General features: G+C 67.5%; 431 protein-coding genes, 4 tRNA genes and 10 pseudogenes (2 of these 445 only partly in view). 190 read left to right on the top strand and 255 right to left on the bottom strand.

Features of this window, described 5'->3' with window-relative positions:
* From M3M54_RS13625 to M3M54_RS13605, 5 genes are all read right to left on the bottom strand, one after another.
* Nucleotides 1–303, bottom strand: the 5' portion of a protein-coding gene (locus tag M3M54_RS13625) for an IS1380 family transposase (RefSeq protein WP_249019586.1). It extends 1068 nt beyond the left edge of the window; the window shows 303 of its 1371 coding nt (coding positions 1–303); its start codon is at nt 301–303; its stop codon lies beyond the left edge, outside the window.
* A 100-nt stretch (nt 304–403) separates the two neighbouring features.
* Complete coding sequence (locus M3M54_RS13620) at nt 404–721, bottom strand: M55 family metallopeptidase (protein ID WP_249019585.1); 318 nt, start codon at nt 719–721, stop codon at nt 404–406.
* 45 nt (nt 722–766) lie between these two features.
* Nucleotides 767–1699 carry an isoaspartyl peptidase/L-asparaginase family protein gene (locus M3M54_RS13615; protein WP_371878678.1) on the bottom strand — a complete coding sequence of 311 codons (933 nt, stop codon included), beginning with the start codon at nt 1697–1699 and terminating at the stop codon, nt 767–769.
* Between the two features lie 246 nt (nt 1700–1945).
* Entirely contained in the window at nt 1946–2752 is an 807-nt protein-coding gene (locus tag M3M54_RS13610; RefSeq protein WP_249019583.1) for a reverse transcriptase domain-containing protein, read from the bottom strand.
* Between the two features lie 29 nt (nt 2753–2781).
* Nucleotides 2782–3051 carry a hypothetical protein gene (locus M3M54_RS13605; protein WP_249019582.1) on the bottom strand — a complete coding sequence of 90 codons (270 nt, stop codon included), beginning with the start codon at nt 3049–3051 and terminating at the stop codon, nt 2782–2784.
* A 161-nt stretch (nt 3052–3212) separates the two neighbouring features.
* Here M3M54_RS13605 and M3M54_RS13600 point away from each other — a divergent pair, with 161 nt between their 5' ends.
* The 4 genes from M3M54_RS13600 to M3M54_RS13585 all read left to right on the top strand — a co-directional run bounded on the left by M3M54_RS13600 (nt 3213) and on the right by M3M54_RS13585 (nt 8065).
* Nucleotides 3213–3470 carry a hypothetical protein gene (locus M3M54_RS13600; RefSeq protein WP_249019581.1) on the top strand — a complete coding sequence of 86 codons (258 nt, stop codon included), beginning with the start codon at nt 3213–3215 and terminating at the stop codon, nt 3468–3470.
* Nucleotides 3467–5698 carry a recombinase family protein gene (locus M3M54_RS13595; protein WP_249019580.1) on the top strand — a complete coding sequence of 744 codons (2232 nt, stop codon included), beginning with the start codon at nt 3467–3469 and terminating at the stop codon, nt 5696–5698. Before M3M54_RS13600 ends, M3M54_RS13595 begins: the two co-directional genes overlap by 4 nt.
* Nucleotides 5699–7309: 1611 nt before the next feature.
* Nucleotides 7310–7723 carry a 3-keto-5-aminohexanoate cleavage protein gene (locus M3M54_RS13590; protein WP_249019579.1) on the top strand — a complete coding sequence of 138 codons (414 nt, stop codon included), beginning with the start codon at nt 7310–7312 and terminating at the stop codon, nt 7721–7723.
* A 36-nt stretch (nt 7724–7759) separates the two neighbouring features.
* A complete protein-coding gene (locus tag M3M54_RS13585) occupies nt 7760–8065 on the top strand; it encodes a 3-keto-5-aminohexanoate cleavage protein (protein ID WP_249019578.1) in 306 nt (101 codons plus the stop codon).
* Nucleotides 8066–8118: 53 nt separating this feature from the next.
* Here the strand turns inward: M3M54_RS13585 and M3M54_RS13580 are convergent, their stop codons facing one another.
* Entirely contained in the window at nt 8119–8736 is a 618-nt protein-coding gene (locus M3M54_RS13580) for a hypothetical protein (protein ID WP_249019577.1), read from the bottom strand.
* A gap of 341 nt (nt 8737–9077) precedes the next feature.
* On the opposite strand from M3M54_RS13580, the gene M3M54_RS13575 reads away from it, so the two are divergent.
* From M3M54_RS13575 to M3M54_RS13545, 7 genes are all read left to right on the top strand, one after another.
* A complete protein-coding gene (locus M3M54_RS13575; protein ID WP_249019576.1) occupies nt 9078–9875 on the top strand; it encodes a molybdopterin-dependent oxidoreductase in 798 nt (265 codons plus the stop codon).
* 4 nt (nt 9876–9879) lie between these two features.
* On the top strand, nt 9880–10563 hold the full coding sequence (locus M3M54_RS13570; protein WP_249019575.1) for a cytochrome b/b6 domain-containing protein: 684 nt from the start codon (nt 9880–9882) through the stop codon (nt 10561–10563).
* Between the two features lie 110 nt (nt 10564–10673).
* Entirely contained in the window at nt 10674–11660 is a 987-nt protein-coding gene (locus M3M54_RS13565; RefSeq protein ID WP_249019574.1) for a transposase, read from the top strand.
* Nucleotides 11661–11702: 42 nt separating this feature from the next.
* Nucleotides 11703–14723 carry an AAA family ATPase gene (locus M3M54_RS13560; protein WP_249019573.1) on the top strand — a complete coding sequence of 1007 codons (3021 nt, stop codon included), beginning with the start codon at nt 11703–11705 and terminating at the stop codon, nt 14721–14723.
* A gap of 159 nt (nt 14724–14882) precedes the next feature.
* Nucleotides 14883–16601, top strand: a complete 1719-nt coding sequence (locus M3M54_RS16815) for a choice-of-anchor D domain-containing protein (RefSeq protein ID WP_305883083.1) — start codon at nt 14883–14885, stop codon at nt 16599–16601.
* A 129-nt stretch (nt 16602–16730) separates the two neighbouring features.
* Nucleotides 16731–18140, top strand: coding sequence for an MFS transporter (locus tag M3M54_RS13550; RefSeq protein ID WP_249019572.1), 1410 nt, complete (start codon nt 16731–16733; stop codon nt 18138–18140).
* Nucleotides 18141–18156: 16 nt separating this feature from the next.
* Nucleotides 18157–19077, top strand: a complete 921-nt coding sequence (locus tag M3M54_RS13545) for a 2-hydroxyacid dehydrogenase (protein ID WP_371878677.1) — start codon at nt 18157–18159, stop codon at nt 19075–19077.
* On the opposite strand, the gene M3M54_RS13540 is transcribed toward M3M54_RS13545, so the two are convergent.
* A complete protein-coding gene (locus tag M3M54_RS13540) occupies nt 19078–19509 on the bottom strand; it encodes a thioesterase family protein (protein ID WP_249019570.1) in 432 nt (143 codons plus the stop codon).
* A gap of 33 nt (nt 19510–19542) precedes the next feature.
* Here M3M54_RS13540 and M3M54_RS13535 point away from each other — a divergent pair, with 33 nt between their 5' ends.
* Together M3M54_RS13535 and M3M54_RS13530 are read left to right on the top strand one after the other, a co-directional pair.
* A complete protein-coding gene (locus M3M54_RS13535; RefSeq protein WP_249019569.1) occupies nt 19543–20325 on the top strand; it encodes an acyl-ACP thioesterase domain-containing protein in 783 nt (260 codons plus the stop codon).
* 92 nt (nt 20326–20417) lie between these two features.
* The gene (locus tag M3M54_RS13530; RefSeq protein ID WP_249019568.1) at nt 20418–20714 is read left to right on the top strand and encodes a hypothetical protein; all 297 of its coding nucleotides are present in this window, start codon (nt 20418–20420) and stop codon (nt 20712–20714) included.
* Between the two features lie 42 nt (nt 20715–20756).
* Here the strand turns inward: M3M54_RS13530 and M3M54_RS13525 are convergent, their stop codons facing one another.
* A complete protein-coding gene (locus M3M54_RS13525) occupies nt 20757–21695 on the bottom strand; it encodes an aldo/keto reductase (RefSeq protein WP_371878595.1) in 939 nt (312 codons plus the stop codon).
* Between the two features lie 207 nt (nt 21696–21902).
* Between M3M54_RS13525 and M3M54_RS13520 the strand changes: the two genes are divergently transcribed.
* A complete protein-coding gene (locus tag M3M54_RS13520; RefSeq protein ID WP_249019566.1) occupies nt 21903–22481 on the top strand; it encodes a GtrA family protein in 579 nt (192 codons plus the stop codon).
* Nucleotides 22482–22491: 10 nt separating this feature from the next.
* Here M3M54_RS13520 and M3M54_RS13515 read toward each other — a convergent pair whose 3' ends face one another.
* Nucleotides 22492–23319 (bottom strand): glycosyltransferase family 2 protein, encoded by an 828-nt coding sequence (locus M3M54_RS13515; protein WP_249019565.1) that lies wholly within the window; start codon nt 23317–23319, stop codon nt 22492–22494.
* A 277-nt stretch (nt 23320–23596) separates the two neighbouring features.
* Between M3M54_RS13515 and M3M54_RS13510 the strand changes: the two genes are divergently transcribed.
* The 3 genes from M3M54_RS13510 to M3M54_RS13500 all read left to right on the top strand — a co-directional run bounded on the left by M3M54_RS13510 (nt 23597) and on the right by M3M54_RS13500 (nt 27511).
* On the top strand, nt 23597–25174 hold the full coding sequence (locus M3M54_RS13510) for a methylenetetrahydrofolate reductase C-terminal domain-containing protein (RefSeq protein ID WP_249019564.1): 1578 nt from the start codon (nt 23597–23599) through the stop codon (nt 25172–25174).
* Between the two features lie 2 nt (nt 25175–25176).
* On the top strand, nt 25177–26034 hold the full coding sequence (purU, locus tag M3M54_RS13505) for a formyltetrahydrofolate deformylase (protein ID WP_249019563.1): 858 nt from the start codon (nt 25177–25179) through the stop codon (nt 26032–26034).
* A gap of 73 nt (nt 26035–26107) precedes the next feature.
* Nucleotides 26108–27511: a hypothetical protein gene (locus tag M3M54_RS13500; RefSeq protein WP_249019562.1), complete on the top strand. Its 1404-nt coding sequence runs from the start codon at nt 26108–26110 to the stop codon at nt 27509–27511.
* 219 nt (nt 27512–27730) lie between these two features.
* Here M3M54_RS13500 and M3M54_RS13495 read toward each other — a convergent pair whose 3' ends face one another.
* Genes M3M54_RS13495 through M3M54_RS13475 form a run of 5 tightly spaced genes read right to left on the bottom strand, consistent with a single transcriptional unit; the run spans nt 27731 to nt 32614 of the window.
* Complete coding sequence (locus M3M54_RS13495) at nt 27731–28330, bottom strand: DUF1638 domain-containing protein (RefSeq protein WP_249019561.1); 600 nt, start codon at nt 28328–28330, stop codon at nt 27731–27733.
* Complete coding sequence (locus tag M3M54_RS13490; protein WP_249019560.1) at nt 28327–30240, bottom strand: ASKHA domain-containing protein; 1914 nt, start codon at nt 30238–30240, stop codon at nt 28327–28329. Before M3M54_RS13490 ends, M3M54_RS13495 begins: the two co-directional genes overlap by 4 nt.
* Nucleotides 30237–31103: a dihydropteroate synthase gene (locus M3M54_RS13485; RefSeq protein ID WP_249019559.1), complete on the bottom strand. Its 867-nt coding sequence runs from the start codon at nt 31101–31103 to the stop codon at nt 30237–30239. Before M3M54_RS13485 ends, M3M54_RS13490 begins: the two co-directional genes overlap by 4 nt.
* A complete protein-coding gene (locus tag M3M54_RS13480) occupies nt 31104–31769 on the bottom strand; it encodes a corrinoid protein (RefSeq protein ID WP_249019558.1) in 666 nt (221 codons plus the stop codon).
* Nucleotides 31766–32614 (bottom strand): IclR family transcriptional regulator, encoded by an 849-nt coding sequence (locus tag M3M54_RS13475; protein WP_249019557.1) that lies wholly within the window; start codon nt 32612–32614, stop codon nt 31766–31768. Before M3M54_RS13475 ends, M3M54_RS13480 begins: the two co-directional genes overlap by 4 nt.
* 24 nt (nt 32615–32638) lie before the next feature.
* On the opposite strand from M3M54_RS13475, the gene M3M54_RS13470 reads away from it, so the two are divergent.
* Nucleotides 32639–34081, top strand: a complete 1443-nt coding sequence (locus M3M54_RS13470; RefSeq protein ID WP_249019556.1) for a trimethylamine methyltransferase family protein — start codon at nt 32639–32641, stop codon at nt 34079–34081.
* Here M3M54_RS13470 and M3M54_RS13465 read toward each other — a convergent pair.
* Both M3M54_RS13465 and M3M54_RS13460 read right to left on the bottom strand, forming a co-directional pair.
* Nucleotides 34078–34800, bottom strand: coding sequence for a hypothetical protein (locus M3M54_RS13465; RefSeq protein WP_249019555.1), 723 nt, complete (start codon nt 34798–34800; stop codon nt 34078–34080). The two genes, M3M54_RS13470 and M3M54_RS13465, sit on opposite strands and share 4 nt — an antisense overlap.
* Nucleotides 34791–35465, bottom strand: coding sequence for a hypothetical protein (locus M3M54_RS13460; RefSeq protein WP_249019554.1), 675 nt, complete (start codon nt 35463–35465; stop codon nt 34791–34793). Before M3M54_RS13460 ends, M3M54_RS13465 begins: the two co-directional genes overlap by 10 nt.
* A 141-nt stretch (nt 35466–35606) precedes the next feature.
* Here M3M54_RS13460 and M3M54_RS13455 point away from each other — a divergent pair, with 141 nt between their 5' ends.
* Nucleotides 35607–36602: an aldo/keto reductase gene (locus tag M3M54_RS13455; protein WP_249019553.1), complete on the top strand. Its 996-nt coding sequence runs from the start codon at nt 35607–35609 to the stop codon at nt 36600–36602.
* 375 nt (nt 36603–36977) lie between these two features.
* Here the strand turns inward: M3M54_RS13455 and M3M54_RS13450 are convergent, their stop codons facing one another.
* The 4 genes from M3M54_RS13450 to M3M54_RS13435 form a co-directional block, all read right to left on the bottom strand.
* On the bottom strand, nt 36978–38198 hold the full coding sequence (locus tag M3M54_RS13450) for a glycoside hydrolase family 3 N-terminal domain-containing protein (protein WP_249019552.1): 1221 nt from the start codon (nt 38196–38198) through the stop codon (nt 36978–36980).
* A gap of 170 nt (nt 38199–38368) precedes the next feature.
* Entirely contained in the window at nt 38369–39877 is a 1509-nt protein-coding gene (locus M3M54_RS13445) for an ISKra4 family transposase (protein ID WP_249019551.1), read from the bottom strand.
* Between the two features lie 1039 nt (nt 39878–40916).
* Complete coding sequence (locus M3M54_RS13440) at nt 40917–41360, bottom strand: VOC family protein (protein ID WP_249019550.1); 444 nt, start codon at nt 41358–41360, stop codon at nt 40917–40919.
* Nucleotides 41361–41412: 52 nt separating this feature from the next.
* A complete protein-coding gene (locus M3M54_RS13435; RefSeq protein ID WP_249019549.1) occupies nt 41413–41817 on the bottom strand; it encodes a helix-turn-helix domain-containing protein in 405 nt (134 codons plus the stop codon).
* Between the two features lie 202 nt (nt 41818–42019).
* Here M3M54_RS13435 and M3M54_RS17060 point away from each other — a divergent pair, with 202 nt between their 5' ends.
* Nucleotides 42020–42268: a type II toxin-antitoxin system Phd/YefM family antitoxin gene (locus tag M3M54_RS17060; protein WP_371878676.1), complete on the top strand. Its 249-nt coding sequence runs from the start codon at nt 42020–42022 to the stop codon at nt 42266–42268.
* A complete protein-coding gene (locus M3M54_RS17055; protein ID WP_371878594.1) occupies nt 42256–42657 on the top strand; it encodes a PIN domain-containing protein in 402 nt (133 codons plus the stop codon). The genes M3M54_RS17060 and M3M54_RS17055 overlap by 13 nt, the downstream gene beginning before the upstream one ends.
* A 121-nt stretch (nt 42658–42778) precedes the next feature.
* On the opposite strand, the gene pyrE is transcribed toward M3M54_RS17055, so the two are convergent.
* The 3 genes from pyrE to M3M54_RS13420 form a co-directional block, all read right to left on the bottom strand.
* On the bottom strand, nt 42779–43648 hold the full coding sequence (gene pyrE, locus M3M54_RS13425) for an orotate phosphoribosyltransferase (RefSeq protein ID WP_249019547.1): 870 nt from the start codon (nt 43646–43648) through the stop codon (nt 42779–42781).
* Between the two features lie 189 nt (nt 43649–43837).
* Nucleotides 43838–44179 carry a type II toxin-antitoxin system PemK/MazF family toxin gene (locus M3M54_RS17050; RefSeq protein WP_371878593.1) on the bottom strand — a complete coding sequence of 114 codons (342 nt, stop codon included), beginning with the start codon at nt 44177–44179 and terminating at the stop codon, nt 43838–43840.
* A complete protein-coding gene (locus M3M54_RS13420) occupies nt 44176–44403 on the bottom strand; it encodes an antitoxin MazE family protein (RefSeq protein ID WP_256465784.1) in 228 nt (75 codons plus the stop codon). Before M3M54_RS13420 ends, M3M54_RS17050 begins: the two co-directional genes overlap by 4 nt.
* Nucleotides 44404–44552: 149 nt before the next feature.
* On the opposite strand from M3M54_RS13420, the gene M3M54_RS13415 reads away from it, so the two are divergent.
* Together M3M54_RS13415 and M3M54_RS13410 are read left to right on the top strand one after the other, a co-directional pair.
* The gene (locus M3M54_RS13415; protein WP_249019318.1) at nt 44553–44741 is read left to right on the top strand and encodes a hypothetical protein; all 189 of its coding nucleotides are present in this window, start codon (nt 44553–44555) and stop codon (nt 44739–44741) included.
* Between the two features lie 57 nt (nt 44742–44798).
* On the top strand, nt 44799–45098 hold the full coding sequence (locus M3M54_RS13410; protein WP_249019317.1) for a hypothetical protein: 300 nt from the start codon (nt 44799–44801) through the stop codon (nt 45096–45098).
* Nucleotides 45099–45442: 344 nt separating this feature from the next.
* Here the strand turns inward: M3M54_RS13410 and M3M54_RS16735 are convergent, their stop codons facing one another.
* Both M3M54_RS16735 and M3M54_RS16730 read right to left on the bottom strand, forming a co-directional pair.
* A complete protein-coding gene (locus M3M54_RS16735) occupies nt 45443–45769 on the bottom strand; it encodes a group II intron maturase-specific domain-containing protein (protein WP_256465853.1) in 327 nt (108 codons plus the stop codon).
* 60 nt (nt 45770–45829) lie between these two features.
* Nucleotides 45830–46393: pseudogene (locus M3M54_RS16730) on the bottom strand (reverse transcriptase domain-containing protein); the annotation flags it as partial.
* 89 nt (nt 46394–46482) lie between these two features.
* Between M3M54_RS16730 and M3M54_RS13400 the strand changes: the two are divergent.
* The gene (locus tag M3M54_RS13400) at nt 46483–47808 is read left to right on the top strand and encodes an IS701 family transposase (RefSeq protein WP_249019544.1); all 1326 of its coding nucleotides are present in this window, start codon (nt 46483–46485) and stop codon (nt 47806–47808) included.
* Between the two features lie 61 nt (nt 47809–47869).
* Here the strand turns inward: M3M54_RS13400 and M3M54_RS17045 are convergent.
* The 3 genes and pseudogenes from M3M54_RS17045 to M3M54_RS13390 form a co-directional block, all read right to left on the bottom strand.
* Nucleotides 47870–48163: pseudogene (locus M3M54_RS17045) on the bottom strand (group II intron reverse transcriptase/maturase); the annotation flags it as partial.
* 1016 nt (nt 48164–49179) lie between these two features.
* The gene (locus tag M3M54_RS13395; protein WP_249019543.1) at nt 49180–49749 is read right to left on the bottom strand and encodes a helix-turn-helix domain-containing protein; all 570 of its coding nucleotides are present in this window, start codon (nt 49747–49749) and stop codon (nt 49180–49182) included.
* 98 nt (nt 49750–49847) lie between these two features.
* A complete protein-coding gene (locus M3M54_RS13390) occupies nt 49848–50000 on the bottom strand; it encodes a hypothetical protein (protein WP_249019542.1) in 153 nt (50 codons plus the stop codon).
* Nucleotides 50001–50006: 6 nt separating this feature from the next.
* Here M3M54_RS13390 and M3M54_RS13385 point away from each other — a divergent pair, with 6 nt between their 5' ends.
* Both M3M54_RS13385 and M3M54_RS13380 read left to right on the top strand, forming a co-directional pair.
* On the top strand, nt 50007–51257 hold the full coding sequence (locus M3M54_RS13385) for an IS4 family transposase (RefSeq protein ID WP_371878675.1): 1251 nt from the start codon (nt 50007–50009) through the stop codon (nt 51255–51257).
* Nucleotides 51258–51595: 338 nt separating this feature from the next.
* Nucleotides 51596–53377: a DUF4277 domain-containing protein gene (locus M3M54_RS13380; RefSeq protein WP_249019540.1), complete on the top strand. Its 1782-nt coding sequence runs from the start codon at nt 51596–51598 to the stop codon at nt 53375–53377.
* Between the two features lie 9 nt (nt 53378–53386).
* Here M3M54_RS13380 and M3M54_RS13375 read toward each other — a convergent pair whose 3' ends face one another.
* The 3 genes from M3M54_RS13375 to M3M54_RS13365 all read right to left on the bottom strand — a co-directional run bounded on the left by M3M54_RS13375 (nt 53387) and on the right by M3M54_RS13365 (nt 54879).
* The gene (locus tag M3M54_RS13375; protein ID WP_249019539.1) at nt 53387–53929 is read right to left on the bottom strand and encodes a cupin domain-containing protein; all 543 of its coding nucleotides are present in this window, start codon (nt 53927–53929) and stop codon (nt 53387–53389) included.
* A gap of 333 nt (nt 53930–54262) precedes the next feature.
* Entirely contained in the window at nt 54263–54673 is a 411-nt protein-coding gene (locus M3M54_RS13370) for a type II toxin-antitoxin system VapC family toxin (RefSeq protein ID WP_249019538.1), read from the bottom strand.
* Nucleotides 54664–54879 (bottom strand): hypothetical protein, encoded by a 216-nt coding sequence (locus tag M3M54_RS13365; RefSeq protein ID WP_249019537.1) that lies wholly within the window; start codon nt 54877–54879, stop codon nt 54664–54666. The genes M3M54_RS13370 and M3M54_RS13365 overlap by 10 nt, the downstream gene beginning before the upstream one ends.
* A 173-nt stretch (nt 54880–55052) precedes the next feature.
* Between M3M54_RS13365 and M3M54_RS13360 the strand changes: the two genes are divergently transcribed.
* The 4 genes from M3M54_RS13360 to M3M54_RS13345 all read left to right on the top strand — a co-directional run bounded on the left by M3M54_RS13360 (nt 55053) and on the right by M3M54_RS13345 (nt 56788).
* On the top strand, nt 55053–55247 hold the full coding sequence (locus M3M54_RS13360; protein WP_249019536.1) for a hypothetical protein: 195 nt from the start codon (nt 55053–55055) through the stop codon (nt 55245–55247).
* Complete coding sequence (locus M3M54_RS13355) at nt 55238–55651, top strand: PIN domain-containing protein (protein WP_249019535.1); 414 nt, start codon at nt 55238–55240, stop codon at nt 55649–55651. The genes M3M54_RS13360 and M3M54_RS13355 overlap by 10 nt, the downstream gene beginning before the upstream one ends.
* 121 nt (nt 55652–55772) lie before the next feature.
* Nucleotides 55773–56222, top strand: a complete 450-nt coding sequence (locus M3M54_RS13350; RefSeq protein WP_371878592.1) for an N-acetyltransferase family protein — start codon at nt 55773–55775, stop codon at nt 56220–56222.
* Nucleotides 56219–56788: a histidine phosphatase family protein gene (locus M3M54_RS13345; RefSeq protein WP_371878591.1), complete on the top strand. Its 570-nt coding sequence runs from the start codon at nt 56219–56221 to the stop codon at nt 56786–56788. Before M3M54_RS13350 ends, M3M54_RS13345 begins: the two co-directional genes overlap by 4 nt.
* Nucleotides 56789–56950: 162 nt before the next feature.
* Here the strand turns inward: M3M54_RS13345 and M3M54_RS13340 are convergent, their stop codons facing one another.
* Nucleotides 56951–57505, bottom strand: coding sequence for a nuclease-related domain-containing protein (locus M3M54_RS13340; protein ID WP_249019532.1), 555 nt, complete (start codon nt 57503–57505; stop codon nt 56951–56953).
* Nucleotides 57506–58037: 532 nt separating this feature from the next.
* Entirely contained in the window at nt 58038–58277 is a 240-nt protein-coding gene (locus tag M3M54_RS13335) for a type II toxin-antitoxin system Phd/YefM family antitoxin (RefSeq protein WP_249019531.1), read from the bottom strand.
* A gap of 273 nt (nt 58278–58550) precedes the next feature.
* On the opposite strand from M3M54_RS13335, the pseudogene M3M54_RS17040 reads away from it, so the two are divergent.
* A pseudogene (locus M3M54_RS17040) lies at nt 58551–58973 on the top strand (GNAT family N-acetyltransferase); the annotation flags it as partial.
* A 152-nt stretch (nt 58974–59125) separates the two neighbouring features.
* Here M3M54_RS17040 and M3M54_RS13325 read toward each other — a convergent pair.
* Nucleotides 59126–59485, bottom strand: a complete 360-nt coding sequence (locus tag M3M54_RS13325; protein WP_249019529.1) for a cupin domain-containing protein — start codon at nt 59483–59485, stop codon at nt 59126–59128.
* A gap of 116 nt (nt 59486–59601) precedes the next feature.
* Here M3M54_RS13325 and M3M54_RS13320 point away from each other — a divergent pair, with 116 nt between their 5' ends.
* From M3M54_RS13320 to M3M54_RS13305, 4 genes are all read left to right on the top strand, one after another.
* Nucleotides 59602–60285: a GntR family transcriptional regulator gene (locus M3M54_RS13320; RefSeq protein ID WP_249019528.1), complete on the top strand. Its 684-nt coding sequence runs from the start codon at nt 59602–59604 to the stop codon at nt 60283–60285.
* Nucleotides 60286–60290: 5 nt separating this feature from the next.
* A complete protein-coding gene (gene betA, locus M3M54_RS13315) occupies nt 60291–61994 on the top strand; it encodes a choline dehydrogenase (protein WP_371878674.1) in 1704 nt (567 codons plus the stop codon).
* Nucleotides 61995–62210: 216 nt separating this feature from the next.
* Nucleotides 62211–63602, top strand: a complete 1392-nt coding sequence (locus M3M54_RS13310) for an FAD/NAD(P)-binding oxidoreductase (RefSeq protein WP_249019526.1) — start codon at nt 62211–62213, stop codon at nt 63600–63602.
* A gap of 72 nt (nt 63603–63674) precedes the next feature.
* A complete protein-coding gene (locus M3M54_RS13305) occupies nt 63675–64166 on the top strand; it encodes a hypothetical protein (RefSeq protein ID WP_249019525.1) in 492 nt (163 codons plus the stop codon).
* Here M3M54_RS13305 and M3M54_RS13300 read toward each other — a convergent pair.
* Together M3M54_RS13300 and M3M54_RS13295 are read right to left on the bottom strand one after the other, a co-directional pair.
* Nucleotides 64149–64730 carry a hypothetical protein gene (locus M3M54_RS13300; protein WP_249019524.1) on the bottom strand — a complete coding sequence of 194 codons (582 nt, stop codon included), beginning with the start codon at nt 64728–64730 and terminating at the stop codon, nt 64149–64151. The two genes, M3M54_RS13305 and M3M54_RS13300, sit on opposite strands and share 18 nt — an antisense overlap.
* Nucleotides 64727–65410, bottom strand: coding sequence for a metalloregulator ArsR/SmtB family transcription factor (locus tag M3M54_RS13295; RefSeq protein WP_249019523.1), 684 nt, complete (start codon nt 65408–65410; stop codon nt 64727–64729). Before M3M54_RS13295 ends, M3M54_RS13300 begins: the two co-directional genes overlap by 4 nt.
* An 87-nt stretch (nt 65411–65497) precedes the next feature.
* On the opposite strand from M3M54_RS13295, the gene M3M54_RS13290 reads away from it, so the two are divergent.
* Nucleotides 65498–65761 carry a ferredoxin family protein gene (locus tag M3M54_RS13290; protein WP_249019522.1) on the top strand — a complete coding sequence of 88 codons (264 nt, stop codon included), beginning with the start codon at nt 65498–65500 and terminating at the stop codon, nt 65759–65761.
* A gap of 26 nt (nt 65762–65787) precedes the next feature.
* The gene (locus M3M54_RS13285; RefSeq protein WP_249019521.1) at nt 65788–66249 is read left to right on the top strand and encodes a DUF2269 family protein; all 462 of its coding nucleotides are present in this window, start codon (nt 65788–65790) and stop codon (nt 66247–66249) included.
* A 25-nt stretch (nt 66250–66274) separates the two neighbouring features.
* Here the strand turns inward: M3M54_RS13285 and M3M54_RS13280 are convergent, their stop codons facing one another.
* From M3M54_RS13280 to M3M54_RS13270, 3 genes are read right to left on the bottom strand one after another with little or no spacing between them, the layout of a single operon-like run.
* A complete protein-coding gene (locus tag M3M54_RS13280) occupies nt 66275–66712 on the bottom strand; it encodes a GNAT family N-acetyltransferase (protein WP_249019520.1) in 438 nt (145 codons plus the stop codon).
* A gap of 29 nt (nt 66713–66741) precedes the next feature.
* A complete protein-coding gene (locus tag M3M54_RS13275; protein ID WP_249019519.1) occupies nt 66742–67083 on the bottom strand; it encodes a type II toxin-antitoxin system PemK/MazF family toxin in 342 nt (113 codons plus the stop codon).
* Nucleotides 67080–67328: a hypothetical protein gene (locus M3M54_RS13270; protein ID WP_249019518.1), complete on the bottom strand. Its 249-nt coding sequence runs from the start codon at nt 67326–67328 to the stop codon at nt 67080–67082. The genes M3M54_RS13275 and M3M54_RS13270 overlap by 4 nt, the downstream gene beginning before the upstream one ends.
* An 82-nt stretch (nt 67329–67410) precedes the next feature.
* On the opposite strand from M3M54_RS13270, the gene M3M54_RS13265 reads away from it, so the two are divergent.
* From M3M54_RS13265 to M3M54_RS13255, 3 genes are all read left to right on the top strand, one after another.
* Complete coding sequence (locus M3M54_RS13265; protein ID WP_249019517.1) at nt 67411–67761, top strand: GntR family transcriptional regulator; 351 nt, start codon at nt 67411–67413, stop codon at nt 67759–67761.
* An 11-nt stretch (nt 67762–67772) separates the two neighbouring features.
* Nucleotides 67773–68639, top strand: a complete 867-nt coding sequence (locus tag M3M54_RS13260; protein ID WP_249019516.1) for an N-acetylmuramoyl-L-alanine amidase — start codon at nt 67773–67775, stop codon at nt 68637–68639.
* Nucleotides 68640–69218: 579 nt separating this feature from the next.
* Complete coding sequence (locus M3M54_RS13255; protein WP_249019515.1) at nt 69219–69641, top strand: cupin domain-containing protein; 423 nt, start codon at nt 69219–69221, stop codon at nt 69639–69641.
* A gap of 44 nt (nt 69642–69685) precedes the next feature.
* On the opposite strand, the gene M3M54_RS13250 is transcribed toward M3M54_RS13255, so the two are convergent.
* Nucleotides 69686–71119: an aldehyde dehydrogenase gene (locus tag M3M54_RS13250; RefSeq protein ID WP_249019514.1), complete on the bottom strand. Its 1434-nt coding sequence runs from the start codon at nt 71117–71119 to the stop codon at nt 69686–69688.
* Nucleotides 71120–71253: 134 nt separating this feature from the next.
* Here M3M54_RS13250 and M3M54_RS13245 point away from each other — a divergent pair, with 134 nt between their 5' ends.
* The 5 genes from M3M54_RS13245 (at nt 71254) to M3M54_RS13225 (ending at nt 77342) form a co-directional block, all read left to right on the top strand.
* The gene (locus M3M54_RS13245) at nt 71254–72003 is read left to right on the top strand and encodes a nucleotidyltransferase family protein (protein ID WP_249019513.1); all 750 of its coding nucleotides are present in this window, start codon (nt 71254–71256) and stop codon (nt 72001–72003) included.
* 16 nt (nt 72004–72019) lie between these two features.
* Nucleotides 72020–72961 carry a metallophosphoesterase gene (locus tag M3M54_RS13240; protein WP_249019512.1) on the top strand — a complete coding sequence of 314 codons (942 nt, stop codon included), beginning with the start codon at nt 72020–72022 and terminating at the stop codon, nt 72959–72961.
* Between the two features lie 13 nt (nt 72962–72974).
* Complete coding sequence (locus M3M54_RS13235) at nt 72975–74597, top strand: APC family permease (RefSeq protein WP_249019511.1); 1623 nt, start codon at nt 72975–72977, stop codon at nt 74595–74597.
* Between the two features lie 85 nt (nt 74598–74682).
* Complete coding sequence (locus tag M3M54_RS13230; RefSeq protein ID WP_249019510.1) at nt 74683–76047, top strand: L-serine ammonia-lyase; 1365 nt, start codon at nt 74683–74685, stop codon at nt 76045–76047.
* Nucleotides 76041–77342, top strand: coding sequence for a hypothetical protein (locus tag M3M54_RS13225; protein ID WP_249019509.1), 1302 nt, complete (start codon nt 76041–76043; stop codon nt 77340–77342). Before M3M54_RS13230 ends, M3M54_RS13225 begins: the two co-directional genes overlap by 7 nt.
* A 29-nt stretch (nt 77343–77371) precedes the next feature.
* On the opposite strand, the gene M3M54_RS13220 is transcribed toward M3M54_RS13225, so the two are convergent.
* The 4 genes from M3M54_RS13220 to M3M54_RS13205 form a co-directional block, all read right to left on the bottom strand.
* Nucleotides 77372–77572, bottom strand: coding sequence for a hypothetical protein (locus M3M54_RS13220; RefSeq protein ID WP_249019508.1), 201 nt, complete (start codon nt 77570–77572; stop codon nt 77372–77374).
* A 334-nt stretch (nt 77573–77906) separates the two neighbouring features.
* On the bottom strand, nt 77907–78197 hold the full coding sequence (locus M3M54_RS13215) for a zf-HC2 domain-containing protein (RefSeq protein ID WP_249019507.1): 291 nt from the start codon (nt 78195–78197) through the stop codon (nt 77907–77909).
* Nucleotides 78191–78832: an RNA polymerase sigma factor gene (locus tag M3M54_RS13210; protein ID WP_249019506.1), complete on the bottom strand. Its 642-nt coding sequence runs from the start codon at nt 78830–78832 to the stop codon at nt 78191–78193. The genes M3M54_RS13215 and M3M54_RS13210 overlap by 7 nt, the downstream gene beginning before the upstream one ends.
* 69 nt (nt 78833–78901) lie before the next feature.
* A complete protein-coding gene (locus M3M54_RS13205; RefSeq protein ID WP_249019505.1) occupies nt 78902–80050 on the bottom strand; it encodes a beta-propeller fold lactonase family protein in 1149 nt (382 codons plus the stop codon).
* 142 nt (nt 80051–80192) lie between these two features.
* Between M3M54_RS13205 and M3M54_RS13200 the strand changes: the two genes are divergently transcribed.
* The 4 genes and pseudogenes from M3M54_RS13200 to M3M54_RS13185 all read left to right on the top strand — a co-directional run.
* Nucleotides 80193–82721 carry an FAD-dependent oxidoreductase gene (locus M3M54_RS13200; protein ID WP_249019504.1) on the top strand — a complete coding sequence of 843 codons (2529 nt, stop codon included), beginning with the start codon at nt 80193–80195 and terminating at the stop codon, nt 82719–82721.
* A gap of 6 nt (nt 82722–82727) precedes the next feature.
* Nucleotides 82728–83483 (top strand): electron transfer flavoprotein subunit beta/FixA family protein, encoded by a 756-nt coding sequence (locus M3M54_RS13195; RefSeq protein WP_249019503.1) that lies wholly within the window; start codon nt 82728–82730, stop codon nt 83481–83483.
* Complete coding sequence (locus M3M54_RS13190) at nt 83484–84362, top strand: electron transfer flavoprotein subunit alpha/FixB family protein (protein WP_249019502.1); 879 nt, start codon at nt 83484–83486, stop codon at nt 84360–84362.
* A 203-nt stretch (nt 84363–84565) separates the two neighbouring features.
* Nucleotides 84566–86179: pseudogene (locus M3M54_RS13185) on the top strand ((Fe-S)-binding protein); the annotation flags it as partial.
* Nucleotides 86180–86217: 38 nt separating this feature from the next.
* Here the strand turns inward: M3M54_RS13185 and M3M54_RS13180 are convergent.
* Nucleotides 86218–87084 carry an aminoglycoside phosphotransferase family protein gene (locus M3M54_RS13180; protein ID WP_249019501.1) on the bottom strand — a complete coding sequence of 289 codons (867 nt, stop codon included), beginning with the start codon at nt 87082–87084 and terminating at the stop codon, nt 86218–86220.
* Nucleotides 87085–87273: 189 nt separating this feature from the next.
* On the opposite strand from M3M54_RS13180, the gene M3M54_RS16810 reads away from it, so the two are divergent.
* Nucleotides 87274–87951: a Clp protease N-terminal domain-containing protein gene (locus tag M3M54_RS16810; RefSeq protein WP_305883082.1), complete on the top strand. Its 678-nt coding sequence runs from the start codon at nt 87274–87276 to the stop codon at nt 87949–87951.
* Here the strand turns inward: M3M54_RS16810 and M3M54_RS13170 are convergent.
* Together M3M54_RS13170 and M3M54_RS13165 are read right to left on the bottom strand one after the other, a co-directional pair.
* Complete coding sequence (locus M3M54_RS13170; RefSeq protein WP_249019500.1) at nt 87937–89196, bottom strand: D-alanyl-D-alanine carboxypeptidase family protein; 1260 nt, start codon at nt 89194–89196, stop codon at nt 87937–87939. The two genes, M3M54_RS16810 and M3M54_RS13170, sit on opposite strands and share 15 nt — an antisense overlap.
* A gap of 113 nt (nt 89197–89309) precedes the next feature.
* On the bottom strand, nt 89310–90083 hold the full coding sequence (locus M3M54_RS13165) for a hypothetical protein (RefSeq protein WP_249019499.1): 774 nt from the start codon (nt 90081–90083) through the stop codon (nt 89310–89312).
* An 86-nt stretch (nt 90084–90169) separates the two neighbouring features.
* On the opposite strand from M3M54_RS13165, the gene M3M54_RS13160 reads away from it, so the two are divergent.
* Nucleotides 90170–90664 carry an O-methyltransferase gene (locus tag M3M54_RS13160; RefSeq protein ID WP_249019498.1) on the top strand — a complete coding sequence of 165 codons (495 nt, stop codon included), beginning with the start codon at nt 90170–90172 and terminating at the stop codon, nt 90662–90664.
* A 246-nt stretch (nt 90665–90910) separates the two neighbouring features.
* Here M3M54_RS13160 and M3M54_RS13155 read toward each other — a convergent pair whose 3' ends face one another.
* Both M3M54_RS13155 and M3M54_RS13150 read right to left on the bottom strand, forming a co-directional pair.
* A complete protein-coding gene (locus M3M54_RS13155; RefSeq protein WP_249019497.1) occupies nt 90911–93328 on the bottom strand; it encodes a plasma-membrane proton-efflux P-type ATPase in 2418 nt (805 codons plus the stop codon).
* A gap of 597 nt (nt 93329–93925) precedes the next feature.
* Nucleotides 93926–93998 (bottom strand) — tRNA-Ala (locus M3M54_RS13150).
* A 216-nt stretch (nt 93999–94214) separates the two neighbouring features.
* On the opposite strand from M3M54_RS13150, the gene M3M54_RS13145 reads away from it, so the two are divergent.
* Nucleotides 94215–95159, top strand: a complete 945-nt coding sequence (locus M3M54_RS13145) for a hypothetical protein (RefSeq protein WP_249019496.1) — start codon at nt 94215–94217, stop codon at nt 95157–95159.
* A 66-nt stretch (nt 95160–95225) separates the two neighbouring features.
* A tRNA-Ala gene (locus tag M3M54_RS13140) sits at nt 95226–95298 on the top strand.
* Nucleotides 95299–95760: 462 nt separating this feature from the next.
* On the opposite strand, the gene M3M54_RS13135 is transcribed toward M3M54_RS13140, so the two are convergent.
* Complete coding sequence (locus tag M3M54_RS13135) at nt 95761–95940, bottom strand: hypothetical protein (RefSeq protein ID WP_249019495.1); 180 nt, start codon at nt 95938–95940, stop codon at nt 95761–95763.
* A 204-nt stretch (nt 95941–96144) separates the two neighbouring features.
* Here M3M54_RS13135 and M3M54_RS13130 point away from each other — a divergent pair, with 204 nt between their 5' ends.
* A complete protein-coding gene (locus tag M3M54_RS13130; protein WP_249019494.1) occupies nt 96145–96381 on the top strand; it encodes a hypothetical protein in 237 nt (78 codons plus the stop codon).
* Here M3M54_RS13130 and M3M54_RS13125 read toward each other — a convergent pair whose 3' ends face one another.
* Together M3M54_RS13125 and M3M54_RS17035 are read right to left on the bottom strand one after the other, a co-directional pair.
* A complete protein-coding gene (locus M3M54_RS13125) occupies nt 96382–96978 on the bottom strand; it encodes an Arm DNA-binding domain-containing protein (RefSeq protein ID WP_249019493.1) in 597 nt (198 codons plus the stop codon).
* Entirely contained in the window at nt 96978–97241 is a 264-nt protein-coding gene (locus tag M3M54_RS17035) for a helix-turn-helix domain-containing protein (protein WP_371878673.1), read from the bottom strand. Before M3M54_RS17035 ends, M3M54_RS13125 begins: the two co-directional genes overlap by 1 nt.
* A 70-nt stretch (nt 97242–97311) precedes the next feature.
* On the opposite strand from M3M54_RS17035, the gene M3M54_RS13120 reads away from it, so the two are divergent.
* Entirely contained in the window at nt 97312–97533 is a 222-nt protein-coding gene (locus M3M54_RS13120; protein WP_249019492.1) for a hypothetical protein, read from the top strand.
* 300 nt (nt 97534–97833) lie between these two features.
* Here M3M54_RS13120 and M3M54_RS13115 read toward each other — a convergent pair whose 3' ends face one another.
* A complete protein-coding gene (locus M3M54_RS13115) occupies nt 97834–100593 on the bottom strand; it encodes an ATP-dependent DNA helicase (RefSeq protein ID WP_249019491.1) in 2760 nt (919 codons plus the stop codon).
* A 72-nt stretch (nt 100594–100665) separates the two neighbouring features.
* On the opposite strand from M3M54_RS13115, the gene M3M54_RS13110 reads away from it, so the two are divergent.
* Both M3M54_RS13110 and M3M54_RS13105 read left to right on the top strand, forming a co-directional pair.
* Nucleotides 100666–102498 carry a site-specific DNA-methyltransferase gene (locus M3M54_RS13110; protein ID WP_249019490.1) on the top strand — a complete coding sequence of 611 codons (1833 nt, stop codon included), beginning with the start codon at nt 100666–100668 and terminating at the stop codon, nt 102496–102498.
* Nucleotides 102498–103085, top strand: coding sequence for a DEAD/DEAH box helicase family protein (locus M3M54_RS13105; RefSeq protein WP_249019489.1), 588 nt, complete (start codon nt 102498–102500; stop codon nt 103083–103085). Before M3M54_RS13110 ends, M3M54_RS13105 begins: the two co-directional genes overlap by 1 nt.
* On the opposite strand, the gene M3M54_RS13100 is transcribed toward M3M54_RS13105, so the two are convergent.
* A complete protein-coding gene (locus M3M54_RS13100) occupies nt 103007–104356 on the bottom strand; it encodes a transposase (protein ID WP_249019411.1) in 1350 nt (449 codons plus the stop codon). The genes M3M54_RS13105 and M3M54_RS13100 overlap by 79 nt on opposite strands.
* A 193-nt stretch (nt 104357–104549) precedes the next feature.
* On the opposite strand from M3M54_RS13100, the gene M3M54_RS13095 reads away from it, so the two are divergent.
* Entirely contained in the window at nt 104550–106823 is a 2274-nt protein-coding gene (locus M3M54_RS13095; RefSeq protein WP_249019488.1) for a hypothetical protein, read from the top strand.
* Here M3M54_RS13095 and M3M54_RS13090 read toward each other — a convergent pair.
* From M3M54_RS13090 to M3M54_RS13075, 4 genes are all read right to left on the bottom strand, one after another.
* Nucleotides 106766–108052 carry a DNA adenine methylase gene (locus tag M3M54_RS13090; protein WP_249019487.1) on the bottom strand — a complete coding sequence of 429 codons (1287 nt, stop codon included), beginning with the start codon at nt 108050–108052 and terminating at the stop codon, nt 106766–106768. The two genes, M3M54_RS13095 and M3M54_RS13090, sit on opposite strands and share 58 nt — an antisense overlap.
* Nucleotides 108049–109464 (bottom strand): hypothetical protein, encoded by a 1416-nt coding sequence (locus M3M54_RS13085; RefSeq protein ID WP_249019486.1) that lies wholly within the window; start codon nt 109462–109464, stop codon nt 108049–108051. Before M3M54_RS13085 ends, M3M54_RS13090 begins: the two co-directional genes overlap by 4 nt.
* Before the next feature lie 4 nt (nt 109465–109468).
* Nucleotides 109469–111472 carry an ATP-binding protein gene (locus M3M54_RS13080; RefSeq protein WP_249019485.1) on the bottom strand — a complete coding sequence of 668 codons (2004 nt, stop codon included), beginning with the start codon at nt 111470–111472 and terminating at the stop codon, nt 109469–109471.
* A gap of 253 nt (nt 111473–111725) precedes the next feature.
* Entirely contained in the window at nt 111726–113123 is a 1398-nt protein-coding gene (locus M3M54_RS13075; protein ID WP_249019484.1) for a transposase, read from the bottom strand.
* Nucleotides 113124–113627: 504 nt separating this feature from the next.
* On the opposite strand from M3M54_RS13075, the gene M3M54_RS13070 reads away from it, so the two are divergent.
* A complete protein-coding gene (locus M3M54_RS13070; protein ID WP_249019483.1) occupies nt 113628–114002 on the top strand; it encodes a class I SAM-dependent methyltransferase in 375 nt (124 codons plus the stop codon).
* 38 nt (nt 114003–114040) lie between these two features.
* Here the strand turns inward: M3M54_RS13070 and M3M54_RS17030 are convergent, their stop codons facing one another.
* From M3M54_RS17030 to M3M54_RS13035, 7 genes are all read right to left on the bottom strand, one after another.
* Nucleotides 114041–114307, bottom strand: coding sequence for a GrpB family protein (locus tag M3M54_RS17030; protein ID WP_371878590.1), 267 nt, complete (start codon nt 114305–114307; stop codon nt 114041–114043).
* Between the two features lie 364 nt (nt 114308–114671).
* Nucleotides 114672–115658, bottom strand: coding sequence for a transposase (locus tag M3M54_RS13060; protein WP_249019306.1), 987 nt, complete (start codon nt 115656–115658; stop codon nt 114672–114674).
* A 102-nt stretch (nt 115659–115760) separates the two neighbouring features.
* Nucleotides 115761–115967, bottom strand: a complete 207-nt coding sequence (locus tag M3M54_RS13055; RefSeq protein WP_249021781.1) for a GrpB family protein — start codon at nt 115965–115967, stop codon at nt 115761–115763.
* A complete protein-coding gene (locus tag M3M54_RS13050; RefSeq protein ID WP_249019481.1) occupies nt 115964–116398 on the bottom strand; it encodes a hypothetical protein in 435 nt (144 codons plus the stop codon). Before M3M54_RS13050 ends, M3M54_RS13055 begins: the two co-directional genes overlap by 4 nt.
* 18 nt (nt 116399–116416) lie before the next feature.
* Entirely contained in the window at nt 116417–116581 is a 165-nt protein-coding gene (locus tag M3M54_RS13045) for a zeta toxin family protein (protein WP_249019480.1), read from the bottom strand.
* 80 nt (nt 116582–116661) lie between these two features.
* On the bottom strand, nt 116662–117561 hold the full coding sequence (locus M3M54_RS13040; RefSeq protein WP_371878589.1) for an IS1595 family transposase: 900 nt from the start codon (nt 117559–117561) through the stop codon (nt 116662–116664).
* Nucleotides 117562–118269: 708 nt separating this feature from the next.
* Nucleotides 118270–118812, bottom strand: coding sequence for a GNAT family N-acetyltransferase (locus tag M3M54_RS13035; RefSeq protein ID WP_249019478.1), 543 nt, complete (start codon nt 118810–118812; stop codon nt 118270–118272).
* A gap of 338 nt (nt 118813–119150) precedes the next feature.
* On the opposite strand from M3M54_RS13035, the gene M3M54_RS13030 reads away from it, so the two are divergent.
* Together M3M54_RS13030 and M3M54_RS13025 are read left to right on the top strand one after the other, a co-directional pair.
* Nucleotides 119151–119420, top strand: coding sequence for a hypothetical protein (locus tag M3M54_RS13030; RefSeq protein WP_249019477.1), 270 nt, complete (start codon nt 119151–119153; stop codon nt 119418–119420).
* 235 nt (nt 119421–119655) lie between these two features.
* Nucleotides 119656–120090: an MmcQ/YjbR family DNA-binding protein gene (locus M3M54_RS13025; protein WP_249019476.1), complete on the top strand. Its 435-nt coding sequence runs from the start codon at nt 119656–119658 to the stop codon at nt 120088–120090.
* Nucleotides 120091–120637: 547 nt separating this feature from the next.
* On the opposite strand, the gene M3M54_RS13020 is transcribed toward M3M54_RS13025, so the two are convergent.
* The gene (locus M3M54_RS13020) at nt 120638–121543 is read right to left on the bottom strand and encodes a helix-turn-helix domain-containing protein (protein WP_249019475.1); all 906 of its coding nucleotides are present in this window, start codon (nt 121541–121543) and stop codon (nt 120638–120640) included.
* A gap of 244 nt (nt 121544–121787) precedes the next feature.
* Between M3M54_RS13020 and M3M54_RS13015 the strand changes: the two genes are divergently transcribed.
* Both M3M54_RS13015 and M3M54_RS13010 read left to right on the top strand, forming a co-directional pair.
* Nucleotides 121788–121934: a helix-turn-helix domain-containing protein gene (locus M3M54_RS13015; RefSeq protein WP_249019474.1), complete on the top strand. Its 147-nt coding sequence runs from the start codon at nt 121788–121790 to the stop codon at nt 121932–121934.
* A gap of 110 nt (nt 121935–122044) precedes the next feature.
* Nucleotides 122045–123598 (top strand): type IV secretory system conjugative DNA transfer family protein, encoded by a 1554-nt coding sequence (locus tag M3M54_RS13010; RefSeq protein WP_249019473.1) that lies wholly within the window; start codon nt 122045–122047, stop codon nt 123596–123598.
* A gap of 361 nt (nt 123599–123959) precedes the next feature.
* Here the strand turns inward: M3M54_RS13010 and ltrA (M3M54_RS13005) are convergent, their stop codons facing one another.
* From ltrA (M3M54_RS13005) to M3M54_RS12995, 3 genes are all read right to left on the bottom strand, one after another.
* Nucleotides 123960–125204, bottom strand: a complete 1245-nt coding sequence (gene ltrA, locus M3M54_RS13005) for a group II intron reverse transcriptase/maturase (RefSeq protein WP_249019472.1) — start codon at nt 125202–125204, stop codon at nt 123960–123962.
* Between the two features lie 499 nt (nt 125205–125703).
* Entirely contained in the window at nt 125704–126273 is a 570-nt protein-coding gene (locus M3M54_RS13000) for a helix-turn-helix domain-containing protein (protein ID WP_249019471.1), read from the bottom strand.
* A gap of 98 nt (nt 126274–126371) precedes the next feature.
* Nucleotides 126372–126527 (bottom strand): hypothetical protein, encoded by a 156-nt coding sequence (locus tag M3M54_RS12995; protein ID WP_249019470.1) that lies wholly within the window; start codon nt 126525–126527, stop codon nt 126372–126374.
* A 631-nt stretch (nt 126528–127158) separates the two neighbouring features.
* Here M3M54_RS12995 and mobF point away from each other — a divergent pair.
* The 3 genes from mobF to M3M54_RS12980 all read left to right on the top strand — a co-directional run bounded on the left by mobF (nt 127159) and on the right by M3M54_RS12980 (nt 131421).
* Nucleotides 127159–130146 (top strand): MobF family relaxase, encoded by a 2988-nt coding sequence (mobF, locus tag M3M54_RS12990; RefSeq protein ID WP_249019469.1) that lies wholly within the window; start codon nt 127159–127161, stop codon nt 130144–130146.
* Nucleotides 130147–130342: 196 nt separating this feature from the next.
* On the top strand, nt 130343–130903 hold the full coding sequence (locus M3M54_RS12985; protein WP_249019468.1) for a hypothetical protein: 561 nt from the start codon (nt 130343–130345) through the stop codon (nt 130901–130903).
* Between the two features lie 110 nt (nt 130904–131013).
* The gene (locus tag M3M54_RS12980) at nt 131014–131421 is read left to right on the top strand and encodes a helix-turn-helix domain-containing protein (RefSeq protein ID WP_249019467.1); all 408 of its coding nucleotides are present in this window, start codon (nt 131014–131016) and stop codon (nt 131419–131421) included.
* 131 nt (nt 131422–131552) lie between these two features.
* Here the strand turns inward: M3M54_RS12980 and M3M54_RS12975 are convergent, their stop codons facing one another.
* Together M3M54_RS12975 and M3M54_RS16725 are read right to left on the bottom strand one after the other, a co-directional pair.
* Entirely contained in the window at nt 131553–132122 is a 570-nt protein-coding gene (locus M3M54_RS12975) for a helix-turn-helix domain-containing protein (RefSeq protein WP_249019466.1), read from the bottom strand.
* 98 nt (nt 132123–132220) lie between these two features.
* Complete coding sequence (locus tag M3M54_RS16725; protein ID WP_256465781.1) at nt 132221–132343, bottom strand: hypothetical protein; 123 nt, start codon at nt 132341–132343, stop codon at nt 132221–132223.
* A gap of 384 nt (nt 132344–132727) precedes the next feature.
* Between M3M54_RS16725 and M3M54_RS12970 the strand changes: the two genes are divergently transcribed.
* Entirely contained in the window at nt 132728–133174 is a 447-nt protein-coding gene (locus M3M54_RS12970) for a helix-turn-helix domain-containing protein (protein ID WP_249019465.1), read from the top strand.
* Nucleotides 133175–134136: 962 nt separating this feature from the next.
* Nucleotides 134137–134844, top strand: a complete 708-nt coding sequence (locus M3M54_RS12965) for a hypothetical protein (RefSeq protein ID WP_249019464.1) — start codon at nt 134137–134139, stop codon at nt 134842–134844.
* Here M3M54_RS12965 and M3M54_RS12960 read toward each other — a convergent pair.
* The 11 genes and pseudogenes from M3M54_RS12960 to M3M54_RS12915 form a co-directional block, all read right to left on the bottom strand.
* Nucleotides 134800–135624 carry an IclR family transcriptional regulator gene (locus M3M54_RS12960; RefSeq protein ID WP_249019463.1) on the bottom strand — a complete coding sequence of 275 codons (825 nt, stop codon included), beginning with the start codon at nt 135622–135624 and terminating at the stop codon, nt 134800–134802. The two genes, M3M54_RS12965 and M3M54_RS12960, sit on opposite strands and share 45 nt — an antisense overlap.
* A gap of 273 nt (nt 135625–135897) precedes the next feature.
* Nucleotides 135898–137334 carry an MmgE/PrpD family protein gene (locus M3M54_RS12955; RefSeq protein WP_249019462.1) on the bottom strand — a complete coding sequence of 479 codons (1437 nt, stop codon included), beginning with the start codon at nt 137332–137334 and terminating at the stop codon, nt 135898–135900.
* 356 nt (nt 137335–137690) lie between these two features.
* The gene (locus tag M3M54_RS12950) at nt 137691–138407 is read right to left on the bottom strand and encodes an ABC transporter ATP-binding protein (RefSeq protein ID WP_249019461.1); all 717 of its coding nucleotides are present in this window, start codon (nt 138405–138407) and stop codon (nt 137691–137693) included.
* On the bottom strand, nt 138404–139117 hold the full coding sequence (locus M3M54_RS12945; RefSeq protein WP_249021780.1) for an ABC transporter ATP-binding protein: 714 nt from the start codon (nt 139115–139117) through the stop codon (nt 138404–138406). The genes M3M54_RS12950 and M3M54_RS12945 overlap by 4 nt, the downstream gene beginning before the upstream one ends.
* Nucleotides 139118–139169: 52 nt before the next feature.
* Nucleotides 139170–140084, bottom strand: coding sequence for a branched-chain amino acid ABC transporter permease (locus M3M54_RS12940; protein ID WP_249019460.1), 915 nt, complete (start codon nt 140082–140084; stop codon nt 139170–139172).
* A 6-nt stretch (nt 140085–140090) separates the two neighbouring features.
* Complete coding sequence (locus M3M54_RS12935; RefSeq protein WP_249019459.1) at nt 140091–140957, bottom strand: branched-chain amino acid ABC transporter permease; 867 nt, start codon at nt 140955–140957, stop codon at nt 140091–140093.
* Nucleotides 140958–141051: 94 nt separating this feature from the next.
* Nucleotides 141052–142098 (bottom strand): LLM class flavin-dependent oxidoreductase, encoded by a 1047-nt coding sequence (locus tag M3M54_RS12930; RefSeq protein WP_249019458.1) that lies wholly within the window; start codon nt 142096–142098, stop codon nt 141052–141054.
* Nucleotides 142099–142269: 171 nt separating this feature from the next.
* Nucleotides 142270–143499 carry an ABC transporter substrate-binding protein gene (locus M3M54_RS12925; protein ID WP_249019457.1) on the bottom strand — a complete coding sequence of 410 codons (1230 nt, stop codon included), beginning with the start codon at nt 143497–143499 and terminating at the stop codon, nt 142270–142272.
* 243 nt (nt 143500–143742) lie between these two features.
* Nucleotides 143743–144315: an IclR family transcriptional regulator gene (locus tag M3M54_RS12920; protein ID WP_249019456.1), complete on the bottom strand. Its 573-nt coding sequence runs from the start codon at nt 144313–144315 to the stop codon at nt 143743–143745.
* Nucleotides 144316–144399: 84 nt separating this feature from the next.
* Nucleotides 144400–144600, bottom strand: a pseudogene (locus M3M54_RS17025) (helix-turn-helix domain-containing protein); the annotation flags it as partial.
* A 1-nt stretch (nt 144601) separates the two neighbouring features.
* The gene (locus M3M54_RS12915; protein ID WP_256465851.1) at nt 144602–145951 is read right to left on the bottom strand and encodes an MmgE/PrpD family protein; all 1350 of its coding nucleotides are present in this window, start codon (nt 145949–145951) and stop codon (nt 144602–144604) included.
* Nucleotides 145952–146513: 562 nt separating this feature from the next.
* Here M3M54_RS12915 and M3M54_RS12910 point away from each other — a divergent pair.
* From M3M54_RS12910 to M3M54_RS12880, 7 genes are all read left to right on the top strand, one after another.
* On the top strand, nt 146514–147419 hold the full coding sequence (locus M3M54_RS12910) for a hydroxymethylglutaryl-CoA lyase (protein WP_249019455.1): 906 nt from the start codon (nt 146514–146516) through the stop codon (nt 147417–147419).
* Nucleotides 147416–148654 carry a CaiB/BaiF CoA-transferase family protein gene (locus tag M3M54_RS12905; RefSeq protein WP_249019454.1) on the top strand — a complete coding sequence of 413 codons (1239 nt, stop codon included), beginning with the start codon at nt 147416–147418 and terminating at the stop codon, nt 148652–148654. Before M3M54_RS12910 ends, M3M54_RS12905 begins: the two co-directional genes overlap by 4 nt.
* Nucleotides 148651–149439, top strand: a complete 789-nt coding sequence (locus M3M54_RS12900) for an enoyl-CoA hydratase/isomerase family protein (RefSeq protein WP_249019453.1) — start codon at nt 148651–148653, stop codon at nt 149437–149439. The genes M3M54_RS12905 and M3M54_RS12900 overlap by 4 nt, the downstream gene beginning before the upstream one ends.
* Nucleotides 149440–149441: 2 nt before the next feature.
* Entirely contained in the window at nt 149442–150233 is a 792-nt protein-coding gene (locus M3M54_RS12895) for an enoyl-CoA hydratase/isomerase family protein (protein ID WP_249019452.1), read from the top strand.
* Between the two features lie 113 nt (nt 150234–150346).
* A complete protein-coding gene (locus tag M3M54_RS12890; protein WP_249019451.1) occupies nt 150347–152374 on the top strand; it encodes an acetate--CoA ligase family protein in 2028 nt (675 codons plus the stop codon).
* Nucleotides 152361–153113 (top strand): enoyl-CoA hydratase/isomerase family protein, encoded by a 753-nt coding sequence (locus tag M3M54_RS12885; protein ID WP_249019450.1) that lies wholly within the window; start codon nt 152361–152363, stop codon nt 153111–153113. Before M3M54_RS12890 ends, M3M54_RS12885 begins: the two co-directional genes overlap by 14 nt.
* Nucleotides 153114–153115: 2 nt before the next feature.
* Nucleotides 153116–153562 (top strand): PaaI family thioesterase, encoded by a 447-nt coding sequence (locus tag M3M54_RS12880; protein WP_249019449.1) that lies wholly within the window; start codon nt 153116–153118, stop codon nt 153560–153562.
* Nucleotides 153563–153934: 372 nt separating this feature from the next.
* Here the strand turns inward: M3M54_RS12880 and M3M54_RS12875 are convergent, their stop codons facing one another.
* Nucleotides 153935–155221: a site-specific integrase gene (locus tag M3M54_RS12875; RefSeq protein WP_249019448.1), complete on the bottom strand. Its 1287-nt coding sequence runs from the start codon at nt 155219–155221 to the stop codon at nt 153935–153937.
* A 673-nt stretch (nt 155222–155894) separates the two neighbouring features.
* Between M3M54_RS12875 and M3M54_RS12870 the strand changes: the two genes are divergently transcribed.
* The 3 genes from M3M54_RS12870 (at nt 155895) to M3M54_RS12860 (ending at nt 159512) form a co-directional block, all read left to right on the top strand.
* Entirely contained in the window at nt 155895–157136 is a 1242-nt protein-coding gene (locus M3M54_RS12870; protein ID WP_249019447.1) for a Fic family protein, read from the top strand.
* Nucleotides 157137–157465: 329 nt separating this feature from the next.
* Nucleotides 157466–158728 (top strand): M20 family metallopeptidase, encoded by a 1263-nt coding sequence (locus M3M54_RS12865; RefSeq protein ID WP_249019446.1) that lies wholly within the window; start codon nt 157466–157468, stop codon nt 158726–158728.
* Nucleotides 158729–158744: 16 nt separating this feature from the next.
* Nucleotides 158745–159512: a trimeric intracellular cation channel family protein gene (locus M3M54_RS12860; protein WP_249019445.1), complete on the top strand. Its 768-nt coding sequence runs from the start codon at nt 158745–158747 to the stop codon at nt 159510–159512.
* Between the two features lie 516 nt (nt 159513–160028).
* On the opposite strand, the gene M3M54_RS12855 is transcribed toward M3M54_RS12860, so the two are convergent.
* The 7 genes and pseudogenes from M3M54_RS12855 to M3M54_RS12825 all read right to left on the bottom strand — a co-directional run bounded on the left by M3M54_RS12855 (nt 160029) and on the right by M3M54_RS12825 (nt 167374).
* Complete coding sequence (locus M3M54_RS12855) at nt 160029–160412, bottom strand: PIN domain-containing protein (protein ID WP_249019444.1); 384 nt, start codon at nt 160410–160412, stop codon at nt 160029–160031.
* Between the two features lie 73 nt (nt 160413–160485).
* A pseudogene (locus M3M54_RS12850) lies at nt 160486–161632 on the bottom strand (IS256 family transposase).
* A 466-nt stretch (nt 161633–162098) separates the two neighbouring features.
* Nucleotides 162099–162602, bottom strand: a complete 504-nt coding sequence (locus M3M54_RS12845; protein WP_249019443.1) for a helix-turn-helix domain-containing protein — start codon at nt 162600–162602, stop codon at nt 162099–162101.
* A gap of 75 nt (nt 162603–162677) precedes the next feature.
* Complete coding sequence (locus tag M3M54_RS12840; RefSeq protein ID WP_371878588.1) at nt 162678–163826, bottom strand: glycerate kinase; 1149 nt, start codon at nt 163824–163826, stop codon at nt 162678–162680.
* Nucleotides 163826–165592, bottom strand: coding sequence for a glyoxylate carboligase (gene gcl / locus M3M54_RS12835; protein ID WP_249019441.1), 1767 nt, complete (start codon nt 165590–165592; stop codon nt 163826–163828). The genes M3M54_RS12840 and gcl overlap by 1 nt, the downstream gene beginning before the upstream one ends.
* 58 nt (nt 165593–165650) lie before the next feature.
* Entirely contained in the window at nt 165651–166535 is an 885-nt protein-coding gene (locus M3M54_RS12830) for a 2-hydroxy-3-oxopropionate reductase (protein ID WP_249019440.1), read from the bottom strand.
* Complete coding sequence (locus tag M3M54_RS12825) at nt 166532–167374, bottom strand: hydroxypyruvate isomerase family protein (protein ID WP_249019439.1); 843 nt, start codon at nt 167372–167374, stop codon at nt 166532–166534. The genes M3M54_RS12830 and M3M54_RS12825 overlap by 4 nt, the downstream gene beginning before the upstream one ends.
* A 326-nt stretch (nt 167375–167700) precedes the next feature.
* Between M3M54_RS12825 and M3M54_RS12820 the strand changes: the two genes are divergently transcribed.
* Genes M3M54_RS12820 through M3M54_RS12810 form a run of 3 tightly spaced genes read left to right on the top strand, consistent with a single transcriptional unit; the run spans nt 167701 to nt 172042 of the window.
* Entirely contained in the window at nt 167701–169101 is a 1401-nt protein-coding gene (locus M3M54_RS12820; protein WP_371878672.1) for an NAD-dependent malic enzyme, read from the top strand.
* Nucleotides 169098–170669 carry a malate synthase A gene (gene aceB, locus M3M54_RS12815; protein ID WP_249019437.1) on the top strand — a complete coding sequence of 524 codons (1572 nt, stop codon included), beginning with the start codon at nt 169098–169100 and terminating at the stop codon, nt 170667–170669. The genes M3M54_RS12820 and aceB overlap by 4 nt, the downstream gene beginning before the upstream one ends.
* Nucleotides 170666–172042: an amidohydrolase family protein gene (locus M3M54_RS12810; protein ID WP_249019436.1), complete on the top strand. Its 1377-nt coding sequence runs from the start codon at nt 170666–170668 to the stop codon at nt 172040–172042. The genes aceB and M3M54_RS12810 overlap by 4 nt, the downstream gene beginning before the upstream one ends.
* Here the strand turns inward: M3M54_RS12810 and M3M54_RS12805 are convergent.
* The 5 genes from M3M54_RS12805 to M3M54_RS12785 all read right to left on the bottom strand — a co-directional run bounded on the left by M3M54_RS12805 (nt 172039) and on the right by M3M54_RS12785 (nt 178076).
* The gene (locus M3M54_RS12805) at nt 172039–173163 is read right to left on the bottom strand and encodes an MFS transporter (RefSeq protein ID WP_249019435.1); all 1125 of its coding nucleotides are present in this window, start codon (nt 173161–173163) and stop codon (nt 172039–172041) included. The genes M3M54_RS12810 and M3M54_RS12805 overlap by 4 nt on opposite strands.
* 159 nt (nt 173164–173322) lie before the next feature.
* Nucleotides 173323–174780 carry a nucleobase:cation symporter-2 family protein gene (locus M3M54_RS12800; protein ID WP_249019434.1) on the bottom strand — a complete coding sequence of 486 codons (1458 nt, stop codon included), beginning with the start codon at nt 174778–174780 and terminating at the stop codon, nt 173323–173325.
* 66 nt (nt 174781–174846) lie between these two features.
* On the bottom strand, nt 174847–175953 hold the full coding sequence (locus M3M54_RS12795; RefSeq protein WP_249019433.1) for a ring-opening amidohydrolase: 1107 nt from the start codon (nt 175951–175953) through the stop codon (nt 174847–174849).
* Nucleotides 175954–175965: 12 nt separating this feature from the next.
* Nucleotides 175966–176898 carry a fumarylacetoacetate hydrolase family protein gene (locus M3M54_RS12790; protein WP_249019432.1) on the bottom strand — a complete coding sequence of 311 codons (933 nt, stop codon included), beginning with the start codon at nt 176896–176898 and terminating at the stop codon, nt 175966–175968.
* Nucleotides 176895–178076: an aspartate/glutamate racemase family protein gene (locus M3M54_RS12785; RefSeq protein WP_249019431.1), complete on the bottom strand. Its 1182-nt coding sequence runs from the start codon at nt 178074–178076 to the stop codon at nt 176895–176897. The genes M3M54_RS12790 and M3M54_RS12785 overlap by 4 nt, the downstream gene beginning before the upstream one ends.
* Nucleotides 178077–178234: 158 nt before the next feature.
* Here M3M54_RS12785 and M3M54_RS12780 point away from each other — a divergent pair, with 158 nt between their 5' ends.
* Nucleotides 178235–179011, top strand: a complete 777-nt coding sequence (locus tag M3M54_RS12780; RefSeq protein ID WP_249019430.1) for a FadR/GntR family transcriptional regulator — start codon at nt 178235–178237, stop codon at nt 179009–179011.
* Nucleotides 179012–179333: 322 nt separating this feature from the next.
* Here the strand turns inward: M3M54_RS12780 and M3M54_RS12775 are convergent, their stop codons facing one another.
* Nucleotides 179334–180161: an IclR family transcriptional regulator gene (locus M3M54_RS12775; protein WP_249019429.1), complete on the bottom strand. Its 828-nt coding sequence runs from the start codon at nt 180159–180161 to the stop codon at nt 179334–179336.
* Nucleotides 180162–181321: 1160 nt separating this feature from the next.
* Here M3M54_RS12775 and M3M54_RS17020 point away from each other — a divergent pair.
* Nucleotides 181322–181474, top strand: a pseudogene (locus tag M3M54_RS17020) (IS1380 family transposase); the annotation flags it as partial.
* Nucleotides 181475–181724: 250 nt separating this feature from the next.
* Here M3M54_RS17020 and M3M54_RS12770 read toward each other — a convergent pair.
* The 3 genes from M3M54_RS12770 to M3M54_RS12760 form a co-directional block, all read right to left on the bottom strand.
* The gene (locus M3M54_RS12770) at nt 181725–182174 is read right to left on the bottom strand and encodes a hypothetical protein (RefSeq protein WP_249019428.1); all 450 of its coding nucleotides are present in this window, start codon (nt 182172–182174) and stop codon (nt 181725–181727) included.
* Between the two features lie 314 nt (nt 182175–182488).
* Entirely contained in the window at nt 182489–183838 is a 1350-nt protein-coding gene (locus M3M54_RS12765; protein ID WP_249019411.1) for a transposase, read from the bottom strand.
* 984 nt (nt 183839–184822) lie between these two features.
* The gene (locus tag M3M54_RS12760) at nt 184823–185491 is read right to left on the bottom strand and encodes a YfjI family protein (protein WP_249019427.1); all 669 of its coding nucleotides are present in this window, start codon (nt 185489–185491) and stop codon (nt 184823–184825) included.
* 177 nt (nt 185492–185668) lie between these two features.
* On the opposite strand from M3M54_RS12760, the gene M3M54_RS12755 reads away from it, so the two are divergent.
* Both M3M54_RS12755 and M3M54_RS17015 read left to right on the top strand, forming a co-directional pair.
* Nucleotides 185669–186907: a tyrosine-type recombinase/integrase gene (locus tag M3M54_RS12755; protein ID WP_249019426.1), complete on the top strand. Its 1239-nt coding sequence runs from the start codon at nt 185669–185671 to the stop codon at nt 186905–186907.
* 60 nt (nt 186908–186967) lie between these two features.
* Nucleotides 186968–187216 (top strand): annotated as a pseudogene (locus M3M54_RS17015) (IS21 family transposase); the annotation flags it as partial.
* 206 nt (nt 187217–187422) lie between these two features.
* Here M3M54_RS17015 and M3M54_RS12750 read toward each other — a convergent pair.
* Both M3M54_RS12750 and M3M54_RS12745 read right to left on the bottom strand, forming a co-directional pair.
* Nucleotides 187423–188457 (bottom strand): integrase core domain-containing protein, encoded by a 1035-nt coding sequence (locus M3M54_RS12750; RefSeq protein ID WP_249019327.1) that lies wholly within the window; start codon nt 188455–188457, stop codon nt 187423–187425.
* Entirely contained in the window at nt 188454–188831 is a 378-nt protein-coding gene (locus M3M54_RS12745) for a hypothetical protein (protein ID WP_249019328.1), read from the bottom strand. Before M3M54_RS12745 ends, M3M54_RS12750 begins: the two co-directional genes overlap by 4 nt.
* On the opposite strand from M3M54_RS12745, the gene istA reads away from it, so the two are divergent.
* The 4 genes from istA (at nt 188782) to M3M54_RS12725 (ending at nt 192595) form a co-directional block, all read left to right on the top strand.
* Nucleotides 188782–190176: an IS21 family transposase gene (gene istA / locus M3M54_RS12740; protein WP_256465780.1), complete on the top strand. Its 1395-nt coding sequence runs from the start codon at nt 188782–188784 to the stop codon at nt 190174–190176. The genes M3M54_RS12745 and istA overlap by 50 nt on opposite strands.
* The gene (locus M3M54_RS12735; RefSeq protein WP_249019424.1) at nt 190173–190418 is read left to right on the top strand and encodes a hypothetical protein; all 246 of its coding nucleotides are present in this window, start codon (nt 190173–190175) and stop codon (nt 190416–190418) included. The genes istA and M3M54_RS12735 overlap by 4 nt, the downstream gene beginning before the upstream one ends.
* Nucleotides 190415–191200 (top strand): IS21-like element helper ATPase IstB, encoded by a 786-nt coding sequence (gene istB / locus M3M54_RS12730; RefSeq protein ID WP_249019423.1) that lies wholly within the window; start codon nt 190415–190417, stop codon nt 191198–191200. Before M3M54_RS12735 ends, istB begins: the two co-directional genes overlap by 4 nt.
* Nucleotides 191201–191599: 399 nt before the next feature.
* On the top strand, nt 191600–192595 hold the full coding sequence (locus M3M54_RS12725) for an IS30 family transposase (protein ID WP_249019422.1): 996 nt from the start codon (nt 191600–191602) through the stop codon (nt 192593–192595).
* A 549-nt stretch (nt 192596–193144) separates the two neighbouring features.
* On the opposite strand, the gene ltrA (M3M54_RS12720) is transcribed toward M3M54_RS12725, so the two are convergent.
* On the bottom strand, nt 193145–194641 hold the full coding sequence (ltrA, locus tag M3M54_RS12720) for a group II intron reverse transcriptase/maturase (RefSeq protein WP_371878587.1): 1497 nt from the start codon (nt 194639–194641) through the stop codon (nt 193145–193147).
* Nucleotides 194642–195120: 479 nt separating this feature from the next.
* On the opposite strand from ltrA (M3M54_RS12720), the gene M3M54_RS12715 reads away from it, so the two are divergent.
* Both M3M54_RS12715 and M3M54_RS12710 read left to right on the top strand, forming a co-directional pair.
* Nucleotides 195121–196050, top strand: coding sequence for a tyrosine-type recombinase/integrase (locus M3M54_RS12715; RefSeq protein ID WP_249019421.1), 930 nt, complete (start codon nt 195121–195123; stop codon nt 196048–196050).
* Nucleotides 196047–197063, top strand: a complete 1017-nt coding sequence (locus M3M54_RS12710; protein ID WP_249019420.1) for a tyrosine-type recombinase/integrase — start codon at nt 196047–196049, stop codon at nt 197061–197063. The genes M3M54_RS12715 and M3M54_RS12710 overlap by 4 nt, the downstream gene beginning before the upstream one ends.
* Nucleotides 197064–197103: 40 nt before the next feature.
* On the opposite strand, the gene M3M54_RS12705 is transcribed toward M3M54_RS12710, so the two are convergent.
* The 8 genes from M3M54_RS12705 to M3M54_RS12670 form a co-directional block, all read right to left on the bottom strand.
* Nucleotides 197104–197757 carry a hypothetical protein gene (locus M3M54_RS12705; RefSeq protein ID WP_249019419.1) on the bottom strand — a complete coding sequence of 218 codons (654 nt, stop codon included), beginning with the start codon at nt 197755–197757 and terminating at the stop codon, nt 197104–197106.
* Nucleotides 197754–198527, bottom strand: a complete 774-nt coding sequence (locus tag M3M54_RS12700; protein WP_371878671.1) for an ExeA family protein — start codon at nt 198525–198527, stop codon at nt 197754–197756. The genes M3M54_RS12705 and M3M54_RS12700 overlap by 4 nt, the downstream gene beginning before the upstream one ends.
* Nucleotides 198528–198565: 38 nt before the next feature.
* Nucleotides 198566–199933, bottom strand: coding sequence for a DDE-type integrase/transposase/recombinase (locus M3M54_RS12695; protein WP_249019417.1), 1368 nt, complete (start codon nt 199931–199933; stop codon nt 198566–198568).
* A 493-nt stretch (nt 199934–200426) separates the two neighbouring features.
* Nucleotides 200427–201698: a YfjI family protein gene (locus tag M3M54_RS12690; RefSeq protein ID WP_249019416.1), complete on the bottom strand. Its 1272-nt coding sequence runs from the start codon at nt 201696–201698 to the stop codon at nt 200427–200429.
* Complete coding sequence (locus tag M3M54_RS12685; protein WP_249019415.1) at nt 201695–202510, bottom strand: ExeA family protein; 816 nt, start codon at nt 202508–202510, stop codon at nt 201695–201697. The genes M3M54_RS12690 and M3M54_RS12685 overlap by 4 nt, the downstream gene beginning before the upstream one ends.
* A gap of 3 nt (nt 202511–202513) precedes the next feature.
* Nucleotides 202514–203887 (bottom strand): DDE-type integrase/transposase/recombinase, encoded by a 1374-nt coding sequence (locus tag M3M54_RS12680; protein ID WP_249019414.1) that lies wholly within the window; start codon nt 203885–203887, stop codon nt 202514–202516.
* Nucleotides 203888–203938: 51 nt separating this feature from the next.
* Nucleotides 203939–204334: a helix-turn-helix domain-containing protein gene (locus M3M54_RS12675; protein ID WP_371878586.1), complete on the bottom strand. Its 396-nt coding sequence runs from the start codon at nt 204332–204334 to the stop codon at nt 203939–203941.
* Between the two features lie 352 nt (nt 204335–204686).
* Nucleotides 204687–204953 carry a helix-turn-helix domain-containing protein gene (locus M3M54_RS12670; protein WP_249019412.1) on the bottom strand — a complete coding sequence of 89 codons (267 nt, stop codon included), beginning with the start codon at nt 204951–204953 and terminating at the stop codon, nt 204687–204689.
* A 1055-nt stretch (nt 204954–206008) separates the two neighbouring features.
* On the opposite strand from M3M54_RS12670, the gene M3M54_RS12665 reads away from it, so the two are divergent.
* Nucleotides 206009–207358, top strand: coding sequence for a transposase (locus tag M3M54_RS12665; RefSeq protein WP_249019411.1), 1350 nt, complete (start codon nt 206009–206011; stop codon nt 207356–207358).
* Between the two features lie 48 nt (nt 207359–207406).
* Here M3M54_RS12665 and M3M54_RS12660 read toward each other — a convergent pair whose 3' ends face one another.
* The 5 genes from M3M54_RS12660 to M3M54_RS12640 form a co-directional block, all read right to left on the bottom strand.
* Nucleotides 207407–208810: an IS66 family transposase gene (locus M3M54_RS12660; RefSeq protein ID WP_256465850.1), complete on the bottom strand. Its 1404-nt coding sequence runs from the start codon at nt 208808–208810 to the stop codon at nt 207407–207409.
* A 116-nt stretch (nt 208811–208926) separates the two neighbouring features.
* A tRNA-Lys gene (locus M3M54_RS12655) sits at nt 208927–208999 on the bottom strand.
* A 33-nt stretch (nt 209000–209032) separates the two neighbouring features.
* Nucleotides 209033–209713 carry a hypothetical protein gene (locus M3M54_RS12650; protein ID WP_249019409.1) on the bottom strand — a complete coding sequence of 227 codons (681 nt, stop codon included), beginning with the start codon at nt 209711–209713 and terminating at the stop codon, nt 209033–209035.
* Nucleotides 209714–209746: 33 nt separating this feature from the next.
* Nucleotides 209747–210769 (bottom strand): twin-arginine translocase subunit TatC, encoded by a 1023-nt coding sequence (gene tatC, locus M3M54_RS12645; RefSeq protein WP_249019408.1) that lies wholly within the window; start codon nt 210767–210769, stop codon nt 209747–209749.
* Between the two features lie 44 nt (nt 210770–210813).
* A complete protein-coding gene (locus tag M3M54_RS12640; RefSeq protein WP_249019407.1) occupies nt 210814–211086 on the bottom strand; it encodes a twin-arginine translocase TatA/TatE family subunit in 273 nt (90 codons plus the stop codon).
* A gap of 272 nt (nt 211087–211358) precedes the next feature.
* Between M3M54_RS12640 and M3M54_RS12635 the strand changes: the two genes are divergently transcribed.
* A complete protein-coding gene (locus M3M54_RS12635; protein WP_249019406.1) occupies nt 211359–211775 on the top strand; it encodes a hypothetical protein in 417 nt (138 codons plus the stop codon).
* A 28-nt stretch (nt 211776–211803) separates the two neighbouring features.
* On the opposite strand, the gene M3M54_RS12630 is transcribed toward M3M54_RS12635, so the two are convergent.
* The 9 genes from M3M54_RS12630 to hemB all read right to left on the bottom strand — a co-directional run bounded on the left by M3M54_RS12630 (nt 211804) and on the right by hemB (nt 219583).
* Nucleotides 211804–212784, bottom strand: a complete 981-nt coding sequence (locus M3M54_RS12630; RefSeq protein WP_249019405.1) for a polyprenyl synthetase family protein — start codon at nt 212782–212784, stop codon at nt 211804–211806.
* Complete coding sequence (gene ubiE, locus M3M54_RS12625) at nt 212781–213527, bottom strand: bifunctional demethylmenaquinone methyltransferase/2-methoxy-6-polyprenyl-1,4-benzoquinol methylase UbiE (RefSeq protein WP_249019404.1); 747 nt, start codon at nt 213525–213527, stop codon at nt 212781–212783. Before ubiE ends, M3M54_RS12630 begins: the two co-directional genes overlap by 4 nt.
* A gap of 72 nt (nt 213528–213599) precedes the next feature.
* The gene (locus M3M54_RS12620; RefSeq protein ID WP_249019403.1) at nt 213600–214361 is read right to left on the bottom strand and encodes a cytochrome B; all 762 of its coding nucleotides are present in this window, start codon (nt 214359–214361) and stop codon (nt 213600–213602) included.
* A 7-nt stretch (nt 214362–214368) separates the two neighbouring features.
* The gene (locus tag M3M54_RS12615) at nt 214369–215121 is read right to left on the bottom strand and encodes a cytochrome b N-terminal domain-containing protein (protein WP_249019402.1); all 753 of its coding nucleotides are present in this window, start codon (nt 215119–215121) and stop codon (nt 214369–214371) included.
* Nucleotides 215122–215159: 38 nt separating this feature from the next.
* The gene (locus M3M54_RS12610) at nt 215160–215837 is read right to left on the bottom strand and encodes a Rieske 2Fe-2S domain-containing protein (RefSeq protein ID WP_249019401.1); all 678 of its coding nucleotides are present in this window, start codon (nt 215835–215837) and stop codon (nt 215160–215162) included.
* Between the two features lie 108 nt (nt 215838–215945).
* Nucleotides 215946–216248, bottom strand: coding sequence for a hypothetical protein (locus M3M54_RS12605; RefSeq protein WP_249019400.1), 303 nt, complete (start codon nt 216246–216248; stop codon nt 215946–215948).
* Nucleotides 216245–217546, bottom strand: coding sequence for a glutamate-1-semialdehyde 2,1-aminomutase (hemL, locus tag M3M54_RS12600; RefSeq protein ID WP_249019399.1), 1302 nt, complete (start codon nt 217544–217546; stop codon nt 216245–216247). The genes M3M54_RS12605 and hemL overlap by 4 nt, the downstream gene beginning before the upstream one ends.
* Nucleotides 217506–218600 (bottom strand): AsnC family transcriptional regulator, encoded by a 1095-nt coding sequence (locus M3M54_RS12595; RefSeq protein WP_249019398.1) that lies wholly within the window; start codon nt 218598–218600, stop codon nt 217506–217508. The genes hemL and M3M54_RS12595 overlap by 41 nt, the downstream gene beginning before the upstream one ends.
* Nucleotides 218588–219583: a porphobilinogen synthase gene (gene hemB, locus M3M54_RS12590; protein WP_249019397.1), complete on the bottom strand. Its 996-nt coding sequence runs from the start codon at nt 219581–219583 to the stop codon at nt 218588–218590. Before hemB ends, M3M54_RS12595 begins: the two co-directional genes overlap by 13 nt.
* 70 nt (nt 219584–219653) lie before the next feature.
* Between hemB and M3M54_RS12585 the strand changes: the two genes are divergently transcribed.
* Complete coding sequence (locus tag M3M54_RS12585) at nt 219654–219872, top strand: hypothetical protein (RefSeq protein ID WP_249019396.1); 219 nt, start codon at nt 219654–219656, stop codon at nt 219870–219872.
* Between the two features lie 15 nt (nt 219873–219887).
* A complete protein-coding gene (locus M3M54_RS12580; protein WP_371878670.1) occupies nt 219888–220679 on the top strand; it encodes a sulfite exporter TauE/SafE family protein in 792 nt (263 codons plus the stop codon).
* A 13-nt stretch (nt 220680–220692) separates the two neighbouring features.
* Here M3M54_RS12580 and M3M54_RS12575 read toward each other — a convergent pair whose 3' ends face one another.
* Complete coding sequence (locus M3M54_RS12575) at nt 220693–221919, bottom strand: AI-2E family transporter (RefSeq protein WP_249019394.1); 1227 nt, start codon at nt 221917–221919, stop codon at nt 220693–220695.
* A gap of 24 nt (nt 221920–221943) precedes the next feature.
* On the opposite strand from M3M54_RS12575, the gene M3M54_RS12570 reads away from it, so the two are divergent.
* The 3 genes from M3M54_RS12570 to glmS all read left to right on the top strand — a co-directional run bounded on the left by M3M54_RS12570 (nt 221944) and on the right by glmS (nt 224910).
* On the top strand, nt 221944–222738 hold the full coding sequence (locus M3M54_RS12570) for a TIGR00282 family metallophosphoesterase (protein ID WP_249019393.1): 795 nt from the start codon (nt 221944–221946) through the stop codon (nt 222736–222738).
* Nucleotides 222739–222815: 77 nt separating this feature from the next.
* A complete protein-coding gene (locus M3M54_RS12565) occupies nt 222816–223082 on the top strand; it encodes a hypothetical protein (RefSeq protein WP_371878585.1) in 267 nt (88 codons plus the stop codon).
* 13 nt (nt 223083–223095) lie between these two features.
* Nucleotides 223096–224910 carry a glutamine--fructose-6-phosphate transaminase (isomerizing) gene (gene glmS, locus M3M54_RS12560; RefSeq protein ID WP_249019391.1) on the top strand — a complete coding sequence of 605 codons (1815 nt, stop codon included), beginning with the start codon at nt 223096–223098 and terminating at the stop codon, nt 224908–224910.
* 30 nt (nt 224911–224940) lie between these two features.
* Here glmS and M3M54_RS12555 read toward each other — a convergent pair whose 3' ends face one another.
* The 4 genes from M3M54_RS12555 to M3M54_RS12540 all read right to left on the bottom strand — a co-directional run bounded on the left by M3M54_RS12555 (nt 224941) and on the right by M3M54_RS12540 (nt 229361).
* Entirely contained in the window at nt 224941–226656 is a 1716-nt protein-coding gene (locus M3M54_RS12555) for a hypothetical protein (RefSeq protein ID WP_249019390.1), read from the bottom strand.
* A 77-nt stretch (nt 226657–226733) separates the two neighbouring features.
* Nucleotides 226734–227216, bottom strand: a complete 483-nt coding sequence (locus M3M54_RS12550) for a GtrA family protein (RefSeq protein WP_249019389.1) — start codon at nt 227214–227216, stop codon at nt 226734–226736.
* 34 nt (nt 227217–227250) lie between these two features.
* Nucleotides 227251–228732 (bottom strand): alkaline phosphatase family protein, encoded by a 1482-nt coding sequence (locus M3M54_RS12545; protein WP_249019388.1) that lies wholly within the window; start codon nt 228730–228732, stop codon nt 227251–227253.
* 35 nt (nt 228733–228767) lie between these two features.
* Nucleotides 228768–229361 carry a DUF4126 family protein gene (locus M3M54_RS12540; RefSeq protein ID WP_249019387.1) on the bottom strand — a complete coding sequence of 198 codons (594 nt, stop codon included), beginning with the start codon at nt 229359–229361 and terminating at the stop codon, nt 228768–228770.
* Between the two features lie 23 nt (nt 229362–229384).
* Here M3M54_RS12540 and M3M54_RS12535 point away from each other — a divergent pair, with 23 nt between their 5' ends.
* Nucleotides 229385–230701, top strand: a complete 1317-nt coding sequence (locus M3M54_RS12535) for a PLP-dependent aminotransferase family protein (RefSeq protein WP_249019386.1) — start codon at nt 229385–229387, stop codon at nt 230699–230701.
* Nucleotides 230698–231633, top strand: coding sequence for a D-alanine--D-alanine ligase (locus tag M3M54_RS12530; protein ID WP_249019385.1), 936 nt, complete (start codon nt 230698–230700; stop codon nt 231631–231633). The genes M3M54_RS12535 and M3M54_RS12530 overlap by 4 nt, the downstream gene beginning before the upstream one ends.
* Before the next feature lie 19 nt (nt 231634–231652).
* Here M3M54_RS12530 and M3M54_RS12525 read toward each other — a convergent pair whose 3' ends face one another.
* Nucleotides 231653–232132, bottom strand: a complete 480-nt coding sequence (locus M3M54_RS12525) for a bifunctional nuclease family protein (RefSeq protein ID WP_249021778.1) — start codon at nt 232130–232132, stop codon at nt 231653–231655.
* 124 nt (nt 232133–232256) lie between these two features.
* Here M3M54_RS12525 and M3M54_RS12520 point away from each other — a divergent pair, with 124 nt between their 5' ends.
* Both M3M54_RS12520 and M3M54_RS12515 read left to right on the top strand, forming a co-directional pair.
* Nucleotides 232257–233654, top strand: a complete 1398-nt coding sequence (locus M3M54_RS12520; RefSeq protein ID WP_249019384.1) for an FAD-dependent oxidoreductase — start codon at nt 232257–232259, stop codon at nt 233652–233654.
* Nucleotides 233651–234910, top strand: a complete 1260-nt coding sequence (locus M3M54_RS12515) for an MFS transporter (RefSeq protein ID WP_249019383.1) — start codon at nt 233651–233653, stop codon at nt 234908–234910. Before M3M54_RS12520 ends, M3M54_RS12515 begins: the two co-directional genes overlap by 4 nt.
* Nucleotides 234911–234913: 3 nt before the next feature.
* Here the strand turns inward: M3M54_RS12515 and M3M54_RS12510 are convergent, their stop codons facing one another.
* From M3M54_RS12510 to M3M54_RS12485, 6 genes are all read right to left on the bottom strand, one after another.
* On the bottom strand, nt 234914–235534 hold the full coding sequence (locus M3M54_RS12510) for a J domain-containing protein (protein ID WP_249019382.1): 621 nt from the start codon (nt 235532–235534) through the stop codon (nt 234914–234916).
* 137 nt (nt 235535–235671) lie between these two features.
* Entirely contained in the window at nt 235672–237156 is a 1485-nt protein-coding gene (locus tag M3M54_RS12505; protein WP_249019381.1) for a GH1 family beta-glucosidase, read from the bottom strand.
* A 120-nt stretch (nt 237157–237276) separates the two neighbouring features.
* Complete coding sequence (locus tag M3M54_RS12500; protein WP_249019380.1) at nt 237277–238977, bottom strand: ABC transporter substrate-binding protein; 1701 nt, start codon at nt 238975–238977, stop codon at nt 237277–237279.
* Between the two features lie 146 nt (nt 238978–239123).
* Entirely contained in the window at nt 239124–241124 is a 2001-nt protein-coding gene (locus tag M3M54_RS12495; RefSeq protein WP_249019379.1) for an ABC transporter ATP-binding protein, read from the bottom strand.
* Complete coding sequence (locus tag M3M54_RS12490) at nt 241121–242119, bottom strand: ABC transporter permease (RefSeq protein WP_249019378.1); 999 nt, start codon at nt 242117–242119, stop codon at nt 241121–241123. Before M3M54_RS12490 ends, M3M54_RS12495 begins: the two co-directional genes overlap by 4 nt.
* Nucleotides 242119–243102 carry an ABC transporter permease gene (locus M3M54_RS12485; protein ID WP_371878669.1) on the bottom strand — a complete coding sequence of 328 codons (984 nt, stop codon included), beginning with the start codon at nt 243100–243102 and terminating at the stop codon, nt 242119–242121. Before M3M54_RS12485 ends, M3M54_RS12490 begins: the two co-directional genes overlap by 1 nt.
* A 100-nt stretch (nt 243103–243202) precedes the next feature.
* On the opposite strand from M3M54_RS12485, the gene M3M54_RS12480 reads away from it, so the two are divergent.
* Nucleotides 243203–244240, top strand: coding sequence for a LacI family DNA-binding transcriptional regulator (locus M3M54_RS12480; RefSeq protein ID WP_249019376.1), 1038 nt, complete (start codon nt 243203–243205; stop codon nt 244238–244240).
* Nucleotides 244241–244394: 154 nt separating this feature from the next.
* On the opposite strand, the gene M3M54_RS12475 is transcribed toward M3M54_RS12480, so the two are convergent.
* The 11 genes from M3M54_RS12475 to M3M54_RS12425 form a co-directional block, all read right to left on the bottom strand.
* Complete coding sequence (locus M3M54_RS12475) at nt 244395–245084, bottom strand: response regulator transcription factor (protein ID WP_249019375.1); 690 nt, start codon at nt 245082–245084, stop codon at nt 244395–244397.
* Nucleotides 245081–246355 carry a sensor histidine kinase gene (locus M3M54_RS12470; RefSeq protein WP_249019374.1) on the bottom strand — a complete coding sequence of 425 codons (1275 nt, stop codon included), beginning with the start codon at nt 246353–246355 and terminating at the stop codon, nt 245081–245083. The genes M3M54_RS12475 and M3M54_RS12470 overlap by 4 nt, the downstream gene beginning before the upstream one ends.
* A gap of 12 nt (nt 246356–246367) precedes the next feature.
* The gene (pcaC, locus tag M3M54_RS12465) at nt 246368–246766 is read right to left on the bottom strand and encodes a 4-carboxymuconolactone decarboxylase (RefSeq protein WP_249019373.1); all 399 of its coding nucleotides are present in this window, start codon (nt 246764–246766) and stop codon (nt 246368–246370) included.
* Between the two features lie 24 nt (nt 246767–246790).
* Nucleotides 246791–247552, bottom strand: a complete 762-nt coding sequence (gene pcaD, locus M3M54_RS12460) for a 3-oxoadipate enol-lactonase (RefSeq protein WP_249019372.1) — start codon at nt 247550–247552, stop codon at nt 246791–246793.
* Nucleotides 247549–248703, bottom strand: coding sequence for a lyase family protein (locus M3M54_RS12455; protein ID WP_249019371.1), 1155 nt, complete (start codon nt 248701–248703; stop codon nt 247549–247551). The genes pcaD and M3M54_RS12455 overlap by 4 nt, the downstream gene beginning before the upstream one ends.
* The gene (gene pcaG, locus M3M54_RS12450) at nt 248693–249259 is read right to left on the bottom strand and encodes a protocatechuate 3,4-dioxygenase subunit alpha (RefSeq protein ID WP_249019370.1); all 567 of its coding nucleotides are present in this window, start codon (nt 249257–249259) and stop codon (nt 248693–248695) included. Before pcaG ends, M3M54_RS12455 begins: the two co-directional genes overlap by 11 nt.
* Before the next feature lie 14 nt (nt 249260–249273).
* Nucleotides 249274–250053: a protocatechuate 3,4-dioxygenase subunit beta gene (pcaH, locus tag M3M54_RS12445; RefSeq protein ID WP_249019369.1), complete on the bottom strand. Its 780-nt coding sequence runs from the start codon at nt 250051–250053 to the stop codon at nt 249274–249276.
* Complete coding sequence (locus M3M54_RS12440) at nt 250050–250748, bottom strand: CoA-transferase subunit beta (protein ID WP_249019368.1); 699 nt, start codon at nt 250746–250748, stop codon at nt 250050–250052. Before M3M54_RS12440 ends, pcaH begins: the two co-directional genes overlap by 4 nt.
* 4 nt (nt 250749–250752) lie before the next feature.
* Nucleotides 250753–251556, bottom strand: coding sequence for a CoA transferase subunit A (locus M3M54_RS12435; protein ID WP_371878584.1), 804 nt, complete (start codon nt 251554–251556; stop codon nt 250753–250755).
* A 135-nt stretch (nt 251557–251691) separates the two neighbouring features.
* The gene (locus tag M3M54_RS12430; protein ID WP_249019366.1) at nt 251692–251991 is read right to left on the bottom strand and encodes an antibiotic biosynthesis monooxygenase; all 300 of its coding nucleotides are present in this window, start codon (nt 251989–251991) and stop codon (nt 251692–251694) included.
* A gap of 9 nt (nt 251992–252000) precedes the next feature.
* Entirely contained in the window at nt 252001–252864 is an 864-nt protein-coding gene (locus M3M54_RS12425; RefSeq protein ID WP_249019365.1) for an NAD(P)-dependent oxidoreductase, read from the bottom strand.
* Between the two features lie 99 nt (nt 252865–252963).
* Here M3M54_RS12425 and M3M54_RS12420 point away from each other — a divergent pair, with 99 nt between their 5' ends.
* The 3 genes from M3M54_RS12420 to M3M54_RS12410 all read left to right on the top strand — a co-directional run bounded on the left by M3M54_RS12420 (nt 252964) and on the right by M3M54_RS12410 (nt 255454).
* The gene (locus M3M54_RS12420; protein ID WP_249019364.1) at nt 252964–253275 is read left to right on the top strand and encodes an antibiotic biosynthesis monooxygenase; all 312 of its coding nucleotides are present in this window, start codon (nt 252964–252966) and stop codon (nt 253273–253275) included.
* 46 nt (nt 253276–253321) lie between these two features.
* On the top strand, nt 253322–254233 hold the full coding sequence (locus tag M3M54_RS12415; protein WP_249019363.1) for an alpha/beta hydrolase: 912 nt from the start codon (nt 253322–253324) through the stop codon (nt 254231–254233).
* A 132-nt stretch (nt 254234–254365) separates the two neighbouring features.
* Nucleotides 254366–255454, top strand: a complete 1089-nt coding sequence (locus M3M54_RS12410) for a LacI family DNA-binding transcriptional regulator (protein WP_249019362.1) — start codon at nt 254366–254368, stop codon at nt 255452–255454.
* A gap of 27 nt (nt 255455–255481) precedes the next feature.
* Here the strand turns inward: M3M54_RS12410 and M3M54_RS12405 are convergent, their stop codons facing one another.
* The 24 genes from M3M54_RS12405 to M3M54_RS12290 all read right to left on the bottom strand — a co-directional run bounded on the left by M3M54_RS12405 (nt 255482) and on the right by M3M54_RS12290 (nt 286312).
* Complete coding sequence (locus M3M54_RS12405; RefSeq protein ID WP_249019361.1) at nt 255482–256714, bottom strand: dihydrolipoamide acetyltransferase family protein; 1233 nt, start codon at nt 256712–256714, stop codon at nt 255482–255484.
* Between the two features lie 15 nt (nt 256715–256729).
* Nucleotides 256730–257707, bottom strand: a complete 978-nt coding sequence (locus tag M3M54_RS12400) for an alpha-ketoacid dehydrogenase subunit beta (protein ID WP_249019360.1) — start codon at nt 257705–257707, stop codon at nt 256730–256732.
* Nucleotides 257704–258693 (bottom strand): thiamine pyrophosphate-dependent dehydrogenase E1 component subunit alpha, encoded by a 990-nt coding sequence (locus tag M3M54_RS12395; protein WP_249019359.1) that lies wholly within the window; start codon nt 258691–258693, stop codon nt 257704–257706. Before M3M54_RS12395 ends, M3M54_RS12400 begins: the two co-directional genes overlap by 4 nt.
* A 25-nt stretch (nt 258694–258718) precedes the next feature.
* Nucleotides 258719–259474: an SDR family NAD(P)-dependent oxidoreductase gene (locus M3M54_RS12390; protein WP_249019358.1), complete on the bottom strand. Its 756-nt coding sequence runs from the start codon at nt 259472–259474 to the stop codon at nt 258719–258721.
* Complete coding sequence (locus tag M3M54_RS12385; protein ID WP_249019357.1) at nt 259471–260613, bottom strand: mandelate racemase/muconate lactonizing enzyme family protein; 1143 nt, start codon at nt 260611–260613, stop codon at nt 259471–259473. The genes M3M54_RS12390 and M3M54_RS12385 overlap by 4 nt, the downstream gene beginning before the upstream one ends.
* An 18-nt stretch (nt 260614–260631) precedes the next feature.
* Nucleotides 260632–261507 (bottom strand): amidohydrolase, encoded by an 876-nt coding sequence (locus M3M54_RS12380; RefSeq protein ID WP_249019356.1) that lies wholly within the window; start codon nt 261505–261507, stop codon nt 260632–260634.
* Nucleotides 261507–262598 carry a Gfo/Idh/MocA family protein gene (locus tag M3M54_RS12375; RefSeq protein WP_249019355.1) on the bottom strand — a complete coding sequence of 364 codons (1092 nt, stop codon included), beginning with the start codon at nt 262596–262598 and terminating at the stop codon, nt 261507–261509. Before M3M54_RS12375 ends, M3M54_RS12380 begins: the two co-directional genes overlap by 1 nt.
* Complete coding sequence (locus M3M54_RS12370) at nt 262591–262905, bottom strand: L-rhamnose mutarotase (RefSeq protein WP_249019354.1); 315 nt, start codon at nt 262903–262905, stop codon at nt 262591–262593. Before M3M54_RS12370 ends, M3M54_RS12375 begins: the two co-directional genes overlap by 8 nt.
* Nucleotides 262906–262959: 54 nt before the next feature.
* A complete protein-coding gene (locus M3M54_RS12365; protein WP_249019353.1) occupies nt 262960–264003 on the bottom strand; it encodes a substrate-binding domain-containing protein in 1044 nt (347 codons plus the stop codon).
* Nucleotides 264004–264130: 127 nt separating this feature from the next.
* Nucleotides 264131–265129: an ABC transporter permease gene (locus M3M54_RS12360; protein WP_249019352.1), complete on the bottom strand. Its 999-nt coding sequence runs from the start codon at nt 265127–265129 to the stop codon at nt 264131–264133.
* Nucleotides 265126–266211 (bottom strand): ABC transporter permease, encoded by a 1086-nt coding sequence (locus M3M54_RS12355; protein ID WP_249019351.1) that lies wholly within the window; start codon nt 266209–266211, stop codon nt 265126–265128. The genes M3M54_RS12360 and M3M54_RS12355 overlap by 4 nt, the downstream gene beginning before the upstream one ends.
* Complete coding sequence (locus tag M3M54_RS12350; RefSeq protein WP_249019350.1) at nt 266208–267761, bottom strand: sugar ABC transporter ATP-binding protein; 1554 nt, start codon at nt 267759–267761, stop codon at nt 266208–266210. Before M3M54_RS12350 ends, M3M54_RS12355 begins: the two co-directional genes overlap by 4 nt.
* A gap of 95 nt (nt 267762–267856) precedes the next feature.
* Nucleotides 267857–268984: an isocitrate/isopropylmalate dehydrogenase family protein gene (locus tag M3M54_RS12345; RefSeq protein ID WP_249019349.1), complete on the bottom strand. Its 1128-nt coding sequence runs from the start codon at nt 268982–268984 to the stop codon at nt 267857–267859.
* Complete coding sequence (locus tag M3M54_RS12340) at nt 268981–270099, bottom strand: MmgE/PrpD family protein (protein ID WP_249019348.1); 1119 nt, start codon at nt 270097–270099, stop codon at nt 268981–268983. The genes M3M54_RS12345 and M3M54_RS12340 overlap by 4 nt, the downstream gene beginning before the upstream one ends.
* Nucleotides 270090–271220, bottom strand: coding sequence for a mandelate racemase/muconate lactonizing enzyme family protein (locus M3M54_RS12335; RefSeq protein WP_249019347.1), 1131 nt, complete (start codon nt 271218–271220; stop codon nt 270090–270092). Before M3M54_RS12335 ends, M3M54_RS12340 begins: the two co-directional genes overlap by 10 nt.
* A gap of 108 nt (nt 271221–271328) precedes the next feature.
* Nucleotides 271329–272705 (bottom strand): chloride channel protein, encoded by a 1377-nt coding sequence (locus M3M54_RS12330; RefSeq protein ID WP_249019346.1) that lies wholly within the window; start codon nt 272703–272705, stop codon nt 271329–271331.
* 16 nt (nt 272706–272721) lie between these two features.
* Entirely contained in the window at nt 272722–273225 is a 504-nt protein-coding gene (locus tag M3M54_RS12325; RefSeq protein WP_249019345.1) for a MarR family winged helix-turn-helix transcriptional regulator, read from the bottom strand.
* 54 nt (nt 273226–273279) lie between these two features.
* Nucleotides 273280–275298, bottom strand: a complete 2019-nt coding sequence (locus M3M54_RS12320) for a malto-oligosyltrehalose synthase (protein WP_249019344.1) — start codon at nt 275296–275298, stop codon at nt 273280–273282.
* The gene (glgX, locus tag M3M54_RS12315; RefSeq protein WP_371878668.1) at nt 275295–277412 is read right to left on the bottom strand and encodes a glycogen debranching protein GlgX; all 2118 of its coding nucleotides are present in this window, start codon (nt 277410–277412) and stop codon (nt 275295–275297) included. Before glgX ends, M3M54_RS12320 begins: the two co-directional genes overlap by 4 nt.
* Nucleotides 277406–279166, bottom strand: a complete 1761-nt coding sequence (gene treZ, locus M3M54_RS12310) for a malto-oligosyltrehalose trehalohydrolase (RefSeq protein ID WP_249019342.1) — start codon at nt 279164–279166, stop codon at nt 277406–277408. The genes glgX and treZ overlap by 7 nt, the downstream gene beginning before the upstream one ends.
* A 7-nt stretch (nt 279167–279173) precedes the next feature.
* Nucleotides 279174–281378: a 1,4-alpha-glucan branching protein GlgB gene (glgB, locus tag M3M54_RS12305; RefSeq protein WP_249019341.1), complete on the bottom strand. Its 2205-nt coding sequence runs from the start codon at nt 281376–281378 to the stop codon at nt 279174–279176.
* Nucleotides 281375–282691 (bottom strand): phosphotransferase, encoded by a 1317-nt coding sequence (locus M3M54_RS12300; RefSeq protein ID WP_249019340.1) that lies wholly within the window; start codon nt 282689–282691, stop codon nt 281375–281377. Before M3M54_RS12300 ends, glgB begins: the two co-directional genes overlap by 4 nt.
* Nucleotides 282684–284393 (bottom strand): maltose alpha-D-glucosyltransferase, encoded by a 1710-nt coding sequence (gene treS, locus M3M54_RS12295; protein WP_249019339.1) that lies wholly within the window; start codon nt 284391–284393, stop codon nt 282684–282686. Before treS ends, M3M54_RS12300 begins: the two co-directional genes overlap by 8 nt.
* Complete coding sequence (locus tag M3M54_RS12290; RefSeq protein ID WP_249019338.1) at nt 284393–286312, bottom strand: alpha-1,4-glucan--maltose-1-phosphate maltosyltransferase; 1920 nt, start codon at nt 286310–286312, stop codon at nt 284393–284395. The genes treS and M3M54_RS12290 overlap by 1 nt, the downstream gene beginning before the upstream one ends.
* Before the next feature lie 48 nt (nt 286313–286360).
* Here M3M54_RS12290 and M3M54_RS12285 point away from each other — a divergent pair, with 48 nt between their 5' ends.
* Nucleotides 286361–287605, top strand: a complete 1245-nt coding sequence (locus tag M3M54_RS12285; RefSeq protein WP_249019337.1) for a 4-alpha-glucanotransferase — start codon at nt 286361–286363, stop codon at nt 287603–287605.
* A gap of 45 nt (nt 287606–287650) precedes the next feature.
* Here M3M54_RS12285 and M3M54_RS12280 read toward each other — a convergent pair whose 3' ends face one another.
* Entirely contained in the window at nt 287651–288391 is a 741-nt protein-coding gene (locus M3M54_RS12280) for a GDSL-type esterase/lipase family protein (RefSeq protein ID WP_249019336.1), read from the bottom strand.
* A gap of 48 nt (nt 288392–288439) precedes the next feature.
* Between M3M54_RS12280 and M3M54_RS12275 the strand changes: the two genes are divergently transcribed.
* A complete protein-coding gene (locus M3M54_RS12275; protein ID WP_249019335.1) occupies nt 288440–289366 on the top strand; it encodes a LysR family transcriptional regulator in 927 nt (308 codons plus the stop codon).
* A 77-nt stretch (nt 289367–289443) separates the two neighbouring features.
* Nucleotides 289444–289761: a hypothetical protein gene (locus M3M54_RS12270; RefSeq protein ID WP_249019334.1), complete on the top strand. Its 318-nt coding sequence runs from the start codon at nt 289444–289446 to the stop codon at nt 289759–289761.
* A 28-nt stretch (nt 289762–289789) separates the two neighbouring features.
* Here the strand turns inward: M3M54_RS12270 and M3M54_RS12265 are convergent, their stop codons facing one another.
* The 4 genes from M3M54_RS12265 to M3M54_RS12250 are packed head-to-tail and all read right to left on the bottom strand — an operon-like array spanning nt 289790 to nt 296031.
* A complete protein-coding gene (locus M3M54_RS12265) occupies nt 289790–291241 on the bottom strand; it encodes a chloride channel protein (RefSeq protein ID WP_249019333.1) in 1452 nt (483 codons plus the stop codon).
* 10 nt (nt 291242–291251) lie between these two features.
* Nucleotides 291252–291455 (bottom strand): hypothetical protein, encoded by a 204-nt coding sequence (locus M3M54_RS12260; RefSeq protein WP_249019332.1) that lies wholly within the window; start codon nt 291453–291455, stop codon nt 291252–291254.
* Nucleotides 291456–291465: 10 nt separating this feature from the next.
* The gene (locus tag M3M54_RS12255) at nt 291466–294483 is read right to left on the bottom strand and encodes a molybdopterin-dependent oxidoreductase (protein WP_249019331.1); all 3018 of its coding nucleotides are present in this window, start codon (nt 294481–294483) and stop codon (nt 291466–291468) included.
* A gap of 15 nt (nt 294484–294498) precedes the next feature.
* Nucleotides 294499–296031, bottom strand: coding sequence for a 4Fe-4S dicluster domain-containing protein (locus M3M54_RS12250; protein WP_249019330.1), 1533 nt, complete (start codon nt 296029–296031; stop codon nt 294499–294501).
* A gap of 329 nt (nt 296032–296360) precedes the next feature.
* Between M3M54_RS12250 and M3M54_RS12245 the strand changes: the two genes are divergently transcribed.
* Nucleotides 296361–297350: an amidohydrolase family protein gene (locus tag M3M54_RS12245; protein ID WP_249019329.1), complete on the top strand. Its 990-nt coding sequence runs from the start codon at nt 296361–296363 to the stop codon at nt 297348–297350.
* Nucleotides 297351–298302: 952 nt separating this feature from the next.
* Here M3M54_RS12245 and M3M54_RS16720 read toward each other — a convergent pair.
* Nucleotides 298303–298437 carry a hypothetical protein gene (locus M3M54_RS16720; RefSeq protein ID WP_256465779.1) on the bottom strand — a complete coding sequence of 45 codons (135 nt, stop codon included), beginning with the start codon at nt 298435–298437 and terminating at the stop codon, nt 298303–298305.
* A 76-nt stretch (nt 298438–298513) separates the two neighbouring features.
* On the opposite strand from M3M54_RS16720, the gene M3M54_RS12240 reads away from it, so the two are divergent.
* Both M3M54_RS12240 and M3M54_RS12235 read left to right on the top strand, forming a co-directional pair.
* The gene (locus tag M3M54_RS12240; protein ID WP_249019328.1) at nt 298514–298891 is read left to right on the top strand and encodes a hypothetical protein; all 378 of its coding nucleotides are present in this window, start codon (nt 298514–298516) and stop codon (nt 298889–298891) included.
* The gene (locus M3M54_RS12235; RefSeq protein ID WP_249019327.1) at nt 298888–299922 is read left to right on the top strand and encodes an integrase core domain-containing protein; all 1035 of its coding nucleotides are present in this window, start codon (nt 298888–298890) and stop codon (nt 299920–299922) included. The genes M3M54_RS12240 and M3M54_RS12235 overlap by 4 nt, the downstream gene beginning before the upstream one ends.
* A 573-nt stretch (nt 299923–300495) precedes the next feature.
* On the opposite strand, the gene M3M54_RS12230 is transcribed toward M3M54_RS12235, so the two are convergent.
* Nucleotides 300496–302238, bottom strand: coding sequence for an IS1634 family transposase (locus tag M3M54_RS12230; protein ID WP_249019326.1), 1743 nt, complete (start codon nt 302236–302238; stop codon nt 300496–300498).
* A gap of 292 nt (nt 302239–302530) precedes the next feature.
* Nucleotides 302531–303025 (bottom strand): GbsR/MarR family transcriptional regulator, encoded by a 495-nt coding sequence (locus M3M54_RS12225; RefSeq protein WP_249019325.1) that lies wholly within the window; start codon nt 303023–303025, stop codon nt 302531–302533.
* Between the two features lie 94 nt (nt 303026–303119).
* Here M3M54_RS12225 and M3M54_RS12220 point away from each other — a divergent pair, with 94 nt between their 5' ends.
* The 3 genes from M3M54_RS12220 to M3M54_RS12210 all read left to right on the top strand — a co-directional run bounded on the left by M3M54_RS12220 (nt 303120) and on the right by M3M54_RS12210 (nt 305320).
* The gene (locus tag M3M54_RS12220; RefSeq protein ID WP_249019324.1) at nt 303120–304019 is read left to right on the top strand and encodes an ABC transporter ATP-binding protein; all 900 of its coding nucleotides are present in this window, start codon (nt 303120–303122) and stop codon (nt 304017–304019) included.
* Nucleotides 304016–304798, top strand: a complete 783-nt coding sequence (locus M3M54_RS12215) for an ABC transporter permease subunit (protein ID WP_249019323.1) — start codon at nt 304016–304018, stop codon at nt 304796–304798. The genes M3M54_RS12220 and M3M54_RS12215 overlap by 4 nt, the downstream gene beginning before the upstream one ends.
* Before the next feature lie 261 nt (nt 304799–305059).
* A complete protein-coding gene (locus tag M3M54_RS12210; protein ID WP_249019322.1) occupies nt 305060–305320 on the top strand; it encodes a hypothetical protein in 261 nt (86 codons plus the stop codon).
* Nucleotides 305321–305573: 253 nt separating this feature from the next.
* Here the strand turns inward: M3M54_RS12210 and M3M54_RS12205 are convergent, their stop codons facing one another.
* From M3M54_RS12205 to M3M54_RS12195, 3 genes are read right to left on the bottom strand one after another with little or no spacing between them, the layout of a single operon-like run.
* Nucleotides 305574–305921 (bottom strand): hypothetical protein, encoded by a 348-nt coding sequence (locus M3M54_RS12205; protein ID WP_249019321.1) that lies wholly within the window; start codon nt 305919–305921, stop codon nt 305574–305576.
* 2 nt (nt 305922–305923) lie between these two features.
* On the bottom strand, nt 305924–306649 hold the full coding sequence (locus tag M3M54_RS12200; protein WP_249019320.1) for a hypothetical protein: 726 nt from the start codon (nt 306647–306649) through the stop codon (nt 305924–305926).
* Nucleotides 306646–306969, bottom strand: a complete 324-nt coding sequence (locus tag M3M54_RS12195) for a PadR family transcriptional regulator (RefSeq protein ID WP_371878667.1) — start codon at nt 306967–306969, stop codon at nt 306646–306648. Before M3M54_RS12195 ends, M3M54_RS12200 begins: the two co-directional genes overlap by 4 nt.
* Nucleotides 306970–307282: 313 nt before the next feature.
* Here M3M54_RS12195 and M3M54_RS12190 point away from each other — a divergent pair, with 313 nt between their 5' ends.
* From M3M54_RS12190 to M3M54_RS12165, 6 genes are all read left to right on the top strand, one after another.
* Nucleotides 307283–307471 carry a hypothetical protein gene (locus M3M54_RS12190; protein WP_249019318.1) on the top strand — a complete coding sequence of 63 codons (189 nt, stop codon included), beginning with the start codon at nt 307283–307285 and terminating at the stop codon, nt 307469–307471.
* 57 nt (nt 307472–307528) lie between these two features.
* Nucleotides 307529–307828, top strand: a complete 300-nt coding sequence (locus M3M54_RS12185) for a hypothetical protein (RefSeq protein ID WP_249019317.1) — start codon at nt 307529–307531, stop codon at nt 307826–307828.
* A gap of 184 nt (nt 307829–308012) precedes the next feature.
* Nucleotides 308013–308261: a type II toxin-antitoxin system Phd/YefM family antitoxin gene (locus M3M54_RS12180; protein ID WP_256465778.1), complete on the top strand. Its 249-nt coding sequence runs from the start codon at nt 308013–308015 to the stop codon at nt 308259–308261.
* Nucleotides 308258–308518 (top strand): Txe/YoeB family addiction module toxin, encoded by a 261-nt coding sequence (locus M3M54_RS12175; RefSeq protein ID WP_249019316.1) that lies wholly within the window; start codon nt 308258–308260, stop codon nt 308516–308518. Before M3M54_RS12180 ends, M3M54_RS12175 begins: the two co-directional genes overlap by 4 nt.
* 54 nt (nt 308519–308572) lie before the next feature.
* Nucleotides 308573–309055 carry a GNAT family N-acetyltransferase gene (locus M3M54_RS12170; protein WP_249019315.1) on the top strand — a complete coding sequence of 161 codons (483 nt, stop codon included), beginning with the start codon at nt 308573–308575 and terminating at the stop codon, nt 309053–309055.
* A gap of 208 nt (nt 309056–309263) precedes the next feature.
* Nucleotides 309264–310013 carry a methyltransferase domain-containing protein gene (locus tag M3M54_RS12165; protein ID WP_249019314.1) on the top strand — a complete coding sequence of 250 codons (750 nt, stop codon included), beginning with the start codon at nt 309264–309266 and terminating at the stop codon, nt 310011–310013.
* Nucleotides 310014–310323: 310 nt separating this feature from the next.
* On the opposite strand, the gene M3M54_RS12160 is transcribed toward M3M54_RS12165, so the two are convergent.
* Nucleotides 310324–311511 carry a LanC-like protein gene (locus M3M54_RS12160; RefSeq protein ID WP_249019313.1) on the bottom strand — a complete coding sequence of 396 codons (1188 nt, stop codon included), beginning with the start codon at nt 311509–311511 and terminating at the stop codon, nt 310324–310326.
* A gap of 224 nt (nt 311512–311735) precedes the next feature.
* On the opposite strand from M3M54_RS12160, the gene M3M54_RS12155 reads away from it, so the two are divergent.
* Together M3M54_RS12155 and M3M54_RS12150 are read left to right on the top strand one after the other, a co-directional pair.
* Nucleotides 311736–311960: a CopG family ribbon-helix-helix protein gene (locus M3M54_RS12155; protein ID WP_249019312.1), complete on the top strand. Its 225-nt coding sequence runs from the start codon at nt 311736–311738 to the stop codon at nt 311958–311960.
* Entirely contained in the window at nt 311957–312358 is a 402-nt protein-coding gene (locus M3M54_RS12150; protein WP_249019311.1) for a PIN domain-containing protein, read from the top strand. Before M3M54_RS12155 ends, M3M54_RS12150 begins: the two co-directional genes overlap by 4 nt.
* A gap of 106 nt (nt 312359–312464) precedes the next feature.
* On the opposite strand, the gene M3M54_RS12145 is transcribed toward M3M54_RS12150, so the two are convergent.
* Nucleotides 312465–312743: a hypothetical protein gene (locus M3M54_RS12145; RefSeq protein WP_249019310.1), complete on the bottom strand. Its 279-nt coding sequence runs from the start codon at nt 312741–312743 to the stop codon at nt 312465–312467.
* A complete protein-coding gene (locus M3M54_RS12140) occupies nt 312730–313074 on the bottom strand; it encodes a hypothetical protein (RefSeq protein WP_249019309.1) in 345 nt (114 codons plus the stop codon). Before M3M54_RS12140 ends, M3M54_RS12145 begins: the two co-directional genes overlap by 14 nt.
* A 291-nt stretch (nt 313075–313365) precedes the next feature.
* On the opposite strand from M3M54_RS12140, the gene M3M54_RS12135 reads away from it, so the two are divergent.
* The 3 genes from M3M54_RS12135 to M3M54_RS12125 all read left to right on the top strand — a co-directional run bounded on the left by M3M54_RS12135 (nt 313366) and on the right by M3M54_RS12125 (nt 315415).
* Nucleotides 313366–313614 (top strand): type II toxin-antitoxin system Phd/YefM family antitoxin, encoded by a 249-nt coding sequence (locus M3M54_RS12135; RefSeq protein ID WP_249019308.1) that lies wholly within the window; start codon nt 313366–313368, stop codon nt 313612–313614.
* A complete protein-coding gene (locus tag M3M54_RS12130) occupies nt 313611–313871 on the top strand; it encodes a type II toxin-antitoxin system RelE/ParE family toxin (RefSeq protein WP_249019307.1) in 261 nt (86 codons plus the stop codon). The genes M3M54_RS12135 and M3M54_RS12130 overlap by 4 nt, the downstream gene beginning before the upstream one ends.
* Before the next feature lie 557 nt (nt 313872–314428).
* Nucleotides 314429–315415 (top strand): transposase, encoded by a 987-nt coding sequence (locus M3M54_RS12125; RefSeq protein WP_249019306.1) that lies wholly within the window; start codon nt 314429–314431, stop codon nt 315413–315415.
* A gap of 346 nt (nt 315416–315761) precedes the next feature.
* Here the strand turns inward: M3M54_RS12125 and M3M54_RS12120 are convergent, their stop codons facing one another.
* A complete protein-coding gene (locus M3M54_RS12120; RefSeq protein WP_249019305.1) occupies nt 315762–316214 on the bottom strand; it encodes a hypothetical protein in 453 nt (150 codons plus the stop codon).
* Between the two features lie 129 nt (nt 316215–316343).
* Between M3M54_RS12120 and M3M54_RS17010 the strand changes: the two are divergent.
* Nucleotides 316344–316982: pseudogene (locus M3M54_RS17010) on the top strand (tyrosine-type recombinase/integrase); the annotation flags it as partial.
* Nucleotides 316983–317231: 249 nt separating this feature from the next.
* Here M3M54_RS17010 and M3M54_RS12110 read toward each other — a convergent pair.
* Complete coding sequence (locus tag M3M54_RS12110; protein WP_249019303.1) at nt 317232–317558, bottom strand: DUF1330 domain-containing protein; 327 nt, start codon at nt 317556–317558, stop codon at nt 317232–317234.
* Between the two features lie 107 nt (nt 317559–317665).
* On the opposite strand from M3M54_RS12110, the gene M3M54_RS12105 reads away from it, so the two are divergent.
* Both M3M54_RS12105 and M3M54_RS17005 read left to right on the top strand, forming a co-directional pair.
* On the top strand, nt 317666–317887 hold the full coding sequence (locus tag M3M54_RS12105; RefSeq protein WP_249019302.1) for a type II toxin-antitoxin system CcdA family antitoxin: 222 nt from the start codon (nt 317666–317668) through the stop codon (nt 317885–317887).
* Entirely contained in the window at nt 317880–318269 is a 390-nt protein-coding gene (locus tag M3M54_RS17005; protein WP_371878583.1) for a type II toxin-antitoxin system VapC family toxin, read from the top strand. Before M3M54_RS12105 ends, M3M54_RS17005 begins: the two co-directional genes overlap by 8 nt.
* Nucleotides 318270–318600: 331 nt before the next feature.
* On the opposite strand, the gene M3M54_RS12100 is transcribed toward M3M54_RS17005, so the two are convergent.
* The 15 genes from M3M54_RS12100 to rpmH form a co-directional block, all read right to left on the bottom strand.
* On the bottom strand, nt 318601–319623 hold the full coding sequence (locus M3M54_RS12100; RefSeq protein WP_249019301.1) for an IS110 family transposase: 1023 nt from the start codon (nt 319621–319623) through the stop codon (nt 318601–318603).
* A 274-nt stretch (nt 319624–319897) separates the two neighbouring features.
* Nucleotides 319898–320116 (bottom strand): toxin, encoded by a 219-nt coding sequence (locus M3M54_RS17000; protein ID WP_371878666.1) that lies wholly within the window; start codon nt 320114–320116, stop codon nt 319898–319900.
* A 20-nt stretch (nt 320117–320136) separates the two neighbouring features.
* Nucleotides 320137–320388, bottom strand: coding sequence for a ribbon-helix-helix domain-containing protein (locus M3M54_RS12095; RefSeq protein WP_249021777.1), 252 nt, complete (start codon nt 320386–320388; stop codon nt 320137–320139).
* A 406-nt stretch (nt 320389–320794) separates the two neighbouring features.
* Nucleotides 320795–320868 (bottom strand) — tRNA-Ile (locus M3M54_RS12090).
* Nucleotides 320869–320979: 111 nt separating this feature from the next.
* Complete coding sequence (locus tag M3M54_RS12085) at nt 320980–321594, bottom strand: hypothetical protein (protein ID WP_371878582.1); 615 nt, start codon at nt 321592–321594, stop codon at nt 320980–320982.
* A gap of 40 nt (nt 321595–321634) precedes the next feature.
* Nucleotides 321635–322144 (bottom strand): nitroreductase, encoded by a 510-nt coding sequence (locus tag M3M54_RS12080; protein WP_249019300.1) that lies wholly within the window; start codon nt 322142–322144, stop codon nt 321635–321637.
* A 119-nt stretch (nt 322145–322263) separates the two neighbouring features.
* The gene (locus tag M3M54_RS12075; RefSeq protein WP_249019299.1) at nt 322264–323142 is read right to left on the bottom strand and encodes a ParB/RepB/Spo0J family partition protein; all 879 of its coding nucleotides are present in this window, start codon (nt 323140–323142) and stop codon (nt 322264–322266) included.
* A complete protein-coding gene (locus tag M3M54_RS12070; protein ID WP_249019298.1) occupies nt 323135–323893 on the bottom strand; it encodes a ParA family protein in 759 nt (252 codons plus the stop codon). The genes M3M54_RS12075 and M3M54_RS12070 overlap by 8 nt, the downstream gene beginning before the upstream one ends.
* Nucleotides 323894–323998: 105 nt before the next feature.
* The gene (gene rsmG, locus M3M54_RS12065; protein ID WP_249019297.1) at nt 323999–324724 is read right to left on the bottom strand and encodes a 16S rRNA (guanine(527)-N(7))-methyltransferase RsmG; all 726 of its coding nucleotides are present in this window, start codon (nt 324722–324724) and stop codon (nt 323999–324001) included.
* A 10-nt stretch (nt 324725–324734) separates the two neighbouring features.
* On the bottom strand, nt 324735–325109 hold the full coding sequence (locus M3M54_RS12060; RefSeq protein ID WP_249019296.1) for a hypothetical protein: 375 nt from the start codon (nt 325107–325109) through the stop codon (nt 324735–324737).
* A gap of 100 nt (nt 325110–325209) precedes the next feature.
* Nucleotides 325210–325677, bottom strand: a complete 468-nt coding sequence (locus M3M54_RS12055) for a R3H domain-containing nucleic acid-binding protein (RefSeq protein WP_249019295.1) — start codon at nt 325675–325677, stop codon at nt 325210–325212.
* Between the two features lie 6 nt (nt 325678–325683).
* Nucleotides 325684–326736 carry a YidC/Oxa1 family membrane protein insertase gene (locus M3M54_RS12050; protein ID WP_249019294.1) on the bottom strand — a complete coding sequence of 351 codons (1053 nt, stop codon included), beginning with the start codon at nt 326734–326736 and terminating at the stop codon, nt 325684–325686.
* Between the two features lie 4 nt (nt 326737–326740).
* Nucleotides 326741–326980 (bottom strand): membrane protein insertion efficiency factor YidD, encoded by a 240-nt coding sequence (gene yidD / locus M3M54_RS12045; protein WP_256465776.1) that lies wholly within the window; start codon nt 326978–326980, stop codon nt 326741–326743.
* A gap of 44 nt (nt 326981–327024) precedes the next feature.
* The gene (gene rnpA, locus M3M54_RS12040; RefSeq protein ID WP_256465775.1) at nt 327025–327501 is read right to left on the bottom strand and encodes a ribonuclease P protein component; all 477 of its coding nucleotides are present in this window, start codon (nt 327499–327501) and stop codon (nt 327025–327027) included.
* A gap of 7 nt (nt 327502–327508) precedes the next feature.
* Nucleotides 327509–327643: a 50S ribosomal protein L34 gene (gene rpmH / locus M3M54_RS12035; RefSeq protein WP_249019291.1), complete on the bottom strand. Its 135-nt coding sequence runs from the start codon at nt 327641–327643 to the stop codon at nt 327509–327511.
* A gap of 252 nt (nt 327644–327895) precedes the next feature.
* On the opposite strand from rpmH, the gene dnaA reads away from it, so the two are divergent.
* The 6 genes from dnaA (at nt 327896) to gyrA (ending at nt 337087) form a co-directional block, all read left to right on the top strand.
* Complete coding sequence (gene dnaA, locus M3M54_RS12030; RefSeq protein WP_249019290.1) at nt 327896–329290, top strand: chromosomal replication initiator protein DnaA; 1395 nt, start codon at nt 327896–327898, stop codon at nt 329288–329290.
* Between the two features lie 112 nt (nt 329291–329402).
* The gene (gene dnaN, locus M3M54_RS12025) at nt 329403–330512 is read left to right on the top strand and encodes a DNA polymerase III subunit beta (protein WP_249019289.1); all 1110 of its coding nucleotides are present in this window, start codon (nt 329403–329405) and stop codon (nt 330510–330512) included.
* Nucleotides 330513–330533: 21 nt separating this feature from the next.
* Entirely contained in the window at nt 330534–331649 is a 1116-nt protein-coding gene (locus M3M54_RS12020; protein WP_249019288.1) for a DNA replication/repair protein RecF, read from the top strand.
* Entirely contained in the window at nt 331646–332026 is a 381-nt protein-coding gene (locus M3M54_RS16995) for a DUF721 domain-containing protein (RefSeq protein WP_371878581.1), read from the top strand. Before M3M54_RS12020 ends, M3M54_RS16995 begins: the two co-directional genes overlap by 4 nt.
* A 111-nt stretch (nt 332027–332137) precedes the next feature.
* Nucleotides 332138–334564: a DNA topoisomerase (ATP-hydrolyzing) subunit B gene (gene gyrB / locus M3M54_RS12015; RefSeq protein WP_249019287.1), complete on the top strand. Its 2427-nt coding sequence runs from the start codon at nt 332138–332140 to the stop codon at nt 334562–334564.
* 27 nt (nt 334565–334591) lie between these two features.
* Nucleotides 334592–337087 carry a DNA gyrase subunit A gene (gene gyrA / locus M3M54_RS12010; protein WP_249019286.1) on the top strand — a complete coding sequence of 832 codons (2496 nt, stop codon included), beginning with the start codon at nt 334592–334594 and terminating at the stop codon, nt 337085–337087.
* A gap of 11 nt (nt 337088–337098) precedes the next feature.
* On the opposite strand, the gene M3M54_RS12005 is transcribed toward gyrA, so the two are convergent.
* Together M3M54_RS12005 and M3M54_RS12000 are read right to left on the bottom strand one after the other, a co-directional pair.
* Nucleotides 337099–337257, bottom strand: coding sequence for a hypothetical protein (locus tag M3M54_RS12005; protein WP_249019285.1), 159 nt, complete (start codon nt 337255–337257; stop codon nt 337099–337101).
* Nucleotides 337258–337618: 361 nt separating this feature from the next.
* On the bottom strand, nt 337619–338122 hold the full coding sequence (locus M3M54_RS12000) for an HNH endonuclease (protein ID WP_249019284.1): 504 nt from the start codon (nt 338120–338122) through the stop codon (nt 337619–337621).
* Nucleotides 338123–338414: 292 nt separating this feature from the next.
* On the opposite strand from M3M54_RS12000, the gene M3M54_RS11995 reads away from it, so the two are divergent.
* On the top strand, nt 338415–340292 hold the full coding sequence (locus M3M54_RS11995; RefSeq protein WP_249019283.1) for a bifunctional diguanylate cyclase/phosphodiesterase: 1878 nt from the start codon (nt 338415–338417) through the stop codon (nt 340290–340292).
* Here M3M54_RS11995 and pheA read toward each other — a convergent pair.
* From pheA to M3M54_RS11980, 3 genes are all read right to left on the bottom strand, one after another.
* On the bottom strand, nt 340252–341115 hold the full coding sequence (gene pheA / locus M3M54_RS11990; protein WP_249019282.1) for a prephenate dehydratase: 864 nt from the start codon (nt 341113–341115) through the stop codon (nt 340252–340254). The genes M3M54_RS11995 and pheA overlap by 41 nt on opposite strands.
* Entirely contained in the window at nt 341116–341649 is a 534-nt protein-coding gene (locus M3M54_RS11985; RefSeq protein WP_249019281.1) for a DUF4446 family protein, read from the bottom strand.
* A gap of 77 nt (nt 341650–341726) precedes the next feature.
* Complete coding sequence (locus tag M3M54_RS11980; protein ID WP_249019280.1) at nt 341727–342698, bottom strand: hypothetical protein; 972 nt, start codon at nt 342696–342698, stop codon at nt 341727–341729.
* 385 nt (nt 342699–343083) lie between these two features.
* Between M3M54_RS11980 and M3M54_RS11975 the strand changes: the two genes are divergently transcribed.
* From M3M54_RS11975 to M3M54_RS11940, 8 genes are read left to right on the top strand one after another with little or no spacing between them, the layout of a single operon-like run.
* Entirely contained in the window at nt 343084–344754 is a 1671-nt protein-coding gene (locus M3M54_RS11975; RefSeq protein WP_249019279.1) for a serine/threonine-protein kinase, read from the top strand.
* 59 nt (nt 344755–344813) lie between these two features.
* Nucleotides 344814–345593, top strand: a complete 780-nt coding sequence (locus M3M54_RS11970) for a DUF3662 and FHA domain-containing protein (protein WP_249019278.1) — start codon at nt 344814–344816, stop codon at nt 345591–345593.
* A 24-nt stretch (nt 345594–345617) separates the two neighbouring features.
* Nucleotides 345618–346106, top strand: a complete 489-nt coding sequence (locus M3M54_RS11965) for an FHA domain-containing protein (RefSeq protein ID WP_249019277.1) — start codon at nt 345618–345620, stop codon at nt 346104–346106.
* A gap of 15 nt (nt 346107–346121) precedes the next feature.
* Entirely contained in the window at nt 346122–347369 is a 1248-nt protein-coding gene (locus M3M54_RS11960; protein ID WP_249019276.1) for a Stp1/IreP family PP2C-type Ser/Thr phosphatase, read from the top strand.
* A complete protein-coding gene (locus tag M3M54_RS11955) occupies nt 347366–348676 on the top strand; it encodes an FtsW/RodA/SpoVE family cell cycle protein (protein WP_249019275.1) in 1311 nt (436 codons plus the stop codon). Before M3M54_RS11960 ends, M3M54_RS11955 begins: the two co-directional genes overlap by 4 nt.
* 18 nt (nt 348677–348694) lie before the next feature.
* Nucleotides 348695–350167 carry a penicillin-binding protein 2 gene (locus tag M3M54_RS11950; RefSeq protein WP_249019274.1) on the top strand — a complete coding sequence of 491 codons (1473 nt, stop codon included), beginning with the start codon at nt 348695–348697 and terminating at the stop codon, nt 350165–350167.
* Complete coding sequence (gene pknB, locus M3M54_RS11945; protein ID WP_249019273.1) at nt 350164–352137, top strand: Stk1 family PASTA domain-containing Ser/Thr kinase; 1974 nt, start codon at nt 350164–350166, stop codon at nt 352135–352137. The genes M3M54_RS11950 and pknB overlap by 4 nt, the downstream gene beginning before the upstream one ends.
* The gene (locus M3M54_RS11940; RefSeq protein ID WP_249019272.1) at nt 352134–353138 is read left to right on the top strand and encodes a D-alanine--D-alanine ligase family protein; all 1005 of its coding nucleotides are present in this window, start codon (nt 352134–352136) and stop codon (nt 353136–353138) included. The genes pknB and M3M54_RS11940 overlap by 4 nt, the downstream gene beginning before the upstream one ends.
* A 6-nt stretch (nt 353139–353144) precedes the next feature.
* Here M3M54_RS11940 and M3M54_RS11935 read toward each other — a convergent pair whose 3' ends face one another.
* Genes M3M54_RS11935 through M3M54_RS11920 form a run of 4 tightly spaced genes read right to left on the bottom strand, consistent with a single transcriptional unit; the run spans nt 353145 to nt 357300 of the window.
* Nucleotides 353145–354632 (bottom strand): protein kinase, encoded by a 1488-nt coding sequence (locus M3M54_RS11935; protein WP_249019271.1) that lies wholly within the window; start codon nt 354630–354632, stop codon nt 353145–353147.
* Between the two features lie 53 nt (nt 354633–354685).
* Complete coding sequence (purM, locus tag M3M54_RS11930) at nt 354686–355780, bottom strand: phosphoribosylformylglycinamidine cyclo-ligase (protein ID WP_249019270.1); 1095 nt, start codon at nt 355778–355780, stop codon at nt 354686–354688.
* 40 nt (nt 355781–355820) lie between these two features.
* Entirely contained in the window at nt 355821–356660 is an 840-nt protein-coding gene (locus tag M3M54_RS11925) for an undecaprenyl-diphosphate phosphatase (protein ID WP_249019269.1), read from the bottom strand.
* On the bottom strand, nt 356647–357300 hold the full coding sequence (locus M3M54_RS11920; RefSeq protein ID WP_249019268.1) for a DedA family protein: 654 nt from the start codon (nt 357298–357300) through the stop codon (nt 356647–356649). The genes M3M54_RS11925 and M3M54_RS11920 overlap by 14 nt, the downstream gene beginning before the upstream one ends.
* 56 nt (nt 357301–357356) lie before the next feature.
* On the opposite strand from M3M54_RS11920, the gene M3M54_RS11915 reads away from it, so the two are divergent.
* From M3M54_RS11915 to M3M54_RS11855, 13 genes are all read left to right on the top strand, one after another.
* A complete protein-coding gene (locus M3M54_RS11915) occupies nt 357357–358451 on the top strand; it encodes a DegT/DnrJ/EryC1/StrS aminotransferase family protein (RefSeq protein WP_249019267.1) in 1095 nt (364 codons plus the stop codon).
* Nucleotides 358452–358484: 33 nt separating this feature from the next.
* The gene (locus M3M54_RS11910; protein ID WP_249019266.1) at nt 358485–359495 is read left to right on the top strand and encodes a DUF354 domain-containing protein; all 1011 of its coding nucleotides are present in this window, start codon (nt 358485–358487) and stop codon (nt 359493–359495) included.
* Nucleotides 359496–359521: 26 nt separating this feature from the next.
* Nucleotides 359522–361483, top strand: coding sequence for a nucleoside-diphosphate sugar epimerase/dehydratase (locus M3M54_RS11905; protein ID WP_249019265.1), 1962 nt, complete (start codon nt 359522–359524; stop codon nt 361481–361483).
* A 14-nt stretch (nt 361484–361497) separates the two neighbouring features.
* Entirely contained in the window at nt 361498–362772 is a 1275-nt protein-coding gene (locus M3M54_RS11900) for a LytR C-terminal domain-containing protein (RefSeq protein WP_249019264.1), read from the top strand.
* Between the two features lie 26 nt (nt 362773–362798).
* Nucleotides 362799–363368: a histidine phosphatase family protein gene (locus M3M54_RS11895; protein WP_249019263.1), complete on the top strand. Its 570-nt coding sequence runs from the start codon at nt 362799–362801 to the stop codon at nt 363366–363368.
* Nucleotides 363365–365329, top strand: coding sequence for a N,N-dimethylformamidase beta subunit family domain-containing protein (locus M3M54_RS11890; RefSeq protein ID WP_249019262.1), 1965 nt, complete (start codon nt 363365–363367; stop codon nt 365327–365329). Before M3M54_RS11895 ends, M3M54_RS11890 begins: the two co-directional genes overlap by 4 nt.
* Nucleotides 365330–365394: 65 nt before the next feature.
* Nucleotides 365395–366894, top strand: coding sequence for a lipopolysaccharide biosynthesis protein (locus M3M54_RS11885; RefSeq protein ID WP_249019261.1), 1500 nt, complete (start codon nt 365395–365397; stop codon nt 366892–366894).
* Nucleotides 366891–367850 (top strand): glycosyltransferase, encoded by a 960-nt coding sequence (locus M3M54_RS11880; protein WP_249019260.1) that lies wholly within the window; start codon nt 366891–366893, stop codon nt 367848–367850. Before M3M54_RS11885 ends, M3M54_RS11880 begins: the two co-directional genes overlap by 4 nt.
* On the top strand, nt 367850–368941 hold the full coding sequence (locus M3M54_RS11875; RefSeq protein WP_249019259.1) for a glycosyltransferase: 1092 nt from the start codon (nt 367850–367852) through the stop codon (nt 368939–368941). The genes M3M54_RS11880 and M3M54_RS11875 overlap by 1 nt, the downstream gene beginning before the upstream one ends.
* Nucleotides 368935–370065 carry a glycosyltransferase gene (locus M3M54_RS11870; RefSeq protein WP_249019258.1) on the top strand — a complete coding sequence of 377 codons (1131 nt, stop codon included), beginning with the start codon at nt 368935–368937 and terminating at the stop codon, nt 370063–370065. The genes M3M54_RS11875 and M3M54_RS11870 overlap by 7 nt, the downstream gene beginning before the upstream one ends.
* The gene (locus M3M54_RS11865) at nt 370062–370697 is read left to right on the top strand and encodes a sugar transferase (protein ID WP_249019257.1); all 636 of its coding nucleotides are present in this window, start codon (nt 370062–370064) and stop codon (nt 370695–370697) included. The genes M3M54_RS11870 and M3M54_RS11865 overlap by 4 nt, the downstream gene beginning before the upstream one ends.
* A 10-nt stretch (nt 370698–370707) precedes the next feature.
* Complete coding sequence (locus tag M3M54_RS11860; protein ID WP_249019256.1) at nt 370708–371349, top strand: NeuD/PglB/VioB family sugar acetyltransferase; 642 nt, start codon at nt 370708–370710, stop codon at nt 371347–371349.
* Between the two features lie 294 nt (nt 371350–371643).
* Nucleotides 371644–372693 carry an NAD(P)-dependent oxidoreductase gene (locus tag M3M54_RS11855; RefSeq protein WP_249019255.1) on the top strand — a complete coding sequence of 350 codons (1050 nt, stop codon included), beginning with the start codon at nt 371644–371646 and terminating at the stop codon, nt 372691–372693.
* Nucleotides 372694–372726: 33 nt separating this feature from the next.
* Here M3M54_RS11855 and M3M54_RS11850 read toward each other — a convergent pair whose 3' ends face one another.
* The 6 genes and pseudogenes from M3M54_RS11850 to M3M54_RS11825 form a co-directional block, all read right to left on the bottom strand.
* Nucleotides 372727–373422 (bottom strand): formylmethanofuran dehydrogenase subunit E family protein, encoded by a 696-nt coding sequence (locus M3M54_RS11850; protein WP_249019254.1) that lies wholly within the window; start codon nt 373420–373422, stop codon nt 372727–372729.
* Nucleotides 373423–373515: 93 nt separating this feature from the next.
* Nucleotides 373516–374184, bottom strand: a pseudogene (locus M3M54_RS11845) (ISAzo13 family transposase); the annotation flags it as partial.
* Nucleotides 374185–374424: 240 nt separating this feature from the next.
* The gene (locus M3M54_RS11840) at nt 374425–375045 is read right to left on the bottom strand and encodes a hypothetical protein (protein ID WP_249019253.1); all 621 of its coding nucleotides are present in this window, start codon (nt 375043–375045) and stop codon (nt 374425–374427) included.
* A gap of 218 nt (nt 375046–375263) precedes the next feature.
* Nucleotides 375264–376691: an IS256 family transposase gene (locus M3M54_RS11835; RefSeq protein WP_249019252.1), complete on the bottom strand. Its 1428-nt coding sequence runs from the start codon at nt 376689–376691 to the stop codon at nt 375264–375266.
* A gap of 20 nt (nt 376692–376711) precedes the next feature.
* Entirely contained in the window at nt 376712–377044 is a 333-nt protein-coding gene (locus tag M3M54_RS11830) for a DsrE family protein (RefSeq protein ID WP_249019251.1), read from the bottom strand.
* Nucleotides 377045–377079: 35 nt separating this feature from the next.
* Nucleotides 377080–377469: a helix-turn-helix transcriptional regulator gene (locus M3M54_RS11825; protein WP_249019250.1), complete on the bottom strand. Its 390-nt coding sequence runs from the start codon at nt 377467–377469 to the stop codon at nt 377080–377082.
* Between the two features lie 155 nt (nt 377470–377624).
* Between M3M54_RS11825 and M3M54_RS11820 the strand changes: the two genes are divergently transcribed.
* Nucleotides 377625–378812 carry a hypothetical protein gene (locus M3M54_RS11820; protein WP_249019249.1) on the top strand — a complete coding sequence of 396 codons (1188 nt, stop codon included), beginning with the start codon at nt 377625–377627 and terminating at the stop codon, nt 378810–378812.
* Nucleotides 378813–379186: 374 nt separating this feature from the next.
* Nucleotides 379187–380110, top strand: a complete 924-nt coding sequence (locus M3M54_RS11815; protein ID WP_249019248.1) for a site-specific DNA-methyltransferase — start codon at nt 379187–379189, stop codon at nt 380108–380110.
* On the opposite strand, the gene M3M54_RS11810 is transcribed toward M3M54_RS11815, so the two are convergent.
* From M3M54_RS11810 to M3M54_RS11795, 4 genes are all read right to left on the bottom strand, one after another.
* Nucleotides 380063–381181 (bottom strand): hypothetical protein, encoded by a 1119-nt coding sequence (locus tag M3M54_RS11810; RefSeq protein WP_249019247.1) that lies wholly within the window; start codon nt 381179–381181, stop codon nt 380063–380065. The genes M3M54_RS11815 and M3M54_RS11810 overlap by 48 nt on opposite strands.
* The gene (locus tag M3M54_RS11805; protein WP_249019246.1) at nt 381178–381888 is read right to left on the bottom strand and encodes a 2-oxo acid dehydrogenase subunit E2; all 711 of its coding nucleotides are present in this window, start codon (nt 381886–381888) and stop codon (nt 381178–381180) included. The genes M3M54_RS11810 and M3M54_RS11805 overlap by 4 nt, the downstream gene beginning before the upstream one ends.
* Nucleotides 381889–381972: 84 nt before the next feature.
* Nucleotides 381973–383343, bottom strand: coding sequence for a dihydrolipoyl dehydrogenase (lpdA, locus tag M3M54_RS11800; RefSeq protein ID WP_249019245.1), 1371 nt, complete (start codon nt 383341–383343; stop codon nt 381973–381975).
* Nucleotides 383344–383354: 11 nt separating this feature from the next.
* Nucleotides 383355–384494: a thiamine phosphate synthase gene (locus tag M3M54_RS11795; protein WP_249019244.1), complete on the bottom strand. Its 1140-nt coding sequence runs from the start codon at nt 384492–384494 to the stop codon at nt 383355–383357.
* A gap of 84 nt (nt 384495–384578) precedes the next feature.
* Here M3M54_RS11795 and M3M54_RS11790 point away from each other — a divergent pair, with 84 nt between their 5' ends.
* From M3M54_RS11790 to M3M54_RS11765, 6 genes are read left to right on the top strand one after another with little or no spacing between them, the layout of a single operon-like run.
* Complete coding sequence (locus M3M54_RS11790; RefSeq protein WP_249019243.1) at nt 384579–385085, top strand: ester cyclase; 507 nt, start codon at nt 384579–384581, stop codon at nt 385083–385085.
* A gap of 26 nt (nt 385086–385111) precedes the next feature.
* Nucleotides 385112–385990: an ornithine carbamoyltransferase gene (gene argF / locus M3M54_RS11785; RefSeq protein WP_249019242.1), complete on the top strand. Its 879-nt coding sequence runs from the start codon at nt 385112–385114 to the stop codon at nt 385988–385990.
* Between the two features lie 59 nt (nt 385991–386049).
* Complete coding sequence (gene rlmD / locus M3M54_RS11780) at nt 386050–387414, top strand: 23S rRNA (uracil(1939)-C(5))-methyltransferase RlmD (RefSeq protein WP_249019241.1); 1365 nt, start codon at nt 386050–386052, stop codon at nt 387412–387414.
* An 18-nt stretch (nt 387415–387432) separates the two neighbouring features.
* Entirely contained in the window at nt 387433–388374 is a 942-nt protein-coding gene (locus tag M3M54_RS11775) for a zinc-binding dehydrogenase (RefSeq protein ID WP_249019240.1), read from the top strand.
* Nucleotides 388371–389042 (top strand): AraC family ligand binding domain-containing protein, encoded by a 672-nt coding sequence (locus M3M54_RS11770; protein ID WP_249019239.1) that lies wholly within the window; start codon nt 388371–388373, stop codon nt 389040–389042. Before M3M54_RS11775 ends, M3M54_RS11770 begins: the two co-directional genes overlap by 4 nt.
* Nucleotides 389043–389084: 42 nt before the next feature.
* A complete protein-coding gene (locus M3M54_RS11765) occupies nt 389085–391979 on the top strand; it encodes an aminotransferase (protein ID WP_249019238.1) in 2895 nt (964 codons plus the stop codon).
* 12 nt (nt 391980–391991) lie between these two features.
* On the opposite strand, the gene M3M54_RS11760 is transcribed toward M3M54_RS11765, so the two are convergent.
* The 3 genes from M3M54_RS11760 to M3M54_RS11750 form a co-directional block, all read right to left on the bottom strand.
* A complete protein-coding gene (locus tag M3M54_RS11760; protein ID WP_249019237.1) occupies nt 391992–392597 on the bottom strand; it encodes a uracil-DNA glycosylase family protein in 606 nt (201 codons plus the stop codon).
* 65 nt (nt 392598–392662) lie between these two features.
* Nucleotides 392663–394570, bottom strand: coding sequence for a glycosyltransferase (locus M3M54_RS11755; RefSeq protein ID WP_249019236.1), 1908 nt, complete (start codon nt 394568–394570; stop codon nt 392663–392665).
* 34 nt (nt 394571–394604) lie between these two features.
* Complete coding sequence (locus M3M54_RS11750) at nt 394605–396467, bottom strand: hypothetical protein (RefSeq protein ID WP_249019235.1); 1863 nt, start codon at nt 396465–396467, stop codon at nt 394605–394607.
* A gap of 136 nt (nt 396468–396603) precedes the next feature.
* Between M3M54_RS11750 and M3M54_RS16805 the strand changes: the two genes are divergently transcribed.
* A complete protein-coding gene (locus tag M3M54_RS16805; RefSeq protein WP_305883079.1) occupies nt 396604–397371 on the top strand; it encodes a hypothetical protein in 768 nt (255 codons plus the stop codon).
* Between the two features lie 12 nt (nt 397372–397383).
* On the opposite strand, the gene M3M54_RS11740 is transcribed toward M3M54_RS16805, so the two are convergent.
* The 7 genes from M3M54_RS11740 to M3M54_RS11710 all read right to left on the bottom strand — a co-directional run bounded on the left by M3M54_RS11740 (nt 397384) and on the right by M3M54_RS11710 (nt 406233).
* Nucleotides 397384–399657: an ABC transporter ATP-binding protein gene (locus tag M3M54_RS11740; RefSeq protein ID WP_249019234.1), complete on the bottom strand. Its 2274-nt coding sequence runs from the start codon at nt 399655–399657 to the stop codon at nt 397384–397386.
* A complete protein-coding gene (locus M3M54_RS11735; RefSeq protein WP_249019233.1) occupies nt 399654–400547 on the bottom strand; it encodes an ABC transporter permease in 894 nt (297 codons plus the stop codon). The genes M3M54_RS11740 and M3M54_RS11735 overlap by 4 nt, the downstream gene beginning before the upstream one ends.
* Nucleotides 400544–401485 (bottom strand): ABC transporter permease, encoded by a 942-nt coding sequence (locus M3M54_RS11730; protein WP_249019232.1) that lies wholly within the window; start codon nt 401483–401485, stop codon nt 400544–400546. The genes M3M54_RS11735 and M3M54_RS11730 overlap by 4 nt, the downstream gene beginning before the upstream one ends.
* Nucleotides 401486–401590: 105 nt before the next feature.
* Nucleotides 401591–403420 carry an ABC transporter substrate-binding protein gene (locus M3M54_RS11725; RefSeq protein ID WP_249019231.1) on the bottom strand — a complete coding sequence of 610 codons (1830 nt, stop codon included), beginning with the start codon at nt 403418–403420 and terminating at the stop codon, nt 401591–401593.
* A gap of 276 nt (nt 403421–403696) precedes the next feature.
* Nucleotides 403697–404875 carry an inositol-3-phosphate synthase gene (locus M3M54_RS11720; RefSeq protein WP_249019230.1) on the bottom strand — a complete coding sequence of 393 codons (1179 nt, stop codon included), beginning with the start codon at nt 404873–404875 and terminating at the stop codon, nt 403697–403699.
* Between the two features lie 89 nt (nt 404876–404964).
* Nucleotides 404965–405564: a TetR/AcrR family transcriptional regulator gene (locus tag M3M54_RS11715; RefSeq protein ID WP_249019229.1), complete on the bottom strand. Its 600-nt coding sequence runs from the start codon at nt 405562–405564 to the stop codon at nt 404965–404967.
* 6 nt (nt 405565–405570) lie between these two features.
* Nucleotides 405571–406233: a CDP-alcohol phosphatidyltransferase family protein gene (locus M3M54_RS11710; RefSeq protein WP_249019228.1), complete on the bottom strand. Its 663-nt coding sequence runs from the start codon at nt 406231–406233 to the stop codon at nt 405571–405573.
* 334 nt (nt 406234–406567) lie between these two features.
* Here M3M54_RS11710 and M3M54_RS11705 point away from each other — a divergent pair, with 334 nt between their 5' ends.
* The 3 genes from M3M54_RS11705 to M3M54_RS11695 are packed head-to-tail and all read left to right on the top strand — an operon-like array spanning nt 406568 to nt 408404.
* Nucleotides 406568–407020: a hypothetical protein gene (locus tag M3M54_RS11705; RefSeq protein ID WP_249019227.1), complete on the top strand. Its 453-nt coding sequence runs from the start codon at nt 406568–406570 to the stop codon at nt 407018–407020.
* The gene (locus M3M54_RS11700; RefSeq protein ID WP_249019226.1) at nt 407017–407586 is read left to right on the top strand and encodes an RNA polymerase sigma factor; all 570 of its coding nucleotides are present in this window, start codon (nt 407017–407019) and stop codon (nt 407584–407586) included. Before M3M54_RS11705 ends, M3M54_RS11700 begins: the two co-directional genes overlap by 4 nt.
* Nucleotides 407586–408404 (top strand): hypothetical protein, encoded by an 819-nt coding sequence (locus tag M3M54_RS11695; RefSeq protein ID WP_249019225.1) that lies wholly within the window; start codon nt 407586–407588, stop codon nt 408402–408404. Before M3M54_RS11700 ends, M3M54_RS11695 begins: the two co-directional genes overlap by 1 nt.
* On the opposite strand, the gene M3M54_RS11690 is transcribed toward M3M54_RS11695, so the two are convergent.
* The 3 genes from M3M54_RS11690 to M3M54_RS11680 are packed head-to-tail and all read right to left on the bottom strand — an operon-like array spanning nt 408385 to nt 412236.
* Complete coding sequence (locus tag M3M54_RS11690; RefSeq protein WP_249019224.1) at nt 408385–409188, bottom strand: phosphatase PAP2 family protein; 804 nt, start codon at nt 409186–409188, stop codon at nt 408385–408387. The genes M3M54_RS11695 and M3M54_RS11690 overlap by 20 nt on opposite strands.
* 9 nt (nt 409189–409197) lie before the next feature.
* Entirely contained in the window at nt 409198–410856 is a 1659-nt protein-coding gene (locus M3M54_RS11685; protein ID WP_249019223.1) for a hypothetical protein, read from the bottom strand.
* Nucleotides 410857–410886: 30 nt separating this feature from the next.
* Nucleotides 410887–412236, bottom strand: coding sequence for a transposase (locus M3M54_RS11680; protein ID WP_249019222.1), 1350 nt, complete (start codon nt 412234–412236; stop codon nt 410887–410889).
* 204 nt (nt 412237–412440) lie between these two features.
* On the opposite strand from M3M54_RS11680, the gene nth reads away from it, so the two are divergent.
* Entirely contained in the window at nt 412441–413226 is a 786-nt protein-coding gene (gene nth / locus M3M54_RS11675) for an endonuclease III (protein WP_249019221.1), read from the top strand.
* Here nth and M3M54_RS11670 read toward each other — a convergent pair.
* Nucleotides 413203–414456: an aspartate aminotransferase family protein gene (locus tag M3M54_RS11670; protein WP_249019220.1), complete on the bottom strand. Its 1254-nt coding sequence runs from the start codon at nt 414454–414456 to the stop codon at nt 413203–413205. The genes nth and M3M54_RS11670 overlap by 24 nt on opposite strands.
* Nucleotides 414457–414665: 209 nt before the next feature.
* Here M3M54_RS11670 and M3M54_RS11665 point away from each other — a divergent pair, with 209 nt between their 5' ends.
* Together M3M54_RS11665 and M3M54_RS11660 are read left to right on the top strand one after the other, a co-directional pair.
* Nucleotides 414666–416408: an APC family permease gene (locus tag M3M54_RS11665; RefSeq protein WP_249019219.1), complete on the top strand. Its 1743-nt coding sequence runs from the start codon at nt 414666–414668 to the stop codon at nt 416406–416408.
* A 6-nt stretch (nt 416409–416414) separates the two neighbouring features.
* Nucleotides 416415–417371, top strand: coding sequence for a metallophosphoesterase (locus tag M3M54_RS11660; RefSeq protein WP_249019218.1), 957 nt, complete (start codon nt 416415–416417; stop codon nt 417369–417371).
* An 80-nt stretch (nt 417372–417451) separates the two neighbouring features.
* Here M3M54_RS11660 and M3M54_RS11655 read toward each other — a convergent pair whose 3' ends face one another.
* The 3 genes from M3M54_RS11655 to M3M54_RS11645 are packed head-to-tail and all read right to left on the bottom strand — an operon-like array spanning nt 417452 to nt 420177.
* A complete protein-coding gene (locus M3M54_RS11655) occupies nt 417452–418783 on the bottom strand; it encodes a M20 family metallopeptidase (protein ID WP_249019217.1) in 1332 nt (443 codons plus the stop codon).
* Between the two features lie 60 nt (nt 418784–418843).
* Nucleotides 418844–419566, bottom strand: coding sequence for an anti-sigma factor (locus M3M54_RS11650; protein ID WP_249019216.1), 723 nt, complete (start codon nt 419564–419566; stop codon nt 418844–418846).
* Nucleotides 419563–420177: an RNA polymerase sigma factor gene (locus M3M54_RS11645; protein ID WP_249019215.1), complete on the bottom strand. Its 615-nt coding sequence runs from the start codon at nt 420175–420177 to the stop codon at nt 419563–419565. Before M3M54_RS11645 ends, M3M54_RS11650 begins: the two co-directional genes overlap by 4 nt.
* A gap of 101 nt (nt 420178–420278) precedes the next feature.
* Here M3M54_RS11645 and M3M54_RS11640 point away from each other — a divergent pair, with 101 nt between their 5' ends.
* On the top strand, nt 420279–420788 hold the full coding sequence (locus M3M54_RS11640; protein WP_249019214.1) for a fasciclin domain-containing protein: 510 nt from the start codon (nt 420279–420281) through the stop codon (nt 420786–420788).
* A gap of 135 nt (nt 420789–420923) precedes the next feature.
* Here M3M54_RS11640 and M3M54_RS11635 read toward each other — a convergent pair whose 3' ends face one another.
* Both M3M54_RS11635 and M3M54_RS11630 read right to left on the bottom strand, forming a co-directional pair.
* Entirely contained in the window at nt 420924–421631 is a 708-nt protein-coding gene (locus tag M3M54_RS11635; RefSeq protein WP_249019213.1) for an HAD hydrolase-like protein, read from the bottom strand.
* The gene (locus M3M54_RS11630; RefSeq protein ID WP_249019212.1) at nt 421616–422254 is read right to left on the bottom strand and encodes a TetR/AcrR family transcriptional regulator; all 639 of its coding nucleotides are present in this window, start codon (nt 422252–422254) and stop codon (nt 421616–421618) included. Before M3M54_RS11630 ends, M3M54_RS11635 begins: the two co-directional genes overlap by 16 nt.
* A 39-nt stretch (nt 422255–422293) precedes the next feature.
* On the opposite strand from M3M54_RS11630, the gene M3M54_RS11625 reads away from it, so the two are divergent.
* The 5 genes from M3M54_RS11625 (at nt 422294) to M3M54_RS11605 (ending at nt 428783) form a co-directional block, all read left to right on the top strand.
* Nucleotides 422294–424399 (top strand): MMPL family transporter, encoded by a 2106-nt coding sequence (locus M3M54_RS11625; protein WP_249019211.1) that lies wholly within the window; start codon nt 422294–422296, stop codon nt 424397–424399.
* A gap of 114 nt (nt 424400–424513) precedes the next feature.
* Complete coding sequence (gene dnaK, locus M3M54_RS11620; protein ID WP_249019210.1) at nt 424514–426439, top strand: molecular chaperone DnaK; 1926 nt, start codon at nt 424514–424516, stop codon at nt 426437–426439.
* Nucleotides 426440–426441: 2 nt separating this feature from the next.
* Nucleotides 426442–427119, top strand: coding sequence for a nucleotide exchange factor GrpE (grpE, locus tag M3M54_RS11615; RefSeq protein WP_249019209.1), 678 nt, complete (start codon nt 426442–426444; stop codon nt 427117–427119).
* Between the two features lie 15 nt (nt 427120–427134).
* Nucleotides 427135–428289, top strand: coding sequence for a molecular chaperone DnaJ (dnaJ, locus tag M3M54_RS11610; protein ID WP_249019208.1), 1155 nt, complete (start codon nt 427135–427137; stop codon nt 428287–428289).
* On the top strand, nt 428289–428783 hold the full coding sequence (locus tag M3M54_RS11605) for a heat shock protein transcriptional repressor HspR (protein WP_249019207.1): 495 nt from the start codon (nt 428289–428291) through the stop codon (nt 428781–428783). The genes dnaJ and M3M54_RS11605 overlap by 1 nt, the downstream gene beginning before the upstream one ends.
* A gap of 3 nt (nt 428784–428786) precedes the next feature.
* Here M3M54_RS11605 and M3M54_RS11600 read toward each other — a convergent pair whose 3' ends face one another.
* Nucleotides 428787–431039: a bifunctional diguanylate cyclase/phosphodiesterase gene (locus M3M54_RS11600; RefSeq protein ID WP_249019206.1), complete on the bottom strand. Its 2253-nt coding sequence runs from the start codon at nt 431037–431039 to the stop codon at nt 428787–428789.
* Nucleotides 431040–431225: 186 nt separating this feature from the next.
* Between M3M54_RS11600 and clpB the strand changes: the two genes are divergently transcribed.
* Nucleotides 431226–433829 (top strand): ATP-dependent chaperone ClpB, encoded by a 2604-nt coding sequence (clpB, locus tag M3M54_RS11595; protein WP_256465774.1) that lies wholly within the window; start codon nt 431226–431228, stop codon nt 433827–433829.
* 64 nt (nt 433830–433893) lie between these two features.
* Here the strand turns inward: clpB and add are convergent, their stop codons facing one another.
* On the bottom strand, nt 433894–434862 hold the full coding sequence (gene add / locus M3M54_RS11590; protein WP_249019205.1) for an adenosine deaminase: 969 nt from the start codon (nt 434860–434862) through the stop codon (nt 433894–433896).
* Between the two features lie 6 nt (nt 434863–434868).
* On the opposite strand from add, the gene M3M54_RS11585 reads away from it, so the two are divergent.
* Entirely contained in the window at nt 434869–435366 is a 498-nt protein-coding gene (locus tag M3M54_RS11585) for a hypothetical protein (protein ID WP_249019204.1), read from the top strand.
* Between the two features lie 67 nt (nt 435367–435433).
* Here the strand turns inward: M3M54_RS11585 and M3M54_RS11580 are convergent, their stop codons facing one another.
* The 4 genes from M3M54_RS11580 to glgC all read right to left on the bottom strand — a co-directional run bounded on the left by M3M54_RS11580 (nt 435434) and on the right by glgC (nt 441347).
* Entirely contained in the window at nt 435434–436585 is a 1152-nt protein-coding gene (locus M3M54_RS11580; protein ID WP_249019203.1) for a phosphopentomutase, read from the bottom strand.
* 30 nt (nt 436586–436615) lie between these two features.
* On the bottom strand, nt 436616–438394 hold the full coding sequence (locus tag M3M54_RS11575) for a hypothetical protein (RefSeq protein WP_249019202.1): 1779 nt from the start codon (nt 438392–438394) through the stop codon (nt 436616–436618).
* 458 nt (nt 438395–438852) lie between these two features.
* Complete coding sequence (gene glgA, locus M3M54_RS11570) at nt 438853–440094, bottom strand: glycogen synthase (protein WP_249019201.1); 1242 nt, start codon at nt 440092–440094, stop codon at nt 438853–438855.
* A complete protein-coding gene (gene glgC, locus M3M54_RS11565; RefSeq protein WP_249019200.1) occupies nt 440091–441347 on the bottom strand; it encodes a glucose-1-phosphate adenylyltransferase in 1257 nt (418 codons plus the stop codon). The genes glgA and glgC overlap by 4 nt, the downstream gene beginning before the upstream one ends.
* A gap of 94 nt (nt 441348–441441) precedes the next feature.
* On the opposite strand from glgC, the gene purD reads away from it, so the two are divergent.
* Complete coding sequence (gene purD / locus M3M54_RS11560; RefSeq protein WP_249019199.1) at nt 441442–442785, top strand: phosphoribosylamine--glycine ligase; 1344 nt, start codon at nt 441442–441444, stop codon at nt 442783–442785.
* A gap of 171 nt (nt 442786–442956) precedes the next feature.
* Here the strand turns inward: purD and M3M54_RS11555 are convergent, their stop codons facing one another.
* Nucleotides 442957–443742, bottom strand: a complete 786-nt coding sequence (locus M3M54_RS11555; RefSeq protein WP_256465773.1) for a transposase domain-containing protein — start codon at nt 443740–443742, stop codon at nt 442957–442959.
* 8 nt (nt 443743–443750) lie between these two features.
* Nucleotides 443751–444446, bottom strand: coding sequence for a hypothetical protein (locus M3M54_RS11550; RefSeq protein WP_249019198.1), 696 nt, complete (start codon nt 444444–444446; stop codon nt 443751–443753).
* Between the two features lie 77 nt (nt 444447–444523).
* On the opposite strand from M3M54_RS11550, the gene M3M54_RS11545 reads away from it, so the two are divergent.
* The 4 genes from M3M54_RS11545 to M3M54_RS11530 are packed head-to-tail and all read left to right on the top strand — an operon-like array spanning nt 444524 to nt 446317.
* Nucleotides 444524–445294 carry a hypothetical protein gene (locus M3M54_RS11545; protein WP_249019197.1) on the top strand — a complete coding sequence of 257 codons (771 nt, stop codon included), beginning with the start codon at nt 444524–444526 and terminating at the stop codon, nt 445292–445294.
* Between the two features lie 2 nt (nt 445295–445296).
* Nucleotides 445297–445548, top strand: coding sequence for a hypothetical protein (locus M3M54_RS11540; RefSeq protein WP_249019196.1), 252 nt, complete (start codon nt 445297–445299; stop codon nt 445546–445548).
* A 37-nt stretch (nt 445549–445585) separates the two neighbouring features.
* Nucleotides 445586–445900 (top strand): type II toxin-antitoxin system Phd/YefM family antitoxin, encoded by a 315-nt coding sequence (locus M3M54_RS11535; RefSeq protein ID WP_249019195.1) that lies wholly within the window; start codon nt 445586–445588, stop codon nt 445898–445900.
* A 6-nt stretch (nt 445901–445906) separates the two neighbouring features.
* The gene (locus M3M54_RS11530) at nt 445907–446317 is read left to right on the top strand and encodes a putative toxin-antitoxin system toxin component, PIN family (protein ID WP_249019194.1); all 411 of its coding nucleotides are present in this window, start codon (nt 445907–445909) and stop codon (nt 446315–446317) included.
* A 215-nt stretch (nt 446318–446532) separates the two neighbouring features.
* On the opposite strand, the gene purE is transcribed toward M3M54_RS11530, so the two are convergent.
* Nucleotides 446533–447045 (bottom strand): 5-(carboxyamino)imidazole ribonucleotide mutase, encoded by a 513-nt coding sequence (purE, locus tag M3M54_RS11525; protein WP_249019193.1) that lies wholly within the window; start codon nt 447043–447045, stop codon nt 446533–446535.
* A complete protein-coding gene (locus M3M54_RS11520; protein ID WP_249019192.1) occupies nt 447038–448201 on the bottom strand; it encodes a 5-(carboxyamino)imidazole ribonucleotide synthase in 1164 nt (387 codons plus the stop codon). Before M3M54_RS11520 ends, purE begins: the two co-directional genes overlap by 8 nt.
* Nucleotides 448202–448288: 87 nt before the next feature.
* Between M3M54_RS11520 and purB the strand changes: the two genes are divergently transcribed.
* From purB to M3M54_RS11505, 3 genes are all read left to right on the top strand, one after another.
* Nucleotides 448289–449563, top strand: a complete 1275-nt coding sequence (gene purB / locus M3M54_RS11515; RefSeq protein ID WP_249019191.1) for an adenylosuccinate lyase — start codon at nt 448289–448291, stop codon at nt 449561–449563.
* Between the two features lie 86 nt (nt 449564–449649).
* A complete protein-coding gene (locus M3M54_RS11510) occupies nt 449650–449898 on the top strand; it encodes a hypothetical protein (RefSeq protein WP_249019190.1) in 249 nt (82 codons plus the stop codon).
* Between the two features lie 37 nt (nt 449899–449935).
* Nucleotides 449936–450325, top strand: coding sequence for a VOC family protein (locus M3M54_RS11505; RefSeq protein ID WP_249019189.1), 390 nt, complete (start codon nt 449936–449938; stop codon nt 450323–450325).
* Between the two features lie 5 nt (nt 450326–450330).
* Here the strand turns inward: M3M54_RS11505 and M3M54_RS11500 are convergent, their stop codons facing one another.
* The 4 genes from M3M54_RS11500 to M3M54_RS11485 all read right to left on the bottom strand — a co-directional run bounded on the left by M3M54_RS11500 (nt 450331) and on the right by M3M54_RS11485 (nt 453998).
* Nucleotides 450331–452157, bottom strand: a complete 1827-nt coding sequence (locus M3M54_RS11500; RefSeq protein WP_249019188.1) for an aminotransferase class V-fold PLP-dependent enzyme — start codon at nt 452155–452157, stop codon at nt 450331–450333.
* 2 nt (nt 452158–452159) lie between these two features.
* Nucleotides 452160–453368: an amidohydrolase family protein gene (locus M3M54_RS11495; protein WP_249019187.1), complete on the bottom strand. Its 1209-nt coding sequence runs from the start codon at nt 453366–453368 to the stop codon at nt 452160–452162.
* 74 nt (nt 453369–453442) lie between these two features.
* A complete protein-coding gene (locus M3M54_RS11490) occupies nt 453443–453742 on the bottom strand; it encodes a glutaredoxin domain-containing protein (RefSeq protein WP_249019186.1) in 300 nt (99 codons plus the stop codon).
* A gap of 28 nt (nt 453743–453770) precedes the next feature.
* Nucleotides 453771–453998, bottom strand: coding sequence for a DUF2892 domain-containing protein (locus tag M3M54_RS11485; protein WP_249019185.1), 228 nt, complete (start codon nt 453996–453998; stop codon nt 453771–453773).
* Nucleotides 453999–454222: 224 nt separating this feature from the next.
* Here M3M54_RS11485 and M3M54_RS11480 point away from each other — a divergent pair, with 224 nt between their 5' ends.
* Nucleotides 454223–456964 (top strand): GNAT family N-acetyltransferase, encoded by a 2742-nt coding sequence (locus M3M54_RS11480; protein ID WP_249019184.1) that lies wholly within the window; start codon nt 454223–454225, stop codon nt 456962–456964.
* Between the two features lie 93 nt (nt 456965–457057).
* The gene (locus M3M54_RS11475; protein WP_249019183.1) at nt 457058–457747 is read left to right on the top strand and encodes a response regulator transcription factor; all 690 of its coding nucleotides are present in this window, start codon (nt 457058–457060) and stop codon (nt 457745–457747) included.
* On the opposite strand, the gene M3M54_RS11470 is transcribed toward M3M54_RS11475, so the two are convergent.
* On the bottom strand, nt 457718–458915 hold the 3' portion of the coding sequence (locus M3M54_RS11470) for a GAF domain-containing protein (protein ID WP_249019182.1). 512 nt of this gene lie beyond the right edge of the window; only the last 1198 of its 1710 coding nucleotides appear in the window; its start codon lies off the right edge, out of view; its stop codon occupies nt 457718–457720. The two genes, M3M54_RS11475 and M3M54_RS11470, sit on opposite strands and share 30 nt — an antisense overlap.

Raw genomic sequence — 458915 nt, 5'->3', positions numbered from 1 at the left:
CACCCGAAACGCTGTTGAGTCAGAGCACACGTTCCCGAACAGGTCAGGCTGGTCACGAAACGCGCCGAGATCCGCCAAACAGTCCCCGCCATCAGCAAGCATCACCGCCAGATCACGCAAAACAACCCCCGGGTCGTGCGCGGAGCGCCGCCGGCGACTGGGTGCCATCGCCACAGACAGCGCTCGTGTGAGCCCAACCCGGTCCGCCACCCCAGCCAAAAGCGCGCTGCCGACATGCCCCGCCACACCGGCGCCGTCCGCCCGAACATCTACCTTTGCCAGCAGCCCTTCATGCTGCACCATATGGGTGAACCTCCTGAACCGGAAACGTGAGCGTGGTAACCCACATTTTCGCTGCTCAGGCGGACGTTCTCGCGCCCCGGCAAGCCCGGGGCGCGACTACTTAATGCAAGATCCGGGCCATGAAGACTGCGTCGAAGGTCCCATCCAGGCCCTCCATCATGTACAGCGGCTTGTGCCTGCCCGATAGATAGGACGCGTCATGGTGAAGCTCGTCAGGTTTGAGGTTCTGCATCGTCCAGTGCGAGTCATTGACGACAAAGGAGTCAGCGCCCGCCTGAGTGGCGCCGTCGATTGCCGCGTTCACCTCGGCGGTCAGCAGTCGGCGACCCATCTCATACTCAGGTCCGGGTCCGATCACCTGCTGCCAGTCGACGATGCCCGCTGTACCTTCGATGTCTGAGGAGATGAAGATCTTCACGATTACCTCGTTGGGTTACAGGGCTCGTGCGCCAGAGCGGCGTGCTCACGCACCATTGACGACCGTCAGCTGCTCGCGGTAGATCGCCGCTCGGGGCACCCCATCTGCACCGATCTGCCCGCGATACATGCCCTGGCAGTTGAACGGCATCACGACGGCGCCGGCCGCATCGACTGCGATGAGGCCCCCATCGCCACCGGCAACCTGCAGTTCGGCGACGACGTCAGCCGCCGCCTGCGCCAGTGGCTGCCCGCCGATCCGCATCCGGGCGGCGATCTCGTGCGCCGCACCGAGGCGAATGAACACCTCGCCGGTACCGGTCGCCGAGACCGCACACGTCCCGTTCTCAGCCCAGGTGCCCGCACCAAAGACAGGCGTGTCGCCGACGCGGCCCGGTGCCTTGGCCGTGATTCCCCCGGTTGATGTCGCCGCCGCCAGATTGCCGCGGACATCGCGCGCCACGGCGCCAACGGTCCCGTGCCGGTCAGCATCGTCGCGATCGTCGCGACCGCCGTGACGGCGTCGGTGAAGTTCTCGCTGCAACGCCTCCCAGCGCTGCTCCGTGTAGAAGTATCTGGGATCCTCGAGTGCGATGCCGTGAGCCCGGCAGAAGCTCAGCGCGCCCTCGCCCACGAGCAGGACCGCGTCGGAGAGCTCCAGCACCGCCCGGGCGGCAAGCACCGGGTTGCGCGGCCCCACGACCGCGGCCACGGCACCAGCGCAGCGGTCCAGACCGTTCATGACCGCAGCATCGAGCTGCACCTCGCCGGCCGACGTGAAGACGGCACCGCGTCCTGCGTTGAACAGCGGGTTGTCCTCCAGCACCACAACGGCCTGCGTGACCGCATCAACGGCGCTGCCGCCTGCAACCAGGAGCCTGTAGCCCGCGGTCAGAGCGGCGGCGAGACCGGCCCGGTAGGCGGCCTCGAGCTGGCCGTTCAGGCGCGACGGGCTGAGCGCCCCGGCGCCGCCGTGGATCGCGAGCGAGAACGGGGAGTGCGCGCCCGGAGCGTCGTGTTCGGTAGCGGGCCGTCCCGGCGACCGCTCAGCCCGCGAACTCACACTGGCACCTGAAACCGCGTAGACCGAGCTGTGGGTTGGCACGCTTGACCGCGAGCATTCGTAGTCAGGGGCGCAGTACCGCGAGGGCCTGTTTCCCCATTCCCCTTTCAATCCGTGCGTGCGGTTTTCCCGCACACGGCTTACCGATGATCGTCCTGATGGTCACAACGCAACCCCCGGGTATCGAACGGTGCCACGCAAGCGATAGAGACCCAGGGCCTCGAAGAACTCGCGTGTCCAGGCCGACGTCTGTCCAGGCTTGAGGTTGCGGCCATAACGCTTGACCATCAACTTGCGGAGTCTGAACACGACATAGGAGTCGATCTGGTTGAACTTGATAGCGGCGTTCCCGGTTCGAAAGTAGTTGCCCCACCCACGCAGGATCGGGTTGAGATCCGCGATCACGTCACGGAGGTCTGCCCCGACCCGGCCGCGTCCGGTCAGGGCCTTGACCCTGGCACGAACCCGACCCATCGCCCGTTGGGAAGGCCACCGCTGGAGGTAGTAGCGGCGAACGCCGCGCTCCAGCAAACGACCCGACACACGAGCATGGAAATGGCAGCCGAGAAAATCAAACCCTTCCCGGCCTTCTCGTAGGTCAACTATCTTCGTCTTGTCCGGGTGCAGCCCCAAACCCAGGCTGGCGAGAACGTCCGCCGCCAACCGTTGTGCTGCGCTGGCATCAGCTTTGCTGCGACAAGCCACGACGAAATCATCCGCATAGCGGATCAGTCTGCCGTGAGCCTCATCAGCAAACGCCCGATCGAGCGCTTGGAGATAGATGTTTGACAGCAACGGAGAAACCACCCCGCCCTGGGGCGTCCCCGCAACCGACCGCGAGAACTGCCCATCATCCATAACCCCCGCTTGGAGCCACAAACGGATCAGCTTGACCACCCGCCTGTCCGAAACCCGCTCCGCGACAAGCGCAAGCAAACACTCGTGCTCGATCGAGGAGAAGGAAGACACGACACAAGACCCACCTCGATGGCTTTCCGTCAACGGTGCGGATCGTTCGGCGTGCGCATGCGTGGGAGGGACAGCCGCTTGAACTGATGGGCTGGATGCACCGGCGTGGGCGGCTGGAGCTGATCCTGGTCCTTCCGGACGCCAGCCATTTGATGGTCCCGGCAGCGTGGACCGATCTGCAGGCCGTGCCGGAGCCGGTCGGGACAGGGATGCTGTGTTTGCTTGAGGATTTGCTGGCCACCCGGCGGGTGCTGGCGCCGTTGGTTGAGCGTGTCGTCCTGGGCGAGCGCGATGATCATGGTTGCGAGGAGATCGATCGTGCAGCTGCGACTGGATTTGGCCGAGAGTCCGGCACCGGCGGCGGTGTTGTGGGAGCTGGTCGGCGAGCAGCAGCGTCAGACCGCGGTGAGCGTGCTGGCAGCGTTGATCGCGCAGACGGTCGCGACCGAGGCGGGCGGCGATGAGCGAGTACCGGGAGCGTGTGCTGACCCGTCTGGATGGCAGGACGATCAGCCGGGTCGGTGGTGGTGGCTTGGAGCTGGTGACGGTGTGCCTGAGCGATGAGGACACTGGGGAGAGGTGTGACGAGTTCGGCTCATTGCTTGAGCCGAGCTTGCCGGTGTTGGCGTATCTGCGCCCGGATGAGGCGCGCAGGCTGGCGTTCTGTTTGCTTGAGCTGGCCGAGCTTGCGGATCGGCGTTCGGGGCTTGGGCGATGAGCGAGCGTCAGAAGCTGACCGGCTCGCATCTGGGTCGTCAGGCGTTCGTGTATCTGCGCCAGTCCTCTCAACAGCAGCTGGAACGCAACACGGAGTCGACCGCCCGCCAGTACGCGCTGGTTGAGCGCGCGATCGAGCTGGGGTTCTCTCGCGAGCAGGTCGTCGTGATCGACGAGGACCTCGGGATCAGCGGCTCCGGCATGTCTGACCGCTCCGGGTTTGCCAGGCTGGCGGCGGAGGTCGCGCTCGGGCACGCCGGCCTGGTGCTCGGCCTGGAGGTCTCCAGGTTGGCGCGCAACAACGTTGACTGGTACCGGCTTTTGGACCTGTGTGGGGTGACCGACACCGTGATCGGTGATAGCGACGGGCTCTATCACCCCGGCTCGTTCAACGACCGGCTGCTGCTCGGCCTGAAAGGCACAATGTCGGAGGCTGAGCTGCACGTCCTCAGGGCCCGTTTGAACGGCGGGATCCGTAACAAGGCCCAGCGGGGGGAGCTGCGCAAGATGCTGCCGGTCGGGCTTATCTGGGGCGAGGAGGAAGGCGAGATTCTGCTCGATCCCGACGAGGCGATCCGTGGTGCGATCCAGACGATCTTTGACCGGTTCGCTGAGCTCGGGTCGGTGCGCCAGGTGTGGTTGTGGATGCGTCGTGAGGGCGTGAAGTTCCCGTTGCGTCGCTGGGAGCACGACGAGCTGCGGTGGGTCACCCCGACCTACCATCAGATCCACAGCGTGCTTGAGAGCCCCGTTTATGCTGGCGCTTACGCGTTCGGGAAAACCCGCCGTGAGCGCTATGTCGATGAGCACGGCAACACACGTCAGCGGTTGCGTCGCCTTCCCCAGGCAGAATGGGGGGTGTTGATCTGGGAGCATCACCCCGGCTACATCGACAAGGCCACCTACCAGGCAAACCGTGAGCGGATCGCCGCTAACACCCGTCCGCGCGCGCACGAGCCCGGCGGCGCGGTCCGCGAAGGCCAAGCGCTGCTGCAAGGGATCGCTGTGTGCGGCCGCTGCGGACGGAAACTGAAGGTCCACTACCAGGGCAAACGCGGGCAGCAACGCCCCAACTACCACTGCCCCGCCAGCATCCTGGTAGAGAACCGCGGCAGCTGGTGCATGCGTGTCGGCGGGATGCAGATCGACCAGGCTGTCGCCGGGGCGCTGTTGGCGGCGCTCACCCCAGCCGGTGTGAAGGCCGCGATCATCGCGGCCGAAGCGCTCGAGCACGACCATGATGCCGCGCTGAAGCAGTGGCGCCTGCAACTCGAGCAAGCCCGCTACCGGGCCGAGAAGGCTGAGCGCCGCTACCGACAGGTCGAGCCTGAGAACCGGCTCGTCGCCCGCGGCCTGGAGCGTGACTGGGAGAGCGCGCTGCAAGAACTCGCCAAAGCCGAGGCGGAGCTTGCGTTGCGCCAGCAACAACACCCGCGCACCCTCACCAAACAAGAGCGCGAAGGTCTGCTTGCGCTCGGCACCGACCTCGGGCGCGTGTGGTCCGCCCCAACCACCAGTGACCGTGACCGCAAACAACTGATCCGCTGCCTGATCGAGGAGGTCATCCTCAACGTCGACCGCGACAAGGACCAAGCGACCGTCACGATCCGCTGGCACGGCGGCGCGATCACCGAGCTCACGGTCCCGTTGCCACGCCACCAGCCCACGATCCGCACCGACGAGGACACGATCGAACTGCTCACACGCCTCGCGACCCACTACGACGACGGCACGATCGCCGGGATCCTCAACCGCCAAGGCCGCCGCTCCGCCACCGGCGAGCGGTTCACCCAGATCATCGTCGGCGGCCTGCGCCGCTACCGCCACATCCCCGCCTACCAGCCAGCCACCGACCCGCCCGACGGGGAGCTGCTCCCGATCGCCAAAGCCGCCGAACAGCTCGGCGTCGCACCCTCCACAATCCACCGCTGGCTCCACGACGGGGTCATCCGCGGCGAACAGGACACCCCCGGCGCACCATGGCGGATCCGTGTCAACGACCAGCTCCGCGCCCTGTTCGTCGACGACGCCCCACCCGGATACATACCGATGTTCGACGCGATGCGCGCCCTCGGCGTCTCCCGCCAAACCGTGTTGCAACGTGTCAAGCGCGGCGAGCTTGAAGCCATCCACGTCCGCAACGGACGCCGAAAAGGCCTGCGAATACTGGTCCCACACGCCGAAAACACCCTGTTCGACACCACCCCCATGAACGCAAAGGCAGTGTGACGATGGCTCCAAATAGTCCCGGATGTCAGCCTCAAAAACGAACTGATACCCCTCAATGAACGACTTGCGGAGCACCTCCTTCGCATCCGTCGCTGACCGTCGCGGACGGAACCCAAACGAGCACGGCTGAAAGTCCGCCTCAAAAATGGGCTCAAGCACAATCCTTGCGGCCTGCTGGCAAACCCGATCCTTCACGGTCGGAATACCTAACGGCCGCCTACCACCCTGCGGCTTGGGAATCTGGACCCGCCGAACCGGCAACGGACGATAGATCCCCTCCCGAAGCTCAGACTGGAGCTCTGCAAGCAGACGCTGCACCCCGTGCTCCTTGACCGCATCAAGCGTCTGCCGGTCAATCCCGGCAGCGCCCTTGTTCCTGCACACCCGCTCCCATGCCTCCCGAAGGACGTCACTCCTCCAGATCCGGTCAAACAGAGCATGAAAACGGCGATCCGGGGACCGCTTGGCGGCCACCCATAGCTTGCGCTGAAGTTCTCGCGCATCCCCACCGCAGAGCAAAAGCTCACCGGCCGGGCCAACAGGCAAAAGCCTGCCAGGGTTGTTGGGCTGCTCTACAGCAACCATGCCCTAACGCTTACCTCCCACACAACCATGATCAAAGTCAGGGCCCTTCGCTACCGGCGCTTTTACCTTTCCGCCGGTCATCACTACTACGACCCCGTCGGACTCCCGCTGCCCTCCGCTCGATTTCACCATCGGCTTATACAAGCGGTCTTTGCCTGACAAGGCCAGGCAGACGGGCCTCCCGTGTTCCGCGATCAGACCATGCGCGCGTGCAAGTCTCCCTACCCCGCAGGGACCCGCCACACCATTTCTGGATCGGACGTGACGGACATGGCCTTCACCGTGAAATGAGCGGCTCGGCTCCCCAATTGTTTCTCTAACGAGGCTGCAATCCCAGCCCACGCGCTTGCTCCCTCCAAAGAGGCTCTCGACACCCCGCTCAGCCCAAGGGATCTCTCCCCAAGACCGGGGCCTGCTACCGGGCGCTCCAGCGCCTACCCGGACCGGACTCCCACCGGCTGGCCTACCACAGCTTTCACGGCGCAACATCCCATGAGCGTAGGCGGACGCGATGGGGAGCGCGTCCTGCCCTCCCGCGCCTGGGGGCTGCATCATCGCAACCGGATCCGTGGCTGCGGCGACGTCGAGCTGACCGCCGGTCAGATCCTCGCGTTGACGCGCAGGTGTGCGCTGCCGCAGGGACAGTGGTCGACAGCAGCGTTCCGTTCGACGTCTTGACCGATGACGCGCCCTGGCTCGAGTGGTCACAAGCGGGCTTGACTGAGGCGGCACAGCCCGCGTCGCTGGTGCGCAATGCCATCGTGCTCGCGGAGACCCCCTGCTCGCGAGAGACCCAACCCGCGCCACGCGCCAGGTCCCAGGCACCGACCTCATAGCGCCATAAGCCTCAGCGGTAGCAACGCCACGAAAGATCGGTGAGCCGCCTTTGTCACGCCCCCACCCGGCAACCGGCATGACCCGTTGCCGGTTCCACGGTCAAGCCCACAGTTCAGCAGATGCCGTCCTGTCGGCGCCATCCATCCACGCTCCAACCACACTAACTGACCCGGCACTACGATCCTCGTCATGTTGCAGGTCACGCCAAACGGCCCCTGGGGCAAGGACGTTCACCCAAACATGCCGGTCTCGACCACGGAGCTTGTCGGTGACCTGTGCGCGTGCTTTCACGCAGGCGCAACCGGAGTGCATCTGCACGTTCGCGATCAGTCAGGGGCAGAGACGCTCCACCCCTCTGCCGTTGCTGACACATGCAGCCAGGCACGCGCCGCCGCCCAGCGCCTGGGCGTGAAGGTCGAGATCGGACTCACAACCGGAGCGTGGATCGAGCCTGATCTGGCGTCGCGGATCGCGATGATCCGCGAGTGGGAGGGCGTTGATTGCGCCACCGTGAACCTCTCCGAGGAAGGGTTCGAAGACGTGATGCTCGCCATGCTCGAGACAGGCATCGGCATCGACGCGGGGCTGTGGGGCCCCGATTGAGGTGGACCGGCTGGCTCGGTCAGGGCTGCTCACCAGGTGCAGCGCGTCAGCATCGAACTGGCTCCGGGCGAGCCGCATTTTCTTACTGACACCGCAGCGGGCGTTGCAGGACAGATGAACGAGCTGCTGGACGACGCCGAGTCCACCTGCCGCAGACTGACACACGGGATGAACCACTGGACTTGGCCGCTCGTACAAGACGCGTTCGAGCGCGGCCACGATACGCGTGTCGGCTTCGAGGACTCCCTGCTACTCCCGGACGGGACCAGAGCGGACAGCAACGCCGAGCTCGTCAGGTCGGCAGTGCTCATCGCGGCGCGCATACACCACCCGAGAGCCTGAGCGGCATCCGGCTCGCCAGCCGCGCACGCTCGCGCGTCCGCGTAGCGATCGGCTCACGTTCGCGAGGCGGAGAACCGGAACTCAGCGGCCATGGGGTCCGGTAGGAACCAGCCCGTATCGGGGTCAACTTCCCCCGGTGGACTGGTGAAGAAGGCGTCCTGCAGGCACCAGCCGGTGCTCTGCAGATGGATGATCGCCCTGAGCAGCTGTTCGGCCGGCAGCGGTGCGTCATCCAACATTTCGCCCTGCAGGCCCAGCACACCGTCCGGCAGCTCAACGGCGTCCGCGGCCTCGCCGGACAGGCTGATGAGCCATCCCAGGTCGGTGACCGCGCGTGGCGCGAGCAGCCGCGAGAGCGGCTTGATCGCCTCCCAGACGGTGTCGGTGACGCTCCCCGCCTCGAGTGTCGGCGCGACCACCGGCTTGGGCACGAGGCCCGACACCACCAACTCCTGCAGCAGCTCGAGCCGCGCTGGAGTCGGACGCGCGCCGGACAGTTCCGTGCTGAGCCGAAGCAGCTCAGACAGCGTGTCGACGACCATCCCCCGCTCACTCTCGCGCTGGCGCTCGAGCTCGGCCAGGGCCTGGTCCTCCTCCGCGAATGCGCGGCCGTTCGACAACTGCCAGAGTTCCAGCTTCAGCACCTCGGCGCGCAGGACCAGCTCAGACACCAGCCCCACCGCCGCGATCACCGATATCGACGAGCCCGAACCCACACATCGGCGATCAATCCTACGCTCGCTCCCAGCGAACGCGCGGGGACCCCAAGAGCCCAGGCCCGAGCCCCAGCTCGACGCGAGCTCAAATCTGCAGCTGGCCCGCACACGCATCGCCCGCCCGGCGCGTCAATCGTCGATCCGGCCTCGGCTACCCTTGCAACCACGTGAGGCGACGCCGGTGCGCAGACACCGTGCAACCCAGAGATGCGTGTGGCAACCAACATCCGCTGCGGCAGCCGCCGTACCAGTGACTCCGGCCGCACTCGCCGGGCGACCAACCCTGAGCTGTGACGATGCAGAGCGGGCCCGTCAAGCAGGCAGATCCGCAGGTCGAACCCGGTCCCGCGCCGGTGGACGAGCGGGCGCTCGCAAGCGGGACTCCGACCACAGCCACGAATGAGCGCTGGAGCCGCCCGATCGGACGGCGCACGGTGCTGACGGTGCTCGGGCTCGGTGCGCTCGGAACGCTGTTTGGCTCGAGCGTCCAGTCCGGGATCACAGGTGCGCTCGACGCGGTGCACGCGCAGGGCGTCGCCAGCCTGCTGCCGGGCGGCGGCGGCTTCACGATCTACACCGTCACCGGCGGCTACCCTGCGGCCCCCGTCGACTACAGGCTCCAGGTCGGGGGACTCGTCCAGAAGCCACTGGCCCTGAGCGTCAGCGACCTGCGCCACCTGCCGGCCACGTATCTGACCAGTGACTTCCAGTGCGTCACCGGCTGGTTTGTCCCGAATGTCCACTGGGTCGGGGTGCGCCTCGTCGACCTCGCGGCGCACGCTGGTGCGCTGCCCCAGGCAACGGCCTTCGAGTTCCGCTCCTTCGACGGTATCTACACGGAGAGCCTGACGCTCGCCCAGGCGCGCCAGAGCGGCGCGATCGTCGCCTACTCGATGCTCGGCGCCCCGGTCACACGCGAGCACGGCGGCCCGGTGCGCCTGTTCGTGCCCGACATGTTCGGATACAAGTCGATCAAGTGGCTTGAGCGGATCGACCTGGTCACACGCCCGACGCCCGGCTACTGGGAGCAGAACGGGTATCCGATCAACGCCTGGATCAGCGGCCATCCACCGGCCCGGGCCGTCCGCGCCTAGCCCGGTGAGCACGAGCCCAACCGAGATCTCGAGCACCGACCAGTCTCCGCTGACCCCGGCGCGGACCGGCCACCTGGTCCGCTTTGACCGCGTCGGACGGGCGGTGCACTGGGTGAACGCGCTGCTCTTCATCGTGCTGATCGCAACCGGCGCGGCGCTGTACTTCACGCCGTTGATCGCGCTCGTCGGTCGTCGGCGGCTGATCGAGCAGATCCACCTCTACAGCGGCCTCGCGCTGCCACTGCCGCTGCTCGCCGGGCTCGCCGGCAACTGGGGACGGGCACTGCGCCGCGACGCGGGCCGCATCAACCGTTGGAGCGAGGCCGACCTCGCCTGGCTGCGCGGCCTGATCGACGGCTCGCTCGACGAGCCCGGCGCGCGTGCACCGCGACTTGGCAAGTTCAACCCGGGCCAGAAGCTGAACGCGGCCTTTGTCGTCGGCGCCGGGCTTGTGATGCTCGGGACCGGCGCGCTGCTGCGCTGGTATCAGCCCTTTCCGCTGGCGTGGCGGTCAGGCGCGACGTTCGTGCACAACTGGCTCGCCGTCCTGATCTTCGTGACGGTCACAGGCCATATCGGCTTCGCGCTGTCCCACCCGGAGGCGCTACGCGGGATGCTCACCGGCCGCGTCAGCCGCGCGTGGGCCGCACGGCACGCGCCAGCCTGGCTCGAAGGCCGCGACGACTAGATGAGTAGTGCCACGGCCGGCGGCGGGGTCGTGGCGTTGAAGGAGACATAACAGCGCAGGTCGAAGTTGGCGGTACTCAATACCCAGCGCCGACCCTGTGGAGGGACTCGATGGACGCCAACCTCGACCTGCTGCTTACGGTTGTTTACTGCATCGTTGACGATTTCCTGCCTCAACGGCCCGGAAACGCGCGTCGGAAGATCACTGATGCGGAGATCATCACCATCTCGATCGCGCAGTCGATCATGGGGATCCCGTCCGATTATCGGTTCCTCGCGCTCGCGCCCCGGCAGATCGGGCATCTGTTCCCCCACCTGCCGGAGCGAACCGCCTACCACAAGCGACGGCTGCGGCTCTCGCGGCAGATCGAGGCGCTGATCAGCGAGCTCGCCCGCCGCAGCGCGGGATACATGGACGACATGCTGCTGGTCGACTCCACCCCGGTGCAGTGCGCCCGATCGCGGGAGACGGTCAAGCGCGGCGGGCACTCCAGCCTGACTGACGCGCTCGCTAACGCCGCCGACTACGGGTATTGCGCCAGCCACAGCCGCTACTTCTACGGATTCCGGCTGCACGCCCTGTTCGCCCCCGACGGCACCCCGCGGGCGTTGGCTTTGACCTCCCCGAAGATCGACGAGAAGCTCGTGTGCCTGCAGATGGTCGCGCGGTGCGAGCGCCAGCCCGGGGTGATGCTGATGCTGATCGGCGATAAGAACTTCCGCGGCAAGGAGTTCGAGGCCGAGCTCGCTGAGCTCGACGCGACGATCCACCGTCCCCGTCGCAAGGACGAGAAGCGTCAAGCCGCCAGCACCGCGGCAGCATCGACCCCGGCGCTCCGACCGGCCTCTGAGATCACTCCCCAGCCCCGGCGCACCCACGCAAAACCCCACCAGCTGCATCTCGCGCCGATCCGCCAACGGATCGAATCGATCTTCTGGACCTTCAAAGACATCCTCACCCTGGAGCGCCACGGCGCGCGCACCCTCTCCAACCTCCGCGTCCGCCTATGCGCACGCTTCGCCGCCCTCGCCGCCGCCGTCATGCTCAACCACGAACTCGGCCGCCCCACCCGCGCGCTGGTCGACTACACCGCCTAATCCCGTGGCACTACTCATCTAGACGAAAGGTCGCGCCCGCCCATGCCACGGCGTCTATCGAGCCCCACATTCGTCGGCCGGCACGAGCATCTGGCCGCACTCAGCGAAGCGCTCGCCCGCGCCCAGCTCGGGTCACCCAACGCGGTGCTCCTGGCTGGCGAGGCCGGCATCGGCAAGAGCCGCCTGGTGAGCGAGTTCGCGCGGCGTGCCACAGCCACGGGCGCCCAGCTTCTGGTTGGCGGCTGTGTCGATGTGGGTGGTGAAGAGCTGCCTTACGCGCCGCTCATCGGAGCGCTGCGGTACCTGATGAGCACCATCGGAGCCCGGGCGACCGGCCAGCTCGCGGGTGCTGCCAGCTCCGACCTGCAACGGCTCGTACCGGAGATCACCGTGGGTAGCGAGCCGGGGGGCCCGGACAGCCAGGGCGCGGTGGCCGACCCGCTCGCCCAGTCCCGGCTCTTTCAGGGCCTGCTCGGACTGCTCAGCCGGGTCGGTTCCCGAACCCCCGTGGTGCTCGTGATCGAGGATCTGCACTGGGCCGACCAGTCAACCAAGGCGTTTCTGTCGTTTCTCTTGCGCAACGCACGCAGCGAGCGACTGCTGCTCGTGGCCACGTATCGCAGCGACGAGCTGCACCGCCGCCACCCACTGCGCGTGTTCCTCGCGGAACTGGAACGTCTGGCTGCTGTCGAACGGCTCGAGTTGAGGCCATTCGAGCGCTCCGAGCTGGCCCAACAGCTGGCCACGATCAGGGGCGAGTCACCGTCGCCCGAGCTCCTTGACGCGCTCCTGGCGCGGTCTCAGGGCAACCCGTTCTTCGCAGAGGAGCTGTTGGCCGCGGCCGACAACACCACCACCCAAGGACTCCCATCAAGCGTCCGTGAGCTGGTGCTGATGCGTGTCGAACGCCTCTCGCCACCCACGCGAGCGATGGTCCGTCACGCCGCCGTCATCGGCAGTGGCGCCGGTCACCGGCTGCTCGAGGCGGTGAGCGGGCTCGAGGCCAGCGCTCTGGCGCAGACGCTGCGCGAGGCCGTGGAGCACAACGTGCTCGTGCCTGCCAACTCGGATGAGGGTTACTCATTTCGACACGCGCTGTTGCGAGAGGCCCTCTACGACGAGCTGCTGCCGCACGAGCGGGTCTCGCTGCATGTTGAGGTCGCACGCGCGATCGAACGCGACCCGAGCCTGGCCGTGGGATCACATCGTGCGGCAACCCAGCGCGCCACGCACTGGTACGCCGCGCACGAGCAGGCCGCGGCACTGGAGGCCTGCTGTCAGGCGGCGACCGAGGACGAGCTGGTCTGGGCGTTTGCCGAAGCGCTCGGTCATCTGGAGCGAGCCCTGGAGCTCTGGGAGCGAGTGGCGGCCGGGCAGCGGCCAGACGGCACCTCGAAGCTCGACCTGCTGGCGCGCGCGGCAGAAGCGGCACACCTTTCCGGTGACAATCATCGTGCGATGGCGCTTGCGCGCAGCGCGCTTGCCCTGCTCGGCGACTCCACCGACACCGAAGCGCTGGGCGTCGCGCACGCACGGCTCGGCAGATACCTTTTGGCCGAGGAGGGCGCTGCAGAGCAGGCTCTGGCGGAGTACCAAACGGCCGCGTCGCTGGTCGGCGAGCGGTCGGCGCGGACGCGCGCGAGCATCCTTGCCGGCCAGGCGCACATCCTGATGTTGCAGGGGCGCGCGCTCGAGGCACGCGGGCCCTGCGAGCAGGCGATAGAACTGGCGCAGGCCGGCGACGACCGGGCCACAGCCTGCGATGCGTTGAACACGCTCGGCGCGATATTGGTGATTCTGGGCGCACGGGAGCAGGCGACGGAGCTGCTCAGCGAGGCCCAGACGATGGCCGAGAGCCTGGGTGCCCTGGAGCAGTTACGCCGCGCCTACATCAACCGCGCCGAGGCGCTCGAGCAGCTTGGACGCCTGGGCGATGCCGCCGATCTGACCCTGGCAGGCTGGGAGCGCCTGCGCGGTCCGCTCGGCGCTTCAGCGATCTTCCTGGCAGCCGAGGCCGGCCTGCGACTGACCAGACTCGGGCGCTGGCAGGCCGCGGATAGCCTGCTGCGCGACGCGCTCGAGCAGGACCACAAGACGCCGTTCGCCGGCATGACGTTGGCGGCCCTGGCGGAACTCAAAGCCATGCGCGGCGAGACCGACGAGGCCGAGCGGTACCTGCGCATGGCGCGCCCGCTGATGCCGCCGCATGGCGACTGGCCGATCGTTTACGCCCGGGCAGCCGCGGTGCTGCAGCTGGCTCGCGGGGACTTCACCCTCTCCACACGACTCTTAGACCCAAGCCAGCTCACCCTGCACGCCGGCCATGCGGTATTCGCCTTACCGGTTCTGGCGCTGGCGCTGCGGACCGAGGCTGAGCTGGCAGCGCAGGCGGGGCTCAGCGCTGACGGGCCGGTGCAGCAGCAGGCGCAGTCACGATCGTTGGCGTTACTGAAACGGGCCCGGGCTCTCGCTGGCCGCGAGACGTGGCCGTTGGCGGACGCGCCTGCCCCGACCTTGGCTGAACTCGAGCTCTGCGAGCTGGAGCATCGGCGAGCACTGGCCGTCGGTGACTCGATCAGGTGGCACGCGCTGGCCGATCGCTGGCAGACACTCGAGCGGCCCTATGACTGCGCATACGCGCGCATGCGCGAAGCCGAGGCCGGGCTGGCCGACGGACACGAGCGCGACCGGATCGCACAGGCGCTTCAAGTGGCTCGCGCGCTAGCTCACGCGATCGGCGCAGGTCCGCTGGTCGGGCAGATTGACCAGGTGGCGCGCAGAGCGCGGGTCCGCGTCGGTGACAATGCGCCGCGCGCAGCGTCGCAGGAACACACCGGCCTGACCGCACGGGAGCTCGAGGTGTTGGACCTGGTCGCTGCCGGCCGGACCAACCGGGAGATCGGGCAGACGCTTTACATGAGTCCCAAGACCGCGAGCGTGCACGTTTCGCGCATCCTCACGAAGCTGGACGCCAGGACCCGGGCCGAGGCCGTGGGGGCGGCCTACCGGCTCGGCCTGCTTGACGCTCACGGTCGCCATCAGCCGCCCGCGAGCGATGCCTGAGCGCGCCCGGCGCCCCCCACAGCGGTCCGCTTAGGACGCAGACAGCAGCGCTTAAGCCGTCAGCCGGCGACCAGAATGGGCGTTTGCCCGATGCGCGCGGTGGCGCTTAGCCGCATCCTGAACGGCGTCACCGTGCGAATCAGCCCGATAGGAGCTCCCTTGACCAAACGTGAATCGGAGAGCCTGGCTCACAGGCTCATCAGACCAAGACGCGTACTCGCCCTGCTCGTGGGTTTGGCAACTCTGGCGACCGCCTCCACCGCGCAAGCTGGGACGGTCCTCACATCCACGTCGTTCACGACGCCGGGCACCTACGGCTTCACCGTGCCCGCGGGAGTGACACAGATCACCTTGGAGGCGATCGGCGGGGCAGGCGGGTCATCCTGTGGCCTGGGGTCGACCAGCACCCCGGGCGGTAGCGGCGCGGCGGTGGTCGGCTCCTTCGCGGTAACGCCAGGGGAGCAGCTGACGGTTGGTGTCGGTGCCGACGGGGCCAGCAACAGCGTGGACTGCCAAAACCCGGTGGTGCCCGCTGGCACGGGAGCTGTCGGTGGTGGTGGAGCCGGCGGCACGGGCGCCGACACCGGACCCGGCGGAGCCGGCGGCGGCGGCGCGTCGGTCGTGTCGCTCTCAGCTTGGCCGGACTCCTATCTGGTCGTCGCCGGAGGCGGCGGCGGTGCCGGGTCCTTCGGCGGTGCGGGTGGTGACGCTGGTGCCGCTGGCGGGCTTGGCGGCTTCCCAACCGGGGCGGGCGGTGGCGCGCCTGGAACCACCTCTGCCGGCGGAGCTGGCGGCGCAGTTGACGGCGTTGGCACGAGCGGTGGCAACGGCATTGCTGGTGCTGGCGGCGGCGGCGGCACCGGCGGTGACACCTCAAACCTCGGCTGGGGTGGCGGTGGTGGCGGCGGCGGTTACTACGGCGGTGGTGGTGGCGGGGGCGCCACCGAGGCAGGCGGTGGCGGTGGCGGTGGCGGTGGCGCAAGCTACATCGCTCCCGACGTGATCGGCACGGGCGACCAGGGGCTGAGCTCCCAGGCGCCAGCGGTGTACATCACCTATGCGGCACCGGCGGTCACGCTGAGCAGCAGCGCGCTCTCGTTTGGCACCGTTCCACAGGGATTCGCCGGCGTCGGCCAGGTGCTGAGCGTCACCAACACGGGCTCCGCGCCACTGAGCGTCTCGGGGGTCGTTCTGTCCGGTGCGGATCCGGGCGACTACCTGGTCAGCAATGGTTGCCAGCAGCAGGTCGCCGTCGGCTCCAGCTGCCAGATCACGCTCCGCTTCGACCCCCAGGCGCAGGGTGCCAGCGCTGCCACGCTGACGCTGCTCACCAGCGCTCCGCAAGCTCCCGGCTCGGTGAGCCTCACCGGCACCGGTGGCCAGCTGCCCATGGGGTCAGCCGGCCCGCAGGGACCTGCCGGACCTCAGGGTCCCGCCGGGCAACAGGGCGCGACCGGACTGACCGGTCCCGCTGGCCCGCAGGGTCCCGCCGGCCCCGCCGGCCCCGCCGGCCCGCGAGGGCAGGCAGGTGCGCTTGAGCTGGTCACCTGTCTGACGGTGACCAGGCATATCCACGGCCACAGGTTCACGCGCCGCGAGTGCGTCACCAAGCTGGTGTCCGGAAGCATCAGGTTCGTCGTCCGTGGCGCGCTGGTCCACGCACAGCTCCTGCACAGAGGCGTCGTCTATGCGACCGGCGCGAGTGTGCGAGTCGATCGTCGCGGCCTGCGGCTATTGCTCCACGGTCGCCGTCGCCTACAGGATGGGCGATACACGCTGGTGCTGCGCGTACATAGCGGCGGACGCTGGCGGCGCGTGGCCATCGCTGAGAAGCTGGGTGCCTCCCGGCAGGCACGCTGCCGCCCCCGTGTGTGCTGAGCTGTGAACGGCCGCACACGCTCGTGACCCGCTGGAGCGCGAGCGTACATGGCGACCCACGCTGCCGTATACCTCCCAGGCAGCCGGCCCGCAGCGCCAACCCCGGCGCGCCGCCGCGAGCAGCCACCGATGAGCAACGACACGCCACCAGCCCGCGACCAGCAGCGCGCCGTCGTGCTGCTGGTCGCGGGCTGCTTCTTCATGGAGATGCTCGACGGCACGATCGTCACAACCTCGGCGCCGCGCATCGCCCGTGCGCTGGCGGTGCCGGTCGGCAGCATCGCGCTGGTGATCACCGCCTACCTGGTGACGCTGGCGGTGCTGATCCCGCTCAGCAGCTGGCTCGCCGCGCGCGTCGGGGCGAGGGCCACGTTCCTGGCGGCGATCGTGCTGTTCACGCTCGCCTCCGCCGGTTGCGCGCTCTCCGCAAGCTTCGCGGAGCTCGTGGCGATGCGCGTCCTGCAGGGTGCCGGGGCCGCGATGATGGTGCCCGTCGGCCGCCTGATGGTGCTCGCACCGGCGAAGTCAAGTGACCTGCTGGCGCTCACGGCGCTGCTCGTCTGGCCCGGGCTCATTGCACCGGTCCTGGCGCCGCTGGCCGGTGGCCTGATCACGACCTACGCGAACTGGCATTGGCTGTTTGCGATCAACCTGCCGCTCGGCCTGCTCGCGCTGCTGGTGGGCGTGCGGATCGTGCATCCGCCCTCGCTCCCGCCGGCAGGTGGGCTGGATGTGGCGGGCCTGCTGCTCGTCGGCACGGGGCTCGGCGCCATCACGTTCACCGCCGACCTGCTGGCGCAACAGCGCATCGACTGGCCGCTGGTCGCGGCCATCGGCCTACCATCGGCGCTGCTGCTCGCCGGGGCCGTGGTGCACCTGCGCAAGGCCACCGAGCCACTGGTCAACCTACGCCTGGCCCGCATCCGCACGTTCCGTGCGGCCCTGGCCGGCACGGCGTTTCACTTCACCGCACTCAGCGCCGCGCCGTTTCTGGCGCCGCTGCTATTTGAGGAGGTCTTTCACTGGAGCCCGGTCCACGCCGGCTCGGTCGTGCTGCTGATCTTCGTCGGTAACGTCGGCGCCAAGGCGGTGGCCAACAGCCTCTATGGCCGCTACGGCTTCCGGCCGGTGCTGGTCGCCTCCACCGCGGCGCTCGCCGTGTCGCTCGTGCTGCTGGCGCTCACCGGGCCCGCGACGCCACTCGTGCTGCTGGCCGCGGTCCTGTTGCTGTCCGGCGCAGGCCGCTCGGTCGGCGCCACCGGCTACGCGGCCGTGATCTTCGCCGACGTTCCCCCGGCCGAGATGCGCCATGCCAACACGCTCTCACTCACCACCCAGCAACTGGGCGGCAGTTGGGGGGTTGCGCTGGCGGCGATCGCACTGCGCCTGGGCGACCCGCTCGGCCGGCTGTTCGGGGGAACTGCGGATGCCCGCACCGCCTACGCCGTCGCCCTCACGCTGATCGCCTGCGTGGCGCTCCTATCCACGGCGCAGGCGCTGCGCCTGCATCCGGCGGCAGGCCAGGCGCTGCGCGGCTAGCCTCAAGCACGCGATGATCACCGTCTGCCTGCCCGACAGAAACGCGCTGGAGCTCACCGAGCCGCTGCCCGACGGCGTACGGGTGATCCTCTGGAACGGCACCGGCACCCCACCTGCGGGCATCGAGGAGACAGAGTTCGCGCTCGCCGGGCAGGGTCTGCCACTTGAGACGATGCTCGCGCGGATGCCGAACGTGCGCGTGGTCCAGTCGCTCAGCGCGGGTGTCGACCACCTCTCCGGCAGAATCCCCGCCGGTGTCACGCTCTGTGACGCGCGCGGCGTCCACGGCGCCGCGGTCGCCGAGTGGATCCTGGCGGTGATCCTCGCGAGCCTGCGCGAGCTGCCGCACTTCATCCACGCGCAGGCGCGACACGAGTGGTCAGCGCAGCGCCCCGCCGCCGAGCTGGCGGGCAAACGGGTGCTGATCGTCGGCGCCGGCGACCTGGGCGAGCAGACCGCCAGCAGGCTGCGGGCCTTTGACGCCTCACCGACGCTGGTCGGGCGGCACGCTCGCAACGAAGGCAGCGTCGCCGTGCACGGGACCGGCGAGCTACCTGGCCTGCTTCCCGACGCGGACATCGTGGTGGTGGTGGTGCCGCTCACCCACGAAACCGAGCGCATGGTGGACGCCGCGTTCCTGGCGGCGATGCCCGACGGCGCGCTGCTGGTCAACGCCGCCCGCGGACGGGTGCTCGACACCGCCGCGCTGCTCGCCGAGCTCGAGGCGGGCAGGCTGCAGGCGGCACTGGACGTGACCGACCCGGAGCCGCTGCCGGCTGACCACCCCCTCTGGAACGCCCCCAACCTGTTGCTCACACCGCATGTGGCCGGCACCGTCGTGGGCTTCCCGGCGCGCGCCTACGCGCTGGTGCGCGCGCAGCTCGGGCGGCTTGTCAGCGGCGAGCCGCTCGTCAACGTCGTGCAGGGCGAATACTGATCAGGACGGCCGCTGCTCGGCCCGGAACTGCTCGAGCGCAGCCCGCTCACTGTCGCTCAGCGGTCGCGAGCGCCGCTGCTGCACATCCCAGGCAACGAGCACCGAGACTCCGTCGGCCGCCAGCTCGCCGTCGGCCCGCACGATCCGCTGTGCGGCTGTGATGCTCGAGCGCCCGACCTCGAGCACCTCCATCGTCACCTCGACGTGGCGATAGGTCAGGGGAATCTCGCGCCGGTAGTTGAGCTCCACCCGCGCCAGCACAAATGCGCCGCCCGCCGGCGTGGCCAGCGCCTGCATCATCGCGATGCGTGCCTCCTCCAGCAGCTCGTGGTAGACGGCCTGGTTCAGATGCCCGAGCGCATCCATGTCGCCCCAGCGCAGAGCCACCTGGTAGCGACCCGTACGGTCCGGCTGCGGTGCTGTTGCTGACACTTGGCGGCGTTCCCTTCTACATTGCGAAGATCAGTGGGATCTGTAAAGGAAGCACACCCGCTTGACCCGATGGCGGACGAGCCCGCGGAGGGGCGCGTCTACGCCATCCATCGGCGCGCGCATCTGGCCGACTGCGCGCCCTCAGGCAGGATGCGGTTGGACGCCCTGGCGCGCTGGATGCAGGACGCCGCCTACGCCGACATGGAGGACGCCGGCCTGGAGCGCGTCGCCGTCTGGGTGCTGCGCCGCCACCGCGTCAAGGTGCTGCACTTCCCGAGCTTCGGCGACAGCTGCGAGGTGCGCACGTTCTGCAGCGGGATCGGCCGCATGTGGGCCGAGCGCCGCACCACGGTCACGCTCGCATCCAGCACGAGCAAGCCGCTGGTCGAGTCGGTCGCGCTCTGGGTTCACCTCGATCCGGAGCGACGCCTGCCAAGCCTGGTCACCGAGACCGAGCGCGCCGTCTACGCCGCCGCCGCCGGTGGCCGCAAGGTGCTCGCCCGGCTGCGCCACCCCCGTCCAGAGGGGCGCACGATCGACAGCCAGTGGCGCTGGCGCTTCCGCCGCACCGACGCCGACATCGCCGATCACGTCAACAATGCCGCCTACTGGGAGCCGCTCGAAGACGAGCTGCTCGGCGCCGAGCACGAGCTCACCCAGATCGACGCCGAGCTCGAGTTCCGTACCCCCGCCCAGCCCGGCCCGGCCCGCATCCTGAGCGCCGGCCAGCGCCGCTGGATCGCCGCCACCGACGGCGATGAGCTCTACGCGTCGTTTGCGCTGGAGAGCATCACCACCGCGCCGCGCAGCGGCTGAGCGCAGCGGACGATCTCTGGACATCGGGACAAAGCACCCGGCGCCGCAAACCGCGATCATCTGTACAAACCTCACGATCGCGGGAGGCGAAGATGAACACTGAACGAGCCCGGGCATACCAGCGAGTCGTCCACACCCTCTCCGAGCTGGGTCCCGCCAAGCTGCAGCCGGACGAGCAGGAACGGATCCGCTACACAGCCGACAACCTCATCCTCTGCGCCGACCTGAGCGACGACGACACGGCCCGTGACTCGCTTGAGGACACCGAGCTGCTCTGCGAGGTGCTGGTGCAGAGCGGCCGTTGGGAGCGCGTCACCGCCGAGCGCCTGATCGAGGATCTGCGCGCCTGTGGCCCAGAGCTGCCGCGCGACCTCACGCACGCCCGCTGAGAGCGCTGGCGCGGGCCCGCTGGCCCGCGCCCACCGACGCCGCTACGTCAGCGCCGCCCACAGCTGTGCGAGCTCGGCGGAATCCGGCGCCCAGCGGGCCGCGGCGGCGTTGGCCTGCACCTGCTCGGGGCCGGTCGCGCCGGTGATCACACTGGCGACCGCGGGCCGCGCGAGCAGCGCGCCGATCGCCACCTCCGCGGGTTCCAGGCCGCGCGCGGAGGCGTAGCTGCAGAGCGCCTCGACCACCCGCCACTGCTCCTCGCTTGCGAGTTGCTCACGCCCGGCCAGGCGCGCGCCAGCGGGCGCCGCCTGGCCGCGACGGTACTTGCCGGTCAAGAGACCTGAGGCGAGCGGGTAGTAGGGAATGAAGGCCAGCTCGAGCTCATCGCAGAGCCCCAGCACCTCCTGCTCGGGCTCGCGGTGCAGCAGGCTGTATTCGTTCTGGATCGCGGTGAAGCGGGTGAGCCCGTGCGCGCGCGCCACCTGGTCGGCCTCGCGGATCTGGGCGGCGCTGAAGTTGGAGGCGCCGATCGCGCGCACCTTCCCGGCCCGCACCAGCTCATCGAGCGCCTCGAGCGTCTGGTCGATCGGCGTCACCCCGTCGGGGCGGTGGTACCAGTAGAGGTCGATGACATCGGTCTGCAGCCGGCGCAGCGAGCCCTCGCAGGCGTGGCGGATGTACTCGGGCGCGCCCCGCGGCCCCTCCCAGCCATCACCCAGGTCCATGCCGAACTTGGTGGCCAGCACGACCTCCTCCCGGCGCGACCTGAGCGCCTCGCCCATGTACTGCTCGCTGAGCGTGTTGCCGTAGCGGTCGGCGGTGTCGAGGAACGTGACGCCGAGCGCGATGGCGCGCTCCAGCACCGCGCGCGTGCCGGCGAGGTCCAGGCGATTGCCGAACTGGTTGCAGCCGAGGCCGATCACCGAAACGGGGATGGCGCTGTGCCCCAGCGGGCGGGTGGGGATGGTCGTCATGCCCATGATGGTGGCAGGCGATCGACCGCCGCGTAACCGCGGACGACGGGGTTTGCTTACACGAACCTGACACGTGGCCAGCTAGGCTGGGTATAGAAGACAGGCGCGGCTAGAATCGTCGCGCTAGAGTCCGGCGCGGGCCCGCTGACGCGGTTACTCCTACGTCGGGCGACCGTCATAGCAGCTGTGATCCCGACTCGCTACCAACCCTCCATGGAAAACCTCGCGGAGTTCATCCGAGAGCACCCGTGGTGGCAGTGGCTCACGCGGACCCCCTTCTCGGCGAAGATGACCAAGTACGCGCTGAGCTCGGTGATCGCGTTCATGCTCTCGAACGTCGCCTTCGCCTTCAGCTACTGGCTCGGCTTGGGCACCACGGCCTGCTCGGTGATCGCCTTCGTCTCCGCGGCGGTCCCCAACTGGATCATGAACCGCCGCTGGGCATGGCAGCAGACCGGCCGGGCTCCCGTGAAGCAGATCGTCGCCTACGCCGCCGTCTCGGCGATCGTGCTGGTCGCCACGTCATGGGCCACGGGGCTGGCCAACCACGAGGTTCACGTCTACAACATCCCCAACCACACGGGCCTGCGGTTGCTGATCGTGACCGGATCGTTCGTCCTGATCACGGTCGTGCTGTTCTTCGTGAAGTTCGCGATCTACGAGTTTTTGATCTTCCCGGGTCGCCGCGAGGCGCGGCGGGCGCTGGCTGGGCTCGATGCCCAGCGTGGCGCGCTTGCAGCCGAGCCGCAGGTCGAGCGCGAGCCCGCGCTCTCGACGAGCATCTCAGCCTAGGCGGGCCCGGCTATGCGCCGCGGCGTCGGCGCCTCAGCTCGCGCCAGTAGGTCGTCAGGATCGCGCGCGCGAAGCGCAACCCGTAGAGCAGGTTCGGCCCCTTCTTGGTGAGCGTTGCACCGTCCGGGCGGTCGCGCATGGTGGTCGGCACCTCCATGATGCGGAAGTCGTTCATGGCGGTGGCGATCAGCAGCTCTGAGGTCTGGTACTGGGTCTGCTCGAGCTTGACGGTCAACGGCACCACGGTGCGGAAGGCGCGGATCCCGGATGCCGGGTCGGTGATGCGCTGGCGCAAAAGCAGCGTGATCAGACCGCCAAAGAAGATGACGCCGGCGTGGCGCACCGGGTCGGTCGTGAGCTCCGTCCCCAGGCGCCGAGAGCCGTTGACGAAGTCCGCGCGACCGTCCAGGATCGGCTGAAGCACACGGTCAAGCTCGCTCTCGTTGTACTGCCCGTCCGCATCCGTGGTGGCGATCACGGTCGCACCGCGCTTGTAGGCCAGCCAGTACCCGAGCATGAAGATCAGCCCCTGACCGCGGTTGACGGGCACGGCGCAGACGAGCGCGCCGGCGTCCGCAGCCTCCTGGGCCGTGCGGTCGCTGGAACCGTCGTCGACGACGATCACCTCCACGGCCTTGCCGGCGATCTCGCGGGGGATACCGCGCACGACCGCGGCCACGGTGGGCTCCTCGTTGAAGGCCGGGATCACAACGGCGATCGGCGCGCCTTCACCGGCAGGATGGGCACTGAAGAACGTGCGCACAGCGTCTCGCTCCTCGGCCGGGCGGGCGAGGATCTCCTGCTCGAGCGTGGCGGCGCCCGCTTCTTGAGCGGTCACCGGCGTCCCTCGTCGCTAACCGTCTGATGACTGCGGTCCATCAAGTCTCCTTTTGCATTTCAGCCGGCCTGCGGCAGTGGCCGGCGGGCCGTCCAAGGCGCAGCAGAGTGTGCGCTCGGGCGCCGCACCGACGGCCGATGGTAGCGAGCGCACGCCAGGACTGGCGGCTCGGCCTGCCTGCACGGGCTGTTGCATGCAACCTAGCCTGGTGCATGCAAGTTCGGGTTCAGACGGCTAAGCTGCACCCCTGGAGACGACTCTACTCGGGAGGGATGCGATGGGGAGTTTGCGCGAGAGCCTGGCTGCGCCGGAGGCGTTTGTGATCGCCGCGGAGCTTGTGACGAGCCGCGGCGTGCTCGAGCAGCGTGACGGCCAGCAGGTCTGGGACCTGGCCCAGCAGCTCGCCGAGTGTCCGCAGGTGGATGTGGTGTCTTTGACCGACAACCCCGGTGGCAATCCGATGATCGCGCCGGACATGCTCGCCAACCGCATGCGCGAGCTGGGCCAGGAGGTGATCCTGCACTTCGCGTGCAAGGACATGAACCGCAACGGCATCGAGTCGCGCGCGTGGAAGGCGGCCTCGGCCGGCCTGAACAACATCCTGGCGCTGACCGGCGACTATCCGGTGGCGGGCCAGTCGGGCACGGCGGCACCGGTCTTCGACATCGACTCGGTCGGGCTGCTGAAGCTGCTTGCCGACATGAACGCCGGTGTCGAGGAGGCGCGCGCGCCGGACGGCCGCCTGGCGCAGACCGACTTCTTTCTGGGCTGTGTGGTCACCAACCACAAGCTGCACGAGCGCGAGGTGATGCCGCAGTACCTCAAACTCGAGAAGAAGGTGCGGGCGGGGGCGTCGTTTGCGATCAATCAGGTGGGGTTCAACGCCCGCAAGGACAGCGAGCTCTTGCTCTGGACGCAGGCGCGCGGGTTGCCGGTGAAGCTGATCGCCAACGTCTATCTGCTGACGCGTGGGGTGGCACGCGTCTTCCACGCGGGCCGCATCCCGGGCGTGGTCGTCTCCGACGAGCTTTTGGCTCTCGCCGAGCACCACGGGGCCGGAGCTGACCGCGGCCGCGAGTTCTTCGTCGACTTCGCCGCCAAGCAGGTCGCGGTAGCCCGCGGCATGGGCTTCGCGGGCGCCTACCTGGGCGGGCACATGCCGATCGACACCTACGTGGAGATCCTCGAGCGCGCCGCCGCGATCTCAGGCGATCAGTGGCGCGAGGCCGCACGCGAGATCCATTACGGGCGGCCCGGGGAGTTCTACCTCTACGGGCGCGACGAGCAGACGGGCCTATCGAACGGCATCGAGCGCGAGGAGTACCTGGAGAGCCGCCGCAAGCGGCGCACCGACCTGAAGGTCCCAGCCCGCTACCGCCTGAGCCGCGTGATGCACAACGCGCTCTTCGCCCAGGACGCCCCGCTGTTCGGGGTCGGCACGCGCGTCTACGGGCAGCTCGAGCAATCCTCGCCCGGACTGAGGCGCGTCGCGCACGCGTTCGAGCAGGCGGTGAAGGTGCCCATGTTTGGCTGTCAGGACTGTGGCGACTGCTCGCTGCCGGACATCGCCTACGTCTGCCCGGAGGGACCGTGCGCGAAGAACCAGCGCAACGGCCCCTGCGGCGGCACCCGTGACGGCCTCTGCGAGGTCTATGACAGCGAGTGCATCTGGGCGCAGGCCTACGAACGGCTCAAGGCCTACGGCGAGGAGGACGGCCTCGTCGACGGGCCGGTGGTGATCAAGAACAACGCGCTGCGAGGCACGAGCGCCTGGGCCAACACGTTCCTGGGTCGTGACCACAACGCCAAGCACAGCGGCACCGCCGACACGGGGCCGGACAGGGGGAAGCACTGAAGATGAGCCGATCGAACGTCGCCAGGCTGCTCGTTTCCTGCCGCGACCGCGAGGGGATCGTCGCCTCGCTGTCGGGCGCATTGGCGGATGTGGGCGCCAACATCATCACCTCCGACCAGTTCTCATCAGACCCCTACGGCGGCAGCTTCTCGCTGCGTATGGAGTTCTACGTTCCCAACCCGGACGAGCGGCTGGCGCAGCTCGAGCAGCGCCTGGCGGAGCTGGGCTCCAAGCTGGAGCTCGACTACCGCCTCGTCGACGCGCGCCGGCGCAAGCGGGTGGCGCTGTTCGTCTCGCGCTACGACCACTGCCTGCTCGACCTGCTGTGGCGCTGGCGTCGCGGCGAGCTCGGGATGGACGTGATCGCCGTGGTCTCAAACCACCCCGATCTGCGCGACGAGGTGGCCCGCTTCGGCGTTCCCTACCACCACATACCGGTGAACAAGGAGACCAAGTCAGACGCCGAGCGGGCGCAGATCGACCTGCTCTGTGGCGAGGCCGAGCTGATCGTGCTGGCCCGGTACATGCAGGTGCTCTCCGACGACTTTTTGCGGCGGATCGGCTGCCCGGTGATCAACATCCATCACTCGTTCCTGCCGGCGTTCGCCGGCGCGGGCCCGTACCTGCGCGCCCACCACCGCGGCGTGAAGCTGATCGGCGCCACAGCGCACTACGCCACCGAGGACCTCGACGAGGGTCCGATCATCGAGCAGGACGTGATCCGCGTCACCCACCGCGAGGGGCCCGGTGAGCTCGAACGGATCGGCGCGGACGTCGAGCGCACGGTGCTCGCCCGCGCGGTCAACTGGCATCTGGATGACCGCGTGCTGTTGCAGGGCCACCGCACGATCGTCTTCTGAGCCGCCGCGGGCCGTTGGCCTTGCATACAATGGCGCTAGCTGCATGCAATAACTCAAAGAGGAGGAGAGGAACTTGACACCTTCCAACCTGCAGGAAGTGCTTGACGGCGCCGGCAACACCGTCAAGCTGCTGCGCGACTCGAAGCTTGGCACCTATATCTACCCGGTCGTCCCGGCCGAGTTCAGCAACTGGCGTCGCGAACAGAAGGCCTGGCGCGAGACCGCGGTGCTCTACGACCAGTCCCACCACATGGTCAACGTGTTCCTCAAGGGCCCGGACGCGATCCGGCTGATCGAGCGCACGGCGATCAACTCGGTCGCCAACTTCCCCGTCGGGCGTGCCAAGCAGTACATCCCCACCGCCTCAAACGGTGGCGTTATCGGTGACGGCATCCTGTTCCATGACGCAGAGGACAGCTACATCTTCGTCGGCCGAGCCCCGGCCTCCAACTGGCTGAAGTACCACGCTGAGACCGGCGGCTACAACGACCTTGAGGTCATCTACGACGACCGCTCGCCGTCGCGCCCCTACGGCAAGGCCGTCAGCCGGCGGCTGTGGCGCTTTGAGATCCAGGGTCCCAACGCCTGGCCGGTGATCGAGAAGCTGAACGGCGGCCCCGTGGACCAGCTCAAGTTCTTCCACATGGGCAGCATGAAGATCGGTGGCGAGACCTACCCAACGCTGCGCCACGGCATGGCCGGCGCTCCCGGACTCGAGATCTGGGGTCCGTATGAGAGCTACGAGCGCGTCCGCGAAACGATCCTCGAGGCCGGCGAGGAGTTCGGCCTGCTGCCGGTCGGCTCGCGCGCCTACTCGTCAAACACGCTCGAGTCCGGTTGGATCCCCTCGCCGCTGCCGGCGATCTACTCAAGCGAAGCCGAGCGTGGCTTCCGCGAGTGGCTACCGGCCAACTCCTACGAGGCAACCCAGGTGCTCTCAGGCAGCTTCGTCTCAGACAACATCGAGGACTACTACACCAACCCCTACGACCTCGGCTACGGCCACATCGTCAAGTTCGACCACGACTTCATCGGCCGCGAGGCGCTTGAGGCGCTCGACCCCGAAGCCCAGCGCAAGAAGGTGACGCTCGCCTGGAACGCGGATGACCTGACGGAGATCTTCGCCTCGCTGCTGGACGTCGAAGGGCCCGGCTACCAGGTCTTTGACCTGCCCAACGCCAACTACGGCTCGTCGAACTTCGACTCCGTAGTGGACGCCGACGGCACCGTTGTGGGCTTCTCGATGTTCACCGGCTACAGCGCCAACGAGCGCCGCGGGCTGTCGCTGGCGACGGTCGCGCCCGAGATCCCGATCGGTACCGAGCTGCACGTCGTCTGGGGCGAGCCCGCGCCAACGGGCAAGACCAACGTCGAGCCGCACATCCAGAAGCACGTGCGCGTGGTCGTCTCGCCGGTGCCCTACGCCGTCACCGCCCGCACCGAGTACGCCGAGGGCTGGCGGACCGCCGCCCGCTAGGCGGGCGCTCTCCCTGAGCCGCCGGGGCCGGCGCCCTTCGGGCGCCGGCCCCGGCCAGAGAGGAGAGAGATGAAGCTCTGGCTCGCCCGCCGCCCGGGCGCGTCCCGCGGCGGCGTCGAAGAGTTCACGGATGGATCATCGGTCACAGCGATTGATATGTCCAATACGGATATTGCTCGTAAGCCATAAGGGTTAGCGATCAATAACCGGGATCGGCGCTCAGGCCCTCACCGCACCGGCGAGCGCCGTTTCGAGCGCACGCTCAAGCCCGGCGTTGCCCACCTCGAGCACCTCCAGCGGCAGGCCGATCCGCGCCGCGGCGCGCTCCGCCGCGGCCTGGTTGGCGGGCGTGCGGCGCTGCGCCAGCCACAGCACGCGCGTGTAGTTGCCGAAGTAGTCGCCGAGCAGCTCGGGGTGACGGTCAAGCCCCAGCTCACGCACGACCGTGTGCTCGAAGGTGCGGGCCAGAAAGTCGGTCAGCAGGTAGGTGCCGGGCTGCTCCTCGAGCGCCGCGCGCACCTCCTCGCGCGCGAGCACGTCGTAGCAGCTATCACCCTGAAGGCGCTCGATCCCCTCGTGGCGCTCGAGCAGCTGATCGAGCGCGCCGTAGGTACCGCAGTCGCCGTAGGCGATGAGCACGCGGTCATACTCGCCCTCGAGCCGCTCGAGCTCGGCCTGCACGGCGTCCGGGATCTGCGCCGGGCGGTTGTGCAGCGGCGCCGGGACGGGGTAGAGGTCGACCGCCCAGCCGCGCGCGCGGCTGATCGCGCGCACGTCGAGCGCCAGCGCGCCGCAGGCGATCACCGCAACCCGGCTCACCCCGGGAACGACAGCTGGTCGATGAACAGGTCGTTGAAGTCCGTGCGCCCGGAGAGCTCGACGTACTTGACCTCGTGCACGATCGCGTCCGCCTCGGCGCGCTCACGGGCCGAGAGCGCGGCGATCTTCGCGCCCTCCCCGGCGACGTTCCCGGCCGAGATGATCCGTGGCAGCGCGAGCTTGGGCACCAGGCCGATCCGCACCGCTGATAGCGGCGTCAGGTAGGCGCCGAAGCTGCCCGCCAGGAGCACCTGCTGAATATCTGTGGCCTCGACGCCGAGGTCGCGCAGAAGGAGCTGCCAGCCGGTCGCGATCGAGGCCTTGGCGAACTGCAGCTCGCGCACGTCGCGCTGGGAGATGAAGACCGAGTCCTCGGGGCCGTCGCCGCGCGGGTGCAGGATGAAGACGCGCTCCTTGCCGATCATCGCAAAGCGCTGCGCCAGCTGCGGCCGGCCCGAGGCAGCCACCGCCTCGGCCTCGGCGAACCGTCCCGAATGGTCAAGCAGCCCGTTGTGCACGAGCTCGGCGACCACGTCCACCACGCCCGACCCGCACAGCCCAACCGGCTCGACGTCGCCGATCACCTGCAGCGTGAGCGCGTCGTCCTTGATCTTGACGCCCTCGATCGCGCCCTCCGCCGCGCGCATGCCGCAGCGGATCTGCGCCGCCTCAAAGGCCGGCCCGGCGGGCGCGGCGGTCGCCAGCACGCGCTCGTTTGAGCCCAGCGCGATCTCCGAGTTGGTGCCGACGTCGATGAACAGCCGCAGGCGCTGGTCGCGTGTCATGCCGGTCGCAAGCAGGCCGGCGACGATGTCACCGCCGACGTAGGCGCCCAGCGACGGGAAGACGTAGGCGTGCGCGAGCGGGTGGATCGCCACCCCGAAGTCCGCGGCGCGGGTGGACGGGAAGCTGTTTGTGGCGACCACGAACGGTGCCATCGACAGCGGCTCCGGGTCGATGCCGAGCGCCAGCTGCATCATCGTCTGGTTGCCGCAGACCGTGATCTCGTAGACCTCGTGCGGCTCCACGTCGGCCTCGGCCAAGACCTCGGCGGTGAGCTCGGCAAAGGAGGCGTGGGCCAGCTCCTGCAACCGGCCCAGGGCCTCCGGCTCCATCATCGTCGCCGACACGCGCGTGATCACGTCGGCGCCGAACGGCTGCTGGCGGTTGAGCATCGAGCGCACCGCCAGCGGCTGGCCGGAGTCGAGGTCGAGCAGCGTCGCCACCACCGTCGTGGTGCCGAGGTCAAAGGCGATCGCGAAGCGGCGTGCGGTGGTGTCGCCGGGCTCGACGGCGATCAGCTCCTCATCCACGACCACGGCCGTCACGTCGTAGCCCGAGGAGCGCAGCGTGCCCCCCAGGGAGCGCAGCAGCGCCACTGACGCGGTCGGCTCCAGATCCTCGATCGCGTCCAGCACGCGCTGCAGGTCCGAGCGCTGATCCTCGAGCGTCGGCTCGTCCATCACCAGGTGGCGCTTCTGCACCGACGGGCGCAGGATGACATGGCGACCGACCCCGGCCAGGGCGGCCTTGGGGCGGGTCTGCAGCGGCGGCACCTCCACAACCAGGTCCTCCCGGGCGATCGCCCGGCAGGCCAGGCGCCAGCCGTCGGCCAGCTCCGCGGGACTGAACGCGCGCGGGTCGATCGGCCCCACGGGCAGCTCGCCGGAGACCACGCGCACCTTGCACTTCTTGCAGGTGCCGTAGCCGCCGCAGGTGGAGTCGATCGCGATCCCGTTCCAGGTGGCGGCGTCAAAGACCGGCGTGCCGCTCGGCACGCGCACCTCGGCGCCCTCGGGCTGGAAGCGCAGGCGTACGCGCCCGGCGCCGTCGTCGGGCTCGCCCGCGTCCTCCTGATCCCCGCGTGCCGCCCGCCGCAGCCGTGCTGCCCGCTGCGCGGAGGCGCTCACGAAGCGGTCGCCTCCACCGCAGCCTGGCGCGCGCGGTGTGCGGCGATCCAGCTCGCTCCCCACTCGTCGTGCCCGAGCAGCAGGTCGGCGGCGCGCGTGCTGCGCACCACCACATCGGCGGTGGACATGATCGCCGAAGTCAGGCCGGCGGCCATCGCCATCGGCAAAAACGCGGCGTTCAGGGTCAGGCGGTCCGGCAACCCGAAGGAGACGTTTGAGGCGCCGACGCACATGTTCACACCGAGCTCGTCGCGGATCATCCGCATCGCCTGAAGGGTGTTGGCGACCGCCTCGGTGTCGGCGCCCACCGGCATCGCCAGCGGGTCGATCACCACGTCGCAGGCCTCGATCCCGTAATCGGCGGCGGCCGAGACGATCTTGCGCGCGTGGCGCAGGCGCTCCTCGGCCGTGTGCGGGATGCCGGTCTCGTCGTTGGTCAGGCCGATCACGGCGGCGCCGTGCGCTGCCACCAGCGGCAGCACCGCCTCGAGGCGATCGTCCTCGGCGGTGACAGAGTTGACCAGTGCCCGGCCCTCGTAGGCCGAGAGCCCGGCATCCAGCGCCTCCACCACCGAGGAGTCGATGCAGATCGGCGCGTCGACCGTGTCCTGCACCAGGCCAATCAGCTTGACCAGCAGCTCGGCCTCGTCGACCAGCGGGATGCCGGCGTTGACGTCGAGCATGTCGGCACCGGCGGCGACCTGAGCCTGGGCGTCGGCCGCCGCAGTCGACAGATCGCCGTCGCGCAGCTGTTGGGCGAAGACCTTGCGGCCGGTCGGGTTGATCCGCTCACCGATGATGCAGAACGGCTTGTCCGAGCCGATCACAACCGTCTTTGTGCGCGAGCGCAGAACCGTGTCCATCTAGACCAGCACCTTCTCGCGCCGGAGCTCGATCAGCTCTTTGGCCTTGCGCACCGCCGTCGACGCGTCGGCCGCGTAGCCGTCGGCGCCGACCGCGTCGGCGTACTCCTGGGTGACCGGGGCGCCGCCGACCATCACGATCACACGGTCGCGCAGGCCCGCCTTCTCAAGCGCGTTGATGTTGGCCTTGAACATCGGCATCGTCGTCGTCAAAAACGCCGAGAAGCCGACCACATCGGGCTGGTGCTCCTCGATCTGCTCGATGAACTTCTCCGGCGGCACGTTGACACCCAGGTCAATCACGTTGAAGCCGGCGCCCTCGAGCATGATGTTGCAGAGGTTCTTGCCGATGTCGTGCACGTCACCCTTGACCGTGCCCATCAGGAAGGTCCCGATCTGGGCCGACTCGTTGTCGGCCAGCAGCGGGCGCAGGATGTCAAGGGCGCCCTGCATCGCACGGGCGGCGATCAGCATCTCGGGCACGAAGTAGTCGCCGCGCTCAAACCGCGCGCCGACCTCTTCAAGCGACGGGATCAGCGCGTCAAAGAGCATCGACTCGGGGGGCATACCCTGGGCGAGCCCGTCGTTGACACCGCCCGCCACAGCCGGCGCGTTGCCGGTGAGCGTCTCCTCATACAGCAGTTGCAGAATCTCTTCGTCGGTCATGCCGCGCTTGCTCCTCCTTCGATGTATCCAAGCCGGGCGCTGAGACGGCCCGACTCCTTGACCAACACAGCCGCCAGCTCGCCGATCCGTGCCGGCGTCATGCGCACGGTCGGTCCGGTTACGCTGAGCGCCGCCACCACCTCGCCGCTGACCCCGCGCACGGGCGCGGCCACCGCTGCCAGGCCAACCTCCAGCTCGTCCACGGCGACCGCGTAGCCGGTGCGGCGCACGCGCTCGATATCGGCCCGCAGCGCGGCGGGATCGGTGATCGTCGCGGGGGCGTAGGCGGTTAGCGCGCTTGCGCCAGCGGGCGCCAGCGCGCGCCCATACGCGAGGAACACCTTGCCGTTGGCGCTCGCGTGAAAGTCGACCGTGCGGCCGACCCACTGGCCGCTGCCCAGGAAGTGGCGGCCGTCGGCCTGCAGCAGGTGCTCGACGCCGCCGGCGCCGGGAACGCCGAGGTTGATCGTCTCGCCGGTGTGCTCGGAGAGCGCCGCCAGCACCGGGCGGGCGATCTCCACCAGGTTTCGCTCGAGCATGCCGCGCTCGGCGACGCGCAGGATCGCGGGTCCGGGGCGCAGGCGCCCGCGCTCGCCGTCCTGGGTGACAAGGCCGCGGCGCTCGAGCGCCGAGAGCAGCCTGGAGGCGGTGCTCTTGGGCAGGCCGGCGGCACTCGCCAGGTCGCTCACCGCGACCGGCTGCTCGGACTCCAGCACGCGCACCAGCAGGTCGGCGCCGCGATCGATCGCGGTCGTGCCCGCCGACGGGGTCTCGACACCTGCCGGCGCCATCTCGTCCGGCGCCTCGACCGCCACCGCGGACCCGACTTGAAACTCCAGTTCCATGGCGTGTAGGATACGACACCAATCATGTTCGTCAACTCAATGCCCCGTTACGAGATCCTGAGCGAGGAGGCGATGGCCGTGCTTGACCGCGGCTGGCGCCGGATCGTCTCCGAGATCGGAATCGAGTTCCTGCTGCCGGAGGCGGTCGAGGTCCTGCGCTCAGCCGGCCAGATCGTCGAGGACGAGAACCGTGTCCGCTTCGACCCCGAGTTCATCCTCGAGCAGGTCGCCAAGGCCCCCTCCCAGTTCGAGCTGCAGGCCCGCAACCCCGCCCATTCGCTCACCATCGGCGGCGACAACATGGCCTTTGCGCCCGTCTACGGCTGCCCGTTCGTGCGCGAGGGCGAGGTGCGCCGCGACGCCAAGATGGCCGACTTTGAGAACCTCACCAAGCTGAGCCAGATCTTCGACGAGCTCGACTCGCCGGGCGGCACGATCTGCGAGCCGGAGGACCGCCCGCTTGACTCACGCCACCTGGACATGGTCTATGCGCTGCAGACCCTGACCGACAAGCCGTACATGGGCTCGGTCACCAGCGGTCCGAACGCCGCCGACACGATCCGGATGGGCGAGATCCTGTTCGGCGGGCGCGAGGCGATCGAGCGCGCGCCGGTGTCGATCAGCCTGATCAACGTCAACTCGCCGCTGCGCTACGACGACCGCATGCTCTCGGCGATGGTCGAGTACGTCAAGGCCGGCCAGGCCGTGGTGATCACCCCGTTTCTCTTGATGGGGGCGATGTCACCGGTGTCGCTGCCCGCCACGCTCACCCAGCAGATGGCCGAGGCGCTTGCCGGGATCGCGCTGGCGCAGACGATCCGGCCGGGCGCGCCGGTGGTCTTCGGCTCGTTTCTGTCAAACACCGACATGCAGTCGGGCTCACCGTCGTTCGGTACGCCCGAGTCGGGTATCGGTGTGCTCTGCACAGGCCAGATCGCCCGGCACTTCAACCTGCCCTGGCGCGGTGGCGGCGCTCTGAACTCCTCGACCGTGGTCGATGCCCAGGCGGCGTACGAGTCGCTGATGACTATGCTGCCGACGTTCCTTGCGGGCGCGAACTTCGTGATGCACTCGGCCGGCTGGCTCGAGGGCGGCCTGGTCTCCTGCTATGAGAAGTTCATCGTCGACATCGAGCTGTTGCGCGAGCTGAGGCACGAGTTCACCCCGGTGGTCTTTGACGATGCGGCGCTCGCCTTCGACGCGCACACCGAGGTTGGGCCCGGCGGGCACTTCCTCGGCGCCGCCCACACGCTCGAGCGCTTCCGCGACTGCTTCTACCGGCCGCTCTTGTCCAGCACCGACAACTTCGACCGCTGGAGTCGTCGCGGCAGCAAGGACGCGACCGCCCGCGCCGCCGAGATCTGGCCCGAGAAGCTGGCGGCCTACGAGCCGCCGCCACTGGATGACGCGGTCCGCGACGAGCTCAAGGAGTTCGTCGACCGCCGTCGCATCGAGCTCGGGGATTAACGCGCCGGGCGCGCCGGGGGCGCGCCCGCGGTTGCGCGCACGTAGCGAAACAGGCCGTCACGCCAGGTGAAGATGTAGGCGCCGAGCTCCAGGCCCCGGAAGCTGTAGGCGGGGTCGGGCAGGTGACCACCGACCGGAATCACCAGCCCACGGATGATCAGCTGCGAGCCGGTGAGCTCGACGCCCCTGGTGCCAGCCGGCACCTTCGACGCGCCGACGAGAGTAGGGCTGGCCCACTCAAACCACCCAGACCAGCTGTGAGGGCGGGTGGCCGCCACGGCCGCGGTGGTAACCGAGCGCGTCAGTAACCCAGTGGCCGCTCCCTCTGACTGGTAGATGACCTCCCGGAGCCTCGGCCTGCGATGGCGCCCCAGCGCATAGAGGAAGAAGTTTTCCTGGCTCTGGTTGAGAGCGGCGCATCTGGCCGGCAGCACCGCGAAGTCCTGCCGGCCGGCTGAGAAGTAGTACACCGCCACACCCCGCAGCTTGTTCTCCTCGGAGGGCTTCATCGCGCAGCGCGCGCTCGCGCCCGGCGGGATTATGTCGGCGCCCGGGAGGCGGACCTTCTCCCAGTCGATCGCAAAGCTCCTGCCGGACAGGGGCACGAGCCGCTCTCGCGCCTGCGCCGGGCCACGACCCTCGGCCGCCCGTGCCCACCCGGCGGCAACCATCAGCACAGCGAGCGCCGCAAGCGCACCGCGGGTTACGTTCAGCCGCACCGCGACATCACCTTGCGCTCCGACCTGGATGCGACCTGGGCGACCTCCCTGAACCCCGCGCCAGCCCACCGGTAAGCGACCGCGTAAAACCAGGCCCGATCGTCCACCAGCGACCTTTTGCCCCCCGCCAGCGCGGAAACGCACACCCACAGTGTCGGGCCGGAGACACCAAACCAGCGGCCCACCACACCGCCCGTGATCCTAGGCCCGAGAAACAGCGGGTTGCTCGGCGTGGGGCGCAGCCTCCGCTCTGCCATAGCGACCCTCACGTCACGGGGCTGCCGCATGCCGTAGCTGTCGATCAGCGTCTCGAGCAGCTTCACGTGGTGGCCCGGACCGCCGCCAAAGACAGTCACCGCTGCCGGCATCACGCTCGCGAACCCGGTGAGGTAGTAACCGACGACAGCCACCTGCCGGCGCCCAACCCGCAGGTAGCGCGGAAAGGGGTGCAGCGGAAGACGGTGAAGCAGAGGCGGCGGCGACGGCTCGGGGTAGCGTTGCGCCCTCCAGTCGATCCCCGCGAACGCGGGCGGGCGCCGCTCGAGCAGGGTCAGTGCCTGCGCGGGCTTCGGCCGGTGGCGCGCGACGCGACCCCCCGCCGTTGCTAGCAGCGATAGCGAAACCAATAGGCAGACGACCGCAAGACGCGCCGCCGTGACCCGCAAGGTAGCTCCCTTTACACGCGATTTGACGGCCGCAACGTTACTCAGCCGCGAGGAGCAGTCAAGCATCCGGGGTGTTGCGGATCGACTGCACTAGGCTCGTAGGTGGTCGCGCTACGCCGTCAACAGAAAGGACCTGTTCTGATGCAGTTCACCAATCTTGGCCGTTCCGGGCTGTCGGTCTCACGTCTTTGCCTCGGCACCATGAACTTCGGGCCCTTGACCAGCGAAGCCGACTCGCACGCGATCATGGATTCAGCTCACGAGCACGGCATCAACTTCTTTGACACGGCCAACGTCTACGGGCTGCGCTCGGCCGGGGTCTCCGGTCTCGGAGAGGGCAGGGGCTACACCGAGGCGATCATCGGCCGCTGGTTCGCCAAAGGCGGCGGCCGACGGGAGCGGACCGTGCTTGCGACCAAGGTCTACGGCGCCATGGTAGACTGGCCGAACGAAGGCAAGCTCTCGGCGCTGAACATCCGTCGCGCGCTTGACGCCAGCCTCACGCGTCTGCAGACCGACTACATCGATCTCTACCAGTTTCATCACATCGACCGCGACACCCCGTGGGATGAGATATGGCAGGCGCTCGAGGTCGCGATCACAGCCGGCAAGATCCTTTACGTCGGCTCGAGCAACTTCGCCGGATGGCACATCGCTCAGGCCCAGGCGGCAGCTGGCCAACGCAACCTGACCGGGCTGGTGAGCGAGCAGTCGCTCTACAACCTCTACACCCGCGACATCGAGCTCGAGGTCATCCCGGCAGCGCAGCACTACGGAGTCGGGATCATCCCGTGGTCACCGCTCGAAGGCGGGCTGCTCGGCGGCGTGCTGCGCAAGCAGCGCGATGGCAAGCGGCGCCTCGAAGGACGCGCGGCCGAAGCCCTTGAGGCCAAGCGCAGCCAGATCGAAGCCTACGAGGACTTCGCCGCCGAGCTCGGACACGAGCCCGGTGATGTTGCCCTGGCGTGGCTGCTGCACCAGCCCGCCGTCACCGCGCCGATCATCGGCCCGCGCAACCAGCAGCAACTCGACGATGCGGTCCGAGCCCTCGACGTGCACCTTGATGACAGCGCCCTGGCGCGGCTGGACGAGATCTTCCCGGGCTACAAGACCGCTCCTGAGCACTACGCCTGGTGAGCGCCCGGGCAGGCGCGAACAGCGACCGCGCGGCGGACCGTGCGCGAGAGGCCGCGACGCAGCGGATGGAGCGTGATGTGCTCAAGCGATCCGTGGTCCTCCGGGCGGGGGAGGCGACGAGATGACCGTGGCTCGTTTCATCGCTGACCAGCGGACCCGTTGAGTCGAACACGTATACCGCGGAGCCCTTCACCAACCTGCGCCGCCAGCTTCAGTCGTCCAAGAGTGCTGCTACGGGTACTACAGCCAAAGGCGACGTCACAGCCATATCCGACAGATGAGCCCACCCAGGTTCGAGGCGCTATCCGCATAGATCAACCCTCCACGATCCGGGGGTAACAGCACATACTGTGCGGCTCCGCCAACGGCAAATGACTACTTTTTGGCTACGCCGAGGTTTCGCTTGAGCTCCAGCACCCGAGCAGCGGCAGCGTATACGCGCTCTTTGCTGAGCAACCCATGCTCGGCGTCATTCAGCAATTTTGAGTAGGAGCTCAGGCCGGCGCTCTCGTCGCCTGGGTACATGACCATGTCGAGGCCCGCGTTGAGCGCCCTGAGCGCTGGCGTTCGCAGGTGCTCGATCGCGCCCGACTCGAAGCTGTCGCTGATCAGGGGAGCATTGATGTGGTCCTGTTTGATGACCTTCCGGTACAGCAGAGGCGAGAGTACAGCGGGCGCGGTGCCTGTCAGTTTTGGGTAGCTCGCGCTTGAGACCATGACCAGCGCGAGCTTGCCGTGTCCGCACTTGCGGTAGGCAGCATCGTTGGCGTAGATGCTGGCGGCGGACTCCGGGATGCTGACTGGTGCATTGTCGGTGGTTGTCTGAGCGTCGCCAAGACCGGGGAAGTGCTTGAGCGTGTAGGCGACCCCGCTGCGCGCGAGAGCCTCGGCAAATGAGCAGGCTGCGTTGGCCACGACGCTCGCGCTACTGCCAAACGTACGCTGTTCTTGGGTCATGAAACCGTCGATCGTGCTCACGTCCGCAACGGGTGCGAGATCGACGTTGACGCCTGCCGCCTTGAGGACCTTTGCGGTCGCAAGGCCCTGCTGTGCGGCAAGATGTGGGTTGCCCATGGCTGAGGCGGGGTAGTCGGGCGCGCCGGGCAGTCGTTTGACCTGCCCGCCTTCCTGGTCGGTCATGATCAGCAGGCCCGGGTTTCCGCCTGCGCGCGCCGCGTGCTGCAACGCGTCCGTCGCTTTGCGCGTTCCAGCGACTCCGCCCGTGGTGTTGCCACCCATGAGAATGACCGCACCGATCTTGCCCGCGCGAACAGCCCGCAGAAAGCGCTTGGGGGGTGCCACGCCGGCATACGTGGCGATGATCAGCTGTCCGACGGCTCTGGCGAGCGGCAGGTTGGTCGTTGCCGCGGCGGCCTTGGTCGTGTCCGGAGTGGTCCTGGTCGGCGCTGGCGAGCCGGTCGCCGCCGGTTGAGTGCTTACAAGCCCTGCCGCGCGCCGGTTCGCGGTCGAGTGGGCCGCTGCGGCGTTGTGTGGGATGAGCACGACGGCGAGGATCGCGGCAAGCAGCGTCGTCGCAGCGAGAATGCGCAGGCGCAGATGCGGTGACAGTTCGCGGAGGCTTGGGATCCTGAACACTGACGAAACGTCCTTGGGCTGGGCAGTTTGGGTTGCCGTTGGCGAACGCTGCGATGTACGTCCCGTTCGGGCCATGCTAGAGCCAGTGGCCGCCAGAATTGACCACCGGCTCATCAAGGATGAAGCCCGCCAATAGAAATGGGTGCGGCTCGTCTGAGGGGCGTGAGTTCTCAGGCGGCATGCGGGATTTTGGCGTGGGCGTAGCGTGATTGGTGGACGCGGCGGTGTTCTTGGTCGAGGTGGAAGCGCCAATAGGCGTTGAAATCGCTGTTGCTGACGATCGCGCGCAGCTTGAGGATGGCTTCGGCGCCGTCGAGCCCCCAGCGGGCGCCGGTGATGTCCATGCGGTCCTTGACCAAGTGGCGACACGCGCCCTCGATGACGCCGGTCGCGATCGGCCATCCGGCGGTGAGGGCGGTCGGGTAGTCCAGGTATGGCGCCTTGTTGGTCAGGTAGCGGGCGGCGGTGTCGGCGCCGGTGCGCTGCTTTGGGTCCAGGCCGGCGTTGGTCGCCTGGCGGCGGATGTTTCCCGCGACGACCCTCGCGCGGCCTTCGAGGATCTGGCGGGCGTGTTTGTGAACCCATGCCTCGGCGGCGGGGTCGCCCTCGTTGTGGAAGCTCCAGGCGGCCTTCCAGAGGTACTCGATGACATGGATGAAATCGATCAGGATCGAGACCGGCGCGCCGCGGGCCTTGGCTTCGGCGCGGGCGCGGTGGATCTGGTGGTTGTTGCCATCGACGAGCACGACCCACGTGCGGTCGTGGTCGCTGTCGCGGCGCTCGGCTTCGTCGAAGACGGCCGCGATGACCGTCGCGGCGTCGTCGTTGATGCTGGCCGTCAGCCACTTGGCGGTCGCCTTCGGCGCCTCGGTGCTGGCGCTGTCGCGCTCGCTGTCGGTCAGCGCGATCACGTCGGCGGCAGTCCGCGGCACGGGCTGTGCGTCGTAGACGGCGCCTACCTCAGCGACCCGCTTGCGGTTCGCCTTCTCGCCCCGCGACAAGCGGCTGCCGAGCTTGTTCTGCGCGGTGGCTGCCGCTTTTGCGGTCTGCTCGCGCAGCGCGTCGCGGCGCATCACGACGCCCTTGCCGTCGAACGACAACACCAGGACCGCGTTCTCACCGACGGCCTGTGCCGCGCGCTGGGCGTAGAACGCGTCGAAGTCGACGGCGCTGCGGGCCGCGAGATCCTCGACCTGGCGCTTGCCCAGCACCTGCCCGGTCGAGCGCGTGACCGCCGCCGCGGCATCGTCGAACGAGCCTCTGGAGGACTCCACCGCGGCCAGCATCCGCAGCCCGTGACTGTGACGCTCGGCTGGCAGGTTCAACAGTGCGTCGGCCGGATGCAGATCGCTGTAACCGCCGGCGCGGTAAGCCAGCCGCGAAACCGACAACTCACCGAACACGCTGGCCAGCGCCCGGCCGCGCCCCGCCTCGACCCGCTCACGCCTCACCCCCGCAGCATCAACGACGCTCGCGGCGCGCCGCTCCCGGCCAGCGCGCAGGTCCAGATGATCCTGAAAGAGCAGCCGCATCAGCTCACGGCCCTCGACCTGCAGACGCTCCTCCAGCTGCCCGTGCGTCAGCGCGCCGGCATCAGCGCCGTCCAGCAGAACCACCAGCGACTCGAACTTCGCGCGCGAGGCATCAAAGCCCAGCCCGGACCGCGCCGGCGCGGTCATCGCCGCCCCCCACCGCGACAGTGATGCACAGCCCTCTGCCCAAGCAGGAGAACGACCGCCGACACGTAAAGTGCATCGGCAAGGGCGCCAAACGAGGCGAGCACGGAGACCTCCAAGGTCGACGTTGCATAGACAACGCCTCCTTTCGGCGCCCTCTCTGCGTCCCCTGCCGGCTCCCCCCCGGACCACTCCTACGCGCCGACTCCACCGCGCCACACCGTCCCTCAGACGAGCCGCACCCAATAGAAATGCTCTTGGCCGCAGGAAGAGCAATCGCAGACCCGCCCGCGTCGCGCGCAGTGCAGGAAACCTGGGGGCAACTCGGCGTCATTGACATGCCCGCCAACGACGCGGCATCGGCATGTCGACCGTCAACGTCCGGTCCATCGAGGAGCCTCAGCCGTTCTGGAAGGTGAGCGCAACCGGCTTCGGCGACGTCGTCTAGATAAAGCGCTCGGGTGCTTGGCGGCTGCGCGTCGTGCACATATCGACCCCGAAGATTCACCGGCCGAGGCGCAAGTCGACTGCAGGACCCCGCGGTAACAGACCACCGATCGCGTGGCTCGCCTCACACGAGCCAACCGGTCTACACGACGCCCGGACAGTCGCAGCCGAGTTCGACTCCTGGATGCGAGACCACTCGGGCCACGCCTGAGGCGCAGCGAGCAGCCACCGGATCGCCTCTCCTGGGCGGACGATAGTTGTGCACGCAAGCACAACTCCGCGGAGTTGCGCCTTCGCCACCAACTCCACCGCGCAGGAGACGATTCGGGGCATCGGACTCGCCGATGGCGCGCGGCTTGCCGGTGAGGTCTTAGCGGTGGCGGCAAGCCCAGGTCGGCAACGCGGGTCGGGCGAATGCGTGGTCACGTCCGATCGTTGCCGCACGTTCAGATGCACACCCTCGAAGTGGAGCGGGACGGCCCGCCAGCGCCTTGCGGCAGCGGCTGCGTGCCCGAGGAGACAGAAAGCCGGGTCTCGTGTGGTCGGGCGGAACCGGTCGTGAACCCGGTTGCTGCCGACTGGGTTACATATTTGCTCAGAGTCTGTCCGCTGGTGGCACGACGACCGGGTCTGCGGGAGGTTGCGTGAACCGGATTGGGTTGCCGAAGGGGTCGCGCAACGCGCAGTCGATCCCGTAGAAGCGCTCGGTTGGCTCCTGGGTGAACTCGACGCCCGCTGCTCGGAGCTTCTGGTATGTGCCCCGGCAGTCGTCGGTCTCGAATATCAGACCGCCGCCGCCTCCGCCCTTGGCGACGAGTGCGCGGATCTCCTCGGCGGTGGCGTCGTCATAAGCGGGTGGCCCGGGCTGCATCAGAACCAGCTGGAACTCTGGTTGCCCTGGCGGACTGACGGTGAGCCAGCGCATGTTGCCAAGGTCGGCATCGGTGTTGACAACCATTCCCAGCTTCCCGACGTAAAACTCGGTCGCCTCGTCCTGATCCAGGACGTGAATGAACGTGTGGGTGATTCGCTTGAGCATGGCGCGCACGCTACCCGCCACGGGCGGGAAACGCTTCTCCGAACCTGCTCAATCAGCCGACGGGGCGAAGCCAGGTCATCGCCCAGCATGCCGGGACCCGCAGCCTCGCGCCGTTACCGGCAAATCGGTCGCGGTAGGCGGACGGCGGTTCACCGACGATTTCCCGGAAGGTGCGGCTGAACGTCCCGAGGCTCCTGAAGCCGACATCAAAGCAGATCTCGGTCACCGGGCGGCGGGTCTCGCGCAAAAGCTCCATCGCCCGCTCCACCCGCCGTCGCTGCAGGTATCTGTGCGGCGTCTCCCCGAAGGTGGCGCGGAACTGACGGCTGAAGTGCGCGGGCGAGACACGCGCGACCCGAGCCAAGGCCGCCACGTCAAGCGCCTGCGCGAAGCCGCTGTCCATCGCGTCACGCGCTCGGAGCATCCTCCGGTTGCGATCCTCGACCGTGAGAGACATCAAAACACAGCCTACGGCAACCACCACTGAGGGCTTCCAGCGAGGTAGCGAAGATGGCCTCCATCGCCCCGGCCGCGCACGCCGCGCATTGCACGTTGCTTAGGCGCTGAGGTCGAGGTCCTTACGCCCAGAGAGCAGCAGCAGCAGCAGCCACAGTTCACCACCATCAGATTTATCTGATAGCGTGAGGTTTGTGACCCAGATGACCGCCACCGACGCCTCAAGGAGCTTCTCCGACGTGCTCAACAGAGTCGCCGACGGAGAAGAGATCGAAATCACACGCAGCGGCGCGTCTGTGGCCGTGATCTCACCACCAAGGGGCAAGCTGATGTCAGCAGCTCGCTTCCGCGAGTCGATCGCCACCGCGCCGGCGCCCGACACCGGGTTCATCGACGATGTCAAAGCCATCCGTGAAGCCGTAGCGGCGCCCAAGGATCCGTGGCCGTCCTGATCGACACCGGGCTGCTGGTCGATCTCGAGCGCGGCGTCGCGAACCCCAAGGTTGATGCCGCAATCGGCGACGAAGACCGTGCCATCAGCGTGATCACGGTCAGCGAACTGCTGCACGCCGTACACCGCGCCGACGGCGCACAGCGCGCGCGCCGTAGCGCCTTCGTCGAGCATCTCCTCGCCGGTATGCGGGCGCTTGAGATCACCGAGCAGGTCGCGCGCGTTCACGCCGAGATCTGGGCGCAGCTCGCCGCACGAGGTGAAGTAATCGGCGCGCACGATCTTTGGATCGCCGCAACCGCGTTGGCTCACGGACTGGGTCTAGCGACCGGCAACGCACGCGAGTTCAATCGGGTCCCCGGACTCCGACTCATCGCAGTACCCAGCTAGCGAACGCGACTTCCGCGCAACCAGCACAAAGCATTACGCTGGCTAGCGTCGACGAGGCGCACGCCGCTGGACGAAACCAGGTCGTCTCCCTGGGGTCGCGCGGTGCGTCCTAGGGCTCTGCCTATCTGGCGCTCAGCAGCTCGATCCGGTTGCCCCAGGGATCTTCTGTGTAGAAGCGCCGATATCCGGGGAGGGCCTCATCCCAGCTGACCGGGGCGCCAGCTCTCACCAGCCGTGCCGCCATCTCGTCGAGCCGTCCGGGTGTCACCCGCAGCGCGGGATGCGCCTTGCGCGCCGGTGAGAACGGTTCTTGGACACCAATGTGCAGTTGATGGGAGCCCAGCGCGAACCACACTCCACCACGCCCACTCAACAGCGACGGCTTCTCGATCTCCGATAGCCCCAGAACTCCGCTGAAGAAGCGGCGTGCCTGGTCCTCGCATCCGCTGGGCGCAGCGAGCTGGACGTGGTCAAGGCTGACCACATCGCCAATGATCGGCGTTTCGGGGGAGGCGGCCGCGGCCAGCAGCTCACTCATAGTGAACACGGCGTGGAGCTTGAGACCTTCCGCAGCGAGATTCTCGCGCCCGCCGGACTCGCGGTCGACCACACAGAGAACCGAAATGATCTCCGCGCCGCTGGCGCGTAGCTGTCGGGCTGTGTCGATGACCGCCCCGCCCGTGCTCAGCACATCCTCGACGACCACCAAACGCCGACCGGCGAGCTGCCCGCCCTCCACGCGACGACATGTCCCGTACTCCTTGGCCAGCGTGCGGACAAACAATGCAGGCAGGCCGGTGAGCTGGGAAAGGATCGTCACCAACGGGATCCCGCCAAGCTCCAAGCCCGCGAGAGCATCAGCGTCGGGCGCCAACAACCCGACGAGCGCCTCGCCGACAGCCCTCAGCAGGAGAGGATCGGCCTCAAACAGGTACTTGTCGAAGTACTCCGTGCTGCTCTGCCCGGAGCGGAGCACAAACTCGCCAGACAAGTGCGCAGACTCAAAGATGCGTCGGGCCAACGCGACGTCAAGAGGTCCATCCAACATTGGCTGGCAGATTAGATAACCGGCTCGCGGACGGCATCGGTGCGTGCTCGACCCTCGTGTCCGCGCGGAGCACGTCTCTCCCATCGGATCTCGGCGTGCGCACCGGTGGCGCGAAGCAGGACTGTCAGCGGTTCAGGTTTGTGTGGCTGAGGCGAGTCCGAGGAACACCATTAGTGATCGGTTCAGTTGCACGAGTTCGTCGTCGCAGAGACGGCCGAGTCGCTCGCCCAGACCTGATCTCGGCATGGTCGTGATCTTGTCGACCATGACACTGCTCGGACGGTCCAGTCCGTTGTCGTCTGATGGCTCGATAGGGATCCTGATCAGTGGTGCATCAACCGGACTGGTTGTGAGTGGGCAGACGGTTACCGACGCGGTCGCGTCAAAGTGGTCGTGTTGAACGATGAGCACTGGTCGTGGTTTGCCGCTGTAGGCGCCACGAGCCGCCGCCGTATAGATCTCGCCCCGTGTCACGCGGACGGTTCGCCGTCGTCCTCGTCCACTCCGACCGAGATCGAGTCAACGAACGCCTGATCGTCTTTTTCGCTCTCGCTCGTCGCGATCGCAACGGATTGCCGGTGAGCTTCAGCGATGAACTCAGGTGCACGCACGTCGGGCACCCAGATCTGCACCGGACGCAGCCCCTGGCGCCGCAGCCGCTCCCGATGTTGGCGCACTCGGTCGCGACTTGAAGACATACGAACAGGTTACATGTAACGGACGGCTTGTCAACCGCCCGCCCTGCCGACCGCGCGTTGCAGGTCTGTCGCGGCCGTTGGCTGAGATGCGCGTGCGGCCATCGGAGCGGGTCTTTGGTGTCCGGGGTTGTGTATGCCACAATTGTTGGGTGAAGTCGATCAGGTTCAGCCGTAGCGCACAGCGACACAAGATCGGCAAAGCCCACACCTACCACGTCATGTCCACTTCTGAGCCGACGATCGTGACCGACCCGCAGACCAACCAGCCGACGCTGACCTGGATCGCAAACGACAGCCGTCAGCGCGAGCTGAAGATCGTCGCGATCAAGACCCGCTGACTGCCTCCTGGTCATCCACGTGATGCCGACCAGTCTCCGAAAGAGAGGACGCAACCGATGACAGAACAGATCGGGCCAATCGGTCCTGACATCGACCTCGACGAGGAAGAGGTCCGCCTGCCCGACGGCTCTCGTCTGACCGAAGCGGGCGCCAAGCAGCTCGCCGAGCGCGTGCTCGAGCAGCGGCGGGCCGGTCGTCCGTCGCTGATCGGCGGTAGCGCACATACCCCGCCGCTTACTGTGCGTGTCCGGCCCGATGTCCGCTCGGCCCTTGAAGAGATCGCCCACCAACAGGGTCGTCGGTTGGCGGACGTCAGCCGCGAAGCGCTAGACGAATACGTCGCGCGACACCGCTAACCCAGCGACAACCCGCAAGATAAGGTCAACTTCGGCACCAACATCGGGCGCCGGCTCCACCTCCCCGCACGTTGCGGGCTGTCGGCCGTGGCTTCCCGGTGCCCGTGGCAGTCGCAGAGCAGGTCCGGGCGGTCGCCGACCGCGCCACCAGTTCACGCCTTCAGCGGCCACGTTGGGCGCGGGGACTCTTCCGTATGCGAAGAGCAGCGCTGCGGTGGATACCTGCCGCGGCGACGATGACACAGGAGCTAGTCCGTCGAGTGGCCGGGGGCGTTTCAGCCCCCGGCTCTCACAGCACCGGACGTGACAGTCTCCCGTCATCCGGCTCTTCTGACCCAGTCTTGTCAGGCGACGGAACCGAACGCCCAGTGAGCGAATAGTTCTGGCGCGCGGTGTTGAACTCCGCGTAGCCATCGCCAGGCCCTGCGGGCGCTGGTCCGCAACCGTTTGTATTTCCTGCGAGCCCAACGAATCAGGTACTCGTTGATCTGCCGTAGCGAGCGATGCAACCAGGACTTGTAGAAGCGCCCGTAGTAGTTGCACCACCCATGCACGATCGGGTTGATGAACGACGCGATCTCATCGAGGGTCTTGTCGCTGTGCACGTTGATCCGCCAGGATCGGATCTCTTGGCGGAGGGCTGTGGCGGCGTCGTTGCTGATCGCCGGCAAGAAGCTGACGAAATGCTGCCCTCGCCGGTTCTTGGCCAGCCTCGCTCTGAACGTGTATCCAAGGAAGCTGAACTGCTCGTGCTCTGATGAGCCGGTGCGGTTCGAGTCTTTGCAATACACAACGTGGGTCTTGTCCAGATTTAGCTCCAGACCGACCTGCGCCAGCCGCCCGTGAAGCGCACCAAGAACCTCCTTGGCTTGCGCTTGACTTACACAGTGTGTGACACCATCATCCGCATAGCGCTCAAAAGGACAGTCCGGGAACTCCCGGACCATCCATAAATCGAACGCATAGTGGAGGAACAGGTTAGCCAACAAGGGTGAGATCGCTGACCCTTGAGGGGTTCCGCGGTCACGTTCAACGACGGTGCCATCGTCATGTTGTAGTGGTGCGACCAGCCACCGCTTGACATAGAGCATCACCCACCGCAGATCCGTGTGAGCTTCTACCGCCTTGACCATTAGATCATGAGGAATGCTGTCGAAGAACGCCCGGAGATCAAGATCGATCACCCAGTCATACTTCCAGCAGCGCTCGCGGCATTTACCCAACGCGTCATGAGCGGAACGCCCTGGTCGATAACCATAAGAATCGGGGTGGAACACGCGCTCCACACCCGGCTCTAGTAGTACTTTGTTAGTCTGCTGGAGGTGTTAGTCGCTGTAGCGCGAACCCATCCTGCATTGGTGTTATTCGATGCAGGATGGTGCGGATGGCCGTTTCGGTGATGGAGCAGGAGATGCCGGCGGGGTCGCTGGCGCGGGACGTGAAGGATCGGATGGAGGCGTTCATGGCTGCGGTGAGTGGCGTGGCGATGAAGCATCCGGCGCAGCGCTCCAATGCTGAGGTGTACGTTCGTGGTTTGTTGACAGCAGGTGCGCGTAAGTCCCTTGAGCCGTTGGTGGAGCGGCTGGATGGTGATGGGGACTATCAGAGTCTGCAGCAGTTTTTGGCCGACAGTCCGTGGGAGCCGGGGCGATTGATGCAGGCGGTGGTGGAGCGGGTCGCGCCGATCGTCGCCGCGGAGGCGTGGGTGCTTGATGACACGGGGTTTCCGAAGGACGGGAAGAAGTCTCCTGGGGTCAAGCGCCAGTACTCGGGGACGCTTGGGAAGATCGGGAACTGTCAGATCGGCGTGTCGCTGCATGCGGTGTCTGAGCATGCGACGCTGCCGTTGGGGTGGGCGCTGTATCTGCCGGAGGACTGGTGCGCTGATCAGGAGCGTCGCCGGAAGGCGAAGATCCCTGCGGAGGTGACGTTTCAGACCAAGCCGCAGCTCGGGCTCGGGCTGGTCAAGCAGGCATCGGGCTGGGCGATCGATGTTGCGCCGGTGCTCGGTGACGCTGCCTATGGTGAGAACACGCAGCTGCGTGGTGAGCTTGACACGGGCGGGTTTCAGTACGTGCTGTCGATCAACCCCGAGACGACCATCTTCGCGCCGGGTGCGGTGTTCGCGGTCCCGGACCGCAAGCCCGGCGCCCGCGGGCGCTCACCGGCCGCATATCACGCCGACGTTGACCCGGTGTCGGTCGGGGAGTATGCCGCGACACTGACCGGCGAGGACTTCCAGACCGTCGCGTTCCGCGGGACCGGCAAGACAAGGGTGTCCTCGAGGTTCGCGTTCAAACGGATCACGGCCGCGCATCCGGTCACCCGGGACCGCGTCGCGCCACGTACGGAATGGCTGATCATCGAATGGCCCGAAGGTGCTGAGACGCCCAGTGACTACTGGATCTCGAACCTCCCGGCCCGCACCAAGCCCCAGCGTCTCGCACGGCTCGCCCGACTGCGATGGATGATCGAGCTTGATTACCGCCAGCTCAAAGGCGAGCTCGGCCTCGATCACTATGAAGGCCGCTCCTACATCGGCTGGTATCACCACACGGCACTGGTCAGCACCGCGCACGCGTTCCTGACATTGGAGCGCACCGACCCAAAAGCCCAGCGGCGGGCCTCACACTCCCCCAAGCGGTCCGCCTATTCATGCCCATCTTCGACTGCTGGTCCGGACACTGCCACACCTGCCAACGACCGATAGACCTCGCCGAGCTGCCGCTACGACACACTCCCGAAGAGTAACAAAGTACTACTAGATAGCTACGAACCACAGTCTGAGCGATTCTGTCCGCAACGGTCGGCACACCTAAAGTCCTCACTCCCCCGGTTTTCTTCGGTATCTGCACCGCACGCACCGGTGGCGGGAAGTAGCTCCCTGACGAGAGCCGGTTCCACAGTTTGAACAGATTCCCTCGCAGGTCCTGCTCGAACTCCTCGATCGACTCCCGATCAACACCAGCCGCGCCCTTGTTAGCCTTCACCTTCAAATACGCATCCCAAACAACCCGCTTGGAAATATCAAACGGCTTCGCCGTCTGTGACCTTGGCTCGCTCATCAGCTCATCCCACCCAGCGGTGGTTGACTGCCGAGAAAACCCGGATCAGCTGCCCCCTTCGCTCCGCCCGCATTACCAGGCATCACCACTACTACGGGACAGTCCGTCCCTGTGCCTCGCATCGCTACTCTCCCCCTTGCAGATCTGCTGCTTGAGGTTCTCGCTTCGATGAAACGACCGCAGGCCAACACCGCACCACTGGCCGCCCATAAGCACGAGGCGACAGGTTCCCACGTTCCGCACCAGCGCCCAGACCAGGCTCGCGCCACCTTTATGCCGGACATCGCCTGGCCAATCAACAGGCACCCGCCAGACTCATCCCGGAGCTGTATTGCGACCCCGGTTTTGATGTCACCCATAAACTTTCGACACGTCATCGATGGTTCGCTCTCGCTCGCCTTCCTGATCCATACCTGACGAGATCACATCCCGCCTTTTCCGTCACGCTCAGCACCCCGGCTCTTTACCGGCGCACCTGACAGTGGTTTGCAGCCATCTCCTGCAAGACGGCCACGGAGGGTCGGTTCCTCCATCACTGGCACAGCATCAAACTTCGTCCTTGACCTTCTACATCAAGCTCTCCATTTGTTCGTGGCGCACCAATACCGTTAAGTTAGTGTCCGGGGGTGGGGTTATCGTTATCGCGTGCCTCGTGCTGGTTGGGTCAAGCCTGCGAGTGATCAGCGGCTCTCGGATCACATCTCTATCGGTGTTCTGTTGACGGACATGCTGGATGGTGATGATCGCGTCATCGGGGGTGATGATCTGGGTCATGAACGACCGAACGACCAAAGCCCCTTGCAGCGTGCTCCTGTGGCCCTCGGAACGGCGGCAAGGAAGAGAAACAGGGGGGCACGGGGGCGTGTGGTGGTGCGTTGCGCGTCTGTGACCGCTTCGCTTTCGCTGTTGATCGCTCGGCAGGGGCGTAGCGCCAGGACGCGGGATGTTGTCGGGGTGCGGGCGTGTGCGATCCGAGCGATGCGACCCACCGCGCGTTGGTGCCCGCCCCGTGGGTGTCAGAACCCTGGTGGGTCGCGTCCCGGCCCGTGCAACAGGCCCGTCAACACCACAGCAAGCTCCCACGGTGACGCTGTGAGCTGGAGCTGGAGCCGGCATGCCCGGGCCGCACGACCGAGCGCGTCAACGGCCCCAACCAGCGGCGGGCCGCACACGAGCTGCTGGTCGGCTGACGGGTCAAGCACACGCTCCCACAGGCGAGCGGTCGTGGTGATCGCCCCGGCGCGGCGCGTGAAGGTCCGCAACCAGCCACGCACCGTCCCTGGTGGGCGCCCCAGCGCCGCTGCGATCGTGCGATGTCCCTGACCGTTGGCCTTGGCCAAAAGCGCCCGGCCGATCACCTCCGTCCCGTCACGCCGCCTGGCGAGCGCCCAGGCCGGAAGCAGCACGTGTGTCCGCTCGCAGCGCCGACAGCACGCTCGCCGTGGCCGCAGCAAGCGTGTCTCGTGAAGCAGGCGCACGGTGCGCTCGCGCGCAAACCCCCACGGCGCAAGCGGCCCGTCACAAACCGGGCAACACAAACGCCCAGCCACCAGATCATCCTCCGCCACCACCTGCTCTGCGCTCATCGCCATCACGCACACACCACACCACGCTCCTCACCTGGCCAACGCTCCCAACGGCCCCTCCCACGAGGCCCCCGGGGGAACTCGTGTTGGAAGGCATATCAGACCCCGGCCGCACCGGCAAACGCCGCCACCAGCATGGTGATAAGCAGCATCACCGCTGGCGGCACGGCAGCGGCCAGCACCCGCAAATTACGGACGACTACCGCGACCCGGCCGGTCATCACCACGATCCTGGCGTTGACGGCGATCAACAGCCGATCACATCACCACGCTCAACGACGTTTGAGGGCCCAACCGTCACCATCCAGCGTGTCGCTCAACAGTGTGTTCTGACGCGGGTATTCCCGCCGGAGCTGGTTGACGCGGTGGTCGCCGAAGCTGGACGCGTGGAGCGCCGGCAGCGGTTGCTGCCGGCGCGGGTGGTTGTCTACTACGTGCTGGCGATGGCGCTGTTCTCGGGTTCCTCTTATGAGGAGGTGATGCGCCTGCTGGTCGAGGGGTTGGCGTGGGAGTCGGGCTGGCAGCGGGCGTGGGAGGTGCCGAGCAAGCCGGCGATCTTCATGGCGCGCAAGCGGCTGGGGTCCGAGCCTTTGCAGTTGTTGTTCGGGGCCGCCTGCTCGCCCTTGGCTGCAGCGGCGACGCGCGGGGCGTTCTATCGCGGTCTGCGGTTGATGAGCCTCGACGGGACGTGTCTGGATGTGCCCGACACGGCCGCGAATGACGAGGCGTTCGGGCGTCCTGGCTCGTCACGGCGCGAGGGTGGGGGAGCGTTCCCGCAGTTGCGTCTGGTTGCGCTGTCCGAATGCGGGACGCACGCGATCACCGGCGCGGCGCTCGGCCCGTACACCAGTTCTGAGCAGGAGCTGACCGACCAGTTGTTGGGGGCGCTTTCACCCGGAATGCTGTGCCTGGCCGACCGTGGCTTCTACAGCTTCGAGCGCTTCCAAAACGCCCGACGTGCCGGGGCGCAGCTGCTCTGGCGCGTGAAGTCGAACATGGTCCTGCCGCGCGAGCGACCGCTTCCCGACGGCTCGTATCTGTCCACCGTGTACTCCTTCTCAGACCGTCACGCCCATCGCGACGGCGCACAGGTGCGGGTCGTGGAGTACGGCATCGATGATCCCGGCGTGCCGCAGGCCGAGGAGCGCTACCGGCTGTTGTGCACGATCGAGGACCCAGACCGGGCGCCCGCCTCCGAGCTCGCCGCGCTCTACAGCGAGCGCTGGGAGCTGGAGAGCACCCTCGACGAGCTGAAAACCCACCAGCGCGGCCCGCGCGTCGTGCTGCGTTCCAAGCAACCCGCCGGCATCTACCAAGAAGCCTACGGCTACCTGTGCACTCACTACGCGATCCGCCGGCTGATGCACGACGCCGCGCTCCGAGCCGACATCGACCCTGACCGCTTATCGTTCACCAGAGGCCTCCGCGCCGCCCGTCGCAGCACCAGATCCCACCCGGGATTTTCCCCCCCAGACGATCGCCGCCGCCCAACAGCAAGCGATCAGTGAGATCCTCCACGAGCCGCTGCCCGAACGACGCCTGCGCGCCAACCCGCGCGTGATCAAACGCAAGATGAGCAACTGGGCAGTCAAACGCCCCGAGCACCGCGACCGGCCACAACCAACCAACCCGCCCGAGGACTCAATCACCATCCTAGCGGCTTAACTTAACGGTATTGCGGCTAGTCCCATTTTCCGCGGTTGGGGTCGGGTAGTTCGTGGGGAGGTTGAGGTGGGGTGTGGGTTTGTGTGTGGTTTCGGGGTGCTTGGGGTTGATGCTGTTGTGGCAACGCTGGTCGTATCCTGGTTTTTGTGCCGTCCGATGGGGCCGGTAGTGTTGTGGCAACATGTTCGTCAAGGAGACCAAGGTCAAGCGCGGCGCCCGCGCGTACAGCTATCTGCAGCTGGTGGAGGGTTACCGCGATGAGAGCGGCAAGGTTCGCCATCGTGTTGTGGCAAACCTGGGTCGCAAGGACGTGCTGAAGGACTCCGGGCAGCTCGAAGCGCTCGCCGGATCGTTCGCAAGGCTGGACCCGCCGATGACTGGGACGCGCCGGAGTGTCGGGCCGTTGTTGCTGGTCGAGCATTTCCTCCGGGAGCTCGCGGTCAAGGACACGGTTGATGGGGCGCTGCCGCGTAGCGCACGGTCGGTGCTGTCGGTCGGTGAGGTGGTGTGCGCGCTGATCGCGAGCCGGTTGTGCTCGCCCTCCCCGCTTTATGACGTCGCGGGGTGGGCCTCGGGCGCGGCGGTGCATGAGCTGCTCGGAATCCCGCCGGCGTTGTTGAACGATGACCGGCTCGGGCGGGCATTGGAGACGTTCGCGGTGTATGCCGAGTCGGTCCGCTCGAGCGTCGCGGCCGGGGCGATCGAGCGGTTCGGTGTCGCTGCGGGCCGGTTGCATGTCGATCTCACGACGGTCGGCGTGTCGGGCGCGTATGAGCACTCGGCGCTGGTCTGCAAGGGGTGGGCGTCAGACCGCCGCGTCGCCCGTCAGGTCCGGACGTTGCAGGCGTCAACGGCGGACGGGACGGTGCTCTACAGCCGCCCCGATCCCGGCAACGCGGCGGAATTGACGTTGGTTGGCGCGTCACTTGAGCGACTCTTGGCGATCTCCGGGCCGGGGCTTCTGATCGTGTGCGACTCTGCGATGGGTCAGCCCAAGACGATGCGTCAGATCGACCAGGCCGGCGTACGGTTCGTGGTGCCGCTCCGCGCGAGCGCGGGGTTCCGCGAACGGTTCCTGCAGGATGTCGGCCATGGTGCGTTGCGCCCTGTGCGGTACGTGCCCGAGCGTGAAGCGAAACTCCCGGCCAAGCTGCGGACTGTGTTCAAGGGGGCGCTGCGCGACTGGGAGATCCCCGGCAGCGACACGCACCCGCCGCTGATGCTGCGAGTCGCGTACATCCACTCCTCCGAGGAAGCGACCCAGGTTGCTGACGCCCGCGAGCGCGCGCTTGTGAAAGCCGAGGACGCGCTTGAGCGGATGCGCAACGGACTGGGCGGCCGCTACTACAAGACCGAAGCGCAGGTGCAACGCCGGATCGGGCAGATCATCGGCGTCAACATCACCGGACTGATCGACGCGACCGCCACCACCCACGACGGCAAGCTGACACTCGACTGGCACCGCAACCAGGACGCCATCGCCACTGCCGCGAGCTTCGACGGGATCTACGCGCTCGCGACGAACCTGCCCGGACCGATCACCGCCGGACAGATCCTGCGGCTCTACAAGGACCAGCAGATCGTCGAGCGCCGCCACCGCGACATGAAACAAACACTGAAGGTCCGGCCGATCTTCCTGCACAACGACGACCGTATCCACGCACTGATCAGCATCCTCGGCATCGCGCTGCTGATCTTCGGACTGATCGAAGCCCGCACCCGGGCCGCGCTCGGCGAGACCCAGCAGCTCCCCGGGCTACTGCCCGAAGGCCGCCCCGCCAAACCGACCGCCCGCAACATCCTCGCCGCGTTCCAAGGCCTCAGTCTCACCTACACCCACACCGGCATCCAACTCGACCCGCTCACCGACACCCAGCAGCACATCCTGGACCTACTCCAGATCCAGCCGCCCTGGCCACAACAGGCAGACCATGCCCTCACGACCTGCGGAAAATGGGGCTAGTGCAGCCGCCTACTCGGGGAGCCAAGAGGGCTCGAATGCCGCCGGTCTGCGCCGGGGCAGCCCGGCATAGGCCTCAGCAGGGACGCTGGTCTCTCGATCGACGCCCGCGCCGTGTCTGAGCGCGACGGGATCGACCGGGTAGGCCCCCCAATCGTCTCCGGTTGATCGGTCTCGAGCACCCATGGCGAGCACAACGCAGCGACGGTTGCCCGCACCAACGATGACGTGGCTGGCGCCGGGTGGGCAATGGACAAAGTCCCACGCCTTGATTGGATGTTCCTCACCCTCAATGATCAGCAGCGCCTCGCCCGCGAGGACCAGAAAGTCCTCTTGGTCAGCCTCCCAGTGGTACTGAGCCATCGCCTCGCCCGGGTTCAACGAGCTGAGGTTGATCCCGATCTGCTCGAACGGGACCTCGCCCTCAAACTCGCACACCGCACTGCGACCAAGGGCGTGACTCCAACGGGCCTCCCGCGCGTTGAGCACGAACCAGCCCTCGCCGGTGCGCACGGTACCTGTTGAGCTCGCCAGCAGCTCCGCTCTCTTGATCAATGATTGAAGCTTAGCGCCGGCAGTCGTCGTTGGCAGCCGGCGAGGCGGCTGCAACCACGAACCGGCACTCGCACGTCGGCGCTCGCGAGCCCACGATGGCTTCTGCTCTCAAATAAACCTTGGCCACGAAAGCGGCGCCGGATCGAGACCCGCGGGCGCACGGAAGCGGGTCTCGCCACGCGTCGGGTCCGCGCACCTGCTTTTCGCCAATACCGTGCATCTGCAGAGGGGCGAGTTGTCGCCGAAGCATTCGCGTAGGGGTCTCGGATATGGATGATCGAAGCGATCGTGTGCCGCAGACCCGCGTCTGTGGATCTCCGACCGTCTCCCGGCTCAGTCCGGAAGAAGCTCCAGATGGCCGATGTGCGCGGGGCGCACGACGCTGAAGTGGCGCCGGTCGAGCGTCGCAAGCTTCGTTTCGCGCAGCCTCTCGACGCATGCCAGCACGCTCGCGTCAACAAGCCCGAACGGGAGGTCGGCGTACTGCTCTACGAGCGCGGCCGCTCGTGCAACCTCGCCAGCGTCGGGAACGTGTACCTCCAAACGACCAGCCCTAATGTCGCTCATAAGAGCAGCGAAACCATCGCGCCAGGGCCGTAACTGGTACTCGATTTCCACGAGCGTGCAGACCGGCACGATTCGCAGCTCCGTGGCTGCGTTGATGAGTTCGCGACAACGGTCATGATCAGGGTCGCTGCGGTCTAGCAGCGCGACCAGCGGCCCAGTATCGAGAATCAGCGCCAAGCGTCCGGCTGGTATTCGCGCTGTCGCGCCGCTCCGCCGCTCTCGACAGTCGCTGTTGAGGAGAGCGGCTCCCAGGATTTGAGGTCGATCTCGTGCTCGAGCGCCTGGCGAACAAGCTGCGGGAAGGTGATCCCGCGATCGCTTGCAACGTTTCGTGCCCGCGAGAGCAGCGCCTCATCTGCCTGGATCATCACCCGCCGGTTCACTGCTAGCAATGCTAGCGCGTTCTACGGCAGACCAACAACACCCCCAATCGCTGCTCGGTCGCCAATGCGATCGTCGCCGTCGGATCAGTTTGAGAGTGGAAGCGATCGTGCGGCAGCGGGCAGCGGCGCTCGCTGACGTATATATGTGAACTGCACGATATATACTTGGAGGTATGGCCAAACATCTCGTGGACATAGATGAAGACGCGCTTGCCGACGCCAAACGTGAGCTGGGGACCAACACGATCAAGGACACCATCAATTTCGCGCTGCGTCAGAGCGTCCCGCGACGAGGCGACGACGTCAACAAACTGCTCGACGTGCTCGCCCGTGCCGAGCTCGCCCCACGCGAGCAGGCATGGCGCTGACGCACCTGGTCGACACCAGTGTGCTCACGCGCCTGGCTCGAACCGAGGTTCGCAAGGCAATCCAGTCCCGGGTCGAGCGGCGCGAACTGGCTCGTGCCGGGATCAGTGACTTGGAGATCGGATATTCGGCGCGCAGCGCGTCGGAGTGGGACCGGCTCGCTGGAGCGCTCGAGCTCTTCGATCTCATCGAGACGACCAGCGACCACATTCGCCGCGCCAGGCAGGTGCAACGGCTTCTGGCCGCCAAGCACCAACGAGGCCGCAAGCTGCCCGACCTGCTGATCGCGGCCGCCGCCGAGGCCGAGGGTCTGATCGTCCTGCACTACGACGGGGACTTCGATCGCATCGCGAGCGTCACCGGCCAGAGCACTGAATGGCTCCTGCCGGCCGGCTCGATCGACTGACCAGCAAATCACCGAACCTCGCCTTTGCGATCCGCTGAGGCGACGGCGCTCCCAGATTGAAGCTATAGCCCATCGATACGAGTTCGGGGCCGGTAGGTGCCGGGCGTAGACTGACAGCTCTTTGCTGACCATGGACAGACTCCAGCTCGGCGACCGCGATGCCTGGGAGGGCCTCTTCCGCGGCTACATCGACTTCTATCAGCGGACGCTGAGCGACGAGGAATATGAGCTGGCCTGGCAGCGCCTCCAGGCCGACAGCGGGATTCACGGTCGTGTGGCACGGGATGACGGGCGCGTGGTCGGGATCGCTCACTTCCTGACTCATCCTCACACCAACGCCGCCGACGTTTGCTACCTGCAGGACCTGTTCACTGATCAGCAGTTCCGGGGCCGCGGGGTCGGCCGAGCGCTGATCGAGTACGTCGCCGCCTGGGGACAGCAGCAGGGTTGCAGCCAGTTGTACTGGCGCACGCACGCCTCGAACGCAAAAGCTCGCGTGCTGTATGACCAGGTCGCCGAGAACCGCGGGTTCATCGTCTACCAGCGAGACCTGCAACGCCGATCGGAATGATGGTCATCTTTGTTCGGCACGCTGCAGTGATGGTTGACAGGCAGACCTCCGCATCATCGTGGACGCTCGATCACCAGGCGGCCGCGGCCTGTGCGCCACTCCGGGCATGGCTGCAAGGTCGAGATCTCAGCTGGTTCAGTTCTCCAGAGCACAAGGCAACGGCGACGCTGCGGCTACTGACCGATCTGCCCTACCAGGTTGTGCCCGAGCTGGCAGAGGTGTCGCGTGCGGGTTGGCTGGATGATTACCGCGATACGGTCCGCAGGTTCTTCACGGTCCGTTCGAGTCCGCCGTTGCCAGGTTGGGAGACCGCAGACGCTGCAGCGGCACGGTTCGATCGTGCGCTACGAGATGTCGTTGGCAGCTCGAGCGGTGATCGCATCGTGATCTGCACGCACGGGCTCGTGCTGACGGCATGGGCCTGCCGAGACAAGTCCACCGACGAAGCGCTGGCATGGTGGGCGGCACTCACGATGCCGGCGTTGCTGGTGATGGCGGATTCAGAGATCGAGCGGTGGTGGACCTCCGGGCAGGTCTGCGTCTCAGTACCGCTGATCGGCCGATAGCTGCGCTCCCGCTCCGATGTCAGTCCCCTTTGCGTGCGCTGCGCGCGTCCGGCGGCCCCTGGGATCACACCTCAGTGGCGCGCGCATAGCAAGCCCGCGCGACCACTAACGCTTCCACTATTACTCCGTAACCAACAGCACGAGAGCTTTGGCGACGACGGGTCAGGCGAGGTGGGTGACGATACGGCTGACGATAGGTGCGCTCATGCGATCGGGCTTGCTGCGGAGCCACTGTATGAGCTCATCACCGTGGACGAAGACGATGTTGCTGCCCTCGACCACGCCTGCCGGGAACGGCGACCAGAAGACCACGACGGCGGTAACCCAGGCCTGGACTCCGACGCCTGCAAGGATCTCGCGAGACAACCTCGCCGCCTCACCGCGCAACGAGCCGGCGAGCTTCGGCAACGAGTAAGAGTCTCTCTCGTCGTCAAGTCTCTCGACTTGAACGGTGTCGCCCTCGATCGTGATCCTCCCGCCGAGCTTCTTTGAGTCGATAAGAAACAGCCCCGCCGGCCCGATGAGAACGTGATCACGATTGCCACGGCCTGTATCTATGTCGTGGATTACACGCCAGCCGGCGTCCGTGAGCGGCTTGAGCGTTTTGGCGGTCGCTCGTTCGCCCTCGGCACCATCCCTGTGACGCTTGACATGCTCTGGGGGCTCGTCGCGGACCCACATGTAGAGCGCCAGAAAGCCGCCGGCGATGCCGCCCACGGTGAACTGGATCTTCGTGGCTGGCCCGAAAACCAAGTATCCGAGGCCCAGCGCGATAATCGGAAATGTCAGCAGCCGCAGTCGGGGAAGCATGCGACTTCTCCACGAGCGCAATCCATGCTCGTACCGCTCCTGCTGGTATGCGCCTGCGGATGAACGGCCAGACATGCCACGAAGCTAGCCGGTCAAGGTGACGATTGCTTCCGACTCCAAAGCGCGCCCCACCCGATGATCGCTTCGGCGACATACGGCGCCTCCGACGACGGCGCCGGCCGGCGTCTCGGCCGCTCGGTGTTCCTGGCGCAATGTGCGTAGGCACCGCGCAGTCGTCCTTGTACACGAAACGGTCATTGTGGCCGGCCCATCTTCATCGCCCGTAGACGTCGCATCGGTGGCCGGGCATGACCACGACGACAAGTAGCAGGCCGTCTTTGATCGTGTAGCGATCGCTGCCTGTATGCGAAGGAAACCGGCGGGTCGAGCTTGCGCAGCGCCCGGACGGCCGCTGGGCGCAGCTCGATCCGATATCGGCTCATTCCCAGCCCAGGTCGGCCTTGGCTTGCTCCCAGGGAACGTTCGGGCCTGCTTCGGCCATGGCGGCGTCAAACACTTCGACGTCCTCGACGTCCTCGAGCGCGGCCACAAGCCGGGCGTAGTGCGCAGCGCTGACCAGCACCGCCGCCGCGCGGCCGTAGCGCTCGAGAACCACTGGCTCGACCTGTGCCCTGTCAACCGCTCCCGAGAGGTTCTGGCGCGCGGCGCTGATGCTCATGCTCGCCACACAGAGATTGCACAAAACACGCCTGACCTCGTACAAAGCGTGGTTGCGCCTGGCCAGCAGCAAAACGGGTACCGCGACCGGCGGCCCGAGAGACGCGCTCCTCGCCACACGCGGGTCCACTGGCTGCACAACGACCAGCGTCCGCGGCCTCGACATCAGCGCAGATAGTTGCAAGCGCAAGCACAACTCCGCGGAGTTGCGAGCGCGCCATAAGCTCGCGCCTTGAGGTGCTCCGGTGCCGCCTCGCGGTGCGCTGCCGCGCCCGTGTCTAGCATCGCGTCAGTGGAGCTCCGACCGGCCTATCCGCTCCGCACAGCCCGACTTCTGCTGCGTCCGCTGACGGTCGGCGACGCCGATGCGCTGCTGTCTTATCGGTCGCTTGAGGAGGTTTGCCGATTCGTGCCGTTTGAGCCCATGAGCCGCGCGATGATCATGGAGAAGCTCGAGGGTCGCTGGGCACAGACCGCGTTCACGGCCAAAAACGCGGGCGTGATCCTGGGCGTCGAGCTCGCCGATGGCGCACGGCTTGTTGGTGACGTCACTCTGTTTCAGCGGAGCGAGCTTCATCGCTGCGCGGAGATTGGCTGGATCCTCGATCCCGCGCACTCCGGCCATGGATACGCGACCGAGGCGGCCGCTGAGCTGATGCGGCTGGGTTTCCAAGAGCTCAGTCTGCACCGGATCGTCGCGCGGGTCGACGCTCGCAACGGTCCGTCGCTGCGGCTCGCCGAGCGGCTGGGGATGCGCCGCGAGGCGCACCTGGTCGAAAACGAGTGGTTCAAGGGCGGCTGGAGCGACGAGATCGACTTCGCGATGCTCGAAACCGAATGGCGATCAGATCAGATGCTGCGCGGTGCAGCTGTCATCGGACCGCCGGCATCGCCGGTGTTGGGCGTGCCGTCGGGTTCGATCAACAGCACGAGCGTCTCCTCCGTGGCCTCCGGACAGTGCTCAACGCCACGGGGGACGACGTAGGGCTCGCCCGGGCCAAGCTCGATGTCCCGGTCGCGCAGATGGATCGTCAGCCGACCGCTGATCACCAGAAAGAAGTCGTCGGTCTCCTCGTGCCGGTGCCAGACGAACGGCCCCAGAACCTTCACCACCTGCAGCTTGTAGTCGTTGAGGTACCCGACGATCCCCGGCTTGTAGGGGCCGTCGAGCAGCGCGAATTTCTCCGCCAGGTTGACCTTCTGCTCCATGCGTCCCTCCTCGTGGTCGGTGGTCCGCCGCGCGGACCGCGCCAGACACGTTGCCAGACACGTCCTGACACGCTCACCCTTCACGCGCGCCCCGTCGCCAGGTAGTCTCCAGATCTATGAGTGATATATCAGCGCTCGGCGGCCTGCGCGAGACACACGCGCCAAACCCGCCCGCGCTGCTCGCCGACCAGGCCTACGAGGAGCTGCGCGACCGCCTGGTGACGCTGCGCATCCGGCCGGGTGAGCCGATCGACGAGGAGCGCCTGGGGCAGGAGCTGGCCATGGGCCGCACCCCGATCCGCGAAGCGATCAAGCGACTCGCGCTCGAGAACCTGGTCACGGTCTTCCCGCGCCGCGGCACGTTCGCGGCCGAGATCAACATCAAGGACCTGGCCCACATCACCGAGGTGCGCATGGTGCTCGAGGCACGCGCCGCCGCGCTGGCCGCCGAACGCCTGACCGCGACGACCCGCTCAGAGCTCGACTCGCTCATCGCCGAGCTGCGCGCGAGCCGCGGCGGCGAGGACATGGCGGCGCTGATGGCGCTCGACACCCGCATCCACCGTTTCATCTACAGGGCCTGCGACAACCCGTTCCTGGCCGAGACGCTGCAGCGCTACTTCAACCTCTCGCTGCGGATCTGGTACCTGGTGATAGACCGGCTGCCGCACCTCTTCCAGCGCGTGCACGAGCACGAGACGATGCTTCAGGCGATCGCCGCCCGCGAGCCGGAGCGCGCCGCGCAGATCGCGGCCGGCCACGTTGACACCTTCGAACGCGAGATCAGGAGTGTGCTGTGAGCGAGTTGCGATCCACCTATGACTACGTCATCGTCGGCGGCGGCTCCGCCGGCAGCGTGCTGGCGGCACGCCTGACCGAGGATCCGTCGACCACGGTGCTGGTCCTGGAGGCCGGTCGGCCCGACTATCTCTGGGACCTCTACATCCACATGCCGGCCGCGCTCTCCTTCCCGATCGGCAACCGCTTCTACGACTGGCGCTACCAGTCTGAGCCGGAGCCGTTCATGCACGGCCGGCGGATCTACCACGCGCGCGGCAAGGTGCTCGGTGGCTCGAGCTCGATCAACGGCATGATCTTCCAGCGCGGCAACCCGCTCGACTACGAGCGCTGGGCGGCCGACCCAGGCATGGAGCGCTGGAACTACGCGCACTGCCTGCCCTACTTCAAGCGCATGGAGACCTGCCTGGCGGGGGCGGATGAGTGGCGCGGCGGCTCGGGTCCGCTCAAGCTCGAGCGCGGCCCGGCCACAAACCCGCTGTTTCGCGCCTTCTTCGAAGCGGTCAAACAGGCCGGCTACGAGCTCACCTCCGACGTAAACGGCTACCGCCAGGAGGGCTTTGCCGCCTTTGACCGCACGATCTACCGCGGCCGGCGGCTGAGCGCCGCGCGCGCCTACCTGCACCCCGCGATGTCGCGGCCGAACCTCGACGTCCAGTGCCGGGCGATGGTCGAGCGCATAGTCTTTGACAAGGACCGCGCGACGGGCGTTGAGTTCACGGCCGCCGGCCCGCTGGCCGGCGGCCTGATCCCAGGCGCCGCCAACCCGCAACGGCGCAACCGCCAGCGGGTCAGCGCCGGCGAGGTGATCCTCAGCGGCGGCGCGATCAACTCGCCCCAGGTGCTGCAGCTATCGGGCGTCGGCAACGCCCGCGAGCTCGAGCAGCTTGGCATCGGCGTGGTGGCCGACGTGCCGGGTGTGGGCGAGAACCTCCAGGATCACCTGGAGGTCTACGTCCAGTACGCCTCCAAGCAGCCGGTCTCGGTCGCCCCGGCGCTCAAGTACAAAAACCGCCCAAAGGTCGGCCTGCAGTGGCTGCTGTTCCGCTCCGGACCGGGCGCGACAAACCACTTCGAGGCCGGCGGCTTCGTCCGCGGCGATGACCAGGTCGCCTACCCGAACCTGATGTTCCACTTCCTGCCGCTGGCGATCCGCTACGACGGCAGCGCCCCCCAGGGCCACGGCTACCAGGTGCACGTCGGCCCGATGTACTCGGACGCGCGCGGCTCGGTGAAGATCGTCTCCGTGAACCCGTACAAGCACCCGCAGCTGCGCTTCAACTACCTCTCCACCGAGCAGGACCGCCGCGAGTGGCTTGAGGCGGTCCACACCGCGCGCAAGATCCTCACCCAGCCCGCCTTTGACCCCTTCAACGCCGGCGAGCTCTCACCCGGCGCCGGTGTCTCAAGCGACGAGGAGATCCTCGACTGGGTCGCGCGCGACGCCGAGACGGCGCTTCACCCCTCCTGCACCTGCCGCATGGGCACCGGCGAGCTTGACGTCCTGGACCCCGACACGCTCAAGGTGCGTGGCACCGAGGGTCTGCGCGTGGTCGACGCCTCCTCGATGCGCTACGTCACCAACGGCAACATCTACGCGCCGGTCGTGATGCTCGCCGAGAAGGCGGCTGACCTGATCCGCGGCAACACGCCGCTTGAGCCGCTGGACGACGTGCCGTTCTACCGCCACAGCGCCGCGCCCGTCGCCTGAGCGCGGGGGTACCAGGGGCGGATCGCACCGGGTGCCAGGGCGCTCAGCGAACCGCTGCGGGTGCAGATCCTCGACGTGCTGCGCCGCAGCCCGCAGAGCATCTGCCAACGCGACCTGGCCGACGCTCATCAATACACATCTGTCGATTTAACTTACAGACGTCGATAGATAGCCTTGCGTACCTGTCAACCGAACGACCACGGAGCGCTCCCCACCATGCATGTGATCGCGATCGGCGGCAGCGACGCCGGCATCAGCACCGCTCTGCGGGCCCGCGAGCTCGATCCCGCCGTCGAGGTGACCGTCGTGGCCGCCGACGCCTATCCGAACTTCTCCATCTGCGGGATCCCGTACTACATCTCAGGCGAGGTGACGCACTGGCGTAACCTGGCACACCGCACCCGCGCCGACCTCGAGGCGACCGGCATGCGTCTGCGCCTGGACACGCGCGCGACCCGCATCCACGCAGACACCAGGCGGCTCGTTGTCGCAGACCGCAACGGCAACGAGGAGGCGCTCGGCTACGACGCGCTGATGATCGGCACCGGTGCGCTGCCGATCGCGCCGCCGATCGCCGGCCTGGATGCGCTTGGACCCGAGCAGGGCGTGCATCTGGTGCACTCGATGGACGACGCCTTCGCGCTGACAGACACGCTCGAGCGCGCCGGCATCTCCCGGGCCGTGATCGTCGGCGCCGGCTACATCGGCCTCGAGATGGCCGAGGGCCTCACGACCCGCGGCCTGCGGGTCACCCAGATCGAGCAGCTGCCCGAGGTGCTGCCGACGGTCGACCCAGAGCTCGGCGCGCTGGTCCACGCCGAGCTCGAGCAGCACGGCGTGACCGTCGCCTGCGGCACCCGTGTCGAGGCGATCGCGCCAGCCGAGCGCGGTGAGCGAGCGCTTGTCGTGAGCGCGACCGGCCCGGACGGCAAGCCGCGCAGCTACCCAGCTGATGTCGTACTGGTCGTCGTGGGCGTGCGCCCCAACAGCGAACTTGCGGCGAGCGCCGGTGTCAAGCTCGGCTTCAGGGACGCGATCGCCGTGGACCGCCGCATGCGCACGAACCTCCCGCACGTCTACGGCGCCGGCGACTGCGTCGAGACCCACCACCGGCTGCTCGGCACGACCTATCTTCCGCTCGGCACAACCGCGCACAAGCAGGGGCGCGTCGCGGCCGAGAACATCCTCGGGCGCGAGCGCGAGTTCGCAGGCAGCCTCGGCACGCAGGTCGTCAAGGTCTTTGACCTGGTGATCGCCCGCACCGGCCTGCGCGATCACGAAGCGCAGGCCGCCGGCTTTGAGCCGCTCACGGTCGCCTCCCGGGCCGACGACCACAAGGCCTACTACCCCGGCAGCCACCCGATCCAGATGCGCTTCACCGCCGAGCGGCGTGACGGGCGCCTGCTCGGGCTGCAGCTGGTTGGCCAACTCGGCAGCGAGGTCGCAAAGCGCGCCGACGTCGCCGCTGCCGCCATCCACAACGGGCTGACGATCTCAGAGCTCTCAGACCTCGACCTCTCCTACACCCCGCCGCTCGGCTCGCCGTGGGACGCGATCCAGCTGGGCGCCCAGACCTGGGAGCGCGCGGCACGCGCCGCCATCGGCTGAGCGCTTGACTTTGCGCCCCCCCCCCCCCCCCCAAATATCCTGCTTGTCATTCATAAGCTCAGACCCGCCTTGGTGGCTGTGCTCGCCTCCTGGCTGCTGCTCGGCGTGGGCAGCGTGGAGGCCGGGGCGCACGCGGCCGCCCGCGCCAAGCGCACGCATGCGGCGTATCCGGTGATATCGCTTGAGCGGGCCGGGCGCGGACGCTTCTACATCCGCACGTTCGCCGGCCTGAGCAACACAAAGCAGCCGACGTACTTCTTGAGTGGTCCTGGGCCGCTGCTGATCGCGCGCACAAGCGGCCGGGGAGACGGCTACATCCGCCTGCTCAAAGCCAGGGGCCGTTTCATCCACATCGATCTCACCTGCGCCGTCGGCGGCGGCTGGCTCAAGGTGCTGCACGGAAGCTCAGTGGTCTTCGCGGTCAAGCCGTGTGACGGCACCGGCTCATGGGGCAACGCCTACCCCGCAAGCGTCCTGCGCGGGCATGGGCGCTGGCGGATCGTGGCGCGAGCAACCACGACCTGGACGATCGCTGGGATCGCCGACTCACGGCGGGGCCAGTAGGGCGCCCGCCTGCGCCGCGAGCAGGGCAAGCGACTGGTCCCAGTGGCCGGGCCGCGGGGTCACGTGGGCGAGCGTGGCAAGCATCTCGCGGGCCCGCGCGACCCGCTCCCGCTGGCCGACGAGCTGCTCCTCGAGCTCTGCGTAGCGCTCGCGGCTGACCCACTCGAGCGGCCGCCACACACAGATCCCCAGGCACTCCTGCCAGTCCTCGATCCCGCCGCACTCAGGGCACCACCAGGCGGTCCTCACGTCCGGCGGCTCGGGCTCGGTCTCCTGGGCGCCGCCCGATGGGTGGGCGCGCAGCACGGCCCGGGCGATCTCCTGCGCCGCACGGTAGCCGGCCTCGCTCCCGCCTGAGCTCGGCGCCGCCAGCCGCTGGGCGGCCTGCGCGACCGCCCCGAGCAGCGCCCGCTGCTCAGCGAGCCGGCCGGCGAGCTCGTCGTATGCCTCGGCGTGGATCAGCTCGAGCTTCTCCTCGTTGCAGCCCGGCTCGCAGTCTGCGAACAGACGCAGCGACCCGCAGCCGATGCAGGTCGGGATCGTGACGCGCTCGGGCAGCGTCATCTGGCCAAAGCCGTTTCGCTCGCCAGGCCGGCGATCTGGATCACACAGCCCGCCTGGTCGGGGTCATGGGGCTCAAACAGCGTCAGCTTCGCGCCCGGCTCGATCCGGTCGAGCAACCCGCGGGTGATCCCGCGGTGCAGCGCACACACCACCGGCTGGTTGGCGCGCACCGCCTCGCGGTAGGGGCAGCTCCCGAGCCTGAAGACGGTGCGCCCGCTGCGCTCGCGCTCGTGCTGGGGCGCGAAGCCGAGCGCGGTGAGCGCCCTCCCCAGCGCCGCCTCCGAGCCGCCATCGCATCCGGGCACGAGCTGCGCGCCGACCTGGCGGCCCGCGCGCTCGAGCTCGCGCAGCCGTGCTGGACTCGGCGAGATGCTCTGGGCAAGCCAGCCGGCCAGGTTGGCGTAGGCCCCCGGCGGCTCGCTGCCCGGCGGCGCATCCGCCGCGACCGTCCACGCGTCCCGCGGGCGGCCGGTCGCCTGCGGCACGCGCTCGCGCGTGACCAGTCCGGCACGGCGCAGCCGCTCGAGGTGCAGACGCACGCCGCTTGCGTGCAGCCCCAGCGCGGCCGCCAGCTCGTCGGTCTGCGCCGGCCTGCCCAGGTCCGCAAGCCGCGCAAACAACTGGGCCCGCGTGCGCTGGCCCAGAACGTCGGCGGCATCGTCGGTGGCGGCTCCGGACACCCGTTCAGTCTCCCACAACCGGTCCGCGTCCTCGGATGTACAATAGTTTTACGAGCATGCTTCGTAAAACTATTTCGGACGGTAGATATGGCCTACGTAATCGCCGAGCCGTGCATCGGCACCAAGGACAGCTCCTGCGTCACGGTCTGCCCGGTTGACTGCATCCACCCGACCCCGGAGGAGCCGGCCTTCGCCACCGTCGAGATGCTCTACATCGACCCCGAGGAGTGCATCGACTGCGACGCGTGCGTGGAGGCCTGCCCGGTCGACGCAATCTTCCCCGAGGACCAGGTGCCCGAACAGTGGCAGCACTTCATCGCCATAAACGCGGAGTACTACCGCCGCGCTTGATCCGGATAGGCTGAGGGTCTCTGGCGATGTACAACGTCGCGTTCTTCTTCCACATCATCGGGGCGATCCTGTTGATCTCCGGGATCGTGCTCGCCGGCGTGGCCTTTGAGACCGCAAGGCGCCGGCGTGGTCCTGGCGAGATCGCGCTGCTGCTGTCGCTCACGCGTGCGGGCGTCGTGCTCGTGGCGGTCGGCTCGCTGCTTGCCGGTGGCTTCGGCCTGTGGCTCGTGCACCTCGGCAGGTGGAGCTACGGGACCGGCTGGGTCGACGCCTCGATCGTGCTCTACCTCGCCGCGCTCGCGCTCGGCGGCTTCGGCGGCCAGCGACCCAAGCAGGCACGGCTGCTTGCCGCCCGCCTGGCCCGGGACGACAAGCCGGCGAGCGCGGAGCTGCGCGCCCTGCTCGACGACCGCGCCTCGCTTGCGGCCAACTACGTCTCGCTGGCGCTGATGGTCGCGATCATCGCGCTGATGTGCTTCAAGCCCTGAGCACGCGTCGGCCCGCCCGTGGCGCTCACCGCGCTCGGACCAGCTCCAGCCAGCGCCCGTGATCGTTCTCGAAGCTGGCGGCGTCCCGGAACCCGAGCCTGCGCGCGACCGCCAGCGAGCGCTCGTTCCAGGCGGCGACCACAACGCGCTGTCTCGGTGCGCGCAGCAGATCATCGAGCGTCTCGAGCACCTCCGGCAGCCAGCCGCTCGCGATCCCCCGGCCGGTCAGGTCTGGCCGGAAGCCGTAGCCGATGTCGTCGATCTCGGACGCGGCCAGCTGGCCGGCGACCCGCGCGTCGGGCCCCACGCAGACGTATCCGACAAGCTCACCCTCGAAACGAATCGACCGGTAGCGGTTGACCGGGTCGAGCATCACGACGACGTCCGCCTCGGACCCGTCGTAGAAGTCGTATGGAGGCGCGTAGCGCCAGCTGGTGATCGCCCGCGCGTCGGCCTCAGACATTGGGGCCAGGTGGAGCACGACGAGGCAGTCTAAGCCGGCGTCCGGGCGAGTAGCGCGATCTGCTTGGCGACGGCCTGCCGGGCTTCGAGGCTGGCCGTGCCGAGCCTGGCGATCAGCCGGTCATGGCTGACGGTCCGCACCTGGTAGGCCTCGGCGTAGCTCACCCTGACGATGCCCCCCACCTCGAGCTCGATCGGGACGCCCGCTGGCCGCTCGGTACTCGTGAGCGGCACCACGATCGAGCGGCGTGCCGGCTGTAGGTTCATGCGATCGATGCTGACGATCAGCACCGGGCGAGCCTTTGCGATCTCGGTGCCTACGACCGGGTCGAGCGCGCACCACCACACCTCGCCCTGCCGTGGCGCGGTCACCGCCACATCGCAAAGTCTTCGCCGGCGTCAAGGCCATCCATCAGCGTGCCATCGAGCTCCGCGGACTCTTCGACCATCGCAGGATCATTGAGCGAGGCGACGATCCGACCCAGGAGCTCGTCTTCTTCAAGACGAGCAACGAGCTGATCGACGTAGTCGATCGTCGTGGTCGATGCCGCCCGCGCGAGCTCATTGAGGCGGTCCCTCGCGTGCTCGCTGACCCTGATCGTCGTAGCGGCTCTCATAAACGCGATCGTAGATGTCTGCGTAGACGCCGCGAGCCACGCCTCTCTGCTCAGATGAATTGGTACTACTGTGTGTGACACCATGCCGCTTGAGGCTGTTGACAAGGGCGACCCGCTGGCGTTGCACGAGCAGGTCGCCGCCCAGATCCGCCGCGCGATCGCCGACGGCGAGGCCGGCCCGGGCGACCGGCTGCCGCTGGCACGCGACCTGGCGGCCGTGCTGGGCGTGAACCGCAACACGGTCCTGCGGGCGCTGCACCTGTTGCGCGACGAGGGCCTGCTCGAGTTCCGTCGTGGCCGTGGGATCACCGTCACCGGCACCAGCGAGCAGAGCGACCTGCTCGTCCAGGTGCACGAGCTCGTCAGGGCCGCGCGGCGCAGCGGCTACCGCAAGAGCGAGCTGATCGCGATGATCGAGGCCACAGAGGGGTGAGCCGCTCGCTGATGGCTCGCGCGGCGAAGGCCCGGATCGCCCTCGCAACCGCCGCCGCCAGCGCCGTGGCGCTCCTCGCCTGCACACCCGCACAGGCGGCCTCCCACCCGGTCGCGCCATCACGCTTTGAGCCGGGCTCGTGCATCCTCTTCACCCCGACGGCCGGTAACCGGCATCTGCGGGTCTTCATCGACGCCGGCCACGGCGGCATCGACCCCGGCGGCACCGGCACCACGCTTGCCGGCAAGGCGGTCAGCGAGGCACCGCTCAACGTGCTGGTCGCCAGGGACGCGGCGGTGCTCTTGCGCCGCCGCGGCTTCAGCGTCGTGCTCTCGCGGACAGGGCCCAACCCGGTCGCGCGGCCGCAGCCGGGGGACTTCTCCGGCGGCCTCTACACCGTGCTCGGCGAGCGGCGCGAGCTCGTCGCGCGCAACCTCTGCGCCGACCTCTCGCACGCCAACATCGTGCTCGGGATCGACGAGGACGCGGCCGCCTCGCCACAGGCCGCCGGCAGCGTCACGCTCTATGACGCTCAGCGTCCCTACCACGCCGCCAACCTGCGCCTGGCGACGCTCGTGCAGCGCGACGTGCTCGCGAGCCTGGCCGCCAGCGGCCACTCGGTCCCCAACCTGGGCGTGCACAACGACGTCGGCTACGGCGACCTGGCCTCGGCGGGAGCCCAGGCCTACGGCCACCTGACGCTGCTCGGCCCGCCCAAGCGCGGCTATCTGCGCACGCCAACGCGGGTGCCGGCGGCACTGATCGAGCCGCTGTTTCTGACCAACGCGCCGGAGGCGACGCTGGCCGACTCGGCCGCCGGCCAGGAGGCGATCGCGCGCGGCTTGGCGCACGCCGCCGAGCAGTTCCTCGACCGCTGAGCGCCCCGTTAGGTTGGTGCTCCTCGGAGGGGCCCCGGGTGCCCACGATCACGCACAGTGCGTGGTGTTGCTCGGCGTCCTTCCCGATCTCGGTGTCGACCCGACCGTAATCGTGGCCGACATCGAAGCGGCCTAATCGGCGCTGCTCAACAACGGGTCGGCGCGGCGAGCCTTTGGCGATGAGCAACTTCACGTCCCGCACCTCATCGACTCCGAGGTCGCCAACGCGCACCGCCGTCACGTCGCGGCCGGGCGGCTGGCCCCCTATATTGCCTGGGAGGCGCTTGACCGCGTCGCTCTCGCCGAGCGCCTGGATTGCGCGCTCATGACAGCCGATGCCCGACTCGGCCGCGCGCCCGATACCCGCTGCGTCATCACCGTGGTGCCGCGGTAATCAATGCCCTGATTGGCCACCCGGGCGTCCGTGGACGACGGGTGCGATTGGGCATATCCGCTGAGCGGGGGCTGGAGCGCCAGCCAGGCGATGCTCGCCGACTCGGCCACCGGCCAAGAGGCGATAGCGCGCGGGCTGGCGCAGACTTCCGAGCAGTTCCCCGGTCGCTGAGCGACAATCGCGCCATGGGCTACACGATCCTCACCGCCGCCGACGCCCACTGGCGGCCGTCAAACCAGATGGGCGTCCAGAACACCGACCTGGCAAAGCAGCTCGGCGCCACGACGCTTGGCGCGAGGCTCTGGCGGCTTGCCCCCGGTCAGGCGTCCACGCGCCATCGCCACCGCGCGCAGCACGAACTCTACGTGCTGCTCGAAGGTACCGGCCGAGTGCGTGTCGGGTCGGACCTGCTGACGCTGACACCGCTGTCAAGCCTGCTGGTCGAACCGGGCGAGGTGCGCCAGGTCTTCAACGACACCGAGGCGGACGCGCTGTGGCTGATCGTCGGCGCGCCGGCCGAAGCCGCGAACACGCTCGAGATGACCCCGGAGCTGCTGGCTGAGCTATATCCCGACGGACCGAGGGCGCTACCGCCCGAGCTCTCGTAGGCGCCCAGGTCTCCGCGCCGGGACCCTGCCGCCGGCCCCGCGCCTCAGCCGATCACAACCGTCTGCAGGTCGGTGAGCGAGTCAAAGGCGTGGCGGCCACCGACCCGGCCCACACCGCTGAGCGTGCCCGCACGCCCGCCGAAGGGCAGGTGGTTCTCCCAGTAGTTGGTCGTCTCGTTGATGTTCACAAGCCCAGTCCGCGCCTGGTCGGCAAAGCGCAACGCGGCGGCCAAATCGGCGGTGAAGATCGCCGCCAAAAGCCCGTAGGGCGAGGCGTTTGTCAGCGCGATCGCCTCCTCCAGCGAGCCGATGCCGATCACCGGCGCGATCGGCCCGAAGGTCTCCTCGGTCGCCGCAAGCGCGTCGGCGGGTACCCCGTCGATCACCGTCGCCGGCCAGTAGAGGTCGGTCGGGAACCCCTGGGCCCGCCGACCGCCGGCCACCACCCGCGCGCCGCGCGCAACCGCGTCGGCCACATGGGCGTCCATCTTGGCCGCCACCGCGTCGTTGTTGAGCGGCCCGAGCTGGGTGCCGTCAGCGAACGGGTCACCGAGCGTCGCCTGCGCGCCCGCCAGCTCCGCCAGCGCCGCGACGAAGCGCTCGCGCACAGCCTCGTGCACCAGGATCCGCTCACCGGCGGTGCAGCTCTGCCCGGCGCAGAGGAAGCACCCAACCACGGCCGCGCGCGCGGCCGCGTCGATGTCGGCGTCCTCCATCACCACCAGCGGCCCGTTGCCACCCATCTCGAGCAGCAGCCGCTTACCCGCCGCGCGGCGGGCGATCGCAAGACCGGTGGCGGTCGAGCCGATGAACCCCACCGCGGCCACGTCGGGGTGGCCGACGAGCTCGTCGCCGACCACCGGCCCGGGGCCGGTCACGAAGTTGAACACGCCCGCCGGCAGATCGGCGTCGGCGATCGCCGCGGCCAGCAGCGCCGAGCAGTACGCGGTGCTCGGCGCGGGCGTCCAGACGACCGTGTTGCCGGCCGCAAGCGCCGGCGCGATGATCTCAGCCGGCATCGTGTAGGGCCAGTTCCAGGGGGTCACGACCGCCACGGGGCCGACTGCACGGCGCATCACCAGCACCCGCTTGCCAGGCCCCATGCTCGACGGGATCGAGCCCTCGAGCCGCACGCCGTCCTCGGCGGCGGCGTGCCACATCGCCACCAGCTCGTCAACCTCGTCGTAGGCCTCCGCCAGCGGCTTGCCCTGGTCGAGCGTCGCCGCCCGCGCGAGCTCGTCGCGGCGCGCGGCGCACACCTCCCCGATGCGGTGAAGCGCGCGAGCGCGGGCAAAGGCCGTCTCGCCCGACCAGCCGCGAAACGCCGCCAGCGCGGCGGCCACGGCCGCCTGAGCGTCCTCGCGGTCGCCCTGCGCCACCTGCGCGATCTCCTCGCCGGTGGCGGGGCTCGTCGCCGGCAAGGTCTCGCCGGCCAGCGCAGGCTGCCAGCGCCCACCGATCAGCAGCTCAGTTGCCATCTGCCACAACCCCAGCTTCAATCATCGGGACCCCCCAGTTGACTTACGAACCGAAACGGTGATATATGAGTCTAATAACAGTGATGTGGCGTGGCGATATCTAGAGCTTCGAATACTGACCGGGAGGGTTTCAGGTGAGCGCGATTCTCCCCGATCTGGTCGACGAGGGCGAAAGGCTGCTCGCGCTCGCGCGGGAGCGCGGCGCGACCTTTGCGTTGCTCGGCGGCGTCGCCGTACGCCTGCACGCCCCGGAGGTTCCCCCGTCGCTTGACCGCGAGTACAAGGACCTGGACTTCGCGGTGCCGCGCGGTGGCGGGCGCGTCGCCGGACAGCTGCTGACCGACGCGGGCTACGAGCCGCAGGTGGTCTTCAACGCGATGAACGGCAAGGAGCGGCTGCTCTTCCACGACACCGAGCACGGTCGTCAGGTCGATGTCTTCGTCGGCTCGTTTCGCATGTGCCACGAGATCCCGCTCTCAGACCGCCTCGAGGCTGGCGCTGACACGGTGCCGCTGGCCGAGCTTCTGCTGACCAAGCTGCAGATCATCGAGCTCAACGAGAAGGACATCCGAGACACGGTGCTCATCCTGCACGGCCACGATGTCGCAGACCACGACCAGGACGCTGTCAACGGCGCCCGTGTCGCCGCGCTCTGCGCCGAGGACTGGGGGCTGTGGCGCACGATCACCGCCAACCTTGAGCGCTGCGTCACCGAGGTCGACGTCTACGAGCTGCATGAGCAGGACCGCGGTCGCGTGCGCGACCGGCTGAGGGCGCTGCTCGACCACATCGAGGCCGCCCCCAAGGGCCGCGGCTGGAAGCTCCGGGCCAAGATCGGAGAACGCAAACGCTGGTATGACCTGCCCGAGGAGGTCCAGCGGTGAACAAGGAGCTGACCCCGTGAGGATCTTCTTTGCAACCGACGTGCACGGGTCGGAGACCTGCTGGCGCAAGTTCCTGAACTCCGGCAAGCACTACAAGGCCGACGTGATCATCCTCGGCGGCGACATGACCGGCAAGGCGCTCGTGCCGATCATCTCTGACGGCGGCGGCAACTGGCACTCCACGCTGCTGGAGAACCGTGAGGTGCTCTCGGGCGAAGAGCAGGTCGCTGCCTTTGAGCAGGCTGTCAAGCGCCGTGGCTACTACCCGTTTCGGACCGACCCCGACGCCCTGGCCGAGCTCAGCGCCGACGAGGGCCGCTGGCACGCGCTCTTTGACGAGCACATGCTGAACACGGTGCGCGAGTGGATGGAGCTGGCCGACGAGCGCCTGGCAGGCACCGGCATCCGCTGCTTCGTCTGCCCCGGCAACGACGACCAGCTCGAGGTCGACGACGTCGTGCTCGAGGCCAAGGCGGTCGAGCTCGGCGAGGGCCGCGTGGTCGAGTTCGGCGGCTACCAGATGGTCTCGAGCGGCTGGGCCAACCGCACCCCCTGGGACACCTACCGCGAAGAGGACGAGCCGGAGCTCGCCAAGCGGATCGAGGCGATGGTCTCGCAGGTCACAAACCCGCCCGAGCGCACGATCTTCAGCCTGCACTGCCCGCCCTACGGCACGGGCCTTGACGACGCGCCGGAGCTGACCGCGGAGATGGACCTCAAGGACGCGGGCCACGCCGTCAAGCCGGTCGGCTCGACGGCGGTGCGTGAGGCGATCGAACGCTTCGGGCCGGCGCTCTCACTGCACGGCCACATCCACGAGTCACGCGGCACCAGAAGGCTCGGCAAGACGTTGTGCGTGAACCCCGGCAGCTCCTACGAACAGGGGCAGCTGCTGGGCGCCGTGATCGATATCGAGAACGGCAAGCAGGTCAAGAAGTTCGTCCTAACAAGCGGATGAGGAGGGAGTTCTAATGGCGGCTACCGCTACGGGTGGCAGCGAGTACGAGGAGCGCGCCGTATTCGTGCGCAAGGCCACGGGCCTGGTGCGCGGCTGGTCGGTGCGCGACGCGTTCATCTACGCGACCTTCGCGATCAATCTGGTCACGCTGGGCTGGTTCATCTTCGCCTCGGCGCCGTTCATCCCCAACGGGGGACTCCTGTGGTCGGTGATCGTCTCCGGCGCGTTTCTGATCTTCCAGGCGATCACCTACGCCGGCCTGATCTCGGTGATGCCACGCGCAGGTGGCGACTACGTCTGGATGAGCCGCGTGCTCGGCGGCGGGATCGGCTTCGTGCTGGCGGTCGCCGGCTGGTGGTTCATCCTCTGGTACTGGGTCCCGATCTACGCCAACATCCTCAACATCGAGGTGCTGGGGCCGCTGTCGGCGATCGTCGGCTGGCACGGTGGGGTGACCTTCTGGTCCGGACACCTGGGCGTGTTCGTCGCCTCGGTGATCACCGCCGGGCTGGCCTCGTTGTTCATCGCGCTGGGCATCCGCACCTATGGGCGGATCCAGAAGATCTGCTTCTACGGCGGCCTGATCGGGTTGGCGGTGATGGCGATCATGCTGCTTGTGACCTCGCACGCGGCCTTCATCAGCGACTTCAACAGTCAGGCTCACAAGCTCTACGGAACGACCGGCAACGCCTATGCGGCCACCCTGAAGGCCGGCACCAAGGGCTACACCCCGGCCTCCGTCGGCTCGTTCAACTTCAGCGGCGTGCTGGTGCTGATCCCGATGCTTCTGTTCTTCAACCTCTGGTCCAACTGGGGCGCAACCCTGTACGGCGAGGTCCGTGGCGCCTCCGACTTCCGCAAGAACATCTACGCGATGGGCGGCGCCCTGATCGCCACCACGATCGTCGCCGGGATCTTCTTCCTGCTGTTCTCAAAGACGTTCGGCTGGAACTTCTACATGGGCGGCAACAACGCCTACTACGCCGGCACGCTGCCGATCGGCGTCTTCCCCTACCCGGCGACGCTGGCGGCGATGATCTTCTCGAGCCCCGTGCTGCAGTTCGTGCTGATCGCGGTGATGTCGCTGTGGTTCTTCGGCTGGGTCGGATCGGTGTTCCTGTCCTCAACCCGGGTGGTGTTCGCGGCCTCGTTTGACCGCATCCTGCCCGAGAAGGTCGCAAGCGTCTCGCGCAACGGCGTGCCGTTCTGGGCGCTGGCGCTGATGCTGGTGCCGTCGATCCCACTGGCGGCGCTCTACGCGTGGAGCAAGACGTTTGAGTCCTACACCCTGGACGCGACGCTGGTGATCGCGATCACGTTCCTCGGCACCACCGTCTCGGCGGCGATCCTGCCGTGGCGCAAGCCGGAGATCTACAACGCCTCGCCGATCGCCAAGTACAAGGTGCTGGGCCTGCCGCTGATCACGGCCGCCGCGATCATGTTCGCGGTCATCCTGATCTGGGCGCTCGTCAAGTGGTTCTCGGACGCCGCCTACGGAGTCAACAACACCGACTCCTACTACCTGATGGGCGGCATGTACGTGCTCGCGATCGGCATCTACGTCGTATCGCAGATCGTGCGCAAACGCCAGGGGATAGACCTCAGCCTCGTCTACGGGGAGATCCCGGCCGAGTAGCGCCGGGGGATCCTGAGGGCCGCTTCACCCCGCCCGCCGTCCCGCTGGACGGCGGGCGGGACCACCGCGCTCAGCAGCACACCCCATGACCGTAAGCGTCTTTGAGCTCTTCTCGGTCGGCATCGGCCCCTCCAGCTCGCACACGGTCGGGCCGATGCGCGCGGCGCGGCGTTTCACCGAGGCGCTCGAGCACGACCACGGGCTCGACGCGGTCGCACGCGTGCGGGTCGAGCTCTACGGCTCGCTGGCGCTGACCGGCCACGCCCACGGCACGCACACGGCGGTGCTGATGGGGCTCGAGGGCGAGCGCCCCGAGACGATCGCGGTCGCCTCGGTGCCGGCCCGCGTTGAGACGATCGAGCGCGCCTGCCAGCTAGCCCTGCTGGGCCGCCACCAGATCGCCTTTGACCCGGCCGCCGACATCGTCCGCCGCCGCGGCGAGCGCCGGCCGGAGTACTCAAACGCCCTCAGCTTCAGCGCCCACGACGCGCGCGGCGCCCAACTGGCCAGCGAGACGTTCTTCTCGATCGGCGGCGGCTTCATCCTGAGCGAGGCGGAGCTCAAGGCGGGTCCGCCACCGGCGCCGGCGCTGCCGCACCCGTTTCACAGCGCCGCCGAGCTGGTCGCCGCGGCCGAGATAGCCGAGCTCACGATCGGCGAGCTGGCGCGCGCCAACGAGCTGGCGCTGCGCAGCCAGGAGGAGCTTCAGGCGGGGCTTGCGCTGATCTGGACGACGATGCAGGAGTGCGTGGCCCGCGGGCTGACCCAGGAGGGGGAGCTGCCCGGCGGGCTGCACGTCCCGCGCCGCGCCGCCAAGCTGCACGCGCAGCTGGCCGTCTGCGACCGGGACGAGCCGCTGCGCCAGCTCGAGTGGGTGAACCTGTTCGCGCTCAGCGTCAACGAGGAGAACGCCGCGGGCGGCAGGGTCGTGACCGCCCCGACCAACGGCGCCGCCGGCGTGGTGCCCGCGGTCCTTCACTACTACGCCCGCTTCGTGCCCGGTGCCGACGAGGAGGGCGTGCACCGCTTCCTGCTGGCGGCGGCGGCGATCGGCTCGATCGTCAAGGAGAACGCCTCCATCTCCGGCGCCGATGTCGGCTGCCAGGGCGAGATCGGCTCGGCCTGCTCGATGGCCGCCGCCGGCCTCTGCGAGGTGCTGGGCGGCACGCCCCGCCAGGTGGAGAACGCCGCCGAGATCGCGATGGAGCACAACCTGGGCCTGACCTGCGACCCGATCGGCGGGCTGGTGCAGGTGCCGTGCATCGAGCGCAACGCGATCGCCGCAGTCAAGGCGATCAACGCCTGCCAGCTTGCATTGCGCGGCGACGGCAGCCACTATGTGTCACTGGACGCCGTGATCCGCACGATGTATGCAACCGGCAAAGACATGAGCGACCGTTACAAAGAGACCTCGCTGGGCGGCCTGGCCGTCAACGTGGTCGAGTGCTGATCAGGGCCTGGTCCGCGCTTTGCCGCGCCCTGCCGGGCGCCTTTGTCATCGTGTTGCTCGTGGCCGGCGGCGCCCGCGCGGCGAGCCCCGGCGCCGCGAGGACGCTGCTCGCCCGCACGGTGGCCGACGCGCGCTCGCAGCAATCCTTCCACGAGCTGATCTCACAGGTGGAGAGCGGCGCCCGCGTCGGCTTCGTGGCCGACATCGGGGCGAGCGCCGGCAGACAGGAGATCACCACCTCGAGCGGGGTGCGCGCGGTGGTGATCGTCGCCTCGGGCCGCGCCTACCTGTCCGGCAATTACACGGCGCTGGCGCACTACTTCGGCTTCCCCGCGGCGGTCGCCGCGGCTATCGGCTCGCGCTGGGTTAGCTTCAGCCACGCCGACTCGGGCTACGGCAGCGTGGCCGTCGATGTGACCGCGCCGTCGGCCATCGCCGAGCTCGTGCCCGTCGGTGCCCTGCGCCTGCACACTGGCGTGCGAGTCGCGGGTCGGCGCCTGACCGCGATCGACGGGGCCATGCCAGGCGCGCCCAAGGGCGTCTCAAGCACACAGACCCTGTATGTGACCGGCGGTTCGGACCCACTGCCGGTGCGGGTCTCCACACAGCTTCGCCGCGGCGGGCACATCGTCGCACACGGCACGATCCTGATCTCCGCCTGGGGTGAGCGTGTGGCGCCCGCACCGCCACAGCGGCCGGTCGCGGTCACGGGGCTCGCCGCGCTCGCCCACCGCCTGGCCGAGATGACGATCCCCAAGGCCCCCGGCTATCTCGCCTTCCTCGGCCCGGGCGAGCGGCCGCCGGTGATCGGGCGTCCCTGGGGGCGAGCCTGCCAGGCGGTGCGCTTCGTGCTGTCGGGCTCGCTGCCCGCCGCGATCTCCGCGCGTATCGTGAAGCTTGTCGCCGCCGCCCGCGCCCAGGGGCTCGCGGTCAGCACCGCGCCCACGCCCGGGGCTGTGCGGGTCGCGATCACGGCCGCCAGCGCGGCGCGGCGCGGCGCCCCCGGCCAGGTGATCGCCTCAAGCCCCAGCACGCGCAAGCTGCCCGGCGGGCGCAACGTCGCGCTCACCGGCCTTTCCGCCACCCTCTTCACCGGACCACTGGCCAGCCACCCCGGTCGCCTCGCCCTGGCGATCCGCCGGCTGATCGCGCTCAGCCAGGGGATCGGCTCGAGCACCCTTGCCGGCTCCGGGCTCTCGGCGCACGGCGCCAGCGGCTTCACCACCGCCGATGTCACGGCGCTGCTCTACACGAGCGGCTGCAGCGCCGTCGCGCCGGGCGGGCTCGCCGCCTGAGCACGGGGCCGGCGCCGCCGTGCCCGCCGTCACGGGTGCCAGAGGTACCAGACGCGGTAGGCACCGCCCGGAGTGCGCATGACGAACACGGTCCCGATCTCGCCCGACCCGGTCACATGCGGGAAGCGCAGGTTCACCACCACGTTACGGTCGACCATCTCCGAGCCGCACAGCAGTCGTGTCGCGTCCCTCCAGGAGCGGAACTTCCCGGCCAGGGACGCGTTCAGCACCCGACTGCCTCTATCCATGCGGTCCGTGCGCCTGGCCCATGAGCCTGGGAATTGGCTACGGGGCACGTGGGTCATGAAGTGCTGCGCCGCGCGGCCCGCTGCCCGCTGGAAGCCACGCCTGGGAATCGCCGCCGCGTGCGCCGGGCAGACCCAGGCACTGCGACGCTGGCCCTTGACCCCAGCTCCATGAGCGAGCCGAACCGAAGACACGCCGACGACGCAGGCGGCCACAGCGACCGCGGCCACAGCGCGAGCCGAAACCGCAGAGAGACCCTCATGGAGATTCATCGTAGAGGCTTCTCCACGGCTGTGTGGAACTCCGGTGGGTCGGGGATCACGGTGGCGGCCGATCGCCGGGTCCGTTGCGCTCGGCGCTCCAGCGCCGGAAGATCTCCGTGAACTCGTCGGCAACCTCGGGTGCGAGATCTTCCGGCACAAGCCGTCCGGTTAGTCGCAGCGTCTCGTGCATCTGCGCGAGGTAGACGGTGCAATGCGGGCAGATGGCCAGATGGCGCTCGAAGCGCCGCCGGTCGCGTGGCGACAGCGCATCCTCGAGGTAGTCACTGACCAGCTCGACGACCTGCTGGCACACGAGTTCTTGGCGGCGTAGCACGGGCCTCAACATCCTCCGATTGCGTCTTCCAGCGCCTGGCGCAGGCGGCCGCGTCCACGGTGTAGCAGCACCCGCTCATTGACGGCCGAGAGGCCCAGCACCTGGCACACCTCGTCGCTGCGCAGCTGATCGACATCGCGCAGCATAACCACCGCCCGCTGGCGGGCCGGCATCCGCTCGAGCTCCTCACGGATCACGGGCGCCAGCGTGTCCGCGCTCAGCCGGGCCTCCACATCCTCAGCCCACTGCTCGGGCGGCGTCGACCAGCCACCGCCCGCGTTGAAGCGCGCGGCGTCGACCGCCGGGGTGGGATCGGCGCTCGGCACCGTCCGCGCCTCGCGAGCGCCGGTGCTGCGAGCGCGATTGACGAGGATCGCCAGAAGCCAGGTGCGCAGCGAAGAGCGGCCCTCGAAGTTCTCGATTCCGTGCAGCACAGCCACCCAGGTGTCCTGCACGATCTCCTCGGCGACCGCCTGGCTCTGGACGAAGGTTCGCGCCAGGCGCAGCATCGGATCGTGGTGTCGTTCGACGAGTGCGCTGAACGCGGCCTCGTCCCCGGACCGCAGCCGCTCGAGCAGCTGCGCGTCATCATCCGCGCCACCGGGGCCGGCGATGGGCCTGCGATTGCGCGGCTTGAAGCGGGGCATGTCGCCTGGAGGAGCGTAGACGGCGCGGCACTCACATGTGCCGCGCCGTCCACGGGCCCCGGGGCACCGCTAGGAGGTGGTGATGCCCTCGCCGCCGACCGCGGTCGGCACGGTGACCGAGCCGACCTCGGTGAGCGCCGCGCCGGGGCCCACCTGGAACTCGTCCACAATTCCGGCAGCGCCGGTCTGGACGTAGAGGAAGCGCCCGTCCGGCGTGACGGCCGCATCGACCGTCCCGGCATCCGTCGGCGTCGTCGCGCTCAGCGAAAGCCCGCCGGGGGTGTCGAGCAGGGTGCTCTCGCTGCCGCTCCCGGCATTGCCGGCGAACAGCACCGAGCCATCGGCTGCCAGCCAGCAGGTTGCCTCCTGGCCGGTGGCGACGCTCGCGGTCTGGGTGAGCGTGCCGTCCCAGTTGAGCTTGAAGGTCGCAACCGCGTTGAGTCCGGCCTCGGCGACGGCGACCTGGCCATCGCCCTCGAACGCCAGCGCAAACGGGACCGCGCCCGGCTCGCTGTTGATGACCGGCTGCGCTGCCAGCTGACCGAACCGACCTACCGCGAACACGTCGATGGCGTTGGTGTTGTTCTTGGTACTCACCAGCAGGTCGTTGCCGGATGGCGTGAACGCGACCTGCCCGGGGGTGTTCACGAACTGCGGTGTGGCGTTCGGGTCCAGGCCGAGCGCCCGGGTCGAGCCCGGGATCGGGTTCAGGTGCTGACCGTCGAGGTAAAAGCCGGATACGTTGCCGCCGCTCAGCGCGTTCAGCACGTAGACGAGGCCGCCGTGCACGGTGATGCTGACCGGGAAGCTGCCGCCGGACGGAATCACCTGGCGCAGCTGCAGCTCGGTGCCGCGCACGTTGAAAAGGGAGACCGTGTTGCTGCCGGCGTTGACCGCGAACAGCAGGTGCGCTGCCGCGTCGTACTGGAGGGATCCCTGCGAGGCCAGGTGGTCGACCACCGAACCGGTGAGCTGGCCCCCGTCGCCGCCGGTGGCGTAGGTACCGGCCGCGACGAGCTGGCCGCCCTGCTCCCGCGCGTAGACGCTCACGGTGTTACCCGTGCTCGCGTCGCTCTGCACGAACACGGCGGGGGAGTTGGATCTGCCCCAGGCGTCGTGCGCGCGGTGTGTCGCGGCCAGCGCCGAGCCGGCCCCCAGACTGAGGGTGAGCGCGCCCGTGGCCATGACCACGGCGCCCAGCTTGCTCTTGATCTGCATAGAGTTTCCTTCCGACGTTGTTTTGCCTTCCATCGGTTGGTCTCCGGAGCGGCCGATCCGTTACATGCGAAGCTCTCGGCCCGTGTGCCGCGGCGAGCGTTGAAGCGTCGAACCGCAGCTCCGACTCTGATATATAAGTTATATGAGCAGCCCTAGCACGCCCCTTCCAGCCTCCCAGAGCATCGTCATCATCGGTGCCGGGATCGTCGGCAACAGCCTCGCCTACCACCTCACCCGCCTCGGCGAGCACGACATCACCCTGATCGACAAGGGGCCGCTGCCCAACCCCGGCGGGTCCACCGGCCACGCCTCAAACTTCATCTTCCCGGTCGACCACTCCAAGGAGATGACGCAGCTGACGCTCGAGAGCCTGCGTCAGTACAAGGACCTGGACGTCTTCATCCAGAGCGGCGGCATCGAGGTCGCACGCACCCCCGAGCGCATGCAGGAGCTCCAGCGCCGCGTCTCCTCCGCCATCTCCTGGGGGATCGAGCCCGTGTCGATCATCACCCCCGAGGAGATCAGGGAGCTCGTCCCGTTCATCAACGAGAAGCTGCTGCTCGGCGGCTTCTACACGCCCGGCGCGGGCGTCGTTGACTCGCTGCGGGCGGCAACGATCATGCGCGAGCGCGCCCAGGCGGCCGGCCTCACGGTGTCCGCCAACACCGAGGTGATCGGCTTTGACGTAGAGCACGGGCGCATCCGCCGCGTGCGCACCACCCGCGGTGACATCGAGGCGCAGCGGGTCGTGATCGCGACCGGCTGCTGGAGCCCCAAGCTCGCGCGCATGGCCGGCGCCTGCATCCCGATCGCCCCGTCGGTCCATCAGATGATCGACATCGGCCCCGTGCCACGCTTCGCCAACGCCAAGGGCATGATCGAGTTCCCGATCGTCCGTGACGTCGACACCAACATGTACGAGCGCCAGGAGGGCACCGGGCTCGAGATCGGCTCCTACGCCCACCGCCCGATCATGATGGAGGCCGAAGACATCCCCTCGATCGAGGCATCGGCGCTCTCACCGACCGAGCTGCCCTTCACCCAGGGCGACTTTGATCCACAGATGGAGATCGCCCTGGAGCTGATGCCGGAGATCGTCGGCGACGAGTCCGTCGGCGTGAAGTACGCGATCAACGGCCTGCTCTCGGTCACCTACGACGGGCTGCCGCTGCTCGGCGAGACACCGGAGGTCAGGGGCCTGTGGTCGGCGGCGGCGATCTGGATCAAGGAGGGCCCGGGCGCCGGCAAGACGGTCGCCGAGCTGATGGTCCACGGCGAATCAGAGATCGACGTCTTTGAGTCAAACATCGCCCGCGCCTACCCGTCGATGAAGACCCGCCAGCACGTGTTCGCGCGTGCCGGCGAGGGCTTCAACAAGATGTACGGGATCGTGCACCCCAGCGAGCAGTGGGAGACAGACCGCGGCGTGCGCCTCTCACCCTTCAACGAGCGCGAGCGCGCGCTCGGCGCGGTCTTCTACGAGGCCGCAGGCTGGGAGCGTCCCGCCTGGTACCAGTCAAACGCCGGCCTGCTTGACGAGTACGGTGACCGCGTCAGCCGCCGCGAGTCCGAGTGGGAGGCGCGCTGGTGGTCGCCGATCATCAACGCCGAGCACCTGGCGATGCGCGACCGCGCCGCCATCGTGGACCTGACCGCCTTTGCGATCTTCGACGTCGGCGGCCCGGGCGCGCTGGATGCCGTGCAGCGCGTGGCGATGCGCCAGATGGACGTGCCGGTCGGCCGTGTCGTCTACACGCCGCTGCTCACGCCGAGCGGCACCTTCAAGCAGGACCTGACGATCATGCGCATGGCAGACGATGTCTTCCGCGTGGTCACCGGCGGTGCCTACGGCATGTCGGACCTCAAGTGGTTCAAGGATCACCTGCCGCAGGATGGCTCCGCCCAGGTGCACGACCAGACCAGCGCGATCACCACCCTCGGCCTCTGGGGCCCGCGGGCGCGCGACATCCTCGCGAGCATCGCCCGCGGCGACGTCTCCCACGAGGGCTTCCCGTTTGCCAACTGGCGCGCGCTCGAGCTCGGTCCGCTCGAGGTGATCGCCTCGCGCATCTCCTATGTCGGCGACCTCGGCTGGGAGCTCTACGTGCCGATCGAGCAGGGCCAGCGCCTCTGGGACCTGCTGTTTGAGGCAGGCCGGGAGCACGGGCTGATCGCCGCCGGCAGCGGCGTCTACGGCACCACCGGGCGCCTGGAGAAGGGCTACCGCGCCTACGGCGCCGAGCTCGACGGCGAGTACAACGTGGTCGAGGCGGGCATGGCCTGGGGTGCCGTCAAGGAGCAGGACTTCATCGGCAAGGCCGCACATGTGGCCCACCGCCAAGAGGAGCCCGCCGCCGTCATGTGCACGCTCACCGTCGACGATCACACCTCCGCCTCCGGCGTCAAGCGCTACATGCTCGGCAAGGAGCCGATCCTCACGCTGGACGGCCAGCCGATCACCGACCGCAAGAGCAGGCGCTCATATGTGACAAGCGCGGGCTCCGGGCCGTCGCTTGGCAAGTACATCCTGATGAGCTACCTGCCGCCCGAGCACGCCAAGCTCGGCGAGCGGCTGCTGGTTCAGTACATGGGCGAGCGCTACCCGGTCACGGTCGCAAGCATCGACGCGACCGCGCTCTTTGACCCCTACAACAGCCGCATCCGGAGCTAGCCGCACATGCACGTCTACGCATGTGTCAAACGCGTGCCGATGACCGGCGGGCAGATCACGCTGACCGACGATCAGCGCGCGATCTCCACCAGGCACCTCGGGTTCACCGTCAGCCCGCACGAGGAGTGCGCGGTGGAGGAGGCGGTGCAGATCGTCGAGCGCGAGGGCGGCTCGGTGACGGTGCTGACGCTCGGCCCGGCCGAGTCCGAGGAGCAGCTGCGCGACATGATGGCGATCGGCGCCGACCAGGCCGTGCACCTGGTGAGTGACGGCGAGGAGTGGGACCCGCAGGCCACCGCGGCGGCGATCGTCGCGGCGATCCGCTCAGACCCGCAGCCACCCGACCTGATCCTGTTCGGCAACGAGTCAGCCGACGCCGGTAACTACCAGGTGGCCGTGCGCGTGGCACACCAGCTCGGGCTGCCGTGCGTGACCGGCGTCAAGGCGATCAACATAAGCGGCGGGCGCGCCCGCTGCGAGCAGGAGGTTCCCGGCGGCCGTGACGTCTACGACGCACCGCTGCCCGCCGTGGTCGCCGTCAAGGAGGGCATCAACCTGCCGCGCTACCCCTCGGTGCCGGGCCGGCTGCGCGCCAAGCGCAAGCCGCTTGCGGCCTCGCAACCGCAGCGCCCACCGGCGCGGCTCGAGATGCTGCGCCTCGAGCTGCCGCCCGAGGCCGGCAAGCAGGTGCGGATCCTTGGGCAGGGGCCCGACGCCGCCCCGGCGGTCGTCGAGATCCTGTCCGAGCTGGGGGTGCTCTAGATGAGCGTGCTGGTTTTGATGGAGGGTGCAGACGACGAACTCTCGCTGCAGGCGCTGACCTTCGCACGCGAGCTCGCGCAGGCCAGCGGTGACGGTGCCGAGCCGTCGGCGTTCACGATCGACGGGCCCTACGCCCCCGCCGCCTTCGGCCAGACGGTCGCCGACCTGATCGGCGCCCGCGCCCCGCGCGCCGTGATCGCACCCGGCTCTGAGCGCGGCAACGAGGTGATGGCGCACGCCGCCGCGATCCTCGACGAGCCGCTTTCGGCCAACACGACCGCGTTTGAGCCCGGTGACCCGCCCACGGTCACGCGCGTGCGCTGGGGCGGGAGCCTGCTCGAGCAGGCGCTGCTGCGCGCACGCACGCTGCTGATCACGGTCGCGCCACACGCCGTCGCGGCGCAGGCCCCCGGCGTCATGCCCGAGGCCGTGCCGGCCTCCGGTCACGCTCTGGCGCTCGCGCCGACCGAGCGGGTCGGCGCGAGCAGTGGCGGCGTCACACTGGAGGAGGCGAGCGTCGTGGTCTCCGGCGGGCGCGGTGTCGGCTCGGCCGAGGGCTTTGCGATCATCGAGGAGCTCGCCGGGCTTTTGCACGGCGCCGTCGGCTGCTCGCGCGCGGTTACCTCCGCGGGTTGGCGCCCGCACACCGACCAGGTCGGCCAGACCGGCACCAAGGTCGCCCCGGAGCTCTACATCGCCTGCGGGATCAGCGGTGCCACCCAGCACATGGCCGGCTGCAAGGGTGCAAAGAAGCTGTTGGCGATCAACGCAGACGGCGAGGCGTCGATCTTCGCGCACGCCGATTACGGCGTGGTCGGCGATCTGCACGCGGTGCTGCCCGGGATCGCCGCCGAGATCCGGAAGGCGAGGGGCGCATAGTCTCGCCGTATGAGGCTGTTGCGCTGGCGGCGGCGCTCGGTGTCAGCGGCACGCTGGCGGGACGGCGCGCGGCACGCCTGACCGCGCTCGTGCGCGCCGCCAAGCCGAGCGACCGCTCAGGCGATGACGCGGCCCGGGCGCGCAACGAGCTGACGATCGTGCTCGGCCAGCGCAAGCTGCTTCAGCGCTTCTGGCCGGGGCTGATGCACGCCTTCGTCTTCTGGGGATTTCTGGTTCTGGCGCCGTCGATCCTGATCGCGATGATCGGTATCGTCGACCGCCACCAGACGCTGCCGTGGCTGGGCGCGCAGGGCTGGTACGCGCTGATGGTCGACGTCTTCTGCGTGCTGGTGGCGCTCGGAGTCGCCTCCGCCTTCTACGTGCGCAAGGTCGTTCGGCCCAAGCGTTTCGAGGGCAGCCACAAGGGCGAGGCCGACCTGATCCTCGCGATGATCGCGGTGATCGTGATCTCGCTGCTGCTCTGGCACGCGTCCCGTATCGCCCTGGGGTTGAACGAGTGGCCCGCCGGCTGGTCGCCGGTCTCGCGGCTGCTCTCGCACCTCTTTGCACGCGATGAGACGGCGCGCGTGTTGGAGCGCGTCTTCGTCTGGATCCACGTCGGCACGATCCTCGCCTTCCTCGCCTACCTGCCCTACTCAAAGCACCTGCACATCGCCACCGCGGCGATCAACGTCTGGTTCGGCCGCACGGCCGCCCGCGGACGCCTTGAGCCGTTGCGCTTTGAGCCGGCGGAGGGCGAGCGCGAGGAGGACCTGCGTTTCGGCGCCGGCACCGCCGCCGACCTGACCTGGAAGGAGGTGCTCGACACATTCTCCTGCACCGAGTGCGGCCGCTGTCAGGATGTCTGCCCCGCCAACCAGACGGGCAAGCTGCTCTCGCCCAAGCTCGTGATCATGGGGCTGCGCGACCAGCTCTTTGACAGCGCCGACGGCGCCCGCGAGGCGGCGCTGGTACCTGGCGCCGTGCCGGAGGAGTCGGTCTGGGACTGCGTCACCTGCGGTGCCTGCATCCAGGCCTGCCCGGTCTCGATCGAGCACATCGACCACATCGTCGACCTGCGCCGTCACCTGGTGATGGTGGAGTCACGCTTCCCGTCTGAGGCCGAGCCGATGCTGCGTGACGTCGAGCGCTCCGGCAATCCCTGGGGCCACCAGCAGGCCCAGCGCGCCGATTGGGCTTCAGGGCTCGGGGTGCGGGTGCTCGAGCCCGGCGAGCCCGCGCCCGAGTACCTCTACTGGGTCGGCTGCGCCTCGTCGTTCGATGAGCGTGCGCGGGCGACCGCCCAGGCGACGGCCCGGTTGCTGAGCGCCGCTGGTGTCGACTTCGCGATCCTCGGGCCGCGCGAGTCCTGCACCGGTGACCCGGCCAGGCGCATGGGTAACGAGTACGTCTTTCAGGCGCTGGCCGAGCAGAACGTGCAGACGCTCAACGACGCCGGGATCCACAAGATCATCGCCAACTGCCCGCACTGCTTCAACACGCTGACCAACGAGTACCCCGACTTCGGTGGCAACTACGAGGTCGTGCACCACTCCGAGCTGCTCGCGCGCCTGGTCGCCGACGGGCGTCTGGCGCCCGCGCGCGACGAGGCGCTGATGGTCACCTACCACGACTCCTGCTACCTCGCGCGCCACAACGACGTGCTCGAGGCGCCCCGGGCGCTGGTCGGCGCGGTTGGCACGCCGCTGCCGATGGCCCGTGCCGGGCGCGAGACCTTCTGCTGCGGCGCCGGCGGCGCGCACATGTGGATGGAGGAGCGCGCCCAGCCGATCAACGAGGAGCGTGTGCGCGAGGCCGCCGCGACCGGTGCGGGCACGCTCGCGGTCGCCTGCCCCTACTGCACGGTGATGCTCGACGATGGCGTGCAGTCGACCGGCGCCGGGCTGCGCGTCGCTGACGTCGCCACGCTGTTGGCCGAGGCGCTCGAGCCCACACCGGTGGGCGAGCGGCGCTGAGCGGGCGCCACCGCTGCGGCCACCTCGAGCAGCTCCGGCCAGTGCGGCGCGCCCGCGACACAGCGGGCAAAGAGCCACAGCTCAACCCGCCGCGGGTCCTGGCCGGTCAGCGCCGCCATCCGCTGACACAGCGCCCGCGGCTCGCGGCCGAAACGGGCGGCGCCATTGAGGATGTGCTGCAGCAGGTCGAAGCTGGGGTCACCGACGTAGGGTTTTGGGTCGACCATCAGCCACGGTTCGCGCTGGGCAGCGAGCACGTTCTCGGCGTGCAGGTCGGTGCACAGGAGCCGCTGCTCGGCGGCTTCGCGCGGCAGCGCCCTGAAGAGCTCGATCCCGGCGCGGATCAGGCCGGGGTCGAGCTGCTTGGCATCGTTACCCGCCTTGGCGCGATGGCCCTGCGCCCAGCGCTCGCAGCCCTCGGCCCACAGGTCACAGAGCGCCGACAGCGGCCGGAAGCTAGGCTGGGCGGGGGGCTCGATCCAGAGGCGCGTGAGCAGCCCGGCGATGACCTCGTCCTGGCGCCGCGGCGGCTCGTGCAGCAGCCAGCCCCCCGGTTTGCAGCGCTCGAGCAGCAGCACGCTCGTCTGGCGGTCAACCTGCTCGGCGTGATAGAGCCTGACGGCGCCCGTGCCCTGCCAGGCCACGAGCCCCGCAGCTTCGTCCTGCGCCTCCTCGTGGCGGCAGGCGAGCTTCAGCACCGCCTCGCCGTGGACGGCGCTTTGCACCGGGGCGACCCAGGCAGTCATCCCGCCAGGCTGAAACGGCGCCCCCACCCAGTCGAGCTCGAGCCGCTCGCGCGCGGCGGCAAACAGACCCGGTAGGGCCGCAAGCCACGCCTCGCGTCCGCGCGGCGGCGCGGAGGTTCTCCGGCAGCTCGAGCTCCATGCGGAGGTAACGATAGGGCCCGCGCTTGTGACCGGTGGGATACTTGGCGTGTGTTCGAGCGCTTCACCGAGCCGGCGCGCCAGGTCGTGGTGATGGCACAGACGCAGGCGCGCGAGCTCGGGCACAGCTACATCGGCACCGAGCACCTGCTGCTCGGCCTGTTGGGCGTCAGTGACGGGGCGGCGGCGCGCACGCTTGAGGCGCAAGGACTGTCACTCGAGCACGCCCGCGCCAGCGTGGTCGAGCTCGTCGGCCAGGGCGCAGAGGCGCCGGGCGGCCAGATCCCGTTCACCCCACGGGCCAAGAAGGTGCTCGAGCTGGCGCTGCGCGAAGCGCTGGCGCTCCATCACAACTACATCGGCACCGAGCACATCCTGCTTGGCCTGCTGCGCGAGCCCCAGGGGCCGGCGATCGAGATCCTCGGTGTCGCCGGCCTCACGCCGGAGCAGATCAGGAGCGAGGTGCTGCGTTTGCTGCCGCCTGGGGAGCGCGACCCACAGGGGCGCTCCGCCACCGCTCGGGCCGCGGCGCTGGCGACCGCGGCTCCGGGCTTCAGCGTCAGACCGAATCGAGGGTTGCGCCGGCTGCTGATGGCAGCCGCCGGGCGGGCGCTGGCAGATCAGCGGGAGGAGTTTGGTCTGGAAGACCTGCTCGCGGTGGTCGACGCCGCAGCGCCGGAGGCTGAGAACCGCTCGCCGGCCGAGCGCCCGGGCTCAGAAGCGCTCTAGCCTGTAGCTGAGCGACGGCGCGGAGATCGAGCCGGAGGCGGTGATCGGCAGGCTGGTCGTGTGGCCGCGGACCTGCAGCTCGAGCGTGCCGAGCCGCTGCCCGGCCTTGATCTGGCGTAGCTTGCCATCAGTCACAGCAGGCTCGAGCACCACTTTCGCGCTCACCTGCTCGCCGGGAACGGCAAGGATCGGTGGCGCGCCGCCAGTGCGCCCGACCGCCGTCTGCCCCCAGGGCGCGTGCAGCCTCACGACCGCCTCCCCCGGCGATACCGGCGAGACCTCGCGCACCGCTTTCACGGCGGCGCCCGCGAGCGTGGCACCCAGGTCGAGCGCATTCTGCAGTGCCTGTACTCCGGTGGCGCCGAGGATGGCGCCGACCACGGTCACGTTCCTGCCCTGGACGTGGTGGCTTGCGGCAAACACAAAGTTGCCCCCGGCCGCCGGTGTGGACCCGGTCTTGATCCCGATGATTCCGTCGCGGCCGAGCATGTCGTTGACGTTGTAGACGGTGCCCGCGGCTGGCAGGGTCACCTGTGCCATGGCGACGATCTGGCGCAGCACCGGGTTTGCCATCACGGCCTCGGCGAGCTTGACGAGGTCGGCGGCGGTGCTGACACTGGCCGGGTTCAGCCCAGACGGACCAGCCAGATGCGTGTGTGTCAGGCCGAGTGCCGCAGCCTCACTGTTCATTGCCTGCACGAACGCGCTGTGGCTCGTGTCAGACCAGTTGGCGAGCATCCTGGCGAGGTTGTCAGCCGATGGAATCAGCATCCCCTCAAGCGCCTGCAGCTCGGTCAGGTGCTCCCCGGCGGTGACCTTCACAACCGAATCGTGGTCACGGACGTCAATCTGATACTTGGTCGCATCGGCTGGGGTGATCGTGATCGTCGGCCCACTCTGGCCGAGCTTGAGCGGATGTTGCTTGAGCACAACCAGGGCCGTGAACAGCTTCGCGACACTCGCCAGAGACCTGGCCACATCCGTGCGGACGCCACCGAGCGTCCCGACGCCCTCGATCGCCACCGCCGCCGTCGCGTACTTGGGCCAGGGAAGCGCCGGCGGTGTACCGGGAATCGTGACGGCATTTGGGATCACCACGCTCGCCTTGATCGGCGGTGTCCCCCGCAACAACTGCACGACCACCAGGACCACGAGCACGAGCACGAGCCCAAGGACCCCAAGCAGCACGCGCGGACCCCATCCGCGGCCCGTCCGGGTGTTGTCGAGCTTCAGGTACTCAGGCACAGTCGCAGTATGCGATACCCAGGTGTGCGACCGCTTAATCCGCGTCCCTTGCACGGCCCCTTGCGGGGTGCCAGCCTTGACCCCACACGAGAGGGACTTTGGAGCGACCGGCCTCAGCCGCCGCCAGAAGTGGCGGATGCTCCGCCGGGGCGCTCGCTCGAGCTGTCGCCTGGGCCGCTCTGCGGCGCCTCCGTGCTCAGGCCGTGCGGCCAGGTGACGCTCGAGAAGAGCGCGCCCAGCTCTTCGAGCGCGCCCGGCGCCGCCGGCAGATCGCTCTTCAGACGCAATGCTCGGCCACCGGACACGGGGAGATAGATGTGCGCGTAGGTCAGGTGGCCGTAGACGTGCAGCGGCTCCGGCAGCTCCGCGACGAGGTGCACGTGCAGCTCTGGGTCGGCCTGCGCGAAGTCATCGACGGTCCACTGCGCGAGCGAGTCGGCGAAGCGCTGCGCATCCCTTACGAGGTCGAGGTTCGCGTGCTCAACCCGCCCAGCCTTGTAGACCCAACGGGCCACGGCCACGGGCGGCAGCAGCATGTGAAGGCCCGGCAGCGGAATCGACGACATCGGCGCGTCGCGGGTCGGACGGATTGCGAGCGCATCCCCAAAGAGGTACATCAGGACCGGCTCCTGGCGGGGACCGTGGAGATGGCTTGCCGGGATCAGCAGGTGCATGCCCATCACGTGCCCGACCAGCGCACGCTCACCTTTCAGGCCCGTATCGGCGATCTGCAGCGCCAGCGCCCGCGTTGCCTGTCCAAGCTCGGTCGCGCCGTGCCCCCCAGCCACCACCGCCGCAGCGGCGCCCTGTCGCAGGCCTCCAACCACGCGCCCGCGCAGACCCTCCGGGCGTTGCTCAGCGTCGGGCTCTGATCGTTGCTCGCTCACGGTGCTATCGGCCACTGGGTCCGTTCTGCGCCTGTCCGCCGCCGAGTCTAGTCCCGCGCAGCGTTTGTCAGCTACCGTTCTGGGCTGTGACGGATGGCGGATCGTCGATCGAGGCTGTGCGCCGGCTCCTGGCAACGCTGGTGGCGGCCAAACCACACGGGCGCATCGCCGAACTGGGGACCGCATATGGCGAGGGCGCAAGCGCCATGGTGGCCGCTCTCCCCTCGGATGCGACGTTCGTCACCGTCGAGAACGACCCCGAGCGCTTCCGGCTGGCGGCGCAGAGGCTCGCAGGCACGCGCGCCGAGATGGTGCTCGGCGACTGGCGCGAGCTGCTGCCCGAGCGCGGACCGTTCGACCTGGTCTTTCTCGACGCGGGCGACGCCGCCGAGTCCGCGGCGCTTGCCATCTCGATGCTCGCCCCCGGCGGCATCCTCGTCAAGGATGACCTCACGCCCGGCCGGACCAGTGACGGCGATCCTGTGCGTCAGGCGCTGCTCGGCGATCCACGCCTGCTCGCCTGCGAGATCCAGACCACCGCAAGCACCGCAGCGATCGTCGCGGTGCGCCGCAGCCCGTAACCAGCAGCACGCCGGATGGCGGCCGGCTGACAGTCACCGCTCCCCGCGCAGGGCCGGGATCCTGTAGGTGCCGCCCGGTTGCACTTCGATGCCGTGGGTCTCGATCTCGAATGCCGGGAACTGCTGGTCCAGCTTCTGGCTCGTAGAAAGGTTCTGCCACCGAGCATTACTCCTAAGTTCGCACGGGCCCCCGGAGCGCGATCCCATCGGCGACTCGTGGGAAAGGCCCGTCACCCGTCGTGCACGCTATGCGTGAACCCGTGCCGTGGCGTGAGCCTGCTCCGGGCGGATGCGCGCGAGCAGAGGAGCCTTCAGCAGGTCCAAGACCAGCGTCACGGCCAGCACTACGCCGATCATCACGCCGACATCGGCAAGGCTTATCGCCGACATCAGGATCCCGCGTGTGGCGAGGATCGCAACGATCACCAGATCAAGCGCGGTCGCCGCAAGCATCCAGCTGCTCGGTCGGGAAGCCCACAGGTGGCGGCGCTCGCGCACCAGGTACACGGTCGCCTGGCCCGTGGCCACCAGCATCACGAATACCAGCGTCTGGGTCTGCGCCAGCCCAAGCCCAAGTCCGTCGCGCCCGACAAAAAACGTGGCGAAGGAAATACCAAGCCACGGCACGGCGACAGCCAGCGCCACGAGCGAGAGCGACGGGACCGCCCACCGGTCCGGGCGTGAGGAGAAGCCGACGTTGTCGGTCGCCAGCGACATCGTTACAAAATCGTTGGCAAACAACAGCAGCAGCACCAGCCTGGGCGTGGTGACGAAACTGCCGGTGATCAGCAGGCCGAGTGCGAGAAACAGCGAGACCTGAAAGGTCTTCGCGATCTTGTTAAGCGTGTACGTCAGCATCCGCTGGTAGACCCGCCGGCCGTCGTGAACGGCCGCGACCACGTTGGACAAGCCGGGATCGGTGAGCACGATGCTGGCTGCATCCTTGGCTACGTCCGTGGCGCTGGCGACGGCAATCCCAACCTCCGCGCGCTTGAGCGCGGGCGCGTCGTTGACGCCGTCACCGGTCATCCCGACCACATGGCCAACGCGCTGTTCGCGCTCGACGAGCTTGAGCTTGTCCTCCGGCAGCACACCGGCGATGACGTCGAAGTCGAACTCGCTGGATCCGTGTTCCCGAAGTTCAGCCGCCGTCCCGAGCCGCTCCCCGATGCCCACCTCACGGGCAACCGCAAGCGCTGTGGGCGCGGAGTCACCCGTGACCATCACGACCCGGATACCGAGCTCGTGCAGGCGCTCGACCAGCGCCGCGGAGTCCGCACGCAACGGATCGCCAAGTGCGATCAAACCGGCAACCTCCAGCGCAGAGCTACCCGAGGCGACCGCCAGCACCCTCGCGCCACCGGCCGCAAGTTCTTCCAGGTCCGGATCGATACTCGCTGAGTCGGTGGCGAGTGCCGCGAGGACCTGGGGGGCGCCCTTCATCACATGAAGCGTTGCCCCGTTCGCAAGCAGCGTGGCTTCCGATCGCTTGATCGACGGATCAAACGGTACGAAGCCTGATCTGCTGCCAACCGCGGGGGCGCCCGCGGCCTGCGCAGCAGCGAGGATCGCGAGGTCGATCGGATCCTGCGTGGCTTCATCGGAGGCAGCCGCGGCCAACGCGAGCACGTCTGCCTCCCTCCGCTCACCATAGGGACGCACGGCAACTACCGACAGGCTGTTCTCGGTGATCGTTCCGGTTTTGTCGGTGCACAGCAGGTCCATCGCCGCGGCTTCCTCGATCGCCTGCAGGTGGGTGACGAGGACCCCGGCCCGCGCCAGCTCCACCGCTCCCAGCGAAGTGGCGAGCGTGAACGTGGCCGGCAGCGCCACGGGAACGGTGGCCACCACCAAAATCAGAACGAACGGCAGCAGCTCACTGGCCGGCAGGTGGTTGACAATCCCATAGGCGAGTACGGCCACGACCAGCGCTCCGTCCATCGCCAGAAGCGCCCAGACGATCTTGAAGATCGTCTCCTCCAAGTGGCTGGCGGTCTTGGCGTTGCGCATCAGCTCGGCAGTCCGTCCGAAGTACGTGTGGCTCCCGGTGGCCGTGACCTCACCGGACGCCTCCCCGCGACTGACGATCGCCCCCGTGTAGAGCGTCCCGCCCGCCCTGACCTCGACCGCAGCCGACTCGCCCGTGAGGACCGACTGGTCCACAGACACGACACCATCGGAGACAGTTATGTCGGCCGGGACGATGTCGCCTACACGCACGTGCACCAGATCACCTGGCACCAGCTCCTCTGAGTCGAGCAGCTCCCAGCGTCCATCCCGCCGCACCCGCGCCTGGAGCGCCAGGCGACTTCGCAGCAGCGCCAATGCGTCTCGCGCGCGCCCTTCCTGCACGAACGAGATCACCGCGTTGAAGATGACCAGACACGCGACGATCACCGCCTCGACGACCTTGCCCGCCGCCAGCTCGAGCACCACCGCAGCCTCGAGCAGCCAAGGGACCGGGCCCATGAGCTTCCCGACCAGCGCTCGCAGCAGGTGCGGACGCTCCTCTGGAAGCGCGTTGGGACCACAGCGCTCGAGTCGAGCGTGCGCCTCAGCTTTGGTCAGTCCGTCGCCGACCGACGAGTCGACGTGGGGGTCCAGGCTTCCCGCCGCAGACGCAGCTGCAGTCGGCTGAACGGATGATTCGCCGGGAACGCTCACGGCACCGAGCGAGTCTAGTGCGGCACACCGGCTGCCGTTCCCCCACCCTGAGCCCCCTACAGCCAAACTACCTCCGAGACGGTGGCCAGCGTGAGGTCTCCATAGAAGCTGCGGGTCAACTGCGGCTAACCTGGCGCGGCGCGGCGCCAGCACAGCAGCGCAGGCGGGCCTCCGCCGCACCATCGTAGACGATGCCACCCGCGCAATGGACTTCCCCCGGCGACACGTATGGCGACGGCGCCACGGCCGCCTCGCAACGAGCCCCATTGAGCGCGTGACGACGCCGTCGCGACCGCCGTGCGGGACCAAGCTGGCCCGCTCGCGTATCTAGGCGTTCACGGGTTTGGGCTCCGTGGCCGGTGAGGACTGGCGGAATCGGGTGGCCGCTTGGCGTGACGGATCCAAAACGCGCCCTTCGCCACCACCACCAGCGTCATCCGCGAGGTCCGAAGCACAAACGTTTTCAACAGCCAACAAACCGGACGAACAGCGCGACACCACCACGACACGCCCCACCGGACAGTCCCGCCAGCCGTCCAGACTCCTTTTGGCCCCAACCTTTGCATACCGCAAAGGCGGACGCGAAGACCTGAGGAGTGGAGCTAGCCGGAATCGAACCGGCGACCTCCTGGGTGCGATCCAGGCGCTCTCCCATCTGAGCTATAGCCCCGCGCTAAGCCCCAGCATAGCGGTGCGGCCAGCCACCGAGCGCGTGCTAGCACCGTTGTCCAGGCTGGGTCGACCAAGTGCATGCGCAAGTCATGCACGGGGTTTTGTCTGTCTCCGCGGGTCCGCGGACCGACAGAGACAGTCAGCTGTTCGCACGCGATCGCGCACGAAGGCAGCTTTGCAGTCGCGACGCGCCTGACTCGGTACCCTTACTTGCATGGGTCTGCTGGACGACGCGATCCGCGAGCACCTCGACCTCAAGCGCGCTCGCGGAGGTGATCCCGCCGAAATCGAACGACTGGAGCGCGAAGCGCTCGGTCCCGTACGACGTGAGCCGCCGTTGTCCCAAGCGTATTTCGTCGGGTCTCGAGAGGCGCGGAGCGAGTTCTTCGACCCCGCTGTTCACCAGGAGGACCACCTCACGGACCTCGAAGAGCTCCAAGAACACGGCTACCACGACAGCACCGCACCGCATCTGCACGAACATCATCACGATGCCGTGGCGGGAATCGGAGAGTTCCCGGACGCGCAGAGCGGATGGATGCCCGAGCGTTCAGATGACCGAGTAACGCGGCCGCCTAGCGATGAGCGGCCGCGACGACGTTTCCTCAACCTTGGTCGACATGGAGCAGAGCGCCGTCCGGACGGAGATCACGGCCCCGAAGCCGAGCCCCTCCACTACTCAGACCAAGTGGAAGGCGTCGGCCGTCTATTCGATCAGCACGGTGGGTCGGAAGATCTCAGCGAGGGGGCTTACCCCAGCCAAGAGTCAACACCGCCGGCAGGGGGCATGCCGCCGCAATTGCAATTTGAGCATCCACCCAAACGCCCCACCTTCGCGGCGGATCCGTCCGCGGAGATGGGCTCTGACACCTCTGGAGACGGTTGGGCGGGCTCAAGCGAGCCTTCCCCGGCAGGGTCCCGTGTCCCAGACGATCTGGCGGATGGGGCGCCGGCAGACCGTGGCGCGACCACCCTGCCACCGTCTGTTGACGACACGCAGGAGACGACTGAGTTCGAGGTTGGGGTCCAGCACGAAGACGCCGACACCACGCAGGAGGACGTCCTAGAAGAGACGCCGGACTTCCTTCAGGACACTCCTGAGCACGACCGTCTCTGGTTTGAGCAGCGACCTCCCAAGGACTTCGACTTCAACGGCTGATGCCCACTGAACGAGCCGACCGTAGAACCACCGGCGACTCCATCTGTCTCTAAACTCGCTCTGGAAGGGGCCATAGCTCAGCTGGGAGAGCGCCTGCTTTGCACGCAGGAGGTCAGCGGTTCGATCCCGCTTGGCTCCATTCCCGAAACACCTGGTAACGGGACGGTTTCTTGGCGTTTGCGAGCGCGAGCACCGTTTGTGACGCCATTTGGCTACCACGGTTGGCTACCAAACCGAAGTGTTTGTTGACGCGCAAGGTCGGGCTTGCTCTGCGATGCGGCCCGTGGCTGGCCGACCACGCACCAAGATCGGCGGTCGCTCGCTGAGTGGACGCTCATCCCCGTAGATGCCACGGTCGCGCTCCTAATCCCAAGGTTGCAGGTTCGATTCCTGCACGGCCACTCGAAGAAGCCCAGCTAATGCGATGCTTTTGAGTTTATGAATCGGGTCTCGCTGGCGCGATATCGGTCAGCGAGTACCGCGCGCGAGTACCAAATTGTCGTCGAGGGCAGTCGGCGTGGTCGGACCGCACGGTGGCGGTTGCGTGCCAGGCGTGGACGGGCGCTGGGCGGTCGTGCTGCCGGATCATTTGTTGCGGCGCCTACCGGCGTGTGCGCCGCCGGATCGCTTTGCGTGCTGCCAAGGTCGCGCCGACCAGGGACCCGACGACGGCGCCGACGATCGCGGCTGGTAAGCCGAGTTCGGCGGCTGCAAACCACGCGGTCGGTGCGTAGACGGTGAGGCCGACAATCAGGCCGGTGACCGTACCAGCGGTTCCCATGAGTGCCGCTCCCGCGAGCGTGTAGTCCCCGACGTTTGGGTTGGCCGGCCGCCACGATCGCAGGTATCTGTACAGAGGCTTCACGTTTCACGCCCTGTGCGCCTGGAAGCCTACCGGCACACGCCGGCAGTCGGAGGGTTCCGTTGTTTGAAGTCCGCTCGTCTGACGGCCTTTTCGACGAGGGCGAGCGATAGCGAGGTGTCGATGGTCTCACTTGCGGCCGGCCCCGCGAAGAGCGAGCTGTTAGCCGGCCCGCTCGGCGGCGTGCTCGCCTGCGTGGCCGCGGTGGTGTTGATTGCGGGGCATTGTGCGGCGAGTGAGACGACTGGTGTTGCCTATGGGCCGTCGGGCGCGATCAACGGCGACAGCTACCGCATGCGCGCCCACAGCGACGCCAGCAACGCACTCCGACCCGCGATCACAGGTGGGGAAAAACCATGATCACACCTGGGGAGATCTCGTGATCCTTGACACCCACGACTGGATCCCGGTCGTCACCCGCCGGTTCGGCCGGGGCGGCTTGGCGCGCTCCGCCGGGTTGCGTTGAAGAAGTTCAGAGTCGACCGCGTCCGACAGTGCCTTGTGGACGATCGTGTGGATGTAGCTGATCGTCTTGGCGCTCAGCGCATCCCGCTCTGACGTGGGGGAGGCGAGGTTGGCGTAGAGCGTGTTCAGCATCACCGGCGTGATCTGCTGCAGCGGCTTCCCGCCGAGTACCGGAAGGACATGCATCTCCAAGTTCCGGCGATAGGAGTGGAGGGTGCTGGGCTTGATCCGCGTGGCCATCACAGGGAGCCAGCCGGCGATCGCCCATTCTGAGAGGCTCGTGCGGCTCGGGGAGATATAGCTGCCGGAGTGCAGCTGGTCGACGAGCTTGGCGCGAGCGGTCTCTGCGTCTCGTTTGGTGCGGAAGCTGCCATGCCACTTCTGCCGACGCCGACCGTCGTGGTCGACGCCCTCGTCGAGCACCACATACCAGAGCGTGCGCTCCTTGCCCGACTTATCCATCCGGACGCGCTTGTGGATGTGCCCCTGCATCAGACCGCTCCCAGGAAGCTGAGGTGTGCGGGAACCGGGACCAGCAGCCGACGGCCGAGTCGGCGAGTCGGCAGCTCGCCGCGACGGGCCGCGTCGTACGCGGCGGTGCGGCCAACTCCGAGCACCTGAGCGGCCTGCTCAACGTGATGGTTGCCTTGCCCTCGAGCTGTCCGAGGGAGAACGGCGTAGCCTGCGTCATGTCGGGACCTCCTTGGGGTACCGGCCGCGCCCCGGGGTGTTCCACCACCGCCGGGGCCAGCTATTGATCTTGCCTACGTACGTAGGCTATCGCTTGGCTCGGACGGACCCGCCTACGTAAGTAGGCTTCTTCTAGTGGCGCCGCTGATCGACTCCAATGACCTTGTCGACGCGCACGGGGTGGCCGAGATCCTTCAGCTGTCTCACCGCAACACCGTGAGCCAGTACCAGCGCCGTTACTCGGATATGCCTCGCCCAGTCGTGAACCTCGGAAGCGGTCGGATCAAGCTGTGGCTTCGCTCCGAGATGGAGCAGTGGGCTGCGGAGCGCCGGCCCAACCAGGCGCACGAGGACTGACGCGCTCCGTGGGACGGGCTACCGCCCTCCGGCGACGCGAACCCCTCGCTTGGCGGCTCGGGAACCCCGTCACCTCCGGTTGGTCGATATTGCTCGGGTCCAGGCAGTCCCAAGAACATCATCTGATTCTTGGGGCCGGTGGTCATGGGCAACATAGACGGCCGATTTTGCGACGGGCTGGATGCCCGTCGTGAAATCGGCCGTACCGCGACTTTGAGGCTCAAGGTTCCGCGGCTCACCGCCGAGACGACGTGGTTGTGAGCACTGTTCCAACGAGCCGGATGGCTAGCTCTGCGGCGCTCAGGTAAGACGTGCCGCGGAGCAGATCGTTCTGACATCGCAAGCGCGGCATTTTGTGAGCTCTGGCTTAGGTGTGAAATCGCGGCGGATGAGGGCGGCGGACGTCGTCACGACTTGGCTCTCCGCGTCGGCGACGGCGGCCGCGTCAACTGCGATCGGGTGCCGCGTGGCGGTCTGCATGTCGTGGACGAACGCCGCCCCGACCGTAAGCCCCTCGCGCCGACCTGCGTCCGCATAGACCTGGAGCTGGAGGGGCTCGACGTCGCCGTGCGTTGAGGTCTTGTAGTCGACGATCGCGAGGTTCGTCGGGACGCCGTCGTGCTCGTCGTAGATCACGTCGGCGCGGCCGCTGATGACGACGCCAGGTAGGTAGAGCTCGAAGGGGAGTTCGGTGGCCCACGTTCGAAGGAGGTCGTCCTGGTGGTCGCGCAGATAGGTGCCGACGAGTCGTTGCGCCTTCTCCCGCATCTCCTTGTGCGCAGGCTTGTTGGCGAACGGCAGGAAGAAGTCCGTCGTGAGGAGTTCGTCAACCTCGGCATCGGTGGGCGTTCGGCCAGCGGCCTGGGTCCGCTCCGCAATAACTCGCATGAGGTGGTGAATCGCGTTCCCGTAGCCGAGTTCCTGTTTGATCGGCGGGATGAAGCCGAGCTCGTTCCGGAGGAGGTAGCTCTGCGGGCATTCGGCGTACGCCGCGAGCTGGCTGTAGGTGACCGCGAGGTCGGGGATCGAGACGGAGGTCGGGAGCGCTCCGGTTGGGTGACCGGTGTCCGCGCTCGCATGCGCGATGCATTCGTTCAGATAGGGGGAAGGGGCGACGTTGTTCTTGTTGACGCGTTGGTGAGACGAGAGTGAAACCCAGTCGCGTGCCCGGGTCAGCGCTACGTAGAAGAGGCGTCGCTCGTCGGCGTCGGATCCCTCGTACCTCGCTGCGTCAAAGCGGTCTCGCGGGATCAACCAGTTCTCGAGCCGCCCGGTGCGCCGCGACGGGAACCGCGACTCGGTAAGTGATGGGAGGAAGACGACGGGCCACTCGAGGCCCTTGGCGCCGTGAACAGTCCCGAGCGCTACAGCATCGGTGAGGAGGTCCTCCTCGCCGTCGAAGTCGTCGTAGTTGCCGTTGGCGTAGTTGACGAGGAGGAGCGCGAGGTTGCGGTAGAACCACTCGTCGCCCGGGGCGCCGCCGACCTGCTCGCCAGGGTTGTTCGGATCCTTCCGAGACCGGCGAGTGACGGTCTCGTAGTCGGCGAGCACCGTGGTGAACCGGGCGATCGTCCCGAGCCGGTTGCGGACTTCGCTGGCGGTCGTGTCCCAGGCTGAGAGTCCGAGGAGACCGAGCAATGTGTAGAAGTCTCCGACGAGACTGACGTTGAAGTTCGTCTCACGGGTCTGGGGCTTCCAGTCGATGAGGTGCTGCCTGAGGGCGGCCGAGGCTGGTGGCGCGATCTGGAATGCGAGCTCGTAATCGCGGACGAGATCTGGCAATACGATCTTCTCCCGCTTGATGAAGCGTCCGGGAGCCCACTCGATGTCGGCGAGCCACGCATATGTCGCTCCGAGGACGGCGGCCTCGGACTGCTCGAAGAGTCCCGTTCGACCGCCGGGCTGGACGGGGACTTTCGCGAACTCGAGAGCCTCGAGGAGCTTTGGATACGCCGTTCGGCCGCGAACGAGGATCGCGATGTCCCGGTACGGGATGCCGCGGGCGTGGAGCCGCTCGATCGTCACGGCGACCTCGTCGGCTTCGAGTTCCTCGTCCTCGAATCCTGCAGCGATCGACAGCGCAGGGCCGTCGGTTTCGCGGTGGGGACCCATCGCTTTGTCGAGTCGCCCTGTGATCGACTGCGCGAATGCGTTGGCGAGCGCGACGATCGGCGGCCGGGACCGACGGTTGACGAGTAGCCGAAACGGGATGACGTTGGGGTAGCGGTCCTTGAACGTGACGATGTTCTGGACGTTGGACCCGCGCCACTGATAGACGGCCTGGTCGTCGTCGCCGACCACAACGAGGTCGGCACCGCCGATTGGCTTGGCGAGCAGCTCGATGAGACGCTCTTGGGCGGGGTTGACGTCCTGGTACTCATCGACGATCAAGTGACGGAGTGTTTCCGTCACCCTGGCGTGCACTCCCGGGTCTTGGAGCGCGTCGACGGCGCGCACGATCTGGGTTCCGAACGACATGAACTGGTAGCCGTCGAGCATCGCGTAGTACTGCTTGACGGTTGCTTGGAAGTGGTCGCGCGGGAGGGTTTCCGGGTCGATGAGCTCGTTCTCGATCACGTCGACGCTCTTGGAGAACAGCTCAACCGCTCGAAACAGCTTGCGATCCTTGTCGAACTCCTTGAGCTTCAGCCGGTTCGCCTCCCGGTAGAGGAGGTTGACGAGCTGGTTGACGTCGAGCGGGGTGTAGCTCTCGTATCTGGGGACGAAGCTCTGCAGAAGCCGGAAGCAGTAGGCGTGGATCGTCCCTACGAAGAGCTTTCCGAGCTGGTCTGCCGCCTCGGCGCCGCTTGCCGCCACGGTCCGCTGCCGGATTCGCTCTTTGAGTTCTGCGGCCGCCTTGTCTGTGAACGTGAAGGCGACGATTCCGCTCGGATCCTCGCCCGAGGCGAGGAGCGCCGCGACACGCTGAGAGACGACCTCGGTCTTGCCGGCGCCGGCGGCAGCGATGATCTGGATGTGGCTGCCCCGGTGGGCGACGGCAGCCGCCGCATCCCCTTCGAGCGTCGGTGCTGCTGGAATCGGATCGGTCTCCTCTGGCACCATTGGAACGCTAGGTCAGGAATCGACTCGACGCAACGACCAGATGATTACAAGAATGTTTTGGGAGAGGGGTTGGACTACACGATGATCGGAGAGGAGCCGGAGAAGATCGAGCTTGAGACCGCGGACCTCGCGGCCGAAAACCGCGCACGTCTTGAGGACCTGTTCCCGGGGCTCCTTGCCGACGGAGTGCTCGACGCCGATCGCCTCGCGGCGCTCCTCGACGTCGATATCGCTCACACGGCCGATACGCGCGAACGCTTCGGACTGATGTGGGCCGGGAAAGCGCAGGCCGTCCGGTCGCTGTTGACGCCCTCGCGAGGAACGCTCGCGCCAAATCGGGACGCTTCGATCGGGTTCGACAGTGCGCAGAACGTGTTTATCGAAGGCGACAACCTCGAGGTACTGAAGCTTCTCCAGAAGGCCTACAACGATCGGGTCAAGCTGATCTACATCGATCCGCCCTACAACACCGGGAGCAACGACTTCATCTACCCAGACGATTTTTCGGACACCCTGCGCGCGTACCTCGAATTCACGGGGCAAGTCGACGCCGACGGCAACCGAACGTCGGCGGCAGCGGATACGAGCGGCCGCCGACACAGCCGTTGGCTGTCGATGATGTACCCCCGGCTCGTCCTGGCAAGGAACCTACTGACCCAGGACGGCGTCATCTTCGTCTCGATCGACGACAACGAGATGTCGCACCTAAGGGGGCTGATGGACGAGGTCTTTGGACCCGAGAACTTCGTGGCGCAGCTTGTGTGGCAAAAGGTCTACTCGCCAATGAACAATCGCCAGCAGTTCGCCGTTGTCCACGACTATCTACTCGTCTTTGCCCGGAATGCCTTGCTTTGGCGACCGAACCTCCTCCCGCGGACGTCCGAGCAGGACCAGGCGTACAAGAATCCGGACAACGATCCGCGCGGCCCGTGGAAGTCGAGCGACTTCACAGCGCCGGCAGGCCACGCAACCCCGTCCCAGACGTATGAGCTTGTCACGCCCGCCGGGAATCGCTTCATGCCGCCGATTGGCGGTGCGTGGCGATACACCCAGCCGCGGTACGAGGAACTGCTCGCAGACGGTCGGGTATGGTTTGGCAAGGACGGTCAGAGTCGGCCAGCCTACAAGCGCTTCCTCAGTGAGGTTCAGCAAGGGCGAGTCCCTGAGAGTTTTTGGCCGTATGAGGAGGTAGGCCACACCCAGGATGCAAAGAAACAGTTGCTCAGCCGTGTGAAGTTCGGCTCCTCGGACAGTGTCTTCGACACGCCCAAGCCAACGCAGCTGATCCGACGAATGCTCGCGCTTGCTACCGACGCCAGCGCGGGCGATCTCGTCCTAGATTTCTTCGCGGGGTCTGGCTCGGCGGCCGATGCCGTGTTGCAGCAGAACGCTGAGGACGGCGGCAACCGACGCTTCCTACTGGTGCAGCTGCCCGAGCCGACCGGATACAACGACTACGTGCACGTGTCCGACATTACTCGAACACGAATCCGCGCCGCGATGCAGGCCGTCGAGGCGAAGTCCGGCCTTCGCGACTTCTCCCTCGCCGAAAGCAATTTTGCCCAGTCCGCGGTGTCTGAGACCCTCTTCGACCTCAGCGAGTCGACGCTGGCGGGCGAGCCAGATTGGGATGCAGTCGCAGCCGAGGTCCTTCTCAAGGAAGGGGTGCCGCTTGACGTTCCGTGGAGTCGCCGTGAGATCGCCGGTTCCGAGGTAGTCGTTGCCGGCAGCGTAGCCGTGGTTCTGTCGGCGGCCGTCACGAGCGACCTTGTGAACGGGGTCCTGGAGATTGGGGCGAAGGTCGTGGTCTTCATGGAGGACGGATTCGCCGGCGTCGACGCGGTCAAGGCAAACGCCGCAACGAACGCGAAGAATCTTGGCATCGTGATGAAGACGGTCTGATGGCTGTCGAGCTGAAGTTCGATGCCAACCAGCAGTACCAGCGGGACGCGATCGATAGCGTTGTCGAGCTGTTCGCGGGTCAGCAGGCCGCGGGTGATTCCGGCGGGGCGGTTCCCCTCAGCGGGGACGCCGGACTGCTGCACGATGAACTGGCGCTCGAAGGCTTTCACGAGATCGTCTTCGGAAACGTCCTGTCGCTCGGAGCATCGACGCTCGAGGCGAATCTGCGACGGATCCAGGATGGGGACGCTGTCGACGATTCCGGCGAGCTGATCCCCCGCATCCCTCTCGATCTCCGGGTGGCCGTCGAACCAACTGAGGTACCAGCGGATTTCAGCGTCGAGATGGAGACAGGGACAGGGAAGACCTACGTATACCTCCGGACGATCGCTGAACTCCACCAGCGCTATGGCTTTGCGAAGTTCGTGATCGTCGTGCCGAGCGTGGCGATACGAGAGGGTGTCCTGTCGAATTTTCGACTTCTCAAAGACCACTCGGGTTTCGCAGTTCATAGGCCGGCGGCTGCCCATGCTTGCTGGACTTGGTTGATTTCCTGGGTTGTGGGGGTTCGGGCCTGTTCGGGTTGAAATTGGGTGGCGATGATCACTCGTCGTAGCTTGGCGAGCATGTCCTGGAATGATGGGGTGGTCTTGGAGACATACCAGGGGGCGCGGGCGCGATGCTCTGTGACGATGTCGGGGTGATGTCCGTAGAGCGCGTACCAGATGATCGTGAGGTCCATCGCCAAGAACTGGAATGGGACGGTCCGTTGCACGGCTTTCTCGGTCCGGTTGCGGGCATCACCGACGCCGAACAGTTCTTTGCCGTCCTGGAAGGCGACTTCGATCGGCCAGCGGTCTGCGTAGCGTTCGACGATCTGCGCGGCGGTGGCGTGAAGGTCGGTGGTGATCAGCGCGATCTGGTAGCCGCACGGCTTGGTGTCGTCTTTGACGAGGATCACACGGACCGGGGTTTCGGCGCCGAGCGGCTCCCACAGGCAGTTGATCTCAGCCAGCTCGAGCGTCTCGGTTTTGCTGTAGCGCCTGACGGTCGTCTTTACCCATTCGGTGGCGGGGTCGGCTGCGATCTGTTGAAGGCTTTCAAGCTGTTTGCCCCATTTGCGTGGCCGGCCGCGTTTGCCGGTGCGCGGCGGCGCAGGGGCGTAGATCACCGCGTTGCTACGCAGCCTCGATGTGATCGTCACCCGCTTGGGTGCAGCACGCCACGCCTGGCTGATGTAGGCGCTGTCACCGACCACGTTGATCTGGCGATCCGGCAGCCGTTTGGCGAGCAGGCAGACCATCGCCCTGGCCAGCTTGACCTTCCCGGGCCGCTCAGGATCGGGCTTGTGCTGCTTGACGAACTGTTCGCGCCGCGGCTGCCAGAGCCGGAACAGGACCGGCAAACATACGGTGCGCTGCAGGAACGGCAGCTTGACACAGATCCCGGCCACGATCCAGTTGTTCCCCCACGCGACCGAGCCTGAGCGGCTGTTGGCGGTCGCGTCGTGATGCCAGAAGGTGCCGTGGATCCGGCGTCCCCTGCGTTTCAGGAGCGTGTCGTCGACCGCGACCAGCACGCTCGCACCCGGTTCTGTGAACCGCTCAACGATCAGGCAGGCGAGCCGTAACCCGAGCTCGTCCACGGACCAGCGGGCATTGGCGAAGAACCGGTGGCAACGCGCGTGATGCCACACCCCCGACAGCCTTGAGCCTGTCAGCATCCCGGTCACGCACCGCAGAGAGGTCTGCGAGACCTGACCGACCAACACCCCCCGGAACGTCTCAAACGTGGGACGGGTGAAACACGACTCAAACAGGACAAGCAGCTCGTTCAGCGAAGATGGGACGCAGAGCATCGGCGGCAGCCTCCAAGAGAAGCCGCGCAGCGTGCCTCCCCTTGGCCGCGACGGACGGGTTATGTTGACAGCAACCGCTTTCGCGCAAGCCGCCGATGCTCCTTCCCCGACACCGCGCCAACAGGCCACACCAGCCCGCCACGGCCCCGTCCACCACCACCTGCTACGCCGCTATGCCGCTACAGGCCCAAAAGTGCGAAACCCGAGAGACCACATCAAGGAGATCTACGACGGACTCCAGTTCGATCACTACGTCTATGACAGCAAGGCGCTGACGAGAGTCCGGCAGTTCGCGACCGCGTCGCACTTGCAGATCATGGTGATCAACATCGACGCGTTCGCGAACGACGCGAACATCATCAATCGTCCCACGGACGCGATGAACGGTTATCGGCCGATCGAGTTCCTCCGTGCTTGCCGGCCGATCGTGATCATGGACGAGCCGCAGAACATGGAGACCCCAACTCGCCGGCAGGCGATCGCGTCACTCGCTCCCCTGTTTCGGCTGCGCTACTCGGCGACGCACCGCGACCTCAAGCACCTCGTCTACCGCCTCACGCCGGTCGATGCATACGACCTTCGGCTCGTCAAGAAGATTGGGGTGCTCTCGATCGTCAAGGACGAGGATCTCGGCGAGGCGTTCGTCGAGATCGCGAGAATCAACGCGACCCCCACCGGCGTGACGGCCACGGCGTACATCCACAAGATGACCTCACGCGGGACCCAACGGACGCGTGTGACGCTACGGAAGGACGATGATCTCGAGGAGTTGAGCGGCGGGCGCCAGGTCTACCGAGGTTGGGCCGTCGAGGACATTCATGCCGACGCCGGCGTCGTCGAATTCGGGAACGGCCGGCGCGCTAGAGTCGATGCGTTGACCGATGAAGGCGCCGAGGCCGCGCAACGGTTGCAGGTGCGCAAGGCGGTGGAGGCGCATTTCGAGAAGGAGTTGCAGCTCTTTCACGCCCACCGCAAAGGCGTGATCCCGGCCGCAATCAAGCCGTTGACGTTGTTCTTCATCGACCGGGTCGCGAACTACTACCTGCCCGACAGCAAGCTCCGCGTCTGGTTCGAGGAAGAGTACGCGTCGTTTCGAGCCGACGGCCGGTTCCGGAACCTCGACTTGCCCGATGTCGCGGACGTTCACGACGGCTATTTCGCCACCTCCGCGCGAGGCGTACCAAGGGACACAGCGCTCGGCCGCGACACCAAGGAGACGGCTGACGCGTTCGCGCGGATCATGCAGAACAAAGAGCGGCTCGTGAGCTTCGACGAACCCCTGCGCTTCATCTTCAGCCACTCGGCTCTTGCCGAGGGCTGGGATAACCCAAACGTCTTCACGATCTGCAACCTGCAGGACGGGCACGCGGAAATGCGCCGACGTCAGCAAATCGGCCGCGGCCTGCGCCTTCCCGTAATGGCGAACGGTGAGCGCTGCCACTCCGACGCAGTGAACCTCCTCACTGTGATCGCCAACGAACGGTTCTCGACCTTCGCCGAAGCGCTTCAGACGGAAATCGAGGAAGAGACCGGGGTCTCCTTCGAGCGGCGAATTGTCGATCTGAACAGGGACAAGGTCAAGCTGAAGCTGAAACCGGAGGTGCTCGCAGACCCGATATTCCTGGAGCTGTGGGACCGGATCTCGCCACGGACCATTTATGAGCTTCGGTTCGACACCAAGACGGTGATCGCCGGGGCGATCGCGCGGATCGACACGAGGGCGGAAGTCGAGGCAATCAAGTTCCGGATCGAGCGCAACGACCTAGCGATGGACGCTTCGGGGGTTTCGTCCGCCGATGTGCGTGGGCGCGCTGAGATCGAGCTGACGGTGAGCCGAACCCTCCCGGACATCGTCACCGAGTTGTGCCGCCGAGTCCCGCTCTCGCGGCGAACGGTTGTTTCGATCTTGCGGGGCTGCGCAAGACTCGAGGAGGGAAAGCGCAACCCGGCCGTCTTCATCGACCAGGTGGCGCGAGCGATGAACGAGGCGCTGTTCGAGCAGGTCGCTGACGGGATCGTTTACACGCCCCTCCCGGGGGAACGGTGGGAGGCGAGCCTGTTTGAGGATCTCCACCAGGAGGAGACATACGCGAAGACGGTCCTCGACGTTCGGAAGAGCGTGACAGACAAGATCGTCTGCGACTCCGAGGTGGAGGAGCGCTTCGCCGCGTTCCTCGACGGCAGCGACGAGATTCAGCTGTTCCTGAAGCTGCCTGGGTGGTTTCTCGTGCCGACGCCGCTTGGCAACTACAACCCTGATTGGGCGTTCGTCCGTCGCGAACCGCTCGGCGACTACCTATATCTCGTCCGTGAGACGAAGGGCGGATCCGACCTCTCGAAGCTTCGGTTTGAGGCCGAGGGCTGGAAGATCAAGTGTGGGAGTGCCCACTTCAGGTCGATCAAGGTCGACTACGCATTCGGCGAGGATCCGGAGAAGCTGGTGCGGTCGGCATTGTCGGCTGCGTGATCTCGCTCTCCAGGCGGGGCGATCGGCCGCAGCCCGTCGTCGGTCGGAATCGACGACGCGGGAAGAGTCGTGAGGAGCAGCTCCTCCGCCGCGCGTTTTCCGGTCCGACCGCCGGCGCTGTAGCGAGTTGCGACCAGGCGCTTGCTGATCGTCCAGCGCCGTACTCCGAGCTGAAGCTGGTCGATCCTTGACGGGTTCATGCGGGTGGCCCGATACAGCGCGCGACTCGTGGTGAGGGACTCGTGAGCGTCGTAGCTGAGAAGCCAGCGGAACTGGGCCTTGCGCCGAAGATAACTCGCCAACTGGAGATGTAGGTCCGCGGAATCAGCGGCGGACGCGCGGGCACGGTACCCACCAGCCGGATCAAACGAGATCCGGTAAAGAAGCGCCGACTTGTCGATGTACGGCGGGTCGAGGTACGCGACGACATTGGATGGCAGGAGTTGGGGGTACAGCTCCGGGACGTCGTCGAGCGTCGCCCGCCAGTCCTTGCACCAAACATCGACGAGCCGACCAGTCCCGTAGAGGTAGCCGATGAAGGCGATGCGCTCCTCGACGGCATCCGGGTTCCAGCGGCATCCGATGTCGTACGGCGTCTGCTGGCTCCGGCCCCCGATTGGTCCGGCTCGCCCGTGCAGGATTCCGGAGAACGTGGTCCGGTTGAGAAAGAGGCAACGGACTGCAGATGAGAGACGTCGCTCTTTGGCGACCATGTGTCGGGGCGGGGTCCAGGACCGCCAGTGGTCCCATCGAGCGACGGCACGACTGCCGCCGTGGGACACATATCTCGACCACTCGCCGCGCATGCGGTCGATCAGGCGCCCGCTATCGGCAGCGGCAACCTGCCAGAACGCAGCAACGAGCGGGTCGGCATCGGCAAGCAGAATCCTGTCGACGACGCCGTCTCCGACGAGCCGCAGGGAAGCCGACGCCCCTCCCGCGAACGGTTCAACAAGGAGCCTGATGCTTCGAACCTCCCGTGACTGCTTGGCTGCGAGGAGCACGCGCGCCAATACAGGGGACAACGACGACTTCGCTCCGGCGTATCGAAGCGGAGATTGGTAGCGCGAGTGCGCAAGTGGGTGTTCGATTTCAGATACCTCGGCTTGCCATCCTCGTTCGGTCGCCCCAATCGCGCTGCCCGCGGCATCTGCGACGCCGGGAAGTCCCTGGACGGCCGCTGGAACGGGCGCAGCGGCGTTCGGCGGAGGGGCCTTGAGCGTGGTCATTGCCAGCCGGGGAAAGTCAACTGTCGTTTGACTGCCTGTACGTCGATTCGGAGCCCCGGGATGTTCTGCTGGGCCATCATCGTGAGGACCGACCGGCCTACTCCGAGGGGAAGGGCGGCGGCGGAATGGGCGAGCGCGACGGGCACGATCGCATGGTCGTACATGCGGGTCCGAAGCGAATCGAGGACCTCGCAGACGAGGCGTAGGGTTGGGTAAGCGGCCCAGCTCTCCGCTTCGCTCGAGCCGTCGTACGGTTCCACGCCCGGTGCAGGTGGGACGGTGATCACGAGCGGATCTCCCTTCGACGTGCGGTAGATGAAGCGCCGTCCATAGAACTCATCGTGCCCGTACTCGTTGTGTGGGGATCTGCCCGTGACTTTGTTGATGTATTCGTTCGTGAGTCGCATCACGTGACTCGGGGGGATCAGTTCCTCGATCATCGCCGCGTGCTCAACGAAGGTCCCTGACTTTTCCATCCCGACGAGCAGCGGGCCGACGATCTCCCGATCGGCCGCCCAAGAGGTCAGACCGGCCAGGTGCTCCTGGAGCCGGCGCTTCAGCGGTGCCAGCGGGCCGAATAGCGCAAGCGGGCCGTCGGTGATGAAGAGCGTGTGGGTTAGGACCTCGGGGGCCGTCTCCGCGAAGTACTCGAGGTAGCAGGTCGTCATGAGCCTCTCGGCCGCGGTCATCACTCGACTCATCGGGGTGAGGTTCGACCCTTCGACGTTGTACTCGTCGTGGGTGCGGAGGACGTCGCCGAGGAAGATCGCCCCGCTGCATTGCGGACACTGTCCTGGCAGCTTGCCGACCGTCAGAGGCGCCTCCGGAGCTGGGCGGTGCCCGCAGCTCGGGCAGACGCGGAGTGGAATCTCGGTAGCCGGCGCTCCACGGGTTCCATGCAGCGCGAGGAGGCCGTCGGCCAACGTCATCTCCGTGGACGAATCGAAGCGGCCCGTCAGGAGGAAGTTGTTGAGCTCGAACCGCCACGTATCAACCCCGGTCATTCCGGGACGGGCAAGCTGCGCGCCGGGCAGCGCCACATCAAAGGCGTACTCGCCATGGGCGCGCCTGACGATCCGCGGATCGATGTGCCGCGCGCGGGCGAGTTCCCGAAACTGATCGAGGCGCACCATCGAGCCGGCGACGCGCAAATACCCGACTTTGACGGTCGGATGGTCGCGGGTCGTGTCGACCTCAGTGTCGGAGCCGTCGACCGTGATCGAGAAGTCAACGTCCGTCGGCGGCCCCACGAGCTCAAGCTCAGGGAGCGGCCGACAGAGCTGCTCCACGTCGTCCGCCGTCGTCGGCTTGTCAGAGGTCACTTGCCACTGCGCCATCGCAGAGGCGACGGCGGCGTTCCTTACCGTCGCAACATGCCCGAGCCGCGGGGCGCGCTCCGACTCGTACGGCATCGCGCTAGTCGTCCTCAGCCGACGGAGCGACGGCGCTCAGCCCCGCGGCCGCTCGGGCCTGGTTCACCATCTCGTGATCGAACTTCGCTACCTGTACGGGGACGATGTACTTGCCCGAATAGGTCTTCATTCGAACGAAGCCAACGTCCTCGGCACGCATGATGCTGTTCGCCCAGACCTTGAAGTCGTAGTAGTGGGAAAGCTCCCGGGTTTCGTGATCGGAGTTCAGATGCCCGATCAGCCAGTTCGATGTGTTCGACAGGATCCGCTTGTCGACCGACGTCACCTCCTGGGTGGCATAGATCAAACCGATCTTGTATTTCGCGGCCTCTTTCGACAGCCGGACCCATGGGTCGTCGCGAACCTCCCGCCCCCCGCGCTCGAAGAGGTTGTGAGCTTCTTCGACGATGATCTGCATCTGAACGGGCTCGTTGTCGCCGCGGAAGCGCTCGCTGGCTCGGTTCAAAAGATGCGTGACGATCCGCTCGGACATCGTCTTCGCAACGAGCTCGTTGCCGGCGGACAGGTCGACGATTGCCAGCCTGCCGGCGAGCATGTCGTCCCAGAGATGCTCGCCAACGTCGCCGGTGGCATCGCTGCTGTGGAACGCACGGATCGAGCGGATCGCGGATGTGACGCCGGTGTATCCATAGACGCCGAAGATGTCCTTGAACCGGCACTCGTTGTCGTGCCACTTTTCAAACTCATCGGGCCGCTCGCCGACCCACTCTGCGATCCGGAACGCCGCAGCAGGGCTCGGGACTTTGTACCTGCCGGCGCGTGAGCCTGGCTGGAGCACGCCGGCATGCTCATTCAGAAGCTCGCTGGCAAGGTCTGTTTTGAAGCCGACCTCAAGCGGCTGCGGGAGTGCCGCGGCGCTGTATCCGCATTTGTGGAGAAGCCCGTAGAACGCAATGAGAGCCCAGCCCCAGCGGTTGTGAGCACTGTGGTCGTTCCGATCGGGCTCGGTGAGGTCCGCCGCTCGGAACGTCTTCGCGTAGTTGGTGTTTACCGGCGCCGTCGTGTCCGCCACGAGATCCCAAACGGCGGCAAGCACGTCGCGCTCGTAGAAGTTGAGACGCAGGGGCTTCTCGCGGCTGTCGGTCGCGTCCGGCTCGACCTTGTAGATCCTGACGGTCGTGTCGTCGTCGCCGAGGAGCCGCAGGCCGGTCCGGTCCTGCTTGTTGACATTGGCGTACTCGCCTTGTGGGTCGAAGATCAGCTGGCCGATGCGCTCGCCATGTTCAGAGCCGTACCGGTGAACGGCGGTGACGAGGGTCTTCATCGTGTTCGACTTCCCGGTGCGGGTCATCCCGAACACGGCGGTCTTGCGTCCGACGAAATCGCTCAGGTGGATCTTCACGTCGGCCTTGTCCATCCCGGCGACGAGGGCCTTGCGACGGGTCGCCGCGAATCGAACCCGGCCGATCGCGAGGGCGTCGCGCGGGTCGGTCGGCTCTGGATAAGACGCGAGCCAGGAGAGGACCCGGGCCGAGGGCAGGAATACCTGGTAGCGAGCCGACGCGACGACGTTGTCGACGTCCGCGCCGAAGTAGACGGCAGCATCGCGCGAGTCGGTCTCGGTGTAGAACGTACCCAGTACTTCGCAGTCGAAGGCCGATTGCTGCAACTCGTTACGGGTGAGAACATCCGTCACCTCGTCGAAGCCGACGCCGGACTCGCCGGCATCCCGAACGACGGCGAGTCGGACCTGAACGAGATCAGCTTCGTTCGGTAGGGGTGCGGTTCCGCGCACACGCAAGAGCACCACCTCCTGATCCTCGAGGACGAATCCAGCGCTTGTTTGTTCGCCGGCTACGGCCATAAGGAAGCCACCACGAGGTACGCCTCCTGCCTCGAACTTCTTAAAGTCGTCTGTGAGGACGACGGCCGTGTCGTAGTCCAACCGAAAGACGCCGCCGACCGGCTTGCAGCCGTCGTTGATCAGGCTTGTCAGCGGCTTCTTCAGCTCGCTTGATGTCTGCACGATGTCGGCGATTCCGGCCACACCTAGCTCCTCGTGTCCTCGCCGCCGCGCTCGGGCCAAGGCGACCAAGGGTCTACCGACTTAAGGCTAGCGATGGGGTCCGACGTAAAGGGGGTTCTGACACCGATCGATGATTGCCGTGGGCTCGTCGTTAGGCCCAGCGGGATGATGTCGGGTGGGCTACGGACTCCCGGGAAGGGCGGCGCGCAACAGGGCCTCGGTTAGCCGTTCGCGTCGAACATTTGGGCTCTCTCGGCATGGATGTGGTCAACTGTCACCCGGTCTCGTGTGCGTGTAGTTCGTGTGGTAGGTGAAGGGTGATCGGGCCGCAGGTGAGCAGCACGAGCGCGAGCACGGCTTTGGCGCTGTGGAAGCCGTAGGCGCGTCTGGTGATGAGCCGGACCTTGTTGTTGAGCGCTTCGGTGCGGCCTTGGTTGATCCCGAGGCGGATCGCGGCGAGGATCCCGTCGCGGTGTTTGCGGATCGTTTTGCCGAGCTTGACGAATGGCGTAAGCCGGCTGCGGGACAGACGCGACAGGAGCCGGTCGATCAGCACGGTGACGTCGTCGAGGTCCAGTCCTGCCTGGAAGATGCCACGGACCGCTTCTTTGAGCTCGTAGGCGCGCCATACCTCCCCGCCGGCGGCTTTGAGCCGGGAGAGGGTCGCGGCTTGGGTGTCGGTGAGCTTCTCAGGCTTCTTCAAGAGCGACCAGCGGGCGTCCTTGAAGCGCTTAGCGGCGTTCTGGTCGCCGAGGGAGCGCAGCTCGTTCCAGTATGAGCGGCGGACCTCGTCAAGCGCCTGGTTAGCGAGCGCCACCACGTGGTAGGGGTCGATGCAGATCGTCGCCTGCGGGGCGTTGGTGCGGACGCTCTTGGCGTATCCGCCGGTCATGTCCATCGAGACCGCCCGCAGCCTGGACGCGCGCGCGAAGACCTGCGGCCCGGTGTCCTTGCTCTCGAGCAGCGATGCGTCCTGAGCCCCGGCATCGATCGGGACGCTCGCGCCCGGACCGCAGGGCGTCATGATCGCCGGCGGTGGGCAACAACCAAGAGCTCTCTCACCAGGCCGCTGGTTGAGCTCCTCAAAGAACCGGTCGGCAGCAGCCTGGCCTTTGCCCTCGCACCCCCACACAATCTGGCGGCGCTGATGACAGGCGACCAAGGTGAGGTAGTTGTGCTGGCGCTTCCAGCTGACCTCATCCACCCCGATGTCATAGAGATCCTCCAGACGGTCGCCGTCAAGCTCCTGTTCGCAGACACGCTCGATGATCCGCCCGACCGTGTCCCAGTCGATCCTGAGCATCCGCCTGATCGTGCTCTTGTCGGTCCTTGTGGCAAGCCACGCGACCAGACCCTCGAAGTCGCGCGTGAACTGCGACCCCGCACGCGCGAACGGCACCTGCTCGGTCCGCGCCCCATGCACCGGGCACCACAGCCGCCGACGCCGGCAGTGGACCTCCAAACGCCAGACCCCGAGATCCAAGTGCCGCCAGACCGAGTGCTGCGGCCGCGTGTCCTTGCGCGCCACGGTCGCATACCCGCACTCCGGACAGATCAGCCGCCGGCGGCAGAGCGCCACCTCCACGACCACCCGGTCAGGCTCGAACTGGACGTCACGGACCCACACGCCCGAAAGCCGCAGAAGCCTGGAAAATGCTGTCGTGACACGCACGCTGTCCCTCCTTGCAAGCCGCTTGACCTCTAACAGCCAGCAGCCTGCCACGAGGGCAGCGGGCGTGTCGCCCAGCCGTGCGCAACCTGCGCGAACTGCCTCAGACAGCCAAACGCCCGCTCAAACCCTGAATGCGGCGGTCACCGTACCCACATCAATGCCGGAAGACCCAACATTTGTCAAACGAACGGCGGCGGATTGGGTGAAATATGGACGGAGTCGATGTCAACGGACGGCGCGGAGCTCCAGTATTACCGTCATTTCGCGGTATCGGCCCGGACCCGGCGGATCAGCCGAATGTGACTCATAACCCGTAGGTCGCAGGTTCGAATCCTGCCCCCGCTATAAGGAAGTCTTCACGTTTGCCCTGGTGACATGTTCGCATTTGGGGTGGACGGAAGTCCCTGCGGCGGCTGGGCGTTTGGCGGGCGTTTGGCGGGGGCTGTTGGACGGGGCCGGGCGGTCGGTTGAGTGGGGTTTGACGCCGCGTGTGGTGGGTGGTGGGTGCTGCTGGTTGGCTTGTGTCAGGCGGTGTGGGTGTTGGGCTGGGGTGTGTGGCGGCGGCGTTTGCGCTGTTTTGACGGGAGTGAGGCAGGCCTCACCACGGGCCAGCGGACCATCGATGTCGGATGTGGATCGGGCGCACTGACCACCGTTCTGGTCGATCGTATCGGGGTGCGGTCCGTCGCGGCGGTCGATCCTTCACCGGAGTTTCTGGCCGCGGTCCAAGCACGCCATCCCGGCGTGTTGGCCCGGTTAGCGGCCGCCGAGGCGTTGCCGTTTGAGGATGCCGAGTTCGATGCGGCAGTAGCGCAGCTGGTCGTGCATTTCATGGCCGATCCGGTGGCTGGTCTTCGAGAAAAGCGCATGTCCCCTTGACTGCCACTGGCTAGGTTTGTCCCCCTGACTGCCACTGGCTAGGTTTGTCCCCCTGAGTGCCACGCGGCGGGCTTGGTTTGGCGGGCGTCGCGGAGGACTTGGGTGATGAACGCGGCTTTGGCTTCGGTGTAGCCGAGCCTGTCGTTGCGGTGCTCGACGGCGAGCCGGTCTTTCAGTTCTGCATATTCGTGAGCGGTATCGGGGTGTGCCCGTAGGTAGTTGCGGAAGTCGATGTGGTCGCGGTGGGGCTCGCTGCCTGCGACTACGGTATAGAGGTGGTGCGGCGGAGCACCGTCCGGCCACATGAACGCTTCGCGCCCTAGTTCGACTTGGTCTGTGAAAGTCGTGATCTTGTGACGAGTTTCTCTTGACAGCGCGGCGGCCGAAGAGGACGATGGCGATGGGCCTGCGATCAGATTCCGCCTGGGAGAACGACCCACTGCGGCCCCAGGGTCCGCGTGCTGGAGGTTGTGCCCGTCATAGGCAGTGCCGGCGCACGGTTGATGCTGCGCTCAGGTGCTGAGCGCGCCGTCTCGTGCTGCCCGGATCCGGCGAGGAGGCAGGACGAGAATCGGGAGGGCCGGCTTTGCCGGACGGCCTCACCGCCCGCGATGGGGGAGGCCGGGAGGGGGGCTGACCCCCTCCCGTTAGATGAGTAGTGCCACGGGATTAGGCGGTGTAGTCGACCAGCGCGCGGGTGGGGCGGCCGAGTTCGTGGTTGAGCATGACGGCGGCGGCGAGGGCGGCGAAGCGTGCGCATAGGCGGACGCGGAGGTTGGAGAGGGTGCGCGCGCCGTGGCGCTCCAGGGTGAGGATGTCTTTGAAGGTCCAGAAGATCGATTCGATCCGTTGGCGGATCGGCGCGAGATGCAGCTGGTGGGGTTTTGCGTGGGTGCGCCGTGGCTGGGGAGTGATCTCAGAGGCCGGTCGGAGCGCCGGGGTCGATGCTGCCGCGGTGCTGGCGGCTTGACGCTTCTCGTCCTTGCGACGGGGACGGTGGATCGTCGCGTCGAGCTCAGCGAGCTCGGCCTCGAACTCCTTGCCGCGGAAGTTCTTATCGCCGATCAGCATCAGCATCACCCCGGGCTGATGCTCGCACCGCGCGACCATCTGCAGGCACACGAGCTTCTCGTCGATCTTCGGGGAGGTCAAAGCCAACGCCCGCGGGGTGCCGTCGGGGGCGAACAGGGCGTGCAGCCGGAATCCGTAGAAGTAGCGGCTGTGGCTGGCGCAATACCCGTAGTCGGCGGCGTTAGCGAGCGCGTCAGTCAGGCTGGAGTGCCCGCCGCGCTTGACCGTCTCCCGCGATCGGGCGCACTCCACTGGGGTGGAGTCGACCAGCAGCATGTCGTCCATGTATCCCGCGCTGCGGCGGGCGAGCTCGCTGATCAGCGCCTCGATCTGCCGCGAGAGCCGCAGCCGTCGCTTGTGGTAGGCGGTTCGCTCCGGCAGGTGGGGGAACAGATGCCCGATCTGCCGGGGCGCGAGCGCGAGGAACCAATAATCGGACGGGATCCCCATGATCGACTGCGCGATCGAGATGGTGATGATCTCCGCATCAGTGATCTTCCGACGCGCGTTTCCGGGCCGTTGAGGCAGGAAATCGTCAACGATGCAGTAAACAACCGTAAGCAGCAGGTCGAGGTTGGCGTCCATCGAGTCCCTCCACAGGGTCGGCGCTGGGTATTGAGTACCGCCAACTTCGACCTGCGCTGTTATGTCTCCTTCAACGCCACGACCCCGCCGCCGGCCGTGGCACTACTCATCTAGGATGCCCTTGTTGCCTTGGTAGGTATAGCCGAGCGAGCACAGGCGCTCGATTGCCGTGTCCACATCCGCCTCCGCGCGGAGGACGACGTCGATGTCGATGACCGGCTTGGCTCGCAGCCCTGACACGGCGGTGCTTCCCACATGCTCAACCTCGGCTCCGAGGTCTGCGACGGCAGCGCGGACTGGTTCGGCTATCTGCTCGAACAGCGTCGGCCATCGCCGGTCGTAGTCGGCGACGACAACCTCCGACCATGACGACGCTGTATGCGACGCCGTGCGTTCGAGAATGGCATCGACGGTCCCTCGGGTGTGAGGTGGCTGCTGTCCAGCCAGACGCCGATGCGCGGCGTCTCACTGACGAAGCCGTCGCGTAACTGCTTTACGCTCCACACTCCGTAGTCTTTGTGGTCGCGGGCTGTTTCACGTGCGGCGATTGCCTCGCTCGACGGCAGCAGCACGACGATGTGGCATGGTCGGCTGCGGACCATCGTTCGCAGCTCTCCCAGAAGCGGGCCAGCAACGACATCTTCGAGCGCGACGGTGAAGCCAGCCTCGAGGTAGCCATCGGCTGCGGCTGCGGCCAGTCGGTAGCGCAGCCGCAGTTGTTCCAACTGTTCCGGTGTCATCTCGGGTGTCGGCTCGCGTCATCCGGCACCGATGCTTCTGCGGAAGACGTCGCCTTCGAGATGCACACCACGCTCGAAGCGCGCCGCCAAGAGGCGAGCGACGGTCGATTTGCCCGCTGCCATCGGCCCGGTAATCAGGTAGATAACCGGCGCGTTGGGAGTCTCGGGCGTTGACCGGGGCATCAGCGCCAAGCTACCAAGGGCACGCGCGGCATCCGTGCCGTCTAACTGCGAGCGATGATGGCTCGCTGTGTGACCTGCCCCTACTGGAGCGTGGCTTCCAACAGCCGGTAGAACGACAGGCCGCGCTGGCGGGCCGTGCGGCGGTTGCAGCGGAACGCAAACTCTGCGAGGTAGTAGTCGAGATGCTTGCCGCTCGGAGTTCGGTGAAGCGCCTGCGTGAGCCAACGCTTCGCGTTGGACGACACGGCATGGACGACTAGCAGGTAGCGGTGCGCAGGTAGCGGCAGCGCGCTCATGTTGTAACTCGTGTGCCGGTAGCCCATCGCGGCGAGGCCGCCGTAGCTCGGGTTCGCGTCTATGCGGATGGTTGCACCCGGCGCAACGTGGCTGCGAACCACTGCCAAGAGCGTCGTTGCCCGTATGTTGCGGACGCGTCGGACGATGACGCGCTCGCCCTTGCGCCGCTCCGCCAAAACGACCACGGAATACTTCGCCGTCCCGCGCCCCCGCTGCGCAGTCCCGCGCTTGCGAGGCTTGCCGCCAACAAAGACTTCATCCACTTCGACTATCCCTCGCAGCTGCACGGAGCACATGTCCCTATGCATCACCTCGCGGAACTTGTGCATCACCGTCCAAGCGTTCTCCCGGTTGATGGCAGCATTCCGTGTCAGCGAACTCGCGTTGGCGACAGAGTTCGGCTCAGTCATCAGCCATGCGGCTTCCAGCACTGCCGGAGCCGGAACGCGCGCACGATGAAACGGGGTGCCAGCCAGTAGCGCGATGCGATGCCGACATCCCTTGCAACGCCTTCCGCCCGCCGCCAACGGCCAATGCTCCATGCCGCTGCACTCCGGGCAAGTGAAACCGCCCTCCCACCGCAGCCGATCAATCCAACCAGCAGCATCGGCGGGCGAACTCAACGTCGCGTAGAACTCCGTGTTCGTTCGCGGATAGTCTCGACCAGATCGCGGCGCTCGCATCGCTGTCGTTATCGACAGTAGGCCGAGAACACCTGATACACCGGAAAGAAATCGCGTCGTGGCAGTCAGAACGACAAGGGAACCCTGGTGCAAACAGGGGGACATGCGCTTCGAGAAATGGCTCGGGTGTCGCGGCCGGGGGGAATTGTCGCGGCTTGTGTTTGGGATCACGGTCACAATTGGCGCGGGCCGCTGGCCGGGTTCTGGGAGGCGGCTCGAGAGCTGGGCCTGGTCGTCGACGGGGAGTCTTCACGGGCCGGCGCGACAAAGGGGGACCTTGCCGAGCTGTTCGCGCGGGCTGGCATCCGCGCGACAGAGGTCAGCATGGTCTCAGTCGACGTCCGGTTCGGCGGATTCGAGGAGTGGTGGGACCCGTTTCTTCGAGGTGTCGGTTCGGTAGGAACGTTCCTGGCGAGACTCTCGTCCGACGCGCGCGCTGAGTTGCGCGCACGGTGCTCAGCAAAGTTTCCAACCGGCGCGTTCACTGTGTCTGCGGCCGCCTGGGCGGTACGAGGCACGCCCGACTGACAGCTCCGCCATACGTTTCGATAGCGAGACCGGCCCGAATCCCGGACGGGACCGAAGCGCGGGCCTGTGTGACTCGCGGTCCTGGGAGGCGAGCGATGGTTCACACCCCGCTGCGCGACCCAGCCAAGGCGAGCGGTCCTTCTGTGAACGTTTGATGGGCTTGCTTGTGCCGTGCCGGTGCTAGCAGGGCTGTGATGGGTCCTCGTTGCGGTTGGGGCTCGTGGATGGCCATGAGTTTCGGCTGATCGAGTAGACCGTGACAGCTTCCCCGAGAAGCATGTCTGTTCGCAGGGCGGTCATTCCGAGTCGCTGTGCGACCGCGATCGAGCGGGTGTTCTCCGGGGCGATCATTGATGTCAGGTATGGGACGTCGAGGTTCTCAAAGCCCCACCGCACCCAGGCGTGTGCTGCTTCGGTAGCGAACCCGTGTCCCCATGATCCGGGTTCAAGCACCCATCCAAGCTCGGTTTCTCCGTACTCCGGGAACCGCTTGAGTCCTGCTCGGCCGATAAGCCGGCCGGTCGCGCCGTCAAGGATCGCTGCGCGTCCATACCCGTCCTGTGCCCAGTCCTCCTCGACGCGTGCGAGCCAGTCGGCCAGTTCAGCACGGTCCAATATCCCAAAGAATCTCTGCACCTCAGCGCTGCTGTGGATGATGAGCAGGGCGTCGAGGTCAGCGATCGTCAACGGCCGCAGCTGCAGCCTGTTTGTGTTGATCCTCACGGCGACGAGTCTCGCACGGATCGAGCTTTGTGCCGAAAGTGTGCATGTTGCTCGCGATCCGTTTCGCCGTGGCGTGCGTCGGTGCCCCACGTGTGCTGCCGCGCCGGCGGGAATGCTTGACTGCCACCTGAATGGCGCACAGGGATTTCAGCGTGTCCGCTACCGCCAACATCGAAAGCGCAGCGACGCGTGTGTTCGCGGTGATCTCAGATCCCAGCCGGCTGGTCAAGCTCAGTCCAGGGACCGTGCTGATCGGCGACGTTGAAGAATGCGTGACTGGCGGTTTCCAAATCCGTGCGTCATCCCCGTCGTAGCTGACCGGCTATCAGGTTCGTCTAATGACGGAGCTCTACGACCCGCCGAACCGCCTGATCATCAGCTCTGAGCTGGTGCAACGAGGCCTCGTGGCAAAGCTGCTGCGCCTACGCATCGCTGACCGGGTCGAGTGGATAGTCAGGCCGGCAGGCGAGAACAGGTCGGCGGTCACGCTGACCGTAACGTGGCAGAAGCTATCGGTGACTTCAGGTCCGCTGATGGGACGTCGCGCTCGCCGCACGGTCGAGGATCAGCTGCGGCGCCTAGCGCAGCTGGCCGTGGACGCTCGCTAGGCAGCCCGGCGTTGAGCCCGTGCACACCCCAGGGTGATCGCCGCCACGGGGCCGTACGCGATCTCCGCCGACACGCCACCGGCGGCCGGTGCGGCGAACGCGACTCCCCTCGTGCCGGCCACGTCGCCGGCTGCTGCGTGCTGCCCGCCATCGCAACGTCTCCTTGATTGAGCGTCGCCACGACCGATGCATAGGCCAGCTCCCGTCGGCGGTCGGGAAGCGGCAGAAGCTGCCCGTGCACGCAAACAGCAGACGCACCCGACCCAGTGACGCGCAGCCCAAACACGGCATCATCGGGCAGCTGATGAACGCCGCCGCGCTTCGCGACTACTGCCTCTCGCTGCCAGGCAGCGATGAGCTTTTCCCGTTTGGCCCGGAGATCTCTGTGTTCAAGGTTGCGGGCAAGATCTTCGCGCTCTGCCGATTCTCAGATAACCCGTTGCGGATCAGCCTGAAATGCGACCCGGCGCTGGCAGAGGAGCTGCGCAAAACACACCGAGCGGTGATCCCTGGCTACCACCTCAACAAACGTCACTGGAACACCGTGATCATCGACGGCTCCCTGTCTGACCAGATGATCCTCGACCTGGTTGAGGACTCCTACGACCTGATCCTCAGCAAGCTACCGCGAGCCCGCCGGCAAGCGCTCGGCTGGCACACCAACCCATGAACCCTGGTCGGCACGCCACGGTCAGACAGGTCCTGGTTGGCGCGAGTCGGGTGCAGCCAGCAGCGGGGGTTCGGCTGCTGCGCGAGACAGCCCCCTTCCCGGACATCCCAGGCATTGTGCGCCGGACGGCCGGGCTGTCACCGAGCCGTAGGCGAGGGTAAGGGAGCCGGAGGCGACCTTGACGGCCCGGCTGCCGGCGCCACGATCCCGCCCGTCCGGGAAGGGGGGCCACAGGACGTGGTGTTCCTGCTCCTGGGTTGACCGCCAGCTGGCAGAGGCCGGCTGGAACCTGGCGGGTGCCTGGCGCACTGGGACGCGGATAGCTTCCGGCCGGCCGCCATCCGTGCAGCCCGACCGCGGTGGGAGCTGGAGACGCTGCCGGAGACGCGTGGCCTGGTGTTGGGCGCCGTTCAGTTTGATCGTGAGATGGTCATGTCGCGCCGTTCTCGGTGATCGTGGCGCTGCTGGCGCGCTGCGACGCGGTCAGGACCGGCATGGTGGTGGTGCGCACGAGCAGCGCCGCGCATGTCCACGACCGCCGTCTGGGTTACTCGTGTCGTCCTGGCCAGCGTCTCGGCTGCGGCGCCGCTGACTCGCCTATCTTGGCGAGCGGCGAGATCGCCGGCTCGTTGCCGGCCGAGATCGGCGGCATCTCGGCGCCGGCGCCGCTGTTGCTGCCCGCCTTTGGTGGTTGCCGGCCTGCGGGGTGGCTGGGGGTGGCGAGAGCGGCAGGCTGGGAGATCATCTGCTCCAGTTGCGCTGCTGTCCTGACCAGGGTCTGTGGCTTCTCGGTGGCTTGCTGCCAGAGCTCCTCGAACTTGCCTTGTGCGCGTTCGAACAGTCCGCCGGTGATCGTGCCGTCCAGTTTGAGGATCGGTGCTGGCATGACGTCTATGTCGTCTTGGAAGTTGATCGCGAACAGCATCTGGTGACCGGCCCGGAGGAACCAGAACTCGGTCCAGAGATCATCGACCCGGATCTCCACGTTTGGTTGTGCGATCAGCGCGGCGAGCTGTCTGGTCGGAGTCTCGGTGAGGATCCGGATCTTGCGGCCGGCGGCGGCTGCGGCTTGGATCCGGTCGATGATCTGGTCGGTGGGCTGGATGCCGGCGTGGCTGTCAAGCAGATCGATCGGCCCGTCGCTAGCTGTGATGAGATCTGCGGGGTTGGGGGCGTTGTGCTGGTTTGCGTAGCTCCAGCTGCCAACCACATCACACCCATCGCCCGCCGTCGTGTCGTCGTCATCGCCTGATACCGGGGTTTGGTCTGGCCACAGCTCATGCTCGTCCAAATCGAGTGCGCGGGCGATCGCCTGCCGGTGGCGTGGGTAGGGGATGGTGTTGCCTGAGACCCAGCGTCCGACGCTTTTGGGGTCGACGTTGATCACACGCGCGAACGCCTCGATCGTCAAACCGGCCTGGTGAAGCGCGTTTTGAAGGTTCTCGTTCCCCATCGGTCAGCTCAAGCTTCGGACAACTTTGAAAGTGGCTTCTTGCAGGACTTTACGCGCCCTGGCCCGTGAAGTTGTCCTGGAGATGTCCAAGTTGTCCGTAGACGTCTTTGAAGACGTCCCAAGACGTCCTTGAGACGTCCCGGCTTCTCATGCATGTTCTTTGGCCATGCAGACCACAACCCCTTATACCGGCGCTCCCGCGTCAGGCGTTCAGCGTCCGCGTGGTCTCACGCGTGATGAGGTGATGACCGCCTCAGAGGTCGCTGAGCTGTTGCAGCTGCCGGTCTCAACCATCTACTACCTCGCCCGCCGTGGGGAGATCCCCGCCTCGAGGTTTGGGCGTGCATGGCGGTTTTTGCGCCCCCGGATCGAAGAAAAACTCGCCGGCTGAGCTCTGTTTTTTGGATGATGCACCGGGTAATGGCACAGCAGCGTCGTTCGGAACCGCTACCACCGCTACGCCCCTGGGTTGCGCTGCGACCGAAGAGCGTTGGTGGGTGGGTGCGCCGCGTGATCCTTGTGGTCGGCGCCTTGAGCCTTTTGAACACGAACACCGCGCACCCGTCGGTGTATGTGGCGGTGACGAACATCGCCGGCTACCTGGCGGTCCTGATCCTGATCTTCTACTTTCTGCGCTGGATGGGCCGGCCGCTGGTTGCTGAGCTGCGGGCACGCCGCTCAAAGCAGCCGGTGCAACCACAGCAGCCGGTTGATCCGCTCACGGATGTTCGTGGGCGGTCATGGCGTGCTGGTGGCGGCCCGCGTCTCGGGCTTGGGTCAAACAACCAGCCCCGGTTCGCACGATCAGAACGCGCGGTGCTGTTGCTCGGCCCACCACGCTCCGGGAAAACCAGTTCGGTGATCATCCCGACCGTGGTCGCGCACACCGGCCCGGTCGTCTCGACCTCAACCAAACCGGATGTGCTCACAGCGACCGGCAGGGCCCGTGGCCGGGTTGGGCGGGTGTGGGTGTTCGATCCCGCCGGCAGCAGCGGTTCGAGGGCGGGTGGGATGGAGCTTCGCTGGTCCCCGGTCACCGGATCAGAAACCTGGGATGGGGCGTTGCTGCTGGCACGCGCGATGACATCAGGTGTCGGGGCGGGGACAACGGACCGGTCGCACTGGGCTAACCGCTCCCAGGCTTTGTTGGCGGCGTTGCTTCACGCCGCCGCCATCCACAACCACGACATGGCGACCGTGGTTGGGTGGGTGATGTCCCATGACCTCGACCAGGCCGGTGTGCTGCTTGAGGATGAACGCTGCGCACCGTTGGCGTTCCAAACCCTGGTTGGGTTGTTCAACACGGAGGAGCGGGAGCGCTCAGCGATCTTCAGCAGCACCGCCGGTGCGCTTACCGCCTACAGCAGCGAGACAGCGTTGCAGAGCGCGAGGATCCCGAACTTCAACACCCACGAGTTCGTCCAAAGCCAGGACACCATTTACATTCACGCCCCCGCCGAGCAACAGGCAGCCGCCGCACCACTGGTGTGCGGGCTGCTTGCTGAGATCCGTCGCGCCACCTATCACGCGCATGCCAACGGCAGGCTGAAAGGCCGGGTGCTGTTCGCGCTGGATGAGGTAGCGAACATCGCCCCGCTTGAGGAGCTGCCGCAGATCGCCTCAGAAGGCGCAAGCCAAGGACTCCTGCTTTTGGCAGCCCTGCAGGACCTCTCGCAGGCCCGCGCCAGGTGGGGGGAGCAGGCAGACGGGTTTTTGACGTTGTTTGGCACCAAGCTGATCCTGCCCGGGATCGCTGACAGCAGAACCTTGGAGGCGGTGTCGGTGATGCTTGGGGAGTATGACCGCCAGGTGGTCTCCCGCACCCGTCCGCACACCGGGCTTGCCGAAGCGATCCTTGGCTCCACCGGACCCGTGCAGAAGCCGACCAGCACCTACTCAACGCAGCGCACCAGGGTGCTCTCCCCCGGTGAGATCGCAAACATCGCAACAGGCAAAGCCCTGCACCTCGACGGCGTCAAATGGGAGCTGGTCACCCTCACCCCCGCGCACCGGACCGAGCCGTGGCGGACGCTCACCACCAGCCCACAGGAGTGAGCGCGACGATGCCGGGCACCACCGTCATCGGGGCGTCTGAAGGCCATCAACGACCACGACCGGGACTGTGAAACTGTCCGCCAGCCCAGCCGTGGGCGTGTCCGCGGAGACGACAGGCGCCTTGACCAGGCCCGCTGGAACGACCGTGGCCGTGCCCGCGGCGGGAACCGCGACACTGTTGACGGACGGGACTCCGGCCAGGGTCGCAGCCGGCTCCACGACCGGCTCCCACAGCGGTTTCGCGGAGGGTCGCTTCAGTCGTGTGAGCGCCGGAGTCGGGTCGCCGGGAGCGTCTCAGCTCCCGGCTCCCTCGGATCCCGGCGTGACAGTCTCCCGTCACCGGGCTCTTCTGATCAAACGCTCAGCACCAGGCGACCCACTGCCAGTGGGCGAACAGGCGTGGCTGTTGGGCCGCGATCCTGATGCGCCACTGTTTGAACCGCTTGTAGGCCTTCAGTCGTTTGTATTTCCGTCCTGCCCAGCGCCTCAGGTAGAGGTTGATTTGCTCGAGGAGGGGACGCATTGCGGTCCGGCGGTACCGGCCGTAATAGTTCATCCACCCGGTGATGATGGGGTTCAGCCATCTCGCCAGGTCAGCGAGCGTCATGGTCGTGTGCCGGTGGATCCGCAGCCTGCGGATCACCGTGCGTTTGGCTTTCAGCGCCTCGGGGCTGATCGCGGGCAGAAACGACGTGAAGATCACGCCGGTTTTGCTTTTCGCCTGCCGTGGCCGGAAGGCGTACCCAAGGAAGGTGAACGAGACGTGCTCGTGCTTGTCGCGACGGTTGCTGTCCTTGCAGTAGACGATCCTCGTCTTGTCGGGATGAAGCCTCAAGCCCACCTCGGTCATCCGCTCGGTGATCCCGGCCAGCACCGCCTCCGCTTCGCGTCTGCTTACGCAGTGCACGATCGCATCATCAGCAAAGCGCTCAAACGGGCAGCCCGGATACTCCCGGACCATCCACGCATCAAACGCGTAGTGCATGAACAGGTTCGCCAGGACCGGCGAGACCGCCGACCCCTGAGCGGTTCCTCTTTCGCGCTGCTCAAGGGTGCCGTCCGGGTGCTGCAACGGTGCAGCCAGCCACCGCTTCACATACAACAGCACCCATGGACTGTCTGTCACCGCCTGCACCGCTTTGATCGTGAGATCCCACGGCACCTCATCGAAGAACTTCTGGACATCCAAATCGATCACCCAGTCGTATCTCCAGCACCGCTGTCGGCATGTGGCGAGCGCGTCATGAGCCGACTTTCCCGGCCGGTAGCCATAGGAGTCCGGGTGGAACCTCGGTTCCACCAGCGGCTCCAGAAACATGGCCACGGTCGTTTGAGCGACCCTGTCTGCGATCGTTGGCACACCGAGCATCCGGACCCCGCCACCATGCGGCTTGGGGATCACGACAGCCCTGACCGGCGGCGGAAACCAGGTTCCCGAGCTCATCCGGTTCCAGACCCGATAGAGGTTGCTCTTCAGGTCAGTTTCGAACTGCTCAAGGTCCTCGCCATCCACCCCCGGCGCACCCTTGTTTGCCTTGACCCGCCGCCACGCCTCCCACACCAACAGCTTCGGGATCGCAAACGACTTGCCGTGCGTCTTTGGCATGTTCACTATCGACTCCTCCCAGGACCAAAGCCCCAGTTGATCGAAACGACATTCCAGATCAGCCGGCCCCTTCGCTCCACCACCACCCCAGCGAGCAGCGGCTTCTCAGCTAATACGAGCCGGTCCGCCAGCCAGCGTCGCATCGGTACTCAGTGCCTCCGGTTGTTGCCTTGGCACGCTCCCTCTCACGCCCCTTGTGTTGACGGACATGCTGGATGGTGATGATCGCGTCATCGGGGGTGATGATCTGGGTTATGAACGACCGAACGACCAAAGCCCCTTGCAGCGTGCTCCTGTGGCCCTGGGAACGGCGGCAAGGAAGAGAAACAGGGGGCACGGGGGCGTGTGGTGGTGCGTTGCGCGTCTGTGACCGCTTCGCTTTCGCTGTTGATCGCTCGGCAGGGATGTAGCGCCAGGACGCGGGATGTTGTCGGGGTGCGGGGTGTGTGCGGTCCGAGCGATGCGACCCACCGCGCGTGGCCACCAACACCCCGGGGTCTCAGAACCCTGGTGGGTCGCGTCCCGGCCCGTGCAACAGGCCCGTCAACACCACAGCAAGCTCCCACGGTGACGCGGTGAGCTTCAGCCGTGACCGGCATGCCCGGGCCGCTCGACCGAGCGCGTCAACGGCCCCAACCAGCGGCGGGCCGGACACGATCTGTTGGTCGGCTGACGGGTCAAGCACACGCTCCCACAGGCGGGCGGTCGTGGTGATCGCCCCGGCGCGGCGCGTGAAGGTCCGCAACCAGCCACGCACCGTCCCTGGTGGGCGCCCCAGCGCCGCTGCGATCGTGCGGTGTCCCTGACCGTTGGCCTTGGCCAAAAGCGCCCGGCCGATCACTTCCGTTCCGTCACGCCGCCTGGCGAGCGCCCAGGCCGGAAGCAGCACGTGTGTCCGCTCGCAGCGCCGACAGCACGCTCGCCGTGGCCGCAGCAAGCGTGTCTCGTGAAGCAGGCGCACGGTGCGCTCGCGCGCAAACCCCCACGGCGCAAGCGGCCCGTCACAAACCGGGCAACACAAACGCCCAGCCACCAGATCATCCTCCGCCACCACCTGCTCTGCGCTCATCGCCATCACGCACACACCACACCACGCTCCTCACCTGGCCAACGCTCCCAACGGCCCCTCCCACGAGGCCCCCGGGGGAACTCGTGTTGGAAGGCATATCAGACCCCGGCCGCACCGGCAAACGCCGCCACCAGCATGGTGATAAGCAGCATCACCGCTGGCGGCACGGCAGCGGCCAGCACCCGCAAATTACGGACGACTACCGCGACCCGGCCGGTCATCACCACGATCCTGGCGTTGACCGCGACCAGCATCCGATCACATCACCACGCTCAACGACGTTTGAGGGCCCAACCGTCACCATCCAGCGTGTCGCTCAACACCCTTGGAGGCCTACGACCCCGGGACGTCATATCGACACCAGCTTTCCCACGTTCCGTGCAAGAGCCGCAGACCAGGCTCACGCCGTCTTCACGCCGGGCACCACCTGGCCAATACTCGGGCACCCGCCAGGCTCATCCCGAGAGCAAGTTGAGGACCCTCGGTTTCGATGCCATCTGTGTCTTTTCGACGCTTCAACAACGACACCCAGCCCGCAACCAGCCCGACCGGGTGCTCTGGAACGTCTTCCTGGTCCCCACCTGACCGGATCAAGCCCAGCCTTCTCCCTGAACGCTCACCACGACGGTCTTCAGCCAACGCAGCATCAGGGCGGTTTGACGCCAACCCCCGAAGGTCGACGCCGGAGGGCCAACAAGCCTCCATCTCTCGCACAGCACCGCCTATGTGATGAGTCCTCTACAAAACTCCTCCTTCAGCGTTCGTGGCACACCAAGTAGGACAACTTGCGGGCCGAGCACCGAGTGCGTGGAGTGTATGTCTGGACGTCCTGGGCACAGAGACGTCCCACAGGCGTTGCAGGACGATCGTGGCAGGTGATCCGGGATGCTGATCTTGGCGAAGATCACGAGCGGCTCAGCGGGCGGGTATGCGGAGTATCTGGAGGGCAAGACCACCGCCACGGAGCTTGGGGACTACTACCTCAAAGACGGCGAACGGGTCGAGGCACCAGGACGCTGGGCTCACGGTGCTGAACGCTTCGCACTCGACCACACAGCGGCGGTGACCGGGGAGCAGTTGCGCACACTGATGGCGGTCAGACGCCCAGACAACGGTGAGCAACTGCGCCGCACCGGCGGCTCGGGTGAGGCGGTCGCGGCTGTCGACGCAACGTTCTCAGCACCCAAGTCCGTGAGCGCCGCCTGGGCAATCTCGAATCGTGAGATCCGCTCACAGATCGAGCGGGCGCACGAGACCGCGGTTGATCGTGCGCTCTCCTACGCCACAGGGCAGGTGCCGATGTTGCGTCGGCGTGTGAGCTCCACCAAGGTGATCCACGAAAAGGCAACGGGGCTTGTTGCTACGAGCTGGCGGCACACCACTGCCCGTGCGGTCTCAGGTCAGCTCCCGGACCCGCAACTGCACTCCCACGTCCTGTTGCACGCCGCCGTAAGACGGGACGGCCGGCTTGTGGCGATCGACTCGCGTTCCTGGCTTGTGCACCAGCGCGAGCTCGGGGCCGCGTACCGGACAGAGCTTGCACGTGAGCTGCAAGCACTCGGGTTTCAGATAACCCGTGGCACGGGGCGTGGTGGCCGGTACTTCGAGATCAACAGCATCCCACAGGGACTCCTGGACAGGTGGTCGAGTCGTCACCACCAGGTCAGGGCCGCGATCCGTGAGCGGCTCACCGACCGGGAGCGTGCGCTACAGACCGTGATCACCCACGGTGGCCCAGAAGCGGAGGAGGCGATGGTCGAGCTTGAGCGGTTGCAAGCTACCGGGCAGCTGCCACCGAAACAGGACCGGCTGATGGGCACCCTGACCCGCAGCGCGAAAGGGCCGGCCACCACCCAGGACCTCGACAGCGAATGGCAGCGTGAAGCGATCCGGCACCGGATCAGCCGCGAACGCCTCGAGCTTTTACGCCACACACCCAAAACCCTGCTTGAGCCGGCAAGCCCACAGGAGGTGCTGGTCGCGCTCACCGAGTTTGACTCCACGTTCGCCGCCAGGGAGGCACGAGCCGCCGCTTTGGAGCAGTCCGCCGGCACCCCGATCCTCGTAGCCCTCGATCAGCTGCGGGCGCTGCGCGCGAGCGGTGAGATTCTGTTGTTGGCGGACGGGAGCGGCACCACCAAGGACCACCGGGGGTATGAGCGGGCGGTGATCACGATCACCCAACGCCTCACCACCACCACGCTTGAGCCAATCCCCCAGGACGTGGCGGTGCGTGAGACGGGGCGTCTTGACCAAGAGCTCGCCACCCACGGTGGACGGCTGTCTGACGAGCAGCGCCGGGCTATCCAGCTTGCCTGTGGTGAGCACCCCCTGGTGGTGATCGTGGGGCATGCGGGTACCGGGAAGAGCACCACCCTGACCGGCATCGCACGCGCACACCAGAACGCCGGCAGAACGATCGTCGTGACAAGCACCGCCGCCGCAGCCGCAGAACGACTCGCCACCGAACTCCAACAACACGGTGTTCAATGCGTCGCGTATTCGACCGCCGGGTTGCATGCCGCCCTGAACCACGGCCGGATCGAGCTTGGGCCGGACACCACGGTGATCCATGATGAGGCCGCCCTGGCGTCCACAAGGGAGCAGCTCCGGTTGCTGCACGCGGTCGAAACCAGTGGTGCGAGGTTGATTGCTGTTGGGGACCCGCAACAGAACCAGCCGGTCGGTGCCGGCGGGCTCTGGGACCGGATCGAGACCATGACCCGGCACACAGACGCCCTGGTGGCGTTGACGGTCAACCAGCGCTCCCAGGATCCTGGTGACCGCCACAGCCAAACCCTGTTTCGCAAAGGCGAGACCGAGCTGGCGATCCGCACCTACGCAGCCCGCGACCGGATCCACCAAGCAGAGGACCAGCGGCGGGTGGAGGACCAGGCACTCGAAGCCGCCCACCACGACCGCGCCAGCGGCAAACGCACCTTGGTGGTCGCGCAAACCTCAAACGAGCATCTGGATGAGCTGAACGCCCGCGCGCAGGCGATCCGCCACCAGCACGGAGAACTCGGCGAGAAGCACATCCCAGCCCCGGGCAGGCCGTATGAGCTACACGAGGGCGACGAAGTCCAGGTCCGGCACACGATCAACCACCCCGGTCACGGGCCGGTCCGTAACGGCACCAGCGCAACTATCACGGCCGTGGATGCTGAGCGGCGTGAGGTTGAGCTGCGTCTCGCTGACGGGGCTCGCGTCAAGCTCGACTACCAGCAGGTCGAGCAGGCTGATCTGCGGCTGGCGTATGTGCAGCATCCGTTCCCCGCCCAAGGGCACACCACCGACACCACGCACGTGATCATCACCAGCCAGGCGACCCGGGAAGGGACGTATGTCGCGATCACCCGCGCACGCCAGCAAACACACATCTACCACGCCGACCAAGAGGGATCAGTGCCAGCCGCAGATCCGCTGGCGCGGCTTGCTGAACGGGTCAGCCAAACCGAGCCGGACGTCCCATCGATCAACACCCCCCTCGCACACGAAACCACGATCAGAGCAATCGCCGAGCTTGAAGCCGACCTTGAGAGGACCGTGCCGGTCAGGCGCCGCGGGATCGAACACGACCCGGACCGGACCTGGCCAAGGCACGCGAGATGGGAGACACAGCCACCGACAGGACGCGACCACGAAAGCGATCCTGCTGTGCCGGACCATGACCTGCGGGAGCCCGACAGTCCCAGCGCCCGTGTCGGGCGCGATGCGGGCGAACGGCCCACCGAACCGGCCGTCAGCACCGAGCGTGAGCTCAAGCGAGACCCGCCGCGTGTCTGGCCCGGACGCGCCGAAGCCGAGCCAGACGGGCTGGAGCGCGAGACGGAAGTACTGACGCGGGCCCGCACACCCGGCCATGAGCTATGAGCACGGCTTCTGCTCCATCGCGGCGCAGACCATGCCTGTCGGAGCGAGGGGTCGCTCTTGCCGTGCACCCGCGCTGGCAGCACGCCAGTTGGTTGCGGTCTCGGCACGAGCTCCTTGGGCTCCTTGCGTGGCAGGCACCTGTGCCGCGGTCTCAAGGTTCTTCACATGGCGAAAGACGGCCATTAGGATCCGCGTGATGCAGCTTGAGTGGGAGCTACTGCTGACGTTTCCGGGTATCGGCGGCATGCAAGGCATCTGCCACGCCCGTGCGTACGAAGCACCCGGCTACCGGCCGGTCGTGATCGCCGGCGAGCTGACCGATAACCCCGGCACCTACATCCCGAACGCGATCGAGACGCTCGCCCACACGATCCAAGAACAGCTCTACCCCGATGGCCGTGAGTTCCAGCTAATCCAGCACCGCCCACCCGACGAGTATCTCGCCGTCGACTTCCATCACCGCTCCGTGAGCGAGAACCCGGACGACCCGGAGCATCTGGTCGACCAGCTGATCATTATCACCCCGGACCACGAACGCCACCGGTTCCCCGGGAACATGAAGCCGGGCGACTTCCGTGACCCGCGCTGGATCCCGATCAAAGCGATCGACACGCTGTTGCGCTGCGCCGTGCAGCGCTGGGAGCCGGAGGAGTACACCGCCGCCACGATCGCTGGGCCTGCCGGCCAGCAGTTACGTGACCGGGTTCAAGCGCACAACCGGAGCGTCAGCCAGCGCTTCGACGAATGGCTGGGGTAGTAGCGAGCAAGGCCGCCAGCGCAGCACCAGCGGAGACCTCCGTGTCAGCCATGAGGCAGATGCTGACGCTGCTTTGTCTCACTGCGACTCAAGTATGATCTGTTTGGCCAATGACCATCACGGACGCAGAGCTATTAACGGTCGATGAGACCGCCGCCCTCCTCAAGGTGAACGCTCAAACAGTCCGCAACTGGATAGACCGTGGAGAGCTACCGGCGCTGCGAGTCGGAGGACGGCGGGTGCGTATCCAGCGCAGCGTCCTCGAGGCGTTCATCGGAGCGGAACTGGCCAAGTCGGGTTCCGAGCCACCCGCCAGCGTCGCGGACAGCGCGTTACCGGGCCAGCTGTTGACGGACACTCAGGATGGTGATGATCGCGTCATCGGGGGTGATGATCTGGGTTATGAACGACCGAACGACCAAAGCCCCTTGCAGCGTGCTCCTGTGGCCCTGGGAACGGCGGCAAGGAAGAGAAACAGGGGGCACGGGGGCGGGTGGTGGTGCGTTGCGCGTCTGTGACCGCTTCGCTTTCGCTGTTGATCGCTCGGCATGAGCCTGGATGCCAGGACGCGGGATGTTGTTCGGGGTGCGGGGCGTGTGCGGCCCGAGCGATGCGACCCACCGCGCCTGGGCACCAACACCGCGGGGTCTCAGAACCCTGGTGGGTCGCGTCCCGGCCCGTGCAACAGGCCCGTCAACACCACAGCAAGCTCCCACGGTGACGCGGTGAGCTTCAGCCGCAGCCGGCATGCCCTGGTCGCACGGCCGAGCGCGTCCACCGCCTGCACCAGCGGCGGGCCGGACACGATCTGCTGGTTGGCTGACGGGTCAAGCGCACGCTCCCACAGGCGAGCGGCCGTGGTGATCGCCCCGGCGCGGCGCGTGAAGGTGCGCAACCAGCCACGCACCGTCCCTGGTGGGCGCCCGAGCGCCGCTGCGATCGTGCGGTGCCCCTGACCGTTGGCCTTGGCCAAAAGCGCCCGGCCGATCACCTCCGTCCCGTCACGCCGCCTGGCAAGCGCCCAGGCCGGCAGCAGCACGTGTGTCCGCTCACAGCTCCGACAGCACGCTCGCCGTGGCCGCAGCAAGCGTGTCTCATCAAGCAGGCGCACGGTGCGCTCGCGCGCAAACCCCCAAGGCGCAAGCGGCCCGTCACAAACCGGGCAGCACAAACGCCCAGCCAGCAGATCAGCCTCCACCACCACCTGCTCTGCGCTCATCGCCATCACACCCACACAACACCACGCTCCTCACCTGGCCAACGCTCCCAACGGCCCCTCCCACCAGACCCCCGGGGGAACTCGTGTTGGAAGGCATATCAGACCCCGGCCGCACCGGCAAACGCCGCCACCAGCATGGTGATAAGCAGCATCACCGCTGGCGGCACGGCAGCGGCCAGCACCCGCAAATTACGGACGAACACCACGGCCCGGCCGGTCATCACCACCATCCTGGCGTTGACCGCGATCAGCAGCCGATCACATCACCACGCTCAACGACGTTTGAGGCCCGAATCGTCACCACCCAGCGTGTCGCTCAACAGCCAGCAGCGAGAGGCCGCCGCAGGACTGCTTGAGCAGATTGCCGCGGATCTCACAAAGCTCGCCGCCATCCTGCGTAGCGACCACGAGTAACCGCGGCGCCAGGCCAGTGCTCACGACAACACGGTTTGGTTCGCGCCGGTGCAGAGATCTCGGGCCACAGTCATCGGCTGTTTTGTCTCGTCAGGCGCGGCGCTCCGGTTCCACCCGTTTGGGCGACTGCGCCCGGAGCTCGCAGGGTTCCTTGGCTAACTGCGCGGTCGAATTTCCGTGCGGCTTCGCTGGTGGCGACTATTTTGGCTTGGCTCGAGCTGACGGACGCTGAACGGCAGTTGCTGGAGGCGGTGGTGCGAAAACGCTCGACGCCGCAGAACGACGCTATGCGGGCCAAGATCGTGCTGCTCGCCGCGGCTGGGACGGCCAACGCTGAAATTGCCGCGAAGATTGGGGTTTCGCAGCCGACGGTGCGACTTTGGCTGGTGAGGTTCAGTGAGCGGCGTCTGGACGGTTTGGCTGATGCACCGCGGCCGGGGCGGCCGAGAGTGATTACGAGCGACCAGGTTCACCGGGTGCTGGCTACGGTGCATGGGCCACCACCAGATGGCGCCCGGTATTGGAGCCTGCGCCGACTTTCGGCGGCAACCAATGTGCCGTCCTCGACCGTTCATCGGATTCTGCGCGCCAATGACCTGCGGCCGCCGGAGTGGGCACCAAGGTGGTCGCATGTGTAGCCGGCTGACGCGCGACGCTCCGCCTGGCTATGAACCGGAAGATCCCAGCTGCTTGCCGTGCGAACCCGATCACGGTGATTCGGAGCTCTATTGGCGTCGACACAGATGTGGGTGCAGACGTCTGAACTGGGCCCACTGTGGACGGTCAGAAGCCAGCTGACCTTGTAACACCAACCCGGGTTTGGAGGTTGCGATGCGTGACAAGAGACCGAGGCGGACGGTAGCCCAGGCTGAGAAGCAGCAGCAGCGGCCCGCCTCATGCCGAGCTGAGACGCGCCGACATCCCCGAACTGCCGCTCTACCCAGAACAGCGCGCGTGCACCCAGCCAACCGCTGACCGAGCGCTCGAACGGTACGCCAGACTCGCGCGCCACCACCGGACCGACCACCACATCCTGAACCGCCCGAGGTTTCGTGCCGCTCCTACACGGGGGAGGGTTCTTTGATTTGAGCTTGGCAGTGGGTAGTCTCGAACTCTTCTGGGGTCATCATGCCAAGGGTGCTGTGGAGGCGGCGGCGGGCTGCTTTGAGCATGCGACCAGCCAGCTGCGAGACCGGACGGGCCTGCAGCTCGGCAAGCGTCAAGTTGAACAGCTCGCCGTCCGTGCCGCGGTCGACTTCGACGCCTGCTATGCCGAACAGACTGTCAGCGACCGGCCGCCCGAGGAGAACGATGTGCTGGTGCTCTCTGCCGATGGGAAAGGGATCGTGATGCGCGCGGACGCGCTCAGGGACGCGACCGCCCGCGCGGCGCAGCGCCCATCCCCGAAACTAAAAGCGCGGCTATCCAGGGCGAGAAGGCCAATCGCAAGCGGATCGCGGAAGTCGGCGCTGTCTATGACATCGCCCCGGCGCCGCGCACGCCAGGCGACGTGCTCGCCCCTACGGCAGAGGAGACGCTGCCGGCCCCTCGCGCGAGACGCAAGTGGTTGTGCGCCAGCGTCATCCAGGACCCCGCGACCGTGATCGGCCAGATCTCCGAGCAGGCCGAACGTCGCGACCCCTGCCACCGGCAGACGTGGATCGCGTTGGTCGACGGTAACGCTCACCAGATCACCCGGATCACCGCCGAGGCCAGGCAGCGCAAGCTCACGGTCGCTGTCGTCATCGACTTCTTGGGCGTCCTGGAATATTTGTGGTCAGCCGCCTTGTGCTTTCACAAAGAGGGCAACCCCGCCGCAGAACAATGGGTGCACGACAAAGCGCTCGCCGTCCTTGACGGCAAAGCCGGGATCGTCGCCGCCGCGATCCGCCCAGCCGCGACCAAACGCAACCGCACTCCCGAGAAACGCCTCAACGCCGATCGCGCCGCCGGCTACCTGCTCAACAAGAAACGCCACCTCGACCACCCCACCGCCCTGACCAACGGGTGGCCGATCGGCACCGGAATCATCAAAGGCGCCTGCCGCCATCTGGTCAAGGACCGGATGGACATCACCGGCGCCCGCTGCGGCCTTGACGGTCCCGAGGCCATCCTCAAACTCCGGGCGCTGACCAGCAACGGAGCCTTTGACGCCTACTGGACCTACCACCTCGCCCACGAACGCCACCGCGACCACGACCTACGCTACGCCAACAACGTCGTCGCCGAGCGGCATGCCGTCACTGCAGACAAGCTGCATCCTTTAGCATCTACCGCTCTCCCGCTCCGCACTCAACAGCAGGCTTGATATGTCCTCGCTCGTCGCCACCACCAGCGGCGCGAGCCGCGTACGCATCTCCACCACGGTGACGCGGCTGACAGACACAGAGATGTTAATCGCCGCGATTGGCTCTCCGCTTGCGTCCAAGACTGCGGCTCCCACGGAACGGTGCTCCATCGACGTGCCCTGGTCGTTAATGGCAAACCCGTCGGCGCGGGCTCTATCGATGTCCCGCATGACAGCTTCCACATCCGTTTGAGTGCGAGCGGTATGACCGACGCGCCGGCTGTGCTCTACTATTTCCCTTGCGCGCTTCGGCGGGAGCTTGGCGAGGATCGCTCGGCCCGTTGACGTCGCGCATGCCTCAAGGCGAGACCCAACGTGAACGGACGTTGTCGGATGCATGGTCGACGGGTAACGCACGATGTACACCATCTCGGTGCCTTGCAGGACAGCCATCTTCACCGTCTCGCCGGTTGCGTCCCGGAGGTCGCGGAGCAGCGGATCGGCGATCCTAGGCAGTGGCATCGACGCGAGGGTCGCACGCCCTAGCGCCAACACCTTTGGCCCAAGCCTGTAACCGCGAGTAGCCGGGTTGCGAGTCAAGTAGCCTAGCGACTGGAGGGTGTAGCCGATACGAAGCGCACTAGGAACCGTGACGCCGGCGGCTGCTGCCACTTCGGACTGCGAGAGTTCATGACGACCAGACTCAAACGCTTCCAGAACCCGCAGCCCGCGTGCGAGACTCTGGATGAAGTACGCTTCGCTGCTCGGATGCAACTCAGTCGCCGGTTCGGCTTCCGTCACGGTCCTCACCTCACTTCTCAACTCTGATCAGACGCCCCAGCCGCAGCTTAGGATAGAGGCATGGTGGTGTTCGTCGAGGCCGTCTTGGTTTGCCCCGTGACCCTGGCTCTTTTCGGCACTCCTGCGGTCACGCTAACGCCGACAGTACCAAAACGACCCTGGGAAGGGTACTTGGCTGACGATCACGCATGAGCCAGCGAGGAGCGTCCGGCCTGAATGACCTGCGGCGGTCAACCATGACCGGGGTGTCACGCGGTGGTGTCAAGTCATCGCTCACGGCACCTGCATCGCTGCCCTACCGTTACTGTTTGGTCGTTGGTCGACTCTCAGCATGGCGGTCAAAGCCGTTACCGCGGGCAATCGCACCAAGTCATGAATCATTTCTAGGCTGATGTCCATCCTTTCCTCAGATACTCCGGAAGTTGGTACCAAAGCCCGGTATTTAGCATCGACTTCGCTCCAGCCTAAGCCGCAGGCTGCGGAGCCCGGAGCCTGATACACCGTGTGCGTAGCCACGCGACCGTCGTAAGTCCGCAGCGTCACCGTCCCTCCGTGACGATATGGCGGCGAACCGACTGGCGGCTCGGGACCGGCAGCTACCTTGTCGATAAGGCTATTGATGACGGGGTCCTGCCACTTGTCGGCCCTCGCATGAATCCAAGAAAAGTCTGCGTCCGCTGCACCTGCCGCGGCGAAATAGGCCGGACTATGAGCCATCTCCACCAGATTCTTCGGATGAAGCGGACCTGCGATTCGTTCCATTCCTGGACTGGACAGGATGATGCTCTCGATTTCTTCTGGAGTAATCCCGCTGTCAGCAACCGCGGCGGCTGCGGCCCTGCCAAACGCGTGATACGGGTGTCCGCCGGGGAGAAGCTTAATCGCCATGTCAGTTGAGATGTCCCAGCTAGCGCCCAAGTCTGCTGTGGCGACCGCGCCCCCGAGCGCTCCTGGGACGCCGCCGAAAAGTTCGAAGAAGCCTTGTGGGGCCTCGAGAACCGACTCCTCGGCAACGTAGCCACGCGCGGCTGCGCACGTCGCCTGCAGCGCAATCAGTGCGGCGATTCCGTCGTGATATTCGCGAGCCGTGCTGGTCTTGGCAGCAACCATGAGGCCCCCAATGGATGTCGCCGACAGTGCAATTGCCTGGGTGAGTTGCTCTGGATCAAGCCCGAACAACCGACCCGCCGCCACGGTTGCCCCAAACACAGCGGCGACACATCCATGGAAGCCGCGTCCGAAGCCAATCGTGCCATGGAACCCGTGTTCCTGGACACCGGGGGTCATCGCTTCTCCGATGCGTCCCGCTGCCTCGTAGCCACATACAATCGCGGCGAGCACACCGTTACCATCCGCCTGCGTCCGTTCGCCGGCGGCTAGTGCGATCGCAGTCAGCAACCCCCCCGCATGGACGATGTTCCGCAGATCGCTGTCGTCAGAAGCTGCCGCGGAACTTGCGACAGCGTTCGCCTGCGCAACCTCGGGCACCGAGAGCTTCGCCCCGGCGTCGAACCACAAGGATGCGTCTGGCCGTCCGCTGCGCTCACGAGCAAGATCTCTAATCACCTGGGCCGACGGGATGGTGATGCCAGCGGCCGCGCTTGCGACTGTACTGGCGACGACCATTGCTGCATGTTCAACCGTGTCATCCGGCAGGTCGTCAATCGAAATGCTCGCTAGGAACTCAGCCAGCTCTCGAGCCACTGACATACACTCACTCCGTATCTTATCTAGGGCTTGCAGATCGCTTCCTGGTCGGTTCGTCCCGGCTGACGGGAAGATAGCCGACATCCCCGGGACCTCGGGTCGCCCCGCCAATCGTGTCACGACGTAATTTTTTTCGCCGCGACCGGTCGCAGGCCGGCACAACGAGCGTAGATCCGCGGGTCCTTACCAGCCGACCAGGCCGCGCTCCGCTCCCTCTTGGCGTTCATCTACTACTCGGTGCTCCCCACTGCTTGCCTGCCTGAACTCAGCTCGCTGAACCATGGCCCTTGTGGAGCGCACCGCTCGCACTATCGATGGGTACCTCCGCATGGGCAGACCGCTCGCGGTTTACCGAGCGCTCAGAAGTAGGTCCAGAGCTCTTCGTCTGATGGGAATTCCGACGAAGGTCGCTCAAGACACACACTTCCCTCCTTGATGACGTAGATGTAATCGCTCATATCGAGGGCGACGCCGATGCTCTGTTCAACAAGCATGACACTTATACCGCGGCTGACGAACGCGCGGATGTGGTCCATCATCTCTTCGACCAATACGGGCGCGAGCCCGATCGAGGGCTCGTCCAGCAACAGCACGGACGGATCAGAGAGCAGCGCGCGCGAAATCGCCACCATCTGGCGCTGCCCCCCAGAGAGGTTCGAGCACTTAGCCCGCATCCGGTCCCTGAGTGCAGGAAACAGCTCACAGACGGCTTCAAGCCGTTCGGCTCGCTCACCCCGCGGGTGGCGAGCCATGCCCAACAGTAAATTCTCTCGAACCGTGATGTCGCCGAACACGTTCGGGGGAGTCGGCACGTAGGCCACTCCCGCGCCAAGCATCACTGCTGGGTTCGGCGCCCGGATAATCCGATCAGCAAGCTGGACTTCACCGCTGAAGCGCGGCAGCAAACCGTACAGGGCTCTGAGGATCGTGGTCTTGCCGGCTCCGTTGTGACCGAGAATCGACACTACCTCCGACGGTCGTGCCTGTATCTCGACGTCCTCCAGAACAGATCGGGAGTCGTATCCTGCCGCCCTTACCTTAAGGGAAAGACCACCGTTGCTAGCTCTGGCGCTCATCCATCTGCCTCGCTTTGAGTCCCTCTGCGTGCTCCTGCAGCACGGCCAAAGTAGATAGAGGCGAGATCTTCGCGAGCCAGGATCTCGGCAGTCGAGCCGTCGGCCAGAATCTCGCCCCCGTCGAGGAAGATTACTCGCGAGGCGAGTCCCCGGACCACGTCCAAGTTGTGCTCCACGATCACCATTGGAATGTCTTCCAGGTCCTGCACGGCACGAGTCAGACACTCATATGACTGTGCGTCCATCCCCGACGCCGGCTCGTCCAGCAAGAGCAGCTTCGGCTCGTGAATGACGGTCCTGGCAACGCTAAGGAGCTTGCTGGCGCCGTAAGACAGGTCCCTTGCGAGGCAATCTGCCTGATCCGCAAGCTGGAAGTGCTCCATAACTTCGTCGACTTTCGCCAGCGTGTCACGTCGGCGAAGAGCTCGCCGGAGGCCGACGCAGATGTTCTCTCGGACGGAAAGGTCACGGAAGAGACGGACGTCCTGAAAGGTCCTGAACACGCCGAGGTCGGCAATTTCCTCGGCCGATAGCGCTGTCAGCTCGATCCCGAACGCTTGCACACTGCCACTACCCGGCTTTAGCGCTCCCGTGACGATATTGAACAGTGTCGTCTTGCCGGCGCCGTTCGGACCTACCAGTGCCACAATACCGGGCCCTTCGACACTCGTGGTCACGTTGTGGAGCACCTTGACGCCGCCGAATGCCATACTCACGTGTTTCAGCGTTAAGGCAGCTGGGTAGGCGGTGTCTCGTGGCACTTTACGGAGCCTGCCTCTGTGTGTCAGTCGGGCGGAACCGCATAGTGATCCGCGTGAACCCGCCTACGATGCCCTCCGGGCGGAAAAGGATGACCAAAACAATCAGCAGCCCGTATGCGCCTTGCTCAATCGGCCCTAACAGAGCAGAGCTTATCGGCGCAAATGTGAGCCCCGCGGGAATAGCCGTCAGGGCGATGGCGCCGACGATCGGCCCTAGGAACGACGCGAGGCCGCCGAGGACCACCATCGCTGCGATCAACTCCGACTCGGAGGTGCCAAATCCGGAAGGGTCGACGTATCCGATCTCGGCGGCGTAGAGCACGCCCGCCAGCGCGGTCAGCCCGCAGGCAAGGATCGCCACCTGGATCCGGATACGAGTCGCGCGAACACCGAGAGACCGTGCCGCGCTGTCGTCGTTGCGTACTGCGCGGAGATCCAGTCCCCAGGAGGACCTGGACGCTGCCTCCTTGACGCCAGCAACCACGAGCATGAGGCATATTCCTACAACCACTAATGACAGTCCCGGTGACAGCGTCAGCCCAAAGAGCGTCGGCAAGGGAAACCCAAGCAGCCCCTCGTTGCCGCCGGTGACGCCGTTCCAACTCTGAAACACCTGCGTAAGGATCTCACCAAAGGCCAACGAAGCGACTACGAACGTGACCTCTACTCGTGCGCGCAATGCGGGAACGATGAACGGCACGGCAACCAGGCAGCCGACTACGAACGCCACCACCACCGCAGCTAGCAGGTTCGACGTAACGTGGGCCCATACGATTGCGGCGGCATACGCCCCGATGCCATAGAAGACACCGGACGCGGCCGAGAACAAGCCAGCGACACCGATCAGAAGGTCCAAGGCGATTGCCAGGATGACGTTCGTCGCCCCTAGAACGATCATGCTTTCAACATATGCCACGGTGGCTCACCTCGCCCGCTCGAACAGGCCGCTGGGCCTAACGAGGATCAACACGAAGAACGCCATGTATGCGACCGCCTCCGACCACGACCCAGGTAGCCAGTAAACGGCGACGCTCGCTATGAAGCCGAACCCCAGGGCCGTCAGCCCGCTTCCCACGAGACTACCGACACCGCCGCCGATGCTGGCGACGATCGCGATCGTCACGATAGTCGGTGCATCGCTCGGCTCAATGCCCTGCGTGTAGCCGAGTATGATCGCCCCGGGCACTACTAAGACGCACCCAAGCGCGTACGCCAGTATCCGATACTTCGACGACGGAATCCCGCACTCACTGGTCAGTTGCGGGTTCTCAGCGAGCGCTCGGAGTCGCACACCAGTGAGCGTCATTCGCAGGAACCATGCCATCGTTGCGGTTGTCGCGACCGCGGCAGCGATGGCTACGACGTCGGCCCAGGTGATCTCGACCCCGGCGACGCTGAAGCCCTGTAGTAGCGTTCCAGGGAAAGCCACAGGTGACGCGCCGAACGCCAAAACAAGGCCATTCTGGAGTACCACCAGCGTACCGAACGACGCAAGGAAGATGGAGAAGAAGCTCCGGTTGCCTTTCAGCATCCTCTGGTACACGAGGAGGTAAATCGCGGCTCCTGCGATCAGGGCGCCGGCAGCCGCGGCGATGATCGCGATGACGACTGGGACGCCTGCCTCCACGGCAAGTTCGTAATACGTGTACGCGCTCACCAAGAACACGCCCCCCTCGGCTACGTGGAAGATGCCAGTCATGCCGAACACCAGCGCGAACCCAATCGCTATCAACGCGTAGAGAGCGCCATCCGCCAAACCGCCTACTGCAAGGCTCAATAGAGTCGCCATCCGGCCCAACCTTTCGTTGTTACCGAACCGCAGAGACTTGCGCGCATGTCGATCGCCACGTTCGCCTGCGCGCAGATCGTTTCACATCCGACCATCAGGTCATCGCCCTCAGCCGGGGCGCGATTTCGCTGACGAGGTACTCAAGCTGTCGCTCGGAGGGCCCAAGGCTCGTCATGATGAACCAAGCTGGCCTTAGCCCGGTTGGTAGCAGTCCGTGCAGCGTCTCGACGATCTCGTCCGCACTTCCGATCAGATAGGTCTTTCGCGCGTCCTCCAACGACCCGTCAAAGAACGCCCCCATCGCATCAGCGAGACCCACCTCATCCTGACGATTCTCAACACAGTAGAACCAATGTGAGCACGCAAACGTCACCGATCCATCGCGGCCGGCCGCACCAGCTTCCGTCTCTACCTGCTCCCACGCTGCTTGCAGCGTCTCTCGACGGATTCGTCCCCGTTGCGCCGCGTCGTACAGCATCGGCACCCACACGTCAGCCATGCGCCCCACCCGTGCTAGCGCGCGCTTGGTCTTGGAGGTGAACGGTTCGCCGCGCCAGATGTCGAGCGAATGCGGCGAAAACGATCCGAGCCACACCGGCGGACCGCCCGGAGTAGCTGGAAGGGGCGCTATCGCCACGTCTTCAAGTGTGTAGTACTCACCCGCGTAGTCAAGTGTCTCGCCACGCCAGAGGGCGCGCATGATCTCAACGCACTCCTCCATTCGCCGCAGTGTCTCCGCCCGCCGCAGACCAAGCGTCTCGAACTCATGATCGTTCCACCCCCCACCCACTGGCAGCATCAGGCGTCCGTTCGACAGCAGATCCAGCGACGCTGTGATCTTTGCGAGCTGGACGGGATGTCGAAACGGAACGACGAGAACGAGTGGCGCAATCTTTATACGCTCCGTCCGCGCGGCCATAGCCGCTAGCGTTACCGTTACTTCCGTGTGACTCGACTGATATACCGCCTTCTCATCAACTCCCACACTCGCGAGCATACGGTCACCAAAAAAGATCCCGTCGATGCCCGCTGCTTCAGCTTTGGCCGCTAGGCCAAGCTGCGTGACGAACGGGTTGCGTTCCGCCGACGCCCAGACGGCCGGGCGAAAGCCGATCCTGGGCCTGCCGCTATTAATAGTCATCGCTGAGCCTCCGCTCTTCCCTTCAGGGCTCTATTACTTGGCCGCACTCGTCGAACCCGCACTCACTGTGATCGTTGTTCATGGAACCACTCTCCACGCGCGCACGCCAGCCGGCGGGCTGTCGGCCCAGCTGGCGTCCGCTGGGCCGACAGCCTACGGCTGCTTACTGTGTTAGCGTGCAAGCACCTTGCTACCGGTCTTCGTCAACTCGTTGATACTCTCAGGGACGTTCACCGTACCCTTGCGGGATAGGGTCCATACACCACCTACGACGGGGATCTTGCCCATCGATTGCAGCGCAGCGATGAGAGTCGTGCCGTTGACAGCCTTGTGCTGTGCCTGGAGACGATGAATCCCATCGGCGATCAGCAGCGTGCTGTCGTACTGATCGACGGTTCCGGGATTAAACGCTGCCTTGCGATACGTCGTCTTCCACGTGTGCAGGAACTGCCTAGTCAAGCTTCGATCTCCTGTCGACAGGTTGACAGTCGGATTCGTGTACTGATACGTCGTGGCGTTCGGATCTGACTGCAAAGCCGGGGTAACCGAGTCAGCGAAGCCCCCATACTTGACATGTACGCCTTGTGCGACAAGGGCATTGATTATCTCCTGCATGTTGCCGGAGACCTGGCCGCTGACCGCAAGATACACCATTGTGCTGCTTTGATGCGACCCGATAGCACTCTTGATCTGCGTCACGAGGGAGGTGTAGTCCGATGCGGTAGGACTAACAGATAGGTTTGCGACAACCTTCCCACGAGACTTCGGCACGACTTGGTCCAGAGCGGCCTTGAGTCCGTCGCCGAGCGGTTCACTTGTGTACACCACCACCCAGCGCGTCAGGTGCTCGTGTTTAATCACCCATGGTGCGAACAAGTCAACCTGTTGATTACCAAGGGGCACGGTCGACAGCAGGTAATGTGACAAGCCGTACAGGTTTGAGCCGCTGGCACCGACGTTGATCTCGAGTACATGATCTCGCGTCGCGAGAGGCTCAACTGCGGTTACGGGTGCCGTGAAGCCAATCTGGATGGCAGAGATGTGGTGGATGGAGATTGCCTGCTGGGCTGCTGACACTGCTGGCGCCGGAAGCGCTTGGGAATCGTAGTAGTAGTTGATGAGCTTACCGTTGAAGATGTGGTCCTTGTTGATGTTGGTGAACGCCAAGTTGAAAGCCTGCTGAAACAGCTTTCCGTACGGCGCACCGGCGCCGGACAGCGGTATGATTGTCGCAACGCCGTAATTGGTGCCGCCTCGGGCAGTCGAGGCGACGGCCTTTGTGCGGGCGCCGCTCGCTGTCCCCCATGGGCTGACAATTAGTAGCACGGCCACTGCCAGCACGGCCGCAAGGCCCGCTGTTGCGGTGCCGAGCTTAGCTCCGTGCGGAATGATCCCTCTCATTTCAGTTCTCCTCTCATGCCAGCTAGGCTGGCTGTGGTCCTAGGCGTGACAGCTCTTGCAAGCGAATCTGCGGACGCTCCCACGGCTAGGTGACGACGTTGGCAGCAGTGCTGCCGGCCGATATGCTGCGTAGGAAGCCGTCAGGCGTCATACGCATCGGTGAGGAACGAAAGCGCGCTATGGAACCATAAGCCTCCTCGCGACGTGAGGCGAACCCTGAGGGCACGGAAGACGCATACAGAATCACCGCGCTGGGGGAAGCAAGTTCAGCAGCTCCCCCGACTCAAGAAACCCTTCTAGCTGGTCGGGAAGGAGCATCGAGATCTGCGCGGCGGTCGAGACCACCTTCGGGGCATAGCGCTCCTCCATTTCCGCGCGGCTGACTAGGCTCGCCCAGACGGCGATGTTGATCGCGCCGACTGGATAGCCATTATGGTTGACTAAGGCGGCAGCAACAGAGCGGTGCTCCATGCTGAGACCCTGATCGTTGACCGCGTATCCAAGTTCTCGCGCGCGGCTGACCTCGGCCATTATCCTGCCGGTGGCGGTCAACGTCCGGGGGGTAAGCCGCGGACGCGGACTCTGTTCGATTAGGCGTTCCGCTACGTCGTGCGGCAGCCGCGCGTAGAAGGCGCGGCCGCTCGACGTGGTGTGTGCCGCAATCTTCGTGCCAATGTACGCCGTCCGCGAAGGGCGTGACTTCGACCGGTAGTGCGCTACATAGACGAGCTCGGTTCCATGAACGACCGCGCATTTGACGTTCTCGTCAGTTTCGTCGCGCAGACTTTGCAGGTATGGGTCGACGAGATCAACCAACGTCATCGATGAGAGGGAGGCCATACCGAGACTCAGGACAGCCGGTCCTAGGCGATATCGCTTCGTCTCTAGATCCCGCAGCACGTATCCGAGCTGTGTTAAGGTGTGCAGGAGCCGAAACGCGCTTGCGGTGCTTATGCCACTGACTTCTGCTATCTCCGCCAGCGATAGGTCGCGGGTGCCAGGCTCGAACGCGGCTAGTACGCTGAGCCCGCGAGCCAGGCTCTCGACTAGATACCGAGGCTCCGGCCGGGGTTCAAGGGTTTCAGCGTTAGGTAGACGCATGTCAAGTCAGAAGGTCGGCGAGTGTGGTTGCGCTGCCGCCGTCGCCCAGGACGAGTTCGATAACCGCGTCGGCGAATCCGTCTGAAAGTCCGGCGTGTAGGCAGCAACCCCTGAACTTCTTCTCGATGGAGTTCTGGTCCAGTGGCGGGCTAACGCCGCAAGGATGAGTGATCTGCGCTTTCAGCATCTGGCCGTCGTCCAACACGACTGTCGCCGACGCAGGGCTCAGCCCTCTTGCGGCATCGCCGACTAGCTCGCGATCCACGGCGACGTGCACTTTGCCTGCGAGGGCAAGGACATCGCCGCGCGCGAGCGCGCTGGGGTCGAAGTCTGCGATTTGAACCTCGCCGTTCGCCATCGCAACGGCAAAGACATAGGGAATGCTGAATTGGCCATCTACCGCTGTCTTCGGCTTGTAGCGACGGTCGGTCGGCGTCCCGGTGCTGTTGTATGCCTGAGCGTTGACGAGAATGCGGACGGACCTCACGTTCTCTAGCGAGACAACTTGCGACCTCAGGTGGAGTCCACACTCAAGGGCAGTATGCGTCCAGCCACAGCACGGATACGGCTTAAAGGTCGCGGCCTCGATCAGCCATCCGCCTGGATGGCCGTGATGTAGAAGTGCGCGGTCGTACCGACCGTTGTGGTACACGGCAAAGAACCCGCGCCTTCCCTCAAGGCTGTCAAGCGGCGCGGTCAGCCCCTGCCGAGCAAGCTGCGCCGCGAACACGCCCCCGCGTGCCGCAAATCCTGGTTGCATGCGCTTAGCGAGAGCGCCGTCGAGTGTTGACTGGCCATTGCCGCTTGCCTGCACGTACGCGAAGCCCAGTGCGTGGCGAATCCCATCTGCTGACAGTCCGTACAGGCGAGCTGCCGCAGCCGCAGAGCCGAAAACTCCGGCCAGCGGAGTCAGCAGCCAACCGGTGACACCAGGGCCGTCAAGCACACTTAGGGCGATGCGGTCAGCGACCTCACTGCCTAAAACGATCGCCTCCAACAGCGATGCGACACTCACGTTTGTCGCCGCCTCCGCCGTAGCCAGCGCCGCAGGGATTACGGTGACGCCGGTATGGGTCACGCCCGGGTGTATGTCATCGTAGTCCAGCGCATGCGCGCTCATCGCGTTGACGAAGGCAGCTTGGGCAGCTGGAAGCCGGCAGCCACTACCCCAAACCCCGGCCTCGGGGGTCCCGCCTTGGCCGATTAGCAGTCTGCGAGCCTCGGGGACGCCCAGGGCAGACTGTCCAGCCACCGCGCAGCCCAGCGTGTCTAGCAGATCAAGACGGGCTGCTCTAACGGCCGAGGCTGAAAGTAATCCGTCGAGATCTCCGGCCGTCAGGCTCGCAAACACCGCGGCGGCATCCACGCCAGCTTCTTCTTTGGCCGCAGGACTGGTCACGTGCTCACTCCCCGCGCGCGCCCTCGGTGCCCAAGGTTGAACCTCCGACCGCCAGAGCGTGCGTCGCCGCACCCTCGGCTCCGAGCGAGGTTGCAGATGTCGGAAACAGCCGTTGGCAGTTACGCATGGCGAAAAAGCACTAGCTCCTGCGGTTAGACGATAACACGACTTCACGTGTCCAGCAACTGGCCACCCCAAGAGCCGAGGCCTACCTCTGTCCCGACGAGCGATCGAGACCAGGTTCGCCGCGACGAAGCTTCGCCACACCGAAGCGTCGCGACAGAGCCGCACCAAAGACTAGGCCCGACCTGAACGATGGCGTGGCGGCGCCAACCGCGAACCAGCGTGCGCACCGGAGGCCGCTAGCAGCTCGGGCGCCATCGCTGCACGATGCCCCTGGTGGCTCGCCGCCGAGCAAACCGCCGCAGCTCCGGCTTGACAGCGACGGAGCCTTCGGCGTAAGCTGACTTCGACCATTGTAATGGCCTTGCGCAGAGCGAACTTAGGCTGCCAGATGAATCATCCAGACTCGATAACAATCCGTGATGTCACGGCCCGAGACGGGCTGCAGGGAGAGTCTCGGCTCGTCGCTACTGAGGACAAGGTGCGGCTGCTCGAGATGCTCGGCAACGCTGGCTTTCGCAGAATCAACGCGACGTCGTTCGTGAGTTCCCGCGCAGTACCTCAGATGGCTGACGCCGAAGAGGTTATGGCTCACCTTCGCCGCCGAAGCGACGTCACTTACGACGCATCAGTACCGAATATCAAGGGTGCAGAGCGCGCGATAGCCTCAGGCGTCGACGTTGTTGTCGTCTTCGTCGCTGCCAGCGACGTCGGTAATCGCAGCAACGTACGGCGCTCGACCGAAGAGTCGATGTCGGAAGCAGAGGCTGTCATCAGACGCGCACGCGAGTCTGGCATAGGGGCAATCGGGACAGTCTCGACCGCCTTCGGATCCCCCTACGGCGACGAGATCACCATCGATGGCGTGCGAGCGATGGTCGCAAGGTTCGTCGGCGCCGGCGCAACTGGGATAGCGCTTGGCGACACGAGCGGCGAGGCCAACCCAGACCAAGTCCATGAGATGGTTTCTCAGTTGCTCGCGGATCTCGGCGACCTAGAGTTGGCGCTGCACTTCCACGACACGCGTGGGTTAGCGCTGGCGAATGTGCTCGCGGCGATGGATGCTGGGGCAGTCCACTTCGACGCGGCAGTCGGGGGGATCGGCGGGTCGCCGTTCACCCTGAACTCCGGGGGCAATCTTGCTGCCGAGGATCTCGTCTGGATGTGCCATCAGATGAGGATCCACACTGGCGTTGACCTCGACGCGCTATTCGAGATCCACGACCTGCTGGAACGCTTGCTCGGGCACGCCCTCAACAGCCGCGTTCGCGTTCAAGCGCAAGGAGTCGCATCGTGAGCGATGCATCCTCGGTTCCACCAACCTCACTGCTGACCGGCATCCGCGTTCTCGATCTATGCCGAGATCTCGCGGGTCCATATGCATCGATGATGCTGGCCGAATTCGGCGCTGACGTGATCGAGGTAGAGCACCCCGAGACTGGGGATGAGACGCGCGCTTGGCCACCCCTTGTCGGCGGCGTCAGCGGTTACTTCTCCGCCATCAACCGAAGTAAGCGAAGCCTCGCGCTCAACCTCAAAGATCCTGATGGCATCGCCATCGTCATGGCCCTCGCCCGCGACGCAGACGTCGTGATGCAGAGTTTCACACCCGGCGTCGCAGATCGCCTTGGGGTCGGCTACGAAGCCATCCGTGCGATCAATCCGGACGTGATCTACCACTCCGTCTCCGGCTTTGGCAATACCGGTCCGTGGCGGACAAAACGCGGCTACGACCCGATCCTGCAGGCTGCCAGTGGCTTCATGAGCGTCACCGGTGAAGCCGGTCGTAGTCCCGTAAAATCGATGATTCCTGTCGCCGATGTGTCAACTGGCATCTATGGCTTTGCCGCGATTCTCGGTGCTCTCTTCTGGCGCGAGCGCACTGGTTGTGGCCAACACATCGATCTCTCGATGCTCGACGTGATGGTGTCGATGCTCACCGTGGTCGGCACTCGCTACCTGCTCACTGGAGAAGTTCCCACACGTAACGGCACTGAGAATCCGCAGAGAGTTCCGTCGGCCGCGTTCGAATGTGCGGACGGCCTATACCTACAACTGGTACCCAACCAGCGTCAGTGGCCAGTGTTTTGCTCGCTTCTTGATCACCCCGAATGGGGTGACGATCCACGCTTCGCGACACCAGCGGCTCGCGTTGAACACCGGGATGACCTGTATCCCATGGTCCGCGAGGCGATTCGCCAACGCCCCCGGGGTGAATGGGTGGGCCTGCTTGAGACCGCCACAATCGCGCACTCGCCCATTAACGACATCCGAGAGGTCTTCGCGCTCCCCCAGGTTCGCGACCGAGAGATGGTCCAGCACTACGAGGTGCCGGGCGTCGGAAGCGTGCCGGCGATTAGCCTGCCCTTCAAACTCTCCGAGACCCCATCACGGATCCAGGGTCGGCCGCCACGACTAGGCGAGCACACCGTTCAGATCCTTGAAACGCTAGGCCGAAGTCCGGAGGAGATCGCCACCTTGATCAGTCGCGGCGTTGTCCGTGCGGACAATACGGAGGAGAGCGAGGCATGAGCGTGACTGGTGGTTCACAGATTGTTCTGAAAGAGACGGAGGGTAACGTCGGGGTCATCACGCTAAACCGGCCAGAAGCACGCAACGCGTTGAACCGGCAGCTGCTCACGGAACTGCAGCAAGCGATTGACGAAGCTGTCGCCGACACGCGGATCGGTGCGATCGTCTTGACCGGCAATGGCCCCGCGTTCTGTGCCGGCGCCGACCTGAAGGAGGCCGCGGAGGGGATGGACTCGGCGGATTTCTGGAGCCGCTACGAGCGGGCCAACCAGTCGTTGCGCATCCATCATGAACTCCCACGCCTCCCGAAGCCGATTATTGCAGCCGTAAACGGATACGCAGTCGCAGGTGGCTGCGGCGTGGCGATGTCGTGCGACATCGTTTTCGCCGGAGAGGGTGCTCAATTTGGCTATCCAGAAGTCAATCGAGGCCTCGTTGCCGCGATGGTCATGGTGAGCCTTACGCGCCTTGTAGGTCGTCGCCACGCCCTTGATCTGCTCTTATCCGGTCGGCTTATCAGGGCCGACGAGGCACTCACACTAGGGATGGTCAACCGCGTTGTCCCTGACGATGAGGTCCGCTCGGTGGCGATCGCGTACGCACAAGACCTGGCGGACAAGCCAGCCTCCGCTATCCGTATCACCAAGGACCTATACCGCCAAGTCGTAGAAATCGACTACGACAGGGCGCTCGAGTACGCGCGGGACGTGAACCAGATGATGCGTCAGACACGCGATGCTCAGGAGGGCGCCGCAAGCTTCGCTAATAAGAACAAAGGGAGTTGACAATGGTCGGCCGAACAGAGTCGGAGCTAGTGCTGTTCTCGGTCGCGGACCACATCGCGACCATCGCCTTCAACCGCCCTGAGGTACTCAACGCTGTTAGCACACCAGTATTCGGTCGCTTGATCGAGGTCTTCGACCAGATCAGCGACGATCCCGACGTGTGGTGCGTGATACTGCGTGGGAACGGGCGGGCGTTCTGCGTTGGCGCCGACCAGAAGGAACGGCCCGGAATGAGCCTCGACGATGTGCGTCGGCGGCGCAGGATCTCACCACAGGCCTTCTCAGCGATGCGGAACTGTCCGCGACCCGTGATCGCACAGGTGCATGGCTTCGCGCTGGGTGGCGGCCTAGAGATGGCGCTTGGGTGCGACATAGTAGTCGCTGCCAACGACACCGTCATGGGCTTGATCGAGACGCGGCGTGGTTCGATTCCGGCCGGCGGAGGCACGCAGTTGATGCCCCGCCTCATCGGGCCTGCGAAGGCGAAGGAATTGATCTTCACTGGCCGCAAGTTCACGGCCGCCGAGGCAGCCGACTGGGGCCTAATCACCTACGCCGTCGAGCCTGACGCTCTTGAGGCAAAGGTGAACGCTCTCGCGCAAGAGATAGTCGCATCAGCGCCGATCTCTAACGTTCAGGCCAAGCGCGCTATCAATGCGTCGATGGACATGGATGTCGCCAACGGCATCCAGCTTGAGGCTGCACTGTATGAGCGCATCCTCACGACCTGGGATCGAACTGAGGCGCTCACCGCTTACAAGGAGAAGCGGGCGCCCCAGTTCCGGGGTGAGTAGTGTCGGGTCCAGGGACACCGGCACCGCCGCTGCGGGGGACGCAGGAGCCTGGAGGCGATCCGATGGCGGCATCTAGCCTTGCACCATTCTTCGTCCCACGAGGGATTTGCATCGTGGGCGCCTCGTCTGAACCTGAGCGCGTAGGCACGCGAGCCCTGCGTAACCTGCCGCACTTCGGCTATGAGGGCCGCGTCTACCCGGTGAACCCGCGGGCGGAAGAGCTGCTGGGTTACGCTTGCTACCGGTCTGTCGCCGACGTGCCCGATCCTGTGGACCTAGCCGTGATCTGCGTAGCGAGTGAGCGCGTCCCAGGTGCGCTCCGGGAATGTGGAGCACGCGGGATTCCCGCAGCGGTCGTGTTCGCCTCAGGATTCGGCCCGGGTACGGCTGAGAGCCAACGGCTCCAGTCCGAACTCACAGCAGCACACAGAGCCTCTGGGGTCAGGGTTCTCGGGCCAAACACCATCGGTACGCGCTTGGTCCAGACCGGCGTGTTCGCCACCTTTGCGCACGACGTAGAGGGAGGCGTCACGCCTGGCTCCGTGGCGATCATCGCACAAAGTGGTGGCCTAGGCGTCTACTTCGGTTCGGCATTCCTTCGCCGGTATGGCGTCGGCACAAGGTATCTGGTAGACACCGGGAACGAGTTAGATGTGTCCGCTGCTGAGGTGCTCGAGTACGTCGCCGAAGATGACGAAGTCTCTTCCATCGGGTTGATCCTTGAGGGGGCGAGGGACGGTCGTCGGTTAATGCGGGCTGTAGCCGTCGCGGTCGCCGCTGGCAAGCCTGTCGTGTTCTTGAAGACGGGCCGATCGGAGGCCGCATCCGCGCAGGTGGTGTCTCATACCGGCGCGGTGGCGGGAAACGCCGAACTCTTCGATCGTGCATTGACGACGGCTGGCGCGCACGTAGCCCGTGATGAGAGCGAGTTCGTTGACGCACTGCGCATATTCGATGCAGGCGTAGCCCCAAAGGGCCGGCGCATCGGCGCGGTCACGCCATCCGGGGGGTACGCGATCCTCACAATCGACGCGGCGGATCGATACGGATTGGGCTTGCCGCATCCGGCGATTCCACCGACACCCGAACAGGAGTCGGCACTGGCGTCTGGAGCTTTGACAAACCCGTTTGACTACACGTCGATCAGCGCGGCCGGACCCGAAACTCTGGGCGCTGCAATCGCATGGATATCCGGGCAGCCGAATGTGGACGCTGTACTGGTATGGCAGGCGTACTCACTGATTCAAGCTGAGCGGCGCGCACAGTTCGAAGAGGCGATCGTGGCGGCCTCGCCGTCACGGATGCCTATCTTTGGCTGCGGCATCACCAGCCCGGAATTCGAAGCGCGTCTCCGCGAGCTTGGCGTTCTGTGGTTTGAGGAACCCACTCGGCTTGTGCGGGCCCTCAGCGTTGCCGCTCCCTCGCCCAAGAGCGAGCCCTGGCTGCGACCAGGGCCCACTACTGGCCGTGGTGCCGGTGCCGTTGTCGTCGGCGAGGCAGCCCGCCGCCTCCTTACCGGCATCGAGCACGCGGAAGCCTTCCCAGTTTTTCATCCACAAGCAGCCGTATCGGTCGCTGAACGCTTGGGACCCGTCATGCTCAAGGTCGAAAGCGGCACTCACGCGCACAAGACTGAGGTGGGCTTGGTTGAGGGCCCCTTGGATGCGGCTCACGTAGCGCAGGCATACGCGGCGCTAGTTGACGCTCGGGCGCGGGCAGGCGCGGACGACTCCCCCGTGGTAGTTCAGGCGTTCGAATCCGGGGTCGAACTGGCACTCGGTGGATACCAGGATCCCGTCTTTGGAGCGTCCGTGATGGTCGCCGCTGGTGGCATCTACCTTGAAGTACTGCGCGACATCGCGGTCGCGGTGGCTCCCGTATCCGAGGCGCAAGCGCGTGAACTCATCCTGTCGCTCCGCATGTCACCGCTACTCCTGGGCGCCCGCGGCCGCCCCCCTGCTGATCTCGACGCTGCGGCGCGTGCGCTCGTGGCACTTTCCGAGTTCATGGCTGACGCAAGTGGCCGGTGGAGTTCAGTTGACATCAACCCCTTGATAGTGCGAGACACAGGACAAGGCGCTGTTGCTGTTGACGTCCTCTTGGTGCCAAACAACAGAGGTGAAGACGATGAGCCAGCTTGACTTTGCTGTAATCGCGGACGGCGTCGGCGTCATCACAATCAATCGTCCCGAGAAGCGGAACGCATTCACCGTCGCGATGCGTACGGCTCTTGCCGACCTGCTCACCAGCGTTGAGGTAATGAACCAGCGCGCAGTCGTTCTAGAGGGCGCCGGTCAGGCGTTCAGCGCGGGTGCAGATCTAACCGAGGTCAACAATCCGACGGCTTGGCATGACGTCTCGTCCGCGGGCCGCGTGTTCACGGCGTTCCGAAACTGTAGCCCAGTGATCATTGCGGCCGTCCACGGATATGCCCTGGGCCTCGGTAGCGGACTGGCCATGGCGAGCGATCTGGTCGTTGCTGACGAAGACGCGCAGTTCGGCTACCCGGAAATACAACATGGCTTGGTGGCTGCAGTTACGATGGTTGGGTTGAAGGATGTTATCCCGGCGCGGTTTGCACTGGAGTTGCTGGTCACCGGCAGACGAGTGGAGGCACGCGAAGCCGCTGACTTCGGTATGCTCAACGAGCTCGTCACCCGAGGCCAGGCACAGATCCGCGCGAGGGAGCTCGCCCAAAGCATTGCGACACATAGCACCCTTTCCGTGCATGCGACAAAACGCTTCTTCTACGAATCGAGCGGCATGTCTCACGCGGCCGCACTCAGCGCTGGCGAGAGAGTCATCGCGTTGGTGAGATCTTCTGGCGACGCTGAGGCTCGGGCCAAAGCATTCGTCTCACGTAAGCAAGCAGCGAGTTGAGTATGAGCGCAACCGAACGTCCCGATCATTGGCGGACGATGGAATCCGTCTACGCTGAGTCAGCGATCCATCAAGCTCTTGGGCTCCGACTTGCCGTCAATGGCCCGGGAGATGTGAGCGTGCTTTACGACGGCGCCTCGGCGGCGACCAATCGTAACGGCAACCCTGCTGGTGGAGCACTCGCGGAAATGGTCGACTCTGCCGTAGTACAAGCCGCCCGTACGCTCTTGGAAGCCACTGACCGGACAGTCACCATTGAGTTGAAAGTGAATTTTGTCCGTGGGGTGCCGTCGGGCGAGCCGCTCACAACACGTGGGATGATCGACCATTTAGGCCGAACCACGGCTGTCGGGACCGGACGCGTCGAAGACCAGGCAGGCCACTTGGTTGCTGTCGGCTTGGTCACTGTGAACATCCGACGAAGCCCCGGGTCGGATAGTGGCGGCTAGGCTGATAGCTAGTAGCCACCGGTGGTCGTTTCGGAGGAAGCGGTCGGCCAGTCTCGCGGGTTGGCTCTGGCTAAGGCCCCGAGTGTAGTCGCTGCTCCGGCGACTCACCCACTACGACCGCCAAGCCAAGAGTCCTAAGGCATCACCGGTAGCGGCTGGATCGCTCGCCGGCAGCACAGGTGCGACATCTTGCTCTCGTTCGCGACCACCACACGCCTAAGCTGTCGGCCCGCGCCATTGAAGCCGTCCACAGCAACGAGCGGATGTGCCTTTCATCAGTGTACCCAGGAACGATGCGGCCGCTCGGCTCGCTCACGCAAAGCCACGCAAGCCCCCTCATAGCCCGGTACGAACTGGTCGTAATTGGCGAGTTCAGTGCTGTGAGGCGAACGCGGCGGTGAACGCGGCGGCTTGTTGGGTGGCTGGGCGGGCGTGTAGGTAGCGTTCTGTTGTTGTTATGCGCTGGTGGCCCATGGCTGCTTTGACGGTGACGGTGTCGATCCCGGCTGCGACCAGCAGCGATCCGAACGTGTGACGGAGGTCATGCCATCGCAGTGGTCTCAGGCCGATCGCGTCGCGTGCGCGGTTGTAGCGGCGTGCGAGCGCGTTGGCGTTCAGGTGTCGTCCGTAGGCGTTGCAGAGCACGAGGTCTTCTGGGCCGGTGAAGTCTGTGCGCTGGGACAATCGTTGTAGCGCGGCGATGGCTTGATCAGAGAGTGGGACGTCACGGTAGTGGCCGCTCTTTGGTGGTCCTTCAACACCGGCGCTCAGTGCGTGGGAGACGGTGAGCTTGGCGCCCGCGAAGTCGATGTCCTTCCAGCGCAGCGCGATGAGCTCGCCGCGACGAAGCCCGGTGTAGGCGGAGAGACGCACCGCCTCCCCGTCCTGCGCATCCTGCGTGCCATGACGCTCCACTCCGATGCTTGCTGGTTCAGGGTGGGGGTGTTGCTCGCGGTGTGCTCCTGTTGCTAAGGCTTGGGCGACAGCCTCGATCTCGTCTGGTGTGAAGTAGATCAGCGGCGCTGGTTTGCGTTCACGACGCAGCTCGATCCCGGTCGTCGGGTTGGTCGTGAGCTTGAAGCGGCCGGTGGCACGCTTGACCCCGTGGCTGAAGATCGCACCCATGAGATTGCGCTGCTTGTTGACGTTGCGTGCCGAGAGGCCGTCTGCCGTCATTGCTGAGAGCAGACGGCGCAGCTCATCAGTGGTGATCTCGCAAGCGGGACGATCCCCAAGCTCCCGCATAATCCTTCCCTCCGATGAGCCGGCACCTCGCCGGTGCGACGTTCCCGGCTCGGCCAACTGGTAGGCGTGGTCACGCAGCGTCGCGGGCTTGGCACCATAGTCGGCAGCTAACCAGTGCATGTAGTTGCCGGCAAGCTCACGAAAGGTGACCGGCTGCTGCAGGCTGCGGGCCTGCTGGCGCTGTTGCGCTTCATAGACTGCCGCAAGCTCCGATGCCCTGACATGCGCGCGCCGCTCATCAAAGTAACCGTCAGGCACCCGGCCGCGACGCGCCAGCCACTTGCCGTCCGATCCCTGCTCAAGCCAAGCCGGTCCAACACGCCGCATCACCTGACGACCGCCATGACGGAACTTCGCTTCATAGAACGGCTTGCCGCCATGGGATCTCACAACTAGCACCGGTGGTGTGGCCATGCTCCGAATAATACGGCTTGGCTACCACGAAAACAGTCTTGGCTACCAAACCGGCTTGGCTACCACTTTGGCTACCGAACTAGCCGACCAGACCGTATCTATAGAGCTTTTTGGTGCTCGTACTTCCAAGCCTTTCCGCTGCCTGGCATGCCTCTGTCTGCTTTGCACGCAGGAGGTCAGCGGTTCGATCCCGCTTGGCTCCACTCAAAGAAGACCTGCAAGCATGCGTTTTTCGGCCCAGCGGTGGCTGTCCTTGAGCGCGCGGGCGGCGTTTGGGTACCACTCGTGGGTACCAAATCGGCACGGACATCGATGCAAGGAGGCTCCGCAAGGGTTCCTGCGACGTGCTTGACGCAGTCGGCTTCGCCCGCTTCGGACGGGGCGCGGCTGCCTGGCACTTGCCCTGCCGCCGAGCCCAGCACCGATCATCTTCCTCGTCCAGCGCCGTGCAGCAGCTAATCGCCTCGGAGGAGCGTCGGGCCAGCGCCTTGGAAACGTTGCAATAGCGAGACTGGTGACCATCGAACTACGGAAGGGATCGCGAGCGGCGCCCGTGCCGCGCCTTACGCGAGTAATAAACGTAAAAAGCGTCGCGGAGCTTTTTACGTTTATTCGAGGAGCGCGGGGGCGAATAAGTGTTACAAGTCCGCCTTAGCTTTTAAACTTTATGGTCGTGAGCGCTACCGCAGCACACAGCACATGGGGAACCTTCATCCCGGGCGTTGCCGAGCCCGACCCGTCGGCTTACGGCAACCGAGCCGCGCGCAAGGGCGGTCGTTACAACGCCTTCGTTCCGCCCAGTATCGCCGATTATCGCTTTGCCTACACCAGTGCGACAGCACACGATGTTGAGATGGGCTCGCGAGCGCTGAAGCAGCTTCAAGAGCTCGACCGTGCCCCCGGGCTGCATTCCCTCGCCGAGACGCTGCTGCGCTCAGAGAGCGTTGCGTCATCGCGCATCGAGGGTCTCGACATGACTCATGCCCGCCTTGCCCGTGCCCGCTATGGCAACGGTCGTGAGGACAAAAAAACTCGCGCGGTGATCGCAAACATCGACGCCATGCGAAAGGCCATCGAGCTCGGCGCAAGCACAGAGGTTCTCGGTATCGATGCCATCTGTGACATTCACCTAGCTCTAATCCGTGGCGAAACGTTGCGCGGCAAGCCTTATGCCGGCCTGATTCGTGACGAGCAAAACTGGATCGGCGGCAACGACCGTAACCCAGTCGGCGCGATCTTCGTGCCACCGCCCAAGGAGTACGTTCGTCCGCTTCTCCACGACCTTGAGCAGTTCATCGCCCGCGACGACATCGACCCGTTGTCTCAGGCAGCGATTGCTCACGGCCAGTTCGAGACGATTCATCCATTTCTTGACGGCAACGGACGCGTCGGGAGGGCCATGGTCTACGCGATCCTGCGTCGCCGGGGGCTGCTCGGCGAATACATCCCTCCGATCTCACTCGTACTGAATGCCGCGCCTCGGAGCTACACCAGCTCGCTGGCCGCTTATCAGCGCCGTCGTCCAGCATCGCAGCATCCTGCCGATCTGATCGTTCAGACGTTCTCGCAGGCCGCGAAGATTGCGTCAAGCGAGGCGGAGGTGTTGCGTGACGATGTCGACGCGCTACAGCGGCGCTGGCGAGACGCGCTGAAGGGCTTACGCTCCGACGCCGCCGCGTGGAGACTCGTCGATGAACTTCCAGGACGTCCCGTTCTGACGGCCCCGAGCGTCGGTGAACTACTGACCATCTCGGCGCCGGCGGCAGGCCGTGCACTCAATCAGCTGGAGGAGCGCGGCATCATCAAGCGGCTCAACGAGAAAAAGTGGGGAAGGGCGTGGGAGGCGTCAGAGCTACTCGCGCTCGTTCAGGCCTTCGAGCGACGCGTCGGCGGCGGCCGAGCATCACGCGGTTAGGCTGCACGCAGCTATCCGCTTCTGGCTGCCAACAGCTGCTGCGACGTGCGGCGGATAGTCGCCCAGGGGACCGCCGCGCCCGAATGAGACCAGGCATTCTCGGTGTGGATGTTGCACGGGCGACAGGCCCTGCCGAGGCCCGATGGTGGATTCTTACCAGCAGGATTCCCGGCTTGGCGACGCAACCATCCGCGAAACACGACTGATCTCGCGCAGTGGCTTCGGCATGAGCATCACCTTCGTGATGCCTCAGCTGAGTGGTATCGTCGCACACGGAAAGCCCGCGGCGTGCGCGGGCCGCCGACTGTCTACGACAGGAGAGAACAGTAATGAGTGACGGCACGGCAGCTGGTTCCGTTCTCAGGGGACTGGGCGCCTCCATCACTGATCTCGCGACGCTCTACACGGACGTCCACAGCCATCCCGAGCTGTCCATGCAGGAGCGGCGAACTGCGCGTGTGGCGGCTGCGCGGTTGAGGGCTGCCGGCTTCGAGGTGACAGAGGGCGTAGGGAACACGGGTGTGGTCGGTCTGCTGCGCAACGGCGAAGGACCTACGGTCATGCTGAGGGCCGACATGGATGCCCTCCCGGTGAAGGAGGAGACTGGCCTCGCATACGCGAGCACGGTCACCGCGACGGACGCTCAGGGGAATGAGACACCGGTTATGCATGCCTGCGGCCATGACATCCACGTGACGTGGCTGGTGGGCGCGTGCGCGCTGATGGCCGGCGCGCGGGACTCCTGGAAAGGGACGCTAATGGCGGTCTTTCAGCCAGCTGAGGAGACGGCCGCGGGTGCGCAGGCGATGATCGACGACGGACTTTTCGAACGTTTCCCAAGGCCAGACGTGATTCTCGGGCAGCACGTCATGCCGCTCCCCGCTGGGATGATCGCCAGCCAAGCTGGCGTGATCACGTCTGCCGGTGACAGCTTTCAGATCCGGATGTTCGGCCGCGGCGCGCACGGATCGATGCCGCAGGCGAGCATCGACCCGGTCGTGATGGCGGCCTCGACCGTCTTGCGGCTGCAGACGATCGTCTCGCGCGAGGTCGGGCCGACCGATGCCGCAGTGGTCACCGTCGGCGCATTGCAGGCCGGTACGAAGGAGAACGTGATCCCCGATGAAGCGACCATAAAGCTCAATGTGCGCACGTTCGATGAGGGCGTCCGCAACCGGGTGCTTGAAGCGATCACGCGGATCGTCAACGCCGAGGCGCAGGCTTCCGGAGCGCCACGGCCACCGGAGATCACGCCGCTTGATCACTACGACCTGGTCCGTAATGATGAGCATGCGACCAAGGTGATCCGCGACGCGTTCCACGCGCACTTCGGCGACGCGCGCGTCATTCACACCGGTCCGGCTTCCGCGAGTGAGGACTTTGGTTCCTTCGGGACGGAGTGGGGCGTACCGTCGGTGTTCTGGTTCATCGGCGGTGTCGACCCCGACACCTACGCAAGGGCCGAACAAGACGGTCGTCTGAGCGAGATCCCGACCAATCACAACCCGAAGTTCGCGCCGGTCATCCACCCCACGCTGGAGACAGGCGTCGAGACGCTGGTGGTCGCAAGTTGCGCTTGGTTGGCGGCCTAGCCTCCTTCAGCACCCTATGGCCAAATCACTGCTGCCGGGATTCGACCCGACCCTGCTTCTGATTCTCAACCTGCTCGGAACGTTCGTGTTCGGGCTGAGCGGCGGGATGGCCGGCGTGCGTGCCCAGCTCGATCTGTTTGGAGCGGTTGTGCTCGGTGTGGTTGTCGGCATCACAGGAGGCACGATCGGCGACGTGCTGATAGGTATCCCACCAACCACCTTTCGTGACTGGCGATACCTGGCCGTCGCAGGAGGCGCCGGGCTGATCGCAGCTCTCACCCACGCGACGATCACGCGTCTGCAGCGCCCGATCGATGTGCTCGATGCGGCTGGTCTCGCACTGTTCTGCGTGACTGGCGCGGCCAACGCGTTGGCGCATAGACTTGGCGTGGTCGACGCGATCATCATCGGAGCTATCACCGGCATCGGCGGCGGCATGCTGCGCGATGTCCTGGTAGGCGAGATCCCGGTGGTCCTGCGCGGAGGCCTTTACGCAATACCTGCGCTCATCGGCGCCGGGATCGTGGTGAGCGCCTATCACGCCGGCGATCACACAATCGTGTTCCCGATAGTTGGTGCCGCGGTCTGCTTCGGCATGCGGCTGGCCGGCCTGCACTACGGTTTGGGCCTACCGAGCGCGGCCGATGTAGCAATCCCCAACGTGTCTCACCTGCGGCGCCGGCAGACCGATATGACCAGCGCCACTGCCCAAGATCCGCAGATCACCAACGGTCCCCATCCACCCGGTGGACCGCCACCCAGCACACCGGCGACCGAGTCCTGACAATGAGCCCGAGGCCTTGCGCCTGTTGAGCGCCGCTGCTTTCCGACATGGTGGCGCTCAACACCGTGGTGCGCGGACGCCGACACCACCAACCGGACTCAACAAGCGGACTCGAGCTAACAGAATTGCACCCGAAAGACAAGCGGAAACGAGAAAAGCCCCGCTTTTGCGGGGCTTCTGCGAGTGGGCCGTGCAGGAATCGAACCTGCAACCTTGGGATTAAGAGGCTGCACCACCACCCAGGTCGCCGAAACGGCTGGCCAGCAACTACGCGACGTGCGCAAGCGCAGAACCACAACGCGAGCGACGCAACGCTGCGGTACCCCCCCACTGGGCGCATGACCAGGTCGACCGGCAGCAGGTCTCTGTCAGACGCGGCCGGGCAGACGGCGTCGACTGTGGGGCCGGCAGGCCGGGTACCCAACGCGCGCGGCAGAGCTGCCGCTCAGTGACGGTCGGCTGCCGCTTTGCCATTTCGACTCGCCGCCCGCCTGAGATTGGCAGTTCGCCGTCCTGTTAGCTCTGCTCAGACAGGGCCGGCATCCGACGACGCAACTCTGCCGCGAAACCCCTGAGTTGGATCTTCTCGAAGCTCTCGACGAGCTGAAGGCTCGTCAATGTTGGCCTCGCCGTTGCCGCCGCCTGGCGCATCAGCGTCCACTCGACGGCTCGTGGATAGAGGTCCAACTGGTCAAGAAGAAACTCATCGGGATGAACGGCGACGAGATCGTGATGCCTCAGCGCGTCCTCGGGAAAATGCTTGACGTTGAATGTGACGATCAAGTCGCAACCGGAGTGAACGGCCGCGGCAAGGACATGGCGATCCTTCGGGTCGTTCTCCATCCCGTCGATCAGCCCCTCATATCCCGTGACCATCGCCTCCGGAAACGCAGCCTCCATCGTCACCCGACGCTTCCGCGCGGAGGATGTCCCGTTCGCTGTTGAACTTCGGTAGCGGTCCGGACAGTGATTTCTAGGCAGCTTTGAGGGTATCGGCCTGCGCGGTCGGGATCGTCGGGTGTAGCTCTCGCTGGATCGCGTCGTGGAGCTTGGGCAGGTCGCGGTGGCCTTTGACGCGGTTGAAGTGCGCGGCCGCTTCGGCCATCCCGGCGGCGGTCCACCGCAAGCGCATGTCGCCGTCACGCCAGCGTTTGACGTTGCGCTGTGTGGTGCGGACGGTGCCTGACATGCTCTCGATGCTGTTGGTTGATCTCAGCGTGCGTGCCAGCGCACCGTCGATACCCAGGCGGGTGAGCGTGAGGGTCTCCTCCATGCCCTCCCGCAGCGAGCCGGCGGCGTCGGGGTGGGTCTTCTCAAGCTGTGAGGCGAGCGCCCCCAGCGAGGTAAGCGCCTTGCTGTGATCGGGCTCTGACCAGGCTTTGCGAAGCTTCGCTTGCACCCAGGCGCGCTGGTGCTCGGGCAGGTGCCCGCACACATTCCTTGCCTTGTGGACCTGGCAGCGTTGCACCAGCGCCCGCTGCCCAGCGACGTCACGCACCGCCTTGCGCAACGCCTTGGCGCCATCAAGCACGTAGAGCTGCTGGTCTGTGAGCCGCAGGCCGCGATCAACCAGATCGGCCAGCAGCGCGGTCACGACGGTTGTGTTCTCAGTCGAGCCTTCGCGCAGCGAGAGCGGCACCTTCACGCCATCAGTCGTGATCCCGAGCGCGACCACGTTGGTCGTATCCGCAAGGTCGATCCCGTCGATGAACAGCACCGCCAGCTCGACATCGGACAGATCCCGGCTGAGCAGCTCGGTAAGCGCACTTCGTGTCCCAGCCACGAACGCGCGTGACACCGAGCTCTTTGACGTCGAACGGCCATGCGCTCTGATGTCCTTCCCGACGGGCTCATCCACCCGCCGCGCCTTACGGGCAGACACCCCCGCGAGCATCCGCTCCAACATCACCTCACAAAGCGGGTCGCGGGCGGTGAACTGCCGGTAGGTTGCAAGCGCGATCTCCTGGCCCTCAGCGACGCTCCTGACCCGCGGACGGCTGACCTGCACACGTCGACCGCCGAGCGTCACCTCACCAGCGGTATGCCCATGCCGATACGCCGCCCGGTCTTCAGTCATGACGGCCCTTCGGGCCCGTGACCTGCTCGACCTCCCACTCCATCGTCTCCTGCAACACCGCCAAACCCGCGCTGACAGCCAACGCAAGCAGCCCCTCTCTCGCCTGGCCCGCGATCTCAGCAAGCGAGACCTGCACCTGCTCAGGCAGAATCAACGATGCTGAATTAGCCTCAACGACCTCACCAACGTGTAGCTTCTTCACGGCGGTTCCTCCTGTTCTCGTCGCCGGAGCAGCGAACTCCGACGGATTGACTTAGACGCCCTACACGCTCCCAAACGGAGCGGACGAGGGCGGGAGGACCGCCACCTCAATTTCTACAGAGTCTGGGACAACCTCTCCGCGCGGCCTTGGCGCCAATCGCCTTAGCCAGGTTGCGCTCCAACTCAAGCATCACCTCATCGGACCAATGCGGTCGGATGACCTCCGCCTCCGCGAGGCGCAGCAGCGTGTCAGCCAGGGACGCGGGATACAGCGCGTTGGCGTCCAGGAAAACCGGGAAGCGCATACATCACCGCGTCTGCGGCGGTGGCGAATCGAGCAGGTCATAAAAACCCGCGTCGTGTGCGTCCCGCGCCAGCGCATCAAGCGACGCGGCGCGGCGAGCACGGACAGATTCGGCGTAGGCGATGAGGTCATCCAGGCGCACATACCGGTGACGCCCTGGCTTCGTGAAGGTGATCGCGCCTGACTCCAGCAACTTCACCAGCGTCGGGCGCGAGATACCGAGGTAGTCGGCAGCCTCCTGTGTGGTCAGCTGCGCGTTGAGAGGGGCGACATGGATCGCAAGACCACGCCTCATCGCCTCATAGACCTGCAAAAGCACATCGAACGCCTCCCGAGGAAGCGGAATCTCCTCGTTGTGAGGCCCGACCAGCGCCGGGCGCACACTCGAAGCCGTAGCAAGCGATTCGAGGAACTCTGTGAACCTCTTAGTCTCGGACTCGGTCTCGGCAGACGGCAGGTAGGTCCTGGAGCCGCCCGCCGCCGACCGAGAAGCAGCGGAAGAAGACATGACCACATGCTAATCGAAAAAAACGAAACCGCAACGCGTAGCCGTTCGGGATCGTTGCTCAAGCTGGAGAACCGATCACCGCGACCTCGCCTGATGCGCGGCCGCCCCACATACAACGCGACCGGCGAGCCGGAAACCGATCTGACGCAGTAGCGAGGTCGGGTCGTCAAGCGCCTGTTGCGGCGTCGAAGCTTCGTCGACCAGCGTGTACACATCGTCGAAACCCGCCGAACGGAGCCGTCCTTCATCAAGGGAGCAACGGCCTGCCACTGCGACGACCGGCACCCCGGCAGCGTGCGAAGCAGACGCCACGGCGGCGGGCGCCTTGCCTCGCAAGGTCTGTTCGTCCAGCGAGCCCTCGCCGGTTACGACTAGGTCGGCTTCAGCCACAGCTTCGCGGAATCCGAGACGCTCGAGCATCAACTCGGCGCCGGGTCGTAACTGTGCCTGAAGGATCGCTAAGGCGGCGAAGCCGACCCCACCGGCGGCGCCGGTACCTGGTTCATTGCGGTAGTCGATGCCGGTCGCCGCGGTAACGACGTCCGCCCATCGCGTCAGCGCTGCGTCAAGCTGGCTGACCTGGTCAGGATCGGCCCCCTTCTGGGGGCCATAGACGACAGCCGCGCCCTCGGGCCCCGTCAGTGGGTTGTCGACATCGCATGCCACCTCAATGCGTGTTGCACCCAATCGCTTAAATAGCCCCTCCAACTCAACCGTGGCCGCTTTTCCAGCGCCGAGCCCCCCGGGGCCAACCTCGGCCCCGTTTGCGTCGAGTACTCGCGCGCCAAGCGCCTGCACGAGCCCGACACCGCCGTCCGTCGAAGCGCTGCCACCAATCCCAACGAGCACGCGGGTGCAACCCGCTTCGATCGCAGCAGCAATCGCCTCGCCGACGCCCCGGCTACTCGCCGTCATCGGGTCGTGTGGACTACGCGCCCTTCCAAAGCCAGCGACCTCAGCCATCTCGACGATGGCCTCCTGCCCGCTTCGCACATACGAGGCCGGTGCTAGACGCCCCGTCGCGTCGGTCGCACGCACCGCCACGCGTTCGAACCCGGCGGCTTCAAACGCAACCAGCAACCCGTCGCCGCCATCGGCAATCGGTAGCGTCACAACGTCGGCACTCGGGCACCGCGAACGGATGCCTGCGGCGAGGCCAGCGGCCACTTCACCGGCTGTCAGCGTCCCCTTAAACTTGTCGGGGGCCAGGAGCACACGAGGCATCAGTTCTGATGCGAGTACGCCGCCGCTGGTGCATCGCCGGCGCTCTCCGGAAGCGGTTCGAACTCAACTACGTTGTCCAACTCGGTGCCCATCGAGACGTTCGTGACCCGTTCGAGGATCGCCTCGACGATCACCGGCACCCGGTGCTCGTCGGCTAGCTGCTTTGCCTGCTCCAGTGCGGGAGCGATGTCGGCAGGATCGAGCACTCGCAACGCTTTGCAGCCGAGGCCCTCGGCGACCTTGACGTGATCGACGCCGTAGCCACCAAGCTCCGGTGCGTTGATGTTGTCGAACGATAGCTGTACGCAGTAGTCCATGTCGAAGCTGCGCTGTGATTGGCGGATCAAGCCGAGGTAGGAGTTGTTTACGACGACGTGGATGTACGGGATATTGAACTGAGCACCGACCGCGAGTTCTTCGATCATAAACTGGAAGTCGTAATCCCCAGACAGCGCCACGACAGTCGCCTCTGGGTCGGCACTGGCTACGCCCAGCGCAGCCGGCACGGTCCAACCGAGTGGTCCCGCCTGGCCCGCGTTGATCCAGTGCCGCGGGTGGTACACATGCAGCATTTGTGCGGCTTGGATCTGCGAGAGACCGATCGTGCTCACGTAGCGGACGTCCTCACCAAAGACGCGGTTCATCTCCTGATACACGCGCTGCGGCTTGATCGGGATGTTGTCGAAGTTGGTTTTTCGCAACATGGTTCTCTTGCGCTCGTTACACTCAGCCGCCCACTTTGCACGGTCTGGCAGCTCGCGTTCAGTGGCCGCCTGCACGAATATTTCGAGTGCTGCCCGGGCATCGGAGACGATCCCATAATCCGGCGCGAACACCCGCCCGATTTGGGTTGGCTCGATGTCAACGTGCACGAACTTACGTCCCTTGGTGTAGGTGTCAATCCCACCAGTGTGGCGATTGGCCCATCGGTTTCCGATGCCGAGGACGAAGTCTGCCGCCAGCATCGAGGCATTGCCGTATCGATGCGAGGTCTGCAGACCAACCATCCCGGCGTTGAGCGGGTGGTCGTCGGGGATCGCGCCCCAGCCCATAAGCGTCGGCACGACTGGCACGCCCGTCAGCTCCGCAAACGCCACCAGCAGCTCGGTGGCGTCGGCGCCGATGACACCACCGCCGGCAACGATCAGTGGGCGCTCCGCAGCGCCCAGCATGTCAAGCGCCCGCTCGATCTGCGCACGGCTCGCCCGTGGCTTGTAGACCGGCAGCGGCTGATAGCTGTCTGGGTCGAACTCAATCTCAGCCAGCTGAACATCAATCGGCAGATCAATCAGAACTGGGCCCGGCCGACCGGAACGCATAAGGTGAAAGGCCTGCTGAAACGCACCAGGCACTTGGGCCGGCTCAAGCACCGTTACCGCCATTTTGGTCAGCGACCTAGCTATTGCCGTAATGTCAACCGCTTGGAAGTCTTCCTTGTGTAGCTTGGCGACGGGAGCCTGACCGGTGATACAGAGAATCGGGACCGAGTCGGCGCTTGCCGAATAGAGACCGGTGATCATGTCGGTTCCGGCTGGGCCACTTGTGCCGATGCACACGCCGATGTTCCCGGGCGCCGCACGGGTGTAGCCCTCGGCCATGTGCGACGCGCCCTCAACGTGCCGGGCAAGGGTGTGACGAAGTGTCTCGTCGTCCTGGAGCGCTTTATAGAACGGGTTGATGGCGGCTCCAGGCAACCCGAACAGGTGGGTCGCGCCTTCCGCCTTCAAGATGTGGACTGCGGCCCGTGCCGCGGTCATGCGTGACATGTCACTCCTCCAGTGGGCCTTGTGTCTCTAAAGCCGAGCGTGCCGTGATCTGCATCAGTCACCGCTCGTCCCGCCCGGCAAGTCTCTCGACACCGCGGAGCAGCCCCGAGTGATCCAGGTGGCCATCACCACACGCACGGGCCGAGACCATCAATTGGGCAACCGTTGCTCCGACTGGGAGCACGACGCCAGCCTCCCTCGCGGCTGTGGTGACGATCCCCATATCCTTGTGGTGGAGGTCGATCCTGAAGCCCGGGACGAACGAACGGGTCAGCATGTTCTCGCGCTTCTGGTTCAACACAGCCGAGCCGGCCAAGCCACCGCCGAGCACATCCATCGCCGCCTGGGTGTCAACCCCGTAAGCTTCAAGAAACACGAGCGCCTCCGCAAGCACCTGAATGTTGGCGCCAACGATCAGCTGGTTCGCGGCCTTGACCGTCTGGCCTGCCCCGCTCGGCCCGACATGCACGACTGTCTTGCCGACCGCATCAAATATGGGCTTGGCCGCTGCGAAGTCCTCGGCCGCGCCGCCCACCATGATCGATAGTGCAGCGTTCCTGGCTCCCACCTCACCGCCTGATACCGGAGCATCGAGCAGCCTGAGGCCGCGTTCCCTCGCGGTGGCAGCTAGCGCGGTCGTGACATCCGGACGAATGCTCGAGAAGTCAATCACTAGGGTGCCGGGTGCCGCATTGTCGAACACGCCGCCGGGTCCGGCTAGGACCTCCTGCACGTCAGGCGAATCGGGCACCATCACCGCCACCACCTCGGCGCCACTGACTGCCTCGGCGATTGAGGAGGTCCTGCGTCCACCGGCCTCTACCAACGGCCCTGTAGTGTCACGGCGCTTGTTGTAACCGCTCACCTGATGGCCTGCAACCTGCAAATTAACGGCCATCGGGCTGCCCATGATCCCCAGGCCGATGAATGCTACTTTGCTCATGCGGGCGCTCCTGCCGGTCGAGTAGCCCGGCGCTCTCGTGGAAGCCAGCCTAGGCTTGCCTCCGTGGTGGTGGTCGGTTTGTACTCTAGGCCGACCCACCCCCGATACCCACCGTCGACCAAGGCGCCTAGGTACCGCCCGAGGTCCAGGTCGCCCGTGCCGGGTTCATTTCGACCGGGCCAGTCAGCGATCTGCACATGGCCGGTGACCCCGACGTAGGTGGCGACGGCTCGGCCGACATCATCACCGTTGTTGGCGAGGTGGAACAGATCACACAAGAACCACACGTTCGGGTGGCCGGTGCCCCGCACCGCCTCGACTACCGCCACCGCCTGGTCGGCAGTGCGTAGCGGATACGGTTTCGGCCCGCTTACAGGCTCGACCAGCACCGTGGCGCCGATGCGTGCCGCCGCATCAGCTGCGAGCCCGAGGTTCTCCCGCGCCAGCTCATCCTGGCGCGCGGCGGACACGCCGTCGACACGGTTGCCATACAGCGCGTTGAATGCTGATACCTCCAATTGCGCGCCGATCCCAACGGCGATATCGAGATTGGCGCGGAACTCAGGCGAGCGCTCAGGGATCGACAGAACCCCGCAGTCTGGGCCCGCTAGGTCGCCGGCGAAGAAGTTCAAGCCGACTAGCCGGACGCCTGCGTCACGGATCGCTCGGACAAATGCGTCAACCAGAGCATCGCCGGGGACGGGCTGATCCGGCCACGGCCACCAGAACTCAACCGCTTCAAATCCGGCGGCCCGAGCCGCGTTCGGCCGTTCAAGCACCGGGTACTCGGTGAACAACATCGAGCAGTTGGCTAAGTAATTCAACTCGTGATCGTGCATCACCGCTCCCTCACTGCAGATTTTACGATACGGAATAGTCGGTAGCGCATCATGGAATGTACCAAACTCCGCCGCCGTGTCAACCGGATGCATTCCGAGGTTGCCATCACCAGATGGGACTTGACATTTGGAGGAAGCGATATAGATTTGCGCTGGAGCCCGGGTAGCAGCAGGACCGACATCATTCTGCATAATGGAAAGCTGACCGCGATGTATAAAGAGTCGATTCTCAGATGAGCGTCCAGAGCTCGCCAGTTGACGCGCCCATCCTTTCGGGTTTGTTCGCGGCGCGGGACCTGACCCCGTCGGCGTCCTACAGCTTTACGATGCGCGTGCATCTGCTCCAGCAACCGGGCGTGTTCGGACGACTGGCGACCACGATCGGAGATGAGGGCGCGATCCTCGGTGCGGTCGATCTCGTTCGAGTCGAAGCGGACCGTGTCGTACGCGACGTCACGATAGCCTGCGTCGACGCGGAGCACGGCGAGCGGGTGATCGGAGCCGTACACGGTGTGGACGGGGTCACCGTCGCAAGTGTTTCCGACCGTACCTTCCTGCTGCACAAGGGCGGCAAGATCGAGATGAGCCTGCGCGTGCCGGTCGCGACCCGTGACGACCTCTCGATGGTGTACACCCCCGGGGTCGCACGGGTTTGCAACGCGATCCACAGAGACCCAAGTGCCGCTTGGAACCTCACCATCAAGGGCCGCACAGTCGCGGTTGTGTCCGATGGGACCGCGGTGTTGGGCCTCGGCGACATCGGGCCGGAGGCAGCGATGCCCGTGATGGAGGGTAAAGCGATGCTCTTTAAGGAGTTCGCTGACGTTGATGCGTTCCCACTCTGCCTCGGGACCACCGATGTCGAGCAGATCATCTCGGTCGTCAAGGCCATCGCACCCACGTTCGGGGGAATCAACCTTGAGGACATCTCTGCGCCGCGGTGCTTTGAGATCGAGCGCCGGCTTCGCGAGGAGCTCGACATCCCCGTCTTCCACGACGACCAACACGGCACGGCGATAGTTGTGCTCGCGGCACTGGTGAACGCCCTGCGTGTGGTCGGCAAGCGCCCAGAGGAGGTCAAGGTCGTCGTTGTCGGCGCGGGCGCGGCCGGACTCGCGTGCGCCGACATCATCCAGGCCAATGGGGTCACGAACGTGATCGTCTGCGACCGCGAAGGCACCCTGCACCCGACGCGTCAAAGGCTGGACCGCGAACGCGCGGCGCTCGCGGCCCGGACCAATCCCAACGGGATCATTGGCACCGCCGACCAAGCTCTTGCAGGCGCGGACGTGCTGGTCGGTCTATCAGGTCCTGGAGCGGTCAGCGCAGATGCCATACGGACCATGGCCGACCGGCCGATCATCTTCGCAATGGCGAATCCGACGCCAGAAATCCAACCCGAGGCGATCCGTGGCGATGCAGCGATCATCGCGACCGGCCGCTCGGACTATCCGAATCAGATCAACAACGTGCTCGCGTTCCCCGGCGTGTTTCGCGGCGCACTCGATGTGCGTGCACACACCATCACCGAAGAGATGAAGCTCGCAGCCGCCAGAGCGATCGCCGACGCGATCTCGCCGGCCGAGCTTGGCGCCGAGTACATCATTCCGAGTGTGTTCAACCGCGAGGTCGCACAAGCGGTAGCGCACGCGGTAGCACACGCGGCCGTCGCCGGCGGCGTTGCCCGGCGGGAAGCTCCAGCGCGAGCAGCAGAGGCACCCCGATGACACGGTCCGCAACCGAAGCGGTGGCCGAGGCACTTGACGTGCCCGGTTTCGCGGGACTGCTAAACGCTGAGGCACTGACATTTGTATCCGAGCTGCACCGCCGGTTTGGGCAGGAGCGCGAAGAGCTGCTGCAACGCCGACAGCAGCGTCAGCGCTGGCTGCAGGCAGGCGTTCGTCCCGGGTACCCCGAAGACGGCGTCGCCATCCGCGCCGGAGATTGGCGCATTAGGCCCGCGCCAGACGACCTCCAAGACCGCCGCGTGGAGATCACCGGGCCGGCCGACGCAAAAATGGTCATCAACGCACTGAACTCCGGTGCTCGCGTTTTCATGGCTGACCTTGAGGATTCGCTCGCACCGTCGTGGCCCAACGTAATCGCGGGGCACCTCGCGCTCTACGACGCCGCCCGTCGCGAACTCCGTCATATCAGCCCGGAGGGCAAGGTGTACGAGCTGGGTCCGACACTGGCTACGCTAGTCATGCGTCCTCGCGGCTGGCACCTGCTCGAGCGACATGTTACGGTTGCCGGTCAGCCGGTCTCAGCCAGCCTCTTCGACGCCGGGCTTTACCTCTTTCACAACGCTGAGGCGCTGCGTGCGCGCGGTTCCGGCCCTTACATGTATCTGCCCAAGCTCGAGGGCCGACGGGAGGCGGCGCTGTGGCGCCGGGTGTTCACCCTCGCTGAACGGGAACTAGGGTTGAAACCGGGCACGATCCGGGCAACGATGCTGATCGAAACCGTGCCCGCCGCCCTTGAGATGGAGGAGTTGCTGTATGAGCTGCGCGATTACGCGACGGGCCTAAACGCCGGTCGGTGGGACTACATCTTCAGCATGGTGAAGACGTTCCACAACGACTCAGCCTTCGTGCTGCCGGATCGCGGGCAGGTGAAGATGACGGTCCCGTTCATGCGGGCCTACAGTGACCGGCTGGTGCAGGCCTGCCACCGCCACGGCGCACACGCGATCGGCGGTATGGCCGCCTTCATTCCCAACCGCCGCGACCCGAAGGTCAACGAGGAAGCGTTCGCGCAGGTCCGCCAAGACAAGCAGCGCGAAGCCGACGCGGGATTTGACGGCACCTGGGTCGCACATCCCGACCTCGTTCCGATCGCGCGGGAAGCCTTCGACGCGGTGCTCGGAGACAGACCGCACCAGATGGATCGCGTCCGCGCCGATGTCCGGGTTACAGCCGCCCAACTGCTCGATACCCGCATCCTCGGTGGCACCGTGACCCGCGACGGCGTTCGCACAAACATCAGTGTCGCAATCCGATACCTTGAGTCCTGGCTGCACGGAACCGGGGCGGTCACCCTCGACAATCTGATGGAAGACGCAGCCACCGCGGAGATCTCGCGGGCCCAGCTGTGGCAGTGGATCCACCACCGAGTCCGGCTCGATACCGGGGAAACGGTCGACCGGGACCTATACGCGGCCGAGCGTGACAGATGGCTGGCGGCGACCGACGCCGGCCGCTACCGCCCAGCGGCCGAGCTCTTGGACTCACTCGTGCTTACCAGCGAGTTCGCGGACTTCCTGACGATCCCGGCGTATAGCCAGTTGCCATGAGCGACGCTCCCGCTCATTTAGTTGAGACAGTGATACGCGGTCCTCTGGCGGTGCTACCAGACGGCCCGGTCCTGGCCGATGTAGGGATCACATCCGGTCGAATCAGCGCCCTGGCCGAACCGGATAGCCTGACTGGTCGCCAGTACGTTGATGCGCATGGCATGGTTCTGCTGCCGGGAGGTGTCGATCCACACGTGCACCTGCATACACGGTTCGGTCAGTGGCTCACTTCCGACGATTTTTGGACCGGAACCGTCCCGGCAGCCTTCGGTGGGACCACAACGATCATCAATTTCGCGATCCCGCAACCTGGCGAGACCTCGCTTGAAGCGTTCAACCGCGCCCGCCTGGAGGCGGACCCGAACGTCGCGGTCGACTACACGCTGCATGCGTGCATCACCTCAAACCGCTTCGAAGAATCACTCGAACAGTTCGGGGCTCTGCGCGAAGCAGGTGCCAGATCGGTCAAGGTATTCACTGCTTATCGCCACACGATCGGGCTTTCGCTTCAACAGGTCGACGCCGTTCTGCGGCATGCAGCCGATCACGATCTGCAGGTGTTGGTTCACGCCGAGGCAAATGATCTGATCGACGCTGGCATCGCGGACCGCGTTCACGCCGGCGACCTGAGTCCCCGAGGACACCTCATTTCACGGCCAGCGGCTGCCGAGGAAGCGGCGGTGCGCCGCGTGGCAGAACTGGCTATTGCCGCGGGCTCACGCGTGTTCTTTGTCCACGTCTCCAGTGCTGTAGGAGTCGAGGCCGTACGGTCGGCTCGCAGCCGCAGCGACCGTGTTCACGCCGAAACCTGCGTGCACTACCTATGCCTAGACGACTCGGTGTATGATCGACCTGACGGTGAGCTGTGGGTATGCTCCCCGCCGATCCGGTCACACGCTGACCAGCAGGCCTTGTGGCAGGCTCTTGGGGAAGGCGTGCTGGACTTGGTTTCCACGGACCACAACTGCTTCAACAGCGAGCAGAAGTTTAGGTTCCGTGGCGACTTCCGCAACGTGCCCAATGGCCTGCCTGGTGTCGAACTGCGGCTGCCAGCGATGGTCGCCTGCGTCACGCGAGGCCAGCTCAGCTGGGCCGAGCTGGCGCGCGTGACGGCAGAGTCGCCAGCCAGGTTGTTCGGACTGTGGCCGCAAAAGGGCGCGATCGCTGTCGGTGCCGACGCCGACCTAGCGTTGATCTCACCGTCGGCTAGCGCCAACTTCGACACTACCCACATGGCGACCGACTACTCGCCGCTGGCGGGAGTGCGTGGCACCGGGCGAGTTGTCCAAACGTGGCTGCGCGGCAAGACGCTGCTGGACGGTGATAGCTTCACGCAATCGCGTGGTTACGGCCGTTGGCTTGCACCCCATTAAGGCTCCTCACGGACGGCTCTGCCAGCAACGCATCCGGAAACGAGCTGAGTGATAAGCACGCCCGCCAACATGATCAGCGGCAGCTTCCACCCCGCCGTCAGGGCGTGGACTTCACCGAGCACGAACGGGCCAACGGTCGCCACGACGAAGCCGCTCATCTGGGCGGCAAGCGACAGCTGAACGGTTTCCTCCGGCGTCCGGGCCCGCAGTATGAACATCACCATCACACAGGCGAAGGTCGCACCTTGGCCGAGTCCGAGCAGCGACGCCCATAGGTAGGGCAACGCCAACGGCGCAACGATCATGCCGAAGAGACCCGAGGCCGTCAGCGCTGTGGCCGCTAGAACGACCAGCCAGCGGCGGTCGATCCGGGCCACGAGCGGCGGGACCATAAGGCTGACCGGCACGCTGACGAACGAGAACACCGACAGCAGCGAGCCGGCGCTCGCGACTGAGGCACCACCGGCCTCGAACACGCTTGGCAGCCAAGCGAGCATGCTGTAGTAGATAACCGACTGAGAGGCGGTCAAGACGATGATGTCGCCCCAGCGCGACAGCTGGCGCCGACCGGGACGGATCGCTGGGGCCAGCGCGACATCCTCGCCTGTGCCGCCCGTGCGTCCCGCGACGACTACCGCTGCCAACAGAGCCGGGAGCGACCACACGCCAAGTGCTGCGCGCCAGCCCCCAAGGAGGGACGACAACGCCGGTGAAGCGACCGCCGCGACGGCCGCGACGGCGCCCATCGTCGCGACATTCATCCCGGTTAGCAGGCCAGCCCGGTTTCCGCCACTCTGCTTGATGTACACCGGCACGAGGATGTTCGCGACGGCGACTCCGCAACTGGCCAGAGCCGTACCGGCGAGCAAGAGGGCGGAGACAGCCGTTACCCGCACAAGCATCCCCGCGGCCAACAGCAGCATCGCCAGCACGAACGCCCGCTCCAATCCGACCCGCCGGGACAGCGGTACGGCGAGCGGCGCCGCCAAGGCAAAGCACAACATCGGCATCGCAGCGAGCGCCGAAACGGCCAGGCTACTTAGCTGCTCGGCACGCGAGACTGTGCCGAGCAGCGGCGACAGGCTGGTGATTACGACCCGCAGATTTGCGGCGACCAGCACCACAATCAGGATCGGGCCAAACCGCGACTGGCTGCACCACCGAGCAGGCACTCTCGGTAGTGACTGTGAAGGGGCCTGCATTGTCTAGGACTCCTCGGGCGACGCCGCCACGCTCATTCCTGACAGTGGCGGCGTCGCCATGTGAGCGAGTGAGCTGAACTATATGTCAGCGAACCGCTGTGTCCCAGGTACTGACTCAGCCCAAGGGACGGTCGTATCGGTTCTAACCCCGTTGCTATGGCGTCGCTGAGCGACCATGCGCGGGGCCTCGTTGAGAATGAGGTTCAAGACGACTGCGGTAATCGCGCCGGAGGCGATCCCTGACCCGAAGATCGTCTGAAACCAGTCCGGGAAGTGAGAGTAGAACGTCGGTGAGGCAGTCGGGATGATTCCCATCGTGAGTGTCGCCGCGACGATCAGCGCATCTACGACGCCGTTCTCAGTGTTCCAGTCATGCTGTGACAGCGTCTGGATACCAGTTACCGCGACGAGACCGAAGATCGCGATCCCGGCGCCGCCCAACACTGGGAGCGGCACCGCTGCCACGATCGCCGATAGGAATGGGAACAAGCCTAGAATTACCAGGATCACGCCGCAGGTCGCAACCACGAAGCGGCTCTTTACGCGGCTGACTTGGACGATGCCGATGTTTTGGCCGTAGGCGCTGCACTGGAAACCGTTCAGAAAGGCGCTGAAAACGGAGCCAAGGCAGTCGGCACGCAGACAGTTGGCGACGTCTTGCTCCTTCACCGTGACATCTACGATGCGACCGATCGCCATGATGTCGCAGGTCGCCTCCGTCATGATGACGAGCATCACGATCGTCATGGAGACGATCGCCCCCAGCTCAAATCGCGGCGTCCCGAACATCAGGAAGTGCGGCAGCGAGAAGGCCGCAGCCGACGAGACCTGGTGGAAATTGGTCTCGCCCATCGGAATCGCCACCAGCGTCCCGATTACTATGCCGACGAGCATCGACACGCGCTTCACGAAACCCGGGACATACCGAGCCACGATCACGGTGACAAGCAGGGTCAAGACCGCCAACCCGACGTTCTGGACCGAGCCGAAGCTCTTTGTTCCCGCAGTTCCCTGCATCCAGCCGATCGAGATCGGAACCAGGGTCAAGCCGATCACCGTCACGACGGAGCCGAGCACCAACGGCGGGAAGAACCGCAGCATCTTGGCGTAGGCGAACGACAGAAAGAACATGATCGCGGAGGAGACGAGAACGGCCCCGACGATGATCTGCATCGCGGTGATCGGGTCCGGGTGCAGCTTGCCGATCACCAGCATCGAGGCGATCCCAGAGAACGACACGCCTTCGACCAGTGGTAGTTTCACTCCTAGCTTGGGCGCGCCAATCGTCTGCAGCATGGTGACTATCCCTGAGGCGAACAGGCTTAGCGTGATCAGCAGGGTAATGTCGGTGAACGGCAGGTGCAGCGCCGTGCCGATGATCAACGGCGGTGCGATGATCCCTGCGTAGGCGGCGAGCATGTGCTGGAGACCGAGCACGAAGGCCCGTCCGGGCCTCGGTAGCTCATCGACCGGGTGAACCTCGCTATCAGGGCCTGACCAGTGTCTCTGCGAGATCCCAAATCGTGTGCCGAGCATAAACGTTCCTTCCTCCCTCTGAAAGGATTGTGATGGGTCTTTGTTGGTTGACTTGCGCTAGGTGGATCAGGCTTCGACGATCACGGCGATTGGCGCCTGTCCAGGTAGCTGCTGGTGTTCGGTTCCGCCCGAGACGAAGATTCGTGGATCGCCGGTGAGGGCTGACAGGACCGCGCCCACAGCCGCACGGGCGTGCCGCTCCCAGTGGATGTCCGCGTCCGACAGCATGGTCGTGCGCTGCCCGCGCAGCAGCCCGCCGACTGGAGCTTCGGCCTTGGCGAACACGGCCCTTATCCGTCGAGATTGCTCGTTGGGCTCGACGGTGGCGTCGAGCCCTGCGTTGTGCAGCGCCTCGCGTACGCCGTCCATGTCGATAGCGTCGCGCAGCACGCCGTGGCCGATCCGCAGGTCACCCGCGTATAACGGGGAGTTGGCAAAGACAAGGACCTCGCAGTTAGTGAGCTCGCCACCAGCCGAGGTAGATGCCACCTCTGAGTAAAGTTGCATGTCGGTCGCGATCACTTCCTCGCTGATTTCCGCCTCGTCGACCTCACCAAGACCGAGCGCCACGCCGAGTGCGGTCGCGCCGCGCGCGTATGCCTTCGAGCGATTCGGGTCGGTGCTGACAACTGTTGCACCCCGACGGTCCGCGTCGGAGATCCCGGCGGGGGTCAGCAGTGGTCCTTTGACTTGCACGTAGTGGACGTCGACGGGCGGGACAGCTAGTTCAGTTAATGCCCGCCGAACCGCCGCCGCTACTTCGTGTACTTCGGCCAGCCGCCCGACCTCTTCAGGCAAGAACGAGCGCGTTTGCTGGACCGAGACGGCAAGTCGGCCGCCATCCTGCGTAGCAGCTGGCTGGGCGGGAACGTCTTCGCGCGTGAAGATCGTCATGTGCGGTGACAGCACACCCTCGCACCCACCGGACCAGACGAATGCGATCCGCTCGGTGACCTCATCTGTGGTGAGTCCGAGATAACGGCTAAGCAGCTCTGCCGCGCTGAGCGTGGCCAGCGCGCGCGTGAAGTCGTTCGCGCCGCCGTTGCCTTCGGTTTTGCCGATGGAGGCGACGATCGTTGTCGGTTCGACAATTCCCTCGTCGATCAGGCGCTTCAGCCCGCTGACATCCGCCGGGCTGGCCATTGAGATGCGATGTACGCCCGTCTTCAGCATTCGTCCTCTCTCCTATGCATTGGCTGCGAGTGCAGGTTGAACTTCGGTTACGTGGTTGGCGAGCACGCCGATCGCAGTGGCGCGACACTCGACTAGGTCCCCGTCCTTGAGAAAGTCAGGTGGCATGAGCTGGTAGCCGCAACCGCCCGGGGTTCCGAGGCTGATCACGTCGCCCGGCTCCAGGGTCAGGCCGCGGGATAGCTCGGCGATCGCCACCTCGGGCGGAAAGAGCATGTTCCCGGCGCGTTCGGACTGGCGCTGCTCGCCATTGACGTACAGCTCCAGAATCACGTCGCCGACCTCCGTCAGCTCGTCGCGGGTTACCACCACCGGACCCATCGGGCAATAGGTGTCGAGCCCCTTGCCATACAGGAACTGGCTCGTCCGCCACTGCAGATCACGCGCGCTGACGTCATTGACGATCGTGTATCCAAATATGTGCTCGCCGGCGTCTTTGGCCGTGATCCAGGTTCCCCGGCGGCCAATCACAACTGCCAGCTCGACCTCGTAGTCGAGCTGGCCGGTCAGTCTGCGGTCGTAGTTGATCGCCGCCCCCGGCCCGACCACAGCCGTGACCGGCTTAGAGAAGAACAACGGGACGTCGGGGAGCTCGAATCGCTGTCCAAGCGCCTGGGCGTTTTGCTCTACGTGCGAGCGGAAGTTGAGTCCGACGCAGTAGACGTTCTTACGCGGTCGTGGGATCGGCGCTAGGAGCTGGACGCCGTCGGTGCGGTAGGCGTGGTGATCGAGCTCATGCTGCTCGGCCTGGTCAACTAGACCGCGTGCGATAGCCAATGCCGAAACGCCCGCGTCGATCAGTGCGAGCATCGACGAGAACGCGGCCGTGCCCTCGGTAGCGGCAGTCAAGTCAAGCAGCCTACCGTCGCTGAGCAGAGCACCGACATGCTGCTGGCCGGAGGTCGTGATGAACGTCGCGAGTCTCATCGGGCGACCACCCCGCTGTGCCAGCCAAGACGATCGCAGACGACTGCGGTGGCGGTGGCGAGCGCATCGAGATCCGATGGTTCCCACTCGCGCTCGACCGAGCTGTGGATGGAGATCCACCCCTTCAGCTCGCCGGTGTCATCTAGCGGGCCGAGCAGCTGTGCGCGAACCCCATAGCGAGCCTTTAGCAGCTCCGGGATCCCTGGGGGCGCGTCGCTGCGCTCCTGAATGAGCGGAGCCAGCGTGATCTGGAGCTGACGGACCGTCTGCAGCTCCCACTGGGAGATGGACCGTTCCCGCCCGATCGCCGGGATCCCGGGTGCGACAGCCTCGCTGGCGACGCTGTCTACGTCGAAGCCCAGCGTCGGGTCGCTCAACCGGACCGTGACGCGGTCGGCACCGGTTGACTCCAGCAGTCGGGTGGTGTGCTCGGCCAGCCACAGCCGCAGGGAACCCTGAGCCAGCAGGTCGCCCGCACCGGCAAGCTGGAGCGGCCGGCCGGCAACGATCGCCGCATGCCAGAGGGTCGCGCCGATGCTGTCGAGCACGGGAATCCCCAGCTCCATCTCGAGCTCGGCAACGACACCCGTACCCCGAAGGTTGGTGCACACGACTAGCACCGCATCGGCTTCGTGCGGTCCAACATCACGAGCGAGCTGACGGATCTGACTGGGAGTCACATTCCCGAAGGACCAGTTGTCGGCGATGCCGAGGTGAGCCTCCCCAACCACCTCGAGGCCGGACCGCCCGTAGGTCCCGCAGATCTTTGTGACGACATCCTCGGTGTAGGGCGTCACCAAGCCGACCCGCTTGATGCCGAGGGCCTGACAGGCAGCAAGAAGCGCCACGGTCGACGTTGTTGCCGGCGCTCCGGTTGCAAGCCTGAGCGCTGACAGGAGCTCCGTTTCTCGCTCAGGCCCAATCCAGGAGCCGGCAGTTCCGGCCCAGGCCACGACATCCACCTTGGCGTCACCCAGCAGCGTGGCAGCGGCAGACATAGGCTCGGCGTCAAACTGCGAGTCCGACGCCGGGGCGGTGGATATTCGCGTGACGCGCACTCGGCTGAAGTGCACATCGAGATCCGGCACTAGGGCAGCGAGACGCGACACTTCGGGTTCGAGCGCAGTGTTTGAGGATGGCACCAGCATCCCGACCCGCAGCCTGGTCACGCCGTTCATTGCCAACCCCCCGCGACGACGGCGGGGTTCCACTGCGCACGCATTCTTGCCATCGCTCCCCTCCAAGCGAGCCGGATTCAAAATCGTCTCAGTATGATACCTGACGTCTGTTGTCTGTCAAGTGCTCCAATTTGACAAACTTCCAGTAAGATCAGCCTGTGTCAGACGCGTCCCAGAACCTGGCGTTTGCGATTCCACTGGGCCGCGAACGCGTCTCAGACGTCATTGCCGCCCAACTCGAGCAGGCGATCCGCGCAAACGAGCTTGAACCAGGTGACCGGCTCCCCAGCGAGCAGAACCTAGCTTCTGAGTTCGGCGTGGGGCGCACGTCAGTCCGCGAAGCGCTTCAGAAGCTACGCGCTCTAGGTCTAGTGGAAACCCGCAAGGGACTTGGCAACTTCGTCAAGAACAGTCAGGCTGGCGATCCGCTGACAGAGTTCGTCAACTGGACAGCCGGTGATCCGGCATCGATCGCCCAGCTGCTGGAGGTCCGAGTAGCCCTCGAGGCGCTCGCGGCCGCCCTCGCCGCCACCCGCGCAACTGACGGTGAACGTGCGGAGATTCAGCGACTGGCGTCAGCGCCCCCCCCGTCTGCGACCGATCCCGCTAGTGTCGACGCGCTTGTCGCATGGGACACTAAGTTCCACATGGCAATCCTGACCGCCTGTCGCAACCAGGTCGTGTCCCGGCTGCACGAGGTACTGATTGCAGAATTGACCGACTTCCGCCGACGCACGCTGACGTTGCCGTGGGCCGGTTCACGCTCCGCCCAAGACCACGCCGCGATCGCAGAGGCGATCTCCCGGGGCGACGTCGCTGGGGCGCGCGTGGCGATGGCCAATCACTTGGTCACTTTGTACTTCGAGATCCTCAACACCGCACTCTCCGACGGCGGCGGCGACCTCACACCCGCGCCACGCGAAGCGCTCGTCTGACGCGGCGATGCGCCGGATATAGTCGCTGAATACCACAGCCCCCAGCGTGCCAGTGACCGGTTGCGCCACCTCGTTGCCGACGGAGGCTTTCCAGATATTGACTTGGCCCTCGCCAGCGTAGCCGACGATCACCTGCAGCTCGTCCGCGCTGAAATCGAGATGGTTAGGCCTGGCTTTCGTAGTTGGCGGGCGCACGAATCGCCAGAATCACCTGTTAATGTCGGCTTTCAGGGGTTTAGGCGTGAGAGCCGGGTGTCCTCGCTTCCAGTGCCAAGGAACGCGCGGTTGCTCAAGCAATCGGAGCGCTGGCCGGTGCCGACGCTCAGCGGTTATCCTTGACAACCGCTGAAATTTGCGCAGCGTGCTCTCGCAACAACTCGCCGAGATCGTCTGTGGTGGCATTGATGATCCTAGGCGATGGCCCTGAGACACTGAGCGCCGCCACCGGCTCTCCGTCCGCCGCAAGAACAGCAGCCGCAACGCAGCTGACGCCCTCTTCGTGCTCCTCATCATCAATTGCGAAACCGCGCCGCCGAATCCGGGCGATATCCTCCTCAAGCGCCGCGAGCGTCGTTAGCGTGCGAGAGGTCATGCGCTCTAAGGTCCGCTCGCCGTAAAGCGCAGAAACGTGCTCCGCAGGCAGCGCCGCGAGGATCGCCTTGCCCGCACCGGTCGTGTGCGCGAGCACGCCGGAGCCGACCTCGGTGAACATCCGGGTCATCCGTGACCCTTCGACCTGATCGACGTAGACCGCATTAACTCCCTCCAGCACGATCAGGTTCGCGGTCTCGCCGGTTGCCCGCTGAATCGCTTGGAGATGGGGCCGGGCTGCTTGTCGCAGCCGATAGATCGGATCTGTCCGGCCCTCCGTCAGCTCCCCCAACCTTGGGCCGAACCTGTAACGACCGCGATCGGCAACCACATACCGGCGGTCGGTCAGCGTCGCGAGGAGCCGGTGAGCCGTACTTGGCACCAAGCCGGTACGCGCCGCCAACTCCGACACCCCTAACTCCTGAACACCAGCCAGCGCTTCAAGCAGATCCAGTGCGCGCTCAAGCGACTGGACGCGAGTCCGGCGTTCCGCAGCCACCGTCGATTCACGAGCGCGCTTGGCGGTATGTTCAGCAGTGCGCATTCGCGTGTCTCCCACGGACAGTTAGGGTCCAGATGGCGCGTCGGCTGCCTCCGTAGGTGAAAGCCGCAAACCCGCTAAGCGTAAGGCGGGCCTCAAACTTAACGGCCGCGGTTGGCGGTTCGGTGTCCGCATCCAGAGCACGATGCGACAGACGCATCGATTCAGCTCGGTCTCGGGCAGTTGCGCTCCAAGCGGCCCCGAGCTTCTGGGCAGCTCGCGGCATCATTCGTGTTCTACCAGAATCCCCACGACGCCCCTGAGGCTCCGACGCGGAGCGCTCGTGACCGGCGCGCCCGGCATGGGCGCGGATGAACATGTCACGTTGAAATTCGAGCACCGCAGTCATCGTACTGTGCCAGCCGACCACAGCCGAATCGTCCTGGAAGGTCCCCATAATTTTCAGTCGGACGCCGAGAACGGCACGGTCGACGGGAGGCGCGCGGACTGCGCGACTCGGCCGACTGTTCCTCGTTTCGTCCCGCCGCCGCTTCGAAGTCGGCCAGTCGCACCCTTGAGGGTTGGGCGGCGGGGCTGCGGCGGGCTTGGCGCCCTGAGCAGTTCCGTGCAGCAGAGGAAGGAGCATCGGCGGCGTTTGCGAAAGCGGTTGCTGTCAAGGAAACCTGTACGTTGCAGCCAGGGGAGGCGCACTGCGCGACTGACTCCTCGAGGTCACAGCGGATGCTCTGCGCCGCATCTTCGCTCAGCAAGCTGCTTGCACCGTTCGCACCATGTTTCACTCGCCCGACGTTCAATAGGTTTCGTGCCCTCGTGGTAGGCCAGGTCTCACAGACGGCTTCGCGGCGCGTGACCGGGATGCTGGTCAGCGCCAGGTTGTCAGGGGCCTGGCATCACGCTCGCGCCCAACGGTTCTTCGCCAATACGCCCAGGCTCTGTTTCGTGAAGCGATCATCGCGATGCCCGAGCCGGCGCGGCTCAAGGCGCTCCGCCCGGACCGGACCGAGCGCAAGCATTCTGGGTGTTTGAGATCACCGACCACCTTGACCTTTCAGCATGGCCTGAGCACTCCAGGCTGCCGCTCTCACTCACGGCGCACCACCCCTCAAAGCAGGTGATCAGCAGTCCTTCGCAGACCATAACGGCCACCGCCTGGCGGTGTTTATCACCGACCAGGCCGGCAGCGACATCCGCGGGCTCGATCTGACCATCGTGGCCACGCCCGGGTTGAGAATCGCATCCGCCAAGCCAAGGACTGCCGGCTGCGTAACCTCCCGTTCCGCGAGTTCGCCAACAACCAGGTGTGGCTGTGGCTCGTGATGCTCGCCCGGGACCTGGTCCCCCTCACCCAGCAGCTTTGCCTCAAAGACTAGGCACGCTGCTGGGAGCTCAACCGGCTGCGCTACCGGCTGGCCCACCAGCCCGGACGGATCAGCCGTCACGCCCGCCGGACCGTGCTGAACTATCCAGCACCTGCCTATGGGGCACCACCGCTCGCTGCCGCGTTCAAACGCCTCAAAGCGCTCCCAGCCCCCACGAGCTGACCCGCCAGCGCTGCTCAGCCCCACCAGCATATGCCAAGATTGCCGGTGAGGCCCGGACCCTTATATTTGGCGAACTGGTCTAAGCCGTATGAATGTCGATGCTTACGCGAGCCCACGCGGGCGAGTGGCCGTCCTGTACGAGCCATCCAGGCGTGGCGATGCCGCGCTTGAGTTCGCGGTGCAGCTCGCGGCCGATCGTGGCGGCGGCCTTACGGTCCTGATGGTCGCTCCCCACCATGACGAGAATCTCGGCTGTCTCAGTTGCCGCGCGAACGCGCAGGTCTGGAATCGGGAACTTGAGCGCCTCACTGCCGAGGAGCTGGAAGCGGTGGCTGAGCTGCTTGACGGCGTGACGGTACAACCTGTGCGTTACCTCACCGCCCGCGGCGAGCGCTTCCAGGCCGCCCGAAGCGCCGCCCTGGACGACGGCGCACAGACGTTGGTTGTGCCCTTCGAGCCGGCGCGCCGCCTGGGCATCCTGCCACGGCGCACGCTCGCGGGTCGGCTTGATAGAGACGGAGCGCTTCACATCCTGAGCGGTCCGGAGCGTCCTGCTAGGGCTCCACGGTGGCTGTGGGAGACGCGTTCCCGACGTGGTTCAGCCAACGAAGAGAGTGTTTGATGTCGTGGTCAGCTGCGCTGTGCGATGGTGGCCGGGATCGTCCTGCAGGGTGAGGAGTGAACAACGATTGACACGCGGCTGGCGACGCTCGCAGTTGACTCGCTGGCCTCAGACAGGATGGGAGCCTCTTCATGGAGATCATCCTCGGGCCGCGCGACGCTATACCCCCGGGGAGCCAAAGACAACTTGGTGCAAGCCGCGACCTACTCGGGTTTCGCAGTTCATAGGCCGGCGGCTGCCCATGCTTGCTGGACTTGGTTGATTTCCTGGGTTGTGGGGGTTCGGGCCTGTTCGGGTTGAAATTGGGTGGCGATGATCACTCGTCGTAGCTTGGCGAGCATGTCCTGGAATGATGGGGTGGTCTTGGAGACATACCAGGGGGCGCGGGCGCGATGCTCTGTGACGATGTCGGGGTGATGTCCGTAGAGCGCGTACCAGATGATCGTGAGGTCCATCGCCAAGAACTGGAATGGGACGGTCCGTTGCACGGCTTTCTCGGTCCGGTTGCGGGCATCACCGACGCCGAACAGTTCTTTGCCGTCCTGGAAGGCGACTTCGATCGGCCAGCGGTCTGCGTAGCGTTCGACGATCTGCGCGGCGGTGGCGTGAAGGTCGGTGGTGATCAGCGCGATCTGGTAGCCGCACGGCTTGGTGTCGTCTTTGACGAGGATCACACGGACCGGGGTTTCGGCGCCGAGCGGCTCCCACAGGCAGTTGATCTCAGCCAGCTCGAGCGTCTCGGTTTTGCTGTAGCGCCTGACGGTCGTCTTTACCCATTCGGTGGCGGGGTCGGCTGCGATCTGTTGAAGGCTTTCAAGCTGTTTGCCCCATTTGCGTGGCCGGCCGCGTTTGCCGGTGCGCGGCGGCGCAGGGGCGTAGATCACCGCGTTGCTACGCAGCCTCGATGTGATCGTCACCCGCTTGGGTGCAGCACGCCACGCCTGGCTGATGTAGGCGCTGTCACCGACCACGTTGATCTGGCGATCCGGCAGCCGTTTGGCGAGCAGGCAGACCATCGCCCTGGCCAGCTTGACCTTCCCGGGCCGCTCAGGATCGGGCTTGTGCTGCTTGACGAACTGTTCGCGCCGCGGCTGCCAGAGCCGGAACAGGACCGGCAAACATACGGTGCGCTGCAGGAACGGCAGCTTGACACAGATCCCGGCCACGATCCAGTTGTTCCCCCACGCGACCGAGCCTGAGCGGCTGTTGGCGGTCGCGTCGTGATGCCAGAAGGTGCCGTGGATCCGGCGTCCCCTGCGTTTCAGGAGCGTGTCGTCGACCGCGACCAGCACGCTCGCACCCGGTTCTGTGAACCGCTCAACGATCAGGCAGGCGAGCCGTAACCCGAGCTCGTCCACGGACCAGCGGGCATTGGCGAAGAACCGGTGGCAACGCGCGTGATGCCACACCCCCGACAGCCTTGAGCCTGTCAGCATCCCGGTCACGCACCGCAGAGAGGTCTGCGAGACCTGACCGACCAACACCCCCCGGAACGTCTCAAACGTGGGACGGGTGAAACACGACTCAAACAGGACAAGCAGCTCGTTCAGCGAAGATGGGACGCAGAGCATCGGCGGCAGCCTCCAAGAGAAGCCGCGCAGCGTGCCTCCCCTTGGCCGCGACGGACGGGTTATGTTGACAGCAACCGCTTTCGCGCAAGCCGCCGATGCTCCTTCCCCGACACCGCGCCAACAGGCCACACCAGCCCGCCACGGCCCCGTCCACCACCACCTGCTACGCCGCTATGCCGCTACAGGCCCAAAAGTGCGAAACCCGAGGACCTAGGCAAGGAGCCTTTATCAGCGAAACACCCGCTGACAGCGTCGCGGTCTCGGTCGGTGCGCGTAGCGGTCGCCGACTTCTTCCAGCCGAGCTTCGGCAACGCGTCTATCTCCGCTTCGTCCTCCTGGGTCAACCTCCTCAATGGTCTTACTCATCAATCAATGGTCTCAAGCACCACCGATATGGTGATGGGGCCGCTCGACAGAACGCAGCACACGCGCTCGGAGACGGCTCACACCCCGCGGAATGGGGAGTTCTCATGACCAGATCCGATGAGGCAATCGTGATCAGGTCCGCGGCGCGCCTTGTGCGCAAGCTTCGCATCGACCGACTAGTTGAGTCTATTGCGTATCCGGGTGGCGGGCTTGGGGGCTCATGGCTCTGGCTAATGAGTCGCGTAGCCGCCGGATCGCGGGGCTAATCTCTCCTCGCTCGACTCCCGTTGGCTCCCAGGACACCGGGGAGCCTGCCAGCGAGCACGTGTTGAGCGCCGCCGAGTTTGGTCATGGTCGTGCCGTTGTCGATGGTTGTAGTGGTGGCTAACGCTCGAACGTTGAAACGTTCAAAGGTCGGGTGCCGTTGATGTTGGGGACGGCGGCAGGGAGCGCAGCTGGGGGTGGGTGCGTGTGGTTGTGCGTCGCGCGTTTGTGACCGCTGCGCTTTCGCTGAGGATCGCTCGCCGCATGCGTGGCTCGGCTCGTGGGGCGTGTTGGGTGGGCGCGCAGGGCGTGTCTGGCGAGCGATGCGACCCACTCACGCGTAGTGGTTGCGGCTCAGGCGCGTGGTGTTGTGGTAGCGGTCCAGAGCTCGGCTGGGCGGCCGGTGGTGAGCACGCGTTGGCTTGTGATCTTGTTCTCAGCAGCGAGCGCGGCGAGTGCTTGGTCAAGCTGGATAGTGCTCGGGTTGCGGTGGGTCAGGTCACGTAGCTGGGTGCGGGTCAGCCCGTCGGGAAGGGCGTGGGTTAGCGCGGTGTAGATCTGTCTGGCGAGCGGATCTCCGCTGCTGGCCTCAAGCGCCCAGACGGCGGAGCGGCTGGCGTAGCTCCAGAGCGCGAGCGCGGCGTTCAGGTGCTGTGGCTGGATCTCACGGGATTGATCCAGGAGGGCGTAGATCAGCGCGAGGCGGATGGTGTGCGCTTCAGCGCGGGCGCTGATCGCGCCGGCGATGCCGGGCTGGGGTTCGGCGAGCCGTTCATAAGCGTTCGCCCAGGCGTGACGGGCGCCGGGCGATAGACGGATCTGCCCGGCATGTCGGGCGGTGTTGAGCGTGGTCTGGAGCTCGGCAGCCAAGCCGGTGTGTTTGAGCGGGTCGGGATTGCCGCCTTCGGGCAGCAGCCGGACGCGGCGGCAGCCGAGCAGCAAGAAGCGGTTCATCAGCCCGTTTGAGAGCTCGACCGGGTTGATGTGGTGTTGCAGCTCGGTAGCGGTGATGTGGCCGATCACTGATCATGCCGGTACCGGCATGATCAGTGTTATGCGGGGCGGCTTTTTATGCCGGGTAGACGCCCGGCGGCCCTTGGTCTGGCTGCTGACCGGGCTTGAGGGGAACGGTGGACCCGGCATAATCATGCTGGGTGGTGGAGGCTTCCGCTCGTTCTGTATCGAGTGAAGGGAGTCTTCATGTCGGAGTTGTCGCGGGCGCGGGTGGTCGGGCCGCTGGCGCCGCACGCACTGGGGTTTGGTAGGGAGCTGGCCGGGCATGGTTATTCGCCGCACACGGCGGCTGACTTGCTGCATCTGCTTGCGCATCTGAGCCGCTGGCTTGGTGAGCGCGGGTTGGACGTCGGCGGTTTGACGGAAGAGCGGGTTGGGTGTTTCCTTCGCGACCGGGCGGCCGCGGGTTACGCTCATCACCTCACGCCGCGAGCGTTGCGGCCGTTGCTGGGCTATCTGCACAGGATCGGGGCGCTGCCGGAGGCGGAGGCGACGGAGACCGTGCCGGAGGCGATCGACGCATTGGTCGCGGAGCTCGCGAGGTTTCTTGCGGGTGAGCGTGGCCTGGCGGTCCGCACGGTCGAGAAGTACACGGAGATCGCGGGACGCTTTCTCGCCTTCCGTGGCACGGAACCACACGCCGACGGGCTGGCGCTTGCCGAGTTATCGGCGGGTGAGCTTGACGCGTTTGTGCTGGCTGAGTCGACGCGGCTTGGTGCACGGTCGCTGTGTGGCGTCGTGACGGGGCTGCGTGCACTGTTGCGTTTTCTGGCGATCAACGGCATAGTCGCGCCGCAGTTGGCGGCGACGCTGCCCTATGGCCCGGGCTGGCGTCAGGCCTCGGCCGGGCGGGTGCTCGACCGCAAGGAGGTAGCGCGGCTGTTGGCCGGCTGTGACCGGCGGCGGGCGACGGGCCGTCGCGATCACGCGATGCTGGTGTTGATGGTCCGTTTGGGCCTGCGCGCCAGCGAGGTCGCGGCGCTGCGCCTGGGGGATATCGACTGGCGGGCCGGTGAGATTCTCGTGTCCGGCAAAGGCGGGCGCCGGGAACGGTTGCCGCTGCCGGTGGATGTCGGGCGGGCGCTGGCCGACTACTGTCGTCGCGGGCGTCCCCGCCGCGCTGGCGAGCGGTTCCTGTTTTTGCACGCGCGAGCGCCCTACGGGCCGATCTCACGGACCGGGGTTGGCGAGATCGTTCGGCGAGCGTGCCGCCGCGCAGGGCTGGCTCCGGTCGGTGCGCACAGGCTCAGACACACGGCGGCCACCGCGATGCGCCGTGGCGGCGCGCCGCTTGGCGAGATCGCCCAGGTGCTGCGCCACCGCAACCACGCGACCACCACGGTCTATGTGAACGTCGCTGGGTGTGGACGTCTGAACTGGGCCCACTGTGGACGCTTGAACTGGCCCCACCTCCGTCCGAGCTGACTCGTTCGATTCGTGCTTTGTCAAGCGCGATCGGAGAGGTCGGAAGGAGCAGTGAGCAGAGTGCAGCAGTTTGAGCAGATCAGGCGTGATCACGCGCGGGAGGGGTTGTCGGTCCGTGAGCTGGCCAGGCGTCATGGGGTGCATCGCCGGGCGGTCAGGCAGGCGTTGGATTCGGCGATCCCGCCCGCGAAGCGGGTGCCGGAGAGCAGGCCGGCGCCGAAGCTCGGGCCGTATCGGGCGATCATCGATGGCTGGTTGGAAGCGGATAGGTCAGCGCCGCGTAAGCAGCGGCATACCGCCAGGCGGGTGCGGTGTGTCTGACTCTTTGATAGAGCGGTCGCATTTTCTAACCCAACGCTGAGCTGGTGGTGAGGGCTGGCTGGTTGGTGTCCGGACCGGGGTCCGGGGCAGCGTCCTTGCTGTGGTTCCGCCGGCGTCCAGCCGGCGGGCGACCCCCTCAAAAGCGCGCCTCTTCCCCGGGAGGGCGTGCGCGCTTGTGGTGTGGTCTGGGCGTGTCATTTCTTGTCTGCTCGATTCTGACGGATCCGGTCGGCCCGAGCCTGCCGAAGCCCTGCGGCGCGGGCGCGGCGGATGGCGGGTCCGCGGCCTGAGTGCTCATCATCGGGGGTGACGTAGCCGATCGCGGCGTGCAGGCGCACGGTGTTGTATTCGGTGCGCACACGCGCGAGTGTCTGGTCGAGCACGGCGGGGTCGCTGATCGCTAAAAGCAGCGGCCATTCGCCTTTGACGTGGCTGAAGAAGCTCTCGATGTGCGCCTGGTCTGTGGGTGTGCCGGGCCGGCCGTGATGCTGGGTGATCAACATGATCGCCATGAACTGGCGGGTGTCGATCGCGGTCATCTCGGTCCCGTTATCAGACCACGCGACCAGCACCGGCAGCTCGTCAGGCTCGTCGATAACAGCAGGCGGCGGCTGATCAACGCTGGCAAGCGGTCGTCCGTCGGGGCCGAGCAGCCCCTGGTCCTCGAGCGCCTGGGCGAACAGCAGCTGCACCTGGGTTGAGGTTTGCTCTGAGGTGAGCAGGTATCCGATCCAGTAGCGGGTCACGACATCAACGATCGCGTAAGCAACCCGCTTGGCACGCGCAAAGTGGGTTGCATCCCAAATCCAGATCCGGTTCTTCTCCCAGCTAATCACGGGAAACACGGGTGTTTGCGGGCGTGCGCGAACCGGCTCCCCAGGGAGCGTGACCTGGTGTTTGAGCGCCACACGCAACACCGTGGACGGGCTCACGAACACCGTCCCGGTATAGCTGCCGCGGTGTGCGAGCTTGCGATGCGAACGGTCCACCGGCCCCCACGTCTCGATCAGGCAGAGGATCGCCTGCTCCTCCCACTCAAGCAGGCTGTGCACCGCCCCGCCACCCGGAGCCTGGTCCTCCAAGCTCCCGGTCTCTCTGAGGCGCGCCCGCCAGCGGTGCACGCGCACATCCTCTACCTGCAGCACCCGGCACGCCCGCGCGTGCGACCACCCCCGCCCGACAGCATCATCGATCAGGCCCAGAAGCTCGAGCTTGACCCCCGCACTCACCCGCGCGGGGACCGGGCCAGTAAGCCCGAGCGCTGCTTTCCCCTGTGCAACGAAAGCTCGATCGCCTGCTCCTTGATCGTCTCGGTCAGCTGCGCGTTCTCGGACCGCAACGCCTCCAGCTCCAGCTGCTCGGGCGATGAGACCCGCCCCGGCTTCGCGGAGGCGAACGCCACCAACGCCGCATCCTTCGCCAACGCCCTGAGCCGGATGATCACCGACACATCCACCCCATACTTCCGGGCCGCGTCCGCCTGCGAGATCTCCTTCGAGGCGACCTCCAAAAACAGCTCCCACTTCTCCTCCGGCGACAGCTGCCGGCGAGCTTTGCGCTTGCCGTTCTCCATCATCTGGACCTCCTGGATCAAGGCCCCCAAAGCTACCCAGCTTAAGGTTGAAAAACGACCCTACCTCTATCGCGAAGCCAGACGCAAACCACGGGTGTGGCAGCGGCTGGTTGCCGAGCATGGTGCGGTGGTGTCTGAGCGGCAGGTCAGCCGCTATGTGCGCGAGAAGCGCCGTGAGCTGGGGCAGGTTGGCGAGGTGTTCGTGCCGCTGGTCGCTGATGCGGGTGTTGAGGGTGAGGTCGATTGGGGGCAGGCGACGGTCATTCTGCGGGGTGTGGAGACGGTGGTGCATCTGTTCGAGATGCGGGCGTGCTTTTCCGGTGCGGGGTTCGTGATGGCGTTTTTGGATGAGACGCAGCAGGCGTTCTTGGAGGGGCACGTCCGTGCGCTGGAATGGCATGGCGGGGTGTTTGACGTGATCCGCTATGACAATTTGAAGAGCGCGGTCACCCGGGTGTTGAAGGGCCGGCGCAGGGTCGAGTCTGACCGGTTCGTCGCGTTGCGTTCGCATTACCGGTTTGAGAGCTCCTTCTGCCTGCCCGGGATCAAGGGCGCGCATGAGAAGGGTGGTGTGGAGCAGGAGATCGGGCGCTTTCGCCGCCGGCATCTGGTGCCGGTCCCGAGCGTGGACTCGATCGAGCAGCTCAACGAGCTGCTCGATCAGTGTTGCTTGAAGGATCTGGATCGCACGATCACCGGGCAGTCAGAGACTGTCGGTCAGCGACGTGATCGGGAGCGGCTGTTGTTGGGCACGCTGCCGGCAGAGCCGTTCCCAACCTGGGAGGAAGCCACGCCCAGGGTTGATGCGAAGGCGTTAGCGACGGTTCGCACCAACCGTTACTCGGTCCCGGCGCGGCTGGCGGGGCTGAAGGTCCGTGCGCGGATCGGGGCCAGTGAAATCAGCTTCTGGCATGACGGCAAGCAGGTCGCGGTCCATGAGCGGCTGCACGGCACCCATCAGATCAGCGCGCAGCTAGACCATTATCTTGACCTGTTGGCACGCAAGCCGGGTGCGTTGGCGCGATCTTTGGCGTTGCGTCAGCAGCGCGACCGTGGTGACTGGCCAGAGTGTTTTGACCGGTTGTGGACCGGGATTCAGGAGCGCTGCGGCGCTCAGGAAGCGGCACGGCAGATGGTTGAGGTGCTGATCCTGCTGCGCGAGCATGATCCTGAAAAGGTCAAGCGTGCTGTTGCTGGCGCGCTGGCTGCTGGCGCGTTTGACGGCCGGGCGGTGAGGCTGCTGCTTGACCGTGGCACCCGCCCGCAACCAGCGGCAGTGCAGATCGACGAGCGCCTGTCCGGGATCGGGTCCCCACCACCCACCGACCTTTCCGGCTATGACCAGCTGCGCGGCGTCGGGGAGCAAGGACGATGAGCGCCCCGTACTGTCAGATCGAGGCGTTCATCAACACCGACGAGTTCGACCGCATCCCCGACGAGTTCGAAGAGTGGCGATACCGGCAGCTGGTCAGCGTGGTGATGTTCGACGACACGCTGGAGGACTCCCCGGCCTCAAGCGCGCTCACCCCGCAGCAGGCGCGCGATCTCGCGTTCAGTCTGCTGGTCTGCGCCGAGCATGCCGAGCAGCGCACCAACAGCTGGGAGGCCGGACGATGAGCACCCCCAGAACCAGTGCGCAGACCGCGGCACTGGAAGCGTTGATCGCCGCGCACGCCACCGAGCTGAAACTCCCGACCGTCAAAGCACGGTTTCGGCAGATGGCCCAGGAGGCTGTCCGTGAGCAGCAAACCCCCGTCGCGTACTTGGCGGCGCTGCTGGAAGCCGAGATGCACCAGCGCGGCGAGCGTCGCGAGCGCCGCCGGATCCTCGAAGCGAAGTTCCCGATGCTCAAACGCCTCGAAGAGTTCCGCTTCCAGGACAACCAGAAAATCCCGCAAGCCACGATCGCCGCGCTCGCGGACGGCGCCTGGATAGCTGATCGCGACTCGATCGTACTGGTCGGCGACTCGGGCACCGGCAAAACACACCTCGCGATCGCGCTGGCGATCTGTGCCTGCCAACAAGGCCGACGTGTCCGGTTCACCACCCTCGCGGGCCTGGCGAACGAGCTCCAAGAAGCCGAGTCCCGCAAAGAACTCGGCCGTGTCGTCGGCCGCTACTCAAGGACCGAGGTGGTGGTCCTCGATGAACTGGGCTACCTGGCGTTGCCCGACGGTGCCGCGGAGCTCGTCTTCCAGGTCATCTCAGAACGCAACGAACGCGGCTCGTTGATCGTGACCACCAACCTGCCGTTCGGCGAATGGACCAAAGTGTTCCCCGACCCACGGATGGCAAAAGCCGTCGTTGACCGCATCACCCACCGAGCGCACATCATCGACACCGGCAGCGAATCCTGGCGGTTCCGTCACGGCCTGCAACACCGCACGAAAGGAGCCTGACCCCACCCCGACAAGCGCGCCCGCGACCATCGCCACTCCACCGCCGCCCTGCGGGCGACGGCTCCGTGACGATGGTCGCGGCAGCATCCGACCACCCAATCAGGCAACATCCACAACAACAACCAACGACGCGAGGTGGAGCCACTTCAAGCGGGCGGATTCGAGTGATCGTCGCAACACCACCACGGTTCGGGGGTTGCGATGTCAGGAGAGAGACGGTCACCGGGAACGGCGCCGCAGGCTGAGAAGCGGGCACGATGGGCTTCGTTGATCGCGCAGGGTGTGAGCAACAGCGAGGCGTGCCGGCAGGTTGGTGTTGATCGTAAGACCGGTGTGAGGTGGCGTTATGGGCGGACGGTCCGGTCTGCTGTCGGGCGCTCTCGCCACTATCCGCCGGTGATGATCATTGAGCGAAAGCCGCGTAGCGACCGGTATTTGAGCGAGGAGGAGCGGGTGAGGATCGCGGATCTGCGTGGCGAGGGGCTGGGTGTGCGTGAGATCGCCCGCCGGATCGGGCGCTGCGCCTCGACGGTCAGCCGGGAGCTGTCGCGTAACGGTGCCGATGATGGTTCGTATCGCCCGCACGGCGCGCAGCGTCTCGCCGGCGGGCGGCTTGCTCGTGTGCGGCAGCGTCGGGTCGCTACCGACACGGTGCTGCACGAAGCCGTAACGGGGCTGCTTGGCAGGCGTTTCAGCCCAGAGCAGGTCTCCCACGAGCTGCACACGAGGTTTCCGGGTGAGCGCGCTCGGCAGTTGTGCACAGAGTCGGTGTATCAGGCGATCTATGACCCGTTGGTGGATATCACGCGCCCGTGCCGCAGGCGGCGGCGTAAGCGGCGCTTGCGCCCTGATCAGCGTCGTCAAAGGCCTGAGAGCATGCGGATGATCGACCAGCGCCCGCAGGAGGCGCTGGACCGCAGCATTGCCGGGCATTGGGAGGGCGATCTGATCAAGGGTGCGTACAACCGCAGTGCGATCGGGACGCTGGTTGAGCGCAAAACCCGGTTTGTGGTGTTGCTGCACCTGGACGGCGAGCAAGGCGCCCAGGCGCTGAACGCAGCGCTTGAGCACAAGCTCGCCGTGCTGCCGCCGGCGCTGCGCCGGTCGCTGACCTGGGATCAAGGAACCGAGATGGCAGGCCACGAGCAGGTCACTGCCAGCACCGGCACAAGCGTGTTCTTCTGCGAGGCTCACAGCCCGTGGCAGCGGGCGTCTAACGAGAACATGAACGGTGTTCTGCGGGACTACTTCCCGAAAGGCAGCGACCTCTCCCAGCACGGCCCGGATGAGCTTGAGCGTGTCGCTGCGGAGATAAACGGCCGGCCACGCAGAACGCTGGGGTGGCGCACCCCAGCGCAGCTGTTGGACATGGAGCTTGAGCAGCTCGCCGCATAGACATCGAGCGCAGCGCCTCACCCGCCCATAGCGTGTTGACGGCGTGTTCGCCAGCCGCGATCACCGCCAGCGCGGCCGCGGCGTGACATGCGCAGCATCGTGCGTGCTGGCAAACAACGTCCCCAGATCGTCGCCGTGGGCCACGCTGCCGGTATGCCATGCCCCCGGGTGCCGGCCACGCCCGCAGCGGGGTCAGAGCCCGCGACGGCCACGGCCAGCAACATCCCGCCACACGCCTGACCGGGCATCAGCGCACCAGCGCGCGCTTACACGCTGGCGCCCGCTATGCCCACGCACGACCAACGGCCGTGCACAGCAGCAAGCGCCCGTCCGGCGGGGTCTGCAGGACACCCCGTGCCCCCGCCCGGCAGCCGCGCCCGTAGCGGGGTGAGAGCCATCGCCCCTCCGGGGCTCCCGCTCCCACCCCGCTACGGCACCCCGGTCTGTAGCGCTCCGCCACCCCAACCGGTAGGGTTGATCTGTCAACTGTTGGTTGCGGTGGGGACGGCCGTTGCTGACCGCCCCCCGCGCAGATCCCAGCGTGCGGGACTACCGCACTGGGCTCCTGTCTTGGGTTCTGGCGGCGAATCGCTGTTCAGGCCAAGGATGCAAGATACGCGGGGCTGGTAGCCATCGGTCAGCCAAGACGTTCATTCGCGTCCAGTCGATCCGGTTGCGCTGACTACGTCGCCGCAGCGAGTGTCGCCAGTACCGGATGATCTGTTCGCGGAAGACGTGGAGCGCCTCGCTGTTGTTGGGCACCGCGTAGTAGTTGTAGTGCCCTTGAAGGACCGTGGCAAGCCACTGGCCCTGCGCCGGAATGGGCTGGTGCATACGCCACGCCATCTCCCGCTTGAGAGCGTGCAGCTTGACGCGCATCCGTTTCGAGTCGGTGGTCCGCAAGAGCTTGAACTGTCCCGTCTTCCTCGCCTTCCCGCACATGTGCGTGAAACCGAGAAACTGGAACGTCTCAGGCTTGCCGAGCCCTCGGGCTGCACGATCACGGGCGGCAAACCGCCCGAACTCGATCAGCCTGGTCTTCTCGGCGTTAAGCTCCAGCCCGAACTTCGCGAGTCTCTCGCGAAGCTCAACCCAGAACCGTTCCGCGTCCTGCCGGTGCTCAAAACCCACCACGAAGTCATCGGCGAAGCGCACGATCACAACATGACCGTGCGCGTGCCGACGTCTCCATTGGTCAGCCCACAGGTCAAGGACGTAGTGCGCGTAAACGTTCGCCAACAACGGAGAGGCCGAGGCCCCCTGGGGAACGCCGTCCGGCAATGCTGTCCACGACCCGGCCTCGATGACCCCCGCGGCCAGCCATTTCTGGATCAGCCGCAAGACCCTTTCATCCGCGATCCGGTGCTCTAAGAACTTGACCAGCCACTGATGGTCGAGCCTGGAAAAGTAGTCGCTGAAATCAGCGTCGAGCACCCAGTTCACCCTCCGACGGTTGATCCCGTATGCCAGTGCGTCCAGCGCGTCATGCGGTGAGCGCCCCGGACGGAAGCCGTAAGAGAAACCGAGAAAGTCCTGCTCATAGACAGCGTTCAGCACCTCGACCACCGCCCGCTGAAGGATCTTGTCCTCAAGCGCAGCGACGCCGAGCGGCCTAAGCCGCCCATCCGGCTTCGGAATGAACACCCGCCGAGACGGTCTCGCTCGATAGGCGCCCCTGTGAACACGAGCGTGGAGATCCGTGAGGCTGCCCTCCAGATCCTGCCCGTAGTCGTCCCACGTGACGCCATCCACCCCCGGTGCGGCCTTTGGCCGAAGCGCAAAGTACGCCGCCCGCAGGCGATCGACGTCAACATGGTGCAGTAGCGCGGTGAACCGCACGTCCTTGTCCTGCCTTGCGATCCGTCGCACACGGTCAAGCGCACTTGGCGCGTCATGCCCGGCACAGTGTCCGGGACGCGTTTTGCCTGCCGCGTTCCCCTTGACCGGCCCGCTTCCCTCCACCGCCTCCGCCGCCCCGTCTCGGGCGTTGTTCGACAGCTTCACAGGTACTATCAGGCCGTCCGACTGCTCACGGTCGTGCGTCACGGGATTACCGCCACCGGCGTTCCCCGCGCGACCCGCCCCGCCATCACGACAGGCGGATAACCGCAAGCCCTCCCGGTTCTCAGCATGGAGAGATCACGCACATGCACAGGTTCTCCGACCCCGCCGGGCCTCACGACGACTCGCGATAACGCCGCCGCAAGTATTGCCTTCCACCGACGTCGACCGTGTCGGCACCCAGACTGTTCAGCATTTCGGGGCTCAATAGCCGGCCTGCACGCACCCCGACACCAACGCTTCGCTGCGCCCTCACGGAACGCCAACGCATGGGCAGGGCCACCGCGGTTCGCTAAATCTTCGATGTAGGACTCTCTCATTCCCTTCTCTCATGCCGGTTGTCCGGCGCTTTCCGACGTTGGCTGGAACTCGCCGCGTCTACCCCGGGGCCACTGCAAGTGGCCACACCGAGTCGCGGCCGAAGAGCTGCGTGGGCTGGCTCGCGAGTGGCCAGGAGGCCTCGCATGAGTACCCTGGGCGAGGCGTGTGAGCGCTACCTGCAGGTTCGGCGCGCGCTCGGGTTCAAGCTGCACGACCACGCCAACATGCTGGCCGACCTGATCGCCTACATGGACCGTGCCGGCGTGAGCGTGCTGAGCACCGAGCTGGCGCTCGCCTGGGCGACCCAGCCGACGGGCGTGCAGCTCTACCGCCACCGGGCCAGGCTGTCGATCGTGCGCGGGTTCGCGCGGTATCTGCACACGCTCGATCCTGCCCACGAGATCCCGGCCAGTGATCTGTTGGCGTATCGGCCGCGCTGTTCGGTGCCGCAGCGCTACTCGAGCGAGCAGATCGCGGTGCTGGTCAAAGCGGCAGGCTCGTTGGATGGGCCGCTGCGGGCGGCGGGCTACAGCACGCTGTTCGGGCTTCTGGCCGTGACCGGCATGCGGGTCGGTGAGGCGCTGCGCCTCGACCGTGACGACGTTGAGCTCGACCGTGGCGTGCTGGCCGTGCGTAACAGCAAGTTCGGGAAATCGCGTGCGCTGCCGCTCACGGCCTCAACCGTTCAGGCGCTCGAGCGCTACCGGGCCACGCGCGAGAGGCTGTGCCCCGCGCCCAGCGACCCCGACGCGTTCTTTCTCGCGACAGGCGGCGCCCGCATGATCTACTCAAGCGCACGACGCGTGTTCGTGCGGCTGGCCAGCCAGGCCGGGCTCCAGCCGCGCCTTGGCAGCAAGCACGCCCACATGCACGATCTCCGGCACTCCTGGGCGATCGCGACGCTCGAGGACTTCTACCGCCGCCATGCCGACGTTGGCGCCCAGATGCCTCTGTTGTCCGGGTATCTCGGGCATGCCGGACCGGAGTCCAGCTGGTGGTATCTGCACGCCACCCCCGAGCTTTTGTGGCTCGCGGAGGAGCGGCTGGAGCACGCATTGGGAGAACTCGGATGAGCGCCCTGGCCCCGATCCTTCAGAGCTTCTTCTCCGAGAGGCTGCTCGCCCAGCGTCACGCGAGCGCGCACACCGTTCTCAGCTACCGCGACACGCTGCGGCTGCTGCTCACATTCGCGCATCAACACACCGGCAAAGAGCCCTCGAGCCTGCAGCTCGAAGATCTCGACGTGTCGCTGATCACCTCCTTCCTCAACCACCTCGAACAGCAGCGCGGCAACACGCCACGGACCCGCAACACGCGTCTGGCGGCGATCCGGTCGCTCTACCGCTTCGCCGCATTGCGTCATCCCGAGCACGCCGAGCTGATCGCCAGGGTCCTCGCGATCCCGCCGAAACGAACGACCCGCCCGGTCATCAGCTACCTGAACCGGGCGGAGATCGACGCGCTGCTGCGCGCCCCGGACCGCGACGGCTGGCTCGGGCGCCGAGACCACGCGCTGCTGTTGGTGATGATCACCACCGGGCTGCGCGTCTCAGAGCTCACCGGCCTGACATGCGCGGATCTGCAGCTCGGGCAAGGCGCCTGCCTGCACTGCCAAGGCAAGGGACGCAAGGATCGCATCTCACCACTGACCAAGCAAACCGCCAGCGTGCTGCGCGTGTGGCTCAAAGAACGCTCAGGCCAGCCCGAGGATCCGCTGTTCCCAACCCGGCGAGGCGGGCGGCTCAGCCGCGACGCGGTCGAAGACCTGCTCGCCAAGCACGTGACCACCGCGGCAAGCGGATGCCCGACACTCGCCCACAAGAACATAACACCCCACGTACTACGTCACACGACAGCCATGCAGTTGCTCGACGCCGAGAACGACATCACAGTCATCGCCCTCTGGCTCGGGCACGAGTCGATCCAGTCCACCCAGGCCTATCTGCACGCCAGCCTCAAACTCAAGGAACAAGCGCTCGCCAGAACCGCACCGCCACACACCACCCCCGGACGGTACAAACCCAGCGACCAGCTCCTCACCTACCTCGAGTCCCTCGACGATTATGCCGGGGAGGACACAACATGAGCCCACGAGCCTCCGGGCTGGATCGGGGGCCGCCGGGCGTCTACCCGGCATAAAAAGCCGCCCCGCATAACACTGAGATGTGCGCATCGGTCGCACGGGCAGGCGCGGTCCGGGTCAGGATCGCCAGTGGCCGTCCATCCCAAGCTGAACGCAGTGTTGGTGACAGCGTGGAGATCTCACGGCTTACGTTCTTTAGGACACTGACGAACTCCGGTTCGATCACTAGGAGCCGTCGGTCACTGACGCCAGGGTCCTGGCCGACAGGGTCACGGACCGCGTGGATCAACCCCTCCCCGGAGCTCAGGCCGGTCAGGATCCGGCTGCTGATCTGAGTGTCGGCGTTGGTGATCAACGCTCGAACGTGATCCCATGAGCTGCCTTTGCGAGCGCGAGCTGAGTCACCGATCAGGACAAGGAACTCGTTCGCATGATGTCTTGTCGCTTCAACCTGGAACCATGCGCCACGGCCAGCGGCGGCGCCGAAGGCGACGAGCAGCTGGGCGAGGATCGCTACCGGGTCTGCTTCTGTGTGCGGGGCGATCCTGTTGACGATCTCGCCGATCAGCCCGTGATAGGCCGCTATGTCCGGTGGTACGGGCCAGCCCTCAGGGATCGGCAGCAGCGGCCGGCTGCTGCTCTGGCGTTCATCGTCTGGCTGCTCAAGCAGTGACAGCACGCCATCTGGTCTGGTCATTCTGCTGAGACCTCAGCGACCGCGACCCTGGCGGTCGCCTCGTCCACGACGGCTTTGTTTGACGCGAACGCAGCGACCAGCGACGCGACTGCAAGGTTGTTGATCAACCTCGGTAGTCCACGGCTGGTGGCGTGGATCAGGTCAATAGCGTCATCGGAGAACAGGTTGTCTGAGCGGCCCGCGAGCGCGAGATGATGTTTCACATAGCTGGTCGTCTCAGCCTGGTCCAGACCGTTGATTGCGTAGCGGACCGCGATCCGCTGATCCAACGCGGTGAACGTTGCCTGCCGCAGGCGGCGACGCAACGTGGGTTGGCCGAGCAGCAGAAGACAGAACGGGGCGGCCTGGTCCATCCCCATGTTCGACAGGCACCGAACGCCTTCGAGGCTCTCCGCGTCGAGAAGGTGGGCCTCGTCGATGATGACCAGCACCCGTTTGCCACGCTCCTCGGTCTCCGCCGCCAGCAGTTCTTGGGCTTGGGGGATCAGTGCGGCGTGATGGAACCGGGGAACGCCACCAAGGCCGGTGATGATCGTGGTGTAAACACCGCGCAACCCAACCCCGGGGGTGCCGAGATAGAGGACCGTGTGCCTGGAGGCGTCCAGGCTGGCGACCGCCGCACGGGCAGCGACGGTCTTGCCTGCACCGCACTCGCCGCTGATCACGCCGATCGCCTGCTCAGCAATGCACCACGACATCCGAGCGACCGCTTCGGCATGCGCTGAATGCGAGTGCAGCATCCCCGGCGCGAGGTCTTTGGAAAACGGCATACGGGTGAACCCATAGTGGGCGCGCAACCTGTCGATACTCACTGCCCCTCCTCGTCTTGCTGGTTGATGTCACGATCCTCGCCGTCGCCGGGCTGGGTGAGGCTGGCGTAATCGATCCGCCGGCCCGCGAGCTCGCTGTCGCGCTTCTCGGCGAGCAGCTTGAGGTAGTCGATCCCGGTCGGCAGCGGTGGCGCAGGCAGCTGTGTTTCAGCTTGGGGGTGGGTGCGGCGACCGATCACAAGCGCCACCGCGGTCCCGAACGGCCGGTGCTGGTAACGAACCTCGATCCGGGTCAGATCGAACGGGTCGAAGATCAGCTCAACCTTGCAGCCGACCAGCGCGGCGTCGACCTCGTATTGGTTTGAGTAAAGCGACACCGTCGCGGTCTTAGTCACCGTTCGTTCCTGGCTCCAGAGAAACGCTTCACGCAACAGCGCCGGGGTCGGCAGCGCGGGCGCGCCAGCCGCGTCGAAACGCTCAAGCGGCGTCTGCCCGGTCTCAGAATGAACACGGCGGTGATAGACAACCTCCAACCACGCTGAGAACAACCGGTTGAGCTCCACAAGCTCGACACCATCATCAATCTCGACCAGAAACTGGTCACGGACCGTTCTGAAAAAGCGCTCGATCTTGCCTTTCGTGGCTGCTGCCCGGGGACTGGCGTGAATCAGCTTCACGCCCAGTACCGCGCACGCGCGCAGCAGCTGCTGGGACACGAACGCCGAGCCGCGGTCAACAAGGATCTGGTCCGGAACGCCACGCGCCATCAGCCCCGGCCGTAGCCCGGCTTCCAATCCGAACACGTCCTCACCGGTCCCCCAACGCCACCCGACCAGCAACCGGGAGTGATCATCGATGAACGCGAGCAACACCGCCCGCCGGGCTGTGGGACCAGCCAGCTTCGGGCCATGTAACCCATCCCCGGTCCACAGCTCGTTACGCACGGAAGCTTCGAAGCGGCCATAAACCTTGCCCGCAGACCGTCCGTCACCACGAACGTTCAACCCCTCCCTCGCCAAGTGGGTCTGCAACGTCCGTAACCCCAACACCACCTCACCGTCACCGCTGTTGGCGAGCATGATCTCCCTGACCTGAGCAGCGGTCCGTCCCGGCCGTTCACGCTTGAGCGCGAACGCGAGCTGCAGCATCTCAGCCGGCGTGCGCACCGCCACGACCCGATGCCGGGGAAGGAGAGCTTCGAACCCGCCGTGACGGTACGCGCAGATCCACCGCCGCAGCGTCGTGGCACTGACCCTGACCAGCCGGCCGTCCGGACCAAGATGATCTCGCTCAGCCAGCGCCCGCACCAACCGCCCGCGCTCAGCCTTCGACAACCCCAGATCGGCCGGGTCACGAATCAGCGCATAACGGAACAGGCCGATCTCCCGACGAGCATTCTCATCCACGTCTTGTTCTCCCCGCGCTCTGACTCATCACAAGCGCGGAAACGATCTCAGCTCAACTCGTCCACGGGAAGGCGGGAACTCGCGTTGCCAACAGCACCCCGCCAGACAACCGCGACGCGACCGCCCACGGATCCGCCGGCCCGAACCTGAGCACCCACGCCCGTCCAGCTACCGCGATCACTTCCAACGCATTGTTGAGCGCCGTTGATTTTCGGGACGGTGATGCTTTTGTTCGGCGGCATCGGGGGGTGGGGTACGAAAGAAGAAGTAAGTCCGGGGTGGGGTCCCGGGCTGACGGCTGATCGGCTCGCAATGAAGGGCGGTCAGGGTCGTGGGCTTGCGGTTGCTTGTCGCGCGTTTGTGACCGCTTCGCTTTCGCTTTTGATCGCTCGCCATGAGGTGCTCAGGTTTCTGAGTGACCGGTCTGGTGGCGCGGCCGGGTGCTCGGCGAGCGATTCGACCCACTCGCGCGTGGCGGTAGGCAGCCGGCCGGTTATGTCCCGCTGCTGCTGGCGGCCCAGAGCTGGGCGGGTCGTCCGCCGGTCGGGATCTGGGTGCTGTGGACGCGGTGGGCGGCGTGCAGGGCTTGGAGGGCGTGGTCGATCTGCCCGGCGGGCTGGTTGTGGTTGAGGGTCTGGCTGATTTGGCTGCGGGTCAGTCCGCCGGGATGGTTTGTGAGGATGGTGTGGATCTGTTCGGCGAGTGGCTGACCGGTCGCACCGGTGAGCGCCCATGCTGCGGACCGGGTGGCGTAGTCCTGGAGCGCGAGTGCGGCGCTCAGGTGCGGGCTGCCGATCTGGGTTTTGCCGTCAGCGAGGGCGTAGAGAAGCGCGAGGCGGATGACGTGCGCTTCGGCGCGGGCGGTGATCTGGCCGATAATCCCGGCCTGTGGCTGGGCGAGTGTGCGGTAGGCGTGATGCCACATCTCCCGGGCGTCGGGATCAAGCTTGATCTGGCCGGCTGTGCGTGCTTGGCGTAGCGCCGTGGCGAGCAGGCGATCAAGGCCGGTGCCGGCGAGGGGGTCAGGTTCGCCGCCTTCTGGGAGCAGGCGCTGGCGGCGGCAGCAGACGATCAGGATCCGGTTCAGATACCCGTTGGAGAGCTCTGCCTGGGTTATGTGGCGGCGCAACTCGTGTTGGGTGATGTGACCGATTAGCGTGATGTGCGCGGTGCTGGCGCGCGCCGGCGCGGTGCGGGTCAGGATCGCCAGTGGCCGTCCATCCCACGCTGAGCGCAGAGTTGGTGAGAGTGTCGAGATCTCACGGCTTGCGGCCTTCAATACTGACGCGAATTCTGGTTCGATCACCAGCAGCCGCTGATCAGGGTGACCGGGATCCTGGCCGGCTGGGTCACGGACCGCCCAGATCAACCCCTCGCCACTGGATAGGCCGGTGAGAATCCGTGAGTCGATCGACGTGTCGACACTGACCAGAAGCCGACGGACATGATCCCAAGATGACCCCTTTCTCGCCTTCGCGCTGTCACCGACCAGCAGCATGAACTCGTTGGTGTGATGGCGGGTCGCTTCGACTTGGAACCACGCGCCACGACCGATGGCGGTACCGAACCCGACCAGCAGCTGGGTGAGGATCGCGACCGGGTCAGCCTCGGTGTGCGGGGCGACGCGGCCCACGATCTCGCCGAGCAGCTCGTGGTAGACGGCGGGTGCTGGTGCTTGCGGCCAGCCTGGCGGTGCTGGCAGCAGCCCGCTGTTTGTAGGCTGATCCTCCGGTGGCGGGTCAAGCAGCGACAGGGTGGCGGTCATTCGGCTGAGACCTCTGTGACGGCGACCCGTGCCGAGCTCTCATCCACGATCGCCTTGTTTGCCGCGAACGCGGCAACCAGCGCCGCGACAGCGAGGTTGTTGATCAACCTCGGCAGACCACGGGACGTGGTGTGGATCAGGCTGATCGCATCATCGGAGAACAGGGTGTCCGAGCGGCCCGCGAGCGCCAAATGATGCTGCACATAGCTTCGGGTCTCTTTCAGGTCGAGGCCGTTGATCGTGTAACGCACCGCGATCCTCTGGTCCAGCGCGGTGAACGTGCCGTTGCGCAGCCGACGCCGAAGTGTGGGTTGGCCGAGCAAAAGCAAACAGAACGGGGCGGTCTGGTCCATCCCCATGTTTGACAAACACCGGATCCCCTCCAGGCTCTCCGCGTCAAGCAAATGGGCTTCATCAATGATGATCACGACATGCTTGCCACGCTCCGCGCTCTCGGCGGCGAGCATCTCTTGGGCTTGGGGGATCAGAGCGGCGTGATGGAACCTAGGGGTGGCGCCCAGGGTGTTGATGATCAGCCCGTAGATACCGCGCAACCCGACGCCGGGGGTTCCGAGATAAAGCACCGTGTGCCTTGAGGCATCAAGGCTCGCCACAGCGGCGCGGGCAGCAACAGTTTTGCCGGCGCCGCACTCCCCGCTGATCACACCGATCGCCTGCTCACTGATGCACCACGCCATCCGGGCGACCGCCTCAGCATGCGAGCCATGGGCATGCAACATTCCCGGTGCCAGATCCTTCCCGAACGGCATGCGTGTGAACCCGTAATGGGCGCGCAACCTGTCAATACTCACTGCTCATCCCTCCTGCTTTTGGTTGATGTCACGATCCTTCTCGCCGTCGCCGTCGCCGTCGCCGTTGTTTGTGAGGCTGGCGTAGTCGATCCGCTGACCACCCAGCTCAGCGTCGCGCTGCTCAGCCAGCAGCTTCAGGTAGTCGATCCCTGTGCCGGCCGGTGGTGGCGGCAGCTCCCGCTGGGCTTGTGGGTGGGTGCGGCGGCCGATCACCAAAGGTGTGGCGGTCCCCATCGGGCGATGCTGGTAGCGAACCTCGATCATCGTGAGATCGAACGGGTCGAACACCAACTCGACCTTGCAGCCGGCGAGCGCGGCGTTGACCTCGTATTGGTTGGCGTAAAGCGACACGGTCGCGGTCTTCGTGACCGTCCGTTCCTGACTCCACAGAAACGCTTCGCGCAACAGCGCCGGGGTCGGCAACTGGGGTGCGCCCGCCGCATCAAACCGGGCCAGCGGGGCTTGCTTGGTCTCTGAGTGCACCCGGCGGTGATAAACGACCTCCACCCACGCGGAGAACCGACGGTTCAGCTCCGCCAGCTCGATGCCATCATCGATCTCCACCAGGAACTGGTCGCGCACGGTCCGGAAGAAGCGTTCGATTTTCCCTTTCGTTGTCGCCGCCCTCGGGCTTGCGTGAATCAGCCTCACACCAAGCACCGCACACGCACGAAATAGCTGTGAGGACACGAACGCCGAGCCGCGGTCAACCAAAATCTGGCCGGGCACCCCACGGCTCATCAACCCGGCACGGAGCGCGGCCTCGAGGCGGAACACATCCTCACCGGTCCCCCACCGCCACCCGGTCAGCAGGCGAGAGTGATCGTCGATAAACGCGACGAGCACCGCCCGCGCGGCGGTGCCGGCGAGCCTGGGGCCATGTAACCCGTCCCCAGTCCACAGCTCATTCCGGGCAGCGGCTTCGAACCGGCCATAAACCTTCCCTGCAGTGTGACCATCACCCCTGACGTTCAACCCGGCACGAGCCAGATGCGTCTGCAATGTCCGCAACCCCGGCACGTCCTCACCGTCCTTGACGCTGGCGAGCATGATCTGCCTGACCTGCGCGGCGGTTCGCTCCGGCCGCTCACGTTTCAAAGCGAACGCCAGCTCCAATGTCTCGGCCGGTGTCCTGACCGGGACGACCCGCCGCCGGGGAAGCAAAGCCTCGAACCCGCCGCGGCGATAAGCACGAATCCACTCATCCAGAGTGCCGCGCGCGACCCTGACGAGCTGCCCATCAGGCCCGACATGCTCACGCCCAGCCAGTGACCGAACGAGCCGGCCACGCTCAGCTTTCGACAACCCCTCATCGGCGGCGTCACGAATCAGGGTGTAACGAAACAGGCCGATCTCCCGGCGACGATCCTCATTCACCTCGTTGCTCTCCCGCGCTCTCGTTCATCCGAAGCGCAGGAGCGTCTCAGCTCACGCCGCCCACGGGAAGGCGGGAGCTCGTGTTGCCAACAGCACCCCGCCAGACAACCTGGACACAACCGGCCACGGATCCACCGGACCGAACCTCAAAACCCACGCCCTGGCCGTGACTGCGATCGCTTCCAACGCGTCCGCGACCACGCTCCCAGCCGGCATGATCGGCCCGAGCTCCGGGTCCAGCACGATCGCGCACCGCGTGAAATGCTCCCGAATCACATCCGCCCGCGCAGCGAACCGGCTCAACCAGCCCCGGACCGTGTCCGCCGGCAACCCCAACCACCCAGCGATCCGGCGATACCCCTGCCCAGCAACGCTCGCCTCAACCGCCGCGCCGATCACAGCCACCTCGTCCCGACGACGCAACAACCCGATATCAGGCAACAGCACATGGGTCCCCAGACACCCCCGGCACCTGGCCCGCCTGGGCACCAGCCGCCGGTCAGCACCCCGACAGCGCAACACCCGCTCCCGGCCATGACCCCACGGCCCCAACACCGCCCGGCATAACGGACACAACAACCCGCCAGCCAACAACTCAGCCTCGACCACGGCAGGCTCTGCACATACGATCAACATCGGGGTGCCACCTCCGGCATCCAAGAGAGCCCTCCCGGCAACCGCCAAGCTGACGGGAGGGCTCTCGCGCGTTCACAAACGCGCCAAGCCTGCCACCATCGCAGCAAACATGCCGCCGATGAACGGCGCCACCCACACCGCGCGTGCCGGATTCAAACGGCGCTCAACACTCATCCGCGACCACGCTGTGAGCCGGCAGCACCGGCCCGAGCCCCGGATCCAACAGCACCCCACATCGCGTGAAATGCGCCCTCAGAAGCTCAGCGCGCGCAGCGAACCTGCCCAGCCAGCCACGAACAGTGTCGGCAGGCACCCCGAACCGCTCAGCGATCCGGCGATACCCCTGACCAGCGACATGAGCTTCGAGCGCCGCGCCGATCACCGCAACCCCGTCACGACGCCGCAAAAGACCGATATCGGGCAACAACATGTGCGTGCCCAAACACGACCGGCACCTCGCCCTGCGCGGCACCAGCCGACGATCCCCGGACAAGCACCGCAACACCCGGTCACGACCATGCCCCCACGGCCCCAACACCCCGCCACACAACGAGCACGACAACCCGCCAGACAACAACTGAGCCTCCACCACAGCAGACTCCGCACATACGATCAACATCGGGTGCCACCTCCGGCATCCAGAGAGCCCTCCCGGCCACGCCAAGCAGACGGGAGGGCTCTCGCGCGTTCAGGAACACGCAAAGCCTGCCATCAGCAGCAGCCCATCACCACCATCAACAGCGCGAACGTCCCCGCCCGCAACCAAACTCGGCGGCGCTCAACAGCACGAACACCCGCAGCCTCGCAGACAGCGAGAGCCGTTCGGGAGCCGACCTCGCTCAAGCATGTGCCCCGAACGGACAGCCGGTGCACTCGCACGAGGAGGCGTCGTCGAGCAGGCGGTGCCGGTGCCAAGCGCGCCGCCTAGCTACGCGCGAGCGCGACCGCGGAGCGCCCCAAATGATGCACTCCCGTGATGCACTTTTTGGCAAACGGCCCGAAAGCGAGCGGCAACACCTCTAAAAACACGCCGGTTTGCAGCTAGTCCTTGGATGGGCGGTGAGGGGCTCGAACCCCCGACATCCTACGTGTAAAGCATCCCGGGCTCGGGTCAGCCGATCGCCACGCTTCGAGCGGTCGTGGTGACGCGATCGCGCAAGCATCTCGGTGTGTCTGCCGAGCCGGCCGAACGCCTCGGTGACAGCACCACATGGAGTTGGGTACCCAAACGTGGTACCCAAACGTGCCTCAGCGAGAATATCTGTCCGTATCAGAAAGCTCGGGTTTCGCACTTTTGGGCCTGTAGCGGCATAGCGGCGTAGCAGGTGGTGGTGGACGGGGCCGTGGCGGGCTGGTGTGGCCTGTTGGCGCGGTGTCGGGGAAGGAGCATCGGCGGCTTGCGCGAAAGCGGTTGCTGTCAACATAACCCGTCCGTCGCGGCCAAGGGGAGGCACGCTGCGCGGCTTCTCTTGGAGGCTGCCGCCGATGCTCTGCGTCCCATCTTCGCTGAACGAGCTGCTTGTCCTGTTTGAGTCGTGTTTCACCCGTCCCACGTTTGAGACGTTCCGGGGGGTGTTGGTCGGTCAGGTCTCGCAGACCTCTCTGCGGTGCGTGACCGGGATGCTGACAGGCTCAAGGCTGTCGGGGGTGTGGCATCACGCGCGTTGCCACCGGTTCTTCGCCAATGCCCGCTGGTCCGTGGACGAGCTCGGGTTACGGCTCGCCTGCCTGATCGTTGAGCGGTTCACAGAACCGGGTGCGAGCGTGCTGGTCGCGGTCGACGACACGCTCCTGAAACGCAGGGGACGCCGGATCCACGGCACCTTCTGGCATCACGACGCGACCGCCAACAGCCGCTCAGGCTCGGTCGCGTGGGGGAACAACTGGATCGTGGCCGGGATCTGTGTCAAGCTGCCGTTCCTGCAGCGCACCGTATGTTTGCCGGTCCTGTTCCGGCTCTGGCAGCCGCGGCGCGAACAGTTCGTCAAGCAGCACAAGCCCGATCCTGAGCGGCCCGGGAAGGTCAAGCTGGCCAGGGCGATGGTCTGCCTGCTCGCCAAACGGCTGCCGGATCGCCAGATCAACGTGGTCGGTGACAGCGCCTACATCAGCCAGGCGTGGCGTGCTGCACCCAAGCGGGTGACGATCACATCGAGGCTGCGTAGCAACGCGGTGATCTACGCCCCTGCGCCGCCGCGCACCGGCAAACGCGGCCGGCCACGCAAATGGGGCAAACAGCTTGAAAGCCTTCAACAGATCGCAGCCGACCCCGCCACCGAATGGGTAAAGACGACCGTCAGGCGCTACAGCAAAACCGAGACGCTCGAGCTGGCTGAGATCAACTGCCTGTGGGAGCCGCTCGGCGCCGAAACCCCGGTCCGTGTGATCCTCGTCAAAGACGACACCAAGCCGTGCGGCTACCAGATCGCGCTGATCACCACCGACCTTCACGCCACCGCCGCGCAGATCGTCGAACGCTACGCAGACCGCTGGCCGATCGAAGTCGCCTTCCAGGACGGCAAAGAACTGTTCGGCGTCGGTGATGCCCGCAACCGGACCGAGAAAGCCGTGCAACGGACCGTCCCATTCCAGTTCTTGGCGATGGACCTCACGATCATCTGGTACGCGCTCTACGGACATCACCCCGACATCGTCACAGAGCATCGCGCCCGCGCCCCCTGGTATGTCTCCAAGACCACCCCATCATTCCAGGACATGCTCGCCAAGCTACGACGAGTGATCATCGCCACCCAATTTCAACCCGAACAGGCCCGAACCCCCACAACCCAGGAAATCAACCAAGTCCAGCAAGCATGGGCAGCCGCCGGCCTATGAACTGCGAAACCCGAGAGAAAGCTAAAAGCCCCGCTTTTGCGTGACTGTTCAGGTGGTGGCTGGTAGCCAGGGCTGATGGTCAGCGAGTTGGGTTAGCGCGTCGAGGAGGCTTTGGTTCTGTTTGCGGGCGGTGCTGATGTAGGCGCGGACTTGGAGGAATCGGTCTGCGCCGGAGGTTGTTCGCCAGGAGCCGGAGATCTTTTGTTGGATCTTGATCATCCGGATGTCTCGCTCTGCGAGGTTGTTATCGAACGGGACCTGGAAGTTGTGCGCGAAGCGCAGCACGTCGTCGCGGTGCTCGTCGAGTCGGCGCAACAGGTTGGCTGCCGGTGTCCGGCCGATCGGGCCGCGCCGAGCGGTCCGTTCGGTTGGTGGCGGGTTCTGGCGGTGCCCGAGCGCGATGATCCGTCCCCAAGCCCGGCGATAGCCGGCCAGCGAAGCCGCTGGCAGATCGGATAGCCCGGCCGTCTTGGCGGCCTGGACCTTGTCGTGGAGGCGGCGTAGGAACCGGTCGGCCTCAACGGCCCAGGACTGTCCTTGCGTGTCGCTCTCGATCACGGCCAACAGCTCGCGTAGATGGTGCGCGTTGCACAGCGCGTGCGTGACGCGGTCATAGGAGCGGTATTGAGGCCAGCCGTCGTGGACCGCGATCCCCTGGTAGTTGGGCATCACGCCACAGTGATCGATCCCTTCGGTCCCGCGCCGGTCATGGATCGCATAGAACGTGAGGTGCTCGTTGGAGGCGCAGTGCAGCCACCTTGTTCGGCCGGCGACACGCGCGCCGGTCTCATCGAAATGAACCAGCGGCGAGCCGATCAGCTGGCTGTGCACGGTGTCAAGAAACGCGTCAAGATCAGCAGCGGCCGCCTCAACAAAGCTGCAGAGCGTGCCTGTCGAAAGCGGCGCGTCAAGCCAATCGGAGAGCAGCGTGGCTGCCCGCTTATAGGGCAGATGCTGACCGCAGACCAAATACAGCCCAAGCGCCCTGACCCTCGGCCCATACTGCGCCGGAGCCGTCACAGCAGCCGGGAACACGGCTGCCGTCAGATGCCCGCACCCAGAACAGCGTCGCCGTTCAGAACGATGCTCGGTAACCCAGAGCCTGATCTCGGGAAGATCAAAGACCTGACGACGATCAACGCTCTGGACCGGCGCATCATCCAGCCCCGCCCCGCAGCCAGCACAACAAGCAGGCGCGTGCACAACAATCTGGTCAGGCTCAGCCACCATCGCCAAGGTCTCGCCACCATGGCCGCGCTGGCCACCAGGCTTGCGGCCAGAGGACCGACGCAAGCTCTTAGGCGCAGGCGGCTTAGCGAGCCCGTCCGATGACGGCGGCCTGGACGAGTTCCTGGAGTTCTGCGCCAACCGCCGCTTCAACTCCGCGACCTCGGCCCTCAACTCAACGATCTCGCTCTCCAGCCCGCGAATCGTCTGAGCCTGCTCAACCACCAAAACCGCAAGATCGTCATAGGACAGCCGAACCGAGGGCACATAACACCGTTCGCCCTCAAACCGACAACCCCTTCACGACCTGAACAGTCACGCTTTTGCGGGGCTTTTGTGAGTGGGCCGTGCAGGAATCGAACCTGCAACCTTGGGATTAAGAGTCCCCTGCTCTGCCAATTGAGCTAACGGCCCGCGGGCACGTCATGTTAGCGACGTGTGGCGGCCTCAGCAGTAGGTCGCGAGATCGCTCTGGGCGGTAGTCGGCGAGGTCCGCGCGCTCTTGAGCGTGGACTTCTGGGTGAGGCGCTGGGCCTTAGCGGTGAGCGCGAGCGCCGCGGTCGCGGCCAGATCGCCCTTGGTGGTCTCCTTGGCGGCGTAGGAGGAGAGCGCGAGGCAGTAATCGGGGTTCAGGCGCTCGGAGGCAGGCGCGGCCTGGGCCGCGTAGTTCCAGGCAACGCTCTCGTCAGCCCACTGGCCAAGCGCCTGGTAAGCGCGCGCCGCGATGATCGAGTTGTTCAGCGTCGGCTTGCCGGCGCTGGCACGCAGATAGCCCTGCCAGGCGCTGACGGTCCCGCGCAGCTGGGTCTTACCACCAGCGGTGTAGACGCCGGTGGTGCTGTTGTAATCGTTGCTCGAGCCGGCGGCGCTGTAGCGCACCGTCATCAGATTTGCCCAGTTGGCCGCCGTCGGATGCGCGCGCACGGCCGCAAGCGCCTTCGTGACCTGCGCATCGTTGGTCGAGTTGCCGTTGCCAGAGCCGCCGTTGCCACCGGCGTTCAGCAGCCCGCCGCTGTTGCCGGTGCCGATACCAAGCCCAACCAGGCCGACGACCATGATCAGCGCCAGCGAGGCGTAGATGACCTTGACGGCGCCCTTGCGCCGGCGGCTGCGGAGATCAAAGAGCATGGAAGAAGGTGAGGGTGCTGGCCTTGGGGTGACTCACAGCGCTCCGGTTGGGTCTCCCGGCCCGCCTGGGTTGGCAGCCTTCTCGGCTGCGCGCGTAGCGGCCAGCGCTTCGGCACGGTTGTGCCGGAATTGGCGGAATTCGACCCATTTCAGCAGCGCGATGCTCAGTACGTAGAGGAAAACCAAGGGCAGCGTCTCCATCGTCATGGTGACGGGATCCACGCCCGGGAGGATCGCGACTATCACCGCGATCAGAACCGAAGCGTAGCGCCAGTTGAGCGTGAGCGTCCGCGAACTTATCGCACCGACGCGCTGCAGCCCGAGCGCAAACAGCGGCACCTGGAAGGCCAGGCCGAGCCCCATCATCAGCAGGATCTCAAACTTGTAGTAGGAGCCAGCGCCGATCAGCACCTGAAACTCCTGGCTGTTGTAGCCCTGCAGGAAGTGGACCGCCGGCGGCAGCACCGCGAAGTAGGTGAAGGCCGCGCCGGCGACGAACAGGAACGGGGCGGCGATCACGGTCGGCGTGGCCACGCGCCGTTCGTTGCGCTTCAGCGCCGGCAGCACAAACGCGTAAGCCTGGTAGAGGATCACCGGCAGGGTGAACAGCAAGGCAAAGTAGGCCGACACCAACATGGTGGTCGTGAAACCCTCGCCGACCCCGACCACGATCGGCTTCTCCTGGCTGCCCGCGTGCTTGGGGTAGGCGACGCTCACGGCATGCAGATCCCGACTCACAGCCCGGGCCTCCGCAACGGCCCCGGCCGACATTCCCTTGACGTGCGCCAGGTCGCCTGCGAACTTCGCCATGTCGACCGAAACCTGCTGGAGCCTACGGCCCAGCGTGGCGTTCAGCCGCGGCTGGCTGCCAAGCCCGTTCTTGGCGGCAGCCGGAAGCGCGTTGTTGAGCAGGTTGAGCAGCGCGTGGTTCTGCCAGAAGCAGACCACGAACGCGACAAACAGCGCAGCCAAGCAGAAGATCAGGCGCGAGCGAAACTCATCGAGATGGTCGATGATGCTGAGTTCGTCACCGTGGCCTATGGGCCGCAGGCGCATGGTCGAAAGCGGTTATGCTGCAGATTGTCAGACGGCGATGTGACTCAGGCGCCGGGCAGGTCCGTGGGCGTGCCGCCAGGACCGGTTTCGCCCGTCGTCGGCACCGTTGCGGCTGGCGGCGTTACCGCGGCACCGCTCCCTGCGCCCGGTGCCAGCTCCGAGCCAGCGTGCGACTCCGAGATCTGGGATATACCGCCCTTGAACTCCCTGATGCTCTCGCCGATCGAACGGCTCAGCGCGGGCAGGCGCTTCGGGCCGACGAACAGCAGCACGATCACCAGGATGATCAGAGTGTCCTTCCAGGGACTTGCAAGCATGACTTTTTTTCCTCGCAGTTGCCGGTGTATGTAGGTTAGCGCTCCCGTCCAGCCCCAACGCCTGAGCGCACCGGCAGATGCGCGGCGGCGCCGATCATTATCTGGGGTGGACGGCAGGCTCGCCTTCACCACGCCATACGCTGCGCGCGCCCGGACGGATCATCGCTGGTCTGCTGGCGCCGGCCAGTCCTCACAACGGCCAGTCTCTGCCGCTGTGGTTAAAGACGGCCTGGACGAGCGCCGATATGGGTCCTGCCGCAGGAGCGACCGACATGAACCAGGACCAATCAGATCAGCCCGCACATCCCTCAACGCAGCCGCAGAGTGTGCGCCAGGTGGTGCTGCCAAGCGGACGCATGATCGAGGTGGTCCACTTCCACGACACGGCGACCGACAGCCGCGTGCTGTCCGACTGCCCGGCCTGCGGCTCTGACCTGGTCCAGCCACTGGCCTGGTCCCAGGCGGCGGACGGGCGCTGGAACCTGCTGCTCGAGTGCCCAAACTGCAGGAGATCGGAAGCGGGCACGTTTGCCAGGACGCAGGTGGAGCATCTGGAGGACCACCTGGATGAGGGCCTCACGGCGATGATCACCGACCTGCAGCGGATGGCCCAGGCAAACCTGATCGCCGACATCGAACGCTTCACGCGTGCGCTACAGGCAGATCAGATCCTGCCCGAGGACTTCTGAGCGCCCACGACAGCAGACGCCGCTGCGCTCAGCTGTAGCGCTCCACCACGCTGTCAGCGACCAGCTCGAGCGCGCGCCGCTGAGCCAGCGTGAGCGCATCCGGCAAAGACGCCTTGGCGGCGTTCACGAGAGCCAGAGCCTGCTCGCGGGCGAAATCGAGCGCACCGGTTGACTCGATCAGGTCGCAGATCGCAGCCGCCTGAGCTGCGTCTGTCAGCGCGCGCAGATCCACCTGCGCCAGTGCCGGGTCGCGCTTGCGCGCCTCGATCAGCGGTAGCGTAACTGTGCCGTCCAGCAGGTCCGTCCCGCGGGGCTTGCCGGTGCGCTCAGCTGGACCCGTGACGTCCAGCACGTCATCGAGCAACTGGAAGGCGACCCCAATCGACTCCCCGAAGGCGCCGAGCGCCGCCACCGGCACCCCGCCCGCGAGCGCGCCCAGCTCGCACGCGGCGCGGAACAGCACGCCGGTCTTGAGCCGGCAGCGCTCCAGGTAGCGGGCCTGACTGACGGAGTCCTTCCAGCAGTCCTCACGCTGCATCAGCTCGCCGGCGGCGAGCGCCGTGGCGGCTGCGGAGAGGATTCGGATGGGTTGAATCTCGCCCCCGGCCGCCAGCTCCGCGAAGGCGCGCGAGAAGAGCAGGTCACCGGTGGCGACGGCCATCAGCCGCCCTCCGGTGGCCACGACGGTCGGACGGCCGCGGCGCAGGGCAGCCCCGTCGATCACGTCGTCGTGCACGAGCGTCGCGGAGTGCACGAGTTCCACGGCCACCGCGGCCCGGACCAGCGCGTCACTCTCGGCGACCGGCACACCCGCGGCGATGCAGACCAGCAGTGGCCGCAGTCGCTTGCCGCCGGCGGTGATCGTCTGACCACCGTGACGCGCGAGCAGTTCGCCGTAGCCGGAGACGAGATCCACCATCCGCTGCTCGACACGGCCCATGACGCGCGCGGCGCCGTCGCCGCCAGACTCGACCACAGCCTCGACTGACGCAGCGCTGGAAGTGCTCACACCTTCACGGTACCGACATGGAGGGCGATGATCCCCCCGGCTGTAAGCACATAGCGGATATCACCGAACCCAACCGCGCTCATCCGCGCGGCGAGGTCCTCCGGGCCAGGGAAGCGGCGCACCGAGCTTGGCAGGTAGGTGTAGGCATCGGCGTCACCGGCGAGCCTGCCCAGCACCGGCACGGCACGGTCAAACCAGAGCCCGAAGAAGGTCGACAGCGGCGGCCGTCGTGGTGCGGTCATCTCGAGGATCACGACCCTGCCACCCGGCTTCACCACCCGCGCCAGCTCACGCAGCCCCTGGTTCAGGTCAGAAAAGTTACGCACCCCGAAGCCGACCGTCGCGGCGTCGAACTCATTGGCCGCATGCGGCAGCAATAGTGCGTTTGCCTGCTCGAAGCGCACGCTTCCGGCGCCCGCGCCGGCGGTCCCGGCGTCAGCCTTGCGCCGCGCGATCGCGAGCATCTGCTCGGAGAAGTCAGCCGCGACGACCGAGCCTTCGGGACCCACGGCCCGAGCCAGCTCGAAGGCGAGATCGCCGGTCCCGGTGGCGACGTCCAACACATGGTCGCCGGGAGTGAGCTGTGCAAGGGCGACGGCCCGCTCGCGCCAGCGGTGATGCAGACCCGCGGTCATGACCGAGTTCAGGCGGTCATAGACGCCGGCGATGCGGTCGAACATCGCGCGCACCTGAGGTTCCGGGAGCGTGCCGGAGGCCGGGCCATCTGGGGTGGGATCCGTCATAAGCTAGAGCTTACCGGCGCCTGAGAGAAACTTAAACGACCGTCGGTGGCCCGCACGCTGGCCCGTCGGCGCCTAGCCCGTCCAGGACGACGAGTTGTAGTGCAGCATCGAGAGGAACTGGACGAGCTCGTCGAACTTCTTGGGTGAGCTCTTCGCCAGACCCGCGAACGATGGCATCGGCGCCGTCGGATTCTTCAGCGTCGAGGCGATCCCGCCCGGCCGCAGGATCGAGCCGATGTGCGTCAGCAGCGGCCCAGGCCCATTGTTGCCGTAGGTACCGATCTCATGACAGCCCTCGCAGCCGGACTCGCCGACGATGATCTCGCCGGCCAGGAAGGTTGCCTTCTGCGCCTTCGTGAGCCCGGCCGGAACCGGCAGCACCAGCTGGTTGGGCGAGCCAACAACAGCGCCCGAGTAGGTCAGGTAGGCAATGCAGACGATCGTGGCGATGCCCGCAGCCAACGCCACCGGGCGACGCGTGATCAGTCGCTCCGGGCTGCGGTCATAAAGCGGCAGCAGGAACAGCCCGACCATGCACAGCGTCGGTACGCCAAGGGTCGCCAGGTCCGTCATCTTGGGCGCGTTGCGCATCACGCGCAGCAGCTCGAACAGGAAGAAGAAGTACCAGTCCGGCCGCGGCACATACGTGGTGGTCGTCGGGTTAACGGCGGGGCCGAGCTCCGCGCCGAACATCAGCGACAGCAGCATGATCACCGCCATCACGATCATCGCCATGATCGCGTCCTTGGCGACCGCATAGGGGAAGAACGGCTTGCCCTCGTTCTTCAGCAGCGCGTACTCGCGCAGGTACTGCTCCTTCTCAGCCTGATTCATGGGGAGCTCAGACCTCGACCTTCTCGATCGCGACGTCCGGCTCCTGCGCCTTGATCCACGGCGGCGCCGAGATCCCGAGCTTCATCACCAGGTAGAGATGCAAGCCGATCAGAGCGGCCATCAGACCAGGTATCAGCATCATGTGGATCGCGTAGAAACGCGACAGCGTGGTGGCACCGAACTCCGGGCCGCCGCGCAGGAAATCGCTGATGTAGGGCCCGAGGAACGGTGCGGTGCCGTTGATGTTGACGCCGACGATCGTGGCCCAGTAGGAGCGCTGGTCAAAAGGCAGCAGGTAGCCCGTGAAGCCCATCGCCATGGTGAGGATCAAGAGCACCACGCCGATGATCCACGAGAGCTCGCGCGGGTACTTGTAGGCGCCGAAGAAGAACACCCGCCCCATGTGCAGGAAGATCAGCACGATCATCACCGACGCGCCCCACTTGTGCATACCGTGCACGAACTGGCCGAGGAACACGTTGTCGTTGATGTTGCGGATGGACTCGTAGGCGCCGCCGGTCACGCTCGGCCGGTAGTACATCGCCAAAAACACACCGGTGACCGCCTGGTTGAGGAAGGCGAACATGGTGGCGGAACCAAGCGTGTAGGCCCAGTTGATGCCCTTGGGCACCTTGCGGAACATCATCCAGCGCAGCCCCTGTGAGAGCTGGGCGCGCTCGTCGATCCAGTTGACGACGGTCAGGCTCGCCTCGGTGGCGGCCTCCGGACGCGTCAGCTCATCGCTCTGGGCTGGGGGCACAGGCGCAGCCGGGCGCCCACGTGATCCGATGATCGCCATCAGGTGCCCGGAACCGTCGGGGGCAGGGGCAGATGCTCGAGCGAGGGGATCTTCGCCGTGTCGAACTGCGGCGGGTAGAAGTACTGGCCGAGGCCATCAAGCGGCTCCGCGGGGTCGCGGACGGACAGGCGCTGCAGCTCCGAGTTGACCGCGTAAGGGGGTCCGAGATAGACGTAGCCGTGGCCGCGCTCGCCCGGGGGCGGCGCGTAGGTGTAGAAGCGGTCCAGCGGGCGCACCGGCGGGCCGCCGGCCACCTGGCCACGGAAGTTGTAGATGCCACCGTGGCAGGGGCAGATGAACCGCTCCGCGGCCTGCACGTAACGAACCGGGCAGCCGAGGTGCATGCAGCGGTTCCACAGCGCGATGTAGTTGTTGTACTGGTCGTGGGGCTCGGTGTCGATCGCCGGGTCGCGCTTGCGCACGTAGGCAAGCGTGTCACCCGCGTCACCGATCCCCTGAACCATCGTCACGACCTTGGTGGCATAGACCGTCTCAACGAAGTCTTCCGGCCGACCGATGATCTGCCAGGGCCACTGGGTGCGCTTGAAAACCGGCCCGATCGCGAAGCCGAGCGCCGGCAGGCCGAAGGAGGCAGCGGCAATCCCGCCGGCGCCCTGGGTGATCGCGCTCATGAAGCGCCGCCGCGTGACCGTCTCGCCCTCAAAGGCGCCGGGCATACCGCGATCAGCTGTGTACTTGGACGATTTGCTGTGAGGATCTTGTGGCATCGCACTCACTGGCTTACGGGTTTCTTCGACAACCGGCCCGTAAGCCTAACGGCATTTTCAAAGCGACGCGCCGTTCCCTGCCTGCTCGCCCGCGAGGCGTCGCTCGGCGCTCACCAGAAGCTCTCCGGCAGCAGCGCTTTCGCCATGGGCGTGCAGCTGCGCGACGCGCGAGATCAGGTTTGCGAGGCGGGCGGTCTCGTGCACGTCGCCGATCGTGGCCAGCTTCGCCAGACCGCTCGCGTAGCTCTGATCGCCGAGCAGCAGGTCCAGGTCCGGGTCGGCTGAATGTGCATTCTCGTAGTGCAGGCGCGCCCCCCGGGCGATGTCCGCGATCACCTCCGCGTACGAGTAGCCGCTCACGAGGCGAGCTCCGCCAGCACCTCGCCGGCCGCCTCGACGGTCAGCTCAATATCGCGCTCGCTGTGCGCAAGCGACGGAAACCAGGCCTCGAACTGCGAAGCCGGTGGGTAGACCCCACGCGCCAGTAGACCACGGCAGAAAGCCGCGTAGGACTGCTGGTCACAGGCAGAGGCGCCCGCATAGTCGGTCACCTCCACGCCGGTGAAGAACGGTGTCAGAAGGCCCGTGGCGCTCTGCACACGCAGCTTTAGGCCTGCGCTCGCCGCTGCTTCGCGCAGGCCTACGGCGAGCCGCTCAGTCAGCTCGGCAAGCCTCCGGTAGGCCTCTTGATCGAGCTGCTCGAGCGTCGCCAGCCCGGCCGCCACCGCCAGCGGGTTGCCCGACAGCGTGCCGGCCTGGTAGACCTCGCCGGCGGGCGCGATCTGGCTCATGAGCTCGCGACGCCCGCCGTAGGCTGCGGCCGGCAGGCCACCGCCGATCACCTTGCCAAGGATCGTCAGGTCAGGCTCGAGGCCGTAGAGCTCCTGAGCGCCCCCCGGGGCCACACGAAAGCCGGTGATCACCTCGTCGACCACGAACAGGACGCCGTTCTGGCGCGCCGCGGCGCCAAGCCTGGCCAGGTAGCCAGGCTTGGCGGGCACCACGCCCATGTTGGCCGGCACGGCCTCGACCAGCACGGCCGCGAACTGGTGCGCGTCAAGCGCCGCCGCGAGGGCATCCTCGTCATTCCAGGGGATGGCGATGGTCGCCTGGGCGACGGCGGCGGGCACACCGGGGCTCGCCGGAATGCCCTGGGTCGCGAGCCCCGACCCGGCCTGGACCAGCAGGCCGTCAACGTGACCGTGGTAGGCGCCCTGAAACTTCAGCAGCGCCTCACGGCCGGTGACCGCCCGCGCCAGCCGGATCGCGCTCATGCTCGCCTCGGTGCCGGAGGAGGTCATGCGCAGCATCTCCACCGCTGGCATGCGCTCAGCGACCAGCTCGGCGATCAACACCTCGCCTTCAGTCGGGGCGCCGAAACTCGAGCCGAGCGCAGCCGCGCGGTTGATGGCCTGCAGCACCCGCGGGTTGGCGTGCCCGAGGATCAGCGGCCCCCACGAGCAGACCCAGTCGATGTAGACGTTGCCGTCCACGTCCGTGACGCGCGCGCCCGAGCCCGAGGCGACGAAGATCGGGTCGCGGCCGATCTGACGCATCGCCCGCACCGGCGAGTTCACGCCACCGGGGATGACGCGTTGCGCGCGGCCGTAGAGCGCGCTAGACGCCGGCGTTGAGACGTTCCCAGTCGCGGTGCTCATCGGTGAAGTAGAGGAGGCGGATCTTCTTGAACTCGGTCGAGGAGTAGAGCGTCGCGCGCTCGCTGATGCCGGTCTGCTCGGCGATCGAGTCGAGGATCGCATCGCACTCCTCCTTCGAGCGACCGTGGGCCATGGTGAAGACCGAGTAGGGCCAGTCAGGGTAGGTGGGCCGTTGGTAGCAGTGCGAGATGCCGCGGAAGCGAGCCATCTCCGCGCCGAGCTCCGCAACGCGCTGCTCCGGCACCTTCCAGACGCCCATGCCGTTGGCGCTGAAACCGGCGCGGCGGTGGTAGAGGATCGCCGCGACCCGGCGCAGCAGTCGCCGTTCCTGCATCGCCTCCAGGTGCGCGAGCAGTTCCTCCTGGCTGATCCCGAGGGCCGCCGCCGCTGGCGCATAGGGTTCGGAGACGACGGGCAGCTCACCCTGGGTCGCGCGAATCACCGCCCGGTCGAACTCGTCGTAGGGCTGTGGCTCGGTCTCGGCAGGCTCCACGGCCTCGGCGACCTGGCCCGCGAGCTTGTCGGTGCCGGCCTCCATCTCGAGGTCCATGCGGATCTTGAACAGCTTGAGCGTCGGCAGCTGCCGGATCGACTCCGCGCCGGCGAGCTCGCCGAGCCGCGCGATTGTGCCTTCGAGCCCGAGCTTCGAGTCGGGCTCGGTCGCGATCGTGAACCAGATGTTGAACTCGTGGTTGCGCAGATAGTTGTGCGAGACACCGGGGTGGGCGTTGATCACGTTGGCCGCGCGCCAGGGGTTTTCGGCGTCGACCTTGGCCGCCACCAGCATCGAGCTGTAGCCGAGTGCACGCGTGTCGAAGATCGGCGTGACCTGGCGGATGATGCGCTCGTCGAGCAGGCGCCTGACGCGCGTGAGCGCCTCCTCTTCGCCGATCCCCGCCTCGCTGGCGACGTGCTGATATGGGTGCCTGGCGAGCGGAAAGCTGCCCTGCATGAGGTTGAGCAGACGCTTGTCGAGCTCGTCGAGCGGCACCGCCGCACCGTCCTTGCGGGCCCGCAGCTTCGGTCCGTAATTGGTTTCTGTCACTTCAGCCACAGCGCCACGTCCTTTGCGTGGTAGGTGATGATGATGTCGGCCCCCGCGCGCTTGATGCCGGTCAGCGCCTCGAGCACCGACTGGCGCTCGTCCATGTAGCCGGCCGCGGCCGCAGCCTTCAGCATCGCGTACTCGCCGCCGGTGTTGTAGGCGACCAGCGGCAGCATCGTGGCGTCCTTGACGCGCCGGATGATGTCCAGGTAGGGCAGCGCCGGCTTGACCATCAAGAGGTCCGCGCCCTCCTGTGCGTCGAGCAGCGACTCACGCACCGCCTCTTCCCCGTTGGCCGGATCGAGCTGGTAGCCGCGGCGGTCGCCGAACGCTGGGGCTGAGTCGGCCGCGGCCCGAAACGGGCCGTAGAAGGCGGAGGCGAACTTCGAGGAGTAGGCCATGATCGGTGTCTGCTCAAGGTCGGCCTCGTCCAGCGCCTGGCGGATGTGGCCGACGCGCCCGTCCATCATGTCGCTGGGCGCGACGATGTCGGCGCCCGCCTGGGCTTGGGAGACGGCCGTACGAGCCAACAGCTCGAGCGTCGCATCGTTGTCGACCTCCTGCTCCGCGTCGGCGCCCGGGCGTGTGTCGCGCAACACGCCACAGTGGCCGTGATCGGTGTATTCGCACAGGCACAGGTCGGTGATGACGATCAGCTCCGGGTGTGCGCGCTTGATCGCGCGCGTGGCCAGCTGCACGACGCCGTCGTCGTCGTAGGCGCCAGTGCCCTCTGCGTCCTTGTGACCCGGGATGCCGAAGAGGATCACGGCGGGGATGCCGAGCGCAAACGCCGCGCCCGCCTCGCTGACGGCCTCGTCAAGCGAGAGCCGGTCGATCCCCGGCATCGTCCAGATCGGCTCGCGGCCGACGAGACCCTCGACCACGAACAGCGGGTAGATCAGATCGCCCGCCGAGAGCTCCGTCTCACGCACCAGTCCGCGCAGCGGACGCGTGGCGCGCAGCCGGCGCATACGAGTCGATGGAAAGGCCATATCCAGTCGAGGATACGCCGGATCGTGCGACGCACCGCCAGCTTGCCGGCCGCCGCTAAGCTCATTGGCAATGGCCGGTATCGAAAAGCGCCGCGACTACACGCCCAGAAGCCAGCGTGAACGCCAGGCCTACCGGCTGGTGCTGCTTGGCGGCGGCACTGGGCTTCTCGGTGTTGGCACGTTGGTGCTGGCGGTCGCCGGCGTCATGGGCCTGACGCTGCCGATCGTGCTGCTCCTGATCTGCGCCGTCAGCGTGTGGCGCTTTTTGCGCGTCACGGGGATGCGCTGAGCGCGCGGGGGCGCGCTGAGCACGCTGCACGCAGCCTTCCTGATCGCCGCCGGCCTGCTGGCCGGGATCGTGGGCACCGCGGGGGGCATCACCTCGCTGGTCTCCTACCCGGCGCTTTTGGCGGTCGGCCTGGCCCCGTTTGCCGCCAACGCGACCAACCTCGTTGCGCTCAACGCCTGCTGGCCGGGCTCGGCCCTCGGCTCGCGCGCCGAGCTGTCCGGCTGGGGCGCCTGGCTGGGGCGCTGGTTGCCGCTGACCGCCGCGGGCGGCGGCGCCGGGGCAGCCCTGCTGCTGCTCACGCCGCCGGGCGCGTTTGCGAGCGTGGTGCCGTTCCTGATCGTGGCAGCCGCTCTGGCGCTGATCGCCGAGCCATGGCTGAGCGCACTGCGCGACGCCCGCCTGCGCCGCTCGCAGCGCGAGCCTGGCGCCGGACATGGACGTGAGCATCACGGCCCGCTGCTGGCCGCCGGGCTCGCGCTGCTGGCGGTCTACGGCGGCTACTTCGGCGCCGGCTCCGGGGTGATGACGCTGGCGCTGCTGCTCGTCCTGGTGGAGCGTGACCTGCCGGTCGCCAACGCGGTCAAGAACATGATCAACGGCTCGGTCACGCTACCCGCCGGCGTCCTGCTCGCCTTCCTGGGACCGGTGCATTGGCCGGCCGCGATCGCACTGGGGGCGGGCGCGCTGGTCGGCTCGACCATCGGCCCGACCGTCACCCGGGCGCTGCCACGGGTCCTCGCACGCTGGTTGGTGGCGGCGCTCGGGCTCGGCCTCGCGGTCTGGCTGTGGGTCAAGCCAAGCGTCTGAACGGGCCGCGCGCCTACAGGTGCGGCTGCCCGGCCGACCAGGGCTCGAGCACCAGGTGCCGGCGCAGGTAGATGACGGTCGCACGCAGCACGGTGGCCACCGGCAGCGCCAACAGCGCCCCCGGAACACCGTAGGCCTGGTAGCCCAACAGCAGTGCGAGGATCACGAGGATCGGGTTGATCCGCAGTGAGATGCGGAAAACCTGTGGCGCGATCAGGTGACCCTCCAGCTGCTGCAGCGCGACGAACACGGCCAGCAGCCAGAGCGCGGCGATCGGCTGGGTGGCGAGCGCCACGGCCAGCGGCGGGACCGCACCGAGGATCGGGCCGATGTACGGGATCAGCTCCATGAGCCCGTAGAACAGGCCGAAGAAGACCGCGTAGTGAGAACCGTCGCGGAAGAGCCCGAGCAGACCCATGACCTCCAGCACGACGCCGGCACTCGAGCCCATGATCAGGCTGAAGAGCAGCTGACCGCGGACGTAGCCGGAGACGGCGTGCTGCACCATCAGCGGGTAGTCGTCGGTCGGCGTGCCGTCACCAGCGGGCATCAAGCGGCGGGCCAGGGCGCCGATCTGACGCGCGTAGACGAGCATGTAAACCGACAGCACGAAGGTCAGGATCAGGTCGACCGAGATGGTCACGAGCTGGCCGAGCACGTCGCGCGAGAAGGACAGGATCGAGCCCGAGCTCTTGAGCAACTGCTTCTGCAGGGTCTGCAGCGCCGTGTGTCCCTGCTGGGCGATCTGGATGCTGACGCCGTGGCTGTGCAGGAACGTCTGGATACCGAGCAGGTCGTGGTTGACGCGGCGGACGAACTGCGGCAGGTGGTTTGTGAAGTGGGTGAGCTGATCGGTTACCGGGGCCGAGAGCAGCAGGCCAATCCCGGCGAAGACGAGCAGGATCGCCAGGTAACTCGCCGCGATCGCCAAACCGCGAGGCAGCAGCCGCTCGATCTGTCTGGCCAAGGGGTTGAGGATCAGCGCGATCACGGCTGCGCCCAGGACCACCACCAGCAGCTGGCCGAGCGCGCCTGCGAGCTCCCAGAGCCCGACGATCGCAAGCGGCGCCAGCACCAGCTGCACCCAGCGTGGGACGACGGCCGGCGCGACCAGCGCGCCCGCGAGCGCCTCTGCCCGGCCGGCGTGGGCCGGAGGCTGCCCCTCGGGCAGCGGCACGGCCTGCGGCAGCTCGCCGGGAGCCAGCGTGTCCTCGTGGGGCTGAACCTCCGTCTCGTTCATGACCTTTGAGACAGTATGGGGGGCATGAGCGACGAAGTCAGGATTCTGTTTGTCGGAGACGTGGTTGGCAGCGCCGGCCGCCGGACCCTGCTGGCGGTCCTGCCGAGGTTGCGCGAGCGCACACGGATCGACTTCGTCGTGGTCAACGCCGAGAACGCCGCCGGTGGCCACGGCATCACCTCGAAGATCGCGCGCGAGCTGTTCGCCGCCGGGGTTGACGTGATCACCCTGGGCAACCACACCTACCGCCAGAGCGAGGTCTACGCCTACCTCGACGAGGAGCCACGCATCCTGCGCCCGGCCAACTACCTGCGCGGCCAGCCCGGGCACGGCAGCTGCGTGGTGCAGAGCGCCGCGGGCGGGGTGCGGCTGGGCGTGATCTCGCTGGCGGGCAACCTGTATATGGGCGGCGCCCTGCCGGTGTTCTCCGAGGCCGACGCCGCCCTGCACTCGCTGCGCGGCCGCGCCGACCACGTACTCGTGGACATACACGCCGAGGCGACGAGCGAGAAGGTCGGCCTGGGCTGGTATCTGGATGGCCGCGTCACGGCCGTGGTCGGCACCCACACGCACGTTCCCACCGCGGACGCGCGGGTGCTGCCCGGCGGCAGCGCCTACATCACCGACGTCGGCATGACCGGCGCCCGCGGCGGCGTGCTCGGCGTCAAGCGCCAGCAGGCGATCGACGCGATGGTTACACACATGCCAGCGCGTTTTGAGTCAGCCGACGAGGACCCCTGGCTTCAGGGCGCGCTGATCGTGTGTGCGGCGGAACCGATGCGAGCACGGTCGATCGTCGCCGTTCAGGAACCACTGTAGACGCAAAATCCCGTGCTTCTGCCCGAAATCGGGCAGAATTGCCATCAAACTGAGCGAAACTGGCACAATAGCTGGCGATGGTGGCCGACGACCTGAGCCCGCTGCTGGACCACCTGGAGCAGTCCGGAATCTCCCGCAGCGCCGCCGCGAGAGTCGTGGAGGAGGTGGTCGCCTACTTCTCGGAGAGCAGCGAAGAGTTCGTCCGCCGCCGCCACCGCGAGCTGCAGCGAGCGGGTGTCACAAACGCCCAGAGCCTCGGGCAGATCGCCCGCGAGTTGGCGGCACGGCGGGTCCCTGGGCCGGCACTTTCAGAGCGCCAGGTCAGACGCATGATCTACGGATAGGAGCGGTTAGCGAATGTGTGGAATCGTCGGCTACGTGGGCCGCCAGGATGCCGTGCCGGTGCTGCTGGAAGGGCTCGCCCGCCTTGAATACCGAGGCTATGACTCGGCCGGGATCGCGGTCGTCCGCAACGGTACGCTGCGCGTGCATAAGCGCGCCGGCAAGGTCAGGGACCTGGCCGCAAGCATGCCCAAGCGGCTGAGCGGACAGGTCGGGATCGCGCACACGCGCTGGGCGACACACGGGCAACCGAGCGACGCGAACGCCCACCCGCACGTCGACATGGCAAACCGCATCGCCGTGGTGCACAACGGCATGATCGAGGACTCCGCGCTGCTGCGCGAACGCCTGCGCGCCGAAGGAGTTCAGTTCAGCAGCGAGACCGACACCGAGCTGCTCGCGCACCTGATCGCCCGCGAGGACGCGGACGACCTGGAGGAGGCCGTGCGGCGGGCGCTGCGGCGCGTGCATGGGGCCTACGGGATCGCGGTGCTCGACGCCACGGCGCCGGACCGGATCGTGCTCGCCCGCAACGGCAGCCCCGTGCTGATCGGCATCGGCGATCACCAGATGCTGTGCGCCTCGGACATGGCGGCGCTGGTGCGCCACGCCCAACAGGTGGTCCACCTCGAGGACGGCGAGCTGGCGACGGTCACAGCCGAGTCGTTTTCGACCGCGACGCTCGACGCGCGCCCCACCGTGAAGACCGCCACAACGCTCGAGTCGGCCGCCTCGGACTACGAGCGCGGCGGCTTCGAGCACTTCATGCTCAAGGAGATCTCCGAGCAGCCGCAGGCGATCGATGCGACGCTGCGCGGCCGGCTGGATGCGCGCCTCGCCACCGCCCGCCTCGGCGGCCTGAACCTCACCGCGCGCGAGCTGCGCGCCTTCCGACGCGTGCACGTGATCGCCTGCGGGTCGGCGCTCTACGCCGGCATGGTCGGTGCCGGCATGCTCGAGTCACTGGCACGCATACCGGCGGCGGCGGAGTCCGCAGCCGAGTTTCGCTACCGCAACGCGGTGATCGAGCCCGAGACCCTGTATGTCGCGGTCAGCCAGTCCGGCGAGACCGCCGACACGCTTGCGGCGGTCGAGGAGATCGCCCGCAAGGGAGGCCGCGTGCTGGGCGTCGTCAACGTGCCCGGCTCGAGCATCGCGCGCGCCGTCGACGGCGGCATCTACCTGCACGCGGGCCCCGAGCTGTCGGTCGCCTCGACCAAGGCGTTCACGTCCATGACCGTCGCCTTCGCGCTGCTGGCGCTGCATTTGGGGCGCCTGCGCGACCTCGGACCGGCCGACGGGCAGCGTCTGCTGAGCGCGCTCGCGAAGCTGCCTGACAAGGCGGCCGAGGCGCTCGCCGCCCACGACGAGCTCAAGCAGCTCGCGGCCTGGATCGCGAGCGCGCAGAGCTCCTTCTTCATCGGCCGTGTGCGTGGCTACCCGGTGGCCCTGGAGGGCGCGCAGAAGCTCAAGGAGGTCTCCTACGTGCATGCCGAGGCCTACCCGGCGGCGGAGCTCAAGCACGGCCCGCTCGCACTGATCTCACCAGAGCTGCCGACCGTCGCGATCGTCCCCGACGATGAGCTGCTGGAGAAGAACCTGGCGTCGCTGGAACAGATCCACTCGCGCGGTGGCGAGGTGCTGGCGGTCGCCCACCGCCAGCTCGGCACGCTCGCCGACAGGCTCATCCTGGTGCCAAAGAGCGAGCCGGAACTCGACCCGATCCTGCTCGGCCTGCCGCTGCAGCTTTTGGCCTACTACGCCGCCGCGGCCCTGGGGCGCGACATCGACCAACCGCGCAACCTGGCCAAGAGCGTCACCGTCGAGTGAGGACCGGCCCCTGGGCGTGAGCCGGGCGCCTCAGGTCGGCAGCGCCATCAGACCGGCGCGGATTCGCGCGGCGATCAGCACGTCCTCGGGCGGCTCGGGCTCGGGGTGGGCGAGCACCAGTGCGACGACGACCAGCGGAAAGAACCAGACGATGTAGAGGTAGAACCAGTAGGTGATCCCCATCTGCATGCAGATGATGATCGCGGCGCCGAGCGCGGCCACCTCGACCATGGTGCGCTCGCCGCGCGGCCAGAACGGGGCAGCCAGGCCGATCAGCACCGCGAGGCCCAGGACGATGTGCTCGGGCAGGCTCAGCGTCTCATAGAAGCCGCCCCACAGGCCCCAGATCGAGAACGGCGCCGGGCGGTTTGCCTGATACACGATCGTGTCGTGCCAGAACCAGTACCAGTCGTGGGTGACGAACACCGGCGCCATCGCCACGGCGATCGTTGCCACGTAGGCGATCGCGAACCGGGCGGTGGCCCAGCGCGAGGGCAGCCGCCGGCCGACGCCGCGCCACAAAAGCGGCGCCAGTCCGAGCGGCGCGAACTTCGTCAGGCCGGCCATCGCCCCCATCACCCCGCGCGTGCTCGCGTAGCGGATCACGACCAGCGAGGCAACGACCATCAGCGCCACCAGCGAGTCGTTGGAGTTGGACATCAGCACGTAGGCGGTGAACGGGTAGGCGGCCCACAGGTAGGCGAGGATCACGCCCGCCCGCAAATCACGCCAGCTCCTGCCCAGCACGACCAGCCCCACCATGGTGAGCAGGTCAAAGGCGATCGCGGCGGCGTGCGCAGCGGGCAGGTTGTCCCAGTAGCCGCTCCAGCCGAAGATCAGGCGGAAGGGGATGTAGGCGAAATAGTTGACCGGGCCGTAGGTGTCCCCGGCCGGGTTATCTGCCGGCCAGTGCCCGTAGAGCTGCGCGCCGTGAATCAGCTTGGTCGAGCCGATCACACCGGCGAAGCCGACATCGATAACGTTGGAGTCGACGATGTTGAGCCCGATCCGGAAGCCGACCAGAAAGATCAGCGCCACGCCCAGCCAGCGCGTCGGGATCCAGGTGTGCAGCGGCTCCCGCGGTCGCCCATGTCCGGCCGCCAGCGCCAGCATGCGGATCAGCAGGTAGAGCAAAAACGGGTAGACGAGCGGCACCGAAAGCCCCAGGTCGGCGTTGTTGAACCAGTCCAGCGAGATCGAGAAGCCGAGCAGCATCAACAGGTCCAGGTGCCATAGCGTCGGCCGCCGCCGCCAGGGGATGAACGGCAGCAGAAACAGCGCACAGAGCGGCAACCAGACATAGGGCGCGTTGATCACACGACCAAAGGCGCCGGGGTAGCCGCGCGCCATCGTCCAGGCGACCTGGTAGCCGGTCCACACCTGGGTCACCGCGCCGGTGCCGTCGGCGACGTAGAGCTCGAGCATCTCGATCTGGTGCTTGGGCCCGGCCGGCGCGGGCGGCGTGAACAGGCTCACCTGCCAGAAGCCGACCCCGCGCGTATAGACGTAGGCGGCGAGGTGCGGGCGACGGTGCAGTTCGTGCCTGAAGGTCGCGTTGGCGAAGGCGGCCGCCAGCACCTGGTTGCCGGTCAGGCGGTAGCCGGCCGGCGGCGTGTCCATCGCCGCCACGTGGTGGGGCCCGGGCGAGTAGTAGGGCCCTGCGATCAGCACCGGCGTGCCCGCCGGCGCCGAGACCGGCGCCGGCTGCCCCGGCGGATTGCCGGCGGCCAGCGCGCTCGCCGGCACAACCGCCGCCAGCCAGAGAAACGCAAGCAGAACGACCGGGCCAAGAAAGCGGCGAGTCCGCCGCCGCCCCGGGCGACTCAGGCCTTGAAGCTCCAGAGCTTCTGCACGACGAAGGAGACGGGGGTGACGATGATCCACGCTAGCGCGTCCGCAGGAACCTTCCAGATGTTGGTCGTCGCGATCAACGCGACCATCACACCATAGGCGCAGGCCGCGACGCTGGCCTGGACGATCAGGAAGCGGATCCCCTGACGGGCGGCGTGCTCGTCATGAGCCTTGAAGGTCCAGTGCCGGTTCCAGATGAAGTTGTTGACGCTGCCGCAGAGAAAGGCCGCCACGAACGACAGGGTGTAATCGAACGCGATCGGATGGATGAAGATCCAGAAGCAGACCGTGTTGACGACGTACCCGGAGGCACCGACCACGAGAAAGCGCATCAGCTGTTTGTGGTTCTCGCGGTGGCGCACCTCATAGGAGAGGCGCCGATAGAGGCTCGTCAACCTGCTCGCGGTGCGCGCGGTGGCGGGGAACTCGATCGTATGGGTCAGCTCATCAGACACCGATAAGAATCCTATCGGCAAACCTGCGCGCAGCTTAAACGCCTGCCGGCAGGCCGAAGTGCGAAAGGATCATCGGCGTGACCTCGCGCAGCGTCCACTGCTCGCGCTGCTCACGGCGCTCGGGGCCGGTGCCGCACCACAAGAGCGCGCCGAGCGAATCGGACCGGTGCAAAGAACCGTGGCTGCCGCCACCGACATGGGCAACGCCGCCCCAGTCGACGAACTCATACCCCGGCGCCGCCGACAGGAGCACGTCACCAGCCGTGGGGCAGCGCAAGGCCTCCCAGGCCCGCGCGAGCGCGTCCGGATAGTCAGGGCAGAGCAGGCGCCCGTCCTGCACGTGCGCGGCCAGGACCCCGAGGTCGCCGTCGACGTCCCAGCGATTGCCGCGCAGATCGGCGAGCGCGGAGCCGGGCGCGAAGTGAAGCTCGGCGCCACCCGGCGCGCGGATCACCGCCTCGGGCTGCGCATCCGCGCCTGCGCTCAGCCACATCGTCAGATCGACGCCGCGCAGCTCCGCGACGGCCGCCACCACGTCCGCGACGAGCCGCTCACGCCGCTCGCCGTCCAGCACGTAGATCATTGCGCTGCGCTGCGCGGGGCTGAGCGCCAGCTCGGCGCCCACCGAGCCCGAGCCGGTGGGCGTGGCGATACGGAAGTCCGCGAGCGCCAGGTCCAGCCGGACGCTCGCCTCCACAAGCGCCTGCGAGTGGTCGGAGGTGACGATCACCGCGTGGTCCTGCAGGAAGCGGTCCGGCCCACCGCCAGCGTGCATCAGCCGCTCGAGCTGGCGGTCGGCGGCGGCGATCGAGGCCACCTGTGCCTGTGGCCCGTTGCGGTGCGAGTTGGAGTCGTTGTCGGGCAGCGAGAACAGCATGAAGTCGAAGAGATCGTGCTCGACGAGGTATGAGCCGACGCAGCCGGTGTGCTGGTCGCGCGCGCCCGGCAGCCCGAGCTGCCCCCGGCAACCGGTGCGGCGGCTCGCGTAGAGGTCGGCGTAGAAGAGCTCGCGCGGGCCCAGGATCGCCTGACGAAAGAGCGTCGAGGCGACGATCCGCCCGAGCGCCGAGTCCTGGGCGACCTCGTGCTCGTGGCGGCCACGGTAGATCAGGTAGGTGGTGCCGGCGGTGCGCAGCCCGGCGTCGTCGAGGGACTCGAACACGGTCGGGGTCTCGGCCGCCAGGTGCTCGGCGTTCATGCGGTAGACCGTGTCGGTCAGTGAGCGCAGAACCCCGGCCTGGCGCGAGGCCGAGAAGCTCGATCCGTACTCGACGTAGCGGCCCTCGCCGCGGTGATACCAGTTCATGCTCGGGATTCGGTGGCGGTCAGGGCCAACGCCGGTGGTGATCGTGGCGGCACAGACCGGCGTCACCGAGGGGAACGCGGCGACCACATCGCTCACGTAGACGCCGTCGGCGGCGATGCGCGCGAGCGCGGGCGCCCGCCCGGCGGCGATCGCGCGCTCGAGCATCTCGGGCTTCATCGCGTCGATCACGACGAGCACCAGCTTCCTCATCTAGGGCCGCGCTTTCGTGAACGCGCGCAGCGCCATCAGCGCAGGATCCGCAGCCCGGCGTACTTCGTCTCACCGCGGCCGCGGCCGGCGATCAGCAGCCAGACCAACCAGCCCAGGGCCACGAGTCCGAGCGGCGGCGCAACAACGGCCAGCACGCAGGTGACCAGGGCGAGGCCATCGGCGATGAGCGGCACGCCCACCGCAGCCGCGCCCGCGTCGAGGCGGGCGCGCACACGCGCCAGGAACGGGCGTGTTGCGGCGAGCGCAAGCGCGGCACAGGCCACGCCGGCGACCCAGCCCGGCCAGGCGGCGTGGTGGCCGCGCACCAGCGAGCCCGCGAAGAAGAGGCCGGCGAGGGCGAGCGAGATCACGGCGAGCACAGCGGCCAGCGGGCCGCTGTGCAAGCGATCCGCCCAGAGACCCCGGTCGAGCACCACCAGCAGTGCGGCGCCAAGCACCATCGCCAACAGCAGCGGCGCCGACTGCAGGAAGCTGTAGGAGGTGTGGTCGAAGTGCAGCTCGACGCCACCGGCCGCGAGCGCTCCGGCGGCGAGACTCGGCAAAAACGGCCGGATGCCGATCGCCGCCGCGATGCCGATGCCCTGGAATATGTCGAAGGCGAGGCTCACCGTATTCGCTACCGTGCTCAGGCGTGACGATAGACGAGCCGCGGGGGCCGCGGGGTGCTGCGCACGAGATCGAGCGTTACGGCGCCCTGTTCGCACGGCGCACGCGCGTCATGAAATCCTCCGCGATGCGCGACCTGATGGCTCTGACCGCGCGCGAGGACGTGATCTCGTTTGCGGGCGGACTGCCGGACACCTCGACGTTCGCGCCCGGTTACATGACCGAGCTGATGGGCCGGGTTGCGGCACACTCGGCCGCGCGGGCGCTGCAGTACGGGCCGACGGAGGGGATCGCGGACGTGCGCGAGACGATCGCAGCGGTGATGGCGGCGGAGGGCATGCAGGTGGATCCGGACCTGGTCCTGCCCACCAGCGGCGGGCAGCAGGCGATCGACCTGATCTGCAAGATCCTGATCGACCCCGGTGACGTGATCGTTGCCGAGGCGCCGACCTATCCGGGCGCCGTGCCGACCTTCTGCTCATACGAGGCGGACGTCATCCAGGTGGCGATGGACGACCAGGGCATGCGGATCGAGGCGCTGCGCGACGCGCTGGCCCGGCTGGAGCGCGAAGGTCGGCGGCCGAAGTTCATCTACACGATCCCGAACTTCCACAACCCGGCTGGCGTCACGATGGCGCTCGAGCGCCGGCGTGAGCTGCTCCAGATCGCCGGCGAACGCGAGCTGCTGGTGGTCGAGGACAACCCCTACGGCCTGCTGCGCTACGAGGGCGAGGCGCTGCCGACGCTGTACTCGCTGGACGGTGACTTCGTGATCTACGCGGGCACGTTCTCAAAGATCCTCTCGCCCGGCGTGCGGATCGGCTGGCTGGTCGCGCCGCCGCCGGTGCTGCGCCAGCTGGTGCTGGCCAAGGGCTCAGCCGACCTCTGCTCGTCCTCTGTCTCCCAGTACTTCATCGCCGAGTACTTCCGCTCTGGGCCGTGGCTTGACTACGTCCGCTCGCTGGCCGACCTCTACCGGGGGCGGCGCGACGTGATGCTGGAGTCGCTGGCGGAGCACTTCCCGCGTGAGGCCTCATGGACCCACCCGGAGGGCGGCCTGTTCCTGTGGTCGACACTGCCTGACTACATCGACACCACCGACCTCCTGGCACGCGCGATCGCAGCGCGGGTCGCGTTCGTCCCGGGCCGGGCCGCGTACGTGGACGGACGGGGCGGCTCGTGCATGCGCCTGAACTTCTCCGGAGTGGGCGAGCAGGAGATCCGCGACGGTGTGCGGCGGCTCGGTGAGGTGATCAGCGAGCAGGTGGCGCTCTACAGCACACTCACAGGGCAGCGCGGCAACGGGCAGAACAACCGGCCACGGGAGGGTGGCACGGGATGACGCGCATCGCTGTGCTGAAGGGCGGCCACTCGCTCGAGCGTCAGGTCTCGCTCAAATCCGGAGCCAGAGTCGAGGCGGCGCTGCGCCGGCTCGGCCACGAGGTGATCGAGGTGGACGGCGGCGCCGGGCTGGTGGAGGCGCTTCAGGCGGCCGCCCCAGAGCTGGCGTTCGTGGCGTTGCACGGGCGCGACGGCGAGGACGGCACGGTCCAGGAGCTGCTGGAGGCGCTGGGAATCCCTTACACGGGCTCCCGCGTGGCTGCCTGCATCCTCGCGTCAGACAAGGTGCTCGCCAAGCATGCGCTGCGCGGCGCCGGGATCCCCACGCCGGAGTTCTACGCCTTCAGCGAGGCGGCGTTTCGCGGCTTGGGCGTGGCGCAGGCACTGCCCGCGATCAGCTCCCGGCTAGCCTTCCCGATCGTCGTCAAGCCGGCGCGCCAGGGGTCGGCGCTGGGCATCAAGTTCGCCCGCGCGCAGGGCGATCTGCCGGCCGCGCTGATCGCGGCCTTCTCCTACGACAGCAAGGTCCTGCTGGAGCGCTACGTGCGCGGGCGCGAGCTGGCCGTGTCGGTGCTGGTCGAGGGTGGCCTGCCGCGCGCGCTGCCAATCGTCGAGGCGGTGCCCGAGGCGGACTCCTTCTACGACTTTGAGTCACGCTACGAGATCGGCCGCACCCGCTTCATCTGCCCGGCCGTGCTCGACGCGGAGCTCGCCGCGCGCACGCAGGCGCTGGCGCTTGAGGCCTTCGAGGTGCTCGGCTGCTCGGTGTTCGCCAGGGTGGACCTGATGCTGGACGGCGACGGTGAGCCGCACGTGCTCGAGGTCAACCCAATCCCGGGCCTGACCGAGACCTCGCTTTTGCCGCAGGCGGCGGATGCGGCCGGGATCGGCTTCGACGAGCTGATCGCGCGGATCGTCGCGGGCGCCGCGTAGGGCAGAGCGCTGCGGGGGACTACTCCTCGCCGAGGAAATCGTCGGGCTTGACCGTGTCGAGGAAGCTCTTGAACTTCTCCACCACCTCCTCGGTGTCCTCGACCTCGTGCTCGAACTCGATCGCCGACTCGCTGATCACCTCGTCGGCGGCGAAGATCGGGGCTCCGGCACGGACGGCCAGCGCCAGCGCGTCACTGGGCCGCGAGTCGACCTCCAGCTCGCGGCCACCCGCACGCAGGCTGATCGACGCGTAGAAGGTGTTGTCGCGCAGCTCGGTGACCAGCACACGCGTGCACTCGACATCGAGCTCGCCGAGCAGATCGGCGAGCAGATCGTGGGTCAGCGGCCGTGGGCTCGAGGCGCCCTGCAGCTTCATCAGGATCGCGGCCGCCTCGGGGTGCCCGATCCAGATCGGCAGGAACTTGTTGCTGCCGACCGTCTTGAGCAGAACGATCGGTTGCTTGCCGACCATGTCGAAGCTCACGCCGTAGATCACCATCTCCTGCACGCGCCGGCTCCTTGTAGAGGTAGTGGGGTGAAGTATATGTTGACGCCCATCTGGCCCGGCCCCGGCGGGCGAGCACGGCCGGCGAGCAGAGCCCCGCATGGATAACCTCAGTTCTATGAGTGACGTACTAGGCAGCGCCGAGCACCCGCTGCGGGTGGCCATCGTCGGGGCCGGCCCGGCTGGCTTCTACGCGGCCGGACAGCTGCTCTCAAGCAGCGACCCGGTCGTGCGCGTCGACATGTACGACCGCCTGATGACACCCTGGGGTCTCGTGCGCTTCGGCGTCGCGCCCGACCATCCCAAGATCAAGTCGGTCACGCGCGTGTTCGAGCGGACCGCGCGCATGCCGGGCTTCAGCTTCCACGGCAACGTCGAGGTCGGCAGCGACGTAAGCCACGCCGAGCTGGCCAGCGCCTACCACGCCGTGCTCTACGCCGTCGGTACCGCCGGCGACCGGCGGCTCGGTATTCCGGGAGAGGACCTGCCTGGCAGCGAGTCGGCCACCGACTTCGTCGCCTGGTACAACGGCCATCCGGACTACGCCGACCTGGACTTTGACCTGTCGGGCCGCCGCGCGGTGGTGATCGGCAACGGCAACGTCGCACTCGACGTCGCGCGCATGCTCGCGCTCTCCGCCCATGAGCTTGGCCAGACCGACACCGCCGACCACGCGATTGAGCGCCTGCGCAGCTCGCAAATCGAGGAGATCATCGTGCTCGGTCGGCGCGGCCCGGTGCAGGCGGCCTTCACCAACCCGGAGCTGCGGGAGCTGGCCGATCTCGAGCTGGCGGATGTGATCGTCGACCCGGAGGACCTGGAGCTTGACCCGGCCAGCGCGGCCGCGCTTGAGTCGGCCGAGCAGACCGTCCAGCGCAACCTCGAGACGCTGCGCACCTACGCGGCCAAGGCGCCACAGGGCAAGCCGCGGCGGATCGCGCTGCGCTTCCTGCGGGCGCCGGTCGCGATCGAGGGCGAACAACGGGTGGAGGCGATCGTGACCGAGCGCACAGCGCTCGAGCTGGCCCCGGACGGAAGCCTGAAGGCCATGCCGACCGGGATCAACGAGCGGATCGAGGCGAGCCTCGTGCTGCGCGCCGTCGGCTATGTCGGCGTGCCGCTCCCCGGCATCCCGTTCGACGAGCGGCGCGGGACGCTGCTCAACGACGGCGGCCGGGTGCTCGACGCTTCAAGCCGCCAGCCGCTCCCGGGCCTCTATGCAGCCGGCTGGATCAAGCGTGGTCCGTCGGGCGTGATCGGCACCAACAAGAAGTGCGCGCAGGAGACGACCAGCCGCCTGCTCGAGGACTTTCACGCCGGGCGGCTGCCCGAGACCGCCCAGCAACCGGAGGCCCTCATCGAGCAGTTGCGGGCCCGCGGCTTGCACATCATCGACTACGCCGGCTGGGAGGCAATCGACGCGCATGAGCGCGCGCTCGGCGAGCCGGCGGGACGCCCACGCGTGAAACTGGTGCGCCGCGAGGATCAGCTCCTACAGGCGCGCGTGCGCGTGTGAGCCCAAACCCGGTCAGCGCTGCGGCGGACCGCGCCGGGGCGGACGGCGGGCTCAGCCGTGGGATGGTGCTGCTCCTGGCCTGCACCACCGGGGCCTCGGTCGCGAACATGTACTACGCACAGCCGCTGCTGCACACGCTCGGGCGCGCGTTCGCGGTCGGCGCCGGCACCACCGGGCTGCTCGTGACCGTCTCGCAGGCAGGGTTCGTGCTCGGCCTGGTGTTCCTTGTGCCGCTGGGTGACCTGATGGAGCGCCGGCGTCTGATCGTGTCCGGCATGATCGCGCTCGCGCTCGGTCAGGCGGTGGCAGCCGCGGCCCCGGGTCTCGCCGTGTTCGCGGCGGCAACCCTGTTCGTTGGGGTCGCGAGCTTCGTGGCACAGGTGATCGTGCCGATGTCCTCGCACCTGGCGGCCGAGCACGAGCGTGGCCAGGTGGTCGGCACCGTGATGAGCGGCCTGCTGATCGGGATCCTCGTTTCGCGCACGCTCAGCGGCATCGTCGCCGAGCTGTTCGGCTGGCGCATCGTGTTCGCCACCGCCGCGGCCGTGATGGTCGCGCTGGCGCTGCTGCTGCACCGCGCCCTGCCTCGCGTCGCACCGACCTCGGACCTCCCCTATGGCACGGCGCTGCGTTCGGTGCTCAAACTCGTTTCAGACGAACCGCTGCTGCGCCAGCGTATGCTGCTCGGAGCCTGCGCCTTTGGAGCCTTCAGCATCCTCTGGACCTCGCTTGCGTTTCTGCTCTCCGGGGTGCACTCAAGCCACTACCACTACGGCAACGCCGTGATCGGGCTGTTCGGGCTCGCCGGGGTCGCCGGCGCGAGTGCGGCGCAGGTGGTCGGCCGCATGGCTGACCGCGAGCGCGGCCGCCTGGCCACAACCATCACGCTGCTCTCGCTGCTCGCAAGCTGGTTGCTGCTGGCGCTCGGAGCACGGTCGGTGGTGGTGCTGATCCTCGGGATCATGGTGCTCGACCTGGGCGTGCAGGGCGCCCACATCGGCAACCAGAGTGCGATCTACCGACTGGACCCCGACGCCCGCAGCCGCATCACAACGGCCTACATGAGCGCCTACTTCCTGGGCGGGATCGTCTGCTCGGCCTTCACGGGCGCGCTCTATGCCGCCGATGGCTGGGGCGCCGTCTGCGCGCTCGGCGCGGGCGTCTCGCTCCTGGCGCTGCTGGCGTGGGCCGCGACCGCGAGACGCGTCAGCATCCCCGGCGCCCGGGAACGCGCAGCGCCAAGCGTCAGCGGCTGAAGCTCAGCGGTCGCGGCCGAAGAGGTCAGCGAGCCGGCGCGTGAACTGCTTCTTGGGGTCGGACTGACGCAGGTGCTCGCCCACCTGCTGGGTGGCGTCGTCGATGATCTTGGTGAAGCTGTCGTCGGTCGTGTAGATGCCGAGCTCCTCCTGCGTCGGATGGCGCGCCTGAGGGTCGGGCTGTGCGGCTGTGCGGGCGGCAGCGCGCGCAGCCGCCGCGCGGGCGAACTGCGCCTGCGCGAACTTCGCCTGTGCCTCGGCCTGCTGGCGCTGGGCCAGGCGCTTGGCCGCGAGCTCGCGTTCCAGGCGTGCGATCCGCTGCTCGAGGCTCTCATCCGGGGAGCCGCTGTATGCGCGCGGCCGCGGCGGTCGCGCCGCAGCGGGCCGGCTGGCCGGCGTCGACTGCGCCCCAGGCATCGGCAGGCCTTCGACCCGGCGGCGCTCGACGATCGTCGAGTAGGCGGTCTGGATACGCGCGAACAGGGCCGCCGAACCGGCGGAGCCGCCATTGTGATCGGGGTGGTGGCGCTTGACGAGCTCCCGGTAGGCACGTCGCAGCTCCACGTCAGAGACACCAGGTGAAACCCCCAGCACGGCGTAGGGATCCGTCGGCTGCGCACCCATGCTGGACATTATTGCGTCCCGGCGGCCGATCCGGCTAAGGATTTCGGCAGATTTTGACCGGCACGGCGGACCCGCAGGTCCGCCGTGCCGGCGATCGGTGCGGAGAGAGAGGAGGACCGCACCGCCACAGCGGCCGTTCAAACGGCCGCGGGAGCCTCGGGGAGCTCGGCGTCGCCGCCGCGCTGGCCGGAGTCGGCCAAGGCGCGACCCGGCGCAGCCAGTGCTGGCTCGGGCACGAGCGTGTTAGTGATAGCGACCTCGCGGTAGAAGGCAGCGCTGCGTTTGGCCAGGCGTCGACCCGAGCCGAACTCGACGTAGTGCAGGCCAAAGCGGCGTCGGTAGCCCTCGGCCCACTCGAAGTTGTCCATCAGCGACCAGTGGAAGTAGCCAGCCACGTTCACGCCGGCGGCCAGCGCCTCGAGCACCGCCTCCAGATGGCCGTGAATGTAGGCGATGCGCTCGTGGTCGTCGACCGTGCCCTCCGGCGTGATGTAGTCGTCGGCGGCGCAGCCGTTCTCGGTGATGTAGATGGGCAGGCCGCCGGATTCGCGGTCCAGCCGGATCAGCACATCCCGCAGGCCCTCGGGCACGACCGCCCAGCCCATCACGGTGCGAGGCAGGTCTGGCGGCATGTAGTGCACTGCACCGGGCCAGCCCGCCACCGGGTGCTCGCCGAGCCTGAGATCCGCCCAATCGCCGCTGCGCAGGTAGTGCGGGCGGTAGTAGTTCAGGCCGAGAAAGTCGATCGGAGCGGAGATCAGCGCCATGTCGCCATCCTGGATGAGCTCGTCGGGCGGCATCAGGTCGGCGCGCAGGTCGGCGGGGTAGCTGCCGCGCAGCACGGGGTCGAGGTAGACGCGGTTGTACTCGGCGTCCAGCGCGAGCGCCACGGCGGTCGCGTCCTCGTCCAGCGCGTTGAACGGCTGCGTGTCCATGGTCGGGCCCACGATCGCTCCCGAGGCGCCCGCGCGCAGCGCCGCCGTCGCGTACCCGTGCGCGAGCATGATGTGATGGATCGCCGCGGCGGCCAGCGCGGGGTCCCGGCGCCCAGGGGCGTGCGTGCCGTTGAGATAACCCTGCTGAACGGTCTGCAGCGGCTCGTTGATCGTGATCCACATGGCGACCTGATCGCCGAGCGCCTCCGCCAGCGCTCCGGCGAGCTCGCCCATGGCAAGCGCCGTGTCGCGGCTTGCCCAGCCGCCGCGATCCTCGAGCGCCTGCGGCAGGTCCCAGTGATAGACGGTGGCTACCGGTTTGATCCCGTGCTGCACGAGGGCGTCAACGAGCCGACGGTAGTAGTCCAGACCGGCCTGGTTGACCGGACCACTGCCGCCCGGCAGCACGCGCGGCCAGGAGACCGAGAAGCGGTAGGCGCCCACGCCGAGCCCTTCAAGCAGGGCGATGTCGTCGTCCAGGCGGTGGTAGGAGTCACAGGCGATGTCGCCGGTGTCACCGCGGTTGACCTTGCCCGGCGTGCGGGCGAAGGTGTCCCAGATCGACCGGCCACGGCCATCTTCATCGACGGCGCCCTCGATCTGGTAGGAGGACGTGCCGACCCCCCAGACGAAGCCCTCCGGAAAGCGCCGTGCGTCCTGCGAGCCTCCGGACGTGAGGCTGTTCATCTGCAGCTGCTCCTAAGACCTAGTGTTGTGGATGAGGGAAGAGAAGACCGGGGCGATCCCGGCGCCCGCACGTGGCGGGCGCCGGGATCCCCGTGTGACCTGAGAGCTCGAAGCTCGGCTTCAGCTCTTGGGCCGCAGGTGCAGAACGACAACCTCGTTGGTCGGGGTCGCAGGCTGCGCCGACTCGTACTCGTTTGACGGGGTCGGCCAGCCGGTGAACGCACTGGTGTTGTACTCGCCCCACGACACGCCGTAGACGGTCGGGATGACCGGCAGGTTCTTGGCCACGAACTGCTCAATCGGGGCCAGGGCATTGCGCTGCGCGGTGATCGTCCCGGCCGACGCGAGCTTCTTCAGATCGCGGTCAATCGCGGCGTTGTGCAGGCCCTCGTAGTTACCTGCGCGGTTTGACTTGGTGGCCAGCGTGCTGTTCAGCCAGCCGTCGTACAGCTGATACGGCGCGACGCTGGTGTTGGACCAGTGCATGGTCAACTGGAAGTTGCCGGTTGCCATGTCGCTGTTCCAGGTGTTCACAGCCAGCCCGACGGCGGTGGCGTCTATGCCAGCGGCCCTCAGGTCAGCGGCGACGATCTGGTCGTCGTGCGCGTAATCGCTGTAGGCGGTCGGGTCGGTGACCGACAGCTTCACGATCTTGCCGTGCAGCGCAAACCACTTGCCGACCTTCTTGTAACCGGCCTTCTCCAGCACCTTCTCAGCCGCCCTCGCGTTGGCCTTGGGGCTGATGTGGTAGGCCGCGCCCTTGACGCTCGGCGCCAGGAACTGGTTGAACACCGGCAGCGTCAGACCGCTTGAGTTGGTCGCGATCGGCTCGGTGCCGGACTCGCCCTGTGAGGCGATCGCCTTGCGGTTGATCGCCAGGCTGATCGCCTGACGGACGGCCAGCTGGTTGGTCGGCCATTCGTGCAGGTTCGGCTCGAGCGAATTGGTGTTCAGCGGCGGAGACCAGAACGTCAGCGGCTTGCCCGCGAACGCCTGCTTGGGGTCGGCGATGAAGTTGCCGGCCCAATCGACCTGGCCGGTGTCAAGCGCCGCGAGCGCCGAGGTGTTGCTCGACAGCGTCGGGAACTCGACGGTCTTCACCGCCGGAGCACCGTGGCCACCGAAGGGGCCGCCCCAGTACTTGGGGTTGGCGGTCATGACGACGCCGCTGGCGCCGACGCTCGACACCGTGTACGGGCCGGTGCCGACCGGGCTTGTGTCGGCGTAGGTCGACGGATTGCCGGCGCTCTGCCAGATCGACTGCGGGACGATGTAGACATCGCCTGCGATGTTCTGGAAGTTCGCGTACTGGGGCGTTGGGAAGTGCAGGGTGACGGTGTCACCGCGCATCGAGACGCCCGAGATCGTGAGGCCGCTGCCGTTGATGGCGGGGTTGTGCTTGATCAGGTTGTACGTGAACGCGACGTCGGCCGGCGTGAACGCCGTGCCGTTTGACCACTTCACGCCCCTGCGGATCGTGAACGTGATCGACCTGCCGCCCGCGCCCCACTTGTAGCTCGTGGCCAGGAACGGGTAGTACTTGCCCGGCTTGAGGATGTCGGCCTGGAACAGCGGCTCGTAGATCAGCGACGTGGCGCCGACGATCGACGAGGCCGAGGTCGGGACGAACGGGTTGAAGCCGTTGGCCTGACCGACCGGGCTTGACTCCACCGTGAGCACCGAGCTGCTGGCTGCCTTGGCGTGAACGGCTGCGGTCGCCGAGCCGGCGGTGGCGAAGATCGCCCCCGCAGAGCCACCGACGACGATGGCTCCCGTCGCAACGGCCGCCTGTACGGAACGTTTGTTGAGGATTCGCTTCATGAAGCGAGCACCCCCTCCTTTGATACATAGTTAGTTGCTGGTCAACTGCATCCGCGCCACAGGTCTGTGGACCGGCGCGGGTTACTGCACTGGCAGGGTTTGGGCGTCCTCGCTCCCGGCGAGGGCGCCAACCCATATCTCCTCGTCTACTCCGAGGCGACCTCCTTTGCCAGACCGTCCCGGACGAACATGGCCGCCTGCCCCGGCACCTCGGACGCGAACGTGTCCGGGTCCGGCGAGGACGCGATCAGGAGCTGGGTGTAGGGATGCGTGGGGTTCTGCACGAGCGCTTCGGCAGGGCCGCGCTCGACGATCTCCCCACGGTTCATCACCAGGATCTCATCGGCGAAGTAACGCGCCGAGGCGATGTCGTGGGTGATGTACAGGATCGCAAGGCGGAACTTGGTCCGCAGCTCCGCGATCAAGTCGAGAATCTCCAGGCGGATGGAGACATCAAGCATCGAGACCGGCTCGTCTGCGAGCAGCACCCGCGGCTCGGCCGCCAGCGCACGGGCGATCGACACACGCTGGCGCTGGCCGCCGGAGAGCTCGTGCGGGTAGGCGTCGCGGAACTTCTCAACCGGGTTGAGCTTCACCTGGTCAAGCAACCGGTCGATCTCGGTAACCGTCGGCTTGCGGCCGGTGCGCACGGAATGAACCGAGAGCGCTCGCTGCAGGTGGTAGCGCACGGTGTGCAGCGGGTTCAGCGAAGCGAACGGGTCCTGGAAGACCATCTGCACCTCGCTCTTGTAGCGGCGGAACTCGCCGCGCCGCGATGGCTCGATCTCCTTGCCGTCAAGCAGAATGTGCCCGCCGGAGCGCCGCTCCTGCCCGGCGAGCAGCTTGGCGATCGTGCTCTTGCCCGAGCCGCTCTCACCGACCAGCGCGACCACCCGGCCGCGGTGCAGATCGAGCGAGACGCCCTTCACCGCTGAGACCACACCGCGGCGGCCGCCGCCGTAGTCCTTGCGCAGATCGACGCCGGAGAGCACCAGCTCGGAGCCCTCCGTGCCCGGGTCGGAGCCGACGCCGGTTGGGCTGTTGATCGCGATCGCGCTGGCCGGCAGCGGCTCTCCCGGCGCGACGAACGGGCAGGCGCTCAGGTGTCCGGCTGCAGCCCCGGCCACCGGCGCGAGCACCATGTCGACCGTAGCGCAGGCGTCCCTGGCAAAGGCGCAGCGCGGCTGGAAGGGGCAGCCAGCCGCGGTGCTGCGCAGATCGGGTGGGGCGCCCGGTATGCCGGTGAGCTGGACGCGCGGGCCGCGCAGGCGTGGGAAGGAGCCGAGCAGGCCGCGGGTGTAGGGGTGCGTGCCGCCGGTGCGCACCTCGATCGTTGGTGCCGTCTCCACCACCTGGCCGGCGTACATCACCACCACCTGGTCGGCGACCTCGAGCAGCAGCGACAGGTCGTGGGTGATGAACAGCACCGAGAAGCCCAGCCGCGCCTTCAGCTCCAGCACCTCGCGCAGAATCTCCTTCTGGACGATCACGTCGAGGCCCGTCGTGGGCTCGTCCATGATCACGACCTCGGGGTCGACGGAGAGCGCCATCGCAATCATCACCCGCTGGCGCATGCCGCCGGAGAGCTCGTGTGGGTAGGCCCGCAGGCGCTCGGGCTCGATGCCGACCATCTCGATCAGCTCGCGGGCGCGCTCGTGGACCTGCTCGTGGCCCATCTTCATGTGCGCGCGGATGCCGTCCATGATCTGGTCCTCCACGCGCAGCACCGGGTTGAGCGAGTTCATCGCGCTCTGAAACACGATCGCGATCTCACGCCAGCGCAGCTCCTTGAGGCCCGCATCGCTCGCGGCCAGAACGTCGAACCCGCCGGGATGGCGGTCCTCGAGCCGCTTGCCGTGGTAGACGACGCTGCCGCCGGTGACGATCGCGGGCGGGCGCAGCAGCCGGACGGCACCGTATGCCAGGGTCGACTTGCCACAGCCGCTCTCGCCACAGAGTCCGACGACCTTGCCCGGATGCAGGGCCAGGTCGACGCCCCGCACGGCCCTGACGTCACCGAGATCGGAGCGGTAGGCGATGTCCAACCCGCGGATTTCCAGCACCGGTCCAGCGGGACCGGTGCGCAGCTGATCGGTGGACCGGACCTCGGTCAGCGCCGCGGCCGTGGGATCGCTGGCCGTGCTCATCGGTTCAGCTCCGCGTAATCGAGGATCACCGGTGTCGGGTCGGCCGGACGCCAGTTGCGACGCCCGAGCTTGCGCATGCTCCGCGAGGCGCGCAGACGCGGGTTTGAGAGCTCGTCCAAGCCGAAGTTGATCAGCACGAGACTCATCCCGAGGAAGGCCACGGCCATCCCGGGGAACACGTACCACCACCAGGCGCCGAGCTCGACCGCGCTGCCGCTCTGCGCCCAGTAGAGAATCACACCGAGGCTCCAAACGGAGAGGTTGGTGAGCCCGAGGAAGGCGAGCGCCACCGAGGTCAGGATCGCGTACAGGACGGTCCCGACGAAGCTCGCGGCGATCAGCCCGATCTGGTTGGGCATCAGCTCAAAGACGATGATCCGCCAGGCTGGCTCGCCCACCTCGCGGGCAGCGAGCACGAAGTCGCGGTTGCGTAGCGACATCGTCTGGGCACGGATCACGCGCGCCCCCCAGGGCCAGCCGAGCGCACTCAGCAAAGCGATCGTCACGGTCGAGCCGGAGTGCGGCTCGTAGGCGAGGATGACGATCAAGAGCGGCAGCACCGGCAACACCAGGACGATGTTTGAGAACAGCGAGAGCCCCTCATCCGCGTAGCCTCCGAGATAGCCGGCGGCGATCCCCACCAGCACCGACAGGATGGTGGCCACCACTCCGGTGACCAGCCCGACGATCACGGTCGAACGTGTCCCCGTGAGCATCTGGGAGAGGATGTCGCCACCGCTCGAGTCGGTGCCGAACAGATGATGGATGTTCGGCGCCTCGGGCACAGACTGCGTGGTGGTCGTGTTGGGGTTATACGGTGCCAGCGCCGGGCCGAAGATCGCCACCAGGATGAAGAGAACGAGGATCGTAATGCCGATCTTGGCCTTCAGCGGCAGGCGCCGCCAGGTCGCCAGCACGCCGCGCAGGAACGCCAGCGGCCAGCCGCCGATCGTCGCGGCGCGGGTGGGGCTCGGGGTGAGCGTCGCGGTGCTCATCAGAAGGCGCTCCGTGAGCGGGCGCGGGGGTCGGCGATTGCGTAGACGACATCCGCGAGCAGTGACGCGGTCAGGACGGCCAGCGAGATCACCAGGAAGATCCCCTGGGTGAGCGGATAGTCGTTGGAGGTGACGGCGTTGTAGAGCGTCAGGCCGATGCCGGGGTAGGAGAAGACGATCTCCATCACGAGGGCGCCCGCGACAACGAACCCCAGCGCCAGCGCGAAGCCGGCGATGTTGGGGAGGATCGCGTTGCGCGCGCTGTAGGTGAACATCACGCGACGCGTCGAGAGCCCCTTGGCCTGCGCGACGAGGACGTAGTCCTCGGAGATCGTTGTCAGCATGACGTTGCGCATCTGCAGCATCCAACCGCCGATCGTGGTGGCGATGATCGTGATCGCGGGCAGGATCGAGTGGGTGACGGCGCTCGAGATGAACGGCCAGTTGAAGCCCTCGGTCAGGCCGAGCTGGTAGCCCTGGCCGTAGGGCAGCCAGTTGAGCTTGATCGCGAACAGGTAGATGACCAGCAGCGCCAGGAAGAAGTACGGCATCGCCTGCAACACGGTGAGCCCGGGCATGACGCGATCAAGCCAGCCGCCACGCCGCCACCCGGCGACGATGCCGAGCAGCGTGCCGATCGTGAAGCTGAGCACTGTCGCAACGCCCACCAGCGCCAGTGTCCAGGGCAGCGTCTGGCCGATGATCGTCGAGACGTGGGTCGGGTACTGGCTGGTTGAGACGCCGAGGTTGAAGTGGATGACGTCGTTCCAGTACTGGATGTACTGGCTGAAGATCGAGCCCTTGGGGTGGAAGCCGAACTCAACCTCGAGCGATTTGACAACGCCGGGCGTGAGGTTCTGGAACCTGCCGAGCACGGAGTCGATCGCGTTACCGGGCATCAGCCGCGGGATCATGAAATTGATCGACACCGCGGCCCACACGGCCACGGCATAGAAGGCCAGTCGTCTAGCGATGAAAGTCAGTGCCTCTCCACCTCTCTGGCTGCAACGCTAGCTGAAACGTTTCTGAGATGTCAAGCGAAAAGTTTTCTGAAACTGTTTCAGATGTGATTGAATACGGCTCGTGACGGACATCACAACAGTCGGCAACGGCCATGGACGCCCGACGATCCGGGACATCGCGGCCCTGGCACGCGTTTCGCCGGCGACCGTCTCGCGCGTGATCAACGGCCGCCCGGAGGTTTCGGATGCCGTCCGCGAACGCGTGCTGCGCGTCGTCGCCGAGCACGGCTACTCGGTGACCCGGCCGCCGCTGACGGGCATGCGCAGCGGCCTGGTTGGCGTCACGCTGCCGCTGATCCACCACTCCTACTTCTCCGAGATCCTGGCCGGCGTCGGCGAGGCCTTCTACGAGCACGAAATCCCCATGGTGCTCTGCCCGACACTGCACGAGCACGACCGCGAGGTCACGCTGCTGCAGCGGCTGCGCCACGGCACAACCGACGGAGCGATCCTGATCCTGCCCGAGGAGGACCAGGAGGAGCTGGCAGCGCTGCAGGAGCAGGGCTACCCGTTTGTGATCATCGACCCGCGCATGACCCCCGACGAGCGGGCGCCGACGGTTTCCGCCTCGCACCTGTCGGGCGCGCGCGAGGCGACCGAGCACCTGCTGGGCCTCGGCCACCGGCGGATCGCGGCGATCACCGGCCCGCAAAACTGGATCGCCACCGAGGAGCGGCTGCGCGGCTACCGCGGCGCGCTCGCAGAGGCGGGCGTCACCCCCGACCCGCAGTTGCAGATCGACTCCAACTTCCGCGACAACGGCGGGCGCCTGGCAACCCAGCAGCTGTTGGCCCTGGACGAACCACCGACGGCGATCTTCGCCTTCAACGACATGCTGGCGATCGGCGCGCTGCAGGCGATCCGCCAGCATGGCCTGCGGGCACCCGAGGACATCTCGGTGGTTGGCTTCGATGACACCTACGAGGCGTCGATCATGCACCCGCCGCTGACGACCGTGCGCCAGCCGCTGGCGGAGATGGGGCGCATGGCGGTCTCGCAGCTGGTCAGGCTGCTGCAGAACCAGCGGATCGAGGCGCTGCACGTGGAGCTGGCCACGAGGTTGGTCGTACGCGAGTCGACAGCCCCGCCGCGCGCATGAGGCGCGCTCGGCGATAACCAGCAGCACTGCACCCGACAACCGCATAACGCCTCCCTCCGAAGCCTGAAGCCAGCTTGACAGGCTGATCTTCGTGAAAGGTGAGCGTTAGGTTGCGCCTATGCGAAGGCGCCGCGGCCCAGGACAGGTGCGGCGCTCAGCGCCGGGCCGGTACCACGAGGCCGTACTCGTAGGCGAAGACGACGATCTGCACCCTGTCGCGCAGCTCGAGCTTGGCCAGGATGTGGCCCACATGGGACTTGATCGTCGCCTCCGACAGCACCAGCGTCTGGGCGATCTCGCCGTTTGAAAGGCCGCGGGCGACGAGCATCATCACCTCCTGCTCCCTGGCGGTGAGCAGCCCGAGACGCTGTCGTTGCGCGGCTGGCAGCAGCCGGTCGGGATCCTCGCCTGGTGCCACCAGGCGGTGGGCGTAGGCGTCGAGCAGGCGGCGCGTGACGCTGGGCGCCACCACCGCGTCGCCGCTGGCAACGACGCGCACGGCGGACAGCAGCTCGGCGGGTTGGGCGTCCTTGAGCAGAAAGCCGCTTGCGCCCACGCGCAGCGCGGCGTAGACGTACTCGTCCAGGTCGAAGGTGGTGAGGATGATCACGCACGCATCACTGCCGGAGTCGACGATCTGGCGTGTGGCCTCGATGCCATCGAGGTCGGGCATGCGCACGTCCATGAGCACGACGTCGGGGCTGAGCGCCTGCACCTGCGCCACCGCTTCATTGCCATCGCGTGCCTCGCCCACCACCTTCATGTCAGGCTGGCTGTCGAGCACCATACGGAAGGCCATACGCATCAGCTCCTGGTCGTCGGCCAGAAGCACCGAGATGCTCATCTCGCCGGCTCCAGTTCTCTGGTCATCGAGGCCGGTGTATGTCCGTCACGCTGGGCGGTAGCCGCGTCGGCTGCCAGACACAGGCGCACCAGCCAGCCGCCACCCGACGCCGGCCCGCACTCCAGGGTGCCGCCATAGGCGTTGGCGCGCTCGCGCATCCCCAGGACGCCGCGGCCGCTGTTGCGCTGCGGCGCCGGCAGGGGCGCGGCGTCCGCGACCCAGCCGTCGCCGCCACCGGTGTTGCTGACGAGAAGCTCCACCTCGCCCTCCGCGCAGCGCAGCGCCAGTTGCGCCGTGGTTGGCCGCGAGGCGTGCTTGAGCGTATTGGTCAGCGCCTCCTGGGCAACGCGAAAGACGGTCAGCTGCACCCCAGGCGAAAGGTTGCGCGGGTCTCCGTCGAGGCGCACGCTGACCGGCACCCCGGCCGCGCGGACACGGGCACAGAGATCGTCGAGACGCTCGAGCGTCGGCTGCGGCTCGAGCGGCCCGCGCTCCGGCTCGCCGTGCAGGACCCCGAGCAGGCGCCGCATCTCGCCGAGCGCCTGGCGGCCGGTCGCGGAGATCCGCTGGACCGCTCCGGCTGCTTCAGCGGACGAGTCCGCCAGCGCGTAGTGGGCACCATCCGCCAGCGCGATCATCACGGTCAGGTTGTGCGAGACGATGTCATGCATCTCGCGCGCAATCCGGGCACGCTCCGCCGCCGCCCCGAGCTCCGCCTGCTGGTCGCGTTCACGCTCGAGCCGCGCCGCCCGCTCCTGGAGGGAGGCGAGCAACTGGCGGCGCTGACGGATCACGAGACCGAGCGCGGCCGCCGCAACCGTGAGCCCCGTCACACCCACCCAGTACTTGAACTCCTGCGCCTCCCAGCGCAGCGCCAGCATCGCCGCCCCGATCTCGGTGGCCGCCACCGCCCCGACGATCGCGTAGAGATCGCTCCCCAGGCAGACCCAGTACAGGGCGATCAGCACCGCCCCGTCGGCGAGCTGAGGCTCTGACACAAGCCATTGCGTCAGCGCGACCAGGGCCACGACCCCATAGGCGACCAGGGGCGCCCGGTGACAGAGCAACAGCGGCAGGCAGAGCGCCAGACAGAAGCCGAGCATCGCCGGCGTCAGGCGATGCTGAATCGCCAGCTCGGTCATGCTCGTGACCGCCGTGCCCAGCGCGAGCACGAGGTCGGTGAGCAGCGGGTGGCCCCGCGACACCTCTCCGAGTCGCTCGAACGGCTCCGACAGGCGTTGCAACAGTAGCTCGTCGCGGGTCTCGCTCATGGACACCTGCAGCTAGCCGGACTCCCCGCCTGAAGCCTCCTCTGCGAGCACCTGGGCTGCGATCGCAAACGCGGCGTTGGCGGTCGGCACACCCGCATAGATGGAGGTGTGAATCAGCACCTCGGCGATCTCCTCCGGCGCAAGCCCGTTGTGCAGCGCCGCGCGCACGTGCATCGCGATCTCGCGCTCACGCCCCAGCGCGGTCAGCGCGGTCAGCGTGATCACGCTGCGGGTGCGGCGGTCGAGCCCCTCGCGCGCCCACACCGCACCCCAGGCGTGACGGGTGATGAACTCCTGCCAGGGGGCGCTGAACTCGGTCGCGGCCTGGGCGGCGCGCTCGACGTGCTCCTCGCCGAGGACCGCGCGGCGAACCTCCATGCCCTGCTCGTAGAGCTCGTCGCTTGTGCTCATCGCCCGACAACAGTAGTGGGCGGCTCAGGCCCCGGCAATCAGCGCGCTGACCACCGCGGGCTGCTGCGCGCTGGCGATGTGGGCGGCGTCGGCGATCAGCTCGAGCCGCGCCCCCGGCACCTGGTCGGCGATCAGCCGCTGATGCTCCGGCGGCAGAGCCTCGTCCTCGAGCGCGCCGATCACGAGCGTGGGCACGCGGATCTGCGGCAGATCGGCCCGTTGGTCCATCGCCGCGATCGCCTCGCAGCAGCCGGCGTAGCCCTCCGGATCGGTGGCGGCGATCATCGCCCGATGAGCCGCAACCTCCCCCGGGTGGGCCGCTGCCCACCCGGGGGTGAACCAGCGTGCCACCACGGCGTCGGCAACAACCTCCGCGGTCCCGGCCGCGCGCACGGCAGCGGCGCGCTCCAGCCAGCGCTCGGGCGGTGGCGCGTAGGCGGAGGTGCAGATCAGCACCAGTCGCTCGAGTCGCTCGGGCGCGTGGGCGCCCAGCCAGATGCCGACCATGCCGCCGATCGAGAGTCCGGCGGAGGTGGCACGCTCGACGCCGAGTGCGTCCATCAGCGCCAGCACGTCCCCGCCCATCTCGGCGATCGTGTAGGGCGCGGGCGGCACCGGTGAGGTGCCGTGGCCGCGGTGGTCGATGGTGATCACGCGAAAGCGGTCCGTGAGCGCCTGCAGCTGTGGCTGCCACATCGCAAGGCTTGTGCCCAGGGAGCCGGCGAGCAGCAGCACGGGCGCCTGCGCGGGGCCGTGCACCTCGTGGTGGAGGGCCACCGCGCTCACGCCGACCCCCGTGCCAGCGCGCGGTCGACGAGCTCGGCTGCGGCGGCGAGTGCCGGCTCCGGCGCAGCGCCCGCCGCAACCCCCGGTGTGGCAGCCGCCTGGAGGTTTGTGCGCATCCGCTCAGTATCCACCTCAAGGCCGCCGAGCAGGTCCGCAAGCCAGGCGGCCGCCGACCCGGTGAGCGTGAGCAGCTCGCCGAGCGTGCCCCACTCGGCCTGCCAGGCGCCGGCGGCGCGCTGCTGTTCCTGCTCCATCGCGGCGAAGATGGTTGCGACCAGCCCGGGGACGCGCTTGGCGCAGGCGATCACCGACACGGCGGCGACGGGGTTTCGTTTGTGCGCCATCGCGGAGGACGCGCCGCGTCCGGCGGCGGCTGCCTCGCGCAGCTCACCGACCTCGCTCTGGGCGTGCAGCGTCACGTCACGGGCGATCTTCGCGGCCGCGCCCACAACCGCTCCGAGCGCGGCCGCCAGGGCGGCGATCCGCGTGCGCTCGGTGTGCCAGGGCAGGAGCGGCTCTGACAGCCCCAGGGTCGCGGCCACCCGGGCGGCCACCTGCGGCGCCCGCGACCCGACCGGCCCGCCCATCTGCACCGCCAGCTCGCTCGCGCGGACCCGCTCGAGCTCGGCGGTGGCACGGCGCAGGCCCTCGAGCCAGCCGGCCGCGACCAGTCCGAACGAGGTCGGCAACGCCGCCTGCATCAGCGTTCGCCCGAGCACGGGCGTCTGGCGGTGCTCGGCCGCAAGGCGCGCCGCGGCAGCGGCCGCGGCGCGCAGATCGGCGAGGATCGGCTCGCTCGCGCGGCCCGCGATGAGCATCATGGCGGTGTCAAGGATGTCCTGGCTGGTGGCGCCGAGGTGCACTGCGTCGGCGTGGCGTTCGCCGACCCGGTCGCGCAGCTGTGCGACCAGCGCGATCACGGGTGTGGCGTTCTCACCGGCGGAGGCGGTGATCGCCTCCAGCTCGAGCGGACCCTGTCTGACGGCTGCGAGGATCGCCTGGCCGGCTACCGGGGCGATCAGGCCCTCCGCGACGCACGCCGCCGCGAGCGCCGCTTCGGCGTCGACCATCGCTCGCACCCACGCCTCGGCGCTGACTGCCGCCGCGGCGCCGCCGCGGGCATAGGTGCCGGCAAACAGCTCAGATGTCAAAGAAGACGGTCTCTCCGTGGCCCTGCAGATGGATGTCGAAGCGGTAGCCGTCGGGGGTGGCGGACGCGATCAGCGTATCCCGCCGGCTGGCGGGAACGCTGGCAAGCACCGGGTCCTCGGCGTTGGCCTGGGCCTCGTCCTCGAAGTAGATGCGGGTCACCACACGGTGCAGCATGCCGCGCGCCATCAGCGTCACGTCAATGTGCGGGGCCTGGAGCGGACCGTTGTTGGGGCCCGGGACGCGACCGGGTTTGACGGTCACGATCTCATAGCTGCCGTCACCGTCCTCGATCCCGTAGCGCCCGAAGCCGCGGAAGCCGGGGAGCGTTGACTGCTCGCCGTAGCCGCAGATATCGGCGAAGTGCCCGTCGCCGTCGGGCTGCCAGAACTCGATCACGTGGTCCGGGATCGGTTCGTTGTGGCCGTCGTAGATGCTGCCGGCGATGCGGATCTGGCCGGGCGTGCCGTCCGGCACGATCAGGTTGCCGCCAGGAAACGGAACACCGATCGCGAAGTACGGACCGACCGTCTGTGAGGGTGTCACCTCGAAGATCATCTGAAAACGGCCTCCTAGAACGCTTCCTCGAACGGGGTGGATGCCGGTCCGCGCAGGTAGATGTCCCAGTTGAACGCCTGCGCCCAGTTCGGCCGTGTCTGGTGGATGTTGAAAGTGGAGATCATCCGTTCGCGCGCCCGCTCGTCCCGTACGGAGTTGAAGATCGGGTCGTAGGGGAAAAACGGATCGCCGGGGAAGTACATCTGCGTCACCAACCGTTGCGTGAACGCGCGTCCGAGCAGCGAGAAGTGGATGTGCGCCGGCCGCCAGGCGTTGTAGTGGTTGCCCCACGGGTACGGGCCGGGCTTGATCGTTGTGAACTCGTAGCGACCCTCTGAGTCGGTCAGACAACGCCCGGCCCCATGAAAGTTCGGGTCAAGCGGCGCTGCCCAGCGGTCCCAGCGATGGTCGTAACGACCCGCGGCGTTGGCCTGCCAGATCTCGACCAGCGTGTCGCGCAGCGGTTTGCCCTCGGTGTCGTAGACGTGCCCGGAGACGATGATCCGCTCACCGATCGGTTCCCCCTGGGCCTGGACGGTCAGGTCATGGTCGGTTTCCTTCAGCGCCAGCGTGCGGTCGAGCTGCGGCCCGGTGATCTCGGTAACGGTGTGCGGCAGGTAGACCAGCGGCTCCTTCGGATGGCGCAGCTGCGTTGACTTGTAGGGCGGGTAGTCCAGTGAGGGGTGCGCTTCGGGAGGGTCGCGGCGGTAACGCAGCGGCGTGTCCGCGACCGGGTCATAGATCCGGCGCACACCGTCGGTGTCGGTGTCTGGTTGCTCGTTCGTGGTGCTCATCTGGATGCCAGCTCCCTCAACGCGTTTAGTTCTTTGGTACTCGGCGGCTCCGACACCTTCAGGCTCTCACTGACCGCAAGCTCAAAGCCCGTGTTTTCACGCACCTCATCGACGCTCACGCCCGGATGCACGGCGGTCAGACACAGCGAACCATCGCGGGGCTCGAGCACTCCCAGGTCGGTGATCACCAGCGTCGTGCGCTCGCCGCGCGTGGTCTTGAAGTCGAGCCGCTGCACAAACGTGCGCTTGGAGTGCGGGGCGATCACCACCACCTCCGCGCATCCGGTCGCGATCTCCGGCGCGCCGCCGGCACCCGGCAGCCGTGTCCGGGGATGCTCGTAGTCACCGATAACGGTCGAGTTGAGGTTCGCCTGCGGGTCGATCTGCGCGGCGCCGAGGAACGCGACCTGCACCCGCCCTGGGCCGATCCAGTAGTTGAACATCTCGGGCACCGAGACAACCAGGTCGGCTGTCTGCGCAAGCTCGCCATCACCGATCGAGAGCGGCACGTGATAGGGCTTGGCGCCGATCGTGCCGGACTCATACACCAGCACGAGCCTGGGGTTGTGGACCATCCGTGCCAGCAGGGCCGCCGTGGAAGGACGACCAACACCGATGAAACACGAGCGCTTCCCCGCCAGCGAACGTGCCGCCACCACGGTCTGAAGCTCGCCGTTTGTGTAATCGACGCTCACCAGCTCACCCCAGAAGACCCTGTTCGGACATCCACGCCTGGAAGTGCTCGCGGTCGCGGCTGATCAGATCCCACTCCCGGTAGAAGTCGTTGTCGCGCTCGGTGATTCCGAGCGCGTATGACGGCAGCGAGCCGCCGGGGGCAGGAGCAACGTAATCGATCACCCAGCCGGGAATCACGACCCCGCCGGGGCGGAGCTCGAGCTCGTCGACGATCCGCTCCACGGTGACCACCGACCGCTGGGCCGCGAGCACCGCTTCCTTCTGCACTCCGGGGATCCCCCAAAGCTGCACGTTGCCGTCGCGATCGGCCTCCTGCGCATGCACGATCGCCACCTCGGGGTTGAGCGCCGGCACGGCCGCGAGCTGCTCCCCCGTGAACGGGCAGATGACCGTCGCCACGTTGGTGTGCGCCGCCAGATCGGTGCCCTCATAGCCACGCATCACCATGAACGGCAGCCTGGACGCGCCCGCCACATAGCGGTTGGCCATCCCCGCGTGAGAGTGCTCCTCGACCTCGATCGGCCGTGGCCAACCGTGCTCGACCGCATCACGAAAACGGTGCAGCGAGCCGACACCGGGGTTGCCGCCGTAGGAGAACACGAGCCTGCGGGCCGCGCCGACACCGATCATCTGGTCATAGAGAATGTCCGGGGTCATCCGGATCAGCTCGAGCTCCCTACGCCCCTGGCGCAGCACCTCGTGGCCAGCGGCGAACGGGATCAGGTGCGTGAAACCCTCCAGCGCGACGCTCGCGCCATCCTGCACCGTGGCCTCAACGGCCTCGCTCAACGAAACGATCTGCGCCACTTGCCTTCAGGCCCCTCCATCGACGACCACCAGCCAAACGGGTTGCATGCGGAGCGTACCGTTGCACGCCGGTTCGCGTCGCCGCATGCCTACCGGTCTCGCCGAGCGGGCCGCATCAGGACCCGGCGAGCCACTTCAGAGCGTCGCCACCGGCTCCCCGAAGTGCTCAACCTCTGGTGCGGAGGCGAAATGCGCTCCGATCAGCTCGCGCCAGCGCCCAAACAGCTCAGACTCCCGAAAGCCCTGGATGTGGTCGTCAAGCGTGTCCCACTCGACCAGCAGCAGGTAGGTGGACGAGCGCTCGATGCCGCGGCGCAGCGTCAGGGAGCGAAACCCGCCCGCCTGCGCGATCACCTGCTTTGCCTGCTCGATCGCGGCCTCGAACGCGGGCTCAGACCCTGGTTTCACCTCGATGATCGCACGCTCGAGAACCACGGTCGCGCCTCAGTAGAGCTCACGCCAGCTGAAGCGCGGGTCGTAGCCGAGCACCGCGCGGGCGCGGGCGATGCTGAGCAGCGTGTCAACGCCATCCACGTCGGCTGCGACAGGCACGCCGGGGAACACCTCGGCCATCAGCTCGCGGCTCGGGCGCTTCATCACGGTGTCGGCGGCGGCGATGATGAAGTTATCGGCGCCGGTCAGATCGGCTTCGAGCGCGAGCCTGACGCTCTGCGCGACGTGGCTCTCGTCGACGTAGCCCCAGAGGTTCCATCTGCGCAGTTGCGGGTCGTCCCAGAAGCTCGGGAAGCGCTCGTAATCGGCGCGGACCATGACGTTCGACAGTCGCAGCCCGATGACCGTCATTCCGGCGATGCGGCTGAACTGCCGTGCCAGCTCCTCGCCGAGCACCTTCGACATCGCGTAGCTGGTCTCGGGGTAGATGTGCGCCTCATCGACGGGGGCGTAGTCGGGCGGACGGTCAAAGGGCAGCCCCAGCGTCGTCTCGCTCGAGGCCCAGACAACCCTCTTGACACCCAGAGCCGCGGCTGCCGCAAACACCGCGTGGGTTGAGGTGACGTTGACGCGCAATACCTCGGCCGCTGTCGCGTGCACGGGCGAGGGGATCGCCGCGAAGTGCACGATCGCATCGGGCCGCCGGCCCCACGCGCCGTCTCCCAGCGCCTCGATCGTCTGGCCGTAGTCGGTGAGGTCGGCCAGCAGCAGCGGCACCGCGTCGTCAGGGCCGGACGAGCCTGGCCCGGGCCGGTGATCGACATTGCGCACCTCGTAGCCGTGCTCCAGCAGGTCGCGTGCAACCACGCTCCCCGCCTTGCCGCTGGCACCGGTGACGATCACGCGCTTTGTCATCAACCGTGTTCTAGCACCGCCGGGCTGGAGGCGCAGCCCCGGGCCCCATGCGTGTCACCCTGACGGGATTGCGCACACCAACTCAGATGGAGGCTGGCCATGAGCATCGTCAAGATCAACGCGATAACTGTCGCGCCCGACCGTTCGAAGGAGTTCGCGCGCCGCTTCGCCAGCCGCGCCGGGCGCGTCGAGCAGGCCACCGGCTTCGAGGGCTTCGAGCTGCTCTCACCCAACGACGGGCGCGATGTGCATCTCGTCCTGACCCGCTGGCGGTCTGAGCAGGACTTCGAGGCATGGGTGCACAGCGCCGACTTCGGGGCCGGCCACGCCCAGCACAGGTCCGAAGGGCCGGTGGGCTCCGCCAGCGAGGTGTGGTCGTTCGACGTGCTCGAGCAGATCAACCGGAGCTGATCAGCCGCTGCCGCGGCGCTGCGTGCCAGCCACCTACGATCTCGTCATGCTCACCGATCAGGCATCCGCGTTCCTGGCGGAGGGTCGTGCCCAGCATCTGCCACCCATCTGGGAGGTACCGATCGCGCAGACACGCGCCGATCTCGACCGTGGCGCGGACGCACTGTTCGGCCAAGCGCCAGAAGTAGCAGCGATCGAGGACCAGGACGCGGCTGGCCTACCGGTCCGCGTTTACAGGCCGACCGAGGCCCCCACCAGCGGTGCGCTCGTCTATCTGCACGGTGGTGGCTGGGCTCTGGGCAGCGTGCGGTCACACGACAGGCTGTGCCGCGCACTCGCCGCACACAGTGGCCAGACGGTGGTCAGCGCCGACTACCGCCTCGCTCCGGAACACCCGTTCCCCGCAGCCATCGAGGACGCTTGGTCGGTCACACGCTGGACCGCGCAGCGGTGGGACCACGTCGCCGTGGGCGGTGACAGCGCCGGTGGGCAGCTGGCTGCTTCGGTCGCGCTGCGAGCACGCGACGCGGGCCTTGAGCTGCGGCTGCAGGTGCTCATCTATCCGGTCACCAACCACTCCTTTGACACCGCCTCCTATGCGGCGTTCAACGACCTGGGGGCACTTACTCAAGCGGAGATGCGCTGGTTCTGGCGAACGTATCTGAGTGGTCCCAAGCAGACACCGGCGGTCGATCACTCACCGCTACAGGCCGCCAGCTTAAGCGGGCTCGCGCCGGCTCTGGTGATCACCGCCGCATGCGACCCACTCCGCGATGAGGGGGAGGCCTATGCGGATTGCCTACGTGCGGCGGGCGTTCAGACGGTGCACAGCCGCTACCCGGGCATGTTTCACGGGTTCATACGCCTGCCCGCTCGGATTGATGAGGCCAACGCGGCAATCGCCCAGGTGGCCGATGCCGTGCGCGCCGCCTGCGGCGGTCAAAGAGCTACCGCCTGAGCGTTTGGCAGCGGACGGACCGACGACCGGCAGGGGGGCGGGCGCAGCCGGACCTATCAGCAAGCGTAGCGGTGGACATAGCCTGGGCCAACAGCTACCGCAAGTGTTCCAGAATCGTTACCATCAGCACTGATGGAGGATCTTCACGCGAGCGCGGGTGACCGTGGCGACGCGAACCACAACGGTGTGCAGCGGCCGACCAGACGTCGTCGTGTCGGCATGCGTGAGGTCGCGGAACGCGCAGGTGTGGCGATCTCCTCCGTGTCACGGACACTCTCTGGCCATCCCGATGTGAGCGAGGAGATGCGCGAGCAGGTGATGGCGGCAGTCGCCGAGCTCGGGTACAAGCCCGACCTCCTCGCTCAGGGCCTGCGCAGCCGTGCGTCGCTGTCCATCGGTTTTGTCGCCGGCGACATCTCAAACCCACTGTCTGCCCAGATCGCCCGCGGTGCCGAAGTCAGGCTGCGCGAGAACGACTACTCGATGCTTTTGACCAACTCGCTGGTCGACCCCGAGCTGGATCGTCAGAACATCGAGCTTCTGGAGCAGCGTCGGGCAGATGGGCTGATCGTGCTGCTGGTGAGCGAGACGCACGAACCCACACTCGCCGCACTGGCAAACCTCACGGTGCCGCTCGTGGTCATCGAGCGTGACCTGCCGCCGCGGATCCACGCGAGCAAGGTCGTCTCAGACCACGCCGCGGGCGTGTCCGCGGCCGTCGAACACCTGCTGAGGCTTGGGCACCGGAGAATCGGATTCGTCGGCGGTCCCGACGTCCGTCCAACACGACAGCGCCTGGAGACCGCGGAGCGCGTACTAGCCAGCCATGGGCTCGACCCCCGAGCGCTGATCGCCCGCAACGGCCTGTTTTCAGAGGAACACGGCGCACGGGCGACCGCCGAGATGCTCGACCTGCCGGAGCCGCCAACAGCGTTGATCGCCGGAAGCAACCAGATCATGGCCGGAGCGCTGCAGGTGATCAGCCAGCGCGAATTGGAGCTCGGCCACGAGCTGTCGTTCGTCGGTTACGACGACATCGCCGTGGCAAAGGTCTACAGACCGCCGATCAGCGTTGTCGAGCGGGATCTGGTGGCGATCGGCGAGGTGGCGGCAGAGCTGCTGCTCACCCACGTCCGCGACCACACGACCGAGCCGCAGGAGGTCGTCATGCCGACACGCTATATCCCACGCGGCAGCTGCGGCCCGGCTCCGCAGCAGTAGAACGCTGTTGGCCTCGCCCCGTTGACCTCAGGCGAGCATCCGGAGCGGAGCCTCCAGCAGCTGGCGAATCTCTGACAGGAACAGCGCTGCATCGGCGCCGTAGAGGATGCGGTGGTCGCTCGCGAGCGTGAGTGAGAGCATCGGCGCTATCTGCAGCGCACCATCCCGTGCGATGGGCCTGTCGCGAACGGCGCCGACACAGAGGATGCAGGCCTGGGGCGCGTTGATTATCCCCTGGAACCGGTCGATGCCGAACATGCCCAGATTCGACACGGTGAACGTGCCGCCCTCCAGCTCCGACGCAGCGATCGTGCGCGAGCGGACCCGCTCCGCCAGTGCGCGACTCTCCCGCGCGATCTCGGCGATGCCCTTGCGATCGGCGTGGCTGATCACGGGAACAACGAGAGAGTCCGCTGCTGCCACCGCGAAGGCGACGTTGACCTCGTCGTGAAGCACGAAGTGGTCGTCGGCGAAGCTTCCGTTGGCACGGGGGTGGCGACGCAACGCGACGGCACAGGCCTTGAGGATGATGTCGTTGATGGAGGGCGGTGGATCGGCGAGCTGCCTGAGCTGCTCGCGCAGCGATAGCGCGGCGCCCATGTCAACGTCGACCTCAAGCGTGAACTCGGGGATGGTGCGCCGCGACTCGGTCATGCGCCGGGCGATCAGCTTCTGGGTGGAACCCATCGCTTGCAGCGTGGGAGCACCCAATGCGGCAGGTGGTGGCACGGGCTGGCCGGCGGCGGTCTGCGGCTGCGTAGCGTCGGCCCCCCGCGCAGCCTCCAGAACGTCCTGCTTCAGTACCCGTCCGTATGGCCCCGACCCGTTGACGGCAGTGATGTCGACACCGAGCCGGGCGGCGGTGCGCCGCGCCAGCGGCGATGCCTTGCGAGGACCCCTGCCGTCTGAATTCGAGTGCACAGCCACCGCCACGTCAGCGGTCGCCGCAGAGGCAGACTCTGTCCGGCCGCCGGCCGGCGCGGATGGCCGCGCTTGCGTTGCCGCATTCGGCTCGTCGGCCGCCGGAACGGCGTCGCCCACGTGGCCGATGAGGCCCCCGACCGGAACGGTCGAACCCTCCGGAACGACCACCGACAGGCGACCCGAGAAATCTGACTCGTAGGCCATTATCGCCTTGTCGGTCTCGATCTCCACGAACTCCTCGCCGCGCTTCACCTCGTCGCCGTCGGCCTTCAACCAACGTACGACCGTCCCCTCCTCCATCGAATCCGACAGGCGGGGCATCAGAACATCAGACATTGCTAACCCGACCTCTCAGTAGGAAACGGTCCGCTTGACCTGCTCGACGATCCGCTCGACGCTCGGGATCCATAGCTCCTCAAGTGCGCCGGAGTAGGGGATAGGCGTATCGGGGGCACCGACGAGCGCGGGCGGCGCGTCAAGGTGTTCAAGGCGCTCCCCGACCAGACGTGCCACCAGCGTCGCACCCCAGCTGCCGCTGTTCGGACACTCCTGTACGACCACCAGCCGACCGGTCCGGTCCACGCTGGCGGCGATCGTCGCGTAGTCCAGCGGCACGAGCGTCCGCGGGTCGATCACTTCGGCTTCGATGCCCGCCACCGCGAGCTCGTCTGCAGCCCGCATCGCGTGATGGCGCATCATCTGCGTGGCCACCACGGTCACGTGCTCCCCATGGCGAACTGTCTCCGCCAGTCCGAGTGGTATCGGTGCCGGCGCGTCGGGCAATTCGCCCTTGGTGTTGAAGAGCGACTTGTGCTCGAAAAACAGAACCGGGTCTGGGTCACGAATCGCCGAGCGCAACAGGCCATACGCGTCAGCTGGGGTCGCTGGGACCACGAGCTTGAGTCCGGGCACATTCAGAAACCAGTTCTCGACCGACTGCGAATGCTGGGCGCCAAACCCACCGCCGGCACCGTTGCACATGCGGATGGTGAGCGGCATCGATACCTGGCCTCCGGTCATGTACCGGTACTTCGGTATCTCGTTGGCGATGCCGTCAAAGCAGACGGCCGCAAAGTCGGCGAACATGATCTCAGCCAATGGCCTGAGACCCATGACCGCGGCACCGATCGCGGTACCGATGATGGCCTGCTCCGAGATTGGCGTGTCGCGCACACGCTTGGGACCGAAGCGCTCCAGCAGTCCCTCGGTCAGCTTGAACGAGCCGCCGGCGGCGGCGACATCCTCACCGAAGAGGAATACGCGTTCGTCCTCCTCGAGCGCGTCGCCCATCGCCCTGATGAGCGCTTCACGAAATGTCACGGTACTCATGCGTAGACGTCCTCCTCGAGCCGCTCAGGGTTCGGATCCGGCCAGCCACGGGCGCGCTCGAGTGCGTCCATCACCTCCTGTTCGGCGGTGGCTCTCAGGTCATCGAGGTGACCTCGCTCCAAACCCAGGTGTTCGAGCTTGGTCTCCAGGAGCCTGATCGGATCGCGCTCCAGCCATGCCTCGAGCTCGCCGGTCGGCCTGTATTTGGCGGGGTCGGAGCGCGAATGCCCCTTCTGTCGATAGGTGAGGGCCTCGACCAGGACCGGGCCAGCTCCGGCGCGCGCACGTGCGGCGTAGTCAGACACGGTGCGCCAAACGCCCTCGACGTCGTTACCGTCGATCGTCACTCCCGGCATGCCATAGGAGTCCGCGCGTTGAGCCAGCCGTTCTATTGGGGTCGTGGTCGCCAGTGGCGAATACTCACCGTAGAGGTTGTTCTCGCAGATGAAAATGACCGGTAACTTCCAGACCGAGGCCATGTTGAGCGCCTCGTGAAAGGCGCCGATATTGGTCGAGCCATCGCCAAAGAAACAGAGCGTCACCTCCTGGCGCTCGTTGTACTGGGCCTCGAAGGCAACACCCAGAGCGATCGGGAGATGGCCGCCGACGATCGCGAATGAACCGACAGCGCCAACGGCCATGTCCGTCAGATGCATGGAGCCGCCCTTGCCGGCGCACAGGCCGTTCGCCTTGCCGAGGATCTCCGCAAACGCCCGGTCGAGCGGAGCTCCCTTGGCGATCACTGCGCCATGGCCGCGGTAGGTGCAGAGCACCTTGTCATCGATGCCGACGGCGCGGCAGGCGCCCACGACCACGCCCTCTTGACCCTGGCACAGATGGGTCGAGCCCCGCACCAGGCCCTGCGCAAACATGCGGTGACACTCGTCCTCGAAGTACCTGATCTGAAGCATGGTGTGAAGCCAGTCGAACTGTTCCTCGGGCGTCGCCGCAGGAGGGTTCGCCACGGTCAGGTTCTCTTTTGGCATATGTTCGGAGCTCCACAGTCGATGGTCAGTACATGATTTGGCCGCCGGTCACGTTTATGGTCGCGCCGGTGATGTAGCGCGCGTGATCGGAGGCAAGAAAGAGAACGGCGCCGCTGATCTCGTCCGGCTCAGCCATGCGACCGAGCGGGATCATCGCGACAAACTGGTCGAGGTTTGGCTGACTGCGCATCATCGCCGTGTCCGCAGCGCCGGGAGCCACGGTATTCACGGTGATCGCGTCGGCCGCCCAGGAGCGTGCCAGGCCACGACTGAGAGAGACGATCCCGCCCTTGCTTGCCGCGTAGACGACAGACCCACCGAACCCGCCTGTCCACCACCCCTGCGAGGTGAAGTTGATGATCCGCCCGCCGCGACCCTGGGCTCGCAGAGCTCCGGCGACAGCACGATTCAGGAAGAAGGTGGCCTTCAGGTTGATGTCCATCTGAGTGTCCCAGTCTTCCTCGGTGACCTCGTCAACGGTCGCACGACGGCGTAGAACTGCAGCCAGATGCGCAAGCACATCGAGACGGCCCAGGTCGCGTTGCACGGTCGCGACGAGCGCCTCGTGCTCGGCGACCGCCGATAGGTCGGCGGCGAACCAGCGATGGCGTTCCGGCTGCGTGAGCTCGGCCGCAACCGCAGCGCAGGCGTCCGCGTCGAGGTCGACCAGAGCGACGCGAGCGCCCGCTTGCGCGAACGCATGAGCCACCGCGCGTCCGATCCCGCCCGCGGCACCTGTCACCAGCACGCCGCGATCTTCGAGTCCCAGGCTCCAGGTCACCGCTGCACCCGGTGATGGTTGATGTATTCGCTGTCAAGCTCCCAGCCGAGACCTGGAGCGTCGGAGAGCTCGAGCATTCCGGCTCGCAACACGGGGCGGTTGGCGATGAGATTCCACCAGATCGGATCGCGGTCGGGGTGAAAGCACTCGACGAAGCCGCCGTGCGGGATTGACGCCAGGAGGTGACTGGAAACCTGGGGCTCCTCGTGGTGGCCCATCACCACATCGCAGGACTGAGCGATTGCGGCTACACGGCGCCACTCCGTGGGACCACCCGACCAGGATGAGTCGAAGTTGCAGACATCAATGGCGCCGGCGACCATGAGCTCACGGCAGCCGGCGGCCGAGTACTCCGACTGACCCGCGCAGACCGCCACACCCGACCTGTAGCGGACCTCTCGCATCGCCGTGCGGTCGTTGTGCCAGTTGCAGGGCTCCTCCAGCCAGAGCAGGTCCTGCCCTTCCACGAGCCGCGCGAACCGGATCGCCTGCTGCGGCGTCCAGCCCTGGTTCGCGTCGGCGGCCAACACGAAGTTCGGACCAGCGGCCGCGCGGGCACGGATAAAACGCTCCGCGTCGGCCTCTGGACTCATCCCACCGACCTTGAACTTCATACCGGCAAGTCCCATCTCTCGCAGCTCGGCCACCTCCGCCTCTATGTCGGCGTCGGGCCCGTAGTAGCCACCGATCGCGATCATCGGACGGCTGTTGCTGTACCCGCCCCATAGCCTCCAGAGCGGCTGCCCGAGGGCCTTGCCGACCAGATCCCAGATCGCAAGGTCGACCCCGGCACAGGCAACCAGACCGAGCCTGCGGTCGCGCAGGATGTCGTAGGTCGCTGGCCGCGCCAGCTCCCAGCAGCGCTCTACCGCGAGCGCATCCTGACCGACCAGCGCCGGCTCAATCTCGTCGTGCACGATCTTCTCGATCTGCAGAAGCGCCTCGTCCTCGTCACCAGCGTACGCCTCACCGACCAGCCCGTCGGCCAGCACTCGCACGATCACCGTCGAGCGGTGCGTCATGTGGTAGTGCGAGCCCTGGTAGACCCGCCTGAGCGGCACACGGATCGCTGTCGTCTCGATGCCGACGATCGGCAGCGCCGCGGCCGCGGATGCCAAAAATGTGCTCGGAATGGTCATCTCGTGTACAGCTTCTCCTCAGAGTTCGAACAGGCGTTCCGCGTTGGCGAAGAACAGATCTGACTGCTCCTCGAGCGTGAGCGTGGAGACGATCTCCTGGTAGGCATCGAGCACCGCCTCGTAGGAGCTGAACGCTCGGTCAAGCGGCCAGTTCGTCCCGAGCACGCACCGTTTGGTACCGAACGCTTCCAGGCAGTACTCGAACCAGGGCCGGATCGACGCCACGGTCCAGTCGTGGTCGCACATCGCCAGCCCGGAGATCTTGCACCACACGCTCGGTGCCTGCGCAAGCGCGTCGATCCCGTGCTTCCAGAAGTTGAAGTACTCGGTGCTGCGCTCGCGGGGAAACCCGGCGTGGTCAACCACCACGGTCGTGTCGGGGTAGCGGTTCGCGAGGTCGCGCGCCTTGGCCATATTCTCCGCAACGCAGTCGAGGTCGCAGACCAGGCCGTGCTTGCCCAACAGCGCGAAACCGCGCGCGAAATCCGCGTCCTCCAGGTAGTTACCTTCAGAGAAGTCACGAAACCCACGGACACGCGCCGACGCCTGCAGGTGCCGCTCGATCTCCCGCTCCAGCTCGGGGGCCTTGAGGTTGGTGTCAGCGATGATGCCCGTCGGGATGCCGGTACGCCGCGCCTGTTGCTCGAGCCAGATGGTCTCGTCCACTGGATCGTCACCGGCATCCACATCCGCTTCGACGTGGAGCACCTTCACGACGTTGGCCGCACTGGTCTCGGTGATGAACTGCTCGGCCCCATAGAGGGGGAGCTTGACCGATTCGATATCGCCGATGATCGGATGGATCAGCCCCGGCTTGAGCCAGGCGTAGTGCAGCTTCGGGTGACTGAGGTCCCAGAAGTGAACGTGAGTGTCAAAGAACGGCAGGCGCGCCATCAGCGCTCCCCGGCAGCGGCCTGCGAGGTGCCGACCGGCTGTGGCCTGCCGGTGCGAGCACTCCGGTACGCGGCGTCGAGGAGCTCGACAGTGCGTGCGCCGAGCTCACCGGGAGAGCAGTTCTCCACGTCGCGGCCGAGCGCGAGGTCGACCAAGACGTTCGGTGGTCCATCGTCGTTGTAGAGCGCGTCGCCGGGCTTGACATCGAGCCTGATGTCGTGGCCATCCGGCCGGTACAGCCACACCATTTCGCGTTGCAGATCGCAGGCGAAGTGGCCCTCAGAGCCGATTGCCCGGACCTCCAGCTGGTGCTTGTTGCCATCGTAGCCCTGGTGTGCGGCACCGCCGGAGATCGTCCCGATCGCACCGTTGCTGTAACGCACGGCGATCGCGTCGTAGAGCTCGACCGGGGCGCCCAGCGCCGTCTCCATGAAGGCAAACGCCTCGGCCCCGCGCAGGCCGGTGATCCAGAGCGCGAGCCCCAAGGCGTGGGAGAGCTGCGCCTGGCCGTAACCACCTCCGGACAGTGACGGGTCCGTCCAGGTCCTCGCTTCGGGCATCAGCTCTGGGTCGGCGTCGGGATAGGAGCCGAGGTTGGCCAGCAGCTCGCGGGTCACCGAGGACATGGTGATCGTGAGCTGCTCTATCTCGCCAATCCCCACCCGCCGGAAGAGGTCGCGCGCGGCCGTGAGCATCGGGAGATAGTTCCAGCCGAAGCTGCACACGAGCCGGAGGCCACGGGCGTTGGCGATCTCCACAAGCTCCCAGGCCTGCGCCGGGTCAATGGTCACCGGCTTCTCGATCAGCACATGGGCGCCAGCCTCCAACGCGGCCTTTGCGTGCTCGTAGTGCAGCGCACTGGGTGACGAGACCACGCAGATGTCGATGCCGGCGCCGACCACGTCCCGGTAGTCCTCACTGGCCAGCGCGAACCCGTAATCGGCTGCGATCTTCGCAAGCGGCTCAGCCCCCTGGCGACAGACGGCCGCAAACTCAACCTCAGATCGGCGGCGTGCCAGGTTCGGCAGGTGAGAGGCCAGCGCCCAAGAGCCAGCGCCGATCACGCCGAGCCGCAGCTTGCGGTCAGTCAAGGTGCCACACCTCGGGAACGCTCATCGCCTTTCCATCCTCGCCGTAGCGCCGGTCGATGATCTCCTCAAACCATGCCGACCAGCGCTGGTCGACTTCGGTGGCGGCCATCTTCGCAAACGCCGTCTGCGTGTCCGGCTCGCACTCCGCATAGGCGATCACCTCGAGCTCGCGCAGAAACAGCGTGTAGTTGCTGATGCCTGACGCCTTCAGGGCGCTGACCATCTCGGGCCAGATCTCGTCGTGGCGGCGCCTGTACTCGTGCGCGGTCCCAGGCTTGATCGTGAATGTGAAGCAGGTCCGTTCCACGGCTACCTTTCGATCGGTTGGAGCCGACCCGCGAGGGCCGGCTCCAACCCTTGATCAGAACGTGAACGCCTTCAGGTTCTTCTTGCTGAAGACCTCGGCGTTACCGGCCTTGACCGTGCCCTGTGGGCCAACCTTGAACTTCCCGAGACCGTCCGGGCAGCTGTAGGTCTGGCCCTCCTTGCCGGTCACCTTGCCGATCAGCACGTAGTGCATCGTGCACATCGCCACCTCGCCCTCGCGGGCAAAGTTCCACAGCGCGAACTGCTTGACACAGCCCGAGGTCACATACGGCTTCATCTGCTGCGGATCACCGAGGCCGGTGACGACGTACTTGCTGCAGAGGTGCTGCTGCTTGACAACCTGTGCAGCGGCCGCGACGGCGACCGTAGTGGGGGCGATGATGCCCTTCATCGTCGGGTACTTCTGGATGATGCTCTGCGTGTACTGAACAGCCGCCGGCGTGCCGTCATTCGGCGGGTTGACGATCGCCAGCAGCTTCATGTTCTTGTACTTCTTGTCCTTCTTGAGATCCTGCTTGAGGACGTTGTTCCACAGGACCTGGTTGGAGTCGGTCGCCTGGGCCGAGAGGATCACGAAGGAGCCCCTGTAGTGGATCTGCGAACCGAGCATGTTGAGCTCGGTCTGGGCGATCGACGCAGCTGACGTTCCCTCCACGTACACGGTGCGGGCGTTGGGCTCGACATCAGAGTCGAAGGAAACAACCTTCATGCCATGAGCCCGCGCGCGGTTGAGCGCGGGGCTGACCGCGGCAGGGTTGTCTGCCGAGATGAACAGACCCTTGTCACCCGCCGCTGCGGCGTTGTTGATGAAGTTCACCTGCTGCGTCGCGGAACCGGTCGTCGGACCGCCATACTTCAGGGTGTACCCGTAGGCCTTGGCGACCTTGGCAGCACCCTGGTCGGCCTGCGTGAACGGTGGGATACCGGTGAACTTCGGCAGCATGAACAGCGTCGTGCCGGAGGCTCTGTGTGCAATGCGCGCGGTCGCTCCACCCACCGTCAGCAGGGTGGCCACCGCGGCGACCACCAGGGCGGCACTGGCCGTCCCAAGCAGGCGCCAATTTCTGAGAACCTTCATGTGACTGCACTTCTCCTCTCTCCCCAGCGGGGACTTTTGTTAGGTGTTACGGTCGGGCGGCAACCGCGAGGCGACTTGAGCCCGCGCGAGCCGTTGTTCTGACTGAGCAGCGACTTGAGCCGCATGGTCACCCCGAGCCAAGCTGTTCGGATACGGCGGCCCGGCGCCGCGGCCGGCGCAGGCCAGTGAACGCGTTGATGCCGGCACCGGCGCCGATGGCGATGATGAGGATCGCACCGACAGCGATCGTCTGTGCCTGTCCCGAGAGACCTGCGAGCCCGAGCGCAGCCTGCAGGACCGCGAGCAATACGACCGCGAGCACAACGCCGGGAATCGTGCCGGTGCCCCCGTAGGCGCTGACACCGCCTAGGATCACGGCGGTGATCGCGGGAAGGAGCTGGTCGCTGGCGATCGTTGCCTGGGCCGTGTCGTAGTTACCCACATACAGCACGGCGGCGAGCGCCGAGAACACACCGGCGATCACGAAGGCGAGCAGACGCACCCGCACCACCGGAATCCCCGAGAAGAGCGCGGCCTGCCTGTTGGCGCCAACGGCGAACAGCGAACGACCGTAGCTCGTCAGGTGGATGACGAACGCGAGCGCGGCGGCGAGCGCAAGAACGACCACCAGAGAGATCGGGATCTGTGTGCCGCCGATGTTGCCCGAGCCGAGGGTGACCAGGCTCTGCGGCAGGTTGATGATCGCCTGGCCTCCGAGGATCAGGAAGGCAACCCCTGTGTACGCGCCCATCGTGCCCAGCGTGACCGCCAGCGCGGGGAGCTCCAGGAGGACGACGAAGAGCCCGTTGATCAGTCCGAGGACGGCTCCCAGGGCGATGGCCACCGCTATCGCAAGCCAGATGTCCATGCCGTCGGTCCACAGCTTGGCCATCAGCACACCGCAGAGCGCGAGCATCGAGGCGATCGAGATGTCAATGTCGGCGGTGATGATCACCGGCGCCACGCCGATCGCAAGCAGTGCCAGATCGGCGTTGTTGAGCGCCATGGTCTGCAGGTTGTAGATACCCAGGAGTGCCGGGTGGGTGATACCCCCCACCACTGTCACGACCGCAAGCAACGCGATCAGGCCCGACTCCCAGCGCCTCAGCGACCGCCAGCGGCTCATGCTCGCAACTCCTGCGCGGCGCTGGGCACGGAGCCAGCCTGGGCCGATGAGTCGCCGCGATCCTCGGCCGTGCCGAGCTGCCGCCGGGTGGGCCTATCAAGACGGCGGCTGATCAGCGCGTAACCCGCCACCGCGACCACGATCGCCGCTCCCTGCAGTGTCTGTTGAGCGAAGATCGAGATCTTCAAGAGCGCGAGTATGTTCTCGATCTCAGTCAGCAGCAGCCCGCCCAGGGCGGCGCCGAACGCTGTCCCCGAGCCGCCGAAGAGGCTCACGCCGCCAATCACCGCGGCGGCGATCGCGGTCAGCTCAAAGCCGTTGCCGGCGGTTGCGTCCACGTTGCCGTACTGGCCCGCATAGAGGAGTCCTGCGAAGCCCGCGAGCGCACCACACGCGGCAAACACCTGGTAGGTACGCCTGGAGGTGCGGATGCCGAGATAGCGAGCGGCCTCGGGGTTGGACCCCATGGCGTAGAGGTCGCGCCCCCACGAGGTCCGGCGGCCGACCAGCGCGACGACGACCGTGACGGCCACCGCCGCCCAAACCAGGGGGCTGAGCCCGATCCAGGATTCCGAAACGATGTTGGCGAGCCAGCTGGGCAGCTGGTCGGCATACAGCTGCGAGCCGTGCGTGGCGACCACCTGTAGGCCGCTGTAGATCGAAAGGGTCGCGAGCGTGGCGATGATCGCAGGCATCTTGACCCGCTCGACGAGCAGGCCGTTGAAGAGCCCGAGGACCGCTCCGAGCCCGAGCGAAGCGACGATGCCGACGACCGGTCCAAGCACGCCGACATGCAGGCCGCCAACCAGCTCACCGATCAGGTAGGCGCTGAGTCCCAGGGTGGCTGCGGTGCTGAGGTCGATCTGCCGTGTGACGATGACGAGGTACTCGCCGACCGCCACGATCACGACCAGGCTGGCGTTGTCAAGAATCTCGGTCGGGTTGCCGGAGCTGCTGAAGGATGGGACCGCCACGGCGGCGATCAAGGTGATCAGCACGAGAATGCCAAGCAGGCCGGTCTCGTTGTGCCGCAGCAGCGCGCGCAGGCGACTGCTCGCCGAAACCGCCGGCCGCTCGCTCACGCCGCGCTCGCTTCCCGGGCGCCCGCGGCGGCCCTCATGATCGCGTCCCGGTCCGCGTCAGCCTCGAACTCCGCGACCAGCCTACCGGCCCGCATCACCAATAGGCGGGTGCTCATCGCACAAACCTCCTCAAGCTCGGAGGAGATCAGGACCACAGCCACACCGGTACGAGCGAGGTCGGCGACGATGCTCAGCACCTCCGCCTTGGTGCCGACATCGATGCCGTGGGTCGGCTCGTCCAGAATCAACAGGCGCGGCGAGGCGGCGAGCCACTTGGCGAGAACCACCTTCTGCTGATTGCCCCCCGAGAGGGTGCTGACCAGCTGATCGATCCGACCGGCCTGCAGCTCGACGCGCTGGGCGAGCGCAGCGGCACGGCTACGCATCTCCCGCGAGCGGAACACGCCGAAGCGGTTCACCAGCTTCGGCCAGATCGACATGGTCATGTTGAGCGGAACGCCCATCGACGGTACGAGTCCGTTGACGAGACGGTTCTCGGGCAGATAGGCGACGCCACAACTGACGGCATGACGCGGGGACTTCGGCTTGAACGGCAGGCCGTCCAGCTTGATCGAGCCGCGGTCAATCGGGCCGATGCCAAAGATCGCCTCTGCTACGTCAGTGCGTCCCGCGCCAACCAGGCCCGCGAACCCAACGATCTCCCCGGCGCGCACCGAGAAGCTGACGTCCTCGAAATAGCCCTCGCGACTGAGGCCGTTGACCTCGAGCACCACCTCGCCCGGGCTCGTGGGGCGCTCCGGAAACAGGCTCGACATCTCACGACCGACCATCAGGCGGATCAGCTCCGCGACGCTGGCCTCGGAGGTCTTGCGCTCGGCGACCCACTGCCCATCGCGCATCACCACGACACGGTCGGTGATCGCCTGGATCTCGTCGAGCTTGTGGCTGATGAACATCAGCGCCACGCCACGGTCCCGAAGCTTGCGCACGATCCTGAAGAGCTGGTCAATCTCGCGGCTCGAGAGTACGGCGGTCGGCTCATCGAGGATCAGCACCCGAGCGCCGGCGCCGAGCGCCTTGGCGATCTCCACCAGCTGCCGATCGGCTACGCCAAGATGCGAAACGGGCGTGTGGACGTCCAGTTCGACGCCCAACTCGCGCAGCGTGGCGCTGGCGCTCTCATAGAGAACGCGCCAGTTCACCAGCCGGCGACTCTTGGGCAGCCTGTTCGCATACATGTTCTCGGCCACGTCGAGGGTCGGGAAGACCATCGGCTCCTGGTAGGTCGCGGTGATGCCAAGCATCTGCGCCGCGCGCGAACTGCGCAGGCTGCGCGACTCGCCGTCGATGAGAATCTCACCCTCACTCGGCGCGATGACGCCCGTGAGGATCTTCACGAGCGTGGACTTTCCGGCGCCATTCTCGCCGAGCAACCCGAGCACCTCGCCCGGGCGCAGCGCGAGGCTCACACCTTTCAGCGCGTGAACACCGCCGAACCACTTGCTGATGTTGCGCAGCTCGACCACCGGCGCGATCGTCTGGTCAGCGGCACGGCGCTCGGCGGTTTCACTGTGGCTGACAGCTTCCATCCCTCTCGGAAACGATTCTAGCAACGTTTCCGGGACGTGTCGATCGAGGCCTTTCATGATGTTCGCCGGCATCGATTCTTACCCTGCGACGCTGCTCAGACGAGAACTTGGGGCTCGGTCACCGCGCCGCCCGAAGCCGCTCCATCCGCCAGCAGGCGTCCGACCGCGGTAGCAACGGCGTCACCAACCTCAGCCGTTGACGCCTCACCACCGAGGTCACGTGTCCTGGGCCCCGCCAGGCAGACCGCCTCGAGCGCGGCCATCACGGTCGCCGCCTCGCGGCGAGCGCCCAGGTGCTCGAGCATCAGCGCCGCCGACCAGATGGCGCCGCTCGGGTTGGCCCATCCCCGCCCCGCGATGTCGGGCGCCGAGCCGTGCACGGGCTCGAACAGTCCAGGCCCAGACTCGAAGCCGATGTTGGCGCTGGCGGCCATGCCCATGCCGCCCTGGAGCGCTGCCGCCAGATCCGTGAGGATGTCCCCGAACAGGTTGGAGGCGACGACCACATCGACCGACGCCGGGTTGGTGATCAGCCGAGCACAGAGCGCGTCGACCAGGACTCGCTCAACCCGCACATCCGGGAAATCCAGCGCGACCTCTTCGACGACCTCGTCCCAGAACGGATAGGCGTAGCGCGAGGCGTTTGACTTCGTGGCGTTTGTGAGCACACCTCGACGGCCCCGCGCGAGGCGGAAGGCATAGCGGATCACGCGCTCGCAGCCGAAGCGGGTGAAAACCGTGGTGTCTATGGCCACCTCCGCCGGCTGACCACGATGCACGCGGCCACCGACGCCCGCATACTCGCCCTCGGTGTTCTCGCGCACGAACACCATGTCAATGTCGCTCGGGCCGCGGCCGGCGAGCGGGCAGGGCACGCCGGCCAGGAGCCGCGCAGGTCTGACGTTCAGTCCCAGATCCAGCTCCTGACGGATCTTCAGGATCAGGCCCCAGAGAGCCTCCGGATCTGGGACCGTCGGGTCGCCGACCGCTCCCATGAGGATCGCGTCCTGAGCGCGCAGGCTGTCAACCGCGCCAGTCGGCATCATCGTGCCGTGCTCGTGCCAGTACGCCGAGCCCCATGGCAGATCGGTCCAGACGATGTCGAGCTCCAGCGCCTCCAGAACCTTGCGCGCCTCGACGGTCACCTCGGGGCCAACGCCATCGCCGGGGAGCAGGGCGATTCGCAGCGGTCGCCGGCTGCCGGCGGACATCTCCTCACTCATGCGAGCATCTCCAATGGTGGGTCGAGATCGGGTACCAGACGTCGCCACTTCGCGACGAGGTCGGCGTCGCTCAGCGAGTCCGCGCGCTCGCGCTCAACCACTCGCCCACCGAGCGTCAGGCGAGTGACGGGGCTGCCACCGCGGAGCCTGATGCGCGCGCGCAGACTCGACACGGCGCTGTCGTCAACAGCGCAGACGGCGAGGTCGCGGCCCAGCAGCGTCGCAGCCACAGCATGCTGACAGCTCCACCAGGCTTCACGCGCGGTGCGCGGGTTGCTGATCCCAGCCAGCGCCGCCGTTGCGTCGGGCACGTCCAGGAGGATCTCGCCCGCCTGCGCCGCGACATCGATCGGTTCGAACTCGCTCGCTACGTCGACCGCGGCCTGATTGAAGCCGGATGTGGCATGTCGGCGGAAGCTCACCTCCTCGAGAACCGTGCGCGGACGCGGGCCATCCAGGCCGGCGGCGCTCCCACCCGTGGCGGCGATGAAGCCACGCGGATGCTCCAGCGTATCCTCCGCCGCCGACAGCTCGGCCAGCTCGGCGCAGCGCAGGCCGCTGGCGACCGCGTGGTCGCGGTGAAGGACCCTGGTGTCCGTGTACTCGAGGATGCAGAGGATGGAGCCCCCCGCGACGGACAGCGCATGCGCCGCCGCTCGAACTGGGTCCGCACCGATACAGAACGCGGCTGTCACCGCTGCGGCGACGGTGCCGGCGGTCGCGGTCACGTGCCAGTAGCGGCGATGCTCGCTGCCGAGCGCAAGACCAAGCCGACCACCTATCTCGTAGCCCATGTGCGCCGCCAGCCAGAGACGCTCGTCGCCGGCGCCGGCGAGTTCGGCAGTCGCCCAGACGATCGCGCCCAGGTGAGTCATCGACGGCCAGTGGATGTCGTCCAGGTCGCCGAACGCCGCGCGACCCGCGGGCCCGAGCGCCGCCGGCGCCTCGCGCGCACCCACCGCCGCGCATGCCAGATAGTCAAAACGTGCACGACGCGCGGCCCGCACGCTGACCGACGGGTCGTAGCTGGCCTCGGCACTATCCAGAAGCCGTTTGAGCAGGGTGTCTTCGTGAGCGTGGCCCCAGACCGACGCTGTATGAGCCGCTAGCGCCATGCGTACTTCCGCAGAACGTGCTCGAGTGGCTCCACGCCGAGGCCGGGACCGCGTGGCACGTCGATCCAGCCGGCGGCCTGCGCGAACGGGGTTTCGACGAGCTCGTGCTGCATCGGGTTCTCATCCGGCTTGAGCTCCTGGAACATGCAGCGCGAGGTGCTCGCCGAGAGTGCTATCGAGGCGGCGGTGTTGACGGCGCTTGACCATGCGTGGGAGTTGAACCACAGGTTCGCCTGCTCCACCTGTGCGATCACCGCCAGGGTTCCGGTGATCCCCTCGGCTCGCCCGACGTCGCAGCCGATCACATCAATGACGCCGGTGGCGATCACCTCGGCGAAGCCACGCGCGTCCCACTCACGCTCGCCAGCCGCGATCATCGTCCCAACGTGGGCGCGCAGCTTGTGAAAGGCACCCACGTCCTGTGGCTCGAATGGCTCCTCGATCCACTTGAGCCCGTACTGCTCAAAGGCGCTCACGCGTCTGATCGCCGAGTCGAGGTCCCAGACCAGAGACTGGCCGCGATCCATCATGATCAGCGCCTCCGGCCCGACGGCTTCACGCAGCAGCGCCACGAAGTCGATGTCACGGCGAACGTCGTAGCCGAGCCGTGCGTCGCCGCGCTTGCCCATCCCGATCTTCACGCCGACGTAGCCCTCATCGCGCACGTAGCGCCCGTGCCGCTCGGCTTCGTATTCAAGGCTTGAATTGAAAGCATGCGTGGAGGCGACCGCCGGCACGCGGTCGCGCTGGACGCCGCCCAAGAGCACCGCCAGCGGCTGAGCGAGGATCTTGCCCTTGAGATCCCAGAGCGCGACATCGATCGCCGACAGCGCAAACGCCGCCGCGCCGCCGCGGTAGGAGTACCACCACGTGGCGTCCTTGAGCCGCCGCCAGGTGGCCACGTTTTCGAGCGGGTCGGAGCCGACGACGAGCTCAGCCATGCCGTCCACCATCGCCTGCGCAGCGCGCGTGGCCGCGGGGAACTGCGTTATCGCCTCACCCCAGCCCGTGTGTCCATCGTCGGTTTCAAGCCGGACGAACAACAGGTAGCGCTGGTTGTTGTTGTCGTTCGGTTCCGGGTAGGCAACCGGAAACGTGCTGACAGCGCTGACGCGGCTCATGCGACCCTTCCTCTCACGAGCGCAGACGATACCAGAAACGTTTGCAGGAAGCGATGCCGATCGCCTGACGAGCGGAGCACGGAGCCTGGTGGCCGCTGCCGGGCGCGCTCAGCCGCCCGAGTCGGGGATGACCGGCTCCTCGGCGCGCGTGTGCAGCTGCGAGCGGTAGATGCTGTCGTCCGCGCGCTTGACGATGAACCAGGAGATCGCGACGGCCACCATCGCCGGCCCGAGCAGGGTGATGCTGCCGGTCATCTGCGCGACCATCAGCATCACCGCCACGGGCGCACGGGAGATGCCGCCAAAGACGGCCATCATGCCGACGATCACAAACGGCGCGGGGTCGTGGCCGACCGCAGGCGCGAAGGGCTCGAGCAGGCGCCAGACAGCCAGGCCGGTGAAGGCGCCGATCACCATGCCGGGCCCGAAGACGCCGCCGGAGCCGCCGGTACCGATCGAGAGCGACGTTGCCAGGATGCGCGCCAGCGGCAGCGCCAGGATGATCAGAAGCGGCGTGTGCACGAGCTCGGTGCCAAGGCCCTTCTGCACCCAGCCGTAGCCGGTGCCGAGCACCTCGGGCAGACCGAGCGCGATCAGGCCGACGAGCAGGCCACCGAGCGCGGGGCGCAGCTTGCGCGAAAACGGCAGGCGGTGTGAGAGCGCGACGATCCCGTAGAAGGAGCGCGAGTACAGGAGGCCAAGGCCACCGGCGAGCAGCCCGATCAGGGCAAACCAGACGAGCTGCAGCGGCTGGTCGAAGCGGTAGCCGCCGGGGATCGCAAACAGCGGCTGGTAGCCCAGGAAGGCCCCGAAGATCGCGTAGGCGATGATCGAGGCGAGCACCCCAGGGAGCAGCGCCTCGAACTCAAAATCGTCGCGGTAGACGATGTCGGCGGCCAGCACGGCACCGCCGAGCGGGGCGCTGAAGATCGCGCCGATGCCGGAGCCGACGCCCACCGAGACGGCGATCCGGCCGTCCTCGGGGGAGAGGTCGAGCAGGCGCGCGAGCAGGGAGCCGAAGCCGGCGCTGATCTGGGCGGTCGGGCCCTCGCGGCCACCCGAGCCGCCGGAGCCGATCGTCAGCGCCGAGGCGACGATCTTGACCGCCACCGCACGCAGCCGGATCCCGCGTGGGTTGCGGTGAACCGCATCAATCGCCGCATCCGTGCCGTGGCCCTCGGCCTCCGGCGCGAAGGTGAAGACCAGCCAACCGGACAGCAGCGCCCCCAGCACCACCACCAGCGGGATCGCCCAGGCGCGGGCGTAGTGGGCGGAGCCCGCAGCGTTGCCCTCGCCGGCGGGGGTTGGCACGTGGTAGCCGGCCAGCAGGCCGAGAAAGAGCTGGGTGGAGAGCCGCAGAGCCTCGTAGAAGACGACCGCGCCGAGCCCGGCGATCACGCCGATCAGCGAGGCCAGGAGCAGCCACTTGGGCAGATAGGACATGCCGTTCACGCGCGCGCGCAGCGCCCGCACGAAGGCGCTCATGATCGCCTCACCGCGCTCATCGCGCGGGGTCCCGATCGAGGTTCCAGCCGAGCGTCCAGCTCTGCTCTGGCACCTCGCCCGCCGCCGCCGCGAAGGCGCGCAGCGCCTTGACCACCATCGCCTGGTCGTCGGCGGGCATGCGCGCAAGGATCTGCTCAAGCTCTGAGCGGCGGTGGCGTGTGACCTCGGCAACCAGCTCGCGCCCGGCGGGCGTCAGCGAGATCCGCACGGCGCGGCGGTCATCGGTCAGGCGGCGGCGGCTGACCAGTCCGCGGCGGATCAGCCGGTCGCACATGCGCGTGGCCGTCGAGCGGTCGACGCGCAGGGCCTGGGCGAGCTCCACAAGGCGCAGCGGGCCGCGCGAGGCGACCTCAACCAGCGCGCGGTACTGGGCCAGCGTGACCTCGTCGCTGACCTGGGCCAGCGACCGAGCGGCCACCGCCACCAGCGCCCGGCTGGCGCTGAGCACGCTGTCCACGAGCTCGTTAGGGGGTGCAGCAGGCTGACGCTGATCCGACATGGTTGCAGCATACAACTATCGCACTATGCAGCGATCGCCCGGACGGCCCGTGACTCAAACGCGCTCCTGGACGCCAAGGCCGAGCCTTGAATCGACCAGCGCAGACAGCGGCAGGGCGGTGTCGAGCGAGCGCTCCCGGCCGCTCAACACATCGCGCCAGCGCCCGCCCGGCAGGTCGCGCACCAGGGGGTCCGGATGAGCGCCCGCCCGGGGCAGTGCCACAGCCACCAGCAGCTCGCGCTCGCCACGCAGGAACACACACGCCCCGGCGCCCGCCTCGAGCGGCTCGTAGCGGCCCATGAAGAGCTCTGGCCGCCGCGCCCGCAGGCCGAGCAGCCTGGCGGTCAGCCACAGCTTGCAGTCGCCGAGCGACGGCGGCGCGGCGGCCCCCGGGTCCGAGGACAGCTGGGCGAGCCGCTCGCGCCGCAGCGCGAAGTCGACCGGCCGGCGGTTGTCCGGGTCGACCAGCGCGAGGAACTCGTGCTCGTCGCCCTGGTAGATGTCGGGCACGCCGGGGCAGGTGAGCTTCAGGGCGAGCTGACCGAGCGTGGCGCGCAGCGCCAGCGGCTCAAGCTCGGCGAGCAGCGCCTCGAGCTCTGCGCGGAAGGCACCGTCGGCCGAGAGCTCGCGCGCGTAGTGCTTGACAGCCTGCTCGTAGTCGAGGTCCGGCGTGACCCAGGAGGTGTGGCACTTGGCCTCGCGCAGCGCCTTCTCCAGATATCCGTCAAGGCGCCCGGGCTCGACCGGCCAGACGCCGAGGAGCGTCTGCAGGATGAAGTAGCGCTCCGCCGCATCCGGGGCGAGCCGGCCACCGACGGCCCCGCAGTGTTGCTGCGAGGCGTCGAGCCAGCGCTGCGCGAAGCCACGCCAGCGCTCCGGTAGCTGCGACAGCACCGCGATCCGCGTGCGCGTGTCCAGCGAGCGCTTGGTGTCGTGCGTCATCGTCGCAAGCAGCGCGTGCGGGTGACGCACCGCGCGTGCGGCGCAGGCGGCGTGGAAGTCCTCCACGGCGACCCCGAAGCGGCCGGGGTCCCCGCCCACCTCGTTGAGCGCCAAGAGCCGCCCGTAGCGGTAGTGGGCGGTGTCCTCGATCCCCTTTGCGACCACCGCCGGCGTGGTCTGCTGGAAGCGGGTGATGAACTCTCCGGCACTGGGCGGCTCGTAGGTGCGGTAGACCGGCGATGAGGCGAGCGCCAGGGCCAGGCTGGCGGGTGCCGCCGCGGCGTCCGGGGCCCCAGCTGCGCGCGCCAGCCGCTCGAGCTCCGGCGCGAACGTGGTCAGCGCCTGCTCGAGCTTCGCCTCAAGGGCGTGGGCGCCGAACGGTCGCGCGTCGTCGCTCGCCAGCACCCACAGCTCACTCAGCGTCGCCTCGCCGGCCGGGTCGACGAACAGCCCGAGCGCCTCGTTGAGAAACTCGTACCCCACGGTGCCGCTGACCGGCCAGTCCGCCGGTAGGCGCTCGGACGCTGCCAGGATCTTCTCGACCCAGACGCATCCGACGCCGCCCGCCCGCAGCGTCCGCAGGTAGCCGGTCGGGTCCGCCAGACCATCGGGGTGATCGATGCGCAGGCCGTCAATGACCCCCTCGGCCACCAGCCCCAGCACCAGCCCGTGCGTTGCCTCAAACACCTCCGGGTCCTCGACCCGCACGCCCGCCAGGTCGTCGATATCGAAGAAGCGGCGGTGCCGGCCGCTGACCGGGTCGATGTCGAAGAAGCGCTCGCGCAGCGCCGCGTCGGTCCAGTAGCGGTTCTCATCGCAGGCCGCCATGTGGTTGGGGACCACGTCGAGCACGATCCCCATGCCCGCGGCGCGGGCCCGCTGCGCCAGCGCGCGCAGACCCGCCTCGCCGCCGCGATCCCCGGAGACCCTGGTTGGGTCGACGACGTCGTAGCCGTGACTCGAGCCGGCGCGAGCCTCAAGCGACGGGCTCAGATACAGGTGCGAGACGCCCAACTCGCGCAGGTAGGGGATGAGCGCCGCCGCGGCGGCGAAGCCAAACTCGGGCGTCAGCTGCAGCCGGTAGGTGGCACGCACCGCGGGTGCGCGCTCTGGCCACCCGTCCCCCGTCATGCGCGCCTGAGCACGAGCAGCGACCGCGCCGGCACCACCGCCACCGTGTGGGGCTCGTACCGCAGGGCGCCCGCGGCAAGCTGCGGCTGCGCGCTGGAGACCTCGAGCACCCAGCCCTCGCCCATGTAGCGACGCGGCAGCGTGAACTCACAATCATCGCCCGAGGGGTTGAACAACAGCAGAAACGACGCGTCGGTGATCCGCTGCCCCTGAGGTCCGAGGTTGGGGATGGTCTCGCCATTGAGGAACAGCCCGATCGCCGAGCCGCGCGATGACCAGTCCTTGGTCGTCATGCGGTGCCCGTCGGGGCGAAACCACCAGGCGTCCGGGAGCGCCTCACCATCGATGGCGCCCTCCAGGAAACGCTCCCGCCGGAAAACGGGGTGGGCGCGACGCAGGTCGATCAGCCGTTTGGTGAAGGCGTGCAGCTCCGGCTCACAGTGCTGCCAGTCGTACCAGGAGAGCTCACTGTCCTGGCACCAGGCGTTGTTGTTGCCGCGCTGGGTGCGGCCACACTCGTCACCGCCGAGCAGCATCGGTGTGCCCTGCGAGAGCAGCAGCGTGGCCAGGAAGTTGCGCTTCTGGCGGGCGCGGAGCGCCAGCACCGCCGCGTCGTCGGTCTCGCCCTCGACCCCGCAGTTCCAGGAGCGGTTGTCGTCGGTGCCGTCGCGGTTCTCCTCACCGTTTGACTCGTTGTGCTTGTCGTTGTAGGCGACCAGGTCAGCGAGCGTGAAGCCGTCGTGGGCGGTTATGAAGTTGATCGACGCGAACGGGTCACGGCCGTCGTGCTGGTAGAGGTCCGAGGAGCCCGACAGGCGCGAGGCGAAGTCGCCGGGGTTCGCCTGGCCGCGCCAGAAGTCGCGCATCGTGTCGCGGTACATGCCGTTCCACTCCGACCACAGCACGGGGAAGTTCCCGACCTGGTAGCCACCCGGACCCACGTCCCACGGCTCCGCGATCAACTTCACCTGCGAGAGCACCGGATCCTGGTGGATGATGTCGAAGAACGAGGAGAGCCGGTCCACGTCAAAGAACTCGCGTGCCAGCGCGGAGGCCAGGTCGAAGCGGAAGCCATCGACGTGGCATTCGATCGCGAAATAGCGCAGCGAGTCCATGATCAGCCGCAGCACGCTGGGGTGCAGTGGGTTCAGCGAGTTGCCGGTCCCGGTGAAGTCCATGTAGTGGTGCGGGTCGTCAGGCATCAGGCGGTAGTAGGCGGGGTTGTCGACGCCCTTGAAGGACAAGAGCGGGCCGAGATGGTTGCCCTCGGCGGTGTGGTTGTAGACGACATCCAGGATCACCTCGATGCCCGCACGGTGCAGCGCCTTGACCATGCCCTTGAACTCCCGCACCTGTTCGCCGCGGCGGCCGGTGGCGGCGTACTCGGAGTGCGGTGCCAGATAGCCGATCGTGCTGTAGCCCCAGTAGTTGGTCAGCCCCCGAGCGGCCAGAAACGACTCGTCGCAGATGTGGTGGACGGGCAGGAGCTCAACGGCGGTGACGCCCAGTTCCTTGAGGTAGGCGAGCGCCGGTTCGGAGGCGAGCCCGGCGTAGGTGCCGCGCAGATCCTCACGCACCTGCGGGTGGGTCATCGTGAAGCCGCGCACGTGCGTCTCGTAGATCACGGTGTCCGGGAACGGTGTGCGCAGCTGTTGGTCACCCTCCCAGTCGAAGCTGCCGTCGATCACGACCGACTTCGGCACCGCGGCAGCGTCATCCTCGTCGTCGCGCTCGAGGTCATCGTTATCGTTGCCGCCATCTGGTACGTAGGGCAGCACGTTCGCGTCGCCGGCGAAGTCGACGGTGCCCTCGATCGCCTTGGCGTAGGGGTCGATCAGCAGCTTGGCGGCGTTGAAGCGCAGCCCAGCGGCGGGGTAGTAGGGGCCGTGCACCCGGTAGCCGTAGCGCTGCCCGGGGCCGACCCCCGGCACGTAGCAGTGCCAGTTCAGGGCGCGCCGCTGCGTGACCGGGATGCGCTGCTCAACGCCGTCGTCGTCGAACAGACACAGCTCCACGGACTCGGCGTGCTCGGAGAACAGCGCGAAGTTCGTGCCCTGCCCGTCCCAGGTGGCGCCCAGCGGGAACGGCTGGCCCGGCCAGACCTCCATCAGCAGGCCGGTTCCGTGGCCAGCAGCGCGCCGCCGAGCGCCGGCAGGCGCAGCCGCCCGTCGGCAAGGGCAACGGTGGGATGGGTGGCGAGGATCATCCGCGCCTCACCGGGGACAACGCTGAGCTCGAGCTCATCCGAGCCGAAGTTGCAGACCAGCTCGTGGCCCCCACGCACCACGCGCAACCAGCGGGCAGCGCTGTCGTAGCGGATGTCTGAAGCCTCACCGACAGGCAGCAGGCGCCGGACGGCCAGGAGCTCTCGGTAGAGGGCGGCGAGCGCCGGGTCGCCTGCGCGCGTGAGCTTGGAGGCCAGAAAGGTGTCCTGCGCCTGCGGGTCGGGGATCTCCTGGCCGAACGCCGCGAACGCGGCGAACTCGGCCCGTCGGCCCCTCCGGGTCGCGTCGGCGATGCGCTTGTCGATGTGGTCGCAGAAGAACTGAAAGGGAGCGTCCTCGCCGTACTCCTCGCCCATGAACAGCATCGGCGTGAACGGCGAGAGCAGTACACAGAAGGCGCTAAGCGCGCGGGCGGCGTGGGGCAGCCGGTCGCCGAAGGCGCGGTTGCCGACCTGGTCGTGGTTCTGGCAGAAGACGACGAAGCGCTCGACCGGGGTCTCCTGCGCAGGCGCCCCGAAGCGGCGCCTGCGGACCGGTGAGTAGTTGCCGTCAAAGACGTGGGGGCGGTGGAAGGCCTTGGCCAGCTGAGTGAGCTGGCCAAAGTCGGCGTAGTAGCCGTCGTGCTCGTCGGTTGTGAGGGTCCGCAGTGCATGGTGAAAGTCATCCGCCCAGGCTCCATCGCAACCATACCCACCCAGCTGCGCGGCACGCGTGACGATCGGGTCGTTGCGCCCGCTCTCAGCGATCACCAGCCGCCCAGGCGCGAGCGCATGCACCCGGCGGGTGACCGCCGCGACGATGTGCTCAGGGCTTCCGTCGAAGATCGCGTGGATCGCATCAAGGCGCAGACCGTCGATGCCAAAGTCGCGCACCCACCCCTCGGCCGACTGCACGACCCATTCGCGCACCGGGTCGCAGCGAGCGTCGTCGTAGTTGATCGCCCGGCCCCAGAAGGTCTCGTACTTGGCGGTGAAGTACGGGCCAAAGGCCTCGAGCGCCCCGTTGCCGGAGGCGCCGACGTGGTTGTAGACGACATCCAAAATCACCGCCAGGCCGTGGTCGTGAGCGGCTCTCACCAGCTCCTGCAGGCCCACCGGGCCACCGTAGGAGGACTGCGCGGCGCTCAGGTAGACGCCGTCATAGCCCCAGCCGCGCGCCCCCGGGAACTCGGCGACCGGCATCAGCTCGATCGCCGTCACACCCAGCGCCGCCAGCTCAGCCAGGTGAGGGATCGCGCCCGCGAAGGTGCCCTGCTCACTGAAGGTGCCAACATGAAGCTCGTAGATCACCTGCTCCTGCATGGGCTTTGGCATGAAGACCGGTGCGGAGGCTGGCGCGTAGACCCGCGAGGGCCCGCGCAGCCCGTACGGCTGCCAGCGCGAGGCCGGGTCCGGGCGGCGGCGGCCGCCGACCAGATAGCAGTAGTCGGTGCCGGACGCCACCTCGATGGCCAGCTCGTAGACCCCGTGGCCGACGTGCTCCATCGCGAGCGGGGGTGTGCGCGGCGGGCCGATCGAGCCGCGCCGGCGCTGTGGGTCAAGGATCAGCCGCGGCTCGCCGGACGGCGCCCAGACACGGAACTCGGTGCGGCCGTCGGCCAGCGGGCGGGCGCCGAGCGGACGCTCCCAGGGGTACTCGCTCACTCCGCGCTCACTGCCTCTCGGGCACCAGCCACAACGCCGCCAGCGGCGGGACCGTCACCCGGGCCGAATACGGCTGCCCGTGCCACGGGACCGCTTCCGCGACGATCTCGCCGGCGTTGCCCAGGTCGGCGCCGCCGTAGAAGCGCGAGTCGGTGTTCAGCGCCTCGCGCCAAGGGCCCGGCCGCGGCAGTCCCACCCGGTAGTCGGGGCGCGGCACCGGCGCGAAGTTGCCGACGAACACAACCACGTCGCGGGCACCGCGGTTCTGGCGCGCGAAGGCGATCAGGTTCGCGTCGGCGTCGTTGGGCTCAAGCCAGAAGAAACCCTCGGGCTCGGAGTCGAGCTCCCATAGCGCCGGGTACTCGCGGTAGGCCCGGTTGAGGTCGCGCACCAGCGCCTGGATCCCGGCGTGCTCCGGCGCCTGCAGAAGCTCCCACGGAAGCTCCGTGGTCGCATCCCACTCGTCCTTCTGGGCGAGCTCACCGCCCATGAACAAGAGCTTCTTGCCCGGATGCGCCCACATCAAGCCGTACAGGACCCGCAGGTTCGCGAGCTTCTGCCAGTGGTCGCCGGCCATCTTCTGATAGAGCGAGCCCTTGCCGTGAACGACCTCATCGTGGGAGAGCGGCAGGATGAAGTTCTCGGTGAACGCGTAGACGAGGCTGAACGTGAGCTCGTTGTGGTGGTAGCGGCGGTAGACGGGGTCGTGCTCGAGGTAGCCGAGCGTGTCGTGCATCCAGCCCATGTTCCACTTGAAGCCGAAGCCGAGGCCACCAAGGTAGGTGGGGCGCGAGACGCCCGGCCAGGCGGTGGACTCCTCGGCGGCGGAGATCACACCGGGCTCGTGCGCGTAGACCAGCTCGTTGAGCTCCTTGAGAAAGGCGACAGCCTCCAGGTCCTCGCGGCCGCCGAACTGGTTGGGCACCCATTCGCCGGCGCCCCGTGAGTAGTCGAGGTAGAGCATCGACGCCACCGCGTCGACCCGCAAACCGTCGGCGTGGAACTCGCGCAGCCAGTAGAGCGCGTTGGCGGTCAGGAAGTTGCGAACCTCGTGGCGGCCGAAGTTGAACACGAGCGTGCCCCAGTCCGGGTGGGCGCCGCGGCGTGGGTCGGCGTGCTCGTAGAGCGCGGTGCCGTCGAAGCGCGCGAGCGCCCAGTCGTCACGCGGGAAGTGGGCGGGAACCCAGTCGAGGATCACGCCGACGCCGTGCTCGTGCAGCGTCTGGACGAGTGCGCGCAGGTCGTCCGGGGAGCCGTAGCGCGGCGTCGGGGCGTAGTAGCCGGTGACCTGGTAGCCCCACGAGCCCGCGAACGGGTGCGCCATCACCGGCATCAGCTCGACATGCGTGAAGCCCATGTCCTGCGCGTAGGTGCCGAGCTGGTGGCCGAGCTCTGAGTAGTTCAGCTGTGCTCCGGCGGCCGCCTGGCGCCACGAGCCGAGATGGACCTCGTAGATGGACACCGGCTGCGCGAGCGGCGTGCCGGTGGCGCGCCGCTCGCGCCACGCGTGCTCGGTGACGCTCCACGCGTGCCGGCTGCGGGTGACCACCGACGCGGTCTGCGGCGGGCGCTCCGTCTCCTGCGCGTAGGGGTCGGCCTTCAGCCGCCGCTCGCCGGTCGCCGTCAGGATGTCGAACTTGTAGCGGCTGCCCTCACCGACACCGGGGATGAACAGCTCCCAGACGCCGCTTGAGCCCAGCGAGCGCATCGGGTGCACCTGGGCGTTCCAGAAGTTGAAGTCGCCGACCACGCTGACGGAGCGCGCTCCGGGTGCCCAGACCGCGAACGCGGTCCCCTCAATGTCCTGATGGAGCCTCGGATGCGCGCCCAGCAGCTCGTAGATGCGCTCGTGGTGGCCCTCGCCAATCAGGTACAGGTCAAGCTCGCCGAGCGTGGGCAAAAACACGTAGGGGTCAACCTGCGTGTGGGCCGGCCCCTCGGGGTAAATCGCCTCGACGCGGTAGTGCAGCGGCAGCCGCGCGCCCTTCACGGTCGCCTGGAAGATGCCCGCGGGGTGCACCTGCTCGAGCGCTACCTGCTGCTCGCCGCCGGGGCCGGGCTGATCGAGCAGGGCGCTGACCGCGACCGCGCCGGGGCGCAGCGCGCGGATCACAACGCCGCTGCGCTTGGCATGGGCGCCGAGCAGCGCGTGCGGGTCGGAGTGCTCGCGGTGAGCGAGCGCCTCGAGCGCAGCATCACGCCGGGCGCTCACATCGACTCCTGCACCAGACGCAGGATCCCAGCCACCGGGATCGCGACCCAGTCCGGCCGGTTTGCGAGCTCGTACTGCAGCTCATATAAGGCCTTCTCCAGCTCGAAGGTGGCGAGCAGGTTGAGCGTGTGCTGTTGGCTTGTCGGCAGAAGCGTCCGGTCGACCGAATCGAGGTAGGCCTCCAGGAAGGCTGAGCGCGCGCTGACCTCGAAGTCGGCGGGCGGCTCGAGGCCGAGCTTGAGCTTCACCGCCCAGTTTGCGTAGGAGAAGGATCGCAGCATGCCGGCCACGTCGCGCAGCGGCGAGCGCTTCTGGCGGCGGCCGTTCAGCGGCCGTGCGGGTTCGCCCTCGAAGTCGAGCAGCGTCCAGCCCTCCTGCGTGTGCAGCGTCTGGCCGAGGTGGTAATCGCCGTGGATGCGGATGCTCTTACCGCCGATCGGTCCCTGGTTGGGAATCCTGATGCACTGCCTGACACCCTGCTCGAGCCCTGCCAGTGGCGCCAGGCTCGGGTCCTCCGGCAGGTGGCCGAAGAGCCGCTCTAGCTGATCGTCGAGCGTCGCACGCAGAATGTTCAAAAACTCGCTGCTCGGGTCCCTGGGCGAGAAGGCCGGGTCTTCCGCGTCGCTTGCGAGCACCGTGTGCAGCCGTGCGGTCGCCTCGCCCAGCGCGCCCAGGTGGGCCAGGAAGCGCGCCGGCTGGCGCGGAATCTGCTCCAGCGCCAGCTGCCAGCCGTCGGTGCCACCAACCAGGTAGCGCTGCGTGACCCCGAGCGTCGCCGCCAGCGCCTCACCCTCGTACTCGAACCAGCCGTGCAGCGGCGCGATGTTCGGGTAGCCGTGGGCGGTGAGGAAGCGCAGCATCTCAAGCTCCGGGTTGATACCCGGCTCGAGCCTGCGGTAGACCTTCAGCGCGAGCCGCTCCCCGAACACGACTGAGCTGTTGGATTGCTCGGCGCCCATCGGCCGCACCGGCTCATCCGGCCCGACGGAGGCGACCGCGCCCTCACCCCGGGCCCGCCGGAAGAAGAAGCGCCCATGGCGGCCCTGAAGCTCACCGCCTGACTCGATCGCGGCCAACAGCGCATGCGCACAGGCCGGCTGCGCGAGCACGTCAAAGCCATCGACACCACGGTCGGTGTCCAACAGCAGTTGGTAGAGCTCGTGGGCGGCGCCGGCCAGCTGCGCCTGCACGAGCGCGAGCGTCACGCCGGGCGCAAGCTGCGCCTGCTCGACCGCTTCAACCCCGCTGAGGCTCTGGTCCTTGGCGGCAAACCAGCGCTGCTCCCGCAGCCAGTCGCGCAGCTGCTCAGTCACCTGCAGGATCCTTTCGCTCGTCGACCAGGGAAAACCAGTAGTAGCCCCGCGGCTGGAACGTGAGCAGGTACGGTAGCTGCCCGATGGGCGGAAAGCGCGAGTCGCCGAACAGCTCGACCGGGTGGCGTCCCTCAAAGGCGGAGAGATCGAGCTCGACCGCCTGGGCGGAACGCGACAGGTTGTGCACGCAGAGCACAACCTCCTCGTCGAGGCGGCGGATCAGCGCGAAGATCCTCGGGTTCGAGCTGTGGATCGGCTCGTAGCTGCCCGAGCCGAACACCGCGTGCAGCTTGCGCAGCTCGATGAAGCGGTGCACCCAGCGCAGCAGCGAGGTCGGGGTGCGCAGCGCCGCCTCGACGTTGACGGCTTGGTAGCCGTAGACGGGGTCCATCAACGGCGGGCAGTAGAGCTGCGCGAAGTCGGCCCGGGAGAAGCCGCCGTTGCGGTCGACGCTCCACTGCATCGGCGTGCGCACGCCGTCACGATCACCCAGGAAGACGTTGTCGCCCATCGCGATCTCATCGCCGTAGTAGAGCACCGGTGAGCCGGGCAGCGCGAACAGGATGGCGGTGAGCAGCTCGATCTCGCCACGACCGCCCTCCAGCAGTGGCGCCAAGCGCCGGCGGATCCCGAGGTTGAGCTTCATACGCGGATCCTTGGCGTACTCGGCATACATGTAGTCGCGCTCCTCGTCGGTGACCATCTCGAGCGTCAGCTCGTCGTGGTTGCGCAAGAAGAGCCCCCACTGGCAGCTCTCCGGGATCGCCGGGGTGTTCTCGAGGACCTCGTAGATCGGCGTGGCCTGCTCGCGGCGCAGGGCCATGAACATGCGCGGCATGACCGGGAAGTGGAAGGCCATGTGACACTCGTCACCTGCGCCGAAGTACTGGACCACGTCCTGCGGCCACTGGTTGGCCTCCGCCAGGAGCACCCGGTCGGGGAAGCGCTCGTCGATCTCTCGCCTGACCCGCTTGAGGTAGGCGTGGGTCTCGGGCAGGTTCTCGCAGATCGTGCCCTCCCGCTCATACAGGTAGGGGACGGCGTCGAGGCGGAAGCCGTCGAGCCCGAGCTCCAGCCAGAAGCGCAGCACGTCGAGCATCGCCTCCTGAACCTCGGGGTTGTCGTAGTTGAGGTCCGGCTGGTGGGAGAAGAAGCGGTGCCAGTAGTACTGGCCGGCGACCGGGTCGTAGGTCCAGTTCGACGTCTCGGTGTCGATGAAGATGATGCGCGCGTCCTGGTAGCGCTCGGGGCTGTCAGACCACACATACCAGTCGCGCTTGGGGCTCTCAGGGCTCGAGCGCGACTCCTGAAACCAGGGGTGCTCGGAGGAGGTGTGGTTCATCACCAGGTCCGCGATCACGCGGATCTGGCGCGCGTGCGCCGCGTCCACCAGTGCCCTCACATCCTCGACGGTCCCGTAGTCCGGGTGGACCGCGTAGAAGTCGGAGATGTCATAGCCCCCGTCGCGCAACGGCGAGGCGTAGAAGGGCAAGAGCCAGATGCAGTCGATCCCGAGCCACTCGAGGTAGTCGAGCTTCTCCTTCAGGCCGCGGAAGTCACCGGAGCCGTCACCGTCTGAGTCGTAGAAGCCGCGGATGTGGACCTCGTAGAAGATCGCCTGCTTGAACCACAGCGGGTCCGCCTGAAACCACTGGCTGGTCTGGGCACGACCGGGGGTGGGGCCAACGGGCGCACCCGGCATCAGGCCACCGCCACCCAGGCCAGGTGAGCGTCCCCGGGCCCCAGGTGCACGTAGTTTCCGCCCACCCGCCAGCGGTAGTCCGCGTCGGCCAGCAGGTCGTGCACGGTGAAGGCGTCGGGCAGCCCAAGCTGACCGCCGACGGTGACGAGCCCCTCCTGCGAGCGGTGCGGGTCGAGGTTCACGACGGTGATCACGGTGTCCTGACCGGCGCGCTTGAGGTAGGCGATCAGCGCCTCATTGGCGGTCGCGAGAAACGTCACGTTCGTCAGCTGTGCAAGCGCCGGGTGCGCGCGGCGCGCGTGGTTGACGCGCTCGATCAGCGGCAGCAGCGGCCCGTCCAACGAGCGCGTCTTGCGCTCGTACTTCTCCGAGCCCAGGTACTCCTCCGAGCCCTCGTGCAGCGGCGTGTTCTCGAAGTTCTCAAAGCCCGAGTAGATCCCGTAGCTCGGGCCGAGCGTCGCCGCCAGCACGAGTCGCGCGACGAACGCGGGCGGCCCGCCCTGCTGCAGGTAGGCGTGCAGAATGTCGGGCGTGTTGGCAAAGAAGTTGGGACGCAGGTACTCGCGCTCCTCGCCGTAAGCAAGCTCGGAAACGTACTCGGTCAGCTCGTGGCGGGAGTTCTTCCAGGTGAAGTAGGTGTAGGACTGGGTGAAGCCGACCTTCGCCAGGTGGCGCATCATCGCCCGGCGCGTGAACGCCTCCGCGAGGAAGATGACGTCCTGGTCGCGCGCGTGGACCTCGGCGATCAGCCACTCCCAGAACGGCACCGGCTTGGTGTGCGGGTTATCGACACGAAAGATCTTGACGCCGCAGTCCACCCAGTGCAGGACGACCTCCAGCAACGCCTGCCACAGCCCGCGCCAGTCCTCGCTGTCCCAGTTGAAGTTGTAGATGTCCTGGTAGCGCTTGGGCGGGTTCTCGGCGTACTTGAGCGTGCCGTCCGGGCGGTGCTGAAACCACTCGGGGTGTGCCACCAGCCAGGGATGATCGGGTGAGCAGTTGAGCGCCAGATCGAGCGCCACGTCGATCCCGAGCGCCGCCGCCGCAGCCGTCAGCGCTCGCAGGTCCTGCTCGCTGCCGAGCTCGGCGTGGATCGCGTCGTGGCCGCCGCTCTCGTCACCGATCGCATACGGCGAGCCGGGGTCGTGCGAGCCGGCCACCAGCGCGTTGTCGGGACCCTTGCGGTTGGTGTGGCCGATCGGGTGGATCGGCGGCATGTAGAGCACGTCAAAGCCGAGCTGCGCCAGCTGTGGCAGCTGCGCCTGCACGCCGGCGAACCCGCCCCAGGAGCGCGGGAACAGCTCGTACCAGGCGCCGAAACAGCCCCGCTGCCGGTCTACCCGGACCGGCAGCGGGCCCAGCGTGGTCAGCTCGTCGCGCTGCTGGTGGCGGTCGGCAACCGCGTGCAGCTCGGCATCCAGCGCCGCCTGCGGGTCTGAGTCGATGCGCTCGAGCGCGGCGTCCAGCACTGCGCGCGCCTGTGGGTCGCCCTGGGCGCGCTTGCGGATCCGCTCGAGCAGCACGCGCCCCTCGGAGAGCTCGCCGGCCAGATCCCGCTGCCCGGCGGCGAGCTTGCGCGCCAGCTCATCACGCCAGGTGCCGAAGCGGTCAACCCACCCGATCAGCTCATACTCCCAGTCCCCAACCTCATCGAGTGAGAGCGTGCCGCCCCAGCGCACACCCGCATAGGCGGCGTCGAGGGCTTTAAGCGGCTGCTCACGCCAGGCGTCGCTCTCGCCTGCGACGGCCGAGGCCCGCCGCAGGCGCACGGCGGCGCCGAGCAGGTCGTGGCCATCGCGAAAAACGTCGACGGAGACATCGATGCGATCCCCAACACAGCGCTTGACCGCGTAGCGACCACCATCCACCGCGGGGCTCGGATACTGCAGGATGATCCGGCTGGGTGCGCGCTTGGCCATGACCTGTAAGTAAACCCGGTCTGCAAGCGTGTAAAACCCCTGGCTCAAGTGAAACTGCTCGAACGCTCAAGCGGGGTGCTGCTGCACATCACCTCGCTGCCCGGTGGAACGCTCGGCCGCGACGCCTACCGCTTCGTCGACTGGCTGGCTGAGGCGGGCCAGAGCTGGTGGCAGGTGCTGCCGATCTCACCGCCCGACCGCTTCCACTCACCCTACAAGGCGGCCTCCGCGTTCGCGGGCTGGCGCGGCCTTCTGGCGGCGCCGCGCGCGCGTGTGCGCGCCAGCGAGCTGACCGAGCTGCGCGAGCGCGAGGCCTACTGGATCGAGGACTGGGCGACGCTCGGCCCTGGTCGGCGCAGCGAGCTCTACGCCGACCAGGTGCGCTTCGAGCGCGAGTGGCGCGCGCTGCGCGCCTACGCCGCCGAGCGGGGCGTGCGCGTGCTGGGCGACATCGCGATCTACGTCGCCCCCGGCAGCGTCGATCACCGCGCCCACGCGGAGCTGTTCAACGACGCGCTGCTGGCGGGCGCGCCACCCGATGACTACAGCGCGCTCGGGCAACTGTGGGGCAATCCGGTCTACCACTGGCCGGCTCTGCGCGCCTCCGGCTACGCCTGGTGGGTGGCGCGCCTGCGGCGCAACCTCGAGCTCTTTGACGCCGTCCGGCTCGACCACTTCCGCGGCTTCGTCTCCTACTGGGGGGTTCCGGCAGGCGCGCCCGACGCCCGCTTCGGCCGCTGGCACCGTGGCCCCGGCGAGGCTCTGTTCGAGGCCTTCACGGGCGCGCTGGGGCCGGCGCTGCCACTGGTGGCCGAGGACCTGGGGGCGATCACACCGGCCGTGGAGGCGCTGCGCGACCGCCTCGCGCTGCCCGGCATGCTGGTCCTGCAGTTCGGCTTCGGCGGCGCCCGGGCGGAGGCGTCCAGCCCGCACGCGCCCGCCAACCACGCCCGCGAGCGCTTCGTCTACATCGGCACCCACGACCACGACACGGCCGCCGGCTGGTATCAGAACGCGACGGAGGCGACCCGGCAGCGGGTGGCGCTGGCCTGCGCGGCCGCGGGGATCGATGAGGCAGAGCCCTGGTGGCGGCTGGTGCGGTTGTGTTTGTCATCGCGCGCGGCGGTCTCGATCGTGCAGGCTCAGGACGTGCTGGGGCTCGGCTCTCGCGCACGCATGAACAACCCCGGCAAGCAGGGCGGCAACTGGCGCTGGCGGCTCGAGCCGGGGGCGCTTGACGGGGCGCTGGCGGCCCGGCTGCGCGACGCGACGCTGGTGGCGGGTCGGGTCTGAGCGCTGCGGCGAGGCGCCCGAGCCAGCGGGCCGGGCGCCGCGGGCCTAGCGGCGAACAGCGAGCCTGGCGGCCGCGAGCAGGCGCAGGTCCTGCTTGGCGTGACGGTAGGCGTAGGTGAGATCGCCGCGCAGCCGACCGCGGCGGGTGGTGCGGTAGCTGATCAGCGCGCTGGGGCGTACGCGCACTGCCAGGCCGGCCTGCGCGTGCAGCAGGTCCAGAGCGAGTTCGGCGATCCTGACCTGGCCGAGCGCGGTGGGGTGAACGTGGTCGGCCATCATCAGCTGACGGCCACCGAAGCGCTCCAGGTCGAGCACGTACGCGCAGTGCCGGGCGGCTGAGTCTGTGATCGCCCGGTTGGCGGCCTGCACCAGAGTGGGGTTACGGGGCCGGCCGAGATCGAGCGGCAGCGTCGCCGTCAGCAGGTGATCGCAACGCTGCGCCAAAAACGCCAGCGCGCTGGCGTGGTCGTGAGCGAGCGCGTCGGGGTCAAAGCTGGGGTGACGCACGTCGTTTGTGCCGATGTGGAGGCAGCCAAGCAGGTAGCGCGCCGAGCGGTCGGTGACGCGCTCGAACAGCGGGATCTGCGCGCGCAGGACATCGGCCGCGACTGCCCCGTCGACGGCGTAGGGGCTGTAGGGGACGCCCAGGCCGCGAGCCGTCCACAGCGCCCAGGACTGCAGGGCCACGCCCCACTGCAGCTCGCCGCCGCCGTTGGTGATCGAGTCGCCGAAGGCCAGCACGCCGAGGCGGCAGGCGCCGGGGTCGTGTGCTCGTGGAGGCGTCACGGGGGCAGCGTAGCGGCGGCCTCGCGCGATCGGCGAGAATGCCCCGCGATGGCCAACAACACCGCCAACCCGCTCTCGTCAGAGGAGCTGATCGCGTTCGTGGCGGCGGTCGAGAGCTCGAGCGTGCACGGTGCCGCGGACGCTCTCGGACTGACGCAGTCGGCGGTGACCAAGCGCCTGCAGGGGCTCGAGCGGCGTGGCGGCGTGGTGCTGCTCGAGCGTGGCCGCTTCGGCGTGCGCCCGACCGCCGCGGGACGGCTGCTCTACCCGGATGCCAAGGAGGCACTGGCCGCGCTGCGGCGGGCCGAGGAGGCGCTCAGCTCCCACCGCGAGCTGGCCCGGCACGCGCTCAGCGTGGCGGCCAGCTACACGATCGGTGAGCTGCTCTTGCCCGGCTGGCTTGCCGCCTTCCGCCGTCGCGAGCCCGACACGCGCGCGCAGGTGGAGATCGTCAACTCGGCGGGCGTGCTCGAGCGCCTGCGTGAGCGCGAGGTGGAGCTCGGGTTCGTCGAGGGTGCCGAGAATCTGGACGGGTTTGACGCCCTGACGGTCCACCAGGACCGGCTCGGGGTCGTCGTGGCGGCGGGCCATCCCTGGTGCCGGCGCGGGCGCGTGGCACCGTTGGACCTGGCGCAGGAGCCCTACGTGGCGCGCGAGGAGGGCTCGGGAACCAGGGAGGTGATCGACGCTGAGCTGGCGGCGCACGGGATTCGCCTGCTGCCGGCCATCGAAACCGCCAGCGTGCAGAGCGTCAAGCGCACGCTGGCAGCCGACGGCGGGTTCTCGCTGCTCTCGCCGCTGGCCGTCGAGCTCGAGCTCACCGCGGGGACACTGGCGCTGCTGCCGCTCGACGGCGTCGAGATCCGGCGGGCGCTGCGGGCGGTGCGCGCATACGGCCGACGGCACAGCGACACCGCCGAATCGTTCTGGCGCTGGTTGGAGCGCAACGTCGCGCCCGGTGCCGCAGGCGTGTAGACGGTAAGATTTGAGTGGTCGACCCGAGAAGGAGCGGCAGAATGCAACACCAAGCGTTTGCGCAGAGTTCAGCCACAGTGAACGAGACCACCGAAAGCGTCAGCGAAGGCCCTGAGACCGCGCTCGCGGAGACGACCCACCAGCTGGCGGAGGATGACTTCACGTTGGTGCCGGAGTCGACGCAGTGGCCGACCGGCCCGCTGGTGCTGGTGCTGGTGCTGTCGATGATGTGCATGCTGGCGCTGCTGCGAGGGGTCTCCTCGCTCGTTGTCGGGCTGGTCTTCGCTGTGCCGATGCTCGTGTTCTGTCTCTGGCTGGTGATCCGCTCAACGATGCGCATCATCGGCTCGGAGGAAGACAGCTACCCGGGTCGAGCCGACCACCCGAGCCACTGAGCTCAGGGCGGACAGGCGCGCCACCGCCTCAGAAGTCTTCGCGCCCGTCCCGGCCGTGGGCCTCACCCGGGCGCGGGTCTGGATGATCGTGGCGGTGCAGCTCCGGCATGTCCGGCGCCTCCGGCAGCCTGCCCGTATAGATCGAGTAGCCGTCGATGTGGCGGGTCGCGATGGTCGCGGAGGCGGTCGCGATGATCATCGGCACCGCCACCGCGAAGCCGCTGTGGGTGAGCTCGAGCACCAGCACGATCGCCGCCATCGGAGCCTGCATGGCGGCGCCGATCATGGCGGCGGCGCCGATCAGCGCGCCGGAGCTGGAGGACACCCCGGGCCACAGATGCCCCCAGGCCAGTCCCAGGCCAGCGCCGAGCACCGCCCCGGTGCTCATCACCGGGGTGAACAGGCCGCCGCTGGCGCCGCTTGAGAGGCACAGCGAGGTGACGATCGGCTTGAGCGCCGCCAGCGCCAGCAGCACCGCGATCGTGCCACCACCGAGGAACGCGGCGTGAGCCATGTCCTTGCCGTTGCCGAACAGCTGCGGGTAGGCGATCCCGATCACGCCGAGGGCGGTGAAGGCGAGCAGTGGCGCAATCAGCGCCAGGCGGCCGCGGGCGCGATGGTGTGAGACCCAGGCGATCATCCGGATGTAGATCACCGAGCCGACGCCCAGCACCGGGCCGACGAGCACCGCCCAGACGATCAGCGACGCCGAGTCGTGGTGGACGGGCACGTGCAGATAGGTGGCGTGATCGGGCAGGTAGATCCAGGCGGTGAACGTCGCAATGCCGGAGCAGACCAGCGCGGGCATCACGACCGGCAACGCCAGGGTCCCGATCATGATCTCGGCGGTGAACAGCGCTCCCCCCAGCGGCACGTTGTAGACGGCGGCCAGGCCGGCGCCGCCTCCGCAGGCGACGATCAGGGTCCGCTGGGCGGGAGTCAGCTTGCCGAAGTCAGAAAGCCAGGAGCCGGCGGCGCCGCCGAGCAGCTTGGGCGCCGCCTCACGGCCGATCGACGCCCCCATCCCAATCACGAACTCGGAGACGACCGAGGAGCTGAAACAGCGCCGGAACGAGAGCCGCCCTTCATCGTGCCAGACCGCCTCGTCGATCTCCGCCGGCTCCCCCTTGAAGCGGCGACGCAGGATGAACCAGGCCGGCCCACCCACGGCCCCCGCGATCGCCAGCGCCACGACGCGGCGAAGACCAGAGTCGCGCGTGACGGCCGCCTGAAACGAGCCGCTGTGGAAGGCGTAGGTGACGTGCTCGGTGGTGAACAGCACCACCATCATCAGGTCGCCGAGCAACCCGGCGGCGACGCCAGTCAGGACGAGCACAACCCAGAAGCGCAGGCTCAGGGGCGCATGGATGTCGCCGGTCGCGTTCGGCTGTTCGGTCGTGCGCCGGCCCGACGGGATCCGGTGGGGTATCAGCGGCGCGGGTGAGCGCTCGCGCTTGTGCTTGCGGCGCGGCTCGGGCATTGTCCGCGGGTCAGCGTTCGCGCGGGCCGGTAGTTCCGGTGCTGCGCCTGCGGCGAGTTGGCCGCGCTGGCGGACCGGGCAGGGCTCCGGCCATCACTCGCAGCGTCAACTCGCGCTCGACGAGACCGGGGCGCTTGAGGTCAAGGTCACGTACGGCCCCGCCGCTGCCGCGCGGCCAGGTCGACTTGAAGGGGGGATGGGGTTCCGGGGTCATGCTCAGACCATCATTGCGCAGTCGCGCTCGACGTGGCGTCGTCCCGGCGCGCGGCGACCGCGTTCGGCAGCGGCCCCCAGGCCTCAAGCGGCGACCAGTCCACCGCCTCGGCCATCGCCTCGAGCCCCTCGATCGCGCTCCCCGCGCCGGCCGCGGCGCGCGCCTGCAGCGTGCGCTCGTCCTGCGGCAGCAGGTAGGTCTCGCGCGTCGGCTTGACCTGGCGGAACATCCATAGCGGCCGGCGCAACTCGCCGCGCGCGGGCCGTGTCAGGCCCATCCACTTGCGGTATACCTCGCGGGACCGCGAGAGGTCGATCCAGACGTCTCCGTACTGGTCGCCTGGGCGGGCCGGCGCGGCCCGCACCTTCTGGTGCCAGCAGTGCATGCCGCTGACCGGGTCCGGGTGCACCGGGAAGGTGATGTTCTGGTGCACACCGGCATCCGACCACCAGATGCGGCTCGAGCTCGGGTCCTCTGAGTCAAACGGCCGCACGCCGTGCAGGCGTCTGAAACGCATCGTCTCGCCGTCCTCCTTTAGATCCACCAGCGCGGTTGACCAGCGCTCGCCGCCGTTGTCCTCCTTGAGGCGCCAGCGGCCCATGTGGTGGGAGGCGGCGATCACCCCGGGACGGATGCCCTCGGTCACGAGCGCCTTGATCACGAAGAAGCCGATCTCGGTCTCGACGCGCACCAGCCCGCCGGTCTTTACCCCGATCCGCTCGGCGTCCTGCGGGCACACCAGCAGTGGGTGGGTGTGGGAGAGCTCGTTGAGGTGCTTGGCGTTGCCCGAGCGGGTGTGGATCAGCGTCGGCAGACGGTAGGTCGGCACCAGCAGGTACTCGCCCTGCTCGTGGTCGATCAGCGAGTGGTGCACGTGCGTGCGTGCGTAGGTCGGGACCACGAACTCCGGCCAGCCCCACTCCGCGAGCGTCTCGGAGTACAGCTCGAGCTTGCCGGAGCGGGTGTTGAAGCCACGCCGCACCTCGCCCTCGACCTCCACGCCCAGCGTGTCGGGGTCACCGGTCAGCGGCAGGTGGCCGTCGCTCGGAGCCCCGCGCCGGACCGTCCGCTCAGGCTCCTCGATCTGGATGTCGCCGAGCAGATCGGCGGCCACCTGCGCCTCCTGGCCGTGGTAGTCGTCGCGCGAGATCTCAACGGCGCCGTAGCGGCGCATGTAGGCGAGCGGGTCAAGCCCCTCAGCGGCAGCCTTCTCGGGCAGGCCGGGGACCGAGTGCTCGAACATCCAGCGGTAGTACTCGTCGATCTTGATCTTCTCGCCGGGTCGGTAGGGGGACTCGTAGTACTGGCGGATGCCCAGCGAGCCGTCGGGGTCGGCACGCCAGGAGACCTCGATCCAGAACTCGCCCTCCTCCCAGACCTCACCGGGGTTGGCCTCATAGGTGAACTCGACCGGCCGGCCCATGCGCTCGAGCGCCACGCGGCGCACCGGCTGGCGAAAGCCCAGCCAGCGCCCGGCGTGCGTCTCGTAGGACTGGGTGTCGTGACGCTCGGGCGCGTGGCCCATAGGCAGGACGTAGTCGGCCCACCAGGAGGACTCAGACCAGGTGGGTGTGAGCGCGCCGTGGAGCCCGACCTTCTGCTCGTCGCGCAGTGCCCGTATCCAGCTGCCGCCGTCGGGGAAGGTCCAGATCGGGTTGAGCACGCGGGTGAACAGCACCGGCTGGTGGGCGCGCTCGTCGAGCAGGAAGTGCGGGTAGAGGATGCTCATCTCGTTGCAGGAGAGCGGGTACTCGCGTGGCCAGTTGATCTCGTTCCACTGCTGGTTGGGCTCGGGCCTGCGCCAGGGCGCGGGGATGAACTTGTCCCAGGCGTTGGGCGACATGCCTCCCTCCGTGCCGACCGACCCGGTGAGGGCGTTGAGCAGCACCAGGCAGCGTGTGATCTGCCAGCCGTTGAGGTTGCCGGCGGCGGCGGCCCGCCAGATGTGGGCGCTGAAGCGCGTGCCGGCCTGGGCGATCTCGCGCGCGATCTGGACGGTCGTCTGGGCGGGGACGCCCGACTCGGCCTCGGCGAACTCAGGCGTGTAGCGGGCGTACTCGGAGCGCAGTTCGGCGATGAAACGGTCGAGCGTCGGCTCGGCGTCCGGCGCACGGTGCGCGAGGTAGGTGCGCCAGTTGACCCAGCGGTCGATGAACGGCCGGTTGTACCAGCCCTCGTCGAGCAGAATCTTTGCGATCGCCAGCAGCACCGCGCCCTCCGTGCCGGGCCAGGCCGGCAGCCAGTAGTCGGCCGTGGTGGCGGTGTTGGACAGCCGCGGGTCGATCACCGCCACCTTGGCGCCATGGTGGCGGGCCTCGGTGATGCGCTGTGCGTGCGGGTTGAAGTAGTGGCCCGACTCGAGGTGCGCCGAGATCAGCAGGATGAACTTGGCGTTGGCAAAGTCGTTGGAGGGACGGTCCATCCCGGACCAGAAACCGTAACCGCAGCGGCCGCCGGAGGAGCAGACATTGGTGTGCGAGTTGTGCCCGTCCGATCCCCACGTCTCCAGGAAACGGTCGGCGAACCCGTCCTCGCCGGGCCTTCCGACGAAGTACAGGACATCGTTGGGCCGCTTGGCGGCAAACGCCGCGTGCATCCGCTCCGCGAAGGTGTCCAGGACGTGGTCCCAGCTGACGCGCTCCCACTCACCGCCACCGCGCGGCGTGCCGGGTTTGCGGCGCATCGGGTAGAGGATGCGATCGGGATCGTTCACCTGGTTGATGGTCGCCGGGCCCTTGGCGCAGTTGCGCCCGCGCGAGCCGGGGTGGTAGGGGTTGCCCTCGAGCTTGCGGATCTCGAGCGTCTCTTTGTCAACGAACGCGGTCAGGCCACAGCCGGACTCGCAGTTGAAGCAGACGGTTGGCACCAGCATGTACTCGCGTGGCACGCGCTTGGGCCACTGGGCGGGGTCGTACTCGGTCCAGTCGTCCCAGCGCTCGATCGGCGGGTAGCTCTGAAGCGTCTTGTCCCTGGGGCCGTAGCCAGTGGGGCGCCGTGCGCCTTTGCGATCGATTCCGGACGGTTGCACTTGGTTTTGCTCCAATCAGCTGAGCGGTACGGACTGTCCGGCCCGCACCCAGGCGTCTTCGTAGAACCACAGGCCGATCAGCGCCAGCGCGCCACCGGCGGCCAGGACGCCGGTGCCACCGATCGCCAGGTAGACGGTGCCGAGGACGGCGGGTGCCAGCACGCCGGTGAGCATGCCGCCCAGCCAGAAACGCTTGGCGAAGCGGTCCCGCCAGAGGTTGTGAGCGGCGATCTCGGCCTGCCGTGTGAGGTGCCGCAGGCCGAAGAGGTCGAGCACGATGATCGCGGCGCTGGCGCCGACACCGAGCGTCAGGGTCCAGCCCAGCGCCCGCATGTCGTCGGCGGGCGCGTGGACGAAGAGCGCCATGACCCCCAGCGAGCCGGCACCCGCGATCAGCGCGTTGACGATCGTGTGGGAGACGAGCAGCGGGCTCTGCCAGAGGTCGCGCCCCTCGGCCTGGTTGAAGAGGAAGGCCGTGTAGCCGGCGAGCGCCAGGCCGGCGGGAACCATGGGCCACAGCAGCGCCGAGCGCACGCCGTCAGCCCCGACGATGCTCGCCACCAGGAAGGCCGTGGCCACCACGCCCGCGACATTGATCAGCTGCGCACCGATCGCCAGCGCCGAGCGCCACTGCGGATAGATGAACAGGTAGTAGAAGCGCTTGGGCTGCTTGAGATCCGTCACGAGAAACACACCGGTCAGCGCGATCCCCGCGAGCGCCAGCGCGCCGGGCACGATGTCGGCCAGGTGCGAGCCGTGCGCACCGAGCACGAGCAGGAGCACCGCCAGCATCATCGCCCCCGCCGAAACCCCCTTGGACAGGAAGTAGCTCGAGACGCGCCAGCCCCACGGCGGCGGATGGGCGATGTCTCCCATCGACCGGGCGGTGGCGTTGGCGGTCAGCGGCGCGAGCTTCTCGGCCTGGGTCGGCGGCACCTCAGTCATCAGAAACGCATCGCCACCGCCGACCATCGTCGGTTCAAGGGACGCCTCCTGGGCGCCGATGTAAAAGACCTTCGGCCGGGTCCCATGCTCGGGCGCCCGCACCTGCGTGGCCTCGGTGTTGAGCAGGCGTGTGATCTCAGAGTCCGGGTCGTCCAGGTCGCCTGAGAGGATCGCGTCGGTCGGGCATACGACCTCGCACGAGGGTTTCAGCCCTACGTCGACGCGGTGGGCGCAGAAGTTGCACTTCGCGGCCGTGTGCGACTTCGGGTCGATGTAGAGCGCGTCGTAGGGGCAGGCGTTCAGGCACATCTTGCAGCCGATGCAGCGCTGCGGATCGAAGTCGACGATCCCGTCCTCACGCTTGAAGAGCGCGGTGACGGGGCAGGCGGTCACGCAGGGAGCATCCTCACAGTGGTTGCAGCGCAGCACCGAGAAGAAGCGCCGTGTGTCCGGGAACTCCCCCTGCTCGATGTACTTGACCCAGGTGCGGAAGACACCGAGCTCAACCCCGTGCTCCTCCTTGCAGGCGACCGTGCAGGCGTGACAGCCGATGCACGAGCGCTGGTCGATCGCAAAGCCGAAGCGGGTCACAGCGGGCAACATTGGCGCACTTGTGCGAAAAGTTCCATTCCGGTTCCGACACATCGATTCCATAACGGAATGTAGGCGCTCTCCGCCTGGCTCGGTGGACCGGACGCGGTCGACGACCAAGCGTCCACGGCCGACCGTGGGCCGACTGGACGATGCGCGGCGCAGAGTCAGGTGCAGCCATCGCCGGCCTTGCGAGCGCAGGCAGGTTGATTGCGTAGACAACAACAACTCCGCGGAGTTGCGTCTCGGGGACCTGCCGAGTGTGGTGGCCCGTGCGGCGCTATGTTGACGCTGGTCGGCGAGCGGCGCAGTCGGACAGCGCGCGAACAGGAGGCAGGTAGATGAAGACCATCGGCACCGAGGAGCACTTCGTCACCGACTACGTGCTCGCTGCCTGGAAGCAGGCCGCAGCGGCCGACAGCCAGGGCGATCCGCGGGCGCTCCCGCCCGGCGAGATGGGCGAACGATTGCTCGAGGTGGGCGCGCGGCGGATCGCGGCGATGGATGAGGCCGGGCTCGATGTGCAGGTCATCTCGCTGACCTCCCCCGGCCTCAACGACCTCTCCGCAGACGAGGCCGTGCGCCTGCAGACCCTCGCCAACGATCACATCGCGCAGCTGGTGGACGCCCACCCCGACCGCCTGCAGGGTTTTGCCACGCTCGCCTGCCCGAACCCCGAAGCGGCGGCTGGCGAACTCGAACGCGCGGTCAGGAAGCTCGGGCTGCAGGGCGCGCTGATCTTCGGACGCACCGGCGAGCGCAACCTCGACCACGCCGGCAACTGGCCGATCTTCGAAGCGGCCCAGGCGCTGCGAGCGCCGCTGTACATCCACCCACAGGCACCCCAGGCGGCCGTGCGCACCGCCCTGTACTCGGGCTTTGGCGAGGCCATCGACAGCGCCTTTGCGCGCCACGGCATCGGCTGGCACTACGAGTCGGGCGTACAGTTCCTGCGCCTTGCCCTGGCCGGCGTCTTGGACCGCTTCCCCGACCTGCAGGTGATGCTCGGCCACTGGGGTGAGGTGATCCTGTTCTACCTGGACCGCGCCGACGACCTGGCCGCGCAGGCGGGACTGCCGCTGAGCTTCTCCGAGTACATCCGCCGCAACGCACACATCACAGCCGGCGGGGTTTACAGCGAGCGCTACCTGCGGTGGGCGGTTGAGGTCGCGGGCGTCGAGCGGATCATGTTCGCCACCGACTACCCCTACAGACCCGGCCCAGAGGGCGGTGTCGGTGGGTTCCTGCGCCGTACAGGACTGAGCCAAGCCGACCAGGAGCTGATCGCCTCCGGCAACTGGGAGCGGCTTGTCGACGGCATCCGCCGCTGAGCACGAGCGCCACGGACCGGCGCGCCGCGACGGTGAGCCGCCGCGCATCCGCAGGACACTCCGACCGGGTCCATCCTCGAACCGCGCTGATCGTCGTCCGGACGCCCGCGCTCGAGGTCAATAGCACGCACCACGGTTCCGAGGATCGTGGACCCGTTCTTGACTGGCGGCCGATGCGATGCTGAGCCGGGGCTGGCCGCGGTGAGCACCCGCGCCCTGGCCGGTTACGCGACCGTTGCTTCTCTGGACACATCGCCACCGTGGAAGGCCACGCGCAGGCGTCGCTTCAGGCGAGAGTACGCGTCTACCAGGGTGACCAGGGGCGAAACGTTGCGACGATCGAGGCTCCGCTCGCGGTGTTCCCCGCGGCCGCGCAGCGTACCGGCCAACAGACACAGGCGCCACACAGTGGGCGATCCAGGATTCGAACCAGGGACCGCTTCCTTATCGCACGTCGAATGAGACCTCAGTTTCGCCAGAACCAGGTTCGACTTGACACGCGCCTAGTCGCCGATCCGCTCGCGAGTCCGTCTTCCTTTGAATCGTGACTGCGATTGTCAGCGACGGCAGGTCTTGCTCGATGCCATCGGCGACGATCTCGTGCAGCGTGTGGAAGTAACGATGAGTGCGGCGATCGCGCATTCGGGCGATCTCACACCGAGGAACTGCCGGCAAGCATGTGAGCGCCACAGACCGCGGTACCGGGCACGGGCAGCCTGGCCCGCAGCAAGCGTTTGGGCAGGCGCGGTGCCGTGCGCGCCGCGCCGGGAAAGCCGGCAGCGACCGCAACCGGACGGTCTGACTCCGGGCGCGGTCGCTGCCGTCTCCGACTCGGCTGGGCGCGCAGCTGTTTTCATGTGCCCACCCGGCTTGGTCGCGTGTTCCTCCGTGTCGCTTGAGGCGACCGTGCCGATTCCCTGCTCCATTTCAGGTGCGAGACCCAGGACGCCTGTTACCAGGTCGAGCGTCGCATGACGAGCAACAGCACGGCGAAGACGATGATGAGAAGGAGCAGCGGGTGCACGGCGATGCCGAGTGCCACCGCTACCACGGTGATGAGTGCTGCGAGCAGCAGGTCTCGAACCATTGATGCCTCCGGTTATGGTTTGCGTCTGGCTTCGCGATAGAGGTAGGGTCGTTTTTCAACCTTAAGCTGGGTAGCTTTGGGGGCCTTGATCCAGGAGGTCCAGATGATGGAGAACGGCAAGCGCAAAGCTCGCCGGCAGCTGTCGCCGGAGGAGAAGTGGGAGCTGTTTTTGGAGGTCGCCTCGAAGGAGATCTCGCAGGCGGACGCGGCCCGGAAGTATGGGGTGGATGTGTCGGTGATCATCCGGCTCAGGGCGTTGGCGAAGGATGCGGCGTTGGTGGCGTTCGCCTCCGCGAAGCCGGGGCGGGTCTCATCGCCCGAGCAGCTGGAGCTGGAGGCGTTGCGGTCCGAGAACGCGCAGCTGACCGAGACGATCAAGGAGCAGGCGATCGAGCTTTCGTTGCACAGGGGAAAGCAGCGCTCGGGCTTACTGGCCCGGTCCCCGCGCGGGTGAGTGCGGGGGTCAAGCTCGAGCTTCTGGGCCTGATCGATGATGCTGTCGGGCGGGGGTGGTCGCACGCGCGGGCGTGCCGGGTGCTGCAGGTAGAGGATGTGCGCGTGCACCGCTGGCGGGCGCGCCTCAGAGAGACCGGGAGCTTGGAGGACCAGGCTCCGGGTGGCGGGGCGGTGCACAGCCTGCTTGAGTGGGAGGAGCAGGCGATCCTCTGCCTGATCGAGACGTGGGGGCCGGTGGACCGTTCGCATCGCAAGCTCGCACACCGCGGCAGCTATACCGGGACGGTGTTCGTGAGCCCGTCCACGGTGTTGCGTGTGGCGCTCAAACACCAGGTCACGCTCCCTGGGGAGCCGGTTCGCGCACGCCCGCAAACACCCGTGTTTCCCGTGATTAGCTGGGAGAAGAACCGGATCTGGATTTGGGATGCAACCCACTTTGCGCGTGCCAAGCGGGTTGCTTACGCGATCGTTGATGTCGTGACCCGCTACTGGATCGGATACCTGCTCACCTCAGAGCAAACCTCAACCCAGGTGCAGCTGCTGTTCGCCCAGGCGCTCGAGGACCAGGGGCTGCTCGGCCCCGACGGACGACCGCTTGCCAGCGTTGATCAGCCGCCGCCTGCTGTTATCGACGAGCCTGACGAGCTGCCGGTGCTGGTCGCGTGGTCTGATAACGGGACCGAGATGACCGCGATCGACACCCGCCAGTTCATGGCGATCATGTTGATCACCCAGCATCACGGCCGGCCCGGCACACCCACAGACCAGGCGCACATCGAGAGCTTCTTCAGCCACGTCAAAGGCGAATGGCCGCTGCTTTTAGCGATCAGCGACCCCGCCGTGCTCGACCAGACACTCGCGCGTGTGCGCACCGAATACAACACCGTGCGCCTGCACGCCGCGATCGGCTACGTCACCCCCGATGATGAGCACTCAGGCCGCGGACCCGCCATCCGCCGCGCCCGCGCCGCAGGGCTTCGGCAGGCTCGGGCCGACCGGATCCGTCAGAATCGAGCAGACAAGAAATGACACGCCCAGACCACACCACAAGCGCGCACGCCCTCCCGGGGAAGAGGCGCGCTTTTGAGGGGGTCGCCCGCCGGCTGGACGCCGGCGGAACCACAGCAAGGACGCTGCCCCGGACCCCGGTCCGGACACCAACCAGCCAGCCCTCACCACCAGCTCAGCGTTGGGTTAGAAAATGCGACCGCTCTATCAAAGAGTCAGACACACCGCAGTTATCGTGTCGGGTGGCTATCTACCCAGTGCCATCGGCAGGCAACCCGTAGCGCTGTCAACCAACCGGTGGGCTGCCTGGAACAGACGCTGTTGAGGCATCCGGGCGGCGGCAGCAGTTCGCACTGGGCAAGCGATGAACGCGCCCCGGTGGTCTGTACGAGTCTGCACGAGACCGATCTCCGCCAAGCCCGCGCCGGAGTCGCGCGTGATCCCGTCATGCTCGACGTCGGGTCCTCCATCCTCAGGGATTCCGGCGACGCGGAGCCAAAATCGGAACGCCTAGGCCGAAGTTCCCCCCGGTGACGCGGCGAAATCTGGCTTATTTGCTGGGATCGTCAGGGTTTTGGGGTGTCGGGGTTGTGTCTACTTGATCACGACTGGGGCGTTCGTGGTGAGCTTGAGCGCTTGGGCTTGGAGTGCTGTGGGCTGGGTCAGCTTCTCGAACGTGTCGGTCCGGCCGGCGAGTCGGGTGCGGTTCCGGGTCTGGGTCGCCAGTTCGCTGAGCAGCGTCTGGTAGCTGTGAGCAGTGCCGCCGTCGGTCGTCTGTTTCGTCCGGGCCTTGGTCTCAGCTTCGGGTGAGCGGACGGCTTTGGCGACCGGGTCGTCGTTCTCGGGGCGGTTCTCGTCGGTGAACAACAGCGGTTTCCATGCGGCCTTCAAATGCCAGGTGAGGTAGTAAGCGAGCATGCAGATCAGCACATGGGACCGGACCCGGTTCTCGAGGTGGTGATGGATCGGCCGGATCTGTAGGTCCGGGCCTTTCAGGGACCGGAACGCTCGCTCGGCCTGCTCAAGGTTCTTGTAGGTGCGGACGACATCTCCGGCTGGAACCTCAGCGGCGGTGTGGTTGGTGCGCAGGATGTAGAACCCGTCGAGGGCGGCCTCCGTGTCGATCTGCTCCTGTTTGCGCTGGTAGGTGAACTCCATGTCGCTTATGTGGATGTCGAAGTGTTTCTTGACGTGGAAGCGCTTCAGGGCCGGCCCGACGGCCAGGCCGATCTGCGCTGAGCCGAGCAAAGTGCCTTTGTCCACCCGGGTCTTGATCGCCGCCAGTTCCTGCTCTGTCGCGTCCAGCAACAGGGTGCGTTTGCGGGCGCGCTGAGCACCAACAAGTGGGTTGCGGCACACGATCAAACGCTCCCCAGGGAACTCGTTGACGTCGGTAATCTCGCCGAGGTTCTGCTGATCGAACAGCGACGGCTGGAAGATGCCGTCGCGGACGAGTTTCTTGATCGTGGGGGCCTTCAGCGCAGTGATCCACGACACCCCCTCCGTCGCGGTCAAGGTCTCGATGTTCGCTTTGGTGACCATCCCGCGATCAGTCACAACAGTGACACGCGCCAGCCCGAAGCGGTCCTTGACCTTCCTGACCTGTGCGGGGAGGGTCTTGTCGTCATGGGTCTCGCCGGAGAACACCTCGATGCTGACGGGCCGGCCGTGCTTGTCACAGAGCAACCCGTAGACGATCTGGGGCAGGTTCTTCTGTCCGTCCCGCGAGTAGCCGAGCTTCCCCAAAGGACAGGCGCGGCCCTCGAAATAGGAGGAGGACACGTCATAGAGCACCATCTCCCCAACGTTGAGGTGACGCTTGGCGAGACGGTCCTCGATCCGGGCCTGGCGCTCGTAAAGCCAGTCCATCGCGGCGTAAAGATCGTCCTCATCAACACCTTCGACCCCGAGCTCTGACGCCAGCGTCGACTGCCCCAACGAGCGCACGGTCGACAGCTTCGATCCCGGGGAGATCACCCGCGAGACGATCATCGCCATGCACAGATCCCGATCACGCGAGGACCGCGGGTCCAGCAGCTCCGCCAAACCCAGCCGCCGCGCCATGATCAGCGCGGCGTTCACATGCCCCGCGGGCAAGGACCGCTCGATCTCGAACGCGTCATCGGCGCTCATCAGGCTCTCGCCCGCCAGCACCCGCCGGATCGCGTCGATCGCCTCGGCCGGGAGGTGCGACAGGTTCGCGAGCGTTTCCTTCTTGACCTTCCCGTCTTGCCGATATGACCGCCGCAACAAGGTCGCGGTGTACTCCTTCTCACCACGACGAATCCTGTTCGTGACCACATGCATCGCACCGATGTGACGTGTCTTCGCTGGCATGCCTGGACTATATCGCATCCACCGGACGGATGTTGTGACTACACTGTTGCCCGTAGAAAAGGCCGCTATCCCCGACGAACACAGGGAATGCGGCCGTTTTCAAGCGTGACTACCGAAGGAACTTCGGCCTAGGCTGAAGCTGCGGACTACGAAGTCGTCACCGGTGATGTTGGCCTGCCGGTATCGCCCTCTCCTACGGGGACCGCGGCGCGCTGCCCTGCCAACTGCTCGACCACAATCCGCTGGTTTAGCGGCCGTGTCAGGGGGGCCGCTTTGGCTGGGGAGCCGTGGCTCAGGTCGCTGTGGGTGGTCGTTGGTTGGTGCGTGTCTTTGCCCAGCGGGCAAGGAGTTCGCGTAGCTCGTCGCTGAGGAACTCGAAGAAGGCCAGGGATTCGGCAAGGCGTTTTCCGGCTGGTGTGGTCGGTCCGAGGGCCTGGACGCCGTCGCGGGTTGTGGTGATCCATCGGTTGAGGACCTGCTCGCGGCGGGCGACCGCCTCGTACCAGGTGGGGTTCTTCAGGACGTAGCGGTGGCTGCGGCTGCCGGGCTGGCGCTCGCGTGCGATGAGATCGACGTGCGCAAGGTAGTTCACGGCGCCGGAGATCGCGGCGCGACTGACCTGCAGTTGGTCGGCGAGTTGGGTGGCGGTGAGTCCTTCGGTGTCGGTCGCGAGCAGCGCGGCGAACACGAGCGATGGCATCTGTGGCATGCCGGCGTCGACGAGTGCCGAGGCGAAGCTCTCGATGAATTGGCGCACCCCGCGGTCATCGCGGTCGTCAGCGGACAAAGATCCGCCCCGATCCAAGGTTCGCGTACGTCTGAAATGTATGTAACCTACGAATCACGTGGCAGTCGAGTGTATTACTCCGGAGGGGTGAGCCGTGCAGGCCGGACCGGTGATCGCGACGCGGGGATTGTCGAAGGATTACGGCTCGGGGCGGGGACTGGTCGAGCTCGACCTGGAGGTCGGCCAGGGGGAGGTGTTCGGCTTGCTCGGTCCCAATGGGGCGGGCAAGTCGACGATGCTGCGCTTGTTGCTGGATCTGATCAAGCCGACCGCAGGCTCGGCCCGGGTGCTCGGGTTGGACTCGATCAGTGACAGCCTGGAGGTGCGAGGTCGAGTCGGGTTCCTTCCGGGGGATCTCGCGCTATACCCCAAGCTGACCGGAGGGGGTGTCCTGGAGTACTTCACGCAGCTGCGCGGCGGCGTGGACAGGCGTGTACGCGACGCTCTGGTCGAGCGCTTCGATGCTGTGCTGGATCGTCCGATCCGCCAGCTCTCGGCCGGGAACCGACAGAAGCTCGGGCTCGTTCAGGCGTTCATGCACGAGCCCGAGTTGCTGATCCTCGACGAGCCAATTGCCGGTCTGGATCCTCTCGTGCAGCGGAGCTTTCACAGCCTGTTGAGCGAGGTGAGAGCACAAGGACGTACCGTGCTGCTCTCCTCCCACACCCTGTCGGAGGTGGAGCGGGTCACCGACCGGCTGGCGATCCTGCGAAACGGTCGACTTGTCGTGGTGGACTCGGTTGAGAACCTCCGACGCGTCGCCGTCCAGCGTCTGGAGATCGAGTTCGCTGCTCCGGTCGATCCAGCAGAGTTCCGTGCGCTTCCCGGCGTCGTCGACGCAGCGGCCGTCGATGCGACAGTGACGGTGAGCTTCGAGGGCTCGGCCGATCCGGTCGTCAAGGTCGCCGCCAGTCACTACGTCCGCGCGGTGCGCCCGCAAGACGGCGACCTGGAAGACATCTTCTTGCGCTACTACCGCACGGACACGACATGAGCCGGCCCGTGACCCAACTCACGCTCCGCCTGCGACTCCCAAGCACGATGTCGGCAGCGGTCGGCCTGATCGCCGTGATGGCTGCCGTCGGCGCGCTGTTCCCAGCCGTCGGGCACTCGATCGGAAAACTCCACGTCCCCAAGAGCGTCGGGAACCTGCTGGGCGGCGGCGACTACGGCACCGTCACAGGCTGGTTTCGTAGCGAGATCGCCATCATCTACGCCCCGCTCGTGATCGGAGCCCTGGCGATCACTGGCGCCTCCGCAGCCACCGCAGGCGAAGAGGAGGACCGGATCCTGGCGCTCGTGCTCGCGTACCCGATCCGCCGCTCCCGGCTCATCATCGCCAAGGCCGCCGCGATCGCCGCCGTCGTGTTGATCATCGCGTTGGCGGTCTGGATCGGGCTGATCCTCGGCGTCGCCCTCGCTGGTGGCGGAATCACGATCTGGCACATCACCGCTCTCGCCGTCCAACTCGCCTTCTTCGGCCTGGCGATCGGAGCGCTCGCGATCACCCTCGCCGCCGCCACCGGCCGTCGATCGCTCGCTACCGGCGTCGCCGCGGGTGTCGCGGTCCTCGGCTGGCTGATCAACAGCTTCGCGCCGCTCGTCAGCGTTCTCAGCTGGTTGAAATACGTTTCACTCTTCTACTACTACACAGGCCACGACCCACTCACACGCGGCATCGACCTCCCCAGCCTCGTCGTTCTCGGACTCGTCACCTTCCTGCTGATGGCGATCGCCATCAGGAGCATCGAACGGCGCGACCTCCGAGCCTAAACAGCGGCAGTCATCCGTGGGGCAAGCCCCGCCGGCCGACCGGCGCCACAAGCCCTCACGTCGCGCTTGCCAGAGCGCTGCCCGGCACCAACCACGCGAGCGCGAGTACCCCACGCGCATCGACGCAGGTCCGGGACGTAGCAGGGCCATGCACCTCGTATCCGCCCGCCAGAACCAGGACGCGCGCCTGGTCGCCAACGGAATCGCACGTCGGTTCCTCAGTGGCCCGATGGAAGCGATCGTCAGATAACGTCACTTACGATGAGGCTGTTCACTCCACTGGCCGCCGTGGATGCCGACCGGGCGGTGCGCGGCGCTCTCCGCGGCGACTTCTTCTGGGTTGACAATCCTGTCCCCTACGAGGCACCAGACGACGCTGTCTGGGTGGCGATAGATGTGCCGGACGTACGGCTGCCCAAGTTTGAATCGAGCGAGAATCAGGGACGCGGCTACCGAGCGTTTCGTATCCCGTCTCGGATAACCAACCTCCATCGAGCGGAACGGGTCCAGCTCCCGATCTGACCCGAACAACGAGCAGGCGCAACTTGTCGCCAAACCTATAGCCAGTGGCGAATGGCCCAAACGCTGAAAGCGATTGTGATCGCGGTGCCTCCCGTTCCGCGCAAAGCGGGTGCCGTTGAGCCGCGTCTGAGACGCGCGCGGCCGCGTGAAAGCGGGTCTCGGCGCGGTGGTAGCCGGATGTCGTCGTGGGACTCGTCCGTGAGCCTGCAAGCCCCTTCGGGCCGTTGTCGGCTGCCGAGGCGCGAGACCCGTTCTAATCGAGGGTTGTGATGCACTCGAGCGTGATCCAGTGGCTGCGGTCGCTACGCAGGCACTGGATCCACTGTTTGAGCGCGTGGGCGAAGCCTGGGGCGTGGCAGTCGAATTGGACCTGCTCGCCGTCGTTGATCGTGAAGGTTGCCGGGGGGCTGGAGAGCCCGATGTGCCGGTTGACGACGTGGAGCGAGCGGACCTGCAGTGTGTGTTCCCCGGGTGAGGTCGAGAACTGTACGGTTGCGCCATTGCGGATGCTGCCGGCGCTCTGGCCGTCGAGCACGATCTGATAGCGCCACGCCGCGTCGGCGAGCCGGGATGAGCGCATCAGTTGAAGTTGCGTGCTCATGGTCAGTTCCAGCTTGCGTTGTAAGGCTCCGCCTGCCGGATGAGCGCCGCCGTCTGGTCCGTGAGAGCGGAGCGTCTCTGACCGTTGTGTCGCCGCTGGTCGTAGTGCTTGTTTGAGTCGATGCTGATGATCAGAGCGCTCGCGACGAGGGCAGTTGTGCATAGAACGGCCCCGACGATCACGTCGGCAACCGCGTAGGAGCCTCCGTGTCGACTTAGCCCCGCCAGTAGGCTCACGGCGGTGAGGGTGAGGAGCGCGACCGCTCCGAAACGACCCCAGCGGTGTCCGCGGTCGTTGGCCCACGCGAGCGCCAGCCAGGCTGCCGCGGCGATCGGCGCGCCGATCTCAACTGCCTCCACCTGACTTTGAACCAGTGCAACGGCGCGTGCCCCCGTACCCGGGACGTGTCGCAACACAGCCGCGTCCACGGTGCCCTTGGTGACCACGACCACCATGAGTGCCGCTAGCTCCAAACAGCCGGTGAGCAGCATCAATCTCGCTCCCCAGAACACGGTCGGGACCGACCGCCGCGTCACAGGGGCGACCCGCAGTCGCAACGCACGCCACAGCAGATCTACCGTGTCCGCGACCCCCGGGCGGCGAAGTCCGTCCCGGGCGCAGGCGAGCAGAACGACGAGCATCTCCTCTTCGTGCTCGCGACGAAACGCCGAAGGGAAGCACGCCAGCAGCCGGCGGTAGCGTCGCTCGAGTTCACACGGGTCGCTCATGCTCCGGCCATCCCGGAATTCGACTGCAACCGCATCATTGCCACCCGCGCGTTGCCCCGCAGCCGCGCGGCCTCCTCAGCAAGCCGCTCACTACCAGCAGCCGTGAGCCGGTAATAGCGACGTAGGCGGCTGTCCGCGATCTCCTCACGATCGAGCTCCACCAAACCGTCGGCGCGCAACCTGTCCAGCGCCGTGTACAGGGTCCCCGCGCGTAGCTTTACGCGACCACCCGAGATCCCGGAGACATCGTTGACGATGCCGTAACCATGTTGGGGCCCTGACGCCAAAGCGGTGAGGATCATGAACGTCGGCTCATGCATGCTCTTGATTGGCATAACACAAACATATACCGACGCTCGGTATATATCAAGTGCCCGCCGCGGGCAGACGCATTAATCACGAGGCTACAGATCGCTTTCATCATCGTGGCTGCCAGTCCGGTGCCAGCATCCCTACTGACCGCGCCAAGCGTTCAGCCAAGAGCGACAACGGGAGCAGCCATATCCTCACTAGCGTTTGCCGCGGTTCCCTTACCCGCGCGTTGCAGGTCGGTCGCGGCCGTTGGCTGAGATGCGCGTGCGGCCATCGGAGCGGGTCTTTGGTGTCCGGGGTTGTGTATGCCACAATTGTTGGGTGAAGTCGATCAGGTTCAGCCGTAGCGCACAGCGACACAAGATCGGCAAAGCCCACACCTACCACGTCATGTCCACTTCTGAGCCGACGATCGTGACCGACCCGCAGACCAACCAGCCGACGCTGACCTGGATCGCAAACGACAGCCGTCAGCGCGAGCTGAAGATCGTCGCGATCAAGACCCGCTGACTGCCTCCTGGTCATCCACGTGATGCCGACCAGTCTCCGAAAGAGAGGACGCAACCGATGACAGAACAGATCGGGCCAATCGGTCCTGACATCGACCTCGACGAGGAAGAGGTCCGCCTGCCCGACGGCTCTCGTCTGACCGAAGCGGGCGCCAAGCAGCTCGCCGAGCGCGTGCTCGAGCAGCGGCGGGCCGGTCGTCCGTCGCTGATCGGCGGTAGCGCACATACCCCGCCGCTTACTGTGCGTGTCCGGCCCGATGTCCGCTCGGCCCTTGAAGAGATCGCCCACCAACAGGGTCGTCGGTTGGCGGACGTCAGCCGCGAAGCGCTAGACGAATACGTCGCGCGACACCGCTAACCCAGCGACAACCCGCAAGATAAGGTCAACTTCGGCACCAACATCGGGCGCCGGCTCCACCTTCCCGCGCAAAGCACAACCGCCGAGCTGTGGGTGAAGATGCACCCGTTTCGAGCAAAGCAAGAGACGCTCGTCGCGAAACAACCCCTGTGGTACCATTTCCGGTACGACCAAGGGAGGTCCGTTGGCGATCACAGCAAGCGAAGCACGGCGGGCGTTGTTCCCGCTCATCGAGAAGGTCAACGACGACCGCACTGCGATCGAGATCACGTCCAAGCGCGGCAACGCGGTACTGATGGCCGCCGAGGATTACGCAGCATGGCAGGAGACCGCCTATCTGTTCCGCTCTCCCGCAAATGCTCGCCGCTTGCTTGATGCCGCCGAGGCCGCCGAACGCGGCGAATTCGCAGAGCATCCGCTCGATCGCGAGTGAGGCTTGTCTTCACTCCCCAAGGCTGGGACGACTATTGCCACTGGCAGCAGTCCGATCGCTCGATCCTGAAGCGGATCAACCGGCTGATCGATGACGCGCTGCGCGACCCGACATCCGGAATCGGGAAACCAGAGCCACTCAAGTACGGAATCACCGGGACGTGGTCACGACGAATCACCGATGAGCACCGACTCGTCTACCGCGTCCTCAACGATGACCTCGTGATCCTTCAGGCTCGTTACCACTACCAGAAATAGCGCCGAAAACCCCTGCCTCCGTGGCCCTCGGGGCGTCTGTGGGAGTCTTTCGCTATGACTGCGCTTCGCGATTTCCGGCCCTCGGACCAGGAGGCGATCGTCGTGCTCTCGTTGCGCGCATGGGAGCCTGTGTTCGGATCGCTCCACGAAACCCTCGGAGAGGAGTTGTTTGCGCGACTGCGGGGCGATTGGCGCGCTGGCCAGGCGGCGCAGGTGCGAGCGGTACTCGGCGATTCAGACCAGCGAGTCTGGGTGGCTGAGGACGCGGAGGGACGGATTCTCGGTTTCGTCGCCGCCAAGCTCCACGTCGAGCAGGCTATGGGCGAGGTGCACATGATCGCGGTCGATCCGTGCGTCCAGAACCGAGGCATCGGTGCTGCGCTGACGGAAATCGCGACGGACTGGATGCGAGAGTCAGGGATGCGGACAGCCATGATCGAAACCGGCGGGGATCCCGGTCATGCTCCGGCGAGACGGCTGTACGAGAAGACCGGCTACACCCCACTGCCCGCCGTGCGCTTCTTCAAGGCTTTGTAGGCCACATGCGCGGACTGAGCCAGCATTCCGCGCACGCGGGTCCGGCCGCTTCATCCCTGACGTGCCCGCCGGTGAGGAGAAGCAGGTCCCGGCGAGAGCGTGCTCGCTGATCTTAGGCCACTCTCAGCCGTTCGGCGGCCTCTTCACATTTCGTTCGTGTGGGCGCTTCGGGGCGAGGATCGTCGGCGTAACCCGCGAAGATAGGGAAGTGGAGAGCTTTGAGGAGTTGATCGCGCTCAGCGAGGGCGCAGATATCAGCGGCTGGGACTTCTCGTGGCTCGCCGGCCGTGCCACCGAGGAGCGACCGCCTTGGGGATACGCGGCTCGTCTTGCTGAACGGCTCGCCGCGGCGCAGGCATCGCTTGATATCCAGACCGAGGGTGGCGAGGTGCTGGCGGAGGCTCATTCGTTTCCTCTGACGGCAGTCGCCACGGAGTCCTGGCCGCCGAATGTCCTGGCTGCCACGAGCCGGTTGCATCCCCGTGGTGTGGTTGTGGTCGCGGACCCCGATGAGCCGCCGTTGCCGTTTGCGGAAGCCGCATTTGACCTGGTGAGCAGTCGTCATCCGGCAACGGTCTGGTGGGACGAGATCGCGCGGGTGTTGCGACCCGGGGGGATCTACTTCGCTCAACACGTCGGACCGAGGAGCGCATTCGAGCTCATCGAATTCTTTCTCGGTCCCCAGACGGGGGCCGCCGCTCGGGATCCCCGCGATGAGGTTACCGCCGCGCAGGCAGCGGGGTTGGAGATCATCGACGTCCAGACCGCCCGAACGCGGATGGTGATCCACGACGTTGCCGCGGTCGTCTACCTGTTGCGCAAAGTCGTCTGGTGGCTGCCAGGATTCACGGTTGAGCAGTACCGCTCCCGACTGCGAGAACTCCACGACCGCATCGAGCGCGATGGCCCGTTCATCGCCCATTCCACGCGACACCTAATCGAGGCTCGTCGTCGCTAGCGCGACCGGAACCCAATTGCGGGGCTCGGCTGACGATGCATCGAAAGTCACGCTTCGGAACCATAACCAAACGCGACAGCCCGTCACAGGTCCGCCTTACGAACGTTCCGGGGTTGATTCGAGCAGGCGACGGTGCACGCCCCAACCACAGAGCAGATCTACACCGGCCACGGCCATCAGACCCGCTCCTCGCCAGAACCAGGACACGCGCCGGGTCGCCAATGCGCTTGCCAGGGCCACCCGCCGTAGCTGGGCCAAAGCGATCGCCGGCTCGCGCATTGCGCATCTGGGAGTCAGTGTCTGCAGGGGACTAGATTGCTGCCTCGAGGAAGGGGAACCGGCGATCGCCCGCGAGGCACGCTTGAAGCAGCATCGCCACTCCAATGTCGCCGGTGTACAGCGAGTAGCGTCCACGTCCGCGCTTGAGCCGGCGTCGTTCGATGTCGGCTACGGCGTCCATCGCGAACGCTCGCGCGCGCCTCAGCCAAAGCTCGTCTTGTGACCGGGCGAACAGCGCGAGGAAGGCGTAGGCGTTGCCGGCGGTGCCGTGGCAGAGTCCTGCGCCCTTGCAGAGTGGCCCGGCCTGCCAGGTCAGCTCACCACCAGCCTGTAAAAGCCGGTCTGTTTCATCGTCGTGCGGTAGCCCTGCTAGTGACGTCACGATTCCGGGCGAGCCGTGGCACCACTGAACGGGGTGGCGACCCTCCGATGTGCCCGCGAGCGGAAACCATTGCGCGAGCGTCCCCTCGACTTGGGCCAGTGCGATGAGAACATCACGAACCCGCTCGACGAGCATCGCAGCTCGCTCTCCGAGCAAGTCCTGGCCGCCGAGTAACGCGAACGCGGTTCCCGCGAACCCGTGTCCGGCACCAACATATTGCTGACGGGTTCCGTAGAGATCTTGGGTCCACACGAGGTCTCTCCACTCTGAAAGAAGCCGCTCGGCAGACGCTATCCAGGCCGTGCGCCAGCGCTCCTCGCCGGATGCGCGCCATAACGCCAGGGCGACGGTCATCGTGCCCGGCGATCCCCAGCAGAGCTCCAGCGAGGGGTGGTCCAGGCTGCCGTTAATCGCCGCCTCAAGAAAGGCGAGCTGGGATCCGTCCCCCAATAGCGCTTCGGCCGCGAGCAAAATCCCGCTCTCACCAAAAAACAACGACGGGGCCGGTGCGGGTTCAAGCGATGTCAGCTCGGGAGCAAGCATGAAATCATGGTGGATCCGCTGCGCTAGTTCTCGAGCCGCGCCGAACTCGGGGGCCACCTCCCGTCGGGCCAGATAATCCAACGCCCAAGCCATGCCGGCAGCCCCAAAATATGCGTTACGAAAGGGTGCATCGGCCTCGCCTTCTAGGTCCTCCGCAGCGTTGGGCCAGAGGGTCTCGGGTCCCTGGTACTCGCCAATCGCATCGGCGGCGATCCGCCAGATCGCGTCACGAGCCAGCTGCTCGCTCCACGCATCGCCACCCAGCGGCCGGTGCTCCACAGGGTCGTAAAGCATTCGGGCGCACCTCCTCCCTCCTCGTGAGTTTCCTCAGACTCGGATTATGAGCGTCCGCAACAGATCCCGCTTGCCAGATCCCACGACCACCATCAAATGCGAGTAGCTGCGGTATACGAGCGGTCCGTCGCCAAGGCGATCGTCTGACTGTCGAAGCCGCTCTCCGCAAAGCAATAGCGGAACGACCACTTGGAGGCCGTGGTAACACCGGGTATACTCTCAGTATGGCCAAGGTGATGATTTCTCTGCCCGATGAGTTCCTCGCACGCGTGGACGCCCAGGCGAACGCCCGTGGCAGCACACGCAGCGCCACCATCCGCGAGCTGGCCGAGGTCGGCCTGGGCGAGCGTCAGCGACGCCTCTCTGAGCAGATGTCCGCTCTGGAGGGAACGGCGCGGCGGCATGGCGGTAACGCTGTCCGGGATCTCAAAGCCGGCCGGCCGCAGTGATCTTTCTTGATGCGAGCGTGTTGCTCGCCGCCGAGGACGCCGACGACCGCGAACATCAGGCCGCGCTCGCGCTGCTGCGATCAGGCGACTTGGCAACTGTGGAGCTGGCCTTCTACGAGACCACGAACGTCGCGATCGTACGCTGGGAGGATCCGGACGCGGCAGACAGGCTGGCAAGACGCATATGGGCAATCGCCGAGCTCGGAACGCTGGTGCGGGTAGACCCACAACTCGGTGCTGAGGTGGCGCAGCTCACCACCGAGCACGGCCTCAGCGCCTACGACGCGGCCTACGTCGCCGCAGCCCGGAGGCTCGGAGTGACCCTGGCCAGTTGTGACGAGCGAGATCTCGTCCGCCCTGGACTAGCCCAGCTGCCATCCACGCTCATCTCTCAGTGACGCAGGAGCACGCCTCGTCGCCATAGCGCTCATCGGCCAAGAGAGATTGCCGAGGCGAATGCGATCGTCCGCGGTCCAAACAGGCTTGCCGCTCGAGGCTGTGTGGCTATTTCACGTACTCGGCCAACGCGTCCCGGGCGAGTTCGCTGAGCGACTTTCCCTCTCGCTGCGCGCGCTGGCGCGCTCGTTCCTGTAGCTCGCCTGTGACGCGAAAGGTCACACGTGGGGACACGCCCAGGTCCAGAGACGGCCGGCCGCGGCGCCGCCCGAGCGAGAGGTCATAGCCGCGCTCTGCCTCAGCTGCCAGCTCGTCGACGATCTTCTGGGTGATCTTCGCCCCACCCTTGGTGACCGCGATGACGCGGTCATCTTCACTGCTGCTCATCGGTAGCTCCTTCGAGATGGTCAAGGTACTTGCGACGGATCAGCATCGCGTGGATCACCAGCAACCCGGCCTCAGTCTCGACGGCCATCACCTCCAGCATCGTGCCGTCGCGATCGGGGCCGAGAAACACGATCCGGTCGTCGCGACTGGCGCTGTCTGCCGGAGCGGGCTGGTCGATGATCGCAACGGCATTGCGGATCGCATGCTCGCTACGAGCACGGCTCACCCGGTGCTTGGTTGCGGATCTCGCCCACCTGATCTCCACCCGCACATTCTGGCAGACATAAAGGGCTGAGTCAATATAGTCTGCCAAAAATCGTTCGAGGCCCACACCCCACGAGACGATCGCTTCGGCCGAAACTGCCCTGTAGAGCAAACGAGCGCTATGGCGACTTACCGCGTCTGCGATGAAGCGCCTGTGTCGGCGCCGCGGCCGATCGCGGCGTTCCTGAGGCCATGCATAGGCACCGAGCTGGCGGACACGAAATCTCCCGCGTCTCGGTGTTGGCGAGTTGCGCGTCTCTCGTGCGTTGGATCGACAGATCCGCTTTGGTGCTGGGACGCGAGCGAAGTCCGACGGTTGAGACTGTACAACACGCGTGCCGTCTTGTACGCTCTATGCATGACGACGATGACTGTTAGTGCGGCCCGCCAGAATCTCCCTGGCGCCGTCGACCAGGCACAGACCGAGCCCGTGGTGCTCGAGCGCTACGGCCGTGCGGCGGCTGTGCTGGTCAGTCCTGAGCATTACGCTCGGCTTGTCGCTGCACTGGAGGATGCCGAGGACGTTGAGGCGTTTGATGCGGCGATGGCCGAGGAGGGCGCGAACATACCCTGGGATCAGGCCAAGGCCGACCTCGGTTGGGAGTGAGCCGCTACGGGATCGAGTTGCGCCCGGCGGCGGTGCGGGCATTGCGGAAGCTCGACCCGCCCGTGGCTCGTCGACTCCAGGCGGCGATTGCGTTGTTGGCTGAGGATCCGCGTCCACCGGCTTCACGGCCGCTACGCGGCCGGCCGGCATGGCGGGTGCGGGTTGGTGACTACCGCGTGATCTACACGATCGAGGATGACGTCCTGCTGATCGTCGTGGTCACGCTCGGACACCGTCGTGACGTCTACGACCGATGATCCGCGCCGATCGACCACCCGCAGGCACGGATCCGTGGCGGAGCGCTCGCGGCGCTCAATCACGATGGATGAGTGCTATTCCGTCAACGCAGCAGCGTTCTGGCTCTGCGCGCCCTAGTTCGACTTGGTCCCTGAAAGTCGTGATCTTGTGACGAGTTTTTCTTGACAGCGCGACGGTCGAAGAGGACGGTGGTGATGGGCCTGCGATCAGATTCCGCCTGGGAGAACGACCCACTGCGGCGCCCAGGGTCAGCGTGCTGGAGGTTGTGCCCGTCATAGGCAGTGCCGGCGCACGGTTGCTGCTGCGCTCAGGTGCTGAGCGCGCCGTCTCGTGCTGCCCGGATCCGGCGAGGAGGCAGGACGAGAATCGGGAGGGCCGGCTTTGCCGGACGGCCTCACCGACCGCGATGGGGGAGGCCGGGAGGGGGGCTGACCCCCTCCCGTTAGATGAGTAGTGCCACGGCCGGCGGCGGGGTCGTGGCGTTGAAGGAGACATAACAGCGCAGGTCGAAGTTGGCGGTACTCAATACCCAGCGCCGACCCTGTGGAGGGACTCGATGGACGCCAACCTCGACCTGCTGCTTACGGTTGTTTACTGCATCGTTGACGATTTCCTGCCTCAACGGCCCGGAAACGCGCGTCGGAAGATCACTGATGCGGAGATCATCACCATCTCGATCGCGCAGTCGATCATGGGGATCCCGTCCGATTATTGGTTCCTCGCGCTCGCGCCCCGGCAGATCGGGCATCTGTTCCCCCACCTGCCGGAGCGAACCGCCTACCACAAGCGACGGCTGCGGCTCTCGCGGCAGATCGAGGCGCTGATCAGCGAGCTCGCCCGCCGCAGCGCGGGATACATGGACGACATGCTGCTGGTCGACTCCACCCCAGTGGAGTGCGCCCGATCGCGGGAGACGGTCAAGCGCGGCGGGCACTCCAGCCTGACTGACGCGCTCGCTAACGCCGCCGACTACGGGTATTGCGCCAGCCACAGCCGCTACTTCTACGGATTCCGGCTGCACGCCCTGTTCGCCCCCGACGGCACCCCGCGGGCGTTGGCTTTGACCTCCCCGAAGATCGACGAGAAGCTCGTGTGCCTGCAGATGGTCGCGCGGTGCGAGCATCAGCCCGGGGTGATGCTGATGCTGATCGGCGATAAGAACTTCCGCGGCAAGGAGTTCGAGGCCGAGCTCGCTGAGCTCGACGCGACGATCCACCGTCCCCGTCGCAAGGACGAGAAGCGTCAAGCCGCCAGCACCGCGGCAGCATCGACCCCGGCGCTCCGACCGGCCTCTGAGATCACTCCCCAGCCACGGCGCACCCACGCAAAACCCCACCAGCTGCATCTCGCGCCGATCCGCCAACGGATCGAATCGATCTTCTGGACCTTCAAAGACATCCTCACCCTGGAGCGTCACGGCGCGCGCACCCTCTCCAACCTCCGCGTCCGCCTATGCGCACGCTTCGCCGCCCTCGCCGCCGCCGTCATGCTCAACCACGAACTCGGACGCCCCACCCGCGCGCTGGTCGACTACACCGCCTAATCCCGTGGCACTACTCATCTAACGGGAGGGGGTCAGCCCCCCTCCCGGCCTCCCCCATCGCGGGCGGTGAGGCCGTCCGGCAAAGCCGGCCCTCCCGATTCTCGTCCTGCCTCCTCGCCGGATCCGGGCAGCACGAGACGGCGCGCTCAGCACCTGAGCGCAGCATCAACCGTGCGCCGGCACTGCCTATGACGGGCACAACCTCCAGCACGCGGACCCTGGGGCCGCAGTGGGTCGTTCTCCCAGGCGGAATCTGATCGCAGGCCCATCGCCATCGTCCTCTTCGACCGCCGCGCTGTCAAGAAAAACTCGTCACAAGATCACGACTTTCAGGGACCAAGTCGAACTAGGCGTTTCGCGGCTCGGTGCGGATCGCTGAGAACAGGCTTGCGCGTTTGCCACGCCTGGGCGCCTCGCCCTTCTGATATTCGGTCTGAGTGGAGGACCCGGCGAAGCCTCCAGCGGAGACGATCTTCTCACCGGTGACCGGAGCTTCGGCACTGAGCGCGAAGACCCAGACAAACGGATCGTCATAGTCGTCGTAGTCCGGCTGATCGGTGCCTTCGATGAGCGCCAGAGCTCGTGCGGCGAACGTCACGCTGGCCCAATGGGCGCCAGCGGCATGCGGTGGAACCGGGATTCGAAACCCACCCTCAGCTAGAGGCAGGACGGTGGCGGCCACATCTTCACCCGTCTCTGGCTTGACCTCGAACCGGCTGCGAATGTCCTCGGGCACCTCGCTTAGCGGGACGATCTCTTCCAGGATCAGATCGGGAGGACCGACGTGTGTCGGGTCCACTTCGCCGACGTGTGGAATCTCGGGTGACAGCGGGTCGTGAGCCTAGCGTCCGGGGGGCGCTTGGGCAAGCGCGATCCGCCGCTTTGCGCTAAGAGCACTTGCTCGGCCCAACTGGACAAGACGAGCAAAATGCCACGCCACCACTACTTTCGGCGTCGGTCGCGGGAGTATTGCTTTCTCCCTCCTCTCGGTGATGGCGGTCGACGATGTGGTGTCGATCTACGTCCCAAGGAGGACGTCATGCAATCAGTCTCAGCGCTGGATCGTGCTGGCAGACGTCTGTCGCCGGCCACGCTCGCCAGCTTCCACGAGGGCCGCACGCCTCACAACAAGGGTTTGCGCTATCCGCCTGACCCGCCGACTGTCGAGGAGATCATCTCGGTCATGCGCAGCGCGGGAGACGATGCCGACGGGGTCAGACTCCGTGCGCTCATCATCGTACTGTGGCGCGCCGGCCTGAGAATCAGCGAGGCGCTCGCGCTCGCCGAAACAGACCTTGACCCCGTCCGTGGGGCGATCCTCGTGCGTCAAGGCAAGGGCGGCAAGCGCCGGGAGGTCGGGATGGACCGCTGGGCGTGGGACCAGCTCGAGCCATGGATCCAGCTGCGCAAGACCCTGCCGGTCGGAGCGTTCTTCTGCATCCTGCACGGAGCCACGCGAGGCCGACGGTGCAGCCCCGCCAGCATTCGCGCCCAACTGCACCGCACCGCTGCCGCCGCCGGGGTCAGGCGCCGGTTCGCACCACACCAACTCCGGCACGCTCACGCAGTTGAGATGTCCCGAGAAGGAGTGCCGCTGGTGGTCATCCAACGACAACTCGGTCATTATGCGGGTGATCTTGTCAAGGGCAATGATCGCGACACGTCGCGCGAGGTGTCGTTCGCGCTGGCGACGGCTCAGGTGATTGGTCGCGACCGGGCGTCGCTGGCAGCGCAGGTGGAGAGTTCGGTGCGGGGGGGGTCAGTCGGTTGGTTGTGGCTGCTCGGCTTGGTGGTAGGCGATCGCGGCGTCCGGCGGTCAGGCTTGGTCGACGACGATGATGTCGCCGACGTTGCTCTCGAGCCGCATCTGTTTGAGCGGCGCATACTTGGGGGACTCGTACCAGCGCATCAAGGCGGCGGGATCGTCGAATCTCAAGATCGTGACCGACTGGGGGTTGAGATCTCCCTCGAGCGGTTGAACCGCTCCACGTGCCACGAGCACTTCGCCTCCGAACTGATGGATCTGCGGAACTGCCAGTTCGCTGTAGCGCCTCGAGACCTCGGCGTCGGTGATCTCGCTACGGGCATAGATGAAGTACGCGGCCATCGAAGCTCGTCGCAGGGTTGGGTGCTCCCAAATCATCGCGCCCGATGTGGACCAGCACCACGTTGTCGCCCATGCACTCGCCGGCTTCGAGCCGTCGCCGAGGCCGAAGCGATACCGACGCGGGTTGTGTGTATAGTGTGTGTATGGCTCGAGTGAACGTGTACCTTCCCGACGACCTCGCCGACCGCGCTCGCGCCGCAGGCGTGAACGTCTCGGGCGTCGCGCAGGACGCGATACGAGGCGCGCTCGCCAGCCTCGAGACCGATATTTGGCTGGAGCGGCTGCAGCGTTTGCCCAATGCTGATCTGACCCACGACGCCGTGATCAGCGCCCTGGACGAAGCCCGCGACGAGCTCGGTGCCTGAGACACTAGTTCTCGACGCCTCCGCGCTGGTCGAGGCGTTGATCGGCACGCCGCAGGGAGTTGCGGTTCGTCAGCGGCTCCGGGGTTGTGAGCTACACGCTCCAGCGCACCTCGATGCCGAAGCACTGTCCGCGCTAGGTCGACTGCATCGCGCGGGTGAGCTTGACGCCAAAACCGTTTCGGCTGCCCTGAGCGAAATCGCTCTCGCCCCTATCGTCCGTCATCCTCTGGCTCGTCTGCTGGCAGGCGCCTGGGCAGAGCGCGACCAGCTCCGGCTCGTCGACGCCCTATACGTCGAACTGGCCGCCGCACTCCACGCAACGCTACTCACAACCGACCGCCGGCTCGCCCGAGCACGGCCCGGCGTCGAACTCGTCAGCTGACCGCGGGGCTACTGCTTACTTGTCTCGGCGTTCGTGTCAAGTGCCGGTCCGGGAGTCTTCGTTGTCGGTGGAGGTCGGTGTGTCGGTCGGCGGTGAATGGGCGTGGTTGGGGGTCAGGTTGTGTCCGCGGACGCCCTGGCTTACTTCGGCACTCGGCCCGGGTTGGCTCCAGGTCGGCGGCATGATGTTTGATGGGGTGTTCCGGCAGATGGTGTTGCGGCCGCTCATTCTTTCTGGGCCGTTCCCGTCGTGGTGGCGGGTCGGCAGCAGTCTTGCCGGGAGCTGACCGCGGGTCATCGGGTGTTCTCGGGCTTGCCGCGTGACAGGGGTTTTAGGCGACCGGTGCGATTGCCTGGTCGCCGAGGTTCTTGAGCAGGTGGTAGCTGCGTTTGAGCAGCTTGCGTGCCAGTGCTAAGCACGCGCGGTTGCCCCCGATGCGGGCGGCGAGCTGTTCGTAATACGCGCGGTCTGGGCTGGCTGGGAACCGGGCGGGTTGTGCTGCCTCATCGAGCGCCCAGCGCAGCGCGGGTGGTCCTTGACGGGAGAGGTGACCAGGGGCGCGATGATCGTCGGATTGGTGGACGGTGATGTCCATCCCGCTATAGCGGACCACATCACGAGAGTTCTGGAAGCGGCGCACGTCTCCGAGCTCGGCAAGGATCGTGACCGAGGTCAGCGCGCCGACCCCGTAGATCTCGTACATCAGGGTGCGGCACCCCGGTTGCGCCTTTGCGATCCGGGCGAGCTCTTTGTCAAACGGGATCAGGCGTTGCTCGATCGCGTCGATCACATGCAACGCGATCTCAAGCTGCTCGCGTGCCGCAGCGGGGAGATCTAGCCCGGCCAGCCTGGCGCGGTTGGCTTGGTTGAGCAGGTCACGGCGTTGAGGAACACCGTGGTGATAGAGCACTGCGTGCATCCGCTGCTGCCACTCCGTTCGCTGATGCGAGAGCAGATGCCGGGTCCTGACCCGGGCGCGGAGATCAAGGATGTGCGCCGGCGGGATCCATGACTCCGGGATCCGCCCGATGAGCAGCAGCTCGCGCAGATGCCGGGCGTCAGCGAAGTCGGTCTTCGCACGCTTCTTCTTGCCCTTCAGCGCACTGGCCTCTGCGGCCTCCGCCAAGTGCACCTCGGCACCGACCCGCTCGAGCTCCTCAACAACAAACCGCCAGCCGGTCGTTGCCTCCAACGCGACCTCAAGACCACAATCAGCGAACGGCTCCAGGAACTCCCTGACAGCGGCCCGGTCCGCTGGCGCGATCCGGGTGCGCGAAACCTCGCCCGTCATGGTGTCGATCCACTCAGCCGCGATCTGCGCCCGGTGCTGGTCCAAACCCATCACGACAGGCACGACCTCACCTCCCCAGCTGGCACCTCGACGTCACCCACCCAGCAGGCAGCGCATCCCATACCGTCAACCACGGTCGGTACCTCCTCTTCGATTGGCCGGCCGCGCGGCCGCAATCCGCGCGTGCCTACAACGCCGTTCGACGTGGAGGGCCGGCCACCTTCACCACCAGCTCACGCCAACCGGGACATGACATCTTTCACTTGGGGATCCGAGCCGGGATGGCGAGCGCGTGGGCGACGAAGTGTCGCTTTGGAGCGAAGCGGCACGGCGGCTTCTACGGCAGGAGCGCGAGGTACTGCTTGCGTGCCTTCATGGCATGAATCAGCATCTGATTGCCGCTGTCGAAGACGAGTACGACGAGTTCAAGCAGCCTTCCGTGTGGGTCGAAGCCGAGCCGGAACTCTGGCATCGGGCTCTCGTCGTTCTGTGGGGCTGCGAAGACCCAGTTCTCGGCGGCGTAGATCGCGTCGTCGGCTTCGATCCCGTGGCTCAGAGCCTACTGGTGGATGCGCACTACGCCGCGTGGATCCAGGCGCGGACGGCGTCGCGGATCGCTTGGGAGCGGCTCACCCCGTCGTGCTCAGCGCGTTTGGTTAGCGCTTCAAGCAATTGCGCGTCCATTCGCACCGGGATGACGGGGCTCTCGCCGGCCTTGCCGAGGCGTGGACGTCCGCGGCGGCTCAGACCCTCGACATCGAGGCCTTCCCGCGCCTGTTGCTGCCAAGCCCGGATCTGATCTTCAGTGACGGGCTCGCCGTTGATCATGTCGTCCACAACAAATATTGTAATACAGCCGTGGGTGTCGGCGCGACGACTGCTTTCAGACCACCAGCCACGATGACGAGACAAGCGCATTGACGACATCTGGATCACGCGTCCGCAGTCGGAGGCCCGTCGACGCCCCGTGATCGAAGCTCAGCGCGCCTGGAAGATCGCTCGACAGCCGCGAGCCGGGCGCGTCGTCGAGTGCGTCGATGACGCGGACGTGGGTGTCGAGCGTGAGCCCGGCGCCATGACCAAGCAGTTTGGCGACCCAAGGTCTGACAGCGTCCCTAACGAGCATTGCGCGCAAGGATTGGCCGTTTTTGGCCCTTGGATGGCTCCTTCAGCGAGCTCGTCGGCTCTATTCACACGGGTCAAAGTCGCCATTTGCAGGGCCTTCCGAGTGTGATGGGCGATCCTGGATTCGAACCAGGGACCTCTTCCTTATCAGAGAAGCGCTCTAACCGACTGAGCTAATCGCCCTTGCTGCCGCTGGAGATGGAACCGCTGGCACCGGGTCGGGGAGCTACCCCTCGTGGTGTAGACACCGGCCGTCGCCTCGCACGGCGCAGCTATGTTAGCGCCGAGCGACCATCAGGCGATGGAATCCGGCCGCTTCGCCTGCGCCTCGAGAATCTGGCCGGCGAGATCGAGGCAGTCACGACAGATGCTGGCACCGGGTCGGCGCCGGCGCCGGCGCTCGAGCGGCGGCGCCAGACCCCGTGGCGCACGGGCCAGCGGCTGTAAAGCGCTCGCGGATCGGCCACAGAAGCCGCACGTGCCCTTGCCGCCATCTAACGCGAGCGGTCGCATCGACTCGTCTTGCGCCGTTGCGGACGCCGGGCTGACAAGCAGGCGCCGACCGCGCTCGACGCAGCCGGCGCAGACATAGACGCCGGGGCCGGCAACCGCGCACTCCGGCGCGATGTGTTCGGTGCAGAGGTTGCATATCACCTGCGCTCGCGCTCGCTTCAATGCCCCCTTTCCGCTGGTCACGTCGAGGATCTGGTGCACCCGCTGGTGGCTGATGCCGAGCGCTGCCGCGATCTCTCGGATCGACGCACCGCTGGCGTGTAAGCGGCGGATCGCGTGCTGGAAGGCGACGCTTGCTCGCTCTGCACGTAGCTGGCGCCTGAGCGTGCGCTCCTGAAGCCGCCTGGCCTCAGCCACAAGGGCGTCGAGCGACAGGATGTCTACCACCGTGGACAAAGTCTACGGCGGTAGACGGACACGATGCCGGAAACGCCGGTCAGGCGAGGTAGGTCGAGAAGCTCTGGACTGGGGCGCGGTCCTTGGGCTTGGCCGGCTGGCGTATCGTCCCAAGGTGAAGCAGTCCCACGAAACGCTCATCCTCACCCACACCGCAGGCTTCGAGGCCCGCGGCGGTTCGCAGAACTCCGGGAGTCCGCCAGTACCCAGCCAAGCCGCGGTCGTGCGCCGCCAGCAGGACCACGTAGGCCGCGCAGGCGGTGGCGCACAGGTCCTCCTCGTCCTGCACCTCGTCTTCAGAGCGGACCTGGCTGACAACCACGAGGGTCGGCGCGCGATCGAGCTTGCGGGCCGCGTCCGGCCCGGCCGCCAGCTTCAATGCGGCCAGTGATTGCGGACCCAGCACGCGAAAGCGCCAGGGGTTGGTGAGGTGGTGGTTGGGGGCCCACCGCGCGAGTTCGAAGAGCTCATCGAGTAGCTCTGGTGCAACTGGATCGGGTCCAAAGACCTTGTGGGTGCGGCGCGAGCGGATCGCCTCGTCGACTTCCATGGCCGGGCAACTTACACGCTCCCAACGGGCCATGCTTGTTCGGTCACCCGAAGCGCGCACCAGCGCCAGGGCCGCGATCCCGCTCGTCGTCTACCTCGGTAGACAGGAGTGTGCCAGGATCAGCGCGCCAGACGGTCTGCCAGGGCCAACGCCTCCTCCAACGAGGCGAAGTGCAGCTGGGCGTTGAATCCACGGGCACCGACACGCACCTGGACATCGGCCCCGAGCGCGGCGCCGAGCGCGTCAGAGATCTGCGCGGCAGCGGCATCGCGGTCGGCCTGTACGGCGGCTTGTGGGCGCTCGTCGACTGCGCTTTCAATGGTCTGCCGCTCAGCGCTCAAGGCTCTGGCGCGGGCTTCGAGCTCGCGCACAGACCAGCGCTCGGCGGCCGCTTTGCGGGCCAGCGTCCGGCGCACGGCGTTGTCCTGAGCCAGCAGGAGCGCGCGGCCGTGACCTTCACTCAACTCGCCACGCTCCAGAAGGGCGAGCGCCTCGTCGGGCAGGTCAAGCAACCGTATGAGGTTGGAAACCGCCACGCGGCCGCGGCCGACGCGCAGGCCAACCTCCTCACGAGTGAGACCGAGCTCCTCAACCAGGGCAGCGCATGCACGTGCCTCCTCCACCGGGTTGAGATCTTCCCTCGCCATGTTCTCGATGACCGCCAGCTCGAGGCTCTCGGCGTCACTGTGCTCACTGACGATGGCGGGGATCGTGTCCAGTTCGGCAATCTGGGCCGCACGCCAACGCCGCTCGCCAGCGACCAGCTCGTAGCGGCCACCGGACACCGGACGTACGACGACCGGCTGGATCAGGCCTCGCGCGCGGATCGAGTCGGCAAGCGCGAGCAGCGAGTCCTCGTCGAAGTAGCGGCGCGGTTGGTTCGGGTTGGCGCCGATCAGCTCGGTCGGCAGCTGTCTCAGATCCTCCTGCTCGGAGCCTGGGGCGGCGGCCAGTATGGCCGCCAGGCCTCGCCCCATCGCCCGGTTCTTCTCAGCCACGTGCGGCCACCTCCTTGGCCAGCTCAAAGTAGGCGGCGGCTCCGGCAGAGTGGGGGTCGTGGTGAATCACAGGCTTGCCAAAACTGGGAGCCTCGCCCACGCGGACGTTGCGCGGCACGACGGTATCAAAGACAAGGTCGGGAAAATGTGTGCGAACCTCGTTCTGCACATCCTGGGCCAGACGCGTGCGCGCATCGTACATGGTCACAACCATGCCCGATATGGACAGACGGGGGTTGAGTTCGCGCTGGATCAGCTTGAGCGTGTCAAGGAGGCCAGCGAGCCCTTCCAGCGCAAAATACTCAGCTTGAACCGGGACCAAAACGCGATCCGCCGCGACCAGGGCGTTGACCGTGAGCGGCCCCAGCGAGGGCGGGCAGTCGAGCAGGGTGAAGGCGTAACGGTCGCGCACACCACGCAGCGCCTCACGCAATCTGCGCTCAGAGCCAGGTATGCGGGGCAACTCCACGTTGGCGCCAGCAAGGTCCGGGCTGGCGGGCGCCACCCAGAGATGGGCGACAGAGGTCGGGACCACGACCTGCTCGATGGTCGCCTCGCCGCTGAGAAGCTCGTACACGCTGGGCTCGAGACGCTTGTCAAGCCCCACACCAACCGTGGCGTTGGCCTGTGGATCGATGTCGAGGAGCAGCGTCTCGTAGCCGGCCTCGGCGATGCAGGCGGCGAGGTTTACGGCAGTGGTGGTCTTGCCGACGCCACCTTTCTGATTCGCGACCGCGTAAATCGTTCCCATGGCCTCCATGGAAGCTAGCGAGCCGAGACGACAAAGCGCTCGGTCAAGCTGCGTATCTGCCGCTAAATGCGGTCAAACCCAACGGCCGGACCGAGGACGCGCGCTCTACGCGCCACCGAGTGGCCGCTTGGCCGCCATCCCGGGACGTCGCGGAAAGCGCGACGGGGTCTCGCGCGTCTTGGTCATCAGATGAAGGTGGCGGTGCTCAGCGCCCGCGTATGGGTGAACCCGAAGCGGCTCCGACGGCGTGAGGCCAAGCACCTCGCAGGCGGTGCTGGCAGCTCGTTCAGCTTCCCGATCGCGGCGGCCGCGCCAAACCAAGAGGGCTCCACCTACCTTCAGAAGCGGCGCGGCGTATTCGCAGACAACCTGAAGCGGAGCCACGGCGCGCGCGGTTACAAGATCCATGCGCCCCATGCCCGCCTCCCATGACTCAGCCCGGGCGTGCACCACCACGAGGTTTTCAAGCTCGACAGCTTCAGCGACCGCTTTCAGGAACTCGCACTTTCTGCTCGACCCCTCAATCAACGTGACCTGCGCTCCAGGTAGCGCCACCGCGAGAATCACGCCCGGCACGCCGGCGCCGGCGCCGATATCGGCAGTGACTGACGCCTCCCGCAGCGCCGGAAGCGATAGGGCTACCAGCGCATCGGCGAGGTGATCATCGATCACACGCTGCGGGTCGCGCACAGTGGTGGGCGCACGCTCGTCTTCGGCAAGGAGTGCGGCGTACTGCCGCAGCTTGAGCGCCTGCGTCGATGTCAGGCCAAAGCGGTCCGCAAGCGGCTGAACACCGGCATACGGGTCCCTCGAGCCGGGGCCTGGGGGCATTGTGGTCAGTTCAACCTTCGTCGCCTGGCTCGCTACGGGCTCGCTCGCGGGCGATGAAGCCGGAATAGCGATCCAACATCGCACGAAAGCGCGCGGCGGCGTGGGCGTCCAAGTCTGGGGTCAGTTCGTCTTCGAGCAGAGGCAGCAGATCGACCACGAGCGTTCTGCCTCTGGCCATCCATTGATAGTACGAGCGTCCACCGTGGGTGTACGGTCCATACAGCCGGGAGCTTGGATAGCGCTCCACAAGCCAGCGAAAGATGGCTTCGTGCCGTGTGTGCATGCGCAGAGTCACCTGCGGCTGCTTGCCGTCGCCCCCAAACGAACCTTCGCCGACCAGGAGCCCGAGCACCACCCCGCGGTCAAAGTCGCTCAGCTCTGCCACGGGCGCTCACTCATCGGCAGACGCCGATCGAGGATCTTGTTTCACGGCTGAGAAAAACGTGAAACATGGCGCTCGCCGCAGACCCGTAACACCGAGCTCGCTAGACGTGGACGGGGGCCACGACCAGCCGTCGGGATGGCTCCTCGCCCTCCGAGTACGTCTCGACATCGTGGCGATCCTTGAGGTGCAGGTGCACAATCTTTCGCTCCTGCGCTCCCATGGGCTCCAGCCCCACAGCCCGACCTTCCCGGACGGCAGCCTCGGCAGCCTGGTCGGCCATTGCCCGCAGCGCCGTCTCCCTACGCTCCCGGTATCCAACCGCGTCCACGATGACCGGCGCCTGCTCCCGCGCACCCCTGAACGCAACGCGCTGCGCCAGATGCTGGATCGCGTCGAGTGTCTGCCCGTGATGGCCAATCAGCGCTCCGGCGTCAGCGCCCACGTACTCGGCACGAATTCCTTCAGCACCGACCTCGACGGCCACCTCACACTCGACGCGGGCCGCGGCCGCGACCTCCCGCAGCACACCTGCAACCAACTCGCGCTCACGCGTCAAATCGCCATCCACCGCGCACTACCGCCTGCGACCAGACCGCTTCTTCTTAGCCCGCGCCGACGGCGGCGGCCCACCGGTCCGACGCGATGGCTCACGTTTTGCGACGCCGGCGCCACTATCGCTCGGCGTCTTAGCGTTTCCGTCCGTCACAGCACCGCGCGGTCCACGACCGCGCAACAGTCCGCCTAGCGCGCCCTGGGCCTGCTTTGCCTGACCTGCATCTGGGGTCGCCGCCCCAGCTCCCTGCGACTGCTTGGCAGGTGGCTCCGCCCCGCTGGCCGATGCGTCCACTCCAACACCCCCCGCCACCGCGGGCATCGGGCCCATGAAGGCCTTGATCGTGTACTGCTGGACCATCGTCCAGGCGTTCGTCGTAATCCAATACACGATCAAGCCGGCCGGAAAACGGATGATGAACAGCACGAACACGAGCGGCAACAGCAGCATCATGTTGCGCTGGTTACGGTCCATCCCAGGTGCCGACATCAACAGGGTCGAGGAGATCTGTGTGCCCACGTAGAGGATCAGCAGCACGATCAACGTGAGCCCAGTTGGGATGCTCGTGATGTCGTGAATGAACAGGAAGCTGGCGCTCGGGTAATGGCGCCCACAGGCCGTGGTCTGGCTCGCCGCGGCCTTCAGCGACACGTGATGGATCAGTGCGTAGTGCTTTTCAAATGCGACCTGTACAGGCGGACAGATGTCCTTGCGAAGGTTCTCCCTCAGCATGTAGTAGAGCGAGATGAAGACGGGGAACTGGGCCACCAGGGGAAGACATGAACCGAACGGGTTCACGTTGTTCTCCCGGTAGAACTTCATCATCTCCTCCTGCTGGCGCTGCTTGTCGTCCTTGTACTTTTGCTGCAGCGCCTTCATCTGCGGCTGCACGTGCTGGAGCCTCCGCATGGACCCGACCTGTTTGACGGCAAGCGGAACGAGCACGAGCCGTACGCACACGGTCAGCAGCACGATCGACCAGCCCCATGAAAGACCGGCGCTGTCATGGAAGAACTTGATCACCGCCGCGAACACGCTGATCAGTGGGCCAAAGATGTTTGCGGTTACGAGCATGATTTCAGGAGCCTGAGGCCTTTCGCCGAGACCGGAACAGACGCTGATCCTCGACGGGATCAAAGCCGCCCCTGCTCCATGGGTTGCACCGCAGGAGACGCCAGCCGGCTAGCACCAGCCCGCGCAGTATGCCGAACTTCGTGACCGCCTGCACCGCGTACTCGGAGCAAGACGGGTGATACTTGCACCGTTGCCCAGTGAGCGGCGAGACCATTTTCTGGTAAAGCTTTATTGGCGCGACCACAGCGCGTCTTAGGACCGTCGAAACCGGCCTCTGTTCAGGCCGAGTCACGCTCCTTGCACCCCGGCCACCGGCGGTGTGCGCGAGCCTACATCTTCCATCCCGGGCACTTCCGCGCCATCCAGCTGCGGCGCTGTCCCAGCGCCCTGCTTTGCACCATCTCGCACGCCATCGACCTTCCCTATGAGTTCGCCGAGCGCGGCACGAACCCCCGCCAAGCCCTCCCGCTCGGCCAAGTCACGGGCCGCCGGGCGAGCGATCACCACAACATCCGTGCCCTCGGGCAACCGCCTGGACTCCGCGTCAAACGCCTCGCGCACCAGCCGCTTTACGCGGTTGCGGTCCACGGCCCCCCCGACCTTCCGAGAAACAGACATTCCAAGCCGGGCTCGCTCCTCGGTCCCGCGCGGAAACACGTAGAGAACGAACTCCTTGCCGCCATGCGACCTGCCGCTGCGCATGACACGGTCGAACTCGGCGCTCCGTGACAGCCGCCCTCGGCGTGGCGAACCATCGCCCGCCACCGTCCACCTACACCGTAAGCCGCTTCCGGCCCTTATCGCGGCGCCGCTTGAGGACGTCGCGACCTGCCCTGGTCAGCATGCGCGCGCGAAAGCCGTGCGTGCGTGCTCGCTTGCGCTTCTTTGGTTGGTAGGTCCTCTTCATCGATCGTCCTCACCGCCCGAGCGGTTGTTGGCAGGAAGTATACGCGGGCTCCGGCTTCGTGAGCGTCACCGCCGGTCGTCCGTCCGCACCATGGTGTAGCACGGCGCCCGCACTTTTTCTCGCGCTTTGCGCCAAGCCCTGTTCCAGGTCGCGTCTGCAGGCCCCGGGCGGAGCTATATTCGCCACCCCGGTCCCGTGTGACGCCGGGACCTCTCGCACAATCACGTCTCAGCTGTTAGGAGCCGCTTGGAGATGCTCGGGCACCTCCCGCAAAACCCTGCTTGGTCAGATGTCGCCGCGCGACTGCGCTCCCGTGTGGGCCCAACCACCTACGACGTCTGGCTAGATGGCGTTGAAATCGTCAGCTGGGATGGCGAGTTGCTGGTGCTAACAACTGGAGCTGGTACCGACAGCTGGATCGCCGGCCGCTACGGAAAGACGATCGAAGCGTGCGCGCAGGAGGTGTTTGGGCAGGGCGCGCGCGTCGCCTTCGCGCATGACGCGGCCGCTCGCGCACACCAGGCGCTGACCAGCGCCGGCACCGCATCCACGGGAGAGCTCGCCTCAGAGATCAACCCTCGCCACACGTTTGAGCAGTTTGTGATCGGCGACGGTAACCGCCTTGCGCACGCAGCTGCGCTGACCGTGGCGGAAACTCCCGGGCAGGCGTACAACCCGCTCTTCCTGCATGCCCCACCAGGCCTTGGCAAGACCCACCTGCTGCATGCCATAGCCAACTACCTGGCCGCGTACTCGCCGGGCACGAGGGTGCTCTACACAACCGTTGAGGCGTTCACCAACGGCTTCATCGCGGCGCTGCGCGGCGAGGCACTTGAGCGCTTCAAGCACATCTACCGGCATGTGGACGTGCTGCTGATCGACGATGTTCAGTTTCTCGCCAGCAAGGTGCGAACCGAAGAGGAGTTCTTCCACACCTTCAACGCTCTCTACGACTCGGGCCGCCAGCTCGTCTTGACCGCAGACCGCCTTCCCAGCCAGCTGACAGGCATCGAGCAGCGTCTCCGTGAACGGTTCGCATCCGGTCTCGTCGCCCATCTGGATCCCCCAGACCGGCGCACACGCGAGGCGATCCTGAGAAAGCGGGCTGCGATTGACCACATACGCGTGACTGACGACGCCGTGTTCGAACTGATCGCAGACCGTGTACGCGACAACGTTCGCCTCATCGAGGGTGCGCTGGTCCGTATCGTCGCCCATCACTCGCTCACAGGGCAGGCGATCACCCCCGAGTTGGCTGCAGCAGTCCTCAAGACGATCCTGCCGTCAACGACTGCCCCGTCGGCCACCGTTGCCAACCGAACGGACGGCAGTCCGCTGCCTCCACCGGTCGAAGCGATCCAACGGACCGTGGCCGAGCACTTCAACCTGGCTGTCAGCGATCTCACGGGCCCAAGCCGCACAGGCGCCGTCGCCTGGGCCAGGCAGTTGGCGATCTACCTGACACGGGAGCTCACCAAGATGCCGCTTCAGACCATCGGAGAGGCCTTTGGTGGGCGCAACCACGCGACCGTCCTGCACGCATGCAAGCGTGTGGGCGAGCGCATCGCTGTGAACAACTCTGAGGCCTCGGACCTCCAAGCGCTCGTCGACCAGCTCGCTTTCAACAATACTGACCGCATCTCCTGACAGACTTCGCGGTGCCCTGGACGACAAGTAATCCGCTCCGTGCGCAAAACCGGCCGCTTATCAACAGCAAATCCATGCCTACGACTCCTAAGCAAATCCAAGGAATGAAGCAGTGAAGATCGAGCTTGAGCGAGAGGACTTCCTCACCCAGTTGCAGGCGGCAGTCCGAGTCGCCTCAACCCGCTCAGCCATCCAAGCGCTTTCTGGAGTGATGATCGCCGCCGTGAGCGGCAGTTGTGAGCTACGCGCAACGGACGCCGACATGAGCCTGCGTGTGCCGTTGCAGGCACAGGTAACGCGCGAAGGGTCTGTGGTACTTCCTGCGCGTCTACTGATGGACGTGATGCGCTCCCTGCCGAGGAGCTCTGTCAAGCTTGAGCTGCGTCCTGCTGAAGGCGATGTGGAGGTTCTAAGTGGGAACGCAAGCTTCCACCTGCGCACATTGCATGCGGAGGACTTTCCACCGCTGCCGGCCGTCGACTCGGATGCGGGTCTGACGCTGCCGCTCGGCGCTTTCGTTGAGACCGCGGCGAAGGTGCTCGGGTCGGCATCGCGAGACGAGACCAGGCCCGTACTAACCGGAATCCTGGTATCCGCATCTGGGCATGAGGTGCGGATGGTGGCAACCGACTCGTACCGCCTGAGTGTGAAAACCACCCAGCTTGCGACACAGTTGGCGCACACCTTCGAGGTCAACGTACCCGCCCGTGCTCTGCAGGAGCTGGCTCGGCTGGCCGCCCACAGTGAAGATGAGGAGCTTTCGATCAGCGTCCGCCAAAACCAGGTGGTCTTTGCGATCGGCTCAACGGTCCTTTCATCGCGTCTCATTGACGGCCAATTCCCCAACTACCGCCAGTTGTTGCCGGAGACCTTCGTGCAAGAGCTTCGCTTCGATGGGGCAGAGCTGCGTGAGGTGGTGAGACGCGTGAGCCTCCTGGCCCAGAAGAATGCGCCACTCCGTCTGGCGTTCGCCGAGGGCGAGCTCACGATCTCCGCTCAGACGCCCGATATCGGAGAGGCACGTGAGTCGCTGCCGGCGCCCTTCCACGGCGAGGCGTTCGAAATCGGCTTCAACCCTGAATTTCTGCGTGAGGGGCTCGATGCTGTTGGCGAAGCCGAGGTGATCGTCAAGCTGATCTCACCGCTGAGGCCAGGGCTGCTCGAGTCCGGCGACGGCAGCGGCTTCGTCTACCTGATCATGCCCATCAGGCTCAACGTCTAGCGAAACGGATCGCGCACCGCCATGCGCGTGCTCTCAGTCAGTGTCCGTGATTTCCGTTGCTACGAGGCGGCCGCCGCCCCGCTGGGCGGCGGCTTGACGGTCATCTGGGGACCAAACGGCGCCGGTAAGACGAACCTCCTTGAGGCGCTGTACTTCGGCTGTACGGGACGATCCTGCCGCACGGTCAACGACCGTGAGGTGGTGCGCTTCGGCAGTCGCACGGCGCGCGTGGTCGTTGCAGCCGAGGATGAGGTCGGCCCGCACGAGTTCACCGTTGGCTTCACGCCTGGCGAGCCAAAGCGCATGACGCATGACGGTGCCCCGGTTGAGCGCCTCGTGGATCTATCCTCGCGCCCACTCATGAGCGTCTTTTTGCCGGAGCGCCTCGACCTGGTGCGGGGCGTACCGGCGCTGCGTAGAGCTCACCTCGATCAGTACTTAGCTGCTCTGTGGCCCGCACGCGCCGCCAACCGGAGCACCTACGCACAGACGCTCGCGCAACGCAACGCGTTGCTGGCACGCGTTGACCACGGCGGCTCGCGTGCCTCACTGGCCGCCTGGGACGAGAGGCTGGCCGCCGCCGCCATCGCCCTCATGGCAGATCGGGCCCAGGCATCCTCTGAGCTGGCCGCCGCCTTTGCGGAAATCGCCCCTTCGCTGGGCCTCGAAGCTGATCCCGAGGTCTTCTACAGACCTCGTTCACAGGCGAGCAGCATCGAGGAGTTTCAGGCAGAGCTGCGCGAACGGCTGTCCAGCGACCTGGAGCGTGGCTTCACCGAGCACGGCCCGCACCGTGATGATCTCGTCCTGCGCCACGCTGGACGTCAGCTGCGCACCTACGGCTCCCAAGGTCAGCAGCGCCTGGGACTCCTGGCGCTGCTCTTGGCGGAGCGTCGCGTGATCTCGCGATATCGCGCCGCCGCGCCTCTCATTCTGCTCGACGACGTCATGAGCGAACTCGATCGAGAGCGCCGCCAAGCGCTTGTCCAACTGCTCCTGAACGACGGTGGCCAGGCTGTGATCACCACCACCGACCAAGAACACGTCCCATTGATCGAGAGCCCCGAGATCGCCCTGGTTGGTGTTGGCGGAGGCTCGGTATTGAGTCCCCAGACGGCAACCGCCGGCGTCCAATGACTTTTCACAGGCGCTCTCCACGACCGCTCGCACAGGCTCTCGGCGCGGCGCGGGCAGGTTGGGAGCCCCGCTCGCAGCTCGGCCGCGCTCAAACCGCCTGGGAGGACCTCGCGAGCGCCTGGAGCGAGGTTTTAGGCGAACACGGCCCCTACATTCTCGAACGCACGACCGTTGTCGGGATCCGTGCCGGCGTGCTGACGGTCGGCTGTAGTGAGGCGGTGGTCGCGGACGCTCTGACGCTTGAGTCGGCGACGGTCATCGAGCGCCTCAACGAGCGCCTGGGCGCACCTTCTGTAGCGCGCCTGCGGTGCGTTGTTAAGAGCACTGACGATGGCCTTAGTTTACGGCAAAATGCAGGGAAAAACCCGCGCGCGTGAGGGTCCCTGCCAAGTGCGCTTCTGCTACTATTGTGCGAAAGAAGACTTGACGCCCCGGCACGCGATCAGGGTTTGCGGAGCCGGGGCTTCGCAATGTAAAGCGAGGATCCGTTGACCGACGGCGACAGCGCCGAGCGCTCGGCCGAAGTGCAGAGCTACGACGCCGAGAACATCCAGGTGCTTGAGGGACTCGAGGCGGTCCGCAAGCGCCCGGGCATGTACATCGGCTCAACCGGCGAGCGGGGCCTGCACCACCTCGTCTATGAGGTTGTTGACAACTCTGTTGACGAGGCGCTGGCGGGGCGCAACGACCGCGTAGACGTGGTCATTCACCCCGACAACTCAGTGACGGTGACCGACGCCGGTGCCGGCATCCCGGTCGCGACCATGGAGAAGGAGGGCCGCTCCGCGCTCGAGGTTGTGCTCACCGTCCTGCACGCCGGCGGCAAGTTTGGCGAGGGCGGCGGCTACAAGGTTTCGGGTGGCCTGCATGGGGTGGGCGTCTCGGTCGTCAACGCGCTCTCGGAGCGACTCGAGGCCGAAGTGCGCCGTGACGGCTACGTCTGGACGCAAACCTATGAGCGAGGCACACCCACCGGTCCCGTCAAGCGTGGCGAGCCCACCAGCGAACATGGCACCCGCATCACGTTCATGCCGGACGCCGACATCTTCGAGACGCTGGAGTTCAACTTCAAGACGCTCGAGGAGCGGCTCCGCGAAACTGCTTTCCTGACCCGCGACCTGCGCATCTCCCTGACCGATGAGCGCGGCGAGGGTGCGAGCGTCGCCTTCCACTATGAGGGTGGCATCACCGACTTCGTCGCCTACCTGAACGAGAACAAGGAGCCGATCCACGCCAAGGTGATCTCGTTCGAGGGTGAGTTCGCTGAGGGCTCGGTTGAGGTCGCAATGCAGTGGAACGCCTCATACCAGGAGTCCGTCTTCTCGTTCGCCAACAACATCCACACGCACGAGGGTGGCTCTCACCTCAGTGGCTTTCGCGCCGCTCTGACCTCGGTCATCAACAAGTACGCCCGTGACGTCGGAGAGCTCAAGGAGAAGGACGACAACCTCTCCGGGGAGGATGTGCGCGAGGGCCTGACCGCCGTTGTCTCCGCCAAGCTTGCAGAGCCGCAGTTCGAGGGTCAAACGAAGACCAAGCTCGGCAACCCGGGCATGGCGGGGTTTGTGCAGTCGATCGTCAACGCACGTCTGGCCGAATGGCTTGAGGAGAACCCGCAGGACGCGCGGCGCGTGATCCGTAAGGCGGTGTCTGCCGCACAGGCTCGTGCCGCGGCACGCAAGGCACGCGACCTCACGCGCCGCAAGTCGGTGCTCGGCAACTCGACGCTGCCCGGGAAGCTCGCCGACTGTTCTGTCAAGGACCCGAGCCTCGCGGAGATCTTCATTGTTGAGGGCGATTCCGCCGGCGGCTCCGCGGTGGACGCCCGCGACCGCAACACGCAGGCGATCCTGCCGCTGCGCGGCAAGATCCTGAACGTCGAGAAGAGCCGCATCGACAAGGTGCTGTCCAACACCGAGATCCAGGCCCTGATCACGGCGATCGGCACGGGCGTCCGCGACGAGTTCGACATCGAGAAGGCCCGTTATCACAAGATTGTGCTGCTGACGGACGCCGACGTGGACGGGGCGCACATCCGCACGCTGGCCTTGACGCTCCTGTTCCGCGAGATGCAACCGCTGGTCGAGGCCGGCTACGTATATATCGCCAAGCCGCCGCTCTACCGCCTGACCCGCGGCCAGAAGCACCGCTACATCGAGCGTGACTCGGAGCTCGAGGAGCTTCTGCTCGGCGACAAGTTCGACAAGATCGAGGTCACCAACCATGCCGGTGGGCAGTTCAAGCTGACCGATGCGCGCTGGCAGCGGCTGACCCGGCTGCTGCGTCAATACCAGGGCTGGGCCTCTGCGCTACGCACCGCGCACGGCCATGGGGTGGTGTCCTTCATGCAGCAGGCGCGGCTACTGGAGGGAGGCGTTTCGAGCGTCGAGCAGCTGCGTCCGCACCTGGCGGAACAGGCCACGCCCAACGGTCACGCCTACACCACGGAGCTGCTCTCGGAGGATCCCTTCGAGCTCGTCGTCCGGACGATCGAGGTGAAGACCGGCCACGCCACGACCCACCACGTGCGCCGCGCGGCGCTGGATGCCAACGAGTACGGCCGGCTGGCGAGCGTTCATCACGAGCTGTCGGCGCTGGCGGGGGAGCCGCCGTTTCAGATCGCGCTCGGCGACCGCACGGTCGAAGCTCGCTCCTACGAGGAACTGCGTGACGGGATTCTCGAGATCGCCCAGCGCGGCGTGGAGTTCTACCGCTTCAAAGGCCTCGGCGAGATGGACCCGGAGGAGCTGCGGGAGACCACGATGGACCCGGCCACCCGCACGCTGGCACAGGTGACGATGGAGGACGCCAGCGCCGCAGACCGGGTCTTCTCAATGTTGATGGGCGACCAGGTGGAGCCACGAAGGCAGTTCATCGAAGAGAACGCCCGCCTGGTCAGCAACCTGGACATCTAGTCCCGGGCCGGAAAGGAACCACTGCAGATGGCGACGATCGACACACTTGGCGGCGGCAACATCGAGCCCCGCGGGCTCGAGGACGAGATGCGCTCGGCGTACCTGGACTACGCCATGTCGGTGATCGTCGGACGGGCACTGCCGGACGTGCGCGACGGCCTCAAGCCGGTTCATCGGCGGGTTCTGCACGTGATGAACGAGATGAACCTGCGGCCCGACCGCAAGCACGTGAAGTGCGCGCAGATCGTCGGCGAGGTCATGGGCAAATACCACCCCCACGGCGACAGCGCGATCTACGACACGCTGGTGCGCCTCGCGCAGAACTTCTCGATGCGCTACACGCTCGTGGACGGGCACGGCAACTTCGGCAACGTCGACGGCTGGCCCGCGGCCGCGATGCGCTACACCGAGGCGCGCCTGGACCATCTGGCGACCGAGATGCTGCGCGACATCGACCAGGACACGGTCGACTTCGTTCCAACCTATGACGGCGGCACGCGCGAACCGCTGGTGCTGCCGGCACGCTTCCCAAATCTGCTGGTCAACGGCTCCTCGGGGATCGCCGTAGGCATGGCGACCAACATCCCGCCGCACAATCTCCGCGAGGTGGTCGCGGCGACGATCGCCTACATCGACGACCCCGAGATCGACATCGAGGGTCTGATGAAGCACATTCACGGCCCCGACTTTCCGACCGCCGGCACGATCCTCGGCCGTGACGGCATTCGCGACGCGTACGCCACCGGTCGCGGACGGGTGCGCATGCAGGGCAAGGCCCACATCGAGCCGATCGGCCAGGGCAAGGAGGCGATCATCGTCACCGAGCTGCCCTACCAGGTGCGCAAGGGCGGCGACGGCGGCCTGATCGAGAAGATCGCCTCACTGGTCGACGACAAGAAGATCACCGAGATCACCGACGTGCGCGACGAGTCGGATCGGCGCGGCATGCGGATCGTGATCGAGCTCAAGCGTGAGGCGATCCCCAAGGTGGTGCTCAACAAGCTCTACAAGCACACGCCGTTGCAGGCGACCTTCGGCGTCAACATGGTGGCGCTGGTCGACAACGTGCCCAAGACGCTGTCGCTGCGCGAGGTTCTCGGACACTACGTGGACCACCAGCGCGAGGTGGTCGTGAGGCGCACCAAGTACGAGCTGCGCCGGGCTGAGGAGCGCGCCCACATCCTCGAGGGCCTGCTGATCGCGCAGGACAACCTCGACGAGGTGATCGCCCTGATCCGCGGCTCGCGCGACCCCGAGCAGGCCCGGATCGGGCTGGTGGAGCGCTTCGCGCTGACGGTCGTGCAGGCGGAGGCGATCCTGCAGCTGACGCTCCGCCGGCTGACCGCGCTCGAAGCCGACAAGATCCGCGCCGAGCACGCCGATCTGGTCGAGCGGATCGCCGAGCTGCGAGCGATTCTTGGAGACGAGGCCAGGGTTTATGCGCTGATCAAGGAGGAGCTCGAGGAGATCGCAAGCCGCTATGGCGACGAGCGCCGCACCGAGATCACCTATGCGGAGGGCGAGATCGACATCGAGGATCTGATCGCTGACCAGCAGATGGTGATCTCGATCACGCACTCCGGCTACATCAAGTCCTTGCCGCTGTCCACCTATCGACAGCAGCGCCGTGGTGGCGTCGGCATCACCGGCATGGACACCAAGGACGACGACTGGATCGAGCACCTGTTCGTCACCTCGACCCACGACTTCCTGCTGTTCTTCACCAACCGTGGCAAGGTCTACCGCTTGAAGGTCTACGACCTGCCTGAGCAGTCGCGTACCGCGCGCGGGCGAGCCCTGGTCAACCTGCTGCCGCTGCGCGAGGGGGAGAAGGTGCAGTCGGTGCTCAACACGCGCGACTTCAGCGAGGGCCGCTACCTGGTCTTTGCGACCCGCAACGGCATGATCAAGAAGACGGAGTTCATGGCCTACAACACGCCGATCAAGGCTGACGGAATCATCGCGATCAACATCCGCGACGACGACGAGCTGATCGCCGTGCGCAAGACCAGCGGCGAGGACGACATCATCATGGTCTCGCGCTCGGGCCAGGCCGCGCGCTTCAGCGAGGACAAGGTTCGCGCGATGGGTCGCGACACCTCTGGCGTGCGTGGCATGAACGTCAGCCAGCCCGGCAACGCCGTGCTGGCGATGGACGTCGCCCGCGACGACCAGGAGCTGTTGGTGGTGACCGAGAACGGTTATGGCAAGCGCACCGCGATCTCCGAGTACCCGGCCAAGAACCGCGACACCATGGGCGTCAAGACGATCCAGTTGACCGAGAACAAGGGTGCGCTCGCGGGCGCCCTGGTCGTGCGCGAGCACCAGGAGCTCGTCTTCATCTCCCAGGGCGGGATGGTCCAGCGCACCTCGGTGCGAGGCATCAGTCGCTACGGACGCGCCTCCCAGGGTGTCAAGGTGATGAACATCCGCGACGACGACCAGGTCAGTGCCGTGGCTTTGGTGGTGGAGAGCGAGTCGGGCGACGAAGCGGCGGCCGTGGAGCCCGCCGAGCAGGGCTGAGCGTCCGGCGGTCAGCCGTCGAGGATCGTCCGCAGCCGGTTGCGATCTTCACGCGCCAGTCCGGCGTCACGCTCGCACTCGGCGTCGGTTATGCCGTCGCGCGGGTGCACGGTAGAGACGACCTCGCCCGCGGCGATCAGGCCCGGCGAGTGGATCGCGACCATCCCCATCGGTCAGTCGACGACGCGGTGGTCGCCATCGGCGTGGATGCCGGAGGCGCTCAGTCCAATACGAGTGAGGGGCGCCGTCGTCAGACGGCGCCCCTCAGAACTGCCTGGCTGGCATCGCTGCGACTGGCACGAACATCGCCGAAGGGACCAGGTCGGCGCCAGTGCAGTGGTGTCACGGTGGGACTCCGCCCAGGGCGGTCAGCCATCCGACCTAGCGGCCGGACACCTCCAGGGTCCCGCAAGTACTGTCAGACAGGTGGACCACCTCCTTTCTCTGGTGCTGCACACGATACACCTCCGCGCGGCACCTTTCGCCGGTCGCGGGGGCGAAGCCTGAGCGCCGCTGGGAAGCGGCGCTCATTCAGGCCGCGAGCGGCCCGACCCCGAGGTACTGGCGCCAGGTGGCCGGGATCGTCGGGCTCGCGACCTGCACGAACACCTCCGGGCTGGGTGTGCGCGGCGAGCGTGCCAGGGTCATGCCGACCTGGCGCGGCAGCGAGTCGCCCTTGCGGCGGTTGCACGGAGCGCAGGCGGCGACGATGTTGTCCCAGGTCGAGCCGCCGCCCTTGGAGCGCGGGACCACGTGGTCCACGGTCAGCTGCGTGCGCGAGCCGCAGTACTGACAGGTCCAGTCATCACGCGCGAACACCGCGCGGCGCGTGATCTTGCGCCGGTGCGGATCGCGCGGGATCTTCACATAGCTGACCAACCGGATCACGGCCGGCCGCGTGACCGTGGCGGCGGCCGAGTGCAGCAGCCTGCCGGTCTCCTCCACCACCTCCGCCTTCTGCTTGAGCAGCAGGACCACGGCACGTCGCACGGTGCAGACGTGAATCGGCTCATAGGTCGCATTCAAGACGAGCACCCGGCCACCATCAGGTCCGCGTCGGTGGTGCTCAGCGAGCGACGCGGACCGGGCTTGGTCGGGTATTGGCGACTCGATCACTCGCAACTAAGTCTACCGTCGGCGCGGATGAGCCAGCCGCGGTGCCCCGTGTTCGACCCGAGCATCTTCCCGAGCCGGGTCCCGCGCTGCGCCGCAAGGCGGCCGGCCAGCGGCAGCGCCGGTTGACGGATTCAAGGCTTGTGGCCAATCGGCCGATTGTGCGAGCAGGAGCGATCTGCTCACGGAATGCGACCAAGGAGGTTGTCTACGCATGGATGACGTCCGGGCCACGGAGAAAGACGGTTCCGCGTACGTCGGAGCCACCGTGGGCGGCGAGACCTCAGCAGAGGTCGCGGCCATCGGCGTCCGCCTGCGTGAGCGCCGAGGCGAGGTGGAGCGGCGCAGCGAGGCTCTGAACCGGGACGGCTCGCTGCAGCTGGAGCCGGCTCCGCATGCGAGCATCCAGCGGGTCATCCAGGTTGCCACCGACGCGGTCGCGCAGTGGCTGTCGGGGCACGGTGAAGCGGCCGCTCGCCAGACGGGAGACGAGGCGGCGGTGATCTTTGGGCAGCTCGCGATCCAGCGTGAGGCGCCGCTCCACGAGATCACCAAGCGCACGCTGCGCTGGCGTGATGCGACCAGCTCAGTGCTCGATGAGATCGCGGACGAGCTTCACGCGGGGCGCGAGGCTCGCCGCGAGGTCCACCGGATGCTCCGCCGCTCCGCTGATGTGACGCTCGTGCGGCTGTGTGAGGCGTTCGAGCGCGAGCGGAGCCTGGTTGACGACGAACTCGCCCGGCGCGAGCAGGAGCTCGTTTTCATGGCCACCCACGATCCGCTGACGGGCCTGCCGAACCGTACCCTGATCATCGACCGTACCGAGCAGCTGATCGCGCGTGGTCGGCGTGAACCACACCTCTGCGCCGCATTGTTCATCGACCTGGACGGCTTCAAGGCGGTCAATGACGGGCTTGGTCACCGGGCGGGAGACGACCTGCTGCGGTTGGTGGCGGCGCGGCTTGAGTCCACGATCCGGGAGGTTGACACGCTCGGTCGCCTGGGGGGCGACGAGTTCGTGATCCTAACCGAAGGGCCTGTGCCCGCCGTCGCCCCCGAGCTCGTCGCCGAACGGCTGCTCGACGCGCTGCGCCAGCCCTTTGAGATCGACGCCGCCCCCGGCGGCCGGGTCACCCTGACCGCCAGCATCGGAATCGCGGTCGCCGATGGTCGCGGCGCCCAGGATCTGCTGCGCGACGCTGACATCGCGATGTCCCGGGCGAAGCTATCGGGCCGCAATCGCTACCTGGTGTTCGAGAGCGGCATGCAGGATGCCGCGTCGACGCGCGTCGAGCTCGAGTTGGAGCTCCGTGACGCCGTGGCGAACCGGGAGCTGCATATCGTCTACCAGCCGCTGTTCGCCTTGAACGGGCTCAAGCCGGTCAGAGTGGAGGCGCTGCTGCGCTGGGAGCGCCGCGGCCAGATGCCGGTCAGCCCCGAGCTGTTCGTGCCAGTGCTCGAGCAGTCCGGCCTGATTGCCGAGGTGGGTCGCTGGGTCCTGTCAGAGGCCTGCGCCTGCTGCGCCGACTGGGTGCGCGTGGGGCTCCAGATAGGTGTGGCGGTGAACGTGTCGGCGGTGCAGTTGGAGCGCGACGATTTCCTTGCCGACGTGGCTGCCGCGCTCGAGTCGAGCGGGATTGACCCCGCGATGCTCACGATCGAGATCACCGAAACGGCGCTGATGCGCGACGCCGAGCGTACCGCTGAGCGCCTGCACGAGATCAAGGCTCTCGGCGTGCGCCTGTCGATCGACGACTTCGGGACCGGCTACTCGTCCCTGGCCTACCTGCAGCGCTTCCCGGTCGATGAGCTCAAGATCGATCGTTCGTTCATCTCGCAGTTCGAGGGCGGACGCCAGCGTGACGCGCTCATTCGCACCTTCGTCGAGCTTGGGCGGGCGCTTGGCATCGAGACGATCGCGGAGGGGATCGAGGACGAGGCGCAGCTGTCACGGCTGCGGGCCGAGCGCTGCGACATCGGCCAGGGCTATCTGTTCGCCAGCCCGATGACGGCCGCTCGTTGTCAGGAGTTCCTCGCGCAGACCGCTGCGCTCACGCCACCGGGAAAGAGCCGAGCGTCCGCAGAACGTTGACGCGGCCGCGCAGGCCCGCGAGCGCGTCGGTCACCATCGCGTCGGCCTCGCGGCCGTCCAGGTCGGCAAAGAACATGTACTGGCCGAGGCCGGCGCGCAGCGGTCGCGACTCGATGCGTGTCAGATTCACGCCGCGGAAGGCCAGCTCAGACAGGCAGCTCACCAGCCACCCGGGCGAATCGGTGCCGGGTCCCCAGAAGACGATCGCCGTCTTCCAGGCTGTGTCCGCACGGACCGGCAGGCCGGGCACGCCAGGTGTCGTCCCGGCCGGCGCCAGCCAGACGAAGCGCGTCTGGTTGCCGAGCACGTCCTCGATACCGGTCTCGAGCACGGCACAGCCGTAGAGCTCGGCCGCCAGACGGGTGCCGATCGCGGCCCAGCGGTGGCGAATCCGTTCGGTCACGAGCCGGACCGCCTCCGCCGTGGAGCTGGCGGTCATCACCCTCGCCTGCGGCAGGCGGGTGCGGATGAAGCGTCGGCACTGGGCGGTGGCCTGCGGGTGCGAGATCACGACCTCGATCTGATCGAGCTCGAGCGGCCGCTGGGCGATCAGGCATTGCTCGATGCCAAGCACGGTCTCGCCCACGATCCGCACGTCCTCCGCATCGAAAACCAGCGCGTCGAGGGTTACGTTGACCGAACCCTCGAGCGAGTTCTCGATCGGCACCACGGCGCGCTCAGCGCTGCCGTCGGTTACGGCCAGGACCGTGTCGTGGATCGTCTCGCGCGCCTCGAGCTGGAGCTCGTGCGAGCCGGGTGCGCTCAGTGCCGCAGCCTGTGTGAAGGTCCCCTCTGGACCCAGGTAGGCGACCCGCAGCGTCAACTAGCTTGCCGCCGTGCCCTGACGGCCCGCGTGAACGCCACCGCTGGCCAATGCGACCCGCACCGCCTCGCTCTCCTCCGGTGAGAGCTCGAACTCCGGCTGACCATTGCGGATCTGCTTGGTGTAGAGCCTGGCCGTGTCGCGGTGGTGAATCGAGGAGAGCACGATCCCCGACTGCGTGGCGTCGAGCAACGCGATCGAAGTCGACTGACGGCCCGACATCTCGCCATAGGCGTCGTAGCGGATCAGCGCGCGGTGCGCGAAGGTCCCGTCAAGCCGCCGCTCCGCCTGGTCCATGCGGTGGTCGAGGCGTGTGCCGAAGTCCTCCACGTACTGTGCCAGCGAGTCAAACGCAGCCTGCAGCTGTGCGGCATGGGTGACGAGATCACGCCTGCTGTCGCCGAGCACCGCCCGCTGTGCAGCGCGGATCCGGCGCAGTGCCAGGGTGAGGCCGATCGACCAGCCCACCGCGACGACCGCCACGGCAGCCGCGGCGACGGCGACGATGCCCGTGGTGGTGTCGAGGCTGCTCACGGATCTCAATATAAGCCCCCGATCGATGGAGTAACGCAGCGCGTCAGCGCGGGCGGCGGCCAGCGGGCCGCCGCCCGTCAGTTGAACGTGACCGAGTAGCTGATCACGTCACTTGTGGTGCTGGTTTGGCGGGGCACGCGGCTGATCCGGGCGGTGACCGTGTAGGTGCCTGGCTTGGGCAGCGAGGCAAGCAGCACGGTGCAGTTCGTGGCCCGGCTCGGGATCGTCACGGGGATCCGTGCGCTGCCGGCGATGCCCGCGCCGACGATGTGCACCGAGCAGCCGACGTCTAACTCGTCGTAGTTGCCCGTGTTGGTGACGTTCAGCACCCATCTGCGAGCCCTGCGAGCCGGGATCGTGTTGCTCACGCCTGCGACCAACTGGGTGCCGTCCACGGTCACGTAGTTGAGCGCGTCGCCGTGCAGGCCGGGCTGGTTGTTGTTGGCGTTGGCGGCCTGTGTCGAGAGGTCGGCGCCGATCTTGGTGGCGATCCAGGTGCTCTCCAGCCAGCCGAGATCCGGTACCACCTGGCCGGGGTTGATCGGCTGCTGGCCACTGCCGGAGCCGACCGCGATCCCGTCCGCGTGCAGTGCGGAGGCGATGGCGGTTGTCACGAACTCCTTGTAGATGACGTCCGAGCTGTAGAGCTCAGAGGTGCCCACCGAGATGTCGTAGACCGCGTCCTGGCTGGTGCTGACGCTTGCCGCCTGTTGCACGTGTGCGGCGATCATGTGAATTCCGGCGACGCGCAGCTGCATCACCTGCACAAGTGAGCCCTGAGCGTCCGCCATCCCGCTGGGCACGCTAAGTCGCTGCGCCTGGCGCAACTGCGCGCGCGCCTGGGTGACCTCGGGGGCGAGGTTCAGCGTGGCGAGATTGCCCCCGGTCAGGGTCTGGAAGACTCTCGAGCCGGTGGCGTCGGACTGGTTGATCAGGTTGTAGACGCTGGCGTTGTAGTTCTTCAGTGCGCTGGTCGTCTGACTGCTGTCGCAGCTGTGAATCAGGAGCGCCATGGCGAGCACGACGACGACCACGACCACACTCGCCACCAGCCGCCGAGTCTGGATCTCGCGGTGGTGGTGACTGGCCGCTGTCGACCGCCTGCCGGTGCCGCGTCGCCCCGGTCCGCCCGGCGGCCGACCCCCGGGCGGTCGACCGCCCGGGGGTCGGCCGCCGCCGCGGGGCCGCCGCCTGGCCGCGCTCGCACGCGCGGCGCCACGCGGGCGGCCCGGCGCGTCGCCTGCAACCGGCTGCGGCTCGTCGGCCTCGTCGAAGAACGACACTTCCTCCCTGCTCCTTTGGGCGATCTCTAAGCGGCCCCCAGTAATAGCGGCTCACTCCGCCCGTAGACAAGTACGCAAGCGGCCGTGCAGGCGAACTTCCGCCGCTATTGCGGGCAGGGACTCCGCCGCGCGTTGCGAACTTCATCTTCACGTGAGCGCGAGCCAGCTTCCCACCGAGCATTTGGGCGAGCCTCCCAGGACCGGCGGGGCGACCGCGCGCGGCGCGCTGTTGATGGGGCGCTACCGACTCGTCCGGCGCCTGGGAAGAGGAGCCTTTGGCACCGTCTGGTCGGCCCGCGACGAGCGTCTGGACCGAGAGGTGGCGGTCAAGGTGCTCGACCGTGAGCACGTGATCCATGCTCGCTTCGAGCGGGAGGCCCGCGCTGCCGCGCGCCTGCAGCATCCCGCGATCGTCACCCTCTATGAGGCTGCGGTTGACGACGACGGCGCCTACCTGGTCTCCGAGCTCGTGCGCGGCCGCACGCTGGAGGGGTTGCTCGAAGCGGGCATGCTGTCGGATCGCGAGATTTTGGAGATCGGCGTGGCGCTGTGCGAGGCGCTCAGTCACGCTCATGCCCAGGGGGTCATCCATCGTGATGTCAAGCCGTCCAACGTGCTGGTGCCCTCACACCGAGGTCGGGCCGCAGGCCTCGGACCTGGGCTCGGCGAAAGCGCGAAACTGACCGACTTCGGGGTCGCCCATGTCATCGGTGCGGCGGCGCTGACACGGACCGGGGATATCGTCGGGACGCTCGCGTACATGGCGCCCGAACAGGCCTGTGACGGCACCAGCGGGCCTCACGCGGACCTCTATTCGCTCGCGCTCATCCTCTACGAGGCGCTGAGCGGTGTCAATCCACGGGCCGGCACGAGTCGCCGGCGAGACAGCGCCCCGCTGCCGCCGCTGCGTCGGCAGCGGCGAGACCTGCCGCGCCGGCTGGCGGCCGGTATCGACACCGCCCTGCGCGTGCGCCCCGAGCAGCGCGGCAGCCTGCTTGACCTGCGCGCCACGCTGCTCGCCTGCCTGGATCAGGCCGATGACACGCCTGGGGTAGTGGCCCCTGGGTGGCGCGGCAAGGACGAGGAGACCTGGGTTCGTGACGCGCCCGGTCCGGAGTGGATAGAGCGCCGACAGGGCAGCGCGCCGACACTGCAGATGACCGGCTCGAGTGCCAGCGGGCTGCGCTTGGGTCTGACAACCGTCATGCGCCTGGAGTGGTTCGGGCGGGCGCTCAACGCCGCCGCCGCCGGCCTCGGGGCGGCATGGCTGGTCACGGCGCTGTGGACGCGCCCACCCTTTGAGCCGGCGCTGGTGGCGGTGGTGGTCGCGCTGGTCACGCTCGTGGTGCCGCTTGCCGGCGTGCTCCTCTCAGGGGTGGCGCTCGGTGTGGTCGGGCTGGCGGGCGCGTTGCCGGCGCTCGTGGCAAAACTCGCCGGGCACTGGTGGCAGCGCGCCCTCCTGGGCGCCGGGGCGCTGTGCGGGCTGGTGATCGCCGGACGCCTGAGCGGCCACAACCTCTACTGGCTACCGGCACGGATCCCGCCAAGCGACCCGCGCGCGCTGCTGGCGCTCGCCGCATGGGCGCTGGCGGCGGCGGTCGCGCCGCTACTACGCACCCGCCGCTTCCCGCTGCTGGACCTGATGCTGGCGGCCATGTGGTCGGTGGGGCTGGTGGTGGCCGTGGGGGCCAGCGGAGCCCACCCCCTGGTCGGCGAGCTGCCCGGCGCGCTGCTCGCAGCGGTCATAATGGGCTGGGGGCCGCTGCTCGAGGTCTTCGAGGAAACCCGCGCCATGGCGGGTATACATGATGACGTTGCGTAGGATGAGTGGTTGGACATCAGTGACCGAGCTCGCCGGATCAGCCTCCGCCAGCGAAGATCATGCCCGTACTCAGAAACCTCGAGAACAAGATAGCCGGAGTCGTCGAAGGCACGTTCAACCGCGTCTTCCGCTCCGAGGTGCGGCCATTGGAGATCGCGCGCAAGCTGGCTCGCGAGATGGAGGAGCACCGCTACCCCACGCTGTCGCGCACCTACGTACCCAACGAGTACCGCGTCTTTCTCTCACCCCGTGACCGGGAGCGCTTTGCCAGTTATGAGGACGCGCTGGCCGAGGAGCTGTCCGGCTACCTGCTGGAGCACGCCCGGCGTGAGCGTTTCGCGTTGCTCTCCAGCCCGCTGATCGAGTTCGAGACCGACGAGCGTCTGGGCCTCGGGGAGTTCGGGATCGAGACGGCGGTGGTTGAGCCCGAGGAGCCGCCGCCGTCCTACGCGCCTTGGTCAAGCGCGGGAGCGGATCCCGAGCCGGTCGGCCATACGATGGTCTTCAGCCCGTCGCAACGGCTCGCGGGGCCGCCCGCAGATGTCCCGGCGCCGCGCCGGCAGCGTGCGCTGGTGATCTACAACGGCCGACGGCTGATGGTCCCACCGCGCGGCGCCACGCTGGGACGCAGCCGCGATTGCGACATCGTGATCGAGGACCAGAACGTCTCGCGCCGCCACGCCGAGCTCCGGCCAGGCGCCGATGGGTGGGTGATCAGCGACCTCGGCTCCACGAACGGCACGCGCCTGAACGGCCGGTCGGTGCATGGCGCGGCGCCGCTTGCGCCGGGCGACGAGATCGAGCTGGGCTCGGCGTTTGTCACCTTCGAGCTGGAATGACCTTCCAGACCGCCTGAAGCCCCGATGCTCCAGCCAGTATCCGTAGGACTCAAGCTCGGCTTCCTGATCGTTCTGTACCTGTTCCTGGTATGGGTCGCGGCGAGCACGCTCTTTGACCTGCGCCGCGGTCTCCGCGGCGGTGGCGGGAGCACCGTGCCGGTCGGGGAGGCCACGAGCATCCATCAAACCGTCGACCCGATGGCGCTGCTTGGCGATGAGGAGTTCGAGCCGCGGCTGGTGGTGGAGCACGCCAGCGGTCACGAGCCCGGCGTCGCCTACGACCTGATGGATCCGGTGACACTGGGGCGGGGCGACGTTGAGCTGAAGCTGGAGGACCCGTTCGCATCGACCCGGCATGCGAGCATCACTCGCCACGGTCGCACGCTCGTGCTCGAGGATCTGGGCTCGACCAACGGAACCTACCTCAACGGCGAGCCTGTGACCGGGCCCCAGCCGCTGCATGTCGGGGACCGCATCCGAATCGGCGACTCCGAATTCACGTACTTGCAGTAAACAGCCACCGAGCAGATGTTGATCGCCACCGAGATAGCCGTCCTCAGCGACGCCGGCCGCCAGCGGCGTGACAACGAGGACTCGAGCTACGCCCGTGATCCCGTGTTCGTGGTTGCCGACGGTATGGGCGGTGCGCAGGCTGGGGAGGTCGCCTCGCGCATGGTGGTCGACGCCTTCCGGGCCGGGCTGCCGCCCGAGGGCACGCCCGAGGAGCGGCTCTCGGTGGTGGTCCAACGCGCCAACAGCGAGATCAACGGACGCTCGCGCAGCGAGGCTGCCAGCGCCGGCATGGGCACCACGGTGACGGCTGCCTACCTGGACTCAGACGCCGTGTCGATCGCCCACGTCGGCGACAGCCGCGCCTACCTGCTGCGCGACGGGGAGCTCACGCGACTGACGGAGGACCACTCGCTGGTTGAGGAGCTCTTGCGAGGCGGGCGGTTGACCGAGGAAGAGGCGGCCGAGCACCCGCAGCGGTCGGTGATCACGCGTGCGGTGGGAATCGAGCCGATCGTCGAGATCGACACCTGGACCTATCCGCTGCGGCCCGGGGACGTGATCCTGCTGTGCAGTGACGGCCTCACTTCGATGATCAGCGAGCAGCAGGTCCAGGCCGAGCTGCTTGAGGCCACGAGTCTCGACGATGCAGCCAGGCGTCTGATCGCGGCCGCCAACGAGGCTGGGGGCCGCGACAACATCACGGTCGTGCTGTTCCGGGTCGCGCTGGCGGCCACGGACGACTCGTCCCTGGATCAGCCGACGACCGTAAACGCGCTGTCCACGCCCGCCGCTGGGCTGCCGGCGGTGGGTTCCAACCGCATGGCCGCCGCCCGTGCGGCCCGTGCGGCGCGTGCGGCGCGGCCCGTACCCCGCGCCAGACTCCAGGGTTTCAGGCCGCGCGTGCCGCCCGGCTTCGTCCAGACCTCCGGTCGCCCGCGCGAGTTCGGCACACGCGCCAAGGTGATGGTTGGTTTGACGACGGTCGTGATCGTCCTGGCGCTGATCGGGTCCGCCGGCTATCTGGCCAGCCGCCAGCTGTACTTCCTGGGGACCAACGGTCAGGGGACGGTCGTGCTCTACCGTGGCTTCCCCTATACGCTGCCGCTTGGGATTCCGTTGTACGAGGCGTACTTCATCTCGGGCGTGCCCGCCGCCACGATCCCCACCGACCGGCGCGCCGCCATCCTCAACCACGCAATGCGTGACCAGGCGAGCGCGATCAGCCTGCTGAACGCTGTCGAGCTGGGCAGGATCAGCAGATGAGGGCACGCAACTGGGAGCTGATCAGCCTGGTTCCGGCGGCGCTGCTGGTGAGTGCCGGCTTCGCCGCCGTCTACATCCAGCGCGCCAACCAGCTCGAGACGGTGTCGCTGATCTACGGCGCAATCTTTTTGGGACTCTGCCTGGGCGCGCACATCTTCATTCGCGTCACGCTGCCGCACGCTGATCCATTCATCTTTCCGCTGGTGGCGGTCCTCGCCTGCTACGGGCTGGTGATGATCTACCGGATTGACGGCGCCACCGAAGCCCGTGTGCAGGCGCAGTGGTTCGTGCTCGGGCTGGTCCTGTTTGCCGCGACGATCGTCTGGTTCCGCGACTACCGGCGCCTGGAGAACTACCGCTACCTGATCATGACCGGTTCGGTCGTGCTGCTGCTGCTGCCGCGCGTGCCTGGTCTGGGGGTGTACTCGGGTGGGGCCTACCTTGCCATCCACCTGCCGGGCATCACCTTCCAGCCGCCCGAGTTCGCAAAGGTTGGGGTCGTCATCTTCCTCTCCTCCTATCTGCGTGACCACCGGCAGGCGCTCGCATCCGGCCGCCGGATCCTCGGCTACCGGATCCCGCCGCTAAAGCACCTGGGTCCGCTGCTCGCGCTCTGGGGGGCGGCGATGCTGGCGCTGGTCGTGATCGGGGACATCGGCTCGTCGCTGATGTTCTACGGGGCGCTGTTGGCAATCGTCTACGTGGCCACCGACCGGATCTCGTTCGTGATCTTCGGGATGCTCGCGTTCGGGCTGGGCTCCTGGTTCCTGGCCACGCACATCCCGCACATCGACGCGCGCATCCAGGACTGGTTGCACCCGTTCAACCCGGCCCTTTACTCGGCGCCGCTCGGGTCATACCAGCTCGCAAACGCGCAGTTCGCGATGGCTGCGGGCGGCCTCTTTGGCCAGGGGTTCGGACAGACGCTGCTCTACATCCCTGGCACCACCAACGCGCTGATTCCCTTCCCCTCGACCGACATGGTCTTCTCGGTGATCACCGGCGACCTCGGTCTGTTCGGCGCCGCCGGACTGCTGGTCACCTACCTGCTGTTCATCTCGCGGGGTTTCAAGGCGGCGATGCTGGCACGTGACTCCTTCTCGAAGCTGCTGGCCGTGGGGCTCTCCACGGTGATCGCGGTGCAGGTCTTTGTGATCGTCGGCGGTGTGGCGCGCGTGATCCCGTTCACGGGGGTGCCGCTGCCGTTCGTCGCCTACGGGGGCTCGTCGATACTCGCCAACTTCGTGCTGGTCGCGCTCCTCTTGCTCGTCTCCGACCGGGCTCGGCGGCCGCTGAGCGACACGTGAGATAAGGGGGCCGCGCAGATGAACCGTTCGATCCTGAGGCTGTTCTCGGTGGTGGTGGTGCTGTTTGCGCTGCTGATCGTATGGACCTCGCGCTGGACCGTGTTCAGCGCCTCCGCGCTCGACCACAACCGGCTCAACCAGCTCGGCTTCTATGCCTCGCTGAAGGTCAAGCGCGGCGAGATCCTTGCAGATAACGGTGCGGTTCTCGCGCGGTCGGTGAAGGCCGCCAACGGCACCTGGAAGAGCGTCTACCCGCAGGGCTCGCTGTTTGCGCAGGCGGTCGGCTACTACAACCCGCAGGAGAACCAGATCGCGGGCATCGAGCAGACACGCAACCGCGCGCTCACCGGCTTGCAGAGCCGCCAGGCCAGCCTGTTCGGCTCCTTCAACGGCACCCCGCAGGTCGGCGACAGCGTCTACACGACGCTTGACCCCAAGGGGCAGGCGCTGGCGCGCAAGCTGCTGGCCGGCAGGGTCGGCGCCGTGGTTGCGATCGTGCCGCAGACCGGCGCGGTCAAGGTGATGTACTCCAACCCGAGCTACAACGACAACAACCTGGGTGCGCCCTGTCCCGCGAATGCCGCTCACGTGGGCTGCCAGTTCAACCTCGCCACCCAGGGGGGATTGCCGCCCGGCTCGACGTTCAAGCTCGTGGTCACCGCGGCGGCGCTGAACTCCGGCAAGCTGACGCCGAACTCCACCTTCGCTGGTCCGTCGCCACTGCTGGTCGACGGTATCCCCCTGCACAATGACGGCAACGTCAGCTACCCGCCGGGCACGACCCTGACGACCGCGCTCACCGACTCGATCGACACGATCTACGCCCAGGTCGGCCTGCGGGTCGGCGCGCCGACGCTCCAGGAGTACATGAAGCGGTTCGGTTTCTACTCGGTGCCGCCGATGGATTATCCGGCCGCCCAGATGCGTCCGAGCGGCGAGTTCTACAACGGCAGCTTTGTGCCGATCACCAACCCGAACATGGACGTCGGCCGCACCTCGATCGGTCAGGGCGACCTGGAGGTGACGCCGCTGCAGATGGCGATGGTCGTGGCCGCGATCGCCAACAACGGCAAACTCATGGAACCACGGCTCACCAGCAGGGTAGTAAACAGCGATGGCGAGACCGTCGAGACGATCAGACCGCAGGAGTACGACCAGGTGATGCGCCCGCAGATCGCCCAGGAGGAGACGCAGATGATGCGCCACGTGGTCGAATCCGGCACCGGCACGCTCGCCAACATTCCGGGGCTCAACCTCGTCGGCAAGACCGGCAGCGCCTCGCTCGGCGCCTGTGTGACCGGCGTTCGTGTCAATAACGTCTGTCCCGGCGGCGAGACCTACGACGACGCCTGGTTTGTCTCCTTCTCGGAGAGCGACCCCAAGATCGCGGTTGCGGTCGAGCTATCCGACATCCCGGGCGGCTACGGCGGCACCTACGCTGCACCTATAGCGGCCGAGATGATAAAGACACTGTTAGCGGAAGGCCAATGAGCGAATTCGACGCCGGGGACATCATCGACGGTCGCTACCGGGTGCTGCATCGGCTCGGAGCCGGCGGCATGGCGGACGTTTACCTGGCCCGCGACCAACAGCTTGATCGTGATATCGCGCTGAAGCTTCTGCACCGACGCTTCGCGGAGGACCCCGGCTTCGTCGAGCGCTTCCGGCGCGAGGCGCAGGCCGCAGCGTCGCTGCAGCACCCAAATGTCGTCAGCGTCTTTGACCGCGGCAGCTTCGAGGGCACCTACTACATCGCCATGGAGTATCTGCCGGGGCGCACGCTCAAGCGGCTGATCCGCGAGGAGGCTCCGCTCGAGGTCGATCGCGCCATAGACATCGCCATCCAGATGCTGAAGGCGGCGCGGTTCGCCCACCGGCGCGGGGTGATTCACCGCGACCTGAAGCCGCACAACGTGATCATCGACGACAACGATCACGTCAAGGTCACGGACTTTGGGATCGCCCGTGCGGGCGCCTCGGACATGACCGAGACCGGGTCGATCATGGGCACTGCGCAGTACCTCTCGCCCGAGCAGGCACAGGGTCATTCGGTGAGCGCCCCGAGCGACCTGTACTCGATCGGCATTGTGCTCTATGAGATGCTGACCGGTCGCGTCCCGTTTGATGGCGAGTCCCCCGTGTCGATCGCGCTCAAGCACGTATCCGAGACGCCTGTGCCGCCCAGCCAGATCAACCCCGAGGTCCCGGCAGCGCTCGAGCAGGTGGTCATGTGGGCACTCAACAAGGATGCCGGCGATCGTCCGACCGACGCCGACCAGTTCATCATGGCGCTTGAGCAGGTGCGCGACTCGCTGCCGACGCCCGCTGTCGAGCGGACCGCCAGCATGCCGGTGGTATCGGCGCTGCCCGTGCCCGCAGGGCCTGTGAGCGCCTACCCACACACGAGTGTGATCCCGGCTCCAGCCGCCCCCGGAGCCTACGGCAGCGCGCCAGCCGGTACCAGCGACGGCGGGCCCGCTGACCGCTACGACGAGGAGCGTCGCGACGAGCGCCGCCGCCCACCGCGCTGGCCGTGGCTGCTGGCGCTGCTGGTCGTCCTGCTGCTCGTCGGCGGGGGCGCTGCGGCCTACGTGCTGACGCGCCCCCAGAAGGCGCTGATTCCCGACGTCGTCGGCCTGCAGCAGTCGAGCGCCGAGGCGACACTCGGCAACGCGGGCTTCAAATGGACAGTCGTAGGCGTGACCTCGAACAGGTCCGCTGGCCAGGTGCTCTCCCAGAGTCCGCATGGCAGCGTGCGCATGCGCACCGGGTCGACCGTGATCCTGAACGTTTCAAGCGGTCCCGGCCAGGCAACGGTGCCGGACGTGGCGACGCTCTCCGAGCAGGCCGCCAAGCAGCAGATCAAGCAGAGCGGGCTGAAGGTTTCAGAGGTTAAGCCGGAGGTCTCCTCGACGGTGCCGCAGGGGGAAGCGGTGGGTACCCAGCCGGCTTCCGGCGCGAGCCTGACCAAGGGTGACAGCGTGGTCCTCTACATGAGCTCCGGGCTGGCGATGCCCAACGTGGTGGGCGACAACCTCGGGGAGGCGCAGAGCGCGCTCGCGCAGTTCAGCAACAAGCAGAGCACGGTCACCCAGACCACCACGTCGGTCGCGCCGGGCACGGTGATCGCCCAGTCGCCGACCGCGGGTCAGCCGCTTGGCACCAGCGCGACGATCACGCTCACGGTCGCCAAGGCCCCCGACACGGTCAGGGTCCCACGCGTCGTCGGCGATACGCCGTCCCAGGCTGCCCAGACGCTGTACACCGACGGCCTCAGCGTGAAGGAGGTGCAGAAGACCACGCACAACCCGAACGTCGTCGGCCTGGTGATCAAGCAGTTCCCGACATCGACCAGCGTCGTCAAGAAGGGCGCCGTGGTGACGGTGTCGATCGGTCAGGCCCCGCCCTCCAGCACGACCACGCAGACGGGGACCAACACCGCCCCGACCACCACGACGTGAGCGCCAGACACCGGATCGCAGTGCTCGGCGGCGGCCGTTCCTCCGAGCACGAAGTCTCGCTGCGCTCGGCGGCGGCGGTGGCCGCTGGGCTGCGTGAGGCAGGGCATGAGGTGCTGGCCGTGGAGGTCAGCCGCGATGGTGTCTGGCACGCTGATGGCCGCGAGCTGAGCCTGACGCCGGGGCGCGGGTGGCCAGGAGTGGACCTGGTGTTCCCGGTGTTGCACGGGCCGTTCGGAGAGGACGGCACCGTTCAGGGGCTGCTCGAGCTGCTCGGGGTTCCCTACGTCGGCTCGGGCGTGACAGCGAGCGCCGTGTGCATGGACAAGGTCGCCTTCAAACGCGTGCTGCAGAGCGCCGGCCTGCCGCAGGTGGCCCATCGTGTTGTCAGGGCCAGCGACTGGGAGCTTGACCGGGGTGCGGTGCTGGACGCGCTGGCCGCGCTCGGGCTCCCGGTCTTCACCAAGCCTGCCGGCCTGGGCTCCTCGGTCGGGATCGAGCGAGTGCTCGCCGCGGAGCAGCTGCCGGCGGCGCTGGAGGAGGCCTTTGCCCACGACGGCACCGTTGTGGTGGAGGCGGTGGCTGCGGGCGTCGAGGTGGAATGCGCCGTGCTCGGCAACGACGAGCCGGAGATCTCGGAGCCGGGTGAGATCCTGTTGGCGGCAGGCGAGTCAGGCTGGTATGACTACCACGCCAAGTACACGCCTGGCGCCATGCAGCTGATCGTTCCGGCCCGGATCTCGGAGGTGGCGCGCACCCGGGTTCGAGCGCTTGCGGGGCAAGCGTTCGCGCTGGCCGACTGCGCCGGCCTGGCCCGCGCCGACTTCTTTGTCAGCGGCGACGAGGTGCTCCTCAACGAGCTCAACACGATGCCCGGTTTCACCCAGACGAGCGTCTACGGGAAGCTCTTTGAGGCCTCCGGGGTGGGCTACGCCGAGCTGCTCGAGCGTCTCGTGGCGCTCGCGTTGGAGCGCCACGAGCACCGGAGCCGCCGCGCCTTCTAGGCAAGCTCAGTGGTAGAGGTTGATCTCGTTGACCTCGGCGTGCTCCCGGCCGGGTGGTAGGCGTGTGATCCAGACCAGGTAGTAGCGAAAGCGACGCCCGCGGCTGTCAAGTGAGAAGCTCTGAAACCGCTTCACGGCGACGGTCCGAGTGAGGCCGGTCCAGCCGCTCGCCGGGAAGCTGCTCGGGTCGGGGGTACGGTCGGTCGCGTAGATCTCGGCCTCGAAGCCCGGGGTGCCGGTGGCCAGCCGCAGGGTGCGCGCCAGGACCCGCGTCGCTGTGTAGACGTAGATCCCCACGCCGGGCTTGCCGAGCGTACGGTCGTAGTACTGCTGGGTCGGCCAGCCGGTCGTCAGCTTCCCGTCGACGGCGAGGTACGCGAGGTTGTTGTTCTGCGCTGTGCCGCCGGAGATGCTGTAGGGGTTGTACGCGTTCGCGCAGCTCGAGCAGAGTGCGATCGGTTGCGCCACGGCGGCGCCGGTGTGGTGAGGCGAGCCTCGGCGTGAGGCGAACACGACGACCGCCACCGCGGCCACCGCCAGCGTGAGCGCCACCGCCGCGCCGATCCAACCCGCGGGCCGTGAGCGCCGCCGGGCCGTCAGGGGCCCCACACCGACAGGGTCCGGGGCGATCAGCGCGGTGGGCTCGCCACCGCCGTCGCTCTCGCCGCCGGCCGCAAGCGCCAGCTCGAGGCCCGCGATCATCTCATCCGCGCTCGCGTAGCGTCGGCTCAGCTGCTTGGCGGTGGCCTTTGCCACCACGCCCGCCAGCGTGGCTGAGACCTCGGGTCGGCGCGAGCGCACGTCCGGAACCGTGCCACGGACATGTGCCATCGCGACCGCCACCTGTGAGTCCCCGCTGTGGGGCAGCTCGCCGGTCAGCATCTCATACAGCACGACGCCCAGCGAGTACAGATCGGACTGGCCGTTGACGGGCCTGCCCAGTGCCTGCTCAGGAGAGACGTAGTCGGTAGTGCCGAGCACTCGGCCGTCGGCCGTCAGCCCCTTCTCCTCAAGCGTGCGAGCGATGCCGAAGTCGGTCACCTTGGCGGTGCCCTCGTGGTCGATCAGCACGTTCTGGGGCTTGACGTCACGGTGAATCACGTGGTGGTCATGGGCGGCACCGAGGGCTCGCGCGATCCCGATGGCGTAGGCGGTGGCCTCGGCCGTGTCGAGTGCGCCGCGGTGGCGGATGCGCTCCTTGAGCGTCTCGCCCTCGACGCACTCCAAAACGATGAAGGGCCGGCCATCCTCCTCGCCGGCGTCGATCACCTGCACGACATTTGGGTGTGAGATGCGCGCCACCGCGCGCGCCTCGCGACGGAAGCGCTCCAGCTGGTGGGAGTCACCCGCAAACTCACGGTGCATCAGCTTGACCGCGACGAACCGCGCCAAGGTCTCGTCATAGGCACGGTAGACCGCCGCCATCCCACCGGAGCCGATCCGCGACTCCAGCCGGTAGCGGGCGCCCAGCTTGGTTCCAAGCAGGCTGCTCATCTGCTGGTTCTATTGTGGAGCACCGCAGGCCATAAGCTGCCCGCTTGCTGGCCTCAGTAACGCGTCAGCCGGTCGCTGCCGGCCGGCGCGTGGATTCCCATCCCCGGCAGGTCGATCACATCCGCCTGCGCCGTTATGTGTCCGATCACCGCGCTGCCGGGGTGAAAGCGCGCCAGCAGCTCCACGGCGGCCGGTGCCTGCTCGGCCGCCACCATCACGACAAAGCCGCAGCCCATGTTGAAAACCTCCCACATCTCGGGGGCGCTGACCTTGCCGAGCGTGGCGATCAACTCGAAGATGGTCGGGGAGGGCAGCGGCGTGCTGATCGTGTAGCCGACGCCCGAGCCGATGCGTCGCAGGTTCATCAGCCCTCCGCCGGTGATGTGGGCAAGCCCATGCACCGCAATCTCGCTTGCAAGCAGCGCGAGGATCGCCCGCACATAGATCACCGTCGGCTCGAGCAGCGCGTCCGCCACCGTCTGGCCCGAGAGCAGGTCGGGCCGCTGGTCGAGCGAGAGCTGGCCGTCGTCGAGCAGTGCCCGGCGAGCGAGGGTCAGCCCGTTTGAGTGCACGCCTGAGGCCGGCAGCCCGATCATCACGTCGCCGGGTGCCACGGCGCTGCCGTCGATCAGGCGGTCGAGGCTCACGACCCCGAACGCCGAGCCGACGAGGTCAAAGCCGTACGGGGAGGGATGGCCGCGCAGCACCTCCGGTACCTGGCAGACCTCGCCGCCAGGTACCTCGACGCCAGCCTGTGACGCGCCGAGGGCCAGGCCCCGCCCGATAGCCGCGAGCTGTTCGGGCTCGGCCCGCTCGACGGCGACGTAGTCGAGCAGCGCCAGCGGCTGGGCGCCGACGCAGATCAGGTCGTTGACGTTCATCGCCACGCAGTCGATCCCGATCGTGTCAAAGCGCCTGGCCTGCTCGGCGATGATCACCTTCGAGCCAACGCTGTCAGTCGCCAGGGCGATCCCGAGGTTCGGCGCTAGCGCGCCCGGCATCCGCAGCACGCTCGCGTAGTGCCCCGACAGTGGGAGTGCCAGCCGCTCGCGCCCGGTCTCGATCTGCATGAGCGCGGCGACGATTGCGGCCACGCCCTGGTCGGCCTGGTGAGTGTCAACTCCAGCTGCTGCGTAGGCGTCGCTCATCGCGTGAGCCATTCTCACACGTCGCGCCCGGCGGCGGTCGTCACTGGGCGGATCGGTTCGCGTGGCGGGCACGCCACAGGCGTCCGAGCGCCAGTGATCCCAGCGCGACCCGGTAGGCACCAAACGGCGCCAGCGAGCGGTCGCGCTCGACCAGTTCGATCAGCGGTGTCGAGGCCAGGGTCGAGCCGAACGCGGCGGCGGCGCCGACCGCCAGCACCGGTGCCGAGTCCGTGGGCACGCCGCGCTGGACGAGCCGCAGCAGCTTCAGAGCGGTGGCGCCGGCGATCACCGGCAGCGCCACGTGGCGCGAGAGCCGCTCCGCGTCGGCCCGCGCGAAGCCTCGCAGGCGGGCGGCCGTGAGCGTCGCGCCGTTGCGCGAGACGCCAGGGAACAGGGCGCTCGCCTGCGCAACACCAAGCCACCAGCCGTCGGCCGGTGTCGCGTCGTCGAAGCTGCGCTGCTGCGGCGAGCGGTGATCTGCCCAGGCCAGCAGGAGACCGCCGGCGATCAGCCCGGCCGCGATCGTCGGCGGCTGGCCGAGGTGGCGTTCGATCGGCCGCTCCAGGGCGAAGCCGGCCGCCACCGGCGGCAGCAGTGAAAGCGCGACCAGCGCGCCTGAGCGCGGTGTGAGCTCGTCAAAGGCGGCGCGCAGCTCGTCGCGCAGCGCCACCACCAGCGCGGCGGCGGTCCCGGCGTGCAGCGCGACCTCGAAGGCCTTGCGCAGCTCCGGGTCGGCCGCCACCCCGTCGGAGCCAAACAGCCACGGGATCAGCTCGATGTGACCGGAGGATGAGATCGGCAACAGTTCAGCGGGGCCGTGCATGAGGCCCAGGGCGAGCGCGCGGCCAAGCCGCACGCGCCGGGGCTCAGCGGCCGCCAAGGTAGATGCCGGGGCCCCGCTGGCGCCGGTTGCGAACCACGCGCAGAAGCCACCAGGCGAGCGCCAACACGATCAGCGCGACGACCGCGTAATCGACGTAGTCGAGGTGGTTCTTCCACTGCGTCCACTGGTGGCCGACCGCCTCGCCGACGAGCGCCAGCGCGGTGATCCAGACCGCCGAGCCGAGCGTCGCCATCGCGACGAAGCGCCAGAAGGACATCCGCACGATCCCGGCCGCGTAGGGTGGTGCCGACCTGAACACCGGGATGCAGCGCGAGACTGCCACCGACGGGGAGCCGTAGCGCTCAAACCAGCGGTGCGCCTGATCGATCCGCCGTTGGTCGATGTGCACCGGGCTGCCGCGGCGCGATAGCGCCTCGTGCAGCCCGAAGTAGCCGATCGCGTAGCAGACACAGGCACCGATCACGTCGCCGGCGACGCCGAAGATGATGATCCCGAGCAGCGTCATGTGGTGCTGGTCGACGTTGAAGCCGGCGAACAGCATCGTCGCCTCGGTCCCCGGCACGATCACAACCTGGGACATGACGATCATGAGCGTGACGCCGATCAACCCCAGGTCGTTGACGACGTGCGTTGCGAATGTCACGAGCGCAGCCGTGACCGAAGCTTCTGTCAGCACGCGTCGGAGTGTACGGTTGTGAGCCGCTGCTGTCTGTAATCCTGGAGTCGGAACCGATGACCGTACCTTTGTTTGACACCAAAACCCCGCTTGAGCCGCTGCGCGAGGCGATTCTCGAGCGTGTCGCCGCCGCGATCGACGCCGGCCGCTTCATCCTCGGGCCGGAGGTCGCCGCCTTTGAGCGTGAGCTCGCGGACTACGTCGGCGTGGGCCACGCGGTCGGCGTCGGCAATGGCACCGACGCGCTCAGCATCGCCGCGCGCGCCCTGGGCATCGGTCCCGGTGATGAGGTCGTGGTCCCGTCCTTCACCTTCTACGCGACCGCCGAGGCGATCGCGGCGATCGGCGCCACACCGGTGTTCTGCGACATCGACCCTGACACCCGCAACGTCACCGCCGAGACGGTGGCGCCCGCGCTGGGCCCGCGGACCAAGGCGATCGTCGCGGTGGATCTGTTCGGAATGCCGGCGGAGATCCCCGCGATCCGGGACGCCTTCGGTCTGCCCGTGATCGAGGACGCTGCGCAGGCGCTGGGCGCTTCGCTATACGGCGTCAAGGCCGGCGCGCTCGGTGACATCGCGACCTTCTCCTTCTATCCGTCCAAGAACCTCGGCGGGTTTGGCGACGGTGGCGCGATCACAACCGACGACGGCGAGCTGGCGGAGCGTGTGCGGGCGCTGCGCTTCCACGGCTCGCGTGATAAGCAGACCTTCGAGTACGTCGGCTTCAACTCGCGCCTTGACGAGCTGCAGGCGACGATCCTGCGGGTGCTGTTGCCCCACATCGACACCTGGTGCGACGGGCGCCGTGCCGGTGTGCAGGCCTACATCGATGCCGGGCTCGGCGAGCACCTGACCCTCGGGGCCACCCCCGAGGGGGCCACCCCCGCCTGGCACCTCTATGTCGCGACCCACGCCGAGGCCGACGCCAAGCTCGCGCAGCTGGCCGCCGCCGGCGTCCAGGCCCGGGGTTACTACCGGCTGCCGCTGCACCGCCAGCCCGCGATGGCCCCCTACCTCGCACGCTCAGGCCGCGCACTAGAGCTGCCGGTCACCGACGAGCTCGCCAGAACCAACGTGGCGCTGCCGATCAGCCCGGTGTTCACGCGTGCGCAGGCCGACGCGGTGGTGGCCGCGCTCGCGTCCGCGTGAGCCGCGGACGCGGGCTGCCAAAGGACCGGTTCAGTGAGAGTCTGGGTCGACCTCACCAACTCCCCGCACGTCCTGGTGCTGGCGCCGGTGATCCGTCGGCTCGAGCGCAACGGCCACGAGGTGCAGGTCACGGCGCGCGACTTCGCGCAGACGCTCGAGCTCTGTGAGCGGCTGGGGCTCGGGTACTACCGCATCGGTCACCATCGTGGCGCCGCGCTCGCCGACAAGGCGCGCGGGCTGGCCGAACGCTCCGCACAACTCGTGCGCTTTGCCTCCAGACGCCGCTTCGACCTGGCCATCGGCCACGGCTCCAACGACATCACCGTGGCCGCACGGGTGCTGCGGATTCCCTGCGCGACGATGTTCGACTACGAGTGGGCGACCGTGCAACACAACGTCAACTGCCGCCTGGCGCAGGCGGTCGTCGTGCCCGAGATGATTCCCCCGCAGCGCCTGGAGCGCTACGGGGCGGCCGGCAAGCTGCACCGCTACCCGGGGCTCAAGGAGGAGTACTACCTGTATGACTTCGTGCCTGACGCCACGGTGCTCGCGCAGCTCGGATTGGACGCCTCGCAGCCGATCGCGGTGGTGCGCACGCCGCCAGCCGTATCGCTCTACCACCGCTTTGAGAACGACCTCTTCGGACAGGTGCTGGAGCGGCTGCGCGGCAGCCAGACGGTCGTGCTGCCGCGCACGCCGGCACAGCGCGCCGAGCTTGTGCGCAGCGGCGGGTTCGTGGTGCCAGAGCACGCGATCGACGCGCAGTCGCTGATCGCCCATGCGGACCTGGTCGTCTCCGCCGGCGGCACCATGAACCGCGAGGCGGTGGCGCTGGGCACCCCGGTCTTCACGGTGTTCGAGGGCCGGCTGGGCGCAGTTGACGAACACCTCATCGCTGAAGGGCGCCTGCGTCGCCTGCAGAGCGCCGATCAGATCGAGCTCTCCAAGCGCGAAGGCGGCCAGCGTGGCCTGCAACGGATCCGCCGTAACCCACGGCTGCTGGCGGATCTGCTCTGCTCGCCGGCGCGAATTACCTGCGCTTAGGCCTCGCGCTAATAGAATCGGGCGCGATGAGCCGACGGTTTCGGTCCGCGGCCTTGCCCGTGCACAGGCACTCGTTGCCGCAGTTCGTGCTCGACGGCGTACTGGTCGCCTTCGCTTACGTGCTTGCCTTCTGGCTGCGCTTCGATGGTCTGCCGGCACTTGGCGCCGACGCCAAGTACGTGCACCTGCTGCCGCGCACGATCTGGTGGGTGGTGCCGCTCACGCTGATCGTGCTCGCCGGCTTCGGCCTGTATGAGCGACTCTGGACCTACATCGGGCAGCGCGACTTCGAGCAGCTCGGCAAGGGCGTAATCGTGGCGGCTGTACTGGTGGTTGGGGCGATCGCCCTGCTCCACCCGGTGACCGCTCCGGGCAAGCATGGCTACCGGACCGGGGTGCTGCTGCCGGCCAGCGTGGCCGTCATGTTCCTGCTGCTGATGCTCGCGCTGCTCGGTGGGGTGCGCTTCATGACCCGGCTTGTGACCGAGGGGCGGATCCGCAACCTGCGCGTCGCCAAGGGCACGCGCGACGTGTTGATCGTCGGCGCCGGCGAGGGCGGACGCCTGGTCGTGCGCGAGTTGATGCGCAACGCGGCGCTGCGCATGCGCCCGGTCGGTTTCATCGACGACGACCCGCGCAAGCGACGCCTCAGGGATGAGTACGGGCTGCGCGTGCTCGGGACCACTGCGCAAGCCGATCTGGAGCGGGTGCTCGACGAGGTCGAGCCTGACGAGGTCGTGATCGCGATCCCATCTGCGCCGGGCACGGTACGTGCCGCGGTCGTGGGCGCCTGTCGCCAGCGCGGCATCCCGGTCCGCACGACCCCGACCGTGTTCGAGCTGCTGCAGGACGGGGCCGGTCAGCTGCGCGTCACCCGACAGCTGCGTGAGGTGCGGGTCGAGGACATACTTGGCCGCGAGCCGGTGCACATGGAGCTCGAGCGGGTCGGTGCCTACCTGCAGGGCAAGGTGGTGATGGTGACCGGCGCCGGCGGTTCGATCGGCTCCGAGCTCTGCCGCCAGATCGCGCGTGTGGGCCCGCGCCGGCTGGTGCTCGTGGACCACGCCGAGGACAACCTGTTCGAGATCGCGCGTGAGCTCAGGGAGGACCGTCACGTCAACGTGACCGTGCCGGTGCTGGCCGACTGCAAGGAGGACGAGCGCATGCGCGAGGTCTTCAGCGAGCATCGCCCGGCGGTGATCTTCCACGCCGCCGCCTACAAGCATGTGGCGATGATGGAGGCCAACCCGGTGGAGGCCGTGCGTAACAACGCCCTGGCGACGCTGCTGATGGCGCGCTTGGCGGGCGAGTTCGGGGTTGAGATCTTTGTGCTGATCTCGACTGACAAGGCGGTGATGCCCGCGACCGTGATGGGCGCCTCCAAGGCGCTGGCCGAATGGGCGGTTGAGGCGGCAGCCGTGCGCCACCCGTCGACCCGCTACACGACCGTTCGCTTCGGCAACGTGCTGGGCTCCTCCGGTTCGGTCGTGCCGATCTTCCGTCGTCAGATCGCCGCCGGCGGCCCGGTGACCGTCACCGACGAACGCATGACGCGTTACTTCATGACGGTTCCGGAGGCGGTGCAGCTCGTGATCCGCTCCGGGTCGCTGTCGGAGCGCAGCGGCGAGGTGTTCGTGCTCGACATGGGCGAGCCGATGAAGATCGTCACGCTCGCCGAGACGATGATCAGACTGTCCGGGCTCGAGCCCGGACGCGACATCGCGATCGACATCATCGGCGCGCGCCCTGGCGAGAAGTTCGACGAGGTGCTGTTCAACCCCTATGAGCGGCCACAGCCCACGGCCGCCCAGAAGATCATCAGAGCCCAGCGCGAGCCGCTGGACCCAGCCTGGGTGAGGGAGACCTTCGACCAGGTCAACCTGCTGGTGCTCGAGGGTGACGCGGCCGCGCTGGCTGAGCATGTATCCAAGCTGGATGCGCAGCGCGCCGAGCTGACGGCCACGCCGATGCGACAGGCGTCGTCGTAGACTGGCCCGTTCAGATGCTGCTGCCACTCGCATCACTCTCCGTCCACAAGCTGATCGGCTCGGTCGGCAACGACATCGGTTTCGCCTCGATCATCGCCGTGGCGATCCTCATCGTGCTCTACTTCGCCCACGCCCGCGAGACCACCGCGCTGCGTGAGCAGCTGGAGGAGTCACAGCAGCACGTCGCCGGGCTCGAGGCGCGGGTCGCGCAGCTGATGCAGGGATCCGGCATGCGGCGAGCGCCCGCCCCCGGAGGCTCGATGCCGGTGCCGCCGCCAGCGGGCGTGCGGCTGCCGACCGCTCCGCGACCCACGGCTGCGCCGTCGCCAACCGTGCGCCGCGTACCAAGCCCCGCCACGGCGGCTGCCAGCGCCGGTCCGCCATCCGCCCTGACTGCATCCCCGGACGCCCGGGACGCTGGCGTGCCGGTGCCGCCACGGCGCAACGGTGCCAACGGCGTTCCCGCGGCTCCCGCCGGCATGGGTGCGCCGGCGCTGGCGTCTGCGACCAGGTTCATCGCTAAGCCTGCAACCGCGAACGGCGCGGCGCGCGCGGCTGGCGCTGCGCCTCGCGTCGCCGGCCCTTTCCCGAGCCGTCCGGTGCCAAGACCCGTCGAGGCCGCGGGTGCGCCGGGTAGCGGCGCCCCGCCAAGCCGGATCAGCTCGAGACCGCGCCCGGCGAACTCCTTTCCGCTGCTCGAGGAGGATCCGCTCGGACCGGGCTGGCTGAGCGGACGCCTGCTGCCAATCGCAGTCGGCGCGGTCGCGCTGCTTGTGATCGTTGTGGGCCTGGTCGTGATTCTGAGCTCAGGTGGCACGAGCGCGGGCAAAGCGTCGCCCAAGGCGTCAGCCAGCCAGCAGGCATCCTCCAGCCCGGCCGCCGCGAAGCATGTGACGCAGGCCAAGCTCCCACCGTTCAACCCGGCGCACGTGACCGTCGCGGTGATGAACGGGACCGCGGTCGCCGGCCTCGCCGCAGATGTCGGCACCAAGCTCGCCGGCGACGGTTACAAGCAGGGCAACATCACCAACGCCTCGTCGCAGACCGAGCAGCTCAGCTACGTCTACTACCTGACGGGCAGAGACAGGGCCGCCAACCTCCGGGCCGCCAAGCATGTCGCCAAGGCGCTCGCGTTGGGCTCCTCCCGGGTGCAACCTGCGAACTCGGCCGTGCTGACGAGCTGTGCGATCAGCGCCTCCGGCGCATCGCTCGGTTCGTGCTCCGCCAACGTCGTCGTCTCTCTGGGCCAGGACCGTGCCAGCCTCGCCTCGAGCTCGGCAGCGGGCTGAGGTCGGCACCCGTCGCAGGGCAAGCGATGGCTGCGCTCGCTGGTGATAGCGGTCTGCTGCTGGCACGCCACGGGCAGACCGACGACAACATCGAACCGCTGCGCTTCCAGGGTTTCCGGGACACGCCGCTGAACGCCAAGGGCCTTGAGCAGGCGCACGCGTTGGCGCAGCGCGTGGCCGCCGAGTTCGCGGTCCGCGCGCTCTGGAGCTCCGATCTGACACGCGCGGTGCAGACCGCGCAGATCGTGGGCGAGCGGATCGGGCTCCAACCCCGGCTGGACGCACGCCTGCGTGAGGGCAACCGCGGCAGCTGGGAAGGCCGGCTGTTCGCCGAGGTCGCGCGTGAGGACCCCGACGCGTACGCCGCCTGGCTGCGCGCCGGGGCCGGCTTTCGCTTCCCCGGCGGGGAGTCGCTCAAGGAGCACTCAGACAGGGTCTGGGCGGCACTTTCGGACATTCGCAAAGCCGGCCCGCTGCCGGCGCTTGTGGTCTGTCACCGCGGCTGCATCCGGACGGTACTTTGCCGCGCGGATCCGCGCGGCCTGGATGCCTTCCATGAGTACGACGTGCCCAACACGGGGGTGATTGCGCTGTGAGCCGCCGCGTGCCGCTTGTGGGCTTCGTGCTGCTGGCGTTCGCGACGATCGCCGCCTTCTTCCTCGTCCAGACCCTGAAGACCGCGCCGCCGCTGCTTTGGGCGCCACTCAACCCGATTCCGGCAGCGCTTGATCCTGTCAACGGGCGTGTCTGCATCTCCCGCAGCCATAAGCCGCTCAATTACGCGCAGACGAAGCTGACGCTCGCGCTGAGTCACGCCGACAACTCGGTGGGCGTCTACATCGTGAGCGCCGCCAACGCCGGCGGCGGCCCGATCGACACGCTCAGCTCCGGCACGCCGATGCTGGCCGCCCCCGGCCCCGCTCATCCCGTGCAGACCCAGCGCGACAGCCGCGTGTTCACCTGGAACGGGCGGCTGTCCAACGGCCAGCTCGCCCCGGCTGGCACCTATTACTTCCGCGTGGTGCTGGCCCAGCAGGACCGGTCGATCAACCTCTCGCAGGCACCGGTGCAGGTGCTGACCACGCCACCACATCCGCGCGTGCTGAATGTGAGCCTGGTTGGGGCGGCGAGTGCCGCCGCGGGTGGATCTTCGACGAGCACCACAGGCGGCGCGGCAGCTACCAAGCGCTCCGCGACGGTCGTGCGGTTCCCGGGCCCGGCGCTGCTGACCCCGCCGCGGGGCAAGGTCAGGATCACCTTCACAAAGGCCGCCTACCGGCGGGTCTGGATCGACATCTACCGCACCGACGTGGTCGGGCGGCCGCAGCTGGTCTTGAGCCTGCCGGTGGCCGATCTGCGCCGCAACTGGACGGTCTGGAACGGTAAGATCGACGGGCAGCCGGCCCCGGCCGGAACCTACCTGGTCGGCATCACCGCCCAGAACCCCGCCTGCGACCAGGCCAGTTGGCCCGCCCGCCTGCCGCCCAGGGCCGCCACGACGCCGCACGCCGGCGTGACGATCCGTTATCTGGCTGTCACTCCGCCGCTCACCGCCACCGCCTCGGGCGCCCGCGCCCGCGTCGGGATCTACTCGCCGCTTGCGCCCTTCAAATGGCGGCTGCGCGCGCCCGCGAATCGACGCGTGCTCGCTCACGGCTCCGGCCAGGCCGGGCAGAGCCACTTCCACGTGCGGATGCCCCGCCGGCAGTCCGGCATCTACACGCTCACCGTCCAGTCCGGCCGGCAGCGCGCGATCGTGCCGCTCGTCGCGGCACAGGCGGGCGCGAAGGCGGCACGCGCGCCGGTTCTGGTTGTGCTGCCGACGCTGACCTGGATGGGTGACACGCCCGTTGACGACACCGGCGACGGCCTGCCCGACACGCTCGCGGCCGGCGACGCCACGCTGCTCAGGCGCCCACTGGTGGACGGCCTGCCGCTGGGCTCAAGCGCTGACGCCGCGCTGCTCGCATACCTGCGGTCGTTGCACCTCCGCTACCAGCTGACGACCGACGTGGCATTGGCGCAGGGCCGCGGGCCGACGCTCGCCCGACGCCGTGGTGTGCTGTTTGCGGACGGTGAGGAGTTCCTGCCCCAGTCTCTGGTGGGCACGCTCGAGCGTTTCGTCCGGGCCGGCGGCAGCGTGATGACGCTCGGCACGGGCACCTTCCGGGGTCTGGTCCACATCAGCGGCTTCCCCGCCGACCCGCGCGCCTCGGCGCCGACCCTGCCCACCGCCGATCCCTTCGGTGTCAGGCGCGGACCCGTCACACCCACGAGCGGACAGCTGATCACCACGCTTGCGGACCCGCTCGGGATCCTCGCCGGGCCCGTGACCTTCGGCGGCTTCAACGAGTACCAGCCGCTCCAGCCGCCCGCCGGGAGCACCTACTCCGCGGCGGGGATCAGCAGTGGCACCCTGGCCGTGGTCGGCTTCCGCTACGGCCACGGCACGGTGATCGAGGTCGGCTTGCCGGACTTCGGCGCGAGCCTGGCCCACAACGCCGACTCCCAGATCCTGATGGCCAACGCCTGGACGGTGCTCTCCGGGCAGGGGTGAGCAGGTCTCGGTTTGGGCGTCGCCGCACGCTGGCGTCCGGCCACTGACTACGCTAGGGCGCCTATATGGCCGCCTACCTCAAACGCCTGGCCAGCGCGCTCGGCGCCTACCAGCTGCCGAGCATTCTGCAGAAGCTCCTGGCCGTTCTGCTGCTGCCGGTCTATACGGGCCGCATCCCGCCCGCCGGTTACGGCATCGTCGAGACGCTCGCCACGTTCGTGATCCTGGTCAGCATCGTCGCTCGCCTCGGCCTGATCGAATCGTTTCTGCGCTACTACTTCAGCGATGAGGACAGAGGCCGCCGCGATGCCCTGGTGCGGCGCACGACCGTCGTCGTGGTCCTCACCACCACGCTGATCTGTGTAGCCCTGGCGCTGCCGGCCGGCCCGCTGTCGGTGCTGGTGACCAGCGAGCGCGTGCCGGGAGCCTTCCGCATCGCCGTGCTAGGGGTCTGGTCCTTCACCAACCTCGAGCTCGCGCAGGCGGTGCTCCGCGTCGACGAGCGCCTGCGCGCCTACGCGGTTGTCAACACGATCAACGTGGTGGTGACGGTGGCGGTCTCCGTAGTGCTGGTCGTCGGCCTTCGACGTGGCTACGAGGGCCTGCTGATCGCGAACTACGGCACCACGACGGTTGTGCTGTTCGGGCTCTGGTGGCATCTGCGCGGCCGCCTGATCGGTCCGTTTGCGCGCGAGGGGGCGCGCCGCGGCCGCGCCGCGGCCGCGGACAGCCTGGCCACGCTGCTGCGCTTCGGCCTGCCGACACTGCCGGCGGAGGCGTCGGTGTATGCGCTCAGCGTGCTGGACCGGCAGTACCTGGTCCACAGCCAGGGTCCCGCCGCGGCCGGCCGCTACGCGATCGCGATGAAGGTCGCCGGCGCCATCACGCTGGTCGTCACCGCCTTCCAGTACGCCTGGCCACCGCTCGCCTACTCGGTCGCCGACGACGCCCAGGCGGCGCGTCTGTACAGCCTTGTGACCACCTACTACTGTGCGCTGACCGGTTGGGCGGTCGCCGGCCTGGCCCTGGAGGATCGCTACATCATCACTGTGCTGGCCCCACACCGCGGCTATCTGGGCTCCTACGTGGCGATCCCCTGGGTGTCGCTCGGCTGGGCGCTGTATGGACTTTGGGTCGTGCTGCTGGTGGTGGCCGGCCGCGCCAAGGTCACGCGCCGGAACTTCCCGGCGGCGCTCGTCGGCCTGGCGGTGAACGTGGTGCTGCTGATCGTGCTGGTGCCCCACTACGGGATCGCGGGCGCCGGCGTGGCGCTGTGCGGTGCCTACGTGGCGATGCTCGCGGTCATGCATCTGCTCGTCCGCCGGGCCTTCCCGGTCGGCTTCGATTGGCGCCGTCTCGCGCAGCTGGTGCTGATCGCCGGTGGTCTGACAACGGCCGGCGAGCTGCTGGCACCCGACACCGGCCTCGGGGGCTTCGCGCTGCGCGCGCTCGTGTTCGTCGCCATCGGACCCGCGCTGCTTGTGACCGGCTTCGTGCGCCGGTCCGAACTGGAACAGGGGCGCGCGGCACTCTCGCGCCTGCGGGCACGCATGGGGGCAGCGTGAGTCCGCCCGACGAGCTCCTGCGCCCACGCCCGGCGGTGAGCGTGGTGGTGCCGTTCGCGGGCACGCCTGAGGAAGCGGCGCGGGTTTACGCGACGCTTGAGGGCCTTGCCACGCGGCCGGGCGACGAGCTGATCCTCTCAGACAACAGCTGGGGCGCCCCGGCGCCACCCGAGCGCATACGGCGGGTCATCGCCACCGGCGAGCGCTCCCCCGGTCACGCCCGCAACCGCGGTGCGGCCGCGGCCTCAAGCGACTGGATCCTCTTCCTGGACTCAGACGTGCAGCCGCCCGCGGACCTGATCGAGCGCTTCTTCGCGGCGCCGATCGCCGCGCGCACCGGCGCCGTCACCGGCGACATCGCCGGCGTGCCCGACAGGAGCACGCTGGCCGCGCGCTACGCCACCGCCCGTAACTTCCTCGGCCAGCGCGCGCACGTCAACCACCCGCTGCGCCCCCGCGCCTCGAGCGCCAACCTGCTCGTGCGCCGCGCCGCCTTCGAGGCGATCGGCGGCTACACGGAGGGCATCCTCGCGGCCGAGGACACAGACCTGATCTGGCGCCTGGCGGCTGCGGGCTGGGGCCTTGAGTTCAACGAGCAGGCCGTGGTCGGGCACGCCTACCGCACCAGCCTGCGCGCCCTGGGACGCCAGTGGCGCGGCTACGCGGCCGGCGCGCGCTGGCTGTCTGAGCGCTACCCCGACTTCAAGCCCGACCCGGGCCTGCGCCGCGGCCTGCGGCTGCTGCTCAGTCGCGTCGGGATCGGCGCGGGGCTCAGCGTCCGCGCCGACGGTCACAGCGCCACCGCCGCGGCTGCCACCCCGCGCCGCGACCGCCTCCTGTTCCTCGGCGTGCAGGTGTACTTGGCGATCGAGGAACAGGTCGGCCTGCGCATGTCAAACGCCGCGGACGGTGGCGCCGCGGACCACCGGCGCCTGAGCCGATGGAGGCGGCGCTGATGCGCGTCGATCTGCTCGACCCGCCCGCCTACTCGCTGCCCTACGACCACGCGCTGGCCGCCGCGCTGGCGGCGGCAGGGGCGCAGGTGCGGCTGCTCACCAGCCGCTTCGCCTACGGCGAGCCGCCGGTGCCGGTCGGCTACGCGAGCGAGGAGGTCTTCTACCGTCACGCCCTTGGCCCCGCCGGCTCGCGCCTGCGTGCGCTTACAAAGCGCGCCGAGCACCCGCTCGACGCGCTGCGCTACCGTGGCCGCGCCGACGCCGACGTCTGCCACTACCAGTGGCTGGTGCTGCCGCGCCTTGACCTGGCGCTGTTGCCGTCACGTCCGGTCGTGCTGACCCTGCACGACCCGTTGCCGAGCGCTGGGCGGGCGCCACTGGGCGGGGGCGCCTTCCGTCGGGTGGCGGCGGCGGTCGTGCTCTCGCAGGCCGCGCGCTCCCAGGTGATCGCCGAGCACCGCCTGGACCCGGCAACGGTGCATGTGATCCCACATGGCGCGTTTCTGCCGCCACCGGAGGCCGCCGAGGCGCGCCTGCCGCCGGAGCTCGAGGACAGCGGCGAGCCGGTGGTGCTCTCCTACGGCCTGATCCGCCCCTACAAGGGGACCGCCACGCTGCTCGAGGCCTGGCGCGGGGTCAGCGACGCCCAGCTCTGGGTGGTCGGGCGCGCGATGATGGACACCGGCGCTCTGCTCGCCGCTGCGCCCGCTGGCGCGCGGCTCGTGCCGCGCTTCGTCTCGGCCGCCGAGGAGGCCGCCCTGTTCAGACGCGCCGACCTGGTCGTTCTGCCGTATGAGCGCAGCGCTCGCTACGGCTTCTCCGGCGTGCTTGCGACCGCGCTCGGCTACGGCAAGGCGATCGTCATGAGCGATCTGCCCAGCCTGCGTGACGTGGGTGCGCTCGGCGCCGCGCGGCTGGTCGCGCCCGGCGATGTGGGCGCGCTGCATGCTGCGCTGGTCGAGCTGTTGGCGGACGGGTCGGGGCGGGCGGCGCTGGCCGCCGCAGCGGCCAGCGCCGCCCGCGGGCAGTACTCGTGGGAGGCCGCGGCAGCGGCGACGCTCGCGCTGTATGAGCAGGTCGCGGGATGTTGATCGCCGCGATCGTCTTCTGGGCGGCGGTGGCGCTGATCCTCTACACGCAGCTCGGCTACCCGCTGCTGCTTGCGCTGCTCATGCGGATGCGGGGCGTCGACCGGCCGGCGCGGGTTTGGGAGGGCGAGCTGCCGAGCGTCAGCGTGATCATCCCCGCCTACAACGAAGAGCGGGTGATCGCAGCGCGGATCGCCAACCTGCGCGGCCTTGACTACCCGCCCGAGCGTCTCGAGCTAATCGTCTGCTCGGATGGCTCGAGCGACGAGACGGTGGCGCGTGCCCGCGCGGCGGGCGCCGACCGCGTGCTCGAGCTCCCGCGCGGCGGCAAGATCCGCGCCCAGGATGCCGGTGTCGCGCACGCGCACGGGCAGCTTTTGGCGTTCACGGACGCCAATGCGCAGTGGGAGTCGGACGCGCTGCGGAGGCTGGTCGACGCCTTTGCCGATCCGCTGGTCGGCTACGCCTGCGGCGACGTGAGCTTCCTGGCCGAGGGTGGCGTCAACCAGGAGGGGCTCTACTGGCGCTACGAGATGTGGCTGCGGCGCATGGAGTCGGCGCTCTATTCGATCACCGCCGGCAACGGCGCGATCTACGCCACCCGCCGGGAGACCTACATGGTGATCGACCCGCTGGCTGGCCACGACCTCTCCTTCCCGTTCGGCATGGTCAAGCGCGGCCTGCGCGCGGTCTATGTCCCGCAGGCGCGTGCCAGCGAGAAGATGGCGCCGACGCTCGAGGGCGAGTTCGAGCGCAAGCGCCGGATGGCGCGCGCCACCTGGCCGACGATGTTTGAGAGCGGGCTGCTCTCGCCGCGCGGCTACACGCCGCTGTATGCGCTGATGATCCTCTCGCACCGGATCCTGCGCTACGCGATCCCGTTCCTGCACGCGCTCGCGTTTATCGTCAACATCCTGCTGGTGGGCGGCGGCACGATCTACCTGGTCACGCTGGCGGCGCAGCTTGCGTTGCTGGCCGGCGCCGCGCTGGCGCCACGGCTGCGCCTGCGGCCACTTCTGGTCGCGCGCTACTACCTGGTCACCAACTGGGCGATCGCGGTCGGGTTCTGGGACTGGCTGCGCGGCGAGCGCTCGCCGGTCTGGGAGACGGTCGAGGGGACGCGGTGAGCGGAGTGGAGCGATCAAGGCGCGCGCTTGACCTGCTGATCGCCGTGCCCGGCGCGGTGCTGACCGCGCCCGTGGTGGCGGTGCTGTGTCTGCTGATCCGCCTTGAGTCGCCGGGCAGCCCGATCTTCACACAGGAGCGGGCGGGGCTCAACGGCAGGCCGTTTCGGATCTACAAGCTGCGCACGATGGTGAGCGGCGCCGAGCGGATCGGTGCGGGTCTGGCGGTGCTGCCGGGGGACGCGCGGATCACGCGCACCGGCGAGTTTCTGCGCCGCTACTCGCTCGACGAGCTGCCGAACCTCTGGAATGTGCTGCGCGGTGAGATGGCGGTGGTCGGGCCGCGGCCGACGCTGATGGGCCAGGTCGAGCTCTACACCGAGGATCAGCGCCGGCGGCTGCTGGTGGCGCCCGGGATCACCGGCTGGGCGCAGGTCAACGGCCGCGCCTCGCTGCCGTGGTCGCGGCGGATCGAGCTCGATGTCTGGTACGTGGAGCACCGCTCGCTGTGGCTGGATCTGAAGATCCTGGCGCTGACCGTGCGGATGGTGCTGGGTGGGCACGGCCTCTACCACGAGGACGCCTCCGGCGGAGTCGACCTCGGTGGCGACGAGCACGGCGCCGCCAAGGGCTAGGATCGCGCCCGTGCAGCTGCTGATCTTCGGGGCGGGCGGTTTCGGGCGTGAGGTCGCCTCCTGGGTTGCGCGCGCGAGCTGGCGGGATGAGCGCTTCGAGGTAGCCGGCTTCATCGACGACAACGCGCCTGCGGCGGTCCTGAACGGCCATCGCGTGCTGACGCTTGAGCAGGCCGTCGACCGTTACCCGGGTGCCGGGGTGGTCGCGACGGTCGGCGACCCGCACCTGCGCGAGCGGCTGGTGGAGAAGGCGCTTGCCGCCGGGCTCGTGGCCACGCCGCCGCTCGTGCACCCGAGCGTCGAATACGACCACGAGTACGTGACCTTCGAGGAGGGCGTCGTGGTCTGCGCCGGGTCGATCCTGACGGTCAACATCGTCGTCGAGCGCCATGCCCAGATCAACCTCGACTGCACGGTCGGGCACGATGCGGTGATCGGCGCCTTTGCGACGCTCTCACCGGGGGTGCACATCTCGGGCAACGTGACGGTGGCGGCGCACGCGTTCATCGGAACCGGGGCGGTGACGGTCAACGGCCACCCGGGGCAGCCGCTGGTGGTCGGGGCGGGCGCGGTGGTCGGGGCCGGCGCCGTGGTCACCAGGGACGTGGCCGCGGGGGTCACGGTCACGGGCGTGCCGGCGCGGGCGCGGTAGGTGGCCCGCTTTTACGCTGGCTTGACGGACCTCAATATTCTGTAGGGGAACGGTGAGTGTTCCGTGAGAAGTGGGCTCTTCACCCGCATTTGCTGCGCCTGACCGGTACGAATACCCATTGGTCATTGGCTATGCTGCGCTGAGCGCGCAGGCGATCTCTCGTACCCGGCGACTCGGCGGCATCCCCCGAGTGCAGTTGCGGGCGCCGCCTCTTGACCCGTGACTACGACCCCAAGGCTACAGGAGCACTCGAATGCGAATTCTCGGTACCAACCCCGCCCGTCTGGCGGTAGCGTGAGCATCGCGGCGGGCGCCCTTCAGGGCCAGCGAGTGCTGGTCACGGGCGGGTCGGGCTTCATCGGCAGGCACGTGGTGTCGACGCTTGCGGATGCCGGGGCGACGGTGCGGGTGGTCGACCTGCAGGCGCATCCGGACCCGGAGGTGGATGTTGTGCGCGGCGACATCGCCGACCCGGAGGTGATCGAGGCGGCCTTTGACGGTGGCTTTGATGGCGTCGTGCACCTGGCCGCGGTCACCTCGGTGCTGCGCTCGATCCAGCGCCCCGAGCTGACCTACCAGACCAACGTGGCGGGCACGCACCGGGTGCTCGAGGGCGCGCGCACCTCGGGCGTGCGCGCGCTTGTGTTCGCCTCGACCAACGCGGTCACGGGACCGATGCTCGATCCGGCGATCACCGAGCGCGCGAGCCTGCGCCCGCTGACGCCCTACGGTGCCACCAAGGCGGCGGGTGAGATGCTGATGTCGGCCTACACCGCCGTCTACGGGATCCGTTGCACCGCGCTGCGCCTGACCAACGTCTACGGCCCCGGGATGCAGGCCAAGGACAGCATCATCGCGCGGCTGATGCGCGCGATCCGTCTGGGCGGCGCCTTTGAGGTCTACGGCGACGGGCTGCAGGTGCGCGATTACGTTCACGTCGCGGACGTTGTCAGCGCGATGCTGATCGGCCTGACCAACGCCAACTGGTCTGGCCCGGTGGTGATCGGCGCGGGCCGGTCGTTGTCGGTGCTCGAGGTGATCGACGAGGTGCGACGCGTGAGTGGCGCCGAGCTGCCCGTGACTCACGGCCCCGCGCGGCCGGGTGAGATGCCGGCGGTGATCGTCGACCCGGCGCGCGCACACGCGGCCGGCTGGTCGCCGCAGTTCGACTTCACGACGGGCGTGACCGGCGTCTGGGAGGAGTGGCGCGAGCTCGAGATCGAGGGCGCGCTGGCCTTCCATGGGGCCGACGTGCCGCCGATGGTGGGGGCGAAGCGCCGCAAGGGCGGCGCGGTTGCGGCGCCCGCAGAGCTCAAGCGCGCCGCCGCCAACCGGCGGCGCTGAGCATCGCGGCCGCCACTGCGCCTGGCTCGCCGCTCAGGGCTGGCCCGCAGCTGGGCCGGACTGGTAGCGCTGCCTCCAGCGCCCGTCGTACGGTTCGTTGGGCGAGGCGGCGCTCAGGTCGGGGTCGTAAGCGCTGTGGGCTTCGGCCGGTGGCTGAACCAGGCGGTTGATCGTGTCAGTGCGGCGCGCCTGCGCCAGCGCGGGCGGGAGCTCCAGGTGTTCCAGGCGGCGCGCATGGTAGTGCTCGGCAGGTGAGGTTGGCAGCAGCGCCTCGCGGACCCAGTCCCACTGGGCGGTCTCGTGGACCGGCAGGAGCTCGCGTTTGAGCTCATCGTCGAGCGCGCCGAGCAGCGCCGCCTCCCAGTCCGTGATCTGCTGCGGGAAAAAGCCGGGCTGCTCGCGGACCTCGTAGCACTCGCCGGTCGAGAGGATCTGGATCTGGAAGCCGACGCCGAGCGTGTCGTCGAGCCGGTGGGTGCCGTAGCGCGCCCTGCCACCGGTCAGGTAGGCGGCGACGTCGCCCAGGCACGGCGAGTTCTTGGAGACCACCAGCAGGTCGCTGCGGTCGATCGGCCGGTCGCCGAAGGCGAAGTCCGCGAGCGCGCGCATCGCCCACACGCCGCGTATCAGGCCGTCGCAGGCGTGGCCGTGGAAGAGCACCAGGTCGGCGATGGTCACGGTCTTTGCGCGCTGCTCGAGGCGTCCCTGGGCGGAGCGCGTGTCGATCACCTGAAACTCCGGCAGGCCCGGTCCCTCGAGCCAGCTCGGAACATACCAGCGGTCCGCCGGAGCGGTCTGTGCGTGCGAGCCTGGGCTAGGGACTCACGACTTTATTAGTGTCGTAGTTGCTGGGTGGATGGTGTAGTTCCAGTCGCCGTGGAACTCATGACGTTCGATGTTGACGTTCGCCAGCTCGGCGTCGGTGACCTCGATGCCTTTGGGGTAGTCGGCCTGGTCCAGACGGGCGTAGACCTTCAGGCCGGTGCTGGTGGTCGTTGAGGCGATCAGGTTGATGATCGTGGCGTAGTCGTAGAGCGGCTTGCCGCGCCAGTTGACGCTCACGAAGCTGAACAGGCGGTGCTCGATCTTGTTCCACTTCGACGTGCCGGCCGGGAAGTGGCAGACCCGGATCGGGATGCCGATCAGATCGGAGAGCTTTTGCAGCTCGATCTTCCACAGCCGTCCGCGGGCGCTGTTTGATCCGCCGGAGTCGGCGGTGATCGTCAGGATCGTGGCGTGCGGGTAGCGTTCCCGGCCAAGTCCCCGCCACCAGGCGAGGATCGAGCCGGCAGCGAATTGGGCGGTGTCTGAGCTGACCCCGACCTGGATCCAGCCCTCGTTCCGTGCCAGGTCATAGACACCGTAAGGGATCGCCTTGCCCTCAGCGTGGCTGGGGAAGTCATGGGTGTTGACCTGCACCGGCTGACCGCTTTTGGCCCACTCACGCCCAACGGCTTTGAAGTTGCCGACCAGCTCCTTCTTCTTACCGTCTGATGCCGACCTGGCGGTCATGCCGACCTCCCTCTGGCTCATGCCGCAGGATGCAGGGTGATCGCTGCGGGAAGGTCGGCATATTCGCCAGGCTTACGGGCTGTCAAAAGGGGCCAGCACGGAGTTGCGTGTCCCGGAACGTCTAGGGATCCGCCTGGGGACGATCTCGAGCCAGCTCGACAAGACCCGCGCGATCATGCCGGCCAGGTCGTGGACGATCACCCCACTCCGCTAGGACTTTCAGGCCGAGATCGGCATGCCCGCCAGGTCGGCATCAGACGGTTCATGCCGACGTCGGCATGAGGTGTCGATGCTGATCACCGGCTCATGAGCCGCAAGCGCCTGCGCGACCGTTGAGTTGATGTGCTCAAACTGCTGGTCACGATCGGGATGATCTTTGCCCTCCCTGGTCTTGACGTTCGCCTGCACCGTGTACCCGCTGCCGGCAAGCAGCCGCAGCACCGACCGGTCGGCGATCTCATGGCCCAGCTCCCTGAGCCCTACCGCCAGCTTCGCGGCACTCTTCGACGTCCACAGAAGCGGCCGCTCAGGATCACCACGCGTCGCCGGGCACACCAGCCGCTCGAGATCCTCCACCACTGTCGGATCTCTGGCCACAAGCGACGGGCGCCCAGCACCAGGCCGACGCACCCGGCCCGCCTCCAAACGCTCACCCGCCTGAAGCTCCACCAGCCCCCGCTCGATCGTCCTGCGCGAAAGACCGGTCACACGCGCCGTCGCGGCGATCCCGCCACGACCATGCGAACGCGCCTCCCCCGCCGCGAACACCCGCCGCTGACGCTCATCCAACAACGGGCCCACCGACTCCCACCTCACAGCAATCGCACGCTCATCAATCATGCCCTCCAGTTCAACGCCGGGAAACTAAAGCCCTTCCACCAATCACGACACTAATTTAGGCGTGCGCACTAGGCTCCAGGGCTGCCATCAGAAGTTGATCACGGTCGCGCCCTCGAGCGCATAGCGGACGTAGGCGTCGCGCGGAGGGCGTCACGTTAACTGTGTAAGCGTGGTTTCTTCAGGTTAACAGTTACTCTCGTCGTGTCAATGGGTGGTGGTCAGCTTGCGTCCGGGATCCGGTCACCGAAGTGGATCTTGAGCGCTAGCAGCGCGGCTGTCCAGTTCCGGCAGCGGGTCCATTGCGGGACGGCGTTCTGGAGGCAGAGGTAGACGAGCTTGCGGGCTGAGTCCTCGTTGGGGAAGCTGCCCTTGGTTTTGATGGCTTTGCGTAGCTGCCGGTTGAGCGCCTCGATCGCGTTGGTGGTGTAGATGATCCGGCGGACCTCGGCGGGGAAGGCGAGGAACGGTGTGATGTGCTCCCAGGCGGCGGTCCACTGCCGGGTGATGATCGGGAAGCGCGCTCCCCACTTCTCATCGAAGGCCTCCAGTGCGGCCCATGCCTGCTCGGCGTTGATCGCGGTGTAGATCGGTTTGAGGTCGCGGGCGACTTGCTCACGGTCGCGTCTGGGCACGTATTTGAGACTTGAGCGGATCATGTGCACGATGCATGTCTGGACCGTGGTCTTCGGGAAGATCGCCTCGATCGCCTCAGGGAACCCTGTGAGCCCGTCGACACAGCAGATCAGGATGTCGCGCACACCACGGGTCTTCAGGTCGTTGAGCGCCTGCATCCAGAACTTCGCGCCCTCCGTCTCCTGAAACCACATGCCGAGCACGTCCCGGTCGCCGTCCAGGGTGATCCCGAGCGCTATGTAGAGCGCTTTGTGCCCGACGCTGCCACCATCACGGATCTTGAGCACCATGCAGTCCAAAAACACGACGGGGTAGATCGTCTCAAGCGGCCGTTTGGCCCACTCACGCACGTCGTCTGCGACCTGGTCGGTCACGCGGCTTATCAGCTCACGGCTCACACCCGTGCCGTAGAGCTCTTGCATGTAGCCCTCGATGTCACGGGTCGACAGGCCACGGCTGTAGAGCGCGAGGATCTTCTGATCGATCCCGGCAAGGCGCCGCTGACGCTTCTTGACGATCTGCGGCTCAAACGTGCCTGCCCGGTCCCTGGGCGCGTCGATCACGATCTTGCCGTGATCGCTCACGAGCGTCTTTACGCTCGTCCCGTTGCGCTGGTTGGCCGCGCCGCCAGCGGGCTCCTGGTGGGGCTCATAGCCGACATGGCAGGTCAGCTCCGCGTTCATCGCACGCTCCACCAGCCGTTTAGTCAGCCGGCCAAGAACCCCGCCTGACCCAAGGATCTCCTCCTCGGTCCTGGCGCCAGCCAGCAGCTCGTCGATCACCTCGTCGGAGATCAAGGACTCCTCAACGCCCCCAACCGCGCAACGGACCCGCCGACGCGCGATCGCGCGCTCGACCGCCTCCTCGAGCCCCGGCACCGGCCGCGCCGCGCCTGGGTTGGGCGGCTCGTCGCTTCGCTCCTCCCCGCCCAACCCAGGCGCGGGAGACATCACCCCGAACGGGGGCTGGGCCAACAACACATCACTGCTCATGGTCTTCGTCGTGGTAGGCATGCGATCTCCTTCGCTGATGCCTACACAGTTCCTGTGACGATCCCGTCGCGCGCGTACTCGAGAGTGATGCCGCGTTCGGTCAGACTCGTCTCGGTTCCAGCCGCTCGGGCGGCGTTCAGGCAGGCGCCGACGCGCACGCCGGCCCTGGTGAGCTCGTCGATCTGGTTGTTGTAATCGGCACGCTTGGCATCACCGGTTGTGTCTGTGAGCGCGGCCTGCGCGGCGCCGAAGATGTAGACCTCGAGCTCGATGTTGGTTTCGGCTGCGACCTGGCGGACGCGTTCGGCGACGTGAGAGCCGGCGGCGAGTGAGTTCTCGTCGTCGTGAAAGATGTGGATTACGACTTTGGCCATGGTGGTTTGTCCTTTGTTGAGTCAGGCTCTGCGGCTCATCCGAGCGCCTGCGTTGCGTGACGGGCTTCGCGGTCCGGTTGCAGATCGAGCAGCTCGGTGATGAGCGATCCGAGCAGCTCGAGGCGCTCACGGTTCACGCAGTAGCAGACGCGCGGCCCGTCGATCTCGCCCTGGACCAGACCGCTCTCGCGCAGCACCTTCAGGTGCTGGGAGACGGTCGCCTGCGCGAGAGGCAGCTCGTCAACGATCTGCCCGCAAACACACGCCTGCCGCGCCAGCAGGATGCGCAGGATCCGCACGCGCGCCGGGTGGCCAAGGGCCTTCGCCAACGCCGCGAGCTCCTGTTGGCCCGCTTCAGAGGCAAGGACCGAGCTCTCCGGGCCAGTGTCCGGCTCGTAGCACGCCACAACAGTCTGATCGTTCATCGTCGATCCACGATAGCAGGCGGCGGCGCCCGGGACTGGGGGCTTCTCCACAAGCGTTCTGTGGCGGCGGACCGATGGCCCCCAGCGCGCGTCGGCAGAGAATGTGGAGTGAGCCGGTCCACCTTGAAACAGTCCACTTTGAAAGGCAGGCGACGATGAGCACCATCGAGCAGATGCCGTCGACCGAGGTCCGCTGGGCACCGTCGGCGGAGACCGACGACCACCGCGAGATCCCTCCCGGGTCGCCGCCGGACGAGGTTGCCGCCGGTACCCCGCTGGGGACGCTGCGCGCATTCCATCCCGGCTGGTTCAGCGTGGTCATGGGCACCGTGATCGTCGGCGTGGCTGCGTACATGAATCCGGGCAACGTGAGCTCGACGGTGACCGCGGCCCACGACGTCGGGGTCGCGTTCGTGCTGCTGGCCGCGGCCCTGGCGGTCCTGATCGCGGTCCCCTACCTGCTGCGTCTGGTGCACCACGGCGATGCGGCGCTGACCGACCTGCACGACCCGGTGGTCGGCGCGATGTATGCGACCCTGCCCGCCGCCCTACTTGTGCTGGCGGTGGGGTTCGCCACCGTCGGTCAGACGATCATGTCCGCCCACGCGGTGTTTGTGCTCGTCGCCATCATGACGGCGGTTGGGGCGCCGCTTGCGTTTGCCTCAGGCGTGCTCTTCGCCTACTCGTTGTTCACGCACGAGCGCATCAGCAGCGAAAGCGCCAACGGCGGCTGGTTCATTCCGCCTGTCGTCGCGATCATCATCCCGCTCACCCTCATCCCCCTGCTGCCGCACGTGGGCCCGGCGGCTGGACGCCTGCTGCTGCTCACCAGCTACGGCGCGTTCGGCATCGGCCTGCTGCTCTTCCTGCTGCTGACCGCGGTGGTCTTCTTCCGCCTCGTCTTCCATCCGCTGCCGTCCGCAGGGCTTGCGCCAACGCTCGTGATCGGGCTCGGCCCGATCGGCGTGGGTAGCATCGCGCTGCTCCGACTGGCCGCCGCCGGGCACCCCTACTGGGGCGCGAGCGCCGGTGTCGTGCAGATCCTCTCGCAGCTCAGCGCAACCGTGCTCTGGGGACTCGGTGTGTGGTGGCTCGTCACCGCGGCCGCCCTGCTCGTGCGCTACCTGCGCCACGGTGGGCTGCCGTACGGGGTTGGGCTGTGGGGCTTCACTTTCCCCCTGGGCGCCTACGCGGTCGCCACGCTTCAACTGGCGCGCGTCTGGCAGGACATCACGCTTGAATGGGTCGGCGCGGCGCTGAGCCTCGGCCTTTTGCTCATCTGGTTGGTCGTCGCAGCCCGCACACTCAACGCGATCCGCACCGGCACCGCATGGCAGCGCTGAACCCTGTCAGCTACGAGGTCACAGCACGACTGCTCGCGCCGGGCATCTCCGAGATCGATGCCCGGCGCGAGCGCATGCGGTTCGACAGCTCACCCGGTCGCAGCGATCAGCTGCCCGGTCCAGCGGAGCTCTTGTGTGGGGCGCTGGCGGCTTGCAGTCACCGCGGCGCCTTGAACTGCTGCGGCGCAACCTCGCCGCGCACGGGACCGTCTACAACACGCTCGCCCGATCCTGTGACGTGGACGGCGAGGTGACGGCGGTTGACCCTTGCGACGAACTGAGACACCCACCAGCGGCTCCTGGGGGTCCTTAGACCGACGGACAAGCCCTCGTTGGCGCGCTGCCCTGCCGACGCGGGCCGTATCGTGAAGGCGGTGCGCATTCAGGGTGCCGACGCGGCGCTGACATTAGACGACGACCTGGTGATCGCCGCCGAGAACCTGGCGGTGATCACCAGGCTGCCGCATGGCGCGTTTGACCTCATCTACATGGACCCCCCGTTCAACACCGGCCGCGCGCAGGCGCGCACACGGCTCGAGGTCAGGCAGGCGCCCGCGGCCAGCGGCCCCGGTTCGCGCACCGGCTTCGGGGGCCGTCGCTACGAGAGCCGGCAGCTCGAGCGGCTGAGCTACGACGATGCCTTCGAGGACTACCTCGCCTTCCTCGAGCCCCGGCTGCGTGCGGCCCGCGAGCTGCTGGCCGTGCACGGCACCCTTTACTTCCATATCGATTACCGTGAGTCGCACTACTGCAAGCTGCTGCTGGATGAGATCTTCGGGCGCGAGGCCTTTCTCAACGAGCTGATCTGGGCCTACGACTACGGCGCCAAGCCGCGTCGCCGCTGGCCCGCCAAGCACGACACGATCCTGGTCTATGCGCGCGTGCCGGGCGCTCACCACTTTGACGCCGACGCCGTGGAGCGCGAGCCCTACATGGCGCCCGGCCTGGTCGGGCCGGAGAAGGCCGCGCGCGGCAAGCGGCCCACCGACGTCTGGTTTCACACGATCGTGGCCACCAACGGCCGCGAGAAGACCGGCTACCCGACGCAGAAGCCAGAGGGGGTGCTGCGTCGGATCGTCGCCGCGTCATCGCGCCCCGGCGGCTGGTGCCTTGACCCGTTCGCCGGCTCAGGCACCCTCGGCGCGGTCTGCGCGACGCTCGGGCGCCACTACGTGCTCGTCGACTCCAGCCCCACCGCGATCGAGGTGATGCGCAAGCGGCTTGGATTGCGCGGTGAGCAGAGCCAGCTGTCAGTTCTGCCCGTAGCGGGCCAGGAGCGGCTCGATCCGGTCACGTAGCTCGTCACCGGTTATGCCCGGTACGCCGAAGCTCGCGTCGCCTTGGGGTGTGCGGATGATCAGTCGCGCCCGGGGCTCCGGGTTGCGGCGCTTCGGCCGCAGGCTGACGACCTGTAGCGTCTCGATCTCGTCCCAGAGCAGACGCCCGAGGATCTCGTGCTCGCCCTCGAGGATGTCCACGCCGGCGCTGGAGACGCACACCCCGAGCCCTTCATGACGCTTGGGCAGATTTGCGACACCACCCTCGTGAACGGCTGGGAAGACCAGCTCGTCGGGCTCGCTCGAGACCGGTACCAGCGCGCCACCTGGCATCTCATGGAGGGCTTCGCCCAGCTTCTCCCACGGTGCGGGCGCGACTGGGGAGGCGGGCGCCGGCGGCGGCAGCGGGGCAGACGGCGGCGGCGTGACGGCGGCGGGCGGCCGGGACGGCACGGGCGGTGTCGGGCTGGGCGCAGGACCCGCGTGCGGGATCGTCGCTGCCGGCGGCGTTGAGCCGGACGGTGGTGCGGGCACCGCATCCACCGGTTCCTCCTCCTCTTCAGCGAAGGACGCGACCACGTCATAGAGCTCGGTCTCGTAGTCGACGAGCTCCGGCTCGGGCATCAGCTCGACCACGACGTCATCGGCCGTCACACGCTCCAGCTGCTCCTCGGGCGCCCGCTGCGGTGCGGGTGCCCGGGTGGACAGCTGCGGATCGGAGCGTCCCGCGCCCGCTGGTGCCACCGGCGGCACGGGCCGGGCGATCAGCTCCGCCAGGCTCTCCTCGTAGGAGGGCGCACCGACCATCCGCTGAGCCTCTGCCACGGCCGGGTGGCTCAGCGCTTCGCCGACGCTCACGCCGAACTCGCCAGCCGCGACCTCCGCCAGCGCGCGACGCCACTGCAGTCCGTCGGCTCTGCCGGCCGCGTCTTGGACCATCGCCTCCAGGCGGTCAGCGTCGATCGTGACAAGATCGGCGTGGGTGGTGGCGGCGGCCCGGTATGCGCCGCGCAGGCGTTCCACGAGCGCTGCCCGGCCGCGTTCGGCGATCCGCTCAGCAGCCACTTCCACCTCGGTCTGCATGTCTGTCATATGCGTGCCTCCTCGAGAAAGGCCTTGACCTCCGCCAGGAAGGCCGCGGCATGGTGACCGTAGACGATCCGGTGGTCTACCGCCAGCGAAAGTTGCATGGTATGGCCCGCGACCACCTGCCCGTCGCGCACCACCGGCACGTCGCGGATCGGTCCGAAGGCGAGCGCACCCGCCTGGGGCGGGGTGATCAGCGGCGTCAGCGCGACGATGTCGTACTCGCTGGAGTCAACCACCGTGAAGGTGGCGCCGGCGAGCTGCGCCGGGTGCAGCTCCTGCTCACGGGCGCGCGCGTACGTGCCGGCCAGCTCGGCGCCGAGCTCGGCAGCCGAGCGCTGGTCGGCGTCAAAGACCGTCGGTGTCGTGTAGAGGCCGTCGCCGACCAGCGTGACGCCGATGTTGACGCGGCCGTGCAGCTCGTAGCGACCGTCGCGGTAGGAGCCGTTGACGCGTGGCACGGTGCGCAGCGCGTGTGCGGCCGCCGCGATGACGGCCGCGGCGATCCCACAGCCGAGCTCGCGCTCGCGCGCAAGCAGCACGTCGACGTCTGCGATGGCGCTGAACTCAACGGTCGGCACGGTCGCGCGGCTCTCGGCGCTGCGCCGGGCGATCAGGCGTTCCTGGCGATCCGGCTCGAGCGTCGTGGTCTCTCCCTTGAGGCCGTGCTCGCCCAGGCCGTGCTCCGAGAGCGGTGTCACCGGCTCACTCATCCGCAGTCACGATAACCGGAAACGGCCTGCGGCGGGGTTGCACGTCGCAGGTGACAGGCCCGAGGCCACGCCCCGGCCGGCTGCTCAACCGTGGATGAGCCACCCGTCGAGTGCGCGGGCGGCCTCCATGACCGCTTCTGAGAGGGTCGGGTGACCGTGGATCGCGTGTGCGACCTCGGGGTAGCCGCCCTCGAGCAGCTTGGCGTTGACCAGCTCCTGTACCAGCTCGGTCGCCTTGGCGCCGATTATGTGGCCGCCCAAAAGCTCGCCGTAGCGCCGGTCTCCGATCAGCTTGACCATCCCCTGGCGGTCGCCATACACGGTTCCGGCACCAACGGCACCGTAGGGCACCTTGCCGACCACCACGTCGTGGCCCTGCGCGCGCGCCTGCTCCTCGGTCAGACCGAAGCTCGCGACGTTCGGGGTGCAGAACGTCGCTCTGGGGATGTCCGGGTAGCTGATCGGATGGGTTGTCAGGCCGGCCGCGTCCTCAACCGCGATCACACCCTCATCAGAGGCCTTGTGCGCCAGCGCCGGGCCGGCGACCAGATCACCGATCGCATAAACGCCCGGCACGCTGGTGCGCATCGCCCCGTCAACGGCGATCAGGCCACGCTCGTCAAGCGCGACCCCCGCCTGCTCAAGCCCCAGGCCCTCCACGTCCGGGCCGCGCCCAGCCGCGATCACCACATAGTCAGCCTCACCGGTCTGCTCACCGTAGGCGAAGCTGACCTTCGACTCGCCGCTTGCAACGTTGGTGACCATCGTGCTCGTGTGAACCTCGATCCCCTGCTTTTTGAACCCTCGCTCCGCAAGGCGGGAGATATCGGCGTCCTCGGCCGGCAGCACACGCTCGAGCGCCTCAAACAGCTTCACCTCGGTCCCGAGCCGCGCGTAGGCGGAGGCGATCTCAGACCCCGACGCGCCCGAGCCGATCACCGCCAGCGACCCCGGAAGCTCACTCAGCGCCCACGCCTCCTCGGTGCCGATCACCCGCCCACCAAACTCCGTGCCCGGGATCGGGCGCTTCACCGAGCCGGTCGCCAACACCACAAACCGTGCCTGGTAGCTCTCCCCGGCGACGCTCACCGTGCGCTCCGGGCCGAGTGTGCCGGACCCCTCGAACACCGTCACGCCGTTCTTCTTCAAAAGACCCGCAACCCCGCCGGTGAGCGTCGCCACAACCCGGTTGCGGCGCTCCATCACGGCAGCGAAATCAACGCTCGGCGCACCGACACTGATACCGAACTCACCCGCCTCGCGGATTTCCGCCACAACATCAGCTGTGCGCAACACCGCCTTGGCCGGAATGCACGCATAGTTCAGACAGCGACCACCGATCCTGTCCTTCTCGATCACAGCGGTCTTGAATCCAAGCTGGGCGGCCCTGATGGCGGTGACGTAGCCGCCCGGCCCCGAGCCAATCACGATGACGTCGAAAGTGTTATCTGGCACGTCTAGAGAGGCTAGCGACCCGGCGGTCCAGCGGGACCGCCGGGCGGTCCGACAGCGGGCGCCTGGATGCGGCCGAGGACTCGCACGAGCTTCCAGAACAGGAAGCCGCCGCCGCCGATGAACAGCAGCGGCACGATCACGCCGAGCAGGTTGCTGGCCTCGATCAAAAACAGCGAGAAGAGCACGATGATCAGCGTGAGCAGGGCCATGAAGACCAACAGCGCTGCCGCCGAGCGGCGCCACATGCCGGCGGCCAGCGCCAGCATCACGAACACGAACGGCAGCAGCTCGCCGACCGGGAGGCTGCCGCCCTGGAGCTTTGCGCCCGCCAGGAAGGCGACCACGTTGACGACCGCCGCCAGCAGCGCGACGGCGCTTGCGAGCTGCAGCGGCCAGGGCCGCTCGCCCGGCGCAAGCGGCTCAAGGCGCGCCCGCGCGGCGGCGTTCTGGGCCTCGGTGCGGGCTCGGTAGCGCTCGAGGAAGTCGGCCGGTGAGGTGATCTCGGCGCGCAGCACCGTGGCGGCCAGCGCTGGATCGCTGGCCTGCGCGATGGCGCGGAGCACCGCGATCCGCTGCGCCCCGGCGGCGGCGACCGCGCCGGTGTTGTGCGCCTCGATGCCGCCCACCGCAAAGAACGGCAGCGTTGAGTTGCGCGAGGCGAAGGTCACAAGCGACGTGCCCACGGGCCGCGCCTGCGGCCGGATCGGCGTCGCGTGCACCGGTCCGACGCTGATGTAGTCAAGCGGCAGCGACTGGGCGGCGACGATCTCCTCGGCTGTGTGGGTGGAGGCGCCGAGCAGCCTGTCCGGCCCGATCGTGGTGCGCGCCTGCGCAAGATCGATCGCGGTTGTGTCGATGTGCACGCCGTCGGCGTCAGCGCTTGCGACCAGCTCGGGCCGGTTGTGGAGCATGAGCAGCGCGTTGTGGCGGTCACACAGCGGTCGCAGGCGCGCGGCGGCCGCCAGCAGCTGCTCGCCGTCGAGCTCGCCGCTGCCGTCGGAGGCGCCGCTGCCGTCGGTGAGCAGCTCCACGATGTCGACACCGCCCCGCAGCGCGGCCTCGATCCGCGCCTCGTCGAGGCCGTCGCCCGCGGCCGCGACGAGGTAGTAGAGGCGGGCTTCTGTCAGCCGTGTGCGAGGGTCCGGGTGCACCTCGCCGAGTCTGTCAGGCGCGCGCCGCGACCGCGGTTCTGCTCGGCCCGCCTGCACGGCTGCGCTGATCTACGATCGAGTCTGGTGAGCGGTCCCGACGTCCAGCCCCGAAGCCGCACGGTCGACGAGATCTTCGACGACTGGGAGGACGCCTGGTCAGATCGGGACGAGAACGCGTTCCGGCGCGTGTGCAGCGCGGAGCTGCACTACGAGGACCCGCTCACCCCGGAGCCGCTCGAGGGCATTCCGGCGCTGCTCGCTCACGCCGATCGGCTGTGGGCCACGTTCCCCGACGCGCGGCTCGAGCAACTCGGCCCGCGGATCGGTGATGGCCGCATGGCGGCGGCGCCCGCCAAGCTGCTTGCCACCCACCGCCAGCCGATCGGCGGCCTGCCGGCGACCGGCCGCTTCATCGTGGTGCCGGTGATCTTCTACTGCGAGCTCGAGCGCGACCGCCTGCTGCGTGTGCGCGCCTTCTACGACCTCTACGACGCCGCCGTGCAGCTGGGCGCGCTGCCGGGCCGGGGGAGCCTGAGCGAGAAGGCGCTCCTGATGCTGCGCGGGTTCGGGCTGCGCGGCGGTGGCCGCTAGGCCCACCCGCGCGTAAACTGCGCAACTTGCGACCAACCGACTGTCTCACGGGCGAGGAGCTGGACGCCGAGCAGCTGCACGAGCTGATCGACCGCGCCGCCCACCTGAAAGCCAGCCCCCACGCCTCGGCCGCGCTCGCCGGACGCACCGTCGCGCTGATCTTCCAGCGCCACTCGACCCGCACCCGTGTCAGCTTTGAGGTCGGCATCCACGAGCTGGGTGGCCACCCCATGGTCCTGCGCACCGAGGACACACAGCTGGCCCGCGGCGAGTCGATCCGCGACACCGCCCACGTGCTCTCCCGGCACGTGGCCGCGATCGGCATCCGCACCGGCCCCGATGAGCTCGTCGCCGAGCTCGCCGAGCACGCCACGGTCCCGGTGATCAACATGCTGACCGAGCTTCACCACCCCTGCCAGGCGTTTGCCGACCTGCTCACGCTCAGGGAGTCCTTCGGCCACCTCGAGGGTCTCAAGCTCGCCTACGTCGGTGACGGCAACAACGTCGCGCGCTCGCTGGCGATCATCGGCGCGCGCGCCGGCCTCACCGTGGCCGTCGCCGCCCCCGACGGCTACCAGCTCGAACCGGTCGCCGGCGCGCAGCTGACCGACGACCCCTACGAGGCTGTTCGCGACGCGAATGCTGTCTACACCGATGTCTGGGTGAGCATGAACGACTCCCCCGACAGCGCCGCCGCGCGCATGCAGGCGCTGCGCCCCTACCAGCTGAGCGACGAGCTGTTGGCCGCCGCCGCCCCCGGCGCGATCGCGCTGCACTGCCTGCCCGCCCACCCCGGCGAGGAAATCACCGAGTCGGTGCTCTACGGTGAGCGCCAGCGCATCTGGGACCAGGCTGAGAACCGCCGGCACGCCCAGAAGGCGCTGCTCGAGCTGCTCTGCGCCTAGCCTTCGGGGCTCTCGCCGCTGCTTCGAGCCCCGCATCGCACGCGCCCACCAACCCGCCCATGAACCAGACCACTCAAGCCCCCCGGCCCCATCGCGGCGACGAGCTGACCGTCACGGTCTCCACGCTCGCGCACGGCGGCGCTGGCGTGGCCCGCCACGACGGCTACGTGCTGTTCGTGCCCGACACGGTGCCGGGCGACCGGGTGCGCGTGCAGGTCGGCAAGGCCAAGCGCGCCTACGGCGAGGCACGCGTCATCGAACTGCTGGAGCCGGGTCCGGACCGCATCCCGCCGCTGGCCGACCATCCCGGCGCCCCCTGGCAGGTGCTGCCCTACGCGCGTCAGCTGGAGATCAAGCAGGCTCAGGTCGACGACGCGCTGCGGCGCATCGGCCACCTCGACGGCTACGAGCTCGAGCCGATCGTGCCGGCACTGGAGCAGTGGCGCTACCGCAACAAGCTCGAGTACTCGTTCGGCTCAGACGCCTCGGGCCGGCTGATCTGCGGCTTCCACGCGCCGGGGCGCTGGGAGGAGATCGTCGAACTGAGCGATTGCCTGCTGGCGTCGCAGGCCGCGAACGCCGCCCGCGAGCAGGTGGTCGACTGGTGTCGCGAGCAGGGACTTTCGCCCTACGACCGGCGCACCGGCGAGGGCTTCCTGCGCAACCTGGTGGTCCGCGAGGGCCGGCGCAGCGGCGAGCTGCAGGTACGCCTGGTGACCGCCCCGGGCACGCTCGACGGCGATGGCCTGGCCCGGGCCGCCACGCTCGCCGGCGGGCTGCTGTGGACCAGGCAGGCGAGCGTCGGCGAGAGCACCGCTGGCGGTGAGACCGAGCTCGTCGCCGGCGTGGAGCGCTTCGCCGAGCGGATCGGCCCGCTCGAGCTCGAGATCTCCGCCGAGGCGTTCTTTCAGACCAACACGGAGATGGCCGAACAGCTCTACGGGCTCGCCGTCGCCTATGCCGAGCTCGGGCCCTTTGACCGTGTCTATGACCTGTACTGCGGGATCGGCACGATCGGCCTGCTGATGGCCCCACGCGCCGCCGGGCTGTGGGGGCTCGAGATCGTCCCTGAGGCCGTGGCCGACGCGATCCGGGGCGCGCGGCGCAACGAGATCCAGAACGCCCAGTTCTTCGCCGGCGACGTGCGTCTGGCGCTGGGCGAGCTGGTCACGCGCGCCGGCAGGCCGGACGTGCTGATCGTCGACCCGCCGCGCGCAGGCCTCTCGCAGAAGGTTGTGCGCAGGATCATCGAGGCCTCCCCGAAGCGGATCGTCTACGTCTCCTGCAACCCGACGACGCTCGCCCCCAATGCCGCCCAGCTGGTTGACGCCGGTTACGAGCTCGTCAAGGTCCGCCCGGTTGACATGTTCCCGCAGACACCGCACATCGAATGCGTCGCGGCGCTCGTGCGCCGCTCCGGATAGGTAGGCTTCGAGGGGCAGATGCGTGCGGTCGTGATCAGGGACGGCGGGATTCTCGTCGAAGCGCGCCCGGACCCCGAGCCCGGGTCGGGGGAGGCGCTGGTCCGGGTCCGCGCCGCGGGGCTGAACGGCGCTGATCTTCTGCAGCGCGCCGGGAGCTATCCGGTTCCACCCGGCGTTCCTGCCGACATGCCCGGCATGGAGTTCGCCGGCGAGGTGCTGCGCAACGGCCCGCGCGCCGAGCGCTTCAACGTGGGTGACCGGGTGATGGGCCTGATCGCCGGTGCCGGGCAGGCGGAGCTCGTGGTCGTGCACGAGCGCCTGCTGATGCCGGTGCCGGCCAAGCTCGACTGGCCGGCCGCCGGTGGCCTGCCCGAGGTGTTCACCACCGCCCACGACGCGCTCTTCACCCAGTGCGGCCTGCAGCCGGGCGAGCGCCTGCTGGTGCACGGCGCGGCCGGCGGCGTCGGGACCGCCGCCGTCCAGCTGGGCCGAGCCACGGGGGCGCGCGTGTCGGCGACCGTCCGCAACGCCAAGCACCGCGAGATGGTGGCGGCGCTGGGAGCGGCCGTGCTCGCGCCGGGGGACTTCGTCGACGCCGGTCCCTTCGACGTGATTCTCGAGCTGGTGGGCGCCCCCAACATGCGCGACAACCTGCGGGCGCTGCGCACCGGCGGGCGCATCAGCGTGATCGGCACCGGCGCCGGCGCGACCGTGGAGGAGTTCCCGCTCGGGCTTTTGATGGCGCGCCGCGGGCGCATCCACGGCTCCACCCTGCGCGGGCGCTCGCTGGAGGAGAAGGCGCTCACCGCCCGCGCGCTCGAGCGCAGCGTGCTGCCGCTGTTTGCGACCGGAGCGCTGCGCGTACCGGTCCATAAGACGTTCTCGCTCGAGCGCGCCGCCGAGGCCTACGACGCCTTCGCGGCTGGCGGCAAGCTCGGTAAGATCGTGCTGACGGCGTGACCGCCGCCGGCGACCCGCCGCTGTCTCCCAGGGTCGTGCAGATCGACCAGATTGAGGCCGTTCCTGGCCCCGGCAGCCTCATCTGGCGCCCGGTCAGGCTGAGCCTCGGCGTGCGCGCCTTTGGCTGCAACGCCTACACCGCGACCGAGGCCGGTCAGGATGTGGTCGAGCCCCACGATGAGGTCTCCGACGACGGCTCGGCCGAGCAGGAGGAGCTGTACTTCGTGGCGACGGGCCACGCGAGCTTCACGATCGACGGCGCGCACCACGACGCGCCCGCCGGCACCTACGTGTTCATCCCCGACCCGCGTTCGCACCGCCATGCCGTGGCGCAGGAGCCCGGCACCACGGTGCTCAGCTTCGGCGGCCCACCCACCTTCGAGCCCTCGGCCTGGGAGTGGGCCTTCCGCTCGGCACCGCTGATCCACACAGACCCACAGCGCGCGGGCGAGCTTCTCGCCGAGGGTCTCGCGCTGCATCCGCTCGCGCCCGGGCTGCACTACAACCGCGCTTGCCTGCACGCCGTGCAGGCTCGGCGCGAGGAAGCGCTCGCCTGCCTGAGGCGCGCGATCGAGCTGGACAGCAAGGCCGCGGAGTGGGCGCGCCACGACGAGGATCTTGCGTCGTTGCACGACGATCCCGAGTTTCAGGCCCTGGCCGGCGGCTGAGCGGACGCTCGTAGCGGGTCTTCGGGCAAACTTGTTGCCCGCATGGCAGGCGCCGGTCTCGACTTCTTTGCCCACGGGGCGCTGCCGGCGCCCCGTGTCGGCCTGGCCGAGGCCGAACGTCTTGCCAGCGAGCACTTCGGCCTTGAGGCACGGGCCGAGTCGTTGGGTAGCCAACAGGACCAGAACTTCCTGCTGCGCGACGGCGAGGGTGGGCCGCTCGGCGTGCTCAAGCTGGCAAACCGGGCGGTCAACCTGGGCGAGGTGCAGGCCCAGGTGCTGGCTGCGCGACTGCTATCAGAGCGTCTGCCCGGGTGCCGGGTGGCGACCGCGCTCACCGGCCTCGATGGGGCGCCGCTGGTGGCCAGCGTTGCCACCTCCGAGGGACCGCTTGTGGCGCACGTGGTCAGCTACCTGCCGGGGCGCACGCTGGTGCGCTGCGGCTACCTCTCGCCGCGCGTGATGGCGGCGCTGGGGACGCTCGCCGCCCGGGTGAGCACGGCGCTTGCCGACTTCGCTCATCCAGGGCTCGAGCGCGTGCTGCAGTGGGACCTGCGTCACGGCGATCGTGCCCTGGCCGTGCTGCTCGAGCACGTGCCCGACGCAACCCTGCGCGCGCGCCTGCGGGCTGACGGGGAGTCGGCGTGGGCACAGGTCCAACAGCTCGCCTCCGAGCTGCCGCTGCAGGCGGGCCATTTCGACCTCACCGACGAGAACCTGCTCAGCACCCTTCCACACGGCGTGCCGCTGCCGGACGGCGTGATCGACCTCGGCGACCTCGCCGTCTCCTGGCGCGTCGGCGAGCTCGCCACGATGCTCGCCTCGCTGCTGCACCACCCGGGCGCCGAGCCGCACACGCTGCTCGAGGCTGTCCGTGCCTTCCACCGGCTGGCGCCGCTTGAGGTCGCTGAGGCACAGGTGCTCTGGCCGCTGGTCGTGATCCGCGCTGCCGTGCTGACCGTCTCAAGCCACCAGCAGGTCGCGATCGACGGCGAGCACACGCACGCCTGGGATGGCCTGGACCGTGAGGCCGCGGTCTTCAACCGAGCGAGCGCGGTGCCGGTCGCGGTGATGACCGCCCTGGTGCGCGATGCGCTGGGCCTGGGGGCGCCCGCGCCGCGGCTGCCCGCCGCGGCGCGGGCGCTCAGCGCCGGCGCCAAGCCAACCACGCTCGAGCTATCAGCCGAATCGGAGCTGGTTGATGAGGGCCTCTGGCTCGAGCAGGACGCCACCGAGCGGCTTATCGCCCAGGCGCTCACGCGCGCCGAGGCGGTGGCGCTGCCCTATGGGGTCGTGCAGCTCCCGCGCGCACGGCCGCTCGCGAGCGTCTCACCGGCGACGGTGCCGACCGTGACCGACGTCTGGTTCGCGCACGACACGGTCCTTGCCGCGCCATGGGACGGTGAGCCCAGCTGGCAGGGTGACACGCTCAGCCTCGCCACAGCCGAACTGGTTCTGAGCGTGAGCGGGGTCGCGCCCAGCGACGCCGGTCTGGCGCTCGCGCCCGCCGGCGCTCGCATCCGGCTTGCGCTCGCCGTCGGCGGCCACGAGGTCCCCGCCCATGTGCGACCCGAGTACGCGCCCGGCTGGCTTGCGCTGTGCGCCGACCCCGGGCCGCTCATAGGACTCGAGCCGCGCCCTGCCCGGGTGCCCGACCAGGCGGACGCGTTGCTCGAGCAACGCGAGCGCACGCTCGCCTCGGTGCAGGAGCACTACTACGCCCGCCCGCCCCAGATCGAGCGTGGCTGGCAGGAGCACCTGATCAGCGTCGACGGCCGCGTGCATCTGGACATGGTCAACAACGTCACGATCCTCGGTCACGCCCATCCGCGGGTCGCTGCTGCGGTCTCACGCCAGCTGCGGCGGCTGAACACCAACTCGCGCTTTCACTACGCCGCGATCACCGAGCTCTCGCGCCGGCTGGTGGCGCTGCTGCCGGAGCCGCTTGACAGCGTGTTCTTCGTCAACTCGGGCTCTGAGGCGGTCGACCTGGCGCTGCGCCTGGCGCTGGCCGCCACCGGCCGGGCTGACATCGTCGCGATGCGCGAGGCCTACCACGGCTGGACCTACCTGTCAGATGCCGTCTCCACCTCCATCGCCGACAACCCCAATGCGCTGGCGACACGGCCCGCCTGGGTGCACACGGTGGATGCCGCCAACGCCTTCCGCGGTCGCCACCGCGGCGCGCAGGCAAAGCGCTATGCGCCGGAGGCGGTGGCGGTGATTGATGCGCTGGCCGCCTCTGGGCGGGCGCCGGCGGCGTTTATCGCCGAGGCCTTCTACGGCAACGCGGGCGGCCTCGCGCTTCCCGACGGCTACCTGCAGCAGGTCTACGCGGCCGTGCGCCGTCACGGTGGGCTGGTGATTGCTGACGAGGTCCAGGTCGGCTACGGGCGGCTCGGTGAGTGGTTCTGGGGCTTTGAGCAGCAGGGCGTGGTGCCCGACATCGTCGCCGTCGCCAAGGCGATGGGTAACGGCCACCCGCTGGGCGCGGTGATCACCAGCCGCGAGGTGGCTGAGCGCTACCGGGTCGGCGGCTACTTCTTCTCCTCCACGGGCGGCAGCCCGGTTGCGAGCGTGGTCGGGCTGACGGTGCTGGACGTGCTCGAAGAGCAGCGCCTGCAGGAGAACGCACGCCTGACGGGCGGGCGTCTGCGCGCCGGCCTTGAGGCGCTCGCGCAGCGCCATGAGCTGATCGGCGCCGTGCACGGCGCGGGGCTCTACCTCGGCCTGGAGTTCGTCCGCGATCGCTCCACGCTCGAGCCTGCCACCGAGGAGACGGCGGCAATCTGCGACCGGCTGCTCGCGCTCGGAGTGATCATGCAGCCGACCGGCGACCACCAGAACGTGCTGAAGATCAAGCCACCGCTGTGCGTGCGGCCCGCCAGCGTCGACTTCTTCGTGGCGATGCTCGACGAGGTCCTGTCGAGCGGCTGGTGAGCGTCGGTCGCCTCAGTACGGCGGCAGGTCAGCCCACCACTGGCCGAGCACCCGGAAGGCCTGCCAGAACGCGCGCTTGGCCGACTCCTCGTCCAGGGAGTCGTCGATGTTTGGCACATACAGCGCCTCGCAGGAGGGTGTGAAGCGCTGCAGCTTGCCGGGCTGCGCGGCGAGCTCCTGGCGCACCGGCAGGTCCAGGTCGTTGATCACGGCCAGGGCGTCTGAGCCCATCACCACGACGATCTTCGGGGAGACGATCGCCAGCTCCTCGGCGACGCGGTGGATGCACTCCGGGTCGGCCATCACCGGGTCAAGCACCGGGCACTTCACGCAGAGCGTGCCGTACACGGCCAGGGGGTCGATGTCCAGGCGCCGCAGCGACTTCATCAGCGCGGTGCCGGCGCGCCCGTAGAAGGCGACCCCCTCCTCGATCTCTGAGGGCCTGGCCGCGTACTTGACCATGAAGATGTCGGCCTGCGGGTGGCCGGAGCCGAGCACCGGCAGCAGCTGGCCGCGCGGGCAGCGCTCGCAGCTCTGCAGGTCGCGGGCGACGCTGTTGAGCTCCCGTATCGCCCGCTCCAGGTACTTCTCGCGGATCTCGTCGTCGGTTGCGGGCACCACGTGCTGATTGGACGCCCGCGGCGCTTGTCCTTGCGCCTGCATCAGCTTTTGCGGGCGCTGCATCAGGTTTTGCGGGCGGCGCGCCGCAGCCGCCGCTCGCGCACGGCTTCGCGTCTGCCCGCCGGCCGTGCCTTGGTCTGCAGGAACTTGAGCGCCTGCACGTAGAAGAGGCTGGCCGGGTTGCGGATGATGTCGGCGGTGCGCAGCGACTCGAGGAACTGCTCGGGCCCGTCAAAGTCGTGCATCCTGATCCGCACCGACCCGAGCCCCTGGGGCACGTGCGCGTCGGAGCCGGCGCCCGCGACGATCCGGTACTTGGCGGCAAAGCGCACCGCCTCCGCGTTGAACTCGGCGATCGCCACGCGCGCGTTGAACACTTCGATCAGGTCAATGTCGTCGATCACCTCCAGCAGGTGCCGGTAGTCGGGCACCGAGTGCATGCGGTCGAACGGATGCGGCACGTAAACCAGCCCCCCCTGGCGTTTGATCTCGGCGATCGTCTGCGCGAGCGTCATCCCGCGCGGGATCTTCTCCTTGATGAACAGGCCGATGACCTCGCCTTCGGAGGCGGTCTTCACCTCCTCGCCAACGATCACCTTGATGCCCTTGGCCTTCTCGGCGGCCTCCAGTGCCCCGGATATCTCGTTGTGCTCGGTTACGGCGATCGCTCCCAGGCCGCGGGCGCGGGCCTCTGTCAGCAGCACCTCCACGGGGGTCGCGCAGTCATAGGAGTGATCGGTGTGCATGTGCAGGTCAACGTCGATCAGGGGCCGTCTGGCGACCAGTTCCGCGACACCGGCTGTCCGTGGCCGCAGGTCGTGGCGGCGCGAGACGAGCTCGCTGTAGAGCGACTCGAGCTCGTCAGCCAGACGGCCGTAGCTCAGCCTGGCACGCATCGCTCCCGCCTGGTCGCGGTAGCGCTCGATCACCGCACGGTCGGAGATCAGCGAAGCGAGTGCTGCCGCCAGGGTCTGGGCGTCCGCGGGCGGATACTGCAGGCCACGGCTGCCGTCGCCGAGCAGCTCCGCGTAGACCGGAATGCTGCTTGCGACCGGCACCACACCGCTCGCGAGCGCCGGCAGCAGCACCCCCGGGGTGGGCGCCGCGCCGTCCGAGCCGAGCACCACCACGTCGGTGTCGGCCATGACCTCACGCAGCCCGGTCGTCTCCTGGTCGACGAAGCGCAGGCGTCCGGACAGGCGGCCGCCGAGCGCGGCGGCCGCCGTAAGTGGCCGCGGCGACCACACGGTCGCCTGCCAGTCGGCGCCTGTGTCCAGCAGGCGCAGCGCCCTCAGGAACGTGCGCAGCGCCGCGCGCTCCTCCGTGGCCGCGAAGGTCACACGCAGTGAGGAGCCGGCGGCGCTTGGCGCCAGCGGCTCCGCGGCTGGCAGCACCACCCGGTAGGTGGCGGGAAAGTAGCGTTCCATCAGCGTCCGGGTGCTCTCGTATGAGGCCACGCGCGCGTCCAGCCGGCTGAAGAGCAGCTGTGAGAGCGGCCTGCCGAGCTGGGTCGAGAGCAGCCGCTCGGTGGGGTTGTGGAAGGTCGCGACGCTGAGTGCGCGGGCGGTGCGCAGCGCCACGCTTGCGGCGCTCGGCGCGAACGGCTCATGCACATGCACCACGTCAAGGGGCAGATGTGTGAGCGCCTCCTCGATTGTGCGCGCCACATCGACCGGCAGCGAGGCGGCGCGCCGTCGTGCCGGTGAAAACGGCAGCACTTCGCCGATGCCCAGCACCACCGGCCCCTCGTCGGCGCGCTCGAGCAGGGACCCTGCCCCTTCGCGCTGTTCGCGCAGCGCCTCGCGGCTGGCGTGCACGAAATCGGCCGAGTCCGACGGCGCGATCACAAGCACGCGGTGGCCGCGGCGCGCAAGCTCGGCGGAGAGCAGGCGCACGTGCTCGCCCACCTCGCTCCCGGCCTCCCAGGAGAAGGGGCTGACCTGCGCGATCGTGAGGCGCTCTGTGGGCACGCGTTGGCAGTCTACGCGCGTGGCCCGGGCGCCTTCAGCTGAGTGTGAAGCTGGCGCTGGCGTGTTGTGCGGGCTGGCCTGCGCCCGACCTGAACGTGGCCTGCGCGCTGACGTGCACGCTCACGCTCGAGGCGATCAGCGCTCTGCCCGCCGTCGTGAGGCGCAGCACCAGCGCGACCGCTCCCGCGCCGCGAGCGTGGACGCGGCCGGTGGCGATCAGCGTGCGCGCGCCCGCCACCCGGCTGTACCAGGATGCGGTTGCTGTACCCGGCTTGACCGCCTCGTAGATGTAGGTGTAGGCGCCAGCTTTGCGGAGCTGGGCGAGCTGTGCGCCCGGCCCGTGCGGGTACAGGATCGCCGCCAGCGACAGGCGCGCTTCGGTGGCGCTCGCGGGTGGGAGGATCAGTGCCCGAGGCCGCCCAAAGCTGCCCGCGCGCTCATTCAGGGTGTAGCCCTGCAGGTCGCCGCGTCCGTCCAGATAGTCGCCTATGACGCTGCAGTCACCCGGGCCCGTGCAGTCGGAGGCGACAGTTGCGGCACTCTGTGAGAGCGCCGCGCCGCGCGGCAGCGGTGCCTCAATGGCCGGCTGCCAGACCCCGTTTGTCTCCCTCACCAGCAGCCCCTGGTTATCGAGCGCGATCGTGGTGTAGACGCCGGTGGCAAGACAGTTGCCCGGGCTCCAGCAGGACACCCAGTCGAGCCCGGCGGCCTGCTTCTGCAGCCCCTTGACCGCGTTTGCGGGCAGTGTGACCTCGCTGCCCGGCTGCCAGACGCCACCGCTCTGGTCAAGCAGCAGCCCCTGGCTGTTCTCACCGTTGTCGTAGTACCAGCCCACGGCGGTGCAGGCGCCCGCCTGCGGGCAGGAGACAGAGGAGAGCACGGTGTTCTGGTCGCCAAAGGTCCCGGCGGGGGCGGCGTCACCTGGCAGGGTTGTGCCGGTCGCGCTCTGCCAGGCGCCGGCCGACTCACCGAGCAGCAGTCCGAGTGAGTTCTCGAGCGGGTTGATATAGGTGCCGACGATCGTGCACACGCCCGGTGTCGCGCAGGCGATCGCCGTCGGGATGGTCCGCGGGTCGCTGCTTGCGTCGTTGGGTGCGGGTGCCGACGGTGAGGCGGTGAAGTGTCCGTCGCCGGTTACCAACAGGCCGACCTCGTGGCCGAGTGAGTTCAGGTAGGCGCCGGCTGCCGTGCAGGCGCCGTGCGGCGCGCAGCTCACGGTCAGAAGCGCCGCGTCCTGAGCCTTCACCGGCGCGTCCGAGGGCAGCGGTGCCTGCACGCTGCGCAACCAGCGTCCGTCGCGCTCGCGCACAAGCAGCGGCTCGAGCACCTCGGCGTTGGTCTCGTATTGACCTATGGCAAGGCAGTTGCCGGGACTCGAGCAGGAGACGGCGCTCAGGCTGACGCCGTCAGCGATGCCGCCGTGGGTCCGAGGCGTCTTGATCGCGTTGGCCGGGAGCGCGAGCGGCACGCCCCGGCCCCAGCGCCCGTCATGCTCCTGATAGAGGACACCGTGATCGATGGCATTGGCAGCGGTGTAGCTGCCCACGGCCGCGCACTGACCGGGTGCGGGGCAGGAGATGCCAACCAGCCCGCCGCCGCGCGAGCTCTTGAACGGGCCGGCCGCCGCATCCGCCGGCGGCTGCGCCTGCACGGCTCGGCGCCAGCGGCCCTTGGCCTGCGTGACGAACAGCGCCTGGCTGTTGCCGAGACCGTCGTAGTAGCTGCCGATGGCGGCGCAGTTGCCACTAGATGGGCAGGAGAGCGCCAGCAGCTGAGCGCCGGCGGGAACGACTGGCGCCAGACTCGGCTTGCCCGCCGCATCGGCCGGTCCGGCAACCAGTACGCCGGCTGCCAGGCCGACCAGGAGTGACAGGCAGCCAGCTCGCAGGTGGCGCATGCGGCCAGCATAGAGCGGCACCGTAAGAGTGGCGCGAGAGTGCGCGCCGGTCGCTGTGGCTTGCTTGCGTCCGAGCGATGGGCCGGGATAGGATCGCTGCGACCTTTGCCTGAACAGCGACACACGGGGGAACGCAATGAGACGCATCCTGGCCCACCGACCTTCGCCTGCGATGGCGGTGGCGCTGCTGGCGCTGTTCGTTTCACTGGGTGGTGGGGCCTACGCGGCGATTCTGCTGCCGCGTAACAGCGTCGGCACACCGCAGCTGCGAAACGGCGCGGTGACCGCCGCCAAGCTGCGACGCGGCGCCGTCACCGCAGGTGCCGTCAGGCCGCGATCGTTGCTGGCCAAGGACTTCAGGCTCGGGCAGCTGCCGCGTGGCGCGCAGGGTGCGACCGGAGCGCAGGGGCCGGTGGGGCCGCAGGGGCCGGTCGGGCCGCAGGGGCCGACGGGGGCCCAGGGTCCTCAGGGCGCGACCGGGCCGCAGGGTGCGACGGGGCCGCAGGGTCCGACGGGGGCCCAGGGTCCTCAGGGCGCGACCGGGCCGCAGGGGCCGGCTGGGACGGGCTCCCAGTTCACCACGGTGTCCGGCTCGAGCGTGACGCTCACGAACCCCGGCACGTACTTTGTGGTCGTGTCGGCCACGCTCAGCTTAGAAGGCGCCGCTTCATATGGCGCGTGCTTTGTGTCCAATGCTGACAACGGACAGACAGCTTTCGAAGGGGCTTATACCTTGCCAGGGACCGGCAGCAGTCCTGACTACACCTACTCGGGCATCGTTACCGTCGTCGCCGGCGCCACGCCGGCGACGCTGTCGTTCTTTTGCGGCGCGACGAGCGGCACTGCCCCGAGTGTCTCGCCTGTGCAGTGGTGGTACTCGCCGGTGGCCGTGATGGCCGGCTGACGTGCGCCTCTGCTACGCGTCGCCGCGCGGATCCGTCATGGCGAGCTGCACGCCCGGCGGCGGCTCCAGCGTGGTCGGTGGCTGCAGCGGGAAGTGGCAGGCGGCTACGTGACCCGGTCCGAAGACCTGCATTGGTGGTTCCTGCTGAGCACAGAGTTCCTGGGCCAGGGGGCAGCGGGTGCGGAAGCGGCAGCCCGACGGCGGGTGCACAGGAGAGGGCAGTTCACCCCGCACCGCGGCCTTCTCCTTGGTGCGCTCGATCTTGGGGTCAGGCACCGGGATCGTCTGGATCAGTCCGTGGGTGTAGGGGTGCGCCGGCGCATCGTAGACATCGTCGGCGGGCCCGTACTCCACGAGCTTGCCGAGGTACATGACGCCGATCGTGTCGGAGAGGTAGCGCAGCACCGACAGGTCGTGGGAGACGACCATGTAGGTGAGGCCATGGTCACGCTGCAGGCGCTTCATCAGGTTGAGGATCTGGGACTGAATTGAGACGTCCAGGGCTGACACGGGCTCGTCGGCGACGATCAGGCCGGGGTTCAGTGCCAGCGCGCGCGCCAGCCCGATCCGCTGGCGCTGACCGCCGGAGAACTCGTGCGGGTAGAGGTCCATCGCCCGGCGGCTGAGCCCGATCTCGCCCAGCAGCTCGGCGACGCGCTCCCACTGCTGGCGACGGTTGCCGCTGCCCTGCACCATCAGCGGTTCGCGGATGATCGCGCCGACCCGCATCCTCGGGTTCAGTGAGGCGTAGGGATCCTGGAACATGAGCTGCTGCTGCCGTCTGCCGCGACGCAGTTCGGCGCCGTGCAGGCGCAGGATCTCCTTGCCGTCGATGCGGACCGTCCCCGCGGTGGGGTGCTCGTGCCCGGCGACGATGCGCCCGAGTGTGGTCTTCCCGCAGCCGGACTCGCCTGCGAGGCCGAAGGTTTCGCCGCGGCGGATCGTCAATGAGATCCCGGACACGGCCTTGACCGAAGCGGCGGGCGGTCCAAACCCAAGCCCGAGTCCGCGCCGGACCGGGTACTCCTTGAAGAGGCGCTCGATCTCCACGAGCACGGGCGCACTCATGGGGTCTGCGGCTGCCTGGGCGCCAACCGGCTCGGCCGCGGCGGGTGGCCCGGCCGGCGGCGGCTCGGCCGGCCGCGGCTCCAAGGTGATGCCGAGCACGGCCTGAACGCGCTGCACGACCGTGGGCAGCTCGGCGGCCGGCTCGTCGGCGGCCTCGTCGGCCACCGGCTCCGGCGCCGGTGCCGCGAGCTCCGGTGCGTCAGCCGCCGGCTCCGGCTCACTGCCCACCGGGTGAAAGCAGGCGACCAGGTGCCCCGCCTCCAGCTCCTCGAGCGTCGGCTCGGCGGTGCCGCAGTCAGGTTTGGCGTGGCGGCACCGCGGGGCGAAGCGGCAGCCACCTGTCAGGTTGGTGAGATCGGGCGGCTGGCCGGGGATCGTCGGCAACAGCGTTGACGAGCTGGCGGTCAGCTGCGGCACCGACTCGAGCAGCGCCTTCGCGTAGGGGTGGCGCGTGTCCTCGAACAGCTCGGCGGTTGAGGTCGACTCCACCGCTTTGGCGGCGTACATGACCATCACGCGGTCCGTGCGCCCGGCGATCACGCCCATGTCGTGGGTGATCAACAGCACCGCCATGGACAACTCCTCCCGCAGGCGGTCGAGCAGATCCAGGATCTGTGCCTGAATCGTGACGTCGAGCGCGGTGGTGGGCTCGTCGGCGATCAGCAGCTTCGGCTGCGCGGTCAGCGCCATGGCGATCATCACCCGCTGGCGCAGGCCGCCGGAGAGCTGATGCGGGTAGTCGTCCATGCGCTCGCGTGGGTTGGGCACACCAACGAGGTCGAGCATCTCCAGCGCGCGCTTGGCCGCAGCCTTCCTGTGTGTCCCGAAGTGGATGCGCAGCGGCTCAGCCACCTGCACGCCGATGGTGCTGGTCGGGTTCAGCGACGTCATCGGATCCTGGAAGATCATGGCGACGTCGTTGCCGCGCACCTTGCGCATCTCCGCCTCCGACAGGGTGGTCAGGTCGCGTTCGCCGAGCAGGACCTTGCCGCCGGTGATGTGCCCGATGCGGGGCAGCAGCCGCATGATCGAAAGGCCGGTGGTGCTCTTGCCGCAGCCCGACTCGCCGACCAGTCCGAGGCACTCGCCTTCGTGGACGGTCAGCGACACGTCGTCCACGGCGACCACCGTGGACGAGCGCAGGCGAAACTCGGTGCGCAGGTTCTGCACCTGCAACACGGGCCGCTTGCCGGGATCTGTCATGACGTCTTGGCTCATCGCTTCTGCAGACGGACCTCGACCACATCTGAGAGCCCGTCGCCGATCACGTTGACCGCGATCACGATCGCGACGATCAGCACGCCTGCCGGCCACAGCTGCCACCAGTAGCCGTCGAAGAGGTTGTTGATGCCGGCGGAGATCAGCTCACCCCAGTTGGTCGCAGGCGGCGCTGGCCCCAGTCCCAGGTAGGCCACGGCCGCAAACGCGAGGATCGCGTCGGCGACCTTGAGCGTGCCGTTGACCACCACCACACCCAGCAGGTTTGGGGTGATGTGGCGGGCGATCACGTGCCGCATGCGCGAGCCGAAGCCGGTGGAGGCGCTGACGAAGTCGCGTGTGCGCAGCGACAGCGTCTCACCGCGCACCAGCCGCGCGGTGGACAGCCAGCTGACGGCCGAGAGCACGAGGATCAGCACGAGCAGGTTCACCTGAACCAGCGCCGCGAGCAACACCACGAAGAACAGGTAGGGGATCGACAGGAGGGCGTCCACGATCCGCATCATCACGGCGTCCACGACGCCACCGAGGTAGCCCGCCACCGAGCCGTAGACCATTCCAAACAACGTTGCGAGCACGCCGACACCCAGGCCGACCTCGATCGTCGACTGGCCCCCGACCATCAGCCGGCCAAGCTCGTCGCGACCCTCGGGCGTGGTGCCCAGCAGGTGCGAGCCCGACGGTGCCAGGTTCTCGTTGATCAGGTTGGTGGCGGTCTGATTGGTGTGGTAGAGCAGCGGTCCCACGAAGCTGAACAGGATCAGGAGGACGAGCACGATCGCGCCTGCCAGCGCGAGGCGGTTCTCGATGAATGTGGCCAGCGACTGCTTCCAGATCGAACTCGGGCGGGAGATCTCCTCGCCCGGCAGCGCCGCTGCCTGCGCGATCATCGCAGGCGCACCCTGGGGTCGAGGGCCGCGTAGCCGAGGTCGGCAAGCAGATTGCCGACCACGGTGGCCACGGTCACCACCAGCACGACCCCGAGCAGCACCGGGAAGTCACGGTCCTGGGCGGCGTTCCAGAACAGCAGGCCCATGCCGGGGAAATTGAACAGCGCCTCGATCACCAGCGAGCCTGAGAGCACGTAGGGGAGCGTCAGCCCGACCAGGGTCACGGTTGAGCTGAGCGAGTTGCGCAGCACGTGGCGGGCCAGCATGCGCCGCGGCGCGGCGCCCTTGGCGATCGCCGTGCGCACATGGTCGCTCAGCAGGTTGTCGATCGTGGCCGAGCGGACGTAGCGGCTGAAGTAGCTGACGTTGCCCAGGCATAGCGCCATCACCGGCAGCGCCAGAACGCGGACGTCGGTGCCCACGTTTGCCCCGAAGTTGGTCGCTGTGGAGGGCAGCAGGTTGGTCCAGATGTTGAAGACGACGATCAGGCACACGGCGAGCAGGAAGCTCGGCGCCGAGTAGAAGATCAGCATGATCGTGCTGAGCGCGTTGTCGTCGGGGCGGTTGCGCCGGTAGCCCTGCCAGATGCCCAGCGGCACGGCGATCGCGATCGCGAAGAGCAGCGACACGCCGACCAGCAGCAGATCGCGCGGCAGGTACTCACCGAGCAGTGAGGCGACCGACTGGTTGAGCTTGTAGGAGAAGCCGAGGTTGCCCTGCAGCGCATGCCAGGCCCAGATCCCGTACTGCACGACCAGCGGCTTGTTGAGGCCCTCCTGCACGGTCAGGTCGTGCACGGCCAGCGGCGTGGCGCGGGGTCCTAGCTGGGCGCGGACGAGCCCCCCGGGCAGCAGGTGCAGGATGCCGAAGACGACGACCGAGACGATGAACATCACGATCACCGCCTGGCCCAGGCGGCGGATGACGTAAGCGATCATCCGCCGCCTGGGATCCTGGTCGCGGTGACCCGCGCCCGCCGCGCAACCACCAGCGTTGTGCTCACGCCCAGAGAGCCTCGGTTTGTCGCTGGTGGTGCGCGGCGCTCACGGCTTGGTCAAATACCAGCGCGAGACCTGGTAGTTGGCGTAGGGGCTGAGCGGGTACCAGCCGCCGAGGTTGTCCTTGGCCAGGACGATCTCGTAGTCCGGCAGCGGCCAGAACAGCGACGCGACGTTCTTTGTGAGGTAGGTCTCCGCCGCGTAGAGCGCTTTCAGGCTGGAGGAGGTGTGGTCGGCCGCGATCAGCTTGTCCGCCTGCGGGCTGTTGTAGCCGCCGGCCCAGTAATTCCCCTTGCCGAACTGGTTCTGGCCACCCGGCAGCACCTGGTACTGGCCGAAGTCCCACATGTAGCCGTTGTAGGCCGCGATCCCCCACTTGCACGGGCCGGGGGGGCAGACGCCGGCGATCGAGTACATCGTGTTCTGCGTCTGGCCGTTCAGCGGGAGGCTGATCCCGACCTGGGCGGCCGCGGTCTGGAAGGCCTCAACCTGTGCCTGGAAGCTCGGCACCCCGGTCGTGTACATCAGCTGGATGGTGAGCGGCGCTCCCTTCTTGATGCCGGCGCCGCACTCGTGGGCGCTGTTTCCGGGCTTCTTGCAGACATCGATGCCCTTGGCGCCCTTGGCCCAGCCGTGCGAAGTCAGCAGCGCCTTGGCTGCCGAGACGCTGTAGGGGTAGGGGTTGCTGCGCAGCGCCGGCGCGACCAGGTTCGACCCCGCGTAGTCCGGCGCGATCCCGTAATCCGGGATGCCGTAGCCGTGCAAAGTCCGCTGGATGTAGAGCGGCTGGTTGACCAGGTGCTGCAGCGCCTGGCGGATGTAGAGCTGGCTGACGAGCGCCTTCCAGGGGCCGGTGTAGCCGAACTCGACCGCCTCGTTGTAGAAGTAGGTCCAGGGCACCACGTTGTATCCCTGGTTCTTGAAGCTGTTGATCTGTGCTGCGTCGCTGAACGGCAGGTAGCCGAAGTCAACGACGCCGGAGCGCACCGCGTCGAGCTCGGCGGTGTCGGAGGAGAAGCTGTAGATCTGGTATCCGGCCAGATGCGGCTTGCCGGGGCCGGTGTACTTGCGGTTGGCCGACAGCACCGTGTGCGAGGTCGTCGCGTCATAGGACTTGATCACCCACGGACCGTCGACGGTCTTCCACAGCGGGTTGCTCGAGTAGGTGGAGAGCTTCTCCGACTGCGAGTACAGGAAGCTGAAGACCTTGGCCGCGCCCGCCGGCGTGGCGGCGTAGTTGCCGACCTTGCCGCTTGCTGAGGTCTTGTCCCAGGCCTGCGCGGGTAGCGGGTAGACCCAGGTGAGCTGGTTGCCGGTGAACCAGTTGGGGCTGTAGGCGCGCTTGAGGTGGATGACGAACTCGTAGGCGTTCGGGTAGCTGACGCTGGCGATGTCCTTGGGCATCTCGCCGGAGACGTAGGGGGCGTACTTGCCGGCCTTCACGGCGGCGGCTTCGAGCTCGAAGAAGAAGCGCACGTCGGCTGCGGTGACGGGCTTGCCGTCAGACCACTTCCAGCCCTTGTTGAGCTTGACCGTCACGACGGTGTTGCCGTGTGAGTAGACCGGCTGCTTGCCGATCGACATCGGGTAGTTGATGCCGGTCGAGCCCGCGCCGCCCACGACGTACAACGGCCGCCACATGCCGCTCTCAACGTTGCTCTCGTAGTTCTCGTAGTTGGCCTGGTTCTCCAGTGGCAGCATCCAGGAGAAGGTGTCGCCGATCGGCAAGGCGTAGCTGGCCACACCACCGCTCGTCGGCTTGCCCTTGATCGTCAGCTTCGTGCCGCTGCTCGTCCTGGCGGTCTTGCCCGACGACGTCGCCGGTCCGACTGCGCTGACCACAGCCACGGCCGCCGCCACGAGGGCAGCAGGCACCGCGAGTAACAGACGCCGTCCTGTGATGGACCGGCCGCGCTTACTTCCCATTGCACCTACCTCCGCGATATCCCAGATAAGCCGGACACGACGTTGGCCGCATCCGCCGAAACCTCTCCTCGGGCGGCGTTCACCGCCCTGAGGTTGACAGACGATACAGCCTGTGCTTCATCCGAATCGGACTAACCACTCAGACGCTTTGGTACGTTTGGTCGGTTTCTGAGGCTCGCCGTCGGCGACCCTGTCGCCGACGCGTCCATCGGTCGGTCCGCGGGCCTAAGCGACCGCGAGCTTCGCCGGATCCTCTTTGAGAGCCTGCACGCGCGCGTAGCGGGCGATGAACTCCTCCGTCGCCTCACGCGCCTCGTCGTCGGGACGCTGGTTCTTGGGGGACTTCATCAGGTATGAGCTGGGGCCATCCAGCTGGCCGGCGATGCCGTTGTTGAGCGCGAGCTTCACGCAGCGGACCGCGTCGATCACGATGCCCGCTGAGTTGGGTGAGTCCCAGACCTCGAGCTTGGTCTCGAGCGCCAGTGGCACGTCGCCAAAGGCCTGGCCCTCCAGGCGGATGTGGGCCCACTTGCGGTCGGTCAGCCATGGCACGTAGTCAGAGGGGCCGATGTAGACGTCGTCCTTGGGCAGCACGTGACCCATGATCGAGGTCACGGCCTGGGTCTTTGAGACCTTCTTTGACTCGAGCCGCTCGCGCTCGAGCATGTTGTAGAAGTCCATGTTGCCGCCGACGTTCAGCTGGCTGGTGCGCAGCAGCTTGACGCCGCGGTCGTGGAAGAGCCGCGCGAGCGCGCGATGCACGATCGTCGCGCCCACCTGCGACTTGATGTCGTCGCCGATGATCGGCAGGCCGGCGTTGATGAAGCGCTCGTTCCAGTAGTCCTCGCCGGCGATGAACACCGGGATGCAGTTGACGAAGCCGCAGCCGGCGTCCAGCACCTGCTCGACGTACCACTTGGTCGCCTGCTCTGAGCCGACGGGTAGGTAGGAGACGACCACGTCTGTCCGGGTCTCCTTCAGGATGCGCACGATGTCGGCGGTCGGGCCGGGGGCCTTGACGATCTTCTCCTTGAGGTATTTGCCCAGGCCGTCGTGTGTCATCCCGCGATGGACCGGTACGCCCAGGTGCGGAACTTCATCGTCGAACTTCAGGGTGTTGTTCTGGCCGGAGAAGATCGCCTCCGAGAGGTCCTTTCCGACCTTCTCGACGTCGATGTCGAAGGCGGCTGTGAACTCGATGTCGCGGACGTGGTAACCGCCCAGATCGACGTGCATCAGGCCCGGGACCGGCTGGCTCGCCTCGGCGTTGCGGTAGTAGTGCACGCCCTGCACGAAGGAGCTCGCGCAGTTGCCGACCCCGATGATCGCCACACGCACCTTCTCGTGCTGGTGGCGGGAGGCGATGGCGGCGGAGCCGTTGGTATGCGTCTGTTCGGTGCTCACTGCGGCGGTGTCCTTTTGAGAAGTGGTTGCGGGGCCCATAGTACACCGTTCGGTACCCTGCGTGAGCGCTGCTGCGGCCCGCCCCGAGTCTATGTAGACCGGTCGGTACCCGAATGATCGATGGCCGCACGCAGGATCGACGCCGCCAGGCGGTGGGCGTCGCCGATCACGGCCTCGGCGTCATCGACCAGCAAGCGGGCGGCGGCGCCGGCGTAGACCAGCGCCAGCTGGCGCGCGGTCTGGTCTGGGTCGGCGGCGCCGGCCGCCTCGGCCAGCGCGCGCAGGCGCCCGAGCAGGCGCTCTGACTGGTGGGTCGCGGCGCGGTGTACCGCGTGAGCGCGGTCCGGGAACTCGATCGCGGCCGCCAGGACGGGATCGGGGCGGGCGTGCTCGGCGGCGCCGAGTGCCGTGAACAGCTCCAGCAGCCGCGCCCGGGGTGTCAGCTGCTCGCGGTCGAGCACCGTCTCTGCGGCCGACAGGCCACGCTCGCCGAGGTAGGCGATGAGCAGCTCGTCCTTGGAGGGGAAGTGCTCGTAGAGCGTGCGTTTGGAGACCCGTGCCTGCGCACGCAGATCGTTGACGCTGGTGGCGACCATGCCCTGGCGGCTGAAACAGGTCTGCGCCGCCGCCAGGATCCGAGCCCGCGCGCCGCGCCCCAAGGAGCCGCCGCTGGGCTCAGGCGTCGGCACTTCCGCCTACCGGGTGCCGCCGCCGGGCCGGCGCAGCTCGCCGCGCACGTGCCAGATGCGCTGGCAGACGGTGAAGAGGCTGAGCGCCGCGAGCGCGTAGACGGCGGGTGCGAGCAGCGCGACGTGCACCACGCCCGCACCGTGGGCGAGCACCAGCCCGATCGAGAGGATCACGACCCGCACCGGGCGGGTAGCCAGGCCGACCTTGCACTCCACGCCGAGCGCCTCGGCGCGGGCGCGGGTGTAGGAGACCATCAACGAGAACAGCACCGCCGCCACCACGGCGGCGACGGCGAGCTGGTCGTGGCGTGAGGCGAAGTAGGCGCCGACGGCCGTCAGCACAATCCCCTCCTCCAACCGGTCCAGGGTCGAGTCCAGAAACGCCCCGAACTGGGTGCCCTTGCCGGACATGCGGCTGTAGCGACCGTCGAGCGTGTCCATGACCGAGCCGACGATGAACGCCAGGCCGGCCAGCAGGAAGAGCCGCTCGAAGACCAGTGCGGCGGCCGCCAGGTTGAGCGCGAAGCCGGTCAGTGAGATCGCGTTGGGTGTGAGTCGCGACTCGATCAGCCGGTCTCTCACCAGCTGCTGGGTGTGGGCCCGCCCGGCGGTGCTGCCACCACGCCGGCGTGGCCGTGACCGCTGCGGTCTGTGCTGGGTGTCAGCCATCAGAAGCGTGCCAGAGCGTAGATCATCTCCCCCCGGCCTGGATTGCGCTCGCCTCGGGCCGGCTGCGCCAAGTGCTCGCAAACCCGCCCGCCGGCATGCGCGCAACCGCCGCTGGCCCCCAAACCACAGCGCGTGGGTGAGTTTTGTGCATTTCGGGCGCTGTGAGCGCGCGAAATGCACAAATGTCGAGGGGAGAGTGAGGAATGGGGCCCAGGGGCGGTTGCCCGCGGTCCGGCGCTGTCCCGGCCGGGCGTCGTCCCGGCCGCGAACCGCGACCGCGCGAGCGGGCATATACGGCTGACAAGCCAACCCGCGCAGCCACCACAGAGATCTCATGTCGCGCCCACCGATGCCCCACGCCACCCTGGTCGCCCTCCTGGCGGCGATCCTGATCGCCGCCGTGGCCGCCGCAAGCGCGCTGGCCGTTCCTTCGGCCGTGGCCGCCGCGCCGCGGCAGACAACCACGGCGCGTCTGCTCTCCTGTACCGGCCACGGCCTCACGCGCGCCGCCGATGTGGTCGTGCTCGCCTGCGCCGACGCGAACCTCGTGATCGATGCAAACTGGCGGCCCGGCTGGACGCGGCGAGTCGCACGCGGTATCACCGAGCTTGAGATCAACCTCTGTAAGCCAAGCTGCGTGCGGTCGCGGATGCGCACCTTCAGACACACCACTGTCGTGCTCTCGGGTATCGGGCACACCCCCGCCGGGGAGGTTTTCACCAGGGCGCACCCCACCCACACAGACGCCGGCCGACGTCACACCGTGACGGCCTATCCACGCACGTGAGCGCCAGCCCGGACGACGCGGCCGTGATCGCAGCTTCGCTCGAGCGGCCGCAGGAGTTCACGTTGATCTTTGAGCGTCACTTTGACGAGATCCACCGCTACCTCCGCCGCCGCCATCCGGCGGCGGCCGAAGAGCTCGCTGCGGAGGTGTTCATGACCGCATTTGACCTGCGCGGCCGCTACCGCCCGGAGTCCCAGAGCGCGCGGCCGTGGCTGTACGGGATCGCCTCGAGGTTGCTGGCCCGCCGCCGCCGCAGCGAGCTGCGCAGCCTGCGCGCCCATGCACGCAGCGGCGGGCGTCGTGAGCTGACCGCCGACGTGTACGCCGAGGCGGTCGAGCGCGCCGACGCGCAGCGCGACTCCGCCCGGGTGGCGGCGGCGCTGGCCACGCTCAAGGCCGCCGACCGCGACACGCTGCTGCTCTACGCGCTCGGCGGACTGAGCTACGAAGAGGTGGCCCAGGCGCTCGAGGTGCCGGTTGGCACGGTGCGCTCGCGGCTGGCCCGGGCGCGCCAGCGGTGTGCCGCGCTGCTCGCCACCGAAACGCCGCAGACGGAGGTCAGGTGATGAGCGAGCAGCGCCACAGCTTCCCGCCCGAGGCCGACCGCACCCCGTTCGACGCGCTGCGGGCCTGGGAGTCGGGGCCGGATCCGGCGGTGCGCGAGCGCGCGCGCCGCGGACTTGAACTGCACATGGCCGACCCGCACCCGGCCCGCGTGCCGCGCCCACGCCGCGCGACGGCGCGCCCCCTCCGCCGTCCCCGGCGTGGCGCCCATGGCTCACGGCGCTGGCTGGGGCCGCTCATCGCACTCGCCGTGGTCGCGGGCGGCGGTGGCGCGGTGGCGTCGGTGCTGTTGCGCACCGAGCACACCGTCCGCCTGGCGGTGTTCACCGCGCGCGGCACGCTCTCACCGCGGTTTCATGTGGCCGCGCGCGGGCGCGGTTACTGCTGGACCGCGTCCCTGGCCACGCAGACCGCGCACGCCTACCGCTGCTTTGAGGGCAACGCGATCCTCGACCCCTGCTTCGCCAGCGCCTCGCAGGCAAAGAGCGTCGCGTGCTTCATCAGCCCCTGGCGGCCGGTCACGATGCTGACGCTGACCAGGCGCCTGCCGCGTATCGCAGCGCCGCCGCCGGGACCCCGGCTGCCCTGGGCGATTCTCACCGGCGACGGGCGCCACTGCGTCTACATGACGGGCGCCACCGCACCGGTCGGCGGCGAGCGCATCAACTACGGCTGCACGGATGGGTCCTACCTGGTCGGTGACCCCAACACCAGCCAGCCGCTGTGGCGGATCCGGAGCGTCAAGCGCTTCACGCCCGCGGAGATGCGTGCGCCGATCGGCCGCTTCCCGCTCGTGTCGATCAAGCAGACGATCGGCTAGCGCTGACGGTCTGGCGGCTCGGCTGCAACCGAAACGCCCACACCTCCGGTCGCGCTCGCGCCAGCAGCTGGCCGGCCAGCAGCGCCGAGACGCCGGCGGTGAGCGCGCCGAGCGCGATGTCGGTGAGATAGTGGTTGGCGGTGACGAGCACCACGAGCACGACGAACGGCGGGTACAGCGCCCACAGCACCGACGCCAGGCGGCTGCGCACGAGCGCCACCATCGGCAGTGCCGTGATCAGCGCGATGCACACGTGCATCGACGGCACCGCCGCGTAGGGGTTGACCAGCAGGCTCGCGAGGCCACGCTGGGTGTCCACACCCGTGAATTGGCCGATCGAGTTCGTGAAGCCCCACTGCGGCATCAGCCACGGCGGGGCGGTCGGGTAGACGGTGTAGCCGACCAGCGCGATCGCCATCGCGACCATGAACATGTTGCGCACGAAGTAGAAGGAGTCGTTGCGTCGCAGGTAGATGAAGATGAGCGCCGCGGTGGTCAGCAGGAAGTGGGCGTTGATGTAGCTCCAGTCACAGACCAGGAGCAGCCAGTGCGCGTGCCGCATAACCCAGCGCTGGATCTCCGGCTCGATAAAGACGCCAAGGCGCCGCTCCAGGTCGATGATCCTGGTCGCGTCGCTGAACGGCAGCCTGCCGCTGGTGGCGACGATCCCGCGCACCACCTCATAGCAGGCGTAGGCGAGCGCAAACAGGGAGAGCTGGCGCAGCACGTCGCCGGGCCCGCGCGGGAGCACACGTTCGATCCGTCTGCGGGCGCCGGCGAGCATCCCCCGAGGCTAATTGCAGCGGCGGCCCGATGAGCCGATCCGGGCCAGCGAGAAGCTCATCTGCAGTTGCGCGCGGCCGCTGCCGCGCGCAACCACACGCGTGAAGCCGGCGTCGGGGGTGACGCAGCCTGGCACACCGACAAGGCGCCAGTAGGGCGACCAGCGCACCCGGATGCTGAGCGTGCCCGGGCGTGTGACCGCGAGTGTGAGCCGCTCTGGTCCCATCGCCACCAGGCGACCGGCGCCCGTCACGATCGCGCTCGGGTCCCGCAGCTCATACACCGTCCAGTGCGGCAGCGCGGCCACCCGGCGCAGGTACGGCAGGCCGTGGCCGATCAGCTCAAGCTCGCCCCTGGCGGAGTAATCGGGCGGCGTGTGAGCCACCGCGACGTAGCGCACGGCCAGACGCTCGAGCCAGGCGTGGTAGCTTCCGGCGCTCAGGCGCCCGCCGTAGAAGAGCGCGTTATCGGCGATGTCGGTCTGGCGCTCCCAGCCGCGCGCCAGCGGAAAGCGCGCAGCCAGGTAGTAGGTCTCCCAGTGGCCGGAGGTGAACGGCACCTCGACGCGCCAGGCACGCGCGTCGGCGCCGGGCTGGCGCTCCAGATAGCCGATCAGCGGCTGGTAGAAGGCGGCGTCGCTTGAGCGCGCGCCGTGCTCAAGGTCGCCGATCGCGTCGTGCACCTGGATGTAGGCGAGCGGCAGCGCGACCAGTGCCAGCAGAAGCCACGCGCGGCGGTGGACCAAAAGCAGCGCGGCCAGCGGACCGGCGAGGAGCTCGCCGAGGCGCGCCGCGTTTGCGCCAAGCGGCGTGCGCAGCAGGAAGGCGAGCGTGCAGCCGGCCACGTAGAGCACCGTCGCCGCGACGACGGTCCGGTCGGCGGCGGCGATCCGGCCGTCACCTCGACGCCGCAGCGCCACCGCCAGCACGCCCAGGCCGATCACCGGTAGCGGCCAGAAGGTCCCCAGCGCGAAGGGTTGGTAGCCGGCGGTCGGGAAGGCGACCTGCGTCGCGCCGATCGCAAGCAGCGGCAGCGCGAACACCGCGACGCCACCCCACAGACCGGTCGGCCCGCGACGGCGCCCGCCGGTGCCGAGCACCAGCAGCGCGGCGGTCAGGCCCGCCAACGCCGCAAACAGGCCGGCCACAGGACTCGCGAGCGTGGCGAGCGGCGCGCAAACGGCGGCCCAGCGGGGCCGCCGTCGCTCCAGTAGCAGCGCCGTGAACGCCGCCGGGCAGAGACCGAGCGCGAAGCTCAGGCGACCGCTCAGAAGCTCGGTGACGATCGCCGCGCCAAGCCAGCTGGCGCCGAGGCGGGCGTCCTGCCCCCACACATCCTGGGTGAGCGCGGTAAACGCGCCGGCGGTGCCCACGCAGGCGGCCGCCGCCAACAGGCGCGGGCCGATCAGCCAGGCGAGCGGCGGGTACAGCACGCTGTAGCCGAGCGTGTACTGACCGGCATACCACCAGTTGTTCCAGAGGCCGAGGCCGCCCTGGGTGCCGGCCAGGCGGGCTCTGAGCAGTTGCGCGGGCAGGTCGGCGCCGGGCGGGGAGACGATCAGGTAGGTCGCTGCCAGGGCGGCGGCGAGCAGCGTGGGGGTGGCTGCGCGCAGCGTGGGGGTGGCTGCGCGCAGCCGGGGGGTGGCGGGCCTTGAGCGGGCGATAATCAACCGGGTCGAGGATATCTCGGGTTTCGCAGTTCATAGGTTGGCGTCGGCCCATGCTTGCTGGACGGCGCTGATTTCCCGGGTTGTGGGGGTTCGGGCTTGTTCGGGTTGAAATTGGTTGGCGATGATCGTTCGTCGTAGCTTGACGAGCATGTCGGTGAAGGACGGGGTGCTTTTCGTGAGGTACCAGGGCGCACGAGCGCGATGCTCGGTGACGATGTCGGGGTGGTGGCCGTAAAGGGCGTACCAGACGATCGTGAGGTCCATGACCAGGAACTGGAACGGGACCGTTCGCGCGACAGCGTTGGGGGTACGGTTGCGGGCCTCGCCGACCCCGAAGATCTCTTTGCCCTCGAGGAACGCGACCTCGATCGGCCAGCGGTCGGCGTAGCGCTCAACGATCTGGGTGGGTGTGGCCTGCAGGTCGGTGCTGATCAGCGCGATCTGGTAGCCGCACGGCCTGGTGTCGTCTTTGACGAGGATCACCCGTACCGGGCTGTCGGGTCCCAGCGGCTCCCATAGGCAGCAGATCTCGGCGAGCTTGAGCGTCACGGGCTTGCCGTAGCGACAGACGGTGTGAGCCACCCATTCGGTCGCCGGGTCCAGTGCGATGTTGTTGAGGGCCGGGAGCCGGTCCCCCCATTTGCGGGGTCGGCCGCGTTTGCCGGTGCGTGGTGGCGCGGGGGCGTAGAGCACCGCGTTGGTACGCAACCTGGATGTGATCGTCACCCGCTTGGGCCGCTCACGCCACGCGCCGCTGATATACGCGCTGTCGCCGACAACATCGATCTGCCGATCGTGAAGCCGGGCGGCAAGCAGACAGATCATGTCGTTTGCGAGCTTCACTTTGCCGGGCCGTCCGGGATCGGGCTTTGACGCGCTCACATACTGTTTGCGTCTGGGCTGCCAGAGCCTGAAGAGGACCGGCAGGCACACCGTCCGCTCCAGAAACGCCAGACGGATGCAGATCCCGGCCACAACCCAGTCATTGCCCCACGCGACCGACCCGGAGCGGCTGTTAGCGGTCGCGTCATGATGCCAAAACGTGCCGTGGATCCGGCGTCCGCGACGTTTCAAAAGCGTGTCATCGACCGCGACCAGCACCGGCCCGCCGGGGTCTGTGAACCGCTCAACGATCAGGCACGCGAGCGCCAACCCCAGCTCGTCCACGGACCAACGCGCGTTGGCGAAGAACCGGTGGCAGCGAGCGTGATGCCAGATCCCCGACAGCCTGGCGCCTGTCAGCATCCCGGTCACGCACCGCAAACGGGTCTGGGAGACCTGACCAACCACCAGGGCGCGAAACGTGTTGAACGTCGGCTGGGTGAAACACGACTCAAACAGGACAAGCAGCTCGTTCAGCGAAGATGGGACGCAGAGCATCGGCGGCGACCTCCAGGGGTCAGCCGCGCAGCGCGCCTCCCCTGGCTGCGACGGACAGGTTTCCTTGACAGCAACCGCTTTCGCAGCAGCCGCCGATGCTCCTTCCTCTCCCGCCCCGAGCTGCTCAGGCCATCAAGCCCGCAGCCACCCCGCCGCCGCCAACACGCCGCCGCTCAACCCACAAAAGTGCGAAACCCGAGGGATATGCCCAGCGCTGCCGCCACCGATCACCGTGCCGAGAGCTGGCGTCCGCCGTCGCGCCGTCGGGTCTACGCGATCCGTGACCGGCTGCGGGCGGTGTACGGCATCCCGGTGCTGCGTCCGCACGGTGACGGGGTGGCCGAGCTCGTGCTCACGGTGCTCTCGCAGTCCACCAACGACCGCAACCGGGACCTCGCCTACCTGGCGCTGCGCGAGCGCTTCCCGACCTGGGTGGCGGTGCGGGACGCGCCTGTCGCAGAGATCGAGCAGGCGATCCGCGGCGGCGGCATCTCGAAGGTGAAGTCGGCGCGTATCAAGGCGATCCTCGAGGCGATCAGCGTCAGTGCGGCGCAGGCGGCGGTCGCCTGGCGGGTGTCTGCCGCTGTGCGTCCGGCACCGGGCGAGCTCGAGCTGTCGTGGCTGGCGGCGCTTTCAGTGCCGCGAGCGCAGCAGTACCTGTGCTCGCTGCCGGGGGTGGGACGCAAGACCGCCGCCTGCGTGCTGCTGTTCGCCTATGGCATGCGCGATGTGCCCGTCGACACACACGTCTCGCGGGTCGGCTGGCGGCTTGGGCTCTTTCGCGCGCGCGCCGGGTTCGTGGAGCTGCACGACACGATGCTCGCGCTCACGCCGCACGGGCAGGAGTGGGAGCTGCACCTGAACCTGCTGCGCCACGGCCGGCGCACCTGTCATGCGCAGCGCCCCGCCTGCGGTGAGTGTGCGCTCGCCCGCATGTGCCCGAGCGCCGGCGTCGGCGCTTTCGGCTCAGAGCGCCGAAAGCGCGCCTGAGACCGCGTCGTGGATCATCGCGAAGTGCTCGGGTGTGGCGGTCAGCGGCGGTGAGACGGCGATGCCGGACCCCAGTCCGCGCACCAGCACACCCCGCTCCCGAGCGCCCATCACGACCTGGCCGATCGCGCCGGGGTTGCTTCCCAGCAGATCCGCGCTGAACTCCACAGCGGCCATCGTGCCCACGCCGCCGCGCACCTCCGCGACCCGGTGATCTGAGGCAAGCGGCGCGAGCGCGTCGTGCAGTGCGCCCTCGAGCTCGCGGCCCCGCGGGATCAGTCCCTCGCGCTCGAGCAGCTCGATGTTCGCGAGAGCCGCTGCACAGCAGGCTGCGTGCGCGGCGTAGGTCGCGCCGTGGCGCAGCATCGGGCCGCCGGGGCTGCGCCAGAACGGTTCGGCGACCCGGTCGGAGACGACCACGCCGCCGAGCGGCAGGTAGCCGCTGCTGACACCCTTGGCGAAGGTGATCATGTCGGGCTCCACGCCGAAGCGCTCCACGCCGAACCAGGTGCCGAGCCGGCCGAAGCCGCAGATCACCGAGTCGGCCACGAACAGAGCGCCGCTGCGCTTGCAGATCTCGGCCACGCCCTCGATGTATCCGGGTAGCGGCGGGTAGACGCCACCGGCGCCGATCACCGGCTCCACGAACACGGCCGCCACACGCTCGGCGCCCGCCTGGTTGATCGCGTCCTCAAGACCCTCGAGTGAGTCGTGCGGAACCTGAATGGTCTGCACCTGCGGGCCGAAGCCCTCACGGTTTGCGGGTATGCCAGCCAGCGCCGTGCCGAAGCCGTTGGTGCCGTGATAGCCGGCGCTGCGGCTGATCAGCAGGGTGCGGTCGCTCTGGCCGATCGCCGAGAAGTGGCGCACGGCGATCTTCGCCGCTGAGTCGATCGCCTCGCCGCCCCCGCTGGTCAGAAAGATCTTGGCAGGCATCGGCGCGAGGTCTGCGAGCGTGTCGGTCAGCTCGCGCGCCACGGGCGTGACGAAGTCGCCAAACGCCGAGTAGGCCTCGAGCTGCTTGAACTGCTCTGCGACCGCTGCCGCTATCTCCGGGCGCCCGTGACCGACGTTGCAGTACCAGAGACTGGCGGTGGCGTCCAGATAGCGGCGCTCGTCGCTGTCATAGACCCACACATCCTCGCCGCGCGTTATGACCAGCTCGTGGTTGCGTACGGCGCCCATGTCGGCGAACGGGTGCCAGAAGCGTGTCTCGGCTCTCTCTTCCATGGCGGGCACTCTAATGGCGTCGTGGTTGGACAGCGCTGCCAACCGTCCGCCTTCGGCCTCTACATTCCGGCGGTGCGCCGGCCCGGCGGCCCGGCGGCCCGGCGGCCCGGCGGCCCGGCGGGTCATGCGGGTGTTGCGAGCGCGACCGCCGCGCAATAGGATCCCGCCAACGGGGCGTGTGGGAGCGTCCGGAGCGGATCGGAGGGACCGTGGCTGAAGCAACCGGTGGGCAAGAGGCACAGCGGAGCACCTCGGCGAAGCTGTTCGTGCGCCAGTCCTCGGGACTGGTACGCAACGTCAGCGTCACCAACGCGCTTTTCTTCAACGTGGCCGCGTTCGTGGGCGTCGGCCTCACCCTGTACCCGATTTTCTACTCGCTGGCGGGCGTACCGATGTGGAAGGCCGGCCCGTTCTCCACCTACGGCTGGGCGGCGATCATCGCCGGGCTGTTCTGCATCCTGCTGGCGCTGATCTTCTCGTCGCTGACCTCGGTGATGCCCCGCTCCGGCGGGGACTACGTGTTCACCAGCCGCATCATCCACCCGTTCCTGGGCTGGCTCGAGTCCTGGACGCTGGTGATCGCCTCGGTGCTGATCATCGCCTTTGAGGTGCCGCTGGTGCTGCGCAACCTGCAGCTGACCGCGCGGATCGTCGGCATCGGCGTGGGCGGCTCCTTCTTCACCGGCGCCAACAGCTGGTTCACCAACAGCTCCGGCTCGATCACCGGCACACCGGGGTTCATCGCCTCGATCGTTGTGCTGCTTGGGATCGCGGCCATCTGCGTGCTGCCGACCAGGACCTTTCACCGGGTCGTAACCCTGCTTGCCGGTTACGGCGTCGCCTGTTTTGCAGCGATGTTCATCTTCGGGCTGCTGCTCACCAGCAAGGGCAGCTTCAACGCGCACCTGCCGCACTACGACGGCGGTGTGACCGCGGCCCAGCTGGTCGCCGCCGGCAAGAAGGGCGGCGAGATCGCGACCACCGGCGGCAGCTTCCTCGGGCGCATCTTCTCGACCTCGGCCTTTCCGCTGGTGCTGTCGCTGCTGTTGTTTCAGTACATCGGCTTTCAGTACTCCGCCTACATCGCCGGCGAGGTGCGCGGCAACGTGCGCCGCGGGGTGATGATCGCGCTGCTCGGCGCGCTCGCGATTGGCGTGTTCGCAAACTCGGTCTACGTCGATGCGATCTCAAGCCACTTCGGCTTCGATGCCCAGGTCAGCTGGGGTGCGAGCTACTGGGGCTTTCTGACCAAGCCGGCGCTGCCGCTCGGGCAGCCCAACTCGATGGCGCTGCTGGCGGTGATTGCCAACAAGGGGGCCTGGCCGCTGTGGGCGCTGATCAGCCTTGGCGGCACCGTGTTCCCATTCCTGTTGTGCCCGGTCTACATCAACCTGATCAGCCGCATGCAGCTGGCCTGGAGCCTCGACCGCCAGGTCCCCGAGTGGTTCGGTGAGGTCAACGAGCGGCTGCACGCGCCGCTCAACGCGATCCTCGCGACGATCGGACTGACCGCCCTGTTCCTGCTGCTGCAGAGCTTCCCGCTGTTGCCGACGTTCCTGGCCAACGGCGGCCACAAGCTCAACCTCGCCGGCACCGCCTGGTTCTCGATCGCGATGGCGCTGCTCAGCTGGTGCCTGCCGGGTGTCAACGCGATGCTCGTGAAGGTCCGTCGCCCCGACCTGGTCCGCAACGCCCCGTTCCGCCGGGCGCTGCCGTGGCTCGGGCTCGGCTGGCTGATCTTCCCGGTGTGGATCTACGTCTTCGCGGTCATCAAGCCGATCGTCAACGGGGTGCAGGGCGGCAGCGCGCTCACCTACCTGGAGACCAACGGGATCATCGACGCCGGCATCTTCTATCTGCTGGGGCTGGTGGTGTACCTGGTGATGCGCTACCGCTCGCAGGCGGCCGGGGTGGATACGAAGATGCTCTTCACCGAGCTGCCGCCGGACTAAAGGTCCGTGGCGACCCGCATCTACATAGCCAGCGACCTGCACGCCGCCGAGAAGGCCTGGCGCAAGTTCCTAAACGCGATCAAGGGCAACGTCTACCACGCCGACGTGGCGCTCTTGGCCGGCGATCTGACCGGCAAGGCGATCGTGCCGATCATCGCCTCCGGTGACACATATGAGACCGAGCTTTTGGGTGTGCGCCGCCGCGCCCGCGGCGAGCAGGAGCTCGCGACGCTGCGCCGTGACATCGCCGATGTCGGCTTCTACTCGTTTGTGACCAGCAGCGAGGAGGCCGGTCGCCTGGCCGGCGACGAGGCCGGTCGCGACGAGCTGCTCGAGCGGCTGATGACCGAGCGCGTGAACGAGTGGATGGCGCTTGCCACCGAGCGGCTGTCGGGCGGCTCGGTGCCGCTCTATCTGATCCCCGGCAACGACGACGAGTTCACGATCGATCAGGCGCTCGCGACGCCCGGCCACCTGCCGGTCAACGCCGACGGGCGCGTGCTCGACATCCCCGGCGGACTGCAGCTTTTGGCCAGCGGCTGGTCCAACAACACGCCCTGGAACACGCCGCGCGAGGAGTCGGAGGAGGCGCTCTATGCCCGCCTCGACGCCCTGGCCCAGCAGGTCCGCGACCCGCGGCGCGCGATCTTCATGATCCACGTGCCCCCGTATGACTCGGGGCTTGACGAGGCACCGCTGCTTGACGAGAACCTGCGCCCGACGATCTCCGCCGGTGATGTGCTGCGCGGCCCGGTCGGCTCAACCGCGGTGCGGCGGATCATCGAGGCCTATCAGCCGCTGCTCTCGGTGCACGGCCACATCCACGAGTCCGGCGGCGAGCGGCGGATCGGTGAGACGCTGGCGATCAACCCGGGCAGCGAGGCCAACCACGGAATTCTGCGCGGCTACCTGATCGACATCGGCAAGAAGGGCATCGAGCTCGCGCAGCGGGTTGAGGGCTGAGGACGCCTGCGCTGCTTGCCCGCGGGCCGCTGCCCGCGGGCAAGGGCCGTCGCGCGGACCGCACGCTGGCAGCTGAGCGCTCAGGCCAGGCCGCAGTGGCGCATCGCCGCGACCGCGAGCGCCTGCGCGCAGGCGATGAGGCCATCCACCGGGACGTGCTCATCGACCATGTGCGCGACGCTCACGCCGGAGGGGTCAAAGCCCGGCGGCCCGTAGCCGACCGCCGGGATGCCGGCCAGCTGGGTGAGCGTCGCCCCGTCAAACCACGAGTCAAGGCCGCCCAGCGCGCTGGGCCGCCCCACGTCGGCGCTGGCGGCGCGCAGCGTCGCGACGATCGGTTGGTGCTCGGAGGTTTCCATCGGCATCACCGGGTTCGGCCACCAGTCGAAGCTGGGCGGGTGCTCGGCCAGCCAGTCGTCGTGGGCGGCGCAGAAGGCGAGGATCCGCTCCTGTACCTCCCGGCGGACGTGTGCGCCGCCCCCGTCGGCGTCAGCCTGGACGGGCAGGAACATGACCGCGATCGTCAGCTCGCAGGAGGCCGGGTAGGTGACCGGCCATTCGCCGGCGCGCGCCATCGTCGCAAGCAGGCCCGGCGGCGAGAGGTACGGGTGCGCATGCTCGGGCCGCGTCTCCCATTCTGCGCGCAGCGCCGCGATCGCCTCGAGCACAACGGCCGCCTTGTCGATCGCGTTGACCGCGCCACCCTGGCGCCAGTCCGGCTGGCGCACCTCGGCGTGGCCGGGGCGGCCAGGGACATGGATCACGCCATACTCGGAGCCGCGGCAGGCTACCCAGGTGCGGAAGTTGGTCGGCTCGGTGACGATCGCGGCGTCCGCCCGCAGACCACGCGCAACAAGCGCGGTGCCGCCCGCCCCCGAGGACTCCTCGTCTGTGTTGGTGGCGAGCATCAGCTCGCCGCGCAGCCCGATGCCCAGTCGCGCGAGTGCCTCCGCCGCGAACACCATCGCCGCGACACCGCCCTTCATGTCGCAGGCCCCGCGCCCGTAGAGCCTGCCGTCGCGGACGGTGGGCGTGAACGGGTCGCTTGTCCAGGCCGCGCGAGGCTCGGCTGAGACCACGTCGATGTGGCCGTTGTAGATCAGCGATGCGCCGCCACCCGCGCCCGGGAAGCGGGCGATCAGCTGGGGCCTGCCCTCGAAGCTGAGCCCCGGCGGGACCATCGGCATGCCGGCGAGCGCCGCACCGTCGGGTTCCCAGAGGTCGATGCTCGCGCCCGCCGCCTGCAGGCGCTCGGCCAGCAGCTCCTGCAGCGCCGCTTCCTGGCGGGGCGGGTCGCCCACCTCGCGCGCGGTGGTGTCGAGCGCGATCAGGGCGCCGGCCAGCTCCACGAGCTCGTCTGAGCGCTCGCGAATCGCATCAGAGACCCGCTGTTCGAGCTCGCCGAGCGACATTCTGCGCACGCTACCGCAAGCCCTGACGGGGCGGGCGGTAAGCGGCCGGCGCGCCGCTGCTCAGGCCGGGATCGCGCCACGCAGCACGCTCTGCTGCGAGATCGCGCTGCCCGCACCCAGGCGTTGCACGGAGATGTCCAGGTAACGGTAGGCGTGGGGGTTGTCCGGCAGAAGCAGTCGCAGCGTACCGCTACCGCTCGCGCCCACCCGGAAGCTTGTGACGGGCACGAGCCGCGTGTAGCTGGTCATCAGCCACAGCTCGTAGTAGGTCCCGGGGGCCGAGCGCGGCAGCCCCTTGAGCGTGAGTGTCATGTGCGCACCACCGGTCATGTAGGCGACCGCGGTGCTGTGTGCGAGGCCGCTCGCGGGCAGCGGGGCGAGGACCACGTGCGGAGCTTGGCGCCCGGTCGCGGTGGTGCCCGAAGGGCTGCCCGATCCGGTCAGCGGATGGGTGAGCGAGCCGACGATGAAGGCGAGCGCCAGCGTTGCGCAGGCGAGCGCCACCGCTGCCCCTGGGACCGGTCCTAGCCACGACCGCCGGTGCGCACCGCGCGGCGCTCGTGCCGGTGTCGCCGCCAGCTCCGGCCAGGCGCGCTCGGGCAGCGCTCCCAGGATCGTCGCGATCCGCCGCATCTGCGCGGTTTCGTTATCCAGCTGGTCGCCGTCGTGTCCGGAGGTGGCGGCCGGCAGCCCGAGCTCCAGCTCCGCGGCTACGCGGGCCGCCGCCGCCCGTCGTGCACGCGACGTGTGGCGCCGTTTGATTGTCAGGCGTGGTGCGTTCATGGCTGGACTCCCAATCCCTCCTCCAGTTCTAGTAGCGAGCGCAGCTGGCAGAGACCCTTGACCATGCGGGCCTTGACCGTGCCCAGCGCGACGCCGGTGCTGTCGGCGATCTCCGTCTGCGACAGCCCCTCGTAAAAGCGCAGGCGTAGCAGCTCGGCCTCCTCGCGCGGCAGCCGCGCGAGGAGGCCCGCCATGCGCCACTGCTCGAGCAACTGGTCGATCTCGCTGTCGGCCTCCACGCCGGTCTCGAGCGTGTCGGTGGTCGGGTCAACGGGTTCGGGTGTGCGCCGGCGCAGCTCGTCGACCGCGCGCGAGCGCGCGATCGTGAGCAGCCAGGTGAGCAGGCCGGCGCGCTCGGGGTCGTAATCTGCGCCGCGCTGCCAGACCTCGAGCAGCACCTGCTGAAGCACGTCCTCCGCGGTCGCCGTGTTGCCCAGGATGTTGCTCAGGAAGCCGAGCAGCGCACGCCCGTGAGCCTCCATCACGTAGGCCATCGCCTCCGGCGCGCGCTCGCGCAGGGCCCTCACGGTGCGCTGGTCCTGGCGGCGGCGCTGACGCGCAGAGCCGGGGTCGCGGTGTGTGCTCAGTCTGGCTGTGCCGGAGAGGGCCATCTGGATGTATACGAGCGCGACGGGGCGATCGGTTGATCAACCGCACGGTGTGTTTGTCCGTATCCACAAATGCAACATCCAACAACTCCTGTGGAGGACAAATGAAGCGTCTACTGATCTCACTGGCCGCGGTCGCCGCGGTCGCTGTTCCTGTCGGGGCAATCGCTGCGCCAGGGCTGGCGCAGGCCTCGTCGATGATGAAGGCCAAGCCCAACATCGTCAAGCTGGCCGCGTCCGACCCGCAGCTGTCCACGCTGGTCTCGCTGATCAAGAAGGCTCACCTGGTGGGCGCACTCAGCCGCAAGACCAAGCTGACCGTGTTCGCCCCCACCAACGCGGCGTTCAAGCTCGTACCGAAGGCCACCCTCGCCAAGCTCGGCAAGGACAAGGCGCTGCTCGTCAAGGTGCTCGAGTACCACGTCGTCCCCGGTCTGTTCCCGGCGGCGAAGGTGGAGATGCTGCACTCGGCAAAGACGCTCGAGGGGCAGCTTGTCCACTTCAAGGTCAAGGGCGGGCACGTGTTCGTCAACAACGCCGAGGTGATCAAGGCCAACGTGATGGCGTCAAACGGCATCGTTCACATCATCAACCGGGTGCTGATCCCCGCCTGATCAAGTGAACGGGATCTGATCCGAGTCTCCGCGGACCCCCAGCCAAAACCGAGACTCGATCAGCGAGCTGGGGGCGGACACGTGACCAAGGCCCCGGTCGCTGTGTCCGCCCCCAGCGTTCGCTCGGCCGCACCGCTACAGGCCGAGCAGCGCCGGGAGCGCTCCCGGCGAGGCCACCAGCGCTGCGGCGCCGGCGGCGCGCAGCTCGGCTTCGCTGCCGACGCCCCACAGCACGCCGATCGTCGGCAGGCCGTGCTCACGCGCGCCGATCACGTCGTAGAGACGGTCGCCGACCATCACGGCGCGCCTGACCGCGGCCCGCTGCGTGAGTGTCTTGAGCGTCCGGCCGACGGTGGCGGCCTTTGGTTCGCTTGTGGCTTCGAGCCGGGGGCCGCAGATCGTTTCGAAGAACGCATCCAGGCCGAGCTCGTGCAGCATCTGTGCTGCGGTCGGTTCAGGCTTGGAGGTCGCAACCGCGAGGCGCGTGCGCCCATGCAGCCGCTTGAGAAGCTCGGCGATTCCGGGGTAGACGGTCGTCTCGGCGGCACCGTGGGCGGCGTAGTGCTCGCGGTAGCCGGCGACGATCGCCTCGACCAGCTCGTCTGGCACGCGCATGTGCTCGGTCAGGGTCTCGTGGATCGGCGGCCCCAGATAGCCGTGCAGCTCCGCCGCCGTACGCGGCGACAGGCCAACGGCCTCAAGGGCGTGGTTCATGGCGTGCACGAACGCCGCGCGCGAGTCGATCAGCGTCCCGTCGAGGTCGAACAGGACCGCGTCAGGATGCGCAAGGTCGGTCGCGGACCCAGCGGGCTCAGTGCCGGGGTCGATCACGCGCCAAACCACCCGCGTCGCACTAGCCCGGTGATCGTGGCGGCGGCGCTCGGCGCCGCCACGTTGCCGGCCACGATGTGGCGCCGCGCCGCGCCCAGCATCCCGAGCAGGAGGTCGGCCGCCAGCGTCGGCTCGAGCTCCGCGCGCAGCAGCCCGTCGGTGTCGGCCTGCCTCAGCGTGTCGGCCAGCAGTTCGCGCAGCGGCGCCATCTGGGCGGCCACTTCGCGGCGCACCGCGGGTGAGCCCGCCTCGGACTCCAGGTGGTCGACCGAAAGGCGGTGATCGCTGCTTGCAAAGAGCGTTGTCTGGGCGCTCACGAGCTCTTCGATGCGCGCCAGCGGGTCAGGGATTGCGCGGGCGCTGCGCACCAGCTCGGCGACGGAGGCGCCGATCTCCCGCCCGATCCAGGCGCTGAGCAACGCGTCCATGTCAGGGAAGTAGTGGTAGAGGGTCGCCCTCGAGATGCCCGCACGCGCGGCCACCGCGGACATGCTCATCGTCGTCATCCCGCGCTCGCGCAGCAGCTCGAAGGCCACCGTGAGGATGTGGTCGCGCTGGGCGGCGCGGTGCTCGTCGAGCGTGTCGGCCCAGCGGCTCGCGGCAAGGCCCTTTACAAGGTGTTCAGACTCTGACATAGTGTTGGGACTGTGACTGACCGTACTAGACGATACCCCTTGGAGGCGGCGCGCTCGCTGGGCGCCACGCTCGTATCCGTGATCATCGGCCGGCGGTCCCGGTGGCTCGTGCTTGTGCTGGCTGTCGCGCTCGTCGGCGTGGCCGGCCCGCTGGCCGGCAAGCTGGCGCCGCTGGAGGACAACTCGCCCACCAGTTTCCTGCCCGCGCACGCGGCCTCCACCGTCGTGACCACCTACCTCCTTGCGCACTCACGGGAATCGGGCAGCCCCGCCGTGGTGGTCTTCGCGGCGCCGGGGCGTCTTGGCGCCGCGGCGCTCGGGACGGTCGCGGCCGCGCGCCGCGCGCTCGCGGCGCGGGGGCTTGCGGGCGTCGGGAGCCCGGGCCCGGTGGTGGTCTCCCAAGATCGGCGGGCGGCTTACTTTGTGGTGCCGGTAGCGGCGCACGCCTCGGCTGCCACGAGCGCCAACGACGTGCTGGCGATGCGCAGGCTGCTCGAGCGCTTTGCGACCCCCGCGACCAGCGCCACGGCCGCCCGCGGGCTGCGCGTCGCCGTCGGCGGACCGGCCGGCGCCGCGGCGGACGCGCTGAACGCCTTCTCGGGCATCGACGGCAAGCTGCTGGGCGTGACCGTCGCGGTGGTCGCGCTGATCCTGCTCTTGGTCTACCGAAGCCCCGTGCTCTGGCTGGTGCCGCTGGTCTCGGTCCTGTTTGCCGCCGGGTGGTCTCAGGGCGTCGCCTATCTGCTGGCCAAGGCCGGTTTCGTGATCAACGGCATGACGGTCGGCATCCTCACGGTGCTGGTCTTTGGCGCCGGCACCGACTACGCGCTTTTGTTGCTTGCCCGCTACCGAGAGGAGCTGCGTCGCCACGAGCGCACGAGCGATGCCATGGCGGTGGCGCTGCGCCGCAGCGCGCCGGCGATCCTCGCCTCCGGGCTGACCGTCGTGCTCGCGCTGATCTGCCTGCTCTTGGCGCGGCTCAACGACATCGCCGCGCTCGGTCCGGCGTGCGCCGGCGGCATCCTCTGCGCACTGATGGCGCAGCTGGTGGTGCTGCCGGCGCTGCTGCTGGCGCTGGGACGGCGCGTGTTCTGGCCCTTCATACCGCGGCCCAGTGCAGAGTACGCGGCGGGCGGCGGACTGTGGGAGAGGATCGCCGGCTCGATCCCGGGCCACCGGCGCGCGATCTGGGTTGTGGTGACGGCTGTGCTGGCCGTCGGCGCGCTTGGCCTCATCGCCTACCGCGGTGGTGTGAGCCAGCAGAACGGGTTCCGTGGCCGCGTCGGTTCGGTCGCCGCTCAGCAGATCCTGGCCGCCAACTTCGCCGCGGGTACGGCAGCGCCAGCGGAGATCCTGGTGCGGCCTGCGGCTGGCGCCGCCGCAGCGGCGGCGGCAAGCGCGACGCCCGGCGTGAAATTCGTCTCCAAGCCCGTCGCGGTTGGCACGGGGGCGCGCCTCATAGACGCCACGCTCGCGGCCGCGCCCACATCGGTTGCGGCTCAGCGCACCGTGGTTGCGCTGCGCCGCAGGCTCGTGCACGCCGTCGGCCAGCGGGCGTTGGTGGGCGGCGAGACCGCGACCAACGTCGACCTGGCCGCGGCCGCCAGCCATGATCGCGAGCTGTTGCTGCCCGTGATCCTGGCTGTGGTGATGGTGATGCTGGGAGTGCTGCTCTCCTCGCTGGTGGCACCGCTTTTGCTGGTCGCCACGGTGCTGCTCTCCTACGCGGGATCGCTCGGGGTCTCGGCGCTGGTCTTCCGCTACATCTTCGCCTTCCCGGGATTTGACCCGACGGTGCCGATCCTCGGTTTCGTCTTCCTGGTCGCCCTGGGGGTGGATTACAACGTCTTTCTGATGGCGCGCGTCAAGGAGGAGGCGCGGGCCGGCACGACCGCGGCCGTGACCCGTGGCCTGGCGGTCACCGGCGGCGTGATCACCTCGGCCGGTGTCGTGCTTGCGGCCACCTTTGCGGTGCTCGGCGTGCTGCCGCTGATCGCGCTCACGGAGGTCGGCTTCCTGGTCGCCTTCGGGGTGCTCGTGGACACCGTGCTGGTCCGTTCAGCTTTGGTGCCGGCGCTCGCGATCGACGTCGGCTCCTGGCTGTGGTGGCCGGGTGAGCTGGCGCGCCGCGGCCGCGGCACCTAGCCCACGCGGCGCTCCGGTGTGTGGCCGCGAACCGCGACGGTGACCCGACGCCTTCGTAGATCTGCTATGTTCTGGCTTAGATTTTTGTGAGCTAACAGGAGCAGAACGAACGCGATGGGCAAGACAATCGGTATCGACCTCGGCACTACCAACAGCTGCATGGCAGTGCTTGAGGGTGGCGACCCCACGGTGATCGAGAACGCCGAGGGCGGTCGCACCACCCCGTCCGTGGTCGCTTTCACACAGGGCGGCGAGCGTCTGGTCGGCACAGTCGCCAAGCGCCAGGCCGTCACCAACCCGCAGAACACGATCTTCTCGATCAAGCGCTTCATGGGCCGCAAGGAGGCCGAGGTGCACGACGAGGAGGCGATCGTCCCCTACAAGGTCACCTCTGGGCCCGGCGGTGACGTGCGCGTGGACGTCGAGGGCAAGCAGTACTCGCCGCCGGAGATCAGCGCGATGATCCTCGCCAAGCTCAAGGCCGACGCCGAGGCCTATCTCGGCGAGACCGTCGACAGCGCCGTGATCACGGTCCCCGCCTACTTCAACGACGACCAGCGTCAGGCGACCAAGGACGCCGGCACGATCGCCGGCCTCGAGGTCAAGCGCATCATCAACGAGCCCACCGCGGCCTCGCTCGCCTATGGCCTGGACAAGGAATCGGATCAGACGATCCTCGTCTTCGATCTGGGCGGCGGCACCTTCGATGTGTCCGTGCTCGAGATCGGCGACGGCGTCTTTGAGGTGAAGTCCACCGCCGGTGACAACCACCTGGGTGGCGACAACTTCGACAAGGCGATCGTGGACTGGCTGGTCGCGGAGTTCAAGCGGTCACAGGGACTGGACCTGTCCGCCGACCCGATGGCCCTGCAGCGCCTCTACGAGGCGGCGGAGCGCGCCAAGATCGAGCTCTCGACCACGCAGGAGTCGCAGATCAACCTGCCGTTCATCACCGCCGACTCAAGCGGCCCCAAGCATCTGGACATGCGCCTGACGCGTGCCAAGCTAAACGAGCTGACCGCCGCTCTGGTCGAGCGCACCGTGGCACCTGTGCGCCAGGCGCTCGACGACGCCAAGGAGAAGGGCGCCGGCAAGATCGACCACGTTGTCATGGTCGGCGGCATGACTCGCATGCCGGCTGTGCAGGAGAAGGTCAAGGAGCTCACCGGCAAGGAACCTCACCGCGGTGTGAACCCTGACGAGGTCGTTGCCGTTGGCGCCGCGATCCAGGCTGGCGTGCTGGCCGGCGAGGTCAAGGACGTGCTGCTTCTGGACGTCACGCCGCTGACGCTCGGGATCGAGACCAAGGGCGGCGTGATGACCAAGCTGATTGAGCGCAACACGACGATCCCGACGCGCAAGTCAGAGGTCTTCTCAACCGCTGAGGACAACCAGCCGAGCGTGGAGATCCACGTGCTGCAGGGCGAGCGCGAGATGGCTCACTACAACAAGTCACTCGGCAAGTTCCAGCTCACCGGGATCCCGCCGGCGCCGCGTGGCGTGCCGCAGATCGAGGTCGCCTTTGACATCGATGCCAACGGCATCCTCAACGTGTCGGCCAAGGATCTTGGCACCGGCAAGGAGCAGAAGATCGAGATCCGCTCCGGTTCCGGGTTGTCGGATGACGAGATCAAGCGGATGGTGCATGACGCCGAGTCTCACGCCGACGACGACCGTCGCCAGCGCGAGCTGGCCGAAGCCCGCAACGAGGCCGAGCACGCCGCCTACCAGGCCGAGCGGCAGCTCAAGGACCTGGGCGACCAGGTGGACGACGCCTCGCGCAGCGAGATCGAGGCTGGGATCAAGGCGGTCCGCGACGCGCTCACCGGCGAGGATGCGGCCGAGATCCGCAACCGCCGCGACGCGCTGAACGCCTCCTTCCACAAGGTCTCGGAGGCCATGTATCAGCGTGCGCAGGAGCAGGCTGCGAGCGCCGGTGGCGCACCTGACTTTGACGGTGACGCCAGCTCAAGCAACGGCTCGAGCGGCGCCGAGGACGAGGATGTCGTCGACGCCGAAGTGGTTGACGAGGGCCGCTAGCGATGACGGCACAGGAGCGTTCAGAGGAAGCCGTCGAGCTGACCGACGCGAGCCTGGATCAGGACGAGATGGAGGAGGCGGCGCCCGCTGGCGCCGCCTCCGAGCAGGCTGACGCCGCACCCTCCACGGACGGCGAGGCGTTGCCGCCCGTGGCTGATGCCCAGACACTGGCAGCAGATCACGCAGCCGCGGAGCAGCCCGGGCTGGAGTCCGAGCCTGAGCCCGAGCTCGGGCTCGACGAGTTGACCGCCAAGGCGCAGCGGGCCGATGAGTATCTGGCGCTCGCCCAGCGTACCCAGGCTGACTTTGAGAACTACCGCAAGCGCGCCGCCCGTGAGGCGGCCGCCGCCCAGGAACGTGGGGTGGCCAAGCTCGTCAAGGAGCTGCTGCCGGCGATCGACAACCTCGACCGGGCGCTGAAGGCAGCCGCGGTTGATGACGACTCGCAGCTGGCGGTCGGTATCCGCCTGGTGCACACGGATCTGCTGGCGGCGCTGGCGCGTGTCGGCGTTGAGCCGTTCTCGCCCGACGGCGAGCAGTTCGACCCGCAGCTGCACGAGGCCGTTGCCCAGCAGCCGGTGGATGGTCTGGAGTCGGGGCTCGTGGCCGAGGTGTTCCAGCAGGGCTTCCGCCTGGGCGACAGCGTGCTGCGCCCGGCGCGCGTGCTCGTGGCGGCCTGAGCGGGGGAAGGCGCGATGCCCGAGCGTCCCGACTACTACAAGGTTCTAGGCGTCGGCAAGAACGCGACCGACGAGGAGATCAAGAAGGCCTACCGTAAGCTCGCGCGCCGCTATCACCCCGACCGCAACTCCGGCGACAAGCAGGCGGAGGAGCGCTTCAAGGAGATCTCACAGGCACACGACGTGCTCTCTGACCCGGAGAAGCGCAAGGCCTACGACCGTGGCGGCATGTTCGCGGGGATCGGAGCCAACGGTGGCTTTGACCCGTCGGCGTTCGCCTCAAACTTCAACGCCGGCGGTGGCTTTGGCGACATCCTCTCGAACCTGTTCGGCGGCGGTGGCGGCACGGCCGCCGGGTCCGCCCGCCAGCGCAGCGGGCAGCGCCCGCCGCAGGCGCGCGGCCGCGACCTTGAGACCGAGGTGCGGCTCAGCTTCGACCAGGCCATGCACGGTGCGCAGGTGTCGATCTCGGTCCCGACCTCGAAGCCCTGCCCGACCTGCAACGGCTCGGGGGCACGGCCCGGCACGAGCCCAAAGGTCTGCCCGGTCTGCAACGGGCGCGGTGTGCAGCCACAGAGCCAGGGGATCTTCTCGATCAACCAGCCCTGCCCCAACTGCCATGGCTCGGGCACGGTGATCGAGCACCCATGCCCCACCTGTGAGGGTACGGGCGCGCAGCACAGCGTCCGGCGTCTGCGGGTCAACATCCCCGCCGGCGTGCGCGACGGCAGCCGTATCAAGGTTGCCGGCAAGGGTGAGGCGGGCGTGCGGGGCGTGCCCCCCGGAGACCTGTACGTGATCACGCGCGTGGCCGAGTCGCCGATCTTCAAGCGCCATGGCGACAACCTCGAGGTGGAGGTGCCGCTGAGCATCCCCGAGGCGATCCGCGGCGCTGTGATCGAGGTGCCGACCCTGAGCGGCTCAAAGCGCCTGCGCGTGGCGCCCGGCACCAAGCACGGCACGGTCCAGCGGCTGCGCGGTGAGGGTCCGCCACATCTCAGCGGCAAGGGCCGGGGTGACCTCCGCTACCGCTTCGTGATCGATGTGCCCGCCAGCCTCTCGCGCGAGCAGAGCGAGGCCGTTGAGCGCCTGTCGCAGGTGATCGACGGCGATCCGCGGGCGGCACTGTTTCCCGATGGCAGGCCGCGTGAGAAGGCGGGTGAGCGCTGATGGCTGATGACCGCGCGCGGACACAGGCCGGTGCGCAGCAGGCCCCGGAACCCTCGGCGCGCGATGGCGTGCGCATCCGCGGGCAGGCTCGGATCGAGGTTGCCTCCGATCGTGGCGTGTTCATGATCTCGGTCGCCGCCGAGCTTGCCGGCATGCACCCGCAAACCCTGCGGATGTACGAGTCACGTGGCCTGATCGAGCCCAAGCGTTCGCCCAAGGGTACGCGCCTGTACTCCCACGCCGACGTTGAACGCCTGCGCCGCATCCAGGAGATGACCGCCGAGCTCGGCCTCAACCTCGCCGGTGTGGAGCGCGTCTTCGAGCTCGAGACGATGCTCGATCTGATGTCCCGCAAGGTCGCGGCCCTTGAGCGCCGCGCCAGCGAGCTGACCGCCGAGGTGCAGCGGCTCGAGGCGTTACGCCGCGAGCTGCGCGCCGAGATCGTCCCGTACGTTCGCGGCGGTGCGCTCGTGCACATCTCCCGCCGCCCTTGAAGCTCAGGCCGCCGGCGCTTGTCGCACGTCGCTGTCGGTTGCTTGCGCCCGCCATCGCCGCAGCCAGTCGCCCATCTCGGGGCCGGGCATCGGGCGGCTGAGGTAGTAGCCCTGGGCCGTATCGCAGCCCAGCTCGCGCAGCCGGTCCCAGTGCGCGGCGGTCTCGACGCCTTCGGCGACCACCTCTAGGCCGAGGTTGCGCCCCAGGTCGACGGTCGAGCGGACGATCACCGCGTCTCCGGCCTGTTTCACCATGCCCGCGACGAACGAGCGGTCGATCTTGATCTCGTCGACGGGCAGCTCCCGCAGGTAGGCGAGCGATGAGTAGCCGGTGCCGAAGTCATCGATGGAGAGTCTGATGCCCAGCTGTGAGAGCTCGTTCAGGACCGCCCGGGCGCGGCTGGGGTTGGCGAGCATCGAGGTCTCCGTGACCTCCAGCTCGAGCATCTCGGCGGCGACACCGCAGCGTTCGAGCAGTGCCGCGACCTGCGTCGGTAGAGCTCGGTCGAGCAGGTTGCGCGTGGAGAGGTTCACGGCGACACGCAGCTCGATGCCGTCCTCCCGCCAGGTGCGGATCTGGAGCAGGGCCTCCTCTATGACATACAGCGTGAGCGGGCCGATCAGGCTTGTCTCCTGGGCAAGCGGGATGAACGCATCGGGCGAGACCAGCCCACGTGTTGGGTGCTGCCAGCGCACCAGCGCCTCCACGGATGTGACCTCGCCACTTGCCAGTGCCGCCTTGGGCTGATAGTGGAGCACCAGCTCGTGCTCGGCCAGCGCCCGACGCAGCTCCGCCACCAGCGTGAGGTTGATCACGTCGTAGGCGTGGCCGGCATCGTCGTAGACAGCGTGCGTGAAGCCGTTGCGCTTGGCGTCGTACATGGCCACGTCGGCGCGCTGGATCAGCGTTTGGGCCTCGGCTCCATGGTCCGGATAGAACGCGATCCCGATCGAGACCTCGATCCCGATCGGCAGATCCTCCAGCTGGATCGGTCGCTCGAGCGCAGCCTGCAGACGGTCCAACACGGGGACCAGGGCGTCCGTCGTGGCCAGCTCGGGCAGCACCAGCCCGAACTCATCGCCGCCCAGACGCGCGACCGTGTCGGAGGCGCGCAGCGCCTGCCCCATCAACTCGCCGACCTTGACGAGCAGCCTGTCACCGACGCTGTGGCCGAGGGAGTCGTTGATGTCCTTGAAACGGTCGAGGTCCACGAGTGCCACGGCGAGCTTCGTCCCCTGCCGGCGCGCGCGCAGGATCGCCTGGCTGATGCGCTCGCTGAAGAGCGTTCTGTTCGGCAGCCCGGTCAGCTGGTCGTGCAGAGCCTGGTGTTGGTTGATCTGCGCCTGGCGCTCCAGCTCAAGCTCCGTACGCTTGCGGGCGCTGATGTCCTCGACCATCGCCACGACGCTGCCGTTCTCGCAGGTCGTGTCCGCCTCGATCACGCCGCGCAAAAGCACCCACAGTGTCGCGCCAGAGCTGTGTCTGCAGCGCAGCTCCAGATCGGGGAGCTTGTCGGTTTCGCTCGTCAATGTCGCGAACATCGCCTCGAGTCGTCCGCGATCCTCGGGCGCCACCAGTGAGGCGAAGCGTCGCCCAACCAGCTGGTCGTGGCTGAGTCCGAGGATCGCCTCCATGGCCGGGTTGGCGTCCACAGTGGTACCGCGGCAGTCCAGGCGCAGGATCCCGAGCGAGGCGCTGTCGAACAGCGTTCTGAAACGCTTGACCGCCTCAGCCTGTGCACGTCGCGCCTCTGACTCGCTGGCGCGGGCCACGGCCGAGGTGAGCACGACTGAGAGCATCTCCAAAGTTGCGAGATCGTCGTGGTTGAGTGCGCGGGCTGGATCTGAGCGCATCACGTTGAGGGTGCCGAGTGCTTCGCTGCCGCGCAGGAGCGGCACGCAGATCAGGGAGGTGTCGCCGACCATCGCACGCATCTGCTGGTCGATGCGCGAATCGTTTGGGCAGTCCTCCACGAGTATCGAGCGTCGCTCCGAGATTGCAAAGCGCGCCACCGAGCCGTTGATGGGGCGGCGGGAGCCCAGTGCGCCGCTGCCGCTGCCGCTGACGCCCACGGTGTGCAGCTGGTCATCGGCGATCAGGTTCACCATCGCGCCGTCTGCGGCGGTGATCGCCTGGGCCCGCGCCGCGATCAGCTGGGCGGCTGCGTGCAGCGCCTCGCCGGCGCCGAGGATCTCGCGCTGGGTCTCGAGGATCAGCGCCAGTCGTTGGTCGCTGCTTGGCGCTGCGGCTGCCATTGAGTTCCTATCGGCGTGCCTGGCGCAGGCCTTAGCGATCGGGCATCCAGCTAGTTAGCTTGGCCAAGAGCACCCCTGTTGGGCGGTATCCGTGATTTGGGCAGACCCTGCCGAAGCGCGCTGGTCTGTGTCATAATCTAAGTCCGAACGACTTAGATCTGACATTGAGACGAGGCTGATACAACGATGCAGGCCGACCGCTTCACCATCAAATCCCAGGAGGCGCTCGAGGCAGCCACAAGGCTGGCGAGCGAGCGCCGCAACCCCCAGACACGCCCTGAGCACCTGCTGGCGGTGCTGCTGGAGCAGGACGGCGGTGTCGTCGTGCCCGTGCTGCGCAAGCTCGGGGTCGACCCGGCGGCCGTGCGGGCCACCCTCAACCCCGCACTCGACGCGCTGCCGCGGCTCACCAGTGCGCCCACCGGCGGCGCGTCCGCGCCGGCCGCTGCCGCCAGCGAGCTGATCGAGCTGCTGCGCGGCGCCGAGGAGGAGATGCGCTCCCTGGGCGATGACTACATCTCCACCGAGCACCTGGTCCTCGCGCTGGCCAAGTCAAAGCAGACCGCCGGCGAGGTGCTGCGCTCGGTCGGCGCCGGCTACGAGCCGCTTTTGCGGGCCGTGGCCGAGGTTCGGGGCGGCCAGAAGGTGACAGACCAGAACCCCGAGGACAAGTTCCAGGCACTTGAGAAGTACGGCCGTGACCTCACGCGCGCCGCCGCCGACGGCAAGCTCGACCCGGTGATCGGCCGCGACGACGAGATCCGCCGTGTCATCCAGGTGCTCAGCCGCCGCACCAAGAACAACCCGGTGCTGATCGGCGAGCCGGGTGTCGGCAAGACCGCGATCGCCGAAGGGCTCGCGCAGCGGATCGTCTCAGGCGACGTGCCCGAGGGCCTCAAGGACCGACGCGTGGTCGCGCTTGACATCGGTGCGCTGATCGCCGGCGCCAAGTACCGCGGCGAGTTCGAGGACCGGCTCAAGGCCGTGCTCAAGGAGGTCCAGAACGCCGGCGGCAACGTCGTTTTGTTCATCGACGAGCTGCACACGATCGTCGGCGCCGGAGCCTCCGAGGGCGCCGTGGACGCCGCCAACCTGCTCAAGCCGATGCTCGCCCGCGGCGAGCTGCGCGCCGTCGGCGCGACCACGCTCGACGAGTACCGCAAGTACATCGAGAAGGACGCCGCGCTGGAGCGCCGCTTCCAGCCGGTGTTCGTGGAGGAGCCGAGCGTCGAGGACACGATCGCGATCCTGCGCGGGCTCAAGGGCAAGTACGAGGTCCACCACAAGGTCAGGATCACCGACTCGGCGCTGGTGGCGGCCGCCACCCTGAGCGACCGTTACATCGCCGACCGCTTCCTGCCCGACAAGGCGATCGATCTGGTCGACGAGGCCGCCTCGCGGATCCGCACCGAGATCGACTCGAAGCCCACCGAGATAGACGAGGTGGACCGCCACATCCTGCAGCTCGAGATCGAGCTGCAGTCGCTGGGCAGCGCCGACTCAGACGACGCCGGCACCGCGGCGCGGCGCGAGCAGCTGGAGCAGGCGCTGGCCGAGGAGCGCGAGCGTTCCGCCGGCATGCACGCCGAGTGGCAGCAGGAGAAGCAGGCGCTCGGCGCCGTCGCGAGCCTGCAGGAGCAGCTCGAGCAGGCCGGTGTGGAGCTTGAGCAGGCACGGCGCGCCGGCGATCTGGAGCGCGCCGCCGAGCTGCAGTACGGCACGATCCCGGCGCTGACGCGCAGCCTGGAGGAGGCGGAGCGAGCGCAGGGCGACGCCAGCGGAAAGGACCCCGCCCACCCCGGTGGCGGAGGGCACCGGTATCTCAAGGAGGAGGTGGACGCCGAGGACATCGCCGAGATCGTCGCCACCTGGACGCGGATCCCGGTCTCGCGGCTTCTGGAGGGCGAGATCGAGAAGCTCGTGCACATGGAGGCACGGCTGCACGAGCGGGTGATCGGCCAGGATGAGGCGGTGAGCGCTGTCGCCAGCGCGCTGCGGCGCTCGCGGGCAGGGCTCTCTGACCCAGAACGGCCGATCGGCACGTTTTTGTTCCTCGGGCCGACAGGGGTCGGCAAGACCGAGCTCGCGCGGGCGTTGGCCGAGTTCATGTTCGACTCACCCGAGGCGATGGTGCGCATTGACATGTCCGAGTACATGGAGCGCCACGCGGTCTCACGGCTGGTCGGGGCGCCCCCCGGCTATGTCGGCTACGACGAGGGCGGCCAGCTGACCGAGGCGGTCAGACGTCGCCCGTACGCGGTGGTGCTGCTCGATGAGATCGAGAAGGCGCACCCGGACGTGTTCAACACGCTGCTTCAGGTGATGGACGACGGGCGGCTGACCGACGGGCAGGGACGGACCGTGTCGTTCAAGAACGTGGTGCTGATCATGACCTCGAACATCCCCGGCGGCCGGGCCGGTGCGGAGGGCCACTTCAAGCCCGAGTTCATCAACCGGCTGGATGACATCGTCGAGTTCGCGCCGCTGACGCGCGCGCAGCTCGGTGAGATAGTCGATCTGCAGGTCGCGCTGGTCGAGCGGCGCCTGCTGGAGCGCGGGGTCGAGCTCGTGTTGAGCGACGACGCGCGCACGCTGCTCGGCAACCTTGGCTACGACCCGACCTACGGTGCGCGGCCGCTCAAGCGGGTGATCCAGAAGCGACTGGTCGATCCGCTGGCGCTGGCGCTGCTGGAGGGGCGCTTCGTGGCGGGCGACCGGGTTGAGGTCGAGGCCTCCGCGGGTGAGATCGTCTTTGAGCGCGTGGGTGTCGCCGCGGGCGCGGCGCAGTGAGGCGGGGCGCGGCGCAGTGAGGCGGGGCGCGGCGCAGTCAGGCGGGGCGCGGCGGGCCGGGGCGCTAGTGCGCTCGCAGCCGCTCCCGCAGCGCGGCCTTCAGCGGCTCGTCGCAGAAGGCCGCGTCTATCGCCGCCGCCGTGACCTCCCGCAGCTGCTGCTCAGACCAGCCGAAGTGCTCGGCGCAGAGCGCGTACTCCCCTGCCAGGCTGGCGCCGAAGTAGGGCGGGTCGTCCGAGCCCAGGGTGACGCGCACGCCGGACCCGTGGAGGTGTGGCAGCGGGTGCTCGGACAGTGATCTGTAGACACCGAGCACCACGTTGCTGGTCGGACAGACGTTCAGCGTCATCCCGCGGGCGGCGAGCTCGTGCAGAAGAGTGGGGTCCTCGCTCGCGCGCGCCCCATGATCCAGGCGGGTGACGGGCAGCTTGAGCGCCTCGCGAATGGCGCTCGGGCCCTGCCACTCGCCGGCGTGGATCGTGCAGCCGAGGCCCGCCGCGGCCGCCACCTCATAGGCCGGGGCGAACTGCGCCGGCGCCACCCGCTCATCGCCCGCCAGGCTGAAGCCGACGATGTAGGGGTGCGGTCGCTGCGCGGCGCGACGGGCGACCCGCAGGGCCTGCTCGGGGCCGAAGTTACGCACCGCCGAGACCAGGATGCGCGACTCGATCCCATGGTCGCGGCGGGCGTCGTCGATCCCCTGGGCGATGCCCCCGTAGTGCGCATCGTCGTCCAGGCCGACGAGCGCCGCGTGGTCGGGTGAGGCGGTCAGCTCCACGTAGACGCCGCCCTCGCGCGCCACGTTCGAGAGGTACTCGTAGGTGATGTTGCGGTAATCCTCGCTGGTGCGGATCACGCTTGCCGCGAGGTCGTAGGTGTTCAGGAAGTGCAGAAAGTCGCGGAAGTGAAAGCGCCCGTCGGGCGCGAGCATGCCGGGCGGCAGCTCGATCCGGTTGCGCTTGGCGATCCGGGCGATCAGCGCTGGTGGCGCGGTGCCCTCGAGGTGCACGTGCAGTTCGGCCTGCGGCAACATCGAGCCGTGATTATCGCTGGTAGGCTCGCCACGGCGATGGTCAGGAGCGGCTCTGCGTGCGAGCTGCTTGCCGGGGTCGAGGGGCTCGCGCTGCTGCGCAACCTCTACGACGGCGCCGAGCCAACCCCGGAGGTCGCGGCCGCCGACGGCTACGCGCTGTGGTCGGGTGGTGGTGTTGCTCGTGACCTGGTCTCCGTGGCTGTGGCGGGCGCTTCGCACGCCACAGAACGTGATCCAGCACGAGGTGGTGGCGGGAGCGTGAGCGTTGAGCGAACCCGGTTTAGCACCGGTTCTTTCCACGCTTGCCGCCGGCTAGGCGTTCACGGTCCCGCCGAGCGTGTTCTCGATCGAGACGCGGTTCAAGACCACCACTCCCGAAGGGATGCTCGTGGGGTCGGAAACTCGCCAACTGGCCTCTCCAGCAGGCATGACCGGCACGCCTACATGACCGACACCGGCCAGCTCATCACTGGGGTCCGGCCGAACAGCGCCAAGACGGTCTGAGCCCGGCCTCCCACGACGACGGTCAGTGGCACCAAGCCGTCGCGACGCTATCGCCCGCCGGAGCGCCTCAGACGAAGGACCGACCGGGCAGCGCCGGCGCGTCTGTGCCGGCCAGCCAGCGCAGCACGCTCGCGCCCACGTCGGCCAGCAGCCCGTCGTGCCGGCGCCCGCCTGCGCCCCGAAAGCGCGCCAAGAGCAGCGCGTGCTCGCGCGTGTGGTCGGTGTGGCCCGACAGCGGGTCAACGCCATGATCGGCGGTCAGGATCAGCAGGTCCTCGTCGCCGAGCCGCTCGAGCCAGCGGCCGAGGGCCGTGTCAATCTCCGCAAGCGCGGCCGCAAAGCCTGCCACGTCGTGACGGTGGCCGAACAGCTGGTCGGTGTCGACCAGGTTGGTGAAGACCAGCCCGCTCCCGAGCTCCCCGATCAGGGCCTCGGTTGACTGCAGTGCCTGGGCATTGGTCGCGCCCCGGTGGGCGACGTCGATCCCAACCCCGGCGAACAGGTCGCGGATCTTGCCCACGGCGTGCACCGGCACGCCGGCGTCCCTGAGCTCCTGCAGGTAGGAGCGCCCCGGCGGCTCAAGTGCATAGTCGTGCCGCCCGGCGGTGCGCACGAACGCGCCCGGCGTGCCGGTGAAGGGGCGGGCGATCACCCGCCCGACGGCGTGCTCGCCACTCATCACCGCGCGCGCGGCGGCGCACACCCGCTGTAGCTCCGGCTCTGAGAGCACGTCGTGGTGTGCGGCGATCTGCAGCACCGAGTCGGCGGAGGTGTAGAGGATCAGCTCACCGGTGCGCAGGTGGTGGGGGCCGTAATCCTCGAGCACCTGCGTGCCGCTGTAGGGCCGGTTGCAGCAGAAGCGCCGGCCGGTTGCCCGTTCGAGTGCCCGCACAAGCTCCGCCGGGAAGCCCTCCGGATAGGTCGGCAGCGGCGCCTTGGGGACCACACCCATCATCTCCCAGTGGCCTGTGACCGACTCCTTGCCGGGCCCAAGCGGCGCCAGGCGGCCGTGCAGCACCGGCGCCGGCGCTCGCGCCACCCCCCTGATCGGCTCGATCGAGCCGAGTCCGAGCGCGCCGAGCGTCGGCAGGTAGAGTCCGCCGGCGAGCTCTGCCACGTGCGCGAGCGTGTTCGCGTCGGGGCTGTCGCCGTAGGCGGCGGCGTCCGGCAGGGCGCCGACGCCGCAGGCGTCAAGCACGATCACGAAGGCTCTGCGCATCCGGGTCCCGAGCGTCGCACACGCCGGGCGCTAGCCGAGGATGCCCTCGAGCTTCAGGATCCGCCTGAGGATCGCAAGCGACGAAGCGTAGGTGGAGTCCATGCCGTAGTAGGAGAGGCCTCGTGCCCCCAGCGTGCGCGCCTGCGTGTAGGGGGTGTCTGAGGCGTAGTGGATGATCCCCAAATCGATCGGCAGCTTGGAGAAGTTGATCGCCTCTCCGACCGGGAAGCGATCGGGGTCGGCGAGCTCGTAGACCGCGTTCAAGAACGGTCCGGCCTCCATCTCCACCACGGTGAACGCCTCGCGATAGTAGAAGTCCAGGTAGGCGCGGTTCTGCAGGAACGTGGACTTCACAGTCACCGCGCGCTGGTTGTCAAGGCCGGTGCCGAAGCGCAGATCGCCCGCCAGGTCCTCGACGCTGAAGGCGTTGTCAAGCCAGTAGGTGGAGCGCGAGTGCTCGTCGTGCACGACGCTCGAGATCAGCACGTCGCCGACGTCGGCGTTGAGCGTCGCGGCCTTGCCGAGCACGTACACGCCGCGCAGCGAGGTCGCGTCGATCGCCACCTCGCGCAGGATGTTGTAGGCCGCCACCCCGAGCGGGTAGTCGATGTTGACGATCCGGGCTCGGCTGGCCGCGAGTGCCGCCGCGTCCACCTCGCCGAGCCGCGGGTCGAGCGAGTGCACGCTCAGCGCCGCCAGCGGTATCAGCTGGGCGGAGACGCGCAGCGCCGTGGCGCTGCGCAGGTGCCTGACACCGTAGGCGGCCTCCGCCTGACGCCGCTCGGCGGCGCCGGGCGCGCCCCGCTTGCCAAACCACTGTCCGGCCGCGAAGTACAGAAAGTTCTCCCACGAGCCCTCGCTCTCGCCCGCGCGAAAACGCTCGAGCTCCTCGCGCAGCACATCATCCGCCGGCAGCGACTCCACGAAGGCGATCAGCTGAGCCTCGCGATCACGGGCGATGCCGGTGGCGATGTTGACCAGGCTGTGCGTGTTTGAGGAGACGAAGTAGAGCGCGCCTTCCTCGGTGCCGCTGGCCCGCTGGCCAGCGGCACCGCTGCCGGCTTTCTCAGCGGCGCTCCTCGCATGCTCTTTGGGCATCTGCCCGAGCTCGGTCTGGATCGGGGCCCACCAGCGCCGTGTCATGCGGGCGTAGCCGGCGTTGCTGCCGCCGAGCATTCTGATGCGCAGCGACAGGCGGCGGGCGCCGACCAGCTCGAGACGCTCTGCGAAGTGCTTGCCCCAGGCCTCATGCAGCCGTTGCCAGTCATCGTCGCCACCGCCCAGCAGGCGTGCGCACGTCTCGGGATCGGGGCTAGCGCGCAGCTGGCTGCCGGCGCCCGCCAGGTGCAGGTGCATCTTGTTCCACTCGATCTGGTAGGCGACCAGGGTGGGCACGAGGTCATCGACGTCGGAGGAGCTTGCGATCAGCACCGCCAGCGTGCCGTCGGGCCCCACGTACCAGCGCCGCCGGCGAGCCGGCGACTCGGCCTCCGGCCAGCGACTGACGTCCAGGCCGTCGGCCGCCAGCGAGTCAACCGACTGGCCCATGATCACGCGCCGGGCGCCGGCGATCGCCTCCGGCAGGCGCGCCACCGCATACAGGAAGGCGCCCAGGTCGATCTGCTCGCTGTCGGCCAGCGCGTGCAGGCTCGAGCGCATCGCCCGGTGTGACGACTCGAGCACGCGCAGCCTGGTCTCACCGCTCGAGCGAAGCAGCGTCGAGTAGGTCCGCTCGTAGAGCTCAACCTCGTCCGAGAGGCGCTCGCCGCCCTCGCCGAGCGTGGTGATCGAGAGTCTGGCGACGGACACGCTAGTCCTTCACGTACGGGACCCCGTCGGCGGCGGGCGGGCACGAGCGCCCGATCAAGCCCGCGACGGCGATCAGGGTGAGCACGTAAGGCGCTCCCGCGCCAGTGCCGCAAAGCGCTCGTGCTTGTCGAGCATTGACGGCCTGTCCCCAGTTCGCCCGGTCTGCGAGATTGCTGCGCGAACCACACTGCTCAAGCGACCGCCTCCTTCGTCGTAAGGTCGGCAAGATACCACCTGGCCGCGGTTGGGCAAGGCCGCGCGCGCGGTGTGCCTCGAGCGGTCAGTTCTGTGACGTCGGGCTTGGCATGGCCGCGACCTCCGCCAAACAGCGGTCGGCGGCCACCATCGCCGGGTCGGGGCCGCCAACGAGATGTCCAGCGCCGCGCGGACCCTCGGGGAAGATCGCTCTGCGCGCTCCGCCACCAGCGCGCAGAAGCGCTCAACGCCGACTCCGCTGCTCAGCGCCGGTGTGCGGCGGCGAAGTCGTAGACCGTTAGCGTCTGCTCGGCGATCGCGCGCCAGCCGAACTGCTCGACCGCCCGCCGGCGCCCGGCGCGGCCCATCTCGCGCGCCAGCGCCGGGTCGGCCAAAAGACGGTTGACGGCGGTCGCGAACGCCGCGGCAAAGCGCGCCGGGTCCACCGGGTCGATCGAGCCGGGCGCCTGCTCGAGCTCGACGAGCAGGCCCGTCTCACCGTCCTTGACGACCTCCACGATCCCGCCGGTGGCGCTTGCGACCACCGGCGTCTCGCACGCCATCGCCTCCAGGTTGACGATCCCGAGCGGCTCGTAGATGGATGGGCAGACGAACACGGTCGCGTGGCTGAGCAGCTGGATCACGTCGCGCTTGGGCAGCATCTCCTGGATCCAGAAGACGCCCCGGCGTGACTGCATCAGCGCCCTGGTGAGCGCCTGCACCTCGGCGCCGATCTCGGGCGTGTCCGGCGCGCCGGCACAGAGCACGAGCTGCGCCTCGGGCGCAAAGTCGGCGGCCGCGTGCAGCAGGTGCGCGACTCCCTTCTGCCGCGTGATGCGACCGACGAAGACGACGCTGGGACGGGTGGGGTCGACCCCCAGCCGCTCCAGCACGTCGGTGGCGGGGTCGGGCCGGTACTCGGTGGTGTCGATCCCGTTGAGCACCACCTGCACCCGCTCCGGCGCGATCGCCGGATACGCCCTCAGGATGTCCGCGCGGGAGCTCTTTGAGACAGCGATGACCGCGTCGGCGGCCTCCAGCGCGGTGCGCTCACAGAAGCTGGAGAGCGCATAGCCGCCGCCTAGCTGCTCAGCCTTCCAGGGCCGCAACGGTTCCAGCGAGTGCACGGTCGCGACGTGCGGCAGGCCGTGGATCAGCTTGGCCAGATGTCCCGCGAACTGCGCGTACCAGGTGTGGCTGTGGACCAGCTCGGCCTCGCCAACGTGTGCGGCCATCAGCAGATCCACCGACACCGCCGCGAGCGCCGCCAGCTCCGGCGCGCTGCCTGACAGCGCCTGCCAGGCGCTGTAGGCGTGGACCTGCGGGTCGCTCCGCGGCGCGCCCCAGCAGTGAACGTCGAGCTCAACCAGGCGGCGCAGCTCGCGCGCAAGGTATTCGACGTGCACGCCGGCACCGCCGTAGACGTCCGGCGGGTACTCGCGGGTCAGCAGCGCGACCCGGCGCGCGCTCGCTGGCGGCCCGGTGCGCCCGGCGGCCGGGCTCACATCTCGCGCGCCTGCACGCGCGTCCCCTTCGGTACCACCACGATCCCGGCGGGCGAGATCGTGAAGCGCGCCCGGTCCTCCTCGGGATCCACGCCGATCCGCGCCCCGGGGTCGATCACCACGTCCTTGTCGACGATCGCGCGGCGCACCACGGCGCCACCGCCGACATCGACGCCCGAGAAGACCACCGAGTCGGTCACCAGCGCTCGCGCGTGCAGGTGCACGCGCGAGGAGATCACGGAATGATCGACCGTCGCCCCGGAGACGATCACGCCGGGCGAGACCATCGAGTCGAGCGCGTGCCCCATGCGCTCGTCCTCGGCGAAGACGAACTTGGCCGGCGGCAGCGGCTCGGGCAGCGTCAGGATCGGCCAGTCCATGTTGTAGAGGTTGAAGATCGGGGTGACCGAGATCAGGTCCATGTTGGCGTCGTAGAAGGCGTCGATCGTCCCCACGTCGCGCCAGTAGCCCGCATCTCGCTCGGTCGCCCCCGGCACCACGTTCTGGGCGAAGTCGTAGACCTGCGCCTCGCTGGAGGCGACCAGTCGAGGAATGATGTTTGCGCCGAGGTCGTGCGCCGAGGTCGGGTCCTCGGCATCCTCGGAGACGATGTCGATCAGGCGCTGTGCGTCAAAGACATAGTTGCCCATCGACGCGTACACCTGGTGGGGCGCGTCCGGGAGCCCGATCGCCTGCTCGGGCTTCTCCCGGAACTCGGCGACGGTGCGACCGTCGGGCTCGGTCTCGATCACGCCGAACTGGTTGGCCTGCTCGATCGGCACGCGGATGGCCGCGACCGTCACTCCCGCGCCTGACTGGATGTGCTGGGCAACCATCTGCGAGGGGTCCATCCGGTAGATGTGGTCGGCGCCGAAGACGATCACCTGCTCGGGGCGCTCGTCACGCAGCAGGTTGAGATTCTGGAAGATCGCGTCGGCCGAGCCCGCGAACCAGTAGGGGCCGCGGCGCATCTGCGCGGGCACGGTGGCGACGTAGTTGCCGAGCAGGGTCGACAGCCGCCAGGTCTGTGAGATGTGGCGGTCCAGCGAGTGGCTCTTGTACTGGGTGAGCACCACGACCCGCCGGTAGCCGGCGTTCACCAGGTTCGAGAGCGCGAAGTCGATCAGCCGGTAGTTGCCGCCGAACGGCACCGCCGGCTTGGCGCGGTCGAGCGTCAGCGGGGCCAGGCGCTTACCCTCGCCGCCGGCGAGCACCATCGCAATCACGTTCGCGTCGGGTCGGGGGCTCCACATGGCTCACCATTCTCTGCGGTGGGCGGGGTCCTTTGCAAGCCTGAGCCGCGCGGCGCCCTCCGCGGCGCTGGTCAGCTCGTTAAAGTCAGCGACCGTGTCGAGCACTGCGCCGGCGGGCACAAACGCAAACGCGCCAAGGGTGCTGGTGGTCGGCTCGGGTGCCCGCGAGCACGCGATCCTGCACGCACTGGCGCGGTCGCCGGCTGCTCCCGAACTGTTGTGCGCGCCGGGCAACCCGGGTATCGCCGCGCTGGCGCGTCTTTTGCCGGTTTCAGGCGATGACGTTTCAGGGCTGGTGGCCGCCGCGGTCACCGAGCGTGTGGACCTGGTGGTGGTCGGACCCGAGGCGCCGCTGGTGGCTGGGCTGGCTGACGCGCTGGCGCAGGCTGGCATCGCCTGCTTCGGCCCGACCGCCGACGGCGCTCGGCTGGAGGGTTCAAAGGCCTTCTGCAAGGAGGTGATGGAGGCTGCAGGGGTGCCGAGCGCCGCCTACCGCGTGGTCGCCACGGTCGCTGATGGGCTGGCGGCCATCGACGCGATCCAGGGCGGTCGCTACCCGGCTGTGATCAAGGCCGACGGGCTGGCCGCGGGTAAGGGCGTGATCATCGCGCGCAGCGAGGATGAGGCCCGCGCCGCCCTGCATGAGCTGCTGGTCGAGCATCGCTTCGGCACCGAGCGGGTCGTGGTCGAGGAGTTCCTCTCCGGCCGCGAGGTCTCGTTGCTTGCGATCTGCGACGGTGTCCGCGCGCTGCCGCTCGCCTCGGCGCAGGATTACAAGCGGATCCTCGACGGTGACCGCGGCCCCAACACGGGCGGCATGGGCGCCTACTCGCCGGTCCCCGGGATCGACGAGCGCGCGGCGCAAGCGCTGTGTGAGACGGTCCACCAGCCGGTGATGGATGAGCTCGCTCGCCGCGGCATCGTCTTTCACGGCGTGCTCTATGCCGGGTTGATGTTGACCGACTCGGGGCCCAGGGTGCTCGAGTTCAACGCGCGCTTCGGTGACCCGGAGACGCAGGCGATCCTGCCGCGGCTGCGCAGCGACCTGCTGTCGCTGCTGCGCGCGGCGGCGCCCGGTGGCGGCGGACTTGACGGCGTGGTGCTCGACTGGGACGAGCGGCGCGCGGTGACCGTGGTGCTCGCGAGCGCCGGCTACCCGGAGAGCTCCTCGAGCGGCGATCTGATCGAGGGGCTGGACGCCGCGGTCGCCATGGGCGTCGCCGCTGCCGGCGACGCCGTGGCGGTGACCCACGCGGGCACGGCCACCGACGAGCTGGGGCGCATCGTCACGGCCGGCGGGCGCGTGCTCAGCGTCACCGCGCTCGGCGCGAACCTCGATGCTGCTCGCGCGGCCGCCTACGCCGCCGCCGAGCTGATCACGTTCCCCGGCCGGCAGATGCGCCGGGACATCGGGGCCGGCGTTGAAGGCGCTGCGTAGCCTGGCCACAACACCGTAAACGTAGGCGGCGGAGATCGTGATTGCGTCTTCGGCCAGCCAGGGGCACGGCACACCGGCAGCCTGCCGCACGGCGAGGGTCTGGGGACGTTGTTTGCCAGCACGCAGGAGCTGTGCGCCGGGCGCTGTGGCGGGAGCGGCCCTGCGATGATCTCAGCGGCGGCTCGCTGGTGAGTCTGGCTGCTGTTGCGGGGGGAGAAGGCCTGGCTGGGTGCGGGTGAAGCGGCGGACGGCGCGGATGCTGCGTATGAACGACAATCGGTGCGGGATCGGGTCGGCTTGGAGTGCGGCGTCGTGCATGAGCCGGCGGATCGCGTAATGGGTCGGGAGGTGTCCCCAGGCTTCCTGGTAGACGCCGTCGGGGGACTTGGAGCGCAACACGACTCTGGGGCCGCGCTGATGGGTTTTGATCTCGTCAAGAGCTGACTCGAGCGTCCAGCGCTCGGGGTAGAGCGCGGCCAGGTCCGTGGCTGGCGCGTTGTCAGCGTCAAGGAGCGTTGTGATCAGCCGGTAGCGCTGCTGCTCTTCGCCGGTCAGGACGCCGTCATTGAGCTGGTACTCGCTTACGCGGACCTGGATGGCATCAGCACGCTCGCGGCCGTGGTGATCGGTGCTGACATTGGTAGAAGGAGCCGTCAGGGATGGTCTCTTCGCGTGGCAGGGCGACCGGCACGCACGCCGTGTGGGACAACGACTTGGGCCCCCGCCAAGCCGTGTCAGGGCCTTGGAGATCGCCATCTTCGGTGGCACCCTCCAAGAGCGCTCCCGCCCCGTCTCCCACGCCAGCCCCTCAACCAGCTGGCGCATCACCTCCCCATCGGAACAGTCGGGAAACAACGCCAACGCCAACACGTAATAGACAACAACCCGTGCAGCAAGCCCGGCCGCTACCGGCCACCCGATCCGCTGCTGCGGTTCCTCGAATCGCTCTGACCGCACCCGAGCGGTCAGGGGTAGACGGTGCCGACCTCGAGCAGATGCCAGCGCTTGCGCACGCGCGCGGCGACGATGAACACCATCCACCCCGGCTGGGCGAGCTCGCTCGCGCGCTTGGGAACCTGGATCGGGCCGATCCCGCCCTCGAACCAGATCTTCCCGACTTCGACCTGGTCGATCATGAGCTGATCCTCTACCCAGTCCTCCTCGCCGACATCGTCAACATCGATGTCCGGCGCTTTCATCGTGACCTCGACGAGCAGGTCGGTGAGGCGGTCTGCTGCGGGAAGCTCGCGCGCGCTGTCGCGCGCGCGGTCGACGGCGACCTCGGCCGCGTCGCTCTCGATATACGCCTGCTGCTCGAGCCAGCGGGCGAGCTTGGCGGTGACCGTTCCCGCGGCCTTGAGCAGCTCCTGGCCGGCGATCACCTTGCGGACCATGAAATAGCCGAGGAACTCGCCGAGGTGCGGCGGGATCTCCTGGGGCCCGAACAGATGGCAGAACGCCTCCTCGTCCCCGGCGTCGAACGCCTTCTGCCACCGCTTCGAGTCGCGCGCGTCGAGCGACGAATACGCATACGTGTTCAGGCTGTCGCGCAGCAGCCGGATCACGTCCTCGTAGTTGCGATACGTGCGATCCGACAGCCGCGCGCGCTGGTCGCCAAGGAACGCGTCGAGCGCCTGATCGATCGTCACCGTGTCCGCCATCGCGACCAGAAATCTATCCCCGCGCGCTGACGGTCCGGCGGCTCGATGTCCGCCGAGGCGCCTACGCTGCCCGGTCGATGCTGAGAATCGATCAGGAGGCGGTCGAACAGCTCGTCGCGATCGACGACGCCGATGAGCTGTGCCGGCTGCTGCTCGGCAACCCGGGCGGTTGGGGTTGCAGCACCCGGCACGCCGAGGCGGTCGAGCTGCTCACCCGCGTGCACGGCACCGGCGAGCTGCCGTTCACGCTAGCCGTCCTGCTGGTGTGCACCTGTCGGCGGTGGGACCGGGTCACCGCGAAGCTGATCGCTGCCATTCACGACAGCGGCCTACTCGACGGCACCGAGCTCGACGAGCTGACCGACGCGTTCCTCGCCAACGACCACGTGATCTCCTACCCACTGGCGTGGGCCTCCCCGCAATGGCTCGCAATCGACCTGCGCGACGGGACCGGCCGCACCTACACCGTGACCGAAGACACGCCGGCACAGCACCGCATCCGGCCCGAGCCGCCGCTACGTCGCTGGGCGGCACGCCAAGCGCTCCATGCGCGCCCGGAGCGGCTCGCTGAGCTGCTCAGCACCGCCGAACGGTTCCAGCCCCGCCACCGTGACGCCGCGATCCATGGCCTGCTCGACGCCGCAGGCGTTCTCGACGAGCCACAGCAGCGAGCGCTCCTCGCCCGCGGCCTGGCCGGCGGGCAGTCCGGTGCGCGGCTCGCGGCGCTTGACCTGCTCTGCGAGCTCGACGGCCCCGACGTCGCTCGTCGCCGCGCGCGCGATGACACCAACGCGACCGTCCGCAAGTGGACGGCAGCGACCCAGCCCACGCAGGCGACACTGCTCTGACCATGCCCCGCCAAGCACGACCCACGATCAGCACCTTCGAGCTCGATGAGCTGATCGAGCAGGCGACCGTCGACTGCTACAACGACTCAGAACAGGTCACCGGCCTGTTCACGACGATCGAGGAGCACCTCGCGATCTGCACACGCGACGGGCATCGGCAGACGATCCCGATCCGGGACCTGCCCATCCCCGACCCGGCGCCGGACGGGTGGGAATGGATCGAGGCCTACCGTCGCTGGGCGCGCTGGATGTGACCGCATATGTGTACACGTTCGTGCTACCATTCTCGGGGTGGAACGCAAACCGCACCACGTGCTCGCCACCCGCGAAGCGCGCGCGCAACTACCCGCGCTGCTCGAGCGGTTCCGCCAGGCCGGCGCTGACGCCGAACCGGTCGTGATCGGCGCCCGCCGACGCCCCGAGGCGGTCGTGATCTCCTACGAGCGCTACCTCAAACTCGCCGGCGGCCGCGAGCGCGTCGCCGCCGCGCTCGAACAGCAAGCGCGCGAGACCACTGACACGCTCGATGCCGACGAGGCGATGAAGCTCGCCAACAGCGAGCTGCACGCGATGCGCCGCGAACGACGTCCGCCCGCGCGTCGATAACGGCGCGTGCGCGCCGTGCTGGACCCCAACGTGCTGGTGTCGGCCGCGATCTCGCCGGCCGGCCCACCTCGGCAGATCCTCACCGCATGGACCAACGAACGCTTCGAGCTGATCGTCAGCCCCTCTGTGCTCGATGAACTCGCGGACGTCCTCGCCCGCCCGAAGTTCCGGCGGTTCATCACCACCGCAACCGCGGTCGCCTTCATCGACGGACTCGCCGCCGATGCCATCATCGTCACCGATCCGCCCGACCCGCCCAGCGTCTCCCCAGATCCCGATGACGACTACCTGATCGCGCTTGCCCGCGTCGCGCGAGCGGACTACCTGGTCTCTGGCGACCGACACCTTCTCGATCTCGCCGACCCGCACCCGCCGGTCCTCACCCCACGCCAATTCTTAGACCAGCTCGATACGTGACCGCGCAGCGCCTCAGTTGCGCGCCACACCCGATGCCGATCTGGATCATCACCCGGCGGGTTATGCCGACCCCGCTGCCGGATTCTTCAGCAGCGATACCGCATGGCGCCGGACAGTTCGGATAACCAGCGGGTCCGGATAACACACTCAATCCGGACGTCCGGATTGAACGTGTTCACACATCGTTTACCACGCGGATGCCGACCGGCTCCCTGTCAGCGCTCGCGCACGCGCGCGTCAGCCTCGCGCACGCGCGCGTCAGCCTCGCGCGCGCCCTGCGCCTGCGCCTCGCGCAGGGCCTCCAGCCGCTCGTCGAGCGCCGGGTCTGAGAGCGCCAGGATCCGCGCGGCCAAAAGGCCGGCGTTGCGCGCGCCGTCAATCGCCACCGTCGCGACCGGCACGCCCCTGGGCATCTGCACGATCGAGAGCAGGCTGTCCAGCCCGTCGAGGTGGCGCAGCGCCACCGGCACGCCGATCACCGGCAGCGTTGTGACCGCCGCCAGCATCCCCGGCAGGTGCGCGGCGCCGCCCGCGCCGGCGATGATCACGCGCAGCCCGCGCTCGCGTGCCTGCTGGCCGTAGGCGAGCATCTCCACGGGCGTGCGGTGTGCGGAAACCACCCGCGTCTCGCACGCGACGCCGAGCTCGGCCAGCACCTCTGCGGCCTGGCCCATCACCGGCAGGTCGCTGTCAGAGCCCATCACCACCCCGGCGATCGGGTCAGCCATTGCCCTCGAGCCTATCAGCCGCCTGCTTCGCCAGGCTGAGCGCCGCCTGTGGGCTTGGACCGCACACGGTCACGTGGCCGAGCTTGCGGCCGGGGCGCGCGAGCTTGCCGTAGAGGTGCACGTGCGCGCCCGGCACGGCCAGCGCGCCCGCCAGGCGCGTGGCTGGGTCAGAGCCATCGGCGGGACCGACGACGTTGACCATCGCCGCCGCCGCGACGACGGGAGCGGTCTCACCGAGCGGCAGGTCGAGCACCGCGCGCAGGTGCTGCTCAAACTGCGAGGTGGCCGCTGCCTCGGTGTGCAGGTGCCCGGTGTTGTGCGTGCGCAGCGCGAGCTCGTTGACGAGCAGCCCACCGTCGCGGTCGAGGAACAGCTCAACGGCCATCAGCCCTTCAAGAGCAGTCGCCCGCGCCAGCGTCCGCGCCAGCGAGTCGATCTGTTGCTCGAGCGCCTCAGGCAGGCCGGCGGGCAGCGTCACCCAACGGCACATGCCGTCGCGCTGGTGGGTGGCGACCGGGGGGTAGACGGCGATCTCGCCGGAGGGCGAGCGCGCGACCAGCACGGCCGCCTCGCCGGCCAGTCGCACCGCCTGCTCGGCGTAGAGCTCGAGCTCGGCCGCGGCGGCGTCGGCAAGGGCGCGGGTGGCGGCAGAGGCGTCGTCGCACATCCACACGCCACGGCCGTCGTAGCCGCCGCTGCGTGCCTTGAGCACCAGTGGCCAGCCGTGCTGCGCGGCGAACGTGTGCACGTCGTCCAGCGCGGCGACCGGCGCAAACGGCGGCACCCGCACGTCCGCGATCTCAGCGAGCGTGCGGCGCTGGTGGAGCTTGTCGACCGCCAGGCGCAGCGTCGTCGTGCCCGGCCGCACCCGCACGCCTTCGGCCTCCAGCCGCGCGAGCGCGTCGAGGTCGACGAGCTCGTGCTCGAAGCTCAGCACGTCGCTGCGCCCCGCGAGCGCGGCGAGCGCCTCGCCGTCACGCGCCGAGCCCGCCATCACCGGCGCCCCCGCCAGCGCGGCGGCGTCCCCCGCGGCGCCCAGGCACAGCAGCCCCACGTCGAGTGAGATCGCCGCCTGCCAGCCCATCCGCGCGAGCTGGCCGGCGCCGACCAAACCCACGACCGGCCGGTTCGCGGGTGGGTGGGGGTTCGACTGCATCGCCGCCAGAAGCTAGCGGATGGGTTGCCGCGCCCCGCTGGGCGCGGCCCCTTCAGAGCGCTTGCGCTGACGTAGACTCGGGCCGGGATGATCGACCGTTACACGCGCAGGGAGATCGGTGAGCTGTGGTCTGAGCACGCCCGCTTCGAGGCGCTGCGCCGCGTCGAGGTGGCGGCCTGCGAGGAGATGGACGGACCCACGGCCGCGGAGCTTGAGGCGATCCGGCAGGCGACCTTCACGGTGCAGGCCGTCAACGAACGCGAGCGTGTGACCGACCACGACACCGCCGCGTTCGTCGACGTGCTGGCTGCCTCGGCGGGTGAGGCGGGGCGCTGGATTCACTACGGGCTGACGTCCTCGGACGTGCTCGACACGGGCCTGGCGCTGCAGCTCAGGGCGGTCGGAGAGCTCGTGTTGCCGGACGCCCGCGCGCTGGTGGCCGAGCTGGCCGCCGCCGCACGCAGGCACGTGCACACGCTCTGTGTCGGGCGCACGCACGGGATCCATGCCGAGCCGACGAGCTTCGGGATCAAGCTCGCGGGCTTCGCCTTTGAGGCGCACCGCAACGCGCAGCGGCTGGAGCGCGCGTTCGCGCAGGCGTCGGTGGGCGCGCTCTCGGGCGCCGTGGGTACCTACTCGGCGACCTCGCCCGAGTTTGAGCGCCGCGTGCTCGCCCGCCTCGGGCTCGAGGTCGAGCCGGTCTCCACGCAGGTCGTTCCACGCGACCGCCACGCCGAACTCGTGCAGGCGATCGCGCTGGCCGGTGCCGGCCTGGAGCGGCTGGCGGTCGAGATCCGCCACCTGGCGCGCACCGAGGTCAGCGAGGCGCGCGAACCGTTCACAGCCGGCCAGAAGGGCTCGAGCGCGATGCCGCACAAGCGCAACCCGATCAAGAGCGAGCAGATCAGCGGTCTCGCGCGCCTCCTGCGCGGCTACGCACAGGCGGCGCTCGAGGATGTCGCACTGTGGCACGAGCGCGACATCTCGCACTCGAGCGTCGAGCGGATCATGCTGCCCGACGCGACGATCCTGCTTGACCACATGCAGCGGCGGATGCTCGGCGTGATCCGCGGGCTGGTCGTTGACGAGGCGCGGATGCGTGAGAACATCGACCTCACGCACGGTGCCCTGTTCTCGCAGCGGTTGCTGCTGGCGCTGGTGGCAGGCGGGGCCAGCCGGGACGACGCCTACCGCGTCGTCCAGCGGCTCGCCCAGCAGGCGCTCGACACGCGCGTGGCGCTGCGCACCCTGTTGGCCGCCGACCCGGCCGGCGAGGGGCTCGACCTGGACGCGATCTTCGACCTCGAGCCCTACATCCGTCACGCGGGCGAGATCGTCGCGCGGCTCGACGCGATCGATTGACGGTTGTCTGATTGATACGGCATACTTATGGCTAAACTAGCAAATAGGTCTTTGACTTATGAGCAGTTTTGGTCGAAAGTATGTACATGTTCAAATTCACCAAGACCACAGATGAGCTGGATACCAGCCTCTTCGATCCGGAACTCGACATGGATCTCGTGGCACTTATCAACGAGGCCAAGACCGAACGAGAGATTCAGTCTGTGGCCCGTATGAGCCGCGCCAGGATGCGTGCTCGTCGCCGTCAGCGTGAGGACGCCCGGCACCCGAATCACCCGGAGTCGCTGCGCGCCCGGGGCATGACCGCTCCAAGCACGCTTTCACGCGGCCTCTGACAGCGCCCGACGCTGCGGTCGGGGTAGCCTGCGGCGTATGACCGCAAGCTTCCTCCACACGATGGTCCGGATCACCGATCCCGACCGCAGCCGCGCCTTCTACGAGGCGCTCGGCTTCCGCTTCGTCCACGAGATGGACATCGTCCGCGACGGCGAGCGCGAGGCCACCAACTACTTCTACTCACTCGGCGATCACGAGTCGGTGCTCGAGTTGACCTACAACCACGACGGTCGCAGCTACGAGCTTGGCAGCGGCTATGGCCACATCGCGATCGGCGTCGGAGATCTGGACGGCACGCTCGCGCGGTTGGCCGAGCAGGGGATCGAGCCGGAGAGGCCGCCCTACTCCGTGCGCGCGGGCGGCTCGCGGCTGTGCTTCGTGCGAGATCCAGACGGTTACAGGATCGAGCTGATCGAGCGCGGCTGAGACGCTCAGCAGACGGTGCGCGGTGGCAGGTCGCTGGGGGTGGTGTCGAGGTCGATGAACGCGCGCGTGAACGCGGCGAAGCGGTCGATGTCCTTGGCGTTGGAGACGATCCCCAGTGACGCCCGGACGGCGCCGCCGGACGGCAGGCCGATCCGCTGCACGTAGTCCTCGAGTGTGACCGCGTCACCGAACTCGCCGCCGAGCAGCGTCTCCTTTGCGACCGTGAACGCGACCTCCCCGGCACCGGGGTTGCAGAAGCAGCCGGTCCTAAGCGAGATCCGGTGTTCGCCTGCGAGGCGGTCGACGTAGCGCTCATCGACGATGCGCCCGTCGGGGTGCAGGAAGTTGAACGCGATCGTCGCGCCTCGTGCGGCTGTTGTCTGTGGCCCGTAGATCACGGCGGCTGGCGCCCCGTTTGTGTGGCGCAGCGCGGCAAGCTGCTCGATCAGGCGCGCGGTCAGCTCGCGCACGCGCTCGTGGATCGTCTGTACCCCGACGCTTTCCAGGTGGTCAAGCCCGATCTCGACCGCGGGCAGGTTGAGGTAGTCCACGGTGCCGTCCTCGAAGTGCGCGGGACCGGGGGCCGAGCGGTGGTACTCGCGCTGCACGAACGCCGCCACGATCGTGCCGCCCGAGAACCACGGCCGCTCGAGCTTGGCCAGCGCCTCATGACGGGCGATCAGGCAGCCCACACCCGTCGGCCAGCCGAACATCTTGTAGAACGACAGCGTGACGAAGTCAGGGTGCCAAGCGCTCAAATCAAGCCGGTTGGTAGGCACGTAGGCGGCCGCGTCGAGCAGCACATCAAAGCCCGCTGCCTGCGCCCGGCCGATCCACTCCAGTGGGTGCTGCACACCGGAGAAGTTCGACTGCGCCGGAAACGCGAACAGGTTGTGGTGCGAGCCGGCGGTCTGGGACAGGTACTGCTCAAGCACATCCTCGTCGACCCGCAGCTCCGGCGCGACGCTCGGCACATACGTCGTCTGCGCGCCGCGCGCACGCGCGAACTCACGGATCCCGTTGACCGAGTTGTGGTTGTCAAAGGTCAAAAGGAAACGGTCGCCCGGCTGAAACGGATAGGACTCCCCAACCAGCCGCAGCGCACCCGTCGCGTTGGGCGTGAAGATCGCCGTGTACTCATCCGGCGAAGCCTCGAAGAACTCAAGCACCCTCGCCCGTGCGCGCTCCACCAGCTCCGTGCTCGCATGCGAGGTCGGGTTCACCGAGTGCGGGTTACCGAACACACCAGCCTCGAGCAAACGCATATGCTCCCGCAGCTGCGAGGCCGCATACAGACCACCACCGGTGTAATCCATGTAAACATGGTCGGCCTCATCCAGGCGCGCGTACTCGTCCCGACGCAGCACATCGAGCCTGTGCTCACCCAGCTCGGGTGCGCTCGTCGGTTCGACGTTGACGCTGACGGTGATGCCGTCGCGGACGCTCTGGGTGACCACGCAGAAGTCCTCGAAGAGCTCCAGGCAGCGTTGTATGCGTGGCAGCTCCTGCGCGTCGATGGTGGGCGCGAGCGTCGCCTGTACCTCCCCGATCCGCAGCCGGCCTGCCTCGTTGCGCACGAGCGTGCCGGTGACGGTGGTGCGCAGGTCGTGAACTTCGACCCGCGCGCGGCGCAGGCAGAAGAGCAGGCTGGCGCTCAGGCAGTTGCCGACCGCCGCCGCCAGGATGCGGCTCGCGTTGGGTCCTGAGCCGGCGCCGAGCGGGGCGGGCTCGTCCATCAGCAGCGACGGCACCGCCGCCTGGTCGAAGTCGACCACGAACCGGTAGTCCTCGTCCAGGCGCATGCTGAAGCTGAAGCGCTCGTCGGCGGGCACGGTCAGCGGCTCCCCGCGCCCACGGCGCTCGACTGCGCGCGGCTGGCGCGCAGCGCTTCTGTGTCCGGAAGCGGCAGCCACGGCGTGCGGGCGATGGCCGCGGCGACGAAGATCAGGTGTACGCCCGGGACACGCGGCCCGCGACGCGGTGGGTCGCTCGCGAGGTGCGCGGCATGGCGGTCGATCAGCTCACGGATCGACGCCGCCACGGCCGCGTCGGGGTGCGTGTCGGGCAGCGCACAGGCCAGGCGTGCCAGCTCGAGGTACTCCTCGGCCGGATAGCCGGCGCTCAAGCGCGCCGAAGCGGCAACCAGCAGCGTGTGGATGCGCTCGAGCAGCGGGCCCGGCCCGGGCACCGGCGCGCCGGGAGCGGGTCCCAGCGCGAGCGGCTCGAGGCCAGAGAGCAGCCGCTCGAGCTGTCCGCCGAAGACCGCCGCGATCTGGTTGCTGTCCAGCCCGACCGCCAGGGCCGCGCGCAGCGCCAGGGTGGCGCTGGCCACCGGCCGGCCGTAGGGTGCGTCTGAGGCGTAGAGGATCTGGCCCGGCGGGATCATCGTGAAGAGCGCCAGCTGGTCGGCCGTGTTCCACCAGGCGGTGTCGAAGAACAGGTTGCGCTGGCCTGCGGCCTGCTGCCAGATCCAGGCGAGGTCGGCGATCGCGGCGTGGGCCAGGATCACGGGCGTGTGCTCGTGCCTGCGGGCCAGCGCGAGCGCGTCGACGCCGAGCGAGGGGATGCCACGGCCGGCGTGGATGATCACCGGCAGGCGCCGCTCGTCCGCGAACGCAAACAGGCGCTCCACCTCGGGCGCGGCGAGGCTGAAGCGCTCAGCGCGTGGATGCAGCTTCAGCCCGGCCGCGCCGCGTGCCACCGCCCGCTCGAGCTCGGCCAAGCCGTCGCCCGTCGGGTCAACGCGGCAGTAGGGCACCAGGCGTCCATCTGCGCGCTCGGCGGCGGCGAGCACAGCATCGTTGGCGGCGCGGTAGGCACCCGGTTCAGCCAGTGGGAACGCGACCGCGCGCTCGCCGACTACCTCCATTCCCTCGAGCAGCTCCTCGGCCTCGAAGCACGAGCCGTCGGGATCGGCGCAGCCGATGTGCGTGTGGCAGTCAAACAACGCCACGCCGCCGAGCTCGTCCCGCAGGCAGGCCAGCCAGGGCTCGAGCAGAAGATCGGCCGCAACCGCCGCGGGTATTTGTGGTGCGTGGCTCACGGTGTGCCGATCCTAGGCCATGCGGGCGCTGGGTTGGTCCGGGTCGGCACCGTCGGCTCGATCCACACGGAGCGTCAGCTGGCGGCTTTGAGCAGGCGCTCGATCTGGCGGCGGTCAAAGCCGACCACCGGCGTGCCGTCGATCTCGATCACCGGCACGCCCATCTGCCCGGTGCGCTTGACCAGCTCGCGCGCGGCGGCGACGTCGCGCGAAACGTCAATCTCGTGAAAGGCGACGTTGTGTCTGCGCAGATAGACCTTGGCGAGCTTGCACCACGGGCAGGTCGGCGTGGTGAAGACACGCACGCGCGGTGCCGGCGCAGCCTGCTCGCTGTGAGCAGCGGCGGCCGGTTTGGGTTCTGCTGTGAGCCTCATGGGTGTTCTCCTCTCGCTCAGGCCCTGTTCAGTGGGTCAGCGCCCGGCCGTGACGGCCGTTGAGGGTGTCGAGCCGCAGCAGCGTGTAGAGCGGGCAGTAGCCGGCGGCGCTGGTTGAGAGCATCACGGCGGCGACCACATACAGCACGATGGCGGCAACGTTGCCGGGGCCGACGAGGACGCCGATTACGGCTGCCACAGGGGCGATCAGGAAGGCGCGCAGGCGACGGTCGAGGGTGTTCATGTTCTTGCTCATGGGTCCTCCTTTGGTTGTGAGTTCGATTATACCACTGCACTGCTAGCTAGTTGTAGACGGCTTTACCGGCTTCCGCAGCGGATTAACCACGAGCGCTGTGCGGGCTGGTCACGTCCTTGCCTGCCTGGCCGGTGAGCTATCAATTGGCATGCGTCACGCGCGTGGCGGCACCGTGGCGCGTCGATCCCGTCAAGTCGCGAGCGACCAGAGAGGCCGGAGCAGAGATGGCAAGCAGAGACGAAGGCGCCGACCAGACGAGCAGGCTCGCCTACCCGAGCGCGGAGGCCGCCGATGTCGTCATGCAGGACGGCACGAGCATCCACTTTCGCCCGGTGCGGGCCGAGGACCTGGAGCGCCTGCGCCGCTTCCTCGAGGGGGTCTCGAGTGACTCCATGATCCACCGCTTCTTCGGCGTGGCCAGCATCGAGTGGGTCGCACGCTGGGCGGTTGACGTCGACTACAGGGATCGCTACGCGATCGTCGCCGAGCTGGGAGCCGAGCGTGAGATCGTCGCGCATGGCGCCTACATCTCAAGCTCCGAGGACACCGCCGAGGTTGCGTTTCTGGTCACAGATCGCCAGCAGGGCCAGGGCATCGCCACGCTCATGCTGATGCATCTGGCGAGCGTCGCCAACCGTCATGGGTTTGAGCACTTCACCGCCGAGGTGCTGCCCGACAACCTCCAGATGATCGAGGTCTTCCGCAACTGCGGCCTGCCCTGCAGCATCCACAACGAGCAGGGCGTGGTGAAGGTCGAGCTGGAGACGGCGCTCGACGAGCGGGCGCTTGAGGCGTTCGACCGGCGCGAGCAGGCCGCGACCCGCAACGCCCTGCACCGCTTCCTGGCACCGACCTCGGTTGCCGTGATCGGCGCGACCGAGCGCCCCGGGTCGGTTGGCGCCGCGCTGATGGACAACCTGCTTGGTACCGGCTTCACCGGCGCGATCTATCCGGTCAACCCGCACGCCGAGCGGGTGCGCGGACTGGCTGCCTACCCCTCGATAGAGGCCGTGCCCGGACCGGTTGACATGGCCGTGATAGCGGTGCCCGCGCCCGCGGTCCCTGATGTGGCGGCCGCCTGTGCGGCCGCCGGCGTACGCGCGATGCTGGTGCTCTCGGCCGGCTTCGGGGAGACAGGCGAGGCGGGCAGGGAGCTCCAGGAGCGGCTGCTCGAGGTCTGCCGGCACTCGGGGGCGCGGCTGATCGGACCAAACTGCCTGGGCGTCGTCAACACCGACCCGGCGGTGCGGCTGGATGCGACCTTCACCGTCTCCAGGGTGCCGACCGGGAACGTCGGCATGATCTCGCAGAGCGGCGGCCTCGGCATCGCGCTGATCGAGGAGGCCAACCGCCTCGGACTGGGTGTCTCGTCGTTTGTCTCGGTCGGCAACAAGCTCGACATCTCCGGCAACGATCTGCTCGAGTACTGGGAGCTCGACCCGGCCACCGACCTGATCCTCCTGTACCTGGAGTCCTTCGGCAACCCACGCCGCTTCGGTCGGCTGGCGCGCCGTGTGGGCATGAGCAAGCCGATCCTGGCGGTCAAGAGCGGGCGCACGCCGGCCGGCGTGCGCGCGAGCTCCTCACACACCGGCGCGCTGCTGTCAGCCTCGGATGTGACCGTCGACGCGCTGTTTCGCCAGGCGGGCGTGATCCGGGCCGACACGATCGCCGAGCTGTTTGACACCGCCTCACTGATGTCATCACAACCGCTTCCGCGCGGGCGGCGCGTGGGGATCGTGACCAACGGCGGTGGCCCTGGGATCGTGGCAGCCGACGCCTGTGCCGCCGCTGGGCTGGACGTGCCCGTGCTGCCGGCGGCGCTGCAGGAGCAGCTCCGTCGCCTGCTGCCCCAGGGCGCGGCGGTTGGCAACCCGATCGACATGGTCGCGACCGTGTCCGCCGAGCAGTACCGCCAGACGGTGGAGCTGTTGCTCGAGGCGGGCGTCTGTGACGCGATCCTGGCGCTGTTCGTGCCGGCGATCAGTGCCACCACGGCGGCCGAGGTGGCGGCGGCGCTGGCAGGGGCCGCCACCAAGGCAAACGGCGTCACCCTGACCTCGGTGTTCATGGACCACCAGGCGCCCCGCAACGCCGGTGGCGACGGTGTGGTGGTTCCCCGCTTCCAGTTTCCCGAGGACGCCGCGCGGGCGCTTGCCAACGCGGTGCGCCACAGCGAGTGGCGCCAGCGCCCGACCGGGGTCGTGCCGAGTTTCACGGACTGCGATCGCGATCGGGCCGCGGCGATCATCAGCGGCGCGCTCGCGCGCGATGACGATGGCGCTGGCTGGCTTGAGCCGGCCGAGGTCTTTGAGCTGTTTGGCTGCTACCGCCTGCCGATGATCGACACGCGCGTGGTGGGCGACGAGGAGGAGGCCGTCGCCGCCGCGGCGGCGCTGGGCGGCACCGTGGTGCTCAAGGGGATCGCGCCGTGGCTCGTGCACAAGAGCGACAGCGGCGCGGTCCTGACGGGACTGAGCGGCGATGACGAGGTCAGGGCCGGTGCGCATGCGATCCGCGCGGCGGTCACCCGCGCAGGCCACGAGCTCGAGGGGCTGATCATCCAGCCGATGGCCGCGGCCGGGGTCGAGATGCTGCTCGGTGTCGTTCACGACGCGAGCTTCGGGCCCGTGCTCGCCTGCGGCGCCGGCGGGACCACGGCGGAGGTACTCGGTGACGTGGCGGTGCGGATCACGCCGCTCAGCGACCGCGATGCGACCGAGATGCTCGAGTCGCTGCGGATCGCGCCGCTGCTGCACGGATACCGTGGTGCACCGGCCTGTGACGTCGCGGCTGTCACCGACGCGCTGCTGCGGTTGGGAGCGATGGTCGAGGCTCACGCGGAGATCGCCGAGCTGGATGCCAACCCCCTGCTCGCCAGCGCGGCTGGGGCGGTGATCGTCGACGCGCGGGTACGGGTGGCCCCTGCCCAGGCGATCCGGCCGCTGGGCGCGCTGCGCAACTGACGGGAAGCACCGCGTCTGTCCTGCAGGTTTTCCGCAGTGCCTTGACGCCTTACCCAGGATGGGCTGGGCGCAGCCGGCGGTCAAGCTGTAGGAATGAGGGCCCATCTGCAGCTGGCACCCTGGCCAAGCGAGCAAGCGCAAGGCACAGGTGAGCACAAGATCCGGGTCGTCCTGGCGGACGACCACGGTTTGGTGCGTCGAGCCCTGCGGCGGCTCCTCGACGCGGAGGACGGGATCGAGGTGGTGCAGGAAGCTGTGGACCTGGACGCGGCCTCGAGTCACGTGCACGCCCACGCCCCGCACGTGCTGGTGATCGACCTGGATCTCCCGAACGGCTCGACGCTCCTGACCGTGGAGGCGTTGCGCCGCCGGGCTCCCGATACAGAGGTGGTGGTGCTGGCGATGGAATCGACACCGTTTTTCGCTCAGCGCGTGCTGGACGCGGGGGCGCTTGGCTATGTGCTGAAGGACCAGGCGGACGCCGAGCTGGTGGCTGCGGTGCGTGCCGCGGCGCGTGGCGAGCGTTACGTCAGCCCGCAGATCGCCGCCGCGCTCGAGGCGCTCGACGCCGTCCAGGCGCAGGGTGGGTTGAGCCGGCGCGAGGCGGAAGTTCTGCGCCTGACCGCGCTCGGCTACACGGGCATGGAGATCGCTGGCCAGCTGCACATCTCACGGCGCACCGTCGACTCGCACCGGGCCACCATTCACGCCAAGTTGGGGCTGCGAACGCGCGCTGAGCTGGTCGACTACGCGCTAGGACACGGCCTGATCTGTTCCTGCTGACCGGGAGCGGGCCCCCGGCAGGGGCAGGCGGGCAGCGACCCGGCTGCCGCCCGCCCCAGAGTCGATCTGCAGCGTTCCGCCGAGCAGGAACACGCGTTCGCGCATGCCGCCGAGACCGAACCCGCCACTGACGCCGTGCGGGTCAAAGCCCACCCCGTCGTCGGACACCTCGACCAGCAGCGCATCGTCTTCACCTTTGACGCGCACGCTCACGCGGGTTGCCTGTGCGTGCTTGACGATGTTGGTGAGCGCCTCCTGGATCACGCGATACACCGCTGTGTCCAGCGACTCGGCTGCCGGCCTGGTCTCGTCCAGCCAGTCGGGCAGCTCGAACTCGGCGTCGATCTCGAGGCCGTCCTCGCGGCGGCGGTCGATCAGCGCCGCCAGCGCGGCGGCGAGCCCGAGGCTGTCGAGCGCGGAGGGACGCAGGTCGGCGATGATCCCGCGGAGGTTGGCGATCTCTGAGTCGATGTCCTCGATCGCCTGGCGCGTCACCTCCAGGTAGATGCTGGGGTCGTCGCGCCGCAACGCCCCGGAGAGACCGACGCGCAGCCCGGCCAGCGCCTGCAGCGTCTGGTCGTGCAGCTCGCGAGCCCAGCGGGCACGCTCGGCGTCGGCCGCCTCCACGGCGGCGCGCAGACGATCGGCCCTGACGCTGCGACTGACCGCAATGGCGTTGGCCGCCGACGCGGCGAAGGTGCGCAGCAGGCGCTCATCGGCGTCGGTGAACGCGCCTGCAGAATCCCCGCGGTCGAAGGCCGAGAGCACTCCCAGCGCCTCGCCGGCGTGGATGATCGGGACGATCAGCGCGGTCCGCGCGGCGGGCACGCCGAGCAGCTCGGGGCCGATCCGCAGGCGCCGCTTCGTGTCGCTGATCCGTTCGGCGATCCGCCGCTCGAGCACCGTTCCCGCGGTGGAGGCCGCGACCGGTATGCGCCGCCCGATCGACTGGCCAACGTGCCCGGCCGCAGCCACCACCACCAGGTCATGACCCTCCTGCAGCAGGATCAGCACGCTGCGCGCCTCAACCAGCGCACGGCCGCGCTTGACAACCAGCTCAAGGGTGCGCTCCAGCTCGCCACTGGCGCCCTCTGAACCGATCGCGTCGGCGATGTCACGCGCCGCCTCGAGCCCCTGGACGGCCTGCTCCAGCGCCACGCGCCGCTGT

The sequence above is a fragment of the Conexibacter sp. S30A1 genome (genome assembly GCF_023330665.1).
GTDB lineage: Bacteria > Actinomycetota > Thermoleophilia > Solirubrobacterales > Solirubrobacteraceae > Palsa-465.
The sequence above is the reverse complement of the archived record's forward strand: the minus strand, read 5'-3'. Positions and strand labels throughout refer to the sequence as shown.

Bases quoted from the DNA above. Each gene is read 5' to 3' on its own strand.
- M3M54_RS13605 (WP_249019582.1), bottom strand. From the start codon at position 3,051: ATGATCATCGCGCTCGCCCAGGACGACACGCTCAACCAACGGCGCCAG.
- M3M54_RS13600 (WP_249019581.1), top strand. From the start codon at position 3,213: ATGAGCGAGTACCGGGAGCGTGTGCTGACCCGTCTGGATGGCAGGACG.
- M3M54_RS13595 (WP_249019580.1), top strand. From the start codon at position 3,467: ATGAGCGAGCGTCAGAAGCTGACCGGCTCGCATCTGGGTCGTCAGGCG.
- M3M54_RS13590 (WP_249019579.1), top strand. From the start codon at position 7,310: ATGTTGCAGGTCACGCCAAACGGCCCCTGGGGCAAGGACGTTCACCCA.
- M3M54_RS13575 (WP_249019576.1), top strand. From the start codon at position 9,078: ATGCAGAGCGGGCCCGTCAAGCAGGCAGATCCGCAGGTCGAACCCGGT.
- M3M54_RS13565 (WP_249019574.1), top strand. From the start codon at position 10,674: ATGGACGCCAACCTCGACCTGCTGCTTACGGTTGTTTACTGCATCGTT.
- M3M54_RS13560 (WP_249019573.1), top strand. From the start codon at position 11,703: ATGCCACGGCGTCTATCGAGCCCCACATTCGTCGGCCGGCACGAGCAT.
- M3M54_RS13550 (WP_249019572.1), top strand. From the start codon at position 16,731: ATGAGCAACGACACGCCACCAGCCCGCGACCAGCAGCGCGCCGTCGTG.
- M3M54_RS13530 (WP_249019568.1), top strand. From the start codon at position 20,418: ATGAACACTGAACGAGCCCGGGCATACCAGCGAGTCGTCCACACCCTC.
- M3M54_RS13525 (WP_371878595.1), bottom strand. From the start codon at position 21,695: ATGGGCATGACGACCATCCCCACCCGCCCGCTGGGGCACAGCGCCATC.
- M3M54_RS13520 (WP_249019566.1), top strand. From the start codon at position 21,903: ATGGAAAACCTCGCGGAGTTCATCCGAGAGCACCCGTGGTGGCAGTGG.
- M3M54_RS13510 (WP_249019564.1), top strand. From the start codon at position 23,597: ATGGGGAGTTTGCGCGAGAGCCTGGCTGCGCCGGAGGCGTTTGTGATC.
- purU (WP_249019563.1), top strand. From the start codon at position 25,177: ATGAGCCGATCGAACGTCGCCAGGCTGCTCGTTTCCTGCCGCGACCGC.
- M3M54_RS13485 (WP_249019559.1), bottom strand. From the start codon at position 31,103: ATGGACACGGTTCTGCGCTCGCGCACAAAGACGGTTGTGATCGGCTCG.
- M3M54_RS13480 (WP_249019558.1), bottom strand. From the start codon at position 31,769: ATGACCGACGAAGAGATTCTGCAACTGCTGTATGAGGAGACGCTCACC.
- M3M54_RS13475 (WP_249019557.1), bottom strand. From the start codon at position 32,614: ATGGAACTGGAGTTTCAAGTCGGGTCCGCGGTGGCGGTCGAGGCGCCG.
- M3M54_RS13470 (WP_249019556.1), top strand. From the start codon at position 32,639: ATGTTCGTCAACTCAATGCCCCGTTACGAGATCCTGAGCGAGGAGGCG.
- M3M54_RS13455 (WP_249019553.1), top strand. From the start codon at position 35,607: ATGCAGTTCACCAATCTTGGCCGTTCCGGGCTGTCGGTCTCACGTCTT.
- M3M54_RS13445 (WP_249019551.1), bottom strand. From the start codon at position 39,877: ATGACCGCGCCGGCGCGGTCCGGGCTGGGCTTTGATGCCTCGCGCGCG.
- M3M54_RS13440 (WP_249019550.1), bottom strand. From the start codon at position 41,360: ATGCTCAAGCGAATCACCCACACGTTCATTCACGTCCTGGATCAGGAC.
- M3M54_RS13435 (WP_249019549.1), bottom strand. From the start codon at position 41,817: ATGTCTCTCACGGTCGAGGATCGCAACCGGAGGATGCTCCGAGCGCGT.
- M3M54_RS17060 (WP_371878676.1), top strand. From the start codon at position 42,020: ATGACCGCCACCGACGCCTCAAGGAGCTTCTCCGACGTGCTCAACAGA.
- M3M54_RS13420 (WP_256465784.1), bottom strand. From the start codon at position 44,403: ATGTCTTCAAGTCGCGACCGAGTGCGCCAACATCGGGAGCGGCTGCGG.
- M3M54_RS13410 (WP_249019317.1), top strand. From the start codon at position 44,799: ATGACAGAACAGATCGGGCCAATCGGTCCTGACATCGACCTCGACGAG.
- M3M54_RS13400 (WP_249019544.1), top strand. From the start codon at position 46,483: ATGGCCGTTTCGGTGATGGAGCAGGAGATGCCGGCGGGGTCGCTGGCG.
- M3M54_RS13395 (WP_249019543.1), bottom strand. From the start codon at position 49,749: ATGAGCGCAGAGCAGGTGGTGGCGGAGGATGATCTGGTGGCTGGGCGT.
- M3M54_RS13380 (WP_249019540.1), top strand. From the start codon at position 51,596: ATGTTCGTCAAGGAGACCAAGGTCAAGCGCGGCGCCCGCGCGTACAGC.
- M3M54_RS13360 (WP_249019536.1), top strand. From the start codon at position 55,053: ATGGCCAAACATCTCGTGGACATAGATGAAGACGCGCTTGCCGACGCC.
- M3M54_RS13355 (WP_249019535.1), top strand. From the start codon at position 55,238: ATGGCGCTGACGCACCTGGTCGACACCAGTGTGCTCACGCGCCTGGCT.
- M3M54_RS13345 (WP_371878591.1), top strand. From the start codon at position 56,219: ATGATGGTCATCTTTGTTCGGCACGCTGCAGTGATGGTTGACAGGCAG.
- M3M54_RS13335 (WP_249019531.1), bottom strand. From the start codon at position 58,277: ATGAGCATCAGCGCCGCGCGCCAGAACCTCTCGGGAGCGGTTGACAGG.
- M3M54_RS13325 (WP_249019529.1), bottom strand. From the start codon at position 59,485: ATGGAGCAGAAGGTCAACCTGGCGGAGAAATTCGCGCTGCTCGACGGC.
- M3M54_RS13320 (WP_249019528.1), top strand. From the start codon at position 59,602: ATGAGTGATATATCAGCGCTCGGCGGCCTGCGCGAGACACACGCGCCA.
- M3M54_RS13310 (WP_249019526.1), top strand. From the start codon at position 62,211: ATGCATGTGATCGCGATCGGCGGCAGCGACGCCGGCATCAGCACCGCT.
- M3M54_RS13300 (WP_249019524.1), bottom strand. From the start codon at position 64,730: ATGACGCTGCCCGAGCGCGTCACGATCCCGACCTGCATCGGCTGCGGG.
- M3M54_RS13290 (WP_249019522.1), top strand. From the start codon at position 65,498: ATGGCCTACGTAATCGCCGAGCCGTGCATCGGCACCAAGGACAGCTCC.
- M3M54_RS13285 (WP_249019521.1), top strand. From the start codon at position 65,788: ATGTACAACGTCGCGTTCTTCTTCCACATCATCGGGGCGATCCTGTTG.
- M3M54_RS13280 (WP_249019520.1), bottom strand. From the start codon at position 66,712: ATGTCTGAGGCCGACGCGCGGGCGATCACCAGCTGGCGCTACGCGCCT.
- M3M54_RS13270 (WP_249019518.1), bottom strand. From the start codon at position 67,328: ATGAGAGCCGCTACGACGATCAGGGTCAGCGAGCACGCGAGGGACCGC.
- M3M54_RS13265 (WP_249019517.1), top strand. From the start codon at position 67,411: ATGCCGCTTGAGGCTGTTGACAAGGGCGACCCGCTGGCGTTGCACGAG.
- M3M54_RS13260 (WP_249019516.1), top strand. From the start codon at position 67,773: ATGGCTCGCGCGGCGAAGGCCCGGATCGCCCTCGCAACCGCCGCCGCC.
- M3M54_RS13255 (WP_249019515.1), top strand. From the start codon at position 69,219: ATGGGCTACACGATCCTCACCGCCGCCGACGCCCACTGGCGGCCGTCA.
- M3M54_RS13250 (WP_249019514.1), bottom strand. From the start codon at position 71,119: ATGGCAACTGAGCTGCTGATCGGTGGGCGCTGGCAGCCTGCGCTGGCC.
- M3M54_RS13235 (WP_249019511.1), top strand. From the start codon at position 72,975: ATGGCGGCTACCGCTACGGGTGGCAGCGAGTACGAGGAGCGCGCCGTA.
- M3M54_RS13230 (WP_249019510.1), top strand. From the start codon at position 74,683: ATGACCGTAAGCGTCTTTGAGCTCTTCTCGGTCGGCATCGGCCCCTCC.
- M3M54_RS13215 (WP_249019507.1), bottom strand. From the start codon at position 78,197: ATGTTGAGGCCCGTGCTACGCCGCCAAGAACTCGTGTGCCAGCAGGTC.
- M3M54_RS13210 (WP_249019506.1), bottom strand. From the start codon at position 78,832: ATGCCCCGCTTCAAGCCGCGCAATCGCAGGCCCATCGCCGGCCCCGGT.
- M3M54_RS13205 (WP_249019505.1), bottom strand. From the start codon at position 80,050: ATGCAGATCAAGAGCAAGCTGGGCGCCGTGGTCATGGCCACGGGCGCG.
- M3M54_RS13200 (WP_249019504.1), top strand. From the start codon at position 80,193: ATGAGCAGCCCTAGCACGCCCCTTCCAGCCTCCCAGAGCATCGTCATC.
- M3M54_RS13195 (WP_249019503.1), top strand. From the start codon at position 82,728: ATGCACGTCTACGCATGTGTCAAACGCGTGCCGATGACCGGCGGGCAG.
- M3M54_RS13190 (WP_249019502.1), top strand. From the start codon at position 83,484: ATGAGCGTGCTGGTTTTGATGGAGGGTGCAGACGACGAACTCTCGCTG.
- M3M54_RS13180 (WP_249019501.1), bottom strand. From the start codon at position 87,084: ATGACTGCCTGGGTCGCCCCGGTGCAAAGCGCCGTCCACGGCGAGGCG.
- M3M54_RS13145 (WP_249019496.1), top strand. From the start codon at position 94,215: ATGGGTCTGCTGGACGACGCGATCCGCGAGCACCTCGACCTCAAGCGC.
- M3M54_RS13135 (WP_249019495.1), bottom strand. From the start codon at position 95,940: ATGGGAACCGCTGGTACGGTCACCGGCCTGATTGTCGGCCTCACCGTC.
- M3M54_RS13130 (WP_249019494.1), top strand. From the start codon at position 96,145: ATGGTCTCACTTGCGGCCGGCCCCGCGAAGAGCGAGCTGTTAGCCGGC.
- M3M54_RS13125 (WP_249019493.1), bottom strand. From the start codon at position 96,978: ATGCAGGGGCACATCCACAAGCGCGTCCGGATGGATAAGTCGGGCAAG.
- M3M54_RS13105 (WP_249019489.1), top strand. From the start codon at position 102,498: ATGGCTGTCGAGCTGAAGTTCGATGCCAACCAGCAGTACCAGCGGGAC.
- M3M54_RS13100 (WP_249019411.1), bottom strand. From the start codon at position 104,356: ATGCTCTGCGTCCCATCTTCGCTGAACGAGCTGCTTGTCCTGTTTGAG.
- M3M54_RS13090 (WP_249019487.1), bottom strand. From the start codon at position 108,052: ATGACCACGCTCAAGGCCCCTCCGCCGAACGCCGCTGCGCCCGTTCCA.
- M3M54_RS13085 (WP_249019486.1), bottom strand. From the start codon at position 109,464: ATGCCGTACGAGTCGGAGCGCGCCCCGCGGCTCGGGCATGTTGCGACG.
- M3M54_RS17030 (WP_371878590.1), bottom strand. From the start codon at position 114,307: ATGTGGCCGGACGGTGCTCCGCCGCACCACCTCTATACCGTAGTCGCA.
- M3M54_RS13060 (WP_249019306.1), bottom strand. From the start codon at position 115,658: ATGGACGCCAACCTCGACCTGCTGCTTACGGTTGTTTACTGCATCGTT.
- M3M54_RS13050 (WP_249019481.1), bottom strand. From the start codon at position 116,398: ATGACACCGGAACAGTTGGAACAACTGCGGCTGCGCTACCGACTGGCC.
- M3M54_RS13045 (WP_249019480.1), bottom strand. From the start codon at position 116,581: ATGCCCCGGTCAACGCCCGAGACTCCCAACGCGCCGGTTATCTACCTG.
- M3M54_RS13040 (WP_371878589.1), bottom strand. From the start codon at position 117,561: ATGCGAGCGCCGCGATCTGGTCGAGACTATCCGCGAACGAACACGGAG.
- M3M54_RS13030 (WP_249019477.1), top strand. From the start codon at position 119,151: ATGACGGAGCTCTACGACCCGCCGAACCGCCTGATCATCAGCTCTGAG.
- M3M54_RS13020 (WP_249019475.1), bottom strand. From the start codon at position 121,543: ATGGGGAACGAGAACCTTCAAAACGCGCTTCACCAGGCCGGTTTGACG.
- M3M54_RS13015 (WP_249019474.1), top strand. From the start codon at position 121,788: ATGACCGCCTCAGAGGTCGCTGAGCTGTTGCAGCTGCCGGTCTCAACC.
- ltrA (WP_249019472.1), bottom strand. From the start codon at position 125,204: ATGCCAAAGACGCACGGCAAGTCGTTTGCGATCCCGAAGCTGTTGGTG.
- M3M54_RS13000 (WP_249019471.1), bottom strand. From the start codon at position 126,273: ATGAGCGCAGAGCAGGTGGTGGCGGAGGATGATCTGGTGGCTGGGCGT.
- M3M54_RS12995 (WP_249019470.1), bottom strand. From the start codon at position 126,527: ATGCTGGTCGCGGTCAACGCCAGGATCGTGGTGATGACCGGCCGGGTC.
- mobF (WP_249019469.1), top strand. From the start codon at position 127,159: ATGCTGATCTTGGCGAAGATCACGAGCGGCTCAGCGGGCGGGTATGCG.
- M3M54_RS12985 (WP_249019468.1), top strand. From the start codon at position 130,343: ATGCAGCTTGAGTGGGAGCTACTGCTGACGTTTCCGGGTATCGGCGGC.
- M3M54_RS12980 (WP_249019467.1), top strand. From the start codon at position 131,014: ATGACCATCACGGACGCAGAGCTATTAACGGTCGATGAGACCGCCGCC.
- M3M54_RS12975 (WP_249019466.1), bottom strand. From the start codon at position 132,122: ATGAGCGCAGAGCAGGTGGTGGTGGAGGCTGATCTGCTGGCTGGGCGT.
- M3M54_RS16725 (WP_256465781.1), bottom strand. From the start codon at position 132,343: ATGACCGGCCGGGCCGTGGTGTTCGTCCGTAATTTGCGGGTGCTGGCC.
- M3M54_RS12955 (WP_249019462.1), bottom strand. From the start codon at position 137,334: ATGTCAGTGGCTCGAGAGCTGGCTGAGTTCCTAGCGAGCATTTCGATT.
- M3M54_RS12950 (WP_249019461.1), bottom strand. From the start codon at position 138,407: ATGAGCGCCAGAGCTAGCAACGGTGGTCTTTCCCTTAAGGTAAGGGCG.
- M3M54_RS12945 (WP_249021780.1), bottom strand. From the start codon at position 139,117: ATGGCATTCGGCGGCGTCAAGGTGCTCCACAACGTGACCACGAGTGTC.
- M3M54_RS12935 (WP_249019459.1), bottom strand. From the start codon at position 140,957: ATGGCGACTCTATTGAGCCTTGCAGTAGGCGGTTTGGCGGATGGCGCT.
- M3M54_RS12930 (WP_249019458.1), bottom strand. From the start codon at position 142,098: ATGACTATTAATAGCGGCAGGCCCAGGATCGGCTTTCGCCCGGCCGTC.
- M3M54_RS12925 (WP_249019457.1), bottom strand. From the start codon at position 143,499: ATGAGAGGGATCATTCCGCACGGAGCTAAGCTCGGCACCGCAACAGCG.
- M3M54_RS12910 (WP_249019455.1), top strand. From the start codon at position 146,514: ATGAATCATCCAGACTCGATAACAATCCGTGATGTCACGGCCCGAGAC.
- M3M54_RS12900 (WP_249019453.1), top strand. From the start codon at position 148,651: ATGAGCGTGACTGGTGGTTCACAGATTGTTCTGAAAGAGACGGAGGGT.
- M3M54_RS12895 (WP_249019452.1), top strand. From the start codon at position 149,442: ATGGTCGGCCGAACAGAGTCGGAGCTAGTGCTGTTCTCGGTCGCGGAC.
- M3M54_RS12885 (WP_249019450.1), top strand. From the start codon at position 152,361: ATGAGCCAGCTTGACTTTGCTGTAATCGCGGACGGCGTCGGCGTCATC.
- M3M54_RS12880 (WP_249019449.1), top strand. From the start codon at position 153,116: ATGAGCGCAACCGAACGTCCCGATCATTGGCGGACGATGGAATCCGTC.
- M3M54_RS12875 (WP_249019448.1), bottom strand. From the start codon at position 155,221: ATGGCCACACCACCGGTGCTAGTTGTGAGATCCCATGGCGGCAAGCCG.
- M3M54_RS12865 (WP_249019446.1), top strand. From the start codon at position 157,466: ATGAGTGACGGCACGGCAGCTGGTTCCGTTCTCAGGGGACTGGGCGCC.
- M3M54_RS12860 (WP_249019445.1), top strand. From the start codon at position 158,745: ATGGCCAAATCACTGCTGCCGGGATTCGACCCGACCCTGCTTCTGATT.
- M3M54_RS12855 (WP_249019444.1), bottom strand. From the start codon at position 160,412: ATGGAGGCTGCGTTTCCGGAGGCGATGGTCACGGGATATGAGGGGCTG.
- M3M54_RS12845 (WP_249019443.1), bottom strand. From the start codon at position 162,602: ATGTCTTCTTCCGCTGCTTCTCGGTCGGCGGCGGGCGGCTCCAGGACC.
- M3M54_RS12840 (WP_371878588.1), bottom strand. From the start codon at position 163,826: ATGCCTCGTGTGCTCCTGGCCCCCGACAAGTTTAAGGGGACGCTGACA.
- gcl (WP_249019441.1), bottom strand. From the start codon at position 165,592: ATGTCACGCATGACCGCGGCACGGGCCGCAGTCCACATCTTGAAGGCG.
- M3M54_RS12830 (WP_249019440.1), bottom strand. From the start codon at position 166,535: ATGAGCAAAGTAGCATTCATCGGCCTGGGGATCATGGGCAGCCCGATG.
- M3M54_RS12825 (WP_249019439.1), bottom strand. From the start codon at position 167,374: ATGCACGATCACGAGTTGAATTACTTAGCCAACTGCTCGATGTTGTTC.
- M3M54_RS12820 (WP_371878672.1), top strand. From the start codon at position 167,701: ATGCGCGTGCATCTGCTCCAGCAACCGGGCGTGTTCGGACGACTGGCG.
- aceB (WP_249019437.1), top strand. From the start codon at position 169,098: ATGACACGGTCCGCAACCGAAGCGGTGGCCGAGGCACTTGACGTGCCC.
- M3M54_RS12810 (WP_249019436.1), top strand. From the start codon at position 170,666: ATGAGCGACGCTCCCGCTCATTTAGTTGAGACAGTGATACGCGGTCCT.
- M3M54_RS12800 (WP_249019434.1), bottom strand. From the start codon at position 174,780: ATGCTCGGCACACGATTTGGGATCTCGCAGAGACACTGGTCAGGCCCT.
- M3M54_RS12795 (WP_249019433.1), bottom strand. From the start codon at position 175,953: ATGCTGAAGACGGGCGTACATCGCATCTCAATGGCCAGCCCGGCGGAT.
- M3M54_RS12790 (WP_249019432.1), bottom strand. From the start codon at position 176,898: ATGAGACTCGCGACGTTCATCACGACCTCCGGCCAGCAGCATGTCGGT.
- M3M54_RS12785 (WP_249019431.1), bottom strand. From the start codon at position 178,076: ATGAACGGCGTGACCAGGCTGCGGGTCGGGATGCTGGTGCCATCCTCA.
- M3M54_RS12765 (WP_249019411.1), bottom strand. From the start codon at position 183,838: ATGCTCTGCGTCCCATCTTCGCTGAACGAGCTGCTTGTCCTGTTTGAG.
- M3M54_RS12755 (WP_249019426.1), top strand. From the start codon at position 185,669: ATGTCGGAGTTGTCGCGGGCGCGGGTGGTCGGGCCGCTGGCGCCGCAC.
- M3M54_RS12735 (WP_249019424.1), top strand. From the start codon at position 190,173: ATGAGCGCCCCGTACTGTCAGATCGAGGCGTTCATCAACACCGACGAG.
- istB (WP_249019423.1), top strand. From the start codon at position 190,415: ATGAGCACCCCCAGAACCAGTGCGCAGACCGCGGCACTGGAAGCGTTG.
- M3M54_RS12725 (WP_249019422.1), top strand. From the start codon at position 191,600: ATGATCATTGAGCGAAAGCCGCGTAGCGACCGGTATTTGAGCGAGGAG.
- M3M54_RS12715 (WP_249019421.1), top strand. From the start codon at position 195,121: ATGAGTACCCTGGGCGAGGCGTGTGAGCGCTACCTGCAGGTTCGGCGC.
- M3M54_RS12710 (WP_249019420.1), top strand. From the start codon at position 196,047: ATGAGCGCCCTGGCCCCGATCCTTCAGAGCTTCTTCTCCGAGAGGCTG.
- M3M54_RS12705 (WP_249019419.1), bottom strand. From the start codon at position 197,757: ATGACCAGACCAGATGGCGTGCTGTCACTGCTTGAGCAGCCAGACGAT.
- M3M54_RS12700 (WP_371878671.1), bottom strand. From the start codon at position 198,527: ATGCCGTTTTCCAAAGACCTCGCGCCGGGGATGCTGCACTCGCATTCA.
- M3M54_RS12690 (WP_249019416.1), bottom strand. From the start codon at position 201,698: ATGACCGCCACCCTGTCGCTGCTTGACCCGCCACCGGAGGATCAGCCT.
- M3M54_RS12670 (WP_249019412.1), bottom strand. From the start codon at position 204,953: ATGTTGTTGCCCGATATCGGTCTTTTGCGGCGTCGTGACGGGGTTGCG.
- M3M54_RS12665 (WP_249019411.1), top strand. From the start codon at position 206,009: ATGCTCTGCGTCCCATCTTCGCTGAACGAGCTGCTTGTCCTGTTTGAG.
- M3M54_RS12650 (WP_249019409.1), bottom strand. From the start codon at position 209,713: ATGCTCTTTGATCTCCGCAGCCGCCGGCGCAAGGGCGCCGTCAAGGTC.
- tatC (WP_249019408.1), bottom strand. From the start codon at position 210,769: ATGCGCCTGCGGCCCATAGGCCACGGTGACGAACTCAGCATCATCGAC.
- M3M54_RS12640 (WP_249019407.1), bottom strand. From the start codon at position 211,086: ATGCTTGCAAGTCCCTGGAAGGACACTCTGATCATCCTGGTGATCGTG.
- M3M54_RS12635 (WP_249019406.1), top strand. From the start codon at position 211,359: ATGAACCAGGACCAATCAGATCAGCCCGCACATCCCTCAACGCAGCCG.
- ubiE (WP_249019404.1), bottom strand. From the start codon at position 213,527: ATGACGGATCCCACCCCAGATGGCCCGGCCTCCGGCACGCTCCCGGAA.
- M3M54_RS12620 (WP_249019403.1), bottom strand. From the start codon at position 214,361: ATGAATCAGGCTGAGAAGGAGCAGTACCTGCGCGAGTACGCGCTGCTG.
- M3M54_RS12610 (WP_249019401.1), bottom strand. From the start codon at position 215,837: ATGCCCGGCGCCTTTGAGGGCGAGACGGTCACGCGGCGGCGCTTCATG.
- hemL (WP_249019399.1), bottom strand. From the start codon at position 217,546: ATGAGCACCGCGACTGGGAACGTCTCAACGCCGGCGTCTAGCGCGCTC.
- hemB (WP_249019397.1), bottom strand. From the start codon at position 219,583: ATGGCCTTTCCATCGACTCGTATGCGCCGGCTGCGCGCCACGCGTCCG.
- M3M54_RS12585 (WP_249019396.1), top strand. From the start codon at position 219,654: ATGGCCGGTATCGAAAAGCGCCGCGACTACACGCCCAGAAGCCAGCGT.
- M3M54_RS12575 (WP_249019394.1), bottom strand. From the start codon at position 221,919: ATGAACGAGACGGAGGTTCAGCCCCACGAGGACACGCTGGCTCCCGGC.
- M3M54_RS12570 (WP_249019393.1), top strand. From the start codon at position 221,944: ATGAGCGACGAAGTCAGGATTCTGTTTGTCGGAGACGTGGTTGGCAGC.
- M3M54_RS12565 (WP_371878585.1), top strand. From the start codon at position 222,816: ATGGTGGCCGACGACCTGAGCCCGCTGCTGGACCACCTGGAGCAGTCC.
- glmS (WP_249019391.1), top strand. From the start codon at position 223,096: ATGTGTGGAATCGTCGGCTACGTGGGCCGCCAGGATGCCGTGCCGGTG.
- M3M54_RS12545 (WP_249019388.1), bottom strand. From the start codon at position 228,732: ATGAGGAAGCTGGTGCTCGTCGTGATCGACGCGATGAAGCCCGAGATG.
- M3M54_RS12530 (WP_249019385.1), top strand. From the start codon at position 230,698: ATGACGCGCATCGCTGTGCTGAAGGGCGGCCACTCGCTCGAGCGTCAG.
- M3M54_RS12525 (WP_249021778.1), bottom strand. From the start codon at position 232,132: ATGGTGATCTACGGCGTGAGCTTCGACATGGTCGGCAAGCAACCGATC.
- M3M54_RS12520 (WP_249019384.1), top strand. From the start codon at position 232,257: ATGAGTGACGTACTAGGCAGCGCCGAGCACCCGCTGCGGGTGGCCATC.
- M3M54_RS12510 (WP_249019382.1), bottom strand. From the start codon at position 235,534: ATGGGTGCGCAGCCGACGGATCCCTACGCCGTGCTGGGGGTTTCACCT.
- M3M54_RS12505 (WP_249019381.1), bottom strand. From the start codon at position 237,156: ATGAACAGCCTCACGTCCGGAGGCTCGCAGGACGCACGGCGCTTTCCG.
- M3M54_RS12500 (WP_249019380.1), bottom strand. From the start codon at position 238,977: ATGAAGCGAATCCTCAACAAACGTTCCGTACAGGCGGCCGTTGCGACG.
- M3M54_RS12495 (WP_249019379.1), bottom strand. From the start codon at position 241,124: ATGAGCACGGCCAGCGATCCCACGGCCGCGGCGCTGACCGAGGTCCGG.
- M3M54_RS12490 (WP_249019378.1), bottom strand. From the start codon at position 242,119: ATGAGCACCGCGACGCTCACCCCGAGCCCCACCCGCGCCGCGACGATC.
- M3M54_RS12475 (WP_249019375.1), bottom strand. From the start codon at position 245,084: ATGAGCATCTCGGTGCTTCTGGCCGACGACCAGGAGCTGATGCGTATG.
- M3M54_RS12470 (WP_249019374.1), bottom strand. From the start codon at position 246,355: ATGAGCGAGACCCGCGACGAGCTACTGTTGCAACGCCTGTCGGAGCCG.
- pcaC (WP_249019373.1), bottom strand. From the start codon at position 246,766: ATGAGCACAAGCGACGAGCTCTACGAGCAGGGCATGGAGGTTCGCCGC.
- pcaG (WP_249019370.1), bottom strand. From the start codon at position 249,259: ATGATCTTCGAGGTGACACCCTCACAGACGGTCGGTCCGTACTTCGCG.
- pcaH (WP_249019369.1), bottom strand. From the start codon at position 250,053: ATGAGCACCACGAACGAGCAACCAGACACCGACACCGACGGTGTGCGC.
- M3M54_RS12425 (WP_249019365.1), bottom strand. From the start codon at position 252,864: ATGACAAAGCGCGTGATCGTCACCGGTGCCAGCGGCAAGGCGGGGAGC.
- M3M54_RS12420 (WP_249019364.1), top strand. From the start codon at position 252,964: ATGAGCATCGTCAAGATCAACGCGATAACTGTCGCGCCCGACCGTTCG.
- M3M54_RS12415 (WP_249019363.1), top strand. From the start codon at position 253,322: ATGCTCACCGATCAGGCATCCGCGTTCCTGGCGGAGGGTCGTGCCCAG.
- M3M54_RS12410 (WP_249019362.1), top strand. From the start codon at position 254,366: ATGGAGGATCTTCACGCGAGCGCGGGTGACCGTGGCGACGCGAACCAC.
- M3M54_RS12405 (WP_249019361.1), bottom strand. From the start codon at position 256,714: ATGTCTGATGTTCTGATGCCCCGCCTGTCGGATTCGATGGAGGAGGGG.
- M3M54_RS12400 (WP_249019360.1), bottom strand. From the start codon at position 257,707: ATGAGTACCGTGACATTTCGTGAAGCGCTCATCAGGGCGATGGGCGAC.
- M3M54_RS12395 (WP_249019359.1), bottom strand. From the start codon at position 258,693: ATGCCAAAAGAGAACCTGACCGTGGCGAACCCTCCTGCGGCGACGCCC.
- M3M54_RS12385 (WP_249019357.1), bottom strand. From the start codon at position 260,613: ATGACCATTCCGAGCACATTTTTGGCATCCGCGGCCGCGGCGCTGCCG.
- M3M54_RS12380 (WP_249019356.1), bottom strand. From the start codon at position 261,507: ATGGCGCGCCTGCCGTTCTTTGACACTCACGTTCACTTCTGGGACCTC.
- M3M54_RS12365 (WP_249019353.1), bottom strand. From the start codon at position 264,003: ATGAAGGTTCTCAGAAATTGGCGCCTGCTTGGGACGGCCAGTGCCGCC.
- M3M54_RS12360 (WP_249019352.1), bottom strand. From the start codon at position 265,129: ATGAGCCGCTGGCGGTCGCTGAGGCGCTGGGAGTCGGGCCTGATCGCG.
- M3M54_RS12350 (WP_249019350.1), bottom strand. From the start codon at position 267,761: ATGGAAGCTGTCAGCCACAGTGAAACCGCCGAGCGCCGTGCCGCTGAC.
- M3M54_RS12345 (WP_249019349.1), bottom strand. From the start codon at position 268,984: ATGAGTGAGGAGATGTCCGCCGGCAGCCGGCGACCGCTGCGAATCGCC.
- M3M54_RS12340 (WP_249019348.1), bottom strand. From the start codon at position 270,099: ATGGCGCTAGCGGCTCATACAGCGTCGGTCTGGGGCCACGCTCACGAA.
- M3M54_RS12335 (WP_249019347.1), bottom strand. From the start codon at position 271,220: ATGAGCCGCGTCAGCGCTGTCAGCACGTTTCCGGTTGCCTACCCGGAA.
- M3M54_RS12330 (WP_249019346.1), bottom strand. From the start codon at position 272,705: ATGAGCGCCTTCGTGCGGGCGCTGCGCGCGCGCGTGAACGGCATGTCC.
- M3M54_RS12325 (WP_249019345.1), bottom strand. From the start codon at position 273,225: ATGTCGGATCAGCGTCAGCCTGCTGCACCCCCTAACGAGCTCGTGGAC.
- M3M54_RS12320 (WP_249019344.1), bottom strand. From the start codon at position 275,298: ATGACGGGGGACGGGTGGCCAGAGCGCGCACCCGCGGTGCGTGCCACC.
- treS (WP_249019339.1), bottom strand. From the start codon at position 284,393: ATGCCGGGTGCGCCCGTTGGCCCCACCCCCGGTCGTGCCCAGACCAGC.
- M3M54_RS12290 (WP_249019338.1), bottom strand. From the start codon at position 286,312: ATGGCCAAGCGCGCACCCAGCCGGATCATCCTGCAGTATCCGAGCCCC.
- M3M54_RS12275 (WP_249019335.1), top strand. From the start codon at position 288,440: ATGGCCAACAACACCGCCAACCCGCTCTCGTCAGAGGAGCTGATCGCG.
- M3M54_RS12265 (WP_249019333.1), bottom strand. From the start codon at position 291,241: ATGCCCGAGCCGCGCCGCAAGCACAAGCGCGAGCGCTCACCCGCGCCG.
- M3M54_RS12260 (WP_249019332.1), bottom strand. From the start codon at position 291,455: ATGACCCCGGAACCCCATCCCCCCTTCAAGTCGACCTGGCCGCGCGGC.
- M3M54_RS12250 (WP_249019330.1), bottom strand. From the start codon at position 296,031: ATGTTGCCCGCTGTGACCCGCTTCGGCTTTGCGATCGACCAGCGCTCG.
- M3M54_RS12245 (WP_249019329.1), top strand. From the start codon at position 296,361: ATGAAGACCATCGGCACCGAGGAGCACTTCGTCACCGACTACGTGCTC.
- M3M54_RS16720 (WP_256465779.1), bottom strand. From the start codon at position 298,437: ATGGTTCGAGACCTGCTGCTCGCAGCACTCATCACCGTGGTAGCGGTG.
- M3M54_RS12230 (WP_249019326.1), bottom strand. From the start codon at position 302,238: ATGCCAGCGAAGACACGTCACATCGGTGCGATGCATGTGGTCACGAAC.
- M3M54_RS12215 (WP_249019323.1), top strand. From the start codon at position 304,016: ATGAGCCGGCCCGTGACCCAACTCACGCTCCGCCTGCGACTCCCAAGC.
- M3M54_RS12210 (WP_249019322.1), top strand. From the start codon at position 305,060: ATGAGGCTGTTCACTCCACTGGCCGCCGTGGATGCCGACCGGGCGGTG.
- M3M54_RS12205 (WP_249019321.1), bottom strand. From the start codon at position 305,921: ATGAGCACGCAACTTCAACTGATGCGCTCATCCCGGCTCGCCGACGCG.
- M3M54_RS12200 (WP_249019320.1), bottom strand. From the start codon at position 306,649: ATGAGCGACCCGTGTGAACTCGAGCGACGCTACCGCCGGCTGCTGGCG.
- M3M54_RS12195 (WP_371878667.1), bottom strand. From the start codon at position 306,969: ATGCATGAGCCGACGTTCATGATCCTCACCGCTTTGGCGTCAGGGCCC.
- M3M54_RS12185 (WP_249019317.1), top strand. From the start codon at position 307,529: ATGACAGAACAGATCGGGCCAATCGGTCCTGACATCGACCTCGACGAG.
- M3M54_RS12170 (WP_249019315.1), top strand. From the start codon at position 308,573: ATGACTGCGCTTCGCGATTTCCGGCCCTCGGACCAGGAGGCGATCGTC.
- M3M54_RS12160 (WP_249019313.1), bottom strand. From the start codon at position 311,511: ATGCTTTACGACCCTGTGGAGCACCGGCCGCTGGGTGGCGATGCGTGG.
- M3M54_RS12155 (WP_249019312.1), top strand. From the start codon at position 311,736: ATGGCCAAGGTGATGATTTCTCTGCCCGATGAGTTCCTCGCACGCGTG.
- M3M54_RS12145 (WP_249019310.1), bottom strand. From the start codon at position 312,743: ATGAGCAGCAGTGAAGATGACCGCGTCATCGCGGTCACCAAGGGTGGG.
- M3M54_RS12135 (WP_249019308.1), top strand. From the start codon at position 313,366: ATGACGACGATGACTGTTAGTGCGGCCCGCCAGAATCTCCCTGGCGCC.
- M3M54_RS12125 (WP_249019306.1), top strand. From the start codon at position 314,429: ATGGACGCCAACCTCGACCTGCTGCTTACGGTTGTTTACTGCATCGTT.
- M3M54_RS12110 (WP_249019303.1), bottom strand. From the start codon at position 317,558: ATGATTTGGGAGCACCCAACCCTGCGACGAGCTTCGATGGCCGCGTAC.
- M3M54_RS12105 (WP_249019302.1), top strand. From the start codon at position 317,666: ATGGCTCGAGTGAACGTGTACCTTCCCGACGACCTCGCCGACCGCGCT.
- M3M54_RS12095 (WP_249021777.1), bottom strand. From the start codon at position 320,388: ATGATCAACGGCGAGCCCGTCACTGAAGATCAGATCCGGGCTTGGCAG.
- M3M54_RS12080 (WP_249019300.1), bottom strand. From the start codon at position 322,144: ATGGAAGTCGACGAGGCGATCCGCTCGCGCCGCACCCACAAGGTCTTT.
- M3M54_RS12070 (WP_249019298.1), bottom strand. From the start codon at position 323,893: ATGGGAACGATTTACGCGGTCGCGAATCAGAAAGGTGGCGTCGGCAAG.
- rsmG (WP_249019297.1), bottom strand. From the start codon at position 324,724: ATGCCCCCAGGCCCCGGCTCGAGGGACCCGTATGCCGGTGTTCAGCCG.
- M3M54_RS12050 (WP_249019294.1), bottom strand. From the start codon at position 326,736: ATGCTCGTAACCGCAAACATCTTTGGCCCACTGATCAGCGTGTTCGCG.
- rpmH (WP_249019291.1), bottom strand. From the start codon at position 327,643: ATGAAGAGGACCTACCAACCAAAGAAGCGCAAGCGAGCACGCACGCAC.
- dnaA (WP_249019290.1), top strand. From the start codon at position 327,896: ATGCTCGGGCACCTCCCGCAAAACCCTGCTTGGTCAGATGTCGCCGCG.
- M3M54_RS12020 (WP_249019288.1), top strand. From the start codon at position 330,534: ATGCGCGTGCTCTCAGTCAGTGTCCGTGATTTCCGTTGCTACGAGGCG.
- M3M54_RS16995 (WP_371878581.1), top strand. From the start codon at position 331,646: ATGACTTTTCACAGGCGCTCTCCACGACCGCTCGCACAGGCTCTCGGC.
- gyrA (WP_249019286.1), top strand. From the start codon at position 334,592: ATGGCGACGATCGACACACTTGGCGGCGGCAACATCGAGCCCCGCGGG.
- M3M54_RS12005 (WP_249019285.1), bottom strand. From the start codon at position 337,257: ATGGGGATGGTCGCGATCCACTCGCCGGGCCTGATCGCCGCGGGCGAG.
- M3M54_RS11995 (WP_249019283.1), top strand. From the start codon at position 338,415: ATGGATGACGTCCGGGCCACGGAGAAAGACGGTTCCGCGTACGTCGGA.
- M3M54_RS11970 (WP_249019278.1), top strand. From the start codon at position 344,814: ATGCCCGTACTCAGAAACCTCGAGAACAAGATAGCCGGAGTCGTCGAA.
- M3M54_RS11965 (WP_249019277.1), top strand. From the start codon at position 345,618: ATGCTCCAGCCAGTATCCGTAGGACTCAAGCTCGGCTTCCTGATCGTT.
- M3M54_RS11960 (WP_249019276.1), top strand. From the start codon at position 346,122: ATGTTGATCGCCACCGAGATAGCCGTCCTCAGCGACGCCGGCCGCCAG.
- M3M54_RS11955 (WP_249019275.1), top strand. From the start codon at position 347,366: ATGAGGGCACGCAACTGGGAGCTGATCAGCCTGGTTCCGGCGGCGCTG.
- M3M54_RS11950 (WP_249019274.1), top strand. From the start codon at position 348,695: ATGAACCGTTCGATCCTGAGGCTGTTCTCGGTGGTGGTGGTGCTGTTT.
- pknB (WP_249019273.1), top strand. From the start codon at position 350,164: ATGAGCGAATTCGACGCCGGGGACATCATCGACGGTCGCTACCGGGTG.
- M3M54_RS11935 (WP_249019271.1), bottom strand. From the start codon at position 354,632: ATGAGCAGCCTGCTTGGAACCAAGCTGGGCGCCCGCTACCGGCTGGAG.
- purM (WP_249019270.1), bottom strand. From the start codon at position 355,780: ATGAGCGACGCCTACGCAGCAGCTGGAGTTGACACTCACCAGGCCGAC.
- M3M54_RS11915 (WP_249019267.1), top strand. From the start codon at position 357,357: ATGACCGTACCTTTGTTTGACACCAAAACCCCGCTTGAGCCGCTGCGC.
- M3M54_RS11905 (WP_249019265.1), top strand. From the start codon at position 359,522: ATGAGCCGACGGTTTCGGTCCGCGGCCTTGCCCGTGCACAGGCACTCG.
- M3M54_RS11900 (WP_249019264.1), top strand. From the start codon at position 361,498: ATGCTGCTGCCACTCGCATCACTCTCCGTCCACAAGCTGATCGGCTCG.
- M3M54_RS11895 (WP_249019263.1), top strand. From the start codon at position 362,799: ATGGCTGCGCTCGCTGGTGATAGCGGTCTGCTGCTGGCACGCCACGGG.
- M3M54_RS11885 (WP_249019261.1), top strand. From the start codon at position 365,395: ATGGCCGCCTACCTCAAACGCCTGGCCAGCGCGCTCGGCGCCTACCAG.
- M3M54_RS11875 (WP_249019259.1), top strand. From the start codon at position 367,850: ATGCGCGTCGATCTGCTCGACCCGCCCGCCTACTCGCTGCCCTACGAC.
- M3M54_RS11870 (WP_249019258.1), top strand. From the start codon at position 368,935: ATGTTGATCGCCGCGATCGTCTTCTGGGCGGCGGTGGCGCTGATCCTC.
- M3M54_RS11840 (WP_249019253.1), bottom strand. From the start codon at position 375,045: ATGATTGATGAGCGTGCGATTGCTGTGAGGTGGGAGTCGGTGGGCCCG.
- M3M54_RS11835 (WP_249019252.1), bottom strand. From the start codon at position 376,691: ATGCCTACCACGACGAAGACCATGAGCAGTGATGTGTTGTTGGCCCAG.
- M3M54_RS11830 (WP_249019251.1), bottom strand. From the start codon at position 377,044: ATGGCCAAAGTCGTAATCCACATCTTTCACGACGACGAGAACTCACTC.
- M3M54_RS11825 (WP_249019250.1), bottom strand. From the start codon at position 377,469: ATGAACGATCAGACTGTTGTGGCGTGCTACGAGCCGGACACTGGCCCG.
- M3M54_RS11820 (WP_249019249.1), top strand. From the start codon at position 377,625: ATGAGCACCATCGAGCAGATGCCGTCGACCGAGGTCCGCTGGGCACCG.
- M3M54_RS11810 (WP_249019247.1), bottom strand. From the start codon at position 381,181: ATGACAGACATGCAGACCGAGGTGGAAGTGGCTGCTGAGCGGATCGCC.
- M3M54_RS11805 (WP_249019246.1), bottom strand. From the start codon at position 381,888: ATGAGTGAGCCGGTGACACCGCTCTCGGAGCACGGCCTGGGCGAGCAC.
- rlmD (WP_249019241.1), top strand. From the start codon at position 386,050: ATGAACCAGACCACTCAAGCCCCCCGGCCCCATCGCGGCGACGAGCTG.
- M3M54_RS11775 (WP_249019240.1), top strand. From the start codon at position 387,433: ATGCGTGCGGTCGTGATCAGGGACGGCGGGATTCTCGTCGAAGCGCGC.
- M3M54_RS11765 (WP_249019238.1), top strand. From the start codon at position 389,085: ATGGCAGGCGCCGGTCTCGACTTCTTTGCCCACGGGGCGCTGCCGGCG.
- M3M54_RS11750 (WP_249019235.1), bottom strand. From the start codon at position 396,467: ATGCGCCACCTGCGAGCTGGCTGCCTGTCACTCCTGGTCGGCCTGGCA.
- M3M54_RS16805 (WP_305883079.1), top strand. From the start codon at position 396,604: ATGAGACGCATCCTGGCCCACCGACCTTCGCCTGCGATGGCGGTGGCG.
- M3M54_RS11740 (WP_249019234.1), bottom strand. From the start codon at position 399,657: ATGAGCCAAGACGTCATGACAGATCCCGGCAAGCGGCCCGTGTTGCAG.
- M3M54_RS11735 (WP_249019233.1), bottom strand. From the start codon at position 400,547: ATGATCGCGCAGGCAGCGGCGCTGCCGGGCGAGGAGATCTCCCGCCCG.
- M3M54_RS11730 (WP_249019232.1), bottom strand. From the start codon at position 401,485: ATGATCGCTTACGTCATCCGCCGCCTGGGCCAGGCGGTGATCGTGATG.
- M3M54_RS11710 (WP_249019228.1), bottom strand. From the start codon at position 406,233: ATGGCTGACACCCAGCACAGACCGCAGCGGTCACGGCCACGCCGGCGT.
- M3M54_RS11705 (WP_249019227.1), top strand. From the start codon at position 406,568: ATGTCGCGCCCACCGATGCCCCACGCCACCCTGGTCGCCCTCCTGGCG.
- M3M54_RS11695 (WP_249019225.1), top strand. From the start codon at position 407,586: ATGAGCGAGCAGCGCCACAGCTTCCCGCCCGAGGCCGACCGCACCCCG.
- M3M54_RS11690 (WP_249019224.1), bottom strand. From the start codon at position 409,188: ATGCTCGCCGGCGCCCGCAGACGGATCGAACGTGTGCTCCCGCGCGGG.
- M3M54_RS11680 (WP_249019222.1), bottom strand. From the start codon at position 412,236: ATGCTCTGCGTCCCATCTTCGCTGAACGAGCTGCTTGTCCTGTTTGAG.
- nth (WP_249019221.1), top strand. From the start codon at position 412,441: ATGCCCAGCGCTGCCGCCACCGATCACCGTGCCGAGAGCTGGCGTCCG.
- M3M54_RS11670 (WP_249019220.1), bottom strand. From the start codon at position 414,456: ATGGAAGAGAGAGCCGAGACACGCTTCTGGCACCCGTTCGCCGACATG.
- M3M54_RS11655 (WP_249019217.1), bottom strand. From the start codon at position 418,783: ATGTCGCTCGGCGAGCTCGAACAGCGGGTCTCTGATGCGATTCGCGAG.
- M3M54_RS11650 (WP_249019216.1), bottom strand. From the start codon at position 419,566: ATGAACGCACCACGCCTGACAATCAAACGGCGCCACACGTCGCGTGCA.
- M3M54_RS11645 (WP_249019215.1), bottom strand. From the start codon at position 420,177: ATGGCCCTCTCCGGCACAGCCAGACTGAGCACACACCGCGACCCCGGC.
- M3M54_RS11640 (WP_249019214.1), top strand. From the start codon at position 420,279: ATGAAGCGTCTACTGATCTCACTGGCCGCGGTCGCCGCGGTCGCTGTT.
- M3M54_RS11630 (WP_249019212.1), bottom strand. From the start codon at position 422,254: ATGTCAGAGTCTGAACACCTTGTAAAGGGCCTTGCCGCGAGCCGCTGG.
- dnaK (WP_249019210.1), top strand. From the start codon at position 424,514: ATGGGCAAGACAATCGGTATCGACCTCGGCACTACCAACAGCTGCATG.
- grpE (WP_249019209.1), top strand. From the start codon at position 426,442: ATGACGGCACAGGAGCGTTCAGAGGAAGCCGTCGAGCTGACCGACGCG.
- dnaJ (WP_249019208.1), top strand. From the start codon at position 427,135: ATGCCCGAGCGTCCCGACTACTACAAGGTTCTAGGCGTCGGCAAGAAC.
- M3M54_RS11605 (WP_249019207.1), top strand. From the start codon at position 428,289: ATGGCTGATGACCGCGCGCGGACACAGGCCGGTGCGCAGCAGGCCCCG.
- M3M54_RS11600 (WP_249019206.1), bottom strand. From the start codon at position 431,039: ATGGCAGCCGCAGCGCCAAGCAGCGACCAACGACTGGCGCTGATCCTC.
- clpB (WP_256465774.1), top strand. From the start codon at position 431,226: ATGCAGGCCGACCGCTTCACCATCAAATCCCAGGAGGCGCTCGAGGCA.
- add (WP_249019205.1), bottom strand. From the start codon at position 434,862: ATGTTGCCGCAGGCCGAACTGCACGTGCACCTCGAGGGCACCGCGCCA.
- M3M54_RS11580 (WP_249019203.1), bottom strand. From the start codon at position 436,585: ATGCGCAGAGCCTTCGTGATCGTGCTTGACGCCTGCGGCGTCGGCGCC.
- glgC (WP_249019200.1), bottom strand. From the start codon at position 441,347: ATGTGGAGCCCCCGACCCGACGCGAACGTGATTGCGATGGTGCTCGCC.
- M3M54_RS11550 (WP_249019198.1), bottom strand. From the start codon at position 444,446: ATGGCGGACACGGTGACGATCGATCAGGCGCTCGACGCGTTCCTTGGC.
- M3M54_RS11545 (WP_249019197.1), top strand. From the start codon at position 444,524: ATGCTGAGAATCGATCAGGAGGCGGTCGAACAGCTCGTCGCGATCGAC.
- M3M54_RS11540 (WP_249019196.1), top strand. From the start codon at position 445,297: ATGCCCCGCCAAGCACGACCCACGATCAGCACCTTCGAGCTCGATGAG.
- purE (WP_249019193.1), bottom strand. From the start codon at position 447,045: ATGGCTGACCCGATCGCCGGGGTGGTGATGGGCTCTGACAGCGACCTG.
- M3M54_RS11520 (WP_249019192.1), bottom strand. From the start codon at position 448,201: ATGCAGTCGAACCCCCACCCACCCGCGAACCGGCCGGTCGTGGGTTTG.
- purB (WP_249019191.1), top strand. From the start codon at position 448,289: ATGATCGACCGTTACACGCGCAGGGAGATCGGTGAGCTGTGGTCTGAG.
- M3M54_RS11510 (WP_249019190.1), top strand. From the start codon at position 449,650: ATGTTCAAATTCACCAAGACCACAGATGAGCTGGATACCAGCCTCTTC.
- M3M54_RS11505 (WP_249019189.1), top strand. From the start codon at position 449,936: ATGACCGCAAGCTTCCTCCACACGATGGTCCGGATCACCGATCCCGAC.
- M3M54_RS11490 (WP_249019186.1), bottom strand. From the start codon at position 453,742: ATGAGGCTCACAGCAGAACCCAAACCGGCCGCCGCTGCTCACAGCGAG.
- M3M54_RS11485 (WP_249019185.1), bottom strand. From the start codon at position 453,998: ATGAGCAAGAACATGAACACCCTCGACCGTCGCCTGCGCGCCTTCCTG.
- M3M54_RS11480 (WP_249019184.1), top strand. From the start codon at position 454,223: ATGGCAAGCAGAGACGAAGGCGCCGACCAGACGAGCAGGCTCGCCTAC.
- M3M54_RS11475 (WP_249019183.1), top strand. From the start codon at position 457,058: ATGAGGGCCCATCTGCAGCTGGCACCCTGGCCAAGCGAGCAAGCGCAA.